This window comes from Streptomyces sp. A3M-1-3 (genome assembly GCF_024213665.1).
Lineage (GTDB): Bacteria > Actinomycetota > Actinomycetes > Streptomycetales > Streptomycetaceae > Streptomyces.
The window spans coordinates 1-414,362 of sequence record NZ_JANAVP010000001.1 but is presented as its reverse complement, the minus strand read 5'-3'; the positions used below and the strand labels follow the sequence as shown (position 1 = coordinate 414,362).

Annotated in this window: 368 protein-coding genes, 5 tRNA genes, 1 other RNA gene, 15 pseudogenes and 4 riboswitches; of the genes and pseudogenes, 239 read left to right on the top strand and 150 right to left on the bottom strand. The window is 70.4% G+C overall.

Features of this window, described 5'->3' with window-relative positions; genetic code table 11:
* Positions 1–223: 223 nt before the first annotated feature.
* Positions 224–295, bottom strand: a tRNA-Arg gene (locus NLX86_RS01935).
* A gap of 147 nt (positions 296–442) precedes the next feature.
* On the opposite strand from NLX86_RS01935, the gene NLX86_RS01930 reads away from it, so the two are divergent.
* The 26 genes from NLX86_RS01930 (at position 443) to NLX86_RS01805 (ending at position 28,267) form a co-directional block, all read left to right on the top strand.
* A complete protein-coding gene (locus NLX86_RS01930) occupies positions 443–937 on the top strand; it encodes a response regulator (protein ID WP_254369764.1) in 495 nt (164 codons plus the stop codon).
* A 70-nt stretch (positions 938–1,007) separates the two neighbouring features.
* Positions 1,008–2,042, top strand: coding sequence for an ArgS-related anticodon-binding protein NrtL (gene nrtL / locus NLX86_RS01925; protein WP_254369763.1), 1,035 nt, complete (start codon positions 1,008–1,010; stop codon positions 2,040–2,042).
* A 28-nt stretch (positions 2,043–2,070) separates the two neighbouring features.
* Positions 2,071–3,462, top strand: a complete 1,392-nt coding sequence (lysA, locus tag NLX86_RS01920; RefSeq protein WP_254369762.1) for a diaminopimelate decarboxylase — start codon at positions 2,071–2,073, stop codon at positions 3,460–3,462.
* Between the two features lie 138 nt (positions 3,463–3,600).
* Entirely contained in the window at positions 3,601–4,902 is a 1,302-nt protein-coding gene (locus tag NLX86_RS01915; protein ID WP_254369761.1) for a homoserine dehydrogenase, read from the top strand.
* Between the two features lie 6 nt (positions 4,903–4,908).
* Positions 4,909–5,991, top strand: coding sequence for a threonine synthase (gene thrC, locus NLX86_RS01910; RefSeq protein WP_254369760.1), 1,083 nt, complete (start codon positions 4,909–4,911; stop codon positions 5,989–5,991).
* Positions 5,992–6,221: 230 nt separating this feature from the next.
* On the top strand, positions 6,222–7,139 hold the full coding sequence (gene thrB / locus NLX86_RS01905; protein WP_254369759.1) for a homoserine kinase: 918 nt from the start codon (positions 6,222–6,224) through the stop codon (positions 7,137–7,139).
* Positions 7,140–7,529: 390 nt separating this feature from the next.
* Complete coding sequence (gene rho, locus NLX86_RS01900; RefSeq protein ID WP_254369758.1) at positions 7,530–9,632, top strand: transcription termination factor Rho; 2,103 nt, start codon at positions 7,530–7,532, stop codon at positions 9,630–9,632.
* A 141-nt stretch (positions 9,633–9,773) separates the two neighbouring features.
* Positions 9,774–11,498 (top strand): trypsin-like serine protease, encoded by a 1,725-nt coding sequence (locus NLX86_RS01895; RefSeq protein ID WP_254369757.1) that lies wholly within the window; start codon positions 9,774–9,776, stop codon positions 11,496–11,498.
* A 181-nt stretch (positions 11,499–11,679) separates the two neighbouring features.
* Positions 11,680–12,786 carry an LCP family protein gene (locus NLX86_RS01890; RefSeq protein WP_254369756.1) on the top strand — a complete coding sequence of 369 codons (1,107 nt, stop codon included), beginning with the start codon at positions 11,680–11,682 and terminating at the stop codon, positions 12,784–12,786.
* Positions 12,787–12,967: 181 nt separating this feature from the next.
* Positions 12,968–13,192 (top strand): 50S ribosomal protein L31, encoded by a 225-nt coding sequence (gene rpmE / locus NLX86_RS01885; RefSeq protein WP_254369755.1) that lies wholly within the window; start codon positions 12,968–12,970, stop codon positions 13,190–13,192.
* Between the two features lie 116 nt (positions 13,193–13,308).
* Positions 13,309–14,388 (top strand): peptide chain release factor 1, encoded by a 1,080-nt coding sequence (gene prfA / locus NLX86_RS01880; protein WP_254369754.1) that lies wholly within the window; start codon positions 13,309–13,311, stop codon positions 14,386–14,388.
* Positions 14,389–14,454: 66 nt separating this feature from the next.
* A complete protein-coding gene (gene prmC / locus NLX86_RS01875; RefSeq protein ID WP_254369753.1) occupies positions 14,455–15,300 on the top strand; it encodes a peptide chain release factor N(5)-glutamine methyltransferase in 846 nt (281 codons plus the stop codon).
* Between the two features lie 44 nt (positions 15,301–15,344).
* Positions 15,345–15,992: an L-threonylcarbamoyladenylate synthase gene (locus NLX86_RS01870; RefSeq protein ID WP_254369752.1), complete on the top strand. Its 648-nt coding sequence runs from the start codon at positions 15,345–15,347 to the stop codon at positions 15,990–15,992.
* Positions 15,989–16,648 carry a protein-tyrosine-phosphatase gene (locus NLX86_RS01865; protein WP_254369751.1) on the top strand — a complete coding sequence of 220 codons (660 nt, stop codon included), beginning with the start codon at positions 15,989–15,991 and terminating at the stop codon, positions 16,646–16,648. Before NLX86_RS01870 ends, NLX86_RS01865 begins: the two co-directional genes overlap by 4 nt.
* Positions 16,649–16,918: 270 nt before the next feature.
* Positions 16,919–18,169, top strand: coding sequence for a serine hydroxymethyltransferase (gene glyA / locus NLX86_RS01860; RefSeq protein ID WP_254369750.1), 1,251 nt, complete (start codon positions 16,919–16,921; stop codon positions 18,167–18,169).
* A gap of 94 nt (positions 18,170–18,263) precedes the next feature.
* Positions 18,264–19,637: an MraY family glycosyltransferase gene (locus NLX86_RS01855; RefSeq protein WP_254369790.1), complete on the top strand. Its 1,374-nt coding sequence runs from the start codon at positions 18,264–18,266 to the stop codon at positions 19,635–19,637.
* A gap of 261 nt (positions 19,638–19,898) precedes the next feature.
* A complete protein-coding gene (locus NLX86_RS01850) occupies positions 19,899–20,336 on the top strand; it encodes a hypothetical protein (protein WP_254369749.1) in 438 nt (145 codons plus the stop codon).
* 225 nt (positions 20,337–20,561) lie between these two features.
* Positions 20,562–21,377 carry a F0F1 ATP synthase subunit A gene (gene atpB / locus NLX86_RS01845; protein WP_254369748.1) on the top strand — a complete coding sequence of 272 codons (816 nt, stop codon included), beginning with the start codon at positions 20,562–20,564 and terminating at the stop codon, positions 21,375–21,377.
* 74 nt (positions 21,378–21,451) lie between these two features.
* Positions 21,452–21,682 carry an ATP synthase F0 subunit C gene (gene atpE, locus NLX86_RS01840; RefSeq protein ID WP_254369747.1) on the top strand — a complete coding sequence of 77 codons (231 nt, stop codon included), beginning with the start codon at positions 21,452–21,454 and terminating at the stop codon, positions 21,680–21,682.
* 41 nt (positions 21,683–21,723) lie between these two features.
* Positions 21,724–22,269 carry a F0F1 ATP synthase subunit B gene (locus NLX86_RS01835; RefSeq protein WP_254369746.1) on the top strand — a complete coding sequence of 182 codons (546 nt, stop codon included), beginning with the start codon at positions 21,724–21,726 and terminating at the stop codon, positions 22,267–22,269.
* Positions 22,266–23,081 carry a F0F1 ATP synthase subunit delta gene (locus NLX86_RS01830; protein WP_254369745.1) on the top strand — a complete coding sequence of 272 codons (816 nt, stop codon included), beginning with the start codon at positions 22,266–22,268 and terminating at the stop codon, positions 23,079–23,081. Before NLX86_RS01835 ends, NLX86_RS01830 begins: the two co-directional genes overlap by 4 nt.
* A 139-nt stretch (positions 23,082–23,220) precedes the next feature.
* A complete protein-coding gene (gene atpA, locus NLX86_RS01825; protein WP_254369744.1) occupies positions 23,221–24,816 on the top strand; it encodes a F0F1 ATP synthase subunit alpha in 1,596 nt (531 codons plus the stop codon).
* Positions 24,817–24,836: 20 nt separating this feature from the next.
* A complete protein-coding gene (locus tag NLX86_RS01820) occupies positions 24,837–25,754 on the top strand; it encodes a F0F1 ATP synthase subunit gamma (protein WP_254369743.1) in 918 nt (305 codons plus the stop codon).
* Positions 25,754–27,196: a F0F1 ATP synthase subunit beta gene (gene atpD, locus NLX86_RS01815; RefSeq protein ID WP_254369742.1), complete on the top strand. Its 1,443-nt coding sequence runs from the start codon at positions 25,754–25,756 to the stop codon at positions 27,194–27,196. The genes NLX86_RS01820 and atpD overlap by 1 nt, the downstream gene beginning before the upstream one ends.
* 121 nt (positions 27,197–27,317) lie before the next feature.
* Entirely contained in the window at positions 27,318–27,692 is a 375-nt protein-coding gene (locus NLX86_RS01810) for a F0F1 ATP synthase subunit epsilon (RefSeq protein WP_254369741.1), read from the top strand.
* 128 nt (positions 27,693–27,820) lie between these two features.
* Positions 27,821–28,267, top strand: coding sequence for a DUF2550 domain-containing protein (locus NLX86_RS01805; RefSeq protein ID WP_254369740.1), 447 nt, complete (start codon positions 27,821–27,823; stop codon positions 28,265–28,267).
* A 79-nt stretch (positions 28,268–28,346) separates the two neighbouring features.
* On the opposite strand, the gene NLX86_RS01800 is transcribed toward NLX86_RS01805, so the two are convergent.
* From NLX86_RS01800 to NLX86_RS01790, 3 genes are all read right to left on the bottom strand, one after another.
* Positions 28,347–30,191, bottom strand: a complete 1,845-nt coding sequence (locus NLX86_RS01800) for a glycoside hydrolase family 18 chitinase (protein WP_254369739.1) — start codon at positions 30,189–30,191, stop codon at positions 28,347–28,349.
* A gap of 178 nt (positions 30,192–30,369) precedes the next feature.
* Complete coding sequence (locus tag NLX86_RS01795; RefSeq protein ID WP_254369738.1) at positions 30,370–31,020, bottom strand: response regulator transcription factor; 651 nt, start codon at positions 31,018–31,020, stop codon at positions 30,370–30,372.
* Positions 31,017–32,267 (bottom strand): histidine kinase, encoded by a 1,251-nt coding sequence (locus NLX86_RS01790; protein ID WP_254369737.1) that lies wholly within the window; start codon positions 32,265–32,267, stop codon positions 31,017–31,019. Before NLX86_RS01790 ends, NLX86_RS01795 begins: the two co-directional genes overlap by 4 nt.
* A gap of 152 nt (positions 32,268–32,419) precedes the next feature.
* Between NLX86_RS01790 and NLX86_RS01785 the strand changes: the two genes are divergently transcribed.
* Positions 32,420–32,998, top strand: a complete 579-nt coding sequence (locus tag NLX86_RS01785; protein ID WP_254369736.1) for a hypothetical protein — start codon at positions 32,420–32,422, stop codon at positions 32,996–32,998.
* Positions 32,999–33,006: 8 nt separating this feature from the next.
* Here the strand turns inward: NLX86_RS01785 and NLX86_RS01780 are convergent, their stop codons facing one another.
* A complete protein-coding gene (locus NLX86_RS01780) occupies positions 33,007–33,579 on the bottom strand; it encodes a cob(I)yrinic acid a,c-diamide adenosyltransferase (RefSeq protein WP_254369735.1) in 573 nt (190 codons plus the stop codon).
* Between the two features lie 149 nt (positions 33,580–33,728).
* Here NLX86_RS01780 and NLX86_RS01775 point away from each other — a divergent pair, with 149 nt between their 5' ends.
* The 3 genes from NLX86_RS01775 (at position 33,729) to NLX86_RS01765 (ending at position 37,977) form a co-directional block, all read left to right on the top strand.
* The gene (locus tag NLX86_RS01775; RefSeq protein WP_254369734.1) at positions 33,729–34,577 is read left to right on the top strand and encodes a 3-hydroxyacyl-CoA dehydrogenase family protein; all 849 of its coding nucleotides are present in this window, start codon (positions 33,729–33,731) and stop codon (positions 34,575–34,577) included.
* Positions 34,578–34,733: 156 nt separating this feature from the next.
* A complete protein-coding gene (locus tag NLX86_RS01770) occupies positions 34,734–35,057 on the top strand; it encodes an STAS domain-containing protein (RefSeq protein ID WP_254369733.1) in 324 nt (107 codons plus the stop codon).
* A 289-nt stretch (positions 35,058–35,346) separates the two neighbouring features.
* Positions 35,347–37,977, top strand: coding sequence for an ATP-binding protein (locus NLX86_RS01765; RefSeq protein ID WP_254369732.1), 2,631 nt, complete (start codon positions 35,347–35,349; stop codon positions 37,975–37,977).
* 22 nt (positions 37,978–37,999) lie between these two features.
* Here the strand turns inward: NLX86_RS01765 and nucS are convergent, their stop codons facing one another.
* Positions 38,000–38,671, bottom strand: a complete 672-nt coding sequence (gene nucS / locus NLX86_RS01760; RefSeq protein WP_254369731.1) for an endonuclease NucS — start codon at positions 38,669–38,671, stop codon at positions 38,000–38,002.
* Between the two features lie 209 nt (positions 38,672–38,880).
* Here nucS and NLX86_RS01755 point away from each other — a divergent pair, with 209 nt between their 5' ends.
* Positions 38,881–39,273, top strand: coding sequence for an SCO5389 family protein (locus NLX86_RS01755; protein ID WP_254369730.1), 393 nt, complete (start codon positions 38,881–38,883; stop codon positions 39,271–39,273).
* A 61-nt stretch (positions 39,274–39,334) separates the two neighbouring features.
* On the opposite strand, the gene NLX86_RS01750 is transcribed toward NLX86_RS01755, so the two are convergent.
* Positions 39,335–40,369, bottom strand: coding sequence for an LLM class flavin-dependent oxidoreductase (locus tag NLX86_RS01750; protein ID WP_254369729.1), 1,035 nt, complete (start codon positions 40,367–40,369; stop codon positions 39,335–39,337).
* 216 nt (positions 40,370–40,585) lie between these two features.
* Here NLX86_RS01750 and NLX86_RS01745 point away from each other — a divergent pair, with 216 nt between their 5' ends.
* Entirely contained in the window at positions 40,586–40,921 is a 336-nt protein-coding gene (locus tag NLX86_RS01745; RefSeq protein WP_254369728.1) for an ATP/GTP-binding protein, read from the top strand.
* A 29-nt stretch (positions 40,922–40,950) separates the two neighbouring features.
* Here the strand turns inward: NLX86_RS01745 and NLX86_RS01740 are convergent, their stop codons facing one another.
* From NLX86_RS01740 to mce, 5 genes are all read right to left on the bottom strand, one after another.
* The gene (locus tag NLX86_RS01740) at positions 40,951–41,784 is read right to left on the bottom strand and encodes an ABC transporter permease (protein WP_254369727.1); all 834 of its coding nucleotides are present in this window, start codon (positions 41,782–41,784) and stop codon (positions 40,951–40,953) included.
* A complete protein-coding gene (locus tag NLX86_RS01735) occupies positions 41,781–42,917 on the bottom strand; it encodes an ABC transporter ATP-binding protein (RefSeq protein WP_254369726.1) in 1,137 nt (378 codons plus the stop codon). Before NLX86_RS01735 ends, NLX86_RS01740 begins: the two co-directional genes overlap by 4 nt.
* Positions 42,918–43,248: 331 nt before the next feature.
* Positions 43,249–44,187 (bottom strand): cellulose-binding protein, encoded by a 939-nt coding sequence (locus NLX86_RS01730; protein WP_254369725.1) that lies wholly within the window; start codon positions 44,185–44,187, stop codon positions 43,249–43,251.
* A gap of 180 nt (positions 44,188–44,367) precedes the next feature.
* Positions 44,368–48,333, bottom strand: a complete 3,966-nt coding sequence (scy, locus tag NLX86_RS01725; RefSeq protein WP_254369724.1) for a polarized growth protein Scy — start codon at positions 48,331–48,333, stop codon at positions 44,368–44,370.
* A 184-nt stretch (positions 48,334–48,517) separates the two neighbouring features.
* Entirely contained in the window at positions 48,518–48,946 is a 429-nt protein-coding gene (mce, locus tag NLX86_RS01720; protein ID WP_254369723.1) for a methylmalonyl-CoA epimerase, read from the bottom strand.
* A 137-nt stretch (positions 48,947–49,083) separates the two neighbouring features.
* On the opposite strand from mce, the gene NLX86_RS01715 reads away from it, so the two are divergent.
* Entirely contained in the window at positions 49,084–50,280 is a 1,197-nt protein-coding gene (locus tag NLX86_RS01715) for an acetyl-CoA C-acetyltransferase (RefSeq protein ID WP_254369722.1), read from the top strand.
* A gap of 35 nt (positions 50,281–50,315) precedes the next feature.
* The gene (meaB, locus tag NLX86_RS01710; protein WP_254369721.1) at positions 50,316–51,272 is read left to right on the top strand and encodes a methylmalonyl Co-A mutase-associated GTPase MeaB; all 957 of its coding nucleotides are present in this window, start codon (positions 50,316–50,318) and stop codon (positions 51,270–51,272) included.
* 418 nt (positions 51,273–51,690) lie between these two features.
* On the opposite strand, the gene NLX86_RS01705 is transcribed toward meaB, so the two are convergent.
* The 4 genes from NLX86_RS01705 to NLX86_RS01690 form a co-directional block, all read right to left on the bottom strand.
* Positions 51,691–52,167, bottom strand: a complete 477-nt coding sequence (locus tag NLX86_RS01705; protein ID WP_254369720.1) for a MarR family winged helix-turn-helix transcriptional regulator — start codon at positions 52,165–52,167, stop codon at positions 51,691–51,693.
* Between the two features lie 128 nt (positions 52,168–52,295).
* The gene (locus NLX86_RS01700; protein WP_254369719.1) at positions 52,296–53,069 is read right to left on the bottom strand and encodes an AIM24 family protein; all 774 of its coding nucleotides are present in this window, start codon (positions 53,067–53,069) and stop codon (positions 52,296–52,298) included.
* A complete protein-coding gene (locus NLX86_RS01695; RefSeq protein ID WP_254369718.1) occupies positions 53,066–53,716 on the bottom strand; it encodes an AIM24 family protein in 651 nt (216 codons plus the stop codon). Before NLX86_RS01695 ends, NLX86_RS01700 begins: the two co-directional genes overlap by 4 nt.
* Positions 53,716–54,309 carry an AIM24 family protein gene (locus tag NLX86_RS01690; protein WP_254369789.1) on the bottom strand — a complete coding sequence of 198 codons (594 nt, stop codon included), beginning with the start codon at positions 54,307–54,309 and terminating at the stop codon, positions 53,716–53,718. Before NLX86_RS01690 ends, NLX86_RS01695 begins: the two co-directional genes overlap by 1 nt.
* A 232-nt stretch (positions 54,310–54,541) precedes the next feature.
* Between NLX86_RS01690 and NLX86_RS01685 the strand changes: the two genes are divergently transcribed.
* The 4 genes from NLX86_RS01685 (at position 54,542) to NLX86_RS01665 (ending at position 57,948) form a co-directional block, all read left to right on the top strand.
* Positions 54,542–54,886: a DUF3817 domain-containing protein gene (locus tag NLX86_RS01685; RefSeq protein WP_254369717.1), complete on the top strand. Its 345-nt coding sequence runs from the start codon at positions 54,542–54,544 to the stop codon at positions 54,884–54,886.
* A 391-nt stretch (positions 54,887–55,277) separates the two neighbouring features.
* A complete protein-coding gene (locus NLX86_RS01675; RefSeq protein ID WP_254369716.1) occupies positions 55,278–55,787 on the top strand; it encodes a MarR family transcriptional regulator in 510 nt (169 codons plus the stop codon).
* 54 nt (positions 55,788–55,841) lie between these two features.
* On the top strand, positions 55,842–56,174 hold the full coding sequence (locus tag NLX86_RS01670) for a DUF3817 domain-containing protein (protein WP_254369715.1): 333 nt from the start codon (positions 55,842–55,844) through the stop codon (positions 56,172–56,174).
* A gap of 73 nt (positions 56,175–56,247) precedes the next feature.
* The gene (locus NLX86_RS01665) at positions 56,248–57,948 is read left to right on the top strand and encodes a methylmalonyl-CoA mutase (RefSeq protein ID WP_254369714.1); all 1,701 of its coding nucleotides are present in this window, start codon (positions 56,248–56,250) and stop codon (positions 57,946–57,948) included.
* Between the two features lie 531 nt (positions 57,949–58,479).
* Here NLX86_RS01665 and NLX86_RS01660 read toward each other — a convergent pair.
* Positions 58,480–59,109, bottom strand: coding sequence for a TetR/AcrR family transcriptional regulator (locus NLX86_RS01660; protein WP_254369713.1), 630 nt, complete (start codon positions 59,107–59,109; stop codon positions 58,480–58,482).
* Between the two features lie 328 nt (positions 59,110–59,437).
* Here NLX86_RS01660 and NLX86_RS01655 point away from each other — a divergent pair, with 328 nt between their 5' ends.
* The 7 genes from NLX86_RS01655 to hemC all read left to right on the top strand — a co-directional run bounded on the left by NLX86_RS01655 (position 59,438) and on the right by hemC (position 66,247).
* Positions 59,438–60,409, top strand: a complete 972-nt coding sequence (locus NLX86_RS01655) for a tetratricopeptide repeat protein (protein WP_254369712.1) — start codon at positions 59,438–59,440, stop codon at positions 60,407–60,409.
* 629 nt (positions 60,410–61,038) lie between these two features.
* A complete protein-coding gene (locus tag NLX86_RS01650; protein ID WP_254369711.1) occupies positions 61,039–61,674 on the top strand; it encodes a DUF6230 family protein in 636 nt (211 codons plus the stop codon).
* Between the two features lie 97 nt (positions 61,675–61,771).
* Complete coding sequence (locus tag NLX86_RS01645; RefSeq protein WP_254369710.1) at positions 61,772–62,314, top strand: DUF6114 domain-containing protein; 543 nt, start codon at positions 61,772–61,774, stop codon at positions 62,312–62,314.
* Positions 62,304–63,593, top strand: a complete 1,290-nt coding sequence (locus tag NLX86_RS01640; protein ID WP_374213813.1) for a hypothetical protein — start codon at positions 62,304–62,306, stop codon at positions 63,591–63,593. The genes NLX86_RS01645 and NLX86_RS01640 overlap by 11 nt, the downstream gene beginning before the upstream one ends.
* Positions 63,594–63,747: 154 nt before the next feature.
* Entirely contained in the window at positions 63,748–64,725 is a 978-nt protein-coding gene (locus NLX86_RS01635) for a hypothetical protein (protein WP_302060844.1), read from the top strand.
* A complete protein-coding gene (locus NLX86_RS01630; protein ID WP_254369707.1) occupies positions 64,718–65,293 on the top strand; it encodes a class I SAM-dependent methyltransferase in 576 nt (191 codons plus the stop codon). Before NLX86_RS01635 ends, NLX86_RS01630 begins: the two co-directional genes overlap by 8 nt.
* An 18-nt stretch (positions 65,294–65,311) precedes the next feature.
* Positions 65,312–66,247 (top strand): hydroxymethylbilane synthase, encoded by a 936-nt coding sequence (gene hemC, locus NLX86_RS01625; protein WP_254369706.1) that lies wholly within the window; start codon positions 65,312–65,314, stop codon positions 66,245–66,247.
* An 8-nt stretch (positions 66,248–66,255) separates the two neighbouring features.
* On the opposite strand, the gene NLX86_RS01620 is transcribed toward hemC, so the two are convergent.
* Positions 66,256–66,471, bottom strand: a complete 216-nt coding sequence (locus tag NLX86_RS01620) for a DUF397 domain-containing protein (protein WP_254369705.1) — start codon at positions 66,469–66,471, stop codon at positions 66,256–66,258.
* Positions 66,472–66,505: 34 nt separating this feature from the next.
* On the opposite strand from NLX86_RS01620, the gene NLX86_RS01615 reads away from it, so the two are divergent.
* Positions 66,506–66,655, top strand: a complete 150-nt coding sequence (locus tag NLX86_RS01615) for an ATP-binding protein (RefSeq protein WP_308409533.1) — start codon at positions 66,506–66,508, stop codon at positions 66,653–66,655.
* Between the two features lie 76 nt (positions 66,656–66,731).
* Here NLX86_RS01615 and pyk read toward each other — a convergent pair whose 3' ends face one another.
* The 3 genes from pyk to pta form a co-directional block, all read right to left on the bottom strand.
* On the bottom strand, positions 66,732–68,162 hold the full coding sequence (pyk, locus tag NLX86_RS01610; protein WP_254369704.1) for a pyruvate kinase: 1,431 nt from the start codon (positions 68,160–68,162) through the stop codon (positions 66,732–66,734).
* A gap of 61 nt (positions 68,163–68,223) precedes the next feature.
* On the bottom strand, positions 68,224–69,468 hold the full coding sequence (locus NLX86_RS01605; protein ID WP_374213812.1) for an acetate kinase: 1,245 nt from the start codon (positions 69,466–69,468) through the stop codon (positions 68,224–68,226).
* On the bottom strand, positions 69,465–71,540 hold the full coding sequence (pta, locus tag NLX86_RS01600; protein WP_254369702.1) for a phosphate acetyltransferase: 2,076 nt from the start codon (positions 71,538–71,540) through the stop codon (positions 69,465–69,467). The genes NLX86_RS01605 and pta overlap by 4 nt, the downstream gene beginning before the upstream one ends.
* A gap of 196 nt (positions 71,541–71,736) precedes the next feature.
* Here pta and NLX86_RS01595 point away from each other — a divergent pair, with 196 nt between their 5' ends.
* Complete coding sequence (locus NLX86_RS01595) at positions 71,737–72,762, top strand: ATP-dependent 6-phosphofructokinase (protein WP_254369701.1); 1,026 nt, start codon at positions 71,737–71,739, stop codon at positions 72,760–72,762.
* 9 nt (positions 72,763–72,771) lie between these two features.
* Here the strand turns inward: NLX86_RS01595 and NLX86_RS01590 are convergent, their stop codons facing one another.
* From NLX86_RS01590 to NLX86_RS01580, 3 genes are all read right to left on the bottom strand, one after another.
* Positions 72,772–73,404: a helix-turn-helix domain-containing protein gene (locus tag NLX86_RS01590; protein WP_254369788.1), complete on the bottom strand. Its 633-nt coding sequence runs from the start codon at positions 73,402–73,404 to the stop codon at positions 72,772–72,774.
* 236 nt (positions 73,405–73,640) lie between these two features.
* Positions 73,641–74,330 carry a response regulator gene (locus tag NLX86_RS01585; RefSeq protein WP_254369700.1) on the bottom strand — a complete coding sequence of 230 codons (690 nt, stop codon included), beginning with the start codon at positions 74,328–74,330 and terminating at the stop codon, positions 73,641–73,643.
* Complete coding sequence (locus NLX86_RS01580) at positions 74,327–75,916, bottom strand: sensor histidine kinase (protein WP_254369699.1); 1,590 nt, start codon at positions 75,914–75,916, stop codon at positions 74,327–74,329. The genes NLX86_RS01585 and NLX86_RS01580 overlap by 4 nt, the downstream gene beginning before the upstream one ends.
* Positions 75,917–76,056: 140 nt before the next feature.
* Between NLX86_RS01580 and NLX86_RS01575 the strand changes: the two genes are divergently transcribed.
* Both NLX86_RS01575 and NLX86_RS01570 read left to right on the top strand, forming a co-directional pair.
* A complete protein-coding gene (locus NLX86_RS01575; RefSeq protein WP_254369698.1) occupies positions 76,057–77,451 on the top strand; it encodes a cation:dicarboxylate symporter family transporter in 1,395 nt (464 codons plus the stop codon).
* A gap of 110 nt (positions 77,452–77,561) precedes the next feature.
* Positions 77,562–77,936 carry a GYD domain-containing protein gene (locus NLX86_RS01570; RefSeq protein WP_254369697.1) on the top strand — a complete coding sequence of 125 codons (375 nt, stop codon included), beginning with the start codon at positions 77,562–77,564 and terminating at the stop codon, positions 77,934–77,936.
* 243 nt (positions 77,937–78,179) lie between these two features.
* On the opposite strand, the gene NLX86_RS01565 is transcribed toward NLX86_RS01570, so the two are convergent.
* Together NLX86_RS01565 and NLX86_RS01560 are read right to left on the bottom strand one after the other, a co-directional pair.
* The gene (locus NLX86_RS01565; protein WP_254369696.1) at positions 78,180–78,629 is read right to left on the bottom strand and encodes an SRPBCC domain-containing protein; all 450 of its coding nucleotides are present in this window, start codon (positions 78,627–78,629) and stop codon (positions 78,180–78,182) included.
* Positions 78,626–78,970 (bottom strand): helix-turn-helix transcriptional regulator, encoded by a 345-nt coding sequence (locus NLX86_RS01560; RefSeq protein WP_254369695.1) that lies wholly within the window; start codon positions 78,968–78,970, stop codon positions 78,626–78,628. The genes NLX86_RS01565 and NLX86_RS01560 overlap by 4 nt, the downstream gene beginning before the upstream one ends.
* A gap of 112 nt (positions 78,971–79,082) precedes the next feature.
* Here NLX86_RS01560 and NLX86_RS01555 point away from each other — a divergent pair, with 112 nt between their 5' ends.
* Positions 79,083–79,505 carry an SRPBCC domain-containing protein gene (locus tag NLX86_RS01555; protein ID WP_254369694.1) on the top strand — a complete coding sequence of 141 codons (423 nt, stop codon included), beginning with the start codon at positions 79,083–79,085 and terminating at the stop codon, positions 79,503–79,505.
* Positions 79,506–79,550: 45 nt separating this feature from the next.
* The gene (locus NLX86_RS01550) at positions 79,551–80,096 is read left to right on the top strand and encodes a TIGR03086 family metal-binding protein (protein WP_254369693.1); all 546 of its coding nucleotides are present in this window, start codon (positions 79,551–79,553) and stop codon (positions 80,094–80,096) included.
* Positions 80,097–80,262: 166 nt separating this feature from the next.
* On the opposite strand, the pseudogene NLX86_RS01545 reads toward NLX86_RS01550, so the two are convergent.
* Positions 80,263–80,493 (bottom strand): annotated as a pseudogene (locus tag NLX86_RS01545) (1,3-beta-glucanase); the annotation flags it as partial.
* A gap of 62 nt (positions 80,494–80,555) precedes the next feature.
* Here NLX86_RS01545 and NLX86_RS34320 point away from each other — a divergent pair.
* Positions 80,556–80,684 (top strand): hypothetical protein, encoded by a 129-nt coding sequence (locus NLX86_RS34320; protein ID WP_302060791.1) that lies wholly within the window; start codon positions 80,556–80,558, stop codon positions 80,682–80,684.
* A gap of 9 nt (positions 80,685–80,693) precedes the next feature.
* Here the strand turns inward: NLX86_RS34320 and NLX86_RS01540 are convergent, their stop codons facing one another.
* Positions 80,694–81,038 (bottom strand): hypothetical protein, encoded by a 345-nt coding sequence (locus tag NLX86_RS01540; protein WP_254369692.1) that lies wholly within the window; start codon positions 81,036–81,038, stop codon positions 80,694–80,696.
* Between the two features lie 154 nt (positions 81,039–81,192).
* On the opposite strand from NLX86_RS01540, the gene NLX86_RS01535 reads away from it, so the two are divergent.
* From NLX86_RS01535 to trxA, 3 genes are all read left to right on the top strand, one after another.
* Complete coding sequence (locus NLX86_RS01535; protein WP_254369691.1) at positions 81,193–81,471, top strand: type II toxin-antitoxin system prevent-host-death family antitoxin; 279 nt, start codon at positions 81,193–81,195, stop codon at positions 81,469–81,471.
* A 109-nt stretch (positions 81,472–81,580) separates the two neighbouring features.
* Entirely contained in the window at positions 81,581–81,982 is a 402-nt protein-coding gene (locus NLX86_RS01530) for a MerR family transcriptional regulator (RefSeq protein WP_254369690.1), read from the top strand.
* 3 nt (positions 81,983–81,985) lie between these two features.
* Positions 81,986–82,318 (top strand): thioredoxin, encoded by a 333-nt coding sequence (gene trxA / locus NLX86_RS01525; protein ID WP_302060790.1) that lies wholly within the window; start codon positions 81,986–81,988, stop codon positions 82,316–82,318.
* Here trxA and NLX86_RS01520 read toward each other — a convergent pair.
* The 6 genes from NLX86_RS01520 to NLX86_RS01490 all read right to left on the bottom strand — a co-directional run bounded on the left by NLX86_RS01520 (position 82,278) and on the right by NLX86_RS01490 (position 91,634).
* Complete coding sequence (locus NLX86_RS01520) at positions 82,278–82,478, bottom strand: DUF397 domain-containing protein (RefSeq protein ID WP_254369689.1); 201 nt, start codon at positions 82,476–82,478, stop codon at positions 82,278–82,280. The genes trxA and NLX86_RS01520 overlap by 41 nt on opposite strands.
* Positions 82,475–83,308 carry a helix-turn-helix transcriptional regulator gene (locus tag NLX86_RS01515; protein WP_254369688.1) on the bottom strand — a complete coding sequence of 278 codons (834 nt, stop codon included), beginning with the start codon at positions 83,306–83,308 and terminating at the stop codon, positions 82,475–82,477. The genes NLX86_RS01520 and NLX86_RS01515 overlap by 4 nt, the downstream gene beginning before the upstream one ends.
* 507 nt (positions 83,309–83,815) lie before the next feature.
* Positions 83,816–86,158, bottom strand: a complete 2,343-nt coding sequence (glgB, locus tag NLX86_RS01505; RefSeq protein ID WP_374213811.1) for a 1,4-alpha-glucan branching enzyme — start codon at positions 86,156–86,158, stop codon at positions 83,816–83,818.
* Positions 86,155–87,666 (bottom strand): phosphotransferase, encoded by a 1,512-nt coding sequence (locus tag NLX86_RS01500; RefSeq protein WP_254369686.1) that lies wholly within the window; start codon positions 87,664–87,666, stop codon positions 86,155–86,157. Before NLX86_RS01500 ends, glgB begins: the two co-directional genes overlap by 4 nt.
* Before the next feature lie 252 nt (positions 87,667–87,918).
* Positions 87,919–89,649, bottom strand: coding sequence for a maltose alpha-D-glucosyltransferase (gene treS, locus NLX86_RS01495; protein ID WP_254369685.1), 1,731 nt, complete (start codon positions 89,647–89,649; stop codon positions 87,919–87,921).
* Complete coding sequence (locus NLX86_RS01490) at positions 89,646–91,634, bottom strand: alpha-1,4-glucan--maltose-1-phosphate maltosyltransferase (RefSeq protein ID WP_254369684.1); 1,989 nt, start codon at positions 91,632–91,634, stop codon at positions 89,646–89,648. Before NLX86_RS01490 ends, treS begins: the two co-directional genes overlap by 4 nt.
* 393 nt (positions 91,635–92,027) lie before the next feature.
* Between NLX86_RS01490 and glgP the strand changes: the two genes are divergently transcribed.
* Positions 92,028–94,664, top strand: coding sequence for an alpha-glucan family phosphorylase (gene glgP, locus NLX86_RS01485; protein ID WP_254369683.1), 2,637 nt, complete (start codon positions 92,028–92,030; stop codon positions 94,662–94,664).
* Positions 94,665–94,749: 85 nt separating this feature from the next.
* Here glgP and NLX86_RS01480 read toward each other — a convergent pair whose 3' ends face one another.
* From NLX86_RS01480 to glgX, 4 genes are all read right to left on the bottom strand, one after another.
* Entirely contained in the window at positions 94,750–97,026 is a 2,277-nt protein-coding gene (locus tag NLX86_RS01480) for a M4 family metallopeptidase (protein WP_254369682.1), read from the bottom strand.
* Between the two features lie 342 nt (positions 97,027–97,368).
* The gene (locus tag NLX86_RS01475) at positions 97,369–99,216 is read right to left on the bottom strand and encodes an ABC transporter ATP-binding protein (protein WP_254369785.1); all 1,848 of its coding nucleotides are present in this window, start codon (positions 99,214–99,216) and stop codon (positions 97,369–97,371) included.
* 8 nt (positions 99,217–99,224) lie between these two features.
* Entirely contained in the window at positions 99,225–101,045 is a 1,821-nt protein-coding gene (locus NLX86_RS01470; protein WP_254369681.1) for an ABC transporter ATP-binding protein, read from the bottom strand.
* An 87-nt stretch (positions 101,046–101,132) separates the two neighbouring features.
* The gene (gene glgX, locus NLX86_RS01465) at positions 101,133–103,415 is read right to left on the bottom strand and encodes a glycogen debranching protein GlgX (RefSeq protein WP_254369680.1); all 2,283 of its coding nucleotides are present in this window, start codon (positions 103,413–103,415) and stop codon (positions 101,133–101,135) included.
* A gap of 153 nt (positions 103,416–103,568) precedes the next feature.
* Here glgX and NLX86_RS01460 point away from each other — a divergent pair, with 153 nt between their 5' ends.
* From NLX86_RS01460 to NLX86_RS01435, 6 genes are all read left to right on the top strand, one after another.
* The gene (locus NLX86_RS01460) at positions 103,569–104,795 is read left to right on the top strand and encodes an Ig-like domain-containing protein (RefSeq protein ID WP_254369679.1); all 1,227 of its coding nucleotides are present in this window, start codon (positions 103,569–103,571) and stop codon (positions 104,793–104,795) included.
* A gap of 172 nt (positions 104,796–104,967) precedes the next feature.
* Positions 104,968–106,215, top strand: a complete 1,248-nt coding sequence (locus NLX86_RS01455) for an Ig-like domain-containing protein (RefSeq protein ID WP_254369678.1) — start codon at positions 104,968–104,970, stop codon at positions 106,213–106,215.
* Positions 106,216–106,319: 104 nt separating this feature from the next.
* Positions 106,320–107,087 (top strand): enoyl-CoA hydratase/isomerase family protein, encoded by a 768-nt coding sequence (locus NLX86_RS01450; RefSeq protein ID WP_254369677.1) that lies wholly within the window; start codon positions 106,320–106,322, stop codon positions 107,085–107,087.
* 156 nt (positions 107,088–107,243) lie between these two features.
* On the top strand, positions 107,244–107,861 hold the full coding sequence (locus tag NLX86_RS01445) for an ATP-binding protein (RefSeq protein WP_374213817.1): 618 nt from the start codon (positions 107,244–107,246) through the stop codon (positions 107,859–107,861).
* A gap of 372 nt (positions 107,862–108,233) precedes the next feature.
* Complete coding sequence (locus tag NLX86_RS01440) at positions 108,234–109,085, top strand: polysaccharide deacetylase family protein (RefSeq protein WP_254369675.1); 852 nt, start codon at positions 108,234–108,236, stop codon at positions 109,083–109,085.
* The gene (locus NLX86_RS01435; protein WP_254369674.1) at positions 109,082–110,278 is read left to right on the top strand and encodes a hypothetical protein; all 1,197 of its coding nucleotides are present in this window, start codon (positions 109,082–109,084) and stop codon (positions 110,276–110,278) included. The genes NLX86_RS01440 and NLX86_RS01435 overlap by 4 nt, the downstream gene beginning before the upstream one ends.
* A 91-nt stretch (positions 110,279–110,369) precedes the next feature.
* On the opposite strand, the gene NLX86_RS01430 is transcribed toward NLX86_RS01435, so the two are convergent.
* From NLX86_RS01430 to gcvT, 11 genes are all read right to left on the bottom strand, one after another.
* Entirely contained in the window at positions 110,370–111,575 is a 1,206-nt protein-coding gene (locus NLX86_RS01430) for a cytochrome P450 (RefSeq protein WP_254369673.1), read from the bottom strand.
* A complete protein-coding gene (locus NLX86_RS01425; RefSeq protein ID WP_254369672.1) occupies positions 111,556–112,281 on the bottom strand; it encodes a tRNA-dependent cyclodipeptide synthase in 726 nt (241 codons plus the stop codon). Before NLX86_RS01425 ends, NLX86_RS01430 begins: the two co-directional genes overlap by 20 nt.
* A 282-nt stretch (positions 112,282–112,563) precedes the next feature.
* A complete protein-coding gene (locus NLX86_RS01420) occupies positions 112,564–113,112 on the bottom strand; it encodes a PadR family transcriptional regulator (protein ID WP_254369671.1) in 549 nt (182 codons plus the stop codon).
* Positions 113,113–113,176: 64 nt separating this feature from the next.
* Positions 113,177–114,040, bottom strand: a complete 864-nt coding sequence (locus NLX86_RS01415; RefSeq protein WP_374213810.1) for an ATP-binding cassette domain-containing protein — start codon at positions 114,038–114,040, stop codon at positions 113,177–113,179.
* Complete coding sequence (gene cbiQ / locus NLX86_RS01410) at positions 114,037–114,786, bottom strand: cobalt ECF transporter T component CbiQ (protein ID WP_254369670.1); 750 nt, start codon at positions 114,784–114,786, stop codon at positions 114,037–114,039. Before cbiQ ends, NLX86_RS01415 begins: the two co-directional genes overlap by 4 nt.
* Before the next feature lie 7 nt (positions 114,787–114,793).
* Positions 114,794–115,213: an energy-coupling factor ABC transporter substrate-binding protein gene (locus NLX86_RS01405; RefSeq protein WP_254369669.1), complete on the bottom strand. Its 420-nt coding sequence runs from the start codon at positions 115,211–115,213 to the stop codon at positions 114,794–114,796.
* Entirely contained in the window at positions 115,213–115,926 is a 714-nt protein-coding gene (locus NLX86_RS01400; RefSeq protein ID WP_254369668.1) for an energy-coupling factor ABC transporter permease, read from the bottom strand. The genes NLX86_RS01405 and NLX86_RS01400 overlap by 1 nt, the downstream gene beginning before the upstream one ends.
* Positions 115,927–115,955: 29 nt before the next feature.
* Positions 115,956–116,186: riboswitch (cobalamin riboswitch) on the bottom strand.
* Between the two features lie 327 nt (positions 116,187–116,513).
* Complete coding sequence (locus tag NLX86_RS01395; RefSeq protein ID WP_254369667.1) at positions 116,514–117,896, bottom strand: L-serine ammonia-lyase; 1,383 nt, start codon at positions 117,894–117,896, stop codon at positions 116,514–116,516.
* Between the two features lie 316 nt (positions 117,897–118,212).
* Positions 118,213–119,481 carry a serine hydroxymethyltransferase gene (gene glyA / locus NLX86_RS01390; RefSeq protein ID WP_254369666.1) on the bottom strand — a complete coding sequence of 423 codons (1,269 nt, stop codon included), beginning with the start codon at positions 119,479–119,481 and terminating at the stop codon, positions 118,213–118,215.
* Between the two features lie 17 nt (positions 119,482–119,498).
* Complete coding sequence (gcvH, locus tag NLX86_RS01385; RefSeq protein ID WP_254369665.1) at positions 119,499–119,876, bottom strand: glycine cleavage system protein GcvH; 378 nt, start codon at positions 119,874–119,876, stop codon at positions 119,499–119,501.
* 77 nt (positions 119,877–119,953) lie between these two features.
* On the bottom strand, positions 119,954–121,078 hold the full coding sequence (gene gcvT, locus NLX86_RS01380; protein ID WP_254369664.1) for a glycine cleavage system aminomethyltransferase GcvT: 1,125 nt from the start codon (positions 121,076–121,078) through the stop codon (positions 119,954–119,956).
* Positions 121,079–121,234: 156 nt separating this feature from the next.
* Positions 121,235–121,332: riboswitch (glycine riboswitch) on the bottom strand.
* Between the two features lie 159 nt (positions 121,333–121,491).
* Between gcvT and NLX86_RS01375 the strand changes: the two genes are divergently transcribed.
* From NLX86_RS01375 to NLX86_RS01330, 10 genes are all read left to right on the top strand, one after another.
* Complete coding sequence (locus NLX86_RS01375) at positions 121,492–122,190, top strand: AAA family ATPase (protein WP_374213816.1); 699 nt, start codon at positions 121,492–121,494, stop codon at positions 122,188–122,190.
* A gap of 68 nt (positions 122,191–122,258) precedes the next feature.
* Complete coding sequence (locus NLX86_RS01370; protein WP_254369663.1) at positions 122,259–123,056, top strand: enhanced serine sensitivity protein SseB; 798 nt, start codon at positions 122,259–122,261, stop codon at positions 123,054–123,056.
* 168 nt (positions 123,057–123,224) lie between these two features.
* On the top strand, positions 123,225–124,010 hold the full coding sequence (locus NLX86_RS01365; RefSeq protein ID WP_254369662.1) for an enhanced serine sensitivity protein SseB C-terminal domain-containing protein: 786 nt from the start codon (positions 123,225–123,227) through the stop codon (positions 124,008–124,010).
* Between the two features lie 378 nt (positions 124,011–124,388).
* Positions 124,389–125,387 (top strand): ABC transporter permease, encoded by a 999-nt coding sequence (locus NLX86_RS01360; RefSeq protein WP_254369661.1) that lies wholly within the window; start codon positions 124,389–124,391, stop codon positions 125,385–125,387.
* Between the two features lie 56 nt (positions 125,388–125,443).
* Complete coding sequence (locus NLX86_RS01355) at positions 125,444–127,195, top strand: ABC transporter substrate-binding protein (RefSeq protein WP_254369660.1); 1,752 nt, start codon at positions 125,444–125,446, stop codon at positions 127,193–127,195.
* A 72-nt stretch (positions 127,196–127,267) separates the two neighbouring features.
* Positions 127,268–128,275, top strand: coding sequence for an ABC transporter permease (locus NLX86_RS01350; RefSeq protein WP_254369659.1), 1,008 nt, complete (start codon positions 127,268–127,270; stop codon positions 128,273–128,275).
* Positions 128,272–129,372 carry an ABC transporter ATP-binding protein gene (locus NLX86_RS01345; protein ID WP_254369658.1) on the top strand — a complete coding sequence of 367 codons (1,101 nt, stop codon included), beginning with the start codon at positions 128,272–128,274 and terminating at the stop codon, positions 129,370–129,372. The genes NLX86_RS01350 and NLX86_RS01345 overlap by 4 nt, the downstream gene beginning before the upstream one ends.
* Positions 129,369–130,598: a dipeptide ABC transporter ATP-binding protein gene (locus tag NLX86_RS01340; protein ID WP_308409532.1), complete on the top strand. Its 1,230-nt coding sequence runs from the start codon at positions 129,369–129,371 to the stop codon at positions 130,596–130,598. Before NLX86_RS01345 ends, NLX86_RS01340 begins: the two co-directional genes overlap by 4 nt.
* 18 nt (positions 130,599–130,616) lie before the next feature.
* Positions 130,617–131,279: a trimeric intracellular cation channel family protein gene (locus NLX86_RS01335; RefSeq protein ID WP_254369657.1), complete on the top strand. Its 663-nt coding sequence runs from the start codon at positions 130,617–130,619 to the stop codon at positions 131,277–131,279.
* Positions 131,280–131,331: 52 nt separating this feature from the next.
* Positions 131,332–132,189, top strand: a complete 858-nt coding sequence (locus NLX86_RS01330) for a thioesterase family protein (RefSeq protein WP_254369656.1) — start codon at positions 131,332–131,334, stop codon at positions 132,187–132,189.
* A gap of 79 nt (positions 132,190–132,268) precedes the next feature.
* Here NLX86_RS01330 and NLX86_RS01325 read toward each other — a convergent pair whose 3' ends face one another.
* A complete protein-coding gene (locus NLX86_RS01325; protein ID WP_254369655.1) occupies positions 132,269–132,682 on the bottom strand; it encodes an ester cyclase in 414 nt (137 codons plus the stop codon).
* A 164-nt stretch (positions 132,683–132,846) separates the two neighbouring features.
* Here NLX86_RS01325 and NLX86_RS01320 point away from each other — a divergent pair, with 164 nt between their 5' ends.
* Together NLX86_RS01320 and NLX86_RS01315 are read left to right on the top strand one after the other, a co-directional pair.
* On the top strand, positions 132,847–134,010 hold the full coding sequence (locus tag NLX86_RS01320; RefSeq protein WP_254369781.1) for a cysteine desulfurase family protein: 1,164 nt from the start codon (positions 132,847–132,849) through the stop codon (positions 134,008–134,010).
* A 145-nt stretch (positions 134,011–134,155) separates the two neighbouring features.
* Positions 134,156–135,334, top strand: coding sequence for a serine hydrolase (locus NLX86_RS01315; RefSeq protein ID WP_254369654.1), 1,179 nt, complete (start codon positions 134,156–134,158; stop codon positions 135,332–135,334).
* A 4-nt stretch (positions 135,335–135,338) separates the two neighbouring features.
* Here the strand turns inward: NLX86_RS01315 and NLX86_RS01310 are convergent, their stop codons facing one another.
* Entirely contained in the window at positions 135,339–136,028 is a 690-nt protein-coding gene (locus tag NLX86_RS01310) for an N-acetylmuramoyl-L-alanine amidase (RefSeq protein WP_254369653.1), read from the bottom strand.
* Positions 136,029–136,090: 62 nt separating this feature from the next.
* Between NLX86_RS01310 and mnmA the strand changes: the two genes are divergently transcribed.
* Positions 136,091–137,215 (top strand): tRNA 2-thiouridine(34) synthase MnmA, encoded by a 1,125-nt coding sequence (gene mnmA / locus NLX86_RS01305; RefSeq protein WP_254369652.1) that lies wholly within the window; start codon positions 136,091–136,093, stop codon positions 137,213–137,215.
* A 30-nt stretch (positions 137,216–137,245) separates the two neighbouring features.
* On the opposite strand, the gene NLX86_RS34315 is transcribed toward mnmA, so the two are convergent.
* The 7 genes from NLX86_RS34315 to NLX86_RS01275 form a co-directional block, all read right to left on the bottom strand.
* Positions 137,246–137,380, bottom strand: a complete 135-nt coding sequence (locus NLX86_RS34315; protein ID WP_302060788.1) for a hypothetical protein — start codon at positions 137,378–137,380, stop codon at positions 137,246–137,248.
* A gap of 111 nt (positions 137,381–137,491) precedes the next feature.
* Complete coding sequence (locus NLX86_RS01300) at positions 137,492–138,277, bottom strand: bacterial transcriptional activator domain-containing protein (RefSeq protein WP_254369651.1); 786 nt, start codon at positions 138,275–138,277, stop codon at positions 137,492–137,494.
* 207 nt (positions 138,278–138,484) lie between these two features.
* The gene (locus NLX86_RS01295) at positions 138,485–138,784 is read right to left on the bottom strand and encodes a hypothetical protein (protein ID WP_254369650.1); all 300 of its coding nucleotides are present in this window, start codon (positions 138,782–138,784) and stop codon (positions 138,485–138,487) included.
* A 33-nt stretch (positions 138,785–138,817) separates the two neighbouring features.
* A complete protein-coding gene (locus NLX86_RS01290) occupies positions 138,818–139,645 on the bottom strand; it encodes an ABC transporter permease (RefSeq protein WP_254369649.1) in 828 nt (275 codons plus the stop codon).
* Positions 139,645–140,583 (bottom strand): ATP-binding cassette domain-containing protein, encoded by a 939-nt coding sequence (locus tag NLX86_RS01285; RefSeq protein WP_308409531.1) that lies wholly within the window; start codon positions 140,581–140,583, stop codon positions 139,645–139,647. The genes NLX86_RS01290 and NLX86_RS01285 overlap by 1 nt, the downstream gene beginning before the upstream one ends.
* Positions 140,584–140,685: 102 nt before the next feature.
* A complete protein-coding gene (locus NLX86_RS01280) occupies positions 140,686–141,135 on the bottom strand; it encodes a hypothetical protein (protein ID WP_254369647.1) in 450 nt (149 codons plus the stop codon).
* Between the two features lie 228 nt (positions 141,136–141,363).
* A complete protein-coding gene (locus tag NLX86_RS01275; RefSeq protein WP_254369646.1) occupies positions 141,364–141,687 on the bottom strand; it encodes a DUF427 domain-containing protein in 324 nt (107 codons plus the stop codon).
* Between the two features lie 61 nt (positions 141,688–141,748).
* Between NLX86_RS01275 and NLX86_RS01270 the strand changes: the two genes are divergently transcribed.
* From NLX86_RS01270 to gatB, 8 genes are all read left to right on the top strand, one after another.
* Positions 141,749–142,438, top strand: coding sequence for an SDR family oxidoreductase (locus NLX86_RS01270; protein ID WP_254369645.1), 690 nt, complete (start codon positions 141,749–141,751; stop codon positions 142,436–142,438).
* Positions 142,435–143,433 (top strand): methionine synthase, encoded by a 999-nt coding sequence (locus NLX86_RS01265; protein ID WP_254369644.1) that lies wholly within the window; start codon positions 142,435–142,437, stop codon positions 143,431–143,433. Before NLX86_RS01270 ends, NLX86_RS01265 begins: the two co-directional genes overlap by 4 nt.
* A gap of 14 nt (positions 143,434–143,447) precedes the next feature.
* On the top strand, positions 143,448–145,631 hold the full coding sequence (gene ligA / locus NLX86_RS01260) for an NAD-dependent DNA ligase LigA (RefSeq protein ID WP_254369643.1): 2,184 nt from the start codon (positions 143,448–143,450) through the stop codon (positions 145,629–145,631).
* Positions 145,632–145,871: 240 nt separating this feature from the next.
* On the top strand, positions 145,872–148,046 hold the full coding sequence (locus NLX86_RS01255) for a bifunctional diguanylate cyclase/phosphodiesterase (protein ID WP_254369642.1): 2,175 nt from the start codon (positions 145,872–145,874) through the stop codon (positions 148,044–148,046).
* A gap of 578 nt (positions 148,047–148,624) precedes the next feature.
* Entirely contained in the window at positions 148,625–148,921 is a 297-nt protein-coding gene (gene gatC, locus NLX86_RS01250) for an Asp-tRNA(Asn)/Glu-tRNA(Gln) amidotransferase subunit GatC (RefSeq protein WP_010984178.1), read from the top strand.
* A gap of 5 nt (positions 148,922–148,926) precedes the next feature.
* Positions 148,927–150,420, top strand: a complete 1,494-nt coding sequence (gatA, locus tag NLX86_RS01245; protein WP_254369641.1) for an Asp-tRNA(Asn)/Glu-tRNA(Gln) amidotransferase subunit GatA — start codon at positions 148,927–148,929, stop codon at positions 150,418–150,420.
* On the top strand, positions 150,417–150,656 hold the full coding sequence (locus NLX86_RS01240; protein WP_254369640.1) for a hypothetical protein: 240 nt from the start codon (positions 150,417–150,419) through the stop codon (positions 150,654–150,656). Before gatA ends, NLX86_RS01240 begins: the two co-directional genes overlap by 4 nt.
* A gap of 16 nt (positions 150,657–150,672) precedes the next feature.
* A complete protein-coding gene (gene gatB / locus NLX86_RS01235) occupies positions 150,673–152,181 on the top strand; it encodes an Asp-tRNA(Asn)/Glu-tRNA(Gln) amidotransferase subunit GatB (protein WP_254369639.1) in 1,509 nt (502 codons plus the stop codon).
* 352 nt (positions 152,182–152,533) lie between these two features.
* Here gatB and NLX86_RS01230 read toward each other — a convergent pair whose 3' ends face one another.
* Positions 152,534–152,830 (bottom strand): hypothetical protein, encoded by a 297-nt coding sequence (locus NLX86_RS01230; RefSeq protein ID WP_254369638.1) that lies wholly within the window; start codon positions 152,828–152,830, stop codon positions 152,534–152,536.
* A 430-nt stretch (positions 152,831–153,260) separates the two neighbouring features.
* Between NLX86_RS01230 and NLX86_RS01225 the strand changes: the two genes are divergently transcribed.
* From NLX86_RS01225 to NLX86_RS01200, 6 genes are all read left to right on the top strand, one after another.
* Positions 153,261–155,357 carry a phosphocholine-specific phospholipase C gene (locus NLX86_RS01225; RefSeq protein ID WP_254369637.1) on the top strand — a complete coding sequence of 699 codons (2,097 nt, stop codon included), beginning with the start codon at positions 153,261–153,263 and terminating at the stop codon, positions 155,355–155,357.
* Between the two features lie 217 nt (positions 155,358–155,574).
* Positions 155,575–157,836, top strand: coding sequence for an MMPL family transporter (locus NLX86_RS01220; protein WP_254369636.1), 2,262 nt, complete (start codon positions 155,575–155,577; stop codon positions 157,834–157,836).
* A 28-nt stretch (positions 157,837–157,864) separates the two neighbouring features.
* A complete protein-coding gene (locus tag NLX86_RS01215) occupies positions 157,865–158,425 on the top strand; it encodes a GNAT family N-acetyltransferase (protein WP_254369635.1) in 561 nt (186 codons plus the stop codon).
* Between the two features lie 51 nt (positions 158,426–158,476).
* A complete protein-coding gene (locus tag NLX86_RS01210) occupies positions 158,477–159,076 on the top strand; it encodes a hypothetical protein (RefSeq protein WP_254369634.1) in 600 nt (199 codons plus the stop codon).
* Between the two features lie 85 nt (positions 159,077–159,161).
* A complete protein-coding gene (locus NLX86_RS01205) occupies positions 159,162–159,407 on the top strand; it encodes a hypothetical protein (RefSeq protein ID WP_254369633.1) in 246 nt (81 codons plus the stop codon).
* Positions 159,408–159,493: 86 nt separating this feature from the next.
* Positions 159,494–162,529, top strand: coding sequence for a helix-turn-helix transcriptional regulator (locus NLX86_RS01200; protein ID WP_254369780.1), 3,036 nt, complete (start codon positions 159,494–159,496; stop codon positions 162,527–162,529).
* Between the two features lie 42 nt (positions 162,530–162,571).
* Here NLX86_RS01200 and NLX86_RS01195 read toward each other — a convergent pair whose 3' ends face one another.
* Positions 162,572–163,750, bottom strand: coding sequence for a PQQ-dependent sugar dehydrogenase (locus NLX86_RS01195; protein ID WP_254369632.1), 1,179 nt, complete (start codon positions 163,748–163,750; stop codon positions 162,572–162,574).
* Between the two features lie 123 nt (positions 163,751–163,873).
* Positions 163,874–164,867 (bottom strand): annotated as a pseudogene (locus NLX86_RS01190) (aldo/keto reductase).
* Positions 164,868–164,943: 76 nt separating this feature from the next.
* On the opposite strand from NLX86_RS01190, the gene NLX86_RS01185 reads away from it, so the two are divergent.
* The 6 genes from NLX86_RS01185 to serA all read left to right on the top strand — a co-directional run bounded on the left by NLX86_RS01185 (position 164,944) and on the right by serA (position 174,589).
* A complete protein-coding gene (locus tag NLX86_RS01185; protein WP_254369631.1) occupies positions 164,944–165,882 on the top strand; it encodes a 2-hydroxyacid dehydrogenase in 939 nt (312 codons plus the stop codon).
* Between the two features lie 293 nt (positions 165,883–166,175).
* Positions 166,176–169,016, top strand: coding sequence for an EAL domain-containing protein (locus NLX86_RS01180; RefSeq protein ID WP_254369779.1), 2,841 nt, complete (start codon positions 166,176–166,178; stop codon positions 169,014–169,016).
* Between the two features lie 215 nt (positions 169,017–169,231).
* A complete protein-coding gene (locus NLX86_RS01175) occupies positions 169,232–171,118 on the top strand; it encodes an acetolactate synthase large subunit (protein ID WP_254369630.1) in 1,887 nt (628 codons plus the stop codon).
* A gap of 36 nt (positions 171,119–171,154) precedes the next feature.
* Positions 171,155–171,679 (top strand): acetolactate synthase small subunit, encoded by a 525-nt coding sequence (ilvN, locus tag NLX86_RS01170; RefSeq protein WP_254369629.1) that lies wholly within the window; start codon positions 171,155–171,157, stop codon positions 171,677–171,679.
* Positions 171,680–171,765: 86 nt separating this feature from the next.
* Positions 171,766–172,767, top strand: coding sequence for a ketol-acid reductoisomerase (ilvC, locus tag NLX86_RS01165; RefSeq protein WP_254369628.1), 1,002 nt, complete (start codon positions 171,766–171,768; stop codon positions 172,765–172,767).
* Positions 172,768–172,996: 229 nt separating this feature from the next.
* On the top strand, positions 172,997–174,589 hold the full coding sequence (gene serA, locus NLX86_RS01160; RefSeq protein ID WP_254369627.1) for a phosphoglycerate dehydrogenase: 1,593 nt from the start codon (positions 172,997–172,999) through the stop codon (positions 174,587–174,589).
* An 82-nt stretch (positions 174,590–174,671) separates the two neighbouring features.
* Here the strand turns inward: serA and NLX86_RS01155 are convergent, their stop codons facing one another.
* Entirely contained in the window at positions 174,672–176,237 is a 1,566-nt protein-coding gene (locus NLX86_RS01155; RefSeq protein ID WP_254369626.1) for an MFS transporter, read from the bottom strand.
* 95 nt (positions 176,238–176,332) lie between these two features.
* On the opposite strand from NLX86_RS01155, the gene NLX86_RS01150 reads away from it, so the two are divergent.
* Positions 176,333–176,905, top strand: coding sequence for a TetR/AcrR family transcriptional regulator (locus NLX86_RS01150; protein ID WP_254369625.1), 573 nt, complete (start codon positions 176,333–176,335; stop codon positions 176,903–176,905).
* A gap of 78 nt (positions 176,906–176,983) precedes the next feature.
* Here NLX86_RS01150 and NLX86_RS01145 read toward each other — a convergent pair whose 3' ends face one another.
* Entirely contained in the window at positions 176,984–178,261 is a 1,278-nt protein-coding gene (locus tag NLX86_RS01145; protein ID WP_254369624.1) for a helix-turn-helix domain-containing protein, read from the bottom strand.
* Between the two features lie 173 nt (positions 178,262–178,434).
* Between NLX86_RS01145 and NLX86_RS01140 the strand changes: the two genes are divergently transcribed.
* The 3 genes from NLX86_RS01140 (at position 178,435) to NLX86_RS01130 (ending at position 181,698) form a co-directional block, all read left to right on the top strand.
* Positions 178,435–179,361 carry a proline dehydrogenase family protein gene (locus NLX86_RS01140; protein WP_254369623.1) on the top strand — a complete coding sequence of 309 codons (927 nt, stop codon included), beginning with the start codon at positions 178,435–178,437 and terminating at the stop codon, positions 179,359–179,361.
* A gap of 125 nt (positions 179,362–179,486) precedes the next feature.
* Complete coding sequence (pruA, locus tag NLX86_RS01135; protein ID WP_254369622.1) at positions 179,487–181,118, top strand: L-glutamate gamma-semialdehyde dehydrogenase; 1,632 nt, start codon at positions 179,487–179,489, stop codon at positions 181,116–181,118.
* 118 nt (positions 181,119–181,236) lie between these two features.
* A complete protein-coding gene (locus NLX86_RS01130; protein ID WP_254369621.1) occupies positions 181,237–181,698 on the top strand; it encodes a prevent-host-death family protein in 462 nt (153 codons plus the stop codon).
* Positions 181,699–182,058: 360 nt separating this feature from the next.
* On the opposite strand, the gene NLX86_RS01125 is transcribed toward NLX86_RS01130, so the two are convergent.
* Positions 182,059–182,196 (bottom strand): hypothetical protein, encoded by a 138-nt coding sequence (locus NLX86_RS01125; RefSeq protein ID WP_254369620.1) that lies wholly within the window; start codon positions 182,194–182,196, stop codon positions 182,059–182,061.
* A 190-nt stretch (positions 182,197–182,386) separates the two neighbouring features.
* Between NLX86_RS01125 and NLX86_RS01120 the strand changes: the two genes are divergently transcribed.
* A complete protein-coding gene (locus NLX86_RS01120; RefSeq protein ID WP_254369619.1) occupies positions 182,387–182,944 on the top strand; it encodes a GNAT family N-acetyltransferase in 558 nt (185 codons plus the stop codon).
* Between the two features lie 9 nt (positions 182,945–182,953).
* On the opposite strand, the gene NLX86_RS01115 is transcribed toward NLX86_RS01120, so the two are convergent.
* From NLX86_RS01115 to NLX86_RS01105, 3 genes are read right to left on the bottom strand one after another with little or no spacing between them, the layout of a single operon-like run.
* On the bottom strand, positions 182,954–183,712 hold the full coding sequence (locus NLX86_RS01115) for a DUF2812 domain-containing protein (RefSeq protein WP_254369618.1): 759 nt from the start codon (positions 183,710–183,712) through the stop codon (positions 182,954–182,956).
* The gene (locus NLX86_RS01110) at positions 183,709–184,047 is read right to left on the bottom strand and encodes a PadR family transcriptional regulator (RefSeq protein WP_254369617.1); all 339 of its coding nucleotides are present in this window, start codon (positions 184,045–184,047) and stop codon (positions 183,709–183,711) included. The genes NLX86_RS01115 and NLX86_RS01110 overlap by 4 nt, the downstream gene beginning before the upstream one ends.
* 36 nt (positions 184,048–184,083) lie before the next feature.
* On the bottom strand, positions 184,084–185,088 hold the full coding sequence (locus tag NLX86_RS01105; RefSeq protein ID WP_254369616.1) for an NADP-dependent oxidoreductase: 1,005 nt from the start codon (positions 185,086–185,088) through the stop codon (positions 184,084–184,086).
* A 101-nt stretch (positions 185,089–185,189) separates the two neighbouring features.
* Between NLX86_RS01105 and NLX86_RS01100 the strand changes: the two genes are divergently transcribed.
* A complete protein-coding gene (locus NLX86_RS01100; RefSeq protein WP_254369615.1) occupies positions 185,190–186,077 on the top strand; it encodes a LysR family transcriptional regulator in 888 nt (295 codons plus the stop codon).
* Between the two features lie 430 nt (positions 186,078–186,507).
* Here NLX86_RS01100 and NLX86_RS34655 read toward each other — a convergent pair.
* Positions 186,508–187,242, bottom strand: a pseudogene (locus NLX86_RS34655) (fibronectin type III domain-containing protein); the annotation flags it as partial.
* Between the two features lie 188 nt (positions 187,243–187,430).
* On the opposite strand from NLX86_RS34655, the gene NLX86_RS01090 reads away from it, so the two are divergent.
* Positions 187,431–188,468, top strand: a complete 1,038-nt coding sequence (locus tag NLX86_RS01090; RefSeq protein ID WP_254369613.1) for a 3-isopropylmalate dehydrogenase — start codon at positions 187,431–187,433, stop codon at positions 188,466–188,468.
* A 244-nt stretch (positions 188,469–188,712) separates the two neighbouring features.
* Positions 188,713–189,798 carry a branched-chain amino acid aminotransferase gene (locus tag NLX86_RS01085; RefSeq protein WP_254369612.1) on the top strand — a complete coding sequence of 362 codons (1,086 nt, stop codon included), beginning with the start codon at positions 188,713–188,715 and terminating at the stop codon, positions 189,796–189,798.
* 559 nt (positions 189,799–190,357) lie between these two features.
* On the opposite strand, the gene NLX86_RS01080 is transcribed toward NLX86_RS01085, so the two are convergent.
* Positions 190,358–191,800 (bottom strand): cytosine permease, encoded by a 1,443-nt coding sequence (locus NLX86_RS01080; protein WP_254369611.1) that lies wholly within the window; start codon positions 191,798–191,800, stop codon positions 190,358–190,360.
* Positions 191,801–191,936: 136 nt separating this feature from the next.
* Here NLX86_RS01080 and ureA point away from each other — a divergent pair, with 136 nt between their 5' ends.
* From ureA to NLX86_RS01045, 7 genes are all read left to right on the top strand, one after another.
* Positions 191,937–192,620 (top strand): urease subunit gamma, encoded by a 684-nt coding sequence (gene ureA, locus NLX86_RS01075; protein ID WP_254369610.1) that lies wholly within the window; start codon positions 191,937–191,939, stop codon positions 192,618–192,620.
* Between the two features lie 106 nt (positions 192,621–192,726).
* Complete coding sequence (locus NLX86_RS01070) at positions 192,727–194,418, top strand: urease subunit alpha (RefSeq protein WP_254369609.1); 1,692 nt, start codon at positions 192,727–192,729, stop codon at positions 194,416–194,418.
* A 32-nt stretch (positions 194,419–194,450) separates the two neighbouring features.
* Complete coding sequence (locus tag NLX86_RS01065) at positions 194,451–195,488, top strand: agmatine/peptidylarginine deiminase (protein WP_254369608.1); 1,038 nt, start codon at positions 194,451–194,453, stop codon at positions 195,486–195,488.
* A 16-nt stretch (positions 195,489–195,504) separates the two neighbouring features.
* A complete protein-coding gene (locus tag NLX86_RS01060; RefSeq protein ID WP_254369607.1) occupies positions 195,505–196,119 on the top strand; it encodes a TetR/AcrR family transcriptional regulator in 615 nt (204 codons plus the stop codon).
* 284 nt (positions 196,120–196,403) lie between these two features.
* Positions 196,404–198,014 carry a citramalate synthase gene (cimA, locus tag NLX86_RS01055; protein WP_254369606.1) on the top strand — a complete coding sequence of 537 codons (1,611 nt, stop codon included), beginning with the start codon at positions 196,404–196,406 and terminating at the stop codon, positions 198,012–198,014.
* A 48-nt stretch (positions 198,015–198,062) separates the two neighbouring features.
* Positions 198,063–199,376 (top strand): hypothetical protein, encoded by a 1,314-nt coding sequence (locus NLX86_RS01050; protein WP_254369605.1) that lies wholly within the window; start codon positions 198,063–198,065, stop codon positions 199,374–199,376.
* A gap of 146 nt (positions 199,377–199,522) precedes the next feature.
* Positions 199,523–200,716, top strand: coding sequence for a S8 family peptidase (locus tag NLX86_RS01045; RefSeq protein WP_254369604.1), 1,194 nt, complete (start codon positions 199,523–199,525; stop codon positions 200,714–200,716).
* Positions 200,717–200,880: 164 nt separating this feature from the next.
* Here the strand turns inward: NLX86_RS01045 and NLX86_RS01040 are convergent, their stop codons facing one another.
* Positions 200,881–201,501: a YceI family protein gene (locus tag NLX86_RS01040; RefSeq protein WP_254369603.1), complete on the bottom strand. Its 621-nt coding sequence runs from the start codon at positions 201,499–201,501 to the stop codon at positions 200,881–200,883.
* A gap of 214 nt (positions 201,502–201,715) precedes the next feature.
* Positions 201,716–203,047 carry a helix-turn-helix transcriptional regulator gene (locus NLX86_RS01035; protein WP_254369602.1) on the bottom strand — a complete coding sequence of 444 codons (1,332 nt, stop codon included), beginning with the start codon at positions 203,045–203,047 and terminating at the stop codon, positions 201,716–201,718.
* A 163-nt stretch (positions 203,048–203,210) separates the two neighbouring features.
* On the opposite strand from NLX86_RS01035, the gene NLX86_RS01030 reads away from it, so the two are divergent.
* The 5 genes from NLX86_RS01030 (at position 203,211) to NLX86_RS01010 (ending at position 211,277) form a co-directional block, all read left to right on the top strand.
* Entirely contained in the window at positions 203,211–204,611 is a 1,401-nt protein-coding gene (locus NLX86_RS01030) for a M64 family metallopeptidase (RefSeq protein ID WP_254369778.1), read from the top strand.
* A gap of 96 nt (positions 204,612–204,707) precedes the next feature.
* On the top strand, positions 204,708–206,801 hold the full coding sequence (locus NLX86_RS01025; RefSeq protein WP_302060787.1) for an NPCBM/NEW2 domain-containing protein: 2,094 nt from the start codon (positions 204,708–204,710) through the stop codon (positions 206,799–206,801).
* 143 nt (positions 206,802–206,944) lie between these two features.
* Positions 206,945–209,290, top strand: coding sequence for a polysaccharide lyase 8 family protein (locus tag NLX86_RS01020; protein WP_374213809.1), 2,346 nt, complete (start codon positions 206,945–206,947; stop codon positions 209,288–209,290).
* A gap of 154 nt (positions 209,291–209,444) precedes the next feature.
* A complete protein-coding gene (locus NLX86_RS01015) occupies positions 209,445–211,043 on the top strand; it encodes an acyl-CoA carboxylase subunit beta (RefSeq protein ID WP_254369600.1) in 1,599 nt (532 codons plus the stop codon).
* A gap of 30 nt (positions 211,044–211,073) precedes the next feature.
* Positions 211,074–211,277: an acyl-CoA carboxylase subunit epsilon gene (locus NLX86_RS01010; RefSeq protein ID WP_254369599.1), complete on the top strand. Its 204-nt coding sequence runs from the start codon at positions 211,074–211,076 to the stop codon at positions 211,275–211,277.
* A gap of 154 nt (positions 211,278–211,431) precedes the next feature.
* Here NLX86_RS01010 and NLX86_RS01005 read toward each other — a convergent pair whose 3' ends face one another.
* The 8 genes from NLX86_RS01005 to NLX86_RS00970 form a co-directional block, all read right to left on the bottom strand.
* Positions 211,432–212,013 (bottom strand): ATP/GTP-binding protein, encoded by a 582-nt coding sequence (locus tag NLX86_RS01005; protein WP_254369598.1) that lies wholly within the window; start codon positions 212,011–212,013, stop codon positions 211,432–211,434.
* Positions 211,994–212,551 carry a DUF742 domain-containing protein gene (locus NLX86_RS01000; protein ID WP_254369597.1) on the bottom strand — a complete coding sequence of 186 codons (558 nt, stop codon included), beginning with the start codon at positions 212,549–212,551 and terminating at the stop codon, positions 211,994–211,996. Before NLX86_RS01000 ends, NLX86_RS01005 begins: the two co-directional genes overlap by 20 nt.
* Before the next feature lie 93 nt (positions 212,552–212,644).
* The gene (locus tag NLX86_RS00995) at positions 212,645–213,058 is read right to left on the bottom strand and encodes a roadblock/LC7 domain-containing protein (protein ID WP_254369776.1); all 414 of its coding nucleotides are present in this window, start codon (positions 213,056–213,058) and stop codon (positions 212,645–212,647) included.
* Between the two features lie 10 nt (positions 213,059–213,068).
* On the bottom strand, positions 213,069–216,257 hold the full coding sequence (locus tag NLX86_RS00990; protein WP_254369596.1) for a nitrate- and nitrite sensing domain-containing protein: 3,189 nt from the start codon (positions 216,255–216,257) through the stop codon (positions 213,069–213,071).
* 342 nt (positions 216,258–216,599) lie between these two features.
* Positions 216,600–217,181, bottom strand: a complete 582-nt coding sequence (locus NLX86_RS00985; RefSeq protein WP_254369595.1) for an ATP/GTP-binding protein — start codon at positions 217,179–217,181, stop codon at positions 216,600–216,602.
* Positions 217,162–217,566 (bottom strand): DUF742 domain-containing protein, encoded by a 405-nt coding sequence (locus NLX86_RS00980; protein WP_254369594.1) that lies wholly within the window; start codon positions 217,564–217,566, stop codon positions 217,162–217,164. The genes NLX86_RS00985 and NLX86_RS00980 overlap by 20 nt, the downstream gene beginning before the upstream one ends.
* Positions 217,567–217,699: 133 nt before the next feature.
* Positions 217,700–218,113 (bottom strand): roadblock/LC7 domain-containing protein, encoded by a 414-nt coding sequence (locus tag NLX86_RS00975; RefSeq protein ID WP_254369775.1) that lies wholly within the window; start codon positions 218,111–218,113, stop codon positions 217,700–217,702.
* 9 nt (positions 218,114–218,122) lie between these two features.
* Complete coding sequence (locus NLX86_RS00970) at positions 218,123–221,617, bottom strand: nitrate- and nitrite sensing domain-containing protein (protein ID WP_254369593.1); 3,495 nt, start codon at positions 221,615–221,617, stop codon at positions 218,123–218,125.
* 571 nt (positions 221,618–222,188) lie between these two features.
* On the opposite strand from NLX86_RS00970, the gene NLX86_RS00965 reads away from it, so the two are divergent.
* The 5 genes from NLX86_RS00965 (at position 222,189) to NLX86_RS00945 (ending at position 225,414) form a co-directional block, all read left to right on the top strand.
* Positions 222,189–222,365 carry a hypothetical protein gene (locus NLX86_RS00965; RefSeq protein ID WP_254369592.1) on the top strand — a complete coding sequence of 59 codons (177 nt, stop codon included), beginning with the start codon at positions 222,189–222,191 and terminating at the stop codon, positions 222,363–222,365.
* Between the two features lie 94 nt (positions 222,366–222,459).
* The gene (locus tag NLX86_RS00960) at positions 222,460–223,236 is read left to right on the top strand and encodes a fumarylacetoacetate hydrolase family protein (RefSeq protein ID WP_254369591.1); all 777 of its coding nucleotides are present in this window, start codon (positions 222,460–222,462) and stop codon (positions 223,234–223,236) included.
* Positions 223,229–224,701: a glutamate--tRNA ligase gene (gltX, locus tag NLX86_RS00955; protein WP_254369590.1), complete on the top strand. Its 1,473-nt coding sequence runs from the start codon at positions 223,229–223,231 to the stop codon at positions 224,699–224,701. The genes NLX86_RS00960 and gltX overlap by 8 nt, the downstream gene beginning before the upstream one ends.
* Positions 224,702–224,782: 81 nt before the next feature.
* Positions 224,783–225,046 (top strand): hypothetical protein, encoded by a 264-nt coding sequence (locus NLX86_RS00950; RefSeq protein WP_254369589.1) that lies wholly within the window; start codon positions 224,783–224,785, stop codon positions 225,044–225,046.
* Positions 225,043–225,414, top strand: a complete 372-nt coding sequence (locus NLX86_RS00945; RefSeq protein WP_254369588.1) for a hypothetical protein — start codon at positions 225,043–225,045, stop codon at positions 225,412–225,414. The genes NLX86_RS00950 and NLX86_RS00945 overlap by 4 nt, the downstream gene beginning before the upstream one ends.
* A gap of 115 nt (positions 225,415–225,529) precedes the next feature.
* Here the strand turns inward: NLX86_RS00945 and NLX86_RS00940 are convergent, their stop codons facing one another.
* Complete coding sequence (locus NLX86_RS00940) at positions 225,530–225,952, bottom strand: hypothetical protein (protein ID WP_254369774.1); 423 nt, start codon at positions 225,950–225,952, stop codon at positions 225,530–225,532.
* Positions 225,953–226,235: 283 nt separating this feature from the next.
* Positions 226,236–227,399 carry an NAD-dependent formate dehydrogenase gene (locus NLX86_RS00935; protein WP_254369587.1) on the bottom strand — a complete coding sequence of 388 codons (1,164 nt, stop codon included), beginning with the start codon at positions 227,397–227,399 and terminating at the stop codon, positions 226,236–226,238.
* Between the two features lie 257 nt (positions 227,400–227,656).
* On the opposite strand from NLX86_RS00935, the gene NLX86_RS34935 reads away from it, so the two are divergent.
* From NLX86_RS34935 to fmdA, 3 genes are all read left to right on the top strand, one after another.
* Positions 227,657–227,935 (top strand): FmdB family zinc ribbon protein, encoded by a 279-nt coding sequence (locus NLX86_RS34935; RefSeq protein ID WP_374213808.1) that lies wholly within the window; start codon positions 227,657–227,659, stop codon positions 227,933–227,935.
* Between the two features lie 194 nt (positions 227,936–228,129).
* Complete coding sequence (locus NLX86_RS00930) at positions 228,130–228,768, top strand: AmiS/UreI family transporter (RefSeq protein ID WP_254369586.1); 639 nt, start codon at positions 228,130–228,132, stop codon at positions 228,766–228,768.
* 24 nt (positions 228,769–228,792) lie between these two features.
* Positions 228,793–230,043, top strand: coding sequence for a formamidase (fmdA, locus tag NLX86_RS00925; RefSeq protein WP_254369585.1), 1,251 nt, complete (start codon positions 228,793–228,795; stop codon positions 230,041–230,043).
* Between the two features lie 65 nt (positions 230,044–230,108).
* Here fmdA and NLX86_RS00920 read toward each other — a convergent pair whose 3' ends face one another.
* Positions 230,109–230,309, bottom strand: coding sequence for a DUF397 domain-containing protein (locus tag NLX86_RS00920; protein WP_254369584.1), 201 nt, complete (start codon positions 230,307–230,309; stop codon positions 230,109–230,111).
* Positions 230,306–231,151 carry a helix-turn-helix transcriptional regulator gene (locus tag NLX86_RS00915; protein WP_254369583.1) on the bottom strand — a complete coding sequence of 282 codons (846 nt, stop codon included), beginning with the start codon at positions 231,149–231,151 and terminating at the stop codon, positions 230,306–230,308. Before NLX86_RS00915 ends, NLX86_RS00920 begins: the two co-directional genes overlap by 4 nt.
* Before the next feature lie 109 nt (positions 231,152–231,260).
* Between NLX86_RS00915 and NLX86_RS00910 the strand changes: the two genes are divergently transcribed.
* The 6 genes from NLX86_RS00910 to NLX86_RS00885 all read left to right on the top strand — a co-directional run bounded on the left by NLX86_RS00910 (position 231,261) and on the right by NLX86_RS00885 (position 232,912).
* Positions 231,261–231,716: an ATP-binding protein gene (locus NLX86_RS00910; RefSeq protein ID WP_254369582.1), complete on the top strand. Its 456-nt coding sequence runs from the start codon at positions 231,261–231,263 to the stop codon at positions 231,714–231,716.
* Between the two features lie 9 nt (positions 231,717–231,725).
* Complete coding sequence (locus tag NLX86_RS00905) at positions 231,726–232,454, top strand: HAD family hydrolase (RefSeq protein ID WP_254369581.1); 729 nt, start codon at positions 231,726–231,728, stop codon at positions 232,452–232,454.
* 87 nt (positions 232,455–232,541) lie between these two features.
* Positions 232,542–232,613, top strand: a tRNA-Gln gene (locus NLX86_RS00900).
* A 31-nt stretch (positions 232,614–232,644) separates the two neighbouring features.
* Positions 232,645–232,717, top strand: a tRNA-Glu gene (locus NLX86_RS00895).
* A 16-nt stretch (positions 232,718–232,733) separates the two neighbouring features.
* Positions 232,734–232,805 (top strand) — tRNA-Gln (locus NLX86_RS00890).
* Between the two features lie 34 nt (positions 232,806–232,839).
* Positions 232,840–232,912, top strand: a tRNA-Glu gene (locus tag NLX86_RS00885).
* Positions 232,913–232,955: 43 nt separating this feature from the next.
* On the opposite strand, the gene NLX86_RS00880 is transcribed toward NLX86_RS00885, so the two are convergent.
* A complete protein-coding gene (locus NLX86_RS00880) occupies positions 232,956–233,612 on the bottom strand; it encodes a MerR family transcriptional regulator (protein WP_254369580.1) in 657 nt (218 codons plus the stop codon).
* A gap of 82 nt (positions 233,613–233,694) precedes the next feature.
* Between NLX86_RS00880 and NLX86_RS00875 the strand changes: the two genes are divergently transcribed.
* A complete protein-coding gene (locus NLX86_RS00875; protein WP_254369579.1) occupies positions 233,695–234,183 on the top strand; it encodes a DUF4188 domain-containing protein in 489 nt (162 codons plus the stop codon).
* Between the two features lie 105 nt (positions 234,184–234,288).
* Here the strand turns inward: NLX86_RS00875 and ndgR are convergent, their stop codons facing one another.
* A complete protein-coding gene (ndgR, locus tag NLX86_RS00870; RefSeq protein WP_037837458.1) occupies positions 234,289–235,005 on the bottom strand; it encodes an IclR family transcriptional regulator NdgR in 717 nt (238 codons plus the stop codon).
* Positions 235,006–235,187: 182 nt separating this feature from the next.
* On the opposite strand from ndgR, the gene leuC reads away from it, so the two are divergent.
* The 4 genes from leuC (at position 235,188) to NLX86_RS00850 (ending at position 238,352) form a co-directional block, all read left to right on the top strand.
* Positions 235,188–236,621 carry a 3-isopropylmalate dehydratase large subunit gene (leuC, locus tag NLX86_RS00865; RefSeq protein ID WP_254369578.1) on the top strand — a complete coding sequence of 478 codons (1,434 nt, stop codon included), beginning with the start codon at positions 235,188–235,190 and terminating at the stop codon, positions 236,619–236,621.
* A 2-nt stretch (positions 236,622–236,623) separates the two neighbouring features.
* A complete protein-coding gene (leuD, locus tag NLX86_RS00860) occupies positions 236,624–237,217 on the top strand; it encodes a 3-isopropylmalate dehydratase small subunit (RefSeq protein ID WP_254369577.1) in 594 nt (197 codons plus the stop codon).
* 114 nt (positions 237,218–237,331) lie between these two features.
* Positions 237,332–237,559: a hypothetical protein gene (locus NLX86_RS00855; protein WP_254369576.1), complete on the top strand. Its 228-nt coding sequence runs from the start codon at positions 237,332–237,334 to the stop codon at positions 237,557–237,559.
* 145 nt (positions 237,560–237,704) lie between these two features.
* A complete protein-coding gene (locus tag NLX86_RS00850) occupies positions 237,705–238,352 on the top strand; it encodes an HU family DNA-binding protein (protein WP_254369575.1) in 648 nt (215 codons plus the stop codon).
* 110 nt (positions 238,353–238,462) lie between these two features.
* Here the strand turns inward: NLX86_RS00850 and NLX86_RS00845 are convergent, their stop codons facing one another.
* Positions 238,463–238,666: a hypothetical protein gene (locus NLX86_RS00845; protein WP_254369574.1), complete on the bottom strand. Its 204-nt coding sequence runs from the start codon at positions 238,664–238,666 to the stop codon at positions 238,463–238,465.
* A 10-nt stretch (positions 238,667–238,676) separates the two neighbouring features.
* Complete coding sequence (gene cofC, locus NLX86_RS00840) at positions 238,677–239,354, bottom strand: 2-phospho-L-lactate guanylyltransferase (protein WP_254369573.1); 678 nt, start codon at positions 239,352–239,354, stop codon at positions 238,677–238,679.
* 145 nt (positions 239,355–239,499) lie between these two features.
* On the opposite strand from cofC, the gene NLX86_RS00835 reads away from it, so the two are divergent.
* From NLX86_RS00835 to NLX86_RS00825, 3 genes are read left to right on the top strand one after another with little or no spacing between them, the layout of a single operon-like run.
* Positions 239,500–240,255 (top strand): lysophospholipid acyltransferase family protein, encoded by a 756-nt coding sequence (locus tag NLX86_RS00835; RefSeq protein ID WP_254369572.1) that lies wholly within the window; start codon positions 239,500–239,502, stop codon positions 240,253–240,255.
* Positions 240,252–241,262, top strand: a complete 1,011-nt coding sequence (locus NLX86_RS00830; protein ID WP_254369571.1) for an NAD(P)H-dependent glycerol-3-phosphate dehydrogenase — start codon at positions 240,252–240,254, stop codon at positions 241,260–241,262. Before NLX86_RS00835 ends, NLX86_RS00830 begins: the two co-directional genes overlap by 4 nt.
* Positions 241,263–241,296: 34 nt before the next feature.
* Positions 241,297–242,451, top strand: a complete 1,155-nt coding sequence (locus NLX86_RS00825) for a D-alanine--D-alanine ligase family protein (protein WP_254369570.1) — start codon at positions 241,297–241,299, stop codon at positions 242,449–242,451.
* A 12-nt stretch (positions 242,452–242,463) separates the two neighbouring features.
* Here the strand turns inward: NLX86_RS00825 and NLX86_RS00820 are convergent, their stop codons facing one another.
* Complete coding sequence (locus NLX86_RS00820; protein ID WP_254369569.1) at positions 242,464–242,952, bottom strand: DUF3515 domain-containing protein; 489 nt, start codon at positions 242,950–242,952, stop codon at positions 242,464–242,466.
* Positions 242,953–242,972: 20 nt separating this feature from the next.
* Positions 242,973–243,206 carry an Lrp/AsnC ligand binding domain-containing protein gene (locus NLX86_RS00815; protein WP_254369568.1) on the bottom strand — a complete coding sequence of 78 codons (234 nt, stop codon included), beginning with the start codon at positions 243,204–243,206 and terminating at the stop codon, positions 242,973–242,975.
* Positions 243,207–243,409: 203 nt separating this feature from the next.
* On the opposite strand from NLX86_RS00815, the gene NLX86_RS00810 reads away from it, so the two are divergent.
* Positions 243,410–244,381, top strand: coding sequence for a thiamine-phosphate kinase (locus NLX86_RS00810; RefSeq protein WP_254369567.1), 972 nt, complete (start codon positions 243,410–243,412; stop codon positions 244,379–244,381).
* A gap of 9 nt (positions 244,382–244,390) precedes the next feature.
* Positions 244,391–245,188 carry a bifunctional hydroxymethylpyrimidine kinase/phosphomethylpyrimidine kinase gene (thiD, locus tag NLX86_RS00805; RefSeq protein ID WP_254369566.1) on the top strand — a complete coding sequence of 266 codons (798 nt, stop codon included), beginning with the start codon at positions 244,391–244,393 and terminating at the stop codon, positions 245,186–245,188.
* 83 nt (positions 245,189–245,271) lie between these two features.
* Here the strand turns inward: thiD and rpmB are convergent, their stop codons facing one another.
* A complete protein-coding gene (gene rpmB / locus NLX86_RS00800) occupies positions 245,272–245,457 on the bottom strand; it encodes a 50S ribosomal protein L28 (RefSeq protein ID WP_003951095.1) in 186 nt (61 codons plus the stop codon).
* A gap of 234 nt (positions 245,458–245,691) precedes the next feature.
* Between rpmB and NLX86_RS00795 the strand changes: the two genes are divergently transcribed.
* From NLX86_RS00795 to mutM, 9 genes are all read left to right on the top strand, one after another.
* Complete coding sequence (locus NLX86_RS00795; protein ID WP_254369565.1) at positions 245,692–247,314, top strand: DAK2 domain-containing protein; 1,623 nt, start codon at positions 245,692–245,694, stop codon at positions 247,312–247,314.
* Positions 247,315–247,376: 62 nt separating this feature from the next.
* Complete coding sequence (gene recG / locus NLX86_RS00790) at positions 247,377–249,566, top strand: ATP-dependent DNA helicase RecG (RefSeq protein ID WP_254369564.1); 2,190 nt, start codon at positions 247,377–247,379, stop codon at positions 249,564–249,566.
* A 103-nt stretch (positions 249,567–249,669) separates the two neighbouring features.
* A complete protein-coding gene (rsmD, locus tag NLX86_RS00785) occupies positions 249,670–250,254 on the top strand; it encodes a 16S rRNA (guanine(966)-N(2))-methyltransferase RsmD (protein ID WP_254369563.1) in 585 nt (194 codons plus the stop codon).
* Positions 250,255–250,280: 26 nt separating this feature from the next.
* The gene (gene coaD, locus NLX86_RS00780) at positions 250,281–250,760 is read left to right on the top strand and encodes a pantetheine-phosphate adenylyltransferase (RefSeq protein WP_254369773.1); all 480 of its coding nucleotides are present in this window, start codon (positions 250,281–250,283) and stop codon (positions 250,758–250,760) included.
* Between the two features lie 130 nt (positions 250,761–250,890).
* A complete protein-coding gene (locus tag NLX86_RS00775) occupies positions 250,891–251,934 on the top strand; it encodes an ATP synthase F0 subunit B (protein WP_254369562.1) in 1,044 nt (347 codons plus the stop codon).
* A gap of 172 nt (positions 251,935–252,106) precedes the next feature.
* Complete coding sequence (locus NLX86_RS00770) at positions 252,107–252,745, top strand: DUF177 domain-containing protein (protein WP_254369772.1); 639 nt, start codon at positions 252,107–252,109, stop codon at positions 252,743–252,745.
* A gap of 2 nt (positions 252,746–252,747) precedes the next feature.
* Positions 252,748–252,921, top strand: coding sequence for a 50S ribosomal protein L32 (gene rpmF, locus NLX86_RS00765; protein ID WP_026165248.1), 174 nt, complete (start codon positions 252,748–252,750; stop codon positions 252,919–252,921).
* A gap of 19 nt (positions 252,922–252,940) precedes the next feature.
* The gene (gene rnc, locus NLX86_RS00760) at positions 252,941–253,762 is read left to right on the top strand and encodes a ribonuclease III (RefSeq protein ID WP_254369561.1); all 822 of its coding nucleotides are present in this window, start codon (positions 252,941–252,943) and stop codon (positions 253,760–253,762) included.
* Positions 253,763–253,956: 194 nt separating this feature from the next.
* Entirely contained in the window at positions 253,957–254,817 is an 861-nt protein-coding gene (mutM, locus tag NLX86_RS00755) for a bifunctional DNA-formamidopyrimidine glycosylase/DNA-(apurinic or apyrimidinic site) lyase (RefSeq protein WP_254369560.1), read from the top strand.
* Here the strand turns inward: mutM and NLX86_RS00750 are convergent.
* Positions 254,790–255,173, bottom strand: coding sequence for a helix-turn-helix domain-containing protein (locus NLX86_RS00750; RefSeq protein WP_254369559.1), 384 nt, complete (start codon positions 255,171–255,173; stop codon positions 254,790–254,792). The genes mutM and NLX86_RS00750 overlap by 28 nt on opposite strands.
* Positions 255,174–255,299: 126 nt before the next feature.
* On the opposite strand from NLX86_RS00750, the gene NLX86_RS00745 reads away from it, so the two are divergent.
* Positions 255,300–255,890, top strand: coding sequence for a flavodoxin family protein (locus NLX86_RS00745; protein ID WP_254369558.1), 591 nt, complete (start codon positions 255,300–255,302; stop codon positions 255,888–255,890).
* 13 nt (positions 255,891–255,903) lie between these two features.
* Here NLX86_RS00745 and NLX86_RS00740 read toward each other — a convergent pair whose 3' ends face one another.
* Positions 255,904–256,809 (bottom strand): CAP domain-containing protein, encoded by a 906-nt coding sequence (locus tag NLX86_RS00740; RefSeq protein ID WP_254369557.1) that lies wholly within the window; start codon positions 256,807–256,809, stop codon positions 255,904–255,906.
* 132 nt (positions 256,810–256,941) lie between these two features.
* On the opposite strand from NLX86_RS00740, the gene NLX86_RS00735 reads away from it, so the two are divergent.
* The 4 genes and pseudogenes from NLX86_RS00735 to NLX86_RS00720 all read left to right on the top strand — a co-directional run.
* Positions 256,942–257,223, top strand: a complete 282-nt coding sequence (locus NLX86_RS00735) for an acylphosphatase (protein ID WP_254369556.1) — start codon at positions 256,942–256,944, stop codon at positions 257,221–257,223.
* A 371-nt stretch (positions 257,224–257,594) separates the two neighbouring features.
* Complete coding sequence (locus NLX86_RS00730) at positions 257,595–257,807, top strand: hypothetical protein (RefSeq protein WP_254369555.1); 213 nt, start codon at positions 257,595–257,597, stop codon at positions 257,805–257,807.
* A gap of 196 nt (positions 257,808–258,003) precedes the next feature.
* Entirely contained in the window at positions 258,004–261,756 is a 3,753-nt protein-coding gene (locus tag NLX86_RS00725) for an AAA family ATPase (protein WP_254369554.1), read from the top strand.
* A gap of 252 nt (positions 261,757–262,008) precedes the next feature.
* Positions 262,009–262,344 (top strand): annotated as a pseudogene (locus NLX86_RS00720) (MFS transporter); the annotation flags it as partial.
* A gap of 41 nt (positions 262,345–262,385) precedes the next feature.
* On the opposite strand, the gene NLX86_RS00715 reads toward NLX86_RS00720, so the two are convergent.
* Both NLX86_RS00715 and NLX86_RS00710 read right to left on the bottom strand, forming a co-directional pair.
* Positions 262,386–263,399: an LLM class flavin-dependent oxidoreductase gene (locus NLX86_RS00715; protein WP_254369553.1), complete on the bottom strand. Its 1,014-nt coding sequence runs from the start codon at positions 263,397–263,399 to the stop codon at positions 262,386–262,388.
* Positions 263,400–263,461: 62 nt separating this feature from the next.
* Positions 263,462–264,907: a cytosine permease gene (locus NLX86_RS00710; protein ID WP_254369552.1), complete on the bottom strand. Its 1,446-nt coding sequence runs from the start codon at positions 264,905–264,907 to the stop codon at positions 263,462–263,464.
* A gap of 158 nt (positions 264,908–265,065) precedes the next feature.
* On the opposite strand from NLX86_RS00710, the gene ftsY reads away from it, so the two are divergent.
* Positions 265,066–266,289, top strand: coding sequence for a signal recognition particle-docking protein FtsY (gene ftsY / locus NLX86_RS00705; protein WP_254369551.1), 1,224 nt, complete (start codon positions 265,066–265,068; stop codon positions 266,287–266,289).
* Between the two features lie 85 nt (positions 266,290–266,374).
* Here the strand turns inward: ftsY and NLX86_RS00700 are convergent, their stop codons facing one another.
* Positions 266,375–267,037: a bifunctional DNA primase/polymerase gene (locus tag NLX86_RS00700; protein ID WP_254369550.1), complete on the bottom strand. Its 663-nt coding sequence runs from the start codon at positions 267,035–267,037 to the stop codon at positions 266,375–266,377.
* A 383-nt stretch (positions 267,038–267,420) separates the two neighbouring features.
* Here NLX86_RS00700 and NLX86_RS00695 point away from each other — a divergent pair, with 383 nt between their 5' ends.
* From NLX86_RS00695 to ffh, 5 genes are all read left to right on the top strand, one after another.
* Positions 267,421–268,938: a hypothetical protein gene (locus tag NLX86_RS00695; protein ID WP_302060785.1), complete on the top strand. Its 1,518-nt coding sequence runs from the start codon at positions 267,421–267,423 to the stop codon at positions 268,936–268,938.
* A 360-nt stretch (positions 268,939–269,298) separates the two neighbouring features.
* On the top strand, positions 269,299–270,660 hold the full coding sequence (locus NLX86_RS00690) for an ammonium transporter (RefSeq protein ID WP_254369548.1): 1,362 nt from the start codon (positions 269,299–269,301) through the stop codon (positions 270,658–270,660).
* The gene (locus NLX86_RS00685; RefSeq protein ID WP_004924863.1) at positions 270,657–270,995 is read left to right on the top strand and encodes a P-II family nitrogen regulator; all 339 of its coding nucleotides are present in this window, start codon (positions 270,657–270,659) and stop codon (positions 270,993–270,995) included. Before NLX86_RS00690 ends, NLX86_RS00685 begins: the two co-directional genes overlap by 4 nt.
* Positions 270,996–271,061: 66 nt before the next feature.
* Positions 271,062–273,497: a [protein-PII] uridylyltransferase gene (locus NLX86_RS00680; protein ID WP_254369547.1), complete on the top strand. Its 2,436-nt coding sequence runs from the start codon at positions 271,062–271,064 to the stop codon at positions 273,495–273,497.
* Between the two features lie 347 nt (positions 273,498–273,844).
* Positions 273,845–275,404, top strand: a complete 1,560-nt coding sequence (gene ffh, locus NLX86_RS00675; protein ID WP_254369546.1) for a signal recognition particle protein — start codon at positions 273,845–273,847, stop codon at positions 275,402–275,404.
* An 83-nt stretch (positions 275,405–275,487) separates the two neighbouring features.
* On the opposite strand, the gene NLX86_RS00670 is transcribed toward ffh, so the two are convergent.
* Positions 275,488–276,339, bottom strand: coding sequence for a methyltransferase domain-containing protein (locus tag NLX86_RS00670; protein WP_254369545.1), 852 nt, complete (start codon positions 276,337–276,339; stop codon positions 275,488–275,490).
* Between the two features lie 171 nt (positions 276,340–276,510).
* Here NLX86_RS00670 and proS point away from each other — a divergent pair, with 171 nt between their 5' ends.
* From proS to NLX86_RS00580, 18 genes are all read left to right on the top strand, one after another.
* Positions 276,511–277,923 carry a proline--tRNA ligase gene (gene proS, locus NLX86_RS00665; RefSeq protein ID WP_254369544.1) on the top strand — a complete coding sequence of 471 codons (1,413 nt, stop codon included), beginning with the start codon at positions 276,511–276,513 and terminating at the stop codon, positions 277,921–277,923.
* Between the two features lie 182 nt (positions 277,924–278,105).
* Complete coding sequence (locus NLX86_RS00660) at positions 278,106–278,705, top strand: hypothetical protein (RefSeq protein WP_254369543.1); 600 nt, start codon at positions 278,106–278,108, stop codon at positions 278,703–278,705.
* A 175-nt stretch (positions 278,706–278,880) separates the two neighbouring features.
* Positions 278,881–279,339, top strand: coding sequence for a 30S ribosomal protein S16 (gene rpsP, locus NLX86_RS00655; RefSeq protein ID WP_254369542.1), 459 nt, complete (start codon positions 278,881–278,883; stop codon positions 279,337–279,339).
* Between the two features lie 2 nt (positions 279,340–279,341).
* Positions 279,342–279,581: an RNA-binding protein gene (locus tag NLX86_RS00650; RefSeq protein ID WP_254369541.1), complete on the top strand. Its 240-nt coding sequence runs from the start codon at positions 279,342–279,344 to the stop codon at positions 279,579–279,581.
* Between the two features lie 79 nt (positions 279,582–279,660).
* Entirely contained in the window at positions 279,661–280,203 is a 543-nt protein-coding gene (gene rimM / locus NLX86_RS00645) for a ribosome maturation factor RimM (protein WP_254369540.1), read from the top strand.
* Complete coding sequence (gene trmD / locus NLX86_RS00640; protein WP_254369539.1) at positions 280,203–281,024, top strand: tRNA (guanosine(37)-N1)-methyltransferase TrmD; 822 nt, start codon at positions 280,203–280,205, stop codon at positions 281,022–281,024. The genes rimM and trmD overlap by 1 nt, the downstream gene beginning before the upstream one ends.
* Before the next feature lie 134 nt (positions 281,025–281,158).
* The gene (gene rplS / locus NLX86_RS00635) at positions 281,159–281,509 is read left to right on the top strand and encodes a 50S ribosomal protein L19 (RefSeq protein WP_254369538.1); all 351 of its coding nucleotides are present in this window, start codon (positions 281,159–281,161) and stop codon (positions 281,507–281,509) included.
* 46 nt (positions 281,510–281,555) lie between these two features.
* Positions 281,556–282,236: a signal peptidase I gene (lepB, locus tag NLX86_RS00630; protein ID WP_254369537.1), complete on the top strand. Its 681-nt coding sequence runs from the start codon at positions 281,556–281,558 to the stop codon at positions 282,234–282,236.
* Positions 282,229–283,326: a signal peptidase I gene (gene lepB, locus NLX86_RS00625; RefSeq protein WP_254369536.1), complete on the top strand. Its 1,098-nt coding sequence runs from the start codon at positions 282,229–282,231 to the stop codon at positions 283,324–283,326. The genes lepB (NLX86_RS00630) and lepB (NLX86_RS00625) overlap by 8 nt, the downstream gene beginning before the upstream one ends.
* Positions 283,274–284,098, top strand: coding sequence for a signal peptidase I (gene lepB, locus NLX86_RS00620; protein WP_254369535.1), 825 nt, complete (start codon positions 283,274–283,276; stop codon positions 284,096–284,098). The genes lepB (NLX86_RS00625) and lepB (NLX86_RS00620) overlap by 53 nt, the downstream gene beginning before the upstream one ends.
* Positions 284,099–284,146: 48 nt before the next feature.
* A complete protein-coding gene (gene lepB / locus NLX86_RS00615) occupies positions 284,147–284,899 on the top strand; it encodes a signal peptidase I (protein ID WP_254369534.1) in 753 nt (250 codons plus the stop codon).
* Complete coding sequence (locus tag NLX86_RS00610; RefSeq protein WP_254369533.1) at positions 284,889–285,410, top strand: NUDIX hydrolase; 522 nt, start codon at positions 284,889–284,891, stop codon at positions 285,408–285,410. The genes lepB (NLX86_RS00615) and NLX86_RS00610 overlap by 11 nt, the downstream gene beginning before the upstream one ends.
* A 55-nt stretch (positions 285,411–285,465) precedes the next feature.
* Complete coding sequence (locus tag NLX86_RS00605; RefSeq protein ID WP_003993268.1) at positions 285,466–285,774, top strand: DUF2469 domain-containing protein; 309 nt, start codon at positions 285,466–285,468, stop codon at positions 285,772–285,774.
* A gap of 84 nt (positions 285,775–285,858) precedes the next feature.
* Positions 285,859–286,245, top strand: a complete 387-nt coding sequence (locus NLX86_RS00600; protein WP_254369532.1) for a YraN family protein — start codon at positions 285,859–285,861, stop codon at positions 286,243–286,245.
* Positions 286,245–287,873, top strand: coding sequence for a YifB family Mg chelatase-like AAA ATPase (locus NLX86_RS00595; RefSeq protein ID WP_254369531.1), 1,629 nt, complete (start codon positions 286,245–286,247; stop codon positions 287,871–287,873). The genes NLX86_RS00600 and NLX86_RS00595 overlap by 1 nt, the downstream gene beginning before the upstream one ends.
* A complete protein-coding gene (gene dprA, locus NLX86_RS00590; protein ID WP_254369530.1) occupies positions 287,870–289,093 on the top strand; it encodes a DNA-processing protein DprA in 1,224 nt (407 codons plus the stop codon). Before NLX86_RS00595 ends, dprA begins: the two co-directional genes overlap by 4 nt.
* Positions 289,094–289,334: 241 nt before the next feature.
* Positions 289,335–290,171, top strand: coding sequence for an RNA polymerase sigma factor WhiG (gene whiG, locus NLX86_RS00585; protein WP_254369529.1), 837 nt, complete (start codon positions 289,335–289,337; stop codon positions 290,169–290,171).
* A 74-nt stretch (positions 290,172–290,245) separates the two neighbouring features.
* Entirely contained in the window at positions 290,246–290,803 is a 558-nt protein-coding gene (locus NLX86_RS00580; RefSeq protein WP_254369771.1) for a TetR/AcrR family transcriptional regulator, read from the top strand.
* 457 nt (positions 290,804–291,260) lie between these two features.
* On the opposite strand, the gene NLX86_RS00575 is transcribed toward NLX86_RS00580, so the two are convergent.
* On the bottom strand, positions 291,261–291,755 hold the full coding sequence (locus NLX86_RS00575) for a M23 family metallopeptidase (RefSeq protein WP_308409529.1): 495 nt from the start codon (positions 291,753–291,755) through the stop codon (positions 291,261–291,263).
* Between the two features lie 295 nt (positions 291,756–292,050).
* Between NLX86_RS00575 and rpsB the strand changes: the two genes are divergently transcribed.
* From rpsB to NLX86_RS00530, 9 genes are all read left to right on the top strand, one after another.
* Positions 292,051–293,019, top strand: coding sequence for a 30S ribosomal protein S2 (gene rpsB / locus NLX86_RS00570; RefSeq protein ID WP_254369527.1), 969 nt, complete (start codon positions 292,051–292,053; stop codon positions 293,017–293,019).
* Positions 293,020–293,151: 132 nt separating this feature from the next.
* On the top strand, positions 293,152–293,988 hold the full coding sequence (gene tsf, locus NLX86_RS00565; RefSeq protein ID WP_254369526.1) for a translation elongation factor Ts: 837 nt from the start codon (positions 293,152–293,154) through the stop codon (positions 293,986–293,988).
* Between the two features lie 155 nt (positions 293,989–294,143).
* Complete coding sequence (pyrH, locus tag NLX86_RS00560; RefSeq protein ID WP_254369525.1) at positions 294,144–294,920, top strand: UMP kinase; 777 nt, start codon at positions 294,144–294,146, stop codon at positions 294,918–294,920.
* Between the two features lie 44 nt (positions 294,921–294,964).
* The gene (gene frr / locus NLX86_RS00555; RefSeq protein ID WP_254369524.1) at positions 294,965–295,522 is read left to right on the top strand and encodes a ribosome recycling factor; all 558 of its coding nucleotides are present in this window, start codon (positions 294,965–294,967) and stop codon (positions 295,520–295,522) included.
* The gene (locus tag NLX86_RS00550) at positions 295,522–296,613 is read left to right on the top strand and encodes a phosphatidate cytidylyltransferase (protein WP_254369523.1); all 1,092 of its coding nucleotides are present in this window, start codon (positions 295,522–295,524) and stop codon (positions 296,611–296,613) included. Before frr ends, NLX86_RS00550 begins: the two co-directional genes overlap by 1 nt.
* A 101-nt stretch (positions 296,614–296,714) precedes the next feature.
* The gene (rlmN, locus tag NLX86_RS00545; RefSeq protein ID WP_254369522.1) at positions 296,715–297,821 is read left to right on the top strand and encodes a 23S rRNA (adenine(2503)-C(2))-methyltransferase RlmN; all 1,107 of its coding nucleotides are present in this window, start codon (positions 296,715–296,717) and stop codon (positions 297,819–297,821) included.
* Between the two features lie 19 nt (positions 297,822–297,840).
* A riboswitch (TPP riboswitch) is annotated at positions 297,841–297,951 on the top strand.
* Between the two features lie 83 nt (positions 297,952–298,034).
* Complete coding sequence (locus NLX86_RS00540; RefSeq protein ID WP_254369521.1) at positions 298,035–299,126, top strand: thiamine ABC transporter substrate-binding protein; 1,092 nt, start codon at positions 298,035–298,037, stop codon at positions 299,124–299,126.
* 65 nt (positions 299,127–299,191) lie between these two features.
* The gene (locus NLX86_RS00535) at positions 299,192–300,799 is read left to right on the top strand and encodes an iron ABC transporter permease (RefSeq protein WP_254369770.1); all 1,608 of its coding nucleotides are present in this window, start codon (positions 299,192–299,194) and stop codon (positions 300,797–300,799) included.
* The gene (locus tag NLX86_RS00530; protein WP_254369520.1) at positions 300,799–301,848 is read left to right on the top strand and encodes an ABC transporter ATP-binding protein; all 1,050 of its coding nucleotides are present in this window, start codon (positions 300,799–300,801) and stop codon (positions 301,846–301,848) included. The genes NLX86_RS00535 and NLX86_RS00530 overlap by 1 nt, the downstream gene beginning before the upstream one ends.
* On the opposite strand, the gene NLX86_RS00525 is transcribed toward NLX86_RS00530, so the two are convergent.
* From NLX86_RS00525 to NLX86_RS00500, 6 genes are all read right to left on the bottom strand, one after another.
* Positions 301,838–302,761 carry a hypothetical protein gene (locus NLX86_RS00525; RefSeq protein ID WP_254369519.1) on the bottom strand — a complete coding sequence of 308 codons (924 nt, stop codon included), beginning with the start codon at positions 302,759–302,761 and terminating at the stop codon, positions 301,838–301,840. The genes NLX86_RS00530 and NLX86_RS00525 overlap by 11 nt on opposite strands.
* Positions 302,762–302,864: 103 nt before the next feature.
* Positions 302,865–303,959: an LOG family protein gene (locus NLX86_RS00520; protein WP_254369518.1), complete on the bottom strand. Its 1,095-nt coding sequence runs from the start codon at positions 303,957–303,959 to the stop codon at positions 302,865–302,867.
* Between the two features lie 75 nt (positions 303,960–304,034).
* The gene (locus tag NLX86_RS00515) at positions 304,035–305,165 is read right to left on the bottom strand and encodes a hypothetical protein (RefSeq protein ID WP_254369517.1); all 1,131 of its coding nucleotides are present in this window, start codon (positions 305,163–305,165) and stop codon (positions 304,035–304,037) included.
* On the bottom strand, positions 305,147–305,875 hold the full coding sequence (locus NLX86_RS00510) for an ABC transporter ATP-binding protein (protein ID WP_254369516.1): 729 nt from the start codon (positions 305,873–305,875) through the stop codon (positions 305,147–305,149). The genes NLX86_RS00515 and NLX86_RS00510 overlap by 19 nt, the downstream gene beginning before the upstream one ends.
* A gap of 249 nt (positions 305,876–306,124) precedes the next feature.
* Complete coding sequence (locus NLX86_RS00505; protein ID WP_254369515.1) at positions 306,125–307,504, bottom strand: aspartate aminotransferase family protein; 1,380 nt, start codon at positions 307,502–307,504, stop codon at positions 306,125–306,127.
* Complete coding sequence (locus NLX86_RS00500; RefSeq protein WP_254369514.1) at positions 307,489–307,992, bottom strand: Lrp/AsnC family transcriptional regulator; 504 nt, start codon at positions 307,990–307,992, stop codon at positions 307,489–307,491. The genes NLX86_RS00505 and NLX86_RS00500 overlap by 16 nt, the downstream gene beginning before the upstream one ends.
* Before the next feature lie 167 nt (positions 307,993–308,159).
* Between NLX86_RS00500 and NLX86_RS00495 the strand changes: the two genes are divergently transcribed.
* Positions 308,160–309,599, top strand: a complete 1,440-nt coding sequence (locus NLX86_RS00495; RefSeq protein ID WP_254369513.1) for a gamma-aminobutyraldehyde dehydrogenase — start codon at positions 308,160–308,162, stop codon at positions 309,597–309,599.
* 90 nt (positions 309,600–309,689) lie between these two features.
* Positions 309,690–310,868 carry a spermidine/putrescine ABC transporter substrate-binding protein gene (locus NLX86_RS00490; protein WP_254369512.1) on the top strand — a complete coding sequence of 393 codons (1,179 nt, stop codon included), beginning with the start codon at positions 309,690–309,692 and terminating at the stop codon, positions 310,866–310,868.
* A 1-nt stretch (position 310,869) separates the two neighbouring features.
* Here NLX86_RS00490 and NLX86_RS00485 read toward each other — a convergent pair whose 3' ends face one another.
* The 4 genes and pseudogenes from NLX86_RS00485 to NLX86_RS00470 form a co-directional block, all read right to left on the bottom strand.
* The gene (locus NLX86_RS00485) at positions 310,870–311,073 is read right to left on the bottom strand and encodes a hypothetical protein (protein WP_254369511.1); all 204 of its coding nucleotides are present in this window, start codon (positions 311,071–311,073) and stop codon (positions 310,870–310,872) included.
* Positions 311,074–311,258: 185 nt separating this feature from the next.
* A pseudogene (locus NLX86_RS00480) lies at positions 311,259–311,447 on the bottom strand (hypothetical protein); the annotation flags it as partial.
* A gap of 152 nt (positions 311,448–311,599) precedes the next feature.
* Entirely contained in the window at positions 311,600–312,280 is a 681-nt protein-coding gene (locus tag NLX86_RS00475) for a glycerophosphodiester phosphodiesterase (RefSeq protein WP_254369510.1), read from the bottom strand.
* A gap of 8 nt (positions 312,281–312,288) precedes the next feature.
* Positions 312,289–313,314 carry an adenosine deaminase gene (locus NLX86_RS00470; protein ID WP_254369509.1) on the bottom strand — a complete coding sequence of 342 codons (1,026 nt, stop codon included), beginning with the start codon at positions 313,312–313,314 and terminating at the stop codon, positions 312,289–312,291.
* A 108-nt stretch (positions 313,315–313,422) separates the two neighbouring features.
* Here NLX86_RS00470 and NLX86_RS00465 point away from each other — a divergent pair, with 108 nt between their 5' ends.
* Positions 313,423–314,154: a DUF4190 domain-containing protein gene (locus NLX86_RS00465; RefSeq protein ID WP_254369508.1), complete on the top strand. Its 732-nt coding sequence runs from the start codon at positions 313,423–313,425 to the stop codon at positions 314,152–314,154.
* Here the strand turns inward: NLX86_RS00465 and NLX86_RS00460 are convergent.
* A complete protein-coding gene (locus tag NLX86_RS00460) occupies positions 314,148–314,717 on the bottom strand; it encodes an NADAR family protein (protein WP_254369507.1) in 570 nt (189 codons plus the stop codon). The genes NLX86_RS00465 and NLX86_RS00460 overlap by 7 nt on opposite strands.
* Positions 314,718–314,891: 174 nt before the next feature.
* Between NLX86_RS00460 and NLX86_RS00455 the strand changes: the two genes are divergently transcribed.
* Genes NLX86_RS00455 through NLX86_RS00430 form a run of 6 tightly spaced genes read left to right on the top strand, consistent with a single transcriptional unit; the run spans position 314,892 to position 322,067 of the window.
* The gene (locus NLX86_RS00455) at positions 314,892–316,406 is read left to right on the top strand and encodes a gamma-aminobutyraldehyde dehydrogenase (protein ID WP_254369506.1); all 1,515 of its coding nucleotides are present in this window, start codon (positions 314,892–314,894) and stop codon (positions 316,404–316,406) included.
* Between the two features lie 44 nt (positions 316,407–316,450).
* Positions 316,451–317,698 carry a PotD/PotF family extracellular solute-binding protein gene (locus NLX86_RS00450; RefSeq protein ID WP_254369505.1) on the top strand — a complete coding sequence of 416 codons (1,248 nt, stop codon included), beginning with the start codon at positions 316,451–316,453 and terminating at the stop codon, positions 317,696–317,698.
* Between the two features lie 40 nt (positions 317,699–317,738).
* A complete protein-coding gene (locus NLX86_RS00445; RefSeq protein ID WP_254369504.1) occupies positions 317,739–318,893 on the top strand; it encodes an ABC transporter ATP-binding protein in 1,155 nt (384 codons plus the stop codon).
* Positions 318,890–319,822, top strand: a complete 933-nt coding sequence (locus tag NLX86_RS00440; protein WP_254369503.1) for an ABC transporter permease — start codon at positions 318,890–318,892, stop codon at positions 319,820–319,822. Before NLX86_RS00445 ends, NLX86_RS00440 begins: the two co-directional genes overlap by 4 nt.
* Positions 319,822–320,631 (top strand): ABC transporter permease, encoded by an 810-nt coding sequence (locus NLX86_RS00435; protein WP_254369502.1) that lies wholly within the window; start codon positions 319,822–319,824, stop codon positions 320,629–320,631. The genes NLX86_RS00440 and NLX86_RS00435 overlap by 1 nt, the downstream gene beginning before the upstream one ends.
* Positions 320,632–320,654: 23 nt before the next feature.
* Positions 320,655–322,067: an FAD-binding oxidoreductase gene (locus NLX86_RS00430; RefSeq protein WP_254369501.1), complete on the top strand. Its 1,413-nt coding sequence runs from the start codon at positions 320,655–320,657 to the stop codon at positions 322,065–322,067.
* A gap of 48 nt (positions 322,068–322,115) precedes the next feature.
* Here the strand turns inward: NLX86_RS00430 and NLX86_RS00425 are convergent, their stop codons facing one another.
* Together NLX86_RS00425 and gabT are read right to left on the bottom strand one after the other, a co-directional pair.
* Positions 322,116–322,970, bottom strand: a complete 855-nt coding sequence (locus NLX86_RS00425; RefSeq protein WP_254369500.1) for a phosphatase PAP2 family protein — start codon at positions 322,968–322,970, stop codon at positions 322,116–322,118.
* Positions 322,971–323,073: 103 nt separating this feature from the next.
* Positions 323,074–324,408, bottom strand: coding sequence for a 4-aminobutyrate--2-oxoglutarate transaminase (gabT, locus tag NLX86_RS00420; protein ID WP_254369499.1), 1,335 nt, complete (start codon positions 324,406–324,408; stop codon positions 323,074–323,076).
* Between the two features lie 243 nt (positions 324,409–324,651).
* Here gabT and NLX86_RS00415 point away from each other — a divergent pair, with 243 nt between their 5' ends.
* The 3 genes from NLX86_RS00415 to NLX86_RS00405 all read left to right on the top strand — a co-directional run bounded on the left by NLX86_RS00415 (position 324,652) and on the right by NLX86_RS00405 (position 330,681).
* On the top strand, positions 324,652–326,991 hold the full coding sequence (locus tag NLX86_RS00415) for an ATP/GTP-binding protein (protein ID WP_254369498.1): 2,340 nt from the start codon (positions 324,652–324,654) through the stop codon (positions 326,989–326,991).
* A gap of 91 nt (positions 326,992–327,082) precedes the next feature.
* Positions 327,083–328,681, top strand: a complete 1,599-nt coding sequence (locus tag NLX86_RS00410; RefSeq protein ID WP_254369497.1) for a PucR family transcriptional regulator — start codon at positions 327,083–327,085, stop codon at positions 328,679–328,681.
* A 554-nt stretch (positions 328,682–329,235) separates the two neighbouring features.
* The gene (locus tag NLX86_RS00405) at positions 329,236–330,681 is read left to right on the top strand and encodes an aldehyde dehydrogenase family protein (RefSeq protein WP_254369496.1); all 1,446 of its coding nucleotides are present in this window, start codon (positions 329,236–329,238) and stop codon (positions 330,679–330,681) included.
* A gap of 331 nt (positions 330,682–331,012) precedes the next feature.
* Here NLX86_RS00405 and NLX86_RS00400 read toward each other — a convergent pair whose 3' ends face one another.
* Both NLX86_RS00400 and NLX86_RS00395 read right to left on the bottom strand, forming a co-directional pair.
* On the bottom strand, positions 331,013–332,284 hold the full coding sequence (locus tag NLX86_RS00400; protein WP_254369495.1) for a helix-turn-helix transcriptional regulator: 1,272 nt from the start codon (positions 332,282–332,284) through the stop codon (positions 331,013–331,015).
* A gap of 144 nt (positions 332,285–332,428) precedes the next feature.
* Entirely contained in the window at positions 332,429–333,160 is a 732-nt protein-coding gene (locus NLX86_RS00395) for a GntR family transcriptional regulator (protein WP_254369494.1), read from the bottom strand.
* Between the two features lie 152 nt (positions 333,161–333,312).
* Between NLX86_RS00395 and NLX86_RS00390 the strand changes: the two genes are divergently transcribed.
* Both NLX86_RS00390 and NLX86_RS34930 read left to right on the top strand, forming a co-directional pair.
* Entirely contained in the window at positions 333,313–333,492 is a 180-nt protein-coding gene (locus NLX86_RS00390) for a hypothetical protein (protein ID WP_254369493.1), read from the top strand.
* Positions 333,477–333,692: a hypothetical protein gene (locus NLX86_RS34930; RefSeq protein ID WP_374213807.1), complete on the top strand. Its 216-nt coding sequence runs from the start codon at positions 333,477–333,479 to the stop codon at positions 333,690–333,692. Before NLX86_RS00390 ends, NLX86_RS34930 begins: the two co-directional genes overlap by 16 nt.
* Here the strand turns inward: NLX86_RS34930 and NLX86_RS00385 are convergent.
* Positions 333,630–333,851: pseudogene (locus tag NLX86_RS00385) on the bottom strand (transposase); the annotation flags it as partial. The gene NLX86_RS34930 and the pseudogene NLX86_RS00385 overlap by 63 nt on opposite strands.
* 264 nt (positions 333,852–334,115) lie before the next feature.
* Between NLX86_RS00385 and NLX86_RS00380 the strand changes: the two are divergent.
* Positions 334,116–334,322 (top strand): annotated as a pseudogene (locus NLX86_RS00380) (transposase); the annotation flags it as partial.
* Between the two features lie 97 nt (positions 334,323–334,419).
* Here the strand turns inward: NLX86_RS00380 and NLX86_RS34925 are convergent.
* Positions 334,420–334,494, bottom strand: coding sequence for a 50S ribosomal protein bL37 (locus tag NLX86_RS34925; RefSeq protein ID WP_100661309.1), 75 nt, complete (start codon positions 334,492–334,494; stop codon positions 334,420–334,422).
* Between the two features lie 13 nt (positions 334,495–334,507).
* Positions 334,508–336,073 (bottom strand): adenosine deaminase, encoded by a 1,566-nt coding sequence (locus NLX86_RS00375; RefSeq protein WP_254369769.1) that lies wholly within the window; start codon positions 336,071–336,073, stop codon positions 334,508–334,510.
* A gap of 276 nt (positions 336,074–336,349) precedes the next feature.
* Here NLX86_RS00375 and NLX86_RS00370 point away from each other — a divergent pair, with 276 nt between their 5' ends.
* Complete coding sequence (locus tag NLX86_RS00370; RefSeq protein WP_254369492.1) at positions 336,350–336,763, top strand: DUF5994 family protein; 414 nt, start codon at positions 336,350–336,352, stop codon at positions 336,761–336,763.
* A gap of 43 nt (positions 336,764–336,806) precedes the next feature.
* On the opposite strand, the gene NLX86_RS00365 is transcribed toward NLX86_RS00370, so the two are convergent.
* Positions 336,807–337,508 (bottom strand): hypothetical protein, encoded by a 702-nt coding sequence (locus NLX86_RS00365; RefSeq protein WP_254369491.1) that lies wholly within the window; start codon positions 337,506–337,508, stop codon positions 336,807–336,809.
* A 123-nt stretch (positions 337,509–337,631) separates the two neighbouring features.
* Between NLX86_RS00365 and NLX86_RS00360 the strand changes: the two genes are divergently transcribed.
* Positions 337,632–337,871, top strand: a complete 240-nt coding sequence (locus NLX86_RS00360) for a DUF2277 domain-containing protein (RefSeq protein ID WP_254369490.1) — start codon at positions 337,632–337,634, stop codon at positions 337,869–337,871.
* A gap of 43 nt (positions 337,872–337,914) precedes the next feature.
* Here NLX86_RS00360 and NLX86_RS00355 read toward each other — a convergent pair whose 3' ends face one another.
* The 3 genes from NLX86_RS00355 to NLX86_RS00345 form a co-directional block, all read right to left on the bottom strand.
* On the bottom strand, positions 337,915–338,544 hold the full coding sequence (locus NLX86_RS00355; RefSeq protein ID WP_254369489.1) for a DedA family protein: 630 nt from the start codon (positions 338,542–338,544) through the stop codon (positions 337,915–337,917).
* 282 nt (positions 338,545–338,826) lie between these two features.
* Positions 338,827–340,485, bottom strand: a complete 1,659-nt coding sequence (locus NLX86_RS00350) for an alkaline phosphatase D family protein (RefSeq protein ID WP_254369488.1) — start codon at positions 340,483–340,485, stop codon at positions 338,827–338,829.
* A 74-nt stretch (positions 340,486–340,559) separates the two neighbouring features.
* A complete protein-coding gene (locus NLX86_RS00345; RefSeq protein WP_254369487.1) occupies positions 340,560–341,201 on the bottom strand; it encodes an HNH endonuclease family protein in 642 nt (213 codons plus the stop codon).
* Between the two features lie 254 nt (positions 341,202–341,455).
* Between NLX86_RS00345 and NLX86_RS00340 the strand changes: the two genes are divergently transcribed.
* Together NLX86_RS00340 and NLX86_RS00335 are read left to right on the top strand one after the other, a co-directional pair.
* Positions 341,456–342,214, top strand: coding sequence for an ABC transporter permease (locus NLX86_RS00340; protein WP_254369768.1), 759 nt, complete (start codon positions 341,456–341,458; stop codon positions 342,212–342,214).
* A 240-nt stretch (positions 342,215–342,454) separates the two neighbouring features.
* On the top strand, positions 342,455–343,036 hold the full coding sequence (locus NLX86_RS00335; protein ID WP_254369486.1) for a TMEM165/GDT1 family protein: 582 nt from the start codon (positions 342,455–342,457) through the stop codon (positions 343,034–343,036).
* Between the two features lie 184 nt (positions 343,037–343,220).
* Here NLX86_RS00335 and NLX86_RS00330 read toward each other — a convergent pair whose 3' ends face one another.
* Both NLX86_RS00330 and NLX86_RS00325 read right to left on the bottom strand, forming a co-directional pair.
* On the bottom strand, positions 343,221–343,940 hold the full coding sequence (locus NLX86_RS00330) for an HAD-IA family hydrolase (protein WP_254369485.1): 720 nt from the start codon (positions 343,938–343,940) through the stop codon (positions 343,221–343,223).
* Between the two features lie 134 nt (positions 343,941–344,074).
* Positions 344,075–345,031, bottom strand: coding sequence for a peptidoglycan-binding protein (locus NLX86_RS00325; protein WP_254369484.1), 957 nt, complete (start codon positions 345,029–345,031; stop codon positions 344,075–344,077).
* Positions 345,032–345,079: 48 nt separating this feature from the next.
* On the opposite strand from NLX86_RS00325, the pseudogene NLX86_RS00320 reads away from it, so the two are divergent.
* Together NLX86_RS00320 and NLX86_RS00315 are read left to right on the top strand one after the other, a co-directional pair.
* Positions 345,080–347,203 (top strand): annotated as a pseudogene (locus NLX86_RS00320) (DHA2 family efflux MFS transporter permease subunit); the annotation flags it as partial.
* Positions 347,204–347,307: 104 nt separating this feature from the next.
* A complete protein-coding gene (locus NLX86_RS00315; RefSeq protein ID WP_254369482.1) occupies positions 347,308–347,703 on the top strand; it encodes a nuclear transport factor 2 family protein in 396 nt (131 codons plus the stop codon).
* 97 nt (positions 347,704–347,800) lie between these two features.
* Here the strand turns inward: NLX86_RS00315 and NLX86_RS00310 are convergent, their stop codons facing one another.
* On the bottom strand, positions 347,801–348,136 hold the full coding sequence (locus NLX86_RS00310) for an antibiotic biosynthesis monooxygenase (RefSeq protein WP_254369481.1): 336 nt from the start codon (positions 348,134–348,136) through the stop codon (positions 347,801–347,803).
* Between the two features lie 84 nt (positions 348,137–348,220).
* On the opposite strand from NLX86_RS00310, the gene NLX86_RS00305 reads away from it, so the two are divergent.
* Both NLX86_RS00305 and NLX86_RS00300 read left to right on the top strand, forming a co-directional pair.
* Positions 348,221–349,300: a serpin family protein gene (locus NLX86_RS00305; RefSeq protein WP_254369480.1), complete on the top strand. Its 1,080-nt coding sequence runs from the start codon at positions 348,221–348,223 to the stop codon at positions 349,298–349,300.
* 126 nt (positions 349,301–349,426) lie between these two features.
* Positions 349,427–349,552 (top strand): annotated as a pseudogene (locus tag NLX86_RS00300) (DUF2029 domain-containing protein); the annotation flags it as partial.
* Between the two features lie 116 nt (positions 349,553–349,668).
* Here the strand turns inward: NLX86_RS00300 and NLX86_RS00295 are convergent.
* Positions 349,669–350,913 (bottom strand): cytochrome P450, encoded by a 1,245-nt coding sequence (locus NLX86_RS00295; protein ID WP_254369479.1) that lies wholly within the window; start codon positions 350,911–350,913, stop codon positions 349,669–349,671.
* 200 nt (positions 350,914–351,113) lie between these two features.
* Here NLX86_RS00295 and NLX86_RS00290 point away from each other — a divergent pair, with 200 nt between their 5' ends.
* The gene (locus NLX86_RS00290; protein WP_254369478.1) at positions 351,114–352,283 is read left to right on the top strand and encodes a steroid 3-ketoacyl-CoA thiolase; all 1,170 of its coding nucleotides are present in this window, start codon (positions 351,114–351,116) and stop codon (positions 352,281–352,283) included.
* A 120-nt stretch (positions 352,284–352,403) separates the two neighbouring features.
* Here the strand turns inward: NLX86_RS00290 and NLX86_RS00285 are convergent, their stop codons facing one another.
* From NLX86_RS00285 to NLX86_RS00260, 6 genes are all read right to left on the bottom strand, one after another.
* Positions 352,404–352,811 carry a transglycosylase SLT domain-containing protein gene (locus NLX86_RS00285; protein ID WP_254369477.1) on the bottom strand — a complete coding sequence of 136 codons (408 nt, stop codon included), beginning with the start codon at positions 352,809–352,811 and terminating at the stop codon, positions 352,404–352,406.
* Positions 352,812–353,164: 353 nt separating this feature from the next.
* Positions 353,165–353,983 carry an ECF transporter S component gene (locus NLX86_RS00280; RefSeq protein ID WP_254369476.1) on the bottom strand — a complete coding sequence of 273 codons (819 nt, stop codon included), beginning with the start codon at positions 353,981–353,983 and terminating at the stop codon, positions 353,165–353,167.
* A complete protein-coding gene (locus NLX86_RS00275) occupies positions 353,980–355,593 on the bottom strand; it encodes an ABC transporter ATP-binding protein (protein ID WP_254369475.1) in 1,614 nt (537 codons plus the stop codon). Before NLX86_RS00275 ends, NLX86_RS00280 begins: the two co-directional genes overlap by 4 nt.
* Positions 355,590–356,660: a CbiQ family ECF transporter T component gene (locus NLX86_RS00270; RefSeq protein WP_254369767.1), complete on the bottom strand. Its 1,071-nt coding sequence runs from the start codon at positions 356,658–356,660 to the stop codon at positions 355,590–355,592. The genes NLX86_RS00275 and NLX86_RS00270 overlap by 4 nt, the downstream gene beginning before the upstream one ends.
* 413 nt (positions 356,661–357,073) lie before the next feature.
* Positions 357,074–357,724 carry an SCO2322 family protein gene (locus NLX86_RS00265; RefSeq protein WP_254369474.1) on the bottom strand — a complete coding sequence of 217 codons (651 nt, stop codon included), beginning with the start codon at positions 357,722–357,724 and terminating at the stop codon, positions 357,074–357,076.
* Positions 357,724–358,959 (bottom strand): prenyltransferase/squalene oxidase repeat-containing protein, encoded by a 1,236-nt coding sequence (locus tag NLX86_RS00260; protein ID WP_254369473.1) that lies wholly within the window; start codon positions 358,957–358,959, stop codon positions 357,724–357,726. Before NLX86_RS00260 ends, NLX86_RS00265 begins: the two co-directional genes overlap by 1 nt.
* Positions 358,960–359,084: 125 nt before the next feature.
* Positions 359,085–359,157: riboswitch (cobalamin riboswitch) on the bottom strand.
* A gap of 505 nt (positions 359,158–359,662) precedes the next feature.
* Between NLX86_RS00260 and NLX86_RS00250 the strand changes: the two genes are divergently transcribed.
* The 3 genes from NLX86_RS00250 (at position 359,663) to NLX86_RS00240 (ending at position 361,541) form a co-directional block, all read left to right on the top strand.
* A complete protein-coding gene (locus NLX86_RS00250) occupies positions 359,663–360,427 on the top strand; it encodes a GntR family transcriptional regulator (RefSeq protein WP_374213815.1) in 765 nt (254 codons plus the stop codon).
* A gap of 10 nt (positions 360,428–360,437) precedes the next feature.
* Positions 360,438–360,638 carry a hypothetical protein gene (locus tag NLX86_RS00245; RefSeq protein ID WP_254369470.1) on the top strand — a complete coding sequence of 67 codons (201 nt, stop codon included), beginning with the start codon at positions 360,438–360,440 and terminating at the stop codon, positions 360,636–360,638.
* A 123-nt stretch (positions 360,639–360,761) separates the two neighbouring features.
* Positions 360,762–361,541: an SDR family NAD(P)-dependent oxidoreductase gene (locus tag NLX86_RS00240; protein ID WP_254369469.1), complete on the top strand. Its 780-nt coding sequence runs from the start codon at positions 360,762–360,764 to the stop codon at positions 361,539–361,541.
* A gap of 7 nt (positions 361,542–361,548) precedes the next feature.
* Here the strand turns inward: NLX86_RS00240 and NLX86_RS00235 are convergent, their stop codons facing one another.
* Positions 361,549–362,589: an MBL fold metallo-hydrolase gene (locus tag NLX86_RS00235; protein WP_254369468.1), complete on the bottom strand. Its 1,041-nt coding sequence runs from the start codon at positions 362,587–362,589 to the stop codon at positions 361,549–361,551.
* 125 nt (positions 362,590–362,714) lie between these two features.
* Positions 362,715–363,863: a serine hydrolase gene (locus NLX86_RS00230; RefSeq protein WP_254369467.1), complete on the bottom strand. Its 1,149-nt coding sequence runs from the start codon at positions 363,861–363,863 to the stop codon at positions 362,715–362,717.
* A gap of 298 nt (positions 363,864–364,161) precedes the next feature.
* Here NLX86_RS00230 and NLX86_RS00225 point away from each other — a divergent pair.
* A pseudogene (locus tag NLX86_RS00225) lies at positions 364,162–365,618 on the top strand (aldehyde dehydrogenase).
* Entirely contained in the window at positions 365,618–365,851 is a 234-nt protein-coding gene (locus tag NLX86_RS00220) for a ferredoxin (protein WP_254369466.1), read from the top strand. The pseudogene NLX86_RS00225 and the gene NLX86_RS00220 overlap by 1 nt, the downstream one beginning before the upstream one ends.
* 196 nt (positions 365,852–366,047) lie before the next feature.
* Here NLX86_RS00220 and NLX86_RS00215 read toward each other — a convergent pair whose 3' ends face one another.
* A complete protein-coding gene (locus NLX86_RS00215; RefSeq protein ID WP_254369465.1) occupies positions 366,048–366,692 on the bottom strand; it encodes a TetR family transcriptional regulator in 645 nt (214 codons plus the stop codon).
* Positions 366,693–366,921: 229 nt separating this feature from the next.
* Here NLX86_RS00215 and NLX86_RS00210 point away from each other — a divergent pair, with 229 nt between their 5' ends.
* The 3 genes from NLX86_RS00210 (at position 366,922) to NLX86_RS00200 (ending at position 370,176) form a co-directional block, all read left to right on the top strand.
* Positions 366,922–368,268, top strand: coding sequence for a glycosyltransferase family 4 protein (locus tag NLX86_RS00210; RefSeq protein WP_254369464.1), 1,347 nt, complete (start codon positions 366,922–366,924; stop codon positions 368,266–368,268).
* Positions 368,269–368,356: 88 nt separating this feature from the next.
* Positions 368,357–369,088 (top strand): class I SAM-dependent methyltransferase, encoded by a 732-nt coding sequence (locus NLX86_RS00205; protein ID WP_254369463.1) that lies wholly within the window; start codon positions 368,357–368,359, stop codon positions 369,086–369,088.
* Positions 369,085–370,176 (top strand): prenyltransferase, encoded by a 1,092-nt coding sequence (locus NLX86_RS00200; protein ID WP_254369462.1) that lies wholly within the window; start codon positions 369,085–369,087, stop codon positions 370,174–370,176. The genes NLX86_RS00205 and NLX86_RS00200 overlap by 4 nt, the downstream gene beginning before the upstream one ends.
* 26 nt (positions 370,177–370,202) lie before the next feature.
* Here the strand turns inward: NLX86_RS00200 and NLX86_RS00195 are convergent, their stop codons facing one another.
* Entirely contained in the window at positions 370,203–370,496 is a 294-nt protein-coding gene (locus NLX86_RS00195) for a hypothetical protein (protein WP_254369461.1), read from the bottom strand.
* A 140-nt stretch (positions 370,497–370,636) separates the two neighbouring features.
* Between NLX86_RS00195 and NLX86_RS00190 the strand changes: the two genes are divergently transcribed.
* Both NLX86_RS00190 and NLX86_RS00185 read left to right on the top strand, forming a co-directional pair.
* Positions 370,637–371,179 (top strand): hypothetical protein, encoded by a 543-nt coding sequence (locus tag NLX86_RS00190; protein WP_254369460.1) that lies wholly within the window; start codon positions 370,637–370,639, stop codon positions 371,177–371,179.
* A gap of 57 nt (positions 371,180–371,236) precedes the next feature.
* Positions 371,237–372,016, top strand: coding sequence for a maleylpyruvate isomerase family mycothiol-dependent enzyme (locus tag NLX86_RS00185; RefSeq protein WP_254369459.1), 780 nt, complete (start codon positions 371,237–371,239; stop codon positions 372,014–372,016).
* Between the two features lie 40 nt (positions 372,017–372,056).
* On the opposite strand, the gene NLX86_RS00180 is transcribed toward NLX86_RS00185, so the two are convergent.
* From NLX86_RS00180 to NLX86_RS00155, 6 genes are all read right to left on the bottom strand, one after another.
* A complete protein-coding gene (locus NLX86_RS00180) occupies positions 372,057–372,491 on the bottom strand; it encodes a PIN domain-containing protein (RefSeq protein ID WP_254369458.1) in 435 nt (144 codons plus the stop codon).
* Positions 372,492–372,743, bottom strand: a complete 252-nt coding sequence (locus NLX86_RS00175) for a CopG family transcriptional regulator (protein WP_254369457.1) — start codon at positions 372,741–372,743, stop codon at positions 372,492–372,494.
* Between the two features lie 40 nt (positions 372,744–372,783).
* Positions 372,784–373,818 (bottom strand): LLM class F420-dependent oxidoreductase, encoded by a 1,035-nt coding sequence (locus NLX86_RS00170; RefSeq protein ID WP_254369456.1) that lies wholly within the window; start codon positions 373,816–373,818, stop codon positions 372,784–372,786.
* A gap of 122 nt (positions 373,819–373,940) precedes the next feature.
* A complete protein-coding gene (locus NLX86_RS00165) occupies positions 373,941–374,798 on the bottom strand; it encodes a DUF5336 domain-containing protein (RefSeq protein ID WP_254369455.1) in 858 nt (285 codons plus the stop codon).
* A gap of 132 nt (positions 374,799–374,930) precedes the next feature.
* On the bottom strand, positions 374,931–375,875 hold the full coding sequence (locus NLX86_RS00160; protein ID WP_254369454.1) for an N-acetylmuramoyl-L-alanine amidase: 945 nt from the start codon (positions 375,873–375,875) through the stop codon (positions 374,931–374,933).
* A 23-nt stretch (positions 375,876–375,898) separates the two neighbouring features.
* Entirely contained in the window at positions 375,899–376,570 is a 672-nt protein-coding gene (locus tag NLX86_RS00155; protein WP_374213814.1) for a class I SAM-dependent methyltransferase, read from the bottom strand.
* 317 nt (positions 376,571–376,887) lie between these two features.
* Here NLX86_RS00155 and NLX86_RS00150 point away from each other — a divergent pair.
* From NLX86_RS00150 to NLX86_RS00140, 3 genes and pseudogenes are all read left to right on the top strand, one after another.
* Positions 376,888–378,156: pseudogene (locus tag NLX86_RS00150) on the top strand (acyl-CoA dehydrogenase); the annotation flags it as partial.
* A gap of 91 nt (positions 378,157–378,247) precedes the next feature.
* The gene (locus NLX86_RS00145; protein WP_254369453.1) at positions 378,248–379,462 is read left to right on the top strand and encodes a lipid-transfer protein; all 1,215 of its coding nucleotides are present in this window, start codon (positions 378,248–378,250) and stop codon (positions 379,460–379,462) included.
* Between the two features lie 70 nt (positions 379,463–379,532).
* Positions 379,533–380,963, top strand: a complete 1,431-nt coding sequence (locus tag NLX86_RS00140; protein WP_374213806.1) for an MFS transporter — start codon at positions 379,533–379,535, stop codon at positions 380,961–380,963.
* Between the two features lie 272 nt (positions 380,964–381,235).
* On the opposite strand, the pseudogene NLX86_RS00135 reads toward NLX86_RS00140, so the two are convergent.
* Positions 381,236–381,679 (bottom strand): annotated as a pseudogene (locus tag NLX86_RS00135) (response regulator); the annotation flags it as partial.
* 57 nt (positions 381,680–381,736) lie between these two features.
* Here NLX86_RS00135 and NLX86_RS00130 point away from each other — a divergent pair.
* From NLX86_RS00130 to NLX86_RS00115, 4 genes are all read left to right on the top strand, one after another.
* A complete protein-coding gene (locus NLX86_RS00130) occupies positions 381,737–381,979 on the top strand; it encodes a hypothetical protein (protein WP_254369451.1) in 243 nt (80 codons plus the stop codon).
* Positions 381,980–382,181: 202 nt separating this feature from the next.
* A complete protein-coding gene (locus tag NLX86_RS00125) occupies positions 382,182–383,036 on the top strand; it encodes a MaoC/PaaZ C-terminal domain-containing protein (RefSeq protein ID WP_254369450.1) in 855 nt (284 codons plus the stop codon).
* 69 nt (positions 383,037–383,105) lie between these two features.
* Positions 383,106–384,182, top strand: coding sequence for a Zn-dependent alcohol dehydrogenase (locus NLX86_RS00120; RefSeq protein WP_254369449.1), 1,077 nt, complete (start codon positions 383,106–383,108; stop codon positions 384,180–384,182).
* 10 nt (positions 384,183–384,192) lie between these two features.
* Positions 384,193–385,206: a 3-oxoacyl-ACP reductase gene (locus tag NLX86_RS00115; protein WP_254369448.1), complete on the top strand. Its 1,014-nt coding sequence runs from the start codon at positions 384,193–384,195 to the stop codon at positions 385,204–385,206.
* Here NLX86_RS00115 and NLX86_RS00110 read toward each other — a convergent pair.
* The 3 genes from NLX86_RS00110 to NLX86_RS00100 all read right to left on the bottom strand — a co-directional run bounded on the left by NLX86_RS00110 (position 385,139) and on the right by NLX86_RS00100 (position 388,954).
* Complete coding sequence (locus NLX86_RS00110; RefSeq protein ID WP_254369447.1) at positions 385,139–386,980, bottom strand: glycoside hydrolase family 15 protein; 1,842 nt, start codon at positions 386,978–386,980, stop codon at positions 385,139–385,141. The two genes, NLX86_RS00115 and NLX86_RS00110, sit on opposite strands and share 68 nt — an antisense overlap.
* A complete protein-coding gene (locus NLX86_RS00105) occupies positions 386,977–387,357 on the bottom strand; it encodes a hypothetical protein (RefSeq protein WP_254369446.1) in 381 nt (126 codons plus the stop codon). The genes NLX86_RS00110 and NLX86_RS00105 overlap by 4 nt, the downstream gene beginning before the upstream one ends.
* Positions 387,358–387,781: 424 nt before the next feature.
* Positions 387,782–388,954: a hypothetical protein gene (locus tag NLX86_RS00100; RefSeq protein ID WP_254369445.1), complete on the bottom strand. Its 1,173-nt coding sequence runs from the start codon at positions 388,952–388,954 to the stop codon at positions 387,782–387,784.
* A gap of 198 nt (positions 388,955–389,152) precedes the next feature.
* On the opposite strand from NLX86_RS00100, the gene NLX86_RS00095 reads away from it, so the two are divergent.
* The 4 genes from NLX86_RS00095 to NLX86_RS00080 all read left to right on the top strand — a co-directional run bounded on the left by NLX86_RS00095 (position 389,153) and on the right by NLX86_RS00080 (position 393,322).
* Positions 389,153–390,187: an ABC transporter substrate-binding protein gene (locus NLX86_RS00095; protein WP_254369444.1), complete on the top strand. Its 1,035-nt coding sequence runs from the start codon at positions 389,153–389,155 to the stop codon at positions 390,185–390,187.
* Positions 390,188–390,303: 116 nt separating this feature from the next.
* On the top strand, positions 390,304–391,164 hold the full coding sequence (locus NLX86_RS00090) for a Nif3-like dinuclear metal center hexameric protein (protein WP_254369443.1): 861 nt from the start codon (positions 390,304–390,306) through the stop codon (positions 391,162–391,164).
* Positions 391,161–391,904 carry a zinc ribbon domain-containing protein gene (locus tag NLX86_RS00085; RefSeq protein WP_254369765.1) on the top strand — a complete coding sequence of 248 codons (744 nt, stop codon included), beginning with the start codon at positions 391,161–391,163 and terminating at the stop codon, positions 391,902–391,904. Before NLX86_RS00090 ends, NLX86_RS00085 begins: the two co-directional genes overlap by 4 nt.
* Positions 391,904–393,322 carry a bifunctional RNase H/acid phosphatase gene (locus NLX86_RS00080; RefSeq protein WP_254369442.1) on the top strand — a complete coding sequence of 473 codons (1,419 nt, stop codon included), beginning with the start codon at positions 391,904–391,906 and terminating at the stop codon, positions 393,320–393,322. Before NLX86_RS00085 ends, NLX86_RS00080 begins: the two co-directional genes overlap by 1 nt.
* Before the next feature lie 406 nt (positions 393,323–393,728).
* On the opposite strand, the pseudogene NLX86_RS00075 reads toward NLX86_RS00080, so the two are convergent.
* A pseudogene (locus tag NLX86_RS00075) lies at positions 393,729–394,040 on the bottom strand (keto-deoxy-phosphogluconate aldolase); the annotation flags it as partial.
* 58 nt (positions 394,041–394,098) lie between these two features.
* A complete protein-coding gene (gene yaaA / locus NLX86_RS00070; protein ID WP_254369441.1) occupies positions 394,099–394,899 on the bottom strand; it encodes a peroxide stress protein YaaA in 801 nt (266 codons plus the stop codon).
* A gap of 118 nt (positions 394,900–395,017) precedes the next feature.
* Between yaaA and NLX86_RS00065 the strand changes: the two genes are divergently transcribed.
* Positions 395,018–396,460: an RNB domain-containing ribonuclease gene (locus NLX86_RS00065; protein ID WP_254369440.1), complete on the top strand. Its 1,443-nt coding sequence runs from the start codon at positions 395,018–395,020 to the stop codon at positions 396,458–396,460.
* Here the strand turns inward: NLX86_RS00065 and NLX86_RS00060 are convergent.
* Together NLX86_RS00060 and NLX86_RS00055 are read right to left on the bottom strand one after the other, a co-directional pair.
* Complete coding sequence (locus tag NLX86_RS00060) at positions 396,411–397,268, bottom strand: hypothetical protein (RefSeq protein WP_254369439.1); 858 nt, start codon at positions 397,266–397,268, stop codon at positions 396,411–396,413. The two genes, NLX86_RS00065 and NLX86_RS00060, sit on opposite strands and share 50 nt — an antisense overlap.
* A complete protein-coding gene (locus NLX86_RS00055) occupies positions 397,265–397,996 on the bottom strand; it encodes a MerR family transcriptional regulator (protein WP_254369438.1) in 732 nt (243 codons plus the stop codon). Before NLX86_RS00055 ends, NLX86_RS00060 begins: the two co-directional genes overlap by 4 nt.
* 87 nt (positions 397,997–398,083) lie before the next feature.
* Between NLX86_RS00055 and rnpB the strand changes: the two genes are divergently transcribed.
* Positions 398,084–398,485: RNase P RNA component class A (gene rnpB / locus NLX86_RS00050), an RNA gene on the top strand.
* A gap of 273 nt (positions 398,486–398,758) precedes the next feature.
* Here rnpB and NLX86_RS00045 read toward each other — a convergent pair.
* The gene (locus tag NLX86_RS00045; protein ID WP_254369437.1) at positions 398,759–399,112 is read right to left on the bottom strand and encodes a hypothetical protein; all 354 of its coding nucleotides are present in this window, start codon (positions 399,110–399,112) and stop codon (positions 398,759–398,761) included.
* A 586-nt stretch (positions 399,113–399,698) separates the two neighbouring features.
* Here NLX86_RS00045 and NLX86_RS00040 point away from each other — a divergent pair.
* The 5 genes from NLX86_RS00040 (at position 399,699) to NLX86_RS00020 (ending at position 412,786) form a co-directional block, all read left to right on the top strand.
* A complete protein-coding gene (locus NLX86_RS00040; RefSeq protein ID WP_254369436.1) occupies positions 399,699–399,959 on the top strand; it encodes a hypothetical protein in 261 nt (86 codons plus the stop codon).
* 78 nt (positions 399,960–400,037) lie between these two features.
* Positions 400,038–402,614 (top strand): DUF262 domain-containing protein, encoded by a 2,577-nt coding sequence (locus tag NLX86_RS00035; RefSeq protein ID WP_254369435.1) that lies wholly within the window; start codon positions 400,038–400,040, stop codon positions 402,612–402,614.
* A 152-nt stretch (positions 402,615–402,766) separates the two neighbouring features.
* On the top strand, positions 402,767–403,939 hold the full coding sequence (locus NLX86_RS00030) for a serine/threonine-protein kinase (protein WP_254369434.1): 1,173 nt from the start codon (positions 402,767–402,769) through the stop codon (positions 403,937–403,939).
* A 251-nt stretch (positions 403,940–404,190) separates the two neighbouring features.
* Positions 404,191–407,166 carry an SNF2-related protein gene (locus NLX86_RS00025; protein ID WP_254369433.1) on the top strand — a complete coding sequence of 992 codons (2,976 nt, stop codon included), beginning with the start codon at positions 404,191–404,193 and terminating at the stop codon, positions 407,164–407,166.
* 1 nt (position 407,167) lies between these two features.
* Positions 407,168–412,786 (top strand): DNA methyltransferase, encoded by a 5,619-nt coding sequence (locus tag NLX86_RS00020; RefSeq protein WP_254369432.1) that lies wholly within the window; start codon positions 407,168–407,170, stop codon positions 412,784–412,786.
* 57 nt (positions 412,787–412,843) lie between these two features.
* Here the strand turns inward: NLX86_RS00020 and NLX86_RS00015 are convergent, their stop codons facing one another.
* On the bottom strand, positions 412,844–413,089 hold the full coding sequence (locus tag NLX86_RS00015) for a DUF397 domain-containing protein (RefSeq protein WP_254369431.1): 246 nt from the start codon (positions 413,087–413,089) through the stop codon (positions 412,844–412,846).
* Positions 413,086–413,937 (bottom strand): annotated as a pseudogene (locus NLX86_RS00010) (Scr1 family TA system antitoxin-like transcriptional regulator). The gene NLX86_RS00015 and the pseudogene NLX86_RS00010 overlap by 4 nt, the downstream one beginning before the upstream one ends.
* 159 nt (positions 413,938–414,096) lie before the next feature.
* Here NLX86_RS00010 and NLX86_RS00005 point away from each other — a divergent pair.
* Positions 414,097–414,288 (top strand): annotated as a pseudogene (locus NLX86_RS00005) (ATP-binding protein); the annotation flags it as partial.
* Positions 414,289–414,362: the final 74 nt, after the last annotated feature.

Sequence of the window (414,362 nt, the reverse complement as noted above, 5' to 3'; positions counted from 1 at the left end):
GAAGCACCCCCGGCGCACGCCACGGCATTTACCACGCCCCCGGCGCGCACCGAAGGTGCGCTGGATCGCTGACCTGCGTAAATCCACGAGTCGAGGCGGCCGAATCCAGCATTGGAGGTGCTGTGAGCTCCGAAAAGAGCAACGGTCAGGAGACCGTTTAGGTTTTGGCATGGAAAAAAACTCCCTGACCTGCATTTCTGCAGGTCAGGGAGTTGATCCGGAGTGCCCCCGGCAGGATTCGAACCTGCGCACACGGCTCCGGAGGCCGTTGCTCTATCCCCTGAGCTACGGGGGCGTGTCGCCCTGTTGGCTGGCGACGGGTAGAACCCTACCAGCTCCTGCGGGGTCTCCAGGAAAGGGTATTTCCGCTCCCGTGGGCCCGTCCCTTGGGGTCCCATCCGTCGCATCGGCCCCACCGTTCCCCCTTGCTCCCCTGCACGGGGTGGAAGTGGGTAAAACCCGGACGCGGCCCAGGCGGGCAACCTACTCTCGAGTTGTGTCAGGCGCGTCCGGCCGGGTGCTTGTTGTTGACGACAACAAGGTCATCCGGCAGCTGATCAGGGTCAATCTCGAGCTGGAGGGCTTCGAGGTCGTGACCGCGGCCGATGGTGCCGAGTGTCTGGAGATCGTGCACCGGGTGCGTCCGGATGTGATCACGCTCGATGTGGTGATGCCGCGCCTCGACGGGCTGCGGACCGCCGCGCGGCTGCGTTCCGATCCGCGGACGCGCCATCTGCCCGTCGCCATCGTCAGTGCCTGTACACAGCACGAGGTGGACGGCGGCGCCGCGGCCGGGGTGGATGCCTTCCTTGCCAAGCCGTTCGAGCCGGCCGAGCTCGTCCGGCTCGTCCGGCAGCTGACGCGCCGCGAACGCAGGGAGGATCCGCCGTCCGCCGACGGCAGGCAAGGCGCCGGGGCGGGCCACAAGCGAGGCTGACGGCCGCCCCGACGACCACATGGCGAAACCGGTTCGCGGAAGGACCCCCCTCCTCCCATACGCTTGTCCCGTGACCCCCGCCGATCTCTCCCGCACCGTGCTGCGCAGCGTCCGCCGCGCCGTCGAGGAGGACGGGTTGCGGGTGGCCGTGCCCGAGCGGGTGCAGGTGGAGCGGCCCCGGCCCGGCGGGCGGGGGGACTACGCGACCAATGTGGCGATGCGGCTCGCGCGCGACGCCGGTGTGCCGGCGCTCCAGGTCGCCGAGGCGCTGCGGCACCGGCTCACGCAGAGCCGGGGGATCGCCGGCGTCGAGATCACCGGGCCCGGATTCCTCAACATCACCCTGGACACAGACGCCCGCCACGCCCTCGTACAAGAGGTGCTCCAGCAGGGGAGCCGGTACGGGCACGGCGATTCCATGAGCGGGCAGGTTCTGCGGTGCCGCCATCGCCGCGAGGTCCGTGCCGCCGTTGTCGCCGACTCCGTCGGGCGGATTCTGCGGTCGCAGGGAGCCCTCGTCCGGGTGACCTGCGACGAGGTTCCCGATCCCGACTGGGTGCATCTGCGCGTGGCCACCGAGTACCTGGCCGGATGCGTCGGCCCCGGTCCCGTCCCCGCCGCGCGGAGTGCCGGCGACCTGCTGCGCCGGTTCGGGCCCGACGCCGTCCGCTGGGCACTGCTGCGGCCCGCCGGTCATGACCGTCCGCACACCGGGGACGAGCTGCTCATACAGCGCGAGAGCAACCCGCTCTTCCGCGTCCGGTACGCGCATTCCCGTACCCGCGCGCTCACCCGCGCGGCCGCGGAGCTGGGCTTCGCCGGCGCGTACGAGGAAGCCGTCGGCGCCCCCGCGCTCCTCGGCGCGCTCGGCGAGTACCCCGCCGTCCTCGCCGTCGCCGCGCGGCAGCAGGCGCCCGACCGGCTGGCCCGGCATCTCGAAGCCACCGCGGACGCGTTCCTCGCCTTCCAGCACACCGTGCTGCCCCTCGGCGACGAGAAACCCTCGGTCGCCCACCGTTCCCGTCTCGCCCTCGCCCAGGCCGCCGGGACGGTGCTCGCCGGCGGCCTGTCCCTGCTCGGCATCGACGCACCCGAATACTTGTGACAGCACTTGTGACAGAGAGACAAGAACCATGAGCCGTTCCGCACACCCCGCCGGGCCCCGTCACGCGGATGTCCTTCCCGAGGGCCACTACACCGCGCCGCCCACCGACCTCAACGCCCTTGACGCGCACGTGTGGTCGCGAACCGTCACGCGGAACGAGGACGGCGTCGTCACCGTCGGCGGGATCGAAGTGACCCGGCTCGCCGAGGAGTTCGGCACCCCCGCCTATTTCATGGACGAGGCCGACTTCCGGGCCCGCTGCCGCGCCTGGGCCGACGCGTTCGGCAAGGACGCGGACGTGTTCTACGCCGGAAAGGCCTTCCTCTCCCGGGCCGTTGTGCGATGGCTCAAGGAGGAGGGCCTCAACCTCGACGTCTGTTCCGGTGGCGAGCTGACCACGGCCCTCGACGCCGGGATGCCCGCCGAGCGCATCGCGTTCCACGGGAACAACAAGTCGGTCGAGGAGATCGAGCGGGCCGTCCGGGTCGGGGTCGGGCGGATCGTCCTCGACTCCTTCCAGGAGATCGTCCGCGTTGCGCACATCGCGCAGAGCCTCGGCAAGCGCCAGCGCGTACAGATCCGTGTCACGGTCGGCGTCGAGGCCCACACGCACGAGTTCATCGCCACGGCTCATGAAGATCAGAAGTTCGGGATCGCGCTCGCCGGGGGGCAGGCCGCCGAAGCAGTACGGCGCGCCCTCAAGCTGGACGGCCTGGAACTGATCGGCATCCACTCGCACATCGGATCGCAGATCTTCGACATGGCGGGATTCGAGGTGTCCGCCCGCCGCGTCGTCCAGCTGCTCGCCGAAGTACGGGACGAGCACGGGGTCGAACTGCCCGAGATCGACCTCGGCGGCGGCCTCGGCATCGCGTACGTCTCGGAGGACGACCCGAGCGAGCCGTACGAGATCGCCAAGGCGCTCAGCGAGATCGTCACCCGTGAGTGCGAGGCCGCCGGGCTGACCACGCCCCGCATCTCCGTCGAGCCGGGCCGTGCCGTCGTCGGCCCGACCGCGTTCACGCTCTACCAGGTCGGCACCATCAAGCCGCTCGACGGCCTGCGTACGTATGTCAGTGTCGACGGCGGCATGTCGGACAACATCCGCACCGCGCTCTACGACGCCGATTACAGCGTCGCCCTCGTCTCGCGGACGTCGACCGCCGAGCCGATGCTCGTCCGCGTCGTCGGCAAGCACTGCGAGAGCGGCGACATCGTCGTACGCGACGCCTTCCTCCCCGCCGACCTGGCGCCCGGCGACCTGATCGCGGTCCCGGCCACCGGCGCGTACTGCCGCTCGATGGCGAGCAACTACAACCACGCCCTCCGCCCGCCCGTCGTCGCGGTCAAGGACGGGGAGGCGCGGGTGATCGTCCGGCGCGAGACGGAGGAAGATCTGCTGCGTCTCGATATCGGCTGATGCTCATTTTCCGGGGGCAAGCCCCCAGACCCCCACAAACGTCTCGCAATCTGGACCGGGGATAGAAACTCCCGTCCGGTGAGTGAGACTGGTCCCACCGTAGAAGTACAGGGCTGTGCTGATGAAAGGCGTAGGTCGATGATGCGTACGCGTCCGCTGAAGGTGGCGCTGCTGGGCTGTGGAGTGGTCGGCTCAGAGGTGGCGCGCATCATGACGACGCACGCCGACGACCTCGCCGCCCGGATCGGGGCGCCGGTGGAGCTCGCCGGCGTCGCCGTCCGCCGCCCCTCCAAGGTGCGCGAGGGGATCGACCCCGCCCTGGTCACCACGGATGCCACCGCGCTGGTCAAACGCGGCGACATCGACGTCGTCATCGAGGTCATCGGCGGCGTCGAGCCCGCCCGCTCCCTGATCACCACCGCCTTCGAGCACGGCGCGAGCGTCGTCTCGGCGAACAAGGCGCTGCTCGCCGAGGACGGCGCGGCCCTCCACGCCGCCGCCGAGGAGCACGGCCGGGACCTCTACTACGAGGCAGCGGTTGCGGGCGCCATTCCGCTCGTACGGCCGCTGCGCGAGTCGCTGGCCGGCGACAAGGTGAACCGGGTCCTGGGCATCGTCAACGGGACCACGAACTTCATCCTCGACAAGATGGACACCTCCGGCGCCGGCTACTCCGAGGCGCTCGACGAGGCCACCGCCCTCGGTTACGCCGAGGCCGACCCGACCGCCGACGTCGAGGGCTTCGACGCCGCCGCCAAGGCCGCGATCCTGGCCGGCATCGCCTTCCACACCCGGGTCCGCCTCGACGACGTGTACCGCGAGGGCATGACCGAGGTCAGCGCCGCCGACTTCGCCTCCGCCAAGCGCATGGGCTGCACCATCAAACTGCTCGCCATCCTGGAGCGCGCCGCGGACGGTGCGTCCGTCACCGCCCGCGTCCACCCGGCGATGATCCCGCTCACCCATCCGCTGGCCTCCGTCCGCGAGGCGTACAACGCGGTGTTCGTCGAGGCCGAGGCGGCCGGCCGGCTGATGTTCTACGGACCGGGCGCGGGCGGCTCGCCGACCGCCTCCGCGGTCCTCGGCGACCTCGTCGCCGTCTGCCGCAACATCGTCGCCGAGACCACCGGACCCGGCGAGTCCGCGTACACCCGGCTGCCCGTGAGCCATATGGGCGAGGTCGTGACGCGGTACCACATCAGCCTCGACGTGGCCGACAAGCCGGGTGTACTCGCCCAGGTCGCGACGGTCTTCGCCGAGCACGGCGTATCCATCGATACGGTGCGCCAGCAGGGCCGACCCGACGGGGACGGCGAGGCCTCCCTCGTCGTCGTCACCCACCGCGCGCCCGACGCCGCCCTCTCCGGGACCGTCGAGGCACTGCGACAGCTCGACACCGTGCGGGGTGTCGCCAGCATCATGCGTGTTGAAGGAGAGTAACCAGCAATGAGCGTCCGTACTCAGGGAACCGGCACCCATCAGTGGCGCGGCATCATCGAGGAGTACCGCGACCGGCTTCCGGTCAGCGACACGACTCCCGTTGTCACGCTCCGTGAGGGCGGTACGCCTCTCGTCCCCGCGCAGGTCCTCTCCGAGCGCACCGGCTGCGAGGTGCACCTCAAGGTCGAGGGTGCGAACCCGACCGGGTCCTTCAAGGACCGCGGTATGACCATGGCGATCACCCGGGCCAAGGAGGAAGGCGCGCAGGCCGTCATCTGCGCCTCCACCGGCAACACCTCCGCCTCGGCCGCCGCCTACGCGGTACGCGCCGGGATGGTCTGCGCGGTCCTGGTGCCCCAGGGCAAGATCGCGCTGGGCAAGATGGGCCAGGCGCTCATCCACGGCGCGAAGATCCTCCAGGTCGACGGAAACTTCGACGACTGCCTGACGCTGGCCCGCAGCCTTTCCGACAACTACCCGGTGGCGCTGGTCAATTCGGTCAATCCGGTCCGGATCGAGGGCCAGAAGACCGCGGCGTTCGAGATTGTCGACGCGCTCGGCGACGCCCCGGACATCCACCTCCTGCCGGTCGGCAACGCCGGTAACATCACGGCGTACTGGAAGGGCTACACCGAGTACGCGCGGGACAAGATGGCCACGCACAGCCCGCGCATGTGGGGCTTCCAGGCCTCCGGCTCCGCGCCGATCGTGCGCGGCGAGCCGGTCAAGGACCCCTCGACCATCGCCACCGCGATCCGCATCGGCAACCCGGCCTCCTGGCAGTACGCACTGGCCGCCCGGGACGAGTCGGGCGGCTTCATCGACGAGGTGACGGACCGCCAGATCCTGGCCGCCTACCGCCTGTTGGCCGCCCAGGAGGGCGTCTTCGTGGAGCCGGCGTCGGCCGCCTCCGTCGCCGGTCTGCTGAAGGCCGCCGAACAGGGCAAGGTGGATCCGGGGCAGAAGATCGTCTGTACGGTCACCGGAAACGGCCTGAAGGACCCCGACTGGGCCGTCGCGGGAGCGCCGCAGCCTGTCACCGTCCCGGTGGACGCCGCAGCGGCCGCCGAGCGCCTCGGCCTCGCGTAGCCTCGCGTAAACAGATGCCGTAAAGCCGATCAAGACCGTACATAGGAGCACAGGCGGCGTGCGACACGCATCGTGCGCCTCCTGTGCGCCCTATGTCGCGACAGAACCTTCCTTCGATAGGCTGTACTGAACCCGCCCCGCCGCATATGCCGCGGTGTTGCCGCAATGGCCCTCGGGTAGTTGGTACATCTTCGAAAATCTCGCAGTCTCACAAGGAGAGTCATCGAGCGATGGCCGGTCCAGCGTTCCGCGCCGCCGCCGTACGGGTGCGCGTCCCCGCCACCAGCGCCAATCTCGGCCCGGGCTTCGATGCCCTGGGCCTGGCCCTGGGGCTGTACGACGACGTGGTCGTCCGCGTGGCCGACTCCGGCCTGCACATCGACATCGCGGGTGAGGGGGCCGAGACCCTTCCGCGCGACGAGAGCCATCTGCTCGTACGCTCCCTGCGCACCGCGTTCGACCTGCTCGGCGGGCAGCCACGCGGCCTCGAGGTCGTCTGCGCCAACCGCATCCCGCACGGGCGCGGCCTCGGCTCCTCCTCGGCCGCCATCTGCGCCGGCATCGTCGCCGCGCGCGCCGTGACGATAGGGGGCGACGCGAAGCTCGACGACGCCGCGCTCCTGGAGCTGGCCACCGAGATCGAGGGCCACCCCGACAACGTCGCCGCCTGTCTCCTCGGCGGCTTCACGCTCGCCTGGATGGACGGCGGAGCGGCCCGCGCGATCAGGATGGACCCCGCGGATTCCATCGTTCCGGTGGTTTTCGTACCCGGAAAGCCGGTCCTCACCGAGACCGCCCGCGGACTGCTGCCCCGTACCGTCCCGCACGTGGACGCGGCGGCCAACGCCGGCCGCGCGGGCCTGCTCGTCGAGGCGCTGACCAGGCGCCCCGAGCTGCTGCTGCCGGCCACCGAGGACCGGCTCCACCAGGAGTACCGTGCCCCGGCGATGCCGGAGAGCGTGGCCCTGGTCAACCGACTGCGCGCGGACGGCGTCCCCGCGGTCATCTCCGGCGCGGGCCCCACGGTCCTTGCGCTGGCCGAGGACAGTGCGGCCGACAAGGTCGCACGGCTTGCGGGCGAGGGGTGGGCGGCCAACCGGCTGGCTCTCGACGCCGCGGGTGCGAGCGTTCTGCCGTTGGGCTCGTAGGGCCATGGTGCGGCGGGAGCGCGATTGCCGGTGACGGAGAGGGGGAATGTTTGTTGGATCCGGTAGTGTTAACCTCAAGTCTGCACCCGAAGCCTTTGTGGCTAGGTGCGCAGTGTCCCCCTCCGGGACCACCATTCTTCCGGGAGCCTCCCCAACTGCTTTGATCACTGCCAGGCAGTTTCGAGCACGCTCCGGAAATCGGCGTGACATTCCCACGCTCTCCGCAGCAGGGGGCTTCGCGCCGGAACCCATGCACGTTATTCCTCCTCCGCCGTCGTAAACCGGCGGACCACCGCCCCGGCACGGTCCACAAGCCAAGGACCGCAGTCGGACAGCACAACCGGTCGCCGAGCCAGACAGGCCGACGTCCGCTCCAGGGAAGGACCCTTCGTGAGCGACACCACCGATCTGATGGGCGTGACTGCCGACAACAGTGTCGACACCACCGCGCCCGCCACAGGTGCTGCCCCTGCCAGTGCCACACGGCGCCGCCGCTCCGGCACCGGCCTCGAGGGCATGGTCCTGGCCGAGCTGCAGCAGGTCGCGTCCGGCCTCGGCATCAGGGGCACCGCGCGGATGCGCAAGAGCCAGCTGATCGAGGTCATCAAGGAGGCGCAGGCCGGCGGCTCCTCGTCCGCGGCGAAGAGCGCCGACGCCGCCGACGCGGCCGAGACCAAGCCGAAGCGCCGCGCCACATCCAAGACCCGGACGGGTGAGGCGGCCGAGGCCGCCCCCGCCGAAAAGGCCGTGGCCCAGCAGCAGATCGACATCCCCGGTCAGCCGGCCAGCGACGACCAGCCGGTCGGCGAGCGCCGCCGCCGTCGTGCCACCGCGCAGGCGGGCAGCCCCGAGTCGACTGCCGTGATCACTGAGACCCGGCCCGACACGCGTGCCGAGGCGGGCGCCGCCACCGACGTCCGGACGGACGTCAAGACCGAGGCGCAGACCGACACCAAGGCCGAGGCCGCCGTCGGCGTGTCCTCCCAGGAGACGGCCGACGGCCGTGGCCGCCAGGACCGTCAGCGCGGAGACCGCGGCGACCGCCGTGACCGCGGTGAGCGTGGCGACCGTGGTGAGCGTGGCGGCCAGCGCGACCGTCGTGAGCGGGGCAAGGGCGACGAGCAGGGCGGCGGCCAGCAGGGCCAGCGTCAGCAGCGGGACAACCGTGGCGCCGGCCAGCAGGGCCAGAGCCAGGGCCAGGGCCAGCCGCGCGACACCGGTCCGCGGTCCGACGAGAGCGATGACGACTTCGACGGTGGGCGCCGTGGGCGCCGCGGCCGCTACCGTGACCGCCGGGGCCGTCGTGGCCGCGACGAGTTCGGTCCCGGCGAGCCGCAGGTCGCAGACGACGACGTCCTGATCCCCGTCGCGGGCATCCTGGACATCCTCGACAACTACGCGTTCATCCGGACCTCCGGCTACCTGCCCGGTCCGAACGACGTGTACGTCTCGCTCGCCCAGGTCCGCAAGAACGGCCTGCGCAAGGGTGACCACGTCACCGGTGCCGTGCGCCAGCCGAAGGAGGGCGAGCGCCGCGAGAAGTTCAACGCGCTCGTACGCCTCGACTCGGCGAACGGCATGGCCGCCGAATCGGGCCGCGGCCGCCCTGAGTTCAACAAGCTCACCCCGCTGTACCCGCAGGACAGGCTCCGTCTGGAGACCGACCCGGGCGTGCTGACGTCCCGAGTCATCGACCTGGTCGCGCCGATCGGCAAGGGCCAGCGTGGTCTGATCGTCTCGCCGCCGAAGGCCGGTAAGACGATGATCATGCAGGCGATCGCCAACGCGATCACGACGAACAACCCCGAGTGCCACCTGATGGTCGTCCTGGTCGACGAGCGTCCGGAAGAGGTCACCGACATGCAGCGGTCGGTCAAGGGCGAGGTCATCTCCTCGACCTTCGACCGCCCGGCCGAGGACCACACCACCGTCGCCGAGCTGGCCATCGAGCGCGCGAAGCGTCTCGTCGAGCTGGGTCACGACGTGGTCGTCCTGCTGGACTCCATCACCCGCCTGGGCCGTGCGTACAACCTCGCGGCCCCCGCCTCCGGCCGCATCCTGTCCGGTGGTGTCGACTCGACCGCGCTGTACCCCCCGAAGCGTTTCTTCGGTGCCGCGCGCAACATCGAGGACGGCGGCTCGCTGACCATCCTGGCCACCGCGCTGGTCGAGACCGGCTCGCGCATGGACGAGGTGATCTTCGAGGAGTTCAAGGGCACCGGCAACATGGAGCTCAAGCTCGACCGGAAGCTTGCCGACAAGCGCATCTTCCCGGCGGTGGACGTCGACGCGTCCGGCACCCGCAAGGAGGAGATCCTGCTCAACAGTGAGGAGCTCTCCATCACCTGGAAGCTGCGCCGGGTGCTGCACGCGCTCGACTCGCAGCAGGCGATCGAACTGCTGCTGGACAAGATGAAGCAGACCAAGTCGAACGCCGAGTTCCTGATGCAGATCGCCAAGACGACGCCGTCCGCCGGCAACGGCAACGACTGAGTTCAGAGCGTTACGCGCATCACAGGAATCCGCCCCGTCACTCGAGTGACGGGGCGGATTTCTGCTGTAGCATCGGTCAGCCGTTCCCTTCCCCCCACACGGCGTCAATCTCTGAATTCCCTTGAACAACTGGAGAGTTGCGTGCGTGTGTCGCGTCACGGCAGACCGGTCAAGAAGATTCGCAGACTCATAGCCGCCGGCGCCGCGGCTCTGGCTGTGCTCGGGGGCGCGCTGGTTGCGACTGCCCAGGCCGACGAAGGCGGGCCGAAGTTCCTCCCGCCGAAGAACAGCAAGGTCGTCAGCACGGCCAAGGCGTCTTCGAAGATCATCGGCGGTACGGACACCGCCTTCAGCAGCGCCCCGTGGATGGTGCAGCTGCTGTTCGAGTGGGACAACGACGGCACGTTCTACTTCACCTGTGGCGGCACCCTCGTGGCGCCGAACAAGGTGCTCACCGCCGCGCACTGCGTGACGGATGAGAACGGCAACGCCCTGGACATGCGCGGGCGCGGTCTCGTGCTCGGCGGCACCGCCAAGCTGGTCGGCGGCCCCGACAACAGCGAGGGCACGGTCGTCAACATCAGCCGCTCGTACTTCGCCGGCTCCTACAACGCCGCCGCGATCGACAACGACGTGGCGCTGCTGACGCTGTCCAAGCCGCTGCCGTACACCCCGCTGCAGCAGGCCTCCTACGGTGACACCGCGCGCTACGCCGCCGGTACCACCGCCACCACCTACGGCTGGGGCCTGACCAGCTCGGACCCGAACTCCGCGATGCTCGCGGACACGCTGCAGCGGGTGAACCAGCCGATGCACTCCGACGCCGAGTGCTCGGAGAACCTGGACACGGCGCTCGGCCAGCCGGGCGCCTTCAAGCCGGGCCACATGGTCTGCGCGGGCAAGGGCGGCACCAGCGACGACTTCACCGGACAGGCCACCTGCCCGGGTGACTCCGGCAGCCCGCTCGTCGTGAGCGGCCGCGTCGTCGGCATCACCTCGTGGGGCCCCGCGACCGCGAGCGAGGAGTGCAACGTCTACGGCACGTACGACGTGTACACCAAGGTCTCGACGTACACCCCGGCGATCCAGCCGCGTATCGACGACGCCAACTTCAGCGGTGACCACCGTGCGGACCTGTTCGCCCGCACCACCGGCAGCACCGGCTACACCTTCACCTCCAACGGTGAGAGCCTCGCCGCCCGCAAGGTGCTGGCCGGCTCGTACAGCGCGTACAACACGATCATCCAGACGGACCTCAACCGGGACGGCTTCGAGGACCTCATCGCCCGCCACAGCTCGACGGGCGACATGTACTGGATCCACCGCTCGGTGAGCAGCTCGACGTACGTCAGCACCAAGATCTTCAGCAACTGGAAGACGGTCCGCGCGATCGTCGCGCCCGGTGACGTGAACGGTGACGGCAAGGGCGACCTGCTGGCCGTCAGCGCCACCGGAGACCTGATGGTGTACCCGAGCTTCGGCAACGGGAAGTTCAACACCCCGACCAAGGCGGCCACCGGCTACCAGGTCTACAACCAGGTGCGCGGCCACGGCGACTTCACCAACGACGGCAAGGTCGACCTGATCGTCCGCCGCGGCGGCACGAACGACGTGTACCTGGTCAAGGGCACCGGCAAGTCCACCGCCCCGTTCGAGGCCCCGACGCTGGTGCGCAGCAACTGGTCGGCGTACAACCTGATCGTCACCCCGGGTGACGTGAACGGCGACTCCAAGGCCGATGTGATCGCCCGTTCCACGGGCGGCGACCTGTACCTCCTCAAGGGCACGGGCAAGGCCACGTCGGAGATCTTCGCCACACAGGTGAAGCTCGGCAGCGGCTGGAACAGCTACTACACGATCGGCTGAAACCGCACGTGAGAGGCGTATGACGCCCCTCCTCCCGCAACGCACTGTGCCCACCGCCACCGGCGGTGGGCACAGTGCGTTGTGCAACCCTTCTCGCTGCTCCGCCGTCTGACAAACGACGGGAAACCGTGCCTGATCTTCATGGCAGGGGGCATCAACACATCGAGGACTCGAGGAGAAGATGACCGAGGAGAGCAGGGGCCGGGGCGCACGCGCCACCGGCCGGCGCCGCAAACAGCAGCCGGGGCACCGTAAGGCGCTGACCGTCGCCGCGTGGGGCGCGGCCGGTGTCGTGCTGTTCGGCGGGTCCGGACTCGGTTACCTCTACTTCAAGTTCAACGGGAACATCCGAAGCGTCGACATCGACGCGGCCCTCGGCACCGACCGCCCCGACAACATCGACAACGGCTCGATGGACATCCTCGTCCTCGGCTCCGACTCCCGGTCCGGCGACAACTCCGAGTACGGCGCGGACGAGGGCACCGCCCGCTCCGACACCGCGATGGTCGTCCACGTCTACGAGGGCCACAAGAAGGCGAGCATCGTCTCCATACCGAGAGACACCATGGTCACCCGCCCCGCGTGCACGACGGACGACGGGAAGACCGACCCCGGCGGCCGGCGCGTGATGTTCAACGAGTCGTACACCACGGGCGGCCCGGCCTGTGCGGTGAAGACCGTCGAGAAGATGTCCGGCACGCGCATGGACCACTACATAGAGGTCGACTTCTCCGGCTTCAAGGAGATCATCGACAAGCTCGGCGGGGTCGACATCACCACCACGCGGGCGATCAAGGACACGAAGAGCCGGCTCGACCTGACGACCGGTACCCACACGCTGGGCGGTGAGCAGGCGCTCGCCCTCGTACGGACCCGCAAGAGCGTGGGCGACGGCAGCGACCTGGGCCGAATACAGCTCCAGCAGGCCTTCATCAAGGCGCTGATCGAGCAGGTCGGGGACGTCGGCGTGTTCTCGAACCCCAAGAAGCTCTTCGACCTCGCCGATACGGCCACCAAGGCCGTCACCGCCGATTCCTCGCTGGACGACGTCAACTCCCTGATGAGCTTCGCGAGCGGGCTCAAGGGCATCAGCGCGGCCAACATGAACATGATCACGCTGCCGGTGCGGTACGACCCGGCGGACCCCAACCGCGTCATCGTGCTGGATAGGGAGTCCAAGCAGGTCTGGTCCGCGCTGCGGCTCGACCAGCCGATTCCGGCCTCCGCCACCAAGGACTCGGCGGGCGACAGGGGTGAGACCGCCGGCATCGTCAGAAGCGCAGAATAGAAGCGCGGACCAGAAGCACCGACCAGAAGCACGGAATAGATCCGTACCGGTCCCCGTTGTGGTGAGCATCTTCAGATTTTGAAGCGCGGGCCGGTCCTGGCAGACTGGTCCGTCGGCCCCGGTTCACGTACTGGCAACTCCGCCCCTACGACCCGGTGCCCTCCCGAAACTAGGAGACACCTTGAAGCGCGACATCCACCCCGAGTACGTCGAGACCCAGGTCAGCTGCACCTGCGGTGCCTCGTTCACCACCCGTAGCACGATCGGCAGCGGCAACATCCGCGCCGAGGTCTGCTCCGAGTGCCACCCGTTCTACACGGGCAAGCAGAAGATCCTCGACACCGGTGGCCGTGTGGCCCGCTTCGAGGCCCGATTCGGCAAGGCTGCCGGCTCCGCCGCGAAGTAGCGAGCCAACTGCGCCGGTTTCCGGCCGCCCCCGCGCGGGGGCGGCCGGGACCGGTGTTTTTGTTCTGCCAGCAGCTGTCCAGCAGCAGTTTTCGTACTTCAATTCAGGAGCCCCCGATGTTCGAGGCGGTCGAGGAACTGGTTGGCGAACACGCCGACCTCGAGAAGCAGCTCGCCGACCCTTCGGTCCACTCCGACCAGGCGAACGCGCGCAAGCTCAACAAGCGCTACGCGGAGCTGACGCCGATCATCGGCACGTTCCGCGCCTGGAAGCAGGCGGGCGACGACATCGAGACCGCGCGCGAGCTGGGCGCCGACGACCCCGACTTCGCCGCCGAGGTGAAGGTGCTGGAGAAGCAGCGCGAGGAGCTCACCGAGAGACTCCGGCTGCTGCTCGTGCCGCGCGACCCGAGCGACGACAAGGACGTACTGCTGGAGATCAAGGCGGGCGCGGGCGGCGACGAGTCGGCCCTGTTCGCCGGTGACCTGCTGCGCATGTACCTCCGCTACGCGGAGCGCATCGGCTGGAAGACCGAGATCATCGACTCCACCGAGTCCGAGCTCGGCGGCTACAAGGACGTCCAGGTCGCGGTGAAGACCAAGGGCGGCCAGGGTGCCACCGAGCCCGGCCAGGGCGTCTGGGCGCGGATGAAGTACGAGGGCGGAGTGCACCGCGTGCAGCGCGTGCCCGCCACCGAGTCGCAGGGCCGGATCCACACCTCCGCGGCCGGCGTGCTGGTCACGCCCGAGGCCGAGGAGGTCGACGTGGAGATCCACCAGAACGACCTGCGGATCGACGTCTACCGCTCCTCGGGCCCCGGCGGACAGTCGGTCAACACCACGGACTCCGCGGTACGTATCACCCACATGCCGACCGGCATCGTCGCCTCCTGCCAGAACGAGAAGAGCCAGCTCCAGAACAAGGAGCAGGCTCTGCGTATCCTGCGCTCGCGGCTGCTGGCCGCAGCCCAGGAGGAAGCCGAGTCGAAGGCCGCGGACGCCCGGCGCAGCCAGGTACGTACGGTCGACCGCTCCGAGAAGATCCGCACGTACAACTTCCCGGAAAACCGGATCTCGGACCACCGGGTGGGCTTCAAGGCGTACAACTTGGACCAAGTCCTGGACGGCGACCTGGACGCGATGATCCAGGCCTGCGTCGACGCGGACTCCGCGGCCAAGCTCGCCGCGGCCCAGTAGGCCCAGCAGTCCGTACGCCCCCGACCACCGCACACCCCCGTCAGACGCGCAACCGGAGGAAGGCCCGTGAACCTTCTGCTCGCCGAGGTGGCCCAGGCCACCCAGCGGCTGGCCGACGCCGGCGTGCCCTCACCGCGCTTCGACGCGGAGGAGCTCGCCGCGTTCGTGCACGGCGTCAAGCGGGGGGAGCTGCACCACGTCAAGGACGCGGACTTCGACGCCCGCTACTGGGAGACCGTGGCCCGCCGCGAGGCGCGGGAGCCGCTGCAGCACATCACCGGACGTGCCTTCTTCCGCTTCCTGGAGCTCCAGGTCGGGCCGGGCGTCTTCGTACCCCGGCCGGAGACCGAGTCGGTCGTCGGCTGGGCCATAGACGCCGTACGCGCGATGGACGTCGTCGAGCCGCTGATCGTCGACCTGTGCACGGGCTCCGGAGCGATCGCCCTGGCCATGGCGCAGGAGGTGCCGCGGTCGCGGGTGCACGCCGTCGAGCTGTCCGAGGACGCGCTCCGGTGGACCCGCAAGAACGCCGAGGGCTCCCGCGTCACCGTCCACCAGGGCGATGCGCTGTCCGCTCTGCCGGAGCTGGACGGCCAGGTCGACCTGGTCATCTCCAACCCGCCGTACATTCCGCTCACCGAGTGGGAGTACGTTGCGCCCGAGGCGCGTGACCACGACCCCCAAATGGCCCTCTTCTCCGGTGAGGACGGGCTCGACACCATCCGAGGTCTCGAGCGCACCGCCCACCGCCTGCTGCGCCCCGGCGGTGTCGTCGTCATCGAGCACGCGGACACCCAGGGCGGTCAGGTGCCGTGGATCTTCACCGAGGAGCGGGGCTGGGCGGATGCCGCCGACCACCCCGACCTGAACAACCGGCCGCGCTTCGCGACCGCCCGCAAGGCCATGCCGTGATCGCGGCCCGCACAGACCAGACCATGCACGAGGAGGCCCGTTAAATGGCACGGCGATACGACTGCAACGACGCCACCGACCGCAAGACCGGTCTGCGTGAAGCCGCGTCCGCCGTCCGCCGCGGCGAACTGGTCGTGCTGCCCACGGACACCCTCTACGGCATCGGTGCGGACGCCTTCAGCGCCGAGGCCGTCGGTGACCTGCTGCAGGCGAAGGGCCGGGGCCGTTCCATGCCCACGCCCGTCCTCATCGGCTCCCCCAACACCCTGCACGGCCTGGTCACCGACTTCTCCGAGCAGGCCTGGGAGCTCGTCGACGCCTTCTGGCCCGGCGCGCTGACCATCGTCGCCAAGCACCAGCCCTCGCTGCAGTGGGACCTGGGGGAGACCCGTGGCACCGTCGCGGTACGGATGCCGCTGCACCCGGTCGCCATCGAGCTGCTCACCGAGGTCGGCCCGATGGCCGTCTCCAGCGCCAACCTCACCGGGCACCCGGCCCCCGAGGACTGCGACGCCGCGCAGGACATGCTCGGCGACTCTGTCTCGGTGTACCTCGACGGCGGTCCGACGCCCGGCATCCAGCCGTCCTCGATCGTTGACGTCACCGGCAAGGTCCCGGTGCTGCTGCGGGCCGGCGCGCTCTCCGCGGAGCAGCTCCGTGAGGTCGTACCCGACCTCGAGGTGGCCAGTTGACTGCCCCTGAGGGGCGTGGCATAGCGGGACCCAGCACCACCGAGACCTTCCGCATCCTCCACGTCAGCACCGGCAACGTCTGCCGCTCGCCGATCACCGAGCGGCTGACCCGCCATGCCCTGACGGACCGTCTGGGCACGCCGCTGGGGCCGTTCGGGACCCGGGGTCTGATCGTGGAGAGCGCGGGCACGTGGGGGCACGAGGGCGCCCCGATGGAGGCCAACGCGGCGGCCGTCCTCGCCGACTTCGGCGCCGACGCCTCCGGCTTCACCGGCCGGGAGCTGCTCGACGAGCACGTCATCCGCGCCGACCTCGTCCTGACCGCGACCCGCGACCACCGGGCCCAGGTCATCTCGATGGGCCACTCCGCGGGGCTGCGGACCTTCACGCTCAAGGAGTTCACCCGGCTCGTACGGGCCATAGACCCCGCCACGCTGCCCGACCCCCTGGACGAGGGCGTGGTCGAGCGCGCCCGCGCGCTGGTACGCGCGGCGGCGGCGCTACGCGGGTGGCTGCTTGCGCCGACGGCGGAGGCGGACGAGGTGTACGACCCGTACGGCGCACCGCTCACCTTCTTCCGGTCGATCGGCGACGAGATCAACCAGGCACTGGACCCGGTAGTGACAGCCCTCACGGGCGTCCCGGCCCGTACCTGATCCGGCGCCCGGCGCGCATGATCCGCCGGACGCCCGCCGCGTCAGCGGCTCATGTCCCAGCGGGCGCAGCGGCTCGAAGCCGGAGAGGCCCCCAAGGGCCGAGCGGTGCGAGAGGCGCGTCCGGGAGCGGTCCCCGGTGGTGACAGCCCTCACGGGCGTCCCGGCCCGTACCTGATCCGTACCCGAAGCGCACGAGCACCTGCGGTCGCCGGGCTGCGGGCCTACATTGGCGTTACCACCCCTCCGCCCGGAGCGACCCGGAGCAGCGCCATGACGGTCACCTCAGCTCACAGCCGCACCCACTCCGTCCCGGACTTCCAGGCGCTGCGCCGCCAGGACCCCGAGCTCGCGGAGGTGCTCCTCGGCGAGCTGCACCGGCAGTCCACCGGGCTCCAGCTGATCGCCGCGGAGAACTTCACCTCTCCCGCTGTGCTCGCCGCCCTCGGCTCCCCGCTGGCGAACAAGTACGCCGAGGGGTATCCCGGCGCCCGCCACCACGGAGGCTGCGAGTTCGTCGATGTCGCCGAGCGGATCGCCATGGAGCGCGCCATGGCCCTGTTCGGCGCGCAGCACGCCAATGTGCAGTCGCACTCCGGATCCTCGGCGGTCTTGGCCGCGTACGCCGCGCTGCTCAAGCCCGGTGACACGGTGCTGGCCATGGGGCTGCCGTACGGCGGTCATCTCACCCACGGCTCCCCGGCCAATTTCTCCGGCCGCTGGTTCGACTTCGTCGGTTACGGCGTGGAGGCCGACAGCGGGCTCATCGACTACGAGCAGGTGGCGGCACTGGCCAAGAAGCACCGCCCGAAGGCCATCGTGTGCGGGTCCATCTCGTATCCACGGCACCTGGACTACGCCGCCTTCCGCGAGATCGCCGACGAGTACGGCGCCTATCTGATTGCCGACGCGGCCCACCCCATCGGCCTGGTCGCCGGGGGAGCGGCCCCCAGCCCCGTCCCGTACGCCGATGTCGTCTGCGCCACCACCCACAAGGTGCTGCGCGGCCCGCGCGGCGGGATGATCCTGTGCGGTGCGGGCCTCGCCGAGCGGATCGACCGGGCGGTCTTCCCGTTCACCCAGGGCGGCGCCCAGATGCACACGATCGCCGCCAAGGCCGTCGCCTTCGGCGAGGCCGCGACCCCGGCGTTCGCGGCGTACGCCCATCAGGTGGTCGCCAACGCGCGGGTGCTCGCCGCCAGGCTCGCCGACGAGGGCTTCGCGATCACGACGGACGGCACCGACACCCACCTGATCACCGCGGACCCGGCCCCGCTCGGCGTGGACGGCCGTACGGCCCGTGGCCGGCTCGCGGCAGCGGGACTGGTCCTGGATACGTGTGCCCTCCCGTACGGCGACCAGCGCGGCATCCGGCTGGGTACGGCGGCCGTCACCACCCAGGGCATGGGCGAGGCGGAGATGGCGCGGATCGCGGTGATCTTCGGCGCCGCACTGCGCGAGGACCCGAAGGCTCGTACGGAGGTGCTGGAGCTGACGGGACGATTTCCGCCCTATCCGGGGTGAGAAGGGCTCGGGGAACCAGGGGCGGGTACCCGTATGTCCTCAAGCACAGAGCCATCGAAGCTAGTGTGTGGGGCTGAGATGGCCGGCGATACATCTGGGGCAGCCCGTGCGTGAATACCTGTTGACGCTCTGCGTCACGGTCGCGGTGACCTATCTGCTGACCGGGCCGGTGCGCAAGTTCGCCATCGCGGTCGGTGCGATGCCGGAGATCCGCGCCCGTGACGTGCACCGCGAGCCGACTCCGCGGCTCGGCGGCATCGCCATGTTCGGTGGTCTGTGTGCGGGTCTGCTGGTCGCGGACCACCTGGCGAGCCTCAACGGTGTCTTCGAGCTGTCGAACGAGCCGCGGGCGCTGCTGTCCGGTGCCGCCCTGATCTGGCTCATCGGTGTCTTGGACGACAAGTTCGAGATCGACGCACTGATCAAGCTCGGCGGGCAGATGATCGCCGCGGGCGTCATGGTCGTCCAGGGCCTGACGATCCTGTGGATCCCGGTGCCCGGTATCGGCTCGGTGTCGCTGACGCCCTGGCAGGGCAATCTGCTGACCGTCGCGCTGGTCGTGATCACCATCAACGCGGTCAACTTCGTGGACGGGCTCGACGGCCTCGCCGCCGGCATGGTCTGCATCGCCGCCGGCGCGTTCTTCATGTACGCGTACCGGATCTGGTACGGGTACGGGATCGAGGCGGCCGCCCCGGCCACCCTCTTCTCCGCCATCCTGATGGGCATGTGCCTGGGCTTCCTGCCGCACAACATGCATCCAGCCCGGATCTTCATGGGGGACTCGGGCTCGATGCTGATCGGCCTGGTGCTGGCCGCCGGGGCCATCTCGATCACCGGCCAGGTCGACCCGGACACGATGAAGCTGTTCATCGGCGGTGAGCGCGAGGCCACGCACGCGATGCTGCCGGTCTTCATCCCGCTGCTGCTGCCGCTGACGATCATCGCGATCCCGGTCGCCGACCTGGTGCTGGCGATCGTCCGGCGTACGTGGAACGGCCAGTCGCCGTTCGCGGCCGACCGCGGGCACCTGCACCACCGGCTGCTGGAGGTCGGACATTCGCACAGCCGCGCCGTGCTGATCATGTACTTCTGGTCGGCCCTGATCGCCTTCGGCGCGGTCGCGTACTCGGTGCACTCGGCGTCCATGTGGATCGTGCTGATGATCGTGGCGCTGAGCGCGGTGGGCCTGATCCTGCTCCTGCTGCCGCGCTTCACCCCGAGGGCTCCGCTCTGGGCGCAATCCTTCGTACCGCCCCGCTACCGCCGCCGTACCGTGCAGCCCGCGGAGGCGGCCGTGGAAGGCGCGCTCGCGCGCTCATACGTGACAGCTGAGGCGCACGAGGCACTGCTGGAGGAACCGGAGCGGACGCCGGTGGTGGCCGGCGTCTCCGGAGTCAACGGAGCAACGGCGATCGGCGCCCGATCGCGCTTTCCCGACCGGCGGAAGGCCGGCTCGTCGCGCTGACGATTCTTCGCGCGAGCCCCATACCAGACAAATCGCTCACATTGCATGCACACACGTGCGGGGTCACTCTCATGTGTGACAGTCAGCACACTCCGTTGGTAAAGACCTCATCAAATAGTTTGTGATACCGTTCACGAACCGGGCGACAGAGCCGAAGGACCGTAGTGCGACGGTTCATTGGCTCGCGAGGCACGATCTCGGCCCGGGCCTACGCTCGTCCATGACGACACTCATGCCCCCACCACCTGCGGAGCTGCCGCCATGCGGTCCAATGACGCCCGAACACTCCTTCGAGCTGCCCTGCCCACCGCTGCCGCCGGCGTTATCGCCGCGATTGTCAGCGCTGTGGTCGCGGGCGGTAAGGGAGCGATCGGAGCCGTCGTCGCGACGCTGATTGTGATCCTCTTCATGGGGATCGGGCTGGTGGTCCTGGAGCGGACGGCGAAGTCGCTTCCGCACCTGTTCCAGGCCATGGGACTCATGCTCTATGCGGCACAGATTCTGCTGCTGTTCGTCTTTGTCGCCGCATTCAAGAACACCACGCTGTTCAACCCGAAGGCCTTCGCGATCACGCTGGTCGCAGCGACCCTTGTCTGGATCGCCGCGCAGACCCGTGCGCACATGAAGGCCAAGATCCTTTACGTCGAACCCGACTCCTCCGAGGCCCACAAGCCCGGGAACAAGGGGTCGTCGTCGTGAGGGGTAGGGCCGGTATAAGTGCGCGTTCGAGATCCTGCTATCGTCCGGTGCCAACTGCGGCACTGCGGGCGCGGGCATCTGAGCTGACGCCTGCTCAATCGCGAGGCTCGATGCCTGACAGCCGCCCCCACATCCGTAACACCAGTCCAGTGCCGAACCGCGGCTGCGCGCCGCGCCGACACAACGAGGTTGCCGTACCTATGCGCCACGCAGAAGGAGTCCGCGGTGAGTGCTGACCAGATGACGCTCGCCTTCGACGCCGATTGTCATATCTTCACCGGTTGCGGCTTCCCGGCGCCCAGCCTTTGGTCCTTCATCTTCGAGCCCATCGCCGGAGACACGGACAGCTGGTACTTCAACAAGCCGATGCTGCTGGCCGTCATCGGCACAGTCGTGATCATCGGTTTCTTCTGGGCCGCTTTCCATAAGCCCAAGGTGGTGCCGGGCAAGCTCCAGATGGTCGGCGAGGCCGGCTACGACTTCGTACGCCGCGGCATCGTGTACGAGACCCTCGGTAAGAAGGAGGGCGAGAAGTACGTCCCCCTGATGGTCTCGATCTTTTTCTTCGTGTGGGTGATGAACCTCTGGTCCATCGTGCCGCTCGCTCAGTTCCCGGTGACCTCGATCATCGCGTACCCCGTGGCGCTCGCACTGGTCGTCTACGTCATCTGGATGTCGGTGACGTTCAAGCGCCACGGCTTCGTCGGCGGCTTCAAGAACCTGACCGGCTACGACAAGTCGCTCGGCCCGGTTCTGCCGATGGTCATGGTCATCGAGTTCTTCTCGAACGTTCTGGTCCGCCCCTTCACCCACGCGGTCCGGCTCTTCGCGAACATGTTCGCCGGACACACGCTCCTGGTCCTGTTCACCATCGCCAGCTGGTACCTCTTCAACAGCTGGGGGATCGCCGCCGCCGGAGTGTCCTTCGCGATGGTGCTCGTCATGACCCTGTTCGAGCTCTTCATCCAGGCTGTCCAGGCGTACGTCTTCGTCCTCCTGGCCTGCAGCTTCATCCAGGGCGCGCTCGCCGAGCACCACTGATCGCCCACCCCTGAACCAACAGTCGTCCGGTGGCCAACCCCCACCGGTCCGTGAAAGAGAAGGAAGAACCCGGCATGTCTCAGACCCTTGCCGCCGTCACCGGCTCCCTCGGCTCGATCGGCTACGGCCTCGCGGCCATCGGCCCCGGCGTCGGCGTCGGCATCATCTTCGGTAATGGCACCCAGGCGCTCGCCCGCCAGCCCGAAGCTGCCGGCCTGATCCGCGCCAACCAGATCCTCGGCTTCGCCTTCTGTGAGGCGCTCGCCCTCATCGGTCTGGTCATGCCGTTCGTCTACGGCACGTGATTTCGGCCGACGAGCAAGCCCACTAGACGAAAGGCACTGATGTGAACCCTCTGGTTCAACTCGCGGCAGAGGAGCCCCAGAGCCCTCTGATTCCGCCGATCCCAGAGCTCATCGTCGGCCTGATCGCCTTCGCTATCGTTTTCTTCTTCCTTGCGAAGAAGCTTCTCCCGAACATCAACAAGGTTCTGGAAGAGCGCCACGCGGCGATCGAGGGCGGCATTGAGAAGGCCGAGGCGGCCCAGACCGAGGCCCAGAGCGTGCTCGAGCAGTACAAGGCTCAGCTCGCCGAGGCCCGCCACGAGGCCGCGCGCCTGCGCCAGGAGGCGCTGGAGCAGGGCACTGCGCTCAAGGAAGAGCTGCGCGCAGAGGGCCAGCGGCAGCGTGAGGAGATCATCGCTGCCGGCCACACCCAGATCGAGGCCGACCGCAAGGCCGCCTCGCAGGCGCTGCGCCAGGACGTGGGCAAGCTCGCCACCGACCTGGCCGGCAAGCTCGTCGGCGAGTCTCTTGAGGACTCCGCCCGGCAGAGCCGCACCATCGACCGCTTCCTCGACGAGCTCGAGGAGAAGGCCGAGGCGGCCCGATGAACGGAGCGAGCCGCGAGGCACTGGCTGCCGCACGTGAGCGTCTCGACGCGCTGACGGACCACACGTCCGTCGATGTGACGAAGCTCGCCGGTGAGCTGGCCGCCGTTACCGCGCTGCTCGACCGCGAGGTGTCGCTGCGTCGGGTCCTGACCGACCCGGCGCAGGCCGGTGAGGCCAAGGCCACACTGGCCGGACGCCTGCTGAGCGGTCAGGTGGGCGGCGAAGCCACCGACCTGGTCTCCGGCATGGTCCGCTCCCGCTGGTCGCAGTCGCGTGACCTGGTCGACGCTGCGGAGGAGCTGGCGAACACCGCCGACCTCACCGCGGCCCAGCAGGCCGGTGCACTCGACAACGTCGAGGACGAGCTGTTCCGCTTCGGGCGGATCGTCGCCTCGAACACCGAGCTGCGGGCCGCGCTCACCCACCGCGGCGCCACGGTCTCCGCCAAGGGCGAGCTGCTGCGCAGCCTGCTCGGCGGCAAGGCCCACGCGGTCACCGAGCGTCTGGTTGTGCGTCTTGTGACCCAGCCGCGGGGACGTAGCCTGGAAGCGGGACTCGAGTCCCTGTCCAAGCTCGCCGCGGAGCGCCGGGACCGCATGGTCGCCGTCGTCACCACGGCGGTGCCGCTTACGGACCAGCAGAAGCAGCGTCTCGGCGCGGCTCTGGCGAAGCTGTACGGCCGCCAGATGCACCTCAACCTCGACGTGGACCCCGAGGTCCTCGGCGGGATCCAGGTGCGCGTCGGTGACGAGGTCATCAACGGCACCATCTCGGACCGGCTCGAAGAGGCCGCCCGACGCATGGCCGGCTGACCAGCCACCAACTGAACAAGCTGAACAAGCAACACCAGCGGCCCGGTTGGGCCGTGCAGAAATTGCAGAAGATTCCTGGGGGTCGGCCCCCAGACCCCCTAAGAAACTTCGGGCCCAACAAGGAGAGCAGGGAACCCAGATGGCGGAGCTCACGATCCGGCCGGAGGAGATCCGGGACGCGCTGGAGAACTTTGTCCAGTCGTACAAGCCGGACGCGGCCTCGCGCGAGGAGGTCGGAACGGTCAGCGTTGCCGGCGACGGCATCGCGAAGGTCGAGGGTCTGCCCTCGGCCATGGCGAACGAGCTGCTGAAGTTCGAGGACGGCACCCTCGGTCTCGCCCTCAACCTCGAGGAGCGCGAGATCGGTGCGATCGTCCTCGGCGAGTTCAGCGGTATCGAGGAGGGCCAGCCGGTGCAGCGCACCGGTGAGGTGCTCTCCGTCGGCGTCGGCGAGGGCTACCTCGGCCGCGTCGTCGACCCGCTCGGCAACCCGATCGACGGTCTCGGCGAGATCGCGACCGAAAGCCGTCGCGCCCTCGAGCTGCAGGCCCCCGGCGTCATGGTCCGTAAGTCGGTCCACGAGCCGATGCAGACCGGCTACAAGGCCGTCGACGCGATGGTGCCGATCGGCCGTGGCCAGCGTCAGCTGATCATTGGTGACCGCCAGACCGGCAAGACCGCCCTGGCCGTCGACACGATCATCAACCAGCGCGACAACTGGCGCTCGGGCGACGTGAACAAGCAGGTTCGCTGCATCTACGTCGCCATCGGCCAGAAGGGCTCCACCATCGCGTCCGTGCGCGGTGCGCTGGAGGAGGCGGGCGCGCTCGAGTACACGACGATCGTCGCCGCCCCGGCTTCCGACCCGGCCGGCTTCAAGTACCTTGCGCCGTACACCGGTTCGGCCATCGGCCAGCACTGGATGTACGCCGGCAAGCACGTCCTGATCATCTTCGACGACCTGTCGAAGCAGGCCGACGCCTACCGCTCCGTGTCGCTGCTGCTGCGCCGTCCGCCGGGCCGTGAGGCCTACCCGGGCGACGTCTTCTACCTGCACTCGCGTCTGCTGGAGCGCTGCGCGAAGCTCTCCGACGACATGGGCGCCGGTTCGATGACCGGTCTGCCGATCGTCGAGACCAGGGCGAACGACGTGTCGGCGTTCATCCCGACCAACGTCATCTCCATCACCGACGGCCAGTGCTTCCTGGAGTCCGACCTGTTCAACGCGGGCCAGCGCCCGGCGCTGAACGTCGGTATCTCGGTCTCCCGTGTCGGTGGCTCCGCCCAGCACAAGGCCATGAAGCAGGTCTCCGGCCGGCTTCGCGTGGACCTCGCCCAGTACCGCGAGCTGGAGGCGTTCGCCGCCTTCGGTTCCGACCTGGACGCGGCCTCCAAGGCATCGCTGGAGCGCGGTAAGCGCATGGTCGAGCTGCTGAAGCAGCCGCAGTACGCGCCGTTCCCGGTCGAGGAGCAGGTTGTCTCCGTCTGGGCCGGCACCACCGGCAAGATGGACGACGTCCCGGTCGAGGACATCCGTCGCTTCGAGTCCGAGCTGCTGGAGCACCTGCGCCGCGAGCGCAAGGAGCTCCTCACCTCGATCGCCGAGGGCGGCAAGATGTCGGACGACACGCTGCAGTCCGTCGGCGATGCCATCGCGGTCTTCAAGCGGCAGTTCGAGACCTCGGACGGCAAGCTCCTCGGCGAGGACCAGCCGGCCGTCAGCGTCTCCAAGTGACGACGGAAGGGACCTGACTCATGGGAGCGCAGCTCCGGGTCTACAAGCGTCGCATCCAAGCCGTCACCGCGACCAAGAAGATCACCAAGGCGATGGAGATGATCGCCGCCTCGCGCATCGTCAAGGCGCAGCGCAAGGTGGCGGCATCGATGCCGTACGCGACCGAGCTCACCCGTGCGGTGACCGCGGTGGCGACCGGCTCCACCACCAAGCACGCCCTGACCACCGAGGTCGAGGCGCCGACCCGCGCCGCGGTCCTGCTCATCACGAGCGACCGCGGTCTGGCCGGCGGCTACTCCTCCAACGCCATCAAGGCGGCGGAGCGGCTCCGTGAGCGGCTCAGCGCTGAGGGCAAGGAGGTCGACACGTACATCGTCGGCCGCAAGGGTGTCGCCTACTACGGCTTCCGCGAGCGCAAGGTCGTGGAGTCGTGGACCGGCTTCACCGACAGCCCGAGCTACGGGGACGCCAAGAACGTCGCCGGACCGCTGATCGAGGCCATCCAGACGGAGACGGCCGAGGGCGGTGTCGACGAGCTGCACATCGTCTTCACGGAGTTCGTGTCGATGATGACGCAGAACCCGGTGAACAACCGGATGCTGCCGCTCTCGCTCGACCAGGTTGCGGAGGAGAGCAGCACGAAGGGCGAGATCCTTCCGCTGTTCGACTTCGAGCCGTCGGCGGAGGACGTCCTCGACGCCCTGCTGCCGCGCTACGTCGAGAGCCGTATCTACAACGCACTGCTGCAGGCTGCTGCTTCCGAGCACGCCGCCCGCCGCCGTGCGATGAAGTCGGCGACCGACAACGCCGGGGATCTCATCAAGAGCCTCTCCCGGCTTGCCAACGCGGCCCGCCAGGCCGAAATCACCCAGGAAATCAGCGAGATCGTCGGTGGCGCCAGCGCTCTGGCCGACGCGACCGCGGGGAGTGACAAGTAATGACGACCACTGTTGAGACGGCCGCCGCCACGGGCCGCGTCGCCCGGGTGATCGGCCCGGTCGTCGACGTGGAGTTCCCCGTCGACGCGATGCCGGAGATCTACAACGCGCTGCACGTCGAGGTAGACGACCCGTCCGAGGCCGGCGCGCGCAAGCTGCTGACCCTCGAAGTCGCCCAGCACCTGGGTGAGGGCGTGGTCCGTGCGATCTCGATGCAGCCCACCGACGGTCTGGTCCGCCAGGCCGCGGTGACCGACACGGGTGCGGGCATCACCGTGCCGGTCGGTGACATCACCAAGGGTAAGGTGTTCAACACCCTTGGTCAGATCCTGAACGAGCCGGAGGCCGAGGCTCAGATCACTGAGCGCTGGCCGATCCACCGCAAGGCTCCGGCCTTCGACCAGCTCGAGTCCAAGACCGAGATGTTCGAGACCGGCCTGAAGGTCGTCGACCTGCTGACCCCTTACGTCAAGGGCGGCAAGATCGGTCTGTTCGGTGGTGCGGGCGTCGGCAAGACGGTCCTCATCCAGGAAATGATCATGCGTGTGGCGAAGCTGCACGAGGGTGTGTCGGTGTTCGCCGGTGTCGGTGAGCGCACCCGTGAGGGCAACGACCTCATCGACGAGATGACGGACTCGGGCGTCCTGGACAAGACCGCGCTGGTCTTCGGCCAGATGGACGAGCCGCCGGGCACCCGCCTCCGGGTCGCTCTGTCCGCCCTGACCATGGCGGAGTACTTCCGCGATGTTCAGAAGCAGGACGTGCTGCTCTTCATCGACAACATCTTCCGCTTCACCCAGGCCGGTTCCGAGGTCTCCACGCTGCTCGGCCGTATGCCGTCCGCAGTGGGTTACCAGCCGACCCTGGCTGACGAGATGGGTGTGCTCCAGGAGCGCATCACCTCGACGCGTGGTCACTCGATCACCTCGATGCAGGCGATCTACGTCCCCGCGGACGACCTGACCGACCCGGCGCCGGCGACCACCTTCGCCCACCTGGACGCGACGACCGTTCTGTCGCGTCCGATCTCGGAGAAGGGCATCTACCCGGCGGTGGACCCGCTGGACTCGACGTCCCGCATCCTGGACCCGCGCTACATCACGCAGGACCACTACGACGCGGCCAGCCGTGTCAAGGGAATCCTGCAGAAGTACAAGGACCTCCAGGACATCATCGCGATCCTCGGTATCGACGAGCTGGGCGAGGAGGACAAGCTTGTTGTCCACCGTGCCCGTCGCGTCGAGCGCTTCCTGTCGCAGAACACCCACGCCGCCAAGCAGTTCACCGGCCTGGACGGTTCGGACGTGCCGCTCGACGAGTCGGTCGCCGCGTTCAACTCGATCTGCGACGGTGAGTACGACCACTTCCCCGAGCAGGCGTTCTTCATGTGCGGTGGCATTGACGACCTCAAGGCCAAGGCCAAGGAGCTCGGCGTCTCCTGAGTCCCTGACTCGCCGGAGAGGGGCGGGTATGTCCCGCCCCTCTCCGTAGCGCCGACCGAGAACCTCTAGAATTAGCCCCAACACCCGGCTGAACCGCCGGGTGGAGACCCGAGGAGCCATCTTGGCTGCTGAGCTGCACGTCGAGCTGGTCGCGGCGGACCGCAATGTCTGGTCCGGCGAGGCCCACCTTGTCGTCGCGCGCACCACGTCCGGCGACATCGGCGTCATGCCCGGTCACCAGCCGCTGCTCGGTGTGCTGGAGTCGGGCCCGGTGACCATCCGTACGAGCGAGGGCGGGACTGTCGTCGCCGCTGTGCACGGCGGTTTCATCTCGTTCGCGGAGAACAAGCTCTCGCTGCTGGCGGAGATCGCCGAACTGTCGGACGAGATCGACGTCAAGCGCGCGGAGCGGGCACTGGAGCGCGCCAAGTCGGAGGCCGACGCGTCCGCCGAGCGGCGCGCCGAAGTCCGGATGCGTGCGGTGACGGGGCACTGAGTCCCGCGCCGACAGACATACACAGCCTCAGCCGCGGCCCGAGCTGGAATCCTCCAGACCGGGTCGCGGCTGAGGCGATGCAGGTGCGGTTCCGTTGCGTTACTCGATGAGCGAGGAGGTCGGTGGAGATGTTCCTCGCTCTGCTTGTCATCTGCCTGGTCGTCGCCCTGGTGGTGGTCGGACTCTTTGTCTTCGGCCTCCGGCGGCGGCTGATCCAGCGGTCCGGCGGTACGTTCGACTGCAGCCTGCGCTGGGACATCGCCGAAGGCGGTGACCCCTCCGGCAAGGGCTGGGTGTACGGGGTGGCCCGCTACAGCGGTGACCGGATCGAGTGGTTCCGCGTCTTCTCGTACGCGCCCCGGCCGCGCCGCGTCCTGGAGCGCTCGGCGATCGAGGTGCTCGCCCGCCGCGCCCCCGAGGGCGAGGAGGAGCTGGCGCTGCTGTCCGACGCGATCGTGCTGGGCTGTCTCCACCGGGGGACGCGCCTGGAGCTGGCGATGAGCGAGGACGCGCTGACCGGATTTCTCGCTTGGCTGGAGGCTGCGCCGCCCGGCCAGAGAGTGAACGTCGCATAGCACCTCGTGTGCACCTCGTATGCGTGGAGAAGCCGGGGAGACGGTGGGCGGTCCCGTCTCCCCGGCTTCGTCTTGTCGGCTACTGCAGACCGTTGTTGATCGCGGTCGCCAGCTCACCGTTGGTGGTGTCGCCGCTGAACTCCCAGAAGAAGGCGCCCCTCAGGCCCTGGTCCTTCACGTAGTTCATCTTCCCGGCGATGGTGTCCGGGGTGTCGTAGCTCCACCAGTTGCTGCCGCACTTGGCGTACGCGGTGCCGGCGATGGTGCCGGTGGCCGGGCAGCTCGTCTTGAGGACCTTGTAGTCCTCGATCCCTTGCTCGTACGTACCGGCGGCCGGGCCGGTGGCGGTGCCGCCGGGGGCGGCCTGGGTGACGCCGGTCCAGCCGCGGCCGTAGAAGCCGATCCCGAGGTTCAGCTTGGTTGCCGGGACGCCCTTGGCCTTGAGCTTCTGGATCGCCTCGTCGGAGTTGAAGCCCTGCTGGGGGATGCCCGCATAGGAGGTGAGCGGGGAGTGCGGGGCGGTCGGGCCCTGGGCGGCCCAGGCTCCGAAGAAGTCGTACGTCATGACGTTGTAGAAGTCGACGTACTGGGCGGCGCCCGCGTAGTCGGCGGCGTCGATCTTGCCGCCGCTGGAGGCGTCGGCGGTGATGGCCGCGGTGACCAGGTTCGAGCTGCCGAACTTGGCACGCATGGCCTGCATCATGTTCTTGATCGACGCGGGTCCGCTGGTGTCACAGGACAGACCGCAGGCGTTGGGGTACTCCCAGTCCAGGTCGATGCCGTCGAAGACGTCGGCCCAGCGCGGGTCCTCCACCAGGTCGTAGCAGGACTGGGCGAAGGCGGCCGGGTTCTGCACCGCCTGGCCGAAGCCGCCGGACCAGGTCCAGCCGCCGAAGGACCACAGCACCTTGATGTTCGGGTACTGCTTCTTGAGCTTGCGCAGCTGGTTGAAGTTGCCGCGCAGCGGCTGGTCCCAGGTGTCGGCCACGCCGTCGACGCTCTGGTCGGCGGTGTACGCCTTGTCGTAGTCGGCGTAGGCGTCGCCGATCGTGCATTTTCCGCCCTGGACGTTGCCGAAGGCGTAGTTGATGTGCGTGATCTTCGCCGCCGAGCCCGACGTGACCAGGTTCTTCACGTGGTAGTTCCGGCCGTAGATGCCCCACTCGGTGAAGTAGCCGAGCTTGACCTTGGCGCCCGGATTCGGATCGGTGCCGCCGGTGGTCGTGGCGGTCAGTGAGCCGCTGGACGGGCCGACCTGGTCGGCGGTGTCGCGGGCCGTCACGCTGTACGTGTACGTCGTGCCGGCCGTCAGCCCCGTGTCGGTGTGGGTGGTGCCGGTGACGGTCGCGATCTTGGCGGAACCGCGGAAGACGTCGTAGTTCTTGACGCCCTTGTCGTCGGTGGCCGCGCTCCAGGTGAGCTTCAGCGAGGTGTTGGTGATGCTGCTCGCGGTCGGGGTGCCGGGGGCGGAGGGCGGGTTGTCGCCGGGGACGCTGGGGCCGCCGTCACACGAGGCGCCGTTGAGCTTGCAGCCGCTCGGGGCGCCGCCGCCGGTGCCGTTGAATCCGAAACTGACGCTCGCGCCGGGGACGAGGGTGCCGTTCCAGCTCTTGTTCCTGGCGGTCCAGTGGTTGCCGGAGCTGGTGACGTCGGCGTCCCAGGCGGAGGTGACGGCCGTACCGGCCGGGAAGTCCCATTCGACGGTCCACGAGCCGATGGAAGCGGTGCCGGTGTTCTTCACCGTCCACTTGCCCTCGAAGCCGGTGCCCCAGTCGGAGACCTTGGTGTACGTGGCGGTCGCCTCGGCGGCCTCGGCGGGGGAGGCCAGGCCGACAAGGGCGGCGAGGGGGAGCAGCAGGGCCGTGAGGCCGGCCGTTGCTCTCGACCTGAATCGGGTGGTGCGTCTGGTCGTTCCTGTACTCAACGGGGCTCCTCGGGTGAGGTCCGATCGGTGGGGGTTGAGAGACGTGGACCTGCGCCGCCCGGTGAGTGCGCCATGGGGGATTTTTGTCATGGCATGCTCACCGCAGTAGTTGCGGTGAGCGTAGAAAGGTCTGGACCAACCGTCAAGAGGTCCAGACCTTAGAATGAGAGTGGCCGGCTCAGACGCCCAACTCCTGGGCCAGTACGGCCGCTTGCACCCGGCTGCGCAGCTCCAACTTGCCGAGCAGCCTGCTCACATGCGTCTTCACGGTGGCCTCGGCCATGTCCAGACGTACCGCGATCTCCGCGTTGGACAGACCTTCGCCCAGGCAGGACAGCACCTCGCGCTCGCGTCGCGTCAGAACGTCGAGCACCGCAGGACCGGGCGAGTTCGCGGAGCGTACGGGCCGGGGCGACGCGAACTCGGCGATCAGCCGACGAGTCACCGCCGGGGCGATGAGGCCCTCGCCGCGCGCCACGGTCCGTACCGCCTCGATCAGGTCCCCGGCTTCCGTGTTCTTCAGGAGAAAGCCGGACGCACCCGCGCGCAGCGCCCCGAAGACGTACTCGTCCAGATCGAACGTGGTCAGGACCAGTACGTCGGCCAGCTGCTCCGCCACCACCTGGCGGGTGGCCGAGACCCCGTCCAGCCTGGGCATCTGCACATCCATCAGCACCACATCCGGCCGAAGTTCGCGCGCCAGCCGTACGGCCTCCTCGCCGTCCGCGGCCTCACCGACCACCTCGATGCCCGCGGCGCTGCGCAGGATCAGCACCAGACCGGCCCGTACGGCGGACTGATCCTCCGCGACCAGCACCCGGATCGTCATGCGCTCGGCGTCCTCTCCTCGGCGGGCAGTACCGCCCGTACCTGCCAGATCTTGGTCCCCTCGGGAGTGCTCACCGGACCGGCCTCGAACTCCCCGTCCAGCAGCGCGACCCGCTCCCGCATGCCCACCAGGCCGGCCCCCGAGCCGGGCGCGCGCGGGCCCGGCCGGTCGCCGAACGGGCTGCTGACCCGTACGGTCAGGGCGCGGTCGCCCCGCGTCAGGGCGACCGAGACCTCGCCGGGAGCCGCATGCTTGATCGCGTTGGTCAGCGACTCCTGCACGATCCGGTACGCGGCCATCTCGACCGGCGCGGGCAGGGCGGCCGGTGCCGGGAGGCCGTCGGGGCCGCCGACGCCGCCGACGCCGCCGACGCCGTCGAGGCCGTCGAGGCCGTCCGTCAGGACGAACCGCAGCCCGCTCGCGGAGCCGTTTGTACGGGCCTGTTCGACGAGGGCGCCGAGCCCGTCCAGCGTGGGCGCGGCGACCGGCTCCGACCCGCCGCCGCTGTCGCGCAGCAGGCCGATCAGCCGGCGCATCTCGGCCAGCCCCGCCACGCTGTTCTCCCGGATGACGCCGAGCGCGTCCCGGCTGGTCGCCGGCTCGTCGATGGAGAGCGCGGCGGTGGAGTGGATCGCGATGGCCGACAGATGGTTGGCCACCATGTCGTGCAGCTCGCGGGCCATCCGGGCGCGCTCGGCGACGATCGCCTGACTGCGGTCCATCTCGGCGAGCAGCGCGGTCTGCTCGGCGTGCAGCCGGGCCGCCTCCGCCGCCTCGCGGTGGTTGCGCAGGGTGGCGCCAGTGAGGGCGGGACCGAACGAGACAAGCCCGGTCAGCACGCCGAAGAGCAGCGCCTCGGGCCTGCGGAGCCAGGCCAGGGCCGCGATCGTCACCGCGACCGTGACCATCCCGGAGATGACCGGGATACGGCGGGCCGAGAGGGGGGTGCCGTACACCACAGCGGCGTACACCAGGTCCGTGAACATCACCGCCGTCGCGATACTGGCGTGAGTGAACTGGTCCGCGACCAGCGCCGCCGTTCCGACGAGTACCGCGGTACTCGGCGCGGACCTGCGCAGCAGCTCCATCGCCGCCATCACCACGAGCGGCACGAGCGTCGTCCACCCCGGCAGTAGGTGCCGCAGAGCCCCGGTGTGCAGCCCGAGCGCCCACAGCAGCACACCGCTGAGCAGTCCGGTCACCGCGATGAGGACGTCGAGGCGGTGCGGGCGGGGGAGCGCGTTCACGTCATCATCCAACACGCTGCGGCGCGCGGGGGCCTCCCCGTCCGGGGGGATGGACGGGTACATCAAAGGATGCAGTCGCAGTTCGTCAGCGGTGACGACGATCCGGCCCGGAACCGACGGGACGCTGGAAGCCGAGCCGGAAGGAGAGTGTCGTGATCGTCACGCTGATCATCATCTGCGAGGTCGGATTCTGGGTGCTGCTGGCCGTGGGCCTCGCCCTGCGCTACCTCGCGAAGATGCCGCGGACCGGCATCGCCGTACTGCTGTGCGAGCCGCTGCTGGAGGTCGTCCTGCTGGTGGTGACCGCGATCGACCTCAAGAACGGCGCCGATCCGGCGTGGAAGCACGGGCTCGCGGCGGTGTACATCGGCTACACCGTCGCGTACGGCCACTACACGATCAAGTGGATCGACGGCCACTTCGCCCACCGCTTCGCGGGCGGCCCGCCTCCGGTCCGGGCGCCGCGGTACGGGACGGCCCGCGCCAGGCACGAGGGCCGGCTCTGGCTGCGTACGGTCCTGGCGGCGGCGGTGGCGTCCGGCCTGCTCCAGCTCGCAGTCTGGTACGTGGGCGACGCGGGCCAGACCGGGTCGCTGCGGTCCTGGCAGTGGATCGCCTGGCGGGCCGCCGGTATCCACGGCCTGATCGCCCTCACGTACACGCTCTGGCCGAAGCAGGCCCCGGCCGGGGCGGAGGAGGACCGGCCCCGGCCGCTGACCAAGCGCCTCTAGAGGGGGTGTCAGCGCTCGCCGCCGGGCACCCAGAGCACGTCTCCGACCTCCTTGTTGGCTACCCGCGCCAAGATGAACAGGAGGTCGGAGAGGCGGTTGAGGTAGGTCGCGGTGAGCGGGTTCATGATCTTGCCGTGCTCCTCGAAGGCCGCCCACGTGGACCGCTCGGCCCGGCGGACGACCGTGCACGCCTGATGGAGCAGCGCGGCTCCCGGCGTACCGCCCGGCAGGATGAAGCTGCGCAGCTTCTCCACCTCCTCCAGGAACCGGTCGCAGTCGGCCTCCAGCTTGTCGATGTACGGCTGCTCGACCCGCAGCGGCGGATACTTCGGCTCCTCGACGACCGGAGTGGACAGGTCCGCACCCACGTCGAACAGGTCGTTCTGGACGCGGACGAGGACCTTCACGATCTCCTCCGGGAGCGAGCCCAGCGCGATCGCCGTGCCGATGACGGCATTGGCCTCGTTGGCATCGGCGTACGCCGAGATCCGCAGATCGGTCTTGGCGGTGCGGCTCATGTCACCGAGGGCGGTGGTGCCCTGGTCGCCGGTTCGGGTGTAGATGCGCGTCAGATTGACCATGCGGTCAGCGTAGCCCCGATGTGATGTCCGCGATTTGGGATGTGACTCGCACCTCTAACCCCCCAACGGGCCCCTCACGGGCGCTAATCTCCGCCGGAGAGACGTTGGTAAACAGGCGTTAAGGCCAAGAAGTCCAAGGGATGTGAAGAGTGGCCAGGAAGCTCGCCGTCATCGGGGCCGGACTCATGGGGTCCGGTATCGCGCAGGTCTCCGCCCAGGCGGGCTGGGACGTCGTCCTGCGTGATGTCACCGACGCGGCCCTGACCCGCGGCACCGACGGCATCAAGGCCTCGTACGACAAGTTCGTCTCGAAGGGCAAGCTGTCGGCCGAGGACGCCGAGGCGGCCCTCGCGCGCATCACCACGACCACCGATCTGGACGGGGCCGCGGACGCCGACATCGTCGTCGAGGCCGTGTTCGAGAAGCTCGAGGTCAAGCACGAGATCTTCCGTACGCTCGACAAGCTCGTCCGCGACGACACGGTCCTCGCCTCGAACACCTCCGCCATCCCGATCACCAAGATCGCGGCGGTGGCAGAGCGCCCGGAGCGCGTCGTCGGCGCGCACTTCTTCTCGCCCGTCCCGATGATGCAGCTGTGCGAGCTGGTCCGCGGCTACAAGACCAGCGACGAAACCCTCGCCACCACACGGGAGTTCGCCGAGTCCGTCGGCAAGACCTGCATCGTCGTCAACCGTGACGTGGCCGGCTTCGTCACCACCCGGCTGATCTCGGCGCTCATCGTCGAGGCCGCCAAGCTGTACGAGTCCGGCGTCGCCTCGGCCGAGGACATCGACATCGCCTGCAAGCTGGGCTTCGGCCACGCCATGGGCCCGCTGGCGACCGCCGACCTGACGGGCGTCGACATCCTGCTGCATGCCACGAGCAACATCTACACCGAGTCGCAGGATGAGAAGTTCGCGCCGCCGGAGCTGATGCGCCGGATGGTGGACGCGGGTGACATCGGCCGCAAGAGCGGGCAGGGCTTCTACAAGCACTGAGCGGTACCGGCCACTCTGGTATCACCCCACCGGGTGAATTAGGTATCGGTTCGCTTACAGACGGCAACTTCGCTGCCTCAGAGGCAGTCAGTTGCATTGAGAGATTTCGAAGACGACGTACGCAGACGCACGCACGCAGCCTGCCGGGGAGTACACATGCACATCAGGGGCGACCACGCCGAACTGGCCGTCGGGGGCCGCCTCGACGTGCGCAGCGCGGCGGACGCCCGTACGGTCCTGCACGCGGCCCTCGACGCCGGCGCCGGCGACCTTGTGCTGGACCTGACCGAACTCGACTCCTGGGACGCCACCGGCCTCGGCGTCATCATGGGCGCGCACCGGCGGGCCGGCCGGACCGGCCGCCGGCTCGTCCTGCGCGGGGTGCCGCCGCAGATGCAGCGGCTGCTCGTGGCGACCCGGCTGCACCGCATCCTCGCCATCGAGGGCGGGATCGCGGCGGAGTCGCTGCCGCGGGTGTGAACGCTTGCTGAATGCGGCTGAACAGGTCTGATCAGCTCTGAAGCCTCCGCGGCGGATCTGTGAAGCACCTGTGTGAGGCAGGCGTTACCCGCAATCCCCACGAGACCGTGACGTCTGGGACCGCGCGGCACCCCGAGTGTTCCCGGATACTGTCCGAAGGTCTAGGGTTCGGTCGCCTGCCGATTGGTGAACCCTCGCGGCGGGCACCGGACCAGAAGCGACAGCGGAGTGTGCGAAAGGCCGGGAGGGGCAACGGCAACGGCACGCGACGCATCTGGGGGGCTTGACCATGGACCCGAAGAACCGGGGACCTGAAGAGTACGGCCATGACAACGACGAGTTCGCGGAGCGCACTCCGGTGGAGGACAGCCCGCCGCGGCCGCCGATGCCCGCCCTCAGCAGCTCGGCTGCCGGGCCGGCCCGGGTCGTCCAGCTCGTCTCCGGCGACTTCCTGCTGACGGTCAACCCCGTCGACGGCAGCGAGATAGAGCCATGCCGCCCGGGTCAGGAGCCGCCCGAGCCCACCCGGCGCGGCCCCGAGGACCGCGCCGACGTCCGCCGCGCCGGCCTGCCGCCGATCCCGGCCGGTCCCGCGGCCCCCGAACTCCCGCTGCTGGAGCGTCAGGAAGAGCGCGAGCGGCTCGTACGGCTGCTCGCGCGCGGGCGGTCGGTGCGGCTCACCGGACCGTCGGGTTCCGGACGTACGGCCCTGCTGGACGCGGTCGCCGCCGACTGCGCGGACCTCGCGCCCGATGGAGTCGTACGGCTCTCGGGCTACCGCCAGAGCCCCGCCGACCTGCTGAACGCGCTGTTCGCCACCGTCTTCGACGCCCCGCTGTACCGGCCCGACAAGCCCGCCCTGCCGGCCAGGGTGCGCGGCATCGGAGCGGTCGTCGTCCTCGACGACCTGGAGTTCGGCGGCAGCGCGCTCGAGGAAATCCTCGAGGCGACGCCCGAATGCGCCTACCTGGTCGCCGCGACGCCGGACGTTCCCGCGCCGTCCGCCGACTCCCACCTCGAAGAGGTCTTCCTCGGGGGCCTCGGCCGCAGCTCCACCCTGGAACTGCTGGAGCGGGCCGTAGCCCGCCCGCTCACCGACGAGGAGGCGAGCTGGGCGGGCGACCTCTGGTTCGAGTCCGAGGGCCTGCCGCTGCGGTTCGTCCAGGCGGGTGCGCTGCTGCGGCAGCGCGACGCGCTGCGCGGCACGGACACGCACGAACGCGAAGAGGACGAGCCCGGGGTCTTCGACGCCCCGGACAGCCGCGACGCCCCGCTGCCCAGCCTCGCTGAGGGCGCGGCCCCTGTGGCCCTGCTCGCGTCCCGGCTGAGCGAGTCCGCCCGCGACACGCTGCGGTTCGCCGTCGCCCTCGGCGGCGAGGTGCCGCACCAGGCGCACCTCCCGGCCCTGGTGGGGGACACCCACGCCGACGCCGCGCTCGGCGAGCTGGTGGGCTGCGGACTGCTGACCCCGGTCGGCTCGCGCTACCGGCTGGCCAAGGGCGTCGCCACCCAGCTGGAGGGCATGGGGTACGCGGAGGGCGCCGCCGACCGTGCGCACACCGCCGCCCAGCACTACGCCTGGTGGACCGGGCACCCCTCGGTCAGCCCCGGCCGGGCCGCGGCCGAGGCGGACGCGGTACTGGCGGCGATGGGCATGCTCATACCGGGCGACGATGACGGCCACCCGAGTGCCGCCGTCCTGCTGGCCCGCACCGCGGCGCCCGCCTTCGCCACCGGCCTCCACTGGGGCGCCTGGGAGCGCATCCTGCGGTCGGGCCAGGAGGCCGCACGGATCGCGGGCGAGGTCGCCGAAGAGGCGTACTTCCACCACGAGTTGGGTGTGCTGGCGCTGTGCGCCGGGCAACTGGACCGGGCCCGCGCCGAACTGGAGGCCTCGATCGGACTCCGCGGTGCCCTCGCCGACAAGCGCGGCACGGTCGCCGGCCGCCGGGCGCTCGCGCTGGTCGCCGACCGCTCCGGCGGGCTGGTGCTCGGCGGACGTACCCCGGCGGGCGAGGAGGTCCCGGCGGCCCGGAGCGAGGAGTCGGCCTCGCCGCCGCGCGGCATACCGTCCCCCTTCCCGCAGCTCCGGCTCCCGGACTCCACGGGCGAGACGACCCCCCTGGTCACCCGGCAGCCGGGCCCGTTCGGCGCCTCGTTCGGGGCCTCGTTCGGGGCCTCGTCCAAGGCCTCGTCCGGACTGGCGGGCGTCCGCCGCACGCTCCTGAACGGCGCTCGCCGCAACGTGGTCGCGGCGGGAGCGGGCGCGCTGCTCGCGGTCGTACTGGGCACGGTCGTGACGCTCGGCGCGACGTCGGACGGCAACGACCTACCGGACAAGGGCACGTCGGAGCAGTCGGCGAACGAAGACGACGGCGTGGACGGCGGCCTGAACGCGGACGAGCCGACGGACGACTCGACGCGGGCTCCGGGAGATCCGGCCGACCCGGCCGGCCCCGGTGAGTCCGGAGGACCCGTACCGGGCGGGAGCGGGCAGTCCTCGGGAGGCCCTTCTACGCCCGGTGGCCAACCGTCCACTCCCGGCGCGACCAGTGGCCCGACCACCGGCGGGCCGACAACTGGTGGTCCTACCACAGGTGGTCCCAGCACCGGTGGGCCGACCACCGGCGGCCCCACCACGGGAGAGCCCACCACGGGCGGGCCGTCCACGGGCGGTCCGACGACCGGAAGTCCCACCACGGGTGGCCCCTCGACCGGCGGCCCGACGACAGGCGACCCGTCCACCGGCGGCCCGACGACGGGTGATCCGACCACGGGCGACCCGGCCGCGGGAGGCGCGACCAGCGGAGACACCACCGGCGGGACGACCACCGGAGAAACGGATGGCGGCGGCGCGGGCGGCGGCACGACCTCAGGGGCGTCCAGCGGCGGCACGAATCCCTCGGGCAGCGCGTCCTGACCGAGGTTCGCCCGGAGGCCGGTCAGAAGAGCCGGAGCTTGTCGTCCTCGATGCCGCGCATCGCGTTGTAGTCGAGGACGACACAGCCGATCCCGCGGTCCGTGGCGAGCACCCGCGCCTGCGGCTTGATCTCCTGGGCCGCGAACACGCCCCGGACCGGCGCCAGATGCGGGTCGCGGTTCAGCAGCTCGAGGTACCGCGTCAGCTGTTCCACGCCGTCGATCTCGCCGCGTCGCTTGATCTCCACCGCCACGGTCGCACCGTCGGAGTCCCGGCACAGGATGTCCACCGGCCCGATGGCGGTGGGATATTCGCGGCGGATCAGTGAGTAACCCTCACCAAGTGTCTCGATTCGGTCGGCGAGCAGCTCCTGGAGGTGCGCTTCCACGCCGTCCTTGATGAGCCCCGGGTCCACCCCGAGCTCGTGCGAGGAGTCGTGGAGGACCTCCTCCATCGTGATGATCAGCTTCTCGCCGGCCTTGTTCACCACGGTCCACACGCCCGTCTCGTCCCCTGCGCCCTCTCTGAGCGTGCACGGAGGCGACATCCAGTTGAGCGGTTTGTACGCCCTGTCGTCCGCATGAATCGAGACACTGCCGTCAGCCTTCACAAGGATGAGACGGGGTGCCGAGGGCAGGTGGGCGGTGAGCCGGCCCGCGTAGTCGACGGAGCAGCGGGCGATGACGAGACGCATGGTCGGCAACGCTACTCGACGGGGCGTGGTGCACGCGATTCGCCCTGAAGGCCCCGTTCGTTATTGGCTGGTTGTGTGTGCATTCTCCTGGTGCGGTTCGGACAGCGCGCTTACCGTGTAAGCGGGAGGTCGTCGAACGTGCACTCTGCGTCGTCGTCCTCCTTCCCTGCCCGTAAGACCCCGTCACCGGGGTCGCGAGAGGAGAACCCATGTCGCTCGACGTCTCACCGGCCCTACTCGAACAGGCCGAGCGAGGCGAGGTCGACGAATCCGCTTTCGTCGACTGCGTCCGGACCTCCCTGCCCTACGCATGGGAGATGGTCAGCTCTCTGGTGGCACAGCTGAAGGTGGACGGCGGAGAGTTCGCCGACAACCAGACGCCGCCGCCGGACGAGCAGGCACGTGGCCAGCTTCTGCGTGCCCTCGCGAGTGACGCGATACGTGGTGCGCTGCAGCGGCACTTCGGGGTACGTCTGGCATTCCAGAACTGCCACCGGCTGGCGGTGTTCCCGCTGGATTCATCGGTGGACGAGCGGCTCGCCCGCTTCACTTCCATCAGGGGCCAGCTGCTCAACCAGTCGCCGGAACTGCGGGACTGCTAGGACCTTCGCTGCCGCTCCGTATCGCTGGAGGTGTCTGATACCGGAGCGGCAGCAATCCGCGTCAGCCGAGGCGGGGCAGGACCTCGGCGCCCAGACGCCGTACGTTCTCCTCCGTGGCCGCGAGATCGCCGGATCCTTCGGCGAGCAGCGCGAACCGCGTGATGCCGGTACGTTCCGCTGTCGCCGCCAGCCGGTCGGCGGCCAGCCGCGGTGTGCCCACCGGATGCAGTCGGCAGAGCAGTTCCGTGTAGGCGACGGGGTCCCGCATCTGCCGGTGCCGGCCGTCGAGGGTCACATGGGCGTCAAGCCCCTGCTTCAGCCAGCCCGGCATCGCCTTGACGAGCGCCTCCGCCGCGTCGGAGGTACGGTCGGCGATCTGCGCCACCCCGGCCGAGACATGGCCCGCCGCGGCGACCTCGTCCGGTGAACGCCCGGCGGCGAGGGCCGACTTGCGCCAGAGTTCGACCATGCCGGCCTTCTCCTCGTCACCGCAGTGCATGCCCAGCAGCATCGGCAGCCCGCGCTCGGCGGCCAGCCGCACACTCGCCGGGGACGTGCAGGCGACGATCACTTCCGGCCCTCCGGGCGCCCCGCCGCCGAGCAGCTCGTCCGTACGCGGTACGACGGCCACCTCGCGGAAGGCGAATCGTTCCCCCCCAGCCGAGACACGGGGTTCGCGCAGCCAGCGCAGCAGCAGGTCGAGGGATTCCGGGAAGCCGCTCTCGTACGCCTCCAGGCCCGCGCCGAAGACCTCCAGGTCGACCCATGGCCCGCCGCGCCCCACGCCGAGCGTGAAGCGTCCGCCGGACGTGAGGTGCAGCAGTGCGGCCTGCTCGCCGACCGCCACGGGATGCGCGGTCGGCAGCACGCTCACCGCCGTACCGACCCGGATCCGCCGGGTGCGGCCGAGCAGCAGCGCCGCCAGCGTCACGGCGGACGGACATACGCCGTACGGAACGAAGTGGTGCTCGGCGAGCCATACGGAATCCAGCCCTGACTCCTCGGCCAGGTCGGCGGTCCGCACCGCGCGGTGCAGTGCCTCCCCCTGTCCCTGGCCCGGGAACTGGGCGGCCAGTACAAAAGCTCCAACGCGCATCGCCTTCTGCCTCCTTGCGGCCGACGCGGCACTCCCCCCACTGGCAATAACGTCTGACACGTGCCAAAGGCACGGCCAAATAGGGAAGTTATTGAGATTGTCGGGGAATCGTCCCTCAGGGTGCCACTGGCCCCCGTCGTCACCATGCGCGTACCCGAGGACGCTCCGCGTAGGCTGGAGTGAAACCGTCCGGACCGCCCGCCGAGTGAGGTATACGTGTCACCGCGCCGCAACCGCCCCCGAGGCGGCGAGAATCCGACCGAGCGTGACACCGGTGCCGGCGCGGGGGACCGCTACGGACTGGAGCGCACCGAGGACTGGCAGGGCGAGGAGTGGCTGGTCCGCCACGTCAGCGGGGCAAGTGCCGCCGGCAAGCGCTACCGCTGTCCCGGATGCGACCAGGAGATCCCCTCCGGGGTGCCGCATGTGGTGGCCTGGCCGCAGTACGGCGGCGGGGTGGACGACCGCCGGCACTGGCACAAGGCCTGCTGGAACGCGAAGGACCGCCGCACCACGCGGGTGCAGCGGTCCCGTAACGCGCCCAGGTACTGAGCCCGGCCGGTCTGCCGGGTCCGGACGGCCTAGACGTCCCGCTTCTCCAGCAGGGCGAACGATCCGGCCATCGCTACGACGGTGATCACGGCCAGCAGTGTGAGCTGCTTCATGCCGTTGCCTTCGTCGCCGGTCATCGGGAGGGTGAAGATCGCGGACAGTGAGTTCGGGGCGTTGTACTCCATGACCCTCTCGGCCACCGCGCGGGTGCTCTCCCAGATGAAGAGGAACGCGGGCATGATCGCCGGGACCAGCACCACCCCCAGCATCGTGGTGATCGCACCGGCCGAGTGCCGCAGCATCGAGCCGACGGCGAGGCCGAGCATGCCGAGCAGGGTCACGTACAGACTGCCGCCGAGCACGGTCCTCGCCCACTCCGAGCCCGTGGTCGCACGGGCCTCGGGTCCGCTGTGCACGGCCGCGGTGACGATGCCGACGAAGGCGATCGCGAACGCGGTGACGACGAAGGTGAGCACGAAGAAGACCATGAACTTCGCGGCCAGCACGCGCCAGCGCTGCGGCGAGGCGGTGAAGGTGGTGCGGATCATTCCGGTGCCGTACTCGGACGAAACGACCAGCACGCCGAGCGTGATGACACAGATCTGGCCGAGCAGCAGCCCGAAGAGGGCGGGCACGGTGTACGGCGTGTCCGAGAAGTCGGAGTCACTGGTCTGAAGGGCGGCCAGTAGCCCGATGCTGATCACCAGGAACAGCAGGATGCCGATCGTCCACATCGTCGAGCGGACCGACTTGATCTTCGTCCACTCCGAGGCGAGCGCATGACCCAGGTGGGCGGACGTCACCGGGATCGGCGAGGTGTAGCCCGGCCCCGCCGGGGCCTGCTGCTGGTACGGGGTCGTCATCGGGCGTCCTCGTTGTCACTCTTGGTCATGTACGGATTCTCGCCCGGCGTCGCGGGCATCGCGGGCGGCGCCATCGGCGCGGGCATCGCGAACGGCCGGCCGCCGGGCTGCGGGGGCGGCGGTGCGTACCAGCCCTGCTGCGGCATCTCGGGCGGCGGCATCATCTGCGGGGCGTACCCGGGCGGGACGGGCTGCTGGAGGCCGACCCGCGGGTCGTCGGTCGAGCGGTAGTCGACGGCGCCCTGCGTCATACGCATGTACGCCTCCTCGAGCGAGGCCTGGTGCGGGGAGAGCTCCCACAGCCGTACGTCCGCGTCGTGCGCCACGTCGCTGATCCGCGGCAGCGGCAGTCCGGTGACGCGCAGCGCCCCGTCGGGCTCGGACATGACCTGCCCGCCCGCCTCGGTGAGCGCGGCCGTCAGCTTCTCGCGCTGCTGCGGTTCGGTGTGCGGGGTCCGCACCCGCGCGAAGTCCGCGGAGTTGTGCGAGATGAAGTCCTTGACGCTCATGTCGGCGAGCAGCTGGCCGCGGCCGATCACGATCAGGTGGTCGGCCGTCAGCGCCATCTCGCTCATCAGGTGCGAGGAGACGAAGACGGTACGGCCCTCGGCGGCGAGCTGCTTCATCAGATTGCGGACCCAGAGGATGCCCTCGGGGTCGAGGCCGTTGACCGGCTCGTCGAAGAGGAGCACCTGCGGGTCGCCGAGCAGCGCCGCGGCGATGCCGAGCCGCTGGCCCATGCCGAGGGAGAAGCCCTGGGAACGCTTTCTGGCCACGTCCTGGAGGCCGACCACGCCCAGCACCTCGTCCACCCGGCGGGCCGGGATGCCGGACAGCTGCGCGAGGCAGAGCAGGTGGTTGCGGGCGTGCCGGCCGCCGTGCACGGCCTTGGCGTCCAGCAGGGCCCCGACCTGGCGGGGCGCGTTGGGAAGCTTGCGGAAGGGATGCCCGCCGATGGTGACATGGCCGGCGGTGGGCTGGTCCAGGCCCAGGATCATCCGCATGGTGGTGGACTTGCCGGAGCCGTTGGGGCCGAGGAACCCGGTGACCGACCCCGGCCGCACCTGGAAGGAAAGGTTGTACACGGCCGTCTTGGCGCCGTAGCGCTTCGTCAGGCCGACTGCCTCGATCATTCTCCGCCCCTCGCCAGGCGGGGCGGCCATCGCCCCATAAGGGTTAGGAGGATATCCGGCCGTTGACGGTTCCGTTCTCGCACCGGGTTTCGAAGATCGTAATCCTGTTGATCATTCCGAGCGGGAATCCTTTCGGCTTACGGCCGCGGGTGCGCAAAGCCCCCCGCCGCCGGAAGGGGGCAGGGGGCTTAGTCAGGGGGTGTCCGGCGGATCTTGGCCGGGGCCGCGGCGTCTGGTGCGGCCTATCCGACCCTGATCCGCCGGACACCCCCCAGGCCGCGAAGCGGGCAGGGACCCCGGTGCGCAGGAACCAGCGCACCGGATTCGGTCCCTAGCGGGTCTGCTGCGCCGGGACGCCGCGGGAGATCGGCTCGTCGTCCGCCGGGGAACCGGCCGCCGCGACCGCCGCACCGGTCAGCGTCGCGAGCATCTCGCGGACGTTGGTCAGCTGGGCGTTGATGGAGTCGCGGCGGTTGGTGAGCGCCGCCAGCTCGCGCTCGGATTCGCTGCGGATCCGGTCGGCCTTGGCGTTCGCGTCGGCCACGATGTCCTCGGCCTGGCGCTGCGCGGTCTCCACCGTCTGGCGGGCCCGGCGCTCGGCGTCCGTGCGCAGCTTCTCGGCCTCGAGACGGAGCTGCTCGGCGCGGTGCTCGATCTCGGCCAGCCGCTTCTCGGCCTTGGCCTGACGGGACGCCAGGTCGCGCTCGGACTGCTCGCGGCGCTTGGCGAGGTTCGTCTCGAAGTCCGCGGCGGCCTGGGCGGCCTTGGCGCGGGTCTCCTCGAAGAGCGCGTCCGCCTCCTCGCGCTTGGACGAGGCGTCCTTCTGCGCCTCGGTACGCAGCGTGGACGCGTCGCCCTTCGCCTTCTCGACGATCCGGACGCCCTCGTCCTCGGCCTTCGCCTTGCGCTCGGCGGCGAAGGACTCGGCGTCGTTGCGCACCTGCTGGGCGGCCGACTCGGCCAGCTCGCGGTGCTGCTCGGCGGCCCGACGGGCCTCCTCGCGCAGGTCCTTGGCCTCCTCCTCGGCGAGCCGGAGGATCTTCTCGACACGCGCGCCGAGGCCGGCGTACGACGGCTCGGCGTCGTTGACCTGGGCCTGGGCGTTCTGCGTCTCGAGGTGCAGCTCCTCGATGCGCTTTTCCAGAGAGGTGATACGGGACAGGGCGCTGTCACGGTCGGCGACGAGCTTGGTAATGCGGTCATCCACCTGACCGCGGTCGTAACCACGCCGCACGAGCTCGAAGCCGAAGGGGGAGGAAGTGTCGCTCATGGGGTTCCTGTCGAATGAGACCGGTGAGGTGATAGGGGGAATCCTAGGGGCCGGAGCGGCGTGTCATCGAGCCAATGCCCGTTTGATCTGGAGAATGACACTCCTTTTGAGTGGCGAACCGCCGGAGCGCTTGCCACTCGTAAGGCTGAATGTTTGCGGAGCACAGGAAACGGGCAATGGCTAGCCCTCGGATGTCTTGCCACTCGAACGAGTTGACCCTGCTGCCGCACCTGCCTTGACACTGTCCTTGGTGCCCCCCGCAGGCGTCTCGAATGACTCCAACGCCTCAAGTACGTCCTGGACACGGGAAATCTCCGCCTGAATGTCCTCGCGGCGGCGGACCAGCACATCGAGTTCGCGCTTCCCCTCGTCGACCGTGCGCTGCGCCTCGGCCTCCGCCTCGCGGTGCAGCCGCTCGGCCTCCCGTACCAGCTCGGCCTTCTTCTGCCCGGCCTCCTTGAGCAGCGCCTCGGCCTTCTTCACCGCGGCGATACGGACCTTGCTCGCCTCGCTGCTCGCCTCGGAGATCAGCTGTTTGGCCTTCGCCTCCGCCTCCGCCTGCTGCTCGGTGGCGGCCTTCACCAACTTGTCGACGCGCTCGCCCGCCGACTTCATCTGCTCCGCGGACTCGCGGCGGGCGCGGCCGTGCAGCTCCTCGATCTCACCCTCGATACGGGTACGCAGCTCCTCCGCCCGCTCCCGGATGGCGGTGGCGTCGCGACGGGCACCGACCAGCAGCTCGTCGGCGTCCGTCCGGGCCTTCTCCACCAGGGTGTTGCCCTCGACCGTCGCCTCGGAGGTGATCCGCACCGCCTCCTGGCGGGCCGCGCCCACCATCGTGTCTGCCTGCTCCTCCGCGGCGGTTGCCACGGCGTGCGCCGCCTGCTGGGCGTCGGAGGTGAGCTTCTCGGCCTCCGACGCGGCCTCGGTGACCAGCCGGTCGACCTGCTCGGCCGCTTCCGAGCGCCGCTTGTTCGCCTCCTGCCGGGCCTCGTCGAGCGTGCGCTCGGCCTCGGCGCGCGCCTCGGACCGCAGGCGCTCCGACTCCGCAGCCGCCTCCGCCCTGACCCGCTCGGACTCGGAACGGGTCCGGGCGGCGTGCTCCTGCGCGGAGCCCACGGTCTCGGCCGCCTCGGCGCGCAGCCGCTCCGCCTCGTTGGTGGCCTCGCCGATCGCGCGCTCGGTCGTGGCCCGGGTCTCCGCCTCCAGCCGCTCGGCCTCGGTGATGGCCTCGGCGATCAGCCGGTCGGCCTGCTCGGCGGCGTCACCGCGGAGCCGGCCGCCCTCGGCGCGGGCCTCGTCGACCGTGCCGGCGGCGTCCCGCTCGGCGTCGGCCAGGACCGCGGCGGCCGCGGCGGTGAGGCGCTCGGCCTCCGCCGTCGCCTCGTCGACCAGCCGGTCGGCCTGGCTCGCGGCTTCCGAACGGATGCGGTTGGCGTCCTCGCGGGCCTCGGCGCGGGACCGCGCGGCGTCCCGCTCGGACGCGGCCAGCGCGTCGGAGGCCTCGGTACGCATCCGCTGGGCCTGCTCCGAGGAGTCCGCGCGCAGCCGCTCGGACTCGGCGATCGCCTCCGAAACGGTGCGCTCGGCAAGGGCCTTGGCGGCGTCCGTCTCCTCCCGCGCCTCGCGCCGGACACGGCCCGCGTCCTCACTGGCGCGCTCGCGCTCGGCGTAGGCGTCGGCGCGGACCCGGTCCGCCTCCTCCTGCGCCTCGGTCTTCGTACGCTCCGCCACATGCTCGGCGGTGTTGCGCAGCCCGGCGATCTCCTGCTCGGCCTGGTCCTGGAGGCCGGCCACGGAGTCCCGTACCGCCTGCGCGGTCTGCTCGGCGGCGGCCACCAGCTCGGTCGCCCGGCTGTCCGCCTCCTCGACCAGCCGCTGCGCCTCGGTCTGCGCCTCGGCCACCCGGTTGCGCGCGGAGGCCAGCAGCTCCTCGCTCTGCTCGCGGGCCTGGCCGCGCTCCTGCTCGGCCTCCTCACGGGCCGCGTGCAGCGTCTCCTCCGCCTCGCGGCGGCGGCGCGCGGCCTCCTCCTGGGCGGCGGCCAGCGTCTCGGCGGCCTCGGTGGCCAGCCGCTCGGCGGCCGTCCGCGCCTCCGAACGCACCCGGTCGGCCGTCTCCTGGGCCTCGGTACGCAGCCGCTCCGCCTCGGCGGCCGCCTCGCTGCGCAGCCGTACCGCGACGGACTCGCCCTCGGCACGCGAGTGCGAGGCATCGGCCGCGGCCTCGTCACGCAGCCGCTCCGCCTCCGCCTCGGCCTGCGCCTGGAGGGTGCGGATGCGCTCCGCGGCCTCGGCGCGCAGCCGGTCGCTCTCCTCGGCCGCTTCGCGGCGCATCCGCTCGGCCTCGCCACGCGCCTCGCCCAGCGCCTGCTCGGCGGTCTCGACCCGCTGCTCGGCCTCGGTGTGCAGCCGGGTGAGCTCGTCGGCGGCCTCGGCCTGGCGGGCGGCCACGGCCCGCTCGGTCTCCTCGCGGCGCTCGCGGGCGGCGTCCTCCGCCTCGGCGCGGGTGCGCTCCGCCTGCTCCTCGGCCTCGGCGCGCAGCCGGTCGGCCTCGGCGCGGGTGCGCTCCAGGGTCTCCTCGGCCTGCTTGCGCAGGCTCGTGGCCCGCTCGATGGCCTCCGTACGGACGCGCTCGCTCTCGGCGGTCGCACCGCTGCGCAGTTCGTCGGCGTCGGCCTTCGCCTTGGTCAGCAGCTCCTCGGCGGTCTTCGCCGCCTCCTCGATCTGCTGGACGGCCTCCCGGCGGGCCTCGCCGCGGATCCGCTCGCCCTCGGCGACCGCCTCGGAGCGCAGCTGCTCGGCCTCGCCGCGCAGCCGGCGCGCCTCCTCCTGGAGCTCGACCGTCTTGGCCCGGTACTCCTTGGTGTCGTCCTTGGCCGCGCCCTTGAGCTCGTCGGCCTGCTCGGCCGCCTCGCCGCGCAGCCGGTCCGCCTCGGCCTCGGCCTCGCGGCGGATCCGCTCGGCCTCCTCGCCGGCCGCGCGAGTGGTCGCCCTGGCGTCCTCGGACGCCTTGGTGAGCACCTCTTCTGCGGTACGGGCGGCCTTGGCGAGCTGTGCCGCAGTGTCCTCGGCGGCGGACGTACGGGCCTTGTCGCCGGCCTCCGCGACCAGCCGCTCGGCCTGCGCGCGGGCGTCGGCGAGGGCCTGCTCGGCCTCGGCCTTGACTGCCTCGGCGTCCGTGGTGGCCTCGCCGACCAGCCGGGCGATCTCGGCCTTGGCGGTACGGGTGCGCTGCTCGTTGACCGACTCCGCCGACGTCAGCTGCTTGGCCGCGGACTCCTTGGCCTCGGCGAGTACCTTCTCGGCCGCGGCGCGGGCCTCCCGCAGTGCGCTCTCCGCCTCCTGGATCCGCTGCTCGGCGGACCGGCTCAGCTCGGCGGCCTGCCGGCGGGCCTGGTCCGACTCGCTGACCGTGGAGGTGCGCAGCTGCTCGGCGTGGTCAGTGGCCTCCTGTGCCTGCGTGGAGGCCGCGTTCAGCAGGCGCTCGGCGTCCTTGCGGGCGCGCAGCAGGACGGCTTCGGCTTCGGCGCGGGCCGCCTCGGCCTCCGAGCCGAGGCGGTGACGGGCTTCCTCGGCGAGCCGGGTGGCCTCGGCGCGGGCGGCGGCGAGGGCCTGCTCGGCCTCGGTCCGGGACTCGTCGAGGAGGCGGCGGGCCTGCGACTCGGTACGGGCCCGCAGTGTCTCGGCCCAGGCGACGTTCTCGTTGACGTGCGCCTCGACGGTCTGCCGGCGCTCGGACAGCTCCTGGTCGAGGCGCTGGCGCCGGCTGACCGCCTCTGCGTGCAGTTCGGCCTGGAGCCTGGCCTGGTGTTCGGCGTGCTCCTGAAGGATCCGCTGGGTCTGCGCCCGCACGTCGCGCAGCTCGCGCTCGGCGTCGTTGCGCAGCTGGTCGGCCTGGATCTGGGCGTTACGGAGCAGCTGCTCGGCCTGGTAGCCGATGTCCGCCGCGTCGTAGGAAGGGCGGGAGGCCAGGTTGCGACGCGCCTCGTGGAGCTTGGCGCGCAGCACTTCGACCTGGTAGCCGAGGTCCTCGGCGTGCTGGACGGCCTTCTCCCGCTCGGTCTTCAGCCGGTCCATCTCGGCCTCGAACCGCGAGAGGTGGTCGGCCTCGGCCTGGTGGCTCTCCTGGCGTTCGTAGCCCCGCACTGCGCGGTCCCATCCGTCCCCTGGTCGCAAGACTCTCCCAACGGGCTCCGTCCGCCCGCTGAACGGCGCCCCGGTGAATGGTGTCAGATCGACGCCGGGGTACGGCGCACAGTCCCCGACCCCGACTTCAGCACCAACCCCCGGCCGAGCCGACCGCCACTCTACCGGCCAGGGAATCCGGAGGTCAGTGCTCCGCGTTGGACGTGACGAGTTCGGTCAGGACGCCGTGACAGTCCTTGGGGTGCAGGAACGTGATGCGGGAGCCCATCGAACCGATGCGCGGCTCGTCATACAGAACGCGTACCCCCTTGTCGCGGATGGCCTGGGCGTCGCCGTCCACGTCCGCCGTACCGAAGGCGATGTGGTGGACGCCCTCGCCGTTCTTGGCCAGCCACTTGCCCACGGCGGAGTCGTCCCGGGTGGGCTCGAGAAGCTGCAGGTAGGAGGCGCCTCCGTCAGACGTTTCGTTGATCTTGAGCATGGCTTCGCGCACGCCCTGTTCCTCGTTGATCTCCGTGTGGAAGACCTCGAAGCCGTATGTCGCACGGTAGAACTCGACAGTCTTGTCGAGGTCGAAACAGGCGATCCCGATGTGGTCGATTCGAGTCAGCATGGGTCCAGTGCACCGCTCGCACAGGTGGTTACGCAACGTGCGCGCGATCACACCCGCCGACCGGTGACCCGAGCGCGTGCCGCTCAGTACATTGATGTAAACCCTCGTTCACTCCTCATCCCAAGGGGCCGCGCCTCATGTCTGGAACGAACAGCACCACTTCCGTGATCGTCGCCGGCGCCCGTACCCCCATGGGTCGGCTGCTCGGCTCCCTGAGGTCCTTCTCCGGCGCCGACCTCGGCGGCTTCGCGATCAAGGCCGCCCTCGACCGGGCCGGGATCGGCGGCGACCAGGTCGAGTACGTGATCATGGGCCAGGTGCTGCAGGCCGGCGCCGGCCAGATCCCCGCCCGCCAGGCGGCCGTCAAGGCCGGCATTCCGATGAACGTCCCCGCGCTGACCATCAACAAGGTGTGTCTCTCCGGGCTCGACGCCATCGCGCTCGCCGACCAGCTGATCCGCGCCGGTGAGTTCGACATCGTGGTCGCGGGCGGCCAGGAGTCCATGACCAACGCGCCCCACCTGCTGCCCAAGTCCCGCGAGGGCTACAAGTACGGCGCGATCGAGATGCTCGACGCCATGGCGTACGACGGCCTGACCGACGCCTTCGAGAACATCGCGATGGGCGAGTCCACCGAGAAGCACAACACGCGGCTGGGCATCGAGCGCGCCCCGCAGGACGAGTTCGCCGCCCAGTCCCACCAGCGCGCCGCGGCCGCGCAGAAGAACGGCCTGTTCGAGGCCGAGATCACCCCGGTCGAGATCCCGCAGCGCAAGGGCGAGCCGGTCGTCTTCGCCAAGGACGAGGGCATCCGCGCCGAGACCACTGCCGAGTCCCTCGGCAAGCTGCGCGCCGCCTTCGCCAAGGACGGCACGATCACGGCGGGTACCTCGTCGCAGATCTCCGACGGTGCGGCGGCGGTCGTGGTGATGAGCAAGGCGAAGGCCGAGGAGCTCGGGCTCGAGTGGATCGCCGAGATCGGCGCGCACGGCAATGTGGCGGGTCCCGACAACTCGCTGCAGTCCCAGCCCTCGAACGCGATCGCGCACGCGCTGAAGAAGGAGGGCCTGGAGGTCGCGGACCTCGACCTCATTGAGATCAACGAGGCGTTCGCGGCGGTCGCCGTCCAGTCAATGAAGGACCTCGGGGTGTCCCCGGAAAAGGTGAACGTCAACGGTGGCGCGATTGCCCTGGGCCACCCCATCGGCATGTCCGGCGCACGTGTGGTGCTCCACCTCGCGCTGGAGCTCAAGCGGCGCGGCGGCGGTGTCGGCGCGGCGGCGCTGTGCGGTGGCGGCGGCCAGGGTGACGCGCTGATCATCCGCGTCCCGTAGTCCGGTCACTTCGTACGTAGAGGAGCGCAGCACGCATGGCGGTGGACGTCCCCCAACTGGTCGCCCAGGCACGTGAGGGCCGGCCGCGGGCCGTGGCCCGGCTGATCTCACTGGTGGAGGGGGCGTCCCCGCAGCTGCGCGAGGTGATGGCCGAGCTGGCGCCGCTGACGGGCGGCGCGTACGTGATCGGCCTGACCGGCTCGCCGGGTGTCGGTAAGTCGACTTCGACGTCGGCGCTCGTGTCGGCGTACCGGCGGGCCGGCAAGCGGGTCGGCGTACTGGCCGTCGACCCGTCGTCCCCGTTCTCCGGCGGCGCGCTGCTGGGTGACCGCGTCCGGATGTCGGAGCACGCCTCCGACCCCGGCGTCTACATCCGCTCGATGGCGACCCGCGGCCACCTGGGCGGGCTGTCCTGGGCCGCCCCGCAGGCGATCCGCGTCCTGGACGCGGCCGGCTGCGACGTGGTGCTGGTGGAGACGGTGGGCGTCGGCCAGTCGGAGGTGGAGATCGCCTCCCAGGCCGACACCTCGGTGGTGCTGCTGGCGCCCGGCATGGGCGACGGGATCCAGGCCGCGAAGGCCGGCATCCTGGAGATCGGCGATGTGTACGTGGTCAACAAGGCCGACCGGGACGGCGCCGACGCGACGGCCCGCGAGCTCAACCACATGCTCGGTCTCGGGGAGTCCCGGGGGGCGGGCGACTGGCGGCCGCCGATCGTGAAGACGGTCGCCGCGCGGGGCGAGGGCATCGACGAGGTCGTCGAGGCGCTGGAGAAGCACCGCGCGTGGATGGAGGAGCGCGGCGTACTCGCGGAGCGCAGGGTACGGCGGGCCTCCCACGAGGTGGAAACCATCGCGGTCACGGCGCTCCGCGAACGGATCGACGACCTGCACGGCGATCGCCGCCTGGGCGCCCTGGCGGAGCGCATAGTGGCGGGTGACCTGGACCCGTACGCGGCGGCGGACGAACTGGTAGCCAGCATCACGGCGTAACACCGCTCCGGCCGGAGACGGCGCCCGGCCACCCACAGAGAACGGGCGGACTCGCGGCGCGCAGCGCGGGGCCGCCCGACGGCGTCCGGCCACCCGCGGGAAACGGTGACGCACCCGTTTCCGCCGAGCGGGCCCGCGCGCAGCGCGGGAAAGGCCTGCGGGCCTGCGGCCGCCCGACGGCGTCCGGCCACCCATGGGAAACGGTGACGCACCCGTTTCCGCTGAACGGGGCCCGCGCGCAGCGCGGGAAAGCCCCACCGGCCTGCGGCCGCCGACGGCGTCCGGCCACCCGCGGGAAACGGTGACCCACCCGCCCGCCCGCCGAACGGGCGGGCGGGTGGGAGGGGGCCCGCGCGTAGCGCGGGGAGCACCCCCACCGGCCTGCGGCCGGCAACCGCGCCCCGCCCCGCCCGCCGGGCTACGGCTTGCCGCGGCGCCCCCGCAGATGCTCCGCCACCGGGGTGAGTGACTCGCGTAGACCCGCGAGCGATTCCGGCGAGAGCAGGTCGATGAAGTGCCGCCGCACCGACGCCACATGGTGCGGCGCGACGTGCTGCATGGTCTCCATGCCCTGGTCGGTCAGGACCGCGTACAGCCCACGGCGGTCGGACTCGCAGTTCTCGCGGCGCACCAGCCCCGCGTTCTCCATGCGCGTGATCTGGTGGGAGAGGCGGCTCTTCGACTGCAGGGTCGCGGTGGCGAGGTCACTCATCCGCATCCGTCGGTCCTCGGACTCCGAGAGATTGACCAGGATTTCGTAGTCGTTGTTGGTCAGGCCAAACGGCTGGAGGTCCTTCTCGAGCTGGTGCATCAGCAGTCTGCTGACGTCCAGGTGGGTACGCCATGCGCACTGCTCGGCATCGCTCAGCCAGCGGGTGGCCGTCTCGGTCTCCATGTATGGATTCTACCTAAGAAGTTGAAAGCCGGACGAAGTTTGGAAGTGTGACGCCGGGCACCCGCACCCACCCCCGACAGCACGAACAAGGGCGCAGACGTTCGACGTCACACTCCGCAGACTACCGCTCACAGGCCGAAGCGACGCTGGAGGTCCCCCAGTTGACCGGGAAGCCGGGGGTTGGACCCGTGCTGACCTGGGGCTCCTTGTCCTCCGGGGACCCCCGGTTGGCTCGTAACCGCGCCTACCGCCTGTTCGGCCATCAGCAGCTCGGTCGACTGCAACAGCACCGTGCCGGCTCCGACGAACTCGAACTGGTGCTCCTCGCCCGACGTACCGCCGATCCCCGTCATCGCCCGCAGCCCGCCCATGACGCCCTGCATGTACCCGTGGTCGTAGTGGTGGCACGGGGAGGGGCAGTCCGCCCAGCCCACCAGCGCCTGCGGGTCCACCCGGATCGGCGGCTCCATGAAGACCACCGGGCCGTTCGACGCGGCCACGAACTTGCCCGTACCGATCAGGGTCAGGAAGCCCGGCACGATCGACTGCTTCAGCGCGAGCGTCGGCTGGTAGGCCAGCAGATTGCCGGAGCGGATGGTCAGGTTGCCGTTCTCGAGGTCGTACGAATTGACGTCGAAGGCGCGGTCCGCGAGCAGCATCTTCCCGGAGCCCTCCGCCACCACCCAGTCGCTCGCGTGCAGCGGCGAGTGGAAGCTGGTGCGCAGCAGCCGGTCGAACCGGCCGTGGCCGATGCCGTTGAAGTCGATGCGCCCGTAGTAGGCGATCATCTTGCCCTTCTGCAGGAACCACTGGCTCCCCTTGAGCTCCACGCAGAAGGTGTACGGATTGACGTTGTCGTCCGACGGCAGCGTGTGCGGATCGAACACGACAGGACCACTCACAGCTTCTCCTCCGAGGCCTGTACGTACACCGCGCCGTTGCCCGACAGCTCCAACTGGAACGCCTCGCCCGAGCCGCGCCCCACCATGTCGCGCCAGCCGAGCGCGGTGGAGAGCTTGTTGCGTACGTCGCCGTGGTGGGCGACATACGCCTGCGGGTCCACATGCACCGGGCGCTGCGGGGTGATCGGCAGTTCGATCACGCCGCCGTGTGCCATGACCGCGACCGCGCCATGGCCCTTCAGCGTCGTCGTGAACAGGCCCTGGCCGGTGACCTGGCCGCGCACCATGCCCATGACGCCGCCCTGCGAGCCCATGAACATCGTGCCCTGCTGGAGCGTGCCGTCGAAGGCGAGCAGCCGGTCGGCCTCGACGTACAGGGTGTCGCCGGCCAGGTTGATCACCTGGATGTGGTGGCCGCCGTGGCCGAACATCACCGTGCCGGCTCCCTCGACCGACATCAGCGGGGTGGCCTCGTCGGCGACCCGCCGGCCGATCATGCCCATGACGCCACCCTGGCCGCCCTGGATGTCGGGCGTGAAGCTGACGTCGCCCTTGTACGCGAGCATGGCGCCGCGCTGGCTGTACATCCTCTGGCCCGGCAGCACCTGTGCCTCGACCATCTTCGAGTTGATCTCGCGGAACGGCATCAGATGTCGCCCCCGATGGTGTTGCGCTCGCTGGGCTGTACGTACACGAGACCCTCGCCCTCGAACCGGATCTGGAAGGCCTCGCCCGAGCCCTCGCCGATGAGGGTGCGGAAGTTCACTCCGGACTGGAAGTGCTGCTGCAGATTGCCGGTGTGCGCGATGTACGCGCCCGGGTCGACCTGGAGCGGGTACTGCGCGCTGACGCGCAGCACGACGGCCGGGCCGTCCGACATGATCGCCGCCTGCCCGGTGCCCTCGACGGTCGTGGTGAACAGGCCGTTGCCCGTCGCCCCGCCGCGCAGGCCGGTGAAGGTGGTGCCGGTCCGCAGGCCGCCGTCGGTGCACAGCAGATTGCTGGACTCGACGTACAGCTTCTCGCCGTGCAGGCTGACGAGGTTGATCTCGGTTGCACGGTCGGCGAAATAGCAGGTGCCGTGCCCCTTCACCTCCATCATCACCATCTGTTCGCCGGTCAGGCGCCGGGTCACCATGCCGCGGATGCCCTCACCGCCGCCGGACATCTTCTTGAAGGCCATCTGGCCGTCGTAGGCGACCATCGAGCCGTTTTTCGCTTTGACGGCGTCGCCGGTCATGTCGACGGCCAGCACCTTGCTGCCTTGGAGTCTGAACTGAGCCACGGGGTCGAAGATATCCGCGCGAAGCGGGCGGCGAACAGGGCCCTTCGGACGAGATCACCCCTGACGGGCCCCTGATCCCACCAGTTGCCCCACAAGTCCACCCTGCGCAAATGATCGGTAAAGCCCGGTGCCACAATGGACCGAGCTTGTGCCCCCATTCACAAACAGCCATACCGAAGGTGCCCCTGTGGACATCAAGACCGCCTCTGCCGTCCGACGCCTGCGACTGGTCTCCGCCGTCGAAGCGGTGTCGTATCTGCTGCTGCTCGTCTGCTCCGTGCTCAAGCGCACGACCGAGTTCAACGCCGTTCCGGTGATGGGCGCCGTCCACGGTGTGCTCGTGTTGCTCTTCCTGGTCTTCCTGGCCGACGCCTGGAACCGCACCAAGTGGCAGGCCAAGCGCCCGCTGATCCTCTTCGTGCTCTCGCTGATCCCGTTCGGCGGCTTCTACGCGGAGAAGATGCTGCGCGAGGAGGAGCGGGAGCAGGTCGTCGCCGCGCACGCCCGCAAGGCGGCCGCGGCCGCCGCGTGACCGCCGCCGCGTGACCTTCGCCCGACCTACCCCTGAGCCCCCGGCCTCCACGCACGCAGCCGCGCCTCGCGCCCGCCAGGGCGGTCGTCCTCGCTCTGTGGATCGAGGAGATCGAGACGGTCCTGAACCGGGTGCTCTCCGCGACCCCCCTCGGCGAGTTCGCGGACCCGGCGCACCTGGTGGCCGTACCGGCGCGAGGTCAGCAGCCCCACCCGTGCAGCGCCGACAGATGGGCCGATACGGAGGAGGGGGCGAGGCGGAGCCGGTGCGTGCATAGTGGTCGCGGGCTTCGGGGTGCTGGGCACTGTGTGCGTACTGCTGGCCGAGCTGCGGAGGACCGAAGGGCGAGACGGGGCTGACCAGCATATGACCGGCCGGTAGGGTCGTGGCCGTGCCGAAGCCGCTCAGTCTTCCCTTCGATCCCATCGCCCGCGCCGATGAACTGTGGCAGCAGCGCTGGGGACCCGTGCCCTCGATGGCCGCCATCACCTCGATCATGCGGGCGCACCAGATCCTGCTGGCCGAGGTCGACGCGGTCGTCAAGCCGTACGGACTGACCTTCGCGCGGTACGAGGCGCTGGTGCTGCTCACCTTCTCCAAGGCGGGCGAGCTCCCGATGTCGAAGATCGGCGAGCGCCTGATGGTCCACCCGACGTCAGTGACGAACACCGTGGACCGTCTGGTGAGGTCGGGTCTCGTCGCCAAGCGGCCGAACCCGAACGACGGGCGCGGCACGCTCGCGTCCATCACCGACAAGGGCCGCGAGGTCGTCGAGGCGGCCACCCGCGACCTGATGGCGATGGACTTCGGGCTCGGCGCGTACGACGCGGAGGAGTGCGCGGAGATCTTCGCGATGCTGCGTCCCCTGCGGGTGGCCGCAGCCGACTTCGAAGAGAAATGACCCGGAAGCGACCCGGGCGAAGATCGCGCATATCGGGCGGTTACGCTCGTCCGCATGAAGAAGAGCGTGCTGACCCGGTACCGGGTGATGGCCCTTGTGACCGCCGTGATGCTGCTGGTGCTGTGCACCTGCATGGTGTTCAAGTACGGGTTCGACAAGGGCGAGGACATCACGTTCGTGGTCTCCCAGATCCACGGCGTGCTCTACATCATCTACCTGGTCTTCGCCTTCGACCTGGGATCCAAGGCCAAGTGGTCGTTCGGCAAGCTGCTCTGGGTGCTGGTCTCGGGAACGATTCCGACCGCCGCCTTCTTCGTGGAGCGCAAGGTCGCCCGGCAGATCGAGCCGCTGGTCACGGGCGGCGCCCCGGCCGTCGCCAAGGTGTAACAGTTCCGCCGCGAGACCTGCTCGCGGCGGCCTGCCATCGACATTTACTAGGACGTCCTAGTAAATTGGAAGCATGGACGCTGACGCCATCGAGGAAGGCCGCCGACGCTGGCAGGCCCGTTACGACAAGGCCCGCAAGCGGGACGCCGACTTCACCACGCTCTCCGGGGACCCGGTCGAGCCGGTCTACGGGCCCCGGCCCGGAGACGCCTACGAGGGGTTCGAGCGGATCGGCTGGCCCGGCGAGTACCCCTACACCCGGGGGCTCCACGCCACCGGCTACCGCGGCCGCACCTGGACCATCCGGCAGTTCGCCGGCTTCGGCAACGCCGAGCAGACCAACGAGCGCTACAAGATGATCCTGGCCAACGGCGGTGGCGGTCTCTCCGTGGCCTTCGACATGCCGACCCTCATGGGCCGGGACTCCGACGACCCGCGCTCGCTCGGCGAGGTCGGGCACTGCGGTGTCGCCATCGACTCCGCCGCCGACATGGAGGTCCTGTTCAAGGACATCCCGCTCGGGGACGTGACCACCTCGATGACCATCAGCGGCCCGGCCGTCCCGGTCTTCTGCATGTACCTGGTGGCCGCCGAGCGCCAGGGCATCGACCCCGCGGTGCTGAACGGCACGCTCCAGACCGACATCTTCAAGGAGTACATCGCGCAGAAGGAGTGGCTCTTCCAGCCCGAACCGCACCTGCGCCTCATCGGCGACCTGATGGAGCACTGTGCGCAGGGCATCCCCGCGTACAAGCCGCTCTCGGTCTCCGGGTACCACATCCGCGAGGCGGGCGCGACGGCCGCGCAGGAGCTCGCGTACACGCTGGCGGACGGCTTCGGGTATGTCGAGCTGGGGCTCTCCCGGGGCCTGGACGTCGACGTGTTCGCGTCGGGGCTGTCCTTCTTCTTCGACGCGCACCTGGACTTCTTCGAGGAGATCGCCAAGTTCCGCGCGGCGCGCAGGATCTGGGCGCGCTGGATGAAGGAGGTGTACGGCGCGCAGACCGACAAGGCGCAGTGGCTGCGCTTCCACACCCAGACGGCGGGCGTCTCGCTGACTGCGCAGCAGCCGTACAACAACGTGGTGCGTACGGCCGTGGAAGCCCTCGCGGCGGTCCTCGGCGGCACCAACTCCCTGCACACCAACGCGCTGGACGAGACCCTCGCCCTGCCGAGCGAGCAGGCCGCCGAGATCGCCCTGCGCACGCAGCAGGTGCTGATGGAGGAGACCGGCGTCGCCAACGTGGCCGACCCGCTGGGCGGTTCCTGGTTCGTCGAGCAGCTGACGGACCGGATCGAGGCGGACGCCGAGAAGATCTTCGACCAGATCAGGGAGCGCGGCCTGCGGGCGCATCCGGACGGGCAGCACCCGATCGGCCCGATCACGTCCGGGATCCTGCGCGGTATCGAGGACGGCTGGTTCACCGGCGAGATCGCCGAATCGGCCTTCCAGTACCAGCGTTCGCTGGAGAAGGGCGACAAGCGGGTCGTCGGTGTCAACGTCCACCACGGCTCGGTGACCGGCGACCTGGAGATCCTCCGCGTCAGCCACGAGGTGGAGCGCGAGCAGGTACGGGTCCTGGGCGCCCGCCGGGCGGCCCGCGACGACGCGAAGGTGAAGGCGGCGCTGGACGCGATGCTGGCCGCCGCGCGCGACGGCTCGAACATGATCGAGCCGATGCTGGACGCGGTACGGGCGGAGGCGACGCTGGGCGAGATCTGCGACGTACTGCGCGACGAATGGGGTACGTACACCGAGCCGCCCGGCTTCTGATCCCCACAGGCGCCGCCCGGCCGTTGTGGGATCATCCCCGCACGGCTTGGCGGCAAGGGGGGCTTGACGGGTGCGACGGGCTCGTTGTGACCAACGGGTGCCGGCTCTTCGAGGACCACGGCCGGCCGGTCGTCGACCATGCCCCGCCCCGCGCGGACAGGGCCCTTCGGCGCCTCCGCGCTGGACGCCGATACGTCGGCGCGTCTGTACCGGGTCGAGGTGCGGCTGCCCGGGGCGGCCTGGCGTGCGGCCCGCTTCCTGGCGCGTACGGCGGGCGGCACGCGCGGCGCAGCTGGAGATGTACGTACGGCGTGCAGACCGGCTGGACCGTGACCTCGCCTGTGGAACGCCGAAGCCGGCAAGCCCCTGAAGGTCCCCGCGGACAAGGTGCGGCTCGTCCCGGCCGAGTCGGCGTGCGAGCGGTGCGGGGAGCAGGACACCAGCAAGCAGGACACCAGCAAGCAGGACACCAGCAGGCAGGACACCAGCAAGCAGGACACCAGCAAGCAAGGCGCCCCCTGGCGGCTGACGTCAGGTCTGTGCCGCGACCGCCCGCAGGCCCGCCACCAGCAGCGTGGTGAACGTACGGGCCCAGTCGGGGTCCACCGGCTCCGCGCTCACCAGCGAGCGGTGCACCACCGCGCCCGCGATGACATCGAAGATCAGGTCCGCGCTGCGCGCCGCCGCCACGGGGTCTTCCTCGTACGGCAGTTCGCCACGGGCCTGGGCGCGTTCCCGGCCCTCCAGTACCAGTCGCTTCTGCCGGTCGACGATCGCCGAGCGGATCCGCGCCCGCAGTGCCTCGTCCCGCGTGGACTCGGCGACCACCGCCATCAGGGACGACTTCGTCTCCGGCCGTTCAAGCAGCTCGGCGAACTGCAGCACGACGCCCTCGATATCGGCTTCCAGGGTGCCCCGGTCGGGAAATTCGATCTCGTCGAAGAGGACCGCGACGGCGTCCACGACCAGCTCGTTCTTGCCGGCCCAGCGGCGGTAGAGCGTCGTCTTGGCGACGCCCGCGCGGGCGGACACGTCGCCCATCGTGAGCTTGCTCCAGCCCAGTTCGACCAGCGCCTCCCGGGTCGCACGCAGAATCGCCGCGTCGGCCTCGGCGCTGCGGGGGCGGCCGGCGCGGGCGGCGCCTGTCGTTCTGGAACACATGGCGGTGACCATACCCGCGAGTAGGGAAGATGCCGACGGGCCGGAAGTGTGGGGCAGATCACCGCACAGGGCAGGCGGAGAGCAGTTACGATACGGGTCGTAGCGTAAAGAGTGACAACCACTGGCGCCAGGGTGGGGACCCAGCGCCGAACCCGTTTCCCCTCGGGGAACACCGGGCTGCGCCTCGTTCGTTGGCCCCGCACACCGGCGGGGGACTGCGGACGGGCGTGGTTCATGTACGGACAGTTTCGCCAGGTTTTCGGGGGTCCGGGGGTCGTCCCCCGGGGTACTGCAGCGTCTGGCCGCGCGGAAGGGGGAGGATGTACGCATGCAGCCTAGGAACATGTCCATGAGCGGCGTCGTCGACCTCGCCGCGGTGAAGGCAGCCGGCGAAGCCCGGCAGAAGGCGGAGCAGGCGCGCGCCGAGGCCGCCCGGCAGGGCGGCGGCGGTGCCGTGCCCCCCGCAGGTCTGGTGATCGATGTCGACGAGGCCGGCTTCGAGCGTGACGTCCTTCAGCGGTCCACCGAGGTCCCGGTCGTCATCGACTTCTGGGCCGAGTGGTGCGAGCCGTGCAAACAGCTCGGCCCCCTGCTGGAGCGACTGGCCGTGGAGGCCAACGGCCGCTTCATCCTGGCCAAGGTCGATGTCGACGCCAACCAGATGCTGATGCAGCAGTTCGGGATCCAGGGCATCCCGGCGGTCTTCGCGGTGGTGGCCGGGCAGGCGCTGCCCCTCTTCCAGGGTGCGGCCCCCGAGCAGCAGATCCGCGAGACGCTGGCCCAGCTCATCCAGGTCGCCGAGGAGCGCTTCGGGCTGACCGGGGTCGCCGTCGACCCCGACGCCCAGGGCGCGCCCGCGGAGGCGGCCGAGCCGCCGCCCGGTCCGTACGACGCCCTGCTCGAAGCGGCCGTCCTGGCCCTGGACGCCAATGACTTCGCCGGCGCCGTCCAGGCGTACAAGAATGTCCTCGCCGACGACCCGGCGAACTCGGAGGCCAAGCTGGGCCTGGCCCAGGCCGAGCTGCTCGCCCGCGTGCAGGGTGTGGACCCGGGGCAGGTGCGCAAGGACGCGGCCGCGAATCCGGCCGACGTGCGGGCGCAGATCACGGCGGCCGACCTGGACCTGGTCGGCGGCCATGTGGAGGACGCCTTCGCGCGGCTGGTCGACACGGTCCGGCTCACCGCGGGAGAGGACCGGGAGGCCGCACGGGTGCGGCTGCTGGAGCTCTTCGAGGTGATCGGTGCCGATGATCCGAGGGTGACGGCTGCGCGCAGCGCGCTGGCGCGGGTGCTCTTCTGACGGGCTCCCCGACCCGGTCACCGACCCCTCCGCCGACCAGTCGCTAAACCTGCGACGCTGTGGAGGCTCGGCGGAGGATTTGGCGACACAGCGACATACGGCGGCCGCGCTTTACCAAATCTTGGTAATCGCGGCCGCTGTTACTCGGAGTAAATCCAGGCTCTGGTTCTGTCCGGTTTAAAGCCTCAATAAACCATTCTGCCGTGTCACTGCACGGTACCCAGCGCGACCGCCCGATACCGGGCGGTCGCGCTTCGGTTATCCGGCCGTTACTAGCGAGTAACGAACCCCCTTGTGCCCCGGCCGTGAATGGACCACGATCGGCCGAGCTCGGTCCAATTCCGCAGCCCGACACCCACTCGGGGCCGCGGTTTCCTTGGGTCCCCACCGAGCCGGCCGGTGGCAGTGGCACCGGCCGTGGACAGGGGGGTCCTTGCCATCCGGCAGGGCCTGTCCGGAGGTCGCGCGAACGCGCGGCCAGTGGTTGTCGCTCGGGGGTGATCGCCGGTGAATCGGATGCGGTTTGCGCCTCCGACGCGGGCGCTCTCCTTCCCGAGGACGTAGCACTTCTCCCATCCCAGGGCGGGTTGTGACCCGTACCGGAGATGTACGTCCGAGAAGGAGGAAACATGCAGTCCCTTATTCGTGGCGGGACCAGATGGCGCCGGTTCGCCGTCGTCATGGTGCCCAGCGTGGCCGCTACGGCCGCGATTGGCGTTGCGATGGCGCAGGGTGCGCTCGCAGCGTCGTTCAGCGTCTCCGGGCAGAGCTTCAAGGTGACGGCCGACCGGCTGGTCGGACACGACTTCGTCCAGTACGGAAGTCTCGCCGAGGGGCACGACCTCAAGGGCAACAAGACCCTGCACCCGGTGGCAGTGTCCGGCTTCGGCAAGGCCACGATCACCAACATGTGCCAGTCCGTCGTCACGCCCGACGTGCCGATCTTCGGCGCTGTCAGCCTTGAGCTGCGGGCCGGCACGGACAAGAAGCACCCGGTCGAGGCGACGAACATCTACCTCGATGTCGCGCAGCTCGACGCCGACGCCGAGTTCAAGAACATCGACATCGGCGTCGCGGCCGGCGACAAGAGCAACAAGACCGGCATCCAGCCCGGCACGAAGGCCAACCCGTACGGCTTCGCGCAGCGCGCGGACCTTGCGATCCTGACCGACGTGAAGCAGACGGCGTGGGCCACCACGGCGGGCACCTTCAAGCTCAGCAACCTGAGCATGAAGCTGCACAAGGGCGTCAAGGAGTGCTACTAAGCACTCGCCCGGGCGGGCGGGGAGCGTGCGACGCCACCCCGCCCGCCCGACCCACTCTTCTTCTTACAGCAACACCGGTTCCAGGGAGCTGTTTTCCATGAGCGCCGAGTCACCGGGGCAGAACGAGCACTACCTCCGCGTCTTTCGGCGCCACTTCCGCGCCTGGAGAGGTGCCCGGCCCTACTATGCGGGCCTGTTCACCGCGTTGAGCGGTGTGCCGATCGCCTACCTCCCCTACGCCGACCTCCAACTGGGCCATGTGACGCTGACCATGGCCACTACGGCGGGAGCGGGCTCGCTGATCATCGGCGTGCTCCTCTTCACCCTCGGAATGACGATGTGGTTCCACCAGATCGTCCGGGTGTTCGCCGGTGTCGCCACGATCCTGCTGGCGCTGGTCTCCATCCCCGTGTCCAACCTCGGCGGCTTCTTCGTCGGCCTCCTGCTCGGCCTGCTCGGCGGTGCGCTCTCCATCGCCTGGGTGCCTGGCGCCCCCGCCGCCGATCCCGTCGGACCGGTCGACGGTACGCCGGAGCAGGACCCCGGGCACGAGCCCTTCCCCGGACCGCGTCTGGAGAAGGACCCGAACACGTTTGATTCGACTGTTGACGCCAATGGCGGGAGGAACAGTGCGGGGTGACGAGACGCAACTGACCATGGCCGGAGGCGCAGAGTCCCGTGAGAGAAAGGGGCCGCGTCACGCGGCCCCGCGCAAGTCGCTGCTGACCAAGTTGCAGATACCCGCCGGCAAGGCGATGGCACTCGCCGCGATGCCCACGGCCGTGTTCGTCGGGATGGGACTCACGCCCAAGCTCGCGCTCGCCGACGACCAGCCGGAGATCCCCTTCGCGCCCGGTCCGTGCGTGACCCGCTCGGACGAGCCCCTCCCCGAGGAGTCGGCGTCCCCCTCGGAGAAGCCCACTCCGTCGGAGTCGGCGAAGCCCCCGGCCACGCCGAGCCCGTCCGAGGGGACAGGCGAGGGCGAGGAGACGCAAGAGCCCAAGCCGGCCGAGACCCCGTCGGCGGACAGTACGGCCGAGCCGAAGCCCGCGCCGCCGAAGCCGGACCCGGCTCCGTCGGAGACCGAGACCAAGAACCCCTTGGACCCACTGGGTGTCGGCGACGCGATCAAGGACATCCTCGACGGCCCGGACATGGAGCCGACGGCGACCCCGTCGCCCAGCGCCACCGAGTCCACTCCCGCGCCGAAGCCGAGCGCCAGCGCGCCCGCCGACAAGCCCGCGCCCGACGCCCCGGCCAAGGACGATCCGGCCGACAAGCCGGCCGACAACCCCGCGGACAAGCCGGCCGACGATCCGCTGGGCAAGACCAAGGACGACATCAAGGACGCGGCGGACAAGGTCGGCGCCGAAGTCGAGGAACTCGACGAGGACGCCAAGGACGAAGCGGTCGAGGACAAGGACGGCAAGGAGCCGTTCCCCTGCCCGACCGCCGACCCCGAGGCGCTCGCAGCGGCCGATCTCGAGCCGGGCATCCCGGCGCTGCCGGACGAGCCGTGGATCCTCGAAAGCTCGATGCTCACCCTGCGCGGCCTCGACTACAAGGGCATCGTCAAGGTCAGGACGGGCAGCGGCAAGATCAAGAACGTCCTGAAGTTCACCGCCAAGGAAACCGACATCAAGGACCTGCACCAGCTGGTCGTCGGCCCCAACGGCACGACCGCCCACGTCACGTCGAACCCGGGTTCCACCTCGACCCTGCGCGACGGCACGGTCACCATGTACACGGAGGAGCTGAAGGGCAACCTCTTCGGCCTCATCCCGGTCACGTTCAGCCCGCAGACCCCGCCCCCGCTGAATGTCCCGATCGCCTTCTTCACCAAGGTCAAGGTGACGCAGGCCGGCCAGTTCGGCGGCACGCTCACGGTCCCCGGCCTCTCGAACTACTACACCAAGTAGCTCGCCGCACGGACGAACCGCAGATGCGGCCGTGGCCCGCACCGATCACTCGGTGCGGGCCACAGTTGTTTTCGTCTTACGTGCCGAGGCCGTCGTCTGTGCGCTCCCAAACGCGCCCTGTTATACCGACACCCTGCTGGTATCTACTCGGAGCATGACGACACTCACCGAAGGCCCGTTACCGGCCCCTGGCCCTGACGGTGTGAATTCACTCCGGGCTCGTGCTGTGGTACGCGATCTCTACGCGCGGCCGATCATCACCGTGACGGATCTGACCGCCCCTCTCCTGGTGCTGCCTGACGATGCCGAGAAGGCGCCGCTGCCCGGCGCGGTGACGCTGGCCGAGGTAGGCGCCACCGTCCACCGCTGGGCAGCGCTGGGGATTCGCGGCGTGAAGATCTTCGCGTACGGACACGAACGTGATGCGCGTGCGTCGGGCGCAATTGCCGCAGGGAATCGGATGGTGCGCGGGATTGAGGCGGTCAAGGCTGTCGATCCCAAGATGGCGGTGACCACGGAGGTGTGTGGCTGCTCGTGGACTGACCACGGGCAGTGCGTGCTTCGCGATGCAGCAGGCGCGATCGACCTGGACGCCACGTTCCGACTCATGGAGCAGATGGCCACGCAGCACGCCGAGGCCGGGGCGGACGTCATCTCGCCCACGGCGATGCTGGACGGGTCTGTGCGGGCCGTCAGGAACGCGTTGGATGTGGCGGGGCTGCGCGACGTGGGCGTGAATCCGAACCTGGCACTGCACACGACCCTGTACGGGCCGTTCAAGCAGCTCATGGGCACCAATCCCCGTGCCGGGCACCGTCGGGGTCTCCAACTCGAACCCGGGCGCGCGGACCGGGACACCCTCGTCCAGGCCAGGCGGTGGATCGCCGAAGGTGCGGACTCCCTGACCCTCCAGCCGGTGATGACGGCAGTGGACGTCCTGGTCCGGCTCCGGGCGGACCAGCAGGTGCCCCTCGTGGCGTACTCGACTTCCGGTGAGTTGGCGTCTCTGCTGGCGCTCGGACCGGAGGGGATGACGGAGTATCACGCGATGCTCAAGCGGGCGGGTGCGGACGTAGTCCTGACCTTCGCGGCCGAGCTGGTCGCCCAGCACCTGGTGGCCGGCCGTGGATGACAACCCGTGGGTGACGCCGGCCGTGCTGGAAGCAATCCTGGCGGACGCGGGCCGGCTCCGTTTCGCGATGTCCTGTGAAGCTCGCACCGGGTCTCTCCTCGCCACGTTGGCCGCGTCGAAGCCCGGCGGCCGGATGGTCGAGCTGGGTACCGGGGTCGGTGCCGGCGCGGCGTGGCTGCTGCACGGGATGAGCGCGGAATCCAAGCTGGTGAGTGTCGAGGCCGACCTCAAGGTGCAGGCCGTTGCCGCCAAGCATTTGAGCGGAGATGCCCGGGTGTCCTTCGAGACGGCGGACGTGGATGCGTGGCTCGACGGCTACAGCGGCCCTGGCTTCTCCCTCGCGTACGTGGACTGCCGGCCGGGGAAGTTCCATCGCCTTGGGGATCTGCTCGAGCTGCTGGAGCCGGGTGGTCTGTATGTAGTCGACGACTTGTTGCCGCAGGACACATGGCCGGATGGCCACCAGGCGCGTGTGGACGCCTTTCTCGCACGAGTGCCCGCTGTCTCCAACCTGCTTGGCACGCCGCTGAGATGGGCGTCGGGTCTGATGGTGGGAGCGCGTATCTGACGCTCTATTGTGGACGGCATGTCTGCGCCTGAGCTGATCCGCATTGTTTCGAGGTCTTCGCCCATGGCCCTGGCCCAGGTGGAGCGTGTCCGCGCCGAGCTGGCCGCGCTCCATCCCGGCATCCGTACCGAGGTCGTGCCCGTCACCACTTCCGGCGACCGGTGGATGGGCGATCTGGCGAGGCTGGGCGGGAAGGGCGCGTTCACCAAGGAAGTGGATGCTGCTCTGCTGGCGGGCGAGGCCGATCTGGCGGTGCACTGCGTCAAGGACGTTCCCGCGGACCGTCCTCTCCCGGCCGGCACGACATTCGCGGCCTTCCTCAAGCGTGACGACATCCGTGACGCCCTGATCCACACCGGCGGCCTCACCCTCGACGAGCTGCCCGCGGGTACCCGCATCGGCACGTCCTCGGTCCGCAGAATCGCGCAACTCGCCGCCTCACACCCGCACCTGGAATGCGTCCCGATGCGCGGCAACGCAAACCGGCGCCTGGAGAAGCTGGAGGCGGGAGAGGCGGATGCGCTACTCCTCGCGGTATCCGGGCTGGAACGCATCGACCGAGCCGACGCCATTACCGAGATCCTGTCGGTGGAGACGATGTGCCCGCCGATCGGCGCCGGAATCCTCGCCTTGCAATGCCGCGAGGACGACACCGCCACCATCGACGCCGTGAGCGCACTTGGCGACCCCGCCGCACACCGGGAGGCCACCGCCGAGCGCATGTTCCTCCACGTTCTCCAAGGCCACTGCAACTCGCCGATCGCCGGCTACGCGCGGGCCGAAGGCAGTGGCGACCTCTCACTACGCGCCCGCGTCTTCACCTCGGACGGCAAGACGGTCCTCAACGCGCACGAGTGGGCCGGCCCGCTCGATCCGGCAACACTCGGAACCTCGGTCGCCGTCGCGCTGCTACGTCAAGGTGCTCGCGAGCTGATCGACAACATCGCGCACTGAGCAAGGTTTTAGAATCGGCGGCCGGCCTTCAGCTTGTTGATGAAGGTGCCCCATGCGTCGGTGGGAAACATCAGTGCCGGACCTTCGGGGTTCTTGCTGTCGCGCACCGGCATCACGCCGGGGAAGCCGTCAGCGACCTCGACGCATTCTCCGCCCTGCGTGTTGCTGTAGCTGGACTTGCGCCAGTCGGCGGCGTTGAGATCGGTCCGGGAGACGTGCGTCACCTGCGTCGCCCGGCGTCCGCAGCCGCACCCCTGCATGCCCGCCGACGATGCCGAGAGCGGGCGCGGACTGCTTCTCGTCCAGGCGCTGGCACTCGACTGGGGAGTGGCGGAGCGGCCGTACGGCAAGACGGTGTGGGCGTACTGTGCCGCCGCCCGCGACGCAGTGCGGCAGCCGGGCGTGTGATCAGCGCGCAGACGTGGCTGTGGGCGGCGCCCCCGGATCATCGGGGTGCCGCCCACAGCATTACGTGCAGGGCGGGTCAGCCGCGCGCGTTGCCCGCCAGGTGGTGGACCCGGACCATGTTCGTCGTGCCCGGGACGCCGGGGGGCGAGCCGGCTGTGATGATCATGATGTCGCCCTCGTTGTAGCGCTGGAGCTTGAGCAGCTCGGCGTCCACCAGGTCGACCATCGCGTCCGTGTTGTCCACGTGCGGGACCACGTACGTCTCGACGCCCCAGCTCAGCGCGAGCTGGTTGCGGGTGCCCGCGTCCGTGGTGAAGGCCAGGATCGGCTGGGTCGTGCGGTAGCGCGACAGCCGCCGGGCGGTGTCGCCGGACTGGGTGAAGGCGACCAGCGACTTGGCACCCAGGAAGTCCGCGATCTCGCAGGCCGCGCGGGCGACCGAACCGCCCTGCGTACGCGGCTTCTTGCCCGGCACCAGCGGCTGGAGGCCCTTGGACAGCAGCTCCTCCTCGGCCGCCTCGACGATGCGGGACATCGTCTTGACCGTCTCGATCGGGTACGCGCCCACGCTGGACTCGGCGGAGAGCATGACCGCGTCGGCGCCGTCCAGGATGGCGTTGGCGACGTCGGAGGCCTCGGCGCGGGTCGGCCGCGAGTTGGTGATCATCGACTCCATCATCTGGGTCGCGACGATCACCGGCTTGGCGTTGCGGCGGCACATCTCGATGAGCCGCTTCTGCACCATCGGCACCTTTTCGAGCGGGTACTCGACGGCCAGGTCACCGCGGGCCACCATCACGCCGTCGAAGGCCGCGATGACGGCGTCCATGTTGGCGACGGCCTGCGGCTTCTCGACCTTGGCGATGACGGGGACCCGGCGGCCCTCCTCGTCCATGATCTTGTGGACGTCCTTGACGTCGTGGGCGTCCCGTACGAAGGAGAGCGCGACCAGGTCGCAGCCCATCCGCAGGGCGAAGCGCAGGTCGTCGATGTCCTTCTCGGAGAGGGCCGGCACGTTCACCGCGGCGCCGGGCAGGTTGATGCCCTTGTGGTCCGAGATGACACCGCCCTCGATGACGATGGTCCGCACCTGCGAGCCGGTCACCTCGGTGACCCGCAGCTCGACGTTTCCGTCGTTGATCAGGATCTGGTCGCCCTTGGACACATCGCCCGGCAGACCCTTGTAAGTGGTGCCGCAGATGGACTTGTCGCCCGGGACGTCCTCGGTGGTGATGGTGAACTCGTCACCGCGCACCAGCTCGACCGGTCCCTCGGCGAAGGTCTCCAGACGGATCTTCGGGCCCTGGAGGTCGGCGAGCACGCCGACCGCGCGCCCGGTGTCCTCAGCGGCCTTGCGGGTGCGGTGATACCGCTCCTCGTGCTCAGCGTGGGACCCGTGGCTCATGTTGAATCGGGCCACGTTCATACCGGCCTCGATGAGCGCTTTCAGCTGCTCGTACGAGTCGACGGCGGGGCCCAGTGTGCAGACGATTTTGGAACGGCGCATGAGCGGATCCTATCCGTTTGTTTCGTAGCGGAATATTCCGTCTGGTGGAAAGTCCAAGTGACTAACCGGTAACCAGCGCGTACGCCTGGGTGGCGATCTCCAGTTCTTCGTCGGTCGGGACCACGGCGACGGCGACCCGCGCGTACGCGGGCGAGATCAGCCGCGGCTCGTCCGCCCGTACGGCATTGAGCCCGCCGTCGACGGCCAGGCCCAGCTCCTCCAGACCGTCGACCGCAGCTTCGCGCACGGCGGCGGCGTTCTCACCCACACCCGCCGTGAAGGCCACCGCGTCCACCCGGCCGAGGATCGCGTAGTACGCCCCGATGTACTTCTTCAGCCGGTGGATGTAGATGTCGAAGGCCAGCCGCGCCTGCCGGTCGCCCTCGCCCATCCGGCGGGTGATCTCGCGCATGTCGTTGTCGCCGCACAGACCGACCATGCCGCTCTTCTTGTTGAGCAGCACGTCGATCTCGTCGGCGGACATCCCGGCGACCCGCATGAGGTGGAAGGTCACCGCGGGGTCGATGTCACCGGAGCGGGTACCCATGACCAGACCCTCCAAGGGGGTCAGGCCCATGGAGGTGTCCACACACCGACCGCCGCGGACCGCCGAGGCCGAAGCCCCGTTGCCCAGGTGCAGCACGATGACGTTGGTGTCCTCGGGCGCCCTGCCCAGCAGCCGGGCGGTCTCCCGGGAGACGTAGGCGTGCGAGGTGCCGTGGAACCCGTACCGGCGGATGCGGTGGGCGTCGGCGGTCGCCACGTCGATCGCGTAGCGGGCCGCGTACTCCGGCATGGTCGTGTGGAAGGCGGTGTCGAAGACGGCCACCTGCGGCAGGTCCGGGCGCAGCGCCTGCGCCGTGCGGATGCCGCTGATGTTCGCCGGGTTGTGCAGCGGGGCGACCGGGACGAGCCGCTCGATCTCCGCCATCACCTCCTCCGTGACCAGGGTGGGCGCGGTGAACTTCTGGCCGCCGTGCACGACGCGGTGCCCGATGACGGCCAGTTCCGGCGAGTCCAGGCCGAGCCCGTCCGCGGCCAGTTCGGCGGCGACGGCCTTCAACGCGGCCCCGTGGTCGGCGATCGGGCCGGTCTGCTCGCGTTTCCCGGCCCCGCCGGCCGGCGGGGTGTGCACCAGACGGGAGGTCTCCTCGCCGATCCGCTCGACCAGGCCGACGGCCAGCCGGGAGCGGTCGCGCATGTCGAGCAGCTGGTACTTCACCGACGACGAGCCGGAGTTGAGGACGAGTACGCGGGTGGCGGTCACAGGTCGGATGCCTTCTGGTGTAGTGGTCGTGGTCGTCATACCGTCCCGCCCTGGGCCTGGATGGCCGTGATGGCCACCGTGTTCACGATGTCCTGGACGAGCGCGCCGCGCGAGAGGTCGTTGACCGGCTTGCGCAACCCCTGGAGCACCGGGCCGACGGCGACCGCGCCGGCCGAACGCTGCACGGCCTTGTACGTGTTGTTGCCCGTGTTGAGGTCCGGGAAGATCAGCACGGTCGCCTGTCCGGCCACCTCGGAACCCGGCAGTTTGGTCGCCGCGACGGAGGGCTCCACGGCCGCGTCGTACTGGATCGGGCCCTCGACCAGCAGGTCGGGCCGGCGCTCGCGGACGATCTCGGTGGCCTTGCGCACCTTGTCGACGTCCGCGCCGGAGCCGGAGGTGCCGGTCGAGTACGAGAGCATCGCGATCCGCGGCTCCACACCGAACTGCGCGGCGGTGGCGGCGGACTGGACGGCGATGTCCGCGAGCTGCTCGGCGTTCGGGTCCGGGTTGACCGCGCAGTCGCCGTACACGAGGACCTTGTCCGCGAGGCACATGAAGAAGACGGAGGAGACGATCGCCGCCTCCGGCTTTGTCTTGATGACCTCGAAGGCGGGCCGGATGGTCGCTGCGGTGGAGTGCACCGAGCCGGAGACCATGCCGTCGGCCAGTCCCTCCTGGACCATCAGCGTGCCGAAGTAGTTGACGTCTGCGACGACGTCGTAGGCGAGTTCGACGCTGACGCCCTTGTGGGCGCGCGCCTTCGCGTACAACTCGGCGAAGCGCTGCCGCAGCTCGGAGGTCTGCGGATCGGTGATCTCCGCGCCCACCAGGTCGACACCGAGGTCGGCGGCCTTCTTGCGGATGGTCTCCACGTCGCCGAGCAGCGTCAGATCGCAGACGTCGCGCCGCAGCAGTACGTCGGCGGCGCGCAGCACCCGGTCCTCGGTGCCCTCCGGCAGGACCACCCGGCGGCGGGCCGAGCGGGCCTGCTCCAGCACCTGGTGCTCGAACATCATCGGGGTGACACGGCCGCTGCGGGCCACGGAGATACGGTTCAGCAGGCCCGCCGTGTCCACATGGCGCTCGAACAGGCCGAGCGCGGTCTCCGCCTTGCGCGGCGTGGCCGCGTTCAACTTGCCTTCCAGTGCGAAGAGTTCGCCTGCGGTCGGGAAGCTGTTGCCGGAGACCGACACGACCGGGGTGCCGGGGGCGAGCCGGGAGGAGAGCGTCAGGATCTCGGCGGGCGGCCGCTCGTTCAGCGTCAGCAGTACGCCCGCTATCGGCGGCGTGCCCGCGGTGTGCGCGGCGAGCGCGCCGACCACCAGGTCGGAGCGGTCGCCGGGGGTGACGACCAGGCAGCCGGGGGTCAGGGCGTTCAGGAAGTTCGGCAGCATGGCCCCGCCGAAGACGAAGTCCAGGGCGTCGCGGGCCAGCCCCGCGTCGTCGCCGAGCAGCACCTCGCCGCCGAGGGCGTGCGTGATCTGGGCGACCGTCGGGGCGGCGAGAGCGGGCTCGTCCGGCAGGACGTAGCAGGGCACCGGGAGGCGGGCGGCCAGCCGCTCCGCTATGAGCTCGCGGTCCTCGGCGGCCACCCGGTTGACCACCATCGCCAGGACGTGGCAGCCCAGGGCGTCGTACGCGCGGTGGGCGTTGCGCGCCTCGGCCCGTACGGACTCGGCGGTCTGGTTCTTGCCGCCGACCACCGGGAGCACCGAGGCGCCGAACTCGTTGGCCAGGCGGGCGTTGAGCGCCAGCTCGTCGGGAAGCTGGGTGGCGGCGTAGTCGGTGCCGAGTACGAGGACCACCTCGTACTCCCGGGCCACGCGGTGGAAGCGGTCGACGAGCCGGGAGACCAGTTCATCGGTACCCTGCTCGGCCTGGAGTGCGGACGCCTCGAGGTAGTCCATGCCGTACACCGAGGCCGGGTCCTGCGACAGCCGGTACCGCGCGCGCAGCAGCTCGAACAGGCGGTCCGGCCCGTCGTGGACCAGCGGGCGGAAGACTCCGACACGGTCGACATGGCGGGTCAGGAGCTCCATGACTCCCAGCTCGATGACCTGCCGGCCGTCCTTCCGGTCGATCCCGGTCACGTACACGCTGCGCGTCACGCGTGCTCTCCGTCCCTTGTCCGTTGTCCGTCTGGCGTGGAAAGGTTCCCGCCGGCCTGGGCCTGCCCTCTTGACAATACCTCTGAGGCTAGGTAAGACGCCCGCCCAGAATGAGCGCTTTCCCGGCCCCCCGTGGGACAATCGCACTGGATCACCTGTTGCTCACACGTACCGCCAGGACGGGAGACACAGCACGATGCGCATCGGAGTTCTCACGGCAGGCGGCGACTGCCCCGGCCTGAACGCAGTGATCCGGTCGGTCGTGCACCGGGCTCTGACCGGCCACGGCGACGAAGTCATCGGCTTCGAGGACGGGTTCAAGGGCCTCCTCGACGGCCACCTGCGCCCGCTCGACCTCAACGCCGTCAGCGGCATCCTGGCCCGTGGCGGAACCATCCTCGGCTCGGCCCGCCTGGAGCGCGACCGGCTGCGCGAAGCCGCCGAGAACTGCGCGGAGCTGGCCCGCCGTTACGGCATCGACGCGCTCATCCCGATCGGCGGCGAGGGCACCTTGACCGCCGCCCGGATGCTGTCGGAGGCCGGGATGCCGGTCGTGGGTGTCCCCAAGACCATCGACAACGACATCTCCGCGACTGACCGCACCTTCGGCTTCGACACCGCCGTCATGGTCGCAACCGAGGCCATCGACCGTCTGAAGACCACCGCCGAGTCGCACCAGCGCGTGATGGTCGTCGAGGTCATGGGCCGCCACGCGGGCTGGATCGCGCTGGAGTCCGGCATGGCGGGCGGCGCGCACGGAATCTGCCTGCCCGAGCGGCCGTTCGAGGTCGACGACCTGGTGAAGATGATCGAGGAGCGCTTCGCGCGCGGCAAGAAGTTCGCGGTGATCTGTGTCGCGGAAGGCGCGCATCCGGCCGAGGGCTCCATGGCGTACGAGAAGGGCGCGATCGACAAGTACGGGCACGAGCGCTTCGCCGGTATCGGCACCCGGCTCGCCATCGAGCTGGAGAAGCGGCTCGGCAAGGAGGCCCGGCCGGTCATCCTGGGACACGTCCAGCGCGGCGGCGTGCCCACCGCGTACGACCGGGTGCTCGCGACCCGCTTCGGCTGGCACGCGGTGGAGGCCGTGCACCGGGGGGACTTCGGCAACATGACCGCGCTGCGCGGCACGAGCATCACCATGGTGCCGCTCGCGCACGGAGTCAGCGAGCTCAAGACCGTCCCCCACGACCGGATGTACGAGGCCGAGTCGGTCTTCTGAGCCGGCTCTCTAGTAGTCCCGTTCCGTCCCGCGCGCCAGGTCCCAGAAGCGGGCGACGATGCCCGCGAGGAACTCCCGGCCCGCGTCGCCGCTGCCCGCCTGGCCGCCACCGCCGCCCCAGCTGAGGGTGGCCACCATCCGGGACTGGTAGTCGTTGTACAGCTGCTCGAGGATGTCCTCGAGGTGGTGCTTCGGTACGGGCAGCAGCTTCGCCAGCGGCCGCAGGTACGCCTGCCAGCGCGTCGTCACCGCGTTGCGCAGCACGTCCGCCAGGGCGTCCTCCTTGCCGGTCGCGGTCACGAACTCGGGCAGCGAGAGGCCCAGCACCTCGGCGAGCGCGGCCGACTGCCGCTCGTTGCCCCTCCAGCGGCCGGACTCCTCCATCTTCAGGTACGAGGACGCGTCCATACCCACCCGCCGGGCCAGCTCGTCGGCAGCCAGGCCGCCCGCGATCCGATGTTCCCGCAATGTGGTCGCCCGCGCCAGCAGCTCGCCCGGCGAACACCACAGCACACCGGCCAGCGCGGTCAGCTCGGCGGAGGTCGGCGACATGTCGCCGCGCTCCCAGGCGATCACCGTTTCCGGGGTGACGGGAAGTCCGTACTGCGCGCTCAGCCCGTAGGCGACGTGGCCGGGCGCCATTCCCAGGGCAGCACGCAGTCGGCGCGCGGCGGGAGCGTTGAAGGGAGGGGTTTGGTGCACGGCCACACGTTAGGAGCGCGGGAGTCCCGGCGACTACGGTGCGTTCACCCAGGCTCACATATTGTAGGAAAGTCCTAGTGCGCACGACTGATCAACCCGTCGCCCGCACGACCGTTCAGTAACCCTCCCCGACCCTACCCGGCCAACCGCCGTTGCGGGAGGGATCCATCACTTCTTCACCGGCCGGCCACCCACCGGTACTGCAGCTCCGGCCGGCCGACCTGTCCGTACTGCGGGCTACGCCCGGCGCGGCCACCCGTCACCAGGTGTTCCAGATAGCGGCGCGCGGTGATCCGGGAGATCCCGACCGCCGTGCCGGCCTCGGCGGCCGTGAGCCCGCCCGGTGACTCGCGCAGCGCGCGCGTCACCGCCTCCAGCGTCGGGCCGCTCAGCCCCTTGGGCAGCGCGGCCGGCTGGGGTGCCCGCAGCGTCGCGAGCGCCCGGTCCACCTCGTCCTGGCCACTGGCCTCGCCCGCCGCAGCGCGGAACTCGGCGTACCGGGTGAGCCGGTCGCGCAGCGTCGCGAAGGTGAAGGGCTTCAGTACGTACTGGACGACGCCCAGGGACACCCCTTCGCGGACCACCGTGAGATCGCGGGCCGAGGTGACCGCGATGACGTCGACGGAGTGACCCGCCGCGCGCAGGGACCGTACGAGGTGCAGTCCGTGCCCGTCGGGGAGGTGCAGATCGAGCAGCAGCAGGTCGACCGGCATCCGGTCGAGCGCCCGGGCGGCCTCGGCCCGTGAGTGCGCCACCCCGACCGAGGTGAAGCCGGCCACCCGGTCCACATACAGCCGGTGCGCGTCCGCCGCGACGGGGTCGTCCTCGACGACCAGGACGCGGATGCCGGCGGCGGGGCCCGTCATGCCGGACCCTCCGTCCGCAACGGCAGCCGTACGGTGAACTCGGCGCCGCCGTCCGGGCCTTCGGCCAGCGCCACGGTACCGCCGTCGCGCCGGACCGTCTGCTGGACCAGCGCGAGGCCGAGGCCCCGGCCCGCGCTCTTGGTCGACCAGCCGCGCCGGAAGACCTCGTCGGCGTCGGCGGGGTCGATACCGGCGCCGGTGTCGGCGACGCGCAGCAGCAGCTCGCCGGCGGCGGTGCTCGCGGTGACGGTGACGCGGGCGCGCTCGCCGCCCTGGGCCGCGTCGACAGCGTTGTCGATCAGGTTGCCCAGGACGGTGACCAGGTCGCGGGCCGGCAGGGTGTCCGGGAGCAGGCCGTCGTCGATGCGGCTGTCCTCGGCGAGGACCAGCTCCACCCCGCGCTCGTTGGCCTGAGCCGCCTTGCCCAGCAGGAGGGCGGCCAGTACCGGTTCCGCGACGGCGTCGACCACCTGGTCGGTGAGGGCCTGGGCGAGCTCCAGCTCGGCCGTCGCGAACTCCACCGCCTCGTCCACCCGGCCCAGTTCGATCAGCGAGACCACCGTGTGGAGCCGGTTCGCCGCCTCGTGCGCCTGCGAGCGCAGGGCCTGGGTGAAGCCGCGCTCGGAGTCCAGCTCGCCGGAGAGCGCCTGGAGTTCGGTGTGGTCCCGCAGCGTGACGACGGTGCCGCGCTGCTCCCCGCTGGAGACCGGCCGGGTGTTGACCACCACGATCCGGTCGGCGGTCAGATGCAGCTCGTCCACGCGCGGCTCGGCGGCCAGCAGCGCCCCGGTGAGCGGAGCGGGCAGGTCCAGTTCCGCGACACCGCGGCCGACCGCATCGGGCGGCAGGCCGAGGAGTTCCCGTGCGCCGTCGTTGACCAGGGCGATCCGGCGCCGGCCGTCGAGCATCAGCAGGCCCTCGCGCACGGCGTGCAGGGTGGCCTGGTGGTAGTCGTGCATCCGGCTCAGCTCGGCCGCGTTCATACCGTGGGTGTGCCGCCGCAGCCGGGCGTTGATGACGTACGTACCGGCGCCGCCCAGGGCCAGCGCGGCGAGCGCGACCGCGATCAGCGCGGCGAGCCGGCGCCGTACCTGCGCGTCGATCCGTTCGACGGTGATCCCCGCACTCACCAGACCGATGATCGTCCGGCCGTCCTTGATCGGGGTGACGACCCGCACGGAGGGGCCGAGGGTGCCGGTGTAGGTCTCGGTGAAGGTCACTCCGGCCAGCGCGGGAGCGGTGTGGCCGAGGAACTCCTCACCGATGCGGCCCGGGTCGGGGTGGGTCCAGCGGATGCCCTGCGGATCCATGATCGTGACGAAGGCGACCGCGGAATCGCGGCGCACCTGCTCGGCGTACGGCTGGAGGGCGGCCGACGGATCGGGCCCCAGGACGGCGGTACGTACGGATGGTGCGTACGCGACCGCCCGCGCGACCGCCGTCGCCTGCCGCCGCGCCGACTCCTCGGCCTGGCGGTGGGCGGTGAGGTAGCTGAACACCGCGCAGCCCGCCACGACCGCGGCCACCAGCACGACCTGCATGGCGAAGAGCTGGCCGGCGAGGCTGCGGGGACGGGGGGCGCGCATCTCTCCAGTGTGCCTGCCGCGCGTGGCGTGAACTCAATGCACGTAACGGTGACCACGGTCACAGGGCGGGTGGATAGTCACCGGGACCGTCCAGGACGTGAGCCGCACGTACTGCGCGTATCCCAAGTCAGGAGGCCCCCGTGACAGGCGCCGCAGCCGTATCCGCGAAGCGGGACCGTACCCACTATCTCTATCTGGCCGTGATCGGCGCGGTGCTGCTCGGCATCGTGGTGGGCTTCGCCGCGCCCGGGGTCGCCGTGGAGCTGAAGCCGATCGGGACCGGCTTCGTCAACCTCATCAAGATGATGATCTCCCCGGTCATCTTCTGCACGATCGTGCTGGGCGTCGGCTCGGTCCGCAAGGCCGCCAAGGTCGGCGCGGTCGGCGGTCTCGCCCTCGGCTACTTCATGGTGATGTCGACCGTCGCGCTCGCCATCGGCCTGGTGGTCGGCAACATCCTCGACCCGGGCTCCGGCCTGCACCTGACCGACGCGGCCCGCAGCGCGGGCGAGCAGCAGGCCGAGGGCGCGGCCGCCTCCACCGAGGAGTTCCTGCTCGGCATCATCCCGACCACCCTGGTCTCCGCCCTCACCGGCGGCGAGGTGCTGCAGACCCTGCTGGTGGCGCTGCTCGTCGGCTTCGCGCTGCAGGCGATGGGGGAGACGGGTGCCCCGGTGATCCGGGGGATCGAGCACATCCAGCGGCTGGTGTTCCGCGTACTGGCCATGATCATGTGGCTGGCTCCGGTGGGCGCGTTCGGCGCGATCGCCGCGGTGGTCGGCCAGACCGGCATCGACGCGCTCAAGTCGCTGGCCGTCATCATGATCGGCTTCTATGTCACCTGCGCACTCTTCGTCTTCGTCGTGCTGGGGGCCATCCTCAAGCTGGTGGCGGGCATCAACCTCTTCTCGCTGCTGAGGTACCTGGGCCGGGAGTTCCTGCTGATCCTCTCCACCTCCTCGTCCGAGTCGGCGCTGCCGCGGCTGATCGCGAAGATGGAGCACCTGGGCGTCAGCAAGCCGGTCGTCGGCATCACCGTGCCGACCGGCTACTCCTTCAACCTCGACGGGACGGCGATCTATCTGACGATGGCGTCCCTCTTCATCGCCGAGGCGATGGGCAACCCGCTCTCCGTGGGTGAGCAGATCTCGCTGCTCCTCTTTATGATCGTCGCTTCCAAGGGCGCGGCGGGCGTCACCGGGGCGGGGCTCGCGACCCTCGCGGGCGGACTGCAGTCGCACCGCCCCGAACTGGTCGACGGCGTCGGCCTGATCGTCGGCATCGACCGCTTCATGAGCGAGGCCCGCGCGCTGACCAACTTTGCGGGCAATGCGGTGGCGACGGTCCTGGTCGGCACCTGGACGAAGGAGATCGACAAGGAGCGGGTGGGCGAGGTGCTCGCCGGCCGGGTGCCGTTCGACGAGCAGACGCTGCTGGACGACGCGAAGGGCGGCCAGGACGACCAGGGCGGCCACGGAGTCCAGGACGTACCGGCGCAGCGCGAGCAGGCCGAGAAGGCGCCGGTCTCGGCCTGATCCGGCCCCTTCGGTGCCCGGCCCACCCCCGCGGTGGCCGGGCACCGGCGTCCCCGCTCGGCGGCCTCCGGCTGGTCAAGCCGCTCAGGGTGCCCAAAGCTGACACCGTGATGACCGCACCTGCGGCGCACCCGCTGGAAGCACCGCTGGAAAGGGAGAGCCGGATGCCGAAGTACCTGGTCCAGGCCAGTTACACCGCCGAGGGAGCCAAGGGGCTGCTCGCCGAGGGCGGGACCGGCCGCAGGACCGCCGTGGAGAACCTGGTCACGTCATGCGGCGGCACGCTCGAAGCGATGTACTTCGCCTTCGGCGACGACGACCTGTACTGCCTCATCGACATGACCGATGAGGTGTCGATGGCCGCGACCGCGCTGACGGCTCGGGCGAGCGGAGCCGTGCAGTCCAGGGCGATCCCGCTGATCAGCGTCGAGGACATCGACGCGGCCGCCAGGAAGAAGCTCGACTTCCGGCCTCCCGGCGCCTGACCGGCCGCAGGCCGGCGCCTTCCCGCGGCGCGAGCCGGCGGGCGGGCAGGGTTGCCGAGGGCGTAGCAGGGTGGCCGAGGACGTACTGGACGGCCTCAGGCGCTGACGGCCGTACGCCTGCGGGTCCCCACGGCCTTCCGTGCCCCGTGGCGGGGCTGCGCCCCTGACGGCCGGGGACCCCTGACGGCCGGGGACCACTGACAGCCGGGTCCCCTGCGGGCGCGGCCGCCCGTGCCGGCGGTGCTACGCCATCCAGGCGTCCGGTCCAGGGTCGCCGCCCTCTGCGCGGGTCGCCAGCCGTGCCACGTAGTGCGTCCAGCCCTCGCGGTGCGCGGCGCAGGCCTCGGCCGAGGGGAGGCCGCTGTGGACCAGGCGCAGCAGGGTGCCCCCGGCGGTCGGCTCCAGCGTGATCTCCACGGTCGAGGAGCCAGGTGGTACGGGCATCCCGCCCTCGGCCCACCCCCAGGTGAACACCAGCCGCTTGGGCGGATCGACCGCCAGGAAGCGCCCCTCGGCGACGTTCTCTCCGGTGACGTTCGTGCGGTAGGAACCGCCCGGCTCGAAGGAGAACTCGCCGTCCTTCCCCATCCACGACAGCCACTTCTCGTGGTCGGTGAAGAAGCCGAAGACGGTCTCGGGGCGGGCGGCGATGTGCCGCTCCAGGGTCACGGTGTCAGTGTTCGCGGTGCTCATCGTTCTCCGTTCCGTTCAACGGCGTCGGCTGCTTCTGCTTCCGTCCCTGCTTCCGCCTGTTCGGCGAGCCGGGCCAGGGTGTCGAGCTTGTCGGCCCACATGGCCTGGAGGTAGTCGGAAAGTGGCCCCAGGGCCTCCCGGTCCGCCCGGTAGAACCGCTTCGTCCCATCCTTGCGCAGGCTGACCAGGCCGGCGTCTCGCAGCACCTTCAGATGCTGGGACACCGCGCCGAAGGTGACCTCGAAGCGGGCCGCGATCTCGCCGGCGGGCAGCTCGTCGTCCCAGATCAGCCGGAGGATCTCGCGCCGTCTGGGCTCGGCGATCGCCTGTACCGCGTCCATGTTCCGAATTTTAGTCCACGCTTCAGTTTGCGCTCCTCCCGAGCTTATTTTAGTGTGTACTCAAATATACGTAGCCGCCGAACGGTTGACGACACACGCTGCAGGAGCGCCCATGACCGAGATCACCTTCCAGACAGACATCGCCACCGACCGCGCCCGTGTGCTGGAGGCGCTAAACACCCACGACGGCCTCACCGGCTGGTGGACCAACGACGTGAACCGCAAGGACGAAGTCCTCTACTTCAACTTCCCCGGCGTTCCGGAGCCCTTCCAGCTCCGCCGTGAGCGGGCGGACGAGGACGGCGTCACCTGGGAGAACATCGGCGCCGTCCCGCCGCACTGGGCGGGCACGACCATCACCTGGACGCTGACCGAGATCCCCGGCGGCGCGGGCACCCGCGTGGCCTTCTCGCATGCCGGCTTCCGGGACGGCGAGCCCGAGCTGCCGATGATCACCGGCACCTGGGAGCAGCTGATGACCCGGCTGAAGGACTTCGCCGAGACCGGCGAGCCCGCCCCCCTCTTCCACGTCTGACGTGGCGACAAGCCGCCCACCCCCACCACCCACCGGAGAACCCCCATGCATGCCCAGATCGACGAACTCGCCGCTGCCCTCGCCGACGCCGCCCGCGCCGTACGCCCCGAGCAGCTTGAGTCCCGTACACCCTGTGACCAGTTCACCGTCGCCGAACTGCTCGGCCATCTCTCCGGCGTTCTCGCCGGCTCCGAGCGAGCCGCACGCAACCTGCCGCAGACGGCCGAGGCGCCCGAGGCGACCCCCAACGCCGTCGCCGATCAGGCGGCCAAGACTGCGGCCGCCTGGGCCGACCCGGCCGCGTACCAGGGCATGACCGAGTTCGGCCCCGGCGAGATGCCCGCCCAGGCAGCCGCCGCGATCACGCTCCAGGAACTGGCCCTGCACGGCTGGGACCTCGCCCGTGCCACCGGGCGGGACTTCGCGGTGAGCGAGGAGGCAGCCCAGGCCGTGCTCGGTGTGGTCGGCCAGATCGCGGAGCAGGCCCGCGGCACCGGCGCGTACGGCCCGGCGCTCGAGGCGCCCGCCGATGCCGGAGCCTTCGCGCAGGCACTGGCCGCGAGCGGCCGCGCCGCGCACTGGACCCGCTGACGGCCGCACGCAGACGAACGGACCGGTGATCCCGCGCGCGGCAGCCGGCCCGCGTGGCATCGGAGCGCGGCGAGGGGCCTTCAGAACCGTGGTCCGTCGCCGCGCTCCTGCGGTCTGCCTCGACCGGCCGCGCTCACTGCTGGATCGGGTTGCCGTCCGTCCTGCAGTTCTGGATCTCGCCGGTGCCCCAGTTGCCGGGGCCGCCGGGGTAGGCGTGGCCGGTGTCGATCTGCCAGTTGGCGGAAGAGGGCGGGCTGCCGTTGGCGCCGGTGAAGTCGTCGCTCCACTGGAGACTCCAGCCTGGGGCGGGGGGTGGTACCGCGCCGCGCGCGGGGCCGGCTGTCATCAGCGCGGCCAGTCCGGCGAGGGCGGCGACCGCCGCGGCAAGCGCGGCGAGCGATCGACCCGGGGGACGTCGAGCGGCTGTGGGCCTCCACCTCGGCGGTGCCGAAGGAGGTCATGGACATGATGCGGACGCCGGACGCGTTCGGCCCCGGCGTGAAGGTCTTCGGCCCGGAGGTCGTGGTCCCGGAGAACGCCCCGCCCCAGGACCGCCTGCTCGGCATGACGGGCCGCGACCCGCGCTGATCCGCCGGCTCAGTGGATGATCGAGTAACTGCGCCACGGCATGGTGCCCGGGGCGATGCTGTCGGACAGTGTGGTGGCCACGTACGTCCCGCCGTCCTCCGTCACCTTCTTGCAGTTGGGAGTGCGGTACAGGACGAAGTCGACCCTCGTGTCGTTGACCACCCTGGTGGCTCCTCTGGCACCGAGGGACTGACACCCCCGCACCAGCGGGTTGCTGATCGTGACGACGAGGTCCTCCCTGTCGACGGAGCTGAAGGTGCCGACCGCGGTCCGGCCGAGACCCGAACAGCCAGTGGCGGCGAGCAGCAGCAGCGCCGCCCCGGTGATGACGCCGAGACGCCGGTGATCGGACATGGGCGGTCCTCGTCTGTGCGGAGCGTGTCCTCGTGGAGACCAAGCTGCCGTGTAGGAGCCCTGGGGGCACCCGGTGCGCGACCACTCGGATGAAAACGCCGGCTCGGTCCCCCGACCGCTGCCGTACAGACCCGCAGGTTTGTACTGTTTGCGCATGGAGAATATCTATCCGCTAGTCGAAGCCCGGAACCAGCTCGGGCAGCTTGTCGGCCGGGTCCGCCACGGTCACGAACAGATCGTCATCAGCGAATACGGCAAGCCTGCAGCCGCCCTCATCCCGATAGAGGAACTGGAGGAACTGCGGCGCCTGCGCGACGAAGCGGACATCGCGGAAGCCACCGCGCGCGAAGCCGGGCCGACCGGCCGTCCCATGACACACGACGACTTCATGGCCCAGCTGGACACTGAGGACGGCCAGGTGGCTGCGTCCTGACTCACACCGTCCTTGTGCTCGAATTAGGCCGCGTCAACCGACCGCCGTCGACGGTCCGGACGAACGGCCTCGTTGCCTTGACGTCTGCGTCAACGATTACCGTCGGGGCATGCGAATCGGCGAGCTTGCGGAGCGGGCCGGGACGACGACCCGCACCCTGCGTTACTACGAGTCCCGCGGGCTGCTGCCCGCCCGGCGCGCGGTCAACGGCTACCGCACGTACGACGAGGACGACCTGCGGCTTCTCCAGCAGATCCGGACCCTCCAGGACTTCGGCTTCGACCTGGAGGAGACCCGGCCCTTCGTGGAGTGCCTCCAGGCCGGCCACCCGGCGGGCGACTCCTGCCCGGCCTCGCTCCTGGTGTACCGGAGCAAGCTGGCCGAGCTGGACGCGCTGATCGGCCGGCTCCAGACCGTACGCGAGCAGGTCGCCGCGCAGCTCGCGCGAGCCGAGGCGGAGTTTTCGGGGGGTCCGGGCGGTCCGGAGCCCCGGTGTGAACTGAGGGGATGACTCATGGTGCAGGCAGTCGGCGTGGACGCGGTGACCGATGCGACGTTCGCGGAGGAGGTACTGCGCTCGGAACTGCCGGTCCTGGTGGAGTTCACCGCGGACTGGTGCGGCCCGTGCCGTCAGATCGCCCCGGTCTTGAGCGCGGTGGCGGCGGAAGAGAGCGGCCGCATCAAGATCATCCAGCTCGACGTGGACGCGAACCCAGAGACGATGGCTGCCTACGGCGTGCTGTCGATGCCGACGCTGATGGTGTTCCGGGGCGGCGAGCCAGTGAAGTCGATGGTCGGGGCGCGGCCTAAGCGGAGGCTTCTTCAGGAGCTTGAAGATGTGATGTGAACGCGGCCCACGTCCGGGGAGCGAAGGTGATGGCCGGCCCGGTGGGTGCGACCTTCGAGTCCCGGACGTGGACGGCGGTGTGAGGCCGTACGGCGACCTCGACGCACGAGCCGCCGCTGGAGTCGCTGTAGCTCGACTTGAACCAGTGCAGAGTGCTCATTGTTCTCCCGCCAACTCCTCGATGAGAGCCAAGGATTCGTCCGGCCCGAGAGCCTGTGCCCGGATCATCGCATATCGCTGCGCGAGAGTGCTGACCTCGTCGGGTTTGCGGATGAGCTGGCTGTTGCCCTGCGTTTCGAGATACGCCACATGCTCGTGGTCCGGTGTCTCGACCAGGATCACTGGGCCTTCGAGGCCCGCGTGCTCGCCGCGCGCTCCGCGCGACAGCGGCAGCACCTGCACGGTGACGTTGCGACGCCGGGCGGACTCGGCCAGATAGCGCAGTTGGCCGCGCATGACCTCGGCGCTGCCGATCTGCCGTCGTAGGACGGACTCGTCCAGGACGAGAGAGAGCAGGGGGACCGGCCTGCGGTCGAAGAGAGCGGAACGGTCCATGCGGGCCCCGACCAGTTCTTCCAGCTCCTCGTCACCGTAGGGCGGGAATCCGCATCCCAGCACCGCGCGTGCGTAGTCCTCCGTCTGGAAGAGGCCGTCGACGACCAGTGTCTGGTACGAGGAGATGCTCACCGCCGCCGCCTCCAGCGGCACGTAGTCCTGGAAGTGCTCCGGATAGCGGTCCAGCAGCAGGTACCTGCCCGCCAGCCGGATCATCCCCGACCCGCCGCACAGATGCTCGTCGAGTCCCGCCAGCATCTTCTCCGTGGGCAGGTTCTTGCACGTCTCCACCGCGCTGATCGCCGCCCCGGTGTAGTGGAATCGCGCCCCCAACTCCTCCTGGGACCAACCCGCCTGCGTACGCAGCGTACGCACCATGTCCGCGAGGTACTGCGCCGTGGCCGAAACCGGCCGCTTGCTTTCTGTCCGAGTCACCCGGACCCCCTCAACCCGGTTCAACGCGCGTTCGACCGGCCGGAACAGAGCCAGTCATCCACGCTCAGTCACTTTCGACGGTAGCCCTCTGCGCCGACAGTGGTCCCATGAATACGGAAAGTCACCTCTCCTGGGTGCCCGGAAGCGGCCACCAACTCCGTAAAGCCGGGGTGTACTTCGATGCGGTCCGCCTCCCGGGCGCTCTCGGGCGCCACGTCGCCGATGTCCTCGCCGGGCTGACCGGCGGCGACCCCGGGCCCGTCATCCAGGAGGCGAGCGGGGAGCAGCACACCTACTTCCTGGTCCCACCCGGCACTACCGGGCACCGCCGCTGGCCGCCGGACACGTACCGGCTGACAGGTGAGCGAGACTGCTACATCGGAGTTCCCGCGCTGTACGGGCCAACATGGCCCCTCAGCTGGCGGTGCCCGCCCACCGCGGACGGGCATCTCGTCCACACCCTGCTCCTGCACGCGACGCTGATGTCAGTGGCGCATCATTTGAGCTTCACGTCGGCCTCAGCCACACCGTCGCCAGCGGCGGCAGGGTCAACTGCAGGCTCGCCGGGCGCCCGTGGGCCGGGACCGACTCCGGTTTCAGCGGGTCCGGGTTGAGGACGTCGCTGCCGCCGTACCGGGCGGCGTCGGTGTTGAGGACCTCGGTCCAGGCGGCGAACTGTTGCGGAACCCCGAGCCGGTACTCGTGCCGCACCACCGGCGAGAAGTTGCTGACGGACAGCAGCGGCGCGCCGTCCGCGGCGAAACGCAGGAACGCGAAGACGTTGTCCTCGGCCGCGTCGCCGTCGACCCAGGCGAAGCCCTCGGGGACGGTGTCCCGCTGCCACAGCGCCGGCGACGCCGTGTACGCCGTGTTGAGATCGCGGACCAGGTCGCGGACACCCCGGTGGTCGGGCTCGGCGGAGTACGACGGATCGAGCAGCCACCAGTCGGGGCCGTGCCCCTCCGACCACTCCGCCCCCTGCGCGAACTCCTGCCCCATGAAGAGCAGCTGCTTGCCGGGGTGGGCCCACATGAAGCCGAGATACGCCCGGTGGTTGGCGCGCTGCTGCCACCAGTCGCCGGGCATCTTGCTCACCAGCGCCTGCTTGCCGTGCACGACCTCGTCGTGGGAGATGGGCAGGACGTAGTTCTCGCTGTACGCGTACACCATTGAGAAGGTCATCTCGTTGTGGTGGTACTTGCGGTGCACGGGCTCCTTGGAGACGTACTCCAGCGAGTCGTGCATCCAGCCCATGTTCCACTTCAGGCCGAAGCCGAGACCGCCGAACCCACCGGGCCCGACATGGTGCGTGGCCCGCGTGACGCCGTCCCAGGCGGTCGATTCCTCGGCGATGGTGACGACGCCGGGGCAGCGGCGGTAGACGGTGGCGTTCATCTCCTGGAGGAATGCCACGGCGTCCAGGTTCTCCCGGCCGCCGTTCACGTTCGGCGACCATTCACCGTGCTCGCGCGAGTAGTCGAGGTAGAGCATCGACGCGACCGCGTCCACGCGCAGGCCGTCGATGTGGAACTCCTGGCACCAGTAGACGGCGTTGGCGACGAGGAAGTTACGGATCTCCTTGCGGCCGTAGTCGAACTCCAGCGTCCCCCAGTCCGGGTGCGCGGCACGCTCCGGGTCCGTGTGCTCGTACAGCGGCCGGCCGTCGAACTCGGCGAGCGCCCAGTCGTCCTTGGGGAAGTGCGCCGGCACCCAGTCGACGATCACGCCGATCCCGGCCCGGTGCAGTGCGTCGATGAGGTACCGGAAGTCGTCCGGGGTGCCCATCCGGGAGGTCGGGGCGTAGAAGCCGGTGACCTGGTAGCCCCAGGAGCCGCCGAAGGGGTGCTCGGCGACGGGCATCAGCTCTACATGCGTAAAGCCGAGGTCCTTGACGTAGGAGGGGAGTTGGGCGGCCAGCTGTCGGTAGGTGAGACCCGGCCGCCAGGATGCGAGATGGACTTCGTAGATGGACAGCGGCGCCTCGTGCACCGGGCGGCCCGCGCGCCCGGCCATCCATTCGCCGTCGTGCCACACATGGTGGGAGGCCGTCACGATGGACGCGTTGGCCGGCGGCACCTCGGTACGGCGGGCCATCGGGTCGGCGCGCATCGTGTGGCTGCCGTCCGGGCGCGTGATGTCGAACTTGTACAGCGCTCCCTCACCCACCCCGGGCAGGAACAGCTCCCAGACGCCGGACCCGCCGAGTGAGCGCATCGGCAGCCCGGTGCCGTCCCAGTAGTTGAAGTCCCCGGCGATCCGGACGCCCCGGGCGTTGGGCGCCCAGACGGTGAAGCGCGTGCCGGTGACGTCCTGGTGGACTGTTCGCTCGGCGCCGAGCGCCTTCCACAGCTCCTCGTGCCGGCCCTCGCCGATGAGGTGCAGGTCCAGCTCGCCGAGGGAGGGCAGGAAGCGGTACGGGTCGTGGAGCTCCAGCTCGGTGTCGTCGTAGGTGACGAGGAGCTTGTAGTCCGGGACGGTCCGCAGGGCCGGCAGGACCCCGGAGAAGAGGCCCTCGCCCTCGTCGTGGAGCTCGGCGCGCAGGCCCTTGGCGACCACGGTGACGCCCTGGGCGTACGGGCGCAGGATGCGCAGCGCGACACCGCCGCGCACGGTGTGCGCGCCGAGCAGTGCGTGCGGGTCGTGGTGCGAGCCGGTCAGCAGCCGTTCCCGGTCCTCCGGCGTGAGCGGCGGGGCGGGCCGCACCCCGTGGCTCGCGGCACGCCGTGGCCGGGACCTGGCCGGCGGTGCGGAGGCGGCTTCGTCCGCCGGGCCCGGCAGGAACGCGGGTGCCTTGGCTGCCTTGGGCTGACTCTGGTCGGACTGACTTCGGGACGGCTGACGGGCGGTCACGGGTGCGGCCTCCTCGGGGGGCTCTGGGCGGGGTTGGTGGCGGATCCGGGCTCGGCGAGGCGGCGGACCGCCGCCATGGGGACCGGCAGCCAGTCAGGGCGGTTCCGGGCCTCGTAGAGCACCTCGTACACCGCCTTGTCGGTTTCGTACGCGCGCAGCAGCTCGCCCTCGGCGCGCGGGTCGGTGCCGGAGGACTCGGCGTATCCCTCGCAGTACGCGGCGCGGCAGCGCTCCGCCCACCGCGGGTTCCAGGGCTGGTGGGAGCGGGCGGCGTAGTCGAACGAGCGGAGCATGCCGGCGACGTCGCGCACCGCCGGCTGCGGGCGTCGGCGTTCGGTGATCGGGCTGGCCGGCTCGCCCTCGAAGTCGATCAGGGACCAGCTGCCTCCCCCGCCGCCTCCCCCACTGCCTTCGGCGTGGGAAGTGCCCCGGGCCGCCCGCAGGGTCTGGCCGAGGTGCAGATCGCCGTGGATACGCTGGGCCGGCCAGGCGCGGCCGCTGCCGCCCAGCTCGGCGAGGGCGTCGAAGGCGGTGCGCAGGCCGGGCTCGTACGGGCGCAGGGCCGGGACGGCCTGCGCGGCGGCCGCCAGGCGGCTGGTCATCTCGGCGGCCAGGTGCGCGGTCTGTTGCCGCCGCAGGGTGACGGTCGGCAGGGCAGCGGCGAGCGCGAGGTGCACCTCGGCGGTGGCCCGGCCCAGTGCGCGTGCCTCGGCGCTGAAGTCGAGTCCCGCGCGCAGCATGCGCAGCGCGAGCTGCCAGCCGTCGTCCGAGCCGCGCAGATAGGGCTGCAGGACGCCGAGGGTGAGAGGTTCGCGCCCGTCCTCGCCCCCGGCCTCGTACCAGGCGACCGGCGCGGGCACCCGCGCACAGCCTTCCCGGGCGAGGGCGAGGGGCAGTTCCAGATCCGGGTTGATGCCGTGGCCGACCCGGCGGAAGACCTTGAGGATGTACGAATCCCCGTAGATCAGCGAGGAGTTGGACTGCTCCACCGAGGCGAGCCGCGGGACCAGCCCGGCCGGGATCGCGGCCGCCGGGGCGCGGTCGAAGCGCAGGGTGCCGAGCGTGCCGGGGGTGCGCAGCCGCTCCAGCAGCAGCGCGGCCAGACGTGGATCGTGCAGGGCCTCGTAGACGGTGTGCCCGGCCAGCGGCCCCTCCGTGACCCGGCCGATCAGCGCGGACGCGAGCGGCGGCGGCAGCGCCGCCCGTACGCCCAGCAGCAGCTGGTAGCAGTCGGCCGGCTGGGGGGCGCCCTGGCCCGGCAGGACCGGCTGCTGCGTCTGTACGAGCAGGTGCACCAGGCCGGGGGAGGCCGTGGGGGGCAGCAGTTCGGTCGCCGAGACGAGGGTGAAGCCGGCGATGGGGCGGCCCTTGCCCGCGAACCACCGCTGCCGGGGCAGCCATTCGCGCAGGAGTGGCGTGAGAGAGGGCAGGAGGGCTGGTGAGGGGCGTGGCGCCGGGGTGGTGCGACGGGCGCTCATGCGACCCCGGGTGGATGCAGCCTCCGACATGGCATCGCGTCCTTTCCCCGGGCACACCACAGGATGCGCAGAGTGTCCCGGATTGCGGCAATGGCTGTCCGGCCGTGCGGGACGTGTCGGGTGAGGATGGTCCGTACAGGGAGAGTCGTTGACCCATTCGCGGCACGGTGTTCGGCGAGCTGTTCAGTTCACTCGCTGTTTCGTTCACTCGCGGTATTCAGGGAGAGTGCCCAGGGTCGGCCGGTGGAAACCGCCCCACCCCGGGACTGTCCTGATATGACGTCAGATCTTGGGCGTGCCCTTGGGTGGTACGCCCTTCGGCGTCTTGCGCAGCCGGAACCAGTAGAAGCCGTGGCCCGCGAGCGTCAGTAGATAGGGCCACTCGCCGATGGCGGGGAACCGCACACCGCCGATGAGCTCCACCGGGTGGCGGCCGTTGAAGGCCCGCAGATCAAGTTCGGTCGGCTGCGCGAACCGCGAGAAGTTGTGCACGCACAGGACCAGATCGTCCTTGTACTCACGGAGGAACGCGATCACCGCCGGGTTGGAGGACGGCAGTTCCGTGTACGAGCCGAGTCCGAACGCCGGGTTCTGCTTGCGGATCTCGATCATCCGCCGGGTCCAGTGCAGCAGCGAGGACGGCGAGGACATCGACGCCTCGACATTGGCGACCTGGTAGCCGTAGACCGGATCCATGATGGTCGGCAGGTAGAGCCGTCCCGGATCGCAGGACGAGAAGCCCGCGTTGCGGTCGGGCGTCCACTGCATCGGGGTCCGCACCGCGTCCCGGTCGCCCAGCCAGATGTTGTCGCCCATGCCGATCTCGTCCCCGTAGTAGAGGATCGGCGAGCCGGGCAGTGACAGCAGCAGAGCGGTGAACAGCTCGATCTGGTTGCGGTCGTTGTCCAGCAGCGGGGCGAGGCGCCGGCGGATACCGATGTTGGCGCGCATCCGCGGATCCTTGGCGTACTCCGCGTACATGTAGTCGCGCTCTTCGTCCGTGACCATTTCGAGCGTCAGCTCGTCGTGGTTGCGCAGGAAGATGCCCCACTGGCAGCCGGAGGGGATCTCCGGTGTCTTGGCCAGGATTTCGGAGACCGGGTAGCGCGATTCCCGCCGTACTGCCATGAAGATCCGGGGCATCACCGGGAAGTGGAACGCCATGTGGCACTCGTCGCCGCCCTCCCGGAAGTCGCCGAAGTAGTCGACGACGTCTTCCGGCCACTGGTTGGCCTCGGCCAGCAGCACGGTGTCCGGGTAGTGCGCGTCGATCTCGGTCCGTACGCGCTTGAGCAGGTGGTGGGTGCGCGGCAGGTTCTCGCAGTTGGTGCCCTCCTCCGCGTACAGATAGGGCACGGCGTCCAGCCGGAAGCCGTCGATGCCCAGGTCCAGCCAGAAGCGCAGCGCGGAGACGATCTCCTCCTGCACGGCCGGGTTCTCGAAGTTGAGATCCGGCTGGTGGGAGAAGAAACGGTGCCAGTAGTACTGCTTGCGCACCGGGTCGTAGGTCCAGTTGGAGGACTCGGTGTCGACGAAGATGATCCGGGCGTCCTGGAACTGCTTGTCGTCGTCGGCCCACATGTAGTAGTCGCCGTACGGGCCGTCCGGGTCGGACCGGGACTGCTGGAACCACTCGTGCTGGTCGCTGGTGTGGTTCATCACGAAGTCGATGATCACGCGCATGCCGCGCTGGTGCGCGGCGTCCACGAACTCCACGAAGTCGGCGAGGTCGCCGAACTCCGGGAGGACAGCCGTGTAGTCCGAGACGTCGTAACCGCCGTCCCGCAGCGGTGACTTGAAGAACGGCGGCAGCCAGAGGCAGTCGACTCCCAGCCACTGGAGATAGTCGAGCTTGGCGGTGAGGCCCTTGAGGTCGCCGACGCCGTCACCGTTGCTGTCCTGGAAGGAGCGCACGAGGACTTCGTAGAAGACCGCCCGTTTGAACCAGTCGGGGTCGCGGTCCTTGGCGGGCGTGTCCTCGAACTTGTCGTGGACAGGCTCATTGACGATCATGATGTGGGTGACCCTCCGATCGGCGGGGACGGTCGCAGGACCATGACGTGCGCGGGCGTGACACCCGGCTCGAGGCGCACATAGTTGGTCCTGCCCCAGTGGTAGGTCTCGCCGGTGAGCTCGTCGCGCACCGGAACGGTCTCGTGCCACGCGAGGCCGAGATCCGGCATGTCCAACGAGACCGTCGCCTCCTGGGTGTGGTGCGGGTCGAGGTTGACGACCACCAGAACGGTGTTCGAACCCGACCTCTTCGAGTACGCGATCACCGCCTCGTTGTCGGCGTGGTGGAAGTGGATGTCGCGCAGCTGCTGAAGTGCCGGGTGGCGGCGCCGCAGCCGGTTGAGCGCGGTGATCAGCGGGGCGATGGTCCGGCCCTCGCGCTCGGCCGACTCCCAGTCGCGGGGCCTCAGTTGGTACTTCTCCGAGTCCAGGTACTCCTCGCTGCCCTCCCGCACCGGGGTGTTCTCGCACAGCTCGTATCCGGCGTACACGCCCCAGCTGGGGGAGAGGGTGGCGGCGAGGACCGCCCGTACCTCGAAGGCCGGACGGCCGCCCTCCTGGAGGTAGGCGTGCAGGATGTCCGGGGTGTTCACGAAGAAGTTGGGCCGCATGTACGAGGCCGAGTCGCCGGACAGCTCGGTGAGGTAGCCGGTCAGCTCCTGCTTGGAGTTGCGCCAGGTGAAGTACGTGTACGACTGCTGGAAGCCGGTCGCCGCCAGGGCGTGCATCATCGCGGGGCGGGTGAAGGCCTCGGCCAGGAAGACGACATCGGGGTCGGTGCGGCCGATGTCCGCGATCACCTTCTCCCAGAAGACCACCGGCTTGGTGTGCGGATTGTCGACGCGGAAGATCCGTACCCCGTGGCCCATCCAGAAACGCAGCACGCGCAGCGTCTCGGCGACCAGACCCCGCATGTCCCGGTCGAACGCGATCGGGTAGATGTCCTGGTACTTCTTCGGCGGGTTCTCGGCGTACGCGACGGTGCCGTCGGCGCGGTGGTGGAACCACTCGGGGTGCTTCTCGACCCAGGGGTGGTCGGGGGAGCACTGCAGCGCGAAGTCCAGCGCCACCTCCATCCGCAGGTCGCGGGCGCGGGCGACGAAGTCGTCGAAGTCCTCGATCGTGCCCAGGTCCGGGTGTACGGCGTCGTGGCCGCCGGCGGGCGAGCCGATCGCCCACGGCACCCCCACGTCCCGCCGCCGGGCGGAGAGCGTGTTGTTGGGTCCCTTGCGGTGCGTGGTCCCGATGGGGTGGATGGGCGGGAGGTAGACCACGTCGAAGCCCATCGCGGCCACCGCGGGCAGCCGTTCGGCCGCGGTCCGGAACGTGCCGCTGACCGGCGGCTTCCCCTTCTTCACCACCGCGCCCTCGGAGCGCGGGAACAGCTCGTACCAGGAGCCGAACAGGGCGCGCCGACGCTCGACGAGCAGCGGCAGCGGGCGGGAGGAGCTGACCAGTTCGCGCAGCGGATGGCGCACCAGCGCGTCCGTGGCCTCGGGGGCCAGCGCCGCGGCCAGCCGGGCGGCGGCCGGACGGCCCTCGTCGCGCAGCGCGTCCACCGCGGCGAGCACGGCCTCACGGCCCTCGCTCTTGGGCACCCCGGCGGCCGCGCGCTCGTACAGCTCGGCGCCTTCAGCGAGGACGAGCGCGGTGTCGAGACCGGCCGGGATCTTGATCTGCGCGTGGTGCCGCCAGGTGGCGACCGGGTCGCTCCACGCCTCCACGGCATACGTCCAGCGCCCCTCGGAGGTCGTTGCCACCTCCGCCCCCCACCGGTCCGTCCCCGGCGCGAGCTCGCGCATCGGCGTCCAGTCGCCGGGCCGGCCCGCCGGATCGCGCAGTACGACATTGGCGGCCACCGCGTCGTGGCCCTCGCGGAAGACGGTCGCCGTGACCTGGAAGACCTCACCCACCACCGCCTTCGCGGGCCTTCGGCCACATTCGACGAGGGGACGGACGTCCAGGACAGGAATGCGACCGATCATGGAATCACCTGGTGGCTCGGGTGCGGGCGTGGCCGATTGGTCACGTTGGGGAGGTTTGCCTCTTTCTAGCTGCTCCGTTGGTGACTGACGGGCTCCGGGCATGGCCGCTCCTGTCCGCGTTCACTCGGGTGGCGGGAATCAGGGTGCGATGAGGCTGCGCTTCGTTTCGTACCGGAGGAGCCTTCCCCCGCTCTCCGGGGCCCAAATCCGGTGCTTCGTTAACTACTGGTGCGTAACGGTTCACGCAAGCGGCGGGGGCGCATGAGAACCCCCCGCTGCTTGCGTGCGCCGTGGTTGTGCCGACCGGCCGCCGCTACGGTCTGGGGGTGAAGCCCGGGTGCACATCGTGGTGCGTCCGCTGAAGATTCGTACTTCCCCTGCAAAGGTGGACACGTGAAGGCCATTCGTCGATTCACCGTGCGCCCCGTCCTGCCGGAACCCCTACGACCACTCAGCGACCTCGCGCGCAACCTGCGCTGGTCCTGGCACGCAGAGACCCGCGAACTCTTCCAGTCCCTCGACCCCGAGGGCTGGCAGAAAGCGGGCGGCGACCCCGTACGACTGCTCGGAGCCGTGCCCGCCGCACGGCTGGGCGACCTCGCGCAGGACCGCCGCTTCCTGCGCAGACTGACCGCCGCCGCCGACGACCTGGACGACTACCTGCGCGGCAGCCGCTGGTACCAGACCCAGGACGCGGCAGGCGCCGAACTCCCCGCCGCCATCGCCTACTTCTCGCCCGAGTTCGGAATCACCGCGGCACTGCCCCAGTACTCCGGTGGACTCGGCATCCTCGCCGGCGACCACCTCAAGGCCGCCAGCGACCTCGGCGCCCCCCTCATCGGCGTCGGGCTGCTCTACCGACACGGCTACTTCCGCCAGTCGCTGTCCCGCGACGGCTGGCAGCAGGAGCACTACCCCGTACTCGACCCGAACGAGCTGCCGGTCTCCCTGCTCCGCGAGGAGGACGGCACCCCCAGCCGGGTCTCACTCGCCCTGCCCGGAGGCCGTTCGCTGCGCGCCCACATCTGGCAGGCGCGGGTCGGCCGGGTCCCGCTGCTCCTCCTCGACTCGGACGTCGAGGACAACGACCCCGGCGAGCGCGATGTCACCGACCGGCTGTACGGCGGCGGCAGCGAACACCGGCTCCTGCAGGAGATGCTCCTCGGCATAGGGGGTGTCCGCGCCGTGCGTACGTACTGCAGGCTGACCGGCCACGCCGCGCCCGAGGTCTTCCACACCAACGAGGGCCATGCCGGCTTCCTCGGCCTGGAACGGATCAGGGAACTCTCCGGGGAAGGGCTGGATTTCGACTCCGCACTGGAGGCGGTGCGGGCCGGGACCGTGTTCACCACGCACACCCCAGTACCCGCCGGCATCGACCGCTTCGACCGCGAACTGGTCGCCCACCACTTCGGCGACGACGGCGAGCTGCCGGGCGTCGACGTCGAGCGGATCCTCCAGCTCGGCATGGAGACCTACCCCGGCGGGGAGCCGAACCTGTTCAACATGGCGGTGATGGGCCTGCGGCTCGCCCAGCGCGCCAACGGCGTCTCCACCCTGCACGGAGCCGTCAGCCGGGAGATGTTCGCCGGCCTCTGGCCCGGCTTCGACCCGGCGGAGGTCCCCATCACCTCCGTCACCAACGGGGTGCACGCCCCCACCTGGGTGGCCCCCGAGGTCTTCCGGCTCGGCGCCCGGCAGATCGGCGCGGGCCGGGCCGAGGACGCCCTCTCGGTCGGCGGCTCGCAGCGCTGGGACGCGGTCGCCGACATCGCCGACGGCGAGATCTGGGACGTGCGGCGGGTACTGCGCGAACAGCTGGTGTACGAGGTACGGGACCGGCTCCGGGCCTCCTGGCGGCAGCGCGGCGCCGGCTCCGCCGAACTCGGCTGGATCGACGGGGTGCTGGACCCGGACGTCCTCACCATCGGCTTCGCGCGGCGCGTCCCCTCGTACAAGCGGCTGACGCTCATGCTCCGGGACAAGGACCGGCTGATGGACCTGCTGCTCCACCCGACGCGGCCGGTCCAGATCGTCGTCGCGGGCAAGGCGCATCCGGCGGACGACGGCGGCAAGCGGCTCGTGCGCGAGCTGGTGCGGTTCGCCGACGACCCGCGGGTCCGGCACCGGATCGTCTTCCTGCCCGACTACGGCATGGCGATGGCGCAGAAGCTGTACCCCGGATGCGATGTCTGGCTGAACAACCCCCTGCGCCCGCTGGAGGCCTGCGGCACCAGCGGAATGAAGGCCGCCCTCAACGGCTGCCTCAACCTGTCCGTCATGGACGGCTGGTGGGACGAATGGTTCGGTCCCGACTACGGCTGGGCGATCCCGACAGCCGACGCCGTCGGGACCGACGAGGACCGCCGCGACGACCTGGAGGCGCACGCCCTGTACGAGCTGATCGAGCAGCGGGTCGCCCCCCGCTTCTACGACCGCGGCGACAGCGATCTGCCCGAGCGCTGGATCGAGATGGTCCGCCAGACCCTCGCCTCGCTCGGCCCGAAGCTGCTGGCCGGACGCATGGTGCGGGAGTACGTGGAGCGGCTGTACGCCCCGGCCGCGCGCGCCCACCGCGCCCTGGACCCGGACACCGCCCGCGAGCTGGCCGGGTGGAAGGCCCGGCTACGCGGTGCCTGGCCGCGGGTCGCCGTCGACCATGTCGAGGCGCTCGCGGCGACCGCCGTCAACGGCACGGCCGAACTCGGATCGACGCTCGCCCTGCGGGTGCGGGTGGCGCTCGACGGGCTGCAGCCCGAGGACGTCGAGGTCCAGGCCGTCGCCGGCCGGGTCGACTCCGCGGACCACATCACCGACGGGCAGACCTTCCCGCTCAAGCCGGCCGGCGGCCCCGACCTGGAGGGCCGCTGGCTGTACGAGGGGCCGCTCGCCCTCGACCGTACGGGCCCGTTCGGCTACACCGTCCGGATCCTGCCCGCGCATCCGCTGCTGGCGACGAGCGCCGATCTGGGCCTGGTCGCCGTGCCTTCCGAGGAGACGGGGGAGGCGGCGGGCGTACTGATGCGCTGACGCGCTGACAGGTGACGTGGAACTGCCCGGGGGAACGGTGGTCCGTTCCCCCGGGCAGGGTCTCTTTACTGAGGGGCCTGCCGGATCAGAAGGTCAGCTTCCAGCTGTTGATGTAGCCCGTGTCCTGCGAGTACACGTCCTGCACGCGCAGCTTCCAGGCACCGCTCGCGACCTCCGAGGAGGCGTTGACGGTGTAGGTCGCGACCACGTTGTCCACGGAGTCCGAGGCGCTGGAGTTCTTCAGCCGGTAGGCCGTCCCGTCCGGCGCCAGCAGGTCGATGACCAGGTCACCGCGCCAGGTGTGGACGATGTTGACATCGACCTTCAGGGCGCTCGGGGCGTTGCCCGCGCGGTTGACGTTGATCGTCGAGGTGCCGGTGCCGAGGTCGGGGATGGCGACGTCGGTGGTGTTCTCGAAGACGTTGCCGCCGCCGACCGGGTTGATCGTCCAGCCGAAGGACGCCGTACCGCTCTTGTTGGCCGAGTCCGTGACGGTGACCGTGGTGTTCGAGGTGCCCGCCGTGGTCGGCGTACCGGAGATCAGACCGGTGGAGGCGTTGATCGACAGGCCGGCCGGGAGGCCGGTCGCCGCGTAGCTCAGCGCGCCCGCGTTGGAGCTGCTGGCCTGGATCTGCAGGCTGGCGGCGGTGCCGACGGTGCCGGTCTGCGCGCCCGGGTTGGTGACGCTGACGCCGTCCGCGATACGGCTGCCGACGTTGATCCCGGCCCACGCGTTCGCGGTGTTGTTGTACGTCGTCGAGCCCATGCCGTACAGGTCGGCGGCGGCCTGGAGGGTGGCCGTACGGGCGGCCGCGTAGTTGGTGTTGGAGGTGAACAGGCCGGTGGTCAGCGCCCGGAACCAGATCTTCTCGGCGGCGGCGCGGCCGATCGGGGTCACCGGGAGACCGTCGGAGGTCGGGGAGTCGTAGGAGACACCGTTGACGACCTTCGGGCCGCTGCCTTCGGAGGCCAGGTAGAACCAGTGGTTGGCCGGGCCCGAGGAGTAGTGGACGTCGATCGAGCCGATGCCGGAGTACCAGGCGTCCTTGGACTTGCCGTCGCGGCTGGGCTTGTCCATGTAGCGCAGCGGGGTGCCGTTGCCGTTGATGTCGATCTTCTCGCCGACCAGGTAGTCGCCGACGTCCTGGGAGTTGTTGGCGTTGAACTCCACGGCCGCGGCGAAGATGTCGGAGGTGGCCTCGTTGAGGCCGCCGGACTCGCCGCTGTAGACGAGCTTGGCGGTGACCGAGGTCAGGCCGTGCGTCATCTCGTGGGCGGCCACGTCGATGGAGGTCAGCGGCTTGGCGTTGCCGGCTCCGTCGCCGTACGTCATGCAGAAGCAGGAGTCCTGCCAGAACGCGTTGACGTAGGCGTTGCCGTAGTGGACCCGGCTGTAGGGGGCCACGCCGTCGTTGCGCAGGCCGTTGCGGCCGTGCACGTTCTTGTAGTAGTCCCAGGTCAGTGCCGCGCCGTAGTGGGCGTCGGCGCCCGCGGTCTCCAGGTCGGCCGGCTGGCCGTTGCCCCAGATGTCGTCCGGGCCGGAGAAGAGCGTCCCGGTGCCGGACGTGGCCTTGTTGAGGTTGTACGTCTTGTGGTTGCCGCGGCCGGCGTCGGTCAGGTTGTACGTGCTGCCCGACTGCGAGGTCCCCAGCGTGACCTGCCCGCTGTACTGGGTGTTGCCCGTGCCGGTCTCGACCGCCTGGTACTCGTACAGCTTGGCGCCGGTCTCGGCGTTCGTGATGACGTGCAGCTCGTTGGGCGTGCCGTCGTGCTGGAGGCCCCCGATGACGGTCTCGTACGCGAGGACCGGCGTGCCCTGCGCGGCCCAGACGACCTTGCGGGGGGCGCGGGTGGCGTCGGCCGCCTTGGAGCCCTCCGCCTTGGCGGCGGAAAGGGCCTGCTTCTCGGCGGTCGCGGCGGCGACGGCCGGGGTGGTGTCGGCGACCTTGATCTGCCTGGTGTTCGCCCGGTTGACGAACTCGGTGCGGCCGGACTTGGTCTCATGGACGGTCAGGTCACCGCCGAGAACGGGAAGTCCGTCGTAGGTGCGCTCGTAGAAGGTGTGCGTGGACTCGTCGACGTCCTGGGTCACCTCGCGGACGACGAGCCGCTCCTTGGCCCCGAGGCCGAGTTCCTTCGCGGTCTGCGCCTTGGTGGCGTTGGCCTCGGCGATGAGCGCCGCCCGCTGGGCGGGAGTGAGCTTGGCGGGCAGGGCGCCGGGGTTGGGCTTGGCGGCGGCGGGTGCCCGGCCCGAGGTGTTGTCGGCGGTGGCAGTGCCGGCCTGTATGCCGACGGCGAGCATGGCCGCGGCGGCGACGAGCGCGCCGACGGCAGTGCCGCGTCGATGGGGGGTGGGTCTCAACGCAGACTCCTTCAAAGGGGAGTTCCGGTGGCTGGGTGGGCCTCCGGGCAGATCAGGCGGTGCGGAGAACGGGAGAAGAGTGGCACTGTTATTGACCGGATGTCAGGAGCGCGTCAAAGGATTGGCCGGAAATCGTCCGTTGTCCGAATAGCCATGTCCGATATACGAACGGTTCACCGAACCGCGGGGGCGCATGATTCGGGGGTACGTGGTTCGGGGTAACCCGGGGCCGCCCGGTTTGAGAGTCTGGCGTGCCCCGTCTCCCTGTTAGGGCGCTCCTGCGTCGCGTCGCTGCGCGATTCCGCTTCGCTCCACCCTATTCGCGGGTCTTACAACGCCCCCTCACACCACGCTCTCCCGCCACGCCCGGTGCAGGTCCGCGAAACGGCCCGTTCCCGTGGTCAGTTCGGTCGGGCTGCCGTCCTCCACGATGCGGCCGCCCTCCATCACCAGTACCCGGTCCGCGATCTGCACCGTGGACAGCCGGTGGGCGATCACCACAGCGGTGCGGCCTCGCAGGACGGTGTGCATCGCGCGCTGTACCGCCCGCTCGCCCGGGATGTCCAGCGAGCTCGTCGCCTCGTCCAGGATCAGTACCGCCGGGTCCGCGAGCAGCGCGCGGGCGAACGCCACCAGCTGCCGCTGGCCGGCCGAGATCCTGCCGCCCCGCTTGCGTACGTCCGTGTCGTACCCGTCCGGCAGCGCGCTGATGAAGTCGTGCGCGCCGATCGCCTTCGCCGCCTGCTCGATCTCCGCACGCGTCGCGTCCGGCCGGCCGATCGCGATGTTCTCGGCGACCGTGCCGGAGAACAGGAACGCCTCCTGCGTCACCATCACCACCCCGCGCCGCAACTCCGGCACCGCCAGATCGCGCAGGTCCACCCCGTCGAGCAGCACCCGGCCCTCTGTCGGGTCGTAGAACCGCGCCAGCAGCTTCGCCAGTGTCGACTTGCCCGCGCCCGTCGACCCGACCACCGCGACCGTCTGCCCGGCCGGCAGCCTCAGGCCGAAGCGGGGCAGCACCTCGCCGCCCGTCCGGTACGCGAAGCGCACGTCCTCGAACACCACCTCGCGGCCCGGATGATCCGAGTCGTGCGCGGGCAGTTCCCTCGATACGGCCGGCTCCGGCACAGTCGGCGTCTGCGCCAGCAGACCCGCGATCTTCTCCAGCGACGCGCCCGCCGACTGGTACGAGTTGAGGAACATCCCCAGCCGGTCGATGGGGTCGTACAGCCGCCGCAGATAGAGCACCACGGCCGCCAGCACCCCCAGCGCGAGCGTCCCGCCCGCGACCCGGTACGCGCCCCACAGCACGATCCCGGCGACCGCCGTGTTCGCGACCAGCCGGGAGCCGACCACATAGCGGGCCATCTCCAGCATGGCGTCGCCGTTGACGCGCTCGTGGTGCCGGTTGAGCGCACGGAACTCCGCGTCGTTCGCCCGCTCGCGGCGAAACGCCCGCACCGGCCGGATGCCGTTCATCGTCTCGGCGAACTTCACGATCACCGACGCGATCGCCGTGGACCGGCTGCTGAACACGACACCGACGCGCCGCTGGTAGAGCCGTACCAGCAGATACAGCGGCACGAACGACACCACCGCCAGGCCGCCCATGCCCAGGTCCAGCCAGAGCAGCATCGCCGAGATGTAGACGAACGCCAGCACCACCGCGATGAGTTCCTGCAGCCCCTCGCTGAGCAGCTCCCGCAGCGACTCCACATCCGTGGTGGAGCGGGAGATCAGCCGGCCCGAGCTGTACCGCTCGTGGAAGTCCACGCTCAGTGCCTGCGCATGCCGGAAGATCCGCCCGCGCAGATCCAGCAGCACATCCTGGTTGACCCGGGCGGACGTACGGATGAACCCGTACTGGAAGGCGCCCGAGCCGACCGAGCAGAGCGCGTACCCCACCGCCACGGCGATCAGGGGTCCGTAGTCGTCGCGCCGCAGCGCAGGCACGCCCCGGTCGATGGCGTACGCGACGAGCAGCGGTCCCGCCTGGGCGGCGGCCTGTTGCAGCAGCAGGAGCAGCGCGGCGAGACAGACCAGCGCGCGGCGCGGGCCGAGCAGCGAGCGCAGCAGCGCACCGGTCGCGCCCGGCGGCGCGGGCAGCGCGTCCCGGTCGAACGGGTCGCCGGCGGCCGGGCCGGCGACGGGGTCCGGTTCCGCACCGGCCGGCCGCTCGTCCTCCACGGTGGTGCTCACGCGTCCCCCTCGTGCCCGGCCCCGTGCCGGGCCTCGTCCCCGGCGCCGGACATCAGCCAGGCGTACTCGGCGTTGCTGCACAGCAGTTCGTGGTGCGTGCCGACGGCGGCGATCCGGCCGCCGGAGAGCAGCGCGACCCGGTCCGCGAGCAGCACGGTCGACGGCCGGTGCGCCACGACCAGCGCGGTCGTGTCGGCCAGGACACGCCGCAGTGCCGCCTCGACCAGGGCCTCCGTATGGACATCCAGCGCGGAGAGCGGATCGTCGAGTACGAGGAACCGCGGCCGGCCCACGACCGCCCTGGCCAGCGCGAGCCGCTGCCGCTGGCCGCCGGACAGGCTCAGGCCCTGCTCGCCGACCTGGGTGTCGACGCCGTGCGGCAGCCGCTGTACGAATCCGGCCTGCGCGATGTCCAGGGCCCGCCCCAGCTCGGCGCCAGTGCCGGTGCCACCGGCGCGCTCACCCGCGCCCATCAGGACGTTCTCCCCGACGCTCGCGGAGAACAGCGTCGGCTCCTCAAAGGCCACCGACACCAGCTCGCGCAGCCGCTCGCGCGGCATCTCCGCGATGTCCTCGCCGTCCAGGGTGATCCGGCCCCCGGTCACCTCGTGCAGCCGCGGCACGAGCGCGGTGAGCGTGGTCTTGCCGCTCCCGGTGGCCCCGACGAGCGCCATGGTCTCGCCGGGCCGGATCCGCAGGTCGATCCGCGCGAGGACGGGAAGGGTGCCGCCCGGCGCGTCGGGATACCGGAACTCAACGGAGTCGAAGACGAGCCCACCCCCGGCGCCCGGCGGCTCCGCCGCCCCCGCGGCCGCCGGGTCCCGCTCCTCCTCCGCGTCCATCACCTCGAAGTACCGCTCCGTCGCCGTCGCCGCCTCCTGGCTCATCGCCAGCAGGTAGCCGATCGACTCCACCGGCCACCGCAGCGCCAGCGCCGTCGACAGGAAGGCCACCAGCGTGCCCGCCGAGAGTGAGCCGTCGGCGACCTGGACCGTGCCCAGCACCAGCGCCGCGCCGATGGCCAGTTCCGGGAGGGTCATGATCAGGGCCCAGATGCCCGCCAGCAGCCGGGCCTTGCCCAGTTCCGTGGAGCGCAGCCGCTTCGACAGCTCGCGGAAGGCGAGGGCCTGGCTGCGGTGGCGGCCGAAACCCTTGATGATGCGGATGCCGAGCACGCTCTCCTCGACGACGGTGGTCAGGTCGCCGACCTGGTCCTGCGCCTTGCGCGCGACCAGGAAGTACCGGCTCTCGAACAGCCCGAGGGTGATCAGCAGCGGTACGACGGGCGCCAGCATGACCAGTCCGAGCGTCCAGTCCTGGGTGAGCAGGATGCCGAACCCGACAAGAATCGTTGCCGCGTTGACGACCAGGAAGGTCAGCGGGAAAGCCAGGAACATCCGGACCAGCATCAGGTCCGTCGTACCGCGCGAGAGCAGCTGCCCCGATGCCCAGCGGTCGTGGAAGGCCACCGGCAGGCGCTGCAGATGCCGGTAGAGGTCCGCCCGCATCTCAGCCTCGACGCTCGCGAGCGGGCGCGCGACGAGCCAGCGCCGGAAGCCGAACAGCGCGGCCTCCGCGATGCCGAGCAGTAGCAGGTACAGCGCGCCCAGCCATACGCCGGCCGGGTCCGCGTCCGCGACCGGGCCGTCCACCATCCACTTGAGGACCAGCGGGATGACCAGGCTGAGACAGGAAGCGAGGATCGCGACAAACGCCGCGCTGACCAGCCGGGTTCGTACGGGCCGTACATAGGGCCAGAGCCGTAGCAGCGAACGTACGGCCGACCTGTCCTGGGGAGCTGAGCGTGTCTCGGGCATCAGGGGCGAGCCTAGAGTTCACCACTGACACAGCCCACCGAATTTCGCCGCCCCGCACCCCCGCCCGTCACCCCCTCCCGTTCCCCCTCAACCCCTGACCTTCAGCAGCAGCACCGACCGCGCCGGCACCGTCACCGTCTCGCCGCCCCGGTGGACCGTGCCCGGTGCCGTGGCCTGGTCCTCGCGGGAGGTGTCGACGATCAGTTCGTACGCCTCGGCCCACGGCGCGCCCGGCAGGACCCAGCTCGCCGGCCGGTCCGCCGCGTGCAGGACCGCCAGGAAGCTGTCGTCCGTCACCTGCGCGCCCCGCGCGTCACGGCCCGGGATGTCGCGCCCGGACAGATAGAGACCCAGGCCGGCCGTCGGCGCGTACCAGTCCCGTTCCGTCATCTCCGTGCCGTGCGGGGTGAACCAGGCCAGATCGCGCAGCCCGTCCGCGCCCTGCTGCCGGCCGGAGAAGAAGGCGCGGCGGCGCAGCACCGGATGGGTGTGGCGCAGGCCGATCAGCCGGGAGGTCAGCTCGTAGAGCGGTCGCCAGTCCGGGTCGTCGAGCAGGGTCCAGTCGAGCCAGCTGGTCGCGTTGTCCTGGCAGTACGCGTTGTTGTTGCCGCCCTGCGTACGGCCCAGCTCGTCGCCCGCGACCAGCATCGGCACGCCGGTCGACAACAGCAGCGTCGTCAGCAGGTTGCGCAGCTGACGGCGGCGCAGTGCGCCGATCCGGGCGTCGTCCGTCTCGCCCTCCGCCCCGCAGTTCCAGGAGCGGTTGTCGTTGGTGCCGTCCCGGTTGCCCTCCCCGTTGGCCTCGTTGTGCTTGCGCTCGTACGAGACCAGGTCGCGCAGCGTGAACCCGTCGTGCGCGGTGACGAAGTTGACCGAGGCGTACGGGCGCCGGCCGCCCCACGCGTACAGGTCGCTGGACCCGGACAGCCGGTACCCCAGGGCCCGTACGTCCGGCAGCGCGCCCCGCCAGAAGTCCCGCACGGCGTCCCGGTAGCGGTCGTTCCACTCGGTCCACAGCGGGGGGAAGGCACCGACCTGGTAGCCGCCCGACCCCACGTCCCACGGCTCGGCGATCAGCTTGACCCGCCGCAGCACCGGGTCCTGGGCGATCACGGCCAGGAACGGGGACAGCATGTCGACGTCGTGCATCGAGCGGGCCAGCGCCGCTGCCAGGTCGAAGCGGAAGCCGTCGACGCCCATCTCCGTGACCCAGTACCTCAGCGAGTCCGTGATGAGGCGCAGTACGTTCGGCTGGACGACGTGCAGGGTGTTCCCGCACCCCGTGTAGTCGGCGTAGCGCCGGGCGTCCGGCTGCAGGCGGTAGTAGCCCCGGTTGTCGATGCCGCGCAGCGACAGGGTGGGGCCCAGCTCGCCCGCCTCCGCGGTGTGGTTGTAGACGACGTCGAGGATGACCTCGATGCCGGCGGCGTGCAGCGCCCGCACCATCCGCTTGAACTCGCCGACCTGCTGGCCGCCGGTGCCCGACGCGGAGTACCCGGCGTGCGGGGCGAAGTAGCCGATGGAGTTGTAGCCCCAGTAGTTGCGCAGGTCGCGGCGCAGCAAATGGTCCTCGTGCGCGAACTGGTGCACGGGGAGCAGCTCGACGGCCGTCACTCCGAGTCGTACGAGATGGTCGATCGCCGCGGGGTGCGCGAGCCCGGCGTACGTCCCCCGGAGCTCTTCCGGGATGCCGGGGTGGAGTTTGGTGAAGCCGCGGACGTGCAGCTCGTAGATGACCGAGTCGGCCCACGGCGTCTTGGGGCGGCGGTCGTCCATCCACTCGTCGTCGGCGGTGTCGTCGTGGACGACCACGCCCTTGGGCACGAACGGTGCCGAGTCGCGGTCGTCGCGCACGGTGTCGGCCACATGCTGCTGCGGCCAGTCCCGGACGTGTCCGTACACCTCGGGGGGCAGGGCGCCGAAGTCATTGCCGGGGGCGCCGTCCACCGCCCGCGCGTACGGGTCGAGCAGCAGCTTGGCCGGATTCCAGCGGGCTCCGGTCCATGGGTCCCAGCGGCCGTGCACCCGGAAGCCGTACCGCTGTCCGGGTTGTACGCCGGGGATGAATCCGTGCCAGATCTCGTGGGTCAGTTCGGTCAGCGGGCACCGCGTCTCGGTGCCCCGGTCGTCGAAGAGGCACACCTCCACGGCCTCCGCGCCGCCCGCCCACAGCGCGAAGTTGGTGCCGGCCACCCCGTCGGGGCCGACCCGGTACCGGGCGCCCAGCGGTGTCGGCGATCCCGGCCATACGGGTGCCCGGGGCGTGCCCGGTGACCTGCGGTGACCGTTGGCCCCGGCCGGTGCGTGCCGTTCCCCGTTCAGGGCGGACTGCCCACCCCGTACTGCCTCCTGCTCGGCTGCGCTCGACACCTGTCGGCCTCCCGCGGCTCGTCGGGACCGCCGCCGATCCGGGGGCGCACGGCGTCCCGGCCGTGGCTCCCTCGCATGGTCCTCCCACCTGTTCTTCCCTCAACAGCGCCCGCACTCACGTTTCCCCCGGAGGGGCGCGGTCGTTGTCAGGGCGTGAGAGATGTGACAAGGCGAGCAGGGGCGGGCTTGGCCGCCGTACTGGCATGGGCAGGACTACTGGCCGGGCTGGCCGGATGCACCAACGGCGTCGAGGTGCAGCTGCCGGGGAAAGCGAGGTCGCCGTACGACGCGATCCGGATCTCGCCCGAGGACGGTGCGAAGGGCATCGGCGTGCAGGGGCCGCTCCTGGTGTCCGTGCCGGACGGACGGCTGGAGCGGGTCAGGGTGAAGAAGGTCGAGGACGTACAGGAGGAGAAGGTCCCGGGGCGGATCTCCGAGGACGGTCTGAGCTGGCGGCCGGACGACCAGACGCTGGCGCTGGCCGCCAAGTACACCGTCGACGTGGTCGCCGTGGACGGCCACGGTCGCCGGCAGGCCCGGCACACCACCTTCACCACCTATGTCCCGGAGGAACGCTTCATCGGCTACTTCAAACCGGAGAATCGCTCCACCGTCGGCACCGGGATGATTGTCTCCTTCACCTTCAACCGGGCGATCGAGAACCGTGCCGGCGTCGAGAATGCCATCAAGGTCACCTCGAAGCCGCCGGTGGAGGTGGTGGGGCACTGGTTCGGCAAGGAGCGCCTGGACTTCCGCCCCGCCACGTACTGGAAGCCGGGCACCGAGGTGACCGTCGACATGCGGCTGCGTGATGTGGAGGCCGCCCCCGGCTCGTACGGCATCCAGCAGAAGACCGTCCGCTTCACCGTCGGCCGCCGCCAGGTGTCCACGGTGGACGTGAAGGCGAAGACCATGGTGGTGCGGCGGGACGGTGCGGTGCTGTCGACCATCCCGATCACCGCCGGGGCGCCCAAGACGACCACGTACAACGGGAAGATGGTGGTGAGCGAGATGTTCGACGTGACGCGGATGAACGGCGCCAGCGTCGGCTTCAGGGACAAGAACGGCAAGAGCGAGTACGACGTCTCGGACGTCCCGCACGCGATGCGGCTCACCGACTCGGGGACCTACCTGCACGGCAACTACTGGGCCAAGCCGGAGTGGTTCGGCTCCGTCAACATCACGCACGGCTGTATCGGGCTGCTCGATGTGAAGGGCGGCGGTCCACGCACCCCGGCGGCCTGGTTCTTCGACCGGACCCTGATCGGGGACGTGGTCGAGGTGGTCAACTCCCATGACGAAACGGTCGCTCCGGGCAATGGCCTGGGCGGCTGGAACATGACCTGGGACCTCTGGAAGGCAGGCTCGGAGGCCCGCTGAAGCCCCCTCACAGCACGGCCCGAACCCCATGTGACCAGTTGGGACTGAACGGTGACATTGCAGGGGAGATCGGGACCCATCCGGTGTGATTATCTGTCGCCATGCGCGCGAGTCCAGCGCGAGGGAGTACGGGCCATGGCGGGGCCGGGCCGTGCGAGGGGAGAAGACCATCTTGAACGTGGAGCCGATATCGGGGGCATCGGCCGGAGCACGGCGGCGGCGCGGGGGCGCCCGACTGCCGGCACTGGTACTGGGGGCGGCGCTGCTCCTGGTGACGGCCTGCGGCGGGGGCGGGGACTCCGGCAGCGGGAGCGGGGACAAGGGCAAGCAGGGTTCGGGCAATTCCGACACCGTGGCCTCGCAGGCCGTGGTGACCATCGCACCCAAGGACGGGGCGAAGGAGGTCGGGACGAGCGGGGCCCTGAAGATCTCCGCCACGGGCGGCAAGCTGACCACCGTGACGGTCGCCGACACCAAGGGCAACAAGGCCGACGGCAAGATATCCGCCGACGGCGGGAGCTGGGAGCCGGACCGCCACCTGGGCGCCGCGACCCAGTACAAGGTCCACGCGGTGGCCAAGGACGGCGAAGGGCGTGAGTCCGCGAAGGACGCCACCTTCACCACGCTGACCCCGAAGAACACCTTCATCGGTCACTACTTGCCGGAGGACGGTGCCACGGTCGGCGTCGGTATGCCGGTTTCGATCAACTTCACCCGCGGAATCACGAACCCGGAAGCCGTCGAGAAGGCGGTCACCGTGACCGCCGAGCCGGCCGTGCCGGTCGAGGGCCACTGGTTCGGCAACGACCGCCTCGACTTCCGCCCCGAGAAGTACTGGGCCGCGGGCACCAAGGTCACCGTCAAGCTGAACCTCGACGGCGTCGAGGGCCGGCCCGGGGTGTACGGCAAGCAGACCCGGACCGTGAAGTTCACGATCGGCCGCTCCCAGGTCTCGACGGTGGACGCCAAGTCCAAGCAGATGCAGATCGTGCGCGACGGCAAGGTCCTGAAGAACGTCCCGATCACCGCGGGGGCGCCGTCGACCACCACGTACAACGGCCAGATGGTCATCAGCGAGAAGTTCAAGGTGACCCGGATGAACGGCGCCACCGTGGGTTTCGGCGGCGAGTACGACATCAAGGACGTGCCGCACGCGATGCGCCTGTCCACCTCGGGCACCTTTATCCACGGCAACTACTGGGCGTCCGCGGGGACCTTCGGCTCGGCGAACGTCAGCCACGGCTGCGTGAGCCTGCGGGACGTGCGGGGAGCCTGGGACAAGAAGGCTCCGGCGGCCTGGTTCTACGACAACTCGATCATCGGTGACGTGGTCGTCGTGAAGAACTCCAACGACAAGCAGATCGCCCCGGAGAACGGCCTCAACGGCTGGAACATGTCCTGGGCGGAGTGGACCAAGTAACGCTTGGCCCTGTTCGTACGGCGTTGCATGGAGTTGATCCGGCCCGGTGTTCTGTGACACAGAGCACCGGGCCGTACCGCGTTAACCCCTATTAACCTGCTCCCATGACTGTGAATCTCGAAGTCTCCGAAGGCGTCGGCACCATCCGCCTGGACCGCCCTCCGATGAACGCGCTGGACATCGCCACCCAGGATCGGCTGAAGGAGCTCGCCGAGGAGGCGGCCCGCCGCGACGACGTCCGGGCCGTGATCCTGTACGGCGGCGAGAAGGTGTTCGCCGCCGGTGCGGACATCAAGGAGATGCAGGCCATGGACCATGCGGCGATGGTCGTACGGTCCCGGGCCCTGCAGGAGTCCTTCACCGCCGTGGCCCGCATCCCCAAGCCCGTCGTCGCCGCCGTCACCGGCTACGCGCTGGGCGGCGGCTGCGAGTTGGCGCTGTGCGCCGACTACCGGATCGCCGCGGACAACGCCAAGCTCGGCCAGCCCGAGATCCTGCTCGGCCTGATCCCGGGTGCCGGCGGCACTCAGCGGCTCTCCCGCCTCGTCGGCCCGTCCAAGGCCAAAGACCTCATCTTCACCGGCCGCATGGTGAAGGCGGACGAGGCGCTCACCCTCGGCCTGGTGGACCGGGTCGTCCCCGCCGCCGAGGTGTACGAGCAGGCGCACGCCTGGGCCGCGAAGCTGGCCCAGGGCCCGGCGCTCGCGCTGCGCGCCGCCAAGGAAACGGTCGACGCGGGGTTGGAGACCGACATCGAGACCGGTCTCGCCATCGAACGCAACTGGTTCGCGGGTCTGTTCGCCACCGAGGACCGTGAGAGGGGCATGCGCAGCTTCGTCGAGGAGGGGCCGGGGAAGGCCAAGTTCCTCTGAGGGCACGCGTGTCGGGGCCCGGTCGGTGGCCGATCCTCCCTGTGGGTGCATTAGCCAGGCCTTAAGAGAACCTTAAGGCGCCGTCGGCCGGAACTCTTGGTGATCATCCGTGCGCGGCCCGTTATGGCAGCTCAGCGGGCCGTGGAGGCACATCTACTGCCTCTGGCATATGCCAAACCGGCCTTCCGGAACCGGTGGTTCCGGGGGCCGGATTCCTCCAGAACCGCTCCGTGCGGGGCCTCGGGCCGCCATGATGGGGGCATGGCGGGCCTGGAGGGTGTAGAGCAACCGCGGCAGCGCAGCAGCGTTCTGGCCGCGCGTCCGACGCCGGCCGTCGAGGACGAACGGGCACTCAAAGCGCTGGAGTTGTTCGGGAACCCGGCGGAGGCGGAGGTTCCGCTGCCGTCCCGCCCAGAATCCGCGGGCACGGCCCGGCGGTTGACCCAGAGTGTGGTCCTGCGTCAGTGGGGACTCTCCGCGCAGACCGCCGAGCACGCGGTGCTGCTCGTCTCGGAACTGGTGGGCAATGCCGTACGGCACACGGGCGCCCGGGTCTTCGGGCTGCGTATGCTGCGCCGCCGGGGGTGGATCAGGATCGAGGTGCGCGACCCGTCGCGCGGGCTGCCCTGCCTGATGCCCGTCCATGAACTCGACACCAGCGGCCGCGGCCTCTTCCTGGTCGACAAGCTCTCGGACCGCTGGGGAGTGGATCTGCTGCCGCGTGGCAAGACGACCTGGTTCGAGATGCGCGTATCCGACCGCCACCCGTCCTGAACGCAGAAGCCCCCGCTCGCCCGGGTGGGGCGTCGTGGGGGCTTCTGTAGAGCGCCGTGGATCTGGGGGGGTGTGATCCACGGCGACTGGGGACGACCTGGCCCGGGTCAATGGGGGTCGTGCCGTCGACTATGGCAGACAAGGACCCGGGACGCCAAGTCGCTACCCGGACAAACTTCTCTATATCCGTCTGTTCCGGAACTGAATCGCAGGTGAGGTATGGCGCTCGCCTCGTAAATTGCGAGTAAATATATGCTCTGGCGAGTGATTCATTGATCACCTCGAGGGGTGGGCGGCTCGCGGGCGCGACCCGCAGTGGCCAGAGTTTGGTCAATCGTTATCTTTCGGGCATACCACCCCTTAAATGGGCGGATGCTCTGTTTCCCTGGACGGAACCCCCCGACCCCCCGAGCGATCGGCCGCCGCGACGCACTGCGCGCGGGCGCCGCCGCCGTCGTCGCAGGGGCCTGCGCCACCGGCTGTACGGCAGACAGAGCCGCCCCGCCCGGCCCTTCCGCCCGCGCCGCCCCGGCGGAACAGCAGGCCGCCCCCCGGCCCGAGCCCCGCCCGGAGCCGCGCCACGAGTCCCGCCCCGCGCCCGCTCCCCGCGCCTTTCCCGGCCGGCCGGCGCAGATCGAGCACGGCCCCCGCGACCGTGCCCGCGTCGCGCTCACCTTCCACGGCGGCGGCGACCCGGCCACCGCCCGGTCCGTACTCGCCGTGGCCGAACGGGCCGGTGCCCGGGTGACCGTACTGGCCGTCGGCAGCTGGCTGGACGCCCACCCGCAGCTCGCCCGCCGGATCCTGGACGGCGGCCATGAACTCGGCAACCACACGCAGCGCCACCTGACGCTCTCGTCGATGACCGAGGCGCAGGCGTACGCCGAGATCACCGACTGCGCCCAGCGGCTGCGCAGGCTCACCGGTTCGATCGGGACCTGGTTCCGGCCCTCGCGCGCCCGGTACGCGACCCCGCTCGTCCAGCGGCTGGCCCGCCGGGCCGGCTACCCGCACGTCCTCTCGTACGACGTCGACTCCCTCGACTTCACCTCGCCCGGCGCCGCGGCCGTCATCCGCAACGTCACCGGGACGATCCGCAACGGATCCGTGGTGAGCCTGCACTTCGGCTACGCGGACACGGTCGCCGCCATGCCCGACCTCCTCGAAGAACTCGCCCGCCGCGAACTGCGCGCGGTGACCACTACGGAGCTGCTGACCCCATGACTCCCACGTTGTCCCTCACCACGAGAACCGCCGCACTGCTCGTCGGCGCCGTCCTCACCGCCCTCCTCGCCGGCTGTGGCACGTCCGCCGAGAAGAACACCACGGAAGCTCTCGGCACCGAAGGCGCCGCACCGCCGCCCGAGGCGAGGCAGATCGCGCCCGCGGGCCTGCCCGGGATGCCGCCGGTGCTCGATCCGAAGGACGTCTACGCCGCCGACCGGCCGGGCAAGCTGTCGCCGGTCGTCAAGGACTTCCCGTCCCGGGTGTACGTGCCGAACACCAACTCCAACACCGTTTCCGTCATCGACCCCGCCACCTACCAGGTGATCGACACCATCCCCGTCGGCATCCAGCCGCAGCACGTTGTGCCGTCCTGGGACATGAAGACCCTCTGGGTCAACAACAACCGCGGCCACACGCTCACGCCGATCGACCCGGCGACCGGCCGGGCGGGCAAGCCGGTGGAGGTGCACGACCCGTACAACCTCTACTTCACGCCGAACGGCAAGTACGCCGTCGTGATGGCATCCCTGGACAGGGAACTCGCCTTTCGTGACCCGCACACGATGGACCGGGTCAAGACCGTCCCCGTCTCCTGCTACGGCGTGAACCACGCGGACTTCTCAATGGACGGCCGGTACTTCGTCGTCTCGTGCGAGTTCTCCGGAGAACTGCTCAAGGTCGACACCGAGAAGATGGAGGTCATCGGGCAGCAGAGGATTCCGTTCGAGGGCGCGATGCCGCAGGACGTGAAGATCTCGCCGGACGGCAAGACCTTCTACATCGCCGACATGATGGCGCACGGCGTGTGGGTGCTGGACGGCGAGAAGTTCACCACCCCGAAGCTGCTGCCCACCGGAAAGGGCGCCCACGGCCTGTACGTCAGCCGCGACTCCAAGGAGATGTACATCACCAACCGCGGCGAGGGCAGCATCTCGGTCTTCGACTTCGCCGAGAACAGGCTCACCAAGAAGTGGCAGCTGCCCGACGGCGGCAGCCCCGACATGGGCGGCGTCTCGGCGGACGGCAAGGTGCTGTGGCTGTCCGGCCGGTACGACGCCGAGGTGTACGCCATCGACACGGCCACCGGCGAACAGCTCGCCCGGATCCCGGTCGGCGGCGGCCCGCACGGCCTCGCGGTGTACCCGCAGCCCGGCCGGTACTCGCTCGGGCACACCGGCGTCTTCCGCTGACCCCGACCCCGCTGTCCGGGAACGCCCCGGGAGCCAGTGCGGGCTCCCGGGGCGTTCCCTGTTCACGGGGGCGCCCGCTTCAGGGCCGGTCTCACCAGGCGACGGGGAGCCGCTCCGGCAGCCGCTTGATGAACCCGGTACGCCACACCAACTGCTCGGCGGGGACGGCCGGCCGCAGCTCGGGCAGCCGCTCGACCAATGCGGTCAGGGCGATCTCGGCGTGCGCACGGCCCAGCGCCGAGGCCGGACAGAAGTGGCGGCCCGCACCGAAGGACAGATGCGGGTTGGACGCCCGGTCCAGATCCAGCCGCTCGGGGTCGGCGAACACCTCCGGATCGAAGTTCGCCCCCTCGACCAGCACCAGGACCAAGTCCCCCTGCTTCACGAGGACTTCACCCAGCCGTACGTCGTCCATGGCAAGCCGCGGCAGCCCGTCTCCGATGGACAGGTTCCAGCGGAGCAGCTCGTCGACGGCCCGGCCGATGCGCTCGGGGTGAGCGCGCAGGTAGCCGATCAGCTCAGGCCGCTGGAGCAGCGCCAGAACGGCGAGCACCAGGAACGCCGAGGTGGACACCGTGCCGGCGCCGAACAGCGACACCGCGACCGTGGCGAGCATCTCGTCGGTCAGGTGCGCCGACTCCGGATCCTCCCGCAGGGCAGCCAACTTACTCAGCAGACCGGAGCGTTGGCCCTCGGGGACGTTGAGTTGCTCCACCATGTAGCCGAGGTCCTTGTACCAGTTGAGAGCCGAGCCCTCGAACGGTTCCCTGCTGGTCATGAAGGCGATGTCCAGTCCCGACATCAGCCGTCGCCAGTCCGCGAACGGCACCCCGATGACCTTGCAGTGCAGAGCCGCCGAGAAGGGGTCGGCGAACCCCGCTCGGAGATCCGCGGGCGGGCCCTCGGCGAGGAGCGCGTCGATCAGTTCATCGGCCGCCCCGCGCAGCCACTCCTGAAGCCCGTCGGCCCTCGGGTTCAGCGACCTCATCACCGCGCTGCGCAGGCCGGCGCTGTTGATGTTGCCCATGTTGTTGACGACCTCGGGCGGGATCGTCAGCGCGTACTGCCGGGGCACTCCGGCGTTCGCCGTGTCCTTGAGGCTGAACCGCTCGTCCTCCAGGACCTGCTTGGCCAGGGCGTAACTGCTCACCAGCCAGGCGCTGTCCCCGGTGAGGGTGTGGACCCGGGCCACCGGCTGCTTCTCACGCAGCCAGGTGCATTCCTCGGGGAGGACGTCGCCGCGGCGGGAGAGCGGGAAGTCGAGGACGTCCCCGTGCTCAGGCTGCGCGTCGGACATCGACATCATTCCTTCCGGATTCTTCCGGCCGCACGACGGCATAGGCCTGGTTGCGCGTCGCGCGAAGGCCGCCGCCGCGCCCGTAGAGCACATCCGTCAGCGGCATTTGTACGTGATAGCAGGACACCGAGGACGGCACGTCCAGAATGCTGGGGGTGTCCAGGAAGAACGGGAGCTCCGCGGCGAGGTAGTCGAAACAGACCTGCCGCTGTACCTCGGTGATGGATTGCCCGCCACCAAGTTTGGGGCCGAGGAAGAACTCGGCCATCTCCTCGCAGTTCTTCCGGAATTCGTCGTCCGTGTCGATGAAATGGAGGACGCGTCGGTGGAGGACTTGATAGACGTGGTTTCCGGAGAACTCGGAAAGTGCTCTCACCCTGGTGTCCCCGAGTGGGGGACCGGCCTCCGCCACGCCCCGCAGAACCCGGCGGCGTACCGCCTTGACCTCCTTGGCCGCCCGGCGAGCCGCATGCTCCTGGGTGTATCCGAAGGAGGCGAACATCCGGTCCACATGGAGGTCGGCGTAGACGAAATCGACCTGGGCAAAGCGGGAGTTCGCCCAGCGGGCGAGGGATGTGATGCGCTCCGCGCTGAAGTAGCTGTTGCCCGGGCTTACGCCGATGAGTACGTGGTCGCCGTCGTCCCAGATGGTGCGGCAGGCGGGAGTGAACGGCAGAACTTCGAATGCGTCAGCTGTGATCGTCACGTGTGATCGCCCTTGAAGCCGCTTGTCCCTGGGAGCCCTGCGCTCCTGGTGTGGCGGCAACGACACGAAGTTACCTGTACACGGCGGAGCGTGACAAGAGCGTTCAGGGATTGGCCGGTACTTTCACTTGACAGCCCGCTTCCGCACTTCCGCATTACGGAACGGTAATTGAATGCCTTCCGCAATGCTTCAGTGGGCGACGAGGAGTGCCTCGGCGCCGACCGGCCGCCCGCGCCACCCGCGGATGCTCCGGATCGTCGATGCCCGGCAGACAGCGGCTGGTCACTCATCGCCGGCGGTCATGTCCGTCAGCTCCGCCAGCGCCTCCTCGAGCCACTCCAGCCAGAACTTCTCCAGGCCGATCCCGGCGTGCAGCACCAGGCGGCGCAACCTGTCCTCGTCCGCGTTCCGGCCGGGCGGGAAGTCGCGCTCCTCGATCGCCGCGTACGTGGCCGACTGCTTCCGGTGCAGCACGAGATGCCGCCGCAGCTCCGCCTCGAGCCCGGTGGACCCGACCACCGCCGCCGCGCGCAGCCGCAGCAGCAGCGGATCCCGGATGGGCTTCGGGTCCTGGCTCTCGCCGACCCAGCGGGTCAGCTCCGCGCGGCCGGCGGGCAGTACCTCGAACTCCTTCTTCTGCCCGCGCGCGGGCTGCTCGGAGGGGAGCGCCCGGATGAGGCCGCCCTGCTCAAGCTTCCCCAGCTCCCGGTAGATCTGCTGATGCGTGGCCGACCAGAAGTACCCGATCGACCGGTCGAATCTGCGCGTCAGCTCCAGCCCCGACGACGGCTTCTCGAGCAGGGCGGTGAGGATCGCGTGCGGGAGTGACATGGAGGCATCCTAGGTATCCGGCGCCGATAGGGCCGGGTCCGGCCGGGTCCGGCCGGACCCGGCTTCAGGCCCCGCGGACCGCTGTCGCCCAGCTGCCGAGTTCCTCCGGCGTCCGCGGCCCGGCGTCCGACTCGCCGAGCAGTCCGTGTGCCCGCAGCACCTCCGCGGCCGCCATGCCCCACGGCCTGCGCAGGCGGGCGGCGTCCAGCAGGCCCTGGTCGGCCAGCAGTTCACCGATGGGCCCCGTTCGCAGCCCGTCCGGGGCCAGGACCGCCGCGTCGTCCGCCCAGCGCAGGGCGAGGTCCACGTCGTGGGTGGCCATGACGACGGTGGTACCCAAGTCGCGCAGCCGCCCCAGCACCTCCAGCAGCCGTTCCTGCCCGTGCGGGTCGAGGCCGGCCGTGGGCTCGTCGAGGATCAGCACCCGGGGCCGCATCGCCACGGCGCCCGCGATCGCGGCCCGCTTGCGCTGCCCGTACGACAGCAGATGCGTCGGCCGGTCCCGCAGGGCCACGATGTCGAGGGCCTCCAGCGACTCCGCCACCCGGTCCCGTACCTCGGCCTCGGGCAGGCCCAGATTCATCGGGCCGAAGGAGACGTCCTGGCCGACCGAGGCGGCGAACAGCTGGTCGTCGGGGTCCTGCACCACCAGCTGTACGGTCGTCCGCAGCCGGGTCAGGCCGGCGCGGTCGTACGCCACGGGCTCGCAGTCCAGCCGCAGTTCGCCCGACCCGCAGCGCAGGCCGCCGCTGAGCAGGCGCAGCAGCGTCGTCTTGCCGCTGCCGTTGCGGCCGAGGAGCGCCAGCGAACGCCCTTGCCGGATGCCGAAGTTCACGCCGCTCAGTACGTCCGGGCCGTCCTGGTACGCGTAACCCGCCGCGACGAGTTCCACGACGGGCCGCGCGGTCACTTTGCTCGCTGTGGTCACAGGAACAGCCTTTCGAGTACGAGTGTGAGGGCGGTGACCCCCGCAAGCAGCGCACCGCTCGCGGCCAGGAACCGCCAGGAGAGCACCGCCGGCGGGACCAGGACGCGCAGGGTGCCGTCGTAGCCGCGGCCCGCCAGACCCGACTGGAGGCGCTCCGCCCGGTCGAAGGCCCGCACGAAGGCCGTCGCGCCGAGTCCGGCGAGCGAACGCCAGGTGGCTGCCCGGGTGGTGTGCCCCAGCCGGGCCGCCTGCGCCTGCCGGATCCGGGTGACGGAGTCCAGCAGCAGGAAGCTGATCCGGTACATCACCAGGGCGACGTCCACCACGGGCGCGGGGACGCCTGCCCGTACCAGGCGGGGCAGTACATCGGAGACCGGCGTGGTGAAGGCGAACAGCAGCACTCCGAGCGAGGCCGCCGAGGTCCGCAGCAACAGCTGCCCCGCGTGCGCGGCGCCGTCCGGGGCGAGCGCCACGAACCCGTCCGCGCCGCCCACCTGGAACAGCAGCGGCAGCGCGCCGGTGACGCAGAACCCGAGCGGAATGCGGTACGCCCGCCACAGCTGCCGGGGTGCGACCCCGGCCGGGCCGAGCAGCACCCCGAGCGTGGCGGCGGCGACCAGTACCGCGCCCGGCCACGGCGGCAGACAGACCGCCGAGACGGTCAGCCCGAGCCCGAGGACGGCCTTCTCCAGGGGATGGCGGCGGCGCCAGCGACTGCTGTGCGCCGCCGCGTCGATCGGCAGCACCCGCCGGCTACCGCAGCGGGGCGTGGCCGGGCTGCTCGCCCGGCTCCGCTTCCGCTGCCGCGGTCGGTGCCGCTGCCGTAGCCGCGGTCGGTGCCGCGGTCGATGCCGAGGTCGGTGCCGCCGCCGCGCGGGCTTCGCCCTGCCTGCGGCCCCTGCGCAGCCCGAAGTAGTACGCCAGTACGCCCGCGCCGAGCGCCGCCTGCAACGAGAACAGCGCCGACTCGATCTCGCCGGACGGCGGCTCGTACAGCGGGGTGAACCACGGTTCGTAGTCCGGCTCGATCTCGTTGATCGCGGCCTCCGCCTGCCCGTCGGCCCCGCTGAACGGCTCCTCCTTGCCGTCCCCGAGCCCGAGCGCGAGCGGCAGCACGGCCAGAGCCGCCACGATGAGCAGCAGCAGGGAGTTGATCTTCGCGTTACGGCTCATCAGGCCACAGCCCCCTTCGTCTGCTCCGGCTTCTGCTGTCCCGGCCGCGCGCCGTGGAGCAGTACACCGAGGCGCGTCAACTCGCCCTTGCTGGACTGCATCAGCAGCCGCATCACCAGCACGGTCAGCAGACCCTCGCTGACCGCCAGCGGAATCTGGGTGACGGCGAAGATCCCGCCGAACTTGGCCAGCGCGCCGGGGATCCCGGTGGCCGGGTCGGGGAACGCGAGCGCCAGCTGCACGCTGGTGACGCAGTACGTGCTGAGGTCGGCCACGAAGGCGCCGAAGAACACGCTGACCATCAGCGGCACGTCGAAGCGCCGCAGCAGCCGGTACACCGCGTACCCCGCCCACGGTCCGGCTATCGCCATCGAGAAGACGTTGGCGCCGAGCGTGGTCAGCCCGCCGTGGGCCAGCAACAGGGCCTGGAAGAGGAGGGTGATCGTGCCGAGGACCGCCATGATGGGCGGTCTGAACAGAATGGCCCCCAGCCCGGTACCGGTGGGGTGGGAGCAACTACCGGTTACGGAAGGCAGCTTGAGGGCAGAAAGAACGAACGTAAACGCACCGGAGGCGCCGAGCAGCAGAGTGCTCTCGGGATTGGCCCTGACCTCACGGGTCAGCGCCCTGACCCCGTGGACGACGAACGGAGCTGACGCGGCGCCCCAGGCGACCGCGTGCAGCGGGGGCAGAAACCCCTCGGCTATATGCATGGTTGGGTAGACCCTCTCCAGCACCTCGTGGATGGACAACGCGCCCTGGCCGGTCTCCTGGCTGACGGGGGGGGCCCGGGGGGATCTCACATCTCCCCGGACTGGCTGGATGCCGCCCGACTCCGCCTTCCCGGACCCCGCGGTCTCCCGCGGCGGTCCAGTGGCTCCCCGGAGGGTGGAGTCGGACTACCCGATCACAGTGGCGAGGGCCGCACCGGTACCGCACCGGTTTCCCGTACACCAAGGCCCTGTGACCCTAGTGCGCCCCGACACCCCGCGCCAACCCTCACCAACCCGCGCACGGGCGCACGCCCAGGGCGCCCGCCTGCGGGGCGGGGGACGCCCACGTCGTCAGCAAGGCGTCCCGGATGCAAACAGCGATACATTTCGTCGTAAGGTGTTGGGTCGAACTGGTGTGCGGCGCGCGATAACGGGGGTCAGCCGGCGTGGAGTTGGTCGGGGAGATTGCTGCTGCGCGTACGGGGCGGGGGATCCGGCGCGTTTGCTGGGCGAGTCTCGGCTTGCGGTGGTGCTGAAGAGCGGCTCGGCCGCGAAAGATGAGAAACCCCTGATCAGGTGGGGATTGCTCAGCACTCGATGACGTTGACCGCGAGCCCGCCCCGCGCCGTCTCCTTGTACTTGACCTTCATGTCCGCGCCGGTCTCCTTCATGGTCTTGATGACCTTGTCGAGGGAGACCATGTGGCTGCCGTCGCCGCGCATCGCCATCTTGGCCGCCGTGATGGCCTTGACCGCCGCCATGCCGTTGCGCTCGATGCACGGGATCTGTACGAGGCCGCCGACCGGGTCGCACGTCAGGCCCAGGTTGTGTTCCATGCCGATCTCGGCGGCGTTCTCCACCTGCTCCGGGGTGCCGCCCAGTACCTCGGCGAGCGCGCCTGCCGCCATCGAGCAGGCGGAGCCGACCTCGCCCTGGCAGCCGACCTCGGCGCCGGAGATGGAGGCGTTCTCCTTGAAGAGCATGCCGACCGCGCCGGCCGCGAGGAGGAAGCGGACGATGCCGTCCTCGTCGGCGCCGGGCACGAAGTTCATGAAGTAGTGCAGGACGGCCGGGATGATGCCGGCCGCGCCGTTGGTGGGGGCGGTCACCACGCGGCCGCCCGCCGCGTTCTCCTCGTTGACCGCCATTGCGTAGAGGGTCACCCACTCCATCGCGTGCGCCTTCGGGTCGCCCTCGGCGCGCAGCTGGCGGGCGGAGTTGGCGGCGCGGCGGCGGACCTTCAGCCCGCCCGGCAGGATCCCCTCGCGGGACATGCCGCGCGAGACGCAGGACTGCATGACGCGCCAGATCTCCAGGAGGCCCTCGCGGATCTCCTCCTCGGTGCGCCAGGCCTTCTCGTTCTCCAGCATCAGCGAGGAGATGGACAGGCCGGTGTCGCGGGAGAGGCGCAGCAGCTCGTCGCCGGTGCGGAAGGGGTACATCAGCACGGTGTCGTCGAGCTTGATGCGGTCCTCGCCCACCGCGTCCTCGTCCACGACGAAGCCGCCGCCCACCGAGTAGTACGTCTTCTCCAGCAGCGGCGTGCCCGACGCGTCGTACGCGAAGAGGGTCATGCCGTTCGCGTGGTACGGCAGGGAGCGGCGCCGGTGCAGGATCAGCTGGTTCGGCTCGTCGAACGCGATCTCGTGGGCCGCCCCTATCTCGGCGCCCAGCAGCCGGAGCCGCCCGGTCTGCCGGATCCGCTCGACCTCGTCGTCCGCCGTCTCGACGTGCACCGTGCGGGGCGAGTGGCCCTCAAGGCCGAGCAGTACGGCCTTGGGGGTGCCGTGGCCGTGCCCCGTGGCGCCCAGCGAGCCGAAGAGCTCCGCCCGGACCGAGGCGGTCTGCGCGAGCAGGCCGTCCTTCTTGAGGCGGCCGACGAACATCCGCGCCGCCCGCATCGGGCCGACCGTGTGCGAGGAGGACGGGCCGATGCCGATGGAGAAGAGGTCGAAGACGGAGATGGCCACGGTGGCGGACTCCCTTGTCTGCTCGTGGTGGGAGGTACGGGTAAGGAGTGTTTGTAGAAGACGAGCCTAACGCGAACGGGTGACAGGAACGCTTCGGCCAGATGTCGGGCTGGGACCGGTCCGGGCGGGGACCGGTCAGGGCCGTCGGGTCCGGTCAGGGCCGTCGGGTCCGGTCCTGTCCGTCCAGTCATACGAATGGCCCGGCCTGTGGACAACTCAGGCCGGGCCATCGCGCTGCCGCCCTACGGTGAATCCGTCAGATCAGAACGGGCTCGTGCAGGGCCCATGGCGACGGGGGTCGAGCAATGTCACCGGTTCACAGCGACGGGTACAGCGGGTGCTTCGCGGCGAGCGCGGAGACCCTGGCCTTCAGCGACTCACTGTCGTACGACGGCTTCAGCGCCTCGGCGATGATGTCGGCGACCTCGGTGAAGTCCTCGGTGCCGAAACCGCGGGTGGCCAGCGCCGGCGTACCGATCCGCAGACCCGAGGTGACCATGGGCGGCCGGGGGTCGTTCGGGATGGCGTTGCGGTTGACCGTGATGCCCAGCTCGTGGAGCCGGTCCTCGGCCTGCTGGCCGTCGAGCTCGGAGTTGCGCAGGTCCACGAGGACCAGGTGGACGTCCGTACCGCCGGTGAGGACGGAGACGCCGTGCTCGGTGACGTCGGGCTGCACCAGGCGCTCGGCGAGGATGCGGGCGCCGTCCAGGGTGCGCTGCTGGCGCTCCTTGAACTCCTCGGACGCGGCGACCTTGAAGGAGACCGCCTTCGCCGCGATGACGTGCTCCAGGGGTCCGCCCTGCTGGCCGGGGAAGACCGCAGAGTTGATCTTCTTCGCCAGCTCCTGCGTGGAGAGGATCACACCGCCGCGCGGACCGCCGAGGGTCTTGTGCGTGGTGGTGGTGACGACGTGGGCGTGCGGCACCGGGTTGGGGTGCAGGCCCGCGGCCACCAGGCCGGCGAAGTGGGCCATGTCCACCATCAGGTACGCGCCGACCTCGTCGGCGATCCGGCGGAACGCCGCGAAGTCGAGCTGGCGCGGGTACGCGGACCAGCCGGCGACGATCAGCTGCGGCCGGGACTCCTTGGCCAGGCGCTCGACCTCGGCCATGTCGACCTGGCCGGTCTCCTCGTCGACGTGGTACGGGACCACGTTGTAGAGCTTGCCAGAGAAGTTGATCTTCATGCCGTGGGTCAGGTGCCCGCCGTGGGCGAGGTTCAGACCCATGATCGTGTCGCCGGGCTTCAGCAGCGCGAACATCGCCGCCGCGTTGGCCTGGGCGCCCGAGTGGGGCTGCACGTTGGCGTGCTCGGCACCGAACAGCGCCTTGATGCGGTCGATCGCGATCTGCTCGACCACGTCGACGTGCTCGCAGCCGCCGTAGTAGCGGCGGCCCGGGTAGCCCTCGGCGTACTTGTTGGTGAGAACTGAGCCCTGGGCCTCCATGACCGCGACCGGAGCGAAGTTCTCCGAGGCGATCATCTCGAGGGTGGACTGCTGGCGGTGGAGCTCGGCGTCGACAGCGGCGGCGACGTCCGGGTCCAGCTCATGGAGGGAGGTGTTCAGAAGCGACTTCGAAGACATCACGGTCCCTGGGGGTCTCAGTTGCCGGAGAGGGCGGCGTACTCGTCGGCGGAGAGCAGATCGTCCGGCGCGGCCGAGACACGCACCTTGAACAGCCATCCGCCTTCGTAGGGGGCGCTGTTCACGAGCGACGGGTCGTCGACGACGTCCTGGTTGATCTCGGTGACCTCACCGGAGACGGGGGAGTACAGGTCGCTGACGGACTTGGTCGACTCCAGCTCGCCGCAGGTCTCGCCGGCGGCAACGGTGTCGCCCACCTCAGGGAGCTGGGCGAAGACCACGTCGCCGAGCGCGTTCGCGGCGAACTCCGTGATGCCGACCGTCGACACGCCGTCCTCGGCGGCCGACAGCCACTCGTGCTCCTTGCTGTAACGCAGCTGCTGGGGGTTGCTCATGGCCTGATTCTCCTGGATGCGGGGGAGTGCTGGTGGACTGTCGTCTTGAAGGGTGAGACGCGCGGATGTGCGCGAGGTCACTTCTGGCGCTTGTAGAAGGGGAGCGCCACGACCTCGTACGGCTCATGGGTACCGCGAATGTCGACGCCCACCCCGGAGGTGCCGGGCTCGGCGTGTGCGGCGTCCACGTACGCGATGGCGATCGGCTTGCCCAGGGTCGGGGAGGGGGCGCCCGAGGTGACCTCGCCGACGACCTTGCCCTCCGCGACGACGGGGAAGCCGGCGCGGGGGACCCGGCGGCCCTCGGCGATCAGGCCGACCAGCTTGCGCGGCGGGTTGGTCGCGGCGCGCTCGGCGGCGGACTCCAGGGCGGCACGGCCCACGAAGTTGCCGCCGTTGGAGGTCTTCTCGAACTTGACGACCCGGCCCAGGCCCGCGTCGAACGGCGTCAGCGCGGTGGTCAGCTCGTGCCCGTACAGCGGCATGCCCGCTTCCAGGCGGAGCGTGTCGCGGCAGGACAGTCCGGCCGGGACCAGGCCGACGGGGGCGCCCGCCTCGGTCAGGGCCTGCCACAGCTTCTCGGCGTACTGCGGTGCGACGAACAGCTCGAAGCCGTCCTCGCCGGTGTAGCCGGTACGGGCGATCAGCGCCGGGACACCGGCGACCGTGCCGGGCAGGCCGGCGTAGTACTTGAGCCCGTCCAGGTCGGCGTCGGTCAGCGACTTCAGGATGCCGGGGGACTCGGGGCCCTGGACGGCGATCAGCGCGTACGCGTCACGGTCGTCGCGGACCTCGGCGTCGAAGTCCTCGGCCCGGTTGCTCAGCTCGTTGTAGACCGTCTGGGCGTTGGAGGCGTTGGCGACGACCATGTACTCGGTCTCGCCGAGGCGGTAGACGATCAGGTCGTCGAGGATGCCACCCTCCTCGTCGCAGATCATGGTGTAGCGGGCGCGGCCCACGGCGACACCGCCGATGTTGCCGACCAGGGAGAAGTCGAGGCAGTCCGCGGCCTCGGGACCGGTAACGGTGATCTCGCCCATATGGGAGAGGTCGAAGAGACCGGCCTTGGTGCGGACCGCGTTGTGCTCGTCGCGTTCACTGCCGTACCGCAGCGGCATGTCCCAGCCCGCGAAGTCGGTCATGGTCGCGCCCAGTGCGCGATGCACGGCATCGAGGGCGGTCAGGCGGGGGGTATTCGTCATAGGGGTGGCTCCAGGGCATGGCCGACGAGGACTTTCCTCCCCATCTGTCATCGGAACCTGAGAGGTTCACCACGACCGTACGTACAGCAAGCTATACGCAGTCGTGACTTGCACCTTGGGTGGAGCCACTGGCAGCGGCCCGCTTTTCAGATGTGCCTCGCCCGCGCGGTACGGGGCCTGAGAGATTCAAGGGAGGGACTTGCTCCTTCGGCGCCCGGCACACACAGTGGCCAGGACTCTCCCGCGCGGATTCAAGCGGCCGTTATGCAGTTGGCGCGGACATCATTGCACGCATTGGAGCAGAGCGGGGGCCCGGCCCCGAACCGGGCGCGAACAGCAAGATGCTTGTGCCTCATTACCGTTTCTTTACACTCGGTGGACAGGGGTACCGGTGACCCGACAGGGGGAGGACGATCACGTTGACGAGGCCTGGGGCGTATGCGACGACCGCGGGGGTCGCGCCCGGCGCGATGCCCGCGCAGCCCGGCGTGCCGGTGCGGGACGCGCTCGGCCGGCCCGAGCCCGTGGTCCGCGACCTGCGGGACCGGGGCGGCCGCAGCCCACTTGGCCTCGATTTCGCGGGAGGCGACGTGGTGGTCGTCTCCGGCCTGCCGGGCAGCGGAAAGAGCACGCTGATCAAGCGCACCGCGGCGACGCGCAGCATCGACTCCCAGGACGTCCGTGAGCGCTGGGAAGCCCGGATGCCCGGCCTCCTGCCGTACGCCGTCTACCGCCCCCTCGTGCGCGTCGCGCACTACGCCGGGCTGTGGCAGGCGCTCCGCTCGGGTGAGAGCGTCGTCGTGCATGACTGCGGCACGCAGGCGTGGGTGCGGAAGCTGCTGGCCCGCGAGGCCCGCCGCCGTGGGCGCGCGCTGCACCTCCTGCTGCTGGACGTCACGCCCGAGGTCGCCCTGGAGGGCCAGGCCGAGCGGGGCCGTGGGGTCTCCGGATACGCCTTCGCCCGGCACCGGCGGGCCGTCGGCCGGCTCGTGGACGACGCGGAGAACGGCCGGCTGCCGGGCGGCTGCGCCTCGGCGGTGCTGCTGGACCGGAGCGCGGCGGGGGCGCTGCGGCGAATCGGCTTCATGCCCGCCGACGACCGCGGTGAGTGACGGTTTAGGGTCGTTCCCGCAGGCAGCGCGGCAGCGCGGGCAGCGTGGTGGGAAGGGACCCGGTGAACATGGACATTCCGGTGCAGGGCGCTCCGTACGGCGGCTGGCCGGGCAACGAGCTCGAGGAGGTGCTCGCCGCCTCGGTCGGCAACCCGTCCGCGGGAGGCCGGCTGATCGAGGTGCTGGGGCGCAGCCAGGTCTGGGTACCGCTGCCCAACGGGGGAGGCCCCCACAGCCCGAATCTCGACCTGCCCACCCTGGAGATCCAGGGCGCCGCTTATGTGCCCGTCTTCAGTTCCGAGCAGCAGTTCCTGCAGGGCGCGGGTTCGCACATGCCGTTCGCCGTCGCGCCCGCCCGCGAGTTCGCCCGCGGCCTGCCACCGCAGCTGGGTATCGCCGTGAACCCGGACGGCACGGTGGGCATGCCGCTGCCGCCCGAGGCCGTCGCCGAGCTGTGCCGGGTGGGGCGTACCCCACTTGGGGGTCCCTCCCAGGCCGGAGGCTCTGGGGGAGGGCCGGCGAGCGGCGGCCGGGTGCGGCTCTTCGAGCCGGACTGGCAGGACGACCCGGTCGACTTCCTGGCGGTGGCGGCCGCTGAGTTCGAGGCGTCCGGCGTGGTCCGCTCCGCCCGGCGCTGCCTGGCCAGCATCGAGGGCGACGCCCCGGCGCTGTTCGTCGGTATCGAGCTGCTGGCCTGGGAGCCGGCCGAGCGCAACGCCCCGATGGACGCCCTGGGCCGGGCGCTTGGCCGGGCCCAGGTCTCGTGGCCGGTCAACCTGGTCCTGCTCGATGTGGCCCAGGACCCGGTCGGCGAGTGGATGCTGGAACGGGTGCAGCCGTTCTACCGGCGCGAGCGGAGTCAGTGACTCCGCGCTCGCGCGGCGGCTCGTGTGAGAAGTCCTGCGTCAAGTCGGTGTCAGGACTCCCGCTTAAGCTGGTTTGATGACCTGGCCGCACGAGTGTTGCACCGACAAGCGGCCGTCGGCCCCGTGACCGCGGGCCGGCACGGTGGACGGAAGAGGGGCGGGTCCCAGGTGAGTGCGTCAGGCACGGCAGCGGCCGGGCAGGTCGAGCACATGCTGCGCCAGGTGACGCCTGGGCGTTACGACGCCTACGAGGCGCTGTTGCGCGCCCTCGCCGACCCCGCGACCGGCCAGGTCTGGATGCTGCTCTGGCACGGCCAGGCCGGCTCACCCGACGCGCAGTACGGGAACATGGAGGTCGACGGACTCGGTTACGCGCCCTGCGTCACCTCCGCCCAGGAACTCGCCGCCAGCGGCTGGAACCGCGCCTGCGAGGTCGTCTCCGGCCTGGACATCGCCCGCGCCCTCTACCCCGACCGCTGGGGGATCTGGCTCAACCCGCACGCCCCCGGCGGCGGCGTCGGCATCCCGTGGGCGGACCTCCGCCGGATCGCCACCGGGCTGGACCGCATGCCCGCCGGACCGCTGCGGCTCTCCGAACCCGCCATCGAGATCCCGCAGTTCTACGCCCAGCTCACGCAGAACGCCCACCGCACCGGCCCGGTCCGCTCGTTGCGCCGCGCCTGGGTGCAGCCCGCGCTCGGCAGTCCGTATCTGGCCATCGGCCTCGATCTCTACGACACGACCGCGCCCTCGGTGGACGCGGTCCGCGTGATGATGCAGCAGTCCATCGGCGCCGTCCCGGACGGGCTGCCGGTCTCCACGGTCGCGATGTCCGACGAGTACGACCCGGTCGCGATGTGGCTCCGGGTGAACTCCCGCCCGTTCTACGACCGCGAGGCACACCAGCCCGCCGCGGCGCCCCCGGCGGCCTCGGGCTACCAGGGCACGTACTGATCACCGAGGGGCATTCCGCCCGGCCCCGGGCAATTCCCGTGTAACCAGCACGCGTTGACTTTCTTGTCCGATCCGGGCGTTACGGGCGGTCTTGCTCCGCTGAGCCGACCATCGCGTCCGGATAACGGAAGACTCCTGGCCACATCACGGTTGCGCATCCATTCCCCAACAGGTCTGGCGGGTGATCGCGGCGGCGTTGAAGACTCCCGGCAAGCACGAGGCGTCGGACGTGTGTGCAGTCGAGGTCAAGCCCAACACGTCGCGCGTCAGCACCACCTGAACCACCCGGAAACACGGCAGCAAACCGACCGCACCGTCGACCCGGGCGGGCCGCCAAGCACCGTCGGCAACCGCCGGCACGGGCAAGCACGAGGGACGATGACCGCACCCATTGAGACCACTGGATCGCAGACCGACGTTCCGCCCGAGGCTGTGTTGGCGGGCGTCAAGTCCCAGCAGATCGAGGGCCGTTCGCTCGGGCAGATCGCCTGGACGCGCTTCAAGCGCGACAAGGTGGCCGTCGTCGGCGGCATTGTCGTGGTGCTGCTCATCCTGACCGCCGCGCTGTCGAGACCGCTCCAGTCGATGCTCGGGCTTGACCCGAACCAGTTCCACCAGGACCTCATCGACCCCAACACGACCCTGCCCAAGGGTGATTTCGGCGGGATGAGCTGGGATCACCCGCTGGGTGTGGAGCCGAAGTTCGGGCGCGACATCCTCGCCCGCATCCTCGAGGGCTCCTGGGTGTCGCTCGTGGTGGCCTTCGGCGCGACTCTGCTCTCCAACGCGATCGGCACCATCCTCGGCGTGGTCGCCGGGTACTACGGGGGGCGGGTCGACACGATCATCAGCCGCCTGATGGACACGTTCCTCGCTTTCCCCCTGCTCCTCTTCGCGATCGCCATCTCCGCCACGCTGCAGGGCGGGGCCTTCGGCCTCGAAGGTCTCCCGCTGCACATCCTCGTCCTGATCTTCGTCATCGGATTCTTCAACTGGCCGTACATGGGCCGGATAGTCCGCGGTCAGGCACTGGCGCTGCGTGAGCGGGAGTTCGTGGACGCGGCGCGCGGGATGGGGGCCCGTGGCCCGTACATCCTCTTCAAGGAACTGTTGCCGAACCTTGTCGCGCCGATCATCGTCTACTCGACGCTGCTCATCCCGACCAACATCATCTTCGAGGCATCGCTCAGCTTCCTCGGCGTCGGGATCCAGCCGCCCCAGGCTTCTTGGGGCGGAATGCTCGATCAGGCTAAGGACTTCTTCGAGGTCGACCCGCAGTACATGGTCGTGCCCGGCCTTGCCATCTTCGTCACCGTACTGGCGTTCAACCTGCTCGGTGACGGCCTCCGGGATGCGCTCGACCCACGCAGTCGCTGACGTCTGCCGGGCTGAGTCCCAAACAAGTTTCCGACAACGAAGGGGAACCGACCATCATGCGAAGGTCAGCAGTGGCCGCGATCGCGGTCATCAGCAGTGCGAGCTTCCTGCTCGCCGGCTGCAGTAAGGCCGAGGACAAGGACGGCGGCGACGCCAAGGGCGCCGGCGCCAATGCCGCCACCAAGGAGATGGTCAACGCCTCCGACAAGAAGGGCGGAACGGTCACCTATGCCATGGCCGACGCCCCGGAGTCCTTCGACCCCGGCAACACGTACTACGCCTTCATCTACAACTTCAGCCGGCTGTACGCCCGACCGCTGATGACGTTCAAGCCCGCTCCCGGCGAGGCGGGCAATGAGCTCGTCCCCGACCTGGCCGCAGGCAAGGGCACGCCGACCGACGGCGGCAAGACCTGGACGTACAAGATCCGCGCGGGGGTCAAGTACGACGACGGCACCGTGGTGACCTCGAAGGACGTCAAGTACGCCGTCGAGCGATCCAACTTCGCGCGCGACGTACTGTCGCTCGGCCCGAACTACTTCCAGCAGATGCTGGACGACCCGGACAAGTACAAGGGCCCGTACAAGGACAAGAGCGACAAGGGTCTTTCGTCCATCGAGACCCCGGACGACACCACCATCGTCTTCAAGCTCAACAAGCCGTTCGCGGACTTCGACTACCTGGTCAGCGCCCCGCAGACCGCCCCGGTGCCGAAGGCCAAGGACAAGGGCGTGGACTACACGAAGTCCATCGTGTCTTCGGGTTCGTACAAGTTCGAGTCCTACCAGGAGGGCAAGCAGGTCACCCTGGTCAGGAACCCGAACTGGGACGCCAAGTCCGACCCGCTGCGCAAGCAGTACCCGGACAAGATCGTCCTGAACCTGAAGGTCAACCAGGCGACCATCGACAAGGACCTGCTCTCGGGTGCCACGCATGTCGACCTGGCCGGCCGTGGTGTCGACACCCAGACCCAGGCCCAGCTGCTGAGCGACCCCAAGAAGAAGGCGAGCACCGACAACACCGCTGGTGGCCGTCTCGTCTACACGGCGATCAACACGCAGGTCGCGCCGTTCAACAACGTCGAGTGCCGCAAGGCCGTGCAGTACGCCATCGACAAGGTCTCGGTGCAGACGGCGATGGGTGGCTCGATCCGTGGTGACATCGCCAGCACGGTGATGCCGACGGACATCAAGGGCTACGTGAAGGCCGACATGTACGCCACCCCCGGTGGCAAGGGTGACGCGGCCAAGGCCAAGGAACACCTGAAGGCCTGTGGCCAGGAGAAGGGCTTCAAGACCGTCATCTCCGCGCGCAGCGACCGTCAGAGTGAGGTCGACTCGGCCACCGCGATCGTCGAGGCCCTCAAGAAGGTCGGCATCGAGGCGAGCATCAAGCAGTACCCGTCGAGCAAGTACTTCTCCGACTACGCGGGCGTCCCGACGTTCACGAAGAAGGAGGGCATCGGCCTCATCATGATGCAGTGGGGCTCCGACTGGCCGACCGGCTACGGCTTCCTGCAGCAGATCGTGCACGGCAAGGCCATCGGCCAGTCCGGCAACACGAACCTCTCCGAGCTGAACGACCCGGCGATCAACAAGCTCCTCGACGACGCCATCGCGAACACCGACGAGGCGGCCCGCAACGCGGCCTACACCGAGGTGGACAAGAAGGTCATGGAGCAGGCCGTCATCGTCCCGCTGTCCTACTTCAAGGTCCTGCTGTATCGCTCGCCCAACGCCACCAACCTGGTGTCCACGGCTGCCTTCAGCGGTCAGTACGACTACCTCAACATCGGCACCACGAAGTAGTAGCCCCGGAAGGCAGGTGAAGGCATTGGTGCCCGCGGGCTTCGTCGCTCGCGGGCACCAGCGCCGGTCCCCGTGATCTCGTACATCCTCCGCCGGACAATCGCGGCAGTGATCCTGCTGCTGGTTGTCACCGCGGTCACCTTCGGCATCTTCTTCCTGCTGCCGAGGCTGGCCGGCCAGACCGTCGATCAGCTGGCTCAGCAGTACATCGGCAAGAACCCCACGCCCGAGGACATCGCGGCGGTCAAGCGGAACCTCGGCCTGGATCAGCCCATCTACACCCAGTACTGGGAATTCATCAAGGGGATCCTGGTAGGCGCCGACTACGACCTCGGCCCGACCACCGCGCACTGCAACGCGCCCTGCTTCGGCTACTCCTTCAAGGACCACCTGGAGGTCTGGCCACAGCTCATGGACCGTCTGCCGGTCACCATCTCGCTGGCCAGCGGCGCGGCCGTGATCTGGCTGCTCTCCGGTGTCAGCGCGGGTGTCATCTCCGCGCTCAAGCCGGGTTCGGTTTTCGACCGGGCCGCCATGGGCGTCTCGCTCGCCGGCGTCTCGCTTCCCATGTTCTTCACCGGCCAGTTGGCGCTGCTGCTCTTCAGCTACAAGCTGGAGATCTTCGGCAGAACCTATGTGCCATTCACCGAGAACCCGGCTCAGTGGGCCAACACCCTGTTCCTGCCTTGGTGTTCGCTCGCCCTGCTCTACTCCGCGATCTACGCTCGGCTCACCCGCTCCGGCATGCTGGAGACGATGAACGAGGACTTCATCCGCACCGCGCGCGCCAAGGGCCTGCGTGAGCGGAAGGTCGTCGCCCGGCACGGACTGCGCGCCGCGCTCACCCCGATCATCACCGTCTTCGGCATGGACCTCGGTCTCCTGCTCGGCGGTGCGCTGATCACCGAGTCGGTGTTCTCGCTGCACGGAATCGGCGAGTACGCGGTCCAGGGGATCACCGCCAACGACCTGCCGCCAATCCTCGGCGTGACGCTGGTTGCCGCCTTCTTCGTCGTGATCTGCAATCTCCTGGTGGACCTGCTGTACGCCGCCGTCGACCCGCGGGTGAGGCTCTCGTGACCGAACTGTCCAAGACCGGTGCCGCCGTGGGCGAGCCGGTGAAGTCCGGGGAGTCGCCCGCCCCGGACGCCTTCCTCGAAGTGCGCGACCTCAAGGTGCACTTCCCGACCGACGATGGCTTGGTCAAGTCCGTCGACGGGCTCACCTTCCAGTTGGAGAAGGGCAAAACCCTCGGCATCGTCGGCGAGTCCGGCTCAGGCAAGTCCGTCACGTCGCTCGCCGTGATGGGCCTCCACCGCCAGGGTCCGCGCGGCAAGAACGTCAGGATGTCCGGCGAGATCTGGCTCGGCGGTAAGGAGCTCGTCGGCGCTGAACCGGACGAGGTGCGCCGGATGCGTGGCCGCGAGATGGCGATGATCTTCCAGGACCCGCTGTCGGCAATGCACCCGTACTACACGGTCGGCAACCAGATCGTGGAGGCGTACCGCGTCCACAACGACGTGAGCAGGAAGATCGCCCGCAGGCGCGCGATTGAGCTCCTCGACCGGGTTGGCATTCCCGAGCCCGACAAGCGGGTGGACAGCTACCCGCACGAGTTCTCCGGCGGGATGCGCCAGCGCGCGATGATCGCTATGGCGCTGGTCAACAATCCCGAGCTGCTCATCGCGGACGAGCCGACCACCGCCCTGGACGTCACGGTCCAGGCGCAGATCCTCGACCTGATCCGGGATCTGCAGAAGGAGTTCGGCTCCGCGGTCATCATCATCACCCACGACCTCGGCGTGGTCGCAGAGATCGCCGACGACATCCTGGTGATGTACGGCGGCCGATGCGTCGAGCGCGGTCCGGTCGACGACATCTTCTACGCCCCGCAGCACCCGTACACCTGGGGCTTGCTGGGCTCGATGCCGCGCATCGACCGCGACCAGACCGACCGTCTCATCCCGGTCAAGGGCTCGCCGCCCAGCCTCATCAACGTCCCCTCCGGCTGCGCCTTCAACCCGCGCTGCCCGTACGCGGATGTGCCGGAGGGCGGTATCACCCGCACCGACCGCCCCGAGCTCCGCGAGGTCGGCAGCCGGCACCACTCCGCCTGCCACATGTCGCAGGAGGACCGCACGCGGATCTGGACCGAAGAGATTGCGCCGAAGCTGTGAGCGAAACGAAGAAGACAGCCGGGGCTGACGCCGTCGTGGTACCGGAGCAGGCCACCGCGTCTCCCGAGCCGCTGCTCAAGGTTCAAGGCCTGGTCAAGCACTTCCCCATCAAGAAGGGGCTGCTGCAGCGTCAGGTCGGCGCCGTCAAGGCGGTCGACGGAATCGATTTCGACGTACGCCGAGGTGAGACCCTTGGTGTCGTCGGCGAGTCGGGCTGCGGCAAGTCGACCATGGGCCGACTGATCACGCGGCTTCTCGAACCGACGGCGGGCAAGGTCGAGTTCGACGGCCACGACATCACGCATCTCGGCACCGGCGGCATGAGGCCGCTGCGCCGCGATGTGCAGATGATCTTCCAGGACCCGTACGGCTCGCTGAACCCGCGCCATACGGTCGGCTCGATCGTCAGCGCGCCGTTCCGCCTGCAGGGCGTCGAGCCCGAGGGCGGGATCAAGAAGGAGGTGCAGCACCTCCTGGAGCTGGTGGGGCTGAGCCCCGAGCACTACAACCGCTACCCGCACGAGTTCTCCGGCGGCCAGCGCCAGCGCATCGGTATCGCCCGCGCGCTCGCACTGAAGCCGAAGCTGGTCGTGGCGGACGAGCCGGTTTCGGCGCTCGACGTGTCGATCCAGGCGCAGGTGGTGAACCTGCTGGACGACCTCCAGGACGAGCTGGGCCTCACGTACGTGATCATCGCCCACGACCTGTCGGTCATCCGCCATGTCTCGGACCGCATCGCGGTGATGTACCTCGGCAAGATCGTCGAACTGACCGACCGCAAGTCGCTGTACGAGTCGCCGATGCACCCGTACACCAAGGCGCTGCTCTCCGCGGTGCCGGTGCCGGACCCCCGGCGGCGCGGCGTGAAGAGCGAGCGCATCCTGCTCAAGGGCGACGTTCCGTCGCCGATCTCGCCGCCGAGCGGCTGCCGGTTCCACACCCGGTGCTGGAAGGCCACGGAGGTCTGCAAGACGCAGGAACCGCCGCTGCTCGCCCTGAAGTCCGGGCACCAGGTGGCCTGCCACCACCCGGAGAACGCTCCGGACCAGGTGCCGGGGGACGCGGCGCTGCCGGAGGCGCGGGAGAAGATCGAGATCGTCGACGTGTCGAAGAAGGCGGAGCCGGAGTCGGCGGAGGCCGGGGAGCCGGCGGAGGCCGGGGAGCCGGAGGCGCCTTCGGGGGCCGAGAAGGCAGCCGACGCCGGGAAGGAAAGCGGCAAGGAGTAGAACCGGCACAATTGCCGGGTGCTCCATGAACTCTTCACCCCCTCCGTCCAGCACGGGCTCGACGTCGCCGGGATCTTCGTCTTCGCGATCTCCGGCGCACTGCTCGCCGTACGCAAGAATTTCGACGTATTCGGCATCGCAGTGCTCGCAGAGGTCACCGCGCTGGGCGGAGGGCTGTTCCGTGATCTGATCATCGGGGCCGTGCCGCCGGCCGCCTTCACGGACCTGGGGTACTTCGTCACCCCCCTGCTCGCCGCGGCCCTCGTCTTCTTCCTGCACCCGCACGTCGAGCGGATCAACGGCGCGGTCAATGTCTTCGACGCTGCCGGCCTCGGCCTGTTCTGCGTGGCCGGGACCACCAAGGCGTACGAGTACGGCCTCGGCCTCACCGCGTCCGCGGCGCTGGGCCTGGCCACCGCCGTGGGCGGGGGCGTGCTGCGTGACGTGCTCGCCAACGAAGTGCCGTCGCTGCTGCGCTGGGACCGCGACCTGTATGCCGTGCCGGCCATCATGGGGTCCGCGATCGTCGTCCTCTGTATCCGGTTCGACTCGCTCAACGCGCTGACCAGCGGACTCGCCGCGGTGACCGCGTTCCTCCTGCGACTGCTCGCGATGCGCTTCCACTGGCGCGCGCCGCGTGCCTGGCACCGTCGCTCGGCGGCCGCCGAAGAGGTCGGCTGAGGCCGAGGCAGAAAGCTACCGCTTAGTAGCGAACGGGTGTAGCGTGCATCCCATGGCACAGGCAGCGGAGATTCAGGCAACCATCGGAGACAGCGAGTTCGATCGCGACACCGCTGTCGTCCCGCGCGGTCCGGGCGAGCCGGGCGTCTACGACGCGGAGCTCTCCGCGGGCTGGACAATCATCCGCGCCGTCAACGGCGGCTACCTCCTCGCCCTGCTGGGCCGTGCCCTCGGCGACGCGCTGCCGCACCCCGACCCGTTCACGGTCTCGGCGCACTACCTCACCCCGTCGCACCCCGGCCCCGCGGTCGTCCGCACCCAGGTCGTCCGCACCGGGCGCACCCTCTCCACCGGCCAGGCGTCCCTCTTCCAGCTGGACGAGAACGGCGCCGAGGTCGAGCGGATCCGCGTGCTCGCCTCGTACGGGGACCTGGACACCCTGACCGAGGACGTACGGACGACGGCGACCCCGCCCGCCATGCCCGCCTTCGAGCACTGCCTCGGTCCGGAGGACGGGCCCGCTCTCATCCCCGGCAGCTCCGCCATCACCGAGCGGCTGCGGCTGAAGCTCGACCCCGCGACCGCCGGCTGGGCCATCGGCGCGCCGTCCGGCAAGGGGGAGATGCGGGCCTGGTTCGGGCTGTCCGACGGCCGCGACGCCGACCCATTCTCGCTGCTGCTCGCCGTGGACGCGCTGCCGCCGACCGCCTTCGAGCTGGGCCTCAAGGGCTGGGTTCCGACGGTCGAGCTGACCACCCACATCCGCCGCCGCCCGGCGCCGGGGCTGCTGCGCATCTCCATCACCACGCGGAACCTCGCGGGCGGATTCCTGGAGGAGGACGCGGAGGTCTGGGACAGTGCGGACCACCTGGTGGCCCAGTCCCGGCAGCTGGCACGCGTCCCGCGCTGACCCCCGTCCGCCCCACCGGCTGTCACGGACCTGTACGCAGGAACCCGCGCTTCGGCCCCCGCTACGGCCCGGCGGGGGCCTACGGCTCGGCCAGGCCGAGCTGGATGCGCTGGGTCAGCGCGTCGTAGTAGACCGCACCGTCGATGATCTTGCCCAGGTCGTCGTAGTGCAGGACCTCACAGAACGGCACGTCAACCCGCTTGTGCGTCGCGGGACGGCCGTCGCCGAGCGGGCCGTCGTTGATGCCACACCCCTGGAACAGGGCGATCGTGGTGTCGCCGCCGTTGATGTACCGGATCTGCTCGGCCCGTGCGTCCGAGAACGCCGTCACCCACTCCTGCATCTGGGCCAGGGTCTCCTGCGCGCCCTTGGCGGTGCTGCCGCGGGCCTGGTCGGCGTACGTCACATCCGGATGCAGCAGGTGCGTCACCATGTCCCAGTCGCGCTCGTTGAAGGCTCGTATCAAGGCCTTGTGTGTGGCGATGTTGTGCATGTCGCCCTCCGGGGGGGCTGGTGCGGGAGGTCCGGCTGCGGGCTCATTCCAGGATGGCACCGGGGGTACGGCAGTCAAGTCCTGGCGCACGCCGGGCACCGGGGACCGGTTGCACCCCCGCGCCGGGTCTGCCCCCCGCTGCGGCTCGTAGAATCATGACCACCATGGCCTACCTCGACCACGCCGCGACCACTCCGATGCTGCCGGAGGCGGTCGAGGCGATGACCGCCCAGTTCGCCGTCACCGGCAACGCCTCCTCGCTGCACGCTGCCGGGCGCCGAGCGCGCCGTACCGTCGAAGAGGCCCGCGAGGCCCTCGCCGAGGCGCTGGGGGCGCGGCCGAGCGAGGTGGTGTTCACCGCGGGCGGCACCGAGGCCGACAATCTCGCCGTCAAGGGGCTCTACTGGGCCCGCCGGGACGCCGACCCGGCCAGGACCCGGGTGCTGAGCAGCCCCGTCGAGCACCACGCCGTCCTCGACGCGGTGCACTGGCTCGGCGAGCACGAGGGCGCCACGGTGGAGTATCTGCCGGTCGACGCGTACGGCAGGGTGCACCCCGAGGTGCTGCGCGCGGCGATCGAGCGGAACCCCGACGATGTGGCGATGGCCACCGTGATGTGGGCCAACAATGAGATCGGCACGGTCCAGCCGGTCCGCGAACTGGCTGCTGTGGCAAGCGAGTTCGGCGTACCGCTGCATGCCGACGCGGTGCAGGCCATCGGGCAGCTCGAGGTGGGTTTCGCGGACTCGGGGCTCGCCGCGATGACCGTGAGCGGCCACAAGATCGGTGGTCCGTACGGCATCGGCGCTCTGCTGCTCGGCCGCGAGTACAGCCCCGTACCGGTGCTGCACGGCGGCGGCCAGGAGCGACACGTCCGCTCCGGCACCCTCGACGTGCCCGCGGTCGCCGCGTTCGCGGTGGCCGGGGTGCTGGCCGCCGAACGGCGCGAGCAGTTCGCGCGGGAGGTCGGCGGCCTGCGCGACCAACTGATCGAGGCCGTACGCGCCGCCGTTCCCGACGCGATCCTCGGCGGCGACCCGGCCGACCGGCTTCCCGCGAACGCGCACTTCACCTTCCCGGGCTGCGAGGGTGACTCGCTGCTGCTCCTGCTCGACGCCCAGGGCATCGAGTGCTCGACCGGCTCGGCCTGTACGGCGGGAGTGGCCCAGCCCAGCCACGTCCTCCTCGCCACCGGCACGGATCCGGACCTGGCCCGCGGCACCCTGCGCTTCTCGCTCGGCCACACCTCCACCAAGGCGGACATCGACGCCGTCGCCGAGGCGATCGGCCCGGCGGTGGAGCGCGCCCGAACGGCGGGACTGAGCTAGGCGCGGATGAACGTCGCCGGTCACGGCTCCCGGCCCGGTAGCTCGCCGACGCGGGCGTTCCTATAATGGTGAATGCGCGCATGTAGGGGATATTTCACCTGGTCACTGCATTAGCCAGAGGTGACTGCGGATGATCCGGCTCCACATGGTCAGAACGATTCTGGCGGCCCTCGCCGCCGTCTTGCTGGTCTGCGCGGGCACCGCACCCGGGCGGACGACGGCGCAGCAGGACGATTTCGACCCCGTCACCGTCGAGCGGCTCGACAAGACGATCAACGAGATCATGGAGCGCGCCGACATCCCCGGCGTGAACATCGGCCTGTGGATTCCCGGACGCGGCACGTACGTGAAGTCGTTCGGTGTCTCGGACCAGGCGTCCGGCACTCCGATGAAGTCGGACCTCCACATGCGGATCGGCAGCCTCACCAAGACCTTCACCATCACGGGAGTGCTGCAACTCGTCGACCGGGGAAAGGTCGGGCTCGACGACCCCATTGCCGAGTACGTCGCCGGTGTACCCGAGGGCGACCGCATCACCCTGCGCGAGCTGGCCGGCATGCGCAGTGGCCTCTTCGACTACTCCGAGGACAACAGCTGGATGCGGTCCCTGCTCGCCGACCCCCAGCGCACCTGGACCCCCCGGCAACTGCTCGACTACGCCTTCGCGCACCCCCTCAACTTCCCGCCGGGAACCAAGTGGGAGTACAGCAACACCAACACGATCCTGCTGGGCCTGGTGATCGAGAAGGTCACCGGGCAGCCCCTGGGCGCCTATTTGGAGCAGCAGGTGTACGAGCCGCTGAAGCTGGCCGGGACCTCGTTCCCGACGAACAACGCCATGCCGGACCCGTACGCCCAGGGGTACACGGACTTCACGGAGGACGGCACCGTTGCCGAGGCCACGAACTGGAATCCGTCCTGGGCCTGGGCCGCCGGAGCCATGATCTCCGACCTGAACGACCTGCACACCTGGGTCCCCGCCCTGGCCGACGGAAGACTGCTCGCCCCCGAGACGCAGAAGCAGCGTCTGGCGTTCCGGCCGATCGGCTATCCGGACGTCTCGTACGGGCTGGGCATCATGCGGGTGAATGACTGGATCGGCCACAACGGCGACCTCCCCGGCTACGAGACGCTTGCGGTCCAGCTGCCGTCCCGGAGGGCCACGTTGGTGATCCTCATCAACTCCGACGTCAACTACAAGGGCGACTCGCTGAGCACGACGCTCGGCCGTGCGGTCACCTCCATCGTGACCCCGGACCACGTCTTCGACCTGCCGGCCGAGGCGCAGGCCAAGAAGTCCAGCCCGCCCCCGTCGTCCCCGTAGTGCTTTAAGGGTTCCGCCTCGCCTCGGCGGCCGCCTCGCGCGCGACCGGCTCCGCCTCCCGAACCAGCCTCATGTACCTGTCCCAGTCCCAGTGCGGGCCGGGGTCCGTGTGGTCCGTGCCCTGGACCTCCACATGACCGACGATGTGCTCGCGGTCCACCGCTATCCCGTACCGTGCGCAGATCCCCGCCGTCAGCTTCGCCGACGAGTGGTACATGGCGTCCGTGAAGTCCTGCGGCCGGTCCACGAAACCCTCGTGCTCGATACCGACGCTGCGCTCGTTGAACGAGCGGTCACCCGCGTGGTACGCGACGTCCAGCTCGCGAATCATCTGGGCGACGTGCCCGTCCTTGCGTACGACATAGTGCGCGGCCGCCCCGTGCCCCGGGTCCTTGAACACCTTGAGCGCGACCGGAAAGCTGCCCTGGACGACATGGATGACCACCCGGTCGACGGTGTAGTCGTCGGGCCGGTCCGCCCGCCGCCAGTTCGCCGAGGACGCGGCCGTCCACTCCGCCCCCGCATGGTCGAGCTCCCCCTCCTTGCGCGGCTTCTCGACGCCCGGCACCCGCCACCAGGCACGCTTCAGCTCGTCTCGCGCCAGTACGGCGGTGCCGGCGACCGCGCCGAGGCCGCCGATCAGCAGCGCCCGTCTGCCGACTCGGCGGCTCGTGTCCTTTCCCACTCTCCCCATGCGAATCACAACGGTTACGCCCGAGCGATCAGTTCCCCGGTGCACGTACCCTGTTTGGTGCTATGACTCAGACTCCGCAGCGCCGCCCCCTCCGTGTCCTTGCCGCCATGTCGGGCGGTGTGGACTCCGCCGTCGCCGCCGCCCGCGCCGCCGAAGCCGGGCACGACGTCACCGGCGTCCACCTCGCCCTCTCCGCGAACCCGCAGTCCTTCCGGACGGGCGCGCGCGGCTGCTGCACGATCGAGGACTCGCGCGACGCCCGCCGGGCGGCGGACGTCATCGGGATCCCCTTCTATGTGTGGGACCTGGCCGAGCGGTTCCGCGAGGACGTGGTCGAGGACTTCATCGCGGAGTACGAGGCCGGCCGCACCCCCAACCCGTGCCTGCGCTGCAACGAGAAGATCAAGTTCGCGGCGCTGCTCGACAAGGCGCTCGCGCTCGGCTTCGACGCGGTCTGCACCGGCCACTACGCGACGGTCGTGCTGAACGAGGACGGCACCCGCGAGCTGCACCGGGCCAGCGACATGGCAAAGGACCAGTCGTACGTACTCGGCGTACTGGACGAGAAGCAGCTCGCGCACGCCATGTTCCCGCTGGGCGACACCCTCACCACCAAGGACGAGATCCGCGCGGAGGCGGAGCGCCGCGGCCTGGCCGTCGCCAAGAAGCCCGACAGCCACGACATCTGCTTCATCGCGGACGGCGACACCCAGGGCTTCCTGGCCGGCCGGCTCGGCAAGGCGGAGGGCGACATCGTCGACGAGTCGGGCGCCAGGCTCGGCACACACGACGGTGCCTTCGGCTTCACGATCGGTCAGCGCAAGGGCCTGCGCATCGGCCACCCTGCGCCGGACGGCAAGCCTCGCTACGTCCTGGACATCTCGCCGGTGAACAACACCGTCACCGTGGGCCCGGTCGAGGCACTGGACGTGACCGCGCTGACGGCGATCAAGCCCCGGTGGTGCGGCGCGGCCCCGGCCGGCCCCGGCACGTACACCGCGCAGCTGCGCGCCCACGGCGGAGAGACCGAAGTGTCGGCGGAGCTGGTCGACGGTGAGCTGCGGGTCACCTTCGGCGAGGCCGTACGGGGTGTGGCACCCGGCCAGGCCATCGTGCTGTACGACGGCACCCGGGTCGTCGGCTCGGCGACCATCGCGACGACCGAGCGGGCGACCGCGGTCGCCTGACGCGGGCCCGCGGGACTCCGGGGACGGCACCTATCCGGCCCGGGCCTCCAGCAGCTTCTTCAGGGCCGCCAGGTCCTTTCGGTTCGCCCGCGGCATCGCCGCGGCCATCACGCTCGCGCCGATCGCGACGAAGCCGCTCGGCTCGCAACGGTTGCGCAGCGTCATACGGGTGCTGGGGTCCCCGGAATCGGGCGTGGCCGACAGCTGATCCGGATATGGGCTTCGACGGCTGCGGCCGGGCCGGGAGGTTCCCGGCCCGGCCGTCGGCGTCACGCGTCAGGCGGCCGGCCGGCCGCGCTCCGCGGCGCGGGCGTGTTCGATGAAGCTGGGGCTGGGTTCCACCCCGAGTTCCCGCCGCAGCGTGCGCCTGTACCGGCGGAAGATTTCAATGGCCCGTCCTGGCATACCGTCAGCGAGGGCGGCCTGGAAAAGCAGTTGATGCGCGCGTTCGTTCAAGGGCTGCCAGTCGGCGAGGTATCCGGCGTGGAGTGCGGCTGATCGGGCGCGGCCTTCGGTCAGGCACATCTCGCCCACTCGCTCCAGCGCTTGGGTGCGGCGCCGGTCCCAGTGCGTGCGGTGGTCTTCGGTCCACTCGGCCGTCACATCCGTCAGCAGCCGTCGGTGAAGCGGCATCAGTTCTTGATCCTTGGGGCAGACACCTCGCATGATGCGGTCGATGACTTCTTCGGCGGCGTGATAGTCGCTGCGCAGTTGATCGGTGATGCTGATCGATTCCCCTTTCACTACGGGGATGTCGCTCGGCAGGATCTGCTGGCAGCGCCACAGGAGTCTGCTCAGACGCCTTCGTGCGGTGCGCGGGTCGTGTGAGGGCCAGAGGGCGCCAAGGATCGCGGGGCGCCGTACTTCCCGTCGCGGGCTCAGCAGCACAAAGGCGATGAGTTCCGCGGCTTGCGGTGCGATTCTCTCGCTCTGGCGGCCACTGAAGTGTATTCCGTCTTCACCGAGCATTTGTAGAACAATGGGGGCTGCGCGATGTGCGCATTCGGTGTTTTCGCTTTGGGTGATGCCGACTTTCTTGATTGCATAGCGGACCGTAGTCATTGGTCTGCTCCAGTCTCATTCTGTGGGGCCGTGCACGCTCCCGGCCCCTCCCCGTAACTGCACCTCTGTACCTTTGTGCAGTATTGAACTAAGTGTGATCTTCGCTCAACCCTATCCGACCGCCCGCGGGAGGCCTACCGCTTTGGTGAACGAACGGAGCCCCCTGGGCCGGCCAGGGGGCTCCGCGCTGGTCTCCGAGGTGCCCGGTCAGAGGAAGTGCCGAACCAGGTTGGCCAAACCCACGAGGAGTACAAGGATCACCCCGGCCGCGGCGGTTCGCTGCGCCTTGTTCTGCCGGGCCGCCTGAACGCACTGAGACATGCCGTAAACGGCCGCCAGCGCGCCCAGACCGCCCATGGCGGCAGCGCACACCTGGGCCCACAGGCTGTCGCCGGACGCGCGAAGGAGGATCGAGGCGATCAGCAGGGGAATGAGTGGCCATGTGTGGCCGCTGAGGGAACTGTCCTCGCGGTTGTTCTGCCGAGCAGTTCCTGAATGATCGGTCATCGGGTTCCTTGCTGCGGATAGTCGGAGCTTTTCTCAGGCATCGCGGCGCTGTACGGCATGGAACGCCGCCGCCGCCAGGCCGGATACCCAGGCGGTGAAGACGAGCACGCCCAACAGGCGGCGCGGAATGTTCTCGAAATCCGTGGAAGCGACGCCCTTCTGTGCTGCGCGGAATGGCAGCCAATCCGCCGCTGCCGCAATGGCCTGCAAACTGTCGAGGCCGTGGACGACCAGATAGATGGTCGTCTCGCCCAGGAGAGGGAATACCAGCCACAGGGCGATCGCGACAGCACTGGAACGAGTCACGGTCCCGAGCGCGATACCGGCGATCGCGCACAGCACGACCACGGCGAAATAGCAGGATATGGCGAGAAGTATTCCGCCCGTGCCGGGAGCTGCCTCGATAAGTCTTCCGGTGCTGACTGCCATGGCTGCGCAAACGACAATGAGGCAGCTCAGCGCAGTGGCTGCCGCAGCGGCGCCGGAGATGACGTAGACCTTGGCCAGGACGACGTCCGCTCGCCGCGGTATGGCTACGAATAGCGGGCGGATCGTTCCGTACCGGTGCTCGTGCGTCATGCTGCAAATCCCGAGGATTCCGACGATGAGACCGATCAGCGGAATGCCGGTGAACTCTGCCGCAAGGTTGAGGTTCTGGAATGCGAGGTCACCGGAAATCCGCGAATTCTCCGGGAGGCCCCTCACGTCCATGCCGAGAGATACGCCGAAGAGGAGGGAGAGGGCCACGATCCAGCCGGCCGCCCAGTAGCTCGACCGCAGCGTGCTGAAGCGGACCCACTCGTACCGGATGCCACGGGCGACGCCCCCGGATACGAGAGCCGCCGGTGCTCGGGTTGTCATCACAGGCTCCTCGACGAGGTGTTGGCGGTTGCGGGTACGGCGTGTCGTGGCCCGAACTCCACCGCCGCTCCGGTCAGTGCGAGGTAGGCGTCCTCGAGCGATCCCCGACGGGTCGACAACTCCAGGACCAACGCCCGTTCCTCCCAGGCGATTTCCGCGACCCGCTGCTGGCTGATACCGGTGAGGACCAGGGTCTCGTCGTCCACGACGACCGAAGCACCGTCCTCGCGCAGGCGTCCGACGAGATCGGGATTGGCCGGCGTACGAAGGACCACTTCACCGGCCGTGTTCCGGCTGACGAAATCGGTGACACTCGTGTCCGCGATGAGTCTGCCCTTGCCGATGACCACGAGATGGTCGGCGAGCAGAGCCATCTCCGTCAGCAGATGACTGGAGAGGAAAACGGTGCGCCCTTCGTCGGCCAGCGCTCTGAGAAAGGTCCGCAGCCACGTGACGGTCTGCGGATCCAGCCCGTTCGCCGGCTCGTCGAGGATGAGCACGCGCGGGTCGCCGAGCAGCGCGGCTGCCAGTCCCAGCCGCTGGGCCATGCCCAGCGAGAAGCCCTTGGGGCGTTTGTCCGCCACGGATTCGAGTCCCACCAGCCGCAGGCATTCCTCTGCTCGGGCGGCGGACACCCCCACGGCCGCTGCCATCGAGCGCAGATGGTTGCGGGCCGATCGTTTGGGGTGGAAGCAGCGGCTGTCCAGCAACGCCCCCACTACGCGGCTCGGATCGGTCACCTCGGCCAGTGGGCGACCGTCGAAGAGTGTCTGCCCCTGTCCCGCGTCGAGCCCCAGCATGAGGCGCATGGTGGTCGACTTGCCGGCACCGTTGGGGCCCACGAAGCCGGTTACCGCTCCTGCGGGCACCGTGAACGTGAGGTCGTCGACCGCAGTCGCACCCCGAAACCTCTTTGTCAGATGACGTGCCTCAATCACGTGCTGTACTGCCCGTCTGCTCGGCGGAGACAAGGAACAGGAGCGCGGCCGACGGGAAGAGGGAACTCCCATCGGCCGCAGTCCTCAGTGCTGTGCTGCGGGTCAGAAGAGACCGATGATCTCCCGGACAGCCACGTAGACCTCGTAGACGGTGGCGCCGACCGAAATGGCCTTCCGGACGAGCCACGGAACGACCCGCTCGTAGACCTCCTTGAACTTGGCGTAACCGGCGCGCGCAGCATCGGTCAGCTTGTTCCACGCGGCGCCGCCGAGGCCCTTCAGCTTGTTGATGACCCAGCCGAGCCGGCCGGCCTGGCTGTGCTTCGCCTCCGCGGAGGCCGCGGCGGCGGAACCGGTGGCCGGCGTGGACGCCGAAGAGGTGATCTTGATGTCCGCAGCCGAGGACACCGCACGGTGGGTGTCGACCGTCTGCACCTGGGCCACGGCCCGAGTGGGCGTCGCCGACGCAGCAGCGGCGGACACGGGAGCGCCAATACCGATCAGAGCACCCGCGAGCACAGTGCTTGCGATGATGCGCTGGCTCTTCTTCACAGAATTCTCCACAAGTCTTGGATCGAGCCGGTTCGGCCGAGCGGCCGGCGGCTGTCACAGACTTGGGCGCCCCCTTCTCCCACAGGTGTTCCAGGCGTTGTTGATGGATCTTCCGCATGTTCCGATCTTCGCCCGCCGGTGTCTTCGGAGTGTCTTCGCGGACACACCGCCCGAGGTCAGGACGTTTCCCACGGGGGAGGCCGGTCCGGTACGAAAACCTTCTCCGGGTCAGACGACCTCGGTGTCGTAGAAGCAGAAGTGGTCCTTGATCGCGGCGACGTCGGGCTTCGGGTCGGGGTACGCCCAGACGAGATCCGCCGCGCCGGGCACCGACCAGTAGTCGGCGTCGCCCTTGAACGGACAGTGGGTGTGGGAGTCGGAGCGCGTCAGCAGTTCGGTGCGTACGTCGTCGGGCGGCAGGTAGTACCTCACCGGGCACCCCGTTTCGCGCAGCAGCAGCGGCCGCCGGCTCTCCGCCAGGACCTGCCCGTCGCGTACGACGCGTACGTGTTCCGTGCCCTGCTCGACGGTGATGCGGTGTCCATGAGTCATACGGACATCAGCATCGGGGCGGGCGGGCTTCTTCCCCGCCGGTGATGCGAGCATGGCCGGTATGGCTACCCATCTGATCACCGGTGCAGGTTCAGGGATCGGCGCTGCCGTCGCGCGCCGGCTCGACGAGCGGGGCGACGACCTCGTCCTGCTGGCCCGTGACGCCGGCCGGGCCAAGGAGCTCGCCGCCCGCTTCCCGGGTGCCCGCACCCTCGTCGGCGACCTGGCCGACCCGGACCGCCTGTCCTGGGCCTTCTCCCACCAGGCCCTCCCGGACCGGCTCGACTCGCTGCTGCACATCGCCGGCATCGTCGACCTCGGTCCGATCGGCGACCTGCGGCCGAAGACATGGCACCAGCAGCTCAACGTGAACCTGATCGCCCCGGCCGAGATCACCCGCCTCGTACTGCCCCAACTCCGTGTCTCGCAGGGGCATGTGGTCTTCGTCAACTCCGGTGCGGGCCTGGCCGCGCACGCCGAGTGGGGCGCGTACGCCGCGTCCAAGCACGGTCTGAAGGCCCTTGCCGACTCGCTGCGCCACGAGGAGAAGCCGAACGGCATCCGCGTCACCTCGGTCTACCCGGGCCGCACCGCGAGCCCCATGCAGGCCAAGGTGCACTCCCAGGAGGGCAAGGAGTACGACCCGGCGCGCTGGATCGACCCGGAGTCGGTCGCCACGACGATCCTGATGGCCATCGATCTGCCGCGCGACGCGGAGGTCAACGACCTGATGGTGCGGCCGGGACGATGAACAAGCTCATGCGGGGCGCAGCCACGGGCGTTGGATCGATGCCCGGCGGCGACGCGCGCGAGACCGCCAAGACCGTCACCGGATCCTTCGAGGACTTCCCGTACCTGCCGGAGCTGCCCGCGCGCGGTCCCGGCGCGGACATGATCGGGCGGACCATCGGGATGCTCGTCGAGATGTACGCGCACGTGGAACCCAGCGGCTGGCGGATCAGCGACCGGCCGGGGAGGGAAACCCGGCGGGGCCGGTCCTGGCTGGGCGAGGACCTCGACGCGCTGGAGGAGTTCACCCCGGGGTACGCGGGCCCCCTCAAGGTGCAGGCGGTCGGCCCGTGGACGCTGGCCGCTGCCCTCGAACTGCGCGGCGGAGAGGCGGCCCTCGGCGACTCGGGCGCCTGCCGGGATCTGGCCGGCTCGCTGGCCGAGGGGCTCAGGGACCATCTCGCGGAGGTGCGGCGCCGGGTGCCGGGCGCGGAGGTGGTGCTCCAGCTCGACGAGCCGTCCCTCGTCGCCGTACTGCGCGGGCAGGTCAGGACCGCCAGCGGCTACCGGACGCACCGGGCGGTGGACCGCCAGGTCGTCGAGGCCACGCTGCGCGAGGTGGTCGGCGTGACCGACGGCGGTCCTGTGATCGTGCACTCGTGCGCGCCCGACGTGCCGTTCGCACTGCTGAGGCGGTCCGGTGCCGCAGGCGTCTCGTTCGACTTCGGCCTGCTCACCGAGCGTGACGAGGAGGCGATCGGCGAGGCGGTCGAGGGTGGTACGAAACTCCTCGCCGGAATCGTGCCCGGCACGGACAGTCCATTGTCAGACCCTGCCGGTAGCGTCATGGGTGTCAGGACGCTGTGGCGCAGGCTGGGGCTGTCGCCGGGGACTCTCGCCGAGTCCGTGGTGATCACTCCGACGTGCGGGCTGGCGGGGGCGTCGCCCGCGTACGCGCGCGCGGCCCTCGCCCACTGCGTCCGGGCCGCGAGATCCCTCGCGGACAACCCTGAGTAACGGGAGGACAGACGGTGGCTGGCGAACAGGGCGTAGCGGTGCCCGCGGAGGCACGGGAGAAGCACCTGCTCATCGCCGAGCAGGTCGAGGAGCACCGCTTCCGGTACTACGTGAAGGACCGGCCGGTCGTCAGCGACGCGGAGTTCGACAAGCTGCTGCGTTCGCTGGAGGCTCTGGAGGAGGAGTACCCGGAGCTCAGGACGCCCGACTCACCGACCCAGAAGGTCGCCGGGGCGTACGAGACGGAATTCACCGCGGTCCAGCACCGCGAGCGGATGCTCTCGCTGGACAACGCCTTCGAGGAGGAGGAGCTGGCGGCGTGGGCCGAGCGCGTCGCCCGCGAGGTCGGCACCTCCAAGTACCACTTCCTGTGCGAACTCAAGGTGGACGGCCTGGCGGTCAACCTCACGTACGAGCACGGGCGGCTGACCCGCGGCGCCACCCGGGGCGACGGCCGCACCGGCGAGGACATCACTCCCAACGTCCGGACCATCGCGGAGATCCCCGACCGGCTGGCCGGTGACCGGATTCCGGAGCTGGTGGAGATCCGCGGCGAGGTCTACTTCCCGATGGAGAAGTTCGAGGAGCTCAACGCCCGGCGGGTGGCGGCCGGCGAGCAGCCGTACGCCAATCCGCGCAACTCCGCGTCCGGTTCGCTGCGGCAGAAGGACCCCAAGGTCACCGCCACCCTCCCGCTGCACATGGTGGTGCACGGCATCGGCGCCCGGGAGGGCCTCGCCATCGACCGTCTCTCGCAGGCCTACGACCTGCTGCGGGAGTGGGGCCTGCCGACCGCCCAGCACAACAAGGTGGTCGACTCGCTCGACGGGGTGCGGGAGTTCATCGCGTACTTCGGCGAGAACCGGCACTCCGTGGCACACGAGATCGACGGCGTGGTCGTCAAGCTCGACGAGATCCCGCTCCAGGGGCGGCTGGGCTCCACCTCGCGCGCGCCGCGCTGGGCGATTGCCTGGAAGTACGCGCCGGAGGAGGTCAACACCAAGCTGGTGAACATCCGCGTCGGCGTCGGCCGCACCGGCCGGGTCACGCCGTACGCCCAGGTCGAGCCGGTCAAGGTGGCCGGCTCGGAGGTCGAGTTCGCCACCCTGCACAACCAGGCCGTGGTCAAGGCCAAGGGCGTCCTCATCGGCGACACGGTGGTGCTGCGCAAGGCGGGGGACGTGATCCCGGAGATCCTCGGCCCGGTCGTCGATCTGCGGGACGGCACCGAGCGCGAGTTCGTCATGCCGTCCGAGTGCCCCGAGTGCGGCACGGGGCTGCGGCCGATGAAGGAGGGCGACATCGACCTCCGCTGCCCCAACTCCCGCTCCTGCCCGGCGCAGCTTCGTGAGCGCCTCTTCTACCTGGCCGGCCGCAAGTCGCTGGACATCGAGAACTTCGGGTACGTCGCGGCGGTCGCGCTGACCCAGCCGCTGGAGCCGGCCGAGCCGCCGCTGCGGGACGAGGGCGATCTGTTCGACCTGACCGTCGAGCAGCTGCTGCCGATCAGGTCGTACGTACGGGACCAGGACAGCGGACTGCCCAAGCGCGACCCCAAGACGGGCGAGGAGAAGGTCGTCACCTTCTTCGCCAACCAGAAGGGCGAGCCGAAGACCAACACCCTGGCGATGCTGAAGAACATTCAGGCCGCCAAGGAGCGTCCGCTGGCGCGGATCATCACCGGCCTCTCCATCCGCCATGTGGGGCCGGTCGCCGCCGAGGCGCTGGCCCGCGAATTCCGGTCGCTGGACCGGATCGAGCAGGCGACGGAGGAGGAGCTCGCGTCCACCGAGGGCGTCGGCCCGACTATCGCGGCCTCGCTCAAGCAGTGGTTCGCGGAGGACTGGCACCGGGAGATTCTGCGCAAGTGGCGGGCGGCCGGGGTCCGGATGGAGGAAGAGGGCGGCTGGAAGGACGAGGGGCCGCGTCCGCTGGAGGGGCTGACCGTGGTGGTGACGGGCACGCTGCAGAACCACACGCGAGATGGCGCGAAAGAGACGTTGCAGAGCCTCGGAGCGAAGGTCACCGGTTCCGTTTCGAAGAAGACCGCTTTCGTTGTGGTGGGTGACAGCCCTGGATCGAAGTACGACAAGGCGGTGCAGTTGAAGGTGCCGATCCTGGACGAGGAGGGCTTCGCCGTCCTACTGGCACAAGGCCCCGACGCCGCACGCGAAGCCGCCGTGCCCACCGGGGAGTAGCAGGGCGGCCGAGGCCAAGAGGGGGGCGGACATCACCCGTTCGGCGCATACCAGATGGATAAGGGCGGCCAGGTCGCATTCGGGCAACCCCCGCCGACCGCTGCCCGTGGACGCCTTCCGCGGCCTACTGTTGAGGGGTGCGCCTGTCGTGCACGGCTGTGTGGTGGGCATTCGGCCGTGGTGGCATGACAACGGGGCCACCACGTGGCACGGGCACCGCCGGCTGTGAGAGGGACGGGCATGAAACCGACCGAGAGCGCCGCCCCGGACTCGCGGCTGCGCAGGTTCGGGCGCCTGGCTCCCAGGCCCCCGGAAGAGACCACGGAAGACAGTACGGCCAGGTTCAGCGTCGCGCTGCCCGGCGTCGTCGTGGCGGTCGCCGGCCTGGTGCTGGCCGGCGGTGTCTTCAGCGCACTGCGGGACGGGCACGCCCTGTTCCCCGACTCGGCCGTCGGCTGGTCCCTGGCGCTGCTCACCGGGATCATCGTCGGCCACCTGGTGGCCCTAGGCCGCGGCAGGTGGTGGGGCGGCACCGGCTCCGGCGCGGCTCTCACCCTCGCCGTGCTGCTGCTGTACGGCTGGCTGCCGGCCGGGCTGGTCAGCCTGGCCGTCGTCGTACTGGTCGGCGCGGCCCGCAGGCGACGATGGCGCCTCGGCGTGCTGCACGGCGCGGTGGACATCCTGGGCATCGGCGCCGGCGCGCTGGTCCTCGCGGCGTTCGATGTCGTACCGACCGTGGAGCAGCCCTGGCAGCCGCTGGACTGGGGCATCGGCGCGGTGCCCGAAGTGGCACTGGCCGCCACCGCCTATCTCGGCGTCACCCGGGTGCTCCTCTGGTACGCCCTCGCCCAGCACGGCGGCGGACTGCCCACGGTCGCCCGTACCGCCCTGCTCAGGCAGGGCCTGGTCGCCGGCGCCCTGCTCGGCATCACGCCGCTGATCTGCGTGGTCGCCATGTCGATGCCGGTGCTGCTGCCGCTCTTCGCCGTCCCCCTGATCGCCCTGGACTCCACCCTGTGGATCGCCCGGGCGCGAGCGGAGGAGCAACTGCGCGATCCCCTGACCGGACTGCCCAACCGGCAATGGCTGCTGGAGCGGACCTGGTCCGCGCTGGACGAGGCCGAGCGGATCGGCTCCCGGTCCGCCCTCGTCCTGATAGACCTCGACCGGTTCCGCGCGGTCAATGACACGCTCGGTCATCTGGCGGGCGACCGGCTGCTGCTGCAGATAGCGGAGCGGCTCCAACTGGCGCTGCCCCGCGGTGCGGAGGCGGCCCGGCTGGGCGGCGACGAGTTCGCCGTACTGCTGCCCACCACCGACTCCACCACCAGCGCGCAGCGCGTCGCCCGCCACCTCGTCGCGGAACTCAGCTCCCCGCTCGACCTGGACGGGCTCACCCTCGTCCTGGAGGCCAGCGCCGGCCTGTCCGTCTTCCCCGACCACGCACTGGACGCCGAAGGGCTGCTGCGGCGCGCGGACGTGGCGATGTACCAGGCCAAGCGGGACCGCACCGGCGTCGAGGTGTACGAGTCCAAGCGCGACAGCAACACCCCCGACCGGCTCGGCCTGCTGGGCGATCTGCGCCGGGCACTGGACGCGAGCGAGGTCGAACTCCACTACCAGCCAAAGGTCCGCTTCGACGGCCAGGTCGCCGGGCTCGAGGCGCTCGTCCGGTGGGTGCACCCGGAGCGAGGCCGCGTCTCACCCGACGAGTTCATAGCCATCGCCGAGTCCTCCGGACTGATGCCGCACCTGACCGAGTACGTCCTGGAGACGGCGCTCGCCCAGGTCGCGCAGTGGCGCGCGCAGGGGCTGTACGTCCCGGTGGCCGTCAATGTCTCGCCCCGCGACGTCCACACACCCGGCTTCGCCGGCGCGGTGGCGGCGCGGCTGGCACGGCACGGGGTCCCGGCCGGCGCCCTCCAGCTGGAAATAACGGAGCACGTGCTGCTGGAAGACCCGCAGCGGGCTGCCGACACCCTCGCCGGCCTCACCGGCCACGGCGTGAAGATGTCCCTGGACGACTTCGGTACCGGGTACTCGTCCCTGGTCCACCTGCGCCGGCTGCCGGTCAGCGAGCTCAAGATCGACCGCTCGTTCGTGGCCCGGCTCGCGGTCGACACCGAGGACGCCGAGATCGTGCGGTGCACGGTCGACCTGGCCCACTCGCTCGGCCTGCTCGTCGTCGCCGAGGGCGTCGAGGACGACGAGACCTGGGAGCGCCTGCGCGACCTGGGCTGCGACGCGGTGCAGGGGTGGCTCGTCGCCGCCGCGATGCCTCCGCAGGAGGCGACGGCCTGGCTGCTGGCCCGCGGCGAACACGGCTGGCGCCGCCCGGCCGAACTGGCGGCGGCATCCGCCGCCGAGCCCGCCCCGAAGGAGGCGGACACCCCGTCCGGCCAGGTGGTGAACTAGGTCCTGTCCGGTCGATCAGGCCGGATCAGGGAGCGGGGTGTGGTGCCGTGGATCGCAAGGCGGAGGAGGCCGTGACATCAGTCGCTGCCGCGACGGGCGATGCGGTGGGGGCACCTCTGGGGGCACCCCTGGGGGCACCTCTGGGGGCACCCCCTGGGGGCACCCCCAGCGGTAGCTGGGGGAGGTAGCTGGGGGAGGTAGCTGGGGGACGTCGGCGACCGACGACAACGCGGCGAGGCGCGGCCCGCCGCGGAGCGGCTGATGTCACTGCGGGAACGCGAGCCCGGCATGATCGGCCGGACAGGACCTAGCGGGGCGACCGCCGCCGCGGAACGGGCGGCGCGGGCTCCTGGGGCCTGCCCCCGGCGACCGCCGCCGCGGAACGGGCGGCGCGGGCTCCTGGGGCCTGCCCCCGGTTCGGGGAGGGGCGGGTCGGGGAGAGGCCACCGCCGCCCGTCGCGGGGCGCCGATACCCCGTCTCGGATCACGCGCAGCCAAACGGTTTCGTGGCCTGGGGCCCGAGCCCCATAGGATTGGGCCCGGAACCTACACACTCACCACCCCCAGAGGATCGCTGCATGCCTGGCATCACGCGCGAGGAGGTCGCCCACCTCGCTCGGCTGGCGCGTCTGGAGCTGAAGGCCGAAGAGCTCGACCACTTCGCCGGACAGCTCGACGACATCATCGGCGCGGTCGCCCGCGTATCCGAGGTTGCCGACCAAGACGTACCGCCGACCTCCCACCCGCTCCCGCTGACGAACGTCATGCGCGCGGACGAGGTCCGTCCGTCGCTCACCCCCGAGCAGGCGCTCTCCGGCGCCCCTGCACAGGAGCAGCAGCGTTTCAAGGTGCCGCAGATCCTGGGGGAGGACTAATCACCATGACAGACATCATCAAGCTGACCGCGGCCGAGATCGCCGGGAAGATCGCTTCCGGCGAGCTGACCGCCGTTGAGGTCACCGAGGCCCACCTGGCCCGGATCGGCGCCGTCGACGAGAAGGTGCACGCCTTCCTGCACGTCGACCGTGAGGGCGCGCTCGCGCAGGCCCGCGCCGTCGACGCCAAGCGTGAGGCGGGCGAGAAGCTCGGCCCGCTGGCCGGCGTCCCGCTGGCGCTGAAGGACATCTTCACCACCGAGGGCATCCCGACGACCGTCGGCTCGAAGATCCTCGAGGGCTGGATTCCGCCGTACGACGCCACGCTCACCAAGCGGCTCAAGGCCGCCGACGTCGTCATCCTCGGCAAGACCAACATGGACGAGTTCGCCATGGGGTCCTCGACCGAGAACAGCGCGTACGGCCCGACCGGCAACCCGTGGGACCTCACCCGTATCCCCGGCGGCTCCGGTGGCGGTTCGTCCGCGGCCCTCGCCTCCCACCAGGCCCCGCTCGCCATCGGCACGGACACCGGCGGCTCCATCCGCCAGCCCGCCGCCGTCACCGGCACCGTCGGCGTCAAGCCCACGTACGGCGGCGTCTCCCGCTACGGCATGGTGGCGTTCTCGTCCTCCCTCGACCAGGGCGGCCCCTGCGCCCGTACGGTTCTGGACGCGGCCCTCCTGCACGAGGTCATCGCCGGACACGACCCGCTCGACTCGACGTCCATCGACGCCCCGGTCCCGCCGGTCGTCGAGGCCGCGCGCAACGGCTCCGTCGCCGGTATGCGCGTCGGCGTCGTCAAGCAGTTCCGCGGGGAGCACTACCAGGCCGGCGTCATGCAGCGTTTCGACGAGTCCGTCGAACTGCTCAGGGAGCTGGGCGCCGAGATCGTCGAGGTGGACTGCCCGTCCTTCGACCTCGCCCTCGCCGCGTACTACCTGATCGCCCCGTCCGAGTGCTCCTCCAACCTGGCCCGCTTCGACGCCATGCGCTACGGCCTCCGGGTCGGCGACGACGGCACGAAGTCCGCCGAGGACGTGACCGCGCTGACCCGCGAGGCCGGCTTCGGCGACGAGGTCAAGCGCCGGATCATGCTCGGTACGTACGCACTCAGCTCCGGCTACTACGACGCGTACTACGGCAGCGCCCAGAAGGTCCGCACCCTCATCACCCGCGACTTCGAACGCGCCTTCGGGCAGGTCGACGTGATCGTCTCGCCGACCACGCCCACCACCGCCTTCCCGATCGGTGAGCGCACCGACGACCCGATGGCGATGTACCTCGCCGACCTGTGCACCATCCCGACCAACCTGGCCGGCAACGCCGCCATGTCGCTGCCCTGCGGCCTGGCGCCGGAGGACGGCCTTCCGGTCGGTCTGCAGATCATCGCCCCCGCCATGCAGGACGACCGGCTGTACAAGGTCGGCGCCGCGGTGGAGGCGGCTTTCGTCGCCCGCTGGGGACACCCGCTGCTCGAGGAGGCACCGTCACTATGAGCGCTCTGACCAAGGCCAAGGGCTTCAAGAAGTCCAGGACCGGCCTGTACCTGTCCATCGGAACCACCGCGTTCGGCGCGCTCAGCGTGGCCAAGCAGGCCCGCAAGGCCCGCACCGAGAGCGACACGCTTCTGCTGCTCGACGCCGTCGTCTCCGCCGCCGCCGTCGCCACCGGCCTCGCCATGCTGCTGCGTGAGCTGAAGCGGCTGGGCGACGACGACGTCCTGCTGGGCTGAGAGGGAAAGTCTCACCGTGACCGTTACTGAACTCCTGTCGTACGAGGCGGCCCTCGCCACGTACGACCCCGTCATGGGCCTCGAGGTCCATGTCGAGCTCGGCACCAGGACCAAGATGTTCTGCGGGTGCTCCACCGAGCTGGGCGCCGCGCCCAACTCGCAGACCTGCCCGACCTGCCTCGGCATGCCCGGTTCGCTCCCGGTCGTCAACGCGATCGCCATCGAGTCGGCCATCAAGATCGGCCTCGCGCTGAACTGCGAGATCGCCGAGTGGTGCCGCTTCGCCCGGAAGAACTACTTCTATCCGGATATGCCGAAGAACTTCCAGACCTCCCAGTACGACGAGCCGATCGCCTTCAACGGCTACCTGGACGTCCAACTGGAGGACGGCGAGGTCTTCCGCGTGGAGATCGAACGCGCCCACATGGAGGAGGACACCGGCAAGTCGACGCACGTCGGCGGCGCCACCGGCCGTATCCACGGCGCGTCCCACTCCCTGCTGGACTACAACCGGGCCGGCATCCCGCTCATCGAGATCGTCACCAAGCCGATCGAGGGTGCGGGCGAGCGCGCCCCCGAGGTCGCCAAGGCGTACGTCGCCGAGCTGCGCGAACTCATCAAGGCGCTGGATGTCTCGGAAGCCCGCATGGAGCAGGGCCAGATGCGCTGCGACGTGAACCTCTCGCTGCGCCCGCAGGGGCGGGAGAAGTTCGGCACGCGCTCCGAGACCAAGAACGTCAACTCGCTCCGGTCGGTGGAGCGCGCCGCCCGCTACGAGATCCAGCGCCACGCGGCGGTCCTCTCGTCCGGCGGCACGATCATCCAGGAGACGCGTCACTTCCACGAGGACGACGGTTCGACCACGTCGGGCCGGGTGAAGGAGGAGGCCGAGGACTACCGGTACTTCCCGGAGCCCGACCTGGTTCCGGTCGCGCCGACCCGCGAGTGGGTGGAGGAGCTGCGCGGCACGCTCCCCGAGCTGCCGCGGGTGCGCCGCAACCGGCTGCGCGAGGAGTGGGGCATCTCGGAGCACGAGATGCAGTCCGTCCTCAACGCGGGTGCGATCGACCTGATCACTGCGACGATCGACGCGGGCGCGGATGCCGCGTCGGCGCGTAAGTGGTGGATGGGCGAGCTGGCACGCCGTTCGAACGAGGACGGCGTCGACCTCGCGTCGCTGCAGATCACCCCGGAGCAGGTCGCGCGGGTAGCGGCGCTGGTCGCGTCCGGTGACCTCAACGACAAGCTGGCCCGTCAGGTCATCGAGGGTGTCCTCGCGGGCGAGGGCGGTCCGGACGACGTCGTCGAGAAGCGCGGCCTGAAGGTCGTCTCGGACGAGGGTGCGCTCGGCACGGCCGTGGACGAGGCGATCGCCGGCAACCCGGGGATCGCGGACAAGATTCGCAGCGGCAAGGTCGCGGCGGCGGGCGCGCTGGTCGGCGCGGTCATGAAGGCCACCCGCGGCCAGGCGGACGCGGCGCGCGTGCGCGAGCTGATCCTGAAGAAGCTCGGCGTCGAGGGCTGACGCGTTTGCGTACCTACGCCAAGGGCGGCCCGCACCAGGGGGTGCGGGCCGCCCCTTGGCGTCAGTCGCAGCCTCGGCCGTCGTCCGGTACCACCGAAATGATCGCCACAGCCGATGGTGCGGGATGGGCGCTGTACAGGTAGACGACGGTGAGCCCTGGTGTGTCGGCCCGAGGTTCGATCCAGGTCTTGAACACCTCGCTCCGGGCGCCGGGGACCGAGCGATGGACACCAAGGCGCGGTACGTACGCCAGCTCTTGCCGCAAGTCCTCGACAGCCTTCTCGGCGCCCGGCCCTAACGCGCTGCCGTGCAGGTTCGGTGATCACCGCCACTGCAACCGGCTCTCGCCCGCTCAAGAACTCGACTCCCCGCGCCTGATGCGGAGGATCTCGCGCTCCCCCTCCTGCAGGGCGATGTCAAACTCCGGATCGGAGTAGATCCTTATGCGCCCTCTGTAGTCGACGATGACTGCCGCGACGGCCTGCAGATCGGTCTCGGTGGAACGCTCCAGCGCCCGGAGCAGGTCCAGCTCAAAGTCCTCACGATCCCCCGGGAACCCGTACCCGGCCCGCAGTGCTGCCCTGATGTCACCGAGAGTGCGCAGGGCTGGAACCCCGTGGCCCGGCTGCTCGATGTGCTGCGAGGTCATGCGAGTCGCCTCCATGGGACGTGCCGACACCACGAGCGTACTGGCGGAACCCATGCCCGGCCGGCCTCCGGGGCCATCTCACTCGTATGGGATGCCTGACCTGTCTGCATCTGGAACTGGGGCGGATGTCCGAGAACGCGTCACCGGCCGCCCGCTACCGCATCGACGCCTACCGGTTCTGGCACCAGCATCTCTCGCTACACCGCACACGCTGCTGGCGGCGCTCGGGGCCGAGCATGTGTCGGCGTCCTCCCGGAGCTTTGTCCGGTTCGCCCGGGCGGTGACGGGTGGTCAGGAGACTGCCTGGCGTGGGGCTTGGACCTTTGGATTCGGCCTCTTGGACGTTCATCGATGCGCCGCCCGTGCGCCTTCCCCGGGTCATATGGTCTCAGTACCGTCCCGGCCGGAACACCTGACTCGGGAGGATCACTTGGCCACGGACATTTCACGTCGACGCCTGCTCGCCCTCGGCACAGGCGCGCTCGGCGCCGCGACGGCAGGGTCGCTGCTGCCGCCGTCGCTGCAGGCCGCGCTCGCGGCCGAGCCGGCCACCGGTGGACTGCGCGCCGTCAAGCACGTGGTGATCCTCATGCAGGAGAACCGTTCATTCGACCACTACTTCGGAACCCTCCGCGGCGTACGCGGCTTCGGCGACCGCAACGCCATCGAGCTTCCGTCCGGCAAGCCGGTCTTCGAACAGCCGGGCCCGCTCCGCACCGTCCTGCCCTTCCCCGTCCGGGACGCCGCCGAGACGCAGAGGAAGGACCTCCAGTACATCGGCGACCTCGACCACTCGTGGAACGGCGGCGCCAAGGCATGGAACAGCGGCTGGATGGACAACTGGGTGTCCGCCAAGTCCGCGGCCACCATGGCCTACTACGACCGCCGTGACCTCCCGCTGCACTACGAGCTCGCGGACACCTTCACCATCTGCGACGCCTACCACTCGTCGATCCACACCTCGACGAGCCCGAACCGGAACCACCTCGTCAGCGGCTGGACCGGATACGAGGCCGACGGCAAGCGGGCCGTCTCCAACGCCGCGTACGCGGAGGGCACGCACCCCGGGTACAGCTGGACCACGTATCCCGAGCGGCTGGAGCGGGCGGGCCGCAGCTGGAAGACGTACCAGGAGTGGGAGAACTTCACCGACAACAATCTGGAGTTCTTCGCGACCTTCAAGGCGATCGCCCGCAAGGCGCTCGCGAAGGCCGGCGACTTCACGTACATGGAGGCCTTCTACGCGAAGGTGCGCGACACGGAGGACGCCGCCGAGCGCGAGCGGCTCCTCGCCGCGCTGGAGGACGGCGTCGCCGCCCTCACCCCCGCCGAGCGCAGCCTCTTCGAGCGCGCCCTGCGCCGCGAGGAGACCGGCAGCCTGGCGGAGAGCTTCCGCGCCGACGTGGCCGCCGGAAAGCTGCCCGAGGTCAGCTACCTGGTGCCGTCCGCGCTCGACTCCGAGCACCCGGGCGCCTCCTCGCCGATCGCCAGCGCCACCCTCGTCTACAAGGTCCTCGACGCGCTGGGCTCCCACCCCGACGTGTGGCGGCACACTGTCGTTCTGATCAACTACGACGAGAACGACGGCTTCTTCGACCACGTTCCCCCGCCCGTCCCGCCCGCCGAGAACACCGACGAACGCTGGCAGGGGCGCCCCACCGGCCTCGGTATCCGCGTGCCGCTGCTGGTGGTGTCCCCGTGGACCGTCGGCGGCTATCTCTGCTCCGAGGTCTTCGACCACACCTCCACCCTCCGCTTCCTGGAGAAGTGGACGGGCATCGAGGAGCCGAACATCACCCCCTGGCGCCGCGCGGTCACCGGCGACCTGACCTCCGCGTTCGACTTCCGGCGCGGCCGCCCGCAGCCCGACGTCGAGCAGCCGGGCGCCATCCCGCCGTTCACCGGCCGCTGGCGGCCCGTGCCGCCCGTGGTGCAGCAGATGCCCGTACAGGAGGAGGGCACGCGGCCGGCGCGCCCGCTGCCGTACCAGCCGGACGCGTACGGAAAGGCCGACGGCAGCGTGTTCCAGGTCACGCTGCGCAACGCGGGCCGCGCGAGCACGCACTTCGCGCTGTATCCGTACGCCGGCGAGTTCCCGGTCCCGCAGCACCGGGACGTCAAGGGCAAGGCGCAGTGGGAGGTGCCGCTCACCGGTGACTCCTACCGTTTCACCATCAGCGGCCCGAACGGCTTCCGCCGCGAGTTCGCGGGTACGACCGCCGCCCAGGGCGCGGAAGTCTCCTCGTACATCGACCATGAGGACCGGGACCTGCATCTCACGCTCAGCAACCGTGGACCGAAACCGCTCACCTTCACCGTCCGCCCGCTCGGTTACGTCGACGAGGCGGACCTGCGCGACTGGACCCGCGAGATCACGGTCAAGCCGGGCCGCAGCCGTACGGTCGTGCACTCGGCGGCCGATGCCCACGGCTGGTACGACCTCGACGTCACGGCTGCGGGCGACGACGCCTTCCGGCGGCGGCTGATGGGACACATCGAGAACGGGCGGGCGAGCGTCTCCGGCTGACCGCGGCACACGACAGGGGCGCGCAGGGGTCGCTGGGGCTCCGGGGCGAAGGGCCTGTGCCTCGGCGCGCCCCTGTGCCTCCGCGTGCCCCCTGTGACGATCCCCACGAAAGGGGCAAAGGATCACTATTGCCTGCGACAGTTGCTATCAGTAGGTCATGTGCTCTTTGCAGGGTGTGTCCGGTGAAGATCCACGAACCACCCAGGGAGCAAGTTCGTTGGCAGCCATCGCACGGTGGTGCGTCCGTCACCGCCTCGTCGCCGTCCTGCTCTGGCTGGTGGCACTCGGCGGCACCGCTGCCGCCGCCGGACTCGCCGGCTCCGCCTACTCCAACGACTACGAGGTCCCGGGCACCGAATCCGGCCACGCCACCGACCTGCTGCAGCAGGGCTTCCACGACATGGGTGGCGACCGCGACACGCTCGTGTGGCACACGGACGTCGGCACCGTCCGCGCCGTCGGCGTCGAACAGCGCATGACCGAGGCGCTCGACGAGATCGCCGGCCTTCCCGGCGTCGCATCCGTGACCAGCCCGTACGCGGCCGAGCACACCGGGCAGATCAGCGAGGACGGGCATACCGCCTACGCCACGGTCACCTTCGACCAGCAGGCCGACGCCATCTCCCCGGAGCAGGCACAGGCCGTCGTCGACACCGCGAAGTCCGCGGAGCGCGACGGCCTCCAGGTGGAGCTGGGCGGCAGCGCCATCGCGCTCACCGAGGCCCCCACCGCGCATGTCAGCGAGGCCATCGGCGTGGTGATCGCTGCCGTCGTGCTGTTCCTCGCCTTCGGATCCCTCGCGGCGAGCCTGCTGCCGATCGCCACCGCCCTGGTCAGCGTCGGCACCGCGTACGCGGGCATCGTCCTGCTCGGCCATGTCATGACGGTCGCCGACTTCGCGCCGATGCTGGGCATGTTGATCGGGCTCGGCGTCGGCATCGACTACGCCCTGTTCATCGTCACCCGGCACCGCAAGGGGCTGGGGCGCGGCCTGTCCGTCGCCGATGCCGTCGAGAACGCGGTCGCCACCACCGGCCGCGCGGTCGTCTTCGCCGGCGCCACCGTCTGTATCGCCCTCCTCGGCATGCTGATCCTGCGCCTGAATTTCCTGGGCGGTGTCGCCATAGCCGCCTCGCTCACGGTCGTGCTCACCGTCGCCGCCTCGGTGACGCTGCTGCCCGCGCTGCTGTCCCTCATCGGCACGCGCGCACTCTCCCGGCGCGAACGACGCCGGCTCGCCGAGAACGGCCCGCAGTCCGAGACCCTCACCGGCTTCGCCGCCCGATGGTCGCACTTCGTCGAACGCCACCCCAGACTCCTCGGCGGTATCGCGGTCGCCGTGATGCTCGTCCTCGCGTTGCCGACACTCTCGCTGCACCTCGGGACCTCCGACCAGGGCAACAACCCGGCCACCTCCACCACCCGCCAGGCCTACGACCTGGTCGGTGAAGGCTTCGGCCCCGGCGTCAACGGCCCGCTCACCCTCGTCGCGCACCTCGACGGTGCCGACGACCGGCTCGCCCTCGACGGCCTGGCCGACACCCTCCGCACGACCGAGGGCGTCGCCTCGGCCGGCCCGGCCGCCTTCAACCGCAGCGGCGACACCGCGGTCATCACCGTCGTACCGGAATCCGCACCCCAGTCCCGGGCGACCAGCGACCTCGTCGACCGGCTGCGCGGTGACGTCCTGCCACGCGCCGAGGACGGCACCTCGCTGGAGGTGTACGTCGGCGGAGTGACCGCGAGCTACGACGACTTCGCCGAGATAATCGTCGGCAAACTGCCGCTGTTCGTCGGCGTCGTCATCGGCCTCGGCTGCATCCTGCTGCTGGTCGCCTTCCGCTCCATCGGTATCCCGCTCAAGGCCGCGGCCATGAACGTCGCCGCTGTCGCTTCCGCTTTCGGAGTCGTCGTCGCGGTCTTCCAGTGGGGTTGGGGGAGCGAGCTGCTGGGGCTCGGCAGCGCCGGCCCGATCGAGCCGTTCCTGCCGGTCATCATGGTCTCGGTGCTGTTCGGGCTTTCCATGGACTACCAGGTCTTCCTGGTCAGCCGGATGTATGAGGAGTGGCTGGAGACCCGGGACAACCAGCGGGCGGTCCGGGTCGGCCTCGCCGAGACAAGCCGCGTGATCAACTCCGCGGCGGTCATCATGATCTCCGTCTTCCTCGCCTTCGTACTCAGCGGCGACCGCGTCATCGCGATGTTCGGCATCGCGCTCGCCGCGGCCGTCGCCCTGGACGCTTTCGTCCTGCGTACGCTCCTCGTGCCCGCGCTGATGCACATGCTGGGCGGCGCCAACTGGTGGCTGCCGGCCTGGCTGGACCGCCGGCTGCCGCGGATCAGCATCGAACCGGCCGGCTCCGGGCGTGCGAAGATCACCGGTGAGCTGTTGAGCGAGGAGGACCCGGAGTCCGGCCACGAACCGGCCCCCGGACCGGCCCAGGAACAGAACCCGGAGCCGGCCGCGCTCGTCAAGTGACCCGTAGCCGGCGACAGGACCTGACCTCATGTTCTCCATATCCCTCGGTGACGAATCCCTCGGCTGCAACGCCCAGCTGCGCCCACTGGAGCCCTGGCAGGCCGAGGAGTTCCTCGCCCACATGAACCGGGCGCGCGACTACGTCGGCGAGCACATCGGCCTCGCGGACCGCGCCACCGACCTCACCTCGGCGCGAGAATTCCTGACCGGATACGCGCAGAAGCAGGCGGCGGACGCCGGGCGCATCTACGGGATCTGGCTGGACGGCACGCTGGTCGGCGGTGTCCTCTTCCGGATCTTCGACGCCACCGCCGGGAACTGCGAGATCGGCTGCTGGCTGGAGCCGGCCGCCGCGGGCCGCGGCCTGGTGACGACGGCCTCGCGGTGCCTGATCGACTGGGCGTTCGGGCAGCGCGGTATGCACCGGGTGGAGTGGATCGCCTCCGCGGCGAACGCGCGCAGCCTGGCTGTCGCCAAGCGGCTCGGGATGACGCGGGAGGGCGTGATGCGGGAGAGCTTCCTGTACCGCGGAGTCCGTCGCGACCTGGAGATCTGGTCGGTGCTGGCCACGGAGTGGCAGCCGGCGTAGCTCCGCGCATTCTCAGTGGGCTCTCAGAAACGGCCCCTACGGTGCGGAACCATGGATACCAAGAACGCCGCCACACCTGACACCGGCACCGTCACCGAAACGGACACCGAAACGGACACCGACACCGACACCGACACCGACACCAAGGCCGTCGCTACCGCCGACGTCGTGGACGTTGACGACGACCGCCACCTGGACACCGCGGACACAGACGCCGACGAGGCCCACCGCGGCGACGACTCCGCCGCCGAGCGGTCCGTCATCGGCGCGGGTGCCGCGGCCGTCGTCGGCGCCGGACTCGGTGTCGCGTCGCTGACCGGGACGTGGGTGAGCCGGGTTGTCGCTGAGCGCCAGATGCTCATCGGCCAGATCGAAACCGCGCAGAGCGCCACCCCCGCCCAGCAGATCTCCGCGCTCTACGGCGATGCCTGGCACATGACCGCCCTGGTCAACGGCGCCTTCGCGGTGCTGGCCCTGCTCGTCGGCCTCTTCGTCCTGGCCCGCCCGGCCTTCGGTGCTCCCGGCCGGACGCAGCCGGTCTGGGTCCGGTCGTTCGCCTGGGGGGCCGTCGCACTCGGCGCGCTCGGCCTGCTGATCGCCGGCCTCATGTACTCCGACGTACTCGTGAGCCTCCCGAAGCCCGGCTCCTAAGCAGGTCCGGGGTCCGGCTAAGGACCCCCGGGCCGCGCAGATGCGGCACTCGCCCGATGTGGTGAGGCCCCCTGGGGGACGAACCTTGGATCACGCCGACGAACCGTCGGTCACCCAGGGAATTGTCACCAGGGAGTACGAGATGTTCGAGTACGAGACCCACAAGCTCCGCCACGACCAGCTGATCCGCGAGGCCGCCACCGCCCGGCAGGTCCGGCAGGCCGCCAAGGCCCGCCGTGCTGCCCGTCGTGCCGCTGCCGGGCGGTCCGGTCAAAATGATCAGGAAGGGACGGTGAGTGCCCTGCGGTCCCGGTTCACCCGGGCCGCATGAAGCCGGGCCGCGTGGAGCCGGGCCACGTGGATACCGGTACGGCGGTCGTCCGCCTCACCGCTGCCCCGGCGCCGGACGCCTGTGCGATGCTCGGCGGCGTGGAAACCAGGTCTGTCAGCCCCGTGTTCGTCGGCCGCGCCGACGAACTGTCCGTACTCACCGATGCGCTCTCCCGCGCCGCCGCGGGAGAGCCGCAGGCGTTGCTCGTGGGCGGTGAGGCGGGAGTCGGCAAGACCCGGCTCGTCGAGGAGTTCCTCGCCGAGGCATGCCGCCGGGACGCCGTCGTGGCGGTGGGCGGCTGCGTCGAAATAGGCTCCGAAGGGCTGCCGTTCGCGCCGTTCTCCACCGCGCTGCGCGCCCTGCGCAGGCAGCTCCCGCAGGAGCTGGCCGCCGCGGCCGCCGGCCAGGAGGACGAACTGGCCCGGCTGCTGCCCGAACTCGGCGAGGCCCCCAGGGGCCCGCACCAGGAGGAGAGCACCGCCCGCCTCTTCGAGCTGACGGTGCGCCTTCTGGAGCGCCTGGCCATGGACCGTACGGTCGTGGTCGCCCTGGAGGACCTGCACTGGGCGGACGCCTCCACCCGGCATCTGCTCTCCTACCTCTTCCGCACGCTGCGCCGCGGCCGGCTCGTCGTCGTCGCCACCTACCGGGCGGACGACATCCACCGGCGCCACCCCTTGCGCCCGCTGCTCGCCGAACTGGACCGGCTGCGGACGGTGCAGCGCATCGAACTGTCCCGCTTCAACCGCTCCGAGGTCCGCCGCCAGCTCGCCGGAATTCTCGCCGTCGAGCCCGAACAGGCACTGGTGGACGACGTCTTCACCCGCTCGGACGGCAACGCCTTCTTCGTCGAGGAACTCGCCTGCTGCATCGGGACCCGCTGTCGGACGGGTCTGAGCGACTCTCTGCGCGATCTGCTGCTCGTACGGGTCGAGGCGCTTCCCGAGGACTCCCAGCGGGTGGTCCGGATGGTTGCCGAGGGCGGCTCCACCGTCGAGTACCCGCTGCTGCTCGCCGTCGCGCGGCTGACCGAGGACGAGCTGATCGAGGCACTGCGCTCCGCCGTCGGAGCCAACATCCTGAACGCCACCGCCGACGGCGACGGCTACCGGTTCCGGCACTCCCTCGTCCGCGAGGCCGTCAGCGACGATCTGCTGCCGGGTGAGCGGTCCCGCATCAACCGCCGGTACGCGGAGGCGCTGGAGGCAGACCCGTCGCTCGTACGGGCCGACGAGCGGCCCATCCGGCTGGCCAGCTACTGGTACTACGCGCACGACACCGTGAAGGCGCTGCCCGCCGTACTGGAGGCGTCCGTGGCCGCGCGCCGGCGGCACGCGTACTCCGAGCAACTGCGCCTGCTGGAGCGGGCCATGGACCTGTGGGAGGACGTCCCGGCCGAGGTCCGCCAGGCGTTGCGCCCGGCGGACTACGCGGAGGTCTACCCTCCGTGCGGCTGCGATCCGGCGACCACCCCGCTGCGCCGGCTCGACCTGCTGGCGGAAGCCGCCGTCGCTGCCCGCCTCGGCGGGGAGCGCGAGCGGGCCCTGATGATCACCAAGAAGGCGCTGCGGCTGCTGGACGGCGAGAAGGACCCGCTGCGCGCCGCCTGGTTCTGGACCGAGCGCTCGAAGCTGATCCAGAGCCTGGCGCGCGGCGACGGCTGGGCGGAGCTGGGCACCGCCCAGGAGCTGGTCCGGGGCCTGCCGCCGTCGGCGGTGCACGCCGGCGTGCTGGCGAGCGTGGCGAGCTGGGGACATCTGCATGCGCCCGGCCCGGACAGCCTGACGGCGGCCGAGCGGGCCGTGGAGTACGCGCGGCTGGTCGAGGCCGAGGAGATCGAACTGACCGCAAGGCTCACGGTCGGCGCCCTGCTCGCCGACGCCGGCGACATCGAGAACGGTCTGGCCGAGATGTACGCCGTCAAGAACCGGGTCCTCGAAATGGGCCTGTTCAGCGAGGTCGGCCGCAGCCATGTGAACCTTCCGTCCGTCCTGGAGTCCCTCGGGCGGTCCCGCGACGCGGTGGAGATCGCGGCCGAGGGCGTCAAACTGTCCAGGAAGTACGGCCTGCTGGACGTCGAGGCGTGGGCGCTCGGCAACATGACCGAGTCGCTCCTCGCCCTCGGGCGCTGGGACGAGGCGGCCGAGCGGGTCCAGCGCATGCAGGAGGCCGCACAGAGTGCCAAGCCGCGCGGAGCGGCGGCCTGGCACCTGGCCGACATGGCACTCGCGCGCGGGGAACTCGCCGAAGCCGAACGCCAGTTGGCGGCCGCCCACGAGCACTACGGTACCCACGACCCGATGCCGCAACATGCCCTCCCGCTGTCCCGGGTCGCGATCGGCCTCGCGGCCGCGGAGGGCCGCATCCTCGACGCACGCGCCGAGCTGGAACGCACCCTCGAAGCGGGCTTCCCTCCCGGCACCCACCGCTACGGCTGGCCGCTGCTGCTCGCAGCCGCCCGCGCGGAGGCCGAGGCGCGCGGGCTGCCCTCCGCCGAGGCCGGGCGGCCCGGAACCCTGGCTCTGATCCGTGGCGCTGCCCGGCGACTGGCCACCCCCGTACCGCTGTGGACGGCCCACGCCCTGTACCTCGCGGCCGAACTGGAACGCGCCGAAGGCCGGAACTCCGTGGACCGCTGGACGGAGGCGGCCACCGCCGTGGCCCCGCTGGAGCGCCCGTACCTGCTGGCGCAGGTGCGCCTCCGGCTGGCGGAGGCGCTGCTGCCGGCCGCCGCACCCGGGGATGCCCGGGAGACCGCGGCCGAACTGCTCCGGCAGGCCGACACCACCGCGGAGCGACTGCGCGTCCGCCCGCTGCGGGAGGACATCGCACTGCTCGCCCAGCGCGCCCGCCTGCCGCTGGCGGCCACCCCCGAAGCAGCCGAACAGCCGGCGGACCCGGCCGAGGCCCTCGGCCTGACCAGCCGGGAGCAGGACGTCCTACGCCTGGTTGCGGTGGGCCGCACCAACCGCCAGATAGCCGAGGAACTCTTCATTTCTCCTAAAACGGCGAGTGTGCACGTGTCCAACATCCTGGCGAAGCTGGGCGTGGCGGGCCGTGGCGAGGCGGCGGCCCTCGCGCATCGGCTGCGGTTGTTCAGTCCGGTGCAAGCGGCTTCGTGAGGGGGCGATCGACTACCGCACCCGCCCCCTCCGGCCTCGCGGTCACTTCACCCGCAGATCCAGAATCCGGTCGTCGCCCTCCTCCGGCGACCCGCGCCGGTCCGTCTCGCTCGTGACCAGCCACAGCTTGTCGCCGCCGGCGGCCACCACCGTGCGTAGCCGCCCGTAGTCCCCTTCGAGGAACGGCTGGGGATGGTCCAGAGTTTCCGCGCCGTCCAGGGGGATGCGCCACAGGCGCTCGCCCTTCAGGCCCGCCATCCAGATGGAGCCCTCGGCCCACGCGATTCCGCTGGGCGACGCCTCATCCGTGTTCCACTGCGCCACCGGGTCGACGAAACCCTCCTTGCCCGCCTTGCCCTCGGCCTCCGGCCAGCCGTAGTTCTTGCCGGGCTCGATCAGATTCAGCTCGTCGTACGTGTCCTGCCCGAACTCCGCCGCCCACAGCCGCTTCTCCGCGTCCCAGGCCAGCCCCTGCACATTGCGGTGCCCGTACGAATAGACCACCGAGTCCGCTTCCGGATTGCCGTGTGCCGGCTCGCCGTCGGGGGTCATCCGCAGGATCTTGCCGCCCAGCGACTTCTTGTCCTGCGCGAGCCCGGTGTCGCCCGTCTCGCCCGTCCCCGCGTACAGCATCTTGTCCGGGCCGAAGGCGATCCGCCCGCCGTTGTGGATGAAGCCCTTGGGGATGCCCCTGAACACCGTGTCGGGGGCCCCGAGTTGCTGCCCGGTGGGCTTCTTCTCGTCGTACAGCATGCGGGCGATGCGGTTGTCGGACTCGGTGGTGAAGTACGCGTAGACCATGTGGTCCGAGGCGTACGACGGCGAGAGCGCCAGGCCCATCAGGCCGCCCTCGCCGCCGGGGGCCACCCCGGACACCGAGCCGATCACGGTCTTCCGCCCGCTCTCCGCGTCGATCCGGGTGATCGTCCCCTCGTCGCGCGACGTGGTCAGCAGATCCCCGTCCGGCAGCGGAGCCAGGCCCCAGGGCGAGGCGAGTCCGGTGGCGACCTCGCCGGCCACCGTCACGGAGCCCTTCGCCGGCGGCAGAGCGCCGGAGCCGCCGGACCCGCCGGTGGACGGCGGCGACTGCGCTGCAGAGGATGCCGAGGCAGGACCGCGCCGCTCCGGGCTGCCGGGCGGGTCGTTGCTCCCGGAGGAGCAGCCCGCCGCGAACAGCAGTACGGAAGTGGCCATCACGGCCGTCACAGCAGAACGTCGCACGGTCAGTCCCTCTCGTCCGCCTGACTTCAGCACATCACACGAACAAGTACACCGCTCGCGCCGCGGAGGTTCCCGTCCTCGTTCGTGGGCTCGAATCCTGCTTACATTCCGGGGCCGGCGGTGTCATTCCCAAGGCCCCCGGGCGGGTGGCAGCCGGGCGATCTCCGCCAGGTCTCCGGCCGTCAGCCGCACACCGTCCGCGCCCGCGTTCTCCACCGCCCACCGCTCCCGATTGGTGCCGGGAAGCGGCACCACGTGCCGCCCCGCCCCAGCACCCACGCCAGCGCCACCTGGGCCGGGGTCGTGCCGGGGCCGTGCCGCTCCGCGACCCGCCGCAGCCCGGCCACCACCGGCTGGTTCGCCGCCATCATCTCGGCGGTGAACCGCGGATGCCTGGCCCGTACGTCCTCCGGCTCGAAGCCCTGCCCCGGGGTCAGCGTCCCGGTCAGAACCCCGTTGCCCAGCGGCATCGCGGCCAGGAAGCCCACGCCGCGCGCCTCGCACCACGGCAGCAGCGCGTCCAGCGCCTCCGGCGACCACACCGAGAGCTCCGCCTGCACCGCGCTCACGGGGAAGACCTGCTGCACCCGCTCCAGCTGCCGGATCGTTCCGTCATGCATCCGCGCGCCCGGGCGGCGCGAAGCCCGCGCCCCGACCGCGCACAGCCCGAGCGCCCGCGCCTTCCCGGCGCTCACCAGCTCCGCCATCGCACCCCAGGTCTCCTCGACCGGCACCTCGGGATCGGCCCGGTGCAGCTGGTAGAGGTCGATCACGTCGTCTGGAGCCGGCGCAGCGAGGCGTCGCACGCCCGCTTCACATAGCCGGGGCGGCCGTTGGCCACGATGTGCTGATCGCCCACCAGCAGCCCGCACTTGGTGGACACGAACGCCTCGGACCGCAACTCCCTGAGCACCCGGCCGAGCAGCAGTTCATTGGTGAAGGGGCCGTACTCCGCCGTGTCGAGGAGCGTCGAACCCCGGTCGAGCGCGGCGAGCACGGTGCGCAGCGAGCGCTCGCCGTTCTGCTGCGAGGCGGTGTAGGCCCAGTTCATCGGCATGCAGCCGAGTCCGACGGCGCCCACTTCGAGCGCTGCCGCCCCGATTGTCCTGCGCTCCACCTGCCCGTACCCCTCCCTCTGGCCGTCCCCAAAACCAACCTCTGAGGTTCCGGCTGCTTCGCATAGCCTCCTGACCATGACTTCAGATGTGTGGCTGCCGATTCCGGCCGACGAGATCGAAGGGCTCCCCGCGGGCTTCGACTACCGCTTCTGGGACGGCGGCGAGGACTTTCCCGCCGACCCCGCCGACTGCGTTTTCTATGTGGTGCCGTACATGAAGGGGCCGAAGATCGCGGTCCGACCGATGGCCGCGATGAGGTCCGTCCGCGTCGTACAGACACTCTCGGCCGGAATCGATCACGTGGAGCCCGGACTTCCCGAACTCGCCGTGGGCGTATGCCTGTGCAACGCCCGCGGTGTCCACGAGGCCAGCACGGCCGAGCTCACCCTCGCCCTGGTCCTCGCCTCACTGCGCGGCATACCCGGCTTCGTACATGGTCAGGACAGTGAGGAGTGGCGGGCCGGCTTCTATCCCGCGCTCGCCGACAAGTCCGTGCTGATCGTCGGTTACGGGTCCATCGGTGCCGCCATCGAGGACCGGCTCGCACCCTTCGAGTGCGCGCGGGTGGCGCGCGTCGCGCGCTCCGCCCGCGCCACAGAGCGCGGCCCGGTGCACGCCCTCTCCGAACTCCCGGCGCTGCTTCCCGAAGCCGATGTGGTGATCCTTTCCACCCCGCTCACGGAGCGGACGAAAGGGCTGGCGGGGGCCGACTTCCTGGCTCGGATGAAGGACGGGGCCCTGCTGGTGAACGTCGCCCGCGGTCCCGTGGTGGACACCAAGGCCCTACTGGCCGAACTGGAGTCCGGCCGGCTGTGCGCCGCCCTCGATGTGACCGACCCGGAACCGCTTCCGGCGGGCCATCCGCTCTGGCACGCTCCGAACGTCCTCATCAGTCCCCACGTCGGCGGCAGCACTTCGGCGTTCATGCCGCGTGCGAAGCGTCTGCTGGCGGCTCAGCTGACCCGGTTCGCGGCGGGGGAGCCGGTGGAGAACGTCGTGTTCACCACGGGATAGCGGCTCGGGGCGGACACGCTCCGCAGCCGTCCGCACGCACCGAGTGCTCTCAACTCCCTTATTGGTCACGGAGAGTAGAGAAACTATGTCCCTGAGTGACGAAACTGGTGTATCGTCCCGAGCAAGGGGCTGCGCCACGGTTTGTACGGCGCTGGGGTGTTGATCGGACGGTAAGGGGGGCGACGGGCGATGCACGGCCAATGGACGAACGATCCGACGCGGCAGGGCCGCCGACGCCGGCGCGCGCCCAACCGCAGACACAAGCCTCCGGCGGTGCCCGCCAGGGCGGCCCGGTGAGCGCCCCCGGGGCGCTGCTGAGTCGGCGTGCGGTCCCCGGCGGCGGGAAGAGCCTGCTCGCCCAGCTCATGCTCGCGCTGGTGTGCGGCGGCTATGCCGCCGGGGCGGCGCTGGGCTGGGGGTCTCCCCAACTTGCCCTGGTCATGGGGGACTTCGGTCTCAGCGCGGCCGCGCTGCTCGCCGCAGTCTCCTGCTGTCTCTACGCGCGCACCAATGAGAGCCGCTTCCGGCCGGCCTGGCTGCTGTTCGCGTTCTCCTCCATGATGGCGGCCGGTGGCAACGCTGTCTGGGGCTGGTACGAGGTGGTGCTCGGGCGCGAGATGCCCAGCCCCTCCCCGGCCGATCTCTTCTTCCTCTGCTTCGCGCCGCCGGCCATCGTCGGACTGCTCGTGCTCGCCAAGCGGCCGGTCACCAGGGCCGGCTGGGTCTGCCTCGCGCTGGACTCCTGGCTGATCGGCGGCTCGCTGCTGACCCTCTCGTGGAGCCTCGCGCTCGCGCACACCGCGCAGTCCGACGGAGGCGAGAGCGTCGCGCACACCGCCTTGTCGCTCGCGTATCCACTGCTGGACATCGTGCTGGTGTCGATGGTCCTCGCCCTGCACTTCCGGCGGTCGAACGCCAACCGCTCCGCGATCAACACCGCCATCGCGGCGCTCGCCCTGACCGTGCTCTGCGACGCGCTGTTCACCTCGCCGCTGCTCCGTGAGAACTACCGCTCCGGCCAGCTCCTCGACGCCGGCTGGTTCGCCGGCTCGCTGCTCCTCGCGTACGCCCCGTGGGGCGCCCGCGGCGCGCTGCACGGCGGGGACGGCGCCGGATACCACCTCCGCGGTCCCCGTCCGCACAGCCGCCCGATCACCGGCTCGCTGCCGGCCCTCACGCCGTACCTCGCGGCCGCCGTCTGCACCCTGGGCATCCTGTACAACGTGATCGACGGCCGCCGGGTGGACCGGGTGGTGGTCTTCACCGCCTGCACGGTCGTCCTGGCCCTGGTGGTCCGCCAGGGCATCATGCTCGTCGACAACATCGCCCTCACCCAGGAGCTGGCCCAGAAGGAGAACCACTTCCGCTCCCTGGTGCAAGGCTCCAGCGACGTGATCATGATCGCCGCCCCCACCGGCATACTGCGGTACGTCAGCCCGGCCGCCACCGGGGTGTACGGGCGGGAGGCCGAGGAGCTGGTCGGCTCCGAGCTCTCGATGCTCATCCACCCCGAAGACCTGGGCCGGGTCGTTCACGAGGTCCGGCGGTTTCTGGCCGCGCCGCCCGCGGACGAGCCGACCACCCGCATCGAGTGCCGCTTCAAGTCCGGCACCGGCGATTGGCTCAACGTGGAGTCGACGGTCAACCGCCATCAGGGCGGCCTGATCCTCAACAGCCGTGATGTCACCGAACGGGTCCGCCTCCAGGCGCAGTTGCAGCACAACGCCGAACACGACCCGCTCACCGACCTGCCCAACCGGGCCCTGTTCACCCAGCGGGTCCGGCAGGCCCTGACCGGCCGCAGAGCCTCCGACCCCGGCACGGCCGTGCTCTTCATCGACCTCGACGGCTTCAAGGCGGTGAACGACAGCATCGGCCACCAAGCCGGCGACGAGCTGCTGATCCAGGCAGCCCGCCGCCTCCAGGACTCGGTACGGGCGGGGGACACCGCGGCCCGGCTCGGCGGTGACGAGTTCGCCGCGCTCATCCTCGGCGACGGAGGCCGCGACCGCAGCGCCCGGGAGTACCAGGTGCACGAGATCGCCGACCGGCTGCGGGTCACGCTCTCCAAGCCGTACCGGATCGGCTGCAGCGACGTCCGGGTCGCGGCGAGCATCGGCGTCGCCTTCGCCGAGGAGGGCATCACCCCGACCGATCTGATGCGCAACGCCGACCTGGCGATGTACCGGGCCAAGGCCGCCGGCAAGGACCGCGTCGAGCTGTACGCGCCGCAGATGCAGGCCGACGTCGTACGGCGGGCCGAGCTCGCCACCCGGCTGCGCGCCGCGCTCCACGACGGCGAGTTCGCGCTCCTCCACCAGCCGGTCGTCTCCCTGGCGGACGGCCGGATCGCCGCCGTGGCCGCCCAGGCACGCTGGAGATCCGCGCAGGGCATCCTCTTCACCCCGGCCGAATTCCTGCGGGTCACGGACAGCACGGAGGCCGCGGAGGGCTCCCGCACCGCCGAACTCGGCCGCTGGCTCCTCGAGGAGGCCGCGGAGCAGGCCGCCGAGCGCCACCGCGCCGGTCACGAGGTCCCGGTGTCCGTCCGAATGTCCGCCCACCGGCTGCTTGACCGGGCCATGCCCCGCGGTTCCGTCGAGGCCCTGCTCACCCGGCAGGGGCTGCCCTCCGGCGCCCTGGTGATCGAACTGGCCGACAGTGACCCCCGCGTGCCGTTCGACGAGCTGGAGCGGCGCCTGGTGGCGCTGCGCAGGCTGGGCGTACGGATCGCGCTGGACGGTTTCGGCAGCGGGTATGCCGCGATCAGCGCCCTGCGCAGGCTCCCCGTCGACGTACTGAAACTGGACCGGGGGCTGGTGGAGGGGGTGGTGGAATCGGCCAGACTTCACAAGATCACCTCCGGGCTGCTGCGCATCGCCAACGATCTGGGTATGCAGTCCGTCGCGGACGGCGTGGACGTTCCGGAGCAGGTCCTCGTGCTGCGCGGGATGGGATGCACACACGGCCAGGGGATGGCCTTCTCCGGGCCGCTCGACGAGTACAGGCTCCGACGCGCCCTGGTCCGGGCTGAGTTTCCGGTGCCCGGTGTGGCCGCTCTGCCGGCCCTGGCCGGCGGTTCACTGCCCGTACGCCATGGCTCAAATAATGAGACGCGCGTCCCACCCACTTGACAGCCCCCGCGCGCCGGGGGGAAGGTCAGTGCCATGCGCACCCGAATTCTCGTACTTGGAAAGCGCGTCGGCTGAGCAGGGCCACATGAAAACCCTGCAGACCCATTCCGGCGCGCTCCCCTCGCTTGCCTCACGGCACGAGGGGTTTTTTGTTGCACTGGCACTACTGCCAAACAGATACATCTCCTCGCAAAATCCTCAGCTTCGAGAAGAGAATGCCGATGACCGAGCAGGCCACCGGGGCCCACCATCCGCAGCCGCGGGCCCGTACCGGCGGACACCAGACCGCTGCGACTCAGCACGTCACGGGCGCGCAGTCCCTCATCCGCTCTCTCGAGGAAGTAGGGTGCGACACCGTCTTCGGCATTCCGGGCGGCGCAATCCTCCCCGCCTACGACCCGATGATGGACTCCAAGCGGGTCCGGCACATCCTCGTCCGCCACGAGCAGGGCGCCGGGCACGCCGCCACGGGCTACGCCCAGGCCACCGGCAAGGTCGGCGTGTGCATGGCCACCTCGGGACCCGGTGCGACCAACCTGGTCACCCCGATCGCCGACGCCCACATGGACTCCGTCCCACTGGTCGCGATCACCGGCCAGGTCTCCTCCAAGGCCATCGGCACGGATGCCTTCCAGGAGGCGGACATCGTCGGCATCACCATGCCGATCACCAAGCACAACTTCCTGGTCACCAAGGCCGAGGACATCCCGCGGACCATCGCCGAGGCGTTCCACATCGCCTCGACCGGCCGTCCCGGCCCGGTCCTCGTCGACATCGCCAAGGACGCCCTCCAGGCGCAGACGACCTTCAGCTGGCCGCCCACCCAGGACCTGCCCGGCTACCGGCCCGTAACCAAGCCGCACGCCAAGCAGATCCGCGAGGCCGCCAAGCTGATCGTCCAGGCCAACCGGCCCGTGCTCTACGTCGGCGGCGGCGTCATGAAGGCCGGCGCCACCGCCGAGCTGAAGGTCCTGGCCGAGCTCACCGGAGCGCCCGTCACCACCACCCTGATGGCGCTCGGCTCCTTCCCCGACAGCCACCCGCTGCACGTGGGAATGCCCGGCATGCACGGTGCGGTCACCGCCGTCACCGCGCTGCAGAAGGCCGACCTGCTGATCGCGCTGGGCACCCGCTTCGACGACCGGGTCACCGGCAAGCTGGACAGCTTCGCGCCCTTCGCGAAGATCATCCACGCCGACATCGACCCGGCCGAGATCGGCAAGAACCGCGCCGTGGACGTCCCGATCGTCGGCGACGCCCGAGAAGTGATCGCCGATCTGGTCCAGGCCGTCCAGGCCGAGCACAGCGAGGGCCGCACCGGCGACTACACCGCCTGGTGGAAGGACCTCAACCGCTGGCGCGACACCTACCCGCTGGGCTACGACCTGCCGGACGACGGCAGCCTCTCGCCGCAGCAGGTCATCGAGCGCATTGGCAAACTCGCCCCCGAGGGCACCATCTACGCGGCCGGCGTCGGCCAGCACCAGATGTGGGCCTCGCACTTCATCCAGTACGAGCAGCCCGCCACCTGGCTGAACTCCGGCGGCGCCGGAACGATGGGGTACGCGGTCCCGGCCGCGATGGGCGCCAAGGCCGGCATGCCGGACCGTACGGTCTGGGCGATCGACGGCGACGGCTGCTTCCAGATGACCAACCAGGAACTGGTCACCTGCGCGCTGAACAACATCCCGATCAAGGTCGCGATCATCAACAACGGCGCGCTCGGGATGGTCCGCCAGTGGCAGACCCTCTTCTACAACCAGCGCTACTCCAGCACGGTGCTGCACTCCGACGAGACGGGCCACGACGTGGCCGGCTCACAGGTCGGCGCGAGCACGGCACCCCGCCAGGGCACCCGAGTCCCGGACTTCGTCAAGCTGTCCGAGGCCATGGGCTGTGTCTCGATGCGCTGTGAGGACCCGGCGGACCTGGACAAGGTCATCGCCGAGGCGAACGCCATCAACGACCGCCCGGTCGTGATCGACTTCATCGTCCACGAGGACGCCATGGTGTGGCCGATGGTCGCCGCCGGCACCTCCAACGACGAGGTCATGGCAGCCCGGGGCGTCCGCCCCGACTTCGGCGACAACGAAGACGACTGAGAAGTCCGAGAGAGAAGACCGAGAGAGACCGACACCATGTCCAAGCACACGCTCTCCGTCCTGGTCGAGAACACACCGGGCATCCTGGCGAGGATCGCCGCCCTGTTCTCCCGCCGCGGCTTCAACATCGACTCGCTCGCCGTGGGCGTCACCGAGCACCCCGACATCTCCCGCATCACCATCGTGGTCAATGTCGAGGACCTGCCGCTGGAGCAGGTGACCAAGCAGCTCAACAAGCTGGTCAACGTCCTGAAGATCGTCGAACTCGAGCCGGGCGCTGCGATCCAGCGCGAGCTTGTTCTGGTGAAGGTGCGCGCCGACAGCGAAACGCGCTCCCAGATCGTCGAGATCGTCCAGCTCTTCCGCGCCAAGACCGTGGACGTCTCCCCGGAGGCCGTCACCATCGAGGCCACAGGCGGGGCCGACAAGCTGGAGGCCATGCTCAAGATGCTGGAGCCGTACGGCATCAAGGAGCTCGTCCAGTCCGGCACGATCGCCATAGGGCGCGGCGGTCGGTCCATCACGGACCGCAGCCTGCGGGCGCTCGACCGGTCAGCCTGACCGCTCGCATAGCGAGACCAGAAAACCTCTTACCCATCCCCGCCGTACGGTGGGAAGTAACACCAGCACACATAGGAGAAAACCCAGTGGCCGAGCTGTTCTACGACGACGATGCCGACCTGTCCATCATCCAGGGCCGCAAGGTCGCGGTCATCGGATACGGCAGCCAGGGCCACGCCCACGCGCTGTCGCTCCGTGACTCGGGTGTCGACGTGCGGGTCGGTCTGCACGAGGGCTCCAAGTCCAAGGCCAAGGCCGAGGAGCAGGGCCTGCGCGTGGTGACTCCGGCCGAGGCGGCCGCCGAGGCCGACGTCATCATGATCCTGGTCCCGGACCCGATCCAGGCCCAGGTCTACGAGGAGTCCGTCAAGGACAACCTCAAGGACGGCGACGCCCTCTTCTTCGGCCACGGCCTGAACATCCGCTACGGCTTCATCAAGCCCCCGGCCGGCGTGGACGTCGCGCTCGTCGCCCCCAAGGGCCCGGGCCACCTCGTCCGCCGCCAGTACGAGGAGGGCCGCGGCGTTCCGTGCATCGCCGGTGTCGAGCAGGACGCGACCGGCAACGCCTTCCAGCTCGCGCTCTCGTACGCCAAGGCCATCGGCGGCACTCGGGCGGGCGTCATCAAGACGACCTTCACCGAGGAGACCGAGACCGACCTCTTCGGCGAGCAGGCCGTCCTCTGCGGTGGCGCCTCGGCGCTCGTCAAGGCGGGCTTCGAGACTCTCGTCGAGGCGGGCTACCAGCCGGAGATCGCGTACTTCGAGTGCCTCCACGAGCTGAAGCTGATCGTGGACCTCATGTACGAGGGCGGCCTGGAGAAGATGCGCTGGTCGGTCTCCGAGACCGCCGAGTGGGGCGACTACGTCACCGGCCCCCGCATCATCACGGACCAGACCAAGGCCGAGATGAAGAAGGTCCTCGCCGAGATCCAGGACGGCACGTTCGCCAAGAACTGGATGGCCGAGTACCACAACGGTCTGCCCAAGTACAACGAGTACAAGAAGGCGGACAGCGACCACCTGCTGGAGACCACCGGCAAGGAGCTCCGCAAGCTCATGAGCTGGGTCGACGACAACGACGCGTAGGCCGTACGGACGGGGGGCCGCGGCACTGGAGCCGCGGCCCCTTGTCCACACCGGCCAACCACGGACGGGTGATCCTTCCACAGGGGAGGAAAACATGGCCCGTGCCGCCACTAGACTGCTCAACACATACGCGTCAGGCCCACAGCGTCGTGCGTCTTCTACGCGGCTAGCCCCTCCACCGCCTGCGGCCGTCGGGACGGCCGTCCGCACTGGACTTGTGAGGACTCACGTGAGCTCGAAACCTGTCGTACTCATCGCTGAAGAGCTGTCGCCCGCGACCGTCGACGCGCTCGGCCCGGACTTCGAGATCCGGCACTGCAACGGCGCCGACCGTGCGGAGCTGCTCCCCGCCATCGCCGATGTCGACGCGATTCTCGTACGCAGCGCCACCAAGCTCGACGCGGAGGCCATCGCCGCCGCGAAGAAGCTGCGGGTCGTCGCCCGCGCCGGTGTCGGTCTGGACAACGTCGATGTCTCCTCCGCCACCAAGGCGGGCGTGATGGTCGTGAACGCCCCGACCTCCAACATCGTCACCGCCGCCGAACTGGCCTGCGGTCTGCTGGTCGCCACCGCGCGCAATATCCCGCAGGCCAACACCGCCCTGAAGAACGGCGAGTGGAAGCGCTCCAAGTACACCGGCGTCGAGCTGAGCGAGAAGACCCTCGGCGTCGTCGGCCTCGGCCGGATCGGCGTCCTGGTCGCGCAGCGCATGTCGGCCTTCGGTATGAAGATCGTCGCGTACGACCCCTATGTACAGCCGGCGCGCGCCGCCCAGATGGGCGTCAAGCTGCTCGCGCTCGACGAGCTGCTCGAGGTCTCGGACTTCATCACGGTCCACCTGCCCAAGACGCCCGAGACGCTGGGTCTGATCGGCCACGACGCGCTGCACAAGGTGAAGCCGTCGGTCCGGATCGTCAACGCCGCGCGTGGCGGGATCGTCGACGAGGAGGCGCTGGCCAGCGCGCTCAAGGAGGGCCGGGTCGCCGGCGCGGGCCTCGACGTGTACGCGAAGGAGCCCTGCACGGACTCCCCGCTCTTCGAGTTCGACCAGGTCGTCTGCACCCCGCACCTCGGCGCGTCCACCGACGAGGCCCAGGAGAAGGCGGGCATCTCGGTCGCCCGCTCCGTACGCCTGGCGCTCGCCGGTGAGCTGGTGCCCGACGCGGTCAACGTCCAGGGCGGGGTCATCGCCGAGGACGTACGCCCGGGCCTGCCCCTCGCCGAGAAGCTCGGCCGGATCTTCACCGCGCTCGCGGGCGAGGTCGCGGTCCGCCTCGATGTCGAGGTGTACGGCGAGATCACCCAGCACGACGTCAAGGTGCTGGAACTCTCCGCCCTCAAGGGCGTCTTCGAGGACGTCGTCGACGAGACCGTGTCGTACGTGAACGCTCCGCTCTTCGCGCAGGAGCGCGGCGTGGAGGTCCGCCTCACCACCAGCTCGGAATCCCCGGACCACCGCAACGTGGTCACCGTCCGCGGCACCCTGTCGGGGGGCGAGGAGGTCGCGGTCTCCGGCACCCTGGCCGGCCCCAAGCACCTCCAGAAGATCGTCGCGGTCGGCGACTACGACGTGGACCTGGCGCTCGCCGACCACATGGTCGTGCTGCGCTACGGCGACCGCCCCGGTGTGGTCGGCACGGTCGGCCGGATCCTCGGCGAGGCCGGGCTGAACATCGCCGGTATGCAGGTCTCGCGCGCGGAGGAGGGCGGCGAGGCACTCGTCGTGCTGACCGTGGACGACACGGTGCCGCCGGCCGTGCTGGCGGAGATCGCCGAGGAGATCGGCGCGACCTCGGCGCGGACGGTCAACCTCACCGGCTGAGCCGACTGACCGGCACGTTCTGCCGTACGTACGCCTCAGGGCCCGGGAGACCGGGCCCTGAGGCGTTTCTCGTTCCGTACGGTCATCCCGCCGCGAGGAGTTCGGGCGCCGGGGCCTCCTCCGCGGGGACCGGGCCGGCCGAGCCGGACTTCCGCAGCAGGGTCGCGGCGAGAACCGCGGCCGCGACCAGCAGGACCGCTGAGCCGAGGGCGGCGAACTGCATCCCGTGGACGAAGGCCGCGCGGGCGACCTCCAGTACCGTCTCCCCGGCCTTGCCGCCCAGCCGCTCGGCGACCACGGTCGCTCCGCCCAGGGTCTCGCGGACCGTGTCGAGGGCGTCCGCCGGGATGCCTGCCGGGGCGTTGTCGGCGATGTCCCGGCGGTAGACGGCGGTGCCGATGCTGCCCAGGACCGCCATGCCCAGCGCCCCGCCGAACTCCTGGCCGGTCTCCAGCAGCGAGGCGGCCGAACCGGCCTTCTCGGCGGGAGCGGCACCCAGCGCCAAGTCGGAGACCAGGGTCATCACGGTGACGATGCCGCAGCCGATGACGGCCGCGCCGGCCAGCAGGACCCACATCGAGTCCGTGCCGGTGAAGGTGAGGACCGCGAAACCGGTGGCGGCGACGAGGAATCCGGCGGCGATCACGTACGCCCGGTTCACCTTCTGGCCGACCGTGGCGGCGGTCGGGGCGGCGACCCCCACCGCGAGGGACGGGGCCAGGCTCCACAACGCGGCCTCCATGGTGCCCATGCCGAGTACGGACTGCAGGTGCTGGGTGGTGAAATAGGCCGAGCCCATCATGGCGAACATGGCGATGGTGTTGAGCGCGATCCCGGAGCCGAAGCCGCGGCCCTGGAAGAGATCACGGCTGATCATCGCGTCGGCGCGGCCGCGCTGCCGGCGGACGAAGACGTAACCGATGGCGAGCCCGGCCGCGATGCTCAGCGCCCTGCCCGTGCCGAGGCCCTCGGCCGCGATCTCCTTCAGCCCGTAGACGACCGGCAGTACGGCACCCATGGACAGCGGCACGCTGAGCAGATCGAAGCGGCCGGGCGCAGGGTCCTTGAACTCAGGCACCAGGACGGGCACCAGGACCAGCAGGAGCAGCATCGCGGGCACGTTGACCAGGAACACCGAGCCCCACCAGAAGTGGTCCAGCATGATGCCGCTCATCACCGAGCCGAGCGCGATGCCGCCGGCCATGGCCCCGGACCAGATGCCGATCGCCTGCGTGCGCTGCTTGTCGTCCTGGAACATGTTGCGGACCAGCGCCAGCGTCGACGGCATCAGCGTGGCCCCGCCGATGCCGAGCAACGCCCGTGCGGCGATGAGCATTTCGGCGCTCTGGGCGTACGCCGCCCCTATGGACGCGATGCCGAAGGCGGTGGCACCGATCAGCAGCAGCTTGCGGCGGCCTATCCGGTCGCCGAGCGATCCCATCGTGATGAGCAGCCCGGCGAGGGCGAAGGCGTAGATGTCGAAGATCCACAGCTGCTGGGTGGCGCTCGGGTCGAGCTCCCGGCTGATGGCCGGGATCGCGAAGTAGAGGACGGAGACATCCATCGAGACCAGGAGGAGGGGGAGCAGGAGGACGGTGAAGGCGGTCCATTCCCTGCGGCCGGCGCGACGTGCGGTGGAGTTCGTCATGCAGCTGAATGTACGGACGTCTTGAACGTTTGTCTAATACGAGTGTGTAAGACGCTCGTATTGGACGTGCGTATGGAACCGGGTAGGCTGCTGACATGGGACATCGTGAGGATCTGCTCGAAGGCGCAAAGCGCTGCCTGCTCGAGAAGGGATACGCGCGGACGACCGCGCGCGACATCGTGGCCGCGTCGGGAACCAACCTGGCGTCCATCGGCTACCACTACGGTTCCAAGGAAGCCCTGCTCAACCACGCCCTCATGGCGGTGACGGAGGAGTGGGGCGACTCGGTCGAAGGTGCTCTCCAGGACGCGGACGAGCCCGCCCGGCCAGATCCGATGGAACGGTTCCGCGGAGTGTGGAACGGGGTGGTCGGGTCCTTCGAGCAGAGCCGGTCGCTCTGGAGGCTCCAGTTCGAGATCGTCTCGCGCGTCAGCGAGGACGCCGAACTGCGCAAGGCGCTGGTCGGAGTCCAGGGCGAGGGCCGCCTCGGGCTGGCGCAGCACTTCGGGGGTGTGGACCCCGAGGCGGAGCCGGAGAAGGCGCGCGTGGTCGGCCTCGTCTACCAGGCCATGCTGGTCGGGGTGATGGCGCAGTACCTGCTCGACCCGGAGACGGCGGCCACTGCTCAGGACCTGACGGACGGTCTGAGGGCGATCATGGAGAAGTAGTTGTAGGGTCCGCGATTCGTTGAGCTCTGATTCCTGTGGAAACGCAGGAATCCCAGAAGCGCCGTTCCTGCAGCGGTGTCACAGCCGGGACGCCTTCAGGGCCATGTGCAGCAGCAGCCGGTCCTCGCCCTCGTCCAGGTCCAGTCCCGTCAGCTGTTCCACCCGCGAGAGCCGGTAGTACAGCGTCTGCCGGTGGATGCCCAACGCCGCCGCCGCGCGGCCCGCCTGGCCCGCGTGGTCCAGGAACACCTCGGCCGTGCGGGCGAGTTCGGTGTGGGACGGACCGAGCAGGGTGCGTACGGCGCGGTCGTGCGCGGGGTCCCGGGGCAGTGCCGTCAGCAGCCGGTACGGGCCGATCGCCGCCCACTCCGCGACCGGGCCGAGCCGTGGCTGCGCCGCCGCCGCGCGGGCGGCGGCCGTCGCCTCCCGCCAGGCGGCGCCGAGTTCGGTGAGCCCGCGCCGCGGGTCGGCGACCCCGGCGGCGGCCGGCCCGCCGGCGGTGCCCCCGGCGGTGCCCCCGGCGGTGCCCCCGGCGGTGCCGCCGGCCGTGGCGAGGAGCCTGGTCGCGGCCGTGTGCGCGGGGGCCAGTACGTCGGCTGAGCGCAGGCGCACCAGCACGGCCAGCGCCCGGGCCGGCCCAGTTGCGTCCGTATCCACGCCGCCGCCGCCCGCGTCCGTATCCGCGACGGAGCCCGCGCCGGCACCGAAGTCGCCGCCCGGGCCGGGCCCCCTCCACGGCGCCACGCACGCCGCCGCCGCACCCGGGACGCCGCCCGCGCCCTCCGGGGTGTCGCCCCGCCACGGGGCCACACACAGCACCGCGTGCAGCCCGTCCGCGTTCGGGCCGAGGGCAACACGGAGCGCTGCCACCGCCATGTCGCGCTGCCAGCCGCGCCCCGCGGTGAGCACGGCCCGGAACTCCCGGGACAGGTCCGCGCCCGCCTTCGCCTCGTCGGCCAGCAGCGCCCCGATGCGGGCCGCGACCTCCATGGCCGCGGCGAGCTGCTCCGGGGTCGGGCCCGGCTCCGCGTCCAGCAGCCATACGTAACCGTGCACGACCCCCCGATGGCGCACCGGCAGGCAGATCCGGCCCCGGAAGACCCCCGCGTCCGGCGCCGCGGGGATCCGTACCGGAGCGGTCGCGCGGGCGATCCCGAAGCCTTCGAACCAGGCCCGCACCGCCGCCGTCGACTGCCGGGTGAGGATCGAGCGGGTCCTGACCGGGTCCATGGCGAGGTCGTCGTCGCTGTCGTGGGCGCCGAAGGCGATCAGCCGGAAATCCCGGTTCTCCAGGGTCGCGGGAGCGCCCAGCAGCGCCGAGATCTCATCGACCAGTTCCTGATAGTCACCCTGCACCCGGCCATTCTCGCATCCCTTCAGACATATGTCTGAGATCCCGGACACGGATGCGTGACAGCTGTCGATGGCAGACGATCGGAGCGATCCTTAGATTTCACGGTGGTTCTCCGCGCCGTTCCCGGTTCGTTCGGTTTCGGCCCCCCTCAACCCCTGTTCCGTGGAGGTGCCCCGTGCTGGGTCCCGTGATCCTTGCCGCGTCGCGCAGCGACAGGATGCGTCGTGTCGTCTGTGCTGCCCCGGGCACCAAGCAGGTCGTCGGCCGGTTCATCGCCGGTGAGACGGTGGAGCAGGTCGTCCCGGTCATCGAGGACGCCACCGGCAAGGGCCTCGAGGTCACCCTCGACGTGGTGGGCGAGGACATCACCACCCGCGAGCAGGCCTTCGCCGCCCGCGACGCGTACCTGGACCTGATCGAGCACCTCAAGGAGCTCGGCCTCGGCACGAAGGCCGAGATGTCGGTCAAGCTGTCCATGTTCGGCCAGTCCCTGGAGGGCGGCCACGAGCTGGCGCTCGCCAACGTCCGCCCGGTCGTCGAGGCCGCGGCCGCGATCGGCACCACGGTCACCCTCGACGCCGAGGACCACACCACCCTCGACTCGATGTTCGCCATCCACGACGAGCTGCGGAAGGACTTCCCGCAGACCGGCTGCGTCATTCAGGCGTACCTGTTCCGTACCGAGGAGGACGCCCGCCGTCTCGCCGCGAACGGCAGCCGGGTCCGTATCGTGAAGGGTGCGTACAAGGAGCCCGCCTCCGTCGCGATCCAGGACAGGGCCGAGATCGACAAGGCGTACGTCCGCATCCTGAAGATCCTGATGGAGGGCGACGGCTACCCGATGATCGGGTCCCACGACCCGCGCCTGATCGCCATCACTCAGGAGCTCGCCCGCCGCGCCGGGCGCAAACTGGACGAGTACGAGTTCCAGATGCTGTACGGGATCCGCAGCGACGAGCACCTCCGGCTCGCGGCCGAGGGGCACCGGATGCGTGTCTACACCGCGTACGGCACCGACTGGTACGGCTACTTCATGCGCCGTCTCGCCGAGAAGCCGGCCAACCTGCTGTTCTTCGTCCGCTCGATGATCACCAAGAACTGACGCCGGGTGGGCGGCAGCTGTCGGCACCCGGGTGCGAAGGTCAAGCCCTGACCGCCGCCCAACATATGTACACGACTTCGGCTCTCGCGGGCTGGAGTCCGGGATTCACTCGGAAGAGGTAGCTCATGGACGCTGTGACCCAGGTCCCCACCCCCGTCAACGAGCCGGTGCACGGCTACGCCCCAGGCTCCGCCGAGCGCATCCGCCTCGAGGCCAAGCTCAAGGAGCTGGCCGAGAACCCCATCGACCTCCCGATGACCATCGGCGGCGTGCAGCGGATGGGCGGCGGCGAGCGTTTCGACGTCGTGCAGCCGCACAACCACAAGGCTGTCCTCGGTACGTACGCGAACGCCACCGCCCAGGACGCCCAGGACGCGATCGACGCCGCCCTCGCCGCGGCCCCGGCCTGGCGCGCGATGGCCTTCGACGACCGCGCCGCGATCATCCTGCGCGCCGCCGAGCTGCTGTCCACCACGTGGCGCGAGACGCTGGCCGCGTCCACCATGCTCGGCCAGTCAAAGACCATCCAGCAGGCCGAGATCGACACCCCCTGCGAGCTCATCGACTTCTGGCGCTTCAACGTGCACTTCGCGCGCCGGATCCTCGCCGAGCAGCCGGTCGCCAACTCCACCGGCGTGTGGAACCGCAGCGACCACCGTCCGCTGGAGGGCTTCGTCTACGCGATCACCCCCTTCAACTTCACCGCGATCGCCGGCAACCTGCCGACCGCGCCCGCCCTGATGGGGAACGTGGTGGTCTGGAAGCCGTCCCCGACCCAGACGCACGCCGCGGTCCTGCTCATGCGGCTTCTCGAGGAGGCCGGTCTGCCCAAGGGCGTCATCAACCTCGTCACCGGTGACGGCCTGGCCGTCTCCGAGGTCGCCCTGGAGCACCCGGAGCTCGCCGGTATCCACTTCACCGGCTCGACGAAGACCTTCCAGTACCTGTGGAAGACCGTCGGCAACAACATCGAGAAGTACAAGGGCTACCCGCGTCTCGTCGGCGAGACGGGCGGCAAGGACTTCGTCGTCGCGCACCCGTCCGCGGACCGCGCGATCCTGAAGACCGCCCTGACCCGTGGCTCGTTCGAGTTCCAGGGCCAGAAGTGCTCGGCGTCCTCGCGTGCGTACATCCCCGCCTCCATCTGGAACTCCGGTTTCAAGGAGGAGTTCGCGGCCGAGGTCGACGGCATCACCATGGGTGACGTCACCGACCTGACGAACTTCGCCGGCGCCGTCATCGACGAGCGCGCGTTCGCGAAGAACAAGGCCGCGATCGACCGCGCCGCCGGCGACCCGACCTGCACGATCGTCGCGGGCGGCACGTACGACGACGCGGTCGGCTACTTCGTCCGCCCGACCGTCATCGAGTGCACCGATCCGGAGAACGAGGTCTTCACGACCGAGTACTTCGGCCCGATCCTCGCCGTCCACGTCTACGAGGACGATCAGTTCGACGCGATGCTGGCCCAGATGGAGTCCGTCTCGGCGTACGCCCTGACCGGCGCGGTCATCGCCCAGGACCGCGCCGCGGCCGCCGACGCGATGGAGAAGCTCCGCTTCGCCGCGGGCAACTTCTACATCAATGACAAGTCGACCGGTGCCGTGGTCGGCCAGCAGCCGTTCGGCGGCGGCCGCGCCTCTGGCACCAACGACAAGGCGGGCGCCGCGTCGAACCTGATGCGCTGGACCTCGACCCGCTCCATCAAGGAGACCCTGGTCCCGCCGACCGACTACCGCTACCCGCACATGGGCTGACCAGCCCCTCCCTGTGACCCCGCCCCCGCTCCGGCCCTCACGCCGGCCCGGGGGCGGTTCACGTTCCGTGAGAAGACCCCGATTGACTTCGGAACACACTCCGAACTAACCTGGAGGTATGGCTACGCCCACGGTCTCCTTCTCCGAGCTGTCGAAGAACTCCAAGCGGGTTGCCGACACTCTCGACGCGTCCCATCGCGTCCACATTACGCGCCGCGACGGCGAGGACCTGTATCTCACGACTGCTCGGCATGACCGGCACCGGGAGGAAACCGCGGACGTCACTGCCCGGATCCTGGCCGCGCTCATCAGCAGCGACGACGGAGCCCGCGCGATAAGAGAGGCTCTGCCCCGCGTCTTCCACTGGGTGCGGCATTTGTCTGCGGACGAAACCAGGCAGCTCGTGCTCGAGCTCATCGACGCCACGCGCGACGCAGCCGAGCTGGATGTGCACGCCGGCCTGCACCGGGTCATCGTCGAATGGCGGGCGACCGCCCGGATCCTCGCAGACCCGGCGCTGACCGAGCAGCTGACGCGCGAGCTGCCCGACGAAGATCACGGCGAAGTGACCGCGCCGTGAATGTCCGCCGAAGTCGATACGGGTGAGGCGCTTGCAGCGGAACTCCGTGGGAGCCGGTGACCACCGTGCCTCCGGGCCGACCTCCAGCACCCCGAAGCGCTTGCCGCGGTAGCCGGCCGGCCGGCCGACCCAGCAGACGTCCGGATCGCGGTTCTCCTCGTGCAAGGCGAAGGGGTGGTGGGCCGTCAGGTCCCGGACGAGACCTGAGGACGTGGTCAGGTCGAGCGGGGGATGGACCGGCGGCCAGTGACCCCGGCGCAGCAGAACCCGCAGCGTCAGGGCGTCCTCGTCGCCGAGGCGGCGGACCCGGGTGATGTCGGGGGTCCGTACGGCGGCGAAGCCGTCCAGTCGAAGGTCCTCTCAGACGGCGAGAAGGGGCCAGGCGGGGGACGTGCCAAGGACGAGACCGTCGAGGCGGTCCGCGCCCCGGATCGAGCGGTGGATACGGACGAGCCGCGGCACGCCGACGGCGCGGGCGAGCTTGGCGGTCTTGGACATGCGGGGGACTGTGTCAAGAGCGGCCCACGGCCGGCACTTGAGTTTGCGGCCGGCTCCGGAACCGCGATTCACTGCCGTGGCGTAGTGGCGTAGTGGCGCAGGCCGCGCCGGGCGGAGCCCAGTTCGAGGCCGGCCTGACGGCGGTGCGGGCGCGGCTCGGTGCCGCCCCCGCGCCTGGGAGAGTGGGGGCATGACTGAGGCCCCGCGTACTGAGCTTCTGCGTACCGCACATACCTTTGAGCTGACCCCGGCTGCCCTCCGGGAGATCCGCGCTCTGCTGATCGCCGCGTTCGAGGGCGACTTCGGTGACCAGGACTGGGACCACGGGCTGGGCGGCGTCCACGCGTTCATACGGGACACGCGCGGGCTCGCCGCGCACGGCAGTGTGATCCAGCGCCGGGTGCTGCACCGGGGGCGGTCGTACCGCGTCGGCTACATCGAGGCGGTCGGCGTGCGCGCCGACCGCCGCCGGCAGGGGCTGGGCGGACGGGTCATGGACGCGCTGGAGCAGGTGATCGACGGGGCGTACGAACTGGGGGCGCTCTCGGCGTCCGACGACGGCGCCGCGCTCTACACCGCCCGTGGCTGGCAGCTCTGGCCCGGCCGGATCGCCGCGCTCGGACCGGACGGCATCGTGCCGCTGCCGGACGAGGAGGACTCCACCTACGTCCGTCCGCCGACGGGCGGGGCCCTCCCGGACCCCGCCTCGGAGCTGATCTTCGACTGGCGCGACGGGGACCTGCTGTAGGAGGTACGGTCAGCCGCTGCGGCCTCCCCGGTACTCCTCGGCGCCGGTGAGGATGTCCCGCTTGACCCTGTACCAGCCCAGCAGGCCGCCGATCGGAGCGGCGACCGCGGCGCCGATCAGGATGGCCGTGACGTTCGCTCCCCACCTCACCGCACAGGCCGTGACCGTGCCACTCACCAGCATGGCCGCCAGCGCGCCCCACAGCTGCTTGCGGTAGCCGCGGCTGAGGAAGAGCCACCGGCCCGGCGCCTCGGGCGGGGCGTCGATCGCCGCCGCCGGACCCGCGCTCGCCGCCTTCGGGCGCTTGAAGTACTGGAAGTACAGCCACTGGCCGCAGACTTCCCAGCCCTCGGGGGCGAGGTCCGCCGCCACCGCGCTTCGGTCGTGGATTCTTGTGACCTCGCGCCGGTACTCCCAGCGCATCGCGGCCCCCGGCTCGCGACGGCTCACGAAGCGGCCGAGCCGGTCGATGCGCTCGACCTCCCAGCCCTCGTCCCCGTACGCGTTGAGGTGCTTGCGGTCGACGTAGATGTCGGCGGCCCACTTCCAGGTCTCCGCCTCGGCGGTCGGCTCTTCGGCCGGTGACGCTCCGCCGGCCAGCCGGGCCGCGAACTCCTCGACCGGACCGAACTCCTCCTGCGCGGCTGCCCCGGTCTCGGCGAGGTAGCCGTTGAGTTCGGCGACGGTCGCCGCCACATCCAGCCCCTCCATACCCCCCTTCCGCAAAGCGGCGGCGAGTGCGTCGAAGTAGTCGGTGGTCTCGGTCATGACGTTCCCCCTGTGGTCAGCATCGACGTGACGGCCGTGTGGAACTCCAGCCAGGACGCCCCCTGTTCGGCCCGCGCCCGGCGCCCGGCGTCGGTCAGCCGGTAGTAGCGGCGCCCGGGGCCGCGCTCGGCGGCCCGGAACTCCCCGACGACCAGCCCGGCTTCCTCGAGCCGGTTGAGCACGGGATAGAGCGTCCCGCCCTTGATCTCGCCGAGCCCGGCGGCGGCCAGCGACTTCGAGATCTCGTAGCCGTAACTCTCCCCTTCCGTGAGGCAGGAGAGGACGAGGAGGTCAAGGACGCCCTTGAGCCAGCTGGATCTGCGGTCTGCGGCCATGCATGTATTCCAGCATCACCTAGATAGAAATACAACCTAGCTGGCTACGCGGACCACCATCTTGCCGGTGTTCTGGCCCCGCAGCATGCCGAGGAAGGCGTCCACGGTCCGCTCGAAGCCGTCCACCACCGTCTCGACCGGCGCGATCCGCCCGCTGCGCAGATGCGGCGCCAGGAACTCCTCCAACTCGCCCTGCAGATGGGCGTAGTCGCGGACCAGTACGCCCTCCAGGCGCAGGCTCTTCGCCACGATGTCGAAGAGATTGCGGGGCGCGGCCGGCGGCCGGCCGCCGTTGTACTGGGCGATCGCGCCCACCCAGGCGATCCGGCCGTGGTCGCGCAGGGCGTCGATGGCGCCCGCCAGGTGATCCCCGCCGACGTTGTCGACGTACGCGTCGATGCCGTCGGGCGCGGCCTTGGCCAGCAACTCGCCGACCGGGCCGTCGTGGTAGTCGAAAGCCGCGTCGAAACCGAGCCGGCCGGTCAGGTGCCCGACCTTCGCCGCGGAACCCGCGCTGCCGACGATCCGCCCGGCTCCCAGCAGCCGGGCGATCCGGCCGGCGGCGGTGCCCACCCCGCCCGCCGCGGCCGAGATGAAGAGATCCTCGCCGGGCTGGAGGCGCAGCGTGCGGGTGAGGGCGACGTACGCGGTGAGTCCCGTGCCGCCGAGGATGCTCAAGTACGCGGAGAGCGGCACTCCTTCGTACGGGGTGATCCTGCGGGTGCCGTCCGCACCGGGGGTGACGAGCGCGTGCGTGCGCCAGCCCTGGCGGTGGAAGACGAGGTCGCCCTCCTTGAGGGCGGGGGAGCGGGAGTCCAGGACCCGGCCGAGGGAGCGGCCCTCCAGCGGGGTGTTCAGCTCGAAGTCGCCGTCCATCATCTCGCGGTGGTACGGGTCCACGGAGAGGTGGAGGTTCTCCACCAGGGCCGTGCCGGGCGCGGGGACCGGGAGTGGCGACTCGACGAACGAGAAGTGGCCGGGTGTCGGGAACCCATGGGGGCGGGCGACTTGGTGCACGGCGATTACGCGGGTGGTCGTCATGCCGACGACCGTAGGAAGGAATCCCGCGGCCGGGCACTCGGTTGCCCTCATGGAAGGTCCGGCATCCATGAACACTGCTCATAGAACGAGGTGAGAGGCCCGTGGCCGATCTGGCGCCGCACGAACTGCGGATACTCGTGGCCGTCGAGAGCGAGGCCGGCTTCACGGCCGCCGCCGCGCTCGGCCTGACCCAGTCCGCGGTGTCGCACTCGGTGCGGAGCAGCGAAGCCAAACTCGGAGCGGTGCTCTTCGAGCGGAGCAGGCGGGGCGCCCGCCCCACGGCAGCCGGTACCCGGACCGTCGCCCACGCCCGCCGCATCCTCCGGCTGCTGGACGTCATGGCCGCCGAGGCGCGCGGCGCGGAGAGCGGCACCGTCGCCGGGCCGCTGCGTATCGCCGCCTTCCGCAGCGCGGCGCTGCACCTGCTCCCCTCCGCACTCGAACGGCTCACCGCACGCCACCCCGCCCTCCGGCCCGAGGTCAGGGTGGTGCGCGAGCTGGGCCGGGGCGCGGCCGGCGAGGTCGCCGACGGCCGTGCCGACCTGGGCATCGCCACCATCGGCACCTCCTCGCCGATACCGCCCGAGCTGGTCGGCGGCGTACTGATCGAGGAGCCGTACGCGCTGGTCCATCGCACCGGACACCCCGACCCGCGCTCGCTGCCGCTCGTCGACTGGGCCGAGAACTGCACGTCGTACACCCGGCGGTGGTGGGCCGAGCAGGACTGGCTCCCGCGCGCGACCGTGGAGGCCGAGGACGACGGGGTCGTGCTGTCCATGGTGGAACGCGGGCTGGGCATGGCGATCATGCCGGCGCTCTCCCTGACCGGAGCACCGGACGGAATCGAGATCACCGATCTCGGACCGGAGCGCCCCACCCGTTCAGTGGGCTACGTCACCACCCCTGAGCAGGCCCGGACGGCCGCCGTCCGCGCCCTCATCCGGGAGCTGAGATCCCTCGCCGTCTCAGATAGTAGGAAGTCCGAGTAATTGTGAGACAGACAGCCGGTACTGACTTAGCTTTGTAGAAGCCGAACGTCTCGCTCGATCCAGCGAATGGCGGTCGTGAGTCCGTGCCCCCGTGCAGGCAACCCCTGCGGCACGCTCCCCGCCCCTTCCGGCGCCTCGAAATCATCTTCGTGATCTCAAGGAGTCGATCACCATGCCCGAGACGACCCTCCGCCGCCGCGTCCGCCATACCCCCCGTACGAGCGAGACCGAGCGCAAGAACGCCGCCGCCGCCCTGCAGCGAGCCCTCGACCGCAGGGACAACGGCGGCTCCACCGGCCACTGACCGGCCTACTGACCCCGCTTCACCTCGAAGTAGTCGATGCGCTCGCCGCTCTCGGCGAGCGCGGACACCTTCAGCTTCGGTGCCGCGCAGGCCTCCGCCTCCACCGCGAGGAACGAGAAGCCGCGACGCCACGCTCTCCGTCTGCGTCAGGAACTGGTCCCACACCCGCGCGTCGTACGTGTCCGACTCCTTGCCCAGCCCGCTGCTGTCCGCGTAGCAGATGTCGCCCGCGGCAGATGGAAGGACGGGTTCTGCCCCCAGTATCAACTGGTCGTTGCTGAGGGCGTGGTAGCTGACGCCCTGGTCGCCGAAGGCCGTGAAGACGAACGTCTCCGGCCGGGCGGGCGCGGTGCGGAACGAGCCGATGGTGCTGATGCGCGACGCGTCCGCCGGGTCGAAGCCGTCGTGGCCGACCCCGTAGTAGTACGTCGTGCCGGGCTTCAGCCCGTCCAGGGCGACATGCGGATAGAACTGGTCGACCGCGGGCTGCTTCCGGGACAGCGACGGCGTGTGCAGCGCGCGCACCTCGGCCTCGATTTTCCGGCTCAGCTCCCACGGCTTGAGCCCCACCCGCAGGTACGGCTGCTTCACCGCCAGCGGCACCTGCCAGGAGACCCGCATCTGGGTCTTGGGGTCGGCGCCGAAGGCGAGATGCCGGCCGAAGGGCGCGACGAGCGAATCGTCGACGCCGGCGGTCGCGGGGGCCGTGTGCAGGGTGGGGGCGCGCCGAAGCGTGGGAGTCGCGGCGCCGGCCGGGGAGGCACTGCCGAGCAGCAGCCCGCCGCCCGCCGCGGTGCCGGCCAGCACGCGACGCCGGGACAGCTTCGTCCGCAGATACTCGAGCTGCTCCGGCATGCTCATGCGGCGAGCTGCTCGGGGATGCCCATACGTGGGGTAGGGGTATCGGTCACGGCTCTTGAACTTGCCAGTAACTTCCGACTGCGCGCCATGCGCGGGATGAACGAAGTTCAACGAATCTCCGGCCGATCCGGCGTCCCGAATGGCGGACAGCACATGTCATTCACTGGGACGCGGAGTAGGGTGCCGACATGTCTCGCAGCCTCAATCTCGCAGTGATCCCCGGTGACGGCATCGGCCAGGAAGTCGTGGCTCAGGGCCTGAAGGTCCTTGCCGCGGTGCTCCCGCAGGATGTGAAGCTGGAGACCAAGGAGTACGACCTCGGCGCGCGGCGCTGGCACCGCACCGGAGAGACCCTCCCGGACGCGGAGCTCGACGCCCTCAAGCAGCACGACGCGATCCTGCTCGGCGCGATCGGCGACCCCTCGGTCCCCTCCGGCGTCCTCGAGCGCGGGCTGCTGCTGAAACTGCGGTTCGCCTTCGACCACTTCATCAACCTGCGCCCGTCGAAGCTGTTCCCCAACACTGCGACTCCGCTGGCCGGCCGCCCCGACATCGACTTCGTCGTCGTCCGCGAGGGCACCGAGGGCCCGTACACCGGCAACGGCGGCTCGCTGCGCACCGGCACCCCCGCCGAGGTCGCGACCGAGGTCAGCGTCAACACCGCGTACGGCGTGGAGCGGGTCGTCCGCGACGCGTACGAGCGGGCCAACGCCCGCCCCCGCAAGAAGCTGACGCTCGTCCACAAGAACAACGTGCTCGTGTACGCCGGCCACCTGTGGAAGAACATCTTCGACCGGGTCGGCCAGGAGTACCCCGAGGTCACCACCGACTACCTGCACGTCGACGCCGCGACGATCTTCTTCGTCACTCAGCCCGAGCGCTTCGACGTCATCGTCACCGACAACCTCTTCGGCGACATCCTCACCGACCTCGCCGCCGCCGTCACCGGTGGCATCGGGCTCGCGGCCTCAGGCAACATCAACCCGACGGGCGCCTTCCCGTCGATGTTCGAGCCCGTCCACGGCTCCGCGCCCGACATCGCGGGCCAGGGCAAGGCCGACCCCACCGCGACCGTGCTGTCCGTCGCGCTCCTGCTGCGCCACGTCGGGTACGAGAGCGAGGCGGCCCGGATCGAGGCCGCGGTCGCCGCCGACCTCGCCGAGCGCCAGGGGTCCCGTACGACCGACGAGATCGGCGACGCGCTCGCGGTACGTGTAGCGAGCTGACCCGCGCGAACGTCCCTCAGCCGCCGGGTCACCGAACCCGGCGGCTGTGCTTTGCGGCCGCCGGGTGCCACCATCATCCTGGGCCGCGGATTCGCCGTATCTCCTCCGGACTCCGTCCGGGGGGACCGCCGGGCCCCACAGACGCGATAATCGAACGTGGGCCGCGACATGCGGGAGAAAGCTCGGACGTCCTAGTAGGCGTGAGCGCGGTCCGTCACACACAACCGGTGAAGGACAAGCACTCATGACGACGCCCACGATCGAGCTCAAGCCCTCCTCGCACCCGCTGTCCGACGCGGAGCGCGAGGCGATCCTGGTCAGCCCCGGATTCGGCCGCCACTTCACCGACCACATGGTCACGGTCAAGTGGACGGAAGGCCGCGGCTGGCACGACGCGCAGCTCGTCCCGTACGCGCCGCTGTCCATCGACCCGGCCAACATGACGCTGCACTACGCGCAGACGATCTTCGAGGGCCTGAAGGCCTACCGCCAGCCCGACGGCACGGTGTCGACCTTCCGGCCCGACGCGAACGCGGAGCGCTTCCAGCGGTCGGCCCGCCGCCTGGCCATGCCCGAGCTTCCCGTGGACCTCTTCATCGAGGCATGCGACGCGCTCGTCAACCAGGACAAGGCATGGGTCCCCAGTTCGGGTGAGGCTTCGCTGTACCTGCGTCCCTTCATGTTCGCGAGCGAGGTCGGGCTCGGTGTGAAGCCGGCCAACGAGTACCTCTTCATCGTGATCGCCTCGCCCGCCGGTGCGTACTTCCCCGGCGGCGTGAAGCCCGTCTCGGTGTGGCTCTCGGAGGAGTACGTCCGCGCGGTCAAGGGCGGCACAGGCGCGGCCAAGACCGGCGGGAACTACGCGGCCTCGCTGGTCGCGCAGGCGCAGGCGGCCGAGCACGGTTGCGACCAGGTGGTGTGGCTGGACGCCGTCGAGCACCGCTGGATCGAGGAAATGGGCGGCATGAACCTGTACTTCGTGTACGGCGACCGCATCGTCACCCCCGAGCTCACCGGCTCCCTCCTCCCCGGCATCACCCGCGACTCCCTCCTCAAGATCGCCAAGGACCTCGGCTACGAGGCGGTCGAGGGCCGGATCTCCACCGAGGACTGGAAGCGCGACAACGAGAACGGCACCCTGACCGAGGTCTTCGCCTGCGGCACGGCCGCGGTCATCACACCGGTCGGCTCGGTGAAGTCCGCCCGCGCGAACTGGACCCAGGCCGACGGGCAGCCCGGCAAGGTCACGATGGAGCTCCGCAAGGCGCTGCTGGACCTCCAGACCGGCGCGGCCGAGGACACCCACGGCTGGATGCACAAGCTCGGCTGAGTCGAGCCGCACTTGTACGGAGGCCCGCGCCCGGTTTCCCGGGGCGCGGGCCTCCGCGTTGTCGTCCCCACCCTGAACGCGGGGGTACGGAGTACACCCGCACCGTTCCTCTTGACTGAGCAGGAGTGAGTCTGCTCAGCCGCACGCCCCGAACGGTCTTGGGCGCACTGGTCCCCGGCGTACTCAACCCCGGGGCGGCGACACGATCCTGTGCGTGGTCCGGGTCCGGGAGGTCGGTTCCCTGCGCGATCCGGCCAAATGGGTACGGCCAGAGGCGACGGGGAGGCCCTGAACCATCACTCCGGTGGAGCGGGGGCCCCGCACGCCGGCGCCGTACCCGGCGTCCCAGATCACACGATCACGTTAACCCGGACGGCCCAGGACGCCGCAAGCCCGGAAGCCGACCATCACACGATCGAGTTAAACCGCCCTCGTGCACGCTCCCCGGCAAGCAGCTGACGACCCCCGCGAAGGAGCGGCGGCTTCGCGCCGCGCACCCACGGCGTCCCGGGGCATTCCCCCGGTTTCACACTCGCGGGCATGGCCGGGCCGGAGGCCGTCAGGTGGAAGCCCTGCCCCGGGCCGGCTCCGGCGAGGCCACCGACGGGTCCGGGGCCGGGGCCGTGGCCCCGCGGAGGGTCAGGGCCGCGTAGGCCAGGCCGCCTGCCGCTCCCGAGAGGACGAAGCTGCAGTCCACGCCGCCGGTGAGGGCCAGCAGCGGGCCTTCGTACAGCGGGGTCGAGACCGCGGCCAGGCCGACCGCCGCGCCCAGCGTCCAGGACACGGTGGCGGCGAGGTTCCAGCCGGCGCGGAACCAGTACACGCCGCCCTTCGCGCGCCGGTTGTAGACCTGGAGCGCCTCCGCGTCGTACGTGCCGGCGCAGCGGACGTAACCGATCAGCGTGATCACCGCCCACGGCGTGCCGAGCGCGGTCAGCAGCAGCACGAACGACGTCATCGCGGACCGCGCGTCCCACAGGAAGTGCCCGAGGAAGACGAACGCCGTCGCGACCGCCGCGACGACCAGCGTCGCCCGGGCCCGCGTGGCGCGCGGCAGGATCGCGTCCAGGTCGAGGCCCATGGAGTACAGCATCAGGCCCGCGTTGCCGACCGAGCCGGCCGAGGCCGCCAGCACCAGCGGCAGCAGGTACCAGGCGGGAGCGGCGTCGACCAGCGGGCCCGCGTAGTCCGTGGCCGCGCCCGCCGCGAGGGCGGTGAAGGTGCCGAAGAGCTGGGGGATCAGCAGACCCAGGAACAGACCGAGGCAGGTGGCGCGCAGCACCGTGCGCGAGCTGTGGCGGCGCGGCGAGATGTAGCGGGTGTAGTCGCCGAGCAGGGTGATGAAGGCGATGGGGCCGCTGAGGCCGGCGGCGACGGCGGACAGCAGCCAGGTCGGCCAGAAGCCGCCGAGGAGGTATGGCGTGTCGGCGGGCGGGGCCGTGGTGAAGTCGCCGGAGTACGCGAGTAGGCCGAGGAGCAGCAGCACCGTCATGGCGACGGCCAGCACCCGGCTGAGCCGGAGCAGCAGCCGGTAGCCGTACACCGCGGCGAAGACCGTACACGCGGCGAGGAGGGTGTAGACGACCACGACGGCCGGGGCGTCGGTGGAGGTGCCGAAGAGGCGGGCCAGCGTGCCGACGATGACGTCGCCGCCGATCCACAGGGTCAGGGCGGTGTACCCGAGGGAGAGCAGCAGGCCGACGACCGACCCGATGAGTCGGCCACGTACGCCGAACTGTGCGCCGCTGGAGGTGGAGAGATTGGTGCCGGTACGCAGCGAGACCAGCGCGAGCGGGGCGGTCAGCAGGGTGCCGACGACCGTGCCCGCGACGACGGAGGTCACGGCGGGCCACAGGCCCAGCCCGAAGGACACCGGCAGCCAGCCGAAGATGATCACGCCGAGGCACAGGTTCGAGCCGAGGAGGATCGAGACGAGGTCGCGCGGTCCGCTGGTGCGCTCCTCGTCGGGGATGGTGTCGACTCCGCGCTGTTCGATCGGCATACGGCGCTCCCTGCTTCGGCCGGCGACTATTTGAGTGACGCTCAATGTGACCTATGGCAAGGTGGTAGGTCAATCTTTCGGTGACATTAATCAAGAGGTTAGAGTGATGCTCTAACGCTCAGGGAGGTGGAACGGCGTGCGGCTGACCCCTACGGAACGCGACCGGCTTCTGCTGTTCGGAGCCGCGGAACTGGCGCGGGCGCGCCGGGCCCGGGGACTGCGGCTCAATGTGCCGGAGGCCACCGCGCTGATCGCCGACGCCGTCTGCGAGGCGGCCCGCGACGGGCGGCGCCTCGCGGAGGCGATCGAGGCGGCGCGCAATGTCCTCGGCCCCGACGACGTCCTGCCGGGCGTCGCGGACGTGGTCACCGAGGTGCATGTGGAGGCCGTCTTCGACGACGGCTCGCGGCTCGCGGTCGTCTCGGCGCCCATTCGCGGCGGCGGCCTGGGTGACGACGCGCCCGGCGCGGTGCTGCCCGCCCCCGCGACGCCCGAGCCGGAGCCGGCCGTACGCCTGACCGTACGGAACACCGCGGCTGTCCCGGTCAGCGTGACCTCGCACTTCCACTTCTTCGAGGCCAACCCGCGCCTCGACTTCGACCGGTCCGCGGCCTACGGCATGCGGCTGAACGTGCCCGCCGGAGCCTCCTTCCGCTTCGATCCCGGCGGCGAGGCAGAGGTCGGCCTCGTCCCGATCGGCGGCGCCCGGATCGCGATCGGATTCGCGGGCCTGGTCGACGGGGAACTGGACGCGCCCGGCGCGCAGGAAGAAGCCCTGCGCAGGGCTGCGGCCTGCGGATACCTGGGAGCCGAGCGATGAGCGCGGCCCCGCGCCGCGCCACGGACGTCGCGCGCCCGACGCCGCGCGGCGCCACCGTCACGCCGAACGCCCACCCCGACCACGCGCACGAGCTGGAGGTCCGCTCATGACTGGCATCGATCCGTACGAGTACGCCGCCGTGCACGGGCCGCGCGCCGGAGACCGGGTCAAGCTCGGTGACTCCGGGCTGACCGTCCGGGTCGAGTCCGACGCCCAGAAGCCCGGTGACGAGTTCCTGGCCGGCTTCGGCAAGACCGCCCGCGACGGACTGCACCTCAAGGCCGCCGCCGTCCGGGACACCTGCGACGTCGTCATCAGCAACGTGCTGGTCATCGACGCCGTACAGGGCATCCGCAAGGTCTCGATCGGCATCCGGGAAGGCCGGATCCACGCCATCGGGCGGGCCGGCAACCCGGACACCCTCGACGGTGTCGACGTCGTGGTCGGTACGGGCACGAGCATCGTCTCCGGCGAGGGCCTGATCGCCACCGCCGGAGCCGTCGACACCCATGTCCACCTGCTCTCGCCGCGGATCATGGAAGCCTCGCTCGCCTCCGGGGTCACCACGATCGTCGGCCAGGAGTTCGGCCCGGTCTGGGGCGTCGGCGTCAACTCGCCGTGGGCCCTGCGCCACGCCTTCAACGCCTTCGACGCCTGGCCGGTCAACATCGGCTTCCTGGCGCGCGGTTCGTCCTCGGACGCGGCCCCGCTGGTCGAGGCACTCGCCGAGGGCGGCGCGTCCGGCTTCAAGGTGCACGAGGACATGGGCGCGCACACCCGCGCCCTGGACACCGCGCTGCGGGTCGCCGAGGAGCACGACGTACAGGTCGCCCTGCACAGCGACGGCCTGAACGAATGCCTCTCCGTGGAGGACACCCTCAAGGTCCTCGAAGGCCGGACGATCCACGCCTTCCACATCGAGGGCTGCGGCGGCGGACACGTCCCCAACGTCCTGAAGATGGCCGGCGTCCCGAACGTCATCGGCTCCTCGACCAACCCCACCCTGCCCTTCGGCCGGGACGCGGTCGCCGAGCACTACGGGATGATCGTCTCCGTCCACGACCTCAAGCCCGACCTGCCCGGCGACGCCGCCATGGCCCGCGACCGCATCCGGGCCGGGACCATGGGCGCCGAGGACGTCCTGCACGACCTGGGCGCGATCGGCATCACCTCCTCCGACGCACAGGGCATGGGGCGCGCGGGCGAGACCGTACGCCGGACCTTCGCGATGGCCGGGAAGATGAAGGCCGAGCTGGGCCCGATGGAGGGCGACGGACCGGCCGACGACAACGGGCGCGTGCTGCGCTACATGGCCAAGCTGACCATCAACCCGGCGATCGCCCACGGCCTCGCGCACGAGATCGGCTCGATCGAGGTGGGCAAGCTCGCCGACATCGTGCTGTGGCGGCCGCAGTTCTTCGGCGCCAAGCCGCAGCTCGTACTGAAGTCGGGCTTCCCGGCGTACGGAGTGACGGGCGACCCCAACGCCGCCACCGACACCTGCGAACCGCTCGTCCTGGGCCCGCAGTTCGGGTCGTACGGCGCGACCGCCGCCGATATCTCCGTCGCCTTCGTCTCGGCCGCCGCGGCCGCGCTCGAAGGAGACCGGATGCCCACCCGAAGGCGGCGGGTCGCCGTCCGCGGCACCCGCGGCATCGGCCCGTCCGACCTTGTCCTCAACTCCCGTATCGGAGCGGTGGGCGTAGACGGCCGCAGCGGACTGGTCACCCTCGACGGCGACCCGGTCCGCTCCGAACCGGCGGACTCCGTCTCCCTGAACCGTCTCTACTTCCTCTGACCGCGACCGTGACAGCGACAAGGACCCGACCCATGAGCACTCCCGCCGCCGACGGCCTCCGTATGCCCCCCGAGTGGGCTCCGCACGAGCGCACCTGGATGGCCTGGCCCGGCCCCAACCCGACCTTCACCAACGACGACGAACTCGCCGAGGCCCGCCACGCCTGGGCGGCTGTCGCCCGCGCCGTGCGGCGCTTCGAGCCGGTCACCGTCGTCGTGGGCCCCGGCCAGAGCGAGGGCGCCCGCGAGCTCCTCGGCCCGGACATCGAGCTGGTCGAGCGTGATCTCGACGACGCCTGGATGCGGGACATCGGCCCGACCTTCGTCACCGACGGAAACGGCCGGCTGGCCGCCGTCGACTGGACGTTCAACGGCTGGGGCGCGCAGGCCTGGGCCCGCTGGGGACACGACTCCAAGATCGCCCGGCATGTCTCCGACCTGGCCGGCACCCCTACGTACAGCACGCCCCTGGTCAACGAGGGCGGCGCCATCCACACCGACGGCGAGGGCACCGTACTGCTGACGGACACCGTCCAGCTCGGAGCGGGCCGCAACCCGCACTGGTCCCGCGAGCAGGTCGAGGCCGAGATCCACGCCCACCTCGGCACGACCAAGGCGATCTGGCTGCCGCACGGCCTGTCCGGCGACTACGGCACGTACGGCACCCAGGGCCACGTCGACATCGTCGCGGCCTTCGCGAAGCCCGGAGTCGTGGTCGTGCACAGCCAGCAGGACCCGGCCCACCCCGACTACGAGCGGTCCAAGGAGTACGCGGCCCTGCTGCGCACCGCGACCGACGCCAAGGGACGCCTGCTGGAGGTCGTGGAGATACCCGCGCCGACCGTACTGAAGGACGAGGACGGCGAGTGGGTCGACTACTCGTACATCAACCACTACCTGTGCAACGGCGGCGTGGTGCTCTGCGCCTTCGACGACCCGCGGGACGAGATCGCCGCCGGGATCTTCCGACGTTTGTTCCCCGAGCGGACGGTGACGCTGGTTGACGCCCGTACGATCTTTGCCGGGGGTGGCGGCATCCACTGCATCACCCAGCAGCAGCCGAAGGTGTGACCGAGGGAGCGAGAAGATGACGGCCGGTCCGGCCCGCGCGCGGAGGAACGCGCCGCCGCGCGAGGAAGTGCTGGCCGCCGCCATGGCCACCATCGCCGAACGCGGCCTGGACGGGCTCACCATGGCCGGTCTGGGCCGCGAGGTCGGGATGAGCAGTGGCCACCTGCTCTACTACTTCCGTTCCAAGGACGAGCTGCTCCTGCAGACCCTGGAGTGGAGCGAGGCACAGCTCGGAGCGGAGCGGCGCGCCCTGCTGTCCCGGCCCGCCACGGTCCGCGAGCGGCTGGACGCGTACGTCGATCTGTACGTGCCCGACGGTCACCGCGATCCGCACTGGACGCTCTGGCTCGAGGTCTGGAACCGCTCCCAGAACGCCGACGCCGAGGCACGCGCCCGCCAGGCCGCGATCGAGGGCGCGTGGCACCGCGATCTGGTGGCCCTGCTCGCCGAGGGCGTCTCGCGCCGGGAGTTCCGCGGCGTCGACGCCGAGCGCTTCGCGGCGCGCACGCGGGCGCTGCTCGACGGCTTCAGCATCCATGTGGCAATCGGACTGCCGGGCCTGGACCGCGACCAGATCCTCGCTCACGTACGGGAGTTCCTCGACGATTCGCTCCCGCCGACCGCATCGTGAGACCGCGTCCCAAATGCGGGGGACGTATGGCAGACTGCCCGCGTGCTTGCGTTCGCCATGATTATGGGAAGCAGCGCGCCGGTCCGCAGTGGCCGCTGAACCGTGGACGACCCCCCGCGGCAGTGGACACCGTGCCTCAGACCCGCGCGCAGACCTCTCGCACCCGCGAGAGGTTTTTTCGTTTTCCGGACCCCATCCCGGCCGGAGGCGAGAAGCGCGCGATGATGGGGGCAAGTGGAGCCAGCTGTTTACGGAGCCACTCATCCGACAGGAGTCAGATCAGCATGACGACGACAGAGGCCACCGCCACCGACGATGGGTTCCATGTCTTCGACACCACCCTGCGCGACGGCGCCCAGCGCGAGGGCATCAACCTCACCGTCGCGGACAAACTGACGATCTCACGGCACCTGGACGACTTCGGCGTGGGCTTCATCGAGGGCGGCTGGCCCGGCGCCAACCCCCGTGACACCGAGTTCTTCGCCCGTGCCCAGGCCGAGATCGACTTCAAGCACGCCCAGCTCGTCGCCTTCGGCGCCACCCGCCGCGCCGGCGGCAATGCCGCCGAGGACCCCCAGGTCAGAGCGCTCCTCGAATCCGGCGCACCGGTGATCACGCTGGTCGCCAAGTCCCACGACCGTCATGTGGAGCTTGCGCTGCGCACCACCCTCGACGAGAACCTGGAGATGGTCCGCGACACTGTCTCGTACCTGCGCGAGCAGGGCCGCCGGGTCTTCGTCGACTGCGAGCACTTCTTCGACGGATACCGCGCCAACCCCGAGTACGCCAAGTCCGTCGTACGCACCGCCTCCGAGGCCGGCGCCGACGTCGTCATCCTCTGCGACACCAACGGCGGCATGCTGCCCGCCCAGGTGCAGGCCGTCGTCGCCACCGTCCTCGCCGACACCGGCGCCCGCCTGGGCATCCACGCCCAGGACGACACCGGCTGCGCCGTCGCCAACACCCTCGCCGCCGTGGACGCGGGCGCGACCCATGTGCAGTGCACGGCCAACGGATACGGCGAGCGGGTCGGCAACGCCAACCTCTTCCCCGTCGTCGCCGCACTGGAGATCAAGTACGGCAAGAAGGTGCTGCCCGAGGGCGCGCTCGCCGAGATGACCCGTATCTCGCACGCCATCGCCGAGGTCGTCAACCTCACGCCCTCGACCCATCAGCCGTACGTGGGTGTTTCCGCCTTCGCCCACAAGGCCGGCCTGCACGCCTCCGCAATCAAGGTCGACCCCGACCTCTACCAGCACATCGACCCCGAGCGCGTCGGCAACACCATGCGGATGCTCGTCTCCGACATGGCCGGCCGCGCCTCCATCGAACTCAAGGGCAAGGAACTCGGCGTCGAACTCGGCGACGACCGCGAACTGGTCGGCCGCGTCGTCGAGCGGGTCAAGGAGCGCGAGCTCAAGGGCTACACGTACGAGGCCGCGGATGCCTCGTTCGAGCTGCTGCTGCGCGAGGAGGCCGAGGGCCGCGCCCGCCGCTACTTCCGCACCGAGTCCTGGCGCGCGATCACCGAGGACCGCCCCGACGGCTCGCACGCCAACGAGGCCACCGTGAAGCTGTGGGCCAAGGGCGAGCGCATCGTCGCCACCGCCGAGGGGAACGGCCCGGTCAACGCACTGGACCGGGCGCTGCGGGTCGGGCTGGAGCCGTTCTATCCGCAGCTGGCCAAGTTCGAGCTGGTCGACTACAAGGTCCGCATCCTGGAGGGCAAGCACGGCACCCAGTCCACGACCCGGGTGCTGATCGCGACGAGCGACGGCCGGGTCGAGTGGTCGACGGTCGGCGTCGCGGACAACGTCATCGCGGCGTCCTGGCAGGCGCTGGAGGACGCGTACACGTACGGCCTGCTCCGCGCCGGGGTCGAGCCCGTGGAGTAACCCCTGCCGGCATGTCCGAAAAGGAACCCTTTCCGGTAGCTTCTAAGTATGAAGACCAGGGTGTTTTCCGCACTGTCCGGTCTGCTGCTCTCGTTCTCGGCGGCCGCCCTCGTGGCGGCGCCGGGAGCACAGGCGGCCACCGGCCCCGAGACAGTGGCCGAAGCCCTCAAGGACGGCCCGGTCTACGTCGACCCGCGCGCCTCGGACCAGCTGTCCCAGGCCGATGCCGACGCCCTGGCGAAGAAGATCGAGGATGCGGACAAGCCGGTCTTCATCGCCGTACTGCCCGAGAACGCCGAATTCCCGGCGGACAGCGTGCTGCCCACCCTGCGCACCGAGACCGGCATCAGCGGCCTGTACGGCGTGCGGCTCGGCGACGGCTTCAACGCCGGGGCCGACCGCGGCGTGATGTCCGGGCAGGCCGTCCGCAATGTCACCGACGCCGTGAAGGCGACCGGACCGGTCGACGCCGAAACCCAGTTGAACAACTTCGTCGACCAGGTACTGCCGCAGATCCGTGGCTCGGCGCCGGCCTCTTGGGACACCGCCTCGCAGGAGGGCGCCTCGACGAGCGCCCTGATCGCGGCCGGCGTGATCGCGGTGGCGGGCGGCGCGGGCGCGTACACCATCGTCCGCCGCAACCGCGCGAAGAAGGCCGAACGCGAGCGCGCGGCCCTCGACAAGCTGCGGGTCGTGGTCGACGAGGACATCACCGCCTTCGGCGAGGAACTCGACCGGCTCGACTTCCACCCCGGTGAACCGGGCGCCGACGACACGATGCGCAAGGACTACGAGCACTCCCTCGACTCGTACGAGAAGTCGAAGTCCCTGATGGCGTCGGCCCAGCGCCCCGACGACGTACGCGGCGTGACCGAGGCCCTGGAGTACGGCCGCTTCTCGCTGGCCGTACTCGCGGCCCGCCGCGAAGGCGCCCCCGTCCCCGAGCGCCGCAGCCCCTGCTTCTTCGACCCGCGCCACGGCCCCTCGGCCGAGGACGCGACATGGGCCCCGGCCGGCGGTACGGCACGTACGGTCCCGGTCTGCGCGGCGGACGCGGTCCGGCTGCGGGAGGGCCACGACCCGATGACCCGCACGGTCGAGACGGCCGACGGCCGCCGCCCGTACTGGGAGGCGGGCCCGGCCTACGGCCCCTGGGCGGGCGGCTACTTCGGCGGCGGCATCCTGCCGGGCCTGCTGATGGGCACGATGCTGGGCTCGATGATGTCGAGCCCGGCGTACGGGTCGGACTACGGCGCCGGTTACGAGGGCGGCGACTACTCCGGTGGCGACTTCAACGCGTCGGACTTCGGCGGCGGCGACTTCGGTGGCGGCGGCGGATTCGACGCGGGCGGCGGGTTCTAGCCGTCGGCTGGTGGGGCGGCGGGGCGAATGGCGGAGCGGATTACGGTCTTACTGCTGAAACTGGGCGACCTGTGACGGTAAGTGATTGATCGCGATCGTTCGGGTATGTTTGTCTCCTGAACATGCCAAACCGCAACTCAAACCTAATGAGGCTCCTCGCCCTCGCGACGGCCGTCACCGCTGCTCTGGTGACGGCCGGTCCGCTGTCCGCCTCCGCCCACTCCGCCGCCACCGGCCAGGCGGCGAGCGGCGGCTCCGGCCCAGCCCCGCTGCACCGCTCCGCCAACGCGCTGCCGGGCCGCTACATCGTGACCCTCAGTGCGACCGCCGACGCGGAGGAGATGGTGGGGCGGCTCGGCGTGAAGTCGCAGTTCATGTACAAGTCGGTCGTGCGCGGATTCGCCGCCGCGCTCACCCCACCGCAACTGCACTCCGTGCGGTGGACCCCGGGAGTCGAGGCCGTCGAGGAGGACGCCGAGGTCTTCGCGCCGAAGCCGGACGGGGGGACGCGTGTACCGGCCTCGTCGTGGGGACTGGACCGGCTCGACCAGCGCAGCCTGCCCCTCGACAGCCAGTTCACGGTGAAGGGCACCGGCCGGGGCGCCACGGCGTACATCATCGACACCGGGATCGACTACTCCCACAGCGAGTTCGGCGGGCGCGCCCAGTTCGGCTACGACGCCATCGGTGACGGGCGGCGCGGCCAGGACTGCCATGGCCACGGCACGCATGTGGCGGGCACGGTCGGCGGCGCGACCTACGGTGTGGCGCGCGAGGCCACGCTGGTGAGCGTCCGGGTGCTCGACTGCCAGGGCGCGGGCAGCCTGTCGGGGGTGATCGCCGGATTCGACTGGGTGGCCGACAACGCCGTACAGCCGTCGGTGCTCAACGCGTCTCTCGGCGGGCCTCGGTCCATCGCGGTGAACAACGCCGCCAATGCCGTGTCGGACCGGGGCGTCCTGCCCGTTGTCGCGGCGGGCAACGAGTCGGCGGACGCCTGCGATGTCTCACCGGCGTCCGCGTCGCGCGTGGTCACGGTCGGCGCGAGCGACTCGCAGGACCAGCAGACAGCCTTCTCCAACTACGGCGAATGCCTGTCGCTCTACGCGCCCGGCGCGTCCATCGTCTCGGCCCAGCGCGGCGGCGGCAGCGTCGCTCTGGACGGTACGTCCATGGCCTCTCCCCACGTCGCCGGGACGGCGCTGCTGTACAAGGCGGCCTACCAGAATGCCGGCCCGGCGACGGTGGCGAGCTGGCTCGTCGCCCAGTCGACGAAGGCTGTGCTGACCAACGTGGGCGAGGGCTCGCCGAACAGCCTCCTGTACAGCGGCGACCTCTGACCATCGGCACGTTCGTGGTCGGCCGCGACGCCCGTCATCGGCCCGCCGCTGGGACGCGAGCCCGCCGGTACGAGCCACCGCCCCGCCGGGCCCCGCGAGGGGGCGGGCCGGGGCGGCGATGCACCATCCCCGTACCCGCCCCGGGGCGGCATCGGCGCCGTCGATCACCCCTGCGGTGCGGACTTGATCGCCGAGACGTCGAACGTCAACTTGACCTTGTCGCTGACCATCACGCCACCCGTTTCGAGCGCCGCGTTCCATGTCAGGCCCCAGTCCGAGCGGAGGATCTCGGCGCTGCCTTCGAAGCCCACGCGCTCGTTGCCGTAGACGTCCGTCGCCGAGCCGTTGAAGTCGAGGTCGATCGACAGCGGGCGCGTCACGTCCTTGATGGTGAGGTCGCCGCTGATCCGGTACTGGTCGCCGCCCAGCTGCTCAGCCGCAGCCGACCGGAACGTCATCAGCGGGAACTGCTCGGCGTCGAAGAAGTCACCGCTGCGCAGGTGGCCGTCGCGGTCCGCGATGCCCGTGTCGATGGAGGCGATCCGGACGTCGATGGAGGCCGCCGAGCGGGACGCGTCGGAGCCGTCCAGGTTCAGCGTGCCCTCGAAGTCGCCGAAGCTGCCGCGCACGTTCGTGACCATCGCGTGACGCACGGTGAAACCGATGCTGGAGTGCGCCGGGTCGATCGTGTACTCGCCGGTCAGGGCGGCCAGGGCGGGGTCCACCTCGAGGGTGGCAGTGGCGGCCGGGGCGTCGGTGTTGGCCTTGCGGTTGAACAGAGCCATGGCTCCTCCTCGGGTTGTCCGGTGTCTCGGTAGAGATTGTTTAACCTTCAACGAGATCCGAAGATAGACCCATCTCGTTCAAAATTCAAGTAACAGTGATTCCGGCGCGCCGGACGCCCTCTTTCGGACGCGCGTAGACATCAGGCACCATCGCTCTGCTCCACCTGCACAGCCGTCCCACCCACAGAGCGGCTGCGTCGCCCAGAACGGCTGCCTAGAACGGCGGGGTCGCCGGGGCCGGTCCCAGCGTCGTCGTGCCCGGGGCCGCGCGGTGGCCCAGTCCCGTGCGGTACGCGTCGAGCGCGGCCTCGGTCCGGCCTGTACGGCGCAGCAGGTCACCCAGCAGCCGGCAGAGGTCGGCCAGGTCGCCCGTCGCCCCGCTCCGTTCCAGCAGGCCGAGCGCCAGCACGTAGTGCTCCTCGGCGGACTCGGTCTCCCCCTGGTCCTCCGCGATCAGGCCGAGCAGCCGGTGCGCCCCGCCCGCGTGCACGGCGCCGTGCCGGTCCCCCAGGTCGAGCAGCGCCGCGAGGAGTCCCGACGCCTCGCCGTGCCGGCCGAGGCGCCGCAGCACATCCGCGAGCTCGACCTCCACCTGGGCGGTGTAGAGCGCTGCGCGCTTGGCCGCCAGCATGTCCCGGGCCGTACGCAACTCCCGTTCGGCCGAATCCAGTTCGCCGTTCTGGGCCTGCACATACCCACGCATCCAGTGGCAGTGCGCGAGGTCGGTGTTCAGCCGCAGCTGCCGGTAGATCGTCTGGGCCTTGGCCAGGGACGCGTCGGCGTCCGCCGTACGCCCCTCGGCGAGAAACGTACGGGCCACCTGGCGGTGCATGCCCGCCACCAGCGCCGGGTCGCTGACCTGCGGCGCGAGTGCGAGGGCGAGCTCCGCCGCGTGCGCCGCCCGGGCATGGGCGCCCATGTCGATGTACGGGCCGATGACGGCGGCGTACAGCAGGACCAGCGCCTCCGGATCGGCCAGCCCGTTCGCGCCGAGCTCGTCGATGGTGGATTCGAGGAGGTAGCAGGCGTACCGCAGCTCTCCGGCGAGGAGGTGGGCGATGGCGCGGCCGCGGATCGCGCGGGCGCGGCGGGGGAGTGGTTCGCCGGACAGGAGGCGCTCGGCAGTCTCGAAGTGGCGCCCCGCGTCGGCGAGTTCGCCGGTCTCCAGCGCGCAGTCACCGAGCCCGAGCAGCGCCTCGGCCTGCTCGGGGGCGAGGTCGAGGTGTTCGGCGTCGGTGAGTAGCCGGCGGTAGCGGACGGCCGCCTCGTCGGCGGCGCCGGTGGCCAGCATCTGCTGGGCGTCGGTGAGGGCGAGCCGCAGTTCGGTGGCCAGATGGGCGGGGCGTCCGGTGGCCAGCTCCTCGTACGACGTGCCGAGGCGCTCGGCGAGGAAGCGCAGCGCGGTCTCGGAGGGTCGCACCTTGCCGGACTCCAGCGTCGATACGTAAGCGGACGTGTACGAGGGATCCGCCAACTGCCGCTGTGTCAGGCCACGTTCGGTACGCAGCCGCTGAACCCGGCGGCCGATCTCGGCCGGTTCGTCCATGGGTACCCCCTGGTCGCTTCAACTCCCCAGTATTCAGGGGCAACCGGCCATTGCGCACGTCCTGTGCACGCCCCTAATTTAAGCAACTCGTTCATCGCGCTTACCCATGCAGTTAACACCCGTTCAGGGGGAGGACTCCGTGCGCTCGACCCTGCGCAGAGCCATGACGACGGCCGGTGTCGCCGCGGCCGTCACCGCCGCACTGGCCGCCGGACCCGGCATCGCGGCCGCCGACCCGGCCCCGCCGTCCGAGGCGAGTCAGACCGACGTGAACCAGACCGACGTGAACCAGGCCGCCGCGAATCAGGCTGGGGCCAAGACGGTCGAGGTCGAGATACCCGGCCCGGAGCACGGCGGAGCCGCCGGATCCGGCCACGCCCACGTCCTGGCCGACGGCCGGGACCGGCCCGCGCCCCGGCTCTCCGCGCGCGAGGCGGCGGCGGACGGCGAGGTCACCAAGGTGATCGACAACGGCTCGACCGCCGACCGGCTGGACGTGGTCGTCATCGGAGACGGCTACACCGCCGCCGAGCTGGCGCAGTTCCACACCGACGCCAAGGAGAAGTGGGCCGAGCTCGCGGCCGTCGAGCCGTACACGACCTACCAGAGCCTCTTCAATGTCTGGACGGTCGACGCGGTCTCCAACCAGTCCGGCGTCTCCGGCGACCCCGACCGCGCCACCGTCCGGGACACCGCCCTCGGCTCGTACTTCTGGTGCGACGACATCGAGCGGCTGCTCTGCGTCGACCAGACCAAGGTCGACTCGTACGTGACCAGGGCCCCGGAGGCCGACCTCGTGATCGTCCTCGCCAACAGCAGCAAGTACGGCGGCGCGGGCTACAACGAGCCCAGCGAGACCCTCGGCTACGAGGGCATCGCCACCGCGTCCGCCGGCAACGAGCGGTCGGGCCAGGTCGCCATCCACGAGACCGGCCACTCCCTGGGCAAGCTCGCCGACGAGTACTTCTATCCCGGCTACCCGGGCTACGAGCAGTACACCGGCCCCGAGCCCGCCGACATCAACGTCTCCACGCTCACCGCCGACCGGATGGCCGCGCAGCACGCCAAGTGGCACCGCTGGCTCGGCGAGGAGTCGCCCGACGGCGGCCCGGTCGGCGCGTACGAGGGCGGCGGCTACTTCGTCAAGGGGCTGTACCGGCCGACCGACAACTCGCTCATGCGCGTCCTCGGCAAGCCCTTCAACCTTCCCGGCGTCGAGGCGATGATCGCCGGCTTCTACCGCCACGCGACGGTCGCCACCGCCGTGACCCCCACCGACCGCACCCTGAGGGCCGGCCACACGGCGAAGGTCGCCGTGCCCCGGCTCGCGGGCGCGGGCGTCCCGTACGCGAAGCAGCTCACGGTCCGCTGGTCGGTGGACGGCAAGGAGATCAAGCGCCTCGCGGGGCGGACCGAGGTCCATGTCTCCGAACTGGCGCTGCGGCTGCTCGACCTCAAGAAGCACAGGCTCTCGGTCACCGTCACCGACCGGACCTCCTCGGTCCGAGACCCGGAGATCGCGAAGACGCTGCGATCGACGGTCTCCTGGACGGTCCGACTCTGACCCACTTGGACTTCCGCGCAGCGGTTGTTGGACTGCCGCTGCCCGGAGCGCTCCACTTCGTTGACGGTGCCATGACCAGGGGGCTACTCAGTCCCCATGTCGCAATCACTCTTCTCCGGCAGGGGGTCCGGGGGTTGTCCCCCGGGAATCAGCAGCCGCGCGGCGTGCGCTCTCGCCGCCGCCTCCTCAGCCGTATTCGCCCTGGCAGGACCGACGTTGCCCGCCTCAGCAGCGGTGGCCGAAGACGCCACCGCCGTCATCGGCTCGCCGCAGCTCGCCGTCACCGTCGCCAAGGACTTCCCGCGCGTCCTCACCTACACCGACCGCGCGAGCGGGTCACAGCTCGCGGGCAGCACCGCGCCGGTCACCGCCGTGGTGCTGAACGGCAAGGCGTACGGCGTCCAGGTCAAGGGCGAGCCGGTCGTCGGCGGATCGAGCGCCCACTACACCCTCGCCCTCCCCGACCTCACCGGCGTCGAGCTGGACGCGGCCCTCTCCGTGTCGGGCCGCACGACCACCTTCAGGGTCACGGCCGTGCGGGACACCGACGCCTTCCGGGTGGGGACCATCGACATCCCCGGGCACGACCTGGTGTCCGTCGGCAGTACGGACACGGGCGCCGGGACCGCCTTCACCAAGCTGGACCCCGACTCGACCAGGACCGCCGACGTCATCGGCAAGGTCACCACGGCCACCCCCGCCGACGCGGCGCCCGTCGGTGCCACGTACGCGATCGTCAACACGGGCACGCTCGCCGCCGCCGCGAGCGGGAGGGCGACACTCCGCATCGAGGCGGAACCGCGGGGAAGCAGCCCGGCGACCGTCCGGATCGACGACATACGGGTGGTCGCGAACGCGCCCGAGGCCAAGGCGGGCACGGTCGTGCACGAGGACTTCGAGGCCGTCGACCAGGGCTGGGGCCCGTTCCTCAAAGGCGACGCGGGCGGCTCCACCGACCCGCGCACTCATATCGCGCAGAAGAACGCCCCGTACACGCAGGCAGGCTGGAACGGGAAGCTCGTCGACGACGTCCTCGGCGGCGCCGAGTCCCTCAAGGCGCATGAGGAGAACACGGGGCTGGTCTACCGCACGGCCCCCTGGACCGTCCCCATGGCCGACGGGCACGCGTACAAGGTCGAGTTCGACCACCAGTCGAGCCACGCGGGCGCCTACGAGTGGGTGACCGGCTACGACCGGATCGCCGCCGACGGCACGCCCGCTTCCGTGGAGACCCGTCGCACGCCGATCGGGAAGGAACACGCCACGGACCGCTTCAGCGAGACCGTCACGGCCGGCTGCGGCGACACCTGGACCGGACTGCGCAAGAAGGGCGGCGCACCCGACGGCGCGGACTTCGTCCTCGACGGCTTCACTGTCACCGATCTGGGCCCGGCGCCCGAGCGGGCCGCGTGCGGCACGCTCACCGTCGACCCGTCGGCCGAAACCCTGGAGCCGGGCCGGCCGAACCTCGTCAAGGCGTCCTTCACCAACTACGAGGCAGCCGCCGCGACCGGCGCCGCACTGACCCTCGCCCTGCCCGAGGGCTGGCAGTCGGAGCCGGCGGGTGCGGTGACGTTCGACTCGGTCGCGCCGGGCGCCAAGGTCACCGGAAGCTGGCAGGTCACCCCGCCGGTGGACGCGAAGTACCAGTCGTACACGCTGAGTTCGCAGGTCGCGTACACGGTGGGCGGCACCGAGCGGAAGCTGGCCGCCGCCGCGACCGTCCGTACGCTGCCGCCGCCGCCGACCACGGACAGCTGGGCGAGCGACCTCGACTGGACTTCGGCGGCGAACGGCTGGGGGCCGGTGGAGCGCGACCTGTCCAACGGCGAGCAGGGTCAGGGCGACGGCAAGCCGATGAAGATCGGTGGCGTGGCGTACGAGAAGGGCCTTGGCACCCACGGCCCCGCCGCGGTCCGCTACTACCTCGGCGGCAGGTGCACCTCGTTCACCGCCGAGGTGGGTGTGGACGACGTCCAGGCCACGCGCGGCAGCGTGCAGTTCAGCGTGCAGGCGGACGGTACGGAGAAGGTCAAGTCCCCGGTGCTGAGGGCCGCGGACTCCGCGTGGTCGCTGACCGCAGACGTCACCGGCGCCACGTACGTCGACCTGGTGGCCGGCGACGGCGGTGACGGCAACGGCAACGACCACGCCGACTGGGGAAGCGCGCGCTTCCACTGCGGAAGCTGACCGACCGCGTTCAATAGGCGTGAATGAACGTGAATGAAGGTGCATGAACCTCGCGCACCGGCCCTCTCCTCGGGCCGGTGCGCGGAGTCTGTTCCCGGGCCCCGCCCCATGGTAGAAAGCGCTTACTCAACCCGGGAGGTGGCATGCACATGTCTCTATCCGATCTGACCCGCCGTACCTTCCTCGCCGCGACCGGTGCGGGAGCCGCCCTGCTCACCCTCCCGCCGTCCGCTCACGCGGCGCCGCACGACGGGGAGTTCGAAACCCTCCGGCAGCGCTGGCTGGCCCTCGCCCTCGGCACCGGTTTCGACCCGGCCGCCGAGCCGTACTCCTCCCGCCTGAAGCAGACCGGTCAACTCGCCGCCGGCTTCCGCTCGTCCATGGCGCCCACGGACACCTCCCTCTGGCCGGGCCACCCCTTCAACCCGCCCGCCGGCATCACCCAGAGCTACAGCCGCCTGTGGACCATGACCCAGGCGTACGCGCAGCCGGGCACCGGCCTCACCGGGGACGCCGGCCTCCTGGCCGACATCGTCAGGGGCCTCGACCACCTCTCCGCGAAGATCTACAACGCCTCGACCACCCGGTACGGCAACTGGTGGGAGTGGCAGATCGGCAGCCCCCGCCTCCTCCTCGACATCGTCGCCGCGCTCCACGACCGTCTCACCGACGGCCGGCGCCAGGCGGCCTTCGCCGCCGTCGACCACTTCATCCCCGACTCGGCGCTCGGCAGCTACACCGGCACCTCCACCGGCGCCAACCGCGTCGACCTCTGCCGCTCCGTCGCCCTGCGCGGCGTCCTCGGCCGGGCGCCGCAGAAGATCGCGCTGGCCTGCGACGCGCTCTCGCCGGTCTTCCCGTACGTCACCAAGGGCGACGGGCTGTACGCCGACGGATCGTTCGTCCAGCACACCTGGGTCGCCTACTCCGGTACGTACGGGCAGGTCATGCTCGACGGCCTCGGCAGGCTCTTCACCCTGCTCGCCGGCTCCACCTGGGCGGTCACCGACCCGAACCGCCAGATCGTCCTGGACAGCGTGGAGCACGCGTACGCGCCGCTGATCCACGACGGGCTGATGATGGACAGCGTCAACGGGCGGGCGGTAAGCCGGGGTTATCTCAAGGCCGACGACCACAGCGTGATGCGGAGCGACCATTTCCACGGCCAGGGACTCATCGCGGCCATCGCCGTCCTCGCGGGCGGGGCGAGCGCCGCCGAGCGCGAGCGCTGGCACGGCATGATCAAGGGCTGGATCGAGCGGGACACCACCACACCGATCCTCACCGCCCGGCAGTTCGGCGTCGCGGACCTCTCCCGGCTGCACGCCGTCGCCGCGGCTCCGGTGCCCGCCGCGCCGGAGCCGGTGAGCCACAAACTGTTCGCGTCGATGGACCGGGCCGTGCACCGCCGCCCCGGCTGGGCCGCGAACATCTCCATGGCCTCGGAGCGGATCTCGTACTACGAGTGCGGCAACGGCGAGAACCCGCGCGGCTGGCACACCGGGGCCGGAATGCTCTACTGGTGGGGCCCTGGGCACGGGGGCCAGTACACGGACTGGTTCTGGCCGACCGTCGACTGGTACCGGCTGCCCGGCACCACCGTGTCCACCCGGCGCCTCGCCGACCGGGCGGGCGGCGAGTGGGGGCTGCCCAAGCCCGCCGTCAAGTGGGTCGGCGGCGCCACCGACGGCGAGTTCGCCGCCGTCGGTCAGCACCTCAAGGGCCTCGGCTCCACCCTCGAAGCCCGTAAGTCGTGGTTCTGCGTCGCCGATACGGTCGTCTGCCTCGGCGCGGGTATCACCGCCACTGACGGAGTCCCGGTCGAGACGGTCGTCGACAACCGCAACCTCGGCGCGGACGGCACACACGCGCTCACCGTCGACGACCGGACCCGCCCCCGCTGGGCGCACCTGGCCGGACACGGCGGCTGGGTCTTCCCCGGCGGCGCCGACCTGCACACGCTGCGCGAGGACCGGACCGGCGCATGGTCGGACATCAACACCGGCAGCACCACCGAGCGGCAGACCCGCCGGTACCAGACCCTCTGGCTCGACCACGGCACCGACCCGGCCGACGCCTCGTACACGTATCTGCTGATGCCCGGCGCGACCCGGCGGACCCTCGCGGCGCGCGCCGCCGACCGCGGCTGGCTGTCGATCGTGGAGAACACAGCCGCCGCCCAGTCCGTGGTGATCCGCTCGCTGGGATTCGCCGGCGCCAACTTCTGGCAGCCGGGTACGGCGGGGCGATTCACCTCAACGGCCCAGTCGAGCGTGATCGTCCGCAGCGGACGCTGGACCGCGACGCTGTGGATCAGCGAACCTGTACGCTCCGGACAGCCTCTGGAGATCACCTGGGACCACCCGGTGCGGCGCGTCACCGGCCGGGACCCGGCCGTCGAGGTGCTCGCAACCGGCCGTTCACTGCGGCTTCGCGTGACCCCGGGCACGGCCGGTGTGAGCCATCGGTGTGAGGTGGCTCTCGGTTGACGCTCTTGTTGGACCCGCACAAAGCGCGCGGGTCCTGACCTGGCACTTAGGCTGCACCGGGGAATGGTTCTGTTCAGGGGTGACAGGAGAACGGTCCCGAGACTGTACGGAGTCGACGGCAGGTTTTTCTTGGCCGACTTCGTAGGGTCGGTACATGACCGTTTTGGACGAGATTCCGGGCGACGAGATCGCGGGCGGGCCGACCGACGCCCGCGGGCGCGTGGCCGAACTGCACTCCCTTCGTGAGGAGGCGCGGCGCGGCCCCAGCGAGCGCGCCACCGAGGCCCAGCATGCCAAGGGCAAGCTGACCGCGCGGGAGCGCATCGAGCTGCTGCTGGACCCGGGTTCGTTCAAGGAGGTCGAGCAGCTGCGCCGACACCGGGCGACCGGCTTCGGCCTGGAGGCCAGGAAGCCGTACACCGACGGTGTCATCACCGGCTGGGGCACGGTCGAGGGCCGCACGGTCTTCGTGTACGCGCACGACTTCCGGATCTTCGGCGGCGCGCTGGGCGAGGCCCACGCCACGAAGATCCACAAGATCATGGACATGGCCATCTCGGCCGGGGCCCCGCTGGTCTCGCTGAACGACGGCGCCGGCGCCCGTATCCAGGAGGGCGTCTCGGCGCTGGCCGGCTACGGCGGCATCTTCCAGCGCAACACCCGCGCCTCCGGTGTCATCCCGCAGATCAGCGTGATGCTCGGCCCGTGCGCGGGCGGTGCGGCCTACTCGCCGGCGCTCACGGACTTCGTGTTCATGGTCCGGGAGACCTCGCAGATGTTCATCACCGGCCCGGACGTGGTCCGCGCGGTGACCGGCGAGGAGATCACCCAGAACGGCCTCGGCGGCGCGGACGTGCACGCCGAGACCTCCGGCGTCGCGCACTTCGCGTACGACGACGAGGAGACCTGCATCGCCGAGGTGCGGTACCTGATCTCGATGCTCCCGTCCAACAACCGGGAGAACCCGCCGGCCCACCCCAGCGAGGACCCGACCGACCGCCGCGGCGACGCCCTGCTGGACCTGGTGCCCGCCGACGGCAACCGCCCGTACGACATGCACAAGGTCATCGAGGAGCTCGTCGACGACGGCGACTACCTCGAGATCCACGAGCGCTGGGCCCGGAACATCATCTGCGCCCTGGCCCGGATGGACGGTCAGGTCGTCGGCATCGTCGCCAACCAGCCCCAGTCCCTCGCGGGTGTCCTGGACATCGAGGCCTCCGAGAAGGCCGCGCGCTTCGTCCAGATGTGTGACGCCTTCAATATCCCGATCATCACTCTTCTGGACGTACCCGGCTTCCTGCCCGGGGTTGACCAGGAGCACGGTGGAATCATCCGGCACGGTGCCAAGCTGCTGTACGCGTACTGCAACGCGACCGTGCCGAGGATCTCCCTGATCCTGCGCAAGGCGTACGGCGGTGCCTACATCGTCATGGACTCCCAGTCCATCGGTGCGGACCTCACCTACGCGTGGCCGACCAACGAGATTGCGGTCATGGGCGCCGAAGGTGCCGCCAACGTCATCTTCCGCAAGCAGATCGCCGATGCCGAGGACCCCGAGGCCATGCGGGCCCGCATGGTCAAGGAGTACAAGGCCGAGCTGATGCACCCGTACTACGCCGCGGAGCGCGGCCTGGTCGACGACGTCATCGACCCCGCCGAGACCCGCGAGGTGCTCATCAGCGCACTCGCGATGCTCCGCAACAAGCACGCAGACCTGCCGTCGCGCAAGCACGGCAACCCCCCGCAGTAACCCTGCGACGAAGACGGAGACACGAACGCCATGAGCACTCCTGCCGCCGACACCCTTCTGCGCGTCGAGAAGGGCCATGCCGCCCCCGAGGAACTGGCCGCCATCACCGCGGTCCTCCTCGCCCGCGCCGCCGCCACCCCTGACGCCCCGGCCCACCGCGGCCGCTCCACGGCCGGCTGGCGCCGCCTGGAGCGCACCCCGGGCTTCCGGGCCCCGCACAGCTGGCAGGGCTGACGCCCGAACCGAGAGGGCCCCGCACTCCGCAAGGAGCGCGGGGCCCTTCCGCGTTGGGGCACGAGCCGAGCGGCCTCCCTCGTGAGAAAGCCCCGCACTCCGTCAGGAGTGCGGGGCTTTCCCCGGGAACGTGCGCGGCCGGCGGCCGGCAGGGCTACCGCAGGCGTGCCATGAGGGCGTGTTCGACGAGCGTGATGAGGGCGCTCTTGGCGTCGGCGCGGTGGCGTGCGTCGGTGGTGATGATGGGTGCGTCTGGGCCGATCTGGAGTGCTTCGCGTACTTCTTCAGGGTTGTACGGCTGGTGCCCGTCAAAGCCGTTGAGGGCGATGACGAAGGGGAGGCCGCTGTTTTCGAAGTAGTCGACGGCGGGGAAGCAGTCGGCGAGGCGGCGGGTGTCGACGAGGACGACGGCGCCGATGGCGCCGCGGACGAGGTCGTCCCACATGAACCAGAAGCGGTCCTGTCCGGGGGTGCCGAACAGGTACAGGATGAGGTCCTGGTCGAGGGTGATGCGGCCGAAGTCCATGGCCACCGTGGTGGTGGTCTTGTCTCCGGTGTGGGTGAGGTCGTCGATGCCGGCGGAGGCGCTGGTCATGACGGCTTCGGTGCGCAGCGGGTTGATCTCTGAGACGGCGCCGACGAACGTGGTCTTGCCCACGCCGAAGCCCCCTGCCACCACGATCTTCGCGGAGGTAGTGGAGCGGGCCGCTCCGCCGCTAGAGCTTGCGAAGTCCACTGAGCACCCTTTCGAGCAGTGTCACGTCTGGCTGGCCGCCGGCGGACTCGTCGCCGCCGGGCTGGTGAATGGCGACAAGGCCGGCCTCCGCCAGGTCGGCGACGAGGATTCGGGCGACGCCGAGGGGGATGGAGAGAAGTGCCGAGATCTCGGCCACGGACTTGATCTCACGGCACAGATGGCAGATCCGCTGGTGCTCGGGCAACTGCCCTTGCAGCCGGGCGGGATCGGCCGTGGTGCTGACCAGCGCCTCGATGGCGAGCTGGTAGCGCGGCCGGGTCCGGCCGCCGGTCATCGCGTACGGACGTACCAGGGGGTTGTGCGCGGCCCGGCCGCCGGACGGCTCCGGTGCGCGCCGGGGCTGCTGCACCGGCTGCTGCATGCCCCGCGGACCCTGGTGGTCGTACGGCTGGTACGGCTGCTGCTCCGGGGAACCGTGTCTGCTCGGCGAGGAGGGGAAGTTGAAGCGGTTCTGGTCGTGCCCACCCTGCGGCTGCTGTGCGCCGCCGTAAGGATGTCCTCCTGGTGGTGTTCCCACGTTTTCCTCCTCCGACTACCGGTCGCCACGTTCCCTGTGGTGCCGCGCCACCGCACCTTATGGCGCGGTGGCGTGAAACGCACTGCCTGTCTGCTAGTTGAGAAGACTGCCTTGCAGTTCGGCGCGCAGGTCGGGCGTCAGAACGCCGCCCGCGCGGTCGACCAGAAGGGCCATCTCGTAACCGACGAGGCCGATGTCGCACTCCGGGTGGGCGAGTACGGCCAGCGAGGAGCCGTCGGAGATGGACATGAGGAAGAGGAAGCCGCGTTCCATCTCCACAACCGTCTGGTTGACGGCGCCGCCCTCGAAGATCCGGGAGGCGCCCGCCGTCAGCGAGGTCAGGCCGGAGGCCACGGCCGCAAGCTGATCGGCGCGGTCGCGGGGAAAGCCTTCGGACATCGCCAGAAGGAGTCCGTCGGCGGAGACCACCACGGTGTGGGACACCCCGGGGGTGTTGTCCACGAAGTTGGTGATCAACCAGTTCAGGTTCTGCGCCGCCTGGCTCATCGGGCTCACACTAACGCTCCTGGTCATAGCTGTTACTGGTCTGCTCTGATCCCGCGTTGCGTCCCTGCTGGACACCACGACGCAGGTTGCTCAACCTGCCGCGTACGTCCTCGGGGGCGCGGGAGACCTGTGGGCCGCCCTGCGGGGTCTGTTCCGCCGTGCCCTCGACCAGGTTGGCCTTGGGCACCCGCCGGGGGAGACCGGACGGGGTGACCCCGCCGGCCTTCGGGTCCCGGAGCTTTTCGGCCCGCTGCCAGCGCTCGTCGTTCCGAGAGCGCCAGTCGTCGCCGTCGCCGTTGCTGTTCCCGTTCACCTGTTGAGGCGGCTGGGACTGCTGCTTCGGCTGCGGGGTGAAGAGCTGCTGCTCCGTCTCGGGCCGCGCGGGCGGCCACTGCTGCTGACTGCCGCGGCGCGGGAGGCCGGCGTTGGTCAGCTCGTGACCATTGCTGGGAGAGGGACCCGAACGGTCGAAGCCTACGCGCTCGGGGGCGTTCGTGGGAGCGCCCGGCGCAGATTCCGATTGCGTTCCGTACCCGGACTCGTACGGGGCCTGGTAGGCGGTCTGGTCCGTCCACTCACCCTGGTGGGCCTGGGTGTCGTACGAGCCGTCGTACTGCTGCGCAGGAGCCTCCGGCTCCGGATATCCGTCTTCCGTATAGGCCGGTTCCGGGTAGCCGCCCTGGGCCGGGTAGCCGTTCTGGCCGTACTGATCGCCCTGGCCGTACTGCTGGTCGTCGTAGACCGGCTGCTGCTGCTCGTGCGGGTACTGCTGCTGGTCGTCGTAGACCGGCTGCTGGACCTCGTCGCTGAACATCGGCCGCTCGCCGCCGGACTGGGCCTCCAGCGCCGCACGGCGCCCCTCGCGCATCAGCGAGCGGTTGACCGGGTCGAGCTCGCGCGCGTCCTCCGGGACCTCGTACCGCGAGTCGTCGAAGCCGAGCTCAGCCGCCGTGCGCATCGGCGCCGCCTGAATCGGGGCGGGCTCGTACGGCTGCTGCTCCGGGATGATCTGCGAGACCTGGAAGTCGTCCTCAGGCAGCGCCTCGCCACCGCCACCGTGGGTGATGGCGTCGGGAAGCATGACCAGCGACGTGGTGCCGGCCTGCTCGCCCGAGGGGCGCAGTTGGACCCGTACACCGTGCCGGTCGGCCAGCCGGCCGACCACGAACAGGCCCATGCGCTGGGAGATCGCGGCGTCCACGGTCGGCGGGTTGGCCAGCTTGTGGTTGATGTCCGCGAAGTCCTCGGCGGTCAGGCCGATGCCCTTGTCGTGGATCTCGACCATCACGCGGCCGTCGGGCAGCCGCGTCGCGGTGACACGCACCTTGGTCTGCGGGGAGGAGAACGTGGTGGCGTTCTCCAGCAGCTCGGCCAGCAGGTGCACGAGGTCGGTCACGGCCTGGCCGTGGATCTCCGTCTCCGGGACACCGCTGAGCTCGATGCGCTCGTACGACTCCACCTCGGAGGAGGCGGCGCGCAGGACGTCGACCAGCGGGACCGGCTGGTTCCAGCGGCGGCCCGGCTCCTCACCGGCGAGAACGAGGAGGTTCTCGCCGTTGCGGCGCATACGGGTCGCCAGGTGGTCCAGGCGGAAGAGGTTCTCGAGCTGGTCCGGGTCGGCCTCGTTGTTCTCGAGGTCGGTGATCAGGGTCAGCTGGCCCTCGATGAGGGACTGGTTGCGGCGCGAGAGGTTGGTGAAGATCGCGTTGACGTTCCCTCGCAGCAGCGCCTGCTCGGCGGCGAGCCGGACGGCCTCGCGGTGCACCTGGTCGAAGGCGCGGGCGACCTCGCCGATCTCGTCCTGCGAGTCGATCGGGATGGGCTGGACGCGGGTGTCGACGCGGCCGGGCTCGGTGCGCGAGAGCTGGTCGACCAGCATCGGCAGCCGCTGCTCGGCGATGGTGAAGGCGGCGGTGCGCAGCTGGCGCATGGACCGGCTCATCTGGCGGGCCATCATCCCGGCGAGGATGAAGGCGGTGAGGAGGGCGATGACGACGATGGCGCCGTTGATGATGGCGTCGTTCTTGGCGTCGTCGGAGATCGCGCCGGCTTCCTCGACCGCCTTGTCGACGAGTTCCTTCTCGATCTCGGTGTAGCCGTCGAACTTGGCGGTGGCGGCGGCCATCCAGATCTCGGGCGTCACACCGCGCTTGGCGAGCTGCTCGGGGTCGTCACCCGTGGCGATCTGCTCGACGAGTCCGTCGTAGACCGAGCCGTTGGCGGCGGGCTCCGGGATCTTGAAGCTCTGCCCCGCGGCCTGGGCCTGCGCCGCGGCGGCGGCGAGCCGCTTGGCGCCCGCGTCGGCCTTGGCCTTCATGACCGACTTCAGCTGGTCGACGTCCTGCTCGGTGCCGGCGGCGACGTACTCGCCGATGGCGATTTCCTCGAGGTAGTCGTACGACGAGAAGGCGATGTTCTGGCCGGCGCGAATGGAGTCCTTCTCGCTCGGCCGGACCAGCAGGTGCATACCGATGGAGCGTTCAAGAGACTCGGCGGCCTTGGCCAGCTCGAGGGCGTAGACCATGCGGCCGTAGCTGGTGATGTTGCCGGTGCCGAGGCCGAGTTCGTTGGTGAACTGCATGAGGTAGTGCTGGACCAGCACATAGCCCTCTTCGGTCGCGACCGGGCCGCCCTGCTTGTTGGCGAGGTCCTTCTTGGCCGTCTCGACCTGCACGGAGTACGCGCTCTGGCGGATCGCCGCGAGCTTGGGCTCCTCCGCCCGGAACAGACTCAGCCGGCGCTCGAGGCCCTCCTTCTCGGGAAGGTCCTTGACGGCCTCGTTGAACTTCTCCGCGGCGGCGTCGGTCTCGTCGTACGCCTGGCGCACGATGTCGCTGTCCTTCTTGCCCTGCAGCAGGGGTGCGGCGGTGAGGTCACGCTCGTTCAGCAGCGCCTGGCTGTACTCGGAGGCGGACCGCACGACGAGCGCGATCTTCTCGGCGTCCTTGGCCTCGTTCCAGGTGTCGATCGCGCCCTTGACCTGGAAGCCGCCCATGACCAGTCCGACCAGGACGGGTATGAGGAGGATCGCGTTCAGCCTGGTCGGCACTCGCCAGTTACGGGGGGAGAACCGGCTGCTGCTGCCACCTTGCGCGGGCGGCGCGACGGGCTCATCCGCGGGCGACACCGCTGTGCGCGGCGGCGGGGTGAAGTTCCCCCGCGCCTGCTGCTCTGCGGAGCTCGTGTTGCTTCGCCTCACTCGACCAACAACCTCTCGGCGTCGGCACCTACGCTGTGCCGTCTATCTTCTGGGCCGTAACTACCTACTAGGGAGTTCGCCGATTTGAGCACGTGCAACCGCCCCATTCCAAACAGCAGGAACTGGCCATTCCGAGCGGCATACGCCCTAGATAAAACGGTCATAAAGAACGAGCCCCGGCAAAAGGCGGGTCAAATGTGAGCGCAGCGGTACCAGGCGACCGCGCCGGGTGGCCGAGGGGCTTCAATTCTCTGTCGAAACGTTATGAACGGAGAGGCGGACAGTGTCAAACGACACAGTCCGCCCCCAGCCGTGACTACGACAACTTCCGTATTTCCGTGATCACTTGAGGCGTGCCATGAGGGCGTGTTCGACGAGCGTGATGAGGGCGCTCTTGGCGTCGGCGCGGTGGCGTGCGTCGGTGGTGATGATGGGTGCGTCCGAGCCGATCTGGAGTGCTTCGCGTACTTCTTCAGGGTTGTACGGCTGGTGCCCCTCGAAGCCGTTGAGGGCGATGACGAAGGGGAGGCCGCTGTTTTCGAAGTAGTCGACGGCGGGGAAGCAGTCGGCGAGGCGGCGGGTGTCGACGAGGACGACGGCGCCGATGGCGCCGCGGACGAGGTCGTCCCACATGAACCAGAAGCGGTCCTGTCCGGGGGTGCCGAACAGGTACAGGATGAGGTCCTGGTCGAGGGTGATGCGGCCGAAGTCCATGGCCACCGTGGTGGTGGTCTTGTCTCCGGTGTGGGTGAGGTCGTCGATGCCGGCGGAGGCGCTGGTCATGACGGCTTCGGTGCGCAGCGGGTTGATCTCCGATACGGCGCCGACGAATGTGGTCTTGCCCACGCCGAAGCCCCCTGCCACCACGATCTTCGCGGAGGTAGTGGAGCGGGCCGCTCCGCCGCTAGAGCTTGCGAAGTCCACTGAGCACCCTTTCCAGCAGCGTTACATCCGGCGTGCCGCCGGCCTCTCCATTGCCCGGCTGGTGAATGGCCACCATCCCGGCTTCCGCCAGGTCGGCGACCAGAATCCTGGCCACCCCCAGCGGCATCGACAGCAGTGCCGAGATCTCGGCCACGGACTTCACTTCACGGCACAGATGACAGATCCGCTGGTGCTCGGGGAGAAGTCCCGCGAGGTGCACCGGGTCGGCCGTGGTGCTGACCAGTGCCTCGATGGCGAGCTGGTAGCGCGGCCGGGTCCGGCCGCCGGTCATCGCGTACGGACGCACCAGCGGCTGGTCGCCCTCACTGTCGTACGACGCGTGATGCGCGCCGTACGAATCGTGAGCGGCGGGGGGCGGGGTCATGAATCCTCCGGGCGGGACAGCAGGTGGTCAGCGTGCCGTCTGACAGGGCCGGTGGGGGGACGTGAACGGCCGGACGGTGGTGTTCTCGGACAAAAACCTTGAGCGTGGGCTGCGCAAGTTCTCCGTGGACGGCCTAGTGGAGCAGGCTCCCCTGGAGTTCGGCGCGCAGGTCCGGAGTGAGAACGGTGCCGGCGCGGTCGACCAGAAGGGTCATCTCGTAGCCGACCAGGCCGATGTCGCACTCGGGGTGGGCGAGGACGGCCAGCGAAGAACCGTCCGAAACGGACATCAGGAAGAGGAAACCGCGCTCCATCTCGACCACGGTCTGGGCCACCGCACCGCCTTCGAAGATGCGGGAGGCGCCGGCCGTCAGCGAGGTGAGGCCGGAGGCCACCGCCGCGAGCTGATCGGCCCGGTCACGGGGAAATCCTTCGGACATCGCCAGAAGAAGTCCGTCGGCGGAGACCACCACCGTGTGGGACACCCCGGGGGTGTTGTCCACAAAGTTGGTGATCAACCAGTTCAGGTTCTGTGCCGCCTGGCTCATCGAACTCAACTAACGCTCCTGCTGGTGAGTGGGGCCGATGTGATAACTGCCGGTCGCCGGGCCGCTGCCGGCCTGGCGACCCTGCTGGATGCCCCGACGGAGATTGGTCAGCCGGCCGCGTACGTCATCGGGCGCACGCGAAACCTGCGGACCGGTCTGGCCGGACTGCTGCTGAGCCGTACCCGCGACCAGATTCGCACGCGGGACCCGGCGCGGCAGACCGGAGGTGGTGACACCGCCGGCTGCGGGCTGCCTGACCCGCTCAGCCTGCCGTACGAGTTCGTCGTTCGGCGAGGTGCGCCAGGCGGCGCCACTCGCGTTGTCGCCGCCGCGCTCCGGCCGCCGCTGAGCGGGCGCCGGCTGCTGAGCCGGAGGCTGGTGCGACTGGTGCGGCTGCTGGGATACGGCGGGTGCCTGCGGCGCGCCGGGCTGTTCGCCCTCCGGGCCGCGGAACCAGTTGGACTCGAGCGTGTCGAACAGCGGCGTACGGCCGTCCCCGGGACCGGCCGGCGGCAGCGCCTCCGGCTGGTGGGCCTGCGGCAGCCGGCCCGCGGGCCGGCGCGGAACCGCGGGCGGAGTGTGGCCGTTGGCCGGGCGCAGGTGGTTCGGACCGGCCTGCTGGCCGCCCTGCTGACCGGTGTGCCGGCCGCTCTGCTGTCCGTACGCACCGGGCCGCTCGAACTGGGCGGTGGACGCGGGGTCGAGCGGGTTCGCCGGACCGCGCACATCGGGACGCTCGAACTGGCCCGTGGTGCTGTTGCCCTGCGGCGGCGCGGCGTTGTAGTCCGGCCGGGCGAACTCGGCGGTGGCTCCCGGGCCCTGCCGGTCGTCGTGGCCGCGCGGGGTGTCCGGGGTCTGGTCGCTGCCCCAGCTGGTGGTCGCCGGGCGCTGGGCCTGCTGCGGGCTCCCGCCGGGCAGTTCGGCCCGCGGGGTGCTGCGCGGCGGCAGCTGCGGCTGGCTCTGCTGCGGCTGGTCGCCGCCGGCGGGCCCCCGGCCGCCCGGCTTGGGGCGCTCGAAGCCGAGCTGCTGGAAGGCGCCCTGGCCCTGGTTCTGACCCTGGTTCTGGCCCTGGTTCTGGCCCGCGGCGGGACGGCCCTGGGCGTTGCCCGCGTTGCCGCGGCCGCCCATCGGGGCTCCGGCGCCAAAGGCGTTCGCGCCCTGTCCCTGGCCCTGGTTCTGGCGCGGCGTACCGTCCCTGCCGGGCAGTGCGGCCCGCGGACCGGAGCCCGGAACCTGGCCACGCTGAGGGCCGGCGCCGGCGCCGGCGACGCGTCCGCCCGCGGCGGGCGGCGCGCCCACACCGGGGCCCTGCGGCGGCTGGCCGCCCGAGACCCCCGGCTTGGCCGGGACCTTCTTGCCGCCCTGGGCGACGTCGACGGGGAGCATGACCAGCGCGGTCGTACCACCGGAGTCGGAGGGGCGCAGCTGGATCCGGATGCCGTGTCGCAGGGACAGGCGGCCGACCACGAACAGACCCATGCGGCGCGAGACCGAGACGTCCACGGTGGGCGGGGATGCGAGCCGCTCGTTGATCGCCGCGAGGTCCTCGGGAGAGAGGCCGATACCGGTGTCGTGGATCTCGATGAGCACGCGGCCGTCGGGCAGCGCGTGACCGGTGACCTTGACCTTGGTCTGCGGCGAGGAGAACGAGGTCGCGTTCTCGAGCAGCTCGGCGAGGAGGTGCACAAGGTCGTTGACGACGCGGCCGGCTACCTCGGTCGCCGGGACCGCGGCCAGTTCGATGCGCTCGTACTGCTCCACCTCGGAGGCGGCGGCGCGGAGCACGTCGACCAGCGGCACGGGCCGGGTCCACCGGCGGCCCGGCTCCTCGCCCGCGAGGACGAGGAGGTTTTCGCCGTTACGGCGCATGCGGGTCGCGAGGTGGTCGAGCTTGAAGAGCGAGGACAGCTGGTCCGGGTCGGCCTCGCGCGACTCCAGCTCGGAGATGAGTGAGAGCTGGCGCTGGATCAGACCCTGGCTGCGGCGCGAGAGGTTGGTGAACATCGCGTTGACGTTGCCTCGCAGCAGCGCCTGCTCGGCGGCGAGGCGCACCGCCTCGCGGTGCACGTCGTCGAAGGCCGCGGCCACCTGGCCGATCTCGTCCCGGGAGTGCACACCGACGGACTCGACGGAGGTGTCGACGTCCTGCGGGTCGGACTCGGAGAGCTGCTTGACCAGCTCGGGCAGGCGTTCCTGGGCGACGCTGGTCGCGGTGTCCTGGAGCCGGCGCAGCGAGCGGATCATGGAGCGGGCCACGACGAAGGCGCCGACGAGCGAGACACCGAGGACGAGCAGGATCAGCGCACCGCTGATGAAGGCTTCGCGCTCGGACTCGTTCCGCAGCTCGCGTGCCTTCTGCTCCATGTCCTCGAGCAGGGTCAGCTCGATGGTCTTCATGGCCTGGATCTTGTTGTCGTCCGCGTCGTACCAGTCGAGCCAGGACGTGTACGACTCTTCCTTCTCGATCTGGCCGGGATTGCTCAGCACGCGCTTGGCGTACTTGTCGGCGCCCGCGATCTCGGTGTTGCCGTCCGTCAGCGGGGCCGTCAGTTCCTCGGCCTTGCCCTGGTAGGCGACCTCGAAGATCTGGAGGGCCTTGTCCTCGTTCTGGAAGTTGTCCAGACCGTAGAGCCGGTCGTTCTCGTTGAGCTCGGTGACACCGCTGCGCGGGAGAGCCGCCGCGATGACCGCGCGCTGGATCGACGCGTACTCCTTGGCGGAGGAGAACGCCGCCAGGGCGCGGGTCCGCTGGATCATCTCCGGGTTGCTGGTCGCCTGGGCCATGTCCTGCGAGAGGCTGAGCAGTGAGGTGATCAGCTGGCTGTACTTGCTGACCGTCGGCTGGGAGGTGGTCCGGTAGGCGCCCTGGCGGATTTCCTCGAGGGTGCTGAGCTGACGGGCGATCTGGACGACGTTGCCGCGGATGCTTTCGAGCGTCTCGTCGTTCTCGGTGTTCTTGACGTCGATGGTCGCGCCGCTGAAGGCCAGCACGGCCTTGTCGGTCTTCTCCCGGACGCCGTCGACAGTGCCGTTCGGCGCGTCGGGCGCCGCGCTCAGCGGTCCCGCGGTCTTGTCGCGCTCCTCCTGGAGCGCGGCGGCGAGCGCGGTCGCCTGCTTGGTCATGGTGGTCAGCAGCTGCATGTGCTCCAGCTGGTCGATGTCGTTCAGCGACTCGTTGATACGGAGTCCGCCGAGCGAGGTCGCCGCGACCACCGGGAGGGCCAGCAGCGAGACCAGCCGGGTGCTGATGCGCCAGTTCTGCAGGGCTATTCGCGAGCCCGGTCCACTGGGTGCCTTCGCCCTGGCTTTCGCCTTGGGCGCGGCCGACGGCTCACCGCCCTTGGCGCCCGGGCCCTTGGAACCCGGGCGCGGGCCTCCGCTGCCGTCCTTGACCGGCGCCGGCCCCTGGTTCTGGGCGTGCTGGGGCGAGGAGCCACGGTCGGTCCCGCCGCGTGGCTCCTGCTCCGCCGCAGCGCTGCCATCCCTCTTGAAACGTCCCTGCACTAGCGTCGCAACCTCTGGACCAGGCGTCCCTCCGCGTAACGGCGGGACGGTGTCGAGTCGTGGGGCACTAACGGCCCCATGGTGGTCGTCGGTGACCGGCGCGTCTCCCCTTCTTACCGCCGCTCTGGCGCTGCGTTGCGCCCCCTGCGCGCCGGCTGAAACCCGCGGCGGTCCGAGGAATTCCAGCACAGTGCCGGATCTCCAACAAGGTCCCAGGACCAGGCTGTGACCTGGGTGACACCATGTAATGACTGCGCTACAAGACGTAGATGAGGATCCTATCGATATCGGACTTCTGCCCACCAATCGCTTACGGGGGCGGGGTGTCCCAGTCGAGATGATCAGGAGCGGAATACAGCCTTCAGTGGCGCAATGTCCGTTTCCTGGTGCAGAGTTGGCCGACCTTTATGCCCGTAATGCCGGTCAGCTGGTGAGCAAACTCACATGCAGATCGCCGTCAGTTGGCGTCTTGGGCGGGGAACCAGATGTTTAGCCTGACGCTTTACAGAGATGGCACATCCGACAACCGGCGTCCTCGCGACGCCCGTAACCGACAGGGTCCGTACGGCACATGAAGACGACGATGATGTTCCGCAACATAGCCAACCCCCGGCGCACGACGCTGGCCCACCTGGGCGACGCCGCAGAACTGCAGACCGCGGTTGAGCAGCCGGAGCACTCCGTCGACCTCCCCGCCCAGACCGCCAACCCCCGCCGCACCATCCTGATGGACGCACCCACCGCCTGACCCGGCACGCATGGCGCACGGCCGCAGGCCGCCCCCGCGTTAGCCTGGAGCGTCAGTCTCCAGTCAGCCAGCAAGTGAGGGGCGACAGCATCCCGTGCGCATCGCCAGGTTCTCCATCGACGGCAATGTCGCCTTCGGCGCGGTCGAGGGCCAATCCCCCGACGATCTCGCCCTCGACATCATCAAGGGCATCCCGTTCGCGGACTTCGAGCTCTCCGGTACGAAGGTCCCGCTGAGCAAAGTCCGGCTGCTGCCGCCCGTGCTGCCCAACAAGGTCGTGGCCATCGGCCGCAACTACGCGGAGCACGCGGCCGAGCTCGGCAACGAGGTCCCGGACGTCCCGATCACCTTCTTCAAGCCGTCCACGTCGGTGATCGGCCCCGGCGACCCCATCGCGTACCCGTCCTTCACCGAGGACCTCCAGCACGAGGCCGAGCTGGCCGTCGTCATCGGCCGCATGTGCCGCGAGGTGCCGCGCGAGCGCGTCAAGGACGTCATCCTCGGCTACACCTGCGCCAACGACGTCACGGCGCGTGACGTCCAGAAGCGCGAGAAGCAGTGGGCCCGGGCCAAGGGCTTCGACGGCGCCTGCCCGCTCGGCCCCTGGGTGGAGACCGACCTCGACCCGGGCGACCTCGCCATCCAGTGCACGGTCAACGGCGAACAACGCCAGCTCGGCCGGACGAGCGAGATGATCCGCTCCATCGAGGACCTGATCGTTCACATCACCGAGGCCATGACGCTGCTCCCCGGCGACGTCGTCCTCACGGGCACCCCGGCAGGGGTCGGCCCCCTCAACGTCGGCGACGAGGTCGCCGTCACCATCGAAGGCATCGGCACTCTCACCAACAAGGTGATCAAGCGTGGCTAACGGACCCGTCCGCGTACGTTTCTGTCCCTCGCCGACCGGCAACCCGCACGTGGGTCTGGTCCGCACCGCCCTCTTCAACTGGGCGTTCGCCCGCCACCACGGCGGCACCCTGGTCTTCCGTATCGAGGACACCGACGCGGCGCGCGACTCCGAGGAGTCGTACAACCAGCTGCTCGACTCGCTGCGCTGGCTCGGCCTCGACTGGGACGAGGGCCCCGAGGTCGGCGGCCCGCACGCCCCGTACCGCCAGTCGCAGCGCATGGACATCTACGCGGACGTCGCGAAGAAGCTGCAGGACGCCGGGCACGCGTATGACTGCTTCTGCACCGCCGTCGAGCTCGAAGCCCGCCGCGACGCCGCCCGCGCCGCCGGCAAGCCCTCCGGGTACGACGGCACGTGCCGCAACCTCAGCGCCGAGCGCATCGAGCGGTACCGGGCCGAGGGCCGCCCGGCCATCGTCCGGTTCCGGATGCCCGACGGGCCGATCACCTTCACGGACCTGGTCCGCGGCGAGCTCACCTTCACCCAGGACAACGTGCCGGACTTCGGCATCGTCCGTGCCAACGGCGCCCCGCTCTACACGCTCGTCAACCCCGTCGACGACGCGCTGATGGAGATCACGCACGTGCTGCGCGGCGAGGACCTGCTGTCCTCCACCCCGCGGCAGATCGCGCTCTACAAGGCGCTGATGGAGCTGGGCATCGCCAAGAGCGTGCCGCAGTTCGGCCACCTGCCGTACGTCATGGGCGAGGGCAACAAGAAGCTCTCCAAGCGCGACCCGGAGTCGTCGCTGAACCTCTACCGGGAGCGCGGCTTCCTCCCCGAGGGGCTGCTCAACTACCTTTCGCTGCTGGGCTGGTCCCTGTCCGAGGACCGCGACATCTTCTCCATGGAGGAGATGGTCGCCGCCTTCGACATCACCGGTGTCAACGCGAACCCGGCGCGCTTCGACCTCAAGAAGTGCGAGCACATCAACGCCACGCACCTGCGTGAGCTGGACGTCAAGGACTTCATCGAGGCGTGCGGCCCCTGGCTGAAGGCCCCGCACGCGCCGTGGCGGCCGGAGGCCTTCGACCGGGCGGCCTTCGAGGAGATCGCCCCGCACGCGCAGACCCGCCTGACGGTCCTCTCCGACATCACGGCCAACGTGGACTTCCTCTTCCTCGACCAGCCGGTCGAGGACGAGGCGTCCTGGGCGAAGGCGATGAAGGGCGAGCCGGTGGCTCTGCTCACGACGGCCCGCGCCAAGCTGGCGGACACGGACTGGAACGCGGAGGCCCTGAAGAACGCGGTCCTCGCGGCCGGCGAGGAGCACGGCCTGAAGCTCGGCAAGGCCCAGGCCCCGGTCCGCGTGGCGGTCACCGGCCGCACGGTCGGCCTGCCGCTCTTCGAGTCCCTGGAGGTCCTGGGCCGCGACCGCACCCTGTCCCGCATCGACGCGGCCCTGGCGAAGCTCGCCGCGTAGGCGTTTGCCGTACGTCCCCGAGGGGCGGAAGCCGACCGGCTTTCCGCCCCTCGGGGACGTATTCAGTTGTATTCTCGCAGTATGGCCGACACCACGATCAAGATCAGTGACGAGATACGAGACCGGATCCGGACCCTTGCCGAGGAGCGCGGACTGAGCACTCGCGCGTATGTCGAGCGCCTGGTCTCGGGTGTCCCCACGGAGGACGAGCGGGCAGAGCGGACGGCGAAGGCGATCGCCTACGTCCGCTCGCACCTCGGGACGGATCTCGCGGACGACGATCTGCGTGAGGGCCATGAGTGGCGGCAGGCGATCGTCGCCGGACGAGTCGGGAGCCGCCGGTGATCATCCTTGATCACACGGCGGTAGTGGCGCTGCGCCGAGGGCATCGCCTGCTGTCGTCGATCGTCGTTGTCGAAGTCGACGACCCGGAGCAGCGAGCCCACGTTCCGGCACTCTGCCTGGTCGCTGCGGGCATGGAGCTGCCAGGGACCGCCGCGCACGCTGGCGCCCTGCCGGGGCTGGAGTTCCTGCCGCTGGACTTCGCGGTAGCGGCAGCGGTTGAGGACGCCACCATGGCGGGCATCGACTGGCGTTATGCGCACGCCGTCTTTGCGGCTGTCTCGGGTGCCGTCGAGGGCCAGGTGCTGACCGCAACTCCGGACGCCTATGACGGTACGGGCGTGTGGGCAGTCGACATCGGCAAACCCTGAGCGCCGCAGCGCTCTGTTGACCAGCGAGCGGCACGCGGCGGGCCCCCGTTCAACGTCAGCGAGTGCTGAGTGAGCCCCCGGGCCCGGGGACTCACTCAGCACTCGCTCGGGCTCGTCAGAGCTTCCCGCCGATTTCACACGCCCGGCACGGCGGACGGCCGCAGGTGCACTGCATGATGGCGTCGAGGACCCCGCGGTCGTGGTAGAGGCACTCGTCCCCGCAGGTGTGGCGCGGGATGAAACCTGCCGGGATCTCACCGGGCCACGGCTCATGACCATCCCGGCAGCGGACGAACCGCTCGGGGTCGGCGGAGTGCAGGTCGTGCATGATCGACCGCGCCTCGTCCTCCAACTCCCGCACTCGCTCGACCAGGCTCTTGAGCTCGGCGGCGATGCTGGAGTACCGGTCGGCGCCGGTCCTTACGTGTGCGGCCCGCAGTGCCATCGCTGCGTTGCCCAAAAACCTGCTGGCATCCTGAAGGTCGGTCACGTGATGCATCTGAATGCCGTTCACGCCCCGTACCCACACGGCGTCCATGCTGCTCACTGATCCACCTTCCCGGCGTTCACATTGGTTTTCTTGCGAAACAGTATGCACGGCGCCGGTGCCGCCGCATACGGAGAAAAATCAATCTTTTTATGGACGCTAAAGGTTTCGGCCGCGCCGGTCCAGCAAATTCGGAGTGAGTCGGCTCACAGCAGGCATGGGCTCGCAGCAGGCATGACATAGCACAAGGTCCATTGCCCACTCACGTGGTGGATCTTCTGCTGGTTCTTCCAATGAGTTTTTTTGCTGATTTCAGTCCGCCGGCTGTTCTTGGTTATCCGGCGACCGTGTAGGAGCGCGCTCCCGTCCCGGCGAGCCCGCCGCCGTCGACGATCAGGTACTCCGGGCGGATGGGGTGCCCGTCGAGCCAGCACTCCAGGATCTCCCGGGTACCGGCCGCGTAGCGGGCCTGCGCCGAGAGGGTCGTACCGGACACGTGCGGCGTCATCGCCTCGTACGGCATGGTGCGCCAGGGGTGGTCGGGCGGTGGCGGCTGCGGATACCAGACGTCACCGGCGTAACCGGCCAGTTGGCCGCTGCCCAGGGCACGCACCACGGCGTCCCGGTTGACGATGAGCGCACGTGCGGTGTTGACGATGTACGAACCGCGCTTCATGACCCCGATCAGGTCGTCGTCGAAGAGGTTCTGCGTCTGCGGATGCAGCGGAGTGTGGATCGACAGCACGTCGACCGAGGAGGCCAGCGAACGCGCGTCGGGATGCCAGGTCAGCTCCAGTTCCTCTTCGACCTCCTTGGGCAGCCGGTGCACGTCGCAGTAGTGCAGGGTGACGTCGAACGGCTTGAGGCGGCGCAGTACCGCCGCGCCGATACGGCCGGAGCCGAGGACGCCGACGTCCATGCCTTCGAGGTCGTAGGCGCGCGAGACGCTGTCCGCGATGTTCCAGCCTCTCTTGGCGGTCACCCAGTCGTGGGCGGGCATGTAGTTGTGCACCAGGGTGAGGATCTGCATGACGGCGTGCTCGGAGACGCTGATGCTGTTGCTGTAGGTCACCTCCGCCACCGTCATGCCGTGGGCGATGGCGCTCGGCAGGTCGACGTGGTCGGACCCGATCCCCGCGGTGATCGCGAGTCTGAGCTGGGGAGCGGCGGTGATCCGCTCGGGGGTCAGATAGGCGGGCCAGAAGGGCTGCGAGATCACCACGTCGGCGTCGGGCAGCTCGTGGTCCAGGGTGGAGTCCGGCCCTTCCTTGTCGCTGGTGACGACATAGGTGTCGCCTCGGTCCTCCAGGAACCGGCGCAGTCCCAGTTCTCCCGAGACGCTGCCGAGGAGCTGCCCCGGCGTGAAATCTATGGCTTGCGGGGTCGGCGCGGTCTGTCCGCCCGGATAGCCGGTGATGGCCGGAATCTCGTCGCGGGCGTAGTCGGGAGGATAACCGCCCACCGGGTCGGGATAGAGCACCGCAAGGATCTTTGCCATGGCCGTCCTCCATTGGTAGGGCCACTGCTCCGATAAACCGGTCTGGCACCGATGATCTTGAATTTTAGTCGAGCATGCGTCGGCGCTGCAATCCCCAGGGATAGCGAGGGAGGGGAACGGGTGGGCAAGCCGTCCAGGACTTGACACGTGGATCTACGAGACGTTTCCTTGAAGGGAGGAAATGCGCTGTGGCGTACGCCTGTTGGCGCGCCCCACACGCCTGGGTTGGCCGGCGTCCACCGACATCCGGAGTGGTGATGGCAACCTATGAATATCGATGCAGCCGCTGTGGGCCTTTCAACGTGAGGTTGGCAATCGGAACGGCGCCCAAGGCTTACGGCTGCCCAGTTTGCACAGGCGCTGCGAGACGTGTGTACTCCTCGCCCGGCCTGTCGCTGTCCCCTCGCGCGGCCGCCGACCTCCATGACCGGGAGGAGCAGGCCCGTGAGGCCCCGGCAGTAGTCTCCGAAGTGCCGCCACGCAGCAGGATACGACGGTACCCCCACCCCGCGCTCTCGCGGTTGCCGCGTCCCTGAGGGTGGTGGTCGACAAGGGAGAACGTCTCATGCGGGGCTCCGACGTCGGAACACAGACGTCTTTCCCGTAGCGGGGCGCGGAATGCGGAATCACTAACGCTGGCCGGGAACCGAGCCATGTCCTCGGCAGCTCATGGGGCGGCCCTGGCACGACGCGATTCCGCCCCCACGCGGACTGTAGGAGGTGTGTCTCCGTGGGAAACGTGGGACTGTTCTTCGTCGGTGCGGTGCTCTTCATCAACGGGTTGCTGCTTCTCGGGAAGGTCGATGCCCGGGCGGGAGCGGTGTTCAACCTTTTCGTAGGTGCACTGCAGGTACTGACGCCGACGTACCTCATCTTCACCGCCGACGGTGACCCGAACAAGATCCTGGCGGCATCAGGCATCTACCTGTTCGGCTTCACCTACCTCTACGTAGGTATCGGTCTGCTCGCCGGTCTCGACAGCACCGGCGTCGGCTATTACTCGCTGTTTGTGGCAATCGCGGCCCTGGGATACTCGTTCGTCAATTTCCGGCTCTTCAAGGACTACCCATTCGGGGTTATCTGGCTCTACTGGGCATTCCTCTGGTTCCTGTTCTTCCTGCTGCTCGGTCTCAAGAAGGCCGGCCTCACCACCTATACGGGTTGGGTGACGGCGATCCAAGGCTGGGTCACCTGCGTGATTCCCGCGGGGCTGCTGCTCTCCGGCTACTGGAAGCACCCCAACGAGATCGCCGTCGCACTGGCGGTCTTCGGCGTGGTGGTGTTCGTGGCGCTGTGGCCGCTCACCCGGAAATCGCCCCGGCCGACCCAAGCCGCCCCGGCAGCCGGAAGCGTGGGAGCACCAACGTGACCGGATCGGAAATGAGGAGCTGTCATGCCCGAAGTTCTCTTCAATGTGGACCACAGTAAGTCGATGCGTGACCAGGACGTTCCCGGACACAACAGGTGGCACCCGGACGTCCCCACTGTCGCCAAGGTGCGGCCAGGATCGGAGTTCCGTGTGGAGTGCCGCGACTGGACCGACTGCCAGGTCGGCAACAACGACTCCGCCAACGATGTACGCGACATCGACCTGACCATCCCTCACATGCTCAGCGGCCCGATAGGCGTGGAGGGCGCCGAACCCGGCGACCTGCTCGTCGTCGACATCCTCGACCTCGGCCCCGTGCCACAGCAGACCGGGGGCGCGGCGGGCCAGGGCTGGGGCTATACCGGCATCTTCGCCAAGGCCAACGGCGGCGGCTTCCTGACCGACTATTTCCCGGACGCCTACAAGGCGATATGGGACTTCCACGGACAGCAGGCCGTCTCCCGCCACCTTCCCGGGATCAGCTTCACCGGAATCACCCACCCCGGGCTGTTCGGAACCGCCCCGTCCGCCGAGATGCTCGCCCGCTGGAACGCCCGCGAGCAGGCGCTGATCGACACCGATCCGAACCGGGTCCCCCCTCTCGCCGTACCGCCGGACGGCACCAACGCGCTCGCCGGCACAGCTACCGGAGACCTCGCACGGCGCATCGGCGAAGAAGGCGCACGCACGGTGCCGGCCCGCGAGAACGGAGGCAACCACGACATCAAGAACTTCACCCGGGGATCGAGGGTCTTCTACCCCGTACACGTCAAGGACGCCAAGCTCTCCGGAGGCGACCTGCACTTCAGCCAGGGCGACGGAGAGATCACCTTCTGCGGCGCCATCGAGATGGGCGGCTTCATCGACTTCCATGTCGACCTGATCAAGGGCGGCATGGAGACGTACGGCATCTCCACCAACCCCGTGTTCATTCCGGGCAACGTCGAGCCGAGGTACACGGAGTTCCTCACCTTCATCGGTATCTCCGTCGACCACGACACCGACACGAACTTCTACCTGGACGCAACGCTGGCCTACCGACGGGCCTGCCTCAACGCCGTCGAGTACTTCAAGAAGTTCGGCTACAGCGGAGAGCAGGCCTACCTGCTGCTCGGCTCCGCACCCATAGAGGGGCGTATCAGCGGCATCGTCGACATCCCCAACGCCTGCTGTTCGCTGTACGTACCCACCGCCATGTTCGACTTCGACGTCCGGCCCACCACCGCCGGCCCGATGAAGGCCGACCGCGGCCAGTGCGCGTTGTCCACCGCCTGACCGGACATCGTACGGCCCCGCAGCACGCGCTGCGGGGCCGTACGATGCGGCGCTTGGCTTTCTGGCTAGGCGTCGCAGGTGTGAGCGACGAACGCGGACCAGGCGGCGGGGGAGACGGCCAGGGTGCCGCGGGTGACGTCCTTGGAGTCGCGCACGTGGACGGCGGCTGGGGACGCCGCGACCTCGACGCATTCGCCGCCCGCTCCGCCGCTGTAGCTGCTCTTGATCCAGACGAGCGGACGGCCTGCGGACTGCTGGATGTTCATAGCTCTCCTTGCAGCGACTTCTCGATGTGGCGGAGCGAATCCCGCGGGGACAGCGCCTGAGCCCGCAGGATTCCATACCGAACGGCGAACCCGCGTACGGTTTCCCGATCGGTGATCATGCGGCCGTTGCCCTGGCTTTCCAGATATCCGACCTGCTCCCCGCCCTGGGGTGTCATCAGCGTGAACGCCCCGTCCACGCAGGCGTGATCCGTCACCCTGGTCGGCACCACTTGGATCTCGGCATTCGGGTTGTCGCCGACGAGCAGCAGATGCTCCAGCTGCCCACGGAGCACCTGCACTCCACCGAACGGCCGCTGAAGCACGGCCTCCTCGATGACGAAGCTCAGCGTCGGCGCGGGCTTGCGGTCGAAGAGCGCGCGACGGGCCAGTCGAGCCGCCACCATCTGCTCGATCTCTGCCTCGTGACGCCGTGGCCTCCATACCGTGAACATCGTCCGTGCGTACTCCTCGGTCTGGAGCAGGCCCGGCACCGCCATGACCGCGTACGCGTGAAACTCGACCGCCTCCTCCTCGATCCGAGCCGCATCCCGGAAGAACGCCGGATACCGAGCCCGCGCCACTTCCTGCTTTCTGGCCAGCAGCACCCCACTCGCATCCAGCAGCGCGTCCGCCTTCTCGATCAGCTCCGGACGGGCGATGCGCCGCCCCTGCTCGATCGCGGCGATCTGCGCCTCTCCGTACCCGACTCGCTTGGCGAGCTCAGCCTGAGTGAGCCGGGCCCGCTCGCGGAAGATCTTGAACTGGCGGCCGAACGACCGCAGGAGCTCGTCGGCCGGATCCTCCCGCCGGGAGGGTTCGGCCTGCTCCGGAATCTGTGTCATGGGTTCCCCTCTCACCCGCCCCGACAGCACGCCTCCGGACCTGGACAACCACACTGTGTAGGGGTGTCGTCACTGGTGACGCTACGCGCACGACACCAGCCTCGTACCCATGACGACCGAAACTCCCCCGACCGAGAACGCCGGCCAACTTCCGGCACCCCTGCACGAGTTCTCCATGCGTTTCACCTCCAGCCCACGCGGCGCACGCCTGGCCCGCCGCCTGGCCACCCACCGCATGGACGCCTGGGGGTACTCGTACGGCTGCGACGCGAACGACACGGTGACGCTGATCGTCGCCGAACTCGCGGCCAACGCGGTGCGCCACGGTCACGTCCCCGGCCGCGACTTCAGTCTGCGGCTCTCCGTGACCGCGGACGTCGTACGCGTAGAGGTGTCCGACACCCGCGGCGAGCGCTTCCCTCCCACCAACCCGACCCCGCCGGCGCCGGACGCCGACTCCGGCCGCGGCCTCTGGTTGGTGGCCCGGCTCGCAAGCGCCTGGGCAGTCGCGCCCAGGCCCTGCGGGCCGGGCAAAACCGTCTGGGCGGACGTGCGCTTCTCGTAGGCTGGGCGTATGCCGATCCGCGCGGTCCTCTGGGACATCGACGACACCCTCTTCGACTACACCAGCGCCGACACCACCGGTATGCAGCGCCATCTCACGGCCGAGGGCCTGGCCGACGGATTCGAGTCCGTCGACCACGCCCTCGCCGTCTGGCGGGAGCTCACCGCGATCCACTGGGCCCGCTTCGCCGCCGGCAGCGTCAGTTTTCAGGAGCAGCGGCGCGATCGGGTGCGGGACTTTCTCGGCGAGGCGTCCCTCAGCGATGCCGAGGCCGACGACTGGTTCGACCGGTACATCACCCACTACCGGGCCGCCTGGGCGGTCTTCCCGGACGTCCTGCCCGTACTCGACCTCCTCACGCCCCGTTACCGGCACGGTGTGCTGTCCAATTCCAGCACCGCCAACCAGGACCACAGGCTGCGCACGCTGGGGCTGCGTGACCGCTTCGAGGTGCTGCTCTGTGCCGAGGACCTCGGCGTCAGCAAGCCGGCCGCCGGGGCTTTCCTCGCCGCGTGCCGGGCGCTGGACCTGCCGCCGTGTGACATCGCCTACGTCGGCGACAAGATCGACATCGATGCGTGCGGCGCCCGCGACGCGGGCCTGACCGGTGTCTGGCTGGACCGTTTCCACACCTCGGACGAGGTTCCCGCCGGGGTGCACCGGATCAACGGCCTGGAGCAGCTTCCCGCCCTGCTGCACGGCCATACTCGTTTTGGAGCGCCGTCTCCCATCGGGTAATGTTCTTCCTGCGCCGCCCGAGCGGGCCAAGAGCCTGGCCGGAAAGCGCGAACCAAACAAAACCCCCCTCAGGGGGTTGAGTTTTGGTGGGCTATGGTGTAATTGGCAGCACGACTGATTCTGGTTCAGTTAGTCTAGGTTCGAGTCCTGGTAGCCCAGCGCAGAACATCGCAGGACATTTTCTGTACAAGCCCCCGTTGTGTAGCGGCCTAGCACGCTGCCCTCTCAAGGCGGTAGCGCCGGTTCGAATCCGGTCGGGGGTACTGGTCTAAACCACCATGGGCTATGGTGTAATTGGCAGCACGAGTGATTCTGGTTCATTTAGTCTAGGTTCGAGTCCTGGTAGCCCAGCGCAATCGAGATCATTCGATCTGCCACCCAGCAAGCCCCCGTTGTGTAGCGGCCTAGCACGCCGCCCTCTCAAGGCGGTAGCGCCGGTTCGAATCCGGTCGGGGGTACGCATCGAGAAGGCCCTCCGCATCGCGGAGGGCCTTCTCGCTTTCAACCGCCGCCGCCGAACCGCCTGTTGGACTCCTCGGCCTCCGCGAGCCGGCGCAGGCTGAGCAGTACCGGCTCGTACAGCACGGTCAGTGCCACCGCCGCCTCCACCTGCTCCTCCGGTGTCTCGTACTCCTCGACCATGTCCAGGTCCGTGACCGCGAGTTGGGCGGCCGCACGGGCGTACGGCAGCAGCTGCTCCGGAGTACACGGGTGCCCGGCCCCGGACAGTCCGGCGATTGCGCCGACCAGCATCCGGTACGCGGGGGAGAGGGCCCCGACCGCGCAGCCGTACGTCCAGCCGAGCTGATCCAGCAGGGCGTCCGCGACGCGCCGCGCCGCATCGTCCGCGGCGTCCGGCCCGGCCGGCCCGGCCGGCTCCCGGTCGTGCGGCAGCGCCCAGACCGCGGCGCCGAGCCGCATGTGGTGGTCGAGGGACTCGTCCTCGACGGCCGCGATCACCTCCCGCGCCGTGGCTACGGACATCCCGCCGACCTGGATCAGCGCCCGGACCAGCCGCAGCCTGCGCAGGTGCTCCTCGTCGTACTCCGCCTGCGTGGTGCTGACGCGGCGGCCCGGCCGGAGCAGCCGCTCGCGCAGGTAGTACTTGATCGTGGCGGTGGAGACCCCGCTGCGTTCGCTCAACTCCGCCAGTCGCATCGCTTGCGTCCTTCCTTGGAGAGTGTCACTATCCAATCATGGATAGTGCCGCTATCCAACAATCGATCCATGGGGGACCGTCATGAGCGACAAGCCGGTTCAGGGGCGGATGACCGCCGACGCCGAGGGTGACGTGATCGTCTTCCTCATCGGGATGCGCATCAACAAGTTCCGCGCGCTCCGCAGCTGGTGGCCGGCGGTCAGGGCGATGCCGCGGATGATCAAGGAGCTCTCGCGCGAGAAGGGCAGCGGGCTGATCGGCGTCCAGTTCCTGCTGGGCGGGCCGCGGCTGCTGTACGTGGTCCAGTACTGGGACTCCAAGGACAAGCTGCTGGCGTACGCCTCGGCACCGGACAAGGAGCACCGCCCCGCCTGGGCCGCCTTCAACCGCCGGATGCGCGACGGGAAGGGCGATGTGGGGTTCTGGCACGAGACATACGTCGTCCCGGCCGGCTCGTACGAGAGCGTCTACGTCAACATGCCGGAGTTCGGCCTCGGCAAGGCCGCCGGCGTGGTCCCGGTGGGCAGGCGCGGCGACCGCGCGGCCGACCGTCTCGCGGCGAGGGCGTAGCCGCGGTATCCGTACGGGTGGCCGCGTACGGCGAGCCCCTGTGCGGGCCCCGGAAACGGCCGCTGCGGCGGTGAAGCGGCCGGCCGGCCGGGGCGAGCGGCGCGGTCAGCCCGAGCGGCGCAGGGCCTCCGAGAGGCGTGCGGCCGCGTCGATGACCGCCTGGGCGTGCATCCGGCCCGGGTGTCGGGTCAGCCGCTCGATCGGCCCGGAGACCGACACGGCGGCCACCACGCGGTTCGAGGGGCCGCGTACGGGTGCGGAGACCGAGGCCACGCCCGGTTCCCGCTCGCCGATCGACTGGGCCCAGCCCCGGCGCCGTACGCCCGACAGGGCCGTCGCCGTGAAGCGTGCCCCCTGCAGGCCCCGGTGCAGCCGCTCCGGCTCCTCCCAGGCCATCAGGATCTGGGCCGCGGAACCGGCCTTCATGGGCAGCGTGGAGCCGACCGGGACGGTGTCCCGGAGTCCGGACAGCCGTTCCGCCGCCGCCACACAGATCCGCATGTCGCCCTGCCGTCGATAGAGCTGCGCGCTCTCACCCGTGACGTCGCGCAGATGCGTGAGTACCGGTCCTGCCGTGGCCAGCAGCCGGTCCTCGCCCGCCGCGGCGGCGAGCTCCGCCAGCCGCGGGCCGAGGATGAACCGGCCCTGCATGTCCCTCGCCACCATCCGGTGGTGTTCCAGTGCCACGGCAAGGCGATGTGCCGTGGGTCGTGCGAGCCCTGTCGCCGCGACCAGCCCGGCGAGGGTGGCCGGACCGGACTCCAGTGCGCTCAATACCAGAGCTGCCTTGTCGAGCACGCCGACGCCGCTAGAGTTGTCCATGCAACGATATTCACGTCTCACACTGTGAAACGCAAGTTCAATTTCTCCCGGAACCCGTCAGTCTGGAGTGGCGGACCCGCAGACCAACGGGTTCGCGGCCGACGTCCGCCACGTGGGGTACGGGCGAGGGCGCACCACATCTCTAGTTGCGCCGGCACAAGATGCCGGCCGGAGGGAAAGCGATGGGTTGGACACTGGCGGAGAAGGTCTGGGACGACCATGTCGTCCGGCGCGCCGAAGGCGAGCCCGACCTCCTCTTCATCGATCTGCACCTGCTGCACGAGGTGACCAGCCCCCAGGCCTTCGACGGCCTGCGGCAGAACGCCCGCCCCGTGCGGCGCCTCGACCTCACCATCGCGACCGAGGACCACAACACCCCCACCATCGACATCGACAAGCCGATCGCGGATCCGGTCTCCCGCGCCCAGCTGGAGACGCTGCGCAAGAACTGCGCCGAGTTCGGCGTACGCCTGCACCCGCTGGGCGATGTCGAGCAGGGCGTCGTCCACGTGGTGGGACCGCAGCTGGGCCTGACCCAGCCCGGCACCACCGTGGTCTGCGGTGACAGCCACACCTCCACGCACGGCGCCTTCGGCGCGCTGGCGTTCGGTATCGGCACCAGCCAGGTCGAGCACGTCCTGGCCACCCAGACGCTGCCGCTGGCCCGCCCGAAGACCATGGCGATCACCGTCGAGGGCGAGCTGCCGGACGGCGTCACCGCCAAGGACCTGATCCTGGCGATCATCGCGAAGATCGGCACCGGCGGCGGCCAGGGCTACATCCTGGAGTACCGCGGCTCGGCCGTCGAGAACCTGTCGATGGAAGCCCGGATGACCATCTGCAACATGTCGATCGAGGCCGGCGCCCGGGCGGGCATGATCGCCCCCGACCGGACCACCTTCGACTACCTGCAGGGCCGCGACCACGCCCCGCAGGGCGCGGACTGGGACGCCGCCGTCGCGTACTGGCAGACGCTGCGCACCGACGACGACGCGGTCTTCGACGCCGAGGTCTTCATCAACGCCTCCGAACTGTCGCCGTTCGTCACCTGGGGTACCAACCCCGGCCAGGGCGCGCCGCTGTCCGCGAACGTCCCCGACCCGGCCTCGTACGAGGACGCTTCGGAGCGGCTGGCTGCCGAAAATGCCCTGGAGTACATGGGGTTGACCGCCGGACAGGCGCTGCGCGACATCAACGTGGACACCGTCTTCGTAGGTTCCTGCACCAATGGCCGCATCGAGGACCTGCGTGCGGCCGCCGAGATCCTGGACGGCCGCAAGGTCGCGAGAGGCGTACGGATGTTGGTCGTCCCCGGTTCGGTACGGGTCGCCCTGCAGGCCGTCGAGGAGGGCCTGAACAAGGTCTTCACCGAGGCCGGCGCCGAATGGCGGCACGCGGGCTGCTCGATGTGCCTGGGCATGAACCCCGACCAACTGGCCCCCGGAGAGCGTTCCGCGTCCACCTCCAACCGCAACTTCGAGGGCAGGCAGGGCAAGGGCGGCCGCACCCACCTGGTCTCGCCCCAGGTCGCCGCCGCCACCGCGGTGCTGGGCCATCTGGCCTCGCCCGCCGACCTGTCCGACGCCGACGCCCGTACGCCCGCTGGAGCGCGATAACCATGGAAGCTTTCACCACGCACACCGGGCGGGCCGTCCCGCTGCGCCGCAGCAACGTCGACACCGACCAGATCATCCCGGCCCACTGGCTGAAGAAGGTCACCCGCGACGGTTTCGAGGACGGGCTCTTCGAGGCCTGGCGCAAGGACGACGCGTTCGTCCTCAACCGCCCCGAGCGCAAGGGCGCCACGGTCCTGGTGGCGGGCCCCGACTTCGGCACCGGATCCTCGCGCGAGCACGCCGTCTGGGCGCTGCAGAACTACGGCTTCAAGACCGTCATCTCCTCGCGGTTCGCCGACATCTTCCGCGGCAACTCGCTGAAGAACGGCCTGCTGACCGTGGTTCTGCCGCAGGAGACCGTCGAGCGGCTGTGGCAGCTGACCGAGACGGACCCGACGGCCGAGATCACGGTGGACTTGGTGGCCCGCGAAGTCCGAGCCGACGGCATCACCGCCGAGTTCGAGCTCGACGAGAATGCCCGCTGGCGACTGCTGGAGGGCCTGGACGACATCTCCCTCACCCTTCAGAACGAAGCGGACATCGCGGCTTACGAGGCCTCCCGGCCGGCCTTCAAACCGCGCACGATTCAGGCCTGAGCAGCACTTATTCAGCACCGCTTCGCCACTGCGCCCCCTGCCCCACGGCAGGGGGCGCAGTTGTCGTTGAGGCCCTGTGAGGCGACAACTCGCCCCAGATGGCACAATCTGTGTATGGAACGCGACAGTCAACTCGAGCTCTACGAGATCATCGCGGACCGGTTGAAAGAAGCACACACAACGGTGCGCACACTGCAAGTCCCGGAGGGCGTAAGGATGGCGCTGACCCGGAAGCTGCTGGTCGTCACGGCCGTGGCCAAACACGATCTCGCTGATGCGGCAAGGCGTCTGGACCGGTTGATGAAGGACCTCGACGAGGGTCGATTCCCCGAAGACGACTGATGTGAAGGACCACTCCGCAGCGGCCTACTTCGTTGCGGCACTAGGGTGATTAGCCCGTTTCGTGTTTGATTTGCGGTATATATCTGCCTAACGTGCGAAAAAGCTTGAACGCATTCGTTCTGGCAATGTCTCCGAAGGGGAAGACGTGAACAAGGCGCAGCTCGTAGAAGCGATTGCCGACAAGGTCGGCGGCCGTCAGCAGGCCGCAGACTCTGTCGACGCGGTACTCGACGCGATCGTCCGCGCCGTGGTCGGTGGCGACCGGGTTTCGGTCACCGGCTTCGGTTCGTTCGAGAAGGTCGACCGTCCGGCCCGCTACGCACGCAACCCGCAGACGGGTGAGCGCGTACGGGTCAAGAAGACCTCCGTCCCCCGGTTCCGCGCGGGACAGGGTTTCAAGGACCTGGTGAGCGGCTCGAAGAAGCTGCCCAGGGGCGGCGAGGTCTCCGTCAAGAAGGCCCCCAAGGGCAGCCTTTCGGGCGGAGCTCCCACGCGTACGACCGCCAAGGCCGCGGCCAAGAAGGCCACCGCCAAGAAGGCGGCGGTCAAGAAGACGGTCGCCAAGAAGGTCACGGCGAAGAAGGCCGCACCGGCGAAGAAGGCGGCGGTCAAGAAGACGGCCGCGAAGAAGACCACCGCGGCGGCCAAGAAGGCGGCTCCGGCCAAGACGACCGCCAAGAAGGCCGCCGCCAAGAAGACCGCGCCGGCCAAGAAGGCCACCGCGAAGAAGGCGCCCGCCAAGAAGGCGACGGCGCGCAAGACCACCGCCAAGAAGGCCACCGCCAGGAAGTAGCAGCTGGTCAGGGCCACTCACGCGCCGGGCCGGACTCCCCTCACGGAGCCCGGCCCGCGGTGTTTTCGGGCCCGTACGGCAGCCCCGTACGGCAGCCCGTTCGCCATGTCTCAGAAGGTCTGCAGCGTCACCAGCGTGATCCGGCGCGACTCGCCCTCGCCGTCGACCTCGATCCGCACCCGCTGGCCGGGCCGCAGCAGCCGCAGGCCGCCGGCGTCGAAGGCCGGGGCCTCGAAGGGCACCGGCGTGCCGTCGTCGAGCAGCACGCTGCCGCTGTGGGTCTCGGGGTCGTACGTGTACGCGGTCGCCTGCATGCCCCGCAGCCTAGGCGATGCCCGCGGACCGGGCCGACGTACGGGGGCCCACGCCCAGCGCCACGGCCGCCCGCAGGTCGTCCAGCGTGTCCACGTCCTGCCGTACGGAATCAACGCCGTCGAGCCGGATTTCCGCCGCTCCCGAGGCCGAATGCCGGGCCCGGGACGGGCCGCCGAACGACGGTGACAATTCCACGTGTGGCGCAGCGGAAAGCAGAGTTGTTCCGATTCCGGCCGCATCCGCCAGAAATGCGCGCGGAAATACCGCCGCGGCATCGAGCACCCGTCGCAATTCGGCGGGCCGCAGCGCCGGCAGATCGGCGTTCAGTGCGGCGACCGCAGCGCCGGCCCGTGCCGCCCGCGCGCACCGCGCCCCGTGCGCCAGGGCGGCGTTGAGGCCCGCCGCCGGGGCGTCCGGCTCTATACGGGCGCCCAGCGCCGCCAGTTCCGCTGCGGCCAGGGCGTCGTCCGTGACGACCACCACATCCCGGACCGCGGGGCAGGCCAGGGCCGCGGCGACGGTGTCCTGGGCGAAGGCGAGGGCGAGTCCCGGCCGCAGGCGCTCGCCCGCGGCGGCGGCGAGCCTGCTCTTGGCCAGGACGAGGGGCTTCAGCGGTACGACCAGGCTCCAGCCGGTGTTCGTGACGTGTCCCTCCCTCGCCCACGGTCGTGATGTCCCGGCCCTCATTGTCGCCTCCCGGCGCCCCGGCCCGGGGCGGAGGCCCGTGCGCCGGGGCGTACCGTGTTCTCGACAGACCACGGACCTGGGGCGACACTTGTCCGGCCGACCAGGTGCATCAAGACGTCACCAGGTCATAGAGGAAGGTGTCCGCGTGTCCCGCCGCAGAATCGGCTTCTGGTACCGCCTGGCGGCGGTCATCGCAAAACCGCCACTGGTGGTTCTGTTCAAGCGGGACTGGCGGGGAATGGAACACATTCCGGCCGACGGGGGATTTATCACCGCGGTCAATCACAACTCGTATCTGGACCCGCTCTCCTACGGGCACTTCCAGTACAACACCGGACGCGTTCCGCGGCTGCTGGCCAAGGCGGCGCTCTTCGACGCGCCCGTGATCGGCAAGATCCTGCACGGGACCGGCCAGATCCCCGTGTACCGGGAGACCACCAACGCCATGGACGCGTTCCGTGCCGCCGTGGACGCCATCGAGCGCGGTGAATGCGTCGCCTTCTACCCCGAGGGCACCCTCACCCGCGACCCCGACATGTGGCCGATGGCCGGCAAGAGCGGCGCGGCACGCGTGGCGCTGATGACCAAGGCACCCGTCGTCCCCGTCGCGCAGTGGGGCGCCAATATGGCGATGCCGCCGTACGCCACGGAGAACAAGCTGCGGCTCTTCCCGCGCAAGACACTTCAGGTGCTCGCCGGCCCGCCGGTCGACCTGTCCAGGTTCTACGGGCTCGAACCCACCCCGGACGTACTGCGGGAAGCAACCGAAACCATCATGGCCGCGATCACCGATCTGCTCGAGGAGCTCCGCGGAGTCCCCGCACCCGCCGAGCCGTACGACCATCGCAAGGCCCGGGCAGAACAGCGGCGCAAGGCCGCGGGAGAGGGCGCGAACCAATGAGCCACCCGGTCAAGGCAGCCGTCTACGGAACGGGTTCCTGGGGCACGGCCTTCGGCATGGTGCTGGCGGACGCGGGCTGCGAGGTGACCCTCTGGGGCCGCCGCCCCGAACTCGCCGACGCCATCAACAACGGCCGTACCAACCCCGACTATCTGCCGGGCGTCGAACTGCCGTCGGCGATCCGGGCCACCACCGACGCGGCCGAGGCCGCCCGGGGCGCCGAGTTCACCGTCCTCGCCGTGCCCTCGCAGACACTGCGCGCGAACCTCACCGAGTGGGCGCCGCTGCTGCCCGCCGACACCGTGCTGGTCTCCCTGATGAAGGGCATCGAACTCGGCACAGCCAGGCGGATGAGCGAGGTCATCGAGGAGGTCGCCAAGGCACCGGCCGACCGGGTCGCGGTCGTCACAGGCCCCAACCTCGCCAAGGAGATCGCCGCCCGCCGGCCCGCCGCGGCGGTCGTCGCCTGCCGCGACGAGGGGGTGGCCAACCGGCTCCAGGCCGTCTGCCACACCCCGTACTTCCGCCCGTACACCAACACCGACGTCGTCGGCTGCGAACTCGGCGGCGCGGTCAAGAACGTCATCGGGCTGGCGGTCGGCATCGCGGACGGCATGGGCCTCGGCGACAACGCCAAGGGCTCGCTCATCACCCGCGGCCTCGCCGAAACGACCCGCCTCGGACTGGCGATGGGCGCGGACCCGCTGACCTTCTCGGGCCTGGCGGGCCTCGGCGACCTGGTCGCCACCTGCTGCTCGCCGCTCTCCCGCAACCACACCTTCGGCACCAACCTGGGCCGCGGTATGACGCTCGAGGAGACCATCGCGGTCACCAGGCAGACCGCGGAGGGCGTCAAATCCTGTGAGTCGGTGGCCGATCTGGCCCGCCGCCACGGCGTCGACATGCCCATCACCGACACGGTCGTGGACATCGTCCACAACGGCAAGCCGCCGATCGTCGCGCTGAAGGAACTCATGTCGCGCAGCGCCAAGCCCGAGCGCCGCTGACTTGTCCTGAACCAACCGGTAGTCTCATCGCGATATGAGCAGCGAGAACTCCCCCCAGAGCCCTGAGCAGTCGCGCAAGCCGCGCGTCGCCGTCGTGTTCGGCGGTCGTAGCTCCGAACACGCCATCTCGGTGGTCACGGCCGGCGCCGTCCTGCGCTCCATCGACCGGACGAAATACGAGGTGCTGCCCATCGGCATCACCACGGACGGCCGCTGGGCGCTGACCGCCGACGAGCCCGACCGGATGGCCATCGCCGAACGCCGGCTGCCGAACGTCGAGCAGCTCGCCGATTCGGCCGAGGGCGGCGTCGTGCTCTCCGTCGACCCGGCCAACCGCGAGGTCGTCTACGCCGAGCCGGGCTCCGTGCCCAAGGCGCTGGGCGAGGTCGACGTGGTCTTCCCGATGTTGCACGGCCCGTACGGGGAGGACGGCACCCTGCAGGGGCTGCTGGAGCTCTCCGGCGTCCCGTATGTCGGCTCCGGTGTGCTCGCCTCGGCCGTCGGCCAGGACAAGGAGTACATGAAGCGCGTCTTCATCTCCTTCGGGCTGCCGGTCGGCCCGTACGAGGTGATCCGCCCCCGCGAGTGGCAGAACGACCCCGCCGCGGCCCGCAAGAAGATCATCGACTTCGCGGGTGACCACGGCTGGCCGCTGTTCATCAAGCCCGCCCGCGGCGGGTCCTCGATGGGCATCACCAAGGTCGACGACCTGTCCGGCCTCGACGAGGCGATCGAGGAGGCGCAGCGCCACGACCCCAAGATCCTCGTCGAGTCACTGCTGCGCGGCCGTGAGATCGAGTGCGGCGTGCTCGAGTTCGAGGACGGCCCGCGCGCCAGCGTGCCCGCCGAGATTCCGCCGGTCACGAGCCACGGCTTCTACGACTTCGAGGCCAAGTACATCGACTCGGCATCCGGAATCGTGCCGGCACCGCTCACGGACGAGCAGACCGCCGAGGTGCAGCGGCTCGCGGTCGCGGCCTTCGACGCCGCGTCCTGCGAGGGACTGGTCCGCGCGGACTTCTTCCTGCAGGACAACGGCGAGTTCGTGATCAACGAGATCAACACCATGCCGGGCTTCACCCCGATCTCGATGTACCCGCGCATGTGGCAGGAGAGCGGCGTGAGCTACCCGGAGCTGGTGGACCGGCTGATCCAGGCGGCGCTGCGCCGGCCGACGGGCCTGCGCTAGCAGAGTCTGCCCCTAGAGGCTCGCGGGCACCGTCTTCTCGACGGGGCCCGCGAAGGCCGTCAGCGGAGTCGCGTCATGGGCGTACTTCTTCGCCATCGAGACCTCCACATACGCCTTGCGGTACGTGGTGGTGAACCGGGGGCCGTCGCCCTGGCGCTCCTCCAGCAGCCAATTGACGCCGTCCACCTCGACCCCCTTCGCCTGGGGGTCGCTCATCCGCTCGGGCCGGGGGACCCCACAGCGCAGTACGATCGCCGCGTCTCCCCAGCCGGCGGTCAGTTCGGAGTCCGTCCCGGGGTCGTTCCGCTCGAGGCCGGCGACGGTCTCCGGCAGCTCCTTGTGCAGCGCACGGCAGATCTTCGCGGCTTCCACGTCCGGGGTGGGAACCACCGCCACGGCGCTGCCGTCCGTGGAGGAGCAGCCCGCGGCGGCCAACAGCACGACGACAGCGGGCAGACAGCGGTGGGGGCGGCGCGGGAGCCGGCGGCGCGAAGGTGTCACCGGCCAAGAGTAGACGGGGGCTAGAGATGTACGACCGGACAGGTCAGGGTGCGGGTGATGCCGTCCACTTGCTGGACCTTGGCGACCACCATGCGGCCGAGTGCGTCGACTGTCTCGGCCTGTGCGCGCACGATGACGTCGTAGGGACCGGTTACGTCCTCGGCCTGGATCACCCCCGGGATCTTGCCGATGGTCTCGGCGACGGTCGACGCCTTGCCCACCTCGGTCTGAATAAGGATGTACGCCTGTACCACGGAACCTCCAGGGCGGCCACGAGGATCATGTGGGGAGAAGAGACGCCACCGTATCGCGTCGCCGAGGGCAGCGGGGAGACCTGCGGGGCCGGGGACGCACGCAGTGCGGCGTACGGAGAACACAAGTTGACGTACAAGTTGACGGTACCTACAGCAGTGACGGCTCGCGACCGCAAGCGCACTGGGGCAGAAGGGGCACAAGGATGAAGGGCACCGTGGGGGAGTTGGGGGAGTTCGGGCTGATCAGAGAGCTCACTTCCAGGCTCACCACCACCCCGGCGGTACGACTGGGGCCCGGCGACGACGCCGCGGTCGTGGCCGCACCGGACCGCAGGGTCGTGGCGAGTACGGACATCCTGCTCGAAGGGCGGCATTTCCGCCGCGACTGGTCCACGGCGTACGACGTCGGCCGCAAGGCCGCCGCCCAGAACCTGGCCGACATCGCCGCCATGGGCGCGGTGCCGACCGCACTGCTCCTCGGCCTCGTCGTCCCCGCGGAACTGCCTGTCACCTGGCCGACCGAGCTGATGGACGGCATCCGGGACGAGTGCCAGGTCGCGGGCGCGGCCGTGGTCGGCGGCGATGTCGTACGTGGCGAGACGATCACCGTCGCCATCACCGCGCTCGGCGATCTGCGCAACCACGAGCCGGTCACCCGCGCCGGTGCCCAGCCGGGCGACGTGGTCGCCGTGACCGGCTGGCTGGGCTGGTCGGCCGCCGGATACGCGGTGCTCTCGCGCGGCTTCCGCTCCCCGCGGGCGTTCGTCGAGGCCCACCGTCGCCCGGAGCCGCCGTACCACGCGGGCCCCGCGGCCGCCGGGCTCGGCGCCACCGCGATGACCGACGTCAGCGACGGGCTCGTCGCCGACCTCGGGCACATCGCCGAGGCCAGCAAGGTCCGGATCGACCTGCGCTCCGGGGCCATCGACATCCCCACGCAGATGAACGACATCGGCCAGGCCGTCGGCGTAGACCCGCTGCAGTGGGTGCTCACCGGGGGAGAGGACCACGCGATAGTGGCGACGTTCCCGCCGGATGTGAAGCTGCCGGCCCGCTGGAAGGTCATCGGCGAGGTCCTCAACCCCTCCGCGCTGCCGCAGGTGACGGTCGACGGGGCGCCCTGGACGAGCAAGGGCGGCTGGGACCACTTCGGGGACATCGAGGACGGCAAGTAGATTCAGGGCATGCCGATACCTGTGCCTCCGCGTGTCCTCACCGTCGCCGGATCCGATTCCGGCGGCGGTGCGGGCATCCAGGCCGACCTCAAGACCATGCTGGCGCTCGGCGTGCACGGCATGAGCGTGCTCACCGCGGTGACCGCGCAGAACTCCCTCGGCGTCCAGGGCGCGTGGGAGCTGCCGGCGGAAGCGGTCAGAATCCAGTACCGCAGCGTCGTCGACGACATCGGCGTCCAGGCGGTCAAGACCGGGATGCTCTCCTCGGCCGCGCTCGTGCAGACCGTGGCCGAATTGCTGGCGGACACGGAGGTCCCGGTCGTCGTCGATCCGGTGGGCGTCTCCAAGCACGGCGATCCGCTGCTGGCGGCGTCGGCGCTCGATTCCGTACGGACGAAGCTCCTGCCGGCCGCCACGGTGGCCACCCCCAACCTTGACGAGGTCGCTCAGCTCACCGGGATACGGGTGGAGTCGGAGGCCGATATGCGCCGGGCCGCGGACGCCGTACTCGAGTTCGGGCCCCGGTGGGCGCTCATCAAGGGCGGCCATCTCGCGGCGGGCGATGCGGTGGATCTGCTCACGGACGGCAGCGAGGAACACTGGCTGCGGGCGCCCCGGCACGACAACCGGCACACGCACGGCACCGGCTGCACGCTGGCGAGTGCGGTCGCGTCGGGCCTGGCGAAGGGGCTGGAGGTGCCGGAGGCGGTCACGGCGGCCAAGGAGTACGTCACGGGCGCCATCGCCGCGGGTTTCCCGCTGGGCGGCGGCATCGGCCCGGTGGACCACGCCTGGCGCCTGCACTGAGCCGTGAGCACGGCAAAAAGCCGGTCCACCTGGGTGGACCGGCTTTCCAGGCAACCGGAAAGGGCTGCGCTACGACGAGACCGTCAGCGCGAGACCTTGCCGGCCTTGATGCACGAGGTGCAGACGTTGAGCCGCTTCGGCGTCCGACCGACCACGGCACGCACGCGCTGGATGTTGGGGTTCCAGCGACGGGACGTACGGCGGTGCGAGTGCGAAATGTTGTTGCCGAAGCTCGGCCCCTTGCCGCAAACGTCGCAGTTGGCAGCCACGGGTCACTCCAAAGACTTCAGATGCACTTACAGTGAATTCCCGGCGCGCCGGGATCTGAAGATCGATGGCTTGCCGGGGGTATGGCCCGACTTTTGCCGGGCAACCGGAGCAGCATACAACGGCCGCTCCCGTAGGACGAAACTAGCATGGCTCCCACGGCCCCCGCCCCGGACGGTCCCCCGCCCCGTCGTTACCCTGCGGTGCAACCCACGCCGCCCATAGGAGGACGCCAGGTGCCGCACACGCCGCCCACGCTCGACGCCGACGCGGTGCGCAGCTGGAGTTCACGGGCGCTGACGGCGCTGGGCCGGGCCCGCGAGGAGATCGACGCGATCAACGTCTACCCGGTCGCCGACGGGGACACCGGAACCAACCTGTACATGACCGTCGAGTCCGCCGCGCAGGCGGTGGAGGCGGTGTTCGCCGCTCACGAAGCCGTCGCGGACGGCTCGGTGCCCTCGCTGAACGACGCCGTACGCGCGATGGCGCACGGCGCGCTCATCGGTGCCCGGGGCAACTCCGGCACGATCCTCGCCCAGCTGCTGCGCGGTATGGCGGAGGTGCTTGACGACGCCGGGCTGGCGCCGGCCCTGCGCCGGGCCGCCGAGTCGGCGTACGGCGCGGTGGCGCACCCCGTTGAGGGCACGGTCCTCACGGTGGCCACCGCGGCCGCCGACGCGGCGGAGGGCGCCTCGGGAGACGCCGTCTCGGTGGCGCGCGCGGCGTACGACGGGGCGTGCGTCGCGCTGGACGCGACCCCCGGCCAGCTGGCCGTGCTCAGGCGCGCGGGCGTCGTCGACGCGGGTGGCCGCGGGCTGCTCACTGTGCTCGCGGCGCTGGTCGAGGTGCTCACCGGCGAGGCCCCGGCGGAACCCGCGCCCTCGCACCGGGCGGCGCTCGACTGTGCCCCCGGCGCCCCTGACGGCGATGCGGAACACGTGAGCGATGGGCCGGCCTTCGAGGTGATCTACCTCCTTGAAGCGGACGACGAAGCCGTCGCGCGGCTGCGCATCCGGCTCGACGGCCTCGGCGACTCCCTCGTCGTCGTCGGCGGCGACGGGCTGTGGAACGTACACGTCCACGTGGACGACGCGGGCGCCGCCGTGGAGGCCGGCGTCGAGGCCGGTCGGCCGTACCGCATCCGGATCACCCACTTCGACGACCGCCGCGGCCCGGCCGCGCCGCCCGAGCAGGTGCAGCGCGCGGTCGTCTCGGTCGTCCCGGGCGAGGGCCTGGCCGGACTGTGCGCCGAGGCGGGCGCCACGACGGTGCTCGCGCGCCCCGGCGAGCCGCCGGCCAGCGGCGAACTCGTCGACGCGATCCGCCGCGCGCACGCCCGTGAGGTGGTGCTCCTGCCGAACGACGCCGACCTGCGCCACACCGCGGCGGCCGCCGCGGAACAGGCCCGTACCGAGGGCGTACGCGTCGCCCTCATCCCCACCCGCTCCGCGGTCCAGGGCCTGGCGGCCCTCGCCGTCCATGAACCGGACCGCCGCTTCGACGAGGACGTGGTGGCGATGACGGCCGCGGCGGGCGCCACGCGCTACGCCGAACTGGCCGTCGCCGAGCGGCAGTCGTGGACCATGGCGGGCGTCTGCCAGGCCGGGGACGTGCTCGGGCTGATCGACGGCGACGTGGCGGTGATCGGCTCCGACCTGACCGCCACGGCGGAAACGGTGCTGGACCGTATGCTGGCGGCCGGCGGCGAACTGGTCACCCTGGTCGTCGGCGCGGAGGTGCCGGACACCGTCGCCGAACACCTCGCGTCGTACGTACGGGACGGCCACCTGGCGGTGGACACGGTGGTCTACCCGGGCGGCTGCCACGCGGCACCGCTGCTGATCGGCGTCGAATAGCCGCGACGCATCCCCCCGTGTCCATACCGCATCCGGCCCGTATGTCAGAGCCATGGTGTGGAATGGATCGCGTGTCCGCGTTCGACGAACCCCTGAAGAAGACTCTCGGCCCCGCCACCGCCAAGGTGATGGCCGAGCACCTCGGCCTGCACACGGTCAGTGATCTGCTGCACCACTATCCCCGGCGGTACGCCGAGCGGGGCGAGCTGACCCCGCTCTCCGAGCTGCCCCTGGACGAGCACGTCACGGTCGTCGCCCAGGTCGCGGACGCCCGCGTGCTGAAGTTCAACCAGGGCCGCGGCCAGCGGCTCGAGGTGACGATCACCGACGGCAGCGGACGACTGCAACTGGTCTTCTTCGGCAAGGGGATCCACAAGCCCCACAAGGAACTGCTGCCCGGCAGCCGCGCCATGTTCGCCGGCAAGGTGTCCATGTTCAACCGCAAGCTGCAGCTCGCCCACCCCGCGTACGAGCCGCTGGGCGCAGCGAGCGCCGAGGACGCGGTGGACGCCTTCGCCAACCAGTTGATCCCGATCTATGCGGCCTGTAAGCAGCTGGAGTCGTGGAAGATCTCCAAAGCTGTGGACGCGGTCCTGCCCAGCGCCCGGGACGCCGTCGACCCGCTGCCGCCCTCGCTGCGCGAAGGCCGCGGGCTGGCCACCCTCCCCGAAGCGCTGCAGGCCATCCACCGGCCGCGCACCAAGGCCGACATCGCCGCAGCCCGGGACCGCCTCAAGTGGGACGAGGCGTTCGTCCTCCAGGTCGCGCTCGCCCGGCGCCGGTACGCGGACACCCAACTGCCCGCCGTGGCAAGGAAACAGGTCCCGGACGGGCTGCTCGACGCCTTCGACGCCAAGCTGCCGTTCACCCTCACCGAGGGCCAGCAGAAGGTCACCGCCGAGATCTTCACGGACCTCGCCACCGAGCACCCCATGCACCGGCTCCTCCAGGGCGAGGTCGGTTCCGGCAAGACCCTCGTCGCACTGCGCGCGATGCTCGCGGTCGTGGACGCCGGCGGCCAGGCGGCGATGCTCGCGCCCACCGAGGTGCTGGCCCAGCAGCACCACCGGTCGGTGACCGAGATGATGGGCGAGCTGGCGGAGGGAGGAATGCTCGGCGGGGCCGAGCAGGGCACCAAGGTGGTGCTGCTCACCGGGTCGATGGGGGCGGCAGCGCGCCGGCAGGCGCTGCTCGACCTGGTCACCGGCGAGGCCGGGATCGTCATCGGCACGCATGCCCTGATCGAGGACAAGGTGCAGTTCCACGACCTCGGACTGGTCGTGGTCGACGAACAGCACCGCTTCGGCGTGGAGCAGCGCGACGCTCTCCGTTCCAAGGGCAAGCAGCCCCCGCACCTGCTGGTCATGACGGCGACCCCGATCCCGCGCACGGTCGCGATGACCGTCTTCGGCGATCTGGAGACCTCGGTGCTGGACCAGCTGCCGGCCGGCCGGTCGCCGATCGCCAGCCATGTCGTACCGGCCAAGGACAAGCCGCACTTCCTCGCGCGTACCTGGGAGCGCGTACGCGAGGAGGTGGAGAAGGGCCACCAGGCGTACGTGGTGTGCCCGCGCATCGGGGACGACGAGGACGAGCCCGGGAAGAAGGCCGCGTCGCCCGAGGACGAGGCCGAGAAGCGCCCGCCGCTCGCGGTGCTGGAGATCGCCGAGCAGATCGCCTCGGGGCCGCTGAAGGGGCTGCGCGTGGAGGTCCTGCACGGCCGGATGCAGCCGGACGACAAGGACGCCGTGATGCGCCGCTTCACGGCCGGCGAGGTGCATGTCCTGGTCGCCACGACCGTCATCGAGGTCGGGGTGAACGTCCCCAACGCCACCGTGATGGTGATCATGGACGCGGACCGCTTCGGCGTCTCCCAGCTGCACCAGTTGCGCGGCCGCGTGGGCCGCGGCTCGGCCGCCGGCCTCTGCCTGCTGGTGAGCGAGATGCCGGAGGCGAGCCCGGCCAGAGCCCGGCTGACCGCGGTGGCCGCCACCCTGGACGGCTTCGAGCTGTCCCGGATCGACCTGGAGCAGCGCCGCGAGGGCGATGTGCTTGGCCAGGCCCAGTCGGGCGTGCGGTCCTCGCTGCGGATGCTCGCCGTCATCGAAGACGAGGAGATCATCGCGGAGGCCCGCGAGGAGGCGGTCGCGACCGTCTCGGCCGACCCGGACCTGGAGCATCTCCCCGAGCTGCGCACCGCGCTGGACGCGCTGCTGGACACCGAGCGCGAGCAGTACCTGGAGAAGGGCTGAGACGGCGGGGGAGTCGCCGCGGGGCCGACGGCCTATCGTTTAAGCACCTGCTGTGCAACCCGCCCAGCACATCCACCCTCGTCCCGAAGGACCGCAGACTCAGATGACCCGCGTGATCGCCGGCGCGGCCGGTGGGCGCCGCCTCGCCGTCCCGCCGGGCAACGGCACCCGCCCCACCTCCGACCGGGCACGAGAGGGGTTGTTCTCCACCTGGGAGTCCCTGCTCGGCTCGCTGCACGGCGCCCGGGTGCTCGATCTGTACGGCGGATCCGGCGCCGTGGGCCTGGAGGCGCTGTCCCGCGGCGCCGAACACGCCCTGCTCGTCGAGGCGGACGGCCGGGCGGCCCGCACCATCCGGGAGAACGTCCGCGCGGTCGGCCTGCCCGGCGCCGAGGTCAGGTCGGGCAAAGCAGAGCAGATCGTCTCGGGTCCGGCGCCCAGTGCCCCGTACGACGTGGTGTTCCTCGACCCGCCGTACGAGGTCACGGACGACGATCTTGGCGAGATACTCCTCACACTCCGCTCCCAGGGCTGGCTCACGGACGATGCGCTCGTCACCGTGGAGCGCAGCACCAGAGGCGGCGAATTCCGTTGGCCGGAAAGCTTCGAGCCACTGCGGGCCCGTCGTTACGGCGAGGGCACGCTTTGGTACGGTCACGCCGCCTCTACGTGCGAAGACGCACCATGACCGGACCGGAGAGCGAGGGACTTCAGTTGCGCCGCGCCGTCTGTCCGGGGTCATTCGACCCCATCACCAATGGACACCTCGACATCATTTCCCGCGCCTCCAAGCTGTACGACGTCGTACACGTGGCCGTGATGATCAATCAGTCGAAGCAGGGTCTGTTCACGGTCGAGGAGCGCATCGAGCTGATCCGCGAGGTGACCGCCGACTGCGGCAACGTCGAGGTCGAGTCCTTCCACGGCCTCCTCGTCGACTTCTGCAAGCAGCGCGACATCCCGGCCATCGTCAAGGGCCTGCGGGCGGTCAGCGACTTCGACTACGAGCTGCAGATGGCCCAGATGAACATAGGGCTCTCGGGCGTCGAGACCCTGTTCGTGCCGACCAACCCCACCTACAGCTTCCTCTCCTCCAGCCTGGTCAAGGAGGTCGCCGCCTGGGGTGGCGACGTCGCCCACCTGCTGCCCCCCGTGGTGCACCGAGCCCTCATCGAGCGGCTCGGCCGGAAGTGACGTACTGACTGCCCGTCACCCGGTGTCTGGGGGTCCACCCCCTACACCCCCTGGGTGTAGGGGGACGGTGCCGACTGGCCGTACAGTCGTCCCGTCCGTCTCCGATCCAGGTAGAGAGTGGCGAGCACAGGTGGACGTGCAGAAGAAGCTCGACGAGATCGTCGAGGCGGTCGGCAGCGCCCGGTCCATGCCCATGTCGGCCTCGTGTGTGGTCAACCGTGCCGAGCTGCTCGCCATGCTGGAAGAGGTACGGCAGGCCCTGCCCGGCTCCCTCGCGCAGGCCCAGGAGCTGATCGGCGGCCGGGAGCAGCTCGTCGAGCAGGCCCGCCAGGAGGCTGAGCGGATCATCGAGTCGGCACACGCCCAGCGTGGTTCGCTGATCTCCGACACCGAGGTCGCCCGGCAGTCTCAGGAGGAGGCCGACCGCATCCTCGCCGAGGCCCGCCGGGACGCCGAGGAGATCCGCGCCGAGGCCGACGACTACGTCGACAGCAAGCTGGCGAACTTCGAGGTCGTCCTGACCAAGACGATCGGCTCGGTGGACCGCGGCCGCGAGAAGCTCCTCGGCCGCGCGCCCGGCCAGGGCCACGACGGGTACGCGGACCCGGACTACGCGGAAGCCCCCGAGCGCAGCCAGGACCCCGAGACGCTGCGGCAGCGGGCCGACGAATACGTCGACGCCAAACTGGGCGCGTTCGAGACCGTCCTGTCCAAGACCCTCGACGCGGTCGGCCGCGGCCGGCAGAAGCTGCACGGCCGGGTGGCCAGCGACGACCTCGGTGCCCACATGGTCGCGCAGGACGGCTCGGGCGAGCAGCAGCCCGGCAGCGACGCGGACTTCCTCGCGGACCTGGCGGAGCCGCAGTCGGTGATCCCGGTCCAGCAGCAGCCGGCGTACGCCCAGCAGCAGGATCTGTACGCGTACCAGCAGCCCCAGCAGCCCCAGCAGGACCCGTACGGCTACCAGCAGCAGCCGGCGTACGCGCAGCAGGATCCGTACGCCTACCCGCAGCAGGACGCGTACGCCGCCTATCAGCAGCAGGGCTACGACCACGGCTACGGGCAGCATGCTCAGCAGCAGCCCCAGCAGCAGGCCGCGCTCGACGAGACCAGCTTCTTCGACACGAGCATGATCAACCTCGACCAGCTGCGCGAGTACGAGCAGGGACGCTAGGTCCTGTCCGGCCGCCCAGGAGGCGGATTGGGCCCTGAGCGAAGCGTCCAGTATCCTGGCTCTTCGGTCGCGAGTACGTCCGCGATCTCGGCTGCCCGCCTGGCGATACTGCCCGTCTGGTAATGCACCGCGCGGCGGCCACCCCCACAGCGATCCGAAAGCGGGAACAGTCCTGAACACCCACCTCGACCACCGCAACCCCCTCGTGTTCGACACACACGAGCTGGGTCGGCGTCCTGGTGCTCTGCAGCGGCTGTCCCGCGAGATTGCGGCCCCCAAGGACTTCGGTCTCGACGGGGTCATCGGAGTGCCGGAAGGCGCCCCGATGGAGCTCGACCTCCGCCTGGAGTCGGTCATGGAAGGGGTGCTTGTCACAGGCACCGCCCGTGCGTCGGCCGAGGGGGAGTGCGTAAGGTGTCTGGAGTCGCTGGAGCTGGAGCTCGAAGCGGACTTCCAGGAGATGTTCTCGTACCCTGACGCCGACGACCGGGGCCGCCCCAAAGCGGAACCTGTCGCCGACGCCGAGGACGACGAGGACAGGCTCTTCATCGAGGACGGCTTGTTCGACCTCGAACCTGTGCTGCGTGACGCGGTGGTGCTCGCACTCCCGCTGCAGCCGGTGTGCCGGGAGGACTGTCTCGGTCTGTGCTCCGAATGCGGAGTCGGGCTGAACGACAACCCGGACCACCACCACGACGCCGTCGACATCCGTTGGGCGGCACTGCAGGGACTCGCCGGGACCATCCAGGACGGCGAGAAGGACAACATGAGCGGCGCCGAGTCGGGCGTCGACGAGAAGCAGGAGAAGTAGCCGTGGCTGTTCCGAAGCGGAAGATGTCGCGCAGCAACACGCGCCACCGCCGGTCGCAGTGGAAGGCTGCGGTCCCCACCCTGGTTTCGTGTGAGCGTTGCCAGGAGCCGAAGCAGCAGCACATCGCGTGCCCCAGCTGCGGCACCTACAACAAGCGCCAGGTCCTCGAGGTCTGAGCGGCAGGTGAGAGGCGCTATGTCTGAACTGGCCGACAAGCAGGCAGACACGATCAACGCAGCCTCGTCCCACACGCTTCTGGAAGGGCGGCTCGGGTATCAGCTCGAGTCCGCCCTTCTGGTGCGTGCGCTGACGCACCGTTCGTACGCGTACGAGAACGGCGGCCTGCCCACCAACGAGCGACTGGAGTTCCTCGGGGACTCCGTGCTCGGCCTGGTGGTCACGGACACGCTGTATCGCACCCACCCCGACCTGCCCGAAGGCCAGCTGGCCAAGTTGCGGGCCGCGGTGGTCAACTCGCGTGCGCTGGCGGAGGTCGGCCGTGGCCTCGAACTCGGCTCCTTCATCCGGCTCGGCCGGGGCGAAGAGGGCACGGGCGGCCGGGACAAGGCATCCATCCTCGCCGACACCCTTGAAGCGGTGATCGGCGCGGTCTATCTCGACCAGGGCCTCGACGCGGCCTCGGAGCTGGTGCACCGGCTCTTCGACCCGCTGATCGAGAAGTCCTCGAACCTCGGTGCGGGACTGGACTGGAAGACCAGCCTCCAGGAACTCACCGCGAGCGAGGGCCTCGGGGTACCCGAGTACCTGGTCAGCGAGACGGGCCCTGACCACGAGAAGACCTTCACTGCTGCCGCCCGCGTCGGTGGTGTCTCGTACGGCACCGGCACCGGCCGCAGCAAGAAGGAAGCGGAACAGCAGGCGGCGGAGTCCGCGTGGCGCGCCATCCGCGCCGCCGCGGACGAGCGGCTGGCCGCCGAGGCGGAGGCGGCGGAGGTCGCCGCCGAGGCCACCCCGGAGGAGGAGGGCATCTCGTCCCCCGCTCCGGACGCGGCCTGAACGCCGCCCGGTTTCACCGGCTCCGCCCGCCCGCGACACGTGGCGGGCGGAGCCGTTCCTGCAGCCGCCGGGTGTGGGTCGGGCGTTCCGTTCCGGCAGCCGCAGGTGCGGGCCGGGTCGTTCCGTATCCCGGGACCGCCGCTGCGGCGGGCTTCCCGTACCCCTACAGCCATCACCTCCGGAGGAGACCGCACGTGCCCGAGCTGCCCGAGGTCGAAGTCGTGCGGCGCGGTCTCGAGCGCTGGGTCGCCGGGCGCACCGTCGCCGACGTGCAGGTTCTGCACCCGCGTGCGGTACGCCGGCACCTCGCGGGCGCCGAGGACTTCGCGGCCCGCCTCCAGGGCCACCGCTTCGGTGTCGCGCGCCGCCGCGGCAAGTACCTGTGGCTGCCGCTGGAGGACCGGGACTTCTCGGTACTGGGCCACCTCGGTATGAGCGGCCAGCTCCTCGTCCAGCCGCAGGACGCCGCGGACGAGAAGCACCTGCGCATCCGGATCCGTTTCGCCGACGCCCTGGGAACCGAACTGCGCTTCGTGGACCAGCGCACCTTCGGCGGGCTGTCCCTGCACGAGAACACCCCCGACGGGCTTCCGGACGTCATCGCCCACATCGCGCGGGATCCGCTGGACCCGGCCTTCGACGAGGCCGCGTACCACACCGCGCTGCGCCTGCGCCGTACGACGATCAAGCGCGCACTGCTCGACCAGTCGCTGATCAGCGGGGTCGGCAACATCTACGCGGACGAGGCGCTCTGGCGCGCCAGGCTGCACTACGAACGCCCGACCGCGTCGCTCACCCGGCCCCGCAGCGCCGAACTCCTCGGCCATGTCCGGGACGTGATGAACGAGGCGCTCGCCGTCGGCGGCACCAGCTTCGACAGCCTCTACGTCAACGTGAACGGCGAGTCGGGGTACTTCGACCGGTCGCTCGACGCGTACGGGCGCGAGGACGAGCCGTGCCGCCGCTGCGGCACCGCCATGCGCCGCCGCCCGTGGATGAACCGCTCCAGCTACTTCTGCCCGCGCTGTCAGCGGCCCCCGCGCGCCTCGTCGTAACTCTCGCGCGCTTCCAGGACGGCCGGCATCCGTCCCTCGACGAAGTGGATGAGGCTGAGCAGCCGCTCGGCCACCTCGCGCCCCAGCGGGGTGAGTTCGTAGTCCACGCGCGGCGGGTTGGTCGGCTGGGCGTCGCGGTGTACGAGTCCGTCCCGCTCCAGCGCCTGCAGGGTCTGGGACAGCATCTTCTCGCTCACTCCCTCGACCCGCCGCCGCAGTTCGTTGAAGCGGAACGTGCCTTCGTGCAGCGCTCCCAGCGTCAGGCTGCCCCAGCGTCCGGTGACGTGCTCCAGCGTGCCTCGGGAGGGACAGAGCTTGGCGAACACGTCGAAGGGGATGTCGCCGGTGGGATCCATACAGCCACCATACTCCCGCGCAGCGCTAACGATGAGATTGCGCTCTCTAAAAGTTAGTGCTTCTCGGGGTCGTACCCGCCGAGCACCCCGCTGCCGCGGCGTCACCACATTCGAGGAGCCCTCGCCATGACCACGCCTGTTGTCTCGATCGCCTACCACTCCGGCTACGGCCACACCGCTGTCGTCGCCGAGGCGGTCCGCGCCGGAGCGCTCGACGCCGGCGCCACCGTCCACCTGATCAAGGTCGACGAGATCGACGAAGCACAGTGGGAGCTGCTCGACGCCTCCGACGCGATCATCTTCGGCTCGCCCACCTACATGGGCACGGCCTCCGGGGCCTTCCACCGGTTCGCCGAGGACACCTCGAAGCGCTGGTTCACCGACGCCTGGAAGGACAAACTGGCCGCCGGCTTCTCCAACTCCGGCTCCAAGAGCGGCGACAAGCTGCACACCCTGCAGTTCTTCCAGACGCTCGCCGCCCAGCACGGCATGCACTGGGTGAACCTCGGCCTGAAGCCCGGCTGGAACACCACCGGCGGCTCCGAGCACGACCTCAACCGCCTCGGCTTCTTCTCCGGCGCGGCCGGACAGACGAACACGGACGAGGGCCCGGAGGGCGTACACAAGGCGGACATCGCAACGGCGGAACACCTCGGCCGCCGCGTCACCGAGACGGCGCGGATCTTCACCACGGGCCGCGTGGCGGTCGCGGGCTGACCCTACGGCCGTCTCAGAAGCCGAAGTCCTGCGTCCACCAGGGGCCGCCGTTCGCGAAGTGTGCGCCGACGCCCAGGGTCTTGTAGTCGCAGTTGAGAATGTTTGCCTTGTGGCCCGGGCTGTTCATCCAGCCTTCCATCACGGCCTTGGCGTCGGCCTGGCCGCGGGCTATGTTCTCGCCGCCCAGGCCGGTGACGCCGGCCTTCGCGGCGCGGTCCCAGGGGGTCGCCCCGTCCGGGTCCGTGTGGTCGAAGAAGCCGCGCTCGGCCATGTCCTCGCTGAAGTCGCCGGCCAGGTCGGCCAGCCCCGCGTCGGCCTTCACCGGACGGCAGCCCGCCTGGGCGCGCTCCTGGTTGACCATGGCGAGGACCGCCGCCTCCGCGGCGCTTTCGCCGGTGGGGACCTTGACGGGCGGGGCCGGCTTCTTGCTGGGGGTCTTCGAGACCTTCTCTTCGGGAGTCGGCTTCGGCTTCTCAACCGGCTTCTCAACCGGCTTCTCTACCGGCGGCTTCTTCTTCGTCGGGGTGGGAGACCCCTTGCTCGGCGTAGGTGTCGGCGTCGGCGTGGGCGTCGGCGTGGGCGTCGGTGACGCCGAAGGAGTCCGGCTGGGCCCGGCGGTCGTGGGGCGCTGGGAGGGCAGGTCCTGGAGGCCGCCCTGCTGCGAGGCGAGGTCGCTCGGTCCTCCGGCGCGCACGCGGCCGGAGTCGCTGCTGCCGCCGAGGGTGTAGTTGTCGCCCACCGGCACCAGTCCGGAGGCGACCGCGACAGCGCCGAGCGCCATGGCCGCGGAGGCGCCGAGCAGCCCGGTGCGCACGGGCGCGGCCTTCTTCCGGCGGCCGGCACCCCGGTGCCGGCCTGCCGTGGCGGCCGCGTAGTCTTCGGCGGCGGGCCCGGCGGCGGAGCGTCGATGGCGTCCCATGCGCTGTGCCTTCCTTGCGATCGGTGTCAACGTGACTCAGCCAAACGGGTGAGACTCATTGAGCCGGGACTGTACGCCATGAGGGTGGAGTGGAAAGTGCTCCCAGAGCAATCGCCCGGCTAGCGTGCACGCATGAACGAAGACGTGCGGCTCACCGCGTGGGTACGCGGCCGTGTACAAGGAGTGGGCTTCCGCTGGTTCACCAGGGCAAACGCTTTGGAGATCGGCGGCCTGAGCGGCTTCGCCGTCAATCTTGACGACGGCCGGGTGCAGGTGGTGGCCGAGGGCCGACGTGAGAATTGCCACCGTTTGCTGGAGTGGCTTCGCTCCGCCGACACACCCGGCAGAGTCGACGGAGTCACGGAGATCTGGGACGTCCCCCGTGGCGGCTACGACGGCTTCCTGATCCGCTGACCGAATCCGGCCCGGTGAGCGCCGGGGCGGCGCCGCCGGGCCTGCGCGTACGACGGAAATCAGCAGGTGGTTGCCAAAGAACGGCATCTCGTGGAAGGCTGCCGGAGTAAGGATGATCTCCACGCCCTGAGGGCCCCGAAGGAGAGCCTGCGCCGCAGTTCCCGCGGCCCCAGGCCCCCGGGTCGCCCGCCGATACGGGGTGTGATCGTGTTGACCGTCAAACTTTTTGGTGAGACGCTGGAAGCCCCGCGCACCTTAGCTGTTTGGCAGTAGAACCGCAGTGACGACAAGCACTGCCGAGCACCGCGGGTGCGATTCCCTCACGACCCACACCGCTTCGGTCGGTCACTCAGTGTGGAGGACCATCCATCATGGCAAAGGCGCTTCTCGGTTACGTCGGCGGCTCCGACCCGCGACTCCTCGCCGAGATGCGACGGCTTCAGCAGCGCGTCCAGGATCTGGAGTCCGAGCTTGTACGGATCCAGTCGGAGAATGACGCGTTGTCCGCCGCCGCTCAGCACGGAGAACCGATGCTCAACGGCATCGACATCGACGTACCCCAGGCGGAGCCTGCGCTCACCTGACCCAGCCTCCAGGCCGGTCGGGCTTGCCCATTCAGCCGCTGACACCTACAACACGCAAGATGTGCAAGGGACGCTTCGGCGTCCCTTCTTTCTTTACGGATTCTTGCGGCTCCAGCCCTGAACTGCTTCCTTTGACGTCGAATGTGCCCTGCACCTTCATGGGTGAAACCGAACGTGAAAGGTAGAGTCCGGCGGCGTGCACCTCAAGGCCATGACCCTCCGCGGGTTCAAATCCTTCGCCTCCGCGACGACGCTGCGGTTCGAGCCGGGCATCACGTGCGTCGTCGGTCCCAACGGCTCCGGCAAGTCCAACGTGGTGGACGCGCTCTCCTGGGTCATGGGCGAACAGGGGGCCAAGTCCCTGCGCGGCGGGAAGATGGAGGACGTCATCTTCGCCGGCACCACCGGGCGGCCCCCGCTCGGTCGTGCCGAGGTGTCCCTCACCATCGACAATTCCGACGGTGCGCTCCCCATCGAGTACGCCGAGGTCACCATTACGCGGATCATGTTCCGCAACGGCGGCAGCGAATACCAGATCAATGGCGACACCTGCCGGCTGCTGGACATCCAGGAGTTGCTCTCCGACTCCGGCATCGGCCGCGAAATGCACGTGATCGTCGGGCAGGGCCAGCTCGACTCCGTACTGCACGCCGATCCGATGGGGCGCCGGGCCTTCATCGAGGAGGCGGCCGGCGTCCTCAAGCACCGCAAGCGCAAGGAGAAGGCGCTGCGGAAACTCGACGCGATGCAGGCGAACCTGGCGCGCGTACAGGACCTGACCGATGAGCTGCGGCGGCAGCTCAAGCCGCTGGGCCGGCAGGCCGCGGTCGCGCGGCGCGCCTCCGTCATCCAGGCCGACCTGCGTGATGCCCGGCTGCGGCTGCTCGCCGACGACCTGGTGACGCTGCGGGACGCGCTGAACGCCGAGGTCGCCGATGAGGCCGCGCTCAAGGCGCGCAAGGAGGCCGCCGAGGTCGAGCTGCGGACGGCGCTCCAGCGGGAGGCCGCGCTGGAGGACGAGGTGCGCAGGCTGGCGCCACGGCTGCAACGGGCCCAGCAGACCTGGTACGAGCTGTCGCAGCTCGCCGAACGGGTGCGCGGCACGATCAGCCTCGCCGACGCCCGGGTCAAGAGCGCGACCACAGCGCCGCCCGAGGAGCGGCGAGGGCGCGACCCCGAAGAGGTGGAACGCGAGGCCGCGCGCATCCGCGAGCAGGAGGCGGAGCTGGAGGCCGCGCTGGAGGCGGCGCAGCGGGCCCTGGAGGACACGGTCGCGCACCGCTCCGAGCTGGAACGCGAGCTGGCTCAGGAGGAGCGCCGGCTCAAGGACGTGGCCCGGGCCATCGCCGACCGGCGCGAAGGGCTTGCGCGTCTGCACGGGCAGGTCAACGCCGCCCGGAGCCGGGCCGGTTCGGCCCATGCCGAGATCGACCGGCTGGCCGAGGCGCGGGACGCGGCGCGGGAGCGCGCGGTCGCCGCGCAGGAGGAGTACGAGCAACTCAAGGCCGAGGTCGACGGGCTGGACGCGGACGACTCGGCGCTGGCGGAGCAGTACGACGCAGCCAAGCGGGCGCTGGCCGAGGCGGAGTCGGACCTGGCCGTCGCGCGTGAGGCGGCCACGGCCGCCGAGCGGCGGCGGGCCGCCACCTCCGCCCGCCACGACGCGCTGGCCATGGGGCTGCGCCGCAAGGACGGCACAGGCGCGCTGCTCGACGCGCAGGACCGGCTGACCGGTCTGCTCGGCCCGGCCGCCGAACTGCTCACGGTGACCCCGGGCTTCGAGGTCCCGGTGGCCGCGGCGCTGGGCGCGGCGGCGGACGCGATCGCCGTATCGGGCCCGTCGACAGCGGCCGAGGCGATCCGCCGCCTCCGCAAACAGGACGCGGGCCGCGCAGCAATGCTACTGAGCGTCACCGCGGCCCCCACCCAGCCCGTGCATGCGGTGCCCGTGCAGGGCGCTGCCTCCGGCGCGGGCGCCGAGGCGGGTTCGGCTGCGGCCACGGCCCCGGGAGCTGGGCCGAGTGCTGCCTTCGGCCGGCCGGGCGCGCAGGCGGTGCCGGTCCAGGGTGCCGACTCTGGTGTGGCGCGCGCGTTGGCTGGTGCTGGTGCTGGTGCTGGTGCTGGTGCTGGTGCGGATGGGTCGGGCTCCGTGCCGTTTGCCGCTGATCTTGTGCGGGCGCCCGTCGAGCTCATGCCCGCCCTGCGGCGGCTGTTGCGGGACGTTGTGGTCGTCGGGACGCTGGAGGACGCGGAGGATCTGGTCGCCGCGCAGCCCGCGCTCACCGCGGTCACCGCCGAGGGTGATGTCCTCGGGGCGCACTTCGCGCAGGGCGGGTCGGCCGGGGCGCCGAGCCTTCTGGAGGTGCAGGCGTCCGTCGACGAGGCGGCCGCCGAGCTCGCCGAGCTGGCCGTACGGTGCGAGGAGCTGGCGGAAGCGCAGCACCGGGCGGCGGAGCGGCGCACCGGATGTGCCGCGCTCCTCGAGGAGTTGGGCGAGCGGCGCCGGGCCGCCGAGCGGGAGAAGTCCGGAGTCGCCCAGCAGCTCGGGCGGCTCGCGGGCCAGGCGCGCGGCGCGGCGGGCGAGGCCGAGCGGAGCACCGCGGCGGCGGCCAAGGCCCAGGAGGCGCTGGAGCGGGCGACGGCGGAGGCGGAGGAGCTGGCCGAGCGGCTCCTCGTCGCCGAGGAGACGCCTGTGGAGGAGGAGCCGGACACGTCCGTGCGGGACCGGCTGGCCGCCGACGGCGCCAACGCCCGGCAGACCGAGATGGAGGCCCGCCTCCAGGTCCGTACGCACGAGGAGCGCGTGAAGGGGCTCGCCGGACGGGCCGACGCGCTCGACCGGGGGGCGCGCGCCGAGCGCGAGGCACGGGCGCGCGCGGAACAGCGGCGCGCCCGGCTGCGGCACGAGGCCGAGGTGGCGGCGGCGGTCGCGTCCGGCGCCCGGCAGCTGCTGGCGCACGTGGACGTGTCCCTCGTACGGGCCGGGGAGGAGCGGACCGCGGCGGAGAGCGCCAAGGCCGCCCGCGAACAGGACCTGGCGGCCGAGCGCAACCAGGGACGCGAACTGAAGGGCGAGCTGGACAAGCTCACGGACTCGGTGCACCGGGGCGAGGTGCTGGGCGCCGAGAAGCGGCTGCGGATCGAGCAGCTGGAGGCGAAGGCCCTGGAGGAACTGGGGGTGGAGCCGGCCGGCCTGGTGGCCGAGTACGGGCCCGACCAGCTGGTGCCGCCGTCGCCGGCCGCCGAGGGCGAGGAGCTGCCCGAGGATCCCGAGCATCCGAGGAACCAGCCCGTACGCTTCGCGCGTGCAGAGCAGGAGAAGCGGCTGAAGGCCGCCGAACGCGCCTACCAGCAGCTCGGCAAGGTGAACCCACTGGCGCTGGAGGAGTTCGCGGCGCTGGAGGAACGGCACAACTTCCTCGCCGAGCAGCTCGAGGACCTGAAGAAGACCCGGGCCGATCTGCTCCAGGTGGTCAAGGAGGTCGACGAGCGCGTCGAGCAGGTCTTCACCGAGGCGTACCGGGACACCGCGCGGGAGTTCGAGGGCGTCTTCTCGCGGCTCTTCCCGGGCGGTGAGGGCCGGCTGATCCTGACCGATCCCGACAACATGCTGGCCACGGGTGTCGACGTAGAGGCGCGCCCGCCGGGCAAGAAGGTCAAGCGGCTCTCACTGCTGTCCGGCGGCGAGCGGTCGCTGACGGCCGTCGCGCTGCTGGTGTCCATCTTCAAGGCCAGGCCGAGCCCGTTCTATGTCATGGACGAGGTCGAGGCCGCACTCGACGACACCAACCTCCAGAGGCTGATCCGGATCATGGAAGAGCTCCAGGAGAGCTCCCAGCTGATCGTGATCACCCATCAGAAGCGGACGATGGAAGTCGCCGACGCGCTGTACGGCGTCTCCATGCAGGGCGACGGCGTGTCCAAGGTCATCAGCCAGCGGCTGCGCTGACCAACACGAAATCTTCAAGTCTTGAAGGAATGGACTTTCGGTGCCGCCTCGAACCATCACCCCTCACTGGGTATTGACTTCGAAAACTGAACGCATAATGTCGGCAACGTTGCTTTTACCTTCAAGTGGTGGCTGGCAGGAACTCACGAGCCACAGGAAGGGTTCGCCCCCACATGTCCGGGCCCCAGCCGGGCACGAGGAGACCATGTTGACCAGCTCCGCTCAGGTGTCGCCTCCCGGAGGCAAGGTGCGGACCTCGTCGGCGGCAAATTGCCGCACACCGAAGGCATCGTCGCGCTGATCGCGGCCCACGTGTTCGTGCTCTTCTTCGCACTGTCGTGGGGTGTCGTGGTCTGGGTCTTCCTCGGCGAGATGTTCCCGAACCGGATCCGCGCCGCCGCGCTCGGTGTCGCCGCCGCCGCGCAGTGGATCGCCAACTGGGCCATCACCGCCGGCTTCCCGAGCCTGTCCGACTGGAACCTCTCGGGTACCTACATCATCTACACGATCTTCGCCGTGCTCTCGATCCCCTTCGTAGTCAAGTACGTCAAGGAGACCAAGGGCAAGGCGTTGGAGGAGATGGGCTAATCCCCGCTGCCCGTCTCCTCAACCACGGAAACTGCCCCGGCTCAGACCTTGAGGCCCTTGAGGCCCTTGAGACTCTCGAGCCGGGGCAGTACCCGTTCGCACAGCAGATGCAGGCTGCGCCACCCCTCGTCCAGCGGCATCCCGCCGCACAGCGGGTGCAGCACCAGGCTGCCCGATTCGCCACGCGACTCGGCGTACGCGACGCACTGCTCCGGCGTCAGGATCCGGTAGACGCCCTCGGCGCGCAGCTCCCGCACCGTCGCGGCGGCCGAGCGGACCGCCGAGCGGATGTCCTTCGACTGCCAGGAGGAGTAGGTCCGGGCCTCGTGCAGGAAGTGCCTCCCGTATACGGCCCAGGCCCGGTCGGGGTCCTCGGCGACGTGGAGCAGCGGTGTCTCGGCTGCGGGCATCATGGTCCAGCCCTCGGTGCCGTACTCCGCGCGGCGGGCGTGGTAGTACGCCTCCAGCTCCGGCAGATGCGCGCTGGGGAAGAACGGCAGACCGAGGCGGGCCGCGCGGCGCGCCGCGGCATGTGAGCTGCCGCCGACCAGCAGCAGAGGATGCGGCCGGGTGTACGGGCGCGGGGTGACGCGGACCGTACGGCCGCGGTACGTGAACGGCTCGCCGGTCCACGCCTGCAGCAGGGTCTCCAGCACCTCGTCCTGGAGCCTGCCGCGCCGGCTCCACTCGACCCCGTGCTGCTCGTACTCCTCCGGCCGGTAGCCGATGCCCGCGACCGTGACCAGCCGGCCCCCGCTGATCAGGTCGAGTACGGCGATGTCCTCGGCCAGCCGCAGCGGGTCGTACAGCGGCCCGATGATCGCGGAGACCGTGACGGCGATCCGGCGGGTGGCGCCGAAGACCGAGCCCGCGAACACGAAGGGGGAGGGGAGCCAGCCGTTGGCCGCGCCGTGGTGCTCCTCCGTCTGGAGCGTGGCGATGCCGCGGTCATCGGCGTACGTGGCCATCTCCAGGGCGGCCCGGTAGCGGGCCGAAAGCGTTTCCGGGGTCGCGTCGGGATCGACGAGATTGAACCGGACGACGGTGATGGCCATGAGGAACGTCCCCCTTCGCCGGGCGCGGTGAGCAGCGAAGCAGGACGCTAGTTGACGTCACGTCAGATGGACAGGGCCCCGGCACACTCCGGCTCGGGTGCGACCACCGGGGCGGGCTCCACGGCCGTCGTCCGCGGCAGCACCGCGTACACCAGCGCTGCGACGAGCACGGTGACCGCCCAGCCCAGGCCGTTCTCGCCGATCCAGCCGGCGGACAACGGCCCGGCGAACCAGTCGACCCTGGTGAACAGCAGGCCCACGACCAGCGCGATGCCCCACGCCGCCATGGCCTGCCAGGCGAATCCGCCCCGGTACCAGTACGCGCTGGTGCGGGTCGTGTCCATCAGCGCCTCGCCGTCGTACATACGGCGGCGCAGCATGTCCACGCCGAAGACGCCGATCCACGCCGAGAACGCCACCGCGAGCAGTGTCAGGAAGGAGATGAACGAGCCGAAGAAGCTGGTCGCCACCACCATCAGCAGGAAGCCGAAGACCAGACTGATCACCGCGTTCACGCTCACGGCCCACGCGCGGGGGACCCTGATGCCCAGGGTCTGCGCGGTGAAGCCGGCCGAGTACATCGACATCGAGTTGATCAGCAGCATGCCGATCAGGGCGATCAGCAGGTACGGGACGGCGATCCAGGTCGGCAGCAGCTCGCCGATGAAGGAGACGGGGTCGGACGCCGAGGCCAGGTCGGGGGTGCCGACTGCCATGACCGCGCCCATCAGAACCATGGGGAGCACGACGACGCCCGCGCCGCCGACGGTGGCGCCGACCATCCCCTTCGACGACGCGGTACGCGGCAGGTAGCGGGTGAAGTCCGGGCCCGAGGGCACCCAGCTGATGCCGCCCGCGGCGAGGGTGCCGATGCCGGCGATCATCATCGCGGTCGAGCCGGCCGGCTTGTCGAGGACCGCCGACCAGTCCGTGTTCGCGACCAGGTAGCCCAGCACCAGCACGCTGAAACCGCCGAAGAGGTACGTCGACCACTTGCTGCACACGCGCAGCGCGTTGATGCCGAGCCCCGAGACGAGGAACGTGCAGCCGACAAAGAGCAGCAGGGTCACCACGATCAGCACGGTGTTGCTCTTGATGCCGAACAGCAGATCCAGCACGGTCAGCAGCGCGTACGCACCGGTGACGGCGTTGATCGTCTCCCAGCCCCAGCGCGCGACCCAGATCAGCGAGCCGGGGAAGAGGTTGCCGCGCTGGCCGAAGACCGCGCGGGAGAGGGCCATGCCCGGCGAGCCGCCGCGCTTGCCCGCGATCGAGATCAGGCCGACGAGCCCGTACGAGACGACGGGCGCCGCCAGGGCCACGACCAGGATCTGCCAGATGTTGAGTCCGTTGAACACCACCATCCCGGCGCCCATCGTGAGCAGCAGCACGCTGATGTTGGCCGCCACCCAGGTGGGGAAGAGTTCACGGACGCGGCCCGTGCGCTCGTCGTCGGGGACGGGCTCCAGGCCGCGGGTCTCTATCGCGCCGTCGGACTCGGCAGACATGCACACTCCGTGGGGGAGGGGTGGGGGGCCGAATCATCATACATTCGTCGCAAAAGCCGCAGGGCGGCCGGGCGGCGGACCAGCCCGGCCCGCAGAGGCAAACAGCCTCGTGGTGGGAACGAACGGTCATCCGGGAGGTCACGCATACTGGGTGAGATATGGAAATCCTCATCCTTGCTGTAGTCATCGCCCTGGTCGCGGTCGGCGCGATCAGCGGGCTCGTGGTCAGCAGCCGCAAGAAGAAGCAGCTGCCGCCCTCGGCACCGTCGAGCACGCCGACCATCACTGCCCCGCCCGCCGAACCTCAGGTCGGTGAGGACGCCGCACCGACGGTCGAAGAGCCACGCCGCACGATCGAGGAGGTCGACCTCCCCGACGCCTCGACGGCCGTGGCGGAACCCGCCGCCGTAGAGGACCCGGTCGTCGCGGCGCCGCCCGCGCCCGAGATCGAGGTGCCCGAGCCCACCGCCGGCCGTCTCGTACGGCTGCGCGCCCGGCTCTCCCGCTCGCAGAACACGCTCGGCAAGGGCCTGCTCACGCTGCTCTCCCGCGAGCACCTCGACGACGACACCTGGGAGGAGATCGAAGACACGCTCCTCACGGCGGATGTCGGCGTCGCGCCCACCCAGGAGCTCGTCGAGCGGCTGCGCGAGCGGGTGAAGGTGCTCGGCACACGTACGCCGGACGACCTGCGCGGCCTGCTGCGCGAGGAGCTGCTGAAGCTCATCGGCACCGATGCCGACCGCTCGGTGAAGACCGAGAGCGGTCTGGACGGCCCCGGTGTCGTCATGGTCGTCGGGGTCAACGGCACCGGCAAGACCACCACCACCGGCAAGCTCGCCCGCGTCCTGGTGGCCGACGGCCGCAGCGTGGTGCTCGGCGCGGCCGACACCTTCCGCGCCGCCGCCACCGACCAGCTCCAGACCTGGGGCGACCGGGTCGGCGCGCGCACGATCCGCGGCCCCGAGGGCGGCGACCCCGCGTCGGTCGCCTACGACGCGGTCAAGGAGGGCATCGCCGAGGGCGCGGATGTCGTGCTCATCGACACCGCCGGCCGGCTGCACACCAAGACCGGGCTGATGGACGAGCTGGGCAAGGTCAAGCGGGTCGTCGAGAAGCACGGTCCGCTGGACGAGGTGCTGCTCGTGCTGGACGCCACGACCGGCCAGAACGGCCTGGTGCAGGCGCGGGTCTTCGCCGAGGTCGTGGACATCACCGGCATCGTGCTGACCAAGCTGGACGGTACGGCCAAGGGCGGCATCGTGATCGCGGTGCAGCGCGAGCTCGGCGTACCGGTGAAGCTGGTGGGCCTGGGCGAGGGTGCGGACGACCTGGCTCCGTTCGAGCCGGAGGCGTTCGTGGACGCGCTGATCGGCGACTAGCCGTCGTATCTACGCAGAAGGGCCCCGCCGCAATTGCAGACATGTGCAGATGCGGCGGGGCCCTTCTGCGTACCCGGACGGAGATTCAGAGCGTCGAGCGGTGGCAGATGTACGCCAGGGTGCCGAGCAGTAGCCGGGCCTCGGGGGGCCGGCCGGCCGTTTCCAGAGCCGGCGGGCGCAGCCAGCTGACCGGGCCCAGCCCGCCGTGGTCGGACGGCGGGGCGGTGAGGTGGGCGCCGCGGCCCAGCGCGCGCAGGTCGAGATCCGCGTCGTCCCAGCCCATGCGGTAGAGCAGCTGGGGGAGTTCCTCGGCGGCGCCGGGTGCGACGAAGAACTGGGCGCGGCCGTCCGGGGTGGCCGTGACCGGGCCGAGCGGCAGGCCCATCCGCTCCAGCCGGACGAGCGCGCGGCGGCCGGCCGGCTCCGCCACGTCGAGGACGTCGAAGGCGCGGCCGACGGGCAGCAGGACCGACGCGCCGGGGAACTCGCCCCACGCCCTGGACACTTCGTCGAGGGTCGCCCCCGCGTGCACCTCACCGGCGAAGGCCAGCGGATGGGCGCCGGGCGCCCCGCACCGCCGGTCGCCGCAGGAGCAGACCCCGGCGGCCGCCCGTGCGCCAGGGACCGCGTCCCAGCCCCACAGCCCTGTGTACTCGGCCACCGCCGTGCACTCTGTGGTGCGGCCGCGGCGACGTGAGCCGGACCGGATTTCGCGAATCCCCCGGCTGCTGCCGATCGTGAAGCCCATGCCCCCTCCAACGGGTCGAACTCGCCTGTGGTTACGACTGGGAGCCTCCCGGTGACGTACCGTCGCCGCCGCCCGGTCGCGGCGGCGCGCAGCGGTACGAGGGGAGTGCGGCAGGAGGCGCGCGCCCTGGCGTACACCGTTCCGCCAACTCCTGATCGTCCTGTGTCAAGTGAATCGCGCCCAGTGGCAGGCGAGTTCATTCGAAGGGGTGGCGAATGGTGGCGTTTCTGGAATCGCCATGGCCGAAGGCGTGATCGTAGGATTACTTTCAGTGCACAAACCTCGAGATTGTGTGCGTGCGTGGGTATGCCGGGGGCAACTCGGTTTCCTGTTCGAGTGGGTGCTTCTCCGGGACAGGCGGCCACAACTCGCGGCATTCTGATATGGGTTCGTACAAAGTGGCAGAGCGGAATGGGGGCCTTCCAGTGGGCGGCAACGGCGGAAGCGCGACGAACGCTGAGAAGCGCCCCAACGAGCAGCTGACTTCGTGGTTCGTACGCAGCGGCTGGTCGAAGGGCGAACTGGCACGCCAAGTGAACCGCCGGGCCCGCCAGATGGGCGCCCACCACATCAGCACGGACACTTCGCGGGTACGCCGCTGGCTCGACGGCGAGCAGCCCCGCGAGCCGATCCCGCGCATCCTCTCCGAGCTCTTCTCGGAGCGCTTCGGCTGCGTCGTCGCCATCGAGGACCTCGGCCTGCGTACCGCGCACCAGTCACCCTCGGTGTCCGGCGTCGACCTGCCCTGGGCGGGCCCGCAGACGGTTCAGCTGCTCAGCGAGTTCTCCCGCAGCGACCTGATGCTCGCGCGGCGCGGCTTCCTCGGGACGTCACTCGCCCTGTCCGCCGGCCCCGCCCTCATCGAGCCGATGCAGCGCTGGCTGGTGCCCGTCCCCGCCACCGACCTCGGCCGGCCGGAGACCGCGGCCTCCGCGCGCCGCCCCTCGCGGCTGTCCAAGCCGGAGCTGGACCTGCTGGAGTCCACCACGGTGATGTTCCGCCAGTGGGACGCCCAGTGCGGTGGCGGCCTGCGCCGCAAGGCGGTCGTCGGCCAGCTGCACGAGGTGACCGACCTGCTCCAGGAACCGCAGCCCGCGGACACCGCGAAGCGACTCTTCAAGGTCGCTGCCGAACTCGCCGAACTGGCCGGCTGGATGAGCTACGACGTCGGCCTCCAGCCCACCGCCCAGAAGTACTTCGTCCTCGCCCTGCACGCCGCCAAGGAGGCGGAGGACAAGCCCCTCGGCTCGTACATCCTCTCCAGCATGAGCCGCCAGATGATCCACCTCGGACGCCCCGAGGACGCGCTGGAACTCATCCATCTCGCGCAGTACGGCAGCCGCGACTGCGCCACCCCGCGTACCCAGGCGATGCTGTATGCGATGGAGGCCCGGGCGTACGCCAACATGGGCCAGCCCAGCCGGTGCAAGCGGGCCGTCCGGATGGCCGAGGACACCTTCGGCGACGCGGCCCTCGGCGGCGAGCCCGATCCGGACTGGATCCGCTTCTTCTCCGAGGCCGAGCTCAACGGCGAGAACGCCCACTCGTACCGCGACCTGGCCTATGTGGCGGGCCGCAGCCCCACCTACGCCTCGCTCGCCGAACCGGTGATGCAGCGCGCCGTCGAACTGTTCGGCAAGGACGACGAGCACCAGCGGTCGTACGCCCTGAACCTCATCGGCATGGCCACCGTGCACCTCATGCAGCGCGAGCCCGAACAGTGCACGGTCCTCGCGGAACGGGCCATCGGAGTGGCCAGGCGGGTCCGCTCCGAGCGGGTCAACACCAGGCTGCGCAAGACGGTGGACACGGCCGCCAGGGACTACGGAGACGTGGCCGAGGTGGTCCGGCTCACCGATCAGATCGCCGCCCAGCTGCCCGAATCCGCGGAGGCGGTCTGAGGCCCGTCGCCGGGCCCTTCGAGCGCCGGCCGCGACAGTAACCCCGTAAAGCCCGACCGGCTCCCTCACGCCAGGTCAACCGGGTGCTGTCGCGGCCGGTTTTCTTTGCGGCTCAGCCGCCGCCGGCCCGCCGTGCCCGCTCCCGCGGGCTGCGGGACGATAACGAACGCGGTCGCCCGCCCGTCGGCAGTTCATAGGGGCGTAACACGCCAGACCTCTTCGTCACTGGCGCGAAACATCGTGCGGCATCGACCGAAACCGCGCTGCTGCAACCTCATGGCGCATAACCGGCCCGCCCCTTCAGCCGCAGGTCTACACGCTCCGCCCGCACGCGGCCGTACCGACGACGAGGAGACGCCGATGCCTCCAGGCATCACGACGCTTGCCGCAGACACGATTGAGCTGTCTGCCGCCAACACCGGGTTCATGCTCATCTGCTCCGCTCTGGTCATGCTGATGACCCCGGGCCTGGCCTTCTTCTACGGAGGCATGGTCCGCGTCAAGAGCAGCCTCAACATGCTGATGATGAGCTTCATCAGCCTCGGGATCGTCACGATCCTGTGGGTGCTGTACGGATTCAGCCTCGCCTTCGGCACCGACACGGCCGGCATCATCGGCTGGTCTGACGACTTCGTCGGACTCAGCGGAATCGGCATCGTCGAGCTGTGGGACGGCTACACGATCCCCATCTACGTGTTCGCCGTGTTCCAGCTGATGTTCGCCATCATCACGCCCGCCCTGATCAGCGGCGCCCTCGCCGACCGGGTGAAGTTCACCGCCTGGGCGCTGTTCGTCGCCCTCTGGGTCACCGTCGTGTACTTCCCCGTCGCCCACTGGGTGTGGGGCTCCGGCGGCTGGCTCTTCGAGATGGGCGTCATCGACTTCGCCGGTGGCACGGCCGTCCACATCAACGCCGGTGCCGCCGCCCTCGGCGTGATCCTCGTCATCGGCAAGCGCGTCGGCTTCAAGAAGGACCCGATGCGCCCGCACAGCCTCCCGCTGGTGATGCTCGGTGCCGGTCTCCTGTGGTTCGGCTGGTTCGGCTTCAACGCCGGCTCCTGGCTGGGCAACGACGACGGTGTCGGCGCGGTGATGTTCGTCAACACGCAGGTCGCCACCGCCGCCGCGATGCTCGCCTGGCTCGCCTACGAGAAGCTGCGCCACGGCTCCTTCACCACCCTCGGCGCCGCCTCCGGCGCGGTCGCGGGCCTCGTCGCGATCACCCCGTCCGGCGGCGCGGTCAGCCCGCTCGGCGCGATCGCCGTCGGCGCCATCGCCGGTGTCCTGTGCGCCATGGCCGTGGGCCTGAAGTACAAGTTCGGATACGACGACTCCCTCGACGTCATCGGCGTCCACCTTGTCGGCGGTGTCGCCGGCTCGCTCCTCGTCGGCCTCCTCGCCACCGGCGGTGTGCAGTCCGACGTCGCCGGCCTCTTCTACGGCGGCGGGCTGGAGCAGCTCGGCAAGCAGGCCGTCGGTGTCTTCTCCGTCCTGGCCTACTCTCTGGTCGCGTCCGCGGTCCTCGCCTTCCTGATCGACAAGACGATCGGGATGCGGGTCACCGAGGACGACGAGGTCTCCGGCATCGACCAGGTCGAGCACGCCGAGACCGCGTACGACTTCAGCGGAGCCGGCGGCGGCTCCTCCTCCCGGAGTACGGCCGTCCCCACCCCGGTCCAGGACGCGGCGGCCGCGCCGCAGAACAAGAAGGTGGATGCATGAAGCTCATCACCGCAGTCGTGAAGCCGCACCGGCTGGACGAGATCAAGGAGGCCCTGCAGGCTTTCGGCGTCCACGGGCTCACGGTGACGGAGGCCAGCGGGTACGGACGGCAGCGCGGCCACACCGAGGTCTACCGCGGTGCGGAGTACACCGTTGATCTCGTACCGAAGATCCGCATCGAGGTGCTGGTCGAGGACGATGACGCCGAACAGCTCATCGACGTCGTCGTCAAGGCCGCCCGCACGGGCAAGATCGGTGACGGCAAGGTGTGGAGCGTGCCGGTCGAGACGGCGGTCCGGGTACGGACGGGCGAGCGCGGCCCGGACGCCCTCTGACGCGCAGAATCGATCCCATCGATCACGGGGAACGGGAGCTACTGGGTGACGAGCCTCGAAGAGACCATGAGCCAAGCAGACTCGGGACCCAGCGGTTATGCGGCGGCCCGGCTGCGACTCCTCCAGGAGGAGTCGCGGTCCGGGCCGTCGCGCCGTTCCGGGCTGGCCGGGCTGACCGACGACTGGCTGTCCGCGCTGTTCGCGGGCGCCGTGCAGGAGACCGGGGTACGCGGCGCGGCGCTGGTCGCCGTCGGCGGGTACGGGCGGGGCGGACTGTCCCCGCGCAGCGACCTCGACCTGCTGCTGCTGCACGACGGCACCGCCGACGCGGGCGCGCTCGCCTCGCTGGCGGACCGGATCTGGTACCCGGTCTGGGACCTGGGGCTCGCCCTGGACCATTCCGTACGGACGCCCGCCGAGGCGCGCAAGACCGCCGGCGAGGACCTGAAGGTCCAGCTCGGGCTGCTCGACGCGCGGCCGGTCGCCGGTGACCTCGGGCTCACCGCCGGGCTCCGGACGGCCGTACTCGCCGACTGGCGCAACCAGGCGCCCAAGCGGCTGCCCCAGCTGCACGAGCTGTGCCTCGAACGCGCCCACCGGCAGGGCGAGCTGCAGTTCCTCCTGGAGCCCGACCTCAAGGAGGCCCGCGGCGGCCTGCGGGACGCCACCGCGCTGCGTGCCGTCGCCGCGTCCTGGCTCGCCGACGCGCCCCGCGAGGGGCTGGCGGAGGCACGGCGACAGCTGCTCGACGCCCGGGACGCGCTGCACCTCGCCACCGGCCGGGCCACCGACCGGCTCGCCCTCCAGGAGCAGGAGCAGGTCGCCGCAGGCTTGGGCCTGCTGGACGCCGACGCCCTGCTGCGCCAGGTGTACGAGGCGGCGCGCACCGTGTCGTACGCCAGTGACGTCACCTGGCGCGAGGTGAACCGGGTGCTGCGCTCGCGCTCGTCCCGGCCCCGGCTGCGCACCCTCCTCGGCGGCGGGCCGAAGCCCCCGGCCGAGCGCGCCCCGCTCGCCGAGGGCGTCGTCGAGCAGGACGGCGAGGTCGTGCTCGCCCTCGCCGCACGGCCCGACCGCGACCCCGTGCTGCCGCTGCGCGCCGCCGCGGCCGCCGCCCAGTCCGGGCTGCCGATCTCACTGCACGCGGTCCGCCGGCTCAGCGTGGCCGCCGCCGCGCGGCCGCTGCCCGTGCCGTGGCCGGCCGAGGCGCGCGAGCAGCTCGTCACCCTGCTCGGCGCGGGTGAGCCGACTGTCGCCGTGTGGGAGGCGCTGGAGGCGGAAGGCCTGATCACCCGGTTGCTGCCGGACTGGGAGCGGGTCCGCTGCCGGCCGCAGCGCAATCCCGTACACACCTGGACCGTCGACCGGCACCTGGTGGAGACGGCGGTACGGGCGTCCTCGCTGACCCGGCGGGTCGGTCGCCCCGACCTGCTGCTTGTCGCGGCCCTGCTGCACGACATCGGCAAGGGCTGGCCCGGGGACCACTCCGTCGCCGGGGAGGTCATCGCCCGGGACATGGCGGCGCGGATCGGCTTCGACCGCAACGACGTGGCCGTGCTCGCCACCCTGGTACGGCACCACCTGCTGCTCATCGAGACCGCCACCCGGCGGGATCTCGACGATCCGGCGACCGTAACGGCGGTGGCCTCGGCCGTGGGATCGGCCGGAACGCTGGAACTGCTGCACGCCCTCACCGAGGCCGATGCCCTGGCCACCGGGCCGGCCGCCTGGAGTACCTGGCGCGGGTCGCTCGTCGCCGACCTGGTCAGCCGGGTCGCGGCGGTGCTGGCCGGCGACGAGCCGGAGGCGCCCGACGAGGTGGCTCCCAGCGCGGATCAGGAACGGCTCGCGATCGAGGCGCACCGCACCGGGGAGGCCGTACTGGCGTTGCACGCCCAGGCGGAGGCATCGGAGGGCGGTGAACCGGAACCGGTCGGCGTCGAGCTGCTCATCGCCGTACCGGACCAGCCGGGCGTCCTCCCGGCGGCGGCCGGGGTCCTCGCGCTGCACCGGCTGACCGTACGCGCTGCGGACCTGCGGTCCGTTGAGCTGCCGGGGGAGCTGGGCCCGAGCGGGGTGCTGCTGCTGAGCTGGCGGGTGGCCGCCGAGTTCGGCTCGCTGCCGCAGGCGTCGCGGCTGCGCGTCGATCTCGTACGGGCCCTGGACGGTTCGCTCAACATCCCGGCCCGGCTCGCCGAGCGCGAGGCGGCCTATCCGCGGCGGCGGGGGGTGACGGCGCCGCCGCCACGGGTGACGGTCGCACCGGCGGGGTCGCAGCTCGCGACGGTGATCGAGGTACGGGCGCAGGACGCGCCGGGGCTGCTGCACCGGATCGGCCGGGCGCTGGAGTCGTCGGAGGTACGGGTCCGCAGCGCGCACGTGAGCACGCTGGGCGCGAACGCGGTGGACGCGTTCTATGTCACGGACGCGGAGGGCGCCCCGCTCCCGGAGAAGGAAGCGGCGGAGGTCGCCGGGACCCTGGAGGAGGCGCTGCGGGCGTGACGGTGCCCTTCTCCCCCGGGTCTCCGGCCTCCGCACCCCGGCCCCGCCTCGCGGGAGTCCCGCGCTCTGCCGCCCCGCGCCCGCTTCGCGGGCTGCGGCGCCCCGCGACTGCCGTGTGCCGCGCCGCAGGCGCAGGGGGCCCGGGGCTTGACCCCGGTTTCGGGAAGACTGGGGCGGGTCAGGGGAACGCTCGCCCGGGCGGGGCGCACCGCTGAGCCAGGGGTAGGGCGGTAACGGGGACGGACCCCGCTTCGCAGAACGGGCAGATACCCTGGGGGACGTTCCTCCCCCGACCTCCACCGGGGAACCGACAGACCGCCCCCTGACCCTGAGGATTCGCGACCGCCGTGTTCGACACTCTCTCCGACCGCCTCGCAGCCACATTCAAGAGCCTCCGGGGCAAGGGCCGCCTGTCCGAGGCGGACATCGACGCCACCGCGCGTGAGATCCGTATCGCGCTGCTCGAGGCGGACGTCGCCCTGCCCGTGGTACGGGCCTTCATCAAGCAGGTGAAGGAGCGGTCGGCCGGCGCCGAGGTCTCGCAGGCGCTGAATCCCGCCCAACAGGTCATCAAGATCGTGAACGAGGAGCTCATCGGCATCCTCGGCGGCGAGACCCGCCGGCTGCGGTTCGCCAAGACCGCTCCGACCGTGATCATGCTCGCGGGTCTGCAGGGTGCCGGTAAGACGACCCTCGCCGGAAAGCTCGGCCTCTGGCTGAAGAGCCAGGGCCACGCGCCGCTGCTCGTCGCGTGTGACCTTCAGCGCCCCAACGCCGTCAACCAGCTGAGCGTGGTCGCGGAGCGCGCCGGCGTCGCCGTGTACGCCCCGCAGCCCGGCAACGGCGCCGGTGACCCGGTCCAGGTCGCCAAGGACTCCATCGAGTACGCCCGCTCCAAGCAGTACGACGTGGTCGTCGTCGACACCGCCGGCCGCCTCGGCATCGACGTCGAGATGATGCAGCAGGCCGCGGACATCCGCGACGCCGTCAGCCCCGACGAGGTGCTGTTCGTCGTCGACGCGATGATCGGTCAGGACGCGGTCAACACGGCCGAGGCGTTCCGCGACGGTGTCGGCTTCGACGGTGTGGTGCTGTCCAAGCTGGACGGCGACGCCCGCGGTGGTGCCGCGCTGTCGATCGCGCACGTCACCGGCCGCCAGATCATGTTCGCCTCCAACGGCGAGAAGCTGGACGAGTTCGACGCGTTCCACCCGGACCGCATGGCCTCCCGCATTCTCGGCATGGGCGACATGCTCAGCCTGATCGAGAAGGCCGAGCAGACCTTCAGCCAGGCCGAGGCCGAGAAGATGGCGGCCAAGCTGGCGAAGGGCCCCAAGGAGTTCACGCTCGACGACTTCCTGGCTCAGATGGAGCAGGTCAGGAAGATGGGGTCGATCTCGAAGCTGCTCGGGATGCTGCCCGGCATGGGGCAGATCAAGGACCAGATCAACAACCTCGACGAGCGGGACGTGGACCGCACGGCCGCGATCATCAAGTCGATGACACCGACCGAGCGCCAGGACCCGACGATCATCAACGGTTCGCGCCGGGCCCGTGTCGCCAAGGGTTCGGGTGTCGAGGTCAGCGCGGTGAAGAACCTGGTGGAGCGGTTCTTCGAGGCGCGCAAGATGATGTCGCGCATGGCCCAGGGCGGCGGGATGCCGGGCATGCCCGGGATGCCGGGCATGGGTGGCGGTCCGGGCCGGCAGAAGAAGCAGGTCAAGCAGGCCAAGGGCAAGCGCAAGAGCGGCAACCCGATGAAGCGCAAGGCCGAGGAGCAGGCCGCGGCCGCGCGCCGCGAGGAGGCGGCCCAGTCGGGCGGCGCCTTCGGCCTGCCGGCCGGCCGGCAGGGGGCGGACGGTCAGGAGTTTGCACTCCCGGACGAGTTCAAGAAGTTCATGGGCTGACGCACCGACACGACGAGAGGAGCCCACGATCCCCGGGGGTCGTGGGCTCCTCTCGTACGACTGGCCTGTACTGCTGGCACGGGCTAGCGCGTACGGGCGATCAGATAGCGGAAGACATTCGGCATCCACACCGTGCCGTCGCGGCGCACATGCGGGTGCAGCGCCTCGGTGAGCTCCTTCTCCACCTGCGCCTGGTCGGTGGCCCGGCGGGCCGCCTCGAACAGACCGGTCGACAGGAGCCCCCGTATCGCGCTCTCCAGATCCGCGTACCCGAACGGACACGCCACCCGGCCCGAGCCGTCCGGTCTCAGCCCTGCCCGCTGGGCCACGTCCTCCAGGTCGTCCCGGAGGGCGGGCCGCCACCCGCCGGGCGTCCGCATCGGGTCCGAGAGCCGGGTCGCCACCCGCAGCACCGCCGAGGTGGTGCAGCGCTCCGGCGGACCCCAGCCGGCCAGCACCACGGTGCTGCCGCGGTCCGTCAACTCGGCCGCGGTCTCCAGCGCAGGCACCAGCCCCTCGCTGTCACCGGCCGCACACCCGATCGGCTGGAATGCGGTCACCAGGTTGTACGCGGGACGGCCGGGGTCCGCCGCGTCGGCGGGTCCGCCCCGCGCCAGGCGTACGGCATTGTCGTGCGCGCCCCCGGCCCGCTCCGGCGCGAGCCGCTCGCGCGCCAGCGCGAGGCGCTCGCCGTCCGTGTCGACGCCCGTCACCCGAACGCCACGGGACGCCGCCATCAGCAGGGCGAGCCCGGAACCGCAGCCGAGGCCGAGCAGCCGCGTGTCACGGCCGACCTCCAGCCGCTCGTACACCGCTTCGTAGAGCGGCACCAGCATCCGTTCCTGGATCTCGGCCCAGTCGCGGGCCCGCGCGGCCGACTCACCGCCGGAAGCCGCTGCCGTGATCGGATGGTGCCGGACGAGCGTAGGTGTCATAGAAAGCGCCCCAATCCGCCGAGAGGTCAGCTGTGCCCTGAGAATGGACAGCCCCCCGTTGCATGTGCGCTCGTACGTCCCCCTGTTGCCAGAGAACTCCGCATTCGCGCCCGCGTCCAGTGGGGCGGACCGATTCACGCTGGCGGCCGCCGGAGCCGTACCATTCGCGCCATGGCAAAGGCTCCCGTTCTCACGCCCCAGGCGGACGACTTCCCCCGCTGGTACCAGGACCTGATCAACAAGGCCGAGCTGGCCGACAACGGGCCCGTACGCGGCACGATGGTCATCCGCCCGTACGGCTACGGGCTGTGGGAGCGGATGCAGCAGGAGATGGACGCCCGCATCAAGGACGCCGGCGCCCAGAATGCGTACTTCCCGCTGTTCATCCCGCAGTCGTACCTGACCAGGGAAGCCGAGCACGTGGAGGGCTTCGCGCCCGAGCTGGCCGTTGTCACGCACGGCGGCGGCAAGGAGCTGGAGGAGCCCGTCGTCGTCCGGCCCACCTCCGAGACGATCATCAACGAGTACTTCTCGAAGTGGGTCCAGAGCTACCGGGACCTGCCCCTGCTCATCAACCAGTGGGCGAACGTGGTCCGTTGGGAAATGCGCCCGCGCGTCTTCCTCCGTACGACCGAATTCCTCTGGCAGGAGGGCCACACCGCGCACGCGACCTACGAGGACGCCCGCGACTACGCCGCGCACATCCACCGCGACGTCTACGCGGACTTCATGGTGAACGTCCTCGGTATCGACGTGGTCCTGGGCCGCAAGACCGCCAGGGAGCGTTTCGCCGGCGCCATCAACACCCTCACCCTCGAAGGCATGATGGGCGACGGCAAGGCACTGCAGATGGGTACGAGCCATGAGCTCGGCACCAACTTCTCCAAGGCCTTCAACACCACGTACCTGTCCAAGGACGGCCAGCAGGAGCTGGCCTGGCAGACCTCCTGGGGCACCTCGACCCGCATGGTCGGCGGCCTGATCATGTCGCACGGCGACGACAACGGGCTGCGTGTCCCGCCGCGCCTCGCGTCCGTCCAGGTCGTCGTCATGGCCATCAAGGGCGACGAGGCGGTCGCCAAGGTCCGCGAGATCGGCGACCGGCTGAAGGCCGCGGGGCTTCGCGTACAGGTCGACGACCGCACCGACACCCCCTTCGGCCGCCGCGCGGTGGACTGGGAGCTCAAGGGTGTCCCGGTACGGATCGAGGTCGGCCCCCGCGACCTGGAGGCGGGCACCGCGATGCTGGCCAGGCGCATCCCGGGGGGCAAGACTCCCGTACAGATCGAGGCGCTGGCCGACCTGCTGCCCAAGGTGCTCGAGGAGGACCAGGCGCAGCTGCTCCGCGAGTCGCGCGAGCGCCGCGAGTCCCGTACCAGCGACGTACGCACCATCGAGGAGGCCGCGGAGGCCGCGGTAGCCGGCGGCTGGGCGCGCATCCCGTGGGCCGACCTCGGCCCGGAGGGCGAGGCCAAGCTCGCCGAGCAGGCCGTGTCCGTACGGTGTCTGGTCGCCGAGGACGGGTCGGTGCCGGAGGCGGACGACGCCCCGGGTACTGTCGCCATCGTGGCCCGCGCCTACTGAGTCTGCTCATCGCCTCGTAGACGCGCCGGTACGTACCGGCTTGTTGCGAGCTGTACGACTCCTCCGCAGATCTGCGCACCCGCCCTCGTCCCGACGCATGAGCGGCAACTGACGGGTACGTGCAAATTATTTGGGATGGCCCGGAATCGGAACACCCGGGCCCCCCGGCTCGTTGTCACGACGTGAGCACGACACCACCTGTTCTCGCCGCAGAGCTGGCAGGGGCGTGGGCCGACATTCAGCGGTACCACCCCGAGCTGCCGGATCTTGCCGCGCCCGAGTCCCTGATCGGAGAGTCCTCGTCCGCCTGCGGCGCCGAGCTCTCCTTCGAACGACTGCTGCACGAGGCAGTCCATGGCATCGCCGCCGCCCGGGGTGTCCGCGACACCTCGCGCGCCGGCCGCTACCACAACCGCAGATTCCTCGCGATCGCCGAGGAGATGGGGCTCGACCACTCCGAGGAGCCGCACCCGAGCAGCGGCTTCTCGCTGGTCACGCTCAATCCCGAGGCGAAGAAGCGCTACCGGCCCACCATGGAGCGGCTGCAGCGGGCCCTCAAGGCGCACACCGTGGCGACGGCCGCCGACACCAAACGCAGCTTCCGCGGACCGGCCGCCCGGCACGGCTCGTCCGGAGGTGGCGTCCGGGTGAAGGCGGTCTGCGACTGCGGACGCAATGTGCGGGTCGTCCCGTCCGTGCTCGCCCAGGCGCCGATCGTCTGCGGCGGCTGCGGCAAGCCGTTCCGTATCCCGGAAGCCGTCGCCGTGGGGGCGGCGGGGTAGGGAGGCGGCGGTAAGGACGCGCCGCAGGTGTGTGGCACAATGGCTAGCTGTACTCGACAGCCGCACAGGAACCCTCTCGCCTCCGGCTGACGCGTCCATCGGGCACCCGAGTACCGCAACCCCACGTGGCATCTTGTTGTGCCCAACCACGTCAAGACCAGGAGACACCACTTCCGTGGCAGTCAAGATCAAGCTGAAGCGTCTGGGCAAGATCCGTTCGCCTCACTACCGCATCGTCGTCGCCGACTCCCGTACCCGCCGTGACGGCCGGGCCATCGAGGAGATCGGCCTGTACCACCCGGTGCAGAACCCGTCGCGCATCGAGGTCGACTCGGAGCGCGCGCAGTACTGGCTGAGCGTCGGCGCGCAGCCGACCGAGCCGGTTCTCGCGATCCTCAAGCTCACCGGTGACTGGCAGAAGCACAAGGGCCTGCCGGCCCCGGCGCCGCTGCTCGTCGCCGAGCCCAAGGCCGACAAGCGTGCCGCGTTCGACGCCTTCGCCAAGGGCCTCGAGGGCGACGAGCCGAAGGGTGAGGCCATCACCCCGAAGGCGAAGAAGGCCGACAAGAAGGCGGACGAGGCTGCTGACGCGACGGCGCCGTCGGCGTCCGCCGCTGAGCCGACCGAGGCCTGAGCATGCTCGAGGAGGCTCTCGAGCACCTCGTGAAGGGCATCGTCGACAACCCGGACGATGTGCAGGTCGCCTCGCGCAACCTGCGCCGCGGGCGTGTGCTCGAGGTCCGGGTCCATCCCGATGACCTCGGCAAGGTGATCGGCCGCAATGGCCGCACCGCACGCGCTCTGCGCACCGTCGTGGGCGCCATCGGCGGCCGTGGCATCCGCGTCGACCTCGTCGACGTGGACCAGGCCCGCTGAACAAGTTGAACACCGGCTCGGGCCGGGGAGGGCCTACGGGTCCGCCCCGGCCCGTAGTCGTACGACAGGAGACCAAAGAGTGCAGCTGGTAGTCGCGCGGATCGGCCGTGCCCACGGAATCAAGGGCGAGGTCACCGTCGAGGTGCGTACGGACGAGCCGGAGCTGCGGCTCGGGCCCGGCGCCGTGCTGGCCACCGAACCCGCCTCCGTGGGACCGCTGACCATCGAGACCGGCCGGGTGCACAGCGGCCGGCTGCTGCTGCGCTTCGAAGGCGTCAAAGACCGTACGGGAGCCGAGGCCCTCCGTAACACGCTGCTGATCGCCGAGGTCGACCCGGAGCAGATGCCGGAGGACCCGGAGGAGTTCTACGACCACCAGCTGATGGACCTGGACGTGGTGCTCGCGGACGGCACCGAGGTCGGCCGCATCACCGAGATCTCGCATCTGCCGTCCCAGGACCTTTTCATCGTGGAGCGGCCCGACGGCAGCGAGGTGATGATCCCCTTCGTGGAGGAGATCGTGACCGAGATCGACCTGGAGACCCAGCGGGCGGTCATCGACCCGCCGCCCGGCCTCATCGACGACCGTGCCGTGATCGATTCGAGCCAGGACGAAGACTGATGCGTCTCGACGTCGTCACGATCTTCCCCGAGTACCTGGACCCCCTGAACGTCTCGCTCGTCGGCAAGGCGCGCGCCCGCGGCCGGCTCGACGTACACGTACACGACCTGCGGGAATGGACGTACGACCGGCACAACACGGTCGACGACACCCCCTACGGCGGCGGCCCCGGCATGGTCATGAAGACCGAGCCCTGGGGTGAGGCGCTCGACGACGCGCTCGCGTCCGGTTTCGAGGCGGGGGCGCACAGCCCGGTCCTGGTGGTGCCCACGCCCAGTGGCCGCCCGTTCACCCAGGAGCTCGCGGTCGAACTGTCCGAGCGGCCCTGGCTGGTCTTCACCCCCGCCCGGTACGAGGGCATCGACCGGCGCGTCATCGACGAGTACGCGACCCGGATGCCGGTGTACGAGGTGTCCATCGGGGACTATGTGCTGGCCGGCGGAGAAGCCGCCGTCCTGGTGATCACCGAGGCCGTCGCGCGGCTGCTGCCGGGCGTCCTCGGCAACGCCGAATCGCACCGGGACGACTCCTTCGCGCCCGGCGAGATGGCGAACCTGCTGGAGGGCCCGGTCTACACGAAGCCGCCGGAGTGGCGCGGACGCACCATCCCCGACGTCCTGCTCAGCGGCCACCACGGGAAGATCGCCCGCTGGCGGCGGGACGAGGCGTTCCGCCGTACGACCATCAACAGGCCGGATCTGATCGAGCGTTGCGAGGCGTCCGCCTTCGACAAGAAGGACCGGGAAATGCTCAGCATCCTCGGCTGGCGACCGACCCCCGACGGCCGATTTTGGCGCAGGCCGGAGGCCGTGGAAGAATAGGCCGCTGCTGTACGTCCGGCGTGCGCCCCTGCCACAGGGGGAAAGACGCCCGCCCGGCGGAGCGGCACCCGAATCGCCTCACGAACTCCCGCCCGATGACCTGTGGCATCGTGCGAAGAAAGCAGACGAAGAACATGTCTCACCTGCTCGACGGCGTCAACGCCGCCTCGCTGCGCAGCGACCTCCCGGCCTTCCGCGCCGGTGACACCGTCAACGTCCACGTCCGCGTGATCGAGGGCAACCGCTCCCGTATCCAGCAGTTCAAGGGCGTCGTCATCCGTCGCCAGGGCTCTGGCATCAGCGAGACCTTCACGGTCCGCAAGGTCTCCTTCAGCGTCGGCGTCGAGCGCACCTTCCCGGTGCACAGCCCGATCTTCGAGAAGATCGAGCTCGTCACCCGCGGTGACGTCCGCCGCGCCAAGCTCTACTACCTCCGTGACCTGCGCGGCAAGGCCGCGAAGATCAAGGAGAAGCGCGACAACTGAGCTTGCGCCCGGGTCCACGGGGCGGGCCGGATAAGCTCAGCCCCCGATGGAGACCGAAGCTGAACTCACAGAGCGCGACCACTCTTGCGACCCCGACGGGGAGGCAGAGGGGTCGCGCTCTGCGCGTCTGTCATGGCGCAAGGCGGCCCTGGCCGGGATCGTGGGCGCGGTCCTGCTGCTGCTGATCAGCAACTCTGTCGTACAGCCGTTCCTGATCCCGAGCCGTTCGATGGAGCCCGCTCTTCAGATCGGGGACCGGGTACTCGTCAACAAGCTGGCGTACCGTTTCGGTGCCGAGCCGCAGCGCGGGGATGTCGTCGTATTCGACGGCACCGGATCCTTCGTACAGGAGGAGGGCGCCGACGCCGACTTCGTCAAGCGCGTCGTCGGCGTGGGTGGCGACCGGGTGGTCTGCTGCGACAAGCAGGGGAGGGTCCACGTGAACGGAGTGGCGGTCGACGAGGCGTACCTGTTCCCGGGCGATGCCCCGTCACAGGTGCCGTTCGACATCGTGGTGCCGCTGGAGACCCTGTGGCTCATGGGCGACCACCGGTCGCAGTCGCGCGACTCGCGGGACCACCTCGGGGAGCCGGGCGGCGGCATGGTTCCGGTCGAGAAGGTGATCGGAAGGGCCGACTGGATCGGCTGGCCGTTCACCCGGTGGGCGTCACTGGACAGACCCGGCGCCTTCAGCGGCGTACGGCCACTCGGCGGAGCCCATGGGTAACCGCGGACGGCCACGCGCGTACCACCGGTCGGACACCCGGCTGCCGACGGGCAGCCGGCCGACGACGGGACCGGTCCTGCCCGGGCGGGCGGACCGGCGCAAGCTCGCACGCAGGGTCAAGCGGCGGCGGCGCAGGTCGGCCGTGAAAGAGATCCCGATCCTCATAACCGTGGCTCTGCTGATTGCCCTGGTCCTCAAGACCTTCCTGGTGCAGGCGTTCGTGATCCCCTCGGGCTCGATGGAGCAGACGATCCGGATCGGCGACCGGGTGCTGGTGGACAAGCTGACGCCGTGGTTCGGCTCGAAGCCGCAGCGCGGGGACGTTGTCGTGTTCAAGGACCCGGGCCGCTGGCTGGAGCAGGAGCAGACGAAGAAGAAGGACGACCCGGTGGTCGTCAAGCAGATCAAGCAGGGGCTCACCTTCATCGGACTGCTGCCGTCGGAGGATGAGCAGGACCTGATCAAGCGGGTCGTCGCGGTCGGCGGGGACACCGTGAAGTGCTGCGACAAGGACGGCCGGGTCACCGTCAACGGCGTGCCGCTCACTGAGCCGTATGTGAACACCGGAAATGCTCCCTCGGAAATCAAGTTCGATGTGCAGGTGCCGGCGGGGCGCCTCTTCGTCATGGGGGACCACCGCGCCAATTCCGCCGACTCCCGCTTCCACCTCGACGAAGCGTTTCAGGGCACGGTCTCGGAGCAGGGCGTCGTCGGGAGGGCCGTCGTGATCGCCTGGCCGGTCGGCCATTGGAGGCAGTTGGAGGAGCGTCAGACGTACGCTTCCGTGCCCGACGGGCGCAGCGGCGTGACCGCGGCGCCCGGTCTGTCGAATAGTGTGTCCACTCAGGATCTGAACGCAATGATCCGGCTCCCGAGCCCTGCGGAACTCCCGCTCGTTATGGGAGTGGTGGGCCTGCACCGTCTCCGGTGCGGGCAGTGGCACGGAGTGAGGAGTGGATGTGGGGGATTTGGCGGTCGGCGCACGATCCGGACACGACGAACCCGAGGAGCGGCCCGATCAGCCAGCCGAGTCACCCGTGAGCGCGACGGACGGCACGGAGGGCGATCCGGGCGGGACCGGCGGGAGTGACGGCGCCGCGAAGAAGCAACGCTCCTTCTGGAAGGAGCTGCCTCTCCTCATCGGTATCGCCCTGCTGCTGGCGCTGGTGATCAAGACCTTCCTGGTGCAGGCCTTCTCGATCCCCTCCGACTCGATGCAGAACACGCTGCAGCAGGGTGACCGGGTGCTGGTCGACAAGCTCACGCCGTGGTTCGGCGCAGAGCCGGAGCGGGGCGAGGTCGTGGTGTTCCACGACCCGGGCGGCTGGCTGGACGGTGAACCGACCCCCGATCCGAACGCGGTGCAGAAGTTCCTGAGCTTTATCGGTCTGATGCCGTCCGCCGAGGAGAAGGACCTGATCAAGCGGACCATCGCGGTCGGCGGCGACACCGTCGAGTGCAAGAAGGGCGGTCCGGTCAAGGTCAACGGGAAGGCGCTCAACGAGCCGTACATCTTCCCGGGCGACACCCCGTGCGACGACAGCCCCTTCGGACCGGTCAACGTGCCCGAGGACAAGATCTGGGTGATGGGTGACCACCGGCAGAACTCGCTGGACTCCCGGTACCACACGCAGGACGCGAACGAGGGCTTCGTACCCGTCGACAAGGTCGTCGGACGGGCCGTCGTGGTGGCCTGGCCGATCAACCGCTGGGCGACGCTGCCGGTCCCGGACACCTTCGACCAGCCGGGGCTCAGCGCCGCGGTGTCGATGGCGCCGGTGGGCGCGCTGAGCGTGGCCGGAGCGGTGCCGTTGGTGATGTGGCGCAGGCGGAGGCTGACCAGCGGGCGTACCGCCGGGTAGGGTGCCGACTCAGATCAGCGATTGTCGACCCGGATGTGGGGCGCTGGGATGAGCGGAACAGGACGTACGGGCGACGGCCACGGTCGTCTCGGCAGTGTGCTGTCGGGGCTGGCCGTGGCCGTCGGCTGTGTGTTCTTCCTGGGTGGGTTCGTCTGGGGAGCCATCGTGTACCAGCCGTACACCGTGCCCTCCGATTCCATGACGCCGACCGTGAACGCCGGAGACCGGGTGCTCGCGGAGCGGATAGACGGCAGTGAGGTGAAGCGCGGCGACGTCGTGGTCTTCACCGACTCGGTGTGGAGTGACATGCCGATGGTCAAGCGGGTCGTCGCGATCGGCGGCGACACCGTCGCCTGCTGCGGCAAGGACGGCAAGCTGACCCTCAACGGCAAGGCTCTTGACGAACCGTATCTGCGGGACCAGGTCCGAGCGTCGACGACCGCGTTCGAGGCCACGGTCCCGGAGGGCCGGCTGTTCCTGCTGGGCGACGAGCGCAGCGGCTCGCTGGACTCGCGGGTGCACGTGGAGGAGGCGGGGCAGGGCTCCGTACCCCGCAGTGCGGTGAGCGCCCGGGTGGATGCCACGGCGTGGCCGCTCGGCGGGACGATCGAGCGGCCGCAGGCCTTCGCGGAGCTGCCGGGCGGGATCTCGCAGCCCGGGCCGGTGCGGCTGGTGATGGCCTCGATCGTGGCCGGCGCGGTGCTGATCCTCGGCGGGGCCGCGTACGGGCCGCTGGCGAAGCGGGCGGGGCGGGCAGGCCGGGCGGGACGCGGGCGGCGGGAGCGGGCCGGTGCCCGCTGAGCAGCCCGGCGAGCCTGCCCGTGAGCTCCGGAAGGTGGCACGGGTCGTCCTGCTGGACCCGGAGGACCGCATTCTGCTGCTGCACGGGTACGAGCCCGGCGACCTGTCGGACACCTGGTGGTTCACCCCGGGCGGCGGGCTGGAGGCAGGCGAGAGCCGGGAGCAGGCCGCGCTGCGCGAGCTCGCGGAGGAGACGGGCATCACGGAGGTCGAGCTCGGGCCGGTGGTCTGGCGCCGGATCTGCTCGTTTCCCTTCGACGGGCGGCGCTGGGACCAGGACGAGTGGTACTTCCTCGCACGGACCTCGCAGACGCTGACCGCCACGGGCTTCGCATGCGGGCACACGGAGCTGGAGCTGCGCAGCCTCAGGGGCCTCAGATGGTGGACCTCCGCTGAACTGTCCGCCGCCCATGAGACGGTGTACCCGACCAGACTCGCCGAGCTGCTGCGCACGCTGCTCGACGAGGGTCCTCCGGGTGAGCCGGTGGTCCTGGCCCCCGAAATCGTCTAGGGGCGTACGGGGCTGGCGCACAATAGGGGGACGCACGGGTGAAGGGGAACATGCCATGAGCGCCGAGGACCTCGAGAAGTACGAGACCGAGATGGAGCTGAAGCTCTACCGGGAGTACCGCGATGTCGTCGGGCTGTTCAAATACGTGATTGAGACCGAGCGGCGCTTCTACCTGACGAATGACTACGAGATGCAGGTGCACTCGGTCCAGGGTGAGGTGTTTTTCGAGGTCTCGATGGCCGACGCGTGGGTCTGGGACATGTACCGGCCGGCCAGGTTCGTCAAGCAGGTGCGGGTGCTCACGTTCAAGGACGTGAATATCGAGGAGCTCAACAAGAGCGACCTCGAACTTCCGAGTGGCTGAGTTGTCCACAACGGCCGAGTTGTCCACCAAGATCCACTAGTGGGCGGCGGTTGGGTCAGAGTCGGTGCCGGAGGTGGTGCCGACATGAGCGCCCAGCGAGCACAACGAGCCCAGCGAGCCCGACGAGCACTCGGACAGTACGGCGAGGACCTGGCGGCGCGGCGGCTGGCAGAGGCCGGGATGACCGTGATCCAGCGCAACTGGCGCTGCCGGGCCGGAGAGATCGACATCGTGGCCCGGGACGGTGACGCGGTCGTCGTCTGCGAGGTCAAGACCCGCAGAGCCGGCCCGTTCGAACACCCGATGGCGGCCGTCACACCGGTGAAGGCGGCCCGGCTGCGACGGCTGGCCGAGCGCTGGCTGCAGGACCACGGGGGCCCGCCGCCGGGCGGGGTGCGCATCGACCTCGTCGGGGTGCTGCTGCCGCGGCGCGGAGCGCCGGTGGTCGAGCACGCTCGGGGGGTGGCCTGATGGGGTTCGCCCGTGCGTGCGCGGTGGCGCTGGTGGGCGTCGAGGGTGTGGTGGTGGAGGTCCAGGCCGATCTGGAGCCGGGTGTCGCCGCTTTCACGCTGGTGGGGCTGCCGGACAAGAGCCTGGTCGAGAGCCGGGACCGGGTCAGGGCGGCCGTGGTGAACTCGGGCGCCGAGTGGCCGCAGAAGAAGCTCACCGTGGGGCTGAGCCCGGCCTCCGTGCCCAAGAGCGGCTCCGGTTTTGATCTTGCTGTGGCGTGTGCCGTCCTCGGGGCGGCGGAGAAGATCGATCCGAAGGAGATCGCCGATCTGGTCATGATCGGCGAGCTGGGCCTCGACGGCCGGGTCCGCCCGGTGCGCGGCATCCTGCCCGCTGTGCTCGCCGCCGCAGACGCCGGGTATCGCCACGTGGTCGTGCCGGAGAAGACGGCGGCGGAGGCATCCTTGGTGCCGGGCGTCTCGGTGCTGGGCGTCCGCAGCCTGCGGCAGCTCATCGCCGTACTCACCGGCTCCACGGTTCCGGACGAGACGGTCGCCGCGGAGGAGGGCCGGCCGGACGCCATGCTCGCCGGGCTCATTGTGCCCGGGGCCGGAATCGGTACGGGACTGGCCGGGCCGCCCGGCGAGGGCGACGGGCACCGGCCGGACCTCGCCGACGTCGCCGGCCAGCGGGCAGCCCGCCACGCGCTGGAAGTGGCCGCGGCCGGCGGGCACCACCTGTTCCTGTCCGGTCCGCCGGGGGCCGGCAAGACGATGCTCGCCGAGCGGATGCCGGCCATCCTGCCGCCCCTCACCAAACAGGAGTCCCTGGAGGTGACGGCCGTCCACTCGGTGGCGGGCATCCTGCCGCCCGGTGAGCCCCTGGTCAGCACCCCGCCGTACTGCGCCCCGCACCACTCCGCCACCATGCAGTCGCTCGTAGGCGGGGGGAACGGGCTGCCCAGGCCAGGAGCCGTTTCGCTGGCACACCGGGGGATTCTCTTCCTCGACGAGGCACCGGAATTCAGCGGCCGGGCCCTGGACGCGCTGCGCCAGCCGCTCGAGTCGGGTCATGTCGTCGTGGCCCGCAGCGCCGGAGTCGTGCGGCTGCCCGCCCGCTTTCTCATGGTGCTGGCGGCGAATCCGTGTCCATGCGGCCGCCACACGCTGCACGGCTCGGGATGCGAGTGCCCGGCTTCCGTCATTCGCCGCTACCAGGCGCGGCTGTCCGGTCCGCTGCTCGACCGGGTGGATCTGCGCGTCGCAGTGGAGCCCGTCAACCGCTCGGACCTGATGGGCCGGGGCGGGCGCGGGGAGTCCACCGCCGAGGTCGCGGCCCGGGTACGGGAGGCGAGAGAGCGGGCCGCCGCGCGGCTGGCGGACACCGCGTGGACCACGAACAGCGAAGTGCCGGGCCACGAGCTGCGCACCCGCTGGCAGACCGCTCCCGGAGCCCTGATGGCGGCTGAGCGGGACCTCGAGCGCGGGCTGCTCACCGCGCGCGGCCTCGACCGGGTGCTGCGGGTCGCGTGGACCGTGGCGGACCTCGCCGGGAAGGCGCGGCCCGACGCGTACGACGTCGCCGCGGCACTGGAACTGCGCACCGGAATCGCACGCGGGGTGCCGATGCCGGCGGGAGGAGGCGTATGACTCCGGAAGCGGCCGCCGGTGCTGACCTGGCCGAGGGTGGTGGCGGCTTTGGAGTGGGCGGTGGCGTGGCTGATGCGGAGCGACTCGCGCGGGCCGCGCTCACCCGGGTGCTGGAGCCCGGGGACGAGCAGGGCGGGCGCTGGCTGCGGGAGTTCGGCGCCGTGGAGCTCATGCGCCGGCTCACCTCCCCGGCGGAAGAGGAAGCAGCGCCGGCCGGAGTGGGGGAGCAGCGGCTCAGCGGATACCGGATACGGGCGGCGGCGGCCGTCCCCGAGCGGGATCTGGACGCCGTGGCGGCCGGCGGCGGCCGATTCATCTGTCCGGGCGACCTGGAATGGCCGAGGCAGCTCGACGACCTGGGCGACGCCCGGCCGGTCGGGCTGTGGCTGCGGGGGCGGCCCAGCCTGCGGACCTGGGCGCTGCGTTCCGTGGCTGTCGTGGGGGCGAGAGCCTGCACGCCGTACGGCGCGCACATGGCCGCAGCGCTCGGCACCGGGCTCGCCGAGCGGGGCTGGGTGGTGGTTTCGGGGGCGGCGTTCGGGGTCGACGGCGCGGCGCACCGGGGGGTGCTGGCGGCGGACGGGGCCACGGTCGCCGTACTGGCCTGCGGCGTGGACGTCGGCTACCCGCGCGGGCACGCCGAGTTGATCGGACGGATCGCGGAACAGGGCCTGGTCATCGGCGAGTTACCGCCCGGAGCCCACCCCACGCCCAGCCGGTTCATTCTCCGCAACCGTGTGATCGCCGCGCTGACCAGGGGCACGGTCGTCGTCGAAGCCGAGTACCGCAGCGGTTCGCTCGTCACCGCGCGCAGCGCGCAGAAGCTGGGCCGCTTCACCATGGGCGTGCCCGGCCCCGCCACCAGCGGACTCTCCGCCGGAGTGCATGAACTCCTGCGCGGTGAGGGCGTTCTGGTCACCGATGCCGCCGAGGTGATCGAACTGGTCGGTGACATGGGCGAGCTCGCCCCGGCCCGCAGGGGGCCCGTGCTGGCCCGTGACCTGCTGGATCCCGTCGCCGCTCGGGTACTCGAAGCGCTGCCGGGCCGGCGGCCCGCCGGAGTGCGGGAGGCGGCGCTGGGCGCCGGTACGAGCACCGACGAGACCATCGGCAGACTGTACGAACTTCACTCGCTGGGGTTCGTCGAACGACACGGCGACAGGTGGCAGTTGACGCCCACTGCCACACACGCCCCGATCGAGCGGCGAGGCGGTTCTTGACCTGGGGCGATCCGGTGAAAGGGTGATCCCGATGAGATGTCCGGTCATTTCGGTGCCACCCTCCGGGCCTGCGCACTTGGCCTCGGCCGCGCTGCGCGGGTGCGGGCCGCGCGCGGCATCAGGGCTGTACGATCCCATACCCTTCGCGCACTGCGACTTTCCAGTCACGCTACGCTCACGAGGATTCGGCCCCAGGCACACGTCCCCACTCGGATCACAGCAGAACGGCTCAAGGCAACGCATGCCCCAGCACACCTCCGGGTCTGACCGCGCCGCAGTGCCCCCCGCTGCCCGCGGCAGCGTGCGGCCCCCCGCACCCTCGTCGCTCGACGAGTTGTGGCGGTCGTACAAGACCACGGGCGACGAGCGGCTGCGGGAGCAGCTGATCCTGCACTACTCGCCGTTGGTGAAATACGTCGCGGGCCGCGTGAGTGTCGGGCTGCCGGCCAACGTCGAGCAGGCGGACTTCGTCTCCTCCGGCGTCTTCGGACTCATCGACGCCATCGAGAAGTTCGACATCGAGCGGTCCATCAAGTTCGAGACGTACGCGATCACCCGGATCCGGGGCGCGATGATCGACGAACTCCGGGCCCTGGACTGGATCCCGCGCTCGGTCCGGCAGAAGGCGCGGGCGGTCGAGCGGGCGTACGCCACGCTGGAGGCACAGCTGCGGCGCACGCCCAGCGAGACCGAAGTCGCCGTGGAGATGGGCATCCCGGTCGAGGAACTGCACGCGGTTTTCAGCCAGTTGTCGCTGGCGAACGTCGTCGCCCTGGAAGAGCTGCTGCACGTCGGCGGTGAAGGCGGCGACCGGCTCAGCCTCATGGACACGCTCGAGGACACCGCGGCCGACGATCCGGTCGAGATCGCGGAGGACCGCGAGTTGCGGCGCCTGCTCGCACGGGCCATCAACACGTTGCCCGAGCGGGAGAAGACCGTGGTCACGCTCTACTACTACGAGGGCCTCACACTCGCCGAGATCGGCAATGTGCTCGGCGTCACGGAGAGCCGGGTCAGCCAGATCCACACCAAGTCGGTGCTGCAACTTCGGGCGAAGCTGGCCGACGTCGGACGCTGAATCGTCCCTGCCACGTCGTCCTGAGGGCGGTGCTTCCGTAAAGTGGACCCGTGCCCAGGATCCGAGCGGCCTCCGTGGCCGAGCACAGGACGATGCAGCGCGGCGCCCTGCTGGACGCCGCGCGTTCCCTGCTCTCCGAAGGCGGAACGGACGCGCTGACGTTCCCCGCCCTCGCCGAGCGCACCGGGCTGGCCCGGTCCTCCGTCTACGAGTACTTCCGCTCGCGTGCGGCCGTCGTCGAGGAGCTGTGCGCGGTCGACTTTCCCGTCTGGGCGGCCGAGGTCGAGGCCGCGATGGAGGCGGCGGAGTCGCCCGAGGGCAAGATCGAGGCGTATGTGCGGCAGCAGTTGGCGCTCGTCGGTGACCGCCGGCACCGGGCGGTCGTCGCCATCTCGGCGAGCGAGCTCGACGCCGGCGCGCGGGAGAAGATCCGTGCCGCGCACGGCGGGCTGGTCGCGATGATCGGCGAGGCGCTGCGTGCTCTCGGCCACGAGCAGCCACGGCTCGCGGCGATGCTGCTCCAGGGGGTCGTGGACGCCGCGGTCCGCAGGATCGAGCTGGGCGCGGCGGAGGAACCGGCACAGATCACGGACGCGGCGGTGTCGATGGCGCTCCGAGGCGTCCGCGGCTGACCCCGCCGGGGCCCGGTGGCAAGCCCCCCAGGCAGGGACCCGCTTCGCGGCGCCGGCTCTGCGGCTTCGGGGCGCCCGTTGCAGGGCGCGTTCTGCCCTCCGGCCAGCTGCCCGCTTCGCGGCGCCGGCCCCCGGAACAAGGGCAGGCAAGCCCATGGGCCCCGCGTCGGCGCTCGCCCCAGCCTGGGACGGCTCCCTGCGGGCCCGGCGTCCGTTTCGTGGTGGCGCGCGCTCGGCGGTCTCCCATCCCCCGCCCGCCCCTTCCCGAAATTAGGCCCTGTCCGGCCGATCATGCCGGGCTCGCGTGCCCGCAGTGACATCAGCCGCGCCGCGGCGGGCCGCGCGCCGGGCGGCTGCTTCGCCGCGCCTCCGGCCGGCCGGCCTCCGGCCCCCGGCCTCTGGCCCCCGGACCCGGACCCCCGGCGCCCGCCTCTGGCCCGGTCCCGGCCGCCATCGGTCATGGGTGGGGCGGGGGTTGTGGGATCCCGAATACCGGGAGCAGGCGGGACCGGCCTTGGTGGAGGAGGGACAGGGGGTTGAGGTACTCATCGGCGCGGCGTAGGCCCCAGTGGAGGCAGGTCGGCGGGCAGTGGGACGGGCCGGGTGCCAGGACGGCCACCACCTGGCCCGCCGCGACGTCCTCGCCCTCGGCGACCAGGGGGCGCACCGGTTCGTACGTCGTGCGCAGCGGCGGGTCGCCCGTACCGGTCAGGGCGATGGACAGCACGCCGCGGCCCGCCACGACGCCGGAGAAGGAGACGCGGCCCGCCGCCACGGCCCGTACCTCCGTGCCCGGAGCGGCCGCCAGGTCAACCCCGCGATGGCCCGCCGCGTACGGTGACGGGGGTGGGTTCCAGTCGCGCACGACCACCCCCGGCACCGGTGGCACCCGCGGCACAGGTGGGGCCGCCGGCGCGGCCGCCGGCGGGAGGCCGAGCAGTAACAGCGTCACGATCGACAGGATGCGCATGCGTCCAGACTGGGCGGTGCCGCCGATCCCGGTGGATCTTGGTCCGTATCTGTGGGCAACTCACTGGTTGTGGACAGCCTCGTCACCCGGCACCGTCCGGGTCCCGTACACTTCTTGTGGCGATCCGGGTCACCGGGTCGACTTCGCACGCCCCGCCACCTGGCCCTCATCGGTCGGTGGCCGCGCTCCTCGGTCCCTTGCGGCACGGCGCGTCGGGGCGTCAGGCGCGACCGTCGTCCGGCGGACGCGATAACCGAGCACCTCAAGGAGTACGGCCATGGCCGTCGTCACGATGCGGGAGCTGCTGGAAAGCGGCGTCCACTTCGGTCACCAGACCCGCCGTTGGAACCCGAAGATGAAGCGCTTCATCTTCACCGAGCGCAACGGCATCTACATCATCGACCTGCTCCAGTCGCTGTCGTACATCGACCGCGCCTACGAGTTCGTCAAGGAGACCGTCGCGCACGGCGGCTCCATCATGTTCGTCGGCACCAAGAAGCAGGCCCAGGAGGCCATCGCCGAGCAGGCGACCCGCGTTGGTATGCCGTACGTCAACCAGCGCTGGCTGGGCGGCATGCTCACCAACTTCTCCACCGTCTACAAGCGCCTTCAGCGTCTGAAGGAGCTTGAGGCGATCGACTTCGAGGACGTCGCGGCCTCGGGTCTGACCAAGAAGGAGCTTCTCGTGCTCTCGCGCGAGAAGGCCAAGCTCGAGAAGACCCTCGGCGGTATCCGCGAGATGTCCAAGGTGCCCAGCGCCGTCTGGATCGTGGACACCAAGAAGGAGCACATCGCCGTCGGTGAGGCGCGCAAGCTCAAGATTCCGGTTGTCGCGATCCTCGACACCAACTGTGACCCCGACGAGGTCGACTACAAGATCCCGGGCAACGACGACGCGATCCGCTCCGTCACCCTGCTCACCCGCGTGATCGCCGACGCCGTCGCCGAGGGCCTCATCGCCCGCTCCGGCGTCGCCACCGGCGACTCCAAGCCGGGTGAGAAGGCCGCCGGCGAGCCGCTCGCCGAGTGGGAGCGCGACCTGCTCGAGGGCGACAAGAAGGCTGACGACAAGGCCGACGAGAAGGCTGCCGAGGCCCCGGCCGAGGCTGCCACCGAGGCCCCCGCCACCGAGGCCCCGGCCGAGGCTGCCACCGAGGCCCCCGCCACCGAGGCCCCCGCCACCGAGGCCCCCGCCACCGAGGCCCCCGCCACCGAGGCTCCGGCTGCGGACACCGAGCAGGCCTGACCCGCCGCGAGCGTCCGGGGAGTGCTCCCCGGACGACCTCAGCACGGCTGACGACGGCGGGGGACGGTGCCACGAGCGCCGCCCCCGCCGTCCACCCGTAGATCTACGACTTCTGAGAGAGATTCACAGATCATGGCGAACTACACCGCCGCTGACGTCAAGAAGCTCCGTGAGCTCACCGGCGCCGGCATGATGGACTGCAAGAAGGCCCTCGACGAGGCCGACGGCAACGTCGACAAGGCCGTCGAGGCCCTGCGCATCAAGGGTCAGAAGGGTGTCGCCAAGCGCGAGGGCCGTTCTGCCGAGAACGGCGCGGTCGTCTCCCTCATCTCCGAGGACAAGACCTCCGGCGTCCTGCTCGAGCTGAAGTGCGAGACGGACTTCGTCGCCAAGGGCGAGAAGTTCCAGGCCGTGGCCAACTCGCTCGCCGCCCACGTCGCCGCCACCTCCCCGGCCGACCTTGAGACGCTGCTCTCCTCCGAGATCGAGGCCGGCAAGACCGTCCAGGCGTACGTCGACGAGGCCAACGCCAACCTCGGCGAGAAGATCGTCCTGGACCGCTTCGCGCAGTTCGACGGTGGCTTCGTCGCGGCGTACATGCACCGCACCATGCCCGACCTGCCCCCGCAGATCGGTGTTCTCGTCGAGCTCGACAAGGAGAACGCCGAGGTCGCGAAGGACGTCGCGCAGCACATCGCCGCCTTCACCCCGAAGTACCTCTCCCGTGAAGAGGTTCCCGCCGAGGTCGTCGAGGCCGAGCGCCGCGTCGCCGAGGCCACCTCGCGCGAGGAGGGCAAGCCCGAGGCCGCCCTGCCGAAGATCATCGAAGGCCGGGTCAACGGTTTCTTCAAGGACGCCGTCCTGCTGGAGCAGGCGTTCGCCAAGGACAACAAGAAGTCGGTCCAGAAGATCCTGGACGAGGCCGGTGTCTCCCTGAAGCGCTTCACGCGCATCAAGGTCGGCATCTGAGTCCGTACGCGATCGACCACGGACCCCGATAGGGTCTGAAGCAGTCGCCGCGTACGCGCAGGACGACCGCAGATCTGACGAGGAGGCCATTGCCGCACAGGGACGCAAGGACCCACCGGCAATGGCCTTCTTCGTATGTGCACGAGGAGATCTCCATGAATCAGGGCGCGGACCCCCACAAGGCTTCCGACTACAAGAGCGACCACACGAAGGCCCGTCGCTTCATGCTGAAGCTGTCGGGTGAGGCCTTCTCCGGCGGCGGAGGTCTCGGCGTCGACCCCGATGTCGTCCACGCCATGGCCCGGGAGATCGCGGCAGTGGTCCGGGACGGCGCGGAGATCGCGATCGTCATCGGCGGCGGTAACTTCTTCCGCGGCGCCGAGCTGCAGCAGCGCGGCATGGACCGGGCCCGCTCCGACTACATGGGCATGCTCGGTACGGTCATGAACTGCCTCGCCCTCCAGGACTTCCTGGAGAAGGAGGGCATCGACTCCCGCGTCCAGACCGCCATCACCATGGGCCAGGTCGCGGAGCCGTACATCCCGCTGCGCGCCGTACGGCACCTGGAGAAGGGCCGCGTCGTCATCTTCGGCGCCGGTATGGGCATGCCGTACTTCTCCACCGACACCACCGCCGCCCAGCGCGCCCTGGAGATCGACGCCGAGGCGCTCCTCATGGGGAAGAACGGCGTGGACGGGGTCTACGACTCCGACCCCAAGACCAACCCCGACGCGGTGAAGTTCGACGCGCTGGAGTACGGCGAGGTGCTCGCCCGCGACCTCAAGGTCGCCGACGCCACCGCCATCACCCTCTGCCGCGACAACAAGCTGCCGATCCTCGTGTTCGAGCTGCTGGCCGAGGGCAATATCGCGCGCGCCGTCAAGGGTGAGAAGATCGGCACTCTCGTGAGCGACCAGGGCACCCGGGCCTGAACCCGGGACCGTCCCAACCCACACAAGACATGCAGGAGCTAGTGGTGATCGAAGAAATCCTCCTCGAGGCCGAGGAGAAAATGGAGAAGGCCGTCGTGGTCGCCAAGGAGGACTTCGCCGCGATCCGCACCGGGCGTGCGCACCCGGCGATGTTCAACAAGATCGTGGCGGACTACTACGGTGCGCTGACGCCCATCAACCAGCTCGCCTCGTTCGCGGTCCCCGAGCCGCGCATGGCCGTGGTGACCCCCTTCGACGCGAGCGCGCTGCGCAACATCGAGCAGGCGATCCGCGACTCCGACCTCGGCGTCAACCCGAGCAACGACGGTCGCATCATCCGGGTCAACTTCCCGGAGCTGACCGAGGAGCGCCGCCGCGACTACATCAAGGTCGCGAAGACCAAGGCCGAGGACGCGAAGATCTCGATCCGCTCCGTCCGCCGCAAGGCGAAGGAGACCCTCGACAAGCTCGTCAAGGACAAGGAGTCCGGCGAGGACGAGGTGCGCCGCGCGGAGAAGGAGCTCGACGACACCACCGCGAAGTACGTCACGCAGGTGGACGAGCTGCTCAAGCACAAGGAAGCCGAGCTGCTCGAGGTCTGATGAACGACTCTTCCTGGGGGGCCCCGCCGAGCGCCGGATACGCCGGCGGCCGGCTGCCGTCCGACCAGGGGCCCGCCCCGGCGGGTCCCGCATACGATGCGCATGGGGCCCAGCAGACTCGGCCCATGCCCATCGTGCCCGACGCAGGCAGAGACTTCGACGACCACGACGAACGCGACCGGGGGTCCGCTCAGCTGGGCGGTCCCCTGTTCAGTGAAGAGATGCCGCAGGAGCCCATGCCCAGCCCCACGCCGGCCTCGCAGCCACCCCAGAAGAAGCGGGCGGGCCGTGATCTGCGTGCCGCCATAGGGGTGGGCCTCGGTCTCGGTGCGGTGATCATCGCATCGCTCTTCATCGTGAAGGCCGTCTTCGTCGGCGTGATAGCGGTCGCGGTGGTCGTCGGCCTGTGGGAGCTGACGTCCCGGCTGGACGAGAAGAAGGGCATCAGGGCCCCGCTCGTGCCGCTGGCCGTCGGCGGCGCGGCGATGGTCGTGGCCGGCTACGCGCGCGGCCCCGAGGGGGCCTGGATCGCGATGGCGCTCACGGCGCTCGCGGTGCTGGTCTGGCGGATGACCGAGCCGCCCGAGGGCTACCTCAAGGACGTCACGGCGGGTGTGTTCGCGGCGTTCTACGTGCCGTTCCTGGCCACCTTCGTCGCCCTGATGCTGACGGCCGAGGACGGCTCGTGGCGGGTGCTCACCTTCCTGGTCCTGACGGTGGTCAGCGACACCGGGGCGTACGCCGTCGGCTGGCGCTTCGGCAAGCACAAGCTGGCACCGAGGATCAGCCCCGGCAAGACCCGCGAAGGGCTGTTCGGGGCGGTGGCCTTCGCGATGGGAGCCGGCGCGCTGTGCATGGAGTTCGCGATCGACGGCGGCACCTGGTGGCAGGGGCTGCTGCTCGGCCTCGCCGTCGCGGTCAGTGCGACCCTCGGCGACCTGGGCGAGTCGATGATCAAGCGGGACCTGGGCATCAAGGACATGGGCACGCTGCTGCCGGGGCACGGCGGCATCATGGACCGGCTGGACTCGCTGCTGCCGACGGCTCCGGTGGTGTGGCTGTTGCTGGTGGTGTTCGTAGGGGCCGGTTGACCACTGGTCTGCACCGGCTGACCTGGCCTTATGGCGGTTGGGGGCTCGTTGTCCACAGGGCGGCGAGTCCCCTTCCGTACGTCTGCGACACTGGATGAACCATGCCTGTACCTGGAGAACTCACTTTCGTCGCGCCGCGCGGAGCCAAGAAGCCCCCGCGGCACCTCGCCGACCTCACGCCCGCCGAGCGCCGCGAGGCCGTGGCCGCGATCGGCGAGAAGCCGTTCCGCGCCAAGCAGCTGTCGCAGCACTACTTCGCGCGGTACGCGCACGACCCGGCCGAGTGGACCGACATCCCCGCAGCCGCGCGGGGCAGGCTCCAGAGCGAGCTGCTGCCGGACCTGATGAACGTGGTGCGGCACATCAGCTGCGACAACGACACCACCCGCAAGACGCTCTGGAAGCTGCACGACGGCACGCTCGTCGAGTCGGTCCTGATGCGCTACCCGGACCGGGTGACGATGTGTATCTCCTCGCAGGCCGGCTGCGGGATGAACTGCCCGTTCTGCGCCACCGGACAGGCCGGCCTCGACCGCAACCTGTCCACCGCCGAGATCGTGCACCAGATCGTGGACGGCATGCGCGGCCTGCGCGACGGCGAGGTCCCGGGAGGCCCGGCGCGGCTCTCCAACATCGTCTTCATGGGGATGGGCGAGCCGCTCGCCAACTACAAGCGGGTCGTCGGTGCCGTCCGACGGCTGACCGACCCGGAGCCGGACGGCCTGGGCCTGTCGCAGCGCGGCATCACGGTCTCGACCGTCGGCCTGGTGCCGGCGATGCTGCGCTTCGCCGACGAGGGCTTCAAGTGCCGCCTCGCGGTCTCGCTGCACGCCCCGGACGACGAGCTGCGCGACACCCTGGTGCCGGTGAACACGCGGTGGAACGTCCGGGAGGTGCTCGACGCCGCCTGGGAGTACGCCGAGAAGTCCGGCCGCCGCATCTCCATCGAGTACGCCCTGATCCGGGACATCAACGACCAGGCGTGGCGGGGCGACCTGCTGGGCCGGCTGCTCAAGGGCAAGCGGGTCCATGTGAACCTGATTCCGCTGAACCCGACGCCGGGGTCGAAGTGGACCGCGTCCCGTCCCGAGGACGAGAAGGCGTTCGTCGAGGCCATCGCGGCCCACGGCGTGCCCGTGACGGTGCGGGACACCCGGGGCCAGGAGATCGATGGAGCGTGCGGACAGCTCGCGGCGTCCGAGCGGTAGTCTGGGCTCGAACATTCGCATATTCCGACAGGGGAGCGCCACAGCGCTGAGAGTGCGACAACCGTCGAGTCGCAGACCCTCTGAACCTTGCCCAGGTCATTCTGGGTAGGAAGTTCGGTCATCACTCAAGCTGTTGCGCCCTGCCCGGCGTCCGCTCCAACTGAGCGCCGGGCAGGGCCGCGTCTCTTCCTGGTCACTCCAGGAGGAATTTCAGTGAGCACCACCAAGAAGCTGGCGGTTACCGCCGTAGCCGCCGCTGTCGGCGTCTCGACGCTCGCCGCCTGCGGGGAGTCCAAGGACTCCACCACGGAGGGCGGCGCGAAGTCCAAGACCGTCACCCTTGTCAGCCACGACTCCTTCGCCGCCTCCCCGGCCGTGCTGAAGGAGTTCACCAAGGAGACCGGCTACACGGTCAAGGTGCTCAAGAGCGGCGACGCGGGCGCCGCCCTCAACCAGGAGATCCTCACCAAGGGCTCCCCGCGCGGCGACGTCTTCTTCGGCGTCGACAACACGCTGCTCTCGCGCGCCCTCGACAACGGCATCTTCACCCCGTACGAGGCCAAGGGCCTGGACCGGGTCGCCGCCGAGGCTCAGCTCGACCAGGACCAGCACCGTGTCACGCCCGTCGACACCGGTGACATCTGCGTCAACTACGACAAGAAGTTCTTCGCGGACAAGAAGCTCAGCCCCCCGCAGTCCTTCGACGATCTGATCAAGCCCGAGTACAAGAACCTCCTGGTCACCGAGAACGCCGCGACCTCCTCGCCCGGCCTCGGTTTCCTGCTCGCCACGACCGCCGAGTACGGGGACGAAGGCTGGCAGGACTACTGGAAGAAGCTCAAGGCCAACGGTGTCGAGGTCGTCGACGGCTGGGAGCAGGCCTACAACGAGCGCTTCTCCGGCTCTGCCGGCGGCAAGAAGGCCAAGGGTGACCGACCGCTCGTCGTCTCGTACGCCTCCAGCCCGCCGGTCGAGGTGCTGTACTCCGAGCCGCAGCCGAAGGAAGCCCCGACCGGTGTCTCCACCGGCACCTGCTTCCGGCAGACGGAGTTCGCGGGCCTGCTGAAGGGTGCGAAGAACGAGGCGGGCGGCAAGGCCCTGCTGGACTTCCTGGTGAGCAAGTCGTTCCAGGAGGACATGCCGCTGAACATGTTCGTCAACCCGGTGGTCAAGGACGCCGAGCTGCCCGAGCTGTTCAGGAAGCACGGCGTGGTGATCGGCAAGCCCGAGGCCGTCGCTCCGGAGAAGATCGCCGAGAACCGTGAGCAGTGGGTCAAGTCATGGTCCTCGCTCGTCCTGAAGTAAGGACCGACAACGCCGCCCCCGCGGCCGCGAAGGCCGGTCGCGGGAGCGCGTCGCGGCTCGGCCTGATGGCCGTGCCCGTCGCGTTCTTCGCGGTCTTCTTCGCCTATCCCGTCACCGCGATCGTCGCCCGCGGGCTCAAGGCCGACGGCGTCTGGCGGTTCGGGCGGATCGGCGAGGTGCTGGGCGAGCCGGACATCGTCCAGGTGCTGTGGTTCACCACTTGGCAGGCGCTCGCGTCCACGGCGCTCACGCTCCTGATCGCGCTCCCCGGCGCGTACGTCTTCGCGCGCTTCGACTTCCCCGGCAAGCAGCTCCTGCGCGCGGTCGTGACCGTGCCGTTCGTGCTCCCGACGATCGTGGTCGGGACCGCGTTCCTCGCGCTGCTGGGGCGCGGCGGGCTGCTGGACGAGACATGGGGCGTACGGCTCGACACCACGGTGTGGGCGATTCTGCTGGCGCATGTCTTCTTCAACTACGCCGTGGTCGTCCGGACCGTCGGTGGCCTCTGGTCGCAGCTCGACCCGCGCCAGGAGGAGGCCGCCCGGGTCCTCGGAGCAGGCCGTTTCGCGGCCTGGCGGCGGGTGACGCTGCCCGCGCTCGGCCCCGCCGTGGCCGCCGCCGCGCTCATGGTCTTCCTCTTCACCTTCACCTCCTTCGGTGTCGTCCAGATCCTGGGCGGTCCGGCGTTCTCCACCCTGGAGGTGGAGATCTACCGGCAGACCGCGCAACTGCTCGACCTGCCCACCGCCGCTGTACTGACGCTGGTGCAGTTCGCGGCGGTCGGCGCGATCCTCGCGGTGCACGCGTGGACCGTACGCCGGAGGGAAAGCGCGCTGAAGCTGGTGGACCCGGCCCGGACCGCGCGCCGGCCACGCGGCGCGGGACAGTGGGCGCTGCTCGGCGGGGTCCTCGCCACCGTGCTGGTGCTGATCCTGCTGCCGGTCGGTGTGCTGGTCGAGCGCTCGCTCGACGGGCCGGACGGCTACGGCTTCGCCTTCTACCGGGCCCTGACGTCGGCGGACGGCGGCACGTTCCTGGTGCCCCCGCTGGAAGCCGTCGGGAACTCGCTGCAGTACGCCCTGGTGGCCACCGCGATCGCCCTGCTCGTCGGGGGGCTCGCGGCCGCCGCGCTGACCCGGCGCGCGGGACGGTTCGTGCGCGGCTTCGACGCGCTGCTGATGCTTCCACTCGGCGTCTCCGCGGTGACCGTCGGCTTCGGCTTCCTGATCACCCTCGACGAGCCCCCGCTCGATCTGCGCGCCTCCTGGATTCTGGTCCCGCTGGCGCAGGCACTGGTCGGCGTCCCCTTTGTCGTACGGACGATGCTGCCCGTACTGCGCGCGGTGGACGAGCGGCTGCGCGAGGCGGCGGCAGTGCTCGGGGCGTCCCCGCCGCGGGTCTGGCGGGAGGTCGACCTGCCGATGGTGCGCCGGGCGGTCCTGATCGCCGCCGGCTTCGCTTTCGCCGTCTCCCTGGGCGAGTTCGGGGCGACCGTCTTCATCGCCCGGCCCGACAACCCGACGCTGCCGGTCGCGGTGGCGCGGCTGCTGGGGCGGGCCGGTGAGCTCAACTACGGGCAGGCGATGGCCCTCAGCACGATTCTGATGCTGGTCTGCGCGGCGGCGCTGCTGGCGCTGGAACGTATCCGTACCCAAGGCTCCGGGGAGTTCTGATGGCTGATGCCGGCGCGCTGCTGCGGCTGGATTCCGTGACCGTACGGTTCGGTGGGCGGGCGGTGCTCGACGCGGTGGACCTGGAGGTCGCCGAGCACGAGATCGTGTCCGTGCTGGGGCCGAGCGGCAGCGGCAAGTCGACCCTGCTGCGCGTCGTCGCCGGACTTCAGGACGCGTCGGGGCGGGTGCTGCTGGCGGGCGCCGACCAGACGTCGGTGCCGGTGCACCGCCGGGGCGTCGGGATGATGTTCCAGGACCACCAGCTGTTCCCGCAGCGGGACGTCGGCTCGAACGTCGCCTTCGGGCTGCGCATGCACGGCGAGGGCCGGGCCGGACAGGCGCGCAGGGTGGACGAGTTGCTCGAACTCGTCGGCCTGCCGGGCGCCCAGCGCCGGGCCGTGGCGTCGCTGTCCGGCGGCGAGCAGCAGCGCGTCGCGCTGGCGCGTGCGCTCGCGCCGCAGCCGAAGCTGCTGATGCTCGACGAGCCACTCGGGCAGCTCGACCGCGGCCTGCGCGAACGGCTCGTCGTCGAACTGCGCCACCTCTTCGGCCGGTTGGGCACGACCGTGCTCGCCGTCACCCACGACCAGGGTGAGGCCTTCGCGCTCGCCGACCGGGTCGTCGTCATGCAGGACGGCCGCATCGCCCAGGCGGGCTCGCCGCTGGAGGTCTGGCAGCGGCCCGCATCGGAGTTCGTGGCCCGCTTCCTCGGCTTCGACAACGTCGTCGGCGCGACGGTGAGCGGGACGGCCGCCGACACCCCCTGGGGCAAGGTTCCGGTGCCGGACGGCTCGCCCGAGGGCGACTGCCGGCTGCTCGTGCGCCCCACAGGCGTCCGTCTGGTCCCGGCGGCGGACGGTCTGCGCTGCACGGTGGAGGCGCGGACCTTCCGGGGCAGCCACGTCGCCGTACTCCTGCGGCCCGACGACTCGCCCGCGCTCGAGGCGGAGTGCTCGCTGCGGGACGCGCCGGAGGAGGGCGCGACGGTGGGGGTGGCCTTCGAGGCCGGGGAAGTGGTCGTTCTGCCGTCGGACGAACTCAGCGGGTGAGCAACTCCTGCGGCTCGGGCCGGGGCTGGGCCGTATCCGGTCCGCTCTCGCCGCCCTCCGGAGCCCCGAACCAGGCCACCGCGACCGCTCCCGCCACCGCCAGGACGAACCCGGCCACCGCCAGCCAGGCGAACCCCGGTCGGGAGGTGTCGCCCAGCCACCAGACGCCGATCATGCCGGGCAGTACGGTCTCGCCGACCACCAGCGCCGCCGTGGCGCCGTTCACGGAGCCGATCTGCAGGGCGACCGTGTGCAGGTACATGCCGCCGGTGCCGGCCACCAGGATCGCGTAGAGGGCGGGGTCGCAGAGCAGCGCGCCCAGGTCGTACGGATCGATGCCGTTCAGGATGCGGACGCCGACGCCCAGCGCGCCGAAGCCGAGGCCGGAGAGGAGACCGGCCAGGATCGCGGCGCGCCCGCCGAGGAGCCGTACGACCGCCGTGCCGCCCACCATCAGCAGCACCGAGACCGCCAGCAGCCACCAGTGGGTGGAGAGCGGGGTGTGGCCGCTGCCCTCCGGGCCCGCCGCGGTGGCCAGCAGCACCAGCGCCGAGCAGACGACGCCGATCGAGGTCCACTCCTTGCGGGTCAGGGTGATTCCGAGCAGCTTGACGCTCAGCACCGCTGTGATCACCAGGTTGGCGCTGATGACCGTCTGGGAGAGGAAGAGCGGCAGCATCCGGGCGGCCAGTGCGCCGAGCCCGAACCCGACGAAGTCAAGGATCGTGCCGACGATGAACTCCCAGGTCATCGCCGCCTTCGCGGTGGACGACAGGCTGGGTCCGCCGTGCTGCGTCAGGCCGGTGGCCGCTGCCTCCCGGCGGGCGGACTTCCGGGAGCCCACGGCTTGCAGCACGGAGCCCGTGCCGTAGCAGATCGAGGCCGCGACAGCGGTCAGAAGGCCGATGAGCACCGAAAGCTCCGTTCACGTGTGGTCAGTCGGGGCGGGTTCAGGACCGCTCCGACTGCCAGACGTGCGTTTCGGCACGGAAGTTGCTTCTGCCGCTGAACAGGGCCTAGGAGGACAGCTCGGCGAGGGCGTCCGGGACCTCCGCGACGCTGTCGACCAGGGCGATCCGCGAGTCCATGGAGCGCCCGTTCGCGAGGGACCGCAGCAGCGGCCAGGCGGGCAGCCGCTCCGTCCAGTGGGCGCGGTTCACCAGCACCATCGGGGTCGGCTCGCCGCGCGACTCGTAGTAGTTGGGCGTTGCGTTGTCGAAGATCTCCTGGACCGTGCCGGCCGCGCCCGGGAGGAAGATCACACCGGCGGTGCACCGGGCCAGCAGGCCGTCCTCGCGGGTGGCGTTCGCGAAGTACTTGGCGATGTGGCCGGCGAAGGCGTTCGGCGGCTCGTGCCCGTAGAACCAGGTGGGGATGCCGATGGAGTCGCCGCCTTGCGGCCAGCGTGTCCGTACCTCGAAGGCGGCCTGCGCCCAGTCGGTGACGGACGGGACGAACGACGGCGCCTTGGCGAGCAGCTCCAGGGCCTCGGCCAGCACGTCGTCCTCGAACGGGGCCGTGTACGCGCCGAGATTCGCGGCCTCCATCGCCCCCGGGCCGCCGCCGGTGGCGATGGTCAGGCCGCGGCGGGTCAGCTCTCGGGCCAGGCGGGCCGCTCCGGCGTACTCGTCGGTCCCGCGCGCCATGGCGTGACCGCCCATGACGCCCACCACGCGGGCGCCGACGAGCCGCTCGTCGAGGGCGTCGGAGATCGCGTCGTCGTGGATGGCCCGCAGCATCGAGGAGAAGATGTCGCCGTCCGACTTGGCCTGCTGGAACCAGGCGTACGCGAGGGCGTCGGGCGTGTCCTCGTAGCCCGTCTCGAGACCGGCGAACAGCTCGTCCGCGGTGTAGAGCAGGCCGCGGTACGGATTGAACGGCAGATCCGGTATGGGCGGGAAGACCAGTGCGCCGTCCGCGCGCACCTTGGCGGCGGCGTCGGGCTCCATGGGGCAGCCGAGGAAGACGGCGCCAGCGGTGTCGGCGGCGAGGAGGGCGAACGTGCGCTCGGTCAGGTTGACGGACTGGATGCGGTATCCGCTGAGCGAGCCGCGGGCGACGGCCTGGTCGAACTCGGCCAGGGTCTCGATTTCGAAGTCTTCGGAGGCCACGCCGCCACGATAGCCGTGCGGCGGGCACCCCCGAACGCCGGTGCTCGGGCCCCCGGCCGCCGGGGGCCCGGATGGTCAGGGGGTCAGGAGGAGGGCGGCCAGGTGGGCGACTGCCCAGGTCAGCGGGGTGAAGATCGTCAGCAGTGCTGCCGCTCGGAGCGTGGCCGCTCCTCGGAGGAGCTTCGCCGGGGTGCCCAGGCGACGCAGCGTATCCGTGGTGTCGGCACGGGCGTGCCTCGCCTCCAAAGTCGCCGTCAGGAGCGTCGCCGTGGTGCAGCCCATCACCAGGGCCACGCCCAGGCCGGCGAGCGGGCCGAAGGAGTCCGGGCCGGAGCCGGCGTCGTACAGGCTGGTCAGGGCGATCGCGCCGGACGCCACCGCGCACAGCACGCCGAGTGGCCGGCCGATGCGGCTCGCCTCCTGCTGGAGCGCGCGGCCCGCCAGCAGCCGCATCGCGCCCGGCCGGGCGGACTGCAGCAGCCGGCCGCAGAAGGCCGTCAGGCCGGGCCCCGCCATGGCCAGCCCCAGCGCCGTGAGTGCCCAGCCGCCCAGGACTCCTGCCGGGCTGCCGTCAAGCCCGCCGGCCGCGCCCCGGCTCGCGTACGCCTCCACCGCCAGGCCCGCCGCGACCAGCGCGACACCCCAGGGGAGGCCCTCCGGCTGCCGCGGCACGGCATCGGCCTCCTCCGGTTCGGCCGGGGTGACGCGGCGCGGGCGCAGTGCGAGCGCGCTGGCCGTCGCCGCGCACAGCGGCACCAGGCTCAGCAGGGTGAGGGCCGCCGCCAGCGGCAGCGGCTGGTCCGCGGAGAGCAGTTCGGCGGCCGCGCCGTCGAAGGGCAGGCCGCTGAGGTCGCCGCGCAGGTGGAGGAAGAACAGCAGGGCCACCATGCTGCCGAGCGTGCAGGAGACGGCGGTCGAGGTGGCGGCCACGGCGGTGAGGCGGGCCGGGCCGAGGCCGATCGCGGAGAGGCCGGGCCTGGGGCGCGTACTGGGATCCGTACGGGCGACGGCGACGGCGAGGTGCACGGTCGCGGCCAGCGGGACCATGCACCAGAGCAGTCGCAGGAGGGAGCCCGCCGGCTGGGCCAGCGCGCTGCCCAGGGTGCACAGGAGCAGGAAGCCGACCCCCGCGGAGGCGGCGGCCACCATCAGCCGGCGGAGCTGGACCAGGGGGTGGGCGCCACGCGCTAGGCGGAGAGCGAGCACGCGGTACGGCCTTCCGGCTCGGCGGACAGGTCGGTGCCGACGCGTCGGCCGTCGAGCAGCGACACCGCCCGGTCGGCGAGCGCGGCCACCTCCGCGTCATGCGTGGCGAGGAGCAGGGTGATGCCATGTGAGCGGGCCGCGGTGGTCAGGGTGCGCAGTACCTGCGCGCCGTCGGTGCGGTGCAGCGGGGCGGTGGGCTCATCGGCGAAGAGCACCGCGGGCATGGTGACCAGGGCGCGGGCGAAGGCCACGCGCTGCCGCTGCGCCTGCGTGACTGCGTGCGGCCGTTTGCGTGCGGCCGCCCCGATGTCGAGGCGTTCGAGCCATTCCGTCGCCGAGGTTCTGGCGACCCGCCGCGTGGCGCCGCGCAGCAGGAGCGGAAGGGCCGCGTTCTCCCAGACAGTGAGTTCCGGTACGAGCTGGGGCTCCGGGCCGATCCAGCCGAAGCGCTCCCGGCGCAGCCGCTCCCGGAGCAGCGGGCCCATGGTGTGGACGGGCGCGCTGTTGAACCACACCTCGCCCTGCTGGGGCACGAGCTGCCCGGAGAGGCACTGCAGCAGGGTGGTCTTGCCGCACCCCCGCGGTCCGTGCACGGCGAGGATCTCGCCCTCGCGGACACCGAGCGAGACGCCGGTGAGTGCGGGCGAGCCGCTGTGGGAGCAGTGCAGGGAGCGCGCCCAGAGCACATCGTTGTCCGGCGGGGCCACCATGGCGTACACCTCGGTTCGGATGAGACTTCGGATCGGGCCGTCTGCCCGGTTCCCCCGTACGGGGGAACGATGCCGAAGCCGGTCGGTCACTGCGCCGTGAAGGCACCGTAGGAACCGTAAGGAGCAGAACCCGCGGAGGGCGGACAGCACACGGCCCGGACGCGCTCGTTCTCACTCGAACGGGCGCATCCGGGCCGTGTGGTCCGACGGCGGTGAGGGGTGCCGCCGGAGTCTCCTGCCGGGGAGGGACTAGAGCTTCGTCCAGGCCTCCGTGAGGACGCTGCGCAGGATGCCCTCGATCTCGTCGAAGGTCTCCTGGGTGGAGATCAGCGGCGGGGCCAGCTGGACGACCGGGTCGCCACGGTCGTCGGCCCGGCAGTACAGGCCGGCGTCGTAGAGCGCCTTCGAGAGGAAGCCGTAGAGCACGCGCTCGGTCTCCTCGTCGGTGAAGGTCTCCTTGGTGGCCTTGTCCTTCACCATCTCGATGCCGTAGAAGAAGCCGTTGCCGCGGACGTCGCCGACGATCGGCAGGTCGTGCAGCTTCTGCAGGGTCGAGAGGAAGGCACCTTCGTTGTCCAGCACGTGCTGGTTGAGGCCTTCCTTCTCGAAGATGTCGAGGTTGGCCAGGCCCACCGCCGCGGAGACCGGGTGGCCGCCGAAGGTGTAGCCGTGCAGGAACGTGTTCTCGCCCTTGTAGAACGGCTCGGCGAGACGGTCGGAGATGATGCAGGCACCGATCGGGGAGTAGCCCGAGGTCATGCCCTTGGCGCAGGTGATCATGTCCGGTACGTAGCCGAACTTGTCGCACGCGAACATCGTGCCGAGACGGCCGAAGGCACAGATGACCTCGTCCGAGACGAGCAGCACGTCGTACTGGTCACAGATCTCGCGCACCCGCTGGAAGTACCCGGGCGGCGGCGGGAAGCAGCCGCCGGCGTTCTGCACCGGCTCGAGGAAGACGGCCGCGACCGTCTCCGGGCCCTCGAAGAGGATCTGCTGCTCGATCTGGTCGGCGGCCCAGCGGCCGAAGGCCTCGGGGTCGTCGCCGTGGATCGGCGCGCGGTAGATGTTGGTGTTCGGCACCTTGCGCGCGCCGGGGACCAGCGGCTCGAAGGGGGCCTTGAGGGCGGGCAGGCCGGTGATGGACAGGGCGCCCTGCGGGGTGCCGTGGTAGGCGACCGCGCGCGAGATGACCTTGTACTTGGTGTGCTTGCCCTGGAGCTTGAAGTACTGCTTGGCCAGCTTCCAGGCGGTCTCGACGGCTTCGCCGCCACCGGTGGTGAAGAAGACCTTGTTCAGGTCGCCCGGGGCGTGCTGCGCGAGCCGCTCGGCCAGCTCGACGGCCCTCGGGTGGGCGTAGGACCATACCGGGAAGAAGGCGAGTTCCTGGGCCTGCTTGTAGGCGGCCTCGGCGAGCTCGTGGCGGCCGTGGCCGGCGTTGACCACGAACAGGCCGGAGAGGCCGTCGAGGTAGCGCTTGCCCTTGTCGTCGTAGATGTAGGTGCCCTCGCCACGCACGATGGTGGGCACGGGTGCGTTCTCGTACGACGACATGCGGGTGAAGTGCATCCACAGGTGGTCGTACGCGGTCTTGGAGAGGTCCTTGCTCACGGCTATCGGGTTCCCCACATGTAGGTCTGCTTCTTCAGCTTGAGGTAGACGAAGCTCTCGGTGGAGCGCACGCCGGGGAGCGAGCGGATCCGTTTGTTGATCACTTCCAGCAGGTGGTCGTCGTCCTCGCAGACGATCTCCACCATGAGGTCGAAGGAGCCCGCGGTCATCACCACGTACTCGCACTCCGCCATGGTCGTCAGCGCGTCCGCCACGGAGTCCAGATCGCCCTCGACGTTGATGCCGACCATCGCCTGCCGCCGGAACCCCACGGTGAGCGGGTCGGTGACGGCGACGATCTGCATGACGCCCTGGTCGAGCAGCTTCTGTACGCGCTGGCGTACCGCGGCCTCGGAGAGGCCCACGGCCTTGCCGATGGCGGCGTAAGGACGGCGTCCGTCCTCCTGCAGTTGCTCGATGATCGCCAGGGAGACAGCATCGATCGACGGGGAGCCGGATCTGTTCCTGGAATCTGCGCTTCGACTGACCACGAACTCACTCTGCACGAGGACTCGTCTGTTCCGCAAGCCGTGACCGATGAAATTCGTTGTTCTGGGGTTCAAATCTCACCGAATCCGTAGTTGGTCGGCGTTGGGTATGTCGAAAGCGTCGCCGAAGCGACTAGGGTGGATGTCTCAGCCATCGGACATCCGACAGGACAGGAGGGGTGGCAGTGACCACCGAGCTGCGCCGTCTGCGCAACTACATCAACGGGGAGTTCCGGGACGCCGCCGACGGCCGGACCATCGACGTGGTCAACCCGGCCACCGGCGAGGTGTACGCCACATCGCCGCTCTCCGGCCAGGCGGACGTCGACGCCGCCATGGCCGCGGCCGCCGCCGCGTTCCCGGCCTGGCGCGACTCCACGCCCGCCGACCGGCAGAAGGCACTGCTCAAGATCGCTGATGCCTTCGAGGCGCGCGCAGAGGAGCTGATCGCCGCCGAGTCGGAGAACACCGGCAAGCCGCTCGCGCTCACCGCGAGCGAAGAGATTCCGCCCATGGTCGACCAGATCCGCTTCTTCGCGGGCGCGGCCCGGTTGCTCGAGGGCCGCTCGGCCGGCGAGTACATGGAGGGCATGACCTCCATCGTCCGGCGCGAGCCCGTCGGTGTCTGCGCGCAGGTCGCGCCGTGGAACTACCCGATGATGATGGCCGTGTGGAAGTTCGCCCCGGCGCTCGCCGCGGGCAACACGGTGGTGATCAAGCCGTCCGACACGACCCCCGCGTCGACCGTCCTGATCGCCGAGATCATCGACTCGATCCTGCCCAAGGGCGTGTTCAACGTCCTGTGCGGTGACCGCGAGACGGGCCGCGCCATGGTCGAGCACCCCGTGCCCGCGATGGCCTCCATCACCGGTTCCGTACGGGCCGGCATGCAGGTCGCCGAGAGCGCGGCCAAGGACGTCAAGCGCGTCCACCTGGAACTGGGCGGCAAGGCGCCGGTCGTCGTCTTCGAGGACACCGACATCGCCAAGGCCGTCGAGGACATCACGGTGGCGGGATTCTTCAACGCGGGCCAGGACTGTACGGCCGCGACGCGCGTCCTCGTCCAGGCGTCGATCCACGACGAGTTCGTATCGGCGCTGGCGAAGGCCGCCGCCGACACCAAGACCGGTCAGCCGGACGACGAGGACGTGCTGTTCGGCCCGCTCAACAACGCCAACCAGCTGAAGCAGGTCAGCGGCTTCATCGAGCGGCTGCCGGCCCACGCCAAGGTCGAGGCGGGCGGCCACCGGGTCGGCGAGAAGGGCTACTTCTACGCCCCGACCGTCGTCTCCGGCCTCAAGCAGGACGACGAGATCATCCAGAACGAGGTCTTCGGCCCGGTCATCACCGTCCAGTCCTTCTCGGACGAGGCGCAGGCCCTGGAGTGGGCGAACGGCGTCGAGTACGCCCTCGCCTCCTCGGTGTGGACCAAGGACCACGGGCGCGCCATGCGCATGTCCAAGAACCTCGACTTCGGCTGCGTGTGGATCAACACCCACATCCCGCTGGTCGCGGAGATGCCGCACGGTGGCTACAAGAAGTCCGGCTACGGCAAGGACCTCTCGGCGTACGGCTTCGAGGACTACACGCGCATCAAGCACGTGATGACCTCGCTCGAGGGCTGACGCCGCTCGGCGCACTGATCCCTGCGGCGGGGCGGGCAGTAGACACTGTGTCTATTGCCCGCCCCGTTCGCGTGGACCGAGGGTGGGGGCATGGCTGAACTCGGTTTCTCCCGGCGTGCGTTTGTCCGCGGACTCGGCGGAGGGGCGGTGGCGGCGGCGCTCGCCGGCTGCGGTGTTCCGGCGGCGTACGTCGAACCGGGCGACCGCGGGGCGGCGGACCGCTCGGGCCGGGACCGGAGCCTGGACTTCGCCAACTGGCCGCTGTACATCGACACCGACGACGAGAACGCCACCCGGCGGCCGACCCTCGACGCCTTCAGCGAGCGCACCGGGATCTCCGTCCGCTACACCGAGGAGATCAACGACAACGACGAGTTCTTCGGGAAGATCAGCCCCGCGCTGATGAACCACCAGGAGACCGGCCGCGACCTGATCGTCGTCAGCGACTGGATGGCCGCCCGTTTCGTACGGCTGGGCTGGGTGCAGGAGATGGACCGCACGCGGCAGCCGAACGTCGCCAAGTACCTGGACCCGCAGCTGCGCACCCCCGCCTTCGACGAGGGCCGCAGGCGCAGCGTCCCCTGGCAGTCCGGGATCACCGGCATCGCGTACAACCGCAGGAAGCTCGGCCGCGAACTCAAGTCGACCGCCGAACTGTGGGCGCCCGGACTGCGCGGCCGGGTGACGCTGCTGTCCGGCCTGGACGAGTCCTTCGCGCTGCTGATGCAGGGCGACGGCGTCGACGTGACGAAGTGGCAGGCGGACGACTTCCACCGGATGTCCGACCAGGTCCGCCGACTGGTGGAGAAGAAGCACATCAGGCGCTTCACCGGCAACGACTACATCAAGGATCTGGCGACCGGGGACGTGCTGGCCTGCCAGGCGTACTCGGGCGATGTCATCCAGCTCCAGGCCGACAACCCGGACATCGAGTTCGTGGTGCCGGAGGAGGGTGCGGAACTGTGGTCGGAGAGCCTGATGATCCCGAACCTCGCCCGGCACAAGGCCAACGCGGAAGCGCTCGTCGACCACTACTACGACCCGGAGGTCGCCGCGGAACTCGCGGCCTGGGTCAACTACGTGTGCCCGGTGCCGGCCGCGCGGGACGTACTGGCGTCGTCCAAGGACGAGGAGACGGCGGCCCTGGCCGAGGACCCGCTGATCTTCCCGGACGACGGTATGCGTAAACGCCTCGCGATCGCGCGGGACATCACCTCGCAGGAGCGGCAGACGTTCGCGAAGGAGTGGAACGCGATCGTGGGGCTGTAGTTCAGGCCCCGGGCGCCGCGCCGGCGAGTCCCACCGACTCAGCAGCCTTGAGCAGACGCTGATCGTAGGTGACGAAGGTGAGCGGCTCGGCTCCCGGCTGGCCGGCCAGCAGTTGGGCTGTGGCCAGGTGGATTGCGTCGAGAGAACGCGGATACGGGTCGCTGTACGTGGCGGCGGTGGCGCGAACGGTCTGGTCGATCTCCAATCGACGAGCGCGGAAGCGACCAGCGACTCGTCGGGCCGTTCGTTCAGCCAGGCAGTGAGTTCGGGGGAGGCATGCTCTCGGCGGATCAGCTTCACGACCGCCGCTGAATCCAGGTAGATCACCACCGCTCCTCGTCCCGCATCGACGTCAGCTCCGAAGCGGCATCGACCATCGGATCCCCCAGGGCGCCAGACCAGGGGCAGCACGGTCAGCGTGGTCAGGCCGTACGCCGGCCAGGTGGCCAGGGGCAGGTCCGGCGCGCGCGGGACGACGAACGCAATGGTGACCGCCGCCTGCACGAGCAGCGCGATGCCGATGTCCACGGCCCACGGGCCGACGCCCCGTTTGTCCGGCTCGGCCGGACCTGTGCCCATCGGGCCCCCTGTTTGCAGCGCGCCGGTCGGTACCGAACGGCGCCTTACGCGCTCCCTGGTGACGCTTCCCGTACCCACCCAAGCAGAGGATCACTGCGATGCGCAGCGGGATTCCGGGCGCCGGGGCCACGGCTTCTGGGAGCGGCCGCCGGTCAGCCCTTGAGTACGGCGCGCAGGGCGTCGATCCGGTTGGTGGTGATCGAGTCGACGCCCAGGTCCACCAGCCGGCGCATCGTGCGCTTCGTGTCGGCGGTCCACGCGGACACCAGCACGCCGTCCGCGTGGACACGGTCCGTCAGCTCCCGGCTGACCAGGCCGAAACGGTAGTTGAGCCAGCGCGGAGCGACCGCGTCGAGCAGGACGGGGCGGGGCGGGCACAGCGAGGTCCAGGTCATGGCGATCTCGGCGCCCGGATCGGCGGCGCGGACCTTGAGCATGGTGGCCGGGCCCGCGCAGTAGTACGCGCGGTCCCGCGCCCCGCACTCGCGCACCACCCCGACCACCGTCCGTACCGCGGCTTCGGACGCGCCCGGAAGGTCGATCATGACCCGGGCCGTCCTGGTGGCGGCCAGTGCATCGCTCAGCGTCGGCATCCCGCCCGCGGACAGTGTGTGCACCTCGTGGGCATGCAGGTGGGCCAGCAGCCGGTCATGGCCCCACAGACGTTTGAGCGACTCGTCGTGCACCAGCACCGGAACGCCGTCCCACGTCACCCGTACGTCGATCTCCACCGCGTCCGCGCCCCGCTCCAGCGCGGAGCGGAGCGAGGGCAGCGTGTTCTCCCGGACGCGGTACGGGTCGCCGCGGTGGGCCACAGCAGTGACGGTGCGCATGAGGTCCCCTACTGGGCGAGCCAGGTGGTCGTGTACGTGTCGATCTCGTCGGCCAGCTTCGCCTTGCCCGCGGGGTCGAGGAACGAGGCCTCGACGGCGTTCTTCGCGAGCTGGGCCAGGCCCCGCTCGTCCAGGCCGAGCAGCCGCGCCGCGACCGCGTACTCGTTGTTCAGGTCGGAGCCGAACATCGGCGGATCGTCGCTGTTGATGGTGACCAGCACGCCCGCCTCGACCATCTCCTTGACCGGGTGCGCGTCGATGTCGGTGACCGCACGGGTCGCGAGGTTCGAGGTGGGGCAGACCTCCAGCGCGATGCGCCGCTCGGCGAGGTGCGCGAGGAGCTTCGGGTCCTGCGTCGCGCTGGTTCCGTGGCCGATGCGCTCGGCGCGCAGGTCGACGAGGGCGTCCCAGATGGTCTGCGGGCCGGTTGTCTCGCCCGCGTGCGGGACGCTGTGCAGCCCGGCGGCGATCGCCCGGTCGAAGTACGGCTTGAACTGCCGGCGCGGTACGCCGATCTCGGGACCGCCCAGCCCGAACGAGACCAGCCCGTCCGGCCGCAGGTCCACGGCGAGCCGGGCCGTCTCCTCGGCCGCTTCCAGACCGGCCTCGCCCGGGATGTCGAAGCACCAGCGCAGGATGACGCCGAGCTCGGCCTCGGCGGCCTTGCGGGCGTCCTCGATGGCGTCCATGAATGCCTGCCCGTCGATGCCGCGGCGGGTCGAGCTGTACGGGGTGATGGTCAGCTCGGCATAGCGGATGTTCTGCCGGGCCATGTCACGGGCGACCTCGAAGGTCAGCAGCCGGACGTCTTCGGGGGTGCGGATGAGGTCCACCACGGAGAGGTAGACCTCGATGAAGTGCGCGAAGTCGGTGAAGGTGAAGTAGTCGGCCAGTGCCTCGGGGTCGGTGGGGACCTTGGAGTCCGGATGCCGGGCGGCCAGTTCCGAGACGATGCGCGGGGAGGCGGACCCGACGTGGTGCACGTGCAGCTCCGCCTTGGGCAGTCCCGCGATGAAGGGGTGCAGGTCGGGCATGGGGTCCTCCGGGGGTACAGCGATGCGGTCGTCAGGGATCATCGTAGGCAGGCCGGTGCCGGTGCGGCGCCGGGCCGTAGCATGACGGAACGTAGATGGGGGAGGCACATGTCAGACAACACCCGGCCGCCGTCGGGCGAACCCGAGCCGCTGGATCCCTGGGCGCCCCCCGAGCGGAAGGTGCCGCTCGACAAGCCGTCGGCGGGAGCGCACCCGCCGATACCCCCGGTGCACGACCAGCCGACGGTCACCGCGATGCCCGCTGCCGCACGGCACAGTGGCACGGGAACGGGCCAGAGCGCCGTGCCTCCGCCGCCGATCGGGCCCAACGGGCCTGGGCAGCCCGTCCCGGGACCGTACGGCTACCCGGCCTACCCCGCCTCCCCTGCCTACCCGGACCCCGGCGGGCCGACCGCTCCGTACGGTGCGACCCAGGGCTACCCGAACTACCAGGGGTATCCGGGCTACCCCGGATACGGCCACGGCGGGTGGGGCATGATGCCGCAGCCGCAGAACGGCATGGGGGTCACCGCGCTGGTGCTCGGCATCATCTCGGTCTGCATCTTCTGCAGCTCGATCATCGCGGTCGTGTTCGGTGTGGTGGCGATCATCTTCGGCGTCGTCGGGCGTGGCCGGGTCAGGCGCGGTGAGGCGACCAACGGCGGCCAGGCGCTGGCCGGAATCATTCTCGGCGTTGTCGGCATCGTCCTGGGCGCGGGCATGCTCGCGCTGGTCATCGCGGGCGGTGGCTCGTTCACCGATCAGGACTCCGACAGCTACGAGGAGGATCCCTTCTCCGCCTCGCTGATCGTCGACAACGCGGCGAGCCACCGCTACTGAGCGGCCTCCGGCGCGCCCGTACCCCGCAGCTGCTCCCGCGCGTCCATCAGCGCGAAGCCGAGCAGGTTGAGTCCGCGCCAGCTCGCGGGATGCTGCGCCCGCTCGTCGTCCGCGGCCAGCCCGATGCCCCAGACCCGGTCCCGCGGGCTGGCCTCGACGAGCACCCGGTCACCGGTGCCCAGCAGGAATTCCCGCAGGTCCGCATGCTGCCCGAACTTGTGCAGACTGCCGGCGAGCACAATCGCGAACCGCTCGCGCCGCCATATCTCCTCGTCGAAACCGCGCACCAGCCGCCCGGCTTTCTTCGCCAGGGCCGGATTTCCCGCCGCCACCGCCTTGCGCTCCGCCTCCGCGTCCCCGAAGAGGCGGGCCTTGGCCGCCATCATCCAGTGCTCCGCGGTCGCGTACCGGGCGCCGTCGACCGTGAAAGGCGACGGCCACCACTGGCTCAGACAACTCGCGCCGATCGTGCCGTCTCGCCTCGGCGCGTGTCCCCAGAAGTGCAGATACTTGACGCGTGAACCCGTGCTGACCTGCTCCATCAGTTCGTCGATCTTCCCCATACACGCGAGCATGGCAGCCGCCACTGACACTTCGTACGGGATTCGCGGGCCCGGTCGACACATGGTCGACCGAATCCGTTGCGTAACCAAAAGGCAACAACGGAATCACTTGTTGGGTAGCGGCCGCTCTGTCAGGATCGGCACTCAATTCGAGCTGAAGCTACGGAGAGCGTGATGGGCAACCGCTTCCAGGTGAAGGACCGCTTCGCGGACGGCGCGCAGTACATCGGCGGGCAGCTCCGGGCCGGCACCTCGGGACACGAGCACACCGTCGTGGACCCGGCGACCGGTGAGGACGTCCTGAAGTACGAGCTGGCCGGCACCGCCGAGGTGGACGCGGCCGTGGCCGCGGCCCGCGACGCGTTCCCGGGCTGGGCCGGCAGCACCCCCGGTGAGCGCTCGGACGCGATGCATCGCTTCGCGGGCGTCCTGGCCGAGCAGGCGGAGGACTTCGCGTACGCCGAGTCGCTCCAGTGCGGCAAGCCGATCAAGCTGACGACGGAATTCGACGTGCCCGGCACGGTCGACAACACCGCCTTCTTCGCGGGCGCCGCACGCCATCTCCAGGGCCAGTCGGCGGGCGAGTACAGCGGGGACCACACCTCGTACGTCCGCCGTGAGCCGATCGGCGTCGTCGGTTCCATCGCCCCCTGGAACTACCCGCTCCAGATGGCCGCGTGGAAGGTCCTGCCGGCCATCGCCGCCGGCAACACCGTCGTCCTCAAGCCGGCCGAGCTGACCCCCGTCACCTCCCTGATGTTCGCGCAGGCCGCCCGCGAGGCCGGCATCCCCGACGGCGTCGTCAACATCGTCACCGGCGCGGGCCGCGACGCGGGCGAGCATCTCGTCGGCCACCCGGACGTGGCCATGACCTCCTTCACCGGCTCGACGCAGGTCGGCAGGCGGGTCGCCGAGATCGCCACCTCCACCGTCAAGCGGCTCCACCTCGAACTCGGCGGCAAGGCCCCCTTCGTGGTGTTCGACGACGCCGACCTGGAGGCCGCCGTGCACGGCGCGGTCGCCGGCTCGCTGATCAACAGCGGCCAGGACTGCACCGCCGCCACCCGCGCCTACGTACAGCGCCCGCTGTACGACGCCTTCGTCAGCGGGGTCGCCGACCTCATGGCGACCGTCCGCCTCGGTGACCCCTTCGACCCCGCCACCGACCTCGGCCCGCTCGTCTCGCACGCGCAGCGCGACCGGGTCGCCGGCTTCGTCGACCGGGCCCGCGCGTACGCCACCGTCGTCACCGGCGGCGAAGCACCCGGGGGAGACCTCAAGGACGGCGCCTACTACCGGCCCACCCTCATCGCTGGCGCGGCCCAGCACAGCGAGGTCGTCCAGTCCGAGATCTTCGGCCCGGTCCTGGTGGTCCTGCCGTTCGACTCCGACGACGAGGGCATCCGCCTCGCCAACGACACCCCGTACGGCCTCGCGGCCTCCGCCTGGAGCCGCGACGTCTACCGCGCGAACCGCGCCACCCGCGAGATCAAGGCGGGCTGCGTCTGGGTCAACGACCACATCCCGATCATCAGCGAGATGCCGCACGGCGGATACAAGGCCAGCGGGTTCGGAAAGGACATGTCGGCGTATTCCTTCGAGGAGTACACGCAGGTCAAGCATGTGATGTACGACAACACCGCGGTGATCAGGAAGGACTGGCACCGCACCATCTTTGGGGACCGATAGAGGCCGCCGATCAGCGGCCACACCCACCCGAGAGGGAACAGCGCATGGAGCAGTACGAGCCCGACCGCCTCTCCACGGCCCAACTGGCCGCCGTGCGACGCAGCCTGACGAGCGGGCGAGGGGCCCTCTCCCGCCGTTCGCTGCTGCGCGCGTCGGGCATGGGTGCGCTCGCGGTCGGCGGCGCCGGCCTGCTGAGCGGCTGCGGGATCCCGCCCGCCAAGCGGGAGGGCGAAGCAGCAGCCTCCGACGACCACTCGGACCAGGAGAAGCAGATCAACTTCTCCAACTGGACCGAGTACATGGACATCAGCGAGGACGAAAAGAGCCGTCCCACCCTGGTGGAGTTCACCAAACGGACCGGGATCAAGGTCAAGTACACCGAGGACATCAACGACAACGTCGAGTTCTTCGGCAAGATCCAGCCGCAGCTCGCCGCCGGCCAGGACACCGGCCGTGACCTGATCAACGTCACCGACTGGCTGGCCGCACGCATGATCCGGCTCGGCTGGGTGCAGAAACTCGACGCGTCGCTCCTCCCGCATGCGTACGCCAACCTCTCGCCCCAGTTCCGCAGCCCGGACTGGGACCCGGGGCGCGCCTACTCGTACCCCTGGACCGGAATTCCGGCCGTCATCGCCTACAACATCAAGGCGACCGGCGGCCGCAAGGTCGACTCCGTCACCCAGCTGCTGGACGACCCCACCCTCAAGGGCCGGGTCAGCTTCCTCACCGAGATGCGCGACACGGTCGGCCTGACCCTGCTCGACCTGGGCAAGGACCCCGCCAAGGTCAACGACGCCGACTACGACGCCGCCATCAACCGGCTGCAGAAGGGCGTCGACAAGAAGCAGATCCGCCGCTTCACAGGCAACGACTACACCTCGGACCTGGACAAGGGCGACATCGCCGCCTGCGTCGCCTGGGCGGGTGACCTCATCCAGCTCCAGGTCGACAACCCGGACATCAGGTTCGCGATCCCGGCTGCCGGCTACATGACGGCCACCGACAATCTGCTGGTCCCGGCGCACGCCCGGCACCAGAAGAACGCCACTCGGCTGATCGACTACTACTACGAGCTCCCCGTCGCCGCGCAGCTCGCCGCGTACATCAACTATGTGACCCCGGTCGCCGGAGTCGGCCCGGAACTCGCGAAGATCGACCCCGCGCTGGCCAAGAACCCGCTGATCATCCCGGACGAGGCCATGGCGGCCAAGTCCCACTCCTTCCGCTCGCTCTCCTCCAAGGAAGAGACGGCGTACGAAGAGAAGTTCGCCAGGCTCATCGGCGCCTGACCTCCCCCTTCCCCCCCCGACACCACTGGGACCGCGACCCATGACTGCTTCGAAGACCGAGGGCGGCGATGTCCGCCTCTCCGGGATCAGCAAGACCTACGGCTCCTTCAGCGCCGTACAGCCGCTCGATCTGACCGTCCCGCAGGGCTCGTTCTTCGCCCTGCTCGGCGCCTCCGGCTGCGGAAAGACCACCACCCTGCGGATGATCGCCGGGCTGGAGGACCCCACCTCCGGCACCGTCTTCCTCGGCGACAAGGACGTCACCGGCCTCCCGCCGTACAAGCGCCCGGTCAACACCGTCTTCCAGAGCTATGCGCTCTTCCCGCACCTCAACATCTACGAGAACATCGCGTTCGGCCTCCGCCGCCGCGGGATCAAGTCGGTGAAGAAGCAGGTCGGCGACATGCTGGACCTCGTCCAGCTCGGCGACTTCGCGCAGCGCAAGCCGCACCAGCTCTCCGGCGGCCAGCAGCAGCGCGTCGCCGTCGCCCGCGCGCTGATCAACCACCCGCAGGTGCTCCTCCTCGACGAGCCGCTCGGTGCCCTCGACCTCAAGCTGCGCCGCCAGATGCAGCTGGAGCTCAAGCGGATCCAGACCGAGGTCGGCATCACCTTCGTCCACGTCACCCACGACCAGGAGGAGGCCATGACCATGGCCGACACGGTCGCGGTCATGAACGGCGGCCGGGTGGAGCAGCTGGGCGCGCCCGCCGAGCTGTACGAGAACCCGCAGACCACCTTCGTCGCCAACTTCCTCGGTACCTCCAACCTCATCGAGGCCGAGGTCGCCGAGACCAGCGGCGGCGACATCCTGGTCACGGCCGCCGACGCCAAGCTGCGGCTGCCCGCCGACCGCTGTGCCACCCAGCCCCGCAGCGGCGGAAAGCTTCTGGTCGGCGTGCGCCCGGAGAAGATCTCGCTGGCGCACGCGGACGACGCCGGCGCCATCGCCGACGGCCGCAACCGCATCACCGGCACGATCGCCGACTCCAGCTTCATCGGCGTGTCCACGCAGTACGTCATCGACAGCCCGGTCTGCCCCGAGCTGGAGGTGTACGTACAGAACATCGAGCGGGACGCGCGCTTCGCCCCGGGCGCCGAGGTCGTCCTGCACTGGAACCCGGCACACACCTTCGGCCTGGACGCGACTCAGGACATCGACGCGGGTGTGGAGACGGTCGAGGAGGGCGCATGACCGTCACCGAAGCCCCGCCCGCGGCCCAGCCACCCGCCGCCGGGCCGGTCCTCCACAAGCCCTCCGTCCGCCGGAAGCTCGTGCCGTACTGGCTGCTGCTCCCCGGCATCCTGTGGCTGTTCGTCTTCTTCGCGCTGCCGATGGTCTACCAGGCCTCGACCTCCGTACAGACGGGCTCCCTGGAGGAGGGCTTCCAGGTCACCTGGCACTTCCAGACCTACTGGGACGCCCTGACCGAGTACTACCCGCAGTTCCTGCGCTCGGTGCTGTACGCCGGCACGGCCACGATCCTGTGTCTGCTGCTCGGCTACCCGCTGGCGTATCTGATCGCCTTCAAGGCGGGCCGGTGGCGCAATCTGCTGCTGGTCCTGGTCATCGCGCCCTTCTTCACCAGCTTCCTGATCCGCACGCTCGCCTGGAAGACGATCCTCGCGGACGGCGGACCGGTGGTCGAGGTGCTGGGCAGCGTCGGGTTCCTGGACGTCACCAGCTGGCTCGGCATGACCGAGGGGAACCGGCTGCTGGCCACGCCGTTCGCGGTGGTCTGCGGCCTCACGTACAACTTCCTGCCGTTCATGATCCTGCCGCTGTACACCTCGCTGGAGCGGATCGACCCCCGGCTCCACGAAGCGGCCGGCGACCTGTACGCGAAGCCCGTCACCACCTTCCGCAAGGTGACCTTCCCGCTGTCGATGCCGGGAGTCGTCTCCGGAACGCTGCTGACCTTCATCCCGGCCAGCGGCGACTACGTCAACGCCGAACTCCTCGGCTCCACCGACACCAAGATGGTCGGCAACGTCATCCAGTCGCAGTTCCTCCGGGTGCTCGACTACCCGACCGCGGCCGCGCTGTCCTTCATTCTCATGGCGGTCGTGCTGATCATGGTCACCTTCTACATCCGCCGGGCCGGGACGGAGGACCTCGTCTGATGCTGCGACAGCCCACGCAATGGATACGCCGCAACCTCGTGGTGATCGCGGGCCTGCTCACGCTCGCATACCTGATCCTGCCGAACATCGTCGTGATGGTGTTCTCGTTCAACAAGCCGGCCGGGCGCTTCAACTACTCCTGGCAGGAGTTCTCCACCGACGCCTGGAAGGACCCGTGCGGCGTCGCCGACCTGTGCGGCTCGCTGGCCCTGTCCCTCCAGATCGCCTTGTGGGCGACCGTCGGTGCGACCGTACTCGGCGCGATGATCGCCTTCGCGCTGGTCCGCTACCGCTTCCGGGCGCGCGGCGCGATCAACTCGCTGATCTTCCTGCCGATGGCGATGCCCGAAGTGGTCATGGCCGCCTCCCTGCTGACGCTCTTCCTCAACCTGGGCGCCGAGCTGGGCTTCTGGACCATCCTCATCGCGCACACCATGTTCTGCCTCAGCTTCGTCGTGGTGGCGGTCAAGGCGCGCGTGATGTCGATGGACCCCCGCCTCGAAGAGGCCGCGCGTGATCTCTACGCGGGACCGGTGCAGACGTTCGTACGCGTCACGCTGCCGATCGCCGCACCCGGTATCGCCGCCGGAGCGCTGCTCGCGTTCGCGCTTTCGTTCGACGACTTCATCATCACCAACTTCAACTCGGGCAACACCGTCACCTTCCCCATGTTCGTCTGGGGCTCGGCCCAGCGCGGTACGCCCGTCCAGATCAACGTCATAGGCACGGCCATGTTCGTCATCGCCGTACTGATCGTGGTCGCCGGCCAGCTCATCAGCAACCGGCGGAAGAACAGCGCACAGCCCTGAGAGTTTTCGAAGGAGTGGAAACCATGGCCCCAGCAGCCATGACCCCTGTCTCATCCCTTTCCGACGCCCGGCCCGTGTCCTTCTGGCTGGACGACCCGGGCAAGCCCGCCCCGCAGCCGGCCCTCACCGGCGACGAGCACTGCGATCTGCTCGTCGTCGGCGGCGGTTACAGCGGACTGTGGACCGCACTCCTGGCCAAGGAGCGCGACCCGCAGCGCGAGGTCGTACTGATCGAGGGCAACGAGGTGGGCTGGGCCGCCTCGGGCCGCAACGGCGGCTTCTGCGCCGCCTCCCTCACCCACGGCTTCGCCAACGGCCTGGCCCGCTGGCCCGGCGAGCTGGAGAAGCTGGAGGAGCTCGGCGCCCGCAATCTCGACGCCATTGAGGCGGCGGTCGCCCGCTACGGCATCGACTGCGACTTCGAGCGCACCGGCGAGATCGACGTCGCCACCAAACCCCACCAGGTCGAGGAACTGCGGGAGATGCAGCGCGAGGCCGAGGAACTCGGCTTCGGCGGCTCGGAGTTCCTCGACCGGGACGCAGTGCGCGCCGAGGTCGACTCACCCACCTTCCTCGGCGGCCTGTACGACCGGCGCGGCGTGGCCATGCTGCACCCGGCCAAGCTCGCCTGGGGCCTCAAGGCGGCCTGCCTCGGCCTCGGCGTACGGGTCTACGAACACACCCGCGGCCTGGACCTGGCCCCCTCCGGCGCCGGGATGGCCGTACGCACCCCGTACGGCAGGGTCTTCGCGCGCCGCGTCGCGCTCGGCACCAACATCTTCCCGTCGCTGGTCAAGCGCGTCCGCCCGTACACCGTCCCCGTCTACGACTACGCGCTGATGACCCAGCCGCTCAGCGACGAGCAGCTCGCCGCCGTCGGCTGGAAGAACCGCCAGGGGCTCGGCGACAGCGCCAACCAGTTCCACTACTTCAGGATCACCCCCGACCACCGCATCCTGTGGGGCGGCTACGACGCGATCTACCCCTACGGCGGCCGGCTCAGCGCCGACCTCGACCACCGTCCCGAGACCTACCTCAAGCTCGCCGAGCACTTCTTCCACTGCTTCCCGCAGTTGGAGGGCCTGAAGTTCAGCCACGCCTGGGGCGGTGCGATCGACACCTGCTCGCGCTTCTCGGCCTTCTTCGGTACGGCCCACCGCGGCAAGGTCGCCTACGCGGCCGGTTTCACCGGACTCGGCGTCGGGGCGACCCGGTTCGGCGCGGATGTGATGCTCGACCTGCTCGCGGGCGAGCGCACCGAACGTACCGAGCTGGAGATGGTGCGCAGCAAGCCGATGCCGTTCCCGCCCGAGCCGTTGGCCTGGACGGGCATCACCGTGACCAAGTGGTCGCTGGCCCGCGCCGACGAGAACGGCGGCCGGCGCAATCTGTGGCTGAAGGCCATGGACCGCCTCGGACTCGGCTTCGACAGCTGAGCCGCCGAGCCGGTCGCGTCCACCGACCGGCACGGGTGGCCGACGGGATCACCCATGGTCAGTGGGGGTTCTCGAGGACCTTCGACACGTACTTCGGAAACTGAGCAGGAGGATCGGCACACTCAGGCACCAGCTGCCGAGCACGTCCAGCGGCCAGTGGTAGCCGCGCAGCACCAGCCCGATGCCCGTCGCCGTGCTCAGTACGAGGGCGGCGGGCATCAGGCGCACCCGTACACGCGGCCGTACGTACGGGGCGAGCAGCAGCGCCGCCGCGCAGTAGGCCACCGTCGCGGTCGCCGTATGGCCCGACGGGTACCAGCCGGTGCCCGGAGCGAGCGGGCCCGTGCGGGCGATCCAGGCCTTGAGCGGGATGACGAGCGCGGGCACGGCGGCCATGGCGAGGGCGGCGGCGAGCGTCGGCCGCCAACGCCGGCCCCGCCAGAAGGTGTACGCGATCACCGCGGCCAGCACCGGCCCGGCGACGAACGTACTGCCGAGGTCTGCGCAGAACTCGGCGAGCCGGTCGGGACCGCGAAGGAACAGGCCCCTACCGAGGCGTTCGTCGGCGGCGCGCAGCGGACCGCGGGCGGCGACCTGCCAGGTGACCAGAGCGAAGAGAACGGCGCAGAGGGCGAAGAGCCGGGCCGGGGCCGAGCGGCCCGTGAAGCGCGTGGGAAAGGAAGAAGCCGGCCGCCCCGGAACAGGGGGGGTGGTTCCGAGGCGGCCGCCCGGATCGGTGTGCCGCGCGCCCCGGGGGGTTTGGGGCGGGCGGCCGTCCGATCGGTGAGGAGATCCGGAGCTCGAGGCTCCGTTGGTGTGCGCGAAGGCACAGCCAGGTCGAAGCTGGGGAAGCTCCGGCCCGGCTTCGCCCGCAGTCCCCTGCGGGCGGGGTGTTTCTCTCATCTGCAGGAACCGTACGGCAGGAAAAGGGGGACCGACAGCAGGATCAGCCTCCCGCCATCGGCCCCCCACAGCTTCTTCACAGAGCCTGACTGTTACCGCGTGGTCACACTGCGGCGAACGCCGCCTCGATGATGTCCATACCCTCGTTCAGCAGGTCCTCGCCGATGACCAGCGGCGGCAGGAAGCGCAGCACGTTGCCGTACGTACCGCAGGTCAGGACGAGCAGACCCTCGGCGTGGCAGGCCTTCGCCAGCGCGGCCGCCGCAGCCGGGTTCGGCTCCTTGGTCGCCCGGTCCTGCACAAGTTCGATCGCGATCATCGCGCCACGGCCACGGATGTCGCCGACGATGTCGAACTTCTCGGCCATCGCGGCCAGGCGGCCCTTCATGACCTCCTCGATGCGCTTGGCCTTGCCGTTGAGGTCCTGCTCGCGCATGGTCTCGATGGAGCCGAGCGCACCGGCGCAGGCCACCGGGTTACCGCCGTACGTGCCGCCGAGGCCGCCCGCGTGCGGGGCGTCCATGATCTCGGCGCGGCCGGTCACGGCGGCGAGCGGCAGACCGCCCGCGATGCCCTTGGCGGTGGTGATCAGGTCCGGGACGATGCCCTCGTCCTCACAGGCGAACCACTGGCCGGTGCGGCAGAAGCCGGACTGGATCTCGTCGGCGACGAAGACGATGCCGTTGTCGTTGGCGAACTTCACGATCTCCGGCAGGAAGCCCTTGGCCGGCTCGATGAAGCCGCCCTCGCCGAGCACCGGCTCGATGATGATCGCCGCGACGTTCTCCGCGCCGATCTGCTTGCTGATCTGGTCGATGGCCTGGGCGGCGGCCTCCGGGCCGCAGTTCTCCGGGCCGGTGGGCCAGCGGTAGCCGTACGCGACCGGGACGCGGTAGATCTCGGGGGCGAACGGGCCGAAGCCGTGCTTGTACGGCATGTTCTTGGCGGTCAGCGCCATCGTCAGGTTCGTCCGGCCGTGGTAGCCGTGGTCGAACACGACGACCGCCTGGCGCTTGGTGTACGCACGGGCGATCTTGACGGCGTTCTCGACGGCCTCGGCGCCCGAGTTGAACAGGGCCGACTTCTTCGCGTGGTCGCCCGGGGTCAGCTCGGCGAGCGCCTCACAGACCTCGACGTACCCCTCGTACGGCGTGACCATGAAACAGGTGTGGGTGAAGTCGGCCAGCTGGGCGGACGCGCGGCGCACGACGGCCTCGGCGCTCGCACCCACGGAGGTCACGGCGATGCCGGAACCGAAGTCGATGAGGCGGTTGCCGTCGACGTCCTCGATGATCCCGCCGCCGGCACGCGCGGTGAACACAGGCAGCACGGACCCCACTCCACCGGCCACCGCGGCCGTACGGCGGGCCTGAAGCTCCTGCGACTTCGGACCGGGAATGGCGGTGACGACGCGGCGCTCCTGCGGGATTGCGGTCATGAGGGGCTCCTGGGGGAGTGCTGGGGGTGAATCGGGACGCTTTCTTCCGCAGGCTAGGCGCGGTGCGGGGGGTCCGGCATGTTCCGTTCGGGAGAAGTGGGTCCGTGTCGTTGTCCGCGGCGGACATAGCGGCGCCTCCCCTGCCGCGCCCGGGCGCGGGCGCGGATCGGTGAACTGCCCAAGCCCGCGCACTAGATTGAGTTCCCGCACGCATACCGCTGGTCAGGGGACGAGGGGCAGCACATGGACACCGAGGGCACGTACGACGCACGCGGCACCCAGGCCGGTCAGGTGCCCCGCCCGGCCGGCCCGCCGCCCATGCCCGCACTCCCGCCGGCCACCGGCCCGTCCCTGACCGAATGGCTGCGTACCCCCCGCCCGGAGGCCGAACCGGGCGTCTGGCGGTACGGCCATCGGCCGGGAGCCCCGGAAGAGGCCGCCGAAGCCCCCGACCGTGCCCTACTGAGCGGCGCCGTCATCTCGATCCTGGCGTGCACTCTGGTCTGGTCGCTGCTGCGGAACGGATACATCCCGTACTGGACTGTCCCGCTGAAACTCTTCACCCCCCAGGACTGGTGGGAGCCGCTGAGCGGGGACGCGGTCAGGCGGAAGGGGGGCGAGACCGCCCTGCCACTCTATGAGCTGCTATTCACCGGAGCGCTTCTCTACGGATTCGGCCGGCTGGGCAACTGGCGGAGCGCTTTTGACCGACTGATCGCGGCTCGTGGCCCGTGGGTCCGGGCGGGCGCCGCCGCGGTCGGCGCCATGCTGGTGATGTTGCTGGTCAGCAACCTCATGGTGCCGGTCCGGCCCGTGGTTTACAGCCTTCTGCCCTACGGGAGCGACCGAGAAGCCAACAGGGCCCTCGTCGATGTGGCGGACGCGGCGATCTACCTGGCCGTCGTCTTGGTTTTCGCCTGGCTCGGCGGCTTGATCGGGTTGCTCGGCCGTATGCGGCGGCTGTCCGGGCCGCAGAAGGAGCGGCAACAGGCGCCGCCCGCACAGCCGGGCGGCGAAAACGATCCCGTCGCATGGCCGCAGCTGCGTGCCGCGGGACTCGGCGAGGCCGCGGACCGGCTAGCTGCGGAGATCGCCGGCGGCCGGATGAACGACGTCGACCACGCGCGGATCCGGCGGGCCTGGCAGTCCGTACAGGCAGACCCCTCCCGCCTGGACGCGTTCACCGGCGCCGTGCTGCGTCAGGGCGCGGCCGCGTGCACGCATCCCTCCGGGGCGCGTGACCTGCCCGTACGCGCCGCCCGGCACGATCTCCTCGTACGCCAGGTACGGATCGGCTCGGCCGACCCGAGCGAACGCAACCCCTACCCCCGGCGGGGCACCGCCGTCGCCCTCGACCCCGCCCTGCTCGGCACGTCGCTGCTGGCAGTCGGCCCGCCGGGGGCCGGCAAGACCAGCCACCTGGTCCGGCCGGTGGTCGAGTCCCTCGCGCTCCAGGCGATCGCCGGGCAGGCCGCCGTCATCGCGGTGGGCGCGGTCGGAGCGCAGCTCGGGCCCGACGAGGCGTACGACGTGGTCGTCAAGCTCGGCGACCCGGCGTCCGCCTACGACCTCGACCTGTACGGCGGTACGACCGATCCGGACGAGGCCGCGGCCTTGCTCGCCGAAGCCTTCATCGGCGACCTCCCGGACGTCGACAGCCGCCGTGCGGCCACCGCGCTCGCCCAGCTGCTCGGCCCGTACCGCGCGGCCTACAGCCGCTTCCCTTCCGTACCGGAGCTGCGCGAACTCCTCGACGGCGTACCGACCGCGCTCGCCACCCTGCGCGAGGCGCTGGACGGCGGCGGGCACTACTCCCTCCAGCGCGAGCTCGACGCGCGCGCCCGCCAGTGCGGCGCGCCCGGCGATCCGGGGGTGCTGCTCGCCGACCGCGTGGCACTCCTGGACCGGCCCGCCTTCGCGGGCTTCTTCGACACCGGCGACGACGCCCGCCCGTTCTCGCTGCGCTCCCTCGAACACCCGCTCCGGGTCCGGATCGACCTGCCCGAGCGCGGGCACGCCGAGGCGTCGCGGATGCTGGCCCGGCTGGTCCTCGCGCAGTTCACGGCGAGCGCGGCGGCCCGCGCCGACCGCTCGCTGTTCGCCTGCCTCGTCCTCGACGACGCCTCGCACACCCTCACCGCCGAAACCGTCCGCGGCATCCAGCGACTCCGCACGGCCAACGCGGGAGCGGTCCTCACACTCCGTACGCTCGACGACGTCCCGGAACCGCTGCGCCCCGCTGTGCTGGGCGCGGTCGGCTGCCGGATGGCGTTCTCCGGGGTGACGACCTGGGACGGGAAGCGGTTCGCCGAGGCATGGGGCACCGAGTGGGTGGAGACCCGGGACGTCACCAGCCGTACGGTCTTCGCGGACCAGCCGCTCACCCGGGCGGTCCACGCGTTCCGGAAGCTGGTCACCGGAAAGGCCGTGACGACGGACGCGATCACCGTACGGAAGGTCGAACGCGAGCGGTGGTCGGCCTCCGACCTCGCCCACGCCGTGCCCATGGGCCACGCGGTGCTGTCGCTGACGACCGTACGGGGAGAGCACGCCCCGCCCCTGCTGGTGGACCTGCGCGGCTGAACCCGGTGCGGGGAATCCATACGCCCTGGCAGAATCGACATGAGCCGTTCATACGGGACGGCTAAATCCTCTGCCGATCGCTGAAGGTCCCATGCCCCCCACACTCGCCTCCCTCGTCCATCACTCCGCGCTCAAACTCACCGTGCGCGCGGGTGAGGACCGGCTGGAGACGCCCGTGCGCTGGGCCCACGTCAGCGAACTGGCCGACCCCGTCCCGTACATGGAGGGCGGCGAGCTGCTCCTGATCACGGCGATGAAACTGGACGCCGAGGACGCGGAAGCGATGCGCCGCTACGTGCGGCGGCTCGTCGGCGCCGGCGTCGTCGGGCTCGGCTTCGCGGTCGGGGTCTACTACAAGGACATCCCGCAGGCGCTCGTCGACGCGGCCAAGGAGGCGGACCTCCCGCTGCTCGAAGTACCGCAGCGCACGCCCTTCCTCGCGATCAGCAAGGCCGTTTCGGCCGCCAACGCCGCCGACCAGTACCGGGCCGTCACCGCCGGCTTCGAGGCACAGCGCGAGCTGACCCGGGCCGCGCTTTCCCCCGAGGGCCCCGCCGAACTCCTCGCCCGGCTCGCCGCGCACGTCCACGGCTGGGCCGCGCTGTACGACACCTCCGGCGCCGTCGTCGCGGCCGCACCGGACTGGGCCGCGCGCCGGGCGGCCCGGCTCACCGCCGACGTCGAACGGCTCCGGGAACGGCCCGCCCCCGCGAGCGCCGTCGTCGGCGGCTCCGAGGACCGCGTCGAACTCCAGTCGCTCGGTACGGGACGGCGGGCGCGCGGAGCGCTGGCAGTCGGTACGGGCGCTCCCCTCGGCACCGCCGAGCGCTACGCCGTCCACTCGGCGGTCGCCCTGCTCACCCTCAGCACCGAGCGCTCCCGCTCGCTCCAGGACGCGGAGACCCGCCTCGGCGCGGCGGTCCTGAAGATGCTGCTCGCCGGCGAACCGGACCACGCACGGGCCGTCGCCGGCGACCTCTACGGGGCGCTGCTGGACGCCCCCTTCCGCCTGGTCATCGCCGAGGCGGTGGCCGCCGCCGAGGATCCCACCGAGCCTGCGGCCGCCCCCCTCACGGCGCTGGCCGACGCGCTGGAGAGCGCCGCCGCGCGGGCCGGCGAGTCGCTCCTGCTCGTACCGGAGGGCGAACGCCTCATCGTCCTCGCCGCCGACGGCGGCGCGGCGGTCACCGCCTGCGCCGAGCACGCCGACGCCGTGGAGACCCGGCGTGGGGCGGCCTCCCGGCCGCACGAGCCTGCCGAACCCGACGAAGTCGTCGTCGGCCTCTCCGCCCCGGCCGGCCCGATCGCCGCGGCAGCCGCGTACAAGCAGGCGGACCAGGCCCTGGCCGTGGCCCGCCGCCGGGGCCGCACGCTGGTCGAGCACGAGCAGGTGGCGGCCGGCTCGGTCCTGCCGCTGCTCGCCGACGACGCGGTACGGGCCTTCGCCGACGGCATGCTCAGGGCACTGCACGAGCACGACGCGACCGGCCGCGGTGACCTGGTGGCGTCCCTGCGCGCCTGGCTCTCCCGCCACGGCCAGTGGGACGCGGCCGCGGCGGACCTGGGCGTCCACCGTCACACGCTCCGCTACCGGATGCGCCGGGTGGAGGAGATCCTGGGCCGCTCGCTGGACGACCCGGACGTCCGAATGGAACTCTGGCTGGCCCTAAAGGCGACAACGCCGTCCTGACCAAGCCCGGTGGAATTCCCCCACCCCGCCCTTTCCCGAACCCGGGGGGCAAGCCCCCGGCCCCCCCCGGAACGCGCCCGCTCCCCGAAGGGGCGAAGACCGGGGCGCTGAACCGCGGGCCTGCCGGTACCCGTGGCTGGGACGGCGGGAGGGTGACGGGGTCGGAGGGAGGGGTGTCCGGGACGTAAGAGCGTGATTTGTGGCGCAGGGCACCGGGCCAAGAACACAGCGCTGCCGAACGCGCCGTAAATCATGCAGTCCCGGACGCCCCTCCCGGAGGCCGCGGCGCCCGGCACGGACACCCACCGCCCAGACCCGGCCCGCCCCGCGCAACCCGCGCCCCGCGCCGCGCAACCCGCGCCCCGCGCCGCGCAACCCGCGCCCCGCGCCGCCCCGCGCCCCGCGCGCCCTCCGCGCGACCGCGCGACCCGCCACCGACAAACCGGCAGGCACCCCGCACCGACCACTCCACCCCGGACAAACGCCATTCGGCAGCCCGGCCCCTACCGTGGTGGCGACAGGACCCCCAATCTTCGGAAGGGCCGGGAATCACAGTGACTTCCACCCACGCCTTCTGGCTCGCCGGCCGCCAGGCCACCGGCGAGGACAGCTTCGACGTCACCTCCCCCTGGGACGGCCGTCTCGTCGGCAAGGTCAGCGTCCCGACCGAGGCCCAGGTCGAGGAGGCCGTCGCCGCCGCGCACGCCGTCACGGCCGAGTTCGCGGCGACCCCGGCGCACGTCCGCGCCGCTGCCCTCGACCACGTCTCCAAGCGGCTCACCGAGCGCACCGAGGAGATCGCCCAGCTGATCTCCGCCGAGAACGGCAAGCCGATCAAGTGGGCGCGCGGCGAGGTCGGCCGCGCCGTGTCCGTGTTCCGTTTCGCCGCCGAGGAAGCGCGCCGCTTCAACGGCGGCGAGGCCCAGCGCCTGGACACCGACGCCGGCGGCGTCGGCCGCCTCGCGCTGACCCGCCGCTTCCCCAAGGGCCCCGTGCTCGGCATCGCGCCGTTCAACTTCCCGCTGAACCTGTGCGCCCACAAGGTCGCCCCGGCCATCGCCGTAGGCGCGCCGATCATCCTCAAGCCTGCCCCGGCCACCCCGCTCTCCGGCCTCATCCTCGGCGAGCTGCTCGCCGAGACCGAGCTGCCGGCCGGCTCCTGGTCCGTGCTCCCCGTCGCCAACGACCGGATGCCGGCCCTGGTCAAGGACGAGCGCCTGCCGGTCATCTCCTTCACCGGTTCCGAGAAGGTCGGCTACGCGATCATGGACTCGGTGCCGCGCAAGCACTGCACCCTGGAGCTCGGCGGCAACGGCGCGGCCGTCGTCCTGGGCGACTTCGCCTCCGAGGAGGATCTCGACTGGGCGGCGACCCGTATCGCCACCTTCTCGAACTACCAGGGCGGCCAGTCCTGCATCTCCGTCCAGCGAGTGATCGCCGACGCCTCCGTCTACGACCGTCTCGTCCCGAAGGTCGTCGCGGCCGTCGAGGCCCAGGTCACCGGTGACCCCGCCGACGCCACGACCGACGTCGGCCCGCTGGTCAGCGAGGACGCCGCCCTGCGCGTCGAGTCCTGGGTCGACGAGGCCGTGAACGCCGGCGCCCAGCTGCTGACCGGCGGCAAGCGCGACGGCGCGTCCTACGCGCCCACCGTGCTCGCCGACGTCCCGGCGGACACCACGATCTCCTGCGAGGAGGTCTTCGGCCCGGTTCTGACGCTGAAGAAGGTCGACGGCGAGGCCGAGGCGTTCGCCGCGGTCAACGACTCCAAGTACGGCCTCCAGGCAGGCGTGTTCACGCACGACGTGCAGACCGCGTTCCGCGCGCATCGCGCGCTCGAGGTCGGCGGCGTGATCGTCGGCGATGTTCCTTCGTACCGCGCGGACCAGATGCCGTACGGCGGCGCCAAGCTGTCCGGCGTGGGCCGCGAGGGCGTGCGCTTCGCGATGGACGACTACACGTACGAGAGGGTCCTGGTCCTCACCGGCCTCGACCTCTGACCTGTACGGCGGATCCCGAAGACGGAACCGCACGGCCCAAGAACGCGGCCGGAGCCCACTGTGCGGGGGCTCCGGCCGTCTTTTTGCATCGGCGCTCTGACCTGGGAGAAAGGTCCGATCTTGGCTGGTTCCCATGGTGCAGTGGGAACATGACGAGACGGTGGCTCGGCGTCCGGCGACTGGCAGACCGAAACCTTCGATGACGTGGAGTCAACGAGGTTCGTCAGGATGCCGTTGGCGAGACGGGGCAGAACTGGCCCCCTGGCTGGGTGAATGGCAAGGGACACATCGACCCCGCGGCCGTGGCCGAGCAGTGAGAGCTGGACCGTGGTCAGGCAGCCAGCGCTCCGGTACGGATCGCGAACTCACGAAGCCCTTGCACCCGAGCGGGCCCGTACAGCAGATCCGACGTCAGTGCCCGCAGCGCCGGACGCCGCACCTCCTGGGGCGCCTCCTGCTCCACCCGCCGCAGCGCCGCGAACGTCTGCTGCCCGTTGCCCAGGGCGTGCCACATGCGGGCGGTGTCCGTCCAAGCTCGTGCGCGGCGCTCCGGTGTCGGCATGAAGCCGATGTTCAGCCCGGCCACCACCTTCACGCCCTCGTCCGGCGTCCCGAGCGCGTTGAGGACCCCGATCCGGTAGACGTCGACCTGGGCCCGGGTCGCCTCCACGGTGAAGAGGCCCTGGACCGCCGGCAGACGCTCGGCGTACTCCTCCGCCTCGTCGAGCAGAGCGAGTGCCGTCGAGCGGTCGCCGCCGGACGCCGCTGAGTACGCGGCGGTCAGCAGAAGCGTGGTTCGTACGGCCCCGGTGCGTTCCCTGGACGGGTCCAACTCGGCTGCCTCGCGGGTGAGGAGGTTCACCGCGGACGACCAGCGGCCGGAGCGGCGCATCGTGATTGCCAGCACCCGGGACGCCTCCCCGACTGGCACCGGCGACCCGCTGGCACGGGCTGCGATAAGCGCCCGGTCGGCAGCAACCCACGCCGCGTCGGAGTGCTGCTTGGTCGCCAGTTCCGCAGTGAGTACGTACGCCCGGGCCAGTACCGCCGCCGCCTGCTGACGTGCCCGCCCGGTCGCGGCGTCCCGGGTCGCCTCGGCCGCAGTGAGCAGTCCCGGCAGCGAGTGGCCGAGATCGCTGTAGCGGGCCGCTTGGAAGGTCCGCCGCGCCGCAACCGTCTGCGCGGTCAGGACGGCTAGCGGCACCGCGTCGGCGGCCGGAAGCCGGAACAGGGCTTCCTCAAGACTGGCTGCCGAGTCCCCTGATACGGCGGCGGCCGATGTCGCGCCGGTGCCTACCATGGCCGTCGCACCCGCAGCGAGCGCCCCGGCCAGAAGTTCCCTACGACGCACCGCATCCTCCTCGTCCGACAGCCGCTCGCTCGCCACCGTAGCGACCACCGGGCCGTGCGGCACAGCGGAACCGCACAGCCGCTCAGGTGGGATGCCCAACACCTCGGCCATGAGCAGCATCGCAGAGTGCTCCGGTCGGAGCTTGTTGGCCTCGATCCTGGAGATCGCCGACGCCGAGTAGCCGCAAGTCCTGCCTAACTGAGCTTGTGTCAGCCGGGCGGCCCCGCGGGCACCGCGAATGACGTGGGACATGATGGGACCCCTGCGGTAACTGTCAGCGCTCCCCTATGAACGCCCCGTACACGCATGGTCCACCGGTGGACCAGTCAGGTCAATGGTTGGGCATGGAAAAGGCCCCCGCCAACGACGGGGGCCTTCACCAAGATTGACGGACGGTCAGCCGCCCATCGAATACTCTTCCGTCCGCGACCAGCGTCCACCCGGGCTGACACTCACCTCGTACGCCAGCGGCCGGCCCTCGGAGTCGTAGACCACATGGCGCGCCTCGGACACGGCCAACGGCCCGTCCAGTCGCAGCAGCTCGAGCTCCTCGTCCGTCGCGAGCCGCGCCGTCCACCAGTCCCGCCCGGTGTGCGGCCGTCGGCCGGTCTGCATCTCGACGTACCGCGTCGTCCCTTCCCGGACGCGTTCACGCAGCAGCAGCCGCGGGGCGGCGTCCGCCACTTCAGCTGTGAACCAGCTGCGCGAGGTGGCGGTCGGGATCTCGCCCTCGAAGGTGACGCGGTGGCGGCATGCGACGCGTTGGCCGGGCTCGATTCCCAGGGCGGTTGCGACGTCCCCTGGCGCGGGGACGGTTTCCGCAGACACGATCTCGGCGTACTCGCCTGCGGTGTAGATGTAGCCGGTGGCCACCGCTGTCGCATATCGCTCGCCTGCAGTCCGCGCCAGGGGTGTGCGCTCGCGGACGGTGGAGCCGGTGCCCTGGCGTGTGTCGACGAGCCCTTCCTGCCGTAGCACCTCAAGGGCCTTGACGACGGTGGATCGGGAGACTCCCCAGCGCTCGGTCAGCTCCCGCTCGGAGGGCAGCGCCGCGCCGGCTGTGAGTTCGCCGCGGACTACCCTGCCCCGCAAGTCGGCTGCGATCTGTTCGTACTTGGGCAGTGCCATTGCTCTTCCCCTGGCTAGTGGACTGGTCCAGTAGTCATGTTGGCGGGTGACCGATCCGGAGGTCAACCCTCCCCGGACGCACGAAAGCGCCCCGCGGCCCGGCCGAACTTGAGTTCTAGCGGTCATCGCAACACCCGACCTCCGGGGATGCGATGGCCTTCGAGATCCGCAAGATCCGCTCGTCACAGGGACGCAAGAAGCTGGTCCGTGAGCGGGAGGAATACTCCCGGCTGATCGTCGACGGGCTGCGGTCCAGCTCCGAGGCGATCCGATCCGCCGCAGTAGAGACGTTCCTCCAGCGTCAGGTTTCCGGCTCATGGACCAAGGAGTGAGCAGCCGGGAAGCGTGCCGGATCGTCGGCATCAACCGGCGTACCGGCAAGCGGTGGCGCAAGGGCACCAACCCAACGAGGAAGAGACCCGCTCAGCCCGCACACCGAGTGCGGGCTGAGCGGGTCGTTTCGTCGTCTGTCGGTGGCGACGGTGAACTCGTGGTGCCGTCCCATCTCGCTGCCCTGGTCCCAGGTCAGTGACCGCGTCAGATGGGCCGGCATCGTCTTCACGCTCTCCACCAGCGCGTCGCGGACCGGTTCGGTGCCGCGGCCGTTGGGCAGGTGCAGGAGCATCACGTAGCGGGTGGAGCGTTCGACCAGGGTGCCGATGGCGGAGCCGTTGTCCTTGCCGATGATCAGTCGGGTAGCGGGGACGCCTTACTACGTCCCCGCCCCCTCAGAACCGTGCAAGCAGCTATTCACCGCACACGGCTCGAGCAAGCCCAGAGGCTCGCCGGCAGGCAGGAGTGCTGGACTCGTCATCGCGGCGGCTCCATTCCGCCGTTGACAATGATTGTGGACCAGACGGAGTCGTTGACGGCCCGGCGTGCTGCGCGCCTTGGCGCGGGCCTGCGCGGCATGCGGCCGTACTGGCCGTTCGTGGGGTGCCGGTTGCGGCGTATCTGCGACCCGGCCAGCCCCTGGCAGCGCGGCTCGAACGAGAACGCGAACGGTATGCTGAGGCAGTACTTCCCCAAGGGCACCGATCTGTCGGTTCACACCCGCGAGCACCTCGACGCCGTCGCCGCCGAACTGAACGGCCGGCCACGCAAAACGCTCGGCTGGGAAACTCCAGCCGAGCGCCTGCATACACTCCTCACGACCGCCTGACACTGATCACGTGTGGCGACGACCGCTGGAATCCGCGATCAAGGCTGGGGGTCTTTGGCGTCCGCATCTGACATCAACCGCATCCGGTCCAGGTGGTTCAGGCGTTGGGACGCTTGCCGTGGTTGGCCTTCTTCTTCTTGCGGGCGCGTCGCTTGTTGCCTCGCTTGGCCATGGTGCATACCTCCCTAATTCAGATCTTTTCGTGCGTTCGACAGTCTAGAGTCGGCCTGTGGGGTCCGCATCAGCCTGCGGCCCTCGAAGCGGGTGAATGCCGCCTCCTGGCGCCATTCCAGCGTCGCCTTCGGGCTGGCCGCCAGGAACGCCGCGCAGGCACGGCTCGGGGTGCCGGCTCCGGGGTGGTCTTGACGGCAGGGCGCGGCCGGTACGTGGCCCAGGCGGGCCGGGTTGCCGCGCCACAGGCTGCGGCCGGGCAGGAACGCGTGGTCCAGCGAGGCCCTGGCCAGGTGTTTCAGCGCCGGGTAGCTCAGCCCGTACATCTGCGCCGCACGCAGGTACTCGGCGCTCATGTCGCTGCGCGAGACCCCGGGGTCGTCGGTGGCCAGCACCACGGGCACGCCGTACCGGCGGTACGTCATAAACGGGTGCTCGGCGCCCGAGACGCCGAGGATCTGCTCGTTGCTGGTGAACGGAACCTCCACCGCCACCCGCCGCGCCGCCATCGTGCGCAGCAGCTGCTGGGGGTTGTCCTCGTGCAGTACGTCGACGCCGTGTCCGATCCGTTCGGCGTGGCCGGTGAGGACCGCCTCGCGGATGTGGAAGCTCAGGTCCTCCGGCTTGACCAGACCGGGAGTCAGTTCACCGGCGTGCAGGGTGATGTGCGCGCCGGGGTACTCGCGCCGCAGGTGGTCGAGCATCCGCATGTGCTGCCGGTAGTTGCGCAGCGAGCTGTCCCAGTCCTCGGGCTGGACCAGGTTCACCGCGACGAACCTCGGATCGCGCTCCGCCAGCCGCATGCCGAGCGCCATCTCGGTGAAGACCCGCTCGTGCGAGCTGCCGCGCAACACCTGGGAGATCCACCGGACCGGCAGCGCGCAGCCCGGATCGGGACGGGGTGAGTCGCAGTGGGCGGCCCCGCGGAACTGCGCGTCGGCCGCGTCGGCCTCCGCGCGCGCCGCCTTCACCGCCGCGTCCAGCCTCCCCCCGGCCAGGAGCGCGTCGTGCATCCGGTCCAGGTCCTCGTCGAAGCCCACGGCGTCGGCGAGCTCACGGGCCTCGGTCGAGGCGGGGGAGACCATCGTCTCCAGATAGAACTGGTTCTGCTCGACCGCCGTGTTCGCCACTTCGGCGAGCAGCTTCCCGCGGTTGCGCCAGGCCACCTCCCCGAATCTGCCGAACGTGGCGAAGAAGTGGTCGTGGCCGTTCTCCCCCGCGGGCAAGTCCTGCATCGACCAGGCGCGGATCACCTGCTGCCGGAAGCTGTTGTCGGCAAGGGCGTCGGTGGCGGGCCGGGCGCCCGCACCGCACGGTGCGGGGACCGCCGTCAGGGTCTTGGTGTCGATACACAGCCCGTCCTCGGCCGCGAGCTGGATCAGCAGCTCGGTCGAGGCCGCCCCGGAGAGGTGATTGTGCAGGTCACCGCCCTTGGGCAGGTCCCGAATGAACGCGCGCAACGCCTCCGGGCGGTTGCGGATGGCGTCCAGGTGGGCCGCGACGCGCTCCTCGGCGGCTGTGGTCCGGACGGGCGGGGGCGCCGGCGGCTGTGCGGCCGCCGCGGGCAGGGCCGGCAGCAGGGAGAGTGCGGCGAGGCAGCCGAGGCCGAGCGGGAGCGGCGCGACGCGGCCTCGGCGTACGGGGTTCCTGCCTCGGCCTACGGGACTGTGGTGTACGGAGATCACGCCGCATCCTCGCGGCGTACCGCCGCGACGGGCACGGCAACAGGCGCACGAGGGCGGCGGACCACCCGACCGGGTGACTGCCTGCCGGGTGGGCGGCGATCAGGGGCGGGCGGATGTGGCGCAGTAGGCTGGGCGTACGAGATCGTTCCGGTCGGCGGCGGGTGCGGGTATATGGCCCGCCGGACGGCCATGACGTCCGAGGCCGGTATGCAGATGGTCGCCGCACATCATGTGCTCCCCGTCCGGCTCGCACTGGCGGGGCCGGAAGGCGGGCCGCGCCGCATCGACGGCGCGTGGTGGCCCCGCTCGCACGATCTGCGCGACGAACTCCCCTCACTGCTGGCGGCGTTGAGTGCGAGGTGGGGCCGTATCACCCGCGTCACGGTGGACGGCACCCAGTGGCTCGCGGGGCCGCGCCGGATGGCCGTGGCCGGCCGCGTGGTGCACATCAACCGGTCCGCCGCCGCGGCCGACCGGCGCCGTATCTGCCTGCTTTCGTACGGAGTCGGCCGCTGCGACCTGGTGGTGGTACCGCCGCACACCCCGGTGGACGAGGCGGCCCGCGTGATGGCCGAGCGCGCCTGACGGCCGAGCGCCGGCTGGGTTTCTCGGGTCGTCAGGCCCTGGGCTACCGGTGGTGGCCGCCTGCCGCTCCGTCGCTGACTTCGCGTGCGCCGCGGGCCCTCGCGATCAGGATCACACCCGCTGCGATCATCCACACGGCCAGCAGCAGCGGAGTGAACCACGCGCTGAACGGTCCGGCCAGCGACAGCACCGCCACCACCAGTCCGAACCAGCCGAGCCGCACGGGTACGGCGCCGGTGTCACGTGACACCCGCCAGAGCGCGAACAGCATGACCGCCGCTCCCGTCATCGCCGCGATCGTCGCGCCGTACGCGATGTCCATCAGCAGGATCGCGATGAGCGCGGTCTGCGGACCGACCTGGAAGGCCTCCGAATGGCTTGCGGTGATCCCGAAGGTGTTGCCCGCGAGCGCCGAGACCATGAGGAACACGGTGAACACCGTGCCGCCCACCAGCACCAGGTGCGACCGGTTTCCCGCCCTGCGGGACAGGGCGACGAGGAAGAACATGAACAGCAGGGCCGCCGCCAGCAGTAGCAACACCTGGGTCTCGGACAGCGCCTGGTTGCTGTCCTTCCGGTAGAAGGCCACGACCTTCCTGACCGCGTCCTTCTCCTCGATGTCGGGCATGCGCCAGGCGAGCGCATAACCCGCGATGAGCAGCCCTCCGGCCACGAGCCCGGCGATCCCGGGCCACAGGCCCCGGCGAGGGGTGGGCTCTGCGCTCTGCGACGCCGACGCCGTCATCGTGGCCTCCCGCGCGAGGAATCCCGAGGCTTCCCTGAGGGCTCCCCGGGACTGTGCTTTTACCCTATTTTGGCACTCGCGTAATTCGGGCGCCGTTCGCACCGGATGAACCACACTGGGGGTATGTGCCGCAGCATCAAGACTCTCCGCCCGCCCGCCATCCCCGAGGAAGCCACCGAGGAGGAGATGCGGGCCGCCGCCTTGCAGTACGTACGCAAGGTCTCGGGCTTCCGGGCGCCCGCCGCCCACAACCGCGAGGTCTTCGAGCAGGCCGTGGACGCCGTCGCGGAGGCGACCAGGCTGCTGCTCGAGGGCATCGAGGTGCGGGGCAACAGGACGGCGGCGGCCGGCCACGCCGGCTGATCCGTGGTCCCGGCCGGGTGGTTCTTGGTCCCGGCCGGGTGAATCAGCGGGCGGATGCCGGAACGGGCCGCCGTACGACGAACGCCGCCGCCGCGCCCGCCGCGAACAGCGCGAGGAGCGAGACCGCCGTGGCGAGCCAGGTAGCGCCCAGCCACTGGCCGCCGAAGTAGCCGAGTCCCACGCTGTATCCGGCCCAGGCCACGGCCGCGAGGGCCGACCAGGGCAGGAACTCCATCACCTTGCGGTGGGCCGCGCCCGCCCCCAGGGACACCACCGAGCGGCCGGCCGGAGCGAATCGCGCGATGACGAACAGGGCGCCGCCGCCTCGGGTGAGGGCCGTGCCGAGACGTTCCTGCGCGGTCGTCAGCCTGCGCGAGCGGGCGATCGCGCGGTCGAGACGGTCACCGCCGCGCCAGGCCAGCCGGTACGCGACGAGGTCGCCGAGTACGGACGCCGCCGCGGCGCACACCATCAGGGCGAGGATGTCGGGGACGTCCTGCGGTACACGCCCGGCGGCTCCGGCGGCGGTGGTCGAGCCCGCGGCGGCGGTGGCGGCCGCGATGACCAGGACTCCGCTGGGGAGTACGGGGAGGAAGACGTCCAGGACGACGGAGGCGGCCACCACTGCGTAGATCCATGGGCTGGCGGTCAGCGCCCCCACACTCTCGAGCAACGTAACTCCCCGGTTCGAAAACAACGCCGCGACGTCGCAGGGGAGCGGCAGGGGCGGCTATACAGCCATACAGCGTACGCCTGGAGTTTCTGTGGAGATCGCGTGGGGCCGCGATGTTCCGCGGATCACTTCGCTCGGCCGCTCCCGTCACCCAGCTGCTCCCCTGGCGGACCGCGCCCGCGCCGTCCTCACCTGAGCGCCGCCTCCACCTGAGCCGCCTTCACCGCCCCGACGCCCCAGTCCCGCCGCCCTGTTGGCCGGGCCGCGTTCGGCCGGACCGCGTCAGGCCGGACCGCCGAGATCCCGCTCCAGTACGGTCGTCAGCCGCGAGCCGCCTGCCGGCCCGGCCTGCGCCTGATCCAGCCGCAGCACCGCCGACCGCCCGCGGAGCGTCAGCGTCATCAACTGGTTCCCGAACCACGGCCCGCCGGTCTTCTTCCATTCGACCGGCGGGAGCCCCGTCCGGCCGTGCCGGGCCAGTGCCAGCCCCAGCCGCCGGCCGGCGCGGCTCCAGCCGAAGCGGAAGCCGAGCTTTATCGAGGCGGGGATGCGGTTGTGCACGGGCGAGCAGGTCAACTGCACGACGTGCGCGTCCGGTACGCGGCCGTCCGGCCAGGACGGCTCGGCGACGTACGCGTGATGCACATCGCCCGACAGCACGCACACCGTCGCCGGGGCGTCCGGGCCGGTGGCTGCCTCGGCGATCAGGTCGGCCAGCGTGGCGAAGGAGTCGGGGAAGGCCGCCCAGTGCTCCAGGTCGCTGTTCCTGCGTACTTTCTCGCCGATCTCCGCCCAGCGCGCGCCGCGCTCGCCGCGGCACAGAGCGGCGTTCCAGGCTTCCGCGTCGTGGACGGCGGGCGGCAGCAGCCAGGGCAGCGATGTGCCGATCAGCAGATGTTCGTACGTCCCGTGGCCGGCGAGGGCGCTGTCGCGTACCCACTGCTCCTCCTCGGCGTCGAGCATGGACCGGTTCTGCTCCTCCAGGACGCGGGCGGCCCGGGTGTCCACCATCAGCAGCCGGGTCGTGCCGAAGTCGCGGCGGTAGCTCCAGCGCACGGACTGCGGTTCCGCATCGGCGCGGGACGCGAGGCGGCGCAGTGCGTCGGTGCCGTCCGGGGTGGCGCGGACCGCGGCGTACGTCTCGTCGTCGGCCAGCTCGGCGGGGGAGAGGTTGCCGAGGTGCTGGTAGACCCAGTACGACATCAGGCCGCTGAGCACGCGCTCCTGCCACCAGGGCGTGGCCCGCATCTCGGCCAGCCAGGCGGCGCTGGTGTTCCAGTCGTCTATGACGTCGTGGTCGTCGAAGATCATGCAGCTGGGGATGGTGGAGAGCAGCCAGCGGACGTCGGGATCCAGCCACGATTCGTAGTAGAGGCGGGTGTACTCCTCGTAGTCCGCGACCTCGTACCCCGGCGGCTCGCTCAGATCGCGCCGGGCTGCCAGCCAGCGGCGGGTGGCCTTGGACGTCTCGTCGGCGTACACCTGGTCGCCGAGCAGCACCAGTACGTCGGGCCGCTCGGCGGAGGGGGCGGAGGACAGCCGGGCGGCCAGCATGTCCAGGGCGTCCGGCCCGACCGGATCCTTCCCGCCGCCGGGAGGTGCGGCCCAGCGGCAGGAGCCGAAGGAGATACGGACGGATCCGGACGGGACGGCGGGTGTACGGATGGTGCTCGCCGGGAAGCGCGAGTCGGCGAGCGGCCACACCTGGCGGCCGTCGAGCAGTACCTCGTACGCCGTCTCGGAGGCCGGCGTCAGGCCGGTCACCGGGATCAGCGCGTAGTGGTGCCCGGCGATCTGGAACGTACGCACCGAGCCGCCCGCGCCGTCCTCGCAGCGGACCTCGGCCGTGCAGGGGCGGTCGGCCTCGATCCAGACGACCGCCGCGTCCCCGGTGTCCCAGTCGACATGGCGCAGCAGTGGTCCCAGTCGCAGTCCGGCCATTTCAGCCCCTCCTCCGTCGCCCCGTACGGTACGGAACGACGGAGGGCGGCGGGGAGTTTCCGGCCGTGTCTTTCTCAGCAGCCGTTCAGAACTCCCTGGAGGGCGCTCTTCTCGGCCGAGTCGATGCTGAGGGCCCAGTAGTGCTTCACCTGGACCCACATCCGGGCGTAGGTGCAGCGGTAGGAGGTGAGCGGCGGCAGCCACTCGGCCGGGTCGAGGTCGCTCTTGGACTGGTTGACGTTGTCGGTGACGGCAATGAGCTGGGGCCGGGTGAGGTCGTTGGCGAACTGCTGGCGCTTGGACGTGGTCCAGCTGTTGGCGCCCGAGCGCCAGGCTTCGGCGAGCGCGACGACGTGGTCGATGTCCAGGTCGGAGGCGGCGGTCCAGGTGGCGCCGTCGTACTCGGAGTACCAGCTGCCGCTGACGGCCGCACAGCTGGAGTCCTGCTGGACGTTCGAGCCGTCGCGCTTGAGGACGACCTCACGGGTGTTGCAGGCGCCCGACTGGGTGCTCCAGTGCGGGAAGAGGTCGCGGCTGTAGCCGCTGGAGGAACCTTCCGTCTTCACCGTCAGCTGCCCGAGGTAGGTACGGGCGGTGGACGCGCTGATGGGGGTGGGCGGGGAGGCCTGGGCGGCGGGGGCGGTGAGCAGGCTGCTGCCGGCGAGGGCGGCGGTTGCTGCGACAACGGCTATTCGACGCGCGTAGACACCGGACATACGAACTCCCTTGAAATGGGGGGACCTTGGCCGTGCGACCCCTGCGGGGCCCGGCCATCGTGGCGGCGCGAGGTTGCCTTGGGATGGGCGCCAGGTAACAGGGTGGCGACATGGGCACGTCACATCAAGTGTTCTGACGCGCCGCCATGTTCCGGTGGGGGTCATAGGGTTGCGGCGTGCACGTCCATGCCGGTGTTGCCGTTGCCGTTGCTGTTGCCGTTCGTCTCGACCCCCTGCGGGCCGCCGGTCAGGCGCTGCTGCCGGTGAACTTCACCCTCGCGGCCGTTCTTGCCGTACTGCTCGCTGTCGCCGCGGCCGTTGTCGCGTTCGCCCGGCTGTCGGAGGACGGCGGTCGCGGCCGGGCCCGCGCCGTCGTCACCGCGGGCCTGCGGGCGGCGGTTCAACTCGCCGCCGTGTCGCTGCTCATCGGGTGGGTGGTGCGGGCGCTCCCGTTGCTGCTCGCCTTCCTGCTGCTGATGTACGGGGTGGCGGTGTGGACCGCGGGCCGGCGCATCACGGGCAACAGCACGTGGTGGTGGGCGGCGGTACCGATCGGGGTGGCGGTCGGGCCCGTGGTCGCCGCGCTGGTGCTGACAGGGCTCGTCCCGGTGCGCGGGATCGCGCTGATCCCGGTCGCCGGGATCCTGATCGGCGGCGCCCTCACGGCGACAGTGCTGGGCGGCCGGCGGGCGCTGGACGAACTCGAGGTGCGGCGGGGTGAGGTCGAGGCGGGGATGGCGCTCGGGTTCCTGGACCGGGACGCGCGCCTGGAGATCGCCCGTCCGGCCGCGTCCGATGCACTGCTGCCCGGCCTCGACCAGACCCGGACCGTGGGCCTGGTCACGCTCCCGGGGGCCTTCGTGGGCATGCTGCTGGCCGGGTCGTCGCCGGCGCTGGCGGCGGCTGTGCAGCTGTTTGTGCTGGTCGCACTGATGGCGGTGCAGGCGGTGGCGGTCGCGGTGGTGCTGGAGCTGGTGGCCCGGGGGAGGCTGCACCGGGACCTTCGGCCCTGAGGGCGGTAGGCCCGGTCGCGTACCCTGGACGGAGCAGAAGGGGAGTAGCTCTTCGCCGGAACGTCGACATACTGCTGAGTTCGCTCAGCCGGCGCCCGGAGGCGGACTGTGGTTCAGGTCCGCCAGCGAGACCTTCGGCCGCAGTGTCCTTGTTTTTTGATGACGCTGCCGTGCCGAAGCGACCCCTGAAACAGTCAGGTCTCTCGGTGCGGCACGCCCGACCGATCGAGGAACCCACCTGTGATCAGCTTCACCATCATGGCGATCGCCTTCGGCGTCGTCTTCCTTGCCGAGCTCCCCGACAAGACGGCCATGGCGGGCCTGGTGCTCGGTACGCGCTACCGGGCGTCGTACGTGTTCGCCGGTGTGGCGGCGGCCTTCGCCGTACACGTCGCGCTGGCGATCGCGGCGGGGAGTGTGCTGACGCTGCTGCCGCACCGGCTGGTGCAGGCGTTCGTCGGTGTTCTCTTCCTGATCGGCGCGGCGATGCTGCTGCTGAAGAAGGACGAGGGCGAGGAGGAGGTCAAGGCGCCGGCGGACCAGTCGTTCTGGAAGGTGTCGGGCGCGGGATTCATGCTGATCCTCGTCGCCGAGTTCGGTGACCTGACACAGATCATGACGGCGAACCTCGCGGCACGTTACGACAACCCGCTCTCGGTGGGCCTGGGCGCGGTACTGGCGCTGTGGGCGGTGGCGGGTATCGGCATCCTGGGCGGCCGGACGCTGATGAAGCACGTACCACTGCGGCTGATCACGAAGGTGGCGGCGCTGGCGATGCTGGCGCTGGCGGCGTTCAGCCTGTACGAGGCGGTGGCCGGGTAGGGGCCTCCGCCGCCGGCCCGGGGCCCGTGCCCGGCCGCAAGCCGGTGGGCGGCTGGGGACGCGGTCATTCCGGGGTGGACCCGGCCGCCGGCTCAGCGGCCACCGGGTGGTGGGTGTTGCGCATCGCCCCAGGGGTGGCCAGGGAGACTGGGCCCGCCAGACTCTCAAGCCAGGCGGCCCCGGGTTACGCCGAACCGCGTGCCCCTGACCACCGTCGGCCCCCTGCCCCCGTTCGGCGTCCGCCGATCGTCACCCTCAGTTCGCCCGACCCCGTGCGCTCCACGGTTACCCGTGTCAGGTCCGCCGCGTGTGCTGTCGGGTTGTGGGCTTCTGCTCGTGGGCCCACGCCCACCACCCGCATGCCTGCCGCGCGGCCCGCCTCGATGCCTGCCTCCGAGTCCTCGAACACGATGCAGTCCGCCGGGTCGAAGCCCAGCTCCGCCGCTCCCTTCAGGAAGCCCTCCGGGTCCGGCTTGCTCGCCCCGACCCGTTCCGCGGTGATGCGTATCCGCGGCATCGGCAGGCCCGCGGCCGTCATACGCGCCTGCGCCAGCGCCTCGTCCGCCGACGTGACCAGCGCATGCGGCAGTTCCGCCAGCGCCGCCATGAACGCGGGCGCGCCCGCCACCGGGACGACGCCCTCCGTGTCCGCCGTCTCGCGGGCGAGCATCACGCGGTTGTCCGCGTGGTTCTGCTCCATCGGCCGCTCCGGCAGCAGGACGGCCATCGTCGCGTAACCCTGCCTGCCGTGGACGACCTTGAGCGTCTCTTCCGGGTCCAGCCCGTGCTCCAGTGCCCACTCCCGCCAGCAGCGCTCCACCACCGCATCGGAGTTGACGATCGTCCCGTCCATGTCCAACAGGAGGGCGCGGGCGGTCAGGGCAACGGGGGTGGTGGCCGGCATCGGCGAGCTCCAGAGCGCGGGAGAAGTGAAACAAGCGGTCCCGTCCGCCGGTCAGGGAGTACGGACGGAACCACTTTGTTTCCCTACGGTACAAAACTGAGGCCGGTTTGCGCTACCCGGGCCGACGACCGGACCTACGGCTCGTGGGTCAGGGATTCCAGCCGGCTGCGCGTCTCCGCGCCGTAGACGCCCCTCTCGTCCTCACTGACGCCGGCGTACATCTGGAACTCGGCGACCGCGCTCTCGACCCGCCGCCCGTACTTGCCGTTCTCCGGCCCGTCGTACAGCTGGAGCTGCTCCAGCCGCCGCTGCAGTTCGAGCACCTCCGCACCCTCGTCGCCGTAGCGCAGCTCGGGCGGTCCCGGTATCCGGGACCGGGTCGGATCCGCCGGTGCGCTCTCGCTCGCCGGCGGGCGCGACGGCGACTCGGCCGCCGGCTTCGAGCTGCTCGGCGAGGCACTGGCCGACGGCGTGGGCGACGCGGAGGCCGACGCGGACGCGGTCGGCGAAGCCGACACGGAGGCCGACGGCGACGGGGACGGGGAGTCCGAGGTGGAGGCCGAGATGTCCGGCCGCACGCTGACGGCGGGCGCGGATGTCCGTACCTCCGGCATCGACAGCTCGACCTCGGAACCGTCCGAGAACACCCCCGCCGCGAACGCGCTGACCCCGATCACCGCGAGCGTGGCCGCGCCGACGGCCGCCACCGGCACACGTCTGCGGCGCCGCCTCGCCGACGCCGACCGCGTGTCCGCGCCGCCGGGCGCGGCCCCAGCCGCGGCCGCCCGCAGCGGGAAGAGCTGCATCGTTTCCGCCGGGTGGCCCGCCGCCTCCCGTACGGGACCCGGCACGGGCTCCGAAGGCGGCTGTACGACACCGAGCAGCGGCGGAGCCGCACGCTCCGGCGCGGGCTCCGTCTCGCTGAGCGTCACGTACGGACGTATCCGCAGCGGGTCGAAGTCCTCCGCCGCCGCGATCTCCGCGGTGCGCCCGGCGCGGACCGCCTCCGCCGCGCGCTCCGCGCAGGCGCAGCCGTGACTCCCGTCCGCGCCCCTTACCGTGCCGCATTGTGGACAGCGCTGTGCGCTCACTCCGGGTCCCCTCCCTGGCTGCTGCCAAGCGATTATGCAGACCCCTAGCGGATCGCCCAACTGCCCAACAGGCCGGAACCGGCCAAAACGATCAGGATGGAGAGGACCGGCGGACCCGAGGAGGAGTCCATGGCTCAGGAAGTGGCCACCCCGGCCGTGGCCCCCGGCGGCGGGCAGGCGCCGCGGTCGGTTCTGGTCGCGATCGGCGCACTGCTGCTGGGCATGTTGCTCGCCGCGCTCGACCAGACCATCGTCTCCACCGCGCTGCCGACGATCGTCAGCGAACTGGGCGGCATGGACCACCTCTCCTGGGTAGTCACCGCGTACATGCTGGCCTCGACCGCCGCCACCCCGCTGTGGGGCAAGCTCGGCGACCAGTACGGCCGGAAAAAGCTCTTCCAAGCCGCCATCGTCATCTTCCTCATCGGCTCCGCGCTCTGCGGCATCGCCCAGGACATGCCCCAGCTCATCGGCTTCCGCGCGCTCCAGGGCCTGGGCGGCGGCGGCCTCATGGTGCTGTCCATGGCGATCGTCGGCGACATCGTCTCGCCGCGCGAACGCGGCAAGTACCAGGGCCTGTTCGGCGCGGTCTTCGGCGCGACGAGTGTCCTCGGACCCCTGCTCGGCGGCGTCTTCGTCGACCACCTCTCCTGGCGCTGGGTCTTCTACATCAATCTGCCGATCGGTGTCGTCGCGCTGCTGGTGATCGCCGGCGTACTGCACATCCCGGTCCGCTCGGCGGCCCGGCACACCATCGACTACCTCGGCACCTTCCTCATCGCCGCGGTCGCCACCTGCCTGGTGCTGGTGGCATCGCTCGGCGGAACCTGGGGCTGGGGCTCGGCCCGGATCATCGGGCTCGCGGTCCTCGGCGCCGTCCTGCTGGCCGCCTTCGTGCACGTCGAGAGGGGCGCGGCGGAGCCCGTGCTTCCGCTGGGGCTCTTCCGGATCCGGACGTTCACCCTCTGCGCGGTGATCAGCTTCATCGTGGGCTTCGCGATGTTCGGTGCGATGGTCTATCTGCCGACCTTCCTCCAGGTGGTGCAGGGCGTCTCCCCGACCATGTCCGGCGTGCACATGCTGCCGATGGTCCTCGGCCTGCTGATTGCCTCGACCGGCTCCGGCCAGATCGTCAGCCGCACCGGCCGGTGGAAGGTCTTCCCCGTAGCGGGCACGGCCGTCACCGCCCTCGGACTGCTCCTGCTCCACCAGTTGCGGCCGGACAGTTCCACGTGGGAGACGAGTGTCTTCTTCTTCGTGTTCGGCACCGGTCTCGGCCTGGTCATGCAGGTTCTGGTGCTGGTCGTCCAGAACGCCGTGCGCTACGAGGATCTGGGCGTCGCCACCTCCGGCGCGACCTTCTTCCGCTCCATCGGGGCCTCGTTCGGCGTGGCCATCTTCGGCACCATGTTCACCACCCGGCTCGACAACAAACTCGTCGCGGCCCTCGCCGGCCAGGAACTTCCCCCCGGCATCGGCCCCGCCGAGCTGGAGGCCGATCCGCGTGCCATCGCCCAGCTCCCGCCCGAGCTTCGCCCCTCGGTGCTGGGCGCCTACTCCGCGTCCATCACCGATGTCTTCCTCTACGGCGCGCCGGTCGTCGTGCTCGCGTTCGTCGTCGCGTGCTTCCTCAAGGAGGACAAGCTGCGCGGCTCCGTCACCGCACCGGACACCAGCCAGACCCTCGCCTCCAATCCCGTCGAGCGGTCCTCGCACGACGAGGTCGCCCGCGCCCTGTCGGTGTTGGGCACACGGGAGGGGCGCAGGCACATCTACGAGAAGATCACCGCGAAGGCGGGCTACGACCTGCTGCCCGCGTCCAGTTGGATGCTGCTGCGCATCAAACGGTACGGCTCCGTCGAGCCCGCGCTGCTGGCCGAGCGGACCGCCGTACCGCTGCGGATCATCACCGAGGCGACCCGGCAGGTGGAGGGGCGCGGCCTCGCCCGCCGGGAGGGCCTGCCGCTGATGCTGACCGACCGCGGGCGCGAGGTGGCGGGCCGACTGGCCAAGGCCCGGGAGGAGTCGCTGGCGCGTTTGCTGGGCGACTGGTGGGGGCCCGACCGGCCCAGGGACCTGGTGCAGTTGGTCGAGGAGCTGAACGCGGAGCTGTGCGGATCGGATGAGGAGGAGCCGTACGACACCGCGCCGAGGCGCGACCACGCGCGCTGAGAGCGCCCACCCGGCGGCGGTCGGCGGTCGGCGTGGACAGCCTCTATCGCCCGGCGGATGATGGAAATGATCCGAAAACGCGCGAAAGGCAGGTGTGAGCCGCTATGGCTGAGCACCCGGACAGTGCCCTGGTGCGCCGGGGCTACGAAGCGTTCAGCGCGGGCGACGTGGAGACCCTCAGTTCCCTCATGACGTCGGATGTCGTCCACCACGTACCCGGCAGCAACCCGATATCCGGGCACCACAAGGGCCGCGACGCCGTGCTGGGGCTCTACCGCCGGATGGGCGAGGAGACCAACGGAACCATGCAGGTCCAGCTCGAACGTGTGCTCGCCGACGGCCGCGGGCACGTCATGTCCTTCCACACTTTCCGCGCCGACCGGGGCGACCGGGGCCTGGAGGAGCACGGCGGCCTCTTCTTCACGATGGTCGGAGGGAAGATCTCCGACATCGACGAGTGCACCGAGGACATCGACGAAGCGGACGGGTTCTGGAGCTGACCGCACCGCTCCCCGTGCCCGCCCCGAAGGGGCCCGCCCGAACGACCCCGCCCCGAAACACCCCCGCCGCGCACGACCCGGCGGGGGTGCTCGCGCGTCAGCTTTGCTTCGGTGCCGCCTGCTGGACGACCTCGAACGACCACAGGGTGGAGCCGGAGGCAGCCGGCTTGGGGCGCTCGGCGCCCTCCGCCGAAGCCTGGCCGCCCTGGTGGGCGGCCTTCATCGGGCCCTCCATCCAGGCCTGGAAGGAGGCCTCGTCGGCCCAGCGGGTGTAGACGAGGTACTGGTCGGTGCCCTCGACGGGCCGCAGCAGCTCGAACCACTCGAAGCCGTCGGAGTTCTCCACGGAGCCGGCACGGGCGGCGAAGCGCTTCTCCAGCACCTCGCGCTGCTCCTCGGGGACGGTCAGCACATTGATCTTCACGATGCTCATGCCGCCCATCCTGCCTCACTCGGCCACGCCGCCGGAGCAGGCGTGTGAGACTACCGATCTTGCCGTGATGTGAAGGGGGTTGGCGTGGTGCAGGGGGCGCGGGTGGCTGTGTACGGGAGTGCCGTGCGGGCGGTGGCCGAGCGGTGGCTGCCGGAGCTGGGCGGCGACGGGAGCCAGGACTTCGTGTGCTCGCCCGCCGGGCTCTGGCTGGCCCTCGGCGCCGTCGCCGCGGGCGCGCGGAAGGAGACCGCCGGTGAACTGCGGGCGCTGCTCGGGGTGGCGGAGGCGGACGCGGCCGAGGCCGTGACGGCGGCCGCGCGGGCGCTGGCCGGGACCGATGCCCTGGCGGTCGCGACCGGGGTGTGGAGCCTGGTGCCGGTCTACCGGGCGTACCGGGAGGCACTGCCCGGCATCGGGTTCGGGGCGATCGACCCGGACGCGATCGACGCGTGGGTGCGGGAGCGGACCGGCGGGCTGATCGAGCGGCTGCCGGTGCCGCTTCAGCCGGACACGGTGCTGGCCCTGGTCAACGTCCTTGCCCTGAAGGCGCGCTGGGCCCAGCCCTTCGAGCCCCACCGCACCCGCGACGCGGACTTCACCGATGCCTGCGGGGTACGCCACCGGGTGCCGACCATGCACCGGAACGCCTGGCCCGGCGAGGCCTGGAGGGTGTGCGGGGCGACCGTCGTCGAGGTGCGTTGCGACCACCAGGGGGCGCGGGTGCGCTTCGTGCTGGGGGAGGCGGGCGCCGCGCCCGCCGACGTGCTGCCCGCCGCCTGGGCGCCCGGCGGGGTTCGCTCGCCCGTCGACGCGGAGGACGTGGCCGTCGCGCTGCCGCGCTTCTCGGTCCGTACGACCATCGACATCACTCCGCAGCTGCCCGCACTGGGAGTGCACCGGGCTACGACCGGCCAGGCCGACTTCTCCGGGCTGTCGCCGGAGCGGCTGGCGATATCCACGGTCGCCCAGGAGGCCGTCGTCAAGGTGGCCGAGCTGGGGGTCGAGGCGGCCGCGGCGACCGTCGTCCTGATGCAGCCGGGCAGTGCCCCGCGGCCACGGCGGATCGAACGGATCGCCTTCGACCGCCCCTTCGGCTTCGCCGTCCTCGACGGCACGGGCGAGGTGCCGCTGTTCGCCGGCTGGCAGGCGCAGGCCCCCCGTTAGGCCGCCGTCCTCCCAACTTCCGGGTGACATACGGGTGCTCGGTCCAGCGCTCCGGCACACATGGCCGTACGTCGTGCCGTCCCGGGGTTGGACGGATCACTCCGCACCCCGCATCATCGACATCCGCAGGCCCTTGGCGTCGCCTGGACGTTCGGCGCCCTGCTGCTCGTCGTGATCCTCGGCGTGGTTGCCGCGCGCGCCCTGCCGCGACCCGTCTCCCGCCGTACGTCCGTGCGTGCGGCGCCGGTGGCGGGTACGGGCACGGGTGCAGGTGCAGGTGCAGGTGCAGGTGCAGGTGGTACGAGTACGGGCGGCAGGGGCGGGGGCGTGGGCGTGGGCTTGGGGGCCCCTGCCGCCCGAGAAGCCGGTCAGCCGCGGCTGACCTGGAGTTCCTTGACGCCGTTGAGCCAGGCCGAGCGCAGCCGGCGCGGGTCGCCGGTCAGCCGCAGGTCGGGCAGCGCGTCCGCGATGGCGTTGAAGATCAGGTTGATCTCCAGTACGGCGAGGGACTTGCCGAGGCAGAAGTGCGGGCCTCCGCCGCCGAAGCCCAGATGGGGATTGGGGTCCCGGGTGATGTCGAACCGGTCCGGGTGCTCGAAGACCTCGGGGTCGTGGTTGGCGGAGGAGTAGAAGATGCCGACCCGGTCGCCCGCCCGGATCTTCTGGCCGCCCACCTCGGTGTCCTGGGTGGCGGTGCGCTGGAAGGAGACGACGGGCGTGGCCCACCGGACGATCTCCTCCGCGGCCGTCTCGGGGCGCTCGCGCTTGTAGAGCTCCCACTGCTCGGGGTGGGTGAGGAAGGCGTGCATGCCGTGGGTGATGGCGTTGCGCGTGGTCTCGTTGCCGGCGACGGCGAGCAGGATGACGAAGAAGCCGAACTCGTCGGAGCTGAGGTTGCCTTCGCCCTCGGCGGCGACCAACTGGCTGACGATGTCGTCGGCCGGGCACTCCTTGCGGGCGGCGGCGAGGTTCATCGAGTACGAGACGATCTCCATCGCCGCCTCGGTGCCGACCTCCTCGGTGATCGCGTACTCCGGATCGTCGTACGCGGCCATCTTGTTGGACCAGTCGAAGATCTTGGCCCGGTCCTCCTGGGGTACGCCGATGAGTTCGGCGATGGCCTGGAGCGGGAGTTCGACGGCGATGTTGTTGACGAAGTCGAAGCTGCCGTCGTCCTTGGCATTCGCGATCGCCGTCTCGACGATCGTGCGGGCGCGGTTGCGCAGGGCGTCTGCGAGGGAACGTATCGCGCGCGGCGTGAAGCCGCGCTGGACGATCTGGCGGACCCGGGTGTGCTCCGGCGGGTCCATATTGAGCATGATCAGCTTCTGTGCCTCGATCTGGTCGCGGCTGATCGTCTCGTTGAAGCGGATGACCGCGGTGTTGGTGTTCGAGGAGAAGAGCTCCGGGTGCGTGGAGACGTACTTGACGTCCGCGTGGCGGGTGACGACCCAGTACCCCTCGTCGTCGAAGCCGGTGGTGCCCCGGGGCTGGGCGCACCACCAGACCGGAGCAGTCTGCCGCAGCTGTGTGAACTCCGGGAAGGGGACGCGGTCTTGGAGCAGATCGGGGTCGGTGAAGTCGAACCCTTCGGGCAGCGCTGGGCAGGGCATCGGCAACTCCAGAGTCTGACGGCCCATCAGGATTTGACCTGAAGGTAGTAACGAGTTCTGGAAGTGGCAAGGGCCGCGGCGTCAACTGTTGCGTGTAGAACCGGTGCAAGGCGCGTGCAAGACCCTTGCGTACGGGGGTAGCTCTCATAAGACTGCGGGAATAACTAGAACGCGTACTACTGGAGGAGGGCGAGGAGCTCATGGCCGCGGAACCCGTCATCGTCGAAGCAGTACGCACCCCCATCGGCAAGCGCGGAGGCGCGCTGGCCAATCTCCACCCCGCTTATCTGCTTGGCGAGACCTACCGCGAACTCCTCGCCCGTACCGCCATCCACGCCGACTGCGTCGAGCAGATCGTCGGCGGCACGGTCACCCACGCCGGCGAACAGTCCATGAACCCGGCGCGCAACGCCTGGCTCGCCATGGGCCTTCCGTACGAGACCGCCGCCACCACCGTGGACTGCCAGTGCGGCTCCTCGCAGCAGGCGAACCACATGGTCGCCAACATGATCGCCGGCGGAGTCATCGACGTCGGGATCGCGTGCGGCGTCGAGGCGATGTCACGGGTGCCGCTGGGCAGCGGATCCAAGCACGGACCGGGCAAGCCGTTCCCCGACGAGTGGAACGTCGACCTGCCCAACCAGTTCGAGGCCGCCGAGCGCATCGCGCGCCACCGCGGGCTCGGCCGGGAGCGTGTCGACTCGCTCGGTCTGCTCTCCCAGGAACGGGCGGCCATCGCCTGGTCGGAGGAGCGCTTCAAACGCGAGACCTTCGCCGTACAGGTGCCGACCACCGAGGAGGAGCAGCGGGCCGGTCAGGGGATGTGGCGACTCGTCGACCGCGACGAGGGGCTGCGCGACACCTCCATGGAGGCCCTCGCCGGACTCAAGCCGGTGATGCCGACCGCCGTGCACACCGCCGGCAACTCCTCGCAGATCTCCGACGGCGCGTGTGCGGTGATGTGGGCGTCGAAGCGGATGGCGCGGGCGCTGAAGCTCAAGCCGCGCGCCCGAATCGTCGCGCAGGCGCTCGTCGGCGCCGACCCGCACTTTCACCTCGACGGGCCGATCGACGCGACGCGCGCGGTGCTGGGCAAGGCGGGGATGTCGCTCAAGGACATCGACCTGGTCGAGATCAACGAGGCGTTCGCGTCGGTGGTGCTGAGCTGGGCGCAGGTCTTCGAACAGGACCTGGAGAAGGTCAACGTGAACGGCGGGGCGATCGCCCTCGGTCATCCGGTCGGGGCGACCGGAGCCCGGCTGATCACCACCGCCCTGCATGAACTGGAGCGCCGCGACAAGGAGTTCGCTCTGATCACCATGTGCGCGGGTGGCGCGCTCGCCACCGGGACCATCATCCAGCGGCTGTAACGGCCGGAAGGCCCCGGCGGCCGGCCGGTGAGGCCGGCCACGGGGGCCTTCGGTGTCCGGTCGCGGTGCCGGGCGGATCAGTAGCGCTGACCGGTGCCGGACAGGCGGTGTCCGGGCTGATCAGTACCAGTGGTTGGCCTGCCAGAAGTTCCACGCGCCGACCGGGCTGCCGTAGCGGTCGTTCATGTAGTCCAGGCCCCACTCGATCTGGGTGGCCGGGTTGGTCTTCCAGTCGGAGCCGGCCGAAGCCATCTTCGAGGCGGGCAGGGCCTGGACCAGGCCGTACGCGCCGGAGGACGGGTTGGTGGCGGACGCGTTCCAGCCGCTCTCGTGCTCCACGATGTTGCTGAACGCCTCGAACTGCGCGTCGTCCGGGATCATCTTCTGCGCGATCGCCCTGGCGTCCGTGGGGGCCGCCGCCTGGGCGGGGACCGCGGCGATCAGGGTTCCGACGGTGCCGAGGGTGACGACGGCGCCGGCGAGGGTCTTCTTGCTGGTGGCGATGCGGCGGATGACGGCGTTGGACACGGAGAACCTTCCGAAGGGGACGGGGGCGGTCGCGGGCAGGCAACAGCCACTCGTGTACGAGGGGGAGGTGCGCTGCACTCGGTGCGGCGGGCGGGATGCCCTGGCCGCCGTGGCGACGCGTTCAGTTCTAGCCGGGCCTTCGCCGGGGACGCAATCAACCCTCTTACTAGTACCGGTCGCAGGTGGGGAGAGGGGGTGTCCAGCGGTGGCGCTGCTGTTTTCGCAGGCCGCAATAGCCGCCAATGACGAATAAATCGGACATTGCGGCTACTATTTCGGTTCGTATGTGACGTACGTCCTGTGGGCGGCCTCACCCGCAGCGGCCCCGGATGTCACGGTGAGCAGCGCCCCTGCTACGCCGATGTGAAGGAAACCGGGGCGTCGAAGGCCGCCCTTCGGGTCGCCCGGCGCAGCGCCTTGAGGACGGTCTCGCCGAGAGTCAGCGTCAGCACGACCGTGAGCGCGGCCCGCGGCAGGTCCCAGCCCAGCGAGGTGGCCAGGCAGTAGGCCAGGAAGCGCACCAGGTTCTCGTGCACCGGGTCCCCGGGCACGAAGGAGATGCCGGTTCCGAGGCCCGGGATGTACGTCCACCCCTGGAGGTTCATCACCGTGCCGTAGAACACCGAGGCACCCGCCCCGTACACGGCGAGCATCCACAGCTCGGCGCGGCCGCGCAGCCGGTCCGGGCCCGGCAGCAGGCCGGCGCCCAGCGCGACCCACCCCATCGACAGCATCTGGAACGGCATCCACGGCCCGACCCCGCCGGTGAGCAGCGCGGACGCGAACATCGTCACCGCGCCGAGGACGAAACCGAACCCCGGTCCGAGCACCCGCCCGGCCAGCACCATCAGGAAGAACATGGGCTCCAGGCCCGCCGTCCCCGCGCCCAGCGGCCGCAGCGCGGCTCCGACGGCCGCCAGCACCCCGAGCATCGCGACGGCCTTGGCGTCCAGTCCGGAGTCGGCAATCGTCGCCACGACCACGGCGACCAGCAGCGGCAGCAGCGCGGCGAACAGCCAGGGCGCGTCCTTGGAGTGCGCGAGCCCGGAGGCGGTGTCGGCGAGCAGCGGCCAGCCGAAGGCGACCACGCCGATCGCGCTGACGAGCGCGAGCGCGGTGACCGACCGGGGCCCGAGGCGTACGGCCCGCACCTGGCGGTCATGGCTGGTCATGAGCCGTCCGCCAGTACGGCCCTGACCTGCGGAACGGTCAGCCATTCCTGCGGCGCGAGGATCTTCGCGACCTGCGGGGCGAAGGACGGGGAAGAGACGACGACCTCGGCGGTCGGACCGTCCGCGACGATCTCGCCGTCGGCCAGAATCACCACCCGGTGCGCCAGCTCGGCGGAGAGTTCCACATCGTGAGTGGCCAGCACGATCGCGTGCCCCTCGGCCGCCAGCGCGTGCAGGATGCCGGTCAGCCGGGCCTTCGCCGCATAGTCCAGACCGCGGGTCGGCTCGTCGAGCAGTAGTAGCGGCGGCCGGGAGGTCAGCACGATCGCCAGGGCGAGCGCCAGCCGCTGCCCCTCGGACAGGTCACGGGGGTGCGTGCCGTCGGGCACGTCCGGCAGCAGCTCGCCGACCAGCGCCCGGCAGGTGCCGGGCGCGGCTCCCGAGTCGCGGTCCGCCGCCTGGCACTCCGCGGCGACCGTGTCCGCGTACAGCAGATCGCGCGGCTCCTGCGGCACGAGCCCGGCCTTGCGGATCAGCTCGCGCGGGCTGGTCCGGTGCGGGGCCGCGCCGCCGACCCGTACCGAACCGGCATCCGGCTCGTGCATGCCGACGAACGTGCCCAGGAGGGTGGACTTGCCGGCGCCGTTGCGGCCCATCAGCGCGATCGTCTCGCCGGGACGTACGGACAGCGAGACCCGGCGCAGTGCCTCGACCCGGCCGCGGCGCAGGAAGAGGTCGTTGGTCTGGGCGACCGGGGCTGCCGCCGGCGGCTCCGCGGTGCGGGGCGGGGTGAGCGCGGACAGCCGCTCGCGCAGCGGGCCCGCCTTGCGGCGCGCATCACGTACGGACAGGGGGAGCGGGTCCCAGCCGGCCAGCCGCCCGAGCCCCACGACCGGCGGGTGCACCGGCGAGACGGCCATGATCGCGTCGGGGGAGCCCATGACCGGGGCCAGCCCCGGGCCGGGGAGCAGGATGACCTGGTCCGCGTACTGCACGACCCGCTCCAGGCGGTGCTCGGCCATCAGTACGGTCGTCCCGAGGTCGTGGACCAGGCGCTGGAGCACGGCGAGCACCTCCTCGGCGGCCGCTGGGTCGAGCGCCGACGTCGGCTCGTCCAGGACGAGGACGCGCGGGTGCGGGGTGAGGACGGAACCGATTGCGACGCGCTGCTGCTGGCCGCCCGAGAGGGTGGCGATCGGCCGGTCGCGCAGCTCGGCCAGGCCGAGCAGATCGAGGGTCTCCTCGACGCGGCGCCGCATGGTGTCCGGCGGGATGCCGAGCGACTCCATGCCGTACGCCAGCTCGTCCTCGACGGTGTCGGTCACGAAGTGGGCGAGCGGGTCCTGCCCCACGGTGCCGACGACGTCGGCGAGTTCGCGCGGTTTGTGCATACGGGTGTCACGGCCCGCGACGGTGACGCGGCCGTGCAGCGTGCCGCCGGTGAAGTGCGGGACCAGCCCGGAGACCGCGCCCAGCAGTGTCGACTTGCCGACTCCGGACGGGCCGACGAGGAGGACCAGCTCCCCTTCGGGGACGGTGAGATCCGCGCCCTGGAGGGCGGGGGCCGGCGCGCCGTCGTAGGTGACGGAGACGTTCTCGAACCGGATCACGCGGACTCCTTGGGGTTCCTACGGTTCGGAAGGGGGGCCACGAAGGCGGGAAGCAGGCCGAGCAGCACCGAAGCCGCGGGCCACAGCGGGAACTCGGGCGCGGCGAGCGGGACGACGCCGGGGTGCAGAGCCCCGGGATCGTACGAACCGGCCCAGATCATCAGCGCCGCGACGGCCGCCCCGGAACCGGACACCAGCCACGCGCGCACGCCCCAGCGGTCCGGGCGGTAGCGGGTCCGAACGCTGCGCCGGCCGCCGAGCCAGAGCCCGGTGAGGGCGGCGGCGAGCCCGGCTGCCAGGACCGGCAGCCCGAAGGCCGCGCCCTCGGCGGCGAGCAGCCCGTACGACCCGGCGCACACGCCGAGCAGCCCGCCGACGGTGAGGGCATTGGTGGTACGGCGTACGGCCTTCGGGACGTGGGCGGTACGGCCGTAACCGCGGGCATCCATCGCGGCGGCGGTTGCCACCGAGCGCTCCAACGCGCCCTCCAGGACCGGCAGTCCGATCTGCAGGATCGCCTTGACTCCGCCGGTCGGGCGGCCCCGGAGCCGGCGGGCGGCGCGAAGCCGCACGACATCGGAGACCATGTTCGGCGCGAACGTCACCGCGACGACGACGGCCACGCCCACCTCGTACAGGGCACTGGGCAGCGACTTGAGCAGGCGGGCCGGGTTGGCGAGGGCGTTCGCCGCGCCCACGCAGATGAGCAGGGTGGCCAGCTTCAGGCCTTCGTACAGCGCGAAGACCATGCCCTCGGCGGTCACCCGGCCGCCTACGCGCACGCCCTGCGCCCAGTCGGGGAGCGGGACTTCGGGCATCGTGAAGAGGGTGTGCGAGCCGGGGATGGGGGAGCCGAGGAAGACGGCGAAGACAAGCCGGATCGCGATGACGGCGAGGCCGAGCTTGACGAACGCGCCGTACGAGCGGGCCCAGGGGGCGTCGGTGCGGCGGGCGGCGACGACGTAGCCGGCGACGCCGACGAGGAGGGCGAGGAGGAGGGGGTTGGTGGTCCGGGAGGCGGCGGTGGCGAGCCCGAGCGCCCACAGCCACCAGGAGCCGGCGTGCAGGGCGTTGCTCCGACCGGCCTCGGGCGCGCGGAGTCGCTTCCAGCTGGGGTGCCTGGTTCCGTCCCCGGTCCTGGTCCTGGTCCCGGTCCTGGTCCGGCCGACGGGTTCGGCGGTGTTGCCGGTGCGGGCGCGTGCGTTGTCGGCCGCGGGCCGCCGCGTGGTGCGCCCGGCCTGCGGCCGGGCGGGGTTCCCACCCGCACCACCCGTGCGGGTGGGAGGTCCACTGACGGTCTTCTGGTGGTCAGTCCTCGCCGTCGGCGGCTGCGAGTGGGCCGCGGGGCGTGTGGCGAGCCCGGGGTCGGGTTCGGCCGTGGGTGCGTTGTCGGGCGCGGGCAGTGCCGCAGACGCCGATGGGGCGGCCGGGGCAGCCGGGCCCGGGGTGGGCGCAGCGGTGGTCATCGCTCTGCGCCCGGTCAGCTCTGGCCGCGTCGGCGGCGAGCCTGCCACGCCCCCGCCGCGCCGAGCGCGAGCACCGCCGCGATGCCCGCGAGCAGGCCCGCGGACGGGCCGCCGCCGTCAGCCGCTTCATCCGGCACTGGGGCAGGCGACTTCTGCGCGTCGCCCGGCACCTGCTCGCCGCAACCCGCCTCCGGGTAACCGGCGATGGCGCACAGCAGCGCGTCGCTGTTGTAACGCAGCGGCTTCGCGACCGCCGCCAGCGCGTCCGCGCTCGTCGCGTCCGCGCCGACCTGCGCGCACTCCGTACGCGTCGCGGGTGGCGTTTCACCGCCGGGCGCGTCCGCCCGCGTACCGAAGTCGATGACCAGCGCGACGCGCTTCTGGCCGTCGCGGGCGGGGGTACCGCCGCAGATCGCCCCGAAGTCGGCCGCTCCGCGCGGCTGCGCGGCGTCCTGCGAGTCCTCGCTGACCGAGAAGCGGAAACCCTGGACGTCGCCATCGGCCGGCCTGGCCAGTGACGGCCCCTGCGTGGCGTACTTCCACGCCCCGCCGTCCCGCTCCCAGAACGACCAGTAGCGGTATCCGGCCGCGTGGGCGGGCCCCGCGCCCAGCACCGTGAGAAGCGTGCCGAGCGCGAGGACGAAGGCGGCGATCCGGGTCCGCATCAGAGCTGCTGGTTCTTCTTGCGGCCGCTGATCAGGAAGCCGATGCCGATACCGGCGACGGCGCCGACACCGACGATCCACCACACGCTGACCCCGGAGTCGTCGTCCTTCTTCTCGTCCTTCTTGCCGGCGGGCTTCGCGGCGGCCTCGGGAGCCGGGCCGGTCGCGTTCAGCTGCTGTATGAGATCGGCGCCGCCGAAGGCGCGCGGGTCGGTGCCGGTCGCGTGCGCGGCCAAGATGAGCTGGGCGTAGGCGGCGGGGCCGCCCTCCTTCGCCCAGGCCGCGGAGTTCTTCTTCAGCCAGTTCACGGCCTTCATGGCGTTCTCGGGCCGGCCGTCGACGGCCACTGCGACCACAGCGTCGGCGGTGTTGCCGACGTCGGGCTGGTCCTCGGCGCCGGGCATCGCGGACTTCAGGTAGCCGCTGTGCCACAGCTCGCTCGCGAGGTACTGGGAGGCGTTGTGGGCAGCCAGCTCGGGCGCCGGCAGCTCGGACTCGTCGCGCTTCTCGCACGTGGTGGCCTTGCCGTCCTTGCTGCCGGGCGTCGCCACCAGGCCCTTGCCGAGCCCTCCCAGCGCACCCGCCGCCGAAGCGTCGGCGTTGACCGTCAGCTTTCCGGACTTGTCCGGCTGGAAGGCAAAACCGCCGTTGGTCTCCTTGCCACAGGGGATCGTGAAGGCAAGCAGCCCGTCGTAGGCCGACTTGTCCTTCTTCGACTTCACCTCGGCCGGCTTCTCGCCCGCCGCGGCGAGCGCGCCGATGACCACCGACGTGGAGTTCGCGTCACTCGGGCCGCCGGGCATGTAGCCCCAGCCGCCGTCCTCGTTCTGTACGGACTTCAGCCAGCCGACGCTCTTCTTCACCGCGTCCGCGTGCCCGCCGAGCGCGGCCAGCGACTGCACCGCGACGGCGGTCGAGTTGCTGTCCACCATCGTCTTGGCGTCACACGGCTTGGCGGCGTCGGCGCGGAACGCGGCGAAGCCGCCGGTCGCGCACTGCTGCCCGACCAGCCAGTCCACGGCCTTCTTCGCGGGCGTGACCCCAACCGTGTCCTGCGCGAGCATCGCGAGCGACTGCCGCCAGACGCCGTCGTACGTCGGGTCCTTCTTGCCGTACAGCCCGGACGGGATCACCGGCGACGGCGTCGGGGACGGCGCCGCGACGGCGGTCGGGGCAGCGGCCACGCAGAGTACGGCGGAAGCGGCGAGCGCGGCTGCGCTGCGGCGAACGGTCATGGCGGGCGGTGCCTCTCCACTGGGGAGCCGGGCACAGGCACGCTCAGGTACCAGGCTCCGGCTCCGTATACCTCGACGATGCCGGCCACCGGGATTCCGGTGGCACGAGCCGGTCACGTCCGACGGGGCAGTCCGACTCACCGCCGACGAGGGCGGCTCACGGTTGCGGGTCAGTGCCGGAATTGCACCGGCTTCCCCCCGTACGGGCATGATGACGACTCGCCCACTCTACCGGCCCGTAACGGGCCGCCCGGGGGCGGTACCGGGCCTACGGCCGAAGCCGCCCACCGCGGCTTTCGGCAACGCGCAGTGCGTCCGCCAGGCATTCCGACAACCGCGAAGCCGTGAAACGCAATTCCTCGGCTGTGGCGGTCCTGTCGGTAACCAAGTGGCGGGCCAGGGTGAGAACTTCGGCACCCATGCCCAGTTGTACGGCCTCTATCTGGTCGGCAACCCGGGTCACGTAGCCGTGGCCATCGGTACTCAGGTAGCACGGCTGGCCGTTGGGGCCCAGCCATGGAAGGAGGCGCGCTGATTGCCGGTCAGTCGCAGTGTCATCGTCCATGTCCACCCTCTCGCGAGACATCTCTATACATGTTGGTTGACATCTCTAGAGATATCAAGGGGATCGTTCGGCTGCCCTCGGCGTTCGAATGGCGACTGCCGGGCCTAGGGTGTCTCTGGAGATGATCGGAGGGTGACAGTGGCGGCGGGGAGCGAAGAGGCCGGAAGGCTTAAGTACCAGCGCATCGCAGACAGCCTCAGAGCGGCGATTACCGCAGGCGAGTACGGTCCCGGTGATCGGCTGCCCGGGGAGAACGAGCTGATGGTCGTCCATGGCGTGGCCAGGATGACCGTCCGGCAGGCGCTGGCTGTGCTCAGCAACGAGGGCATCGTCGAGGCGCGCAAGGGGGCAGGGGTCTTCGTTCGGGACTTCCGTCCCCTCCTTCGGCAGGGGATCCAGCGTCTGGCCCGTGAGCGGTGGGGTTCTGGGCGGTCCGTGTGGTCGGCTGACCTGGGTGAGGATCGCGAACTGGTCGTCGATCATGTCTCCGTGGTCGAGGAGTCCGCCGAGGCGAGCATTGCTGCTGTCCTCGTGCTGGAGCCCGGGGCGCCGGTCTGCGTCCGCCGGCGACGCTTCGTGCTGGACGGAAAGCCGGTGCTGGCATCCACGTCGTATCTGCCGGCCGATCTGGTCGTGGGTTCGGCCATCACTCGCCAGGACACCGGTCCTGGCGGAACGTATGCGCGCCTCTCAGAACTGGGCCATGCACCTGTCCACTTCCGCGAGGAACTGCGCTCGCGCATGCCGACGACGGCCGAAGCGGAGCACCTTCAACTGTCCAGCGGTACTCCGGTCATCCTCATCAGCCGTACGGCTTACCAGGAGGACGGCGCGGCGGTCGAGGTCAACGAGATGGTCCTGGACTCCGCGTCGTACATCCTTGAGTACGACTTCGATGCGTGATCCGGAGTAGGTGTCCGGACGCGAGTTGCGTGACCCGGCGGAGATCGTCGACGCGCTGTACCGGTTCGGGCTCGGCCAGGACCTCAAGGGCCGGGATCTGTTCGCCTCCTCGTTCACCGGCCTCTTCGAGGGTCGTGTCGACACCACGCACACCGTCGCCGACCCCGTGTCGCGGTCGATCTCGTCCGCGACGGCGAGCGCTGGGGGATGAGCCGCGTCCACATCGACAACATCTGGTTCACCGGCCGGCCCGCGGCGATCTTCGGCCAGATCACCGATCCGGACTGGCGCAGCCGGGCGCTGTCGCTGTGGACGCGTCGTCTAGCGTGCGGGCATGACTTCGCATGGCTACCTCTCCGAACTGTTCTCGCTGGACGGCCGGGTCGCCGTGGTGACCGGCGGCAGCTCCGGCATCGGCCGAGCCATCGCCGGGGCCCTCGCCGGCGCAGGGGCGAGCGTCGTGGTCGTGGCGCGCCGGGAGGCGGAGCTGGTCGCCACGGTCGGCGAGCTGGCGGCCCGCGACTGCCGGGCGGCCTGGGTGAGCGCCGACCTCAGCACCCGCGACGGCTTGCGCGCGGCGGCGGAAGGGGCAGCCGAGGCGTTCGGGGAGCCCGACATCCTCGTCAACTGCGCCGGGGTCAACCTGCGGCCCCCGATGGGCGAGCTGGGCGAGGATGTGTGGGACACCACGATGGCGGTGAACCTGGAGGCGCCCTACCTGCTGGGACAGCGGTTCGGGCCCGGCATGGCCGAACGGGGCTTCGGGCGGATCATCCATATCACCTCCCAGCAGGCGCATCGGGCGTTCGTCCAGAGTGGCGCCTACGGGGTCTCCAAGGGGGCGTTGGAATCGCTGGCGCGTTCACAGGCCGAGGCATGGTCGCCGTACGGCGTCACCTGCAACACGCTCGTGCCGGGGTTCGTGATGACGCCGCTCAACGCGCGGCTGTCGTCCGACCCGGAGAAGGTGGCGGCGCTGGCGGCGCGCACGATGGTGGGACGCAACGGTCTGGCCGAGGACTTCGCGGGCGCGGCAGTGTTCCTGGCGAGCCGCGCCTCCGCCTACGTCACTGGGCAGTCGATCTTCGTCGACGGCGGGTTCTCCGTTCACTGAGCCCCACTCACACCGCCCGGTACGTGACCGGATCCGCGCCCGGTAGCGGTTCGGCGTGGCCGAGTTTCACCAGGCGGCGCAGGTGGGCTTCCGCTTCTGAGACAGCGATGTTCCTTGAGCCGTACGGGATCTCGGCCCACGGGCGGTTCCACTCCATGCGCTCCGCGAGCTGCCAGGGTGTCAGCGGGGTGGTGGCGAGCAGGTCTCGTAGGCCCTGCAGGCGTTCCTCGTGGTGCGTGAGCAACTCCCGTACCCGGGCCGGGGCGTCGGTGAACGCGTGCTGGTGGGCCGGGAGGACCTCGGCGGGGGCCAGGCGGCCGATGCGTTCCAGGGAGTCGAGGTAGTCGCCGAGGGGGTCGGTGGCCCTGGTGTCCTCCGGGTCCTCGTACAGGCCGATGTGCGGGGAGATGCCGGGCAGCAGATGGTCGCCGGAGAAGAGTCGGCCGTTGCCGGGGCGGTTCGCGGGGTGGTCCTCCTCCAGGTGCAGGCAGACATGGCCGGGGGTGTGGCCCGGCGTCCAGACGCCGCGCAGCCGGCGCCCGGCCAGGTCGAGGAGTTCGCCGGGGATGATCTCCCGGTCGGGGAGGGCGGCGCGCAATCCCGGCAGGGTCCGCATCCGCCCGGACTCGCGGGCGGCGCGCAGCGGCGCGGTGTGCTCGTCGGGGGCGCCGGCGGCGGTCAGCTTGGCCGCCAGGTAGTCGAGCCACACGCCGGGTTCGGCGGTGCGGGTGCGCTGGACGACCTCGGTGTCGGCCGCGTGCATGGCGATCCAGGCGCCGGACGCGTCGCGGACCTGCCCGGAGAGCCCGTGGTGGTCGGGGTGGTGGTGGGTGATGACGACACCGTGGACGTCCGCCACGGACACGTCGAGCGCGGCGAGTCCCGCGACGAGGGTGTCCCAGGAGGTGGGGTCGTCCCAGCCGGTGTCGATCAGCACCGGTCCGCGGTCGGTGTCGAGCAGGTGGACCAGCGTGTGGCCGAGCGGATTGTCCGGGATGGGGACCTTGATGCTCCAGACGCCTCCGCCGTGGTCGGACACCTGCGTCATCAGGCCCCTCATCTCTCCTCGGCAGCACAGCCATGGCCACTATAACTAGAACTGGTTTCAGTGGTGGCCCAAGTCGACTGGTTTTGCAGAAGAGTTGGCTGGGGCATCGTGCCCGCGCGTCCTTCTCAGGTGGCGCTCAAGGGTGTGTCCGGAGCCACGTGGTTGGCGATCGACACCAAGAGTTCCGTGCTGGAATTCTCGGTGCCGCTGTTGCCGATGCCCTGTGTCGCGACCGTCACGATGGCGATCTTCTTGGAAGGCAGATAGGCGACCGTTGCCTGGTAGCCGGCGAATGACGGATTCTGCAGGAGCCAGGTGTTCTGCACGGCCACCCCGAGGGCGTAGGAGGTATTCGGTGACACCTTGGAGACGGGTGTGATCTGTTCCTTGTGCGACTCGGGCGTCAGCAACTTCCCTTCGCCCAGCGCCGTCACGGACTTCCCCAGATCCTCCAATGTTCCCGTCATGACCGCTCCCGGTGCCAGCGTCCATGACGGATCCCAGTAGGTGGCGTCCTCGAATACGCGCCGTTCGTTGTCGAAGGCATGGAGTACCGGGGGAGTGATCTCGGCCGTGGACGGGTTTTCGGTCTGGGTCAAGCCGAGAGGCTTAAGGATCTCATTCCTCATCACTTCCGCCAGGGGCTTCTTCTCCACCTGCGAGATGATGTCCCCCAGGATCACCCAGTTGGCGTGCGAGTAGGCAAAACCCGATCCCGGGGGTTTCACTAGGGGCTTGGAGGCGGAGATCTTCACCAGTTCTTCCGCCGTCCAATGCCGGAACGGATTCTTGTACAGATCGGCCAAGAATTTGCGGTCCTGGACGTAGTCCGAGTATCCGGAGGTCGTCGAGGCCAGCATCTTCAGCGTGATCTCGTCCGCGTGCGGAAGGTCGGGACGCCACCGGGAAATCTTGTCGCTGAGCTTGAGCTTGCCTTCGTCGACGAGCTTGAGCAGTTCGGTCGTCAGATAGGGAATCGCAACCGCGCCGATCCGGAAATGCATGTCCGTCGAAACGGGGACGCCCGTCATCGACTCTCCTGAGGCGACGGTCGAAACTCTTCTTCCGTCGACCCATACCCCTGCCATGGCCGCAGTGAGTTTGTACTTCTTCAGGGAGTCTTCGACCTGCTTCTTGGTGAAGTCGGAAGTGCCGGCCGGAATGCACGTGCCGCCTTCAGCGATCTGACCGGACGGACATGCCTTCGGCGCACTCTCGGCTTCACTGGCGACGCAGCCCGCCAGCGGAGCGCACAAGAGCAGTTGCAGGCACATGAGGGTGACTGTCCCGGGTCTACGCACGGTGGAGCCTCCATGCAGGTCGAAGGCTGCGATCCCCCGTGTCGCAATTGCGGGCCTCGTTCCGGATGCTAACCGTCGGCGTCCGCCGGCGCGCTTCAGAAGGGTCCGGCCGGGGGTGGCGCCGATGGCCGGGCCGGTCGGCGGGTCGGTGGCGGCCGTGGACCCGTGGACTACTGCAACTAGAACTGGTATCAGTTCTGAAGCAGTGTCAGGAACAGTGTCGGGAAACAGTGTCAGGAACGCCCCGGGCGGCCCGCAGGAGGCATCAGCCATGACCGAGCTCGTGGAACACGGAAAGCTGTTCATCGGCGGGGAGCTGGTGGATCCCCTCGGCCGCGACACCATCGAGGTGATCTCGCCCCACACCGAGCAGGTCATCGGCCGGGTCCCGCACGCCTCGCGGGCGGACGTGGACCGCGCGGTCGACGCGGCGCGCAGGGCGTTCGACGAGGGTCCCTGGCCCCGGACGAGTCTGGACGAGCGGATCGCGGTCGTCACCCGGATCAAGGACGCGATCGCCGTACGGCACGAGGAGATAGCGAGGTCGATCAGCGCGCAGAACGGCTCCCCCTACTCCTGGAGCGTCCTCGCGCAGGCGCTCGGCGCGATGATGGTCTGGGACGCGGCGATCACGGTCGCGCGCGACTTCCCGTACGAGGAGCGGCGGGCGGGGGTGCTCGGGCAGATTCTCGTACGGCGGGAGCCGGTCGGCGTGGTCGCGGCCGTCATTCCGTGGAACGTCCCGCAGTTCACCGCGGCCGCCAAGCTCGGGCCCGCGCTGCTGGCCGGCTGCACTGTGGTGCTGAAGCCGTCGCCCGAGTCGCCGCTCGACTCGTACCTCCTGGCCGAGATCGCCCAGGAGGCCGGGCTGCCCGAGGGGGTGCTGTCCATCGTCCCGGCCGACCGCGAGGTGAGTGAGTACCTGGTCGGCCACCCGGGCGTCGACAAGGTCTCGTTCACCGGATCGGTCGCGGCCGGCAGGCGTGTGATGGAGGTGGCCGCGCGCAACCTCACGCATGTCACGCTGGAACTGGGCGGCAAGTCCGCGGCCGTGATCCTGCCGGACGCGGATCTGGAGGCGGCGGTCGCCGGGATCGTGCCCGCCGCGTGGATGAACAACGGCCAGGCATGCGTCGCCCAGACCCGCATTCTTGCCCCGCGCAGCCGGTACGACGAGATCGCCGAGGCGTTCGCGGCGGCGGCCGGCGCGCTCGTCGTGGGCGACCCGCTGGATCCGGCGACCCAGGTCGGTCCGCTGGTGGCCAGGCGCCAGCAGCAGCGGTCGCTCGACTACATCAGGATCGGCCAGGAGGAAGGCGCCAAGATCCTGACCGGCGGCGGGCGTCCGGCCGGGCAGGAGCGCGGGTGGTACGTCGAGCCGACCCTGTTCGGCGGGGTCGACAACGGCTGCGGATCGCTCGCGAGGAGATCTTCGGGCCGGTCATCTGCCTGCTGCCGTACGGGGACGAGGGCGAGGCGGCCAGGATCGCCAACGACTCCGACTACGGGCTGAGCGGCAGCGTCTGGACCGCGGACGTCGAGCGCGGCATCGAGTTCGCGCGCGGGGTGCGGACCGGTACGTACAACGTGAACACCTTCAGCCTCGACATGCTCGGCCCCTTCGGCGGCTACAAGAACTCGGGTCTGGGGCGGGAGTTCGGGCCCGAGGGGCTGAGCGAGTACCTGGAGCACAAGATGATCCACCTGCCTGCCGGCTGGGAGGGCTGATGGGGGACCGATGGCATGTCGAGGTGGACCGCGGGGTCTGCATCGGGTCGGGCATGTGCGTGAACCACGCGCCCGCCGGCTTCACGCTGGACTCGGCCAGGCAGTCGCATCCACAGGTGCCGGAGACCGATGCCGATGAGCAGGTGCTGGCGGCGGCTGAGGGCTGCCCGGTGGAGGCGATCACGATCAGGCTGCTGGACAGTGGTGAGCTGGTGTTCCCTCCCGAGGAATAGCAACTCCGGGCCGCCGTGCGACACTCCTGCGGTGATCGCGCGCGCGGCTTGGCCCGGCGGCCGGTGCCTGCTGCCTGGTGCCGTGGAACGCCTGGCGCGGTGTGGACGGCGCCATGAAGGCGTACGAGAAGGCGGTCGCCGGTCTCGAGGAGCGCGGCCGGCGGGAGACCAACCGCACCGAGGAGGGCGGGCGCCGTCACCGTGACTGCGCGCCGCCCGACTGCGCGCCGCCCGGCGTCGTCAGGTCGATCAGCCGGCAGACCGTCTCGATGTCGATCTTCACCTGCGCGATCGACGCCCGCCCCGACAGCCAGGTGATCAGCGCCGAGTGCCAGGTGTGCTCGATGACCCGGACCGCGGAGAGCTGTTCGGGGGTGGGCGGGCCGTCCAGGCCCATCGCGTCCAGGATGATCGCCGTGGTGAGCCGCGAGACCGTGTCCACCTCGGGGCTGACGCTGCGGTCCGCGAAGGTCAGCGCCCGGACCATCGCGTCCGCCAGATGCGGTTCGCGCTGGAGCGCGCGGAAGGCCCGCATCAGGGTCTCCGCGACACGGGCGGCCGGGTCGTCGCCGGCCGGGGGACGCTTGCGCAGCGTCGTGTGCATGTGCTGCAGCTGGTCCTGCATGGTGGCGACCAGCAGATGGATCTTGGAGGGGAAGTAGCGGTAGAGCGTGCCCAGCGCGACGCTCGACGACTCGGCGACCTCACGCATCTGTACGGCGTCAAAGCCTCCCCGGCTGGCCAGTTGGGCGCTGGCGTGCAGGATGCGGCGGCGGCGCGCTTCCTGGCGCTCTGTCAGGGGCCCGGACGCAGGGGTGGCTGCCTTGGCTTCCGCTGTCATATGTCCCATTCCGTGGCATTCATCCGCGCTGTGCTCTTCCGGGGGCTGCTCCGGGGTGGCACAGCATGGCAGGAGCCGCCGCCGTGGCGCGAATCACCTGATCCGGCCGTTACGGCGGCGCTACCTGCCGGTAGATTCAGGGCTCCTTGGGCCATCAAGTCTGAAACTTGTTCTAGATTAGCGTGAGCGGCTACGCTCCGGCGAAAGTGCAGTGAGAAGGGGGCCGAGAGTGACCGCTGAGGCCATAGTGGCGGGCCCTCGCGCGGGCGTAGCCGCCGACGGTGACCGTCCGCTGCGCATCGCCCTCCTCACGTACAAGGGGAACCCGTTCTGCGGCGGTCAGGGCGTCTATGTACGCCACCTCTCCCGCGAGCTGGCCCGCCTCGGGCACCGGGTCGAAGTGATCGGCGCGCAGCCCTATCCCGTACTCGACGCGGTCGACGTACTCGAAGGCCCCACGCTCACCGAGCTGCCCAGCCTCGACCTCTACCGGCACCCCGACCCGTTCCGGACGCCGGGGCGCGGTGAGTACCGCGACTGGATCGACGCCCTCGAGGTCTCCACCATGTGGACCGGCGGCTTTCCCGAGCCGCTGACCTTCTCGCTCCGCGCGCGGCGCCATCTCGCCGCCCGCAGGGGTGAGTTCGATGTGATCCACGACAACCAGACCCTCGGCTACGGGCTCCTCGCGGACCTCGGCGCGCCGCTGGTCACCACGATCCACCACCCCATCACCGTCGACCGGCAGCTCGAACTGGACGCCGCCCAGGACTGGCGCAGGCGGGCCTCCGTACGCCGCTGGTACGGCTTCACCCGCATGCAGAAGCGGGTCGCGCGCCGGCTGCCGTCCGTGCTCACCGTTTCCGGCTCCTCCAAGCAGGAGATCGTCGAGCACCTCGGTGTACGCCAGGACCGAGTCCACGTCGTCCATATCGGCGCCGACACCGACCTCTTCTCGCCCGACCCCGCGGTCGCCGAGATTCCCGGCCGGATCGTGACGACGTCCAGCGCCGACGTACCGCTCAAGGGCCTGATCCACCTCGTCGAGGCGCTCGCCAAGCTGCGCACCGAGAACCCGCAGGCGCACCTGGTCGTCGTCGGCAGGCGGGCCGAGGACGGGCCCGTCGCGCAGGCCATCGAGCGGTACGGGCTCCAGGACGCGATCGAGTTCGTCAAGGGCATCACCGACCAGGAACTCGTCGACCTGGTGCGCGGCGCGCAGGTCGCCTGCGTCCCGTCGCTGTACGAGGGCTTCTCGCTGCCCGCCGCCGAGGCCATGGCGACCGGCACCCCGCTCGTCGCCACCACCGGCGGCGCGATCCCGGAGGTCGCCGGCACCGACGGCGAGACCTGCCTCGCCGTGGAACCCGGCGACGCGGGCGCGCTCGCCGCGGCGCTCGGCCGGCTGCTGGGCGATCCCGGCCTGCGGGCGCGGCTCGGTACGGCTGGCCGGCAGCGGGTGCTGGCCCGGTTCACCTGGCGTCAGGCCGCCATCGGCACCGCCGAGCACTACCGGGCGGCGATCGCCGCACGGGCGGGACTCGGCGCGGCCGCGGTGGGCGGGGGCAGACGGTGACGTCCCGGGCCCCGGCCTCCGGCCGCCCCACCACGAGACACCCCGACCCTCTTGCCGACCACCGGCTCGACCGCGAAAGCAGGCCCCTTTGCTGACCGTGGACTTCTCCCGCTTCCCGCTCGCCGCGGGCGACCGCGTGCTCGATCTCGGCTGCGGCGCAGGCCGCCACGCCTTCGAGTGCTACCGGCGCGGCGCCCAGGTGGTGGCCCTCGACCGCAACGGCGAGGAGATCCGCGAGGTCGCCAAGTGGTTCGCCGCGATGAAGGAGGCCGGGGAGGCGCCGGCCGGCGCGACCGCCACCGCCATGGAGGGCGACGCGCTCGCGCTCCCCTTCCCCGACGACAGCTTCGACGTCGTGATCATCTCCGAGGTGATGGAGCACATCCCCGACGACAAGGGCGTGCTCGCCGAGATGGTGCGGGTGCTCAGGCCCGGCGGCCGCATCGCGATCACCGTGCCGCGCTACGGGCCGGAGAAGATCTGCTGGGCGCTCTCCGACGCGTACCACGAGGTCGAGGGCGGCCACATCCGCATCTACAAGGCCGACGAGCTGCTCGGCAAGATGCGGGAAGCCGGCCTCAAGCCGTACGGAACGCACCACGCGCACGGACTGCACTCGCCGTACTGGTGGCTCAAGTGCGCGTTCGGAGTGGACAACGACGCAGCGCTGCCGGTGAAGGCGTACCACAAGCTCCTGGTCTGGGACATCATGAAGAAGCCGCTGGCCACCCGGGTCGCCGAGCAGGCGCTGAACCCGCTGATCGGCAAGAGCTTCGTGGCGTACGCGACCAAGCCGCACACCCCCGAGGTGGGCGCGTGAGCTCTCTCGGGCGCACGGAACACCTTGTCCTGCCCGGAGTGCTCACCGCCGAGCAGGCCGCCCAGACCGTCGCCGGCATCCTCGCCGTCCAGCGCGAGGACGGCGCCATCCCGTGGTTCCGCGGGCATCACCTCGACCCGTGGGACCACACCGAGACGGCCATGGCGCTCGACGCGGCGGGCGAGCACGAGGCGGCGGCCCGTGCGTACGCCTGGCTCGCCGCCCACCAGAACGCGGACGGCTCCTGGTGTGCGGCGTACCAGGACGGCGCCGACGGGGTGGACACCGGCCGGCCGGCCGACCGCGGCCGGGAGAGCAACTTCTGCGCGTACATAGCCGTCGGCGTCTGGCACCACTACCTGGCCACCGGCGACGACGCGTTCATCGACCGGATGTGGCCGACGGTCTTCGCCGCGATCGAGTTCGTCCTCGCGTTGCAGCAGCCGGGCGGCGAGATCGGCTGGAAGCGGGAGGCACCGGAGGACGGCGGAGAAGCCGTCAACGACGCCCTGCTGACCGGCAGTTCGTCCATATACCAGGCGCTGCGCTGCGCGCTCGCCATTGCCGGGCAGCGTGAAGAGCCGCAACCCGACTGGGAGTTGGCGGCAGGTGCGCTGGGTCACGCGGTCCGCAGCCACCCCGAGCGTTTCCTCGACAAGAACCACTACTCGATGGACTGGTATTACCCCGTCCTCGGCGGCGCGCTGACCGGCCAGGCCGCGAAGGCCCGGATCGAGGAGCGCTGGCACGACTTCGTCGTGCCCCGCCTGGGTGTGCGCTGTGTGCTGCCCAACCCGTGGGTGACGGGTGGCGAGAGCTGCGAACTCGCCCTGGCCCTCTGGGCGATGGGCGAATCGGACCGGGCGCTGGAGATCCTCCAGTCGATCCAGCACCTGCGCGCGGAGAACGGCATGTACTGGACGGGTTACGTCTTCCAGGACAAGGCGGTCTGGCCGGTCGAGCAGACGACGTGGACGGCGGGTTCGCTCCTGCTGGCGGTGGCCGCCCTCGGGGGAGATGAGGCGACCACCGCGGTCTTCGGCGGGGAGCGGCTGCCGGCCGGGCTCGAACCGGACTGCTGCCGGTAGGCGAGCGGGGAGTCGGCAGGGCGTGATCAGTGGCGCCGCAGGGTGCCTGCCACGGCATGCCCGATGAACAGATAGACGACGGCCGCGAGACCGTAGCCCGCGACGACGCGTGCCCATTCCTCGTCGAACGTGAACAGGTCGTGCGACCATCCGGCCAGCCAGCGGGCCGCGTCCTGGATGAACGCCACCAGGTTGTTGGCCTGGTTCGCGTCCAGCAGGTACATCACGATCCACAGGCCGAGGATGAAGGCCAGGACGTCGGCGATGACGGCGACGATCCGCCCCGCCTGATTGCTTCCGGAGTGCGATCTGGGAGACATGCCGAACGTGTTGCCGTTTTCCGGCGCTTGAAACCCGGCGCCTGTCACCCGAACGGGCTCGCCCAACTGGCGGCGTCTGCACAGCCGGGCGAGGCTGCGGGAAGGACTGCTTCCCCTTCCCCGCCCCCGGAGGTCCCGCCGTGTTCAGCACCGTACCGATACGCCGCGCCGTCGTGGCCCTGCTCCTGTCCTGCGCCTTGCTGGCCGGAGCCACCGCGTGCGGCGGCGACGGGGGCGGCAAGGACACGGCAGTGACGCCGAGCGGAACGGCGGAGGCGCAGAAGTTCGCCAAGGCGCGCTTCGCCGCCAATGCCGGGCTCGCTGCGGGCGCGACGTACCAGTGGATCGTCAAGCCGTACCGCGAGGGCAAGTTCAAGAAGGGCGCGGAAGGGCGCAGAGTCGCACTCGTCAAGGCGGGTCTCGCGGGAGCGTTTACGTACAACCGGCTGAAGGCGGCCGTGAAAAACGCCAAGGGCGACCCGCTGCTGTCGAAGGCGGTCGCGCCGCTGACGGCCGGTATCAACTCCCTCGAGGAACTCGGCGCCAAGCTGCGCAGGGGCGACGCGAGCGACGCGGATGTCGCTGTGTTCGAGTCGGTCATCGGCGATGTGAAGGACGCGGGCAAGAGCGCGGGCGCCGAGGTCAAGGAAAAGGTCCCGTCGACCTCGCAGCTCGGCGGCTGAAACCCTCGCGATCGAAACTCCCTTTTCCGAGGCCACTGCCGTGCCTAGGGTTGCCGCATGACTGACCTGGGACACGAACGCTACTGCGACGAGATCGTCGAACAGACCGACCGGCTGAGGGCTGTACTCATCGACGCCGACCTCTCCGTGACCGTGCCCACGTGCCCCGAGTGGACGCTGGGGCAGCTGGCCCGGCATGTGGGCGGCGCACACCGCTGGGTCGAGGCGACCGTACGGACCGAGGCCACGGCCGAGGTCCCGGAGGACCAGGTGCCGGACTTCCTCGGACCGGGCGACGCGGCACCGGCCGCGCTCGACGCATGGCTGGAGGAGGGCGCCGAGAAGCTTGCCGCGACGCTGCGGGCGGCCGGTCCCGATGCCTCCGTGTGGACGTGGGTGACCGAGCAGCGTTCGGCTTTCTGGGCGCGCCGGATGACGCATGAGACGGTCGTCCACCGTGCGGACGCGGCGATCGCCGCCGGGATCGCCTTCGAGGTGGACCCGGAGGTCGCGGCGGACACGATCGACGAGTGGCTGGACATCGTGGCCTGGGCCCAGTCCGCCGGGGACAAGGAGGCGGCGGAGCTGCGCGGCGCGGGCCGCAGCATCCACCTGCACGCCACGGACGTGCCGGGCGCCGAGTGGCTCATCGAGTTCGGCGAGGACGGCTTCACCTGGCGGCACGGCCACGAGAAGGCGACGGTCGCGCTGCGCGGGCCGCTCGCCGACGTCCTCCAGGTCTTCTACCGGCGGCTGCCCGCCGACAGCGAGCGCGTGGAGGTGCTGGGCGACGCGGAGCTGCTGGACTTCTGGCTGACGCGGGCGACGTTCGGCTGACCGGGCTGACCGGGCTGACCGGATGGCCCGGACGGCCCGGTCAGAGGTCGTCGGGGAGCAGCCGGAACGCTGTGTGTCCGGAGAGAGGCCTGATCGTCCGGAAGTCCTTGCGGTCGAGTGTGAGTACGGCGTCCGTGGCGTACTCCCGGGCCAGGACGGTGAGGACAGCGTCCGTCAGGTCCAGCCGGAGATCGCGGTACCTCTGCTGAACCAGCCGAGCTTTGCCGAGGAGGTCAACTCCCGTCTCACCCACGGCGTAACGCCCGCTGCGGGCTTTGGTGAGGATCCGGTCGATCACGGTGCCGGCCGCGTCCTTGCCGAACCGGCCGCCGATGAGGTGATCGAGTTCGGCGAACACGGCCGGAGCCACGACGACGAGGCCGGCGGTGTCCATGACCTGGCGTGCTGCGGCGTGCTCCGGGCAGCTGCGGTCGATCGAGGCGATAATGCCGGAGGTGTCGGCGATGACGATCACCTATGAAGCCTCGTTCCAGGAGCCGAAGCCTGAGTCCCGCAGGATGTCGTCCGAGCTCTCGGCGAATCCGGGGTCGCCGCTGTCGAACACCGGAAGGTCTGCCGGCTCGTCCCACGTACGGTTTCGCACCAGCGCGAGGCGGACGCCCTCGCGGATCAGTTCCGCCTCGCTTATTCCCCTGCGGGTGGCCGTCTCCTTCAGCTCCCGCAGGTCCTCGTCCTCGAGATACACGGTGGTTCGCTTCAGGGTCATGTGTGTATGGTACCCACGCCATACGTGAATCGTCGAGCTCTCAGGTGTTGAGCTCCGCGAGGGTACGCAGGGTGTACGGGTCGGGAGCCGTCACCAGCAGGTCCGTCACCGGGCCCTTGCGCCACAACTCCAGGCGCTCCGCGATGCGTTCGCGCGGGCCGACGAGCGAGATCTCGTCGGCGAAGGCGTCCGGGACGGCCAGCACCGCGTCCTCCTTGCGGCCGGCCAGGAAGAGCTCCTGGATGCGGCGGGCCTCGGACTCGAAGCCCATCCTGGCCATCAGATCGGCGTGGAAGTTCCGGGCGGCGTGTCCCATGCCGCCGATGTACAAGCCGAGCATCGCCTTCACCGGCAGCAGCCCCTCGGCCACGTCGTCGCAGACCTGCGCGCGGGCCATGGGCGCGACCATGAAGGGTCGATTGCTCGTTCCCTCGCGGGTCTCGGGCAGGTCCGCGAGCGAGGCTTCGTACACGTCGGCCCGCATCGGCGACCAGTACAGCGGCAGCCAGCCGTCCGCGATCCGGGTGGTCTGGGCGATGTTCTTCGGTCCCTCGGCGCCCAGCAGGACGGGTAGGTCCGCCCGCAGGGGGTGGGTGATCGGCTTCAGCGGTTTGCCGATGCCGGAGCCGTCCGCGCCGCGGTACGGGTGGGCGTGGAAGCGGCCGTCGAGTTCAACGGGGCTTTCCCGGCGCAGGACTTGGCGGATCACCTCGACATACTCGCGGGTCGCGGTCAGCGGGCTGCTGGGGAAGGGCCGCCCGTACCACCCCTCCACCACCTGGGGTCCGGACAGCCCGAGGCCGAGCAGCATCCGGCCACCGGAGAGGTGGTCGAGGGTGAGCGCGTGCATCGCGGTGGCGGTGGGGGTACGGGCGGCCATCTGCGCGATCGCGGTGCCGAGGCGGATGCGTGAGGTGTGCGCCGCGATCCAGGTCAGCGGGGTGAAGGCGTCGGAGCCCCAGGCCTCCGCGGTCCACACCGAGTCGTACCCGAGCCGCTCCGCCTCGACGGCGAGGTCGAGGTGGGCGGGGTTCGGGCCGCGGCCCCAGTAGCCGAGTGCGAGTCCGAGGCGCATACGGTCCCCTCCAGCCGGGGCAGCGACAGGATCTGACAGTGGGTCTGACGGTGCGTCAGGCGACTGTAGGGCAACGGCCCCCCGCCCGGAAAGGGCGAGGGGCCGTTCGAGGCGTTGCGGGTTCAGCCGCGCTGGATGCCGGTGGTGTCCTGGAGGACGCCACGGCGGCCGTCCTGCGTCTGGGCGACGAGGCCGGGGCCGCGCTGGTCGACCGCGAGGTACCAGGTGCCGGGGGCCAGTTCGGCGATCGGGGTCGGCGAGCCGTCCTCCGCGTACAGCGGGCGCGCGACCGGGACCGCGAACCAGAACGGCGCGAAGTCGCCGGCCGGGCCGCCGGGGCCGGGCTGCGGCTGGGCGGCCTGCTGCGGGTGCGGGTCGTGCCCGGCCTGGGGCTGCGGCTGCCCCGCGAACGACTGCTGCGGACCACCGGCACCGGGCTGGCCGGGCTGACCCGGCTGGCCACCGTAGGGCTGCGGCTGCCCCTGCCCGGGGTAGCCGTACCCCTGGCCGGGACCGGGCTGCCCCGGCTGGCCGCCGTACGGAGAGGGGGCCTGCGGCTTCGGCGCGGGGATCAGGGCGGCCTGGAGGGCGGGGACGAGCGGAGTGGCGACCGCGGCGCCCGCGAGGACCAGGGCGGCGAGCAGGCCGAGGATCATGCCGATGGCGGCTTCCTCGAGATCGACGATCGTCCAGAACGCCGACCAGGCGGCGAAGACGGCGAAAGCGATCCCGAACTGACCCAGGTCGAGCCCCGCGACCTTGCGCGGCTGCGGCAGCGCACGGGCGACGACGATCAGCGCCGCGCCGATGATCCCGGCCAGGAAGAGACTCCCCAGGACCGACGTGGCTTCCCACGCGTTGGCTGTCACCTCGGTACCGAAGGCGCTGAAGTCTTGGAGATTGAGGAACGAGGCGATGAACAGCAACACCGCTGCTCCGATCACCACGCCGTCGCCTCGAGTGAGGGAGCGGATGTTCACGTGAAAGTCCTTCTTCGGTCGTCTCGTCGGGCGGTCTCGCGGTGCGAAGCACGGGGCGGCTTTCGGGGCAGCCCCTCATCGTACGGATGAATCTATCGCCCGCGGGGCCGGGCCGTCCGCCCGGTACCAGACCTACCCGCCCAGGTAGTCGACGATGCCCTCCGCGATGCCCTGGGCCGCCTTCTGGCGCCACTCGGGACTTGTCAGAAGGGCCGCGTCCTTCGCGTCCCGCATGTTTCCGCACTCTACGAACACCTTCGGAACGGTCGACAGGTTGAGCCCGCCGAGGTCCTTGCGTACGTCCAACCCCGTTCCGCCGCCCACGTAGTTGGCCGGAGCGCTGCCCGTCACCTGGACGAACTTGCCGGCGATCCGCTCGCCCAGTTCCCGAGAGGGGCCGACGATCGGTGCGGTGTCCGCCGATCCGCCCTTCACCAGTGCGGGGAGGATCACATGGAAGCCGCGGTCGCCGGACGCCGAGCCGTCCGCGTGGACCGAGACCACCGCGTCGGCCTGCGCCTCGTTGCCGATGCGTGCGCGCTCGTCGATGCACGGGCCGAACGGGCGGTCGTCGTTCTGCGTGAAGACGACCTTCATGCCCTGCTCCTCGAGGAGGAGCCGCAGCCGGCGGGAGACGTCGAGCGTGAACGCGGCCTCGGTGTAGCCGGCGTTGGTGGACGTGCCGGTAGTGTCGCATTCTTTCTTGTTTGTGCCGATATCGACCAGCTGGTTGATCTCACGCGTGTGCTTGAAGTTGCCCGGGTTGTGACCGGCGTCGACGACCACGACCCTGCCCGCCAGCGGCCGGCCCGGCTTGTCGTCGCCCTTCGGCGCGGACGGGCGGGCGGTCGGCGGCGTCGCCGTCACGGTCACGGGCGGCTTCTCGTTCGCGCCCGGTGTCCGGGACTGGCTGGGCAGGGGCAGCACCTTGGGCGGTTCGGTCTCCTCCGGCCCGCTCATCGCCTGCCAGAGCAGCCACCCCGCCAGGCAGGTCGGCACCAGCGCGGCCAGCGCGATCGCGAGAGTGGAGGCGCGTGAGCGGCGCTGGGCGGGGGGAGGGCTGTCGTCGTACGGCACGTCGCGATGCTATGGGATGGGGGTCAGATACCCGGGCCCGTGCGGCGCAGGACGCGCAGGGAGTCAGTCGCCGAGACCTCGGTGAAGCTGCCGGACTCCAGGGCTCGCCGGTAGATCCGGTACGGGGCCTGGCCGCCGTCGGCCGGGTCGGGGAAGACGTCGTGGATGACGAGGAGGCCGCCCTCCGCGAGGTGGGGCGCCCAGCCCTCGTAGTCGCCGGTCGCGTGTTCGGCGGTGTGTCCGCCGTCGATGAAGACGAGGGCGAGCTTGCCGCCCCAGACGGTCGCGACCTGCGGGGACCGGCCGACGATCGCGACGACGTGGTCCTCGAGACCGGCCTTGTGCAGGGTCCGCCGGAACGTGGGAAGCGTGTCCATCCGCCCGATCTCGGGGTCGACCACGGTCGGGTCGTGGTACTCCCAGCCGGGCTGCTGCTCCTCGCTGCCGCGGTGGTGGTCGACGGTGATCGCGCTCACGCCGGCCTCGCGGGCGGCGTCGGCGATCAGGAGGGTCGAGCGCCCGCAGTACGTACCGACCTCCAGCAGCGGCAACCCGAGCGCGCCGGCCGCGCTCGCGGCCTCGTGCAGGGCGAGCCCTTCGCCCACCGGCATAAAGCCCTTGGCGGCCTCGAAGGCGGCGAGTGTCTCCGGCTTGGGCGCCATGGCTTCCTCCTGCTGGTACGGGTCCGGGCCCATCGTGCCGTACCGCCTGCGGCGGGCAGCCGGGGGGTGGGCGCGCGGCGCCCGCGAAGCCCGCACCCCGCCGAGGCGGCGGCGCCCGAACCGCCCGCGCCCGCCGAGGCGGTGCCCAAAGCGCCCGCGCGCGAGGCGGTGCCCGCGCGTCACGGCGAGGCCGCGTCCCGCGCCTGGCGTGACGCTGCCGCGCCCGCAGAGGGCCGGGGCCCCCGCGGTCCGTGGGGTTCGCAACGCGATACTGCATCTGACCTTCCGTCAGATTGCAACGTGTTCTAGTCTGGCCGCCGACCCCACGACCGCGACCGGCGAGGATCCGCATGGGCATCGGAATCACGCAAGAGCAGCGCGAGTTGGCGGAGGCAGTGCGGGGGTGGGTGGCGCGGGCCGTGCCTCCCGAGGCGGGCAAGGTCCTCGACGCCCCGCCCGGTGGGACGGTCCGGCCCGGGCACTGGGACGGGCTCTCCGCGCAGGGCTTCCTCGGGCTGCACCTGCCGGAGGCGTACGGCGGTGGGGGCGGCCGCCTCCTCGACCTGGCCGTCGCGCTGGAGGAGACCGGACGCGCCGCGCTACCCGGACCGTATCTGCCGAGTGTGCTGGCCTCCGCGGTACTGGCCCGGGCGGACGGCCCCCGGGACCTGGTCGCCGCGCTTGCGGCCGGCGAGTGTATAGGCGCGGTGGCGCTGGGCGCGGTCTCCATCACCGCCGTCGCGGTGGAGGGCGGCGGGTACCTGCTCGACGGCACCGCGCCGCCCGTGCTCGGCGGTGGCGAGGCGGACCTGATCGTGGTCGCCGCCGAGTCCGCCGACGGGACGGTGTGGCTCGCGGCCGACGCCGCCGACCTCGCCGTACGCGCACACGAGAGCGCCGACCCGACCCGCCCGACCGCCGAGGTCCGCGCACAGGGGGCCCGGATACCGGCCGGCCGGGTGGTCGGTGTCGGCAGCGCGTTCAGCGCCCTCGTACGGGACCTCGCCGCGGTCCTGTTCGCCGCCGACGCGTGCGGCACCGCCGCCTGGGCGCTGCACACGGCCACCGAGTACGCCAAGGCGCGTGAGCAGTTCGGCCGCCCCATCGGGCAGTTCCAGGGGATCAAGCACCTCTGCGCGGACATGCTCGTACGAGTCGAGCAGGCCCGCGCGCTGGCCTGGGACGCGGCCCGCGCGGCCGAGGCGGACGACGAGCCGGACCCGGACGTGCGCGGCCTCGCCGCCGCGGCCACCGCGCTCGATGCCGCCTACACCTGCGCCAAGGACTGCATCCAGGTCCTCGGCGGCATCGGCTTCACCTGGGAGCACGACGCGCACCTCCATCTGCGCCGGGCGGTGGTCGCACGCCGGCTCCTCGGGCCCGGCGACACCCACCGGCTGCGCGCGGTACGGCTCGCGGCGGCCGGGGCCCGCCGGGAGCTGAAGCTCGAACTGCCGCCGGAGGCACAGCCCTACCGGCAGCAGGCGCGCGAGGTGATCGAGCAGGCGCGCGGTCTGGACCCGGGCGCCGCCCGGCGCACCCTCGCGCCCACCGGTTACGCCGCGCCGCACCTGCCGCCGCCGTACGGCCTCGGCGCGGGTCCCGTCCAGCAGCTCGCGGGCGGCACCACACAGGTCCAGCTCAATGTCGTCGCCGAGCGCATTCTCGGCCTGCCGCGGGACTGAGCCGCGGGACTGGAGGGACACAACCATGAAGAGCTACATCGTCGGTGTGGGCATGACGAAGTTCGAGAAGCCCGAGAGCCGCGACTGGCAGTTCTGGGACATGGCCGAGGAGGCCGGCACGCAGGCCCTGGCCGACGCCGGCATCCCGTACGAGCAGGTGCAGCAGGTCCCCGTCGGTTACTGCTTCCAGCCCTCGACGGCCGGCCAGCGGGCGGTGTACGAACTGGGCCTGACCGGCGTCCCCGTCTACAACGTCGACAACAACTGCGCGACGGGGGCGACCGCGTTGATGATGGCCCGGCAGTTCGTCGAGGGCGGGCTGAGCGACTGCGTGCTGGCGCTCGGTTTCGAGAAGATGAAGAGGGGCGCCCTGGGCGGCGTTGCAGATGGGGGTGCCCGTGGCGGAGCCACTGATGTCGGGGGCAAGACCTCGCCGGTCGCACGCCACTACGGGGTGATGGCGGCGGCCCACGGCTTCGAGATGTCCCCGCCCACCGCGCAGATCTTCGGCAACGCGGCGCGCGAGCACATGGAGCGGTACGGCACGACGGAGGCGCAGCTCGCCGCCGTCGGCGCCAAGAACCACCGGCACTCGGCGGCCAACCCCCGCGCGCAGTTCCAGGACGTGTGGACGGTCGAGGAGATCCTCGCCGCCCGGACCATCCACCGGCCGCTGACCAAGCTCCAGTGCTCGCCCACCTCCGACGGGTCGGCGGCCGCCGTCGTCGTCTCCGAACGCTTCGTCGTCGAGCACGGGCTCCACGACAAGGCCGTGGAGATCGCGGCCCAGTCGATGACGACCGACACCGTCGACAGCTTCGCCTCCGGCTCGTGCATCGACGTCGTCGGCAAGCCGATGTCGCGTGCCGCTGCGCGCCAGGCGTACGAGAAGTCCGGGCTCGGCATCGAGGACGTCGATGTCGTCGAACTGCACGACTGCTTCTCCGTCAACGAGCTGCTCACGTACGAGGCGCTCGGCATGTGCGCGGACGGCGAGTCGGGCAAGCTCGTCGAGAGCGGCGCGACGACGTACGGCGGCCGCTGGGTCGTCAACCCGTCCGGCGGGCTGATCTCCAAGGGCCACCCGCTCGGCGCGACCGGGCTGGCGCAGGCCGCCGAACTGGTCTGGCAGCTGCGCGGCGAGGCCGGCGCCCGGCAGGTGGAGGGCGCGCGGGTGGGCCTCGCGCACAACATCGGGCTGGGCGGCGCGGCCGTCGTCACCCTGCTGCGCAGGTCCTGAGTCGTAGGCCGATGGGCGGACGTCGGGTGCGTCGGCAAACCGATGTACGGGGCACGCGGCAGCTGCGAGCATGACAGCCATGGTCCAGACCCCGCCCCTCACCCGCACAACCGACCGCACCGCGGCCCCCGTCCGTACCTGGGCGGTGGTCCTCGCGGCGTGCGCCGGGCAGTTCCTCGTCGTCCTCGACATCTCCGTGGTGAATGTCGCCCTGCCGTCCATGCGCACCGGACTCGGGCTCGGCGATGTGGGACTCCAGTGGGTGGTCAACGCCTACTCGATCGCCTTCGCCGGCTTCCTGCTGCTCGGCGGCCGGGCCGCTGACATCTATGGGCGGAAGCGGATGTTCCTGGTCGGGCTCGGCCTGTTCACCGCCGCCTCGCTCGCCGGCGGACTGGCGCAGGAGGGCTGGCAGTTGCTCGCCGCCCGCGCGGTGCAGGGCCTCGGCGCGGCCGTCGTGGCCCCGGCGACGCTCACCCTCCTCACCTCGGCCGTACCGGAGGGCCACGCGCGGGCCCGGGCCATCGGCACCTGGACCGCGGTGGGCGCGGGCGGCGGCGCGGCCGGCGGGCTCGTCGGCGGCGCGCTGACGGAACTGCTGTCTTGGCGCTGGGTGCTGCTGATCAACGTGCCGGTCGGCGCGGTCGTCCTGGCGGCCGCCGCGGTGTGGCTCGTGGAGAGCCGCGCCGAGGTCCTGCGGCGGATCGACCTGCCGGGCGCGGTGCTGGTCACGGGTGGGCTCGCGGTCTTCGCGTACGGCATCGTGCAGACGGAGGCCGAGGGCTGGACGGCGGCCGCAACCCTGCTGCCCCTGATCGCCGGACTGGCGCTGCTCGGCGTGTTCCTGGCGGTGGAGGCGCGGACGAAGGTGCCGCTGATGCCGTTGAAGGTATTCCGCGTACGGACGGTGTCGGCGGCCAACGCGGCGATGTTCGGGTGCGGTTCGGCGATGTTCTGCATGTGGTACTTCATGACGCTGTACGCCCAGAACGTGCTCGGCTACACCCCGCTCGGCGCCGGCCTGGCGCTCATCCCCAGCTCCCTGGCCGTCGTTCTCGGCTCCAAGCTCGCGCCCCGGCTGATGGCGCGCACCGGCGCCAGGAACCTCGCCCTCATCGGCACGCTGGTGTCCGCGGCCGGGTTCGGCTGGCAGTCCACGATGGGCGCCGACGGCACGTACCTCACGGCGGTCCTCGGCCCCGGCATCCTGATGATGTTCGGCGGCGGACTCTGCGCCACGCCGCTCGCGGCGCTGGCCACAGCGGGCGCGGCGGCGGGCGACGCGGGCCTCGTCTCCGGGCTGATCAACACCTCGCGCACGATGGGCGGCGCGCTGGGTCTCGCGGTGCTGTCGACGGTCGCGGCGTCGCGGACAGCGGGCGCCACGGACCCGGAGTCCCTGACCGCGGGCTACGCCCTGGCGTTCCGTACGGGCGGGCTGGTGCTGGTCGGGTGCGCGGTACTGATGCTGGTGTGGCTGCCGCGGGGGAGGAGGACCTAGGGGGTGTCCGGTCGATCAGGCCGGATCAGCGAGCGGCGGCTGGTGCACTGCACTCGCTCCGTCTCGGCTCCTTGATTCATCCTCCGGATGCCGAGCGCAGCTGCAAGGCGGCCGGATTCGGCCATAGCGGAGCTATGGGTGGATTTGGCCAACGCGGCAGATGTGCGTGGCTGGGGGCACCTCTGGGGGCACCCCCAGCGGTAGCTGGGGGAGGTAGCTGGGGGAGCGACGGGAGCCCGGCATGATCGGCCGGACACCCCCTAGGCGTGTCGTCCCGGGGCGGTGGGGTCCGTGGCCAGGGCCGGGTCGATGACCGTCTCGCCGGTCAGCACCCGGCGGATCGCGGCGGCCAGCACCTGGACCGGGCCGTCCTTGACGAGGAAGCCGACGGCGCCCGCCTCCATGGCACGGCGCAGGTACCCGGGCCGGCCGGACGTGGCCAGGATCAGGACCCGGCAGTCCGGGACTTCGTCGCGCAGGTCCGCGGCGACGTCGAGTCCGCTGCGGACCGGCAGGTCGACGTCGAGAAGCGCCACATCGGGACGGGAGCGGAGCGCGGCCGCCACGACCTCGTCCCCGGCGGAGACCTGGGTCACGACCTCGATGCCCTCCTCCAGGCCGAGCAGCAGGGCCAGAGCGCCGCGCATGCGCTGATCCTCGGCGAGGAGGACGCGTACACACTTCGCCGGCCGGTGATCCCGGGGCATCTCGTTCACAGGTCAAGAGTAGGACCGGACTGCGTGACCGTCTGTCCGCCGGACCGTTGACCGGGCATGACGAAGACACATCGCATTCTCACAGCCGTTGCCCTCGCTGCCGGGGCCTCGGCCCTCGCTGCTCCCGCCGCCAGTGCTCAGCACCTTCCCGGCCCGCAGCAGAGCAGCGCGTCCACCGCCGATCAGCTCGACGTGATGACACAGCTCGGCCAGGTCCGCCAGCTCGGCCAACTCGGCCAGGTGAAGCAGGTCGTCGAACCGGTGACCCCCGTCCTCGGCCTCGTGTCCGCCATTCAGTAGCCGTCCGCAGCCGTCCGCGCACATCGATCTGACGTTACGTCAGGAGCCTTCACAACTGGTGGGGGGTGCGTTATATATGGGGCCATCGGCCTAGAACGCGTTCTAGAATGGGCGTATGGCCGGCCCCGATACGACCTCGGTGCGACCGACGGTGCGGACGGCCGCACCGAGGTCTTCCATCCCGTCAAGGAGCAGCATCCCCATGCCGATCGATGCCGCAAAGGCCATGGCGGCCGAACCCCGCTCCAGCGAGATCAGCTGGGACCACAAGGACATCCAGCTCTACCACCTCGGCCTCGGCGCCGGCAGTCCCGCTACCGACCCGGACGAGCTGCGCTACACCCTCGAGTCAAAGCTGCACGTGCTGCCCAGCTTCGCCACCGTCGCGGGCAGCGGCATGGCCATGGTGGGCGGGCTCGCCGCCCCCGGCATCGAGGTGAACCTCGCCTCCGTACTGCACGGTGGGCAGGCCATCGAGCTGCACCGGCCGATCCCCGTCCGGGGCAGGGCCGTCGCGACCTCCCGGGTCCAGGCTGTGTACGACAAGGGCAAGGCCGCGGTCCTCGTACTGCGCTCCGAGGTCGCCGACGACGACGGCCCGCTGTGGACCAGCGACTCCCAGATCTTCGTACGCGGCGAGGGCGGATTCGGCGGCGAGCGCGGCCCCTCCAACCGGCTCGAACTGCCCGGCCGCGCCCCGGACAGGACCGTGGAAAGGCCGATCCGGGAGGACCAGGCGCTGCTGTACCGGCTCTCCGGCGACTGGAACCCGCTGCACGCCGACCCCGAGTTCGCCAAGCTCGCCGGCTTCGACAAGCCGATCCTGCACGGGCTCTGCTCGTACGGCGTGACGCTCAAGGCCGTCGTCGACACGGCCCTGGACGGCGATGTCTCCCGCGTCCGCTCGTACACCACCCGATTCGCCGGAATCGTCTTCCCCGGCGAGACCCTGCGTATCCGGATGTGGCAGTCGCCCGGCCGCGTCCAGGTGTCGGTCACCGCCGTCGAGCGGGACGACGCGCCGGTCCTCGCCGACACGGTCGTCGAGCACGCCTAGCCCGTACGCCCCGTACGCCCCGTACGCAATGCCCGTCACATCGAACTTCGCATCGAAGGGAGCCGCACTGTGCGCGCAGCCGTACTGCACGAGATAGGCCAGGACAAGCTCGAGATCCTCGAGGACGTCGAGACGGTGGGCTTCGGCCCCGGCAAGGTGAGGATCCGCGTCCGGGCCACCGGCCTGTGCCACTCGGACGTCTCGGCGATGAACGGCGTGCTGCCCCAGCCCGCGCCCTTCGTCCCCGGCCACGAAGGCGCCGGCGAGGTCGTCGACGTCGGCGACGGCGTGACGAGCGTCAAGCCCGGCGACCGGGTGCTGCTGTGCTGGCTGCCCGCGTGCGGCCGCTGCCCCGCCTGCAAGCGCGGCCAGACGCACCTCTGCCTGGCCGGCTTCATGAACGCGGGCACCCCGAACTTCAAGCGGCCCGGCGGCGAGGTGTTCGGCTTCGCCGGCACCGGCACCTTCACGGAGGAGGTCGTCGTCGACGCGGGCTGCGCGGTACCGATACCCGACGACGTGCCGTTCGACATAGCCGCGCTCATCGGCTGCGGAGTCACGACAGGCCTCGGGGCGGCCATCAACACCGCCGACGTGTCGGCCGGTTCGTCCGTCGCCGTCATCGGCTGCGGCGGCGTCGGCGTATCCGCCATCCAGGGCGCGCGGCTTAAGGGCGCGGCCCAGATCATCGCCGTCGACCCGGTCGCCTCGCGGCGCGAGGCGGCCCTGCGGTTCGGTGCCACCGAGGCGGTCTCGCCGGACGAACTCCCCGACGCCAAGCAGCGCATCACCGCCGGCGAGGGCTTCGACTATGTCTTCGAGGTCGTCGGCAGGTCCGCCACCGCGCGGACGGCATACGAGACGACCCGGCGCGGCGGCACCCTCTGCGTCGTCGGCGCGGGCGCCCTGGACGACTTCCTGCAGCTCAGCATGTTCGAGCTGTTCTTCGACGAGAAGCGGATCCTGCCGTCCATGTACGGGGGCGGCGACGTGCTCACGTCGTACGAGCGGGCCATCGCCCTCTGGCGGGCGGGCCGGATCGACCTGGCGGGCCTGATCACCCACCGCGTGCCGCTCGCCGGGATCAACGACGCCCTCGACCAGATGCGCACCGGCGACGCGCTCCGCACCTGCATCGAGATCTGAGAGGACTTTGATGTCACTGCCACTTGAGGGACTGTCCGCCGTCGTCACGGGAGCGGGCCGCGGCCTCGGCCGGGCCGAGGCGATCGAACTGGCCCGCCTCGGCGCGAGCGTCGTGGTCAACGACTTCGGGCAGCCGGGCCGGGACGGTTCCGGTGAGGCCTCGGCCGCCCCGGCCGAGGAGGTGGCCGAGGAGATCCGGGCGGCGGGCGGACAGGCCGTGGCCCACCTCGGTGATGTGGCCGACTTCGACCAGGCCCGTGAACTCGTCGAACTGGCAGTCTCCCGCCACGGAAAACTGGACATCCTGGTCAACAACGCGGGCATCCTCCGCGACCGCATGGTCTTCTCGATGTCCGAGGACGAATGGGACTCGGTGATCCGGGTCCACCTCAAGGGCCACTTCAACACCACCCACTTCGCGTCGGCCCACTGGCGCGCACGCTCCAAGGCGGCCGGCGGCCCGGTCTACGGCCGCATCATCAACACCTCTTCGGAAGCCTTCCTCGCGGGCTCCGCCGGCCAGCCCAACTACGCGGCGGCCAAGGGCGGCATCGTCGGGCTCACCACCTCGACGGCGCTGGCGCTCGGCAAGTACGGCGTAACGGCCAACGCGATCTGCCCGCGCGCCCGGACCCGGATGACCGAAGACGTCTTCGAGGCCATACCAGCCCATCAGGGGGGCGCCCTCCCGGACGAGGGCAAGCTCGACCCGCTCGCACCCGAGCACGTCTCCCCGCTCGTCGGCTATCTGGCCTCCCCGGCCGCGGCCAGGGCAACCGGCCAGCTCTTCGTCGTCCACGGCGGGATCGTCGCCGTCGTGGAACGCCCCAGGGTGGCGGTGAAGTTCGACACCGCGAAGGAGGCGTTCTCGTACGAGGAGCTGGACGAGCTGCTCTCCCCGTACTACGAGGGCCGGCCGCCGGGCGAGACCTTCGCGGCGGCGGAGGTGCTGGGCCTCAGACACGGCCAGGGCTTGTCGGGTGGCCGTCCCCCTCAGCTCGGTGGATCGCGCGCGCGGCATTGATCAGGCCGATGTGGCTGAATGCCTGGGGATAGTTCCCCAATGCCTCGCCAGTGGTGGACGAAACCTCCTCGGCGAGCAGACCGACGTCGTTGGCGCACACCAGGGCGGTCTCGAAGACCTCTCGGGCACGGGTCACGTCGCCGGTCAGCGCCTGGGCGTGGGCGAGCCAGAAGGTGCACATCAGGAACGATCCCTCTTCGGCCGCGATGTCATCACTGAGATAGCGACGTACCTGTCCGCGGGGATCGGTGAGCCGGGCGGCGACCGCCGCCACGGTGGAGCGGACACGGGGATCGCTGCCGGGCAGGAATCCCACGAGAGGAAGCATGAGCGCCGAGGCATCGAGCTCGCTGCTGTCAAACGACTGGGTGAACGCACCCACGTGCTGGTTCCAGCCTCTGGTTTCGATGGCGTCTCGGATCTGTTCCCGCGTGTCCTCCCAGGCAGTGACGCGGTCGGCGGTCGCCCCGAGGGCGGGTCCGAGGCCGATGGCACGGTCCAGTGCGACCCAGCACATCAGTTTCGAGTAGAGAAAGTGCCGACTGGGGCCGCGCACCTCCCAGATGCCCTGGTCGGGTTCGCTCCAGCGGTGGGCAGCTGCCTCGGCCGCCTGGAGGAGGAACTTACGGATGGGCGGATCGAACCACTCTCCCTGCGGAAGCGTCTGTTGGGCCGCATCGAGCAGTTCCCCGTAGACGTCCAGCTGGCGCTGGCGCCAGGCGTCGTTGCCCGTGCGCACCGGTGTGCTGCCACGCCAGCCGCTCAGATGGGGCAGGGTGCGTTCGCTCAGGTCCCTTTCGCCGCCGATCCCGTACATGACCTGGAGGTCCACCCTGCGTTCCAGCTGGGTTGCCGCGGCCCGGGAGAGGAAGCCGAAGTAGGCGGCCTTCTCCTTCTCGCATGCCGTGGTGGCAAGTGCTTGGAGGGTGAAGCTGGCGTCGCGTACCCAGGTGTAGCGGTAGTCCCAGTTGCGGTCGGCGCCGATACTCTCCGGCAGTGAGGTGGTGGCCGCCGCGACGATGGCTCCGCTGGGAGCGAAGGTCAGGGCCTGGAGTACGCGTCCGCTGTGATTCACCTCTTCCTGCCAGGGTCCGCGGTAGCCCCGGTGGGAGTGCGTCCACGAGCGCCATCCCTTGATGGTGTCGCCCAGGCGGCGACGGATTTGGCCAGGGCGCCAAGGGGCGGGCTCGGTTTCCCCCCAGGTGGACACGGCCTGCATGGCGAAGCCGAGTCGTTGCCCTGCTCGCAGCGCGATCTCACCGCGCGCGGTCGACTTGTCGGCCTCCAGCGGGAGCGGGGCCGACAGCACCAGACGATGAGAGCCGCCGTAGGCGGTGAGGCCACCGCGCACGGCGGACATCACGGGGTGGATGAGACCGAATTCCGGGCGCGGGGCATAGCTGACCTCCAGTGTCACCGAGCCGACGGTGCAGGTGACCTCACGCAGCAGGACGCCGGGCGAGGAGGTGCCCAGTGCATGTCCGCGTTCCCTGTTTCCCATGGCGAGGGCATCGAGCAGGACCGCTGTTCCGGTCGGGGTGCGGAAGGTGGTCTCCAGCACCAGCGTCTCTTCCACGTACCGGCGGCTGACCTGGCTGGGACCGCGGGGGCGGATCGACCAGTGGCCTGCGCGCTCATCGAGCAGACGGCCGAAGACCGCCGGGCTGTCGAAACGCGGTAGGCACAGCCAGTCCACCGAGCCGTCGGTGGACACGAGGGCGGCCGAGCGGCAGTCCGACAGCAGTGCGTAGTCCCCAATGGGGCGCGTGCTCACGGTGCGGATTCCTTGCCCGGCCCGGGCCGGCGGCCGAGGAGCAGGTCGTCGGCGAGCCCTGTGTACGCGGTGTAGATGCCCACCTGCCCCAGGATCAGGGGAAAGTATGTCCGGAGCAGGACACCGGAGAGGAGGACGGGCACCCTGACGCAGTTGATCCGTCCCCGCACCGGCGGGTGGCCCTCGCCCTGGTCAGCAGGTTCCGGTCTCCGGCCCAGTACGGTCTGGGCGGCGCGGCCCGCATACCCGGTCAGGGAGATGGGCCTGGCCGTGCGGGGCGAGCAGAGCGGTCGATCTGAGGGAACCTCGGCTTCGTCCGCGCCCGCGGCCTGGCCGTCTTTCCGGGGAGGTTCGTCCTTGCCGTGCGTGTCGCCCATGGGATTCCTTGCGCAGTTCCCGGAACGGCAGGCCACCGCCCAGCATCGAAGCATAGGCCCGAATGTCTCATATTTGTGGCATTTGCCGGACGGCGGGTGCAGCAATGGACGGAAAAGGGGGGCCGCCACGGTGTGCCCGTGGCGGCCCCTCGCTCTCGCCCGGCGGTCAGGCCGTGTTGCCGTCCCCCGACGGGCGCCGGTGGCGTCCGTGTGCCGGGGCGGCCGAATCCTCCGTCGCGGCACCGCCCCGGTGCCGTCCCGGGTGGCCGGCTTCGGCCTGAGCGGCTGCCCCCTGCAGGCGCGTCTCGGTCGTGTCGGTCATTGCTTCAGACATGTGGGAAGTCACTCCGTCGATCCATCTATTCGCTTCTGTGCCGTGAGAAGGCGGCCCACCCCGGCCGCCCGGCCGACAACACCGTCGCGGTCACCCTCGGCTCTCGGCCGGTACAGCTGCGTAGCCCCCCGTGGAGAGTCTAGGGGGTGCCCCGCGCCCGGTCAGCGGCGCCTGCTGCAGTGGAACCGGCCTGCGTAGTGGGGGATGTTCGGGGCGCGCATACGGTTCCCCACCTGCGGCTTCCGCTTGTGCGGGTTCTGTGATCACTAGTGGGGCAGTCGGTTCCGGAACCTCCATCCGGGCCACCCCGCACGGCACCTCCTCCGTCACGTACGGAAGCCGCAGCACCCCGTCCCGGGTCCACAGCCCGGCCCCCGCCACCCACCCCGCCGGCGCGGCGAGTTGGGCCAGCTGCCGCCCCGCCGGCCGCCACATCCCGAGCCACGTCCCCGCCGCCCCGTCGATCCGCAGCGCCACCGCGCAGCCCTCCGGCATCAGCACCTGCCCCGGCTGCACCGCGAACGGCGTCACCGCGCAGTCCGCGAGCCGCAGGCACTCGGGGAACCGCACCGGCCGCAGGCTCCCCAGCACCCCCCACCCCAGCCGGTCGTGGCCCGGTGCGTCCGAACGGATCAGCAGCAGACCGCTGTCCGGGTCCGCCAGCAGCAGCCGGTCATTGCTGTCCTCGGCGATCTGCAGCAGCGGCGTCACCTCCCCGCCCCGCCCGAGGTCGACCGCCACCGCCTTCGTCCGCCCGCCCAACTCCTGGTCCAGGGCCAGCATCCGGCCGGTCCGGTCCAGCCACGCCCCGCCCGAGCAGCGCCCCGGTACATCCACGATGTGCTCGGGACCGAAGGCGCCCCCCGCCACCAGCCACACGGCGGTCGACCGCTCACCCACCGCCAGGGCGTACGCCCCACCGCCGTCGGGCGTCGGCGGCAGCAGCGAAAGCCGCTCGCACTCGACCGCCCCCAGCGGCAGTTCCCCCGTGCCGGGTCCGGTCGGGTACAGCAGCGAGAAGCCGTGGCGCCCCGCCACCCGCCGGTGGATCAGCACCCGCCCGTCGGTGAACGGCAGGACTTCGCTGTCCGCCTCCTCCGGCTGATCGAGCGGCAGCGGCACGGCGTACGGCTCGGGCCCGTCCAGCGTCCAGCGCTCCGGGAACCGAGCCTGGCCGGTGCCTGCCAGCCGAGCGGCGTAGGAGCCGTCCGCGGCGATCGTGAACCCCGGCCGTGCGGTGGCCTCTATGGCACAGGCTGTCATCGCATCGTCACCTCCAGCCAGGAAGCTAGTTTTCGCACTTCCTGCCGAACAACACCAGACCACTCCCTTCACACATAAGGGTGGGTGTTGGGCGATTCGCCTGAGGGGGAGGAGGTGATTGTGCTCTGCGGTGTGCGGCCGCGTAGGGTAAGGCTTGCCTAAGTAGTTTTTTGTTCAACTGCCCCACGGGAGTGCCTGATGTCCTCACGCCGCCGCGGCACCGCCGCCGTCGCCCTCGCCGCAGCCGCCGCGCTCACGCTGGCGGCCTGCGGAGGCGGCGACGGCGGAAGCAAAGACTCCGCCGCCTCCGGCGGCGGCAAGAAGGCCGTCGCGCAGGGCGGCGAGGACTTCGCCGACGCCGCGAAGAAGACCGCGTCGTACGGTACGGACGCTGCGGCCGGCCAGTTCCCGCGTACCCTCACCCACGCCATGGGCAAGACCGAGCTGAAGGCAGCGCCCAAGCGGGTCGTCGTGCTCGATGTCGGCGAGCTCGACAACGTGGTGTCGCTCGGTGTCGAGCCGGTCGGCTACGCCCCCTCCGAAGGCGACGACGGCATTCCCGGCTACCTGAAGAAGGACGCCGGCGCCCCCAAGAGCGTCGGCACGATCAACAGCCTCAACCTCGAGGCGATCCACGCGCTGAAGCCGGACCTCATCCTCGGCAGCCAGCTGCGCGCGGCGGACAAGTACGACGAGCTCTCCAAGATCGCGCCGACCGTGTTCTCCATCCGGCCGGGCTTCACCTGGAAGGAGAACTACCTCCTCAACGCCGCCGCACTGGACCGGACCGCGGAGGCGAAGACCAAGCTCAACGCGTACGAGAAGAAGGCGAAGCAGCTCGGCACCGACCTCGGCGAGAAGAAGCCGACGGTCACGATGCTCCGCTATATGCCGGAGAAGACCCGCCTGTACGCGAAGGCCTCCTTCATCGGCACCATCCTCGACGACGCCGGCCTGCCGCGGCCCAAGAACCAGCAGATCAACGACCTCGCCGCGGAGATCAGCCCGGAGAAGATCGACGAGGCGGACGCCGACTGGATCTTCACAGGCGTCTACGGCGACGCGAAGACCACCAAGCGCGACAAGGCCGAGGACAACCCTCTCTGGAAGAACCTGACCGCCGTCAAGAACGGCCGGGCCAAGGACGTCCCGGACGAGACGTGGTACCTCGGTCTCGGCGTCACCGCCGCCGACAAGGTCCTCGACGACCTGAGGAACTTCCTGATCAACTAGGTGCGCAAGGCCCCCCCGGGTTGCCAAGGTCCCCCTTGGTCCGCCGGGCAGGTCTCCCAGGTCCGCCCGCTGACCGGTAGGTCCCCGGGGCACGGAGGACAGGTAGCCTTTCCTCCGTGCCCCGTCTGTCTGAAGTCATCGCCGCGCTCGACGCTCTCTGGCCGCCCGAGCGGGCGGAGCAGTGGGACGCGGTCGGAACCGTCTGCGGCGAACCGGACGCCGAGGTCACCCGGGTCCTCTTCGCCGTCGACCCCGTCCAGGAGGTCGCCGACGAGGCCGTGAAGCTCGGCGCGGACCTGCTCGTCACCCACCACCCGCTCTATCTGCGCGGGACGACGACGGTCGCGGCGTCCACGTTCAAGGGCCGCGTCGTGCACACCCTCATCAAGAACGACGTAGCCCTGCACGTCGCGCACACCAACGCCGACACCGCCGACCCCGGCGTCTCCGACGCCCTCGCCGGTGCGCTCGACCTGCGGATCGTCCGGCCCCTGGTCCCCGATCCCTCCGATCCGGCTGGCCGCCGCGGCCTCGGCCGTATCTGCGAGCTGGACCACCCGCTGCCGGTGCGCGAGTTCGCCGCGTACGTCGCCGCCCGGCTGCCCGGCACCGCGCAGGGCGTCCGCGCCGCGGGCGACCCCGACGCGCTCGTCCGTACCGTCGCGGTCAGCGGCGGCTCCGGCGACAGCCTCTTCGACGCCGTCCGCGCCGCCGGCGTCGACGCCTTCCTCACCGCGGACCTGCGCCACCACCCCGTCTCCGAGGCGCGCGAACAGAGCCCCCTCGCGCTGATCGACGCCGCGCACTGGGCCACCGAATGGCCCTGGTGCGAGCAGGCCGCCGCTCAGCTCGACGCGCACTCCGACCGGCACGGGTGGGGTCTGCGCACCCACGTCTCGCGTACGGTCACCGACCCCTGGACCGCCCACGCGGCGTCCTCCCCGAACCCCGACACATCCACAGGAGCCCCCAACTGAACGCCGCGCCCGCCGACCAGATCCGACTTCTCGACGTCCAGGCCCTGGACGTCCGTCTGTCGCAGCTCGCGCACAAGCGCAAGTCGCTTCCCGAGCACGCCGAGCTCGACTCCCTGACCAAGGACCTCACGCAGCTGCGCGACCTGCTCGTCGCCGCGCAGACCGAGGAGAGCGACACCGCCCGCGAGCAGACGAAGGCGGAGCAGGACGTCGACCAGGTGCGCCAGCGCGCCGTCCGCGACCAGCAGCGTCTCGACTCGGGAGCGGTCAGCTCCCCGAAGGACCTGGAGAACCTCCAGCGCGAGATCACCTCGCTCGCCAAGCGCCAGGGTGACCTGGAGGACGTCGTCCTCGAGGTCATGGAGCGCCGCGAGTCCGCGCAGGAGCGGGCCGGCGAGCTGACCGAGCGCGTCGCTTCGGTGCAGGCCAAGACCGACGACGCGACCGCCCGCCGCGACGCCGCGCAGGAGGAGATCGACGCGGAGGTCGCCACGATCACCAAGGAGCGCGAGGTCGTCGCCGCGTCGGTGCCGGCGGACCTGCTGAAGCTGTACGAGAAGCTGCGCGTCCAGCAGGGCGGCGTCGGCGCGGCCCGGCTCTACCAGCGCCGCTGCGAGGGCTGCCGCCTGGAGCTCAACATCACCGAGGTGAACGAGGTCAAGGCCGCGTCCCCGGACACGGTGCTGCGCTGCGAGAACTGCCGCCGCATCCTGGTCCGTACGGCCGACTCGGGCATCTGATGCGGCAGCTGGTCATCGAGGCGGACGGCGGGTCCCGGGGCAACCCGGGGCCCGCGGGCTACGGCGCGGTCGTCCTGGACCCGGAGACGGGCGAGACGCTGGCCGAGGCCGCTGAGTACATCGGCGTCGCCACGAACAATGTGGCCGAGTACAAGGGGCTGGTCGCCGGGCTGAAGGCCGCCCGTGCGCTTGCTCCGGACGCGGAGATCCACGTCCGGATGGACTCCAAGCTCGTCGTCGAGCAGATGTCGGGCCGCTGGAAGATCAAGCACCCCGACATGAAGCCGCTGGCCGCCGAGGCGGCCATGGTCTTCCCGCGTGCTCAGGTCACGTACGAGTGGATCCCGCGGGAGAAGAACAAGCACGCGGACCGGCTGGCCAACGAGGCGATGGACGCGGGCAAGAAGGGCCGGCAGTGGGAGCCGTCGTCGTCCTCCGCCGCGCTCGACGCCCGTGCGGCCCGCGCGGTCGCGGTACCGCCGCCGTCCGGCCCCCCGGGCGACGCGACGGCGGGCGCGGCGAAGGCCCGCGCGGCCCTGTCACCTCGCCCGGCCGGCGCGCCCGCGACGGGGGTGCCGCCTCGGGCGGCCACGGCCCCGGCGAGCCCGCCTGCGGCGGGTGCGGCTCCGGCGGCGCCGGCCGGTTCGGGGGCGGGTGTGGCGGGTGTGGCGGGTGCGGCTCCGGCGGCTCCTGCCGGTTCAGGTGTGGCTGCAACAGGTGCCGCCGCGGCGGTTGTCGCCGGTTCCGGTGTGGCGCCTTCCGGCTCCCCGGGGTGGGGCGCCGCCGCTGATCTTGGGGCTCCTGCCACGTTCGTGTTGCTGCGGCATGGCGAGACGGCCCTGACCCCGCAGAAGCGGTTCTCCGGCAGTGGCGGTTCCGATCCCGAGCTTTCGGCGGTCGGCCGCCGGCAGGCCGAGGCCGTCGCCTCCGTCCTCGCCGAGCGCGGCACGATCCAGGCCGTCGTCAGCTCGCCGCTCAAGCGGTGCCGCGAGACTGCCGAGGTGGTCGCGGCCCGGCTGGGGCTCGACGTCCGCGTCGAGGAAGGCCTGCGCGAGGCCGACTTCGGCGCGTGGGAGGGCCTGACCTTCGGGGAGGTACGGGAACGCTTCCCGGCCGACCTCGACGCCTGGCTCGCTTCCGCGAAGGCGGCTCCCACGGGCAGCGGCGAGAGCTTCGCGACCGTGGCGCGGCGCGTCTCGGCGACGCGGGACAAGCTGCTCGCGAAGTACGCGGGAAGGACCGTGCTCCTGGTCACGCACGTGACCCCGGTCAAGACGCTCGTACGGCTGGCGCTGGGTGCCCCGCCCGAGTCCCTGTTCCGGATGGAACTGTCCGCGGCCTCGCTGTCGGCGGTGGCGTACTACGCGGACGGCTACGCGTCGCTGCGGCTGCTCAACGACACCTCGCACCTGCGCTGAGCCCGGCGCCGGCCCCCGCGCGCCGGGGCCCCTGCGCGCGGGGTGCACGTACTGCCCAGCGGCGCGCCGCTGGGGGCCCTGCGCGCTGGGTGCATGTACTGCCCCGTCCCCGGTGCCGCGAAGCGGGCGGCGCGTGCGCCCGGTCTGGGGCTTCTTGGGCTGCGGGGGCAGAAGGCATGCCCCTTGCCCCCGCAGGTGGGGCGCACCGCCCCCAGCGGCGCGCCGCTGGGGGCGGTGCGCGCTGGGCACGTAGCGGGGGCGGGGGTATGCCCCTTGCGCGAGACCTACGGCCCGGCCTCCGGCCGTGGCTGCCCGGAAGCCGGCACGCTCGATCGGGGAGCCCGCGGGCTCCCCGCGGGCCGCGAAGCGGGTGCGTGCTGAGCGGGGGTCTGGGGGCTTGCCCTCAGGTGGTGGAGACGCCCGGCAGGAACGGCAGACCCGACCCCCACATCGCGTCGAGCAGCCGGTCCGACCACCCCGGGCTGACCAGGAACCGGGATCCGGCCGCGACCGCGTCGGCCACCCCCGCGGGGGAGATCACCGTTCCCGCACCGACGACCGCGTCCGGGACCTCGGCCGCGATCGCGGTGTCCGCAGGGTCACCTCGATCGCGGGCAGGCCGCCCGCGACCAGGGCCCGCGCCGGCGGCACGGCATCCGCCGCCGTCCGGGAGGACGACGACAGGGACGACGGGGGCAAGGTCCAGCACGGAGGTCATGCCGCCATCCGCCCGCAGAGTGCAGCTTGCACAACGCGCGTTGCGCATACTGCAACGCTTAGCGAATCTCGGTCACCACCACGTCCAGCGCCCACGCCTTCCCCGGCTTCCCGGGGGCCTCGCCCTCCACGACGTATCCCAGGTCCCGCAGCGCCTCCAGCAGTTCCGCCGGCCCGGACGGCGCCGCGCCCGCCGTCAGCAGGTCGCGTACCAGGCGGCCCTTCGTCGCCTTGTTGAAGTGGCTGACCACCGACCGCTTCTCGACCCCGTCCACCAGCTGGGAATGCAGCACCCGGACCGTTGCCGTCCGCCCCGCGACCTCGCCCTTCGGCTTCCAGGCCGCGGCATACGCGGACGACCGCAGGTCCAGGACCAGCCCGCTCGCGGCCGCCTCGGGCATGACGGTGGCCATCGGCGTACGCCAGTACGCGCCCAGCGCCCCCAGCCCCGGCAGCTTCACGCCCATCGCGCAGCGGTACGAGGGGATGCGGTCGGTGATCCGTACCGCGCCCCACAGCCCCGAGAACACCAGCAGCGACTTCGCTGCCCGCTTCCGCGTGTCCGGCTCCAGCGTGGCGAGCCCCAGCGCGTCGTACAGCACACCGGTGTAGGTCTCCCCGGCCCGCCGCGCGCCCGCGGTCCGCAGTTCCGTGTTCTTGGCGATCTCGCCGCGCAGGCCCTCGCTCAGCCCGAGCACCTCACGCGCCTTCTCCTCGTCCGTCGCGCACAGCTCGACGAGTTCGTCGAGCACCGCGGTGCGCGCGTCGGCCAGGCCGGGCAGGGACAGCCCCGCCAGTTTCAGTGGTGCGCCGGAACCGCTCGCGGCCTTTCCTTCGGACGGCGGCAGCAGCACGAGCACGGCGGTTCTCCTTCAGTACGTACGAGAAGGGGGGTGCGGCCCCCGCGCCAGCGTAGGCGACCACGGGACCACCCCCGCTCGCCGTGCCGCCCGAACCCACTCCTCATACGCTCGACCCATGCCCCGCCGCCACCTGCACATGATCGGCGCAGCCGAGGCCGCGCTGCGGGCCCCCCTGCGTGAAATGCGGACGACGCTCGACGTACGCCAGGACTTCCCGCCCGAGGTGCTCGCCGAAGCGCAGCAGGCGGTCAGATCTCCCCGGCTGCCGGCCCTCGATGCGACCGACCTCCCGTTCCTCACCATCGATCCGCCCACCTCCACCGACCTCGACCAGGCGATGCATCTCGCCCGCCGCCCGGGCGGCGGCTACCGGGTCCACTACGCGATCGCCGACATCGCGGCATTCGTCATCCCCGGCGGCGCGCTCGACACGGAGGCGCACCGCCGCGTCACCACCCTCTACTTCCCCGACACGAGAGTCCTGCTGCATCCCCCGCTGCTGTCCGAGGGCGCGGCCAGCCTCCTGCCGGACCAGACCTGCCCGGCCCTGCTGTGGCGGATCGACCTCGACGTGGAGGGCCGGGCCGTGGCCACCGATGTGCGCCGGGCGCTGGTGCGCAGCCGGGCGAAGCTCGACTACGCCTCCGTGCAGCGGCAGATCGACGCCGGGACCGCTGAGGAGCCCCTCGCGCTGCTGAAGGACATCGGCCGGCTCCGCGAGGCGCTGGAGCAGGGGCGTGGCGGCATCTCCCTCAACGTCCCCGAGCAGGAGATCGTCGAGCGCGACGGCGCGTACTTCCTCTCCTACCGGGCCCCGCTCCCGGCAGACGGCTGGAACGCCCAGATCTCGCTGCTCACCGGCATGGCCGCGGCTGACCTCATGACCTCCACGGGCACCGGCATCCTGCGCACACTGCCGCGCGCCCCCGACGGGGCCGTCGGCCGGCTGCGGCGCTCCGCGAAGGCCCTGCACATCGACTGGCCGCACCATGTCGCCTACGCCGAACTGGTCCGCTCGCTCGATCCCACCCGCCCCGACCACGCCGCGTTCCTTCAGGACTGCACGACGCTGCTGCGCGGCGCCGGGTACACCGTCTTCCAGGACGGCGACGTCCCCGAGCCCGCGGTGCACGCGGCCGTGGCCGACGAGTACACGCACTGCACCGCACCGCTGCGCCGACTCGTGGACCGGTACGCGGGCGAGCTGTGCGTCGCGGCGGTGGCGGGGGAGCGGCCGCCGGAGTGGGTGACGGCCGCGCTTCCCAGGATCGCCACGGAGATGGCGGAGGGCTCAAGGCGCGCCAACGCCGTCGAGCGCGAGTGCGTGGACCTGATCGAGGCCGCGCTGCTGAAGGACCGGGTGGGCGAGGTCTTCGACGCGTGGGTGGTGGATGTGCAGGAGCACGAACCGGCCGTCGGGACCGTCCACCTGGAGGACCCGGCGGTCGTCGCCCGGATCGAGGGCGGCTCGCAGCCGCTTCCGCTGGGCGAGCGGCTGCGCGTACGGCTCACGCAGGCGGAGCCGGGGACGGCGAAGGTGCTGTTCGCGCCCGCATGAGGGCCGCGACGGTGGCGCGCGGGTCGTCGGCGTTGAAGCGGACGGCCCGCGCGAGGCCGCGCCCCCCGAGCGGCCGTACGAACTCGACCGGCTCCACCAGCTCCACGGTCACCGTCGTCTGGCCGCCCACCACCAGGTCGAGCACGCCGTCCTCGTCCACCTGGACCAGCCTGCCGCTGGGGTAACGGCGCTCGACCCGGGCGGACGCCACCGCCCCGGCCTGCAGCCGCAGGTCGAACAGCGCGCCGTACCGGACCCTCAGCGACCCGTCCGCGCCCACCACATGAGGCCGGGTCACACACGCCGCGTGCATCGCGAGGACGAACACGATCCCGTACACGTCCAGGACCAGCACGATCCGGTGCACCAGCGGCCACGGGATCAACACAGCCAGCGCCACCGTCTCGATGACGGAGACGAAGGCCAGGCCGTACATGATCGCGGTCTGCGGCCCGGTGTACGGGGCGGCCAGCGCGCCCTCGCTCACCCCGTGCCGCCGCCGCGCCACCCACAGCCCGAGGCTTGCCGTCGCCCGCAGCTCGTGCGCGAGGAGCCTGCGCACGTTCACCGGTACGACCGTACGGACCGCCTCGCCCAGCGCCTCCCGCCGCCCCGCGCCCCGGCGGCGCCCCGCCGCGTACAGCCGCCGCAGGACCAGGGCCTCCAGTACGAGCACCGCCACGACCAGGACCTCGGCCCCGAGCACCACCGCGGGAGGTATCCGCACCCCGGCCAACAGGCAGGTCCCCAGGACCAGTTCGGCCGGCAGTACCGCCCCGGCCGCCATCCGAGCCACCCGTACGCTCATCGCGTCCTCCCCCTCATCAGCGCCTGCATCACCCGGCGCACCACCTCCGACTGGGCGGGCGCGAAGTCGGCCAGCAGCGCGTCGCCGAAGCCCTCGATGACCGGTCCGTCGGCGGGAATCGCGGCAAGCACCTCGTCCGGCACGGCCGCGACCAGCGCTTCGGCCAGCGGTTCGATCCGGGGGTCGTCGACGGGTGCCGTCTCCAGCTCGTCGAGGCGCTCGTACAGCGCGAGTACGGCCGGGTCGGCGGCCAGCGGAGTGAGCGCGGCGTAGATCCGCTCGCCCCCTCCCACCGTGTCCAGCAGCGCCAGATGCTCGCGGTCCTTCGCGGCGGACGGGGAGGCTGTGGGGGGAATGGTGCCCAGCAGCTCGGCGAGCAGGGGCGACACCGGCCCCTCGGCGGTCAGCGGCCCGTCCAGCAGCTGGGCGAGCCGGCGCCGCCGGTCCCGGATCCCGGCCTCCTGGCGGGCGAGATCGGCATCGATCTCGCCCAGCACCACCGCAAGCTCCCGCCCCTCGTCGTCGGCGAGCACGTCGCGCACCTCGTCCAGGCTCAGCCCGACCTCGGTCAGCCGTCTGATCCGGGCGAGCAGCACGGCGTCCCGGACGGTGTACGCGCGGTAGCCGTTGGCCCGGCGCGCGGGCTCGGGCAGCAGCCCGACGTGGTGGTAGTGCCGAATCGCCCGGGAGGTGACTCCGACGAGCTCGGCGATCTCTCCGATCCGCATGGGGCCAGTAGAAACCCTGACGCTGCGGCAAGGTCAAGCCGGTCGAGGCGAGGTCCGCCGACCGTCTACGATGTTGCTTACGGCAGACGAGCCGAGCGGGCGGCCGCGTCAAGATCCTTGGATCTTGCCGAGGAACGTCCGGGCTCCACAGGGCAGGGTGGTGGGTAACGCCCACCCGGGGTGACCCGCGGGACAGTGCCACAGAAAACAGACCGCCGGGGACCTCGGTCCTCGGTAAGGGTGAAACGGTGGTGTAAGAGACCACCAGCGCCTGGGGTGACCCAGGCGGCTAGGTAAACCCCACCCGGAGCAAGGTCAAGAGGGGCCGTCGCAAGACGGCCCTGCGCGGACGATCGAGGGCTGCCCGCCCGAGTCCGCGGGTAGACCGCACGAGGCCGGCGGCAACGCCGACCCTAGATGGATGGCCGCCTCCTGGCGGGCCGCGAGGCCCACCGGAGACAGAACCCGGCGTACAGCCCGACTCGTCTGCCACCCAGGGCCCTTGACCAGCGAAATTGCGGGTCAGGGGCCCTTTTTTCGTAGATCGACGGGCTTCGCCGGACCCCGGTCCATACCGGTTCGACCAGGACCGCGCGGCTACGTACGTAGCCATGAAAGCAGCCATGCCTGTGGGGCCGGAGACGGGCGTCGTGGGGAGTGCTCCTCGGCTGCATCGCTCGCCGGCCACCTCATGCCGGAAGGCAGGGCTGCCCCTTCACCTTTCGGGACCGGCCTGTCGGGTCATGCGTTCAGGAGCAGGTCTCAGACCCAGCGGGGCGGGAGTTCGGGGAACCCCCGGCCGATCGTCGAGAACTTGGCGTTCGGATCGGATTCGACGAATCCGGACCGGGCCGGCAGTTCGGTGTCCGCCACCACGACATGGATCCGTGGCGGGCGGCCGGAGGAGCCGGTCAGATACGGCTCCTCCAGGACGGCCGCGTCGTCGAAGCGCACCCATCGGGTGGTGCTCCCACCTGTCACCGGGTGAGCCCTCCCTCGGGAGATGACCTCCACGGCATCGGAGAACCGGAGTCCGGCACTCTCCATTGCCGTCCATCCCCGCATCGTCGACCAGAGCGTCACCGTCTCCATGAATTCCGCGAAGTCGGCGAACATGTCCAGATATTCGCCGCTCCACGAGACTCCGACCCTCCCGTCGCGACGCAGAACAATTGCGCAGGGAGCGTACTGGTTTTCCGCGATGCAGATGAACTCGTCCCCATCAGGGGACGACATCCAGCCGTTTCGGGAGACCGAGAGCAAGGTCCACCCGTAGTAGTTCCCTCCGCAGCAAGGAAGGGTGCTTCCCTCCCATTCCTCCATGAGTAGCTCGACCAGGTCTCCTGCCTCTGACAGGAATTCGATCGAGTCGACCTCAGGAAGCCTACGAGGGGCACGTACTTCCTCGTTCAGGAATCGGACGGACCCTGCTGTCAATCTCACGGGACGCTCCTTTCAGGGATGACGGATCAGTGGTCGACGTTCAGCAGGTAGGTGAAGAGAACCCTGCAGTTGGGGCACATCTCCCGAGGCACGCCATGACGATCCCATCCACACCCCTGGGACCCACCTCGGACGTCGACGGACTGCGTCCTGGATCCTCCGATCGGCAGACCACGACCCTCAAGATCGCACAGTGCGCCGATCTCCCCGCACTCTTGCCGTCGACGTCGATCGTGACCTTGACCAGGTGCTGAGGCCCTTGCTCTTAATCTCCGCGGAGACCGTCTCGATCCGGGTCTCCCCGGTCCTGGGGTCGGTGGCGACGACCTTGTCGCCGACCTCCACCTTCTCCATCGCCTTGGTGGAGCTTTCGGCCATCAGCACCTTCGTGCCGGGCACGAAGCTGTTGCAGCCACCGCCGTCGGCCTTGCCGGAGCCGCCACCACCGGCGTGTGCCGAGGAACGGATCAGGACGCCGGTGGACGAGCTGCGGTTTGAGAAGAGGGTGAACCAGCGCTGACTCCCATGCCGACTGAGGCACTATGGGCTCTTCTGCCTCAGGTGCGAACGGGTGAAGCGACGGAGGGTGCAAGACGTCATGCAGGCCAAAGAGACTCTGTTCGCCGACCTTGTACAGGGACGGGCTCAGCAGTTCCAGGTTCCGCTGTATCAGCGGACGTACTCCTGGACGGAGAAGCAGCTGGCGCAGTTGTGGGGTGACATCCTCGAACAGGCCGAACTGCTGGAGTCCGGTGGGACGGCGAGCACGCACTTCCTGGGTTCGGTCGTGCTCGCGCCCTCCCCGCAGAACGAAGCGACCTTTCCCCGCTGGCTTGTTGTCGACGGCCAGCAGCGATTGACCACGCTCTCCCTGGCGTTGGCCGCGATCCGTTATCACATCGCTGACACGCAGCCGGAAGAGGCGGAGCGCATCGATGAGGAATACCTCATCAACAAGCGCAAGCACGGCAGCGATTACTTCCGTCTGCTGCCGACCCAGGCCGACCGCGCACAGTACGCAGCACACATTCGGATGGCCCAGGAGGAGCAGAGTGCGGGGGACAGGGTCGCCGCCGCCTACCGCTTTTTCCGCCGCAAGCTTGTCGAGGCGCACGATCCGACAGCGTTCCAGAACGTGCTCCGCATCGAGCAGGCGATCACGTCCCGTCTCACGCTGGTGTCCGTGACCGCCGAGCGCGGCGACAACGTCCACCGCATCTTCGAGTCCCTCAACAACACGGGGTTGAAGCTCAGTCAGGCGGACCTGCTGCGGAACTACCTCTTCATGAGGCTGCCGACGCTCGGCGAGCAGGTGTACGAAACCTACTGGCTGCCCATGCAGGGCAGCCTGAGCAACAGTGAGCTGGAACAGCTCATGTGGCTGCAGCTGGTGCTCGACGGCGACGACCGGGTCCGCCGCCAGGATCTCTATGCCGCGCAGCAGCAGCGGTTCGAGCGCCCGGAGGTGAGCGAGGCCGACATCGAGGCGTACATCAGGGAACTCCACCGTCGCAGCGCCCACTTCCGCCGGATCGTCCGCCCTGAGAACGAACCCGATCCGCTGGTACGAGGTCATCTGACCCGGCTGCAGGACTGGCAGGCGGTGGTCGCCTACCCCGCGTTGATGCTGCTGTTCGACCGTCGGGAACGCGGAGAGTCGGACGCCGCGGAGACGGCACGGGCCATGGAGTACATCGAAAGCTTCCTCGTACGCCGGACGATCTGCCGGGTGCCGCCGAACAACTTGAACAGGATCTTCCAGGCCGTCCCCGCACAGTTCCCGCAGGGTGTCCCGGTCGCGGACGGCCTGCATCGGCTGCTCTCCGCGGAGAACCGCTTCTGGCCCGACGACGAGGAGCTGCGGACGAAGATTCGGGAGGCGCCTTTCTACCGGTACGGCCTCCCGCATCAGCGCAGGCGAGTGCTGCAGCGCCTTGAGGAGAGTTACGAGCACCCCGAGCCGGTGGACTTCGCCTCGGCGCAGCTCACCATCGAGCACGTCATGCCCCAGTCACCCGGACAGGAGTGGATGAGAGTGCTGGAGGAGGAGGCGGCTGACGGCGAGAGCGCGGAGGACCTGCACTCCCGGCTGATCCACTCCCTCGGGAACCTCACGCTGACCGCCGTGAACTCGGAGTTGTCCAACCATCCTTTCGAGAGGAAACAGGGACTGCTGCAGGGCAGCCACCTGGAGATGAACCGCCGTATCGCCGCCACCGACCGGTGGGGTGTGAAGGAGATCCTGGCCCGGGCCGACGATCTCGCCGAACGGGCGATCAGGTTGTGGCCCGCTCCGCTGCGCGGCGTCGGCCGCGCCGAGCGCAGCCGCGACTGGCATCTGGCCCACCAGGTGCTCGCCGCGCTTCCGCACGGCACCTGGACGTCGTACGGGGATCTCGCGGCGTTCATCGGTTCCGGGGCCCAGGCCGTGGGCAACCATCTTGCCGGTACCGCCGGCGTGGCTAACGCGTATCGGGTGCTCAATGCCGAGGGCAAGGTCGCCGACGGCTTTCGCTGGGCCTCCCAGGGGCAGGACCAAGGTGACGTCCGCGCGCTGCTGACGGCCGACGGCATCCACTTCACGATCACCGGGGCCGCCGATCCGGCTCAGCGGCTCACCAGTGATGACCTCGCCCTGCTCGTTGCTGACGCGGAGGGCGAGCCGGACGAGGCCGGGGAGATGGCACAACCCGTCCCCGGAGGCCAGGCCGCGCAGACCCGTGCCGCGCGGTTCCTCCGGCAGCTCGCGGCGGACGACAACGCGGCGACCGTGAGCGCGGTCAGTGAGGTGCTCGCGCGGTGGGAGGAACTCGGCGGCTGGGTCGGCTACGGCACCGGGAAGGTCACGACCAGCGCCTTCCTGATGCTGGGTGAAGCTGGCCTCCCTGGGCGAGGCGTCTGGCCGATGACCCTTTACCCGGGCGGAGGTCGGGGCGGTACGGCCGAAGTGGTCTTCCAGCACATGGCGACCCGGGAGCCGTTCACGGACCGTGCGCTGCGCGCCGAACTCCTCGCGCGGCTCAACGAGTTGGCGGGCGTCGACATCCCGGAGGGCAAGCTCGAACTGCGGCCCAACTTCCGCCTGGCGCACCTGGCGGAGAGCGGCAACCGCGAGCTGCTGATCGGGACGCTCACCTGGTTCCGGGATCGCTGGCAGGACCGGGACCCCGCCTGAGGCGCTGGGCGGGCGGGGGCTCCGTCCGGTGTGAGCGCCACGCGGCTCGCACCGGCCCTCGCTTACACTTCCGGTGCGTGTCCCGGGCGGCGGAGCGGACGTCCGGCCGGGGGCTAGGCAGCCGGGACCACACAAGGGGAGGCCCACAGCCCGTGGAGCCACTGAGGGACGACGACCCGCGGAGCATCGGCGGATACACCCTGGTGTGCCGGCTCGGCTCGGGCGGGATGGGCCAGGTCTATCTCGGTGAGTCGGCCGCCGGTTTCCAGGTCGCCGTCAAGGTCATCAAGGCGTCGGTGCTCGATGAGGACGGCAGGGCGCGTTTCCTGCTCGAAGTGGACAGCCTCAAGACGGTGTACGGGCCGTTCATCGCGTCCTTCGTCGCGGCGGACGCCCACGCGGACAGGCCTTGGCTGGCGGTCGAGTTCGTCGCCGGTCCCGACCTGCTGACGTACGTGAGCGGGCACGGGCCGCTGCCGCTCGTCGAGACCGCCAGCCTCGGCGCGCTGCTCGCCGAGGGGCTCGGCACGGTGCACGAGGCCGGACTGCTGCACCGTGACCTCAAGCCGCAGAACATCCTCCTGTCCTCCTACGGCCCCAAGGTGATCGACTTCGGTCTGGCCGTGCTCGCGGAGCGGCGCTCCACGCTGACAGCGACCGGCGTGGTCGTCGGCTCGGTCCTGTGCATGCCGCCCGAGCAGGCCCGGGGCGAGCACCAGCTCGACCACCCGGCCGACGTCTACGGTCTCGGCGCCGTCCTGCTGTACGCCGCCACCGGCCATTACCCCTACACCGGGCCCAGTTGGCAGGCGGTCGCGCTCAAGATCGAGGACCCGGCCACTCCGCCCGACCTGAGCGGCCTGCCGCCCGAACTCGTGCTGCTGGTCTCCGACATGCTCGCGCTCGATCCCGCAGCCCGGCCGACGCTGGACCAGGTCACCCAGCGGTTGGTGGCCGTCATCGCCGACCGCGGTCTGACAGCGGCCCGGGCCAAGCGCCGGCTGACCGACCGCGCTCCCGCAGTCGAGGTACCCGAGCCGCCGGCGACGGACGACCTCCCGGAGGGGTGGACCGGCTACACACCGACCGTCGTGGACGTGGCCGCGTGGGAGAACGACGAGACGCCCGACACCGAGGGCGATGCCGAACCGGGCGACGACCGGTCAGAGGCTCCGTCCGAGACCCCGCCCGCCGAGACTCCGGTGCCGTCGGCCGCTTCGGCGCCGGGTGGTGCCGCCTCCGCGCGCACCGGCGTCCGCCCCTCCGCCCCGGTGCGGATCGCCGAGCAGCTGAGGGCGGCCTACGCGCGGGAGGCGCGTTTCTGAACGGGACCGTCGCCGAACGGGTCCGGCAGGCCCGTCCCGCACATGACCTGGCATATCGGCACGGCCCTCGCGCGCCGCGTGAAACACTTGCGGCGCACTGATCGCGACGCGTTCTCCACATGCCCGACGGCACGCACAAGGCATGTGCATGCCGGGTGACACAGCCGATGACGGCGTGGCCGGCAGCGCGGCGGGCGGTACCAGGCAGGGCGTACGGCATGACGACGGCAGGGACGATGGAGGGGCCACCGGTGGCACAGCAGGGGGAAACCCGGTATCCGCCCGGCGCGCAGATCCTCGTACGGGACGAGGAATGGCTGGTCAGGACCGCTGTCCGGGCCGGACATCCGGACGACGGTGACCAGATCGAGGCGATCGGCGTCTCGGAGTTCGTCCGGGACGAGGAGGCCGTCTTCTTCACCGGGATCGACAAGGTCGAACTTCTGGAGCCGGAGAAGACGTTTCTGGTGCCCGACACCTCCTCCTACTTCCGCCGGGGCCGGCTGTTCCTCGAAGCGGTTCTGCGCAAGACGCCGCTGCCGCAGTCCGAGCGCGGTCTCGCCCTGACCGACCGTTTCCTCCTGGACCCGCTTCCCTATCAGCAGCGCCCGGCGGAACTCGCCCTCTCGATGCGCAATCTCCGTCCGCGCATCCTGATCGCCGACGTCGTCGGCCTGGGCAAGACGCTGGAGATCGGGCTGACCCTCGCCGAGCTGATCCGGCGCGGCCGGGGCGAGCGCATCCTGGTGGTCACCCCGCAGAGCGTCCTGGAGCAGTTCCAGCACGAGCTGTGGACCCGTTTCTCGATTCCGCTGGTGCGGCTCGACTCCCTGGGCATCCAGCGCATCCAGCGGGAGATCCCCGCCGGCCGTAACCCCTTCACGCACTACAAGCGCGTCATCATCTCCGTCGACACGCTGAAGAACATCGGCCAGTACCGGCACCATCTGGAGCGTATCCAGTGGGACGCGGTCGTCATCGACGAGTCGCACAACCTGATCAACCAGGGCAGTCAGCGCCGCGCCCTCGCCGAGACCCTCGCCCCGCGCACGGACGCCCTGCTGCTGGCCAGCGCCACCCCGCACAACGGTGACAAGCGGTCCTTCGCCGATCTCATCACCCTCCTCGACCCGGCGGCGATCGCCGACCCGGACCACTACGACCCGGCCGCCGACCTCGGCCATCTCTTCATCCGCCGTACGAAGATCAGCCCCGAGGTCCGCAACGGCATCGGCACGGAGTGGGCGGACCGGGGCCCCACCAGGTCCCTGCACTGTGCCGCCACCGAGGCCGAGGAGAAGATCTTCGCGGAGCTGACCGAGCACTGGCTGCCCGCGCCGTCCGGCAGCACCGAGTTCGGCACGGCGGACCAGGACCCGGGCGGCTCGGTGAGCACCGACCCGCTGTTCGCGTACAACGTCCTGAAGACGTTCCTGTCGTCCCATGTCGCTCTCGCTGAGACGGTCACCCGCCGTATCACCGCACTGGAGGAGCGGGTGCGCAAGGCTGGTGAGAAGGGCCTGCGCCCGGACCTGGCGATCGGCCCGGAACAGGCCGCCCTGGCCCGCCTGCGCGCCCTCACCGCTTCCATGGGCGACGGCACGGCGCAGGGCGACTCCGCCAAACTGGACGCGCTGGTCGAGCAGTTGAGGGAGATCGGGGTGGGCCCGCGCAGCGCCACCCGCGTCGTCGTCTTCTCCGAGCGGGTGCCCACCCTCAAGTGGCTGGCGAAGGTGGTGCCCGCCCGGCTCGGCTTCAAGGCCGACAAGGACGGCGCGGTGAAGGCCGTGCGGGTTATGCACGGCGGCCTGAGCGAGGAGGAGCAGCGGCTGTGCCGGGAGGCGTTCGGCCTCGCGGGTGACCCGGTGCGGCTGCTGTTCACCGGCGACGTTGCCTCGGAGGGCGTCAACCTGCACCGCCAGTGCCACCAGCTCATCCACTACGACATCCCGTGGTCCCTGATCCGCATCGAGCAGCGCAACGGCCGTATCGACCGGTACGGGCAGCAGCACCAGCCGCAGTTCCGGGCGCTGATCCTCACCTCCGCCCGGCCCGGCGCGAAGGACGACCGGACGGTCGCCGAGAAGCTCCTCGCGCGCGAGGAGGAGGCCCACAAGCTGAACGGTACGGCGGAGGCGGAGACCGGCTACTACCGGGCCGATGAGGAGGAACGGCGCCTGATCCGCGAGCTGGTCGAGGGCGGCACCGTCGAGGACTTCCTCGCCTCCGCGCCCGCCGCCGACGACACCGACCTCGCCGGGCTCTTCGGGCAGGTCGACACCATCACCGAGGAGGAGCTCCCGCCGCGCGCCGAGGTTCCCTCGCTGTTCGGCGGGGACACGGCGGCGTTCGTGAACACCGCGTTCGCGGAGCTGTACGCGGACCGGGCGGAGGACGCCATCGGCCTCTCGTACGCCGAGGACGCGAAGCGGCGCCCTTCCTTCTCCCTCTCCCCGGACATGGCGCCCGACCTGCTGCGCCGCCTCAAGGCGCTCCCGCCGTCCTACCTCAAGGAGCAGGGCGTCGCCGAGCGCATGATCCTCACCTTCGACCGGGAGCTGGCGCAGGACAAGCTGACGGAGGCCCGCGAGGCCACGGACTCCATGTGGCCCACGGTCTCCCACCTGAGCGACATCCACCCGGTGGTGGAGTGGCTCACCGACAAGGTCCTGGTGCAGTTCGGGCGGCAGGAGGCCCCGGTCATCACCTCGCCCCATGTCACCCACCCCACCTTCCTCATCCAGGGCATCTACTCCAACGCCCTCGGCCGCCCCACCGTCGTGCGCTGGATGGCCGTCAGCTCCGAACCCGGCGCCCCCGTCGAGCCGATGACCGACGCCCTGGCAGCGGCCCGGGTGGGTCCCGCTCTCGCCCGTACCGGCGGCCCCCGCGATCTCGCCCACCTCCAGTCGCTGGTCCCGGCGGCGGTGGCCGCGGCCCGTGACCACCTGGAGAAGTACAAGGCCGAGTGGGCGGAGCAGATCAGCGGCCCGCTCACCGAGTACCGCGACCGGCTGAAGGAGTGGCGTCAGGAGTCCCTGCCCGGCGCGAGTGCCCGGCGGGAGCGGCAGATCGAGGAGACCGCCGACGAACAGGCGCATCTGCTGGAGCAGTTGAACACCACGGGCCTGCCGCTGCTGCGGGTCCTGGCGGTCCTGGACAAGCCGGCGCCCGACGGCGCGCTGTCCGGGGCACCCGGTGCGAAGAGTGCGGAGAGGGAGAACTGACGTGACGTACGACTCGCTGGTCAACCACGGCGACTACCTCTCGGCGCACTACCTCGCCGAGGTCCTGCCGAAGGACCTGAAGGCCAAGGACGGTCTCCTCGCGCGCTGGGCGACGGCCGAGGACGACGCACGGCGCGCCCACTCCGCCGCCGTGGCCGCGGCGAAGGCGGCGGGCGCCGACCCGGCCACCGTCCCGCCCCGCGCCCGCACGCCTCGGGAGGGCCTGCGTGCCCTGCACGGCCCCTACTTCGCGGGCCGCGCCGACTTCGCGCAGGACGCCGCCGCCCTCGCCGAACCGGACGCGCCCGTCCCCGCCGACTGGCCCAAGCGCCTCACAGACCTCCACCTGGCCACTCTCCGCGCCCTCGGCTACGGCGACGCCCACGAGCAGACCGTCACCGTCCACCGCGCCGGACACGAGTACAGCGTCCAGGCCGCACACGCCGAGCCGGGCCTCATCGCGGTCTCCTGCGGCTGGACCGCCGAACCCGACGCCGCCCTCGACCCGGACGGCGCGGGCCGCCTGCTGCACCCGGTGGCACTGGAGGCGTCCGGCCGCCTCACCGATGCCAAAGCGGTCACCGACTTCCTCTTCGAGGGCGAGGAGCCGCCGCGTTACGTCCTTCTCCTCGCCGGTGGTGTCATCGTCCTCGCGGACCGCCTCGCGTGGCACGAGGGCCGCTATCTCGCCGCCGACCTCGACGCCGCGCTCAACCGCCGCGACGACCGCAACGGAGGCGAACTCGACACCCTGGCCGCCCTTTTCGGCGCGGACTCGCTGCGCGTGCCCGAGGAGGGCGGCGCCGCGCCGCTCGCCGGGTTCGTCGACAAGTCCGGCAAGCACGCCGTCGGCGTCTCCACCGAACTGCGCGAGGGCCTGCGGCTGTCCGTCGAGTGGATCGCCAACGAGGTCCTGGCCCGCCTCCGCTCGCCCGAGAACGGCGTCTCCCCGCAGCAGCTCGACGACCCGGCGCGTCTCGCCAAGGAACTCAGCCGTGAGTCGCTGCGCTACCTCTACCGCATCCTGTTCCTGCTGTACGCGGAGGCCCAGCCCGCGCTCGGCATCCTGCCCGCCGACTATCCGGAGTACGCGCGCGGCTACGGCCTCCAACGCCTGGGCGACCTCGTCGTACGCGACCTGGTCGGGGAGCGCTCCCGCCGGGGCTTCCACCTGTACGAGTCCCTCGACCTCCTCTTCCGGAAGGTGGAGGAGGGCCATCGGGAGTACGGCAGCGAGCCCGAGGACCTGATCGCCGACGAGGCCGACCGGGCCGCCACGAAGGCGGAGCAGGACGCCGCCGCACAGCTCGCCGCCGGAGCCATCACCCAGGCCGAGTACACCGACCGGATCCGCGAGGCTGACCGCGCCCGCCGTGCCGCCGCCCGCAGCGCCGACGTGGGCCTGCGCTTCGAGCCGCTGAAGTCGGAACTGTTCCAGAAGGACGCCGTACGCCTCATCTCGTCGGGCCTCATTGAGAACCCCTCCTACGAGGGCGAAGACGAGGGTGAGAGCGGGGGCCCGAAGCGCGGCGAGTTCCTGGACACGCGGCTGCGCAACGAGACCCTGCACAAGGTGCTGCGCCGCCTGATGCTCACCAAGGGCAAGGGGCGCGAGCGCGGCGGCTTCATCTCGTATGCTCAGCTTGGCATCAACCAACTGGGCGCCGTCTACGAGGGGTTGATGTCGTACTCCGGCTTCATCGCCGAGGAGGACTTGTACGAGGTCGCCAAGGGCGGGGACGCATCCGGCGGCAGCTGGATGATCCCCGCGTCACGGGTCCAGGACTATCCGGAGTCGGTGTTCGTCGAGCGCGCCCACGAGGAGACCGGCCGGCCGGTCCGTGTGGTCCATCCGAAGGGCTCGTTCGTCTACCGCCTGGCGGGCCGCGACCGTCAGACCTCGGCCTCGTACTACACCCCGAAGTCCCTGACCGAGGTCACGGTCGAACTGGCCCTCAAGCACCGCCTGGACCAGGACGGCACCACCACCCCGGCGCGCGAGCTCCTGGAGTGGAAGATCTGCGAGCCGGCGCTCGGCTCGGGCGCGTTCCTCAACGAGGCGATCGACCAGGTGGCGGCGGAGTACCTGCGGCGCCGCGAGACGGAGCTGGCGCCCCGCCGCGTCGACGCCGAGCAGCGTCAGATCGAACTTCAGAAGATCAAGGCGTACATCGCCCTGCACAACGCGTACGGCGTCGACCTGAACGCCACCGCCGTGGAGCTGGCAGAGGTGTCTCTCTGGCTCAACTCCATGCACCCCGGCATGCGGGCCCCCTGGTTCGGCCTGCACCTGCGGCGCGGCAACTCGCTGATCGGCGCGGGCCGGAAGGTGTACGCGGCGGATGCGCTGCCGCACGGCGACTGGCTGTCCAAGAAGTCGCCGCTGCCGCCGACCGAACTCCCCTTCCGCGCGGGCGCGTTGCCCGAGGGCTCCGTCCATCACTTCCTCCTCCCGGCGATCGGCTGGGGCGCGGTCGCAGGCGAGGCGGAGGCGAAGAAGCTCGCGGAGGAGCAGGCGGCGGCGTTGGGGCGGTGGCGCCGGGGTGTCCAGCGGGCGCCGAAGGGGCCGAACCCGTTCCCCGAGACGGCCACGAAGAAGGTCAAGGATCCGCAGACCGGGAAGCGGATCACGAGACCGGAGACGGAACAGGAGCGGCGGGAGCGGCGCGCGAAATGGGCCAAGTCCGCGGAGACCACCGAGCTGTGGCGTCTCCAACGCGTCGCCCGCCGGGCCGAGTTCCTCTGGAGCCTGGTCGCCAAGCGCCTCGAACTGTCGGAGCGGAAGGTGTCCCGACGCATCGACGTCTGGGGCGCCGACTGGCTCGAACCTTCCGCCGAGGCGACCGACAAGCAGAAGGTCCTCGACGACCTGACGGCGCTCGGCACACCGTACTGGCGGCTGAAGACCGTCATGGACGCTTGGTGCGCGCTCTGGTTCTGGCCGCTGGACAAGGTGGCCGACCTGGACGGTACGAGTCCGGACTATGCGGTGGGCGGGGGCGTCGTCCGCGAGGAGGAAGTGGCGGCGTTGCTGGCCGGGGCGGCGTCGGCCGCTCCCGTAGAGGCCCCGGTGCCGACCGGGCCCGCACCGGGGGACCTCGCCTGGCAGGCGGCGGGGCTGTTCGATGATCCGGACGGTGAGCAGGGGGAGTTGGGTGAGGCGAACGCCCTTGCCGCCGATGGTGAGAAGGGTCTGAAGAGCCGTACCCGCCGGGCCGGTGAGAAGGGCGGGCGTGAGGCGCAGATCGGGGCGGACAGGTGGCGTGAGGTCATCCCGCTGCAGACGTTCGCCGGCTGGCTGGACTTCCTGGAGGCGACGCTCGGCACGAACGACGCGGACGGTTCCTTCCTGGACGGCCTGGACGAACTCCCCGTGGACGAGGCGCTGCCCATCCTGGAGGACTTCGAGCGCGACATGGACGGCGCGCTGGGCATGGACCGCGCGTTCAACCTCCGGTCGCGGTTCCCTTGGCTCCACGTGGTGGAGGACATCGCGGGCACGACCGAGAAGGACATAAAGGCGGAGGACGGGCACGGGTTCTTTCACTGGGAGCTGCACTTCGCGCATGTTTTCCGGGGGCCTGGTGGGGGGTTTGACCTTCAGGTGGGGAATCCGCCGTGGGTCAGGCCGGACTGGGACGAAGCTCTGGTACTTGCCGAGATCGAACCGTGGTTCAAGCTAGCGGACAAGCCGTCCGCCGAGCAGTGGCGGCAGCACAAGGATGAGGCGCTTGCCGACGGGGGGCGACTGGACTCGTATTTCGGCGAGCTAGCCGCGACAGTCGGAATGGCTACTTTCCTTAGCGATCCGACGACGTATTCGTTGATTGCAGGGACCAGGCCGGACCTCTATCGAGCATTCATGTGTCAGGTGTGGCGGCATTTCGGGGCAGGTGGCACAGCCGGGTTGGTCCATCCGGATACACACTTCGGTGGAGTGAAGGAAGGTCGGCTTCGAGAGGCTGCCTACCAACACCTACGTGCACATGGGCATTTCTCCAACCGGCGTGGCGTCTTCTCAGAGATTCACGCAAACACTGAGTTCGGAGTGCAGATCTATGGCGAGGTTCAATCGCCTAGGTTCACCCATCTCAGCTGGCTGTTCGACCCTTCGACGTTGCGGGATTCGCTCGATCACGACGGCTACGGCGAGTTGCCAGGTATCAAATCTGAGGGCAAGTGGGAGTTGCGTCCCCATCGAGCGCGACTGGTCGAGGTGGATTCGGAACTACTTACGCAATGGCATCAGTTGTCAGGCGAGACGGCGATTCCGGCCAGTCAAGCAGCTCTGCTCTATCCCGTGACGGTGGATGAGCAGGGTGCTATCGGTGCACTGTCAGCGGTGCGGAATAGGCTGGGTGAGCACGAACCAAGGATTACGATCGGTATGCTCGAGAACCTAGCCACGAAGAAAATGGGGCTCTATCGCTGGGACACGACCGCACCTAGTTCATTCGGCGAAGTAATCCTCCAAGGGCCGCACCTTGGCGTAGCGACGCCCTTCAATAAGCAACCTAATATCCCCTGCCGGACTAACCGTGACTGGGGGAGTTGGGACCTCGCGAAGCTGCCCGCTCAGGCGGTACCGCGTACGAACTACGTTCCCAGCGGTGAGCTTGAGCGCTATCGAGGAGTTCAGGACCGATGGCTTGATTATGCGAGGCTGGGCTCTGACTGGCAGCCGTCAGTCGAGGAGTGGACGAGCCGAATCGACGTGTTGACTGAGGAGGAACTAAAACTCTCCGAGAGTGAACAACGTGAGATCCTGCATGGTCGGTTGTGGCTCTTCCGGCCATATACGGGTTTCTTCCGGCTGGCGTGGCGTCGAATGATCCCCTTTGATACTGAGAGGAGTCTCTTCGCTGCCCTGATTCCACCCGGTCCTGTGCACGTCGATGCTGTGAACTCCATGGCGTTGAGGGACAGCCGCGTCACTGCTCTCAACGGCGGCTTCTGGGCTGCGCTACCCATTGATTACCTGCTCCGAATTACCGGCCGTTCGGATCTTAGGGTCGCGGAAGCCCATAAAATGCCGTACGCGGACCCATCCCATCCTCTTAGTGGTCCCCTCCTTCTTCGTACTCTCCGTCTCAACTGTCTCACTGAGGCATATGCTCCGCTCTGGGCCGAGCTGTACGACATGACTTGGCCTGGCTATGAAGAATGGGCTGTGAAGTGGCCTAGGATGGCGCCGCTTGCCGCCCACCTCAAGTCGGCTTGGGGTTATGTCACTCCACTCCGTACCGAGTACGAGCGACGCGCTGCGCTCGTTGAGATTGATGCCCTGGTAGGGGTGTGGCTCGGAGTGACGGCAGATCAACTGGTAGCGCTCTATAAGGCCCGTTATCCCATCCTCGGCGACTATGAGGCCGAGATGTGGTTCGATGCCAACGGCCACAAGATCGCGCGGAATCACCATACTTATGGCCATGGCCAGACCAAAGAGCACTATGACCACTTCCTTGCCCACCAGAACGGCGAACGCTCCACGCCCCCCGAGGGCTACACCGCCCCCTTCTACAAGGCCAACCGTGAAGAGGAGATGCGGGCAGCGCACGCCTACTTCTCGGAGCGGCTCCGGCAGGCGGTCGAGAAGGGGGAGCAGAACCCCAACTCATAAGCAAAAACGCTCCGTTCTGGGTGGGTCCGGAGCGGGGCGCCTCTGCCTAAGGAGGGTTCAGGCCTGGGCCGCGTACGGGAGGAAGCAGGCCCAAGTCACCGAGGTGAGGGTGAGTTGTGGGCCCGTAGGCACCTTGGAGTCCCGGACGTGGACGGTGTCGGGGCAGGAGGCCACCTCGACGCAGGCATCCTCGAAGTCGCTGCTGTGGCTGGACTTGCGCCAGGACAGCGCCACCTCGATGCAGTCTCCGTCTCCACTGCTGCTGTAACTGCTTTTGAACCAGGCCAGTTCGGTCGTACTCATAGTGCTCCTCGCATCCGCTGCAACAGGCCCACGGAGTCATCGAGGGAGAGAGCCTGTGAGCGCATCCTGGCATATCGCATCTGGAGAACACTGATCTCTTTCGGGTCGGAGACGAACAGACCTCCACGCTGACCCTCGTTGTAGGCAAACCATCAGTTCTCGGGGGTTTCCAACAGCTGCATTGGCCCAGCCAGGCCAGCGTGCGCTTCCCGAACCAGCGGCATCACCTGAACCTCAACATTCCGCAGCTCAGCAAGCCCCAGCACATGCTCGATGAGCCCCCGAGTCACCTCCACCCCGCCCGTCCGCCGCAAGAACAAGTGCTCCTCCAGGATGAAGCTGAACGCCGTGTTCGGCCGCTCCCGCAGCAACCGCTGCCGCTCGGCCCGTGCCACCCACTGGGCCTCGATCTGGTCGTCACCCAGTGGCGGAAGCTGCTCCATGAACAGCGTGCGCGCATACGCCTCCGTCTGCAACAGGCCCGGAACCAGACGACACTCGTACGTATTCAGACTCAGCGCCTCCGCCTCCAGCCGCGCCCACTGCCGGAACCAACTCGCCAACCCCGGCTGCCGCGACAGACGCCGTGCCGCAGCCCGCAGAAAGCCGAACGCGTCCAGGACCTCCTCCGCCCGCTCCACGAAATCCGCAGGCGGAAAGCGACGGCCCTGCTCGATGGACGCCACTGTCGGCAGCGAGTAGCGGACACTGGGTGCGAACTCCTCCTGGGTCAGACCCGCCCGTTTACGGAATCCCTTGACGACCTCGCCGAACGTTCTGAGACTGTCCGATGCCTCCGGCTCGCCGCCACCCGCCAGGGCACCCGTCCCACCCGTACCGTCTGCCATGCCAGGACACCTCCCGCACGCCCGCCTCGTCGCTCACGCCCAACTGGGACATAGTCACGCTCGGTTACCCATACTGTCCACTCTCCGTACCCGTACGCTGACGCGGCGTACGAGTCGCTGACCTGGTGAACAGGGCTTTGACCACGCCAGATTGGGGCCATGAGGCCCATCTCCACTCTCCAAAGCCCCGTTACCGTACGTGTGTTCGCCCAACGTTTCAGCTCCACCCCGCTGGGCGCCCGCCTCGCCCGCCATCTCGCCGTGCACCGGCTGCACGACTGGGGCATCCCGTACGGCTCGGGCACCTCCGACACCGCCGCCCTCCTCGTCGCCGAACTTGCCAGCAACGCCGGTGCGCCATGAGGCGCTCTGTTGTATCCCCGGTTCAACCGGGAGGAACTGAAAGGGAGGTTTCTGGGTCCGAT

What these genes read in the sequence shown, in the direction of transcription:
- NLX86_RS00455 (WP_254369506.1), top strand. Translation starts at nt 314,892, where the DNA reads ATGGGCAACCGCTTCCAGGTGAAGGACCGCTTCGCGGACGGCGCGCAG.
- NLX86_RS00055 (WP_254369438.1), bottom strand. Translation starts at nt 397,996, where the DNA reads ATGCGGATCGGAGAGATCGCCGAGCTCGTCGGAGTCACCTCCCGGGCG.
- mce (WP_254369723.1), bottom strand. Translation starts at nt 48,946, where the DNA reads ATGCTGACTCGAATCGACCACATCGGGATCGCCTGTTTCGACCTCGAC.
- NLX86_RS01155 (WP_254369626.1), bottom strand. Translation starts at nt 176,237, where the DNA reads ATGACGAACTCCACCGCACGTCGCGCCGGCCGCAGGGAATGGACCGCC.
- NLX86_RS00240 (WP_254369469.1), top strand. Translation starts at nt 360,762, where the DNA reads ATGACTTCGCATGGCTACCTCTCCGAACTGTTCTCGCTGGACGGCCGG.
- thiD (WP_254369566.1), top strand. Translation starts at nt 244,391, where the DNA reads ATGCCGATACCTGTGCCTCCGCGTGTCCTCACCGTCGCCGGATCCGAT.
- NLX86_RS01805 (WP_254369740.1), top strand. Translation starts at nt 27,821, where the DNA reads ATGTTCCTCGCTCTGCTTGTCATCTGCCTGGTCGTCGCCCTGGTGGTG.
- NLX86_RS00995 (WP_254369776.1), bottom strand. Translation starts at nt 213,058, where the DNA reads ATGAGCCAGGCGGCGCAGAACCTGAACTGGTTGATCACCAACTTCGTG.
- treS (WP_254369685.1), bottom strand. Translation starts at nt 89,649, where the DNA reads ATGATCGTCAATGAGCCTGTCCACGACAAGTTCGAGGACACGCCCGCC.
- NLX86_RS00750 (WP_254369559.1), bottom strand. Translation starts at nt 255,173, where the DNA reads ATGGATCCCACCGGCGACATCCCCTTCGACGTGTTCGCCAAGCTCTGT.
- NLX86_RS00940 (WP_254369774.1), bottom strand. Translation starts at nt 225,952, where the DNA reads ATGGACGCCGTGTGGGTACGGGGCGTGAACGGCATTCAGATGCATCAC.
- NLX86_RS01705 (WP_254369720.1), bottom strand. Translation starts at nt 52,167, where the DNA reads ATGGAGACCGAGACGGCCACCCGCTGGCTGAGCGATGCCGAGCAGTGC.
- NLX86_RS00415 (WP_254369498.1), top strand. Translation starts at nt 324,652, where the DNA reads ATGGACACCGAGGGCACGTACGACGCACGCGGCACCCAGGCCGGTCAG.
- NLX86_RS00230 (WP_254369467.1), bottom strand. Translation starts at nt 363,863, where the DNA reads ATGTGCCTGCAACTGCTCTTGTGCGCTCCGCTGGCGGGCTGCGTCGCC.
- NLX86_RS00280 (WP_254369476.1), bottom strand. Translation starts at nt 353,983, where the DNA reads ATGACCAGCCATGACCGCCAGGTGCGGGCCGTACGCCTCGGGCCCCGG.
- NLX86_RS01080 (WP_254369611.1), bottom strand. Translation starts at nt 191,800, where the DNA reads ATGCCGATCGAACAGCGCGGAGTCGACACCATCCCCGACGAGGAGCGC.
- NLX86_RS01755 (WP_254369730.1), top strand. Translation starts at nt 38,881, where the DNA reads ATGTCGCTCGACGTCTCACCGGCCCTACTCGAACAGGCCGAGCGAGGC.
- NLX86_RS00695 (WP_302060785.1), top strand. Translation starts at nt 267,421, where the DNA reads ATGGGTTCGTACAAAGTGGCAGAGCGGAATGGGGGCCTTCCAGTGGGC.
- atpE (WP_254369747.1), top strand. Translation starts at nt 21,452, where the DNA reads ATGTCTCAGACCCTTGCCGCCGTCACCGGCTCCCTCGGCTCGATCGGC.
- NLX86_RS00370 (WP_254369492.1), top strand. Translation starts at nt 336,350, where the DNA reads ATGGCCCGCCGGACGGCCATGACGTCCGAGGCCGGTATGCAGATGGTC.
- lysA (WP_254369762.1), top strand. Translation starts at nt 2,071, where the DNA reads ATGAGCCGTTCCGCACACCCCGCCGGGCCCCGTCACGCGGATGTCCTT.
- NLX86_RS01715 (WP_254369722.1), top strand. Translation starts at nt 49,084, where the DNA reads ATGTCTGGAACGAACAGCACCACTTCCGTGATCGTCGCCGGCGCCCGT.
- NLX86_RS00685 (WP_004924863.1), top strand. Translation starts at nt 270,657, where the DNA reads ATGAAGCTCATCACCGCAGTCGTGAAGCCGCACCGGCTGGACGAGATC.
- NLX86_RS01650 (WP_254369711.1), top strand. Translation starts at nt 61,039, where the DNA reads ATGCAGTCCCTTATTCGTGGCGGGACCAGATGGCGCCGGTTCGCCGTC.
- NLX86_RS00980 (WP_254369594.1), bottom strand. Translation starts at nt 217,566, where the DNA reads ATGACCCCGCCCCCCGCCGCTCACGATTCGTACGGCGCGCATCACGCG.
- NLX86_RS01105 (WP_254369616.1), bottom strand. Translation starts at nt 185,088, where the DNA reads ATGACGACCACCCGCGTAATCGCCGTGCACCAAGTCGCCCGCCCCCAT.
- NLX86_RS00490 (WP_254369512.1), top strand. Translation starts at nt 309,690, where the DNA reads ATGGCTGAACTCGGTTTCTCCCGGCGTGCGTTTGTCCGCGGACTCGGC.
- NLX86_RS01200 (WP_254369780.1), top strand. Translation starts at nt 159,494, where the DNA reads ATGCTCGGCGGCGTGGAAACCAGGTCTGTCAGCCCCGTGTTCGTCGGC.
- NLX86_RS01665 (WP_254369714.1), top strand. Translation starts at nt 56,248, where the DNA reads ATGGACGCTGACGCCATCGAGGAAGGCCGCCGACGCTGGCAGGCCCGT.
- glyA (WP_254369750.1), top strand. Translation starts at nt 16,919, where the DNA reads ATGACGGTCACCTCAGCTCACAGCCGCACCCACTCCGTCCCGGACTTC.
- pyrH (WP_254369525.1), top strand. Translation starts at nt 294,144, where the DNA reads ATGAATCAGGGCGCGGACCCCCACAAGGCTTCCGACTACAAGAGCGAC.
- NLX86_RS00365 (WP_254369491.1), bottom strand. Translation starts at nt 337,508, where the DNA reads ATGACGGCGTCGGCGTCGCAGAGCGCAGAGCCCACCCCTCGCCGGGGC.
- NLX86_RS00605 (WP_003993268.1), top strand. Translation starts at nt 285,466, where the DNA reads ATGAGCGCCGAGGACCTCGAGAAGTACGAGACCGAGATGGAGCTGAAG.
- NLX86_RS01355 (WP_254369660.1), top strand. Translation starts at nt 125,444, where the DNA reads ATGCGAAGGTCAGCAGTGGCCGCGATCGCGGTCATCAGCAGTGCGAGC.
- NLX86_RS01870 (WP_254369752.1), top strand. Translation starts at nt 15,345, where the DNA reads ATGGCACGGCGATACGACTGCAACGACGCCACCGACCGCAAGACCGGT.
- NLX86_RS01470 (WP_254369681.1), bottom strand. Translation starts at nt 101,045, where the DNA reads ATGCCCGAGACACGCTCAGCTCCCCAGGACAGGTCGGCCGTACGTTCG.
- NLX86_RS00855 (WP_254369576.1), top strand. Translation starts at nt 237,332, where the DNA reads ATGGAACGCGACAGTCAACTCGAGCTCTACGAGATCATCGCGGACCGG.
- leuC (WP_254369578.1), top strand. Translation starts at nt 235,188, where the DNA reads ATGGGTTGGACACTGGCGGAGAAGGTCTGGGACGACCATGTCGTCCGG.
- NLX86_RS01820 (WP_254369743.1), top strand. Translation starts at nt 24,837, where the DNA reads ATGGGAGCGCAGCTCCGGGTCTACAAGCGTCGCATCCAAGCCGTCACC.
- pruA (WP_254369622.1), top strand. Translation starts at nt 179,487, where the DNA reads ATGGACGCTGTGACCCAGGTCCCCACCCCCGTCAACGAGCCGGTGCAC.
- NLX86_RS01560 (WP_254369695.1), bottom strand. Translation starts at nt 78,970, where the DNA reads ATGGACGCGGTACAGGCGATCGCCGAGCCCAGACGGCGCGAGATCCTC.
- NLX86_RS01065 (WP_254369608.1), top strand. Translation starts at nt 194,451, where the DNA reads ATGAGCACTCCCGCCGCCGACGGCCTCCGTATGCCCCCCGAGTGGGCT.
- NLX86_RS00740 (WP_254369557.1), bottom strand. Translation starts at nt 256,809, where the DNA reads ATGGGACGCCATCGACGCTCCGCCGCCGGGCCCGCCGCCGAAGACTAC.
- NLX86_RS00310 (WP_254369481.1), bottom strand. Translation starts at nt 348,136, where the DNA reads ATGAGCATCGTGAAGATCAATGTGCTGACCGTCCCCGAGGAGCAGCGC.
- NLX86_RS00410 (WP_254369497.1), top strand. Translation starts at nt 327,083, where the DNA reads ATGCCCCCCACACTCGCCTCCCTCGTCCATCACTCCGCGCTCAAACTC.
- lepB (WP_254369534.1), top strand. Translation starts at nt 284,147, where the DNA reads ATGAGCGGAACAGGACGTACGGGCGACGGCCACGGTCGTCTCGGCAGT.
- NLX86_RS01635 (WP_302060844.1), top strand. Translation starts at nt 63,748, where the DNA reads ATGACGACACTCACCGAAGGCCCGTTACCGGCCCCTGGCCCTGACGGT.
- nucS (WP_254369731.1), bottom strand. Translation starts at nt 38,671, where the DNA reads ATGCGTCTCGTCATCGCCCGCTGCTCCGTCGACTACGCGGGCCGGCTC.
- NLX86_RS01540 (WP_254369692.1), bottom strand. Translation starts at nt 81,038, where the DNA reads ATGTCCGATCACCGGCGTCTCGGCGTCATCACCGGGGCGGCGCTGCTG.
- NLX86_RS01370 (WP_254369663.1), top strand. Translation starts at nt 122,259, where the DNA reads ATGGACATTCCGGTGCAGGGCGCTCCGTACGGCGGCTGGCCGGGCAAC.
- NLX86_RS00195 (WP_254369461.1), bottom strand. Translation starts at nt 370,496, where the DNA reads ATGTCTCCCAGATCGCACTCCGGAAGCAATCAGGCGGGGCGGATCGTC.
- NLX86_RS01290 (WP_254369649.1), bottom strand. Translation starts at nt 139,645, where the DNA reads ATGACAACCCGAGCACCGGCGGCTCTCGTATCCGGGGGCGTCGCCCGT.
- NLX86_RS01585 (WP_254369700.1), bottom strand. Translation starts at nt 74,330, where the DNA reads ATGACGGGCCCCGCCGCCGGCATCCGCGTCCTGGTCGTCGAGGACGAC.
- NLX86_RS00105 (WP_254369446.1), bottom strand. Translation starts at nt 387,357, where the DNA reads ATGGGCGACACGCACGGCAAGGACGAACCTCCCCGGAAAGACGGCCAG.
- NLX86_RS01275 (WP_254369646.1), bottom strand. Translation starts at nt 141,687, where the DNA reads ATGACTCATGGACACCGCATCACCGTCGAGCAGGGCACGGAACACGTA.
- NLX86_RS01315 (WP_254369654.1), top strand. Translation starts at nt 134,156, where the DNA reads ATGGTCAGAACGATTCTGGCGGCCCTCGCCGCCGTCTTGCTGGTCTGC.
- NLX86_RS01360 (WP_254369661.1), top strand. Translation starts at nt 124,389, where the DNA reads ATGACCGCACCCATTGAGACCACTGGATCGCAGACCGACGTTCCGCCC.
- NLX86_RS01795 (WP_254369738.1), bottom strand. Translation starts at nt 31,020, where the DNA reads ATGACGATCCGGGTGCTGGTCGCGGAGGATCAGTCCGCCGTACGGGCC.
- lepB (WP_254369537.1), top strand. Translation starts at nt 281,556, where the DNA reads ATGGAGACCGAAGCTGAACTCACAGAGCGCGACCACTCTTGCGACCCC.
- NLX86_RS00845 (WP_254369574.1), bottom strand. Translation starts at nt 238,666, where the DNA reads ATGCAGGCGACCGCGTACACGTACGACCCCGAGACCCACAGCGGCAGC.
- atpA (WP_254369744.1), top strand. Translation starts at nt 23,221, where the DNA reads ATGGCGGAGCTCACGATCCGGCCGGAGGAGATCCGGGACGCGCTGGAG.
- NLX86_RS01430 (WP_254369673.1), bottom strand. Translation starts at nt 111,575, where the DNA reads ATGTCCGACGCGCAGCCTGAGCACGGGGACGTCCTCGACTTCCCGCTC.
- NLX86_RS00400 (WP_254369495.1), bottom strand. Translation starts at nt 332,284, where the DNA reads ATGTCCCACGTCATTCGCGGTGCCCGCGGGGCCGCCCGGCTGACACAA.
- NLX86_RS00680 (WP_254369547.1), top strand. Translation starts at nt 271,062, where the DNA reads ATGAGCCAAGCAGACTCGGGACCCAGCGGTTATGCGGCGGCCCGGCTG.
- NLX86_RS00650 (WP_254369541.1), top strand. Translation starts at nt 279,342, where the DNA reads ATGCTCGAGGAGGCTCTCGAGCACCTCGTGAAGGGCATCGTCGACAAC.
- NLX86_RS01565 (WP_254369696.1), bottom strand. Translation starts at nt 78,629, where the DNA reads ATGAGCACCGCGAACACTGACACCGTGACCCTGGAGCGGCACATCGCC.
- NLX86_RS34315 (WP_302060788.1), bottom strand. Translation starts at nt 137,380, where the DNA reads ATGACGCTGCGCAACCGTTGCGAGCCGAGCGGCTTCGTCGCGATCGGC.
- NLX86_RS00465 (WP_254369508.1), top strand. Translation starts at nt 313,423, where the DNA reads ATGTCAGACAACACCCGGCCGCCGTCGGGCGAACCCGAGCCGCTGGAT.
- NLX86_RS01025 (WP_302060787.1), top strand. Translation starts at nt 204,708, where the DNA reads ATGTCGCAATCACTCTTCTCCGGCAGGGGGTCCGGGGGTTGTCCCCCG.
- NLX86_RS00175 (WP_254369457.1), bottom strand. Translation starts at nt 372,743, where the DNA reads ATGACCCTGAAGCGAACCACCGTGTATCTCGAGGACGAGGACCTGCGG.
- gcvH (WP_254369665.1), bottom strand. Translation starts at nt 119,876, where the DNA reads ATGAGCAACCCCCAGCAGCTGCGTTACAGCAAGGAGCACGAGTGGCTG.
- NLX86_RS00880 (WP_254369580.1), bottom strand. Translation starts at nt 233,612, where the DNA reads ATGCGACTGGCGGAGTTGAGCGAACGCAGCGGGGTCTCCACCGCCACG.
- NLX86_RS00965 (WP_254369592.1), top strand. Translation starts at nt 222,189, where the DNA reads ATGAAGACGACGATGATGTTCCGCAACATAGCCAACCCCCGGCGCACG.
- NLX86_RS01435 (WP_254369674.1), top strand. Translation starts at nt 109,082, where the DNA reads ATGACTCCCACGTTGTCCCTCACCACGAGAACCGCCGCACTGCTCGTC.
- NLX86_RS01530 (WP_254369690.1), top strand. Translation starts at nt 81,581, where the DNA reads ATGCGAATCGGCGAGCTTGCGGAGCGGGCCGGGACGACGACCCGCACC.
- ndgR (WP_037837458.1), bottom strand. Translation starts at nt 235,005, where the DNA reads ATGGACAACTCTAGCGGCGTCGGCGTGCTCGACAAGGCAGCTCTGGTA.
- NLX86_RS01265 (WP_254369644.1), top strand. Translation starts at nt 142,435, where the DNA reads ATGAACAAGCTCATGCGGGGCGCAGCCACGGGCGTTGGATCGATGCCC.
- NLX86_RS34320 (WP_302060791.1), top strand. Translation starts at nt 80,556, where the DNA reads ATGGACATGATGCGGACGCCGGACGCGTTCGGCCCCGGCGTGAAGGTC.
- NLX86_RS00450 (WP_254369505.1), top strand. Translation starts at nt 316,451, where the DNA reads ATGGAGCAGTACGAGCCCGACCGCCTCTCCACGGCCCAACTGGCCGCC.
- NLX86_RS00215 (WP_254369465.1), bottom strand. Translation starts at nt 366,692, where the DNA reads ATGACAGCGGAAGCCAAGGCAGCCACCCCTGCGTCCGGGCCCCTGACA.
- gabT (WP_254369499.1), bottom strand. Translation starts at nt 324,408, where the DNA reads ATGACCGCAATCCCGCAGGAGCGCCGCGTCGTCACCGCCATTCCCGGT.
- NLX86_RS01780 (WP_254369735.1), bottom strand. Translation starts at nt 33,579, where the DNA reads ATGGTCAATCTGACGCGCATCTACACCCGAACCGGCGACCAGGGCACC.
- NLX86_RS00220 (WP_254369466.1), top strand. Translation starts at nt 365,618, where the DNA reads ATGGGGGACCGATGGCATGTCGAGGTGGACCGCGGGGTCTGCATCGGG.
- NLX86_RS34930 (WP_374213807.1), top strand. Translation starts at nt 333,477, where the DNA reads ATGGACCAAGGAGTGAGCAGCCGGGAAGCGTGCCGGATCGTCGGCATC.
- NLX86_RS01115 (WP_254369618.1), bottom strand. Translation starts at nt 183,712, where the DNA reads ATGACCGAGACCACCGACTACTTCGACGCACTCGCCGCCGCTTTGCGG.
- NLX86_RS01060 (WP_254369607.1), top strand. Translation starts at nt 195,505, where the DNA reads ATGACGGCCGGTCCGGCCCGCGCGCGGAGGAACGCGCCGCCGCGCGAG.
- thrC (WP_254369760.1), top strand. Translation starts at nt 4,909, where the DNA reads ATGAGCGTCCGTACTCAGGGAACCGGCACCCATCAGTGGCGCGGCATC.
- NLX86_RS01270 (WP_254369645.1), top strand. Translation starts at nt 141,749, where the DNA reads ATGGCTACCCATCTGATCACCGGTGCAGGTTCAGGGATCGGCGCTGCC.
- cimA (WP_254369606.1), top strand. Translation starts at nt 196,404, where the DNA reads ATGACGACGACAGAGGCCACCGCCACCGACGATGGGTTCCATGTCTTC.
- NLX86_RS01210 (WP_254369634.1), top strand. Translation starts at nt 158,477, where the DNA reads ATGGATACCAAGAACGCCGCCACACCTGACACCGGCACCGTCACCGAA.
- NLX86_RS01670 (WP_254369715.1), top strand. Translation starts at nt 55,842, where the DNA reads ATGAAGAAGAGCGTGCTGACCCGGTACCGGGTGATGGCCCTTGTGACC.
- NLX86_RS00140 (WP_374213806.1), top strand. Translation starts at nt 379,533, where the DNA reads ATGACAGCCATGGTCCAGACCCCGCCCCTCACCCGCACAACCGACCGC.
- NLX86_RS00345 (WP_254369487.1), bottom strand. Translation starts at nt 341,201, where the DNA reads ATGTCCGGTGTCTACGCGCGTCGAATAGCCGTTGTCGCAGCAACCGCC.
- NLX86_RS01400 (WP_254369668.1), bottom strand. Translation starts at nt 115,926, where the DNA reads ATGCATATAGCCGAGGGGTTTCTGCCCCCGCTGCACGCGGTCGCCTGG.
- NLX86_RS00470 (WP_254369509.1), bottom strand. Translation starts at nt 313,314, where the DNA reads ATGCCCGACCTGCACCCCTTCATCGCGGGACTGCCCAAGGCGGAGCTG.
- NLX86_RS01690 (WP_254369789.1), bottom strand. Translation starts at nt 54,309, where the DNA reads ATGACCGGCGACGCCGTCAAAGCGAAAAACGGCTCGATGGTCGCCTAC.
- rnc (WP_254369561.1), top strand. Translation starts at nt 252,941, where the DNA reads ATGTCTGAACTGGCCGACAAGCAGGCAGACACGATCAACGCAGCCTCG.
- NLX86_RS00975 (WP_254369775.1), bottom strand. Translation starts at nt 218,113, where the DNA reads ATGAGCCAGGCGGCACAGAACCTGAACTGGTTGATCACCAACTTTGTG.
- gatA (WP_254369641.1), top strand. Translation starts at nt 148,927, where the DNA reads ATGACAGACATCATCAAGCTGACCGCGGCCGAGATCGCCGGGAAGATC.
- proS (WP_254369544.1), top strand. Translation starts at nt 276,511, where the DNA reads ATGGCAAAGGCTCCCGTTCTCACGCCCCAGGCGGACGACTTCCCCCGC.
- NLX86_RS00745 (WP_254369558.1), top strand. Translation starts at nt 255,300, where the DNA reads ATGACCACGCCTGTTGTCTCGATCGCCTACCACTCCGGCTACGGCCAC.
- glyA (WP_254369666.1), bottom strand. Translation starts at nt 119,481, where the DNA reads ATGTCTTCGAAGTCGCTTCTGAACACCTCCCTCCATGAGCTGGACCCG.
- NLX86_RS00475 (WP_254369510.1), bottom strand. Translation starts at nt 312,280, where the DNA reads ATGCGCACCGTCACTGCTGTGGCCCACCGCGGCGACCCGTACCGCGTC.
- NLX86_RS00825 (WP_254369570.1), top strand. Translation starts at nt 241,297, where the DNA reads ATGAGCAGCGAGAACTCCCCCCAGAGCCCTGAGCAGTCGCGCAAGCCG.
- NLX86_RS00690 (WP_254369548.1), top strand. Translation starts at nt 269,299, where the DNA reads ATGCCTCCAGGCATCACGACGCTTGCCGCAGACACGATTGAGCTGTCT.
- NLX86_RS01570 (WP_254369697.1), top strand. Translation starts at nt 77,562, where the DNA reads ATGACCGCACCTGCGGCGCACCCGCTGGAAGCACCGCTGGAAAGGGAG.
- NLX86_RS00915 (WP_254369583.1), bottom strand. Translation starts at nt 231,151, where the DNA reads ATGACACAGATTCCGGAGCAGGCCGAACCCTCCCGGCGGGAGGATCCG.
- NLX86_RS01440 (WP_254369675.1), top strand. Translation starts at nt 108,234, where the DNA reads ATGCTCTGTTTCCCTGGACGGAACCCCCCGACCCCCCGAGCGATCGGC.
- NLX86_RS00905 (WP_254369581.1), top strand. Translation starts at nt 231,726, where the DNA reads ATGCCGATCCGCGCGGTCCTCTGGGACATCGACGACACCCTCTTCGAC.
- NLX86_RS00910 (WP_254369582.1), top strand. Translation starts at nt 231,261, where the DNA reads ATGACGACCGAAACTCCCCCGACCGAGAACGCCGGCCAACTTCCGGCA.
- NLX86_RS00425 (WP_254369500.1), bottom strand. Translation starts at nt 322,970, where the DNA reads ATGAGAGAAACACCCCGCCCGCAGGGGACTGCGGGCGAAGCCGGGCCG.
- NLX86_RS01645 (WP_254369710.1), top strand. Translation starts at nt 61,772, where the DNA reads ATGAGCGCCGAGTCACCGGGGCAGAACGAGCACTACCTCCGCGTCTTT.
- NLX86_RS01185 (WP_254369631.1), top strand. Translation starts at nt 164,944, where the DNA reads ATGACTTCAGATGTGTGGCTGCCGATTCCGGCCGACGAGATCGAAGGG.
- NLX86_RS01595 (WP_254369701.1), top strand. Translation starts at nt 71,737, where the DNA reads ATGCGCATCGGAGTTCTCACGGCAGGCGGCGACTGCCCCGGCCTGAAC.
- NLX86_RS00185 (WP_254369459.1), top strand. Translation starts at nt 371,237, where the DNA reads ATGACTGACCTGGGACACGAACGCTACTGCGACGAGATCGTCGAACAG.
- NLX86_RS01765 (WP_254369732.1), top strand. Translation starts at nt 35,347, where the DNA reads ATGGACCCGAAGAACCGGGGACCTGAAGAGTACGGCCATGACAACGAC.
- rpsB (WP_254369527.1), top strand. Translation starts at nt 292,051, where the DNA reads ATGGCCGTCGTCACGATGCGGGAGCTGCTGGAAAGCGGCGTCCACTTC.
- NLX86_RS01590 (WP_254369788.1), bottom strand. Translation starts at nt 73,404, where the DNA reads ATGGCGCCCGGCCACGTCGCCTACGGGCTGAGCGCGCAGTACGGACTT.
- NLX86_RS01300 (WP_254369651.1), bottom strand. Translation starts at nt 138,277, where the DNA reads ATGACTACGGTCCGCTATGCAATCAAGAAAGTCGGCATCACCCAAAGC.
- NLX86_RS01750 (WP_254369729.1), bottom strand. Translation starts at nt 40,369, where the DNA reads ATGCGCGTTGGAGCTTTTGTACTGGCCGCCCAGTTCCCGGGCCAGGGA.
- NLX86_RS00360 (WP_254369490.1), top strand. Translation starts at nt 337,632, where the DNA reads ATGTGCCGCAGCATCAAGACTCTCCGCCCGCCCGCCATCCCCGAGGAA.
- NLX86_RS01035 (WP_254369602.1), bottom strand. Translation starts at nt 203,047, where the DNA reads ATGGACGAACCGGCCGAGATCGGCCGCCGGGTTCAGCGGCTGCGTACC.
- NLX86_RS00810 (WP_254369567.1), top strand. Translation starts at nt 243,410, where the DNA reads ATGAAGGGCACCGTGGGGGAGTTGGGGGAGTTCGGGCTGATCAGAGAG.
- NLX86_RS01740 (WP_254369727.1), bottom strand. Translation starts at nt 41,784, where the DNA reads ATGACGACCCCGTACCAGCAGCAGGCCCCGGCGGGGCCGGGCTACACC.
- NLX86_RS00170 (WP_254369456.1), bottom strand. Translation starts at nt 373,818, where the DNA reads ATGCGCCTCGGACTCGCACTCGGCTACTGGGGCCGCGGCCCGAACCCC.
- NLX86_RS01150 (WP_254369625.1), top strand. Translation starts at nt 176,333, where the DNA reads ATGGGACATCGTGAGGATCTGCTCGAAGGCGCAAAGCGCTGCCTGCTC.
- NLX86_RS00535 (WP_254369770.1), top strand. Translation starts at nt 299,192, where the DNA reads ATGGCCGTGCCCGTCGCGTTCTTCGCGGTCTTCTTCGCCTATCCCGTC.
- NLX86_RS01125 (WP_254369620.1), bottom strand. Translation starts at nt 182,196, where the DNA reads ATGTCCAAGACCGCCAAGCTCGCCCGCGCCGTCGGCGTGCCGCGGCTC.
- NLX86_RS01030 (WP_254369778.1), top strand. Translation starts at nt 203,211, where the DNA reads ATGACGACGGCCGGTGTCGCCGCGGCCGTCACCGCCGCACTGGCCGCC.
- NLX86_RS00395 (WP_254369494.1), bottom strand. Translation starts at nt 333,160, where the DNA reads ATGGCACTGCCCAAGTACGAACAGATCGCAGCCGACTTGCGGGGCAGG.
- NLX86_RS00440 (WP_254369503.1), top strand. Translation starts at nt 318,890, where the DNA reads ATGACCGTCACCGAAGCCCCGCCCGCGGCCCAGCCACCCGCCGCCGGG.
- NLX86_RS00935 (WP_254369587.1), bottom strand. Translation starts at nt 227,399, where the DNA reads ATGGCAAAGATCCTTGCGGTGCTCTATCCCGACCCGGTGGGCGGTTAT.
- NLX86_RS01580 (WP_254369699.1), bottom strand. Translation starts at nt 75,916, where the DNA reads ATGCGCGCCCCCCGTCCCCGCAGCCTCGCCGGCCAGCTCTTCGCCATG.
- hemC (WP_254369706.1), top strand. Translation starts at nt 65,312, where the DNA reads ATGTCTGCGCCTGAGCTGATCCGCATTGTTTCGAGGTCTTCGCCCATG.
- NLX86_RS01605 (WP_374213812.1), bottom strand. Translation starts at nt 69,468, where the DNA reads ATGACGACCACGACCACTACACCAGAAGGCATCCGACCTGTGACCGCC.
- NLX86_RS01735 (WP_254369726.1), bottom strand. Translation starts at nt 42,917, where the DNA reads ATGATCGAGGCAGTCGGCCTGACGAAGCGCTACGGCGCCAAGACGGCC.
- NLX86_RS00700 (WP_254369550.1), bottom strand. Translation starts at nt 267,037, where the DNA reads ATGGGCTTCACGATCGGCAGCAGCCGGGGGATTCGCGAAATCCGGTCC.
- NLX86_RS00350 (WP_254369488.1), bottom strand. Translation starts at nt 340,485, where the DNA reads ATGGCCGGACTGCGACTGGGACCACTGCTGCGCCATGTCGACTGGGAC.
- NLX86_RS00330 (WP_254369485.1), bottom strand. Translation starts at nt 343,940, where the DNA reads ATGCCGGCCACCACCCCCGTTGCCCTGACCGCCCGCGCCCTCCTGTTG.
- NLX86_RS01695 (WP_254369718.1), bottom strand. Translation starts at nt 53,716, where the DNA reads ATGCCGTTCCGCGAGATCAACTCGAAGATGGTCGAGGCACAGGTGCTG.
- prfA (WP_254369754.1), top strand. Translation starts at nt 13,309, where the DNA reads ATGTTCGAGGCGGTCGAGGAACTGGTTGGCGAACACGCCGACCTCGAG.
- NLX86_RS01230 (WP_254369638.1), bottom strand. Translation starts at nt 152,830, where the DNA reads ATGACCTCGCAGCACATCGAGCAGCCGGGCCACGGGGTTCCAGCCCTG.
- NLX86_RS01770 (WP_254369733.1), top strand. Translation starts at nt 34,734, where the DNA reads ATGCACATCAGGGGCGACCACGCCGAACTGGCCGTCGGGGGCCGCCTC.
- NLX86_RS00670 (WP_254369545.1), bottom strand. Translation starts at nt 276,339, where the DNA reads ATGACACCTACGCTCGTCCGGCACCATCCGATCACGGCAGCGGCTTCC.
- lepB (WP_254369536.1), top strand. Translation starts at nt 282,229, where the DNA reads ATGGGTAACCGCGGACGGCCACGCGCGTACCACCGGTCGGACACCCGG.
- NLX86_RS00715 (WP_254369553.1), bottom strand. Translation starts at nt 263,399, where the DNA reads ATGGCCATCACCGTCGTCCGGTTCAATCTCGTCGATCCCGACGCGACC.
- rplS (WP_254369538.1), top strand. Translation starts at nt 281,159, where the DNA reads ATGTCTCACCTGCTCGACGGCGTCAACGCCGCCTCGCTGCGCAGCGAC.
- NLX86_RS00710 (WP_254369552.1), bottom strand. Translation starts at nt 264,907, where the DNA reads ATGTCTGCCGAGTCCGACGGCGCGATAGAGACCCGCGGCCTGGAGCCC.
- NLX86_RS00600 (WP_254369532.1), top strand. Translation starts at nt 285,859, where the DNA reads ATGAGCGCCCAGCGAGCACAACGAGCCCAGCGAGCCCGACGAGCACTC.
- dprA (WP_254369530.1), top strand. Translation starts at nt 287,870, where the DNA reads ATGACTCCGGAAGCGGCCGCCGGTGCTGACCTGGCCGAGGGTGGTGGC.
- NLX86_RS01490 (WP_254369684.1), bottom strand. Translation starts at nt 91,634, where the DNA reads ATGATCGGTCGCATTCCTGTCCTGGACGTCCGTCCCCTCGTCGAATGT.
- NLX86_RS01010 (WP_254369599.1), top strand. Translation starts at nt 211,074, where the DNA reads ATGAGCACTCCTGCCGCCGACACCCTTCTGCGCGTCGAGAAGGGCCAT.
- NLX86_RS00095 (WP_254369444.1), top strand. Translation starts at nt 389,153, where the DNA reads ATGTCCTCACGCCGCCGCGGCACCGCCGCCGTCGCCCTCGCCGCAGCC.
- NLX86_RS00950 (WP_254369589.1), top strand. Translation starts at nt 224,783, where the DNA reads ATGGCCGACACCACGATCAAGATCAGTGACGAGATACGAGACCGGATC.
- NLX86_RS00920 (WP_254369584.1), bottom strand. Translation starts at nt 230,309, where the DNA reads ATGAACATCCAGCAGTCCGCAGGCCGTCCGCTCGTCTGGATCAAGAGC.
- NLX86_RS00130 (WP_254369451.1), top strand. Translation starts at nt 381,737, where the DNA reads ATGACGAAGACACATCGCATTCTCACAGCCGTTGCCCTCGCTGCCGGG.
- NLX86_RS01240 (WP_254369640.1), top strand. Translation starts at nt 150,417, where the DNA reads ATGAGCGCTCTGACCAAGGCCAAGGGCTTCAAGAAGTCCAGGACCGGC.
- NLX86_RS01310 (WP_254369653.1), bottom strand. Translation starts at nt 136,028, where the DNA reads ATGGGGAGAGTGGGAAAGGACACGAGCCGCCGAGTCGGCAGACGGGCG.
- atpD (WP_254369742.1), top strand. Translation starts at nt 25,754, where the DNA reads ATGACGACCACTGTTGAGACGGCCGCCGCCACGGGCCGCGTCGCCCGG.
- pyk (WP_254369704.1), bottom strand. Translation starts at nt 68,162, where the DNA reads ATGCGCCGTTCCAAAATCGTCTGCACACTGGGCCCCGCCGTCGACTCG.
- NLX86_RS00060 (WP_254369439.1), bottom strand. Translation starts at nt 397,268, where the DNA reads ATGAGCGTACGGGTGGCTCGGATGGCGGCCGGGGCGGTACTGCCGGCC.
- NLX86_RS01850 (WP_254369749.1), top strand. Translation starts at nt 19,899, where the DNA reads ATGCGGTCCAATGACGCCCGAACACTCCTTCGAGCTGCCCTGCCCACC.
- NLX86_RS01420 (WP_254369671.1), bottom strand. Translation starts at nt 113,112, where the DNA reads ATGTCACTCCCGCACGCGATCCTCACCGCCCTGCTCGAGAAGCCGTCG.
- NLX86_RS00315 (WP_254369482.1), top strand. Translation starts at nt 347,308, where the DNA reads ATGGCTGAGCACCCGGACAGTGCCCTGGTGCGCCGGGGCTACGAAGCG.
- ftsY (WP_254369551.1), top strand. Translation starts at nt 265,066, where the DNA reads ATGGAAATCCTCATCCTTGCTGTAGTCATCGCCCTGGTCGCGGTCGGC.
- NLX86_RS00290 (WP_254369478.1), top strand. Translation starts at nt 351,114, where the DNA reads ATGGCCGCGGAACCCGTCATCGTCGAAGCAGTACGCACCCCCATCGGC.
- NLX86_RS00295 (WP_254369479.1), bottom strand. Translation starts at nt 350,913, where the DNA reads ATGCCCTGCCCAGCGCTGCCCGAAGGGTTCGACTTCACCGACCCCGAT.
- NLX86_RS01320 (WP_254369781.1), top strand. Translation starts at nt 132,847, where the DNA reads ATGGCCTACCTCGACCACGCCGCGACCACTCCGATGCTGCCGGAGGCG.
- ilvN (WP_254369629.1), top strand. Translation starts at nt 171,155, where the DNA reads ATGTCCAAGCACACGCTCTCCGTCCTGGTCGAGAACACACCGGGCATC.
- NLX86_RS00830 (WP_254369571.1), top strand. Translation starts at nt 240,252, where the DNA reads ATGAGCCACCCGGTCAAGGCAGCCGTCTACGGAACGGGTTCCTGGGGC.
- NLX86_RS00115 (WP_254369448.1), top strand. Translation starts at nt 384,193, where the DNA reads ATGTCACTGCCACTTGAGGGACTGTCCGCCGTCGTCACGGGAGCGGGC.
- NLX86_RS00155 (WP_374213814.1), bottom strand. Translation starts at nt 376,570, where the DNA reads ATGGGCCCGGACCCGTACCAGCAGGAGGAAGCCATGGCGCCCAAGCCG.
- NLX86_RS00390 (WP_254369493.1), top strand. Translation starts at nt 333,313, where the DNA reads ATGGCCTTCGAGATCCGCAAGATCCGCTCGTCACAGGGACGCAAGAAG.
- cofC (WP_254369573.1), bottom strand. Translation starts at nt 239,354, where the DNA reads ATGAGGGCCGGGACATCACGACCGTGGGCGAGGGAGGGACACGTCACG.
- trxA (WP_302060790.1), top strand. Translation starts at nt 81,986, where the DNA reads ATGGTGCAGGCAGTCGGCGTGGACGCGGTGACCGATGCGACGTTCGCG.
- NLX86_RS01045 (WP_254369604.1), top strand. Translation starts at nt 199,523, where the DNA reads ATGAGGCTCCTCGCCCTCGCGACGGCCGTCACCGCTGCTCTGGTGACG.
- NLX86_RS01120 (WP_254369619.1), top strand. Translation starts at nt 182,387, where the DNA reads ATGACTGAGGCCCCGCGTACTGAGCTTCTGCGTACCGCACATACCTTT.
- NLX86_RS01535 (WP_254369691.1), top strand. Translation starts at nt 81,193, where the DNA reads ATGGAGAATATCTATCCGCTAGTCGAAGCCCGGAACCAGCTCGGGCAG.
- NLX86_RS00260 (WP_254369473.1), bottom strand. Translation starts at nt 358,959, where the DNA reads ATGACCGTTCGCCGCAGCGCAGCCGCGCTCGCCGCTTCCGCCGTACTC.
- NLX86_RS00735 (WP_254369556.1), top strand. Translation starts at nt 256,942, where the DNA reads ATGAACGAAGACGTGCGGCTCACCGCGTGGGTACGCGGCCGTGTACAA.
- NLX86_RS01405 (WP_254369669.1), bottom strand. Translation starts at nt 115,213, where the DNA reads ATGAGCCGTAACGCGAAGATCAACTCCCTGCTGCTGCTCATCGTGGCG.
- NLX86_RS01215 (WP_254369635.1), top strand. Translation starts at nt 157,865, where the DNA reads ATGTTCTCCATATCCCTCGGTGACGAATCCCTCGGCTGCAACGCCCAG.
- NLX86_RS01295 (WP_254369650.1), bottom strand. Translation starts at nt 138,784, where the DNA reads ATGACCGATCATTCAGGAACTGCTCGGCAGAACAACCGCGAGGACAGT.
- NLX86_RS34935 (WP_374213808.1), top strand. Translation starts at nt 227,657, where the DNA reads ATGGCAACCTATGAATATCGATGCAGCCGCTGTGGGCCTTTCAACGTG.
- mnmA (WP_254369652.1), top strand. Translation starts at nt 136,091, where the DNA reads ATGACTCAGACTCCGCAGCGCCGCCCCCTCCGTGTCCTTGCCGCCATG.
- NLX86_RS00460 (WP_254369507.1), bottom strand. Translation starts at nt 314,717, where the DNA reads ATGGGGAAGATCGACGAACTGATGGAGCAGGTCAGCACGGGTTCACGC.
- NLX86_RS00015 (WP_254369431.1), bottom strand. Translation starts at nt 413,089, where the DNA reads ATGAGTACGACCGAACTGGCCTGGTTCAAAAGCAGTTACAGCAGCAGT.
- NLX86_RS01325 (WP_254369655.1), bottom strand. Translation starts at nt 132,682, where the DNA reads ATGCACAACATCGCCACACACAAGGCCTTGATACGAGCCTTCAACGAG.
- NLX86_RS01450 (WP_254369677.1), top strand. Translation starts at nt 106,320, where the DNA reads ATGACTGTGAATCTCGAAGTCTCCGAAGGCGTCGGCACCATCCGCCTG.
- NLX86_RS00730 (WP_254369555.1), top strand. Translation starts at nt 257,595, where the DNA reads ATGGCAAAGGCGCTTCTCGGTTACGTCGGCGGCTCCGACCCGCGACTC.
- NLX86_RS01255 (WP_254369642.1), top strand. Translation starts at nt 145,872, where the DNA reads ATGAAACCGACCGAGAGCGCCGCCCCGGACTCGCGGCTGCGCAGGTTC.
- NLX86_RS01130 (WP_254369621.1), top strand. Translation starts at nt 181,237, where the DNA reads ATGGCTACGCCCACGGTCTCCTTCTCCGAGCTGTCGAAGAACTCCAAG.
- NLX86_RS01615 (WP_308409533.1), top strand. Translation starts at nt 66,506, where the DNA reads ATGCCCGCCGACGATGCCGAGAGCGGGCGCGGACTGCTTCTCGTCCAG.
- NLX86_RS00035 (WP_254369435.1), top strand. Translation starts at nt 400,038, where the DNA reads ATGCAGGCCAAAGAGACTCTGTTCGCCGACCTTGTACAGGGACGGGCT.
- NLX86_RS01500 (WP_254369686.1), bottom strand. Translation starts at nt 87,666, where the DNA reads ATGTCGGAGGCTGCATCCACCCGGGGTCGCATGAGCGCCCGTCGCACC.
- recG (WP_254369564.1), top strand. Translation starts at nt 247,377, where the DNA reads ATGGATCGCGTGTCCGCGTTCGACGAACCCCTGAAGAAGACTCTCGGC.
- leuD (WP_254369577.1), top strand. Translation starts at nt 236,624, where the DNA reads ATGGAAGCTTTCACCACGCACACCGGGCGGGCCGTCCCGCTGCGCCGC.
- NLX86_RS00100 (WP_254369445.1), bottom strand. Translation starts at nt 388,954, where the DNA reads ATGACAGCCTGTGCCATAGAGGCCACCGCACGGCCGGGGTTCACGATC.
- NLX86_RS00065 (WP_254369440.1), top strand. Translation starts at nt 395,018, where the DNA reads ATGCCCCGCCGCCACCTGCACATGATCGGCGCAGCCGAGGCCGCGCTG.
- rsmD (WP_254369563.1), top strand. Translation starts at nt 249,670, where the DNA reads ATGACCCGCGTGATCGCCGGCGCGGCCGGTGGGCGCCGCCTCGCCGTC.
- NLX86_RS00875 (WP_254369579.1), top strand. Translation starts at nt 233,695, where the DNA reads ATGAGCGACAAGCCGGTTCAGGGGCGGATGACCGCCGACGCCGAGGGT.
- NLX86_RS01655 (WP_254369712.1), top strand. Translation starts at nt 59,438, where the DNA reads ATGCAGCCTAGGAACATGTCCATGAGCGGCGTCGTCGACCTCGCCGCG.
- gcvT (WP_254369664.1), bottom strand. Translation starts at nt 121,078, where the DNA reads ATGACGAATACCCCCCGCCTGACCGCCCTCGATGCCGTGCATCGCGCA.
- NLX86_RS01555 (WP_254369694.1), top strand. Translation starts at nt 79,083, where the DNA reads ATGACCGAGATCACCTTCCAGACAGACATCGCCACCGACCGCGCCCGT.
- trmD (WP_254369539.1), top strand. Translation starts at nt 280,203, where the DNA reads ATGCGTCTCGACGTCGTCACGATCTTCCCCGAGTACCTGGACCCCCTG.
- NLX86_RS00265 (WP_254369474.1), bottom strand. Translation starts at nt 357,724, where the DNA reads ATGCGGACCCGGATCGCCGCCTTCGTCCTCGCGCTCGGCACGCTTCTC.
- fmdA (WP_254369585.1), top strand. Translation starts at nt 228,793, where the DNA reads ATGCCCGAAGTTCTCTTCAATGTGGACCACAGTAAGTCGATGCGTGAC.
- NLX86_RS01050 (WP_254369605.1), top strand. Translation starts at nt 198,063, where the DNA reads ATGAAGACCAGGGTGTTTTCCGCACTGTCCGGTCTGCTGCTCTCGTTC.
- NLX86_RS00510 (WP_254369516.1), bottom strand. Translation starts at nt 305,875, where the DNA reads ATGGTGGCCCCGCCGGACAACGATGTGCTCTGGGCGCGCTCCCTGCAC.
- meaB (WP_254369721.1), top strand. Translation starts at nt 50,316, where the DNA reads ATGGCGGTGGACGTCCCCCAACTGGTCGCCCAGGCACGTGAGGGCCGG.
- NLX86_RS01520 (WP_254369689.1), bottom strand. Translation starts at nt 82,478, where the DNA reads ATGAGCACTCTGCACTGGTTCAAGTCGAGCTACAGCGACTCCAGCGGC.
- NLX86_RS01660 (WP_254369713.1), bottom strand. Translation starts at nt 59,109, where the DNA reads ATGTGTTCCAGAACGACAGGCGCCGCCCGCGCCGGCCGCCCCCGCAGC.
- gatC (WP_010984178.1), top strand. Translation starts at nt 148,625, where the DNA reads ATGCCTGGCATCACGCGCGAGGAGGTCGCCCACCTCGCTCGGCTGGCG.
- whiG (WP_254369529.1), top strand. Translation starts at nt 289,335, where the DNA reads ATGCCCCAGCACACCTCCGGGTCTGACCGCGCCGCAGTGCCCCCCGCT.
- NLX86_RS01890 (WP_254369756.1), top strand. Translation starts at nt 11,680, where the DNA reads ATGACCGAGGAGAGCAGGGGCCGGGGCGCACGCGCCACCGGCCGGCGC.
- rlmN (WP_254369522.1), top strand. Translation starts at nt 296,715, where the DNA reads ATGCCTGTACCTGGAGAACTCACTTTCGTCGCGCCGCGCGGAGCCAAG.
- NLX86_RS00080 (WP_254369442.1), top strand. Translation starts at nt 391,904, where the DNA reads ATGCGGCAGCTGGTCATCGAGGCGGACGGCGGGTCCCGGGGCAACCCG.
- NLX86_RS01085 (WP_254369612.1), top strand. Translation starts at nt 188,713, where the DNA reads ATGACGACGCCCACGATCGAGCTCAAGCCCTCCTCGCACCCGCTGTCC.
- NLX86_RS00530 (WP_254369520.1), top strand. Translation starts at nt 300,799, where the DNA reads ATGGCTGATGCCGGCGCGCTGCTGCGGCTGGATTCCGTGACCGTACGG.
- NLX86_RS00430 (WP_254369501.1), top strand. Translation starts at nt 320,655, where the DNA reads ATGGCCCCAGCAGCCATGACCCCTGTCTCATCCCTTTCCGACGCCCGG.
- NLX86_RS01730 (WP_254369725.1), bottom strand. Translation starts at nt 44,187, where the DNA reads ATGAGCGACACTTCCTCCCCCTTCGGCTTCGAGCTCGTGCGGCGTGGT.
- NLX86_RS01020 (WP_374213809.1), top strand. Translation starts at nt 206,945, where the DNA reads ATGCACATGTCTCTATCCGATCTGACCCGCCGTACCTTCCTCGCCGCG.
- NLX86_RS00595 (WP_254369531.1), top strand. Translation starts at nt 286,245, where the DNA reads ATGGGGTTCGCCCGTGCGTGCGCGGTGGCGCTGGTGGGCGTCGAGGGT.
- NLX86_RS01110 (WP_254369617.1), bottom strand. Translation starts at nt 184,047, where the DNA reads ATGGCCGCAGACCGCAGATCCAGCTGGCTCAAGGGCGTCCTTGACCTC.
- NLX86_RS01175 (WP_254369630.1), top strand. Translation starts at nt 169,232, where the DNA reads ATGCCGATGACCGAGCAGGCCACCGGGGCCCACCATCCGCAGCCGCGG.
- NLX86_RS00145 (WP_254369453.1), top strand. Translation starts at nt 378,248, where the DNA reads ATGAAGAGCTACATCGTCGGTGTGGGCATGACGAAGTTCGAGAAGCCC.
- thrB (WP_254369759.1), top strand. Translation starts at nt 6,222, where the DNA reads ATGGCCGGTCCAGCGTTCCGCGCCGCCGCCGTACGGGTGCGCGTCCCC.
- NLX86_RS00045 (WP_254369437.1), bottom strand. Translation starts at nt 399,112, where the DNA reads ATGTTCGCCGACTTCGCGGAATTCATGGAGACGGTGACGCTCTGGTCG.
- NLX86_RS01040 (WP_254369603.1), bottom strand. Translation starts at nt 201,501, where the DNA reads ATGGCTCTGTTCAACCGCAAGGCCAACACCGACGCCCCGGCCGCCACT.
- NLX86_RS00435 (WP_254369502.1), top strand. Translation starts at nt 319,822, where the DNA reads ATGCTGCGACAGCCCACGCAATGGATACGCCGCAACCTCGTGGTGATC.
- NLX86_RS01015 (WP_254369600.1), top strand. Translation starts at nt 209,445, where the DNA reads ATGACCGTTTTGGACGAGATTCCGGGCGACGAGATCGCGGGCGGGCCG.
- NLX86_RS00445 (WP_254369504.1), top strand. Translation starts at nt 317,739, where the DNA reads ATGACTGCTTCGAAGACCGAGGGCGGCGATGTCCGCCTCTCCGGGATC.
- NLX86_RS01090 (WP_254369613.1), top strand. Translation starts at nt 187,431, where the DNA reads ATGTCTCGCAGCCTCAATCTCGCAGTGATCCCCGGTGACGGCATCGGC.
- NLX86_RS01330 (WP_254369656.1), top strand. Translation starts at nt 131,332, where the DNA reads ATGGCACAGGCAGCGGAGATTCAGGCAACCATCGGAGACAGCGAGTTC.
- NLX86_RS01550 (WP_254369693.1), top strand. Translation starts at nt 79,551, where the DNA reads ATGCATGCCCAGATCGACGAACTCGCCGCTGCCCTCGCCGACGCCGCC.
- NLX86_RS00235 (WP_254369468.1), bottom strand. Translation starts at nt 362,589, where the DNA reads ATGACGCAGGTGTCCGACCACGGCGGAGGCGTCTGGAGCATCAAGGTC.
- NLX86_RS00125 (WP_254369450.1), top strand. Translation starts at nt 382,182, where the DNA reads ATGCCGATCGATGCCGCAAAGGCCATGGCGGCCGAACCCCGCTCCAGC.
- NLX86_RS01070 (WP_254369609.1), top strand. Translation starts at nt 192,727, where the DNA reads ATGACTGGCATCGATCCGTACGAGTACGCCGCCGTGCACGGGCCGCGC.
- NLX86_RS00550 (WP_254369523.1), top strand. Translation starts at nt 295,522, where the DNA reads ATGAACGACTCTTCCTGGGGGGCCCCGCCGAGCGCCGGATACGCCGGC.
- NLX86_RS01830 (WP_254369745.1), top strand. Translation starts at nt 22,266, where the DNA reads ATGAACGGAGCGAGCCGCGAGGCACTGGCTGCCGCACGTGAGCGTCTC.
- NLX86_RS01915 (WP_254369761.1), top strand. Translation starts at nt 3,601, where the DNA reads ATGATGCGTACGCGTCCGCTGAAGGTGGCGCTGCTGGGCTGTGGAGTG.
- tsf (WP_254369526.1), top strand. Translation starts at nt 293,152, where the DNA reads ATGGCGAACTACACCGCCGCTGACGTCAAGAAGCTCCGTGAGCTCACC.